This is a genomic window from Polaribacter sp. OB-PA-B3, from assembly GCF_054589375.1.
In genome coordinates this window covers 346,030-750,005 of the sequence record NZ_BAAIIX010000002.1, presented here as the reverse complement: position 1 = coordinate 750,005, position 403,976 = coordinate 346,030, and the positions used below count along the sequence as shown (strand labels likewise).

The window sequence follows — 403,976 nt, the reverse complement described above, 5'->3', positions numbered from 1 at the left end:
AGAGTAGGTCGCCGCCTTTCTTAATTCTGATCTCAGAATTCTATAAACCTCATATCAATACGATATGAGGTTTTTTTTATGGACATAATATAACTTGCATAATCGAAATTAGAAACTGTTTTTTATGAAGGATTAATTCAACTTCTTTTTTAGCATACACAAAACACCGAGTTCTTCACGTGATAAATTCTTATGATCTTCTAGTAAATGATTAATTTCATTTTTAAAGAATTTTATTGTTTCAAATAAATTAAATTATAGAAAGTTAATTTGGGGTATATTATTTTTAATTTCTTTTCGTTATTCTTATTATACTTTGTTTCTTTGTATTTCATGAAAATTAAATTTGCTTTACTCTTATTTATATTTATTACTACTCTAGGTTATTCTCAAGTAGCTGGTGAAAGCGTATATCAATTTTTAAATGTTTCAACTTCGGCTAGACAAATAGCTTTGGGAGGTGAAGTATTGAACTTAGATAATGATATAAATCAGCCAATTTGGAATCCTTCTGTAATTAATAATGATTTGGATAGAAAAATATCAGTTAATTATTCGAGTTATATTAGTGGTATTAATATCGGTTCAATTTCTTATGCAAGGCAAATAAGTAGAAGGTTTGGTACGATTCATAGTACTATTAAGTATTTAGATTATGGAGAATTAATTGGTGCTGATGAAAATGGAAATGAAATAGGAAATTTTTCTGCAAAAGATATTGCAGTTTCTATTGGTTACTCTTATAATTTACCAAATTCTAATTTTTATTTTGGTTCAAATATAAAGTTTATATCTTCTAATATTGGTAATTTTTCATCTACTGGTATTGCGGCGGATTTAGCTTTATTATACAAGAATTTATACAAGCCCTTTTCTTTTACTTTAGTTGTTAGAAATATAGGAACTCAATTAAGTACATTTAATGGTACTAGCGAAAAATTACCGTTAAAGATTGGTTTAGGCGCTAGTTATAAATTACAGTATGTACCTTTAAAATGGTATGTAACTGTAGATAATTTACAAACATGGAATATTTCAGAGGCAAATCCATCAAACAGTACAACAGATTTAGAAGGAAATATTACTGAAGATGACACTGGCTTTATTGGAAATACATTAAGACATTTTATAATAGGTGCTGAACTTTTTCCTGAAAGTTTAATAAATGTTAGGTTGGGTTATAATTTTAAAAGAGCAGCTGAATTAAAATTACTAAATGCTAGGACTTTTAGCGGAGTTTCTTTTGGTTTTGGTGTAAAAATGAATAGATTTAAATTTAATTATGCACATTCTAAATTTCATACGGCATCAAATATTAGTACATTTAGTTTAGAAATTGATTTAGATAATAATAGATATTAAATGACAAAAAAAATTACAATTGCTATTGACGGATTTTCATCAACAGGTAAAAGTACAATAGCAAAATTAATAGCAAATAAATATAATTACATTTATGTAGACACGGGTGCAATGTATAGAGCAGTTACGATGTATGCGATAGATAATAAATTAATTTCAAACGATTTTTTTAAGATTGAAGAATTAAAAATTTCATTATCAAAAATATCTTTATTATTTAAATATAATATTGATTTAGGTTTTGCAGAAATGTATTTGAATAACGTTAATGTAGAAAAAGAAATAAGAACATTATCTGTATCTAAGTTAGTGAGTAAAGTAGCTGAAATTTCTGAAGTAAGAAAAAAATTAGTAGCAGAACAGCAACAAATGGGTATAGATGGCGGTATAGTTATGGATGGCAGAGATATCGGTACCGTAGTATTTCCTGAGGCTGATTTAAAATTATTTATGACCGCTTCTGCTGATAAAAGAGCAACTCGAAGATATAAAGAATTAATTGATAGAGGTGATAAAGTAAATTATGAAGAAATTCTATTTAATGTTCAAGAACGAGATAGAATAGATTCTACAAGAGAAGATTCTCCTTTATTAAAAGCAGACGATGCAATTGAATTTGATAATTCTGATATGGGAATACAGGAACAGTTTGAAAGAATTTGTACATTAATAGACAATAGATTGTCTTAAAATAATTATCTTTTTAGATATGTTTAGCCCTGATTGTAGCAATTGTTTGAGCTCTTTTTAGAGGAACGATAAAAAAGCGAGTGCGGAAAGCAGGAAATAGCTTCTAAAAAATAAATTTTTAAATACCTGAATATTAAGGAATATTCAGGTATTTGTGTGTTTGAAGAGAAATTTTCCACTTAGGATTTTTCATTACATAGTCAACAATCAATTCAGTCATTTTTTCTTTTTTACTCCATTCTGGTTGTAAAAACAATTGACATTTATCTGAAACTTTAGCAGCTTGTTGTTCTGCAAATTCAAAATCTGATTTGTTGTGAATAATCATTTTAAGTTCATCTGCTTCAGGATAGCATTCGTCTAAAGGTAATTTTGTTTTTTTAGGTGAAAGGCAAAACCAATCCCATTTTCCAGAAAAAGAATATGCGCCAGAAGTTTCTATGTGCGTTTTGATATTATTTTTTTGTAACAAATTTGTAATATAATCCATAGACCACATTAAAGGTTCTCCACCTGTAATTACCACTGTTTTAGCGTGTATTTTAACATTATCTACTATTGTATCTGCTAATGTTGGTGGGTGTAATTCTGCATTCCAGCTTTCTTTAACATCACACCAATGGCAACCTACATCACAACCACCAACTCTAATAAAATATGCTGCTGTACCAGTGTGAGCGCCTTCTCCTTGTATTGTATAAAATTCTTCCATTAAAGGAAGCATTATACCTTTGTCTACTAAATCTTTTGTATTTTTATCCATCTTCATTAAAATCTACCATAACGGTTTAAGAATGCAAAGGTAGTTTTTTGTAATTCAACAATAAAAAGAATAATAAATTAATTCTAAAGGCTTAATTATCAAAACATTTTTGTAAATTTGCACTCCTTTTTACGAGAACAGATTTAGAAAAGGAATAAAAAAAACAATTTATAAAAACAACTCTTTGCGTTTACGTCGTTAGAAATCTGTAAAACAATAAGATACAAAATTATTTTAGACACATGTCTGAAGAAACAAAAAACACTGAAGAGCAGGTAGCTGCAACTGAAGTACAAGAAACAGCGACTCCTGCTGTAGATCCAAAACAATTTTTAGCTGATTTTAACTGGCACAAATACGAACAAGGTATTGAAGCTGTTGATGAAGATAAATTAAAAGCATTTGAAACTGCTTTAGAAGGAACTGTTGGATTTGTAAATGAGCGTGATGTAATTGAAGGAACTGTAATTAGAATTACAGATAGAGATGCAATTATAGACATTAACTCTAAATCTGAAGGAGTTATCTCTTTAAACGAATTCCGTTATAACCAAGGTTTAGCAGAAGGAGATAAAGTAGAAGTATTAGTTGACAAAAGAGAAGATTCTTCTGGTCAGTTAGTATTATCTCACAAAAAAGCAAGAGTAATTAAAGCATGGGAACGTGTTAACAATGCTCATGAAACTGGTGAAGTAGTTAACGGTTTTGTTAAGTGTAGAACTAGAGGTGGTATGATTGTAGATGTTTTCGGTATCGAAGCATTCTTACCAGGATCTCAAATTGATGTGAAGCCAATTAGAGATTACGATCAGTACGTAGAGAAAACTATGGAATTCAAAGTTGTGAAAATCAACCACGAATTTAAAAACGTTGTTGTATCTCATAAAGCTCTTATTGAAGCTGATATTGAATTACAGAAAAAAGAAATCATTGGTCAGTTAGAAAAAGGACAAGTATTAGAAGGTATTGTTAAAAACATTACTTCTTATGGTGTATTTGTTGATTTAGGTGGTGTAGATGGTTTAGTACATATTACAGATTTATCTTGGTCTAGAATCAATCACCCGAACGAGGTTGTTGAATTAGATCAAAAATTAAACGTTGTAATTTTAGACTTTGATGATAACAAGTCTAGAATCCAATTAGGATTAAAACAATTATCTGCACATCCTTGGGAAGCTTTAGATACTGACTTAAAAGTTGGTGATAAAGTAACTGGAGAAGTTGTAGTAATTGCAGATTACGGTGCATTTGTAGAAGTAGAGCAAGGAGTAGAAGGGTTAATTCACGTTTCTGAAATGTCTTGGTCAACTCACTTACGTTCTGCACAAGATTTCGTAAAAGTTGGTGATAAAGTAGAAGCGCAAGTTTTAACTTTAGATAGAGAAGACAGAAAAATGTCTCTTGGTATCAAACAATTACACCCAGATCCTTGGACAGATATTACAACTAAATTCCCAGTAGGTTCTACACATACAGGTACTGTAAGAAATTACACTAACTTTGGTGTTTTTGTAGAATTAGAAGAAGGAATTGATGGTTTAGTATATATTTCTGACTTATCTTGGACTAAGAAAATTAAGCATCCATCAGACTTTGTTACTGTTGGAGACAAATTAGAAGTACAAGTATTAGAATTAGATGTAGAGAACAGAAAGTTAAACTTAGGTCATAAGCAAACTCAAGATAACCCTTGGGATGCTCATGAAGCTACGTATGCAATTGGTTCTACACACGAAGGAACAATCAAAGAAAAGAATGATAAAGGAGCAGTTGTAACTTTTGCTGATGGAGTAGAAGGTTTTGCACCAACAAGATTCTTAGAAAAAGAAGATGGTTCTAAACTAGGAAAAGGAGATACAATCGAATTTGTAGTTTTAGAATTTTCTAAAGAATACAGAAGAGTTGTAGTATCTCATACTTCTATCTTTAGAGAAGAAGAAAAGAGAAATGTAAAAGCAGCAGTTAAAAAATCTGCAGACGCAGAAAAAACTACACTTGGAGACATAGGTGGTTTAGCAGCTCTTAAAGAAAAAATGGAAGCTGGTAACAAAAAGAAATAATTCTTTTTTAGCAAGCCGATATTTATAATATCTAAAAGCCGATGCATTTTTGCATCGGCTTTTTTATTTCTATTTTTTGGGCGTTACCTTTCAGGTCGGGCTTTACGCACTCGCTTTTTGTTCATACTTCACAAAAGAGCTCAAACAAATGCTTCAATCCCTAACGTAACTACTTGATAGTAATTCGCAAACTATAAAGGCAGTACATGTTAATTTATTTTAGAGAACCATTTAATAAATTTATCTTTGTATATCTATAACAAAGACAAAATATATAATGACACTTATAAAATCAATATCAGGAATTAGAGGAACAATTGGCGGAAAAACAGCAGATAATTTAACACCTATAGACGCAGTGAAATTTGCATCTGCTTATGGTGCATTTATCAAAAATAGAAACCCTAATAAAGATAAAATAACTGTTGTAGTTGGTAGAGATGCTCGTATTTCTGGTAAAATGATTTCTAGTTTGGTTGCCAACACATTAGTTGGTTTAGGTATAGATGTAGTAGATTTAGGTTTGTCTACAACGCCAACAGTAGAAGTTGCAGTTCCTATGGAAAATGCCGATGGAGGAATTATTTTAACAGCATCTCACAACCCAAAACAATGGAATGCGTTAAAATTACTAAATGAAAAAGGAGAATTCTTAAATGGGTCTGAAGGAGAAAAAATTTTAGCATTGGCAGAAAGCGAAGATTTTGAATTTGCAGATGTAGACGATTTAGGTCTGTATTCTAAAGACAGTTCTTATTTAGAAAAGCATATACAAGAGGTATTAAATTTAGAGTTGGTAGATGTAGAAGCTATTAAGAAAGCAAACTTTAAAGTTGTTGTAGATGGTGTAAATTCTACCGGAGGAATTTTTATACCCGCTTTGTTAAAAGAATTAAATGTAGAATGCATAGAATTGTATTGTACACCAAACGGAGAATTTCCGCATAACCCTGAACCTTTAAAAGAGCATTTAACAGATATTTCTGAATTAGTAGTAAAAGAAAAGGCAGATTTTGGTATTGTAGTAGATCCAGATGTAGATAGATTAGCTTTAATTTCTGAAGATGGATCTATGTTTGGGGAAGAGTATACCTTAGTTGCTTGCGCAGATTATGTGCTAGGAAAATTAGGTGGTGGAAATACGGTTTCTAACTTATCTTCTTCTAGAGCACTAAGAGATGTTACAGAAAAACATGGCGGAACTTATACAGCGTCTGCAGTTGGAGAAGTTAATGTTGTTATTAAAATGAAAGAAACCAATACTGTAATTGGTGGTGAAGGTAATGGAGGAATTATTTATCCTGCTTCTCATTACGGTAGAGATTCTTTAGTTGGTGTTGCATTATTTTTAAGTCATTTAGCAAATATTAAAATGTCTTGTAAAGAATTAAGAGATTCTTACCCAAGTTATTTTATGAGTAAAAATAAAATTCAATTAACTCCAGAAATTAATGTTGATGCTATTTTAGAAACAATGGCAACAACTTATAAAAATGAAGATGTTAACACTATTGATGGTGTAAAAATTGATTTTGCTGATGAGTGGATACATTTAAGAAAATCGAATACAGAGCCTATTATTAGAATTTACACAGAAGCTAAATCGCAAGCAGCAGCAGATAATTTAGCAGAAAGATTTATAAATGAAATTAAAGCAATTATTTAAAAATAATTTAGATTGAAAAAAAACATTATAGTTTTAACGATACTATTATTTAGTTCGGTTACTGTTTTAGGACAACAAAATAAAAAGTTTTCTAAGAAAAATAAGGTAGTAAATAAAGGTAAATTTTTTGTTTACTGGGGATGGAATTGGTCTAGTTATACAGATTCTGACATCCGTTTTAAAGGGAAAGATTATGATTTTACATTATCTGATGTTAAAGCACAAGATAGACCAACTAAATTTTCTGTACATAATTATTTTAATCCTGGTAATATAACAATTCCACAGAATAACTATAGAATAGGTTATTTTTTTAAAGAAAATTATACAGTTTCAATTGGTGTAGATCACATGAAATATGTTGTTAATAATGATCAAAATGTAACTATAAATGGTAATATTAATATAGGTAATGCAAAGTATGATGGTACCTACAACAATCAGAATATACAACTAACAGAAGACTTTTTAAGATTTGAGCACACAGATGGTTTAAATTATGTAAATGTAGAAGTTAAAAGATTTGATAATATTGATCATTGGTTCGGATTGGATTTAAAGAACCTTCAAATAAATTTAACAGAAGGAATAGGAGTAGGAGGTTTATACCCAAGAACAGATACATCACTTTTGGGTAAAGAAAGACATGATAACTTTCATTTATCTGGTTGGGGAGTTTCTATTGGAGCTGGGGTAAATATTACATTTTTAAAACATTTTTATATTCAATCAGATTATAAAGTTGGTTATATAAACATGCCAGATATTAAAACCTCTTTAAGTACTGCAGATTCTGCATCTCAAAGTTTTTATTTTTTCGAGAATAATATATTAATAGGAGGAAGATTCAGAATTTTTTAAAACAGTTTACAATGAATTTAGAAGCATATTTTAATAAGTTTAGAGAAAATATAGTTGGTATAAACCAAAAATTTGAATCTCCTTATGGTTTGCAAAATTTAATATATACAGATTGGACAGCAAGCGGAAGGTTATATCATCCTATAGAAGATAAATTGTTGCATAAGTTTGGGCCTTTTGTTGCCAATACACACACAGAAACATCTACTTCTGGTGCTGCAATGACATTGGCTTATCATGAAGCTAGAAAAATTATTAAGCGTCATGTGAACGCAAATGAAAACGATGTATTAATAACTTCGGGTTCTGGTATGACTGGCGTTGTAAATAAGTTTCAAAGGATTTTAGGGTTAAAAGTATCCGAAAGTTTAAAAAATTACACAGAATTACCAGAAGAAATAAGACCTATTGTTTTTATATCTCATATGGAACATCATTCTAATCAAACTTCTTGGCTAGAAACTATTGCAGATGTAGAAATTGTACCGTGTAATAATGAAGGTTTAGTCTGTTTAGAAAGTTTTGAAAAAAGTATTAAGAAACACGAACACAGAAATATTAAGATAGCTTCTATAACATCTTGTTCTAATGTAACTGGTATCAAAACCGATTATCATAAAGTAGCAAAATTGATACATAAATATAATGGTTTATGTTTTGTTGATTTTGCGTGTAGTGGTCCTTACGTAGATATTGATATGCATCCGAAGGAAGCAGATGAATATTTGGATGCTGTCTTCTTTTCTCCTCATAAATTTTTAGGAGGACCAGGAAGCTCTGGTGTATTAATTTTTAATAAAAGCTTGTATAAAAATACAATTCCAGATAACCCAGGTGGCGGAACGGTAAGTTATACAAATCCTTGGGGTCAACATGATTATTTTGATGATGTTGAAACTAGAGAAGATGGCGGAACACCAGCTTTTTTACAAACAATTAGAATTGCACTTTCAATACAATTGAAAGAAGAAATGGGTACAGATAAAATTAAAGCGAGAGAAGATGAAATTAATAAAGTAGTTTTTAACACTTTAGAGAGTTTAAATGGGGTTAATATTTTAGCACCAAATCATAAAGATAGATTAAGTATTTTTTCTTTTTATTTTGAAAATTATCATTTTAACCTTGTAGTAAAGCTTTTAAATGACCGTTTTGGAATTCAAACTAGGGGTGGTTGTTCTTGTGCAGGAACTTATGGTCATTATTTATTAAATGTCGATCAAGAAACTTCTAATAGAATTAAAGACGAAATTTTACATGGTTGTAATACGCAAAAACCAGGTTGGGTTCGTTTATCTGTTCATCCAACAATAACAAATAAAGAATTAGATTTTGTTTGTAATTCTTTAAAAGAACTTTCTTTACACATAGAAGAATGGTCTAAAGATTATGTATACGATCGTATAAAGAATGATTATTCACATAAATCTGTTACACCAATAGAACATAGCTTAGTGAAAGAGTGGTTTAATCTATAGTCTATAAAAAATCAGCCGGAACTTTATCTCTATGTTTGAATCTTTTGTGAGACCAAAGGTAGAATTCCGGTTGATTTAAAATGTTTTTTTCTGTTAATTCGGTATATAAATCTGTAATTTGATAATTATCAAAATCTTTAGGGTTTTCTGTAATCAATTGAAATTCGGTTTTATAATATCCTCTTTTAACTTTTCTAGTCACGTAATTTATTACAACTAAATCAAATCTTTTTGCAAGCATTTCTGCACCCGTATGTACCGGAACTTTAATGTTAAAAAAATCTCTCCAATAATATGTTTTATGTGGTTGTGGTGATTGATCGCTTAATAAAATATATGCTCCTTGATCTTTATTAGAAAACCGTTGTTGCATACCTCTAACCATTTCTGAAGTTTTGTATCCAATTACCCCAAATTTTTCCCTAGAATCTCTAACCTTTTTTTCAAAGTACTTATTATTAAGTTTAGTATAAGCACCATATACATCAATATTTAATACTTTAGGTAAACTTGTAGACCACTCCCAATTAGCTTGATGTGCACCAACTAGTGCAATACTTTTACCTTCTTTAGCATATTTATTTACTAACTCTGGATTTTCATATGTATAACGTTTTAGAATTTCTTTTTCAGAAATAGAAAAAGCTTTCACACTTTCCATCATTAAATCCATCAAATGTTTAAAGAATTTTTTTCTAATAATTAATAATTCTTCTGTAGGTTTCTCTGGAAAAGCCATTTCTAAATTTTCTAAAACTACCTTTTTTCTATAACCAAAGACATAGTATATAAGAAAGTAGAAAAAGTCTGACTTTATATATAAAATTCTCATTGGTAATTTAGAAAGTAACCAGATTAAAGGATAGCTAATGGCAAATATTATGAATTGCATATTTAGGTTTTATAGTTGCAAATATCGTATATATATTTAAAATGAAAACATAAAATACTTATCGGTTTTTATTAAGTTTGTTAAATGATAGAAAATATAAATAGAGCTATTTTAGTTTTAATGATTGCCAATGTTTTGGTATCTATAAAAGGTTTTAAAGAATATGCGTTTCTTGATAAATATAAATTTCAAGTAAGTAGAATTTTATCTGGAGAGAAATTGAGAATGTTAACATCTGGTTTTTTGCATGTAGATTGGTTGCACTTAGGTTTAAATATGTATGCTTTATACATTTTTGGTGATATTGTTACAGACAATACTTCTACTATTAACTTCTTAATTATATATTTTGGAAGTTTATTAGCGGGTAGTTTGTACTCTTTGAAAGAACATAAAAAAGAACCTTATTATAGTGCCGTAGGAGCATCTGGAGCAGTTTCTGGGATAATTTTTGCAGCTATTTTATTGTATCCAGATATGAATATTTATCTTTTATTTATACCAATACCAATTCCAGGATTTATTTTTGGTATCGCTTATATTATATATTCTATTTATGGTATGAAAAATCAAGTAGGTAATGTTGGGCATTCAGCGCACTTAGGAGGTGCAATAGGAGGGTTTATTCTAACTATTAGTCTCAATACATATTTATTTAAATACAATTTAACTACAATTATGTTATTAGCTATACCAATTATCCTTTTGTTAATTTTTGGAGATAAACTGCCAAAAAAATAATTTAAACTAGCCAAATTTTTATCAAAAAAAAAGCTTCATAATTTCTTATGAAGCTTTTGAGCGAAAGACCAGGTTCGAACTGGCGACATTCAGCTTGGAAGGCTGACGCTCTACCAACTGAGCTACTTTCGCGTGGTAAAGAGATGCAAATATATAACGTTTTTTAACATCTGCAAGCATTTTTTTTACAAAAAAACACACATTTATTTGATGTTGTTAATAATGAAATAGTTAGCTTATTATTTTTTTTATTAATGAATGTTTTAGTTTAATTTATTAGAGTAAGTATTTACATAATCATGTGAAATTTTAAGTTAATTTTTAAGATTAAGGAATTTGCTTATTTATAAAACTGAAGTTTGGGTATATCTTTGAAGAATAATTATATGTTTAATCCCCCAATTTAATCATCATGAAAAAATTTAAACTATTAGTAATCTTCGCATTGTTTGCATTTTCTGCAACAGGACAAAACCTGGCAATGAACACATTAAACAATTATGGTAATACTATTTCTACAGTAGAAAAAGAAGAAATAGTACCATTATTAAATGAAACTAAATACACATACAAGTACAAAGGAGAAAACGTTGTTGTTTTATTTTCTGAGAGTAAGCACGTAGAATATTTTAATGAAGGAAAATATTTTATTAAATCTGATATTTCTTGGGTGTCAGAAGATGAATGCTATATGACTTTACAAGAATCAAATCTACCTAATTTTCCATTTAAAAAAGGAATCAAACTAAAAATGAAGATAACAAAGATAAAAAGAGGTTATATCTTTTACGAGTCTACTTTAGGTGGTAGAACTTGGGAAGGTAGAATGAGAAAATTATATTAATTCCCTAAATTAATATATTCCCCTAAGTTAAATTATAACCCTAACATATTATAATTTACAAAGTCCAGTTTGTTTGTTCAAACTGGGCTTTTATGTTTCTACCAATATTGTCTTTTGGTTATTTAAAAATACGATCGTGGTTCTAATTTCATAATTAAATCCAACGAAATAATGAAATTAAGAATTTTGCTTATTTATAAAATTGAAGTTAATTTTTATATTAGGCATATAATTAAATTATATGTTTAACCCCCAATTTAATCATTATGAAAAATTTTAAACTAATAGTAATTTTCGTATTATTTGCATTCTCAGTATCAGCACAAGATTTTGCATTGACATCAGTAAACAATTATAGAGCATACAAGTCAAAAGAAGAAAAAGAAGCAATAGTACCATTACTAAATGAAACTAAATACACCTACAAGTACAAAGGAGAAAATGTAGTTGTTGTGTTTTCTGAGAATAAGCATGTAGAGTATTTTAATGAAGGAAAATATTTTATTAAATCTGACATTTCCTGGGTTTCAGAAGATGAGTGTTATATGACATTACAAGAATCAAATCTTCCTAATTTTCCATTTAAAAAAGGAATCAAACTAAAAATGAAGATAACAAAGATAAAAAGAGGTTATATCTTTTACGAGTCTACTTTAGGTGGTAGAACTTGGGAAGGTAGAATGAGAAAAATGTATTAGACAGTAAAACCAATATTTTTAATCAAGTTAACCTTAAATTTATATTATTCCCAGTTGATAGAATCGTTTTCTATTACTGGGATATTTTTTTGCTTCAAAATGAATAATTATAATATTGAAAGACAATTTCTGTTTATTACAATTACCAGTAGTTTTATTCTTAATAGAAATAATTTTATAAAATTGTATTTTGTAATGTAATGATAAGTTTATCGAAATCTTTAGACTTATCAAAGAAAGCTTTTGCACCGTATCTTAAACATGTACTTTTAAGTTCTTTATTAGTTGAAAACACATAAACTTTAGTGTTTATATTATTCTTATTAAACCATTTTAATAGCTCTATGCCATTACCGTCGGGTAAACTCAAATCTAAGCTAACTAATTTTACAGAATTACTTTTTAAATAATTTATAGCTTGTTTTAAAGTATACGTAAGTTTAACGTTCTTAAATTTTTTGGATTTTAAACTGGCATCTAAAATTTTATCTCCTATTAAATAATTGTCTTCAACAATTAATAAATTATTAGAAAGATATGTGTATTCTAAATTACTAGTTAACATGTAGTTTTGGTTTATTACAAAAATAAAGATTAAGTAAAGCTTTATTTGTAGGGAGTTTGCTTAATTTAAACACTTATAAGTTTAATAAAACTTACATTATAAAATGAAATTTTAAGTTCGTTTTTAAGATTAAGGAATTTGCTTATTTATAAAACTGAAGTTTGGGTATATCTTTGTAATATAATTATATGTTTAATCCCCCAATTTAATCATCATGAAAAAATTTAAACTATTAGTAATCTTCGCATTATTTGCATTTTCTGCAGCAGGACAAAACCTGGCAATGAACACATTAAACAATTATGGTAATACTATTTCTACAGTAGAAAAAGAAGCAATAGTACCATTACTAAATGAAACTAAATACACATACAAGTACAAAGGAGAAAATGTAGTTGTTGTGTTTTCTGAGAATAAGCATGTAGAGTATTTTAATGAAGGTAAATATTTTATTAAATCTGATATTTCTTGGGTGTCAGAAGATGAGTGTTACATGACATTACAAGAATCAAATCTACCAAATTTTCCATTTAAAAAAGGAATCAAACTAAAAATGAAGATAACAAAGATAAAAAGAGGTTATATCTTTTACGAATCTACTTTAGGCGGCAGAACCTGGGAAGGAAGAATGAGAAAACTTTATTAAGATTTTTACCCTAAATTAATTAAAACGATTCCCCCTTTAATTAATCTATTCCCTTAATTAAATTTTATATCTCAAGTATTATAATTTAGAAACACAGTTAACAAGCATAATAATTTATTCTTATAACTGGGTTTCTTTTTTTAATAAGTATATCTAAATTGCGACTAAAGATTAATTATCAATATCAGAAGTTTCAATTGTCTTGATTAGATTGTCAAAATCAGTAGATTTATCAAAGAAACCTAAAGCTCCGTACCTAAGGCAGGTTCTTTTTAATTCTTTACTCGTAGAGAATACGTAAACCTTTGGTAAATTATTTTTTTCTTTAAACCATTTTAGCAATTCAATTCCATTACCATCGGGTAAACTTAAGTCTAATGTTATAATATCGACATTGTTTTTTTCTAAAAAAGAAATTGCTTCTTTTAGAGTTGCTGTTAATTTTATGTTTTTTAGAGGATGAATATTTTTACTTGCTTTAAGTATTTTTTCACCAATTAAAGGGTTGTCTTCTACAATTAGCATATTTTTTAATTGGTGTTTCAAGTATTAATTGAGTTTAATTATTTGGTCAATTGTAAATTTACAATTAATTTTATTTGCCTTAAATAGGTAAGTTGCTTATTTTATATAAGCTTATAAAATTTATAATGAGGTAAAACCTTTTTTAATTGCATATTTGGTTAATTCGGGTATTGTAAATAAATCAATTTTTTTCATAATATTATTTCTATGAACATCAATAGTTTTTGAGCTCAAAAACAATATTTCTCCAATTTCTTTAGAAGTTTTTCCTTCTGTTATTAATTGTAAAACTTCTTTTTCTCTAGAACTTAAAAGGTTGTTTTCTATTGTATCTCCTTTTTTAATTATTGATAAAAATTCTTGATTAATATCTTTAGATAAATATTTGATATCTTGTATAACAGTATTAATCGCTGTAATAAGTTCGTTCGAATCTCCGTCTTTTAATAAATAACCATAAGCGCCAGCTTTAAACATACCTTGTATGAATTGTTTGCTTGAATGCATAGAAAGGCCAATAATTTTTATTTTTGGGCAGGTTTTATGAATCTGTTTCGCTGCTTCTATACCATTTAAACCAGCCATAGCTACATCTATAACAAGAACATCGGGTAATAATTTAGAGCAAATACTAATCGCTTCTCTTCCGTCAGAAGCTTCACCTATAATTTGCATATTAGATTTTTGCTCTATGATATTTCTTAAACCATCTCTAAGAAGTTTATGATCATCTACTAAAACAATTTTTATTTGGTTATTGGTCATCATACAGCTAAAGGTATAAAAAAATTAACTGTTGTTCCTACGTTTTTATCTGAATTTATAGAAAAAACACCATTAATATTAGCAATTCTTTCTTGTACTGTAAATAAACCAAATCCAGAACCCGAATAGTTTTTTAAGTTTTTTAATATGCTGATGTCAAAACCAATACCATTATCTTTTATAATAAACCAAAAGCCTAAGTTCGATTTATTAATTTCTAACGTTATTAAAGTAGCTTCTGCATATTTTAAAGCATTATTTGTTACTTCTTGAATACTTCTATATAATAAAATAGAAGAAGCTTCATCTAGCTCTACAAAATCTAAATTAGTAATTATTTCACATTTTATTTTATAAGTGTTTTCTATATTTTCAAACAACCAATATAAAGTATCTATTATGCCTAATTGATAGAGTGCAGGAGGTGATAATTCGAAAGTTATTTTTCTACTATTTTCTAAAGCATCAACAATATGAGTTTCTATAAAATCTAGATCTTCAAAAATTTCTTCTAATTTGTCATTTCTTTTTAACTCATTAATTTTCATTTTAGAGATTACTAAAGACTGACTTAAATGATCGTGAATATTAGATGCAATTTCTTTTTTCTGTTTTTCTTCAATTAGCGTTAACTCTGTGGTTAGTTTTTGCAAAGAAGATTGATATTCATTAATCTCTATATTTGCTAACATCCATTGAGTTATGTCTCTAGCAGTTGTTACAAAGTAACTAATTTTATCATTTTTATAAATAGGAGTGGATAAAAATTCTAACCAAATATATTTTCCATTTTTATGTTTTGCTCTAAACGGATGTGCTTCTGCTTTTAAATTATGGTTAACATCTTTAATGGCATTATATAAATTTTCTAAATCATCATCATGAACTATAGAGAGGATTTTTTTCCCAATAAAATCAGATTGTTTATAACCTAATAAGTTTTCTATTGAAGGGCTAATATACTTAAATGTGCCGTCTGGCTCTTGTAAACAGATTAAATCGCTAGTGTTATCTGCAAGTAAGCGGTACATTTCTTCGGCTTTGTCAATTTTGTCTCTATTTAATTTTCTTTCTGTTATATCTTGTAAAACACCTCTTAAAAATGTGGTTTCACCATTTGAATTAGTTTCAGTATATCCAATTACATTTAACCAAAGTAATTCGTTGTGCTCATTTTTAAAATTCAATTCTAAATTGAAGCTTTTGTTTTCTGCAATACAAGTATCAATAGCTTTTTGTAAAATTTCTTCAGATCCATTAACGTAATATTTCATTAACTTTTCTAAGGGTGGAATATTTCCTATTGGTAGACCATGAATTTTAAAAATTTGATCAGACCAAGTAACATTTTCTGTTTTTAAATCTAATTCCCATGCACCAACTCTTGCAATTCTTCCAGATTCATTTAATAAAAACCTACTTCTTTCTGCGGTAATAAGAGCTTTCTTAATTTCAGCTTTACTATCTCTTAGGTTTTTTTCTATTAATTTTTGATTCGTAATATCATTCATTACTACAACCGCACCCAATTTTTTACCATTATTGTCAAAAAAAGATGCTCCATTACAAAGTACAATTCTAGGTTCTTGGTTTAAAGATTTTATAACGATCTCTTCATTTGTTAAGACTTTTCCATTAAATGCTTGTATTAATGGTATTTCATCTTTGTTTAATAATGTTGTATAATCTGTTTTATAAAGGCCATAATTTTTAGCCCATTGATCTTGTGGTATTTTAAGAATGTCGATACCATGCCATTCTTTTGCGGTTTTGTTAAATAATACAAGCTCTCCTTTATCATTACTAGCAACAATTCCTGCATTTTGATTTTCTGTCATTGCTACAATAAACTCATTTTGAGCTTTTAACTTGTTTTGTGTAAGTCGTACTTCTGTAATGTCTTCTATAATACTTAAGACATATTTTTTATTACCAATTAAAATAATTTCTGCGTTGGCCTTCCATATTCTAAGTTCTCCAGATTTAGTAATAAATTCAGATTCAAAATTTTTAACGCTTCCGTTTTTAATTAATCTATTAAAGTAGATATTTCGTTTTCTTTGAGATTTCCAAATACTTGAATGAATGTTTACAGTGCCTATTAATTCTTCTGGTGTGTATCCAGATATTTTTATTGAAGCGTCATTTACATCAACAATTTTTTGTTCATCAAAACTATTAAGTATAATTAAGTTAGGGCTATTTTTAAAAATTTTAAAGAATTTTTCTTCGCTCTCTTTTAATTTTATATTAATATTTTTTCTTTCTGTAATATCTTGTAAAACACCTCTTCTACCAATTATGATATTATTATCATCATAAATTGGTTGCACAACATTTCTAATCCAGACAGTTTTATTGTTGTTATTGATTAGTTTTAATTCTAAATCGTAAGGTGTTCCGTTTTTTTCGAGTTCTATATTTGCATTAGAAATTTTTATTTGAGATTCATTATCAAACTTTTTAAATATATCTTCTCTTTTAGGTATATTGTCTTTAACGTCGCTTTCATAAATTATATGAATATACTCAGACCAACTAACACTATCTGTAGTTTTTAAATACTCCCAGTATCCAATTTTGGCTAATTTACTAGCTTCATTTAACGAAGTTTCTTTATGCTCTAACAATTTTAATGAAGTCTCAATTTTATTTTTAGCTAAAATTCTTTGCGTAATATCTCTTGCCGAGGTAACAAAGTAACTTATTTTGTTATTATCGTAAATAGCTGAAGTTACAAATTCTAGCCATACATAATGACCAGATTTATGTTTAACTCTAAAAGTATATGCATTGTTATTATAATCCGTAATAAATAGCTTTTTACCTATAGTCTCTTTTAATTTTTCTAAATCTTTTTCATGTACATAATCAAAAATTTTTTTTCCAATAAAATATTTGCTTTCATAACCTAAAATTTTTTTTATTGAAGGGCTAACATATTCAAAAGAACTATCTATACTTTGTAAACATATTATATCATTAGAATTATCTGTTAATAATTTATACTTTTTTTCTACCTTTTTTTTGTCGTTTGTAGCCGTTTCAAATTTTTGTTTGTAGGTTAATGGTTGAAAAACATCTTTAATTTTAAAGAAAACAAGATCTTTGTCCGTAGTATCTAAAAACCTTAAGTATATGTAAAAAAGGAAACTAAAATAGGTTGCAAATATTCCTTTAGATACTAAACCTTTTGTAATTATAGGTAATAATTTATCCGATTTCCAAAAAGAAAATGTAGCATAAAAAATTGTGTCGAAGCTTACTACAATCAGCATTGTAATAAAAATTTGTAAGAATAAATACTTTGTTTTTTTTGAAATAAACTCGAATATTACAATCAATAATAGAGAATCTATTAGTAGTGCAATATTCGAAATAGTAGATATAAAAGGCGAATTTTTAAAAGGTTTCGCAGAGTTTATAATAGCGTTATCAATTAAAGGGTCTTCTATTCTCCAATTAAAAACTTGTAATAAAAGAGTAATTAATAAATTTACTATAAATAATGCGTAAATAACTTTTTTTGTTTCTTTAGCATCTTCTTTAATATAAATTATTAATAGAGCAAACAGAGTTACTGTAACAAATATGGATGAACCTTGAGATATTAAATGATTTGTTGGGTAATTTGTATTTATACTATTTGATAAAAAAATTTGTACAAATTGATATAAGCCTAAACAAGCATAAAGTACACTTAAACCTAGTTTTTTTCTTACTCTAAATAAAAGTAATATTATTAAAGCAACAAAAGAGCTTTGTATAAATAATGTCGAAAATTGATTAAAAGTCATAGCGAAAATTAATTAAAATTGATAGTAGGAGTATCAATTTTTAGGGGATTTTTTTTTAAATATACAAAAAATATGATTTTGAAAAAATAAAGTTAAAACTTTCTTAATTTTAAGAAGATGTAGGAATTAAAAATGTTACAGTAGTCCCTTTATTAATTTCTGATGAAATATCAAATTCTCCTTCAATGTTTTCAATTCTTTCTTTTACTGTAAATAATCCAAAACCAGAGCCATTGGTATTATGATTATTTTTTAAATGATTAATATTAAAACCTATACCGTTATCCTCAAAAACAATTGCAATACCGTTAAGGGTACTTGTGATGTTTAAAGTGTAAAATTTAGATTTAGAGTATTTTATAGAGTTGTTAACAACTTCTTGAATACTTCGATACAATAAAATAGATTTTGCATCATTCATTTTTACTGAATCTACAGTAGTGTTTATTTCAGATTTTATTTCATATGTTTTTTCAATATATTCGAACAACCAAAACAAAGCATCAATTATACCTAATTGATATAAAACGGGTGGAGAAAGTTCAAAAGTAATTTTTCTACTATTATCTAAAGCATCAGAAATATGTGTTTCTATAAAGTCTAAATCTTTAAAAAGTTTTTTATAATTCTCGTTATTCTTTAATTCCTTAATTTTCATTTTTGAGATTACTAAAGATTGACTTAAATGATCATGAATATTAGAAGCAATTTCTTTCTTTTGTTTTTCTTCTATTAAAGTAATTTCTGTAGTTAATTTTTTTAACGAATTTTGGTATTCTTGTATGTTTTGATTTGCAAGCATCCATGGTGTAATATCTCTTGCACTAGTAACAAAGTAGCTAATTTTATCTTCTTTAAATACAGGTGTAGATAAAAACTCTAACCAAATATAGTGACCATTTTTATGAAGTGCTCTAAAAGGAAAGGCTTGTGATTTAATGTTTTTAGATATATTCATAAAAGTATTTTTTAAAGCAGGCAAATCTTCTTTGTGAACTATATTATAAACCTTTTTGCCAATAAAATCTTCTTGTTTATAACCTAGAAGATTTTCTATTGAAGGGCTTATATATTTAAATGTGCTATCATATTCTTGTAAACAGATTAAATCGTTTGTATTATTTGCAAGTAATCTATATAATTCTTCTGCTTTTTCAATTTTGTCTCTATATTTCTTTTTTTCTGTAATATCTTGTGTTACGCCTCTTCGCCCAATTATTTCATTTTTTTCATTATATATTGGTTGAGCAACATTTCTTACCCAAACCGGTTTACTAGTTTTTTTATTATAAATTTTCATTTCAATATCAAATGGTAAACCATTACTGTTTAATTCTAGTATGGCGTTTTCAATAATTGATAAAGAGTCTTTATCTATTTGAGTTTCAAGTTCTGCTCTAGGTGGCACGGGTTTTGTTTTGTCTAAACCGAAAATATCATAAAGATATTCAGACCAATTAAAAGAATCTGTACTAATATTATAATCAAAATATCCTATTTTGGCTACTTTACTTGCTTCATCCATAGAAGCTTTATTTTTTTCTAATAATGTTAAAGAGTTTTCAATTTCTTTTTTTGATCTTTTTAATTCTAATCTCGTTAATTTAGACTCTGTAATATCTTGTAATACTCCACTTCTTCCTATAACTTCTTTGTCTTTATTGTAAATTAAATGAGCTATTACTCTAACCCATACTTCTTTATTTTTAAAATTAGTCATTTTAAGTTCTAGGTCATATGGTTTACCATCAGCGTCTAGTTTTTTAGTGGCGTTAATTAATTTTTCTAAAAATTCACCTTTATAAACGGCAATCATTTCTTCTCTAGACGGAATTTTCTTTTTTGGGTCTAAACCAAAAATTTTATAAACGTAATCAGACCAATAGAAAGAATTGGTTTCGAACAAAAATTCTGAATAACCAATTTTTGCAATTCGACTAGATTCTCTTAAAGAAAGTTCTTTTTTTTCTAGAAGTCTTAAAGATGTTTTTAACTCTTTTTTAGAGCTTTCTAGTTTATGCTGTATTTTTTTGTACTTGGTTATATCTTGTAGTACAACTTTACTACCTATTAATTCTTTATTTTTATTAAAAATAGGATGTACAATATTTCTAATCCAAAATTCTTCTCCATTCTTTTTATTTCCTTTTAGTTCAATATCGCTGGACTTACCTTTTGTGTTTATTTCTTTGATGGCCTTTTTTAATTTATTTTGAGATTTTGAATTAAAAAAGGTTAAAATTTCTTTTAAATCAGGAACACCTTCTTTGGGGTTTAAACCAAAAATTTTATAGGCATAGTTAGACCAACTATAAGTGTTTGTTTCTGAAATGTATTCTATAAAGGCTAGATCCCCAATTTTGCCTGCAATATTTAATGATTTTTCATTTTTCTCTAACAAGTTTAAAGAACTCTCTAATTTTAGTTTGGCAATTTTGCTGTAGGTGATATCTAGTAAAACACCTCTACGCCCGATTAAATTTTTATCAGAATTAAAAACAGGCTCTATAATTAAGCGTAACCAAATAATTTTATTTGTTTGATTTTTACCTTTAACTTCTATATTAAATGCTTTTCCTTCTTTTCTGAGATTTTCTATGTTCTTTATGATAGCTTGTTTAGAATTTTTTTCAAAATAATTTAAAAATGTTTCTTGAGAAGGTGGTGTTTTAGAGGGTTTTAAACCAAAAATATAAAATAAATAATCAGACCAAATATATGTTTTGGTAATTTCATTAAACTCTATAAACCCCATTTTACCAATTCTACTAGCTTCATTTAATGCTTTTTCTCTTTTTTGTAAAAGTAAAAGAGAGTTGTTAAGTTCATTTTTGGCTAGTATTCTATCAGTTATATCTCTAGCAGAGGTTACAGAAGAAGATATTTTTCCGTTTTCATAAATAGGAGAAGTTAGGTATTCAATCCAGATATAATAACCTTTTTGATGTTTTAATCTAAAGATTAGAGGCTTTCTATTTAAGTTATTAAAAAACTCTTTTTCAGATATTTTCTTTTGAAGATCTTTAAGATCATCTTTATGCACAATAGAGAAGATTTGTTTCCCTAAAAAATCTGATTGATTGTAACCTAAAACGGTTTTTATAGAAGGACTAACATATTTATAATTACCATTTAATTCTTGCAAACAAATAATGTCGTTAGAATTTTTTGTAAGCAAACGGTACATCTCATTTGCTTTTTTAATATCATCTACTGCTACTTCAAATTTTTGTTTATATGTAAGAGGTTTAAATACATCTTTTATTTTAAAATAAACTAAGTCTTTGTCTGTTTCATCTAAGAATCTTAAATAAAGATAAAAGACTAAACTATAGTAAATAGTAAAACTGTTTTTAGATATTAAACCAGAAATTAGTATATCAAATAAATTATCTGAATTAAAAAAAGTTATAAGAGTAAAAAATATAGTGTCAAATGTTAGCACTAATATCATTGTAATACTAATTTGCAAAAAAAGAAATTTTATTTTTCTAGAAATCGATTCGAAAATAAAAATTAAAAGTAATGCATCTAAAAACAATGCAATATTACCAACTATAAAAGAGGGAGTGTTTTTTAAGAAGTTTTCTGTAACGCTAAAGTAATTTTTTGAATTAAAATCGGTTAGGTTCCAAAAAAAAGTGACTACAATAAAATAAATTAAAACATTAACAATAAGTATTGTAGTAATAATTTTTCGAGCCTCTTTAGCATCTTCTTTTATATAAATTAATAATAGTGTAAAAAGAGAAATTGTTATAAATATAGAAGAGCCAGGAGTAATTAAAAATTCGTTAGCAAAATTTTGATATACACTATTTAGTATAAAAACCATAACTTGTACAAACTGAAACAAGCCAAGACAAGCGTATAAAACGCCTTTTCCAAGTTTTTTTCTAAATTTAAATAAAAAGAGTATTACAAAAGCAACTAGAGAGCCTTGTAAAAGTAAGATTAGGATAACATTATAATTCATAGCTTAAGATTGTAGAGGGGTTACTTAAGGATGGAAGGGGAGAAAACAATTTTACATAAATATAATTAAATTTAATTTTAAATTAGATAAAAGTATATTTTTTTTTTGTAATTATTTGTTTTTTAAGGTATTATATTTAAATTAGTCTTTTTAAAAAGAGCTATTTTTAAGAGAAATAGAATTTAAGTGAAGAGCTTAAAATAAAAAAACAGTTTAGAATATTCTAAACTGTTTTTTTATTTTAATTTGTAGCGAAGACGGGATTTGAACCCGTGACCTCAGGGTTATGAATCCTGCGCTCTAACCAACTGAGCTACCTCGCCATTGGTTTGCGGGTGCAAATATAGACACTTTTTACAAACCTGCAAGAAGTGTTTTGATTTTTTTTTAATTGAATTAATACCTATATTGTCCGCCTAACAAAACAAACAATGGATAAAGTAAAATTTGAATTAGAAATTCCAATTCACGCATCGCCAAATATGCTATATCAATATATATCTTCACCTTCTAGTTTACAAGAATGGTTTGCAGATAAAGTTAACTCTAGAGGTAAAGTATTTAGCTTTGTTTGGGAAGGTACAGAAGAATTAGCAAATCTAGTAACCAAAAAGGCAGGAGAAAGAATGCGTTGGAAGTGGCTTGAGAGCGAAGATGATGATAGTTATTTCGAAATTAGAATTCAAGTAGACCCATTAACAAAAGACGTTTCTTTAATAGTTACAGATTTTGCAGAAGATGAAGACGAAGTAGATGAGGCTAAACAGCTTTGGGAAAATCAAATAGAAGAACTTAGGCATACAATTGGTGCTTAATTAGATAAATTTAAACATAAAAAACCAGCATTTATTGCTGGTTTTTTATGTTTATAATACTAAGATTTGTAGTATTTTTGCAGTTCTTAAAATTTAAAGGATGATTAATTTAAACGGTGAGTTATTATTTAAAGAAAATATAAACCTTTCTAAAGATAATAGAGGATTTAAATACGGAGACGCTATTTTTGAAACAATTAAAGTTGTAAACAAAAAAGTTGTTTTTTGGGAAGATCATTATTTTAGATTGATGGCTTCGATGAGAATGTTGCGTATGAAAATTCCGATGGAGTTTACGTTAGAGTTTTTAGAAAAGGAAATTTTAAAAACTATTGCAGTTCTAGATGATGCGCCATCTTTTAGAGTCCGTTTAAATGTTTACAGAAAAGATGGTGGTTTATATACACCAAAAACAAATAAAGTTGATTATTTAATAGAAGCTAGCGAGAATACTTATGTTTTTAAAAACGAGTATCAAGTTGATGTTTTTAAAGATTTTTATAATTATTCTGGTTTGTTGTCTACAGTAAAAACAAATAATAGAATGATAAATACTTTAGCGAGTATTTATGCCAATGAAAATGATTTAGATAGTTGTGTTCTATTAAATGAAAGAAAAGGAGTAGTAGAGGTTACAAACGGAAATATTTTTGTAGTAAAAGGAAATATTGTTAAAACACCTGCTTTAACAGAAGGATGTATTAAGGGTATTGTTAGAGGTAAGATAATAGAAATCTTAACCAAAAATAAAGATTTTACTATTGAAGAAACTACAATTTCTCCGTTTGAGATTCAAAAAGCAGACGAAGTTTTTATTACCAACGCAATTATTGGTGTGCAAGCAATAACTAAGTACAAGAAAAAAACATTTACAAGTAATTTGGCTGTTAAATTACAAGCCAATTTAAATGTTTTACAAATTGCAGGAAATTAATTTAAATTAAAATCGTTGGGTGCATTTGCCCAAAGTTTATAATTGCCTCCTTTTTCGAGTAATTTATTTTTCCAAAGGCTTTCTTCGTCATTAGAAAAAATGTTTTCGAAATTGTTTTCTGTAACAAACCAAGAATTTCCAGATAATTCATCTTCTAATTGGTCTTTATCCCAACCAGAATAGCCTAAAAAGAAACGAATATCAGATTCATCTAATAAACCATTGTTAAGAAGGTCTTTTAGTTGTTTAAAATCTCCGCCCCAAAAAACACCATTAGCAACTTCTATGCTGTTATCTAATAATTGGGGTATTCTATGTACAAAATATAAATTATCCTGCTCTACAGGGCCACCTTGATATATGATAAAATCGCAATCTATTTCTGGTAACAAATCTTTAATACAATATTCTAGAGGCTTATTTAAAATAAAACCTACAGAATTATTATCTGTATGTTCAGTTAATAGAACAATTGCTCTGTTAAATGAATTGTCGTTTAAGATAGATGGTTCTGCAACCAAAAGTCTACCTTTTTTTGGGAGGAGTTTAGACATTCAATTTTTTTATTAAATATAGGTAAATTTTTAACAAAAAAAAACTCTCTAAAAAAGAGAGTTTTTAATTTTTTATTTAAAACTGTAAAAATTAGTTTACAGCATCGCTTAATCCAGCTCCAGCTTTAAATTTAGCTACGTTTTTAGCAGCAATTTCAATAGTCTTTCCAGTTTGAGGATTTCTACCAGTTCTTGCAGCTCTATTAGAAACAGAAAAAGTTCCGAAACCAACTAAAGCAACTTTATCTCCCTTTTTTAAAGAAGAAGTTACGTTATCTGTAAAAGACTCTAAAGCTGCTTTAGCTGCTACTTTAGAAATTCCTGCGTCTGCAGCCATTGCATCGATTAAATCTGATTTGTTCATAATGAATTGATTTTAAAATTATTTTTATTATACTTTTTGCTTAATAGCTTAACAAATATAGACGGATTGTGGGTTTACGCAAATGTGAAGGCCCAAAAAAGGGCATTTTGTTAATAAATGCAGGTTAATTGTTAATAAAGCGTGCTTTGAAAATCAAAAAACTCTACAAACCGCATCAATAAAGGCTTTACATCATTTTTGCATCCGAAGAAAAACCAAAGCCGTTTAATAAGCTTTTTGTATCCATTTTTTTCTTACCAGAAAGTTTTATTTCATTAATAATAATGTAGCCACCATTTACTGCTATTTTTAATTCTTTTTTGGTAGTTATAATAGCACCATAATCTAAAGAGTGTGATTCTATTTGTTTACTTATGTCATAAATTTTAGCAGAAATTTCTTCGTCATTATTATATATTAATGTCCAAGCTGCCGGAAAAGGGTTTAAACCTCTTATTTTATTATAGACGTTATCTAAAGAATCAGTCCAATCTATTTTAGTGTTTTTAGGGTTTAATTTTGGTGCAGATTTTTCTTCTAAATCGGGTTGTTTTGTAGTAACTACATTTCCTTTTGCAATATAATCTACTGTTTTAGAAACCAAGCTTGCGCCTATATGCATTAATTTGTCATGCAAACTGCCTACTGTTTCTGTTTCTTGTACAGCAACTTCTTCTTGTAAAATTATTTCTCCGGTATCAATTTTATCATCAATAAAAAAAGTAGTAACCCCTGTTTTTGTTTCCCCGTTAATAATAGACCAATGTATTGGTGCAGCTCCTCTGTATTCAGGTAATAAAGAAGCGTGTAAATTAAAGGTACCTAATTCTGGCATTTGCCATACTACTTTGGGTAACATTCTAAATGCGACAACAATTTGTAAGTTGGCATTTAAAGATTTTAATTCAGCTAAAAAATCTTCGTTTTTTAAATTTGTTGGTTGTAATATTTTAAGGTCTTTAGATTTTGCATACTTTTTTACTGCAGACTCATTTATTTTTCTTCCTCTACCGGCTGGTTTATCTGGTGCAGTAATAACACCTGCAATTGTATAGTTGTTTTCTACTAAATGTTTTAAAATGGCTACGGCAAAGTCTGGCGTTCCCATAAAAACGATACGCATATCTTTCATATTTATATTTTTAGTTGAAATTTATTTAGATTGTTTAAGATTAGTTTATCTTCTGAAAGAAGTGTTTGCAAATGTATTAAAATGTCTTTCTCTTTAGCATTTAAAAAATTACAAATTTCTTTTGAAGATAATTCTTTGTTGAGGTTTAGAAGAGCTAAAATTTCTTCGGATAGGTTTTTTGATTGATTTTTTTTATGCGCTATGCAAACATCACAAATACCACAATTTTCTTGTTTAGTTTCGTCAAAATATGCTAAAAGTTGTTTGCTTCTGCAAATTTGATTGTTCTTTATAAATGAGATGAATCGTTTAGCTTTTTCTTGTTTTAGAAATAGAAATTGTTTTATTTCTTTAGAAAATCTATTGATGGTTTTGTCATCTTCTCTTGGCATTAAAAAACTTAAAGCAGCATTATCATTAGATTGATTGTATACAAGTAACTGTTGCTGCTCTAAAAGTTCTAAATTCTGAATAACTTTGTTAGAAGTTATACCTGCTTTTTTAGCAATGTAGAATTCGTTTATTTTTATTTCATCTTCAAACAAACCACCGTAAGTTCTTAAAAGCACATTTATAAAGTTTTTTAAAGAGTTATTATTGTTAGAAAAATTTAATATAGAATAATGCGATGCTGTTACTTTTAAAGTAGATTTTTTATTGAAACTACTATTGAGTTCTATAATACCATAATTAACCAATAATTTTAAAATAGCATCTGTTTTAAGAATTTGCAATTTGTATTTTTTGCAGAACTCATAAAAATTAAAGGCATAAACTTCTTCTGAAATTTCGCCTAATGCGATTCTAAATTGCTGATATAACTTTTTATGAACCTCTTTGATTTCATTTATTGAGGGTATTGAATTTTCTATTTGTTTTTGATGTAAATAAATATCATGCTCATTATATAATAAAACACCAAATGATTTTTTTTCGTCTCTACCAGCTCTACCTGTTTCTTGCACATAGTTTTCTAGGCTATTTGGTAAATTATAATGAATAACTAAACCAACATTGGGTTTATCTATGCCCATACCAAAAGCATTGGTTGCTACAATTATTGGGGTTTTCTCTAACATCCAATTATTAAAAGCCGTTTCTTTATCTAAAAAAGATAAACCCGCGTGATAAAATGTACTTTTAAAGTTATTAGCATTTAAAAAATTAGAAATTTCTTCGGTTTTTTTTCTAGAATTTACATAAACGATAGCAGGGGTTTTGGTTTTTTTAAAAATACTAGTTAGCCTTTCTAATTTATCTTCAATTTTAAAAACTTGATATGCTAAGTTTTCTCTAAAAAAAGACTTTTTAAATAGTAAAGTATTCTTTAATTCTAAATTGCTTTCAATGTCTAATAAAACTTTTTTATTGGCTGTTGCTGTTAACGCAATAAAACCAACTTCTGGTAAAATTTCTTTTAATACTTTAATATTTCTGTAAGAAGGCCTAAAATCATGTCCCCATTCCGAAATGCAATGCGCTTCGTCAATTGCAACCAAGTTTACGTTTAGTTCTTTAATTTTTTGCTGAATTAAAGAAGATTGTAACCTTTCTGGTGATATGTATAAAAACTTAACCTTACCAAATTTAATTTTATCAAATAATGTTACAATTTCACCTTGCTGACTACCAGAAGGAATTGTAATTGCTTTTATATTTTTTTGCTTTAAGTTTTCTACTTGATCTTGCATTAAAGCAATTAAAGGAGAAACTACAATACAAACACCTTCTTTAATTAATGCGGGTACTTGAAAACAAATAGATTTTCCGCCACCGGTTGGCAACAATGCAATGCTGTCTTTATTGTTTAAGACTGCAGAAATAATTTCTTTTTGAGGAGCTCTAAAGGAGGTAAATCCCCAATATTTTTTTAATATATTTTCTGGTGATAACATCATTCGCTTGTTAGCGAATTTAAAATGAAATTTGTGCGTTCTTCTATAGAACCAAAAGGCACATTTATTAAATTATAACCTAAATCTGAGTAGGCTTTTACCAAAAACTTATCAATTTTAACAGATTCTACAAAAGATTCATAACGTTCGTTGTCTGTGGTGTGTATTTCTTCCCAAGGCGAAAAATGAAATATTTTGGTGTATTCATATTTTTTACACTTTTCTAGAAAGTAATCTGGATATTCTGTTTTAAAATAATCCATGTAGGCGTGTACATCCGGAATTCCTCTATCAAAAAAAACAATTTCTTTGTCTAATTTTGTTGCTTTTTGGTATTGATTTTCTCTACCTTCTAAAAGCATTTTACTAAATAATAAAGGTTCTGTTAAAAAAAGTTGATCGATACCTTCTTCTTTAGCCTTTAAAGTTACCTCTCTAGAAACTTCGGGCATACAATAATATCCCTTTTTAATAAGTTCATTTATAATAGTAGTTTTACCAGTTCCTGGTCCGCCAATAAGAACAATTTTTTGCTGCATCGCACAAAAATAAATCATTCCGTTTATAAAATTAAATTTTAATGTAATTTTGTGTCTTGCAATTTGCAAATAGTTTAGAAATATTTTAACAATTATTATGAGTAATAAAAACGAATTTTATAGCAAGTTAAAAGTTCAATTAGATGATACCACCAAGTTTCCTGCAGATTATCTATATAAATTTATTGTACCAAGTACAGAAAATCAAGTAGCAGAAGTAGCGGCTATTTTTAATGATACAGGTGCGGTTATAAATACTAAAAAATCTAAAACAGGTAAATATGTTAGTGTTTCTATTGTTTTAAAAGTTAAATCTTCTGATGAAGTAATAGCATATTATAAAAAAGCAGAGAGTATAAAAGGTATTATATCATTATAAAATAGTCTTATGAAAGGTAAATTTTTATCAATTTGTATATTGTTTTTAGCTATTAGTGTTTATTCGCAAGATTCTAAAACATTAATAACAATTAATAAAGAAAAAATTTCTGTAGCAGATTTTAAACGTGTTTACGAAAAGAATTTAGATGCAATAGATAATGAAGAAGCTAAAGATATACACAAAAATTTAGATTTATACATTAACTATTTATTAAAGGTTAAAGAAGCTTATAAAATTAAGTTGGATACTTTACCTTCTTATAAAAGAGAAATAGCTACTTATAAAAATCAATTAGCAGCACCATATTTACAAGACACTACTTTTATTGCAGATTTAGTTAAAGAAATTTATTTTAGGACAAAAAATGAAGTAAAAGCAAAGCATATTTTAATTAGAACTTCTAAAGATGCAATGCCAAAAGATACTTTAATTGCTTACAATAAAATTCTTGGTATTAGAAACAGAATTGTAAAAGGAGAAAGTTTTGAAAAATTAGCTGTAGAAACATCCGAAGATAGATCTGCAAAAGGAGACGCGAAAAAGGGGATTCCTGGTAATAAAGGTAATTTAGGTTATTTTAAAGCCTTTCAAATGGTTACTTCATTTGAAGATGTTGCATTTACAACAAAAGTTGGTAAGGTTTCGATGCCTTTTAGGACTCAGTATGGTTATCATATTTTAAAAGTTGATGATTTAAGACCTTCAAAAGGAGAAATTGAAGCGGCGCATATTTTAATAAAAGATACTACAAATGCTAGTAAAGTTAAAATTGATAAGGTTTACAAAAGACTTCTAAATAATGAGTCTTTTGAAAAGTTGGCAAATTTATTTTCTGACGATATCGGTTCTAAGGCAAGAGGAGGAAAGTTAAATAAATTTGGTACTGGTAGAATGGTAAAAGAATTTGAAGATGCGGCATTTTCTTTGCAAAATATTGGCGATTATTCAAAACCTTTTAAAACTCGTTTTGGTTGGCATATTGTAAAACTTTTAAGAAAGCACCCTATTAAATCATTTGCTGAAATGGAAAAAGAACTTCGTAAAAAAATTAAAAGAAGTTCTCGTATGCAAATGTCAGAAAAAGCAATTATAAATAAGCTAAAATCAACTTATAATATTATAGAATTTGAAAGCGCAAAACAAATTCTTAATCAAAAAAATATTAGATCAATTTCTAAAGATTCTTTGCAAAACATTATTTTAAGCATCAATAATAAACAAATTACACAAGAAGAATTTGTAAACTATACAAGAAATAGAAGACATAAACCTATTTTTGTGTTGTTTGAGATGTTTAAAGACAAAGAAATTTTAGCATACTACAAAGAAAACTTGGTTAATACAGAGCCAGAATATGCGTATACTTTAAAAGAATACGAAGACGGGTTGTTGTTGTTTGAGTTGATGCAGCAAAAAATTTGGATGAAATCTTCTAAAGATTCTTTGGGATTAAAATCTTATTTTAATAATAATAAAGCCAAGTATAATTCTCAAGAATTAAAATCGGTGAAAGGTGAAGTAATGAATGATTATCAAAATTATTTAGAAGAAAAATGGATTGCAGATTTAAGAGAAAAAAATAAAATAAAGGTTCATAAAAAACAGTTAAAGAAACTAATAAACTATTATAAAGATTAGAATGAGAATTGTACTTTTTATTTATTGCGCTTTTTTATTAACCTCTTGTCAGTATTTCGATATGCAAGAAAAAGAAGAGCATTCTTCTGAAATTGTAGCCATTGTTAATACAGAAAAGTTATTTAAAGAAGATTTAAAAGATCTTTTGCCAAGAAACATTTCTAGAGAAGACAGTTTAATTTTGGTTAAAAGTTTAATACAAGATTGGGCAGTAAAAAAGTTGTTTTTAAAAGCTGCAGAAAATAATTATTCATCAGAATCTTTAGAAAATATTAATAAGTTGGTGCAAGACTATAAAGAAAGCTTATTAATAAATAATTACAAAGAAGATTTAATTAAACAGAAGTTAGATACTTTAGTAACCGAAGAAGAGATAGAAGAATATTATTTAGCTAATAATGAAAACTTTAAATTGAACGAGGTTTTAGTAAAGTCTAAATATTTAAATTTTGATAATAACTTAAAAGATCAAAAAGATATTATAGAATTGTTTAAATCTGATGACATTGAAGATGCCGAAGCGTTAGAAAGACAGCAATTAAGCTTTAAAATGTATCAACTAAACGACTCTGTTTGGACCGAATTGGATAAGATTTTGTTAAAACTACCATTTTCTAAAGAAAATCTGTTAAAAAAATCAAAATTCATTCAGAAACAAGATTCATTAGGTTTATATTTGGTGGCTATAAAAGACGTATTAAATAGAAATGATATAGCGCCTTTAAGCTATATTAAGCCAACAATAAAAGAAATGATTTTACATAAGCGTAAAATCGAATTAATAAGAGAGATTGAAAAACTAATAGTAAAAGATGCCACAAAAAACAATAATTTCAAAATATACTAAAATATTTATCACAGCTGTATTATTTGCAGTAACATCATTACAAGTAAATGCACAGAAAGTTAAAATTGACGGTGTAGCAGTAGTAATTGGTAAAAATATTGTTTTAGATTCTGATATTGCTAAGTTTAAGCAAGAAGTAGAATTTAAAAGTGAAGGGAAAATTAAAATTTCTGATTGTGAAATGCTTGAAGAGTTAATGCAACAAAAACTACTTTCTCATCATGCCGTTATAGATAGTATTACTGTTACAGATGCAGAAGTTAACTCTAAAGTAGATAGAAGTATACAGTTTTTTGCGCAAGAATATGGTTCTATAGATAAAGCAATTGCAGCTTACGGTTTTAACGATTTAGACGATTTAAAAAGTGAACTTTATAATGTTCAGAAAGAAAATGCTTTAGTAGAGAGAGAACAACAAAAAATTACAGAAAAAGTAGATGTTACGCCAGAAGAGGTGCGCTTATATTTTAACGGATTAAAAGAAAAAGGAGAATTACCAGAATTTACTGCAGAAATAGAATTGGCTCAAATAGTATTAAATGCAGAACCTACAGAAGAAGAAAACAACAAAGTAATTGCTCAATTAAACCAACTAAGAGATGAAATTTTAAATGGTGCTAGTTTTAGAATGAAAGCAATTATTAATTCTAAAGATCCTGGTGTTACACAAGACGGAGGAAGAATTCAGGTTACTAAAGAAGCTAACTTAATTAAAGAATTTAAAGAAGTTTCTTTTTCATTAGAAAAAAATGAAATTTCAGAACCATTTAAAACCCTTTTTGGTTATCACATTATTCAGGTTCATGAAATTAAAGGGAATACAAGAGTAGTTTCTCATATTTTATTACAACCAGAAATACCAGAATCTAGGTTAACAGAAACTAGATTAAAAGTAGAAGAAATTAAAAACGATATTAAAGCAGGTAAATTAACTTTTGAAGAAGCTGTAAAAAAGTTTTCTGATGATAAAGATTCTAAAAACAACGGAGGAGTAATTATTAATGGTTATACAGGCGAAACTAAATTCGATTTAACAAGAATGGATCCTGCTATGTATGCAAGAGTTAACGATTTAAAGAAAGGTGAGTTTACAGATGTTTTTTACGATGAAGCTAGAGGAGGAGAGAAAATGTATAAGTTTATCTTGATGAAAGATAGAACAGATACACATACAGCAGACCTAGTAGATGATTATGTGAAAATACAAGCACTTGCTTTAAAGAAAAAGAAAGAAGAGGTAATAGAGAAATGGTCTAATGATAAAATTAAAGACACGTATATTAAATTATCATCAGATTACAAGAGTTGTACTTTTAATAAAAATTGGAAAAAAGAAACAGGTAAATAATGTCAGACGTTAAAGCGGTAAATAACCTAGTACAAAAATTTGAAACTTTAAAAAAAGAAATTGGTAAAGTAATTATCGGTCAAAAAGAAGCAGTAGATTTTACACTATTGTCTGTTTTTTGTGGAGGTCATTCTTTATTAATTGGTGTGCCCGGTTTAGCAAAAACATTATTAGTAAATACTGTTTCTGATGCTTTAGGTTTAAATTTTAAAAGAATACAGTTTACGCCAGATTTAATGCCTTCGGATATTTTGGGAAGTGAAATTCTAGATGAAAATAGACAGTTTAAATTTATAAAAGGGCCAATATTTTCTAATATTATTTTAGCAGATGAGATCAATAGAACTCCGCCTAAAACACAAGCAGCATTGTTAGAAGCAATGCAAGAACGTTCTGTAACTGTTTCTGGTACGCATTATAAATTAGATTTACCGTTTTTTGTTTTAGCAACTCAAAACCCAATAGAACAAGAAGGAACTTACCCTTTACCAGAAGCGCAGTTAGATAGGTTTATGTTTTCTATCAACTTAGAATATCCAAGTTTTGAGGAAGAGGTACAAGTTGTGAAAAGTACAACTAGTAACCTAAAAGAAACTATCAACGCTATTTTTACTGGAGATGAAATTGTTCAAATTCAGAAATTAATTAGAAAAATACCTGTTGCAGATAATGTGATAGAGTATGCGGTTGGTTTGGTTGGTAAAACAAGACCAAAGGCTGCTGCAGCTACAGAAATGGTAAAAAGCTATTTAGATTGGGGTGCAGGACCAAGAGCTTCTCAAAACTTAATTTTAGCAGCTAAAGCTCACGCTGCAGTTAATGGTAAATATTCACCAGACATTGAAGATGTAAAAGCAGTTGCAATTCCTATTTTATCGCACAGAATTGTTAAGAACTATAAAGCAGAAGCTGAGGGTGTTTCTATTGCCGATATTATCAACTCTTTATTGTAATATTATTCTTCTTCATCTTCTTTAGCAGGATTTTCAAAAAAGCTAAAGACGTTACCGCCATATCTTTTATCATAGCTATGCTTTGCGTGTTTTGATAAATCTGTATGTTTAGAATGTTCTACAATTAAAACTCCGTCTTCATTTAAAATACCTCTTTCAAAAACTAAATCTACAATTTTTAAAAATTGATCCTCTTCAAAGTCATAAGGAGGATCAGCAAAAACAACATCAGAATTTAAATTTGTTTTTTCTAAGAATTTATAGACATCACTTTTATAGGTGTTAATATCTAAATCTAAGGCTTTAGCAGTAGAATTTATAAACTTTATACATCCAAAGTGCGCATCTATTGCATAAATAGTTTTAGTGCCCCTAGAAGCAAATTCATAACTAATATTTCCTGTGCCGGCAAATAAATCTATAACAGAAATAGCATCGAAATAATACGTGTTATTTAAGATGTTAAATAAAGATTCTTTAGCCATATCTGTTGTTGGTCTAACAGGTAGGTTTTTTGGCGCTGATAAGCGTCTTGATTTTAATTTACCAGAAATAATTCTCATGAGCCTAAAAGTATATAATTTGAGTGTTTAGGAATTTTTAATTCATTAAAAATAGCTTTTTCACTTTCTAAAAAGTAAATGTTTTTAATGTATTTGTAGGTTAATTTATAAATAGCAGTATCTAATGTTATGTTTCCTGTAAAATATAGAGGAAACTCTAAGGTGTCTAAATTTAGCTGTTCTGCAACAAAAAGGATGTAATAGATAAAATCTTCTTTAGAATTGTAAGAAAATGTATTAGAAAGAAGTAACTTTTTATTAGCGATGACAACAATATCTAATGTTGTTTTACCAACATTTACATACATTGTTTTCTTATCAGATTTAGTAGCTTTTAGTAACTTTTCTATTAAAACCGTACTATGATGTTTGTATTCGAATTCGCCAAAATTTTGAAACAAATAATTGTTAATATTTACATATGGGACATAAACGTTTTTAGTTTTAAGTACATCGATGCTATCAAAACTAATAAAATCTGTAATTAGCGTTTTTATATTGTAATTTAAATAAGTAGCTAATTCTTTTTCATCAAAAAATTGATTAGGCACTATGGTTGATAAATTATTCTGATGAATAACAGTTACCGAAATGAAATCATTTTGAAGTTGTGTATCATTTTTAAATATTTCTTCAATTTTAAGAAGTAAATTTTCGGGTGTGTTTAATGATTCTTCAAACTCATATTCATAAAAATAGATTTCTTTATTTGAACTATTATTATATATACAAAAAGAAAATCCATCCAAATTAAATTGGATGGATAATCTATTATCTTTTAATGGTTTCAAAGAAATACTACTATTCTTTTTTATCACTTTTTTTATCATATGATGGAGGCCAGTTACCAGCTGTAGTTACTTCATCCAAAGAACCAACAGAAACATATTCTCCTTTAATTTGATCAGCAGCAATTACTTCTAATTCTTGCTTAACTAAAGATTCGTTCATACCTTCTAATAAAGCCTTTTTTGGTGTTTTCGCCATAAAAGTTGGTACAACTAAACCTTGTACTTTTTCTACAGTTCCTACTTCTAATTCAAACTCAGTTCCTTTTAAACCTGGTACGCTAAACATTGTTTTATAATCTCTGTCTTTAAAGTACTTTAATACTGGTTCATAACCAATTGTATCTGTAACTCTTCTTTCTACTTCATCTGTAATACCACCACCTTTGTTAACAGTCTCTACAATTGTTTTTGTATTTGTTAAAGCTAATTTAGCAGTATCTATAAATTTAATTAAAGCGTTTTTATCTTTTGTATAATTACCGTTTGCTTCGTAATATTTTACTTCTGCATCTCTAATCATTTTTAGATTATCTACAACTTTAGCATATCTTGTAATCTTATTCTTGTTAAAGTTAATTGGCTCCATAATACCGTTGTATATTTTAAAGCCTAAATATACTGCTAAGAATAAAAGTAAAATAGATGGAATCCATCTTAACTTTAGAGGTAAATATTTAACTATAACAATAGCTATAATTACTGCAGCTAAAACCGCAGCTAAAATCATTCCTAATAATCCCATTTTTAATGTTTTTTTTTAATAGTCCTATCGCAAATCTACAATTTTTTTTCAATGATAAAAATTTTTATTTATAAATCGACGTATCTTTGTTATTTTAATTAATATATGATAGAATTACCTGCAGATTTTAACAGAGAATTGTTAAAGAAATTCCCACATCAACCAACAATAAAACAAAAAGAACTTTTAAATCTACTTAGTAATTTTATTTTTAATAAAGACAAAAATGCTCTTTTTTTACTAAAAGGATATGCAGGTACAGGTAAGACTACTACCATTGGTACTTTTGTTAACTCTTTATGGACAGCGGGCAAAAAAGCAGTTTTACTTGCGCCAACAGGTAGAGCAGCTAAGGTTATTTCTCTATATTCTAAGAAACCTGCTTTTACAATTCATAAAAAAATATATTTTCCTAAAAAACAATCTAATGGCTCTGTAGCCTTTGTTTTGCAACCTAATAAACATAAGCATACTATTTTTATTGTTGATGAAGCTTCGATGATTCCAGATAGTAGACAAAATCAGAAATTATTTGATACAAGTTCACTTTTAGACGATTTAATATCTTATGTATATTCTGGTGATAATTGTAAACTGATTTTTATTGGTGATACCGCACAATTACCTCCGGTAAAATTAGACGTTTCACCTGCTTTAGAACAAGATACTTTAACCTATGATTTTGACAAGCAAGTAACAGAAATAGAGTTAGATGAGGTAATGCGTCAACACGAAAATTCTGGGATTTTAGCAAACGCAACCTCTTTAAGGTTATTGTTAAGAAATGAAGGTGATAATTTTCAGTTTGATTTAGATTTTGTAGACATAAAAAGGTTAGAAGATGGTTATGATATAGAAGACGCCATTGTTACTTCTTATGAAAGCAGCGGAGTAGAAGATACTGCTTTTATAGTGCGATCTAATAAAAGAGCTAACCAATACAACCAACAAATTAGATATAATATTAGAGGGCAAGAGAACGAAATTTCTGCCGGAGATTATATCATGATTGTTAAGAATAATTATTATTGGTTACCAGATTCTTCTAAAGCAGGTTTTATCGCAAACGGAGATATTTGTGAAGTTTTAAAAATCTTTTCTATTAAAGAATTATACGGTTTTAAGTTTGCAGAAGTAGAAATTAGAATGATTGATTATCCTGATATGCATCCTTTTGAAACTGTATTGTTGTTAGATACGCTAACAAGTGAAAGTCCGTCTTTAACTTACGATGAATCTAATAAATTGTATCAGGCGGTTTTAGAGGATTATGCCCATGAAAAATCGAAATACAAACAATTTATGTCTGTAAAAAAGAATAAATATTTTAATGCGCTACAAGTTAAGTTTTCTTATGCGATGACATGTCATAAGTCTCAAGGAGGTCAATGGAAAACTGTATTTATAGAACAACCTTATTTACCAGACGGAGTTTCTAAAGAATATTTTAGATGGCTTTATACTGCAATAACTAGAGCGCAGGAAAAATTATATCTTATCGGTTTTAAAGATGAATTTTTTATTGAATAATTAATTACCTAATCAGGTAATTGATGTTTATAGAACCGTATTTGTGGCCATTATCAAATTTTAATCCTTTAGATTTATTTGTATTATAATTAAAAGTATATCCAAAATTAAGTCTGTTTACAGTAAACTTAAAACCAGCTTGAATATGAAAAATTAAAGATTCAAGTTCGTTTGTAATTTCACTACCTTTATTTAAAAAACTTCCTTGTAATGTTGCATCATAAATAGCATATCTTATGGTTGGTTTAATAAAAATAAAAGCTTCAGATTCTCTGTAGTAAGAATTATTTTTGTTATTGATATTTGTATTAAAAGCAATAGAATTTGCAAAACTTTGTAACGGTTTAAAACCTATTCTTGTATAGAGCCCTGTAGAAATATTTGTATACACTGTACCTAACTTTGCAGAATTAACCCAAGTTAAATCTAAATGATTACTTTTATTTTTAGTGATAAATCTATTATAATCAGTATCAAAATTTATACCTAGAGCACTCTTAATCTGATATTTCCAACCTTCTGCCTTTTTGAATCCGTATATGTTATGTATAAAATTTTGCATTTCCATAGCGTAAGCATTAGGCCCAATAACGCCTAACTGAATGGTAGTTTTAAAATTTTGTTTGTTTTTGTACACTCTATTTATACTAAATGCACCAAATAAATAACCCGCAAAAGGCCTATCGTGTTCATTAATATTTTCTGTATTTGCCTTAGCAGGTGTAAACATTTCGTGACCAACTTGCCATTCTAGAATTTTTTTATCTAAAGAATTATCCATCTTTTTAGCGAGGTATTTAAAAGATAGGAACATACCATTTGTGTAATATCTATCGTCGTAAGTAGATGTGTATAAATCGTTATCTGTAATAAAACTAATTTCTTTAGAAAATTTCTCTTGTGATAAGGCAATCAAAGAGCTAAATAAGAAGATAAACAGTACTTTCTTTTTCATAAAAACAAATATAGAATAACTTGTTTAAATTCATATTTATTTAACTTTATTTAGAAAAAAAAGTAATATTTTTAATTTTCGAAAAATTATATATGAGTACAAGCAAAAATTTTACTTCAGAAGACTTTGAAAACCTTAAAAGTAACGAAGACCTTTTAGAACTTATTAAAGAAAAAAGTAGTTTATATAAAAAAGTACTTAAAACTCATGTTTACACAGAAGAGCTACGTCTTTTACAAATAGAATTGGTAAAATTACAACGTTGGATTTCTAAGGAAAACAAGCGTGTTGCAATTATTTTTGAAGGTAGAGATGCTGCAGGAAAAGGTGGTAATATTAGAAGATTTATGGAGCATTTAAATCCTAGGTCTAGTAGGTTAGTTGCTTTAAACAAACCAACGGAAGTAGAAAAAGGGCAATGGTATTTTCAAAGATATATTAAAGAGTTACCAAATCCTGGTGAAATAGTTTTTTTTGATAGAAGTTGGTATAATAGAGCTGTTGTAGAACCTGTAATGGGTTTTTGTACAGATAAGCAATACAAAGAATTTTTAGTTCAGGTGCCAGAGTTTGAGCATATGATGTATGAAGATGGAGTAATTATTATAAAATTTTGGTTGTCGATTACAAAAGATGAACAGCTTAAAAGATTTGAAGAACGAAAAGAAAACCCTCTAAAAAGATGGAAATTTAGCCCAGTAGATAAACAAGGACAAGCTTTATGGGATAAATACACACATTACAAGTCGGAAATGTTTTCTAAAACGCATACAGCATATAGCCCTTGGATGATGATTAAAACCAACGACAAGCAAGTGGCAAGATTAGAAGCCATAAGACATGTGATATCTCAGTTCGATTATGAAGGAAAAACTTCAAAAATATCTTTAACTCCAGACCCAAATGTTGTAATGCGCTATTACAGGTCTAATACCAATATAGATTAAGACTATGGATAAGAAACTTACACAAAAGCAATTAAATAAGTTAACAACTAAAAAAGGGTTGTTAGCTCTTTTATCTAAAGATCCACTTAGTACAGAGAAAAGTTTACGCTATGTAGATTATCAGAAAAAGTTAAAAAAATTACAGGTAGAATTAATTCGGTTACAAACGTGGGCAATTAATAACAACGAACGAATTATTATTGTTTTTCAAGGTAGAGATGCAGCGGGTAAAGGTGGTGCCATTCGAAGATTAACAGAACGAATAAACCCAAGACACATGAGAATTGTGGCTTTACCAAAACCAACAGAAGACGAAAAAACTCAATGGTATTTTCAGCGTTATGTAGAGCAATTGCCAAAAGCAGGTGAAATAGTTTTTTTTGATAGAAGTTGGTATAATAGAGCAGTTGTAGAACCTGTAAACGGATTTTGTACAGCAGAAGAATACGAGATTTTTATGAATCAGGTAAATGATTTTGAAAAAATGATTTTAGAATCAGGAATTCATTTGGTTAAAATTTATATGTCTATTTCTAAAAAAGAACAAGCTAAACGATTTGCCGATATTAAAAGCAATCCTTTAAAACAATGGAAAATGACCAAGTTAGATGAGAAAGCTCAACTATTATGGGATCAATATACAGTTTATAAAAAAGCGATGTTTCAAAGAACCAATACAGCAATTTCTCCGTGGAAAGTTATTAGAGCAAATAGAAAAACAGAAGCGAGAATTAATGTTATAAATCACGTTCTTAACAGCATACCTTATGATAAAGATTTAGAAATTTAAAGACTAATTTTTTTTATAGCATTAAATAGATAATACACTTCTGCAGCAATTTCTTCGTTGGTTTCTAAATATGTTTTAGTTTGTTCAGATGTTCCGTCAGAAAACTTAGGATCTACAAAAGGTAAATGAAACCTTTTTATTGCAGTTGGTATAAACGGACAATTTTTATCCGCATCATTACAAGTCGTAATAACAAAGTAAGGTTCTTTATTAATTTCGTGATCGTAACGTTTAGAAAAGCCTAATATCGATTTTTTACAACCAAGGAAAGAGATTAAATATTTCGGATTTTGATGAGAGAAATCTTTTACGTTAAAATCGAAACCAGCAGATTGTAGTGTTTTTACAGTGTTCCTGTTAAAAGAAGTAACTTCTGTTCCACCAGAAAAAGCATTAATATTTAATTTAAAATAATTAGAAGCATAATAAGACCAAACTTGTGCTATTTGACTTCTTCTAGAATTGTGAGTGCAAATAAAATTGATATTTGCAGCACCATTATCAAGATAAAATTTTGCAATTTTTTCAGAAATTTTAGTAAGTATTTCTTTTCTCTCATTTAGAAGTACAATTTTTTTTGAAGAGAGTTTAAAGAAGTTTTCTGTAGAAACGGCAAAAGTTTTAGACATATGCTTATTTTTGTAGTAAAGTTAGTAGCTTATATCTTTAAATTAATTAAAATAATGTTAAGAAAGGGTTTAGAAATTGGTAATACTGTTGCAGTTTTAGACGATGTTTTAAAAGGAAAAGTGGTTGCAATTGATAACAATTTAATCTCTATTGAAACATTAGATGGCATGCTTTTTAAATTTAATGAAAAAGAATTGGTTAAGATTGAAATAGAGCAACATGAGTTGTCTAAATTTTCTGATATAAATAATAACTTTTTAAAAGAAAAAACTACAGAGGTTAAAAAGAAAAACAGTTTTTTTAAGAAGCAAAAGCAAGAATTTTTAATGGAAATAGATTTGCATATTAATAAACTAACTAAGTCTGTAAAAGGTTTAGATAATTACGATATGTTAAATCTACAGTTAGATACTGCAAAAAGAAAATTAGAATTTGCAATTCATAAAAGAATTTCTAAAATTGTTTTTATACACGGAGTAGGAGAAGGGGTTTTAAAGTCTGAACTGCATTCACTTTTAAATAAATATCCTGTTAAATATTACGATGCTTCATATAAACAATATGGTTTAGGTGCCACAGAAGTTTATATTTTTCAAAATTCAATCTAGTTAAAAAAGATATTAGTATGAATGCTATTTATTTAGACAATGCTGCTACCACGCAAATGCATCCAGAAGTTATAGAAGTTATGCAAAATTCTATGGCAACTAATTTTGGTAATCCTTCTTCGATACATCAATTTGGACGAAAAGCAAAATCGAGTTTAGAAACAGCCAGAAAAAACATTGCAAAGCAATTTAATGTTTCTGCTTCAGAAATAATTTTTACATCAAGTGGTACAGAAGCAGATAATTTAATATTAAATAATGCTGTTTTAAATTTAGGGATTACTAGAATTATAACTTCTAAAATAGAACATCATGCTGTTTTAAATACATGTAAATTTCTAAGTGAAAAATATAATATTACGTTAGAATTTGTATCTGTTAAAGATAATGGAGATATAGATTTAGAACATTTAGAAGTACTTTTAAAATCATCAGAAAAAAAGACAATTGTTAGCTTAATGATGGTTAATAATGAAATTGGGAATATATTACCAGTTAAAATTGTTACTGATTTATGTAAAAAGTATAATTCACTTTTTCATTCTGATACTGTACAAGCGATAGGGAATTTTAAACTAGATTTATCTGATATTAATATTGATTTTCTTGTAGGAAGTGCACATAAATTTCATGGCCCGAAAGGTGTTGGTTTTGCTTTTTTTAGAAAAGGATTTGGTATAGCACCAATGCTTCATGGTGGTGAACAAGAAAAAGGAGCTAGATCTAGTACAGAGAATGTTCATGCTATTTTAGGTATGGAAAAAGCTTTAGATATTTCTTATACTGCGCTGAAAAAAAATAAAAACTATATTGAAAGTTTAAAGCTTTATTTTATTTCTGAATTGAAAAAACTTTCTAAAGAAATAAAGTTTAATGGTAAATCGGATAATTTAGATAGCAGTAGTGCTACAATTTTGAGTGTTCGATTTCCTGTTAAAAATGATATGCTTTTGTTTAGTTTAGATTTATTAGGAATTGCTGTTTCTGGTGGTAGCGCTTGCCAAAGTGGAAGTAATAAGGGCTCGCACGTACTTTCTGAAATTTTATTTAATGGTGAAGAAGATAAAACTTCTGTGCGATTTTCGTTCTCTAGAAATAATACTATTGAAGAAATAGATTTTGCAATTTCAAAAATTAAGGATTTTATAAAGTAAAAAAAAGAGAATCATTTAAGATTCTCTTTTTAGTAAAAAAACACTAGTTGATTAGTATCTTTTTGGAAACATCACCTCTATTGGTTTTAATCTTCACTATGTAAATTGCTTTTGAAAGATTTTTTACATCTAAAGTTTTCTTGTTATCGTTGTTCAAACTCCAAGTATTTATTTCTTGACCTAGTATAGAGTATAAATTTACTTTACTCATTTCTAAACCGTTTAACAATTCGATATTAATGTTTTTATCTGTTTTGTTATAAAATATATTAAAGTCATTTGTTAAAATGGTGTCTTCTGTACTTAGTACCACACTTTCTTTAAATGCTAAGAAAAATCTGTCTGAATATTCTCCTTTTACTAAGTTAATTTTAACTTTACCTTCTTTTAAATTATATGTTTTATTTTCTAATTTATCTAAAATGTATAAGTCTGAATTATCAAAGTTGATTTCGTCTATTTCAATACTAATTTCATCATCTTGACCAATTATAATTTCTAAAGGCACCTCTAAATCTTCTGTGATATTCTGAATTCCTGTAATAGCATATTTTTCGTTATTATCAGAAAACTTCCAATAGAAATCAGTATCATTCACATCAAATGTAAAACTATCATAACCTTTGTCATATTTAAATGAGTTATTGTATTTAAAAGATATACCGATTTGTCTGTGTAATTCTGTACCAGTTTGTCCTGTATAATTCATTCCTAATTTTAGAATAGGTAATTCTTTTCTTGTTGCTGTAGCTTTCTTTTTGTGTTTTATATTCGATTTAAAAAATGTAGATTGTGCTCCTTCAACAATATTTTCTCTTTGGCTGTTGTTAAAGACAATTGGTCCGCCATCTTCATCTCCACTAATAAAGAAACCTTGTCCTACAGCAATGTATTCTAAAGGTTCACTATATGCAGAATTAGCATTTAAACCAGCTGTTGGTTGACAAGAAATTTCTCCGTCATCATCTTGTAAATTAATACTATCTATGTATAAATTAAAAATACTTAGAGATTCAATTGTAAAATCGCTATTTACCTGTATACAATCTGTGATAGTAAAATCTGTATAAACAGTAGAAGCGGGTAATGTGTATTCCGTAGTATTTGTTTCGTTAATTTTAACCCTTATTAAAGCAGGGGTATTAGATTTATAATTAATTGTTAAACCATCAACTGCTCTAGGTAGTCTATTAAACTCTACATATTCATTTATTGAATTTAATAAAACTACATTGTTTCCTCCGTCATTTGTAGAAGTTCCTGTTGTTGTAGCATCTATAGCTTCCATATTAAAGTCAAAAGCGCCAGAAATAGAAGGAACATTTGCGGCAAGGCCCATTGCTAAGTTTTTCGTTGCATATCCACCAATATATCCGTTAAATGAATGTCCTGCCTCTGAACTAGAGTCATCTTTTTCTCCTGCATGCTGCCAGAAGTATAAAGTACTTGTAGTAGAATCTTCGTTATCTTCTAAAAATTTAGTAGAACTTATAGCAGAAGGGTAAGGGTTACCTACCAAATACGATTGATTTCCACCAACCGCAGTACTTAAATTACCATCGTTAGGAGTACCTGTAAAAGTATAGTTTTGTTGAGTACCTGGCCCTTTTAAAGTAAATCCATCCGTTACAGGTATAGAACCAGTGCTTTTTTTCTGACTCCATCTAGACCTTTTACCATCTGCACTAGCATAAGTGTAAATCCAATATTCAGAGATTTTAATAGGAGAAGATACTTCACCATCGTAACCACCAACAAAATTAATATCTACAATATTTGATGTAGCAGATGTTGCTAAAGTACCGTCTTTTAAAACGTCAGCAATAGTGAAAGATGCTCCTCCAACCGGAGAACTCATGTAGTTGTATCTATATGTACTTGGTGTAGGGGAGTTTTGATCTATTAATAATTTTCCAGCACCAGTTACTTTAGATGTAGTTTCATGTGTTTGGATTAATTGCGAATTACCAATCAATCTAATTTCACTATTCGCATTTCCTAATGTTATATCTTCGGATACTACTAATAAGTTGTTATCTATTGATAACTTATTACCAGAGTTTACTGTTAATTGTCTTGCCTTTAAAATTCCTGAATGAGTATAATTTTGATTTATTACAACTCTTCTAGTTCTATCTGGATAACCGTTAGACCAAGTACCACCTGTTAAAATTGTAGGATTTACTCTGTGTACACCTAATCTTAAGTTAGATTCTGAGTTTGCAGAAGCAATTTCAGATATAACAGGATCATGAGGATGTCTTTCTGGACCACCTAAATCTTTATCTCTATAAGGATCTAAATCTTCATTAACATAAACAATCCATTCTGTGTCCGTAAAATCTTTATTTGTAGAAAGTACTTCATCACTTCTTACATAAATCTTATCATTTTGAAGGTTTATTGCACTTTCATATCTGTTTTTCCAATCATTTAAACCAGTTGCAATACTTTTTGGATGAGATAAAACTAAGATGTCATTCTCACCAATTATAGAAGTAATTCCATCATTAGTTATACCTGTATAACTTGAAGTTGAATTGTTAATTATAATCGATTCTCCTGGTGCAAGTGCAGTTGGTATTGTAAAAAAACTATTTGGTATTACAGAAGTTTGTGGTCCAGTTTTGTTTTCAAATAAAGATAATTCAATAGTGTTCGCTAAAATACTATTTGTAGGATCTATGTTTGTGATTTCTATAACTCTACTTGTGCCTTCTAAATAAAATTGAGTTATCATCGGAGTACCAGAAAGATGTGTGTCTCTATAATCTACATCACCAATAGTAGCTGCATCATTATCAATATCTGGTAGTGTATTTGGATCATCAATACTTGCATTTACATCTAAATAGTCATCCGCAGGATATAAAGAATTATCCAATCCGTTTTCTCCAACAGTGCCATTTGTAACTCCGTCATTATCGGTATCGATAGTATAACCAACTTCAAATGTATCAAAAAGTGAATCATTATCAGAATCTAAATCTGTAAAGTCGGCATTGTCAATTCCGTCGGTATTTATAGGTATTAACCCTGTTCCGTATGCTGTATCTAAACCGTTAACTGTATAATCATAGTTAGGTGCTATGTAGTCTAAAGTAGTTTGAGCCTCGACGTTGTCTGGTATTCCATCGTTATCAGAATCAATATCTAAATCATTATTTATACCGTCTCCATCAACATCAATATCATCTGCAAAACATGATTGAGGTGTTGTTCCGTATGCCAAATTGTCAATAGCATGAGGATCACGTGCACATGCAGAAGTTTGCCCAGAAACAATAGTTGTTTTAATTTCAACATTTGAAACTGCAGTAGCATTTATAAAACCTATTGTAATTTCTTTTTCGTTACCAACTTGTATTGCTCCATTTTGAATTGTTGCATTGTCTCCCCTAAATAATTGCATTAAAGGTAAACCATCATTACCTAAACTAGTTGCTTTAAGTAGAGCTAATAATTTACCATCTGCAATTACTTCTACTTCATATGTAGGAGGTGTAGAGCCATCTGTTGTATCAAATACGTCATTTAAATCAAAACTAAACGCATAAATGGGTGTGCTAAATGCTAAATTTATTGAATAGGAATTACCAGCTACAGCACCTCTTTCTGGTATAATGTAAATTGCAGTTCCCGAAGTGGTATTCCCAGAAATAAATTCATTACCAGTAGTTGTTCTTATTTCAGAGTTTCTTCCTGTTTGACTAGAAACAGGGGAACTGCAACCAACACCAGTATCTGCATCATAATCTGGAGCTAAATAATTATGAGTTAATGTTGCTACACCATCGTTATTTGAACTGGTTGGGTTAATACCGAAATATACTTTATCATCTAGAGACAAAGGAGAAGAGGTTGAAGCTGGATTTTCTCTTAGATAATTTACATTTGAGCCACTATCATCTAAAACAGTCAAACTAATGCCTCTTTGAAAAGCTGCTTGTTGAAAACCAGATTCTTGATACCCAAGTCCATTATTATTGTTACCAATACCAAAAATACTGTAATTCCCATCTTCCCATATTTCAGCGTCACTGGCAGGACTCGCAGCTCCAGGTATCACACAGTTTTCAACTGTATCAAGAATACCATCATTATCATCGTCGATATCTACAGTATCGGCATAACCGTCGCCATCTGTATCTTTAGAGCTAATAGAAAAAATTGCGGGTATAAAGGTTATGTCATACTTAGAGTTATTAGCATTAGTTAACGTTCCTTGATTAATATTATAATTCCCAACAGCTTCACCTGTATCTCTACTTAATGCACCATTTAAAGTGTCTCCACTTTCTAAGGCTCCTGAAGTTATTTGATATGTAAATTCAGGATCCGCATCACCGAATTCTTTAGAGCTTGCATCAGCAGTTATTGTAATTGGTATTCTTGGAGTAACTGAAGTACTTTCGGTAATTGTTAAGTCGTCTATACCTGCTTCTATAATATCTCCATTAAATGTACCATCTGCTGCACTTACTCTAATTATGACGTTTGATCCTGCGGGGATAGTTGCAGTAGCTTCTGTCCAAACAGGTGCCGTATTTACATCCCCAATAAAAACTAAATCAGAAAAATTAGTTCCGTTATTGTAAGAAATTTCTAATCTGAAAAAATCTCCAGCATCGTCATTTGTATCCCTTTGACCAAAAAAATACCATATTGAAAGTTCTGAATCTACTGGAACATTATATGAAGGTGAAGTTGCAAAAACAGTACCCCCATCAACATCATCAGCTCCTATTGAATTACTCGGGTTTTGTCCGGTTATTAATGCATTTGTACCTGTAGATGTATGGTCATTTTCTAATTGATAAGTTGTACTTATGGGATCTATATTTATAAAATTACCAGTTGTACCAGTTGTACCAGCAGTAGACCATGTATTGCCACTTTCAAAGTCTTCTTCAATGTTAAAATTACATATATTTAAAGTAATTGAATTTATCGTTCCTCCATCTTGATTTGTATCATCTGTGATTTCCAATATCCAATTACCACTTGAGTTTTCCGAATTAAAATCTGCTAAATTTCCTTCTGGTCTGTAAGTTCCTGAAATTGTAGAATTTGTTGTAGGAGGCAGGTTACCTGATGTATCATCAAAAGTTGCATTGTAATCATCACCATTACCACCATTATCTGTAGAAATTTCTACTCTCGTACCTGATGGTGATATTAAAAAAATATCTAAATCATCATTCCAAGAATGTGTAATATCGATTGTTAAATTTACATCTGAAATAGTGAAACTATCAGCTACATTAATAGTTGTATTGTATGTTTTTTCACCACCAGGAGTTTGATCTATGGTTGTATTAGGAGATACAATATAATTATTGCAAGTTTGTGCATTACTATATAATGAAATAAATAGTAATAATATAAATGGCATAGAAAGCCAATTACTTTTAGATTTAGGGGTCATAAAGTATTGTTTTAGGGGTTAATAAAGTGGTTTTATGCACTTTAATAGTTTACAAAGATATTGTTTTTTTTTTAGATATCAATTTATTGTAAAAAAAAACCGAAACTTTTATGTTTCGGTTTTATAATTAATAAAGAATTTATTTTCTTTTTTGCTGTGCTTGTTGCTCTTGAGCTTGTTTCATAGCATCGTCTATTCTTTGTCTAAACTTACTTTTTTTCTTTTCTGGACGCTTTTTATTTTCTTCTATTTTAGCATGAATTTTTTCTTCATCAATCACAAAGTTTTTAATTACTAACATGATTGCAATTGTTAAAAGGTTAGATATAAAATAGTACAAACTTAAACTACTTGCATAATTGTTAAAGAAAAATAACATCATAATAGGAGAGAAGTAAATCATGTACTTCATCATTTTACTCATATCTGGCATTCCTTCTTGCGTAGGTGCTTGCATGTTTGCTTGTTGACTTTGATTCATTTTCATGTAAAAGAAAATTGCAACAGATGCTAAAATTGGAAATAAACTTACGTGATCTCCGTAGAAAGGAATACTAAAAGGTAATTTAAAAATAGTATCATAAGAAGATAAATCGTTTGCCCATAAAAAACTTTCTTGTCTTAAAGATAAATTTGTTGGGAAAAATTTAAATAAGGCAAAGAATACCGGCATTTGTAAAAGAGCTGGTATACAACCAGACATCATACTTACACCTGCTTTTCTTTGAATTGCCATAGTTTCTTGTTGACGCTTCATTGCGTTTTCTTTACCTGGATATTTCTCGTTTAGTGCAGTTAATTCTGGTCTAATTACTTTCATTTTTGCACTTGACAAATATGATTTATATACCAAAGGAGACATGATAATTCTAACAACAATTGTCATTAAAATAATAATTAATCCATAATTAGATAAAAACCCTTTTAGGAAATTAAATACAGGATAAAATATTGTTCTGTTTAAAAAACCGAAGATTCCCCAACCTAAATCAGAAATTTGATCTAAATCTGTGTCAGCATATTTATCACTACTTAATAAATTATAATCACTTGGCCCATAAAACCATTTCATATTATAATTTAATTCTCCGTTAGATAACTCTAAAGGAGTCTTTAATTCGAATTTTTTAGTAAAAACCGTATCAATTTCTTCATTTAGAACTAAATCTGTAGAAGTAATTGTAGCGTTGTTAAATGGTTTTTCTGATAATAAGTTTGATGTGAAGAAGTGTTGTTTATAAGCAACCCAATCTACATCGTTTAAAATTTCTGACTTACCTGCACTAATATCGTCAACCTCATCTTCTGCTTTATAGTAGAAGTTGGTGTACATAGTGTTCTCTGTCTTAATGCTTTTTTCGTTTCTAAATCCTTTTAAAGACCAATCTAAATTTATTGGGTTAGAAGAATTTATAATATTACCTAAGCCTTGAGATCGGACAGAAAAGTTAACCATATAATTATCTGGTTCCATTTCATATCTATATTCTAAAAACTTTGTTTCAGAAACCTTTAGTTTCATAGAAACAATTTGATTTTCTCCGTTTTTAGAAACTGTTGGCTCAAAAAATAAATCTTTGGTATTTAAAATTCTGTTGTCTGTAGTGCCAAAATTAATATTGAAAGAAGCATTTTTATTTTTAATTAAGTATAAAGGTAAAGAATCGTATGTTTTATAATTCTTAACTAATGCCTCTTTTATTTGACCACCTTTATTGTCTATGGTTAATTTAACAACTTCGTTTTCTAATACAGAAACTCCAGAAGTAGCATTCATAGCACTTTGTGCAAATGCACCTAATTCATTTTTTAAAGCTACTTGCTTTAAAGAATCATTTTGATAAGCAGTTTCTTTAACTAAAGTATTGTTGGTGTTAGATGATTCAGTTGAATTTACTACGCTTGTTTGTGCAGAATTATCAGTTTCTTCAATTGCTGGTTTTTGTGTGCTCATCCACCAGAAAACGATACCACCCAATAATATTAATCCAATAAAAGAATTTAAGTCGAATTTTTTTTGTTCCATTATGTTATTTTAAATGTCAATTTGTCATTTTTACTTTATAGAGTAAAAGTAAAAGCCGACAAATGTAGCAAAACTGAATATAATTTAATAGATTTTACTACTGTTATTGTTACTATATCAAATAGTTCAAATAGTGTTCCTAAAATTAAGTTGTCACTTTATTAATAAAAGAATGGTTTTCTAAAATGATAATTAATTTTAGAAAACCATTACGTTATTTTTTAGATTGTTTTAAAGAAGCTTTTATAAAATCTACAAACAAAGGATGTGGTTTTAAAACCGTACTTTTATATTCTGGATGATATTGTACGCCCACAAACCAATCGTGGGTTGGTATTTCTACAACTTCTACCAAGCCAGTTTTCGGATTAATTCCTGTTGCTTTCATTCCGGCTGCTTCAATTTGTTCTAAATAATCATTATTAAATTCGAATCTATGTCTGTGGCGTTCGCTAATTAATTCTGATTTATAAGCATCAAATATTTTAGAATCGTTTTTAAGTTCACAATCCCAAGCACCTAAACGCATGGTTCCACCTTTTTCTGTTACGTCTTTTTGGCTTTCCATTAAGTTGATAACTGGGTGTTTTGTGCTTTTGTTCATTTCTGTAGAACTGGCGTTTTCTAAACCTAGTACATTTCTAGAATATTCGATAACTGCCATTTGCATTCCTAAACAAATTCCGAAGAAAGGAATATTATTTTCTCTTGCATATTTTACTGCTCTAATTTTACCTTCGATACCTCGATCACCAAAACCTGGCGCAACTAAAATACCATTAACACCTTGTAATTTCTTTTCAGCATTTTTGGGAGTTAAGCTTTCTGAGTGCACCCAACGTACTTTAACTTTTGTTTCATTAGAAGAACCAGCATGAATAAATGCTTCTGTAATCGATTTATAAGAATCGTGTAATTCTACATATTTACCAATTAAAGCAATTTCTACTTCGTGTTGTGGGTTTTTATGTTTTTGTACAAATTCGTTCCAAGTTTTTAATGCAGGGTCTTTTTTTGATGCAAGCTTTAATTTATTTAAAACCACGCTGTCTAAACCTTGTTCTAACATTAAGTTAGGTACATCATATATAGTATCTGCGTCAATAGATTGTATAACATCTTCTTTTTTAACATTACAAAACAAAGCTAGTTTGCGCTTAATGTCATCAGAAATATCATGCTCTGTTCTACAAACTAAAATATCTGGACTCACACCACTTTGCATTAACATTTTTACAGAATGTTGTGTAGGTTTTGTTTTTAATTCTCCGGCAGCAGCTAAATATGGTACTAGCGTTAAATGTATAACAATAGCATTTTCTTCACCTTTTTCCCATAACATTTGACGAACAGACTCTACATAAGGTAAAGATTCTATATCACCAACTGTTCCTCCAATTTCAGTAATTACAATGTCAAAGTTGCCAGTTTCTCCTAAAAGTTGAATTCTACGTTTTATTTCGTCTGTAATGTGAGGAATAACTTGTACAGTTTTTCCTAGAAATTCACCTTTTCGTTCTTTATTAATTACAGATTGATAAATTCTACCTGTGGTTACATTGTTGGCTTGAGAGGTTGGAATATTTAAAAAACGTTCATAATGCCCAAGATCTAAATCTGTTTCTGCACCATCATCTGTAACATAGCATTCGCCATGTTCATATGGGTTTAAAGTTCCTGGATCTATATTAATGTATGGATCTAATTTTTGAATGGTTACAGAAAAGCCTCTTTCTTGTAATAATTTTGCTAAAGATGCTGCTATAATTCCTTTTCCAAGGGATGAAGTTACGCCTCCTGTTACAAAAACGTATTTAGTGTTACTCATGGTGCTGTTAGGTTTAGGCAAAAGTACTAACTCTAAAAATTCTGTCAAATAAAAAAGGTAAAAACATTTTTAAAATTTCTATTTTTGTGAAGCAAAAAAATATTTTTATTTTTTTTACAATTGTGTTTGTCAAAAATAAAAACAGTTGTATATTTGCCCACGCTTTAAAAGAGGTAATAATCTTTAAGCAACAGTAAAGTAATCAAGAAGATATTTAAAAATACATATAATGCCGAAAAGAACTTACCAGCCATCGAAAAGAAAGAGAAGAAACAAACACGGTTTCAGAGAAAGAATGGCTTCTGCTAATGGAAGAAAAGTTTTAGCTAGAAGAAGAGCTAAAGGAAGAAAGAAAATTTCTGTGTCTTCAGAATTTAGACCTAAAAGATAATATAATGATTAACAATTGTTAATGATTTTAAGGTGTTGCTATTTTTTAGTAACACCTTTTTTTATACCTAATCATTAACTATTTTTACAACAATAAACAACACAACAAATTTTTACCATGCCAAAAAGAAAAGACCTTAAATCTATCTTAATTATCGGATCTGGACCAATAGTAATTGGACAAGCTTGTGAATTTGATTATTCTGGTTCGCAGTCTTTAAGATCTTTAAGAGAAGATGGAATAGAAACGATTTTAATAAATTCTAATCCTGCAACAATTATGACAGATCCTTCTATGGCGGATCATGTCTATTTGCTGCCTCTTACAACAAAATCTATTATTCAAATTTTAAAAGAGCACCCTCAAATTGATGCTGTTTTACCAACAATGGGTGGGCAAACTGCATTAAACTTATGTATTGAGGCGGATGACAAAGGGATTTGGAAAGATTTTGATGTAAAATTAATTGGTGTAGATATTGATGCTATAAACGTCACAGAAGATAGAGAGCAGTTTAGAGAATTAATGATAAAAATTGGTGTGCCAATGGCACCTCAAGCAACTGCAACTTCTTTTTTGAAAGGAAAAGAAATTGCGCAAGAATTCGGTTTTCCGTTGGTAATTCGTTCTTCTTACACGTTAGGTGGTGCAGGGGCTTCTATAGTCTATGATCCAAAAGATTTTGATGAATTATTAAGTAGAGGTTTAGAAGCATCACCAATACACGAGGTGATGATTGATAAAGCAATGATGGGATGGAAAGAATATGAATTAGAATTATTACGTGATAAAAACGATAATGTTGTAATTATATGTTCTATAGAAAATATGGATCCTATGGGAATTCATACAGGAGATTCTATAACGGTTGCACCAGCAATGACACTTTCTGACAAAACATACCAAAAAATGCGTGATATGGCAATTCATATGATGCGCTCTATTGGTGATTTTGAAGGTGGTTGTAATGTACAGTTTGCAGTTTCGCCAGACGAAAAAGAAGATATTATAGCAATTGAAATTAACCCAAGGGTTTCTAGATCTTCTGCATTAGCTTCTAAAGCAACAGGTTATCCTATTGCAAAAGTAGCTACAAAATTAGCAATCGGTTATTCTTTAGATGAATTAGAAAACGGAATTACAAAATCTACATCAGCTTTATTTGAGCCAACATTAGATTATGTAATCGTAAAAATACCTCGTTGGAATTTTGACAAATTCGAAGGATCTGATAGAACTTTAGGTTTACAGATGAAAGCCGTAGGTGAAGTGATGGGAATCGGTCGTTCTTTTCAAGAAGCACTGCACAAAGCAACTCAATCTTTAGAAATAAAAAGAAATGGTTTAGGTGCAGACGGAAAAGGATACACAGACTATAATCAAATTATAGACAAATTAACTAACGCAAGTTGGGATCGTGTATTTGCAATTTATGACGCAATTGCAATAGGAATTCCGTTAAGTAAGATTTACGATATCACAAAAATAGACATGTGGTATTTAAAACAATATGAAGAGTTATTTCACTTAGAAAAAGAAATTTCTACGTATACAGTTGATACTATTGGTAGAGATTTATTATTAGAAGCGAAGCAAAAAGGTTACGGTGATAGACAAATAGCACACATGCTAAAATGTTTAGAAAGTGAAGTATACTCTAAAAGAGAGGAATTAAAAGTACAACGTGTATTTAAATTAGTGGATACTTGTGCTGCAGAGTTTAAGGCAAAAACGCCTTATTATTATTCAACTTTTGAAAATGAAATTGAAACTGCAGATGGGCAAATAACAATTGCTAATGAAAGTATTGTTTCAGACAAAAAGAAAATTATTGTTTTAGGTTCTGGACCAAATAGAATTGGGCAAGGTATCGAATTCGATTACTGTTGTGTACATGGTGTTCTAGCGGCTGCAGAATGTGGTTACGAAACTATAATGATCAACTGTAATCCAGAAACGGTATCTACAGATTTTGATACTGCAGATAAATTATATTTCGAGCCTGTTTTTTGGGAACACATTTATGACATTATTCGTCATGAAAAACCAGAAGGAGTTATTGTACAGTTAGGAGGACAAACTGCATTAAAATTAGCAGAAAAGTTAACAAGCTACGGTATTAAAATTATAGGAACTTCTTTTGAGGCATTAGACATTGCAGAAGATAGAGGTAGATTCTCATCAATGTTAAAAGATAATAACATTCCTTACCCAGAATTTGGTATAGCAGAAACTGCAGATGAAGCTTTAGAATTAGCAGATCAGCTAGATTTCCCTATTCTTGTAAGACCTTCTTATGTCTTAGGAGGGCAAGGAATGAAAATTGTAATTAATAAAGAAGAGTTAATTAAACACGTAGTAGATTTATTGGGTAGAATGCCAAATAATAAGCTATTGTTAGATCATTATTTAGATGGAGCTATAGAAGCAGAAGCAGATGCAATTTGTGATGCAGATGGTAATGTATACATAATTGGTATTATGGAGCATATTGAGCCTTGTGGAATTCACTCTGGAGATTCAAACGCAACTTTACCAGCCTTTAATTTAGGTGAGTTTGTTATGCAACAAATTAAAGATCATACGCATACTATTGCAAGAGAATTAAAAACAGTAGGTTTAATAAATATTCAATTTGCAATTAAAGATGATGTTGTTTACATTATTGAAGCAAACCCTAGAGCATCAAGAACGGTTCCTTTTATTGCAAAAGCATACAAAGAACCTTATGTAAATTATGCTACAAAAGTTATGTTAGGTCATAATAAAGTAACTGATTTTGATTTTAACCCTCAATTAGAAGGTTTTGCAATTAAACAACCAGTATTTTCATTTAACAAGTTTCCTAATGTTAATAAGAAGCTAGGTCCAGAAATGAAATCAACAGGAGAAAGTATTCTATTTATAGATAGTTTAAAAGATGATGATTTCTATAACTTATATTCAAGAAGAAAAATGTACTTAAGTAAATAAAAACTTATTAAGTTCATGATAAAAAAAATCCAATTCTAAATTTAGAATTGGATTTTTTTATTTTTTAAAATTAGGTGCTATTTATTTAAAATATTTTTTTGATTTCTCCCAATAAATATCCATTTCAGTTAGAGACATTTCAGCAAGGTCTTTGCCAGCATCTTTGACGGCTTTTTCTAAAAATTGAAAACGATTAATAAATTTTTTATTTGTTTTCTCTAAAGCATTTTCTGGGTTAACATCAATAAAACGAGCGTAATTTATCATCGAAAATAAAACATCTCCAAATTCTTTTTCAATATTTTCTTTATTTCCTGCTTTTAATTCCTCGTTTAGTTCTTCTAGTTCTTCTTGTACTTTTTCCCAAACTTGTTCTGGTTTTTCCCAATCGAAACCAACGCCCGCTACTTTTTCTTGAATTCTGCTAGCTTTTACTAACGCAGGTAAACTTTTAGGTACACCTTCTAGAACAGATGTATTGCCTTCTTTAAGCTTTAACTTTTCCCAATTTTTTTTTACATCTTCTTCATTATCAACTTTTACATCTCCGTAAATATGAGGATGTCTATGTATTAATTTGTCAGAAATTGTATTAGCTACATCAGCAATGTCAAAAGAATTCTTTTCACTACCTATTTTAGCATAAAAGACGATATGCAAAAGCACATCGCCTAATTCTTTTTTTATTTCTTGTAAATCATTATCTAAAATAGCGTCTGCTAATTCATATGTTTCTTCTATGGTAAGATGTCTTAAACTTTCTAAAGTTTGTTTTTTATCCCAAGGACACTTCTCTCGAAGATCATCCATAATATCTAACAAACGATTAAAGGCAGCTAATTGTTCTTTTCTAGAATTCATATAAATTAATTAGTAAAAATTTAGAGTTACATAGAAACAGTAACAATAATTTTAAAATTATTCTGCGCTTTCTTCAGAAGCTTCTTCGATTTTAGAAAAATCCATTCCTGCTTTAACCAAAATGTTAAACCATTGAATTACTTTTTTTATGTTAGAAGTATACACTCTTTCTGCATCATAATCTGGTAAAACTTCTGCAAAAAATGCTTCTAGTTTTTTACCACTTTCTTTATGAGAAATAGCTTCCTTACCTTCCGTTTTTTCGAACATTGCCTTAAAAACTTGTAATAAAGGAATGTCTTCTTCATACGTATAAATTGCAATGTTTTCTAATAAGCTAACATTTTGAGTCGCATTAATAGCGATGCGTTTGTTATCTGTTAAAGAAGCAACAATAATTGCATTTTTAGATTGAGAAACTACTTGGTATAAACCTGCTTTACCTGTTACGGCTATAATTTTATTAAATTCCATGTTATATATTTTGTGTCTTTATATTAAGACTATTTACCTTTTTTTTGATTTGGAAAACGCATTCTATAATCTGCTCTAATTTTTCCTTTAGAAATGTTTTCTAATTTCTTTTTGATGATTCTTTTCTTTAATGAAGAAAGTTTATCTGTAAACAATATACCTTCTATGTGATCATATTCGTGTTGAAAAACTCTTGCAGCTAAACCATCTAAAGATTCTGTATGCTTTTCGAAATTTTCGTCTAAATATTCGATTGTAATGTTTGGTTTTCTAATAACATCTTCTCTAACATCAGGTATACTTAAACAACCTTCATTAAAAACCCATTCTTCACCTTCTTCTTCGATTATTTTTGCGTTGATAAATACCTTGTTAAAATCTTTTAATGCAGCCCTATCTTTGTCTGATAGTTCTTCATCTTCAGCAAAAGGAGATGCATCAATAACAAATAGACGTATTGCTTTACCAATTTGGGGTGCTGCTATACCAACACCAGACGCGTTGTACATAGTCTCTTTCATATTGGTAATTAGTTTTTCTAAGTCAGGATAATCTTTAGTTATCTCTGTAGCAACTTTTCTTAAAACCGGATCTCCGTAAGCAACAATTGGTAATATCATTTATTTTTATTTAAAAACGTTTGCAAAAGTACAATTTACAATTACTATTCACGAATTTTTGAATTGAGAATTTTAAAAATCAAGAATATTTAAACTGATTTTAACATATACTAACTGTAAACGTGTAAAGGATTCAATTTTTAAAGACTATAAAGATAAGATTGTAAGATTATTGTAGCGCTAATTTCATCAATCATAGCTTTATTTCTACGTTGTTTTTTCTTCATGCCACTATCAATCATCGTTTGAAAAGCCATTTTAGATGTAAAACGTTCGTCTATTCTTTTTTTCGGAATATGCGGTAGTAAATTTTCTAATTTCTTAACAAAAGGAAGAATTAATACTTCACTTTCACTATCGGTATTATTCATTTGCTTTGGTTGACCAACTAAAATAAGTTCTACTTTTTCTTTAGAAGTATATTCTTTTAAGAAGGATAAAAGCTCATTAGTATTTACAGTTGTTAAACCAGATGCTATTATTTGTAATTCATCTGTAACTGCAATTCCTGTTCTTTTTTTTCCAAAATCTATTGCTAAAATTCTAGCCATTTACAATTGTTTTAGCAAAAATACGATTTTTAAACAAAGCAGAAATATCTGTTTAAAAAATGTATCTTCGCTTTTAGTTTTTACAGATACAATTATATTTGCAGAAATTATACCATTAAAATGAAAGAAATTAGAGAAATTATAGAGTCGGCATGGGAAAATCGTGAATTGTTAAAAGAACAAAATACGATAGATACAATAAGAAAAGTTGTTGATTTATTAGATAAAGGAGAGTTAAGAGTTGCAGAACCTACAACAGATGGTTGGCAAGTAAATGAATGGGTAAAAAAAGCTGTAGTTTTATATTTTCCTATTCAGAAAATGGAAACTTTAGAAGCTGGAATTTTCGAATATCATGATAAAATCCCTTTAAAGAAGAACTTTGCAGAAAGAGGTATAAGAGTTGTGCCAAATGCAGTAGCAAGACATGGTGCTTATATTTCTGCAGGAACTATTTTAATGCCAAGTTATGTTAATATTGGTGCTTATGTAGACGAAGGTACAATGGTAGATACTTGGGCAACAGTTGGTTCTTGTGCTCAAATTGGTAAAAATGTACACTTATCTGGTGGTGTTGGTATTGGTGGTGTTTTAGAGCCTTTACAAGCTGCGCCAGTAATTATAGAAGATGGTGCTTTTATAGGTTCTAGATGTATAGTTGTAGAAGGTGTTCATGTAGAAAAAGAAGCGGTATTAGGTGCAAATGTTGTATTAACAATGAGTACAAAAATTATAGATGTTACAGGTGATGAACCAGTGGAAATGAAAGGTAGAGTTCCTGCTCGTTCTGTTGTTATTCCTGGAAGTTATACTAAAAAGTTTGCGGCTGGAGAATTTAATGTACCTTGTGCTTTAATTATTGGAAAAAGAAAAGAAAGTACAAATAAAAAAACGTCTTTAAATGATGCTTTACGTGAATATGACGTAGCTGTTTAAGACTTTAAAATGCTATGACAAAAATATCGGCAATAATACCTACACTTAATGAAGAGATTCATATTGCAGATGCAATTAAATCTGTAAGTTTTGCAGACGAAATTATTGTTATAGATTCTTATAGTACAGATAATACTTTAGAAATAGCCGAAAAGCTAAATGTAAAAATCATCAAACGAAAGTTTGATGATTTTTCATCTCAAAAAAACTTTGCTATCCAGCAAGCAGCTTATAATTGGATTTATATTCTAGATGCAGATGAGCGTGTTACAGAAAGTGTAAAACAAGAAATTTTAGAAGCTGTTAAAAATCCCCTTAACTTTGTTGGGTTTTATGTTCGTAGAAGTTTCTATTTTGCAAATCAAAAAGTAAATTATAGTGGTTGGCAAAGAGATAAGGTAGTTCGATTGTTTTTAAAAGATAAATGTTATTACAGAGGAGTAGTTCATGAAACTATTGTTTCTAAAGGAGAATTAGGTTTTCTTAAAAATAAAATTGATCATTTTGGTTATAGAAATTACAATCATTTTATTTCTAAAATAAATCATTATTCGATTTTAAAAGCTCAAGAACTTCACAAACAAGGTAAAAAAGTAAATGCCTATCATTTATTAATTAAGCCAACTGCCAGGTTTTTTATACATTATATAATCCGCTTAGGTTTTTTAGACGGATTAACGGGGTTAATTTTATCAAAAATACTAGCGTATTCTGTTTTTACTAGGTATATAAAGTTGTGGCTATTAAATAAAGGTATTGAAGAAAATTAATTGCTCTTATAAAAAATAATATTCCTGAAAAATCTATAGTTTTTATAAGATAAAAATGCAATTAGTTGCCAAACGGGTCTTACAATTTCTCTTAAAATTTTTTTAAATTTTGGCATACTTTTTTGCTGAATAGTTGTGCCACCTATATTTTTATCATTACTACTAACATAACTTTTCAAAGTAGTGTAAACTGTTACTTTGTGTTTAAAAACATCTTGTTTTAAAACATCTATTGGAGCATAATATGTAGTTAAGTTTTTAGATAATAATTTAGCAGCATCTTTACCTATTATTTGTCCCGTTGTTTGTAAAGCAGGTATTACAAATTTGTTTAACAGTCCTTTACTTTCTATAGATAAAAAACCTTTTCTACCTGCAATATCAATAAAATCTTTATTCGTGGTAGAAGTTAATATTTTTTCTAAATCATCAAAAAAATCTTCAGTAAGTAATGCATCATCTTCTAAAATAATTGCAAAATCTTCTTTTTGGTTGGCTACAATATCCCAAAGGTCAAAGTACGTTTTTGTTAAACCTATTTCGCCATCGTTTAAATACGGATAATGAGTAAGTATATTGTGTTGTTTTTTTGCTTTTTCTAAAAACGTTTTAGGCAATTCTTTACCGTAAACTGCCGTCATTCTGGTTAAAGGAATATTCAATTTTTTAAATTGATTTTCCATAAAATTTCTTCTTTCTAAACTTTTATCTAGATTTATGTAGTAAACTTTATAAGACATCATATTTTTATCCAATTTTGGCAAGCAATTTCATTTACTTTATTAACAAACCATTTTTCTGGTGCAATAACCGTTTTGCCTTTATTATTGTTTAACCAAGCTGCCCACCAAGAAAAACTACTATTTGCTGTAATGTTATGACTACATAAACTCATTAAATAAATGTCTTCATGTGGTAAACATTTATGATTTATATAAACAGCGTTTTGAATAACTAAATTCTCTTTTGTCCAGTTGATGTCATCAGAAAAAACAAAGAAAGAAACTTTAGAGTACTTTTTATTGATAATTTTTATGGCTTCGTTATAATATCTTATACTACAAGTACCGTGAATTGTATTCGATTTTAAATTAGTTACATAATCACCTCGTCTAATATGCAAAGAACAGCTAATTTCTGATTTTAAAATTTCGGTTTTGTAAAGTTTAGTAGAGTTAGAAAGTTCTTCTTTAAGTACAAATTGATGCACTAATTCGCTTCTAATATCAGAAAAATATTTTTCTGTCTGAAAATATCCTTTTAAATATTCGTTTCCTTTTAGGTTAGTTAAGTTTTTATCGAATAATAAATTTTTCTCTTTTAGGTTTTTAAAAGGATTTATTTTTGATAAAATTACATCTAAAGCACTTGCAGTTTTTAAATCAATTTTATATTTATCTAGCTGATAGCCGCCATGTAATTTGTATTTTTTTATTTTTGAGAGATCTAGTTGTACCTTATAACCTTTCATTTCAAGCGATTTAGCATACGCATATTGAAACATTTGGTTTCCTAATCCGCCAAGTATTCTAACAATAATCATGGTTAATTTTAAATAAAAAAAGGTAATTTTTTATGCAATAAGCAAAAGTACAAATGTTATTACAATTTTCTTTGATTAATTTACTGTTTAAAAGCTTAGAAAATAATAAATTTGCGAACACTTTTAAAGAAATATGAAGTATACAGAAGCAATCTCATCAGAAATTTTTAATATTATATCTAAGGCATCAAAAGAGTTACAAGTAGATAGTTACGTAATTGGTGGTTTTGTTAGAGACTTTTTTTTAAAAAGAGGTACAGCAAAAGATATTGATGTAGTTGCCATAGGTAGTGGTATCGATTTGGCTTTAAAAGTTTCTAGCTTATTACCTAAAAAACCAAAGGTACAAGTTTTTAAAACCTACGGAACCGCAATGTTACGTTTTAAAGATCTAGAAATTGAGTTTGTAGGCGCCAGAAAAGAGTCTTATACAGAAGAAAGTAGAAATCCAGAAGTTACCGAAGGTAGTTTACAAGACGATCAAAATAGAAGAGATTTTACTATAAATGCATTAGCATTAAGTTTAAATGAATCGAACTTTGGAGAATTATTAGATCCTTTTAATGGTATTGAAGATTTAGAAAAAGGTATTATTAAAACTCCTTTAAATCCAGATATTACATATTCTGATGATCCATTGCGAATGATGCGTGCAATTCGATTTGCAACACAATTAAATTTTAAAATTGAACATGATTCTTTATCAGCAATAACAAAAAATGCAGATCGATTACATATAATTACAAGAGAACGAATTGTTGACGAGTTGAATAAGATTATGTCTTCTTCAAAGCCATCAGTTGGTTTTTTATTACTTGAAAAAACAAAATTGTTAAAGCAAATTTTACCAGAATTAATTGCTCTTAAAGGGGTAGAAGAGGTAGAAGGACAAAAACATAAAGACAATTTTTATCATACTTTAGAAGTGGTTGATAACATTTCTGAAAATACAGATGATGTTTGGCTTCGTTGGGCAGCTTTGTTACATGATATCGGAAAAGCACCAACAAAAAGATTTAGTAAAAAAGTTGGTTGGACATTTCATTCGCATGAATTTGTAGGTTCTAAAATGGTTCAAAAAATCTTTAAAAGATTAAAAATGCCATTAAACAATAAAATGAAATTTGTAAAAAAAATGGTAATGCTTAGTTCTAGACCTATTGTTTTAGCAAGCGATGTTACAGATTCTGCAGTGAGACGATTAGTTTTTGATGCAGGAGACGATATCAATGATTTAATGACGCTTTGTGAAGCAGATATTACTACTAAAAACCCTAAGAAGTTTAAAAGGTATCATAGTAATTTTGAAGTTGTAAGAGCTAAAATTAAAGAAGTAGAAGAAAGAGATCGAGTTCGTAACTTTCAGCCACCAATATCTGGTGAAGAAATTATCGAAGCTTTTAATCTTCAACCATGTAGGGAAATTGGGCAAATTAAGGAGGCAATAAAAGAAGCTATTTTAGACGGTAAAATACCTAATGAACACGATGCTTGTTATGAATTTATGATCGAAAAAGGAAAAGAATTGGGTTTAACACTTTCAGAATAAATTAATGAAATTACTTACAGAAATAAGAACCTTATTTTTAGATCTTAGACTTTTTTTTATTGATAGCAAACAAGATTTAGTTATAGTAACAGGTTCTGATAGTTCTCATTTTAAAAGCCTTTATCAGCTTTTAGAAAGTTTAAAAGTTCATGAAAACAATACAAAAACTATAATTTATAATCTTGGTTTAACTTCTGATGAGGTTTTAAAAATAAAATTGAACTTTAAAAACTTCGAATTAAGAGATTTTGATTATGATAAGTATCCAAAATATTTTAATGTGAAAGTAAATGCTGGTGAATATGCTTGGAAACCTGTAATTATTGATGCCGTTTTAAATGAATTTAAAACATCTGTATGTTGGTTAGACGGCGGTAATAAAGTTGTTAAACCATTAATTTCTCTTAGAAAGATAATAGAATTGTATGGTTTTTATTCACCTTTTTCTAAAGGTATAGTTTCTGAATGGACGCATGAAAAATCTTTAGATTGTTTGGGTATTTCTAATGATTCTAAAATATTAAATCAACGAAATTTAAACGGTGCATGTGTTGCTGCTAATTATAATAATGTAGCTGCAAGAAATGTAATTAAAAAATGGAGCGACTGTGCAAAAAATAAAGCATGTATTGCTCCAGAGGGCAGTAGTAGGTTAAATCATAGGCAAGATCAAGCAATATTATCTGTACTAGTTTACAAAAATATGTTTAAAATTGGAAAAAAAATGGTGTATAGAAAATTCGGATTTAAAACACACCAAGATATCGATTAACTAAGATAAGCTTTGCATGGTTACTAATTTAAAGTATTCTCCTTTTTGAGCTAATAACTCTTCATGTTTACCTTGTTCTACAATTTCACCTTTTTTAAGTACCACAATTTTATCTGCCTTTTGAATTGTAGATAATCTATGTGCAATTACTAAAGACGTTCTGTTTTGCATCATTTTCTCTAAAGCTAATTGCACTAGTTGTTCAGATTCTGTGTCTAGGGCAGAAGTAGCTTCATCTAAAATCATTATTGGTGGATTTTTTAAAACTGCTCTAGCTATAGACAAACGCTGTTTTTGTCCGCCAGAAAGCGTATTACCGCTATCACCAATATTTGTATTATATTTTTCTGGTAAATTCTGAATAAATTCATCTGCATTTGCAATTTTTGCAGCTTCTAATATTGCGGAATCAGTAGCTCCTTGAGTTCCTAATTTTATATTATTCGCAATTGTATCATTAAAAAGAATTGAATCTTGAGAAACAATTCCCATTAAATCTCTCAAAGATTTTTTTGTGATATTTTTAATGTTGTTATTATCTAATAAAACTTCACCGTTATTTACATCGTAAAAACGAGTTATTAAATTGGCTAATGTAGATTTTCCGCTACCAGATTGCCCAACCAAAGCAACAGTTTCTCCTTTATTGATTGTTAAAGAGAAATCTTTTAAAACATAATCATCTTTATATTTAAATGAAATATTTTTAAATTCTATTTCTGAAGAAAATTCATTTTTTTGTAGAGCATTTGGTATGTCTTTTATACTATTTTCGGTATTTAAAACAGACATAATTCTTTCTGCCGAAGCTTCTCCTTTTTGAATGTTATAAAAAGTGGTTGTAATTAACTTTATAGGATTTAAAACTGTGTAAAATAATACAATGTATCCCATAAATTCATCAGGTTTTAGAGAACTTTTATTTGATAAAACCTCTGTACCACCATACCAAAGAATTGCAATTATTGTTGCAGATCCTAAAAATTCGCTCATAGGAGATGCCAATGTTTGTCTATGAATTACATTGGTCATTAAATCTTTAAACTTTAAAGTTGAATTTTTAAATTTATTAGCAATTACGCTTTCTGCATTAAAACCTTTTATAATTCTTAAACCCGTTAATGTTTCTTCTATAAATGATAAAAAATTACCAGTTTCTTTTTGAGCTTTAATAGAATTTGCTTTTAATTTTTTACTGATTGATGAAATTATAAAACCAGAAACTGGTAATAAAATAAATACAAATAAGGTTAATTTAACGCTCATAAAAAGCATTAAAGAAATAGCAATAATAACAGTTAAAGGTTCTCTAACAATTGTTTCTATAGATGTTAAAATTGAATTTTCTACCTCTTGAACATCAGAAGTCATTCGAGCAATAATGTCTCCTTTTCTTTTTTCTGAAAAATATGCAACAGGTAACTCTACAATTTTATGATATAAATTGTCTCTTAAATCTTTTACAACACCAGTTCTTAAAAAAGTAATAACATATGATGCTAAGTATCGAAATAAGTTTTTTAGAAAAAACAAAGAAATAGCCAAAAGGCAAATAAAAACTAATGTTTTTATATTGCCTTCGTTTTCTATTTTTTCTGAAATAAAATGATAGAAACTTTCTTTTAAAAAGTCTCCAATTTTAGTAATTCCTTGGTAAGTAGGTTTTTTTACAACTTCTTTATTTGTACTAAAAAGTATACCTAAAACCGGAATAAATGCTAATACAGAAAGTACATTAAAAATAGCATAAAGTATATTGAAAAGTATATTTAAAACGGTAAATTTTCTATACTTCTTTTCGTATTTTAAAATGTCTTTAAAATATCCCATTAACTCAATTTCATTTCTTTAATAATTCGTTGAATTTTAGCATCCAATTCAGCTTCTACTTTCTCTGCATTTTCTTTAGCATCTAAAGCAGAGTTTACACTAAAATAAAATTTAATTTTAGGCTCTGTACCACTTGGTCTAGCTGCAATTCTTGTTCCGTTTGCAGTTTGATAGATCAATACATTAGATTTTGGTAAGTCTATCGTAGAAACTTCACCAGTAATTAAGTTCTTTTTAGTAGATGCTTGATAATCTGATAATGATTCTACTTTTTCACCATCAATATTTGTCAACGGATTGTTACGCATATCACTTAACATTTGTTGAATTTCTGCAGCACCATCCATTCCTTTTTTAACAATCGAAATTAAATGTTCTTTGTAAAATTTATTATCAACATATATTTTTAGTAATTCTTCGTAGAAAGAACTTCCGTTTTGTTTTGCATAAGCAGCAACTTCACAAGCTAGTAAAGTAGCAGTAACAGCATCTTTATCTCTTACAAAACCACCAACCATATAACCAAAACTTTCTTCTCCTCCGCCAATAAAGTCTAGTTCTGGAAAATCTTTCACCATTTTGGCAATCCATTTAAAACCTGTTAAACCAATTTTAGTTTCAACATTATAATTTGCAGCTACGTTGTTAACCAATTCAGTAGAAACTATAGTAGAACCTACAAATTGCTTACCGTTCATTTTACCTTCTTCTTTCCATTTCTTTAAAAGGAATTCAGTCATTAAAACCATAGTTTGGTTACCATTTAATAACTTCATTTTGCCGTTGGTATCTCTAACTGCAACACCTAATCTGTCACAATCAGGATCTGTACCAATAACAATATCAGCATCTATCTTATTAGCCAAATCTGTAGCCATTTTTAACGCTTCTGGTTCTTCTGGGTTCGGAGATTTTACCGTTGGAAAATCGCCATTAGGAACTCTTTGTTCTTCTACGATATGAACATCTGTATACCCTGCTTTAGCCAAAGCATCTGGCACAGATACAATAGAAGTACCGTGTAAAGAAGTAAAAACAATTTTTAAATTATCTCTATTGATATTCTCTGCTAATGAGCCATTTTTTACTGATGCTTCAATAAAAACATCGTCAACATTTTTACCAATTGTTTCAATTAAATCTTCGTTAGCATCAAAATTAATTTCAGAAAAATTTAATGCATTTACTTTATTAATAATTCCACCGTCATGCGGAGGTACTATTTGTCCTCCATCTGCCCAATATACTTTGTAGCCGTTATATTCTGGCGGATTGTGAGATGCTGTTAGTACTATACCAGCGTCACAACCTAAATGTCTTACGGCAAATGATAATTCTGGTGTAGGCCTTAAATCTTCGAATAAGAAAACTTTTATATTATTTGCAGATAAAACATCTGATACGATTTTAGCAAATTTCTTACTATTATGTCTACAATCGTATGCAATTACTACTTTTATTTGTTCTTTATTTACGTTTTCAATTAAGTAATTAGACAAACCTTGTGTTGCTCTACCTAATGTATATTTGTTTATTCTATTGGTTCCTGCGCCCATTACACCACGCATTCCACCAGTACCAAACTCCATGTCTTTGTAAAAACTATCAGTTAATTCAGATGAGTTTTCACTAATTAATTTCTGAATTTGATCTTGTGTTTCTTTATCGAATGTAGGTGTTAACCATTGTTTTGCTTTTTCTAATATTTCGCTCATTTTGGTTTGATTTTTAATTGATACTTAATTACAAATATACAGTTAGAAATTTAGTTTTTCTTTAATTGAGTAGTGTTTTTCGTTGGTTTTGGTTTTTATAATAAGTTCACCTATAAAACCAGCTAAAAATAATAAGGTTCCTAAAACCATAGAGGTAAGGGCAATATAAAACCAAGGATTATCTGTTACTAAGATGGTTTTAATGCCATTAAAAACTTTATATAGTTTAACTGCACCAATATAAAATGCGGTTGTTGTACCAAATAAAAACATAAAAGTTCCCCAAAGACCAAAAAAGTGCATTGGTCTTTTGCCGAATTTAGACAGGAATGAGATTGTAATTAAATCTAAAAATCCGTTAACAAATCTGTCCATTCCAAACTTTGTTTCTCCGTATTTTCTTGCTTGGTGTTGTACAACTTTTTCTCCAATTTTTGTAAAACCTTCATTTTTAGCTAAAACAGGAATGTATCTGTGCATTTCTCCGCTAACTTTTACCGATTTAATAACTTCATTCTTATAGGCTTTTAATCCACAATTAAAATCGTGTAATTTTAAGCCAGATGTTTTTCTTGCAGCAGCATTAAAAAGTTTTGAAGGAATATTTTTAGTAACAACGTTATCGTAACGTTTCTTTTTCCACCCAGAAATTAGGTCGAAATCTTCTTTAATTATAAGATTATATAATTCTGGTATTTCTTCTGGATTGTCTTGTAAATCAGCATCCATAGTAATTACAACAGCACCCTTTGCCAATTCAAAACCAGCGTCTAAAGCCTGAGATTTTCCATAATTTTTTTGAAAACGAATTCCTTTAACAGGTTCGTGTTCTTTGGCTAGTTTTTCTATAGTTTTCCAAGAAGCATCTGTACTACCATCATCAATAAAAATTACTTCATATAAATAACAATTGGATTGCATAACTTTTGCAATCCAATTGTATAATTCATCTAAAGATTCTTCTTCGTTAAGAAGTGGTATTACTACCGAAATATCCATATTTAATATATAATGTTATAAGTTGTAAAATTAAACTTATAAATTTAAAATTTAGTAAGTTTCTTCTGCAGATTTTTTCATGATTGCTGCAGCAATTGCAGATACTATAAAACCACATATTGCATAACTTACGATGCCTAATGCAGCCATAATAAATGGTCCTTTAAAAGATTCTCCCATGGCATTTGCAGCTTCAATTTGCTCTTCTGTCATACCTTGATCTAAGAGAGCTTGGTTTTGAATTTCTGTCATTTGATTCATGAAATCTGGTTCTATAAAATTCATGAAGATGTAGTTATATATCACCACAATTAATCCGCCTAAAACGGCAACACCTACACCAACTTTAACGCCTTGTCCCCAAGACATAAAACCACCGTTTGCTGCTTTAAATTGTTTAATACCAAGAATTAAAGCTCCTATAAAAATTACTGCATTTATAATACCAGCAGACCAATGTGGCTTTAAGTGATTACCAGTAGCATATAATACTAAAGAGAATATTACACTTACAACACCTAGTATTACACCGTTGTTTACTATAAAACCTTTACTGTTTGCTTGATTGTCCATTTGTTTTTTTGATTAGTTAGTTATACAAATATATTCATTTCGATGAGATAGCATAAATTTTTAATTTTTTTTTATATTTCTATCGCAACAATATATTAGTATTCAGTAATTTAAAAATGTTACAAAAAAATTAATAAAATTTTAATTGTTTTAATCAAAATAGATTGTAAATTTGCATCGGCAAGTTCTACACAACTAGCTCCCTTTGAATCCTCCAGGGCGGGAACGCAGCAAAGGTATTAGGTTGTAGCGGTGTGATGTAGGTAGCTTGCCATTTTTTGTACCCGATAGTTTCGTAGAAATACTTCTTTTAACTTTACACAATTACTTTTCTAATTTTTAGATTGCTTGGTTTACTTTTTAGATATTTGCAGCAAATTAAAAGATTACTTTTAAGAATGTAATCTGTTGTAAGTATTAAAATATGTCTAAAATAGTATTAGTTACCGGTGCATCTTCTGGTATTGGTAAAGCAATTGCTACTTTTTTATCCGAAAAAGGTTATAAAGTTTATGGTACAAGTAGAAACCCAAAAAATGAGCAAGATTTTTCTTTTGAATTAATTGCTTTGGATGTTTTAAAAATTGAAACGATAAAAACGGCAGTTTCTAGTATCATAGAAAAAGAAGGCAGAATAGATATTTTAGTAAATAATGCTGGTATTGGTGTTACAGGTCCGATAGAAGAAACGCCAACAGATGAAATGCGAAACGCTTTTAACACAAATTTCTTTGGTGCTATCGATGTAATTAAAACAGTTTTACCTTTTATGCGTAAGCAAAAATATGGTGTTATTATTAACACAACTTCGATTGCTGGTTATATGGGGTTACCGTTTAGAGGTATTTATTCGTCGTCTAAAGGTGCATTAGAATTGGTAACCGAAGCGACAAGAATGGAGGTAAAAAGATTCGGAATTAATATTGTAAATGTTGCACCAGGAGATTTTGCAACAGATATAATTTCTAGAAGATACCATACGCCACTTTTTAAAGATTCTGTATACAAAGAAAATTACAAAGCCAATTTAGATTTAATGGATGCGCATGTTGACACAGGTAAAGATCCTATAGAAATGGCTAAAAAAGTGTATAAAATTATCAATACCAAAAATCCTAAAATTCATTATAAAGTGGGCGGAACGTTAGAGAAATTCTCTATTGTTTTAAAACGAATTTTACCAGATACTTGGTTTGAAAAATTATTAATGAATCATTATAAATTATAACACTACTGTTTATAACTAGTAATAAAATATAGTTTTTGATTTCACATAAATTATTTACAACTAACTATATTTGCGTTAGGGATTGGAGCTTTGTTTGAGCTCTTTTGTGAAGGATGAACAAAAAGCGAGTGCGGAAAGCCCGCTCGAACGCCCAAAAAAAAAATAAGAACACAACTAAAATAAAATAAATACAAATGAAATTTTTTATTGACACAGCAAATTTAGAGCAAATTAAAGAAGCGCAGGCTTTAGGTATTTTAGACGGAGTTACTACAAACCCATCTTTAATGGCTAAAGAAGGAATTACAGGTGAAGAAAACATTATTAATCATTACAAAGAAATTTGTGAGTTGGTAGATGGTGATGTTTCTGCAGAAGTTATTTCTACAGATTTCGATGGAATGGTGAAAGAAGGTGAAGCTTTGGCTGCTTTAAATCCGCAGATTGTGGTTAAATTACCAATGATAAAAGATGGTGTAAAAGCGTGTAAATATTTTTCTTCTAAAGGAATTAAAACAAATGTAACTTTAGTTTTTTCTGCAGGACAAGCTTTATTGGCGGCAAAAGCAGGTGCAACTTACGTTTCGCCATTTATTGGTAGATTAGATGATATTTCTACAGATGGTTTAAACTTAATTGCAGAGATTCGTCATATATATGATAATTATGGTTTTGAAACAGAAATTTTAGCGGCATCTGTACGTCACACAATGCATATTATAGATTGTGCAAAATTAGGTTCTGATGTAATGACGGGTCCTTTAAGCGCAATCGAAGGGTTGTTAAGACATCCATTAACAGATAGTGGTTTAGCTAAGTTTTTAGCAGATTACCAAAAAGGAAACTAATCAGTATAGTTGATTTTACATAAAACTAGTCAGAAAGTAGAAAAGTTATTTTTACTTTCTGGCTTTTTTGTCTTTAATAACTTCTGTACTTCGTAACTTTGCCACTTTGTAATTTATAGTAATGTATCCAAAAAAAGAACTCGCACAAATTGTAATATCTGCATGTACTCAATTCGAAATTGATACTGTTGTTATATCACCAGGTTCAAGAAACGCACCATTAACAGTTGGTTTTTCTAATCATAAAGAAATCGAAACGTTAAGTGTTGTAGATGAACGTTGTGCTGCTTTTTTTGCTTTAGGTATTGCGCAGCAAACTCAAAAACCTGTAGCAGTTTTATGTACATCGGGTTCTGCGTTACTAAATTATTATCCGGCAATTGCAGAAGCTTTTTATAGCAATATACCGCTAGTTGTAATATCTGCGGATAGGCCAAAACACTTAATTGATATTGGTGACGGACAAACGATTCGTCAAGAAAATGTTTTTGACAATCATATTTTATTTTCTGCAAATTTAATAGAGAATGAAAAGTTTAAAACTAGAAACTCTCAGTTGATTGGAGAAGCGTTACAAACTGCAGTTTCTAAACAAGGACCGGTTCATATAAATGTGCCATTTGATGAACCTTTGTACGAAACTGTTCCTGAATTACAAGAGTACCATTTTCCGCATATTTCTATGAGTTCTTTAGATAATTCTCATATTAATTATGATAATTTATCGAGTATTTGGAATGCTGCAGAGAAGAAAATGATTTTAGTTGGTGTTAGTTATCCTGATGAGGAATTACATCAATTAATAGATTTGTATGCAGATGACGATTCGGTTTTGATCTTTACAGAGACAACTTCTAATTTACATCATAATAAAGCTGTAAATTCTATTGATCAATTGATATTTTCTTTGGATGAAAATCAGTTTGAAAATTTAAAACCAGAAGTTTTAATTACGTTTGGGGGCATGATTGTTTCTAAAAGAATTAAACAGTTTTTAAGAAAATATCAACCAAAACATCATTGGAACATCGATGCTAAAAAAGCAACGAATACTTTTTTCTGTTTATCAGAATTTATACAAACACAACCCGTAGATTTTTTTAAGAATTTTAACAACTTGGTGGTTAAAAAAGAAAGTAATTATCAAGACGAATGGTTAACAATTAGAGATAAAAGAAGAGAAAAGCATAGAGTTTTTTTAGCAGAAACGGTACATTCAGATTTTAAAGTTTTTGAACAGGTTTTAGCTGATTTACCAAATAATTGTCAACTTCAAATTAGCAACAGTTCTATTATTAGATATGCACAATTATTTTCTATTGATAAAAGTAACACAGTTTTTTGTAATAGAGGTACAAGTGGTATAGATGGTAGTACTTCTACAGCAGTTGGTGCTGCTTTTGCAAATAAAAATCAGACTGTTTTTATTACAGGAGATTTAAGTTTTTTCTATGATTCTAATGCGCTTTGGAATAAAAATATACCAAGTAATTTCAGAATTATTTTAATTAATAATTCTGGTGGCGGAATTTTTAAAATCATTCCGGGACCAAAAACTACCAACGCAACAAAATATTTTGAAACACCACATTGCTTAACTGCAGAGCATTTATGTAAAATGTATAATTTCGAGTATTTAAAAGCTTTTTCTACAGAAACTGTTGCGAAACAATTAAAAGGCTTTTTTGATGAAAATGCAGAAAAAATTTCGGCACAGTCACAAAAACCAAAAATTTTAGAAATCTTTACACCGAGTAAAGAAAATGATTTAATTTTAAAAGAATATTTTAAATATATAAAATAATGGAATCACAAGAAGATACACACGAAGGAGAAATGAATTTGAAAGAAGGTGAAAAAGTAAACCTTGTAATAGAAACCGAAACAGGTTTAGGATATACCGTTTTAATTAACGAAGAATATGATGGTTTGCTTTTTAGAAGTGAAGTTTTTCAGGATTTAGAAGAAAACATGGAAGTTGTTGGTTATATAAAACAGATTCGTGAAGATGGTAAAATTGATGTTTCTTTAAGACCACAAGGTTTTAGAAATGTAATAGATTCTGATGTTGAAAAAGTTTTAGAAAAGCTAAAAAGTAGTAGAGAAGGCTTTTTATTGTTAACAGATAAAAGCTCGCCAGATTCTATTCGTTTTCATATGAAAATGAGTAAAAAAGCATTTAAAAAAGCAGTTGGTAACCTTTATAGACAGAAATTAATTGTAATTAAAGAAGACCGTATAGAATTGGTTAAATAATTTATTGACCGCCTAATCTTAATACATTTTCATAAAACGCATCTGCATTAGGATCTGCCGGATCCATTTTACCATAACCTATTTTATAATGGTATAATGCTTTCTTAATATTTTTACCTTCTTCATAATAACGACCAATGTAATAGTTGCCTAAAGGTGAAGAAGGAAAAAGTTTTAAAATCATTTTTCCGAAGTTTAATAATTGATCTCCGTTTTCTTTTTCGATTACTATTTTTTCTACAGCAAAAACATCTTGTTCTCTAATACCTAAGTTGCTTCCAAATAAAAACTCGATGTCTAAATATTTATTTTCTAAGTATGTTATTGCGTCTATTGGCGACAAATCTTTAATGTTTTTATCAAATTCTTCTTTTGAAATTGCAGAATAAATTTCAAAAACTTTTGTAAAGGCTCTCGGGATTGCCTCAGAAATTGCAGAAATACTACTGTTAGTGTTAATTGTATCGTTTATGATATTAAAGTTCTTAATTTCTAAGCTAGAAAGCCCTGATTGTAATTGAGTAATTTTAGTCTGCTTGTTTGTTGAAAAAGAGTTGGAGTTATTTGTATAGAAGTAAAAAGTATTGTCTTCTTTTTCTAAACCCGGTAAATTGTAGTTTTGTAATTGTGTGCCTATAAAATCAGAAAAAGTAGGATTTATACATACGTATGCATTTATAATTGGTGTTTGTTCAGATAAAAAATTTGTTGCTAAGTTTGCTGAAGTTCCTTCTGCTATTATCGAAATAAAAGGTGATGTTTTGTAATTACTTTCTATCTCGAAGATTACCTCGTTTCTTAAAAATTGATAGAACTTTTTATTATCAACAGTTAAATTACCATTATTTCTATTAAAATACGTGTCTTTTTTTCTTGTGGATGCCATTTTGACACCAACAATTATTTGTTTTGGTGCTTTGTCTTTGGCTGCAAAAAGTACAGCGTTGCCAACATAAGCGTCAAACAGGTATTCGGCATCTAAAACAATTGCTAAAGGATAATTTTTCTCTTCCTTTTCATCATATCCTTCAGGTAAATAAATTTTAATTTCTCTCTTATCATCAACATAATCAGAATTGATAGTTTTGGTAAGAATTTTCTGAGAAAAAATATAAATTGAAAAAAATAAGAATATTAATAGCGGTGATTTCTTAATCATCATTTAGAATGTTTATTTTTGTAGATAAGAATCTTTTGTTCTCTTTTAGAACGTCTAAAATACAAAAATATGATACAACCCGAGTGGAAAACTGTTAAAGAATACGAAGATATTACCTATAAGAAATGCAACGGTGTTGCAAGAATTGCGTTTAATAGACCAAATGTAAGAAACGCATTTAGACCTAAAACTACCAAAGAATTGTACGATGCATTTTATGATGCTGGCGAAGATACAAGTATTGGTGTTGTTTTATTATCTGCAGAAGGCCCAAGTACAAAAGATGGTGTTTATTCTTTTTGTTCTGGCGGAGATCAAAAAGCACGCGGACATCAAGGTTATGTTGGTGAAGATGGTTATCACAGGTTAAATATATTAGAAGTACAACGCTTAATTCGTTTTATGCCAAAAGCGGTAATTTGTGTTGTACCAGGTTGGGCAGTTGGTGGCGGACATAGTTTACATGTTGTTTGCGATTTAACTTTAGCATCTAAAGAACATGCAATTTTTAAACAAACAGATGCAGATGTAACTTCTTTTGATGGTGGTTATGGTTCTGCTTATTTAGCAAAAATGGTAGGTCAGAAAAAAGCTAGAGAAATTTTCTTTTTAGGTAGAAATTATTCTGCGCAAGAAGCTTATGAAATGGGAATGGTAAATGCTGTAATACCGCATGATGAATTAGAAGATACGGCATATCAATGGGCGCAAGAAATTTTAGAGAAATCACCTACTTCTATAAAAATGCTAAAATTTGCAATGAATTTAACTGATGATGGTATGGTTGGACAACAAGTTTTTGCAGGAGAAGCTACACGATTGGCATACATGACAGATGAAGCAAAAGAAGGAAGAGATGCATTTCTTGAAAAAAGAAAACCTAACTTTCCTAAAAAATGGATACCATAGCCAATTATTAATTATTAGAATATAGAATTGCGATTTGTTTAAATTCGTAATTTGATATGAATATGTTACAATAAATTACGATGAAACCACAAATAGTTACATTCCTTATAAAATGTCCAGATCAAAAAGGGTTATTGGCAAAAATTACCAATTTCTTTTATGAACGCTCTTTTAATATTGTTAGTTGTCAGCAATATGTAAACGCAATAGAGAATACATATTTTATGAGAATTCGTCTAGATGCTGAAGGTGCAGAGATTTCTAGAACTGTTTTAGAAAATAGTTTCACAGAATTATCAAAACCTTTACAAATAGATTGGTCTGTAAATTATAGTGATGACAAAAAAAACGTAGCAATTATGGTTTCTCATACAAGCCATAATTTATATGATTTATTGTCTAGAAATAAAGAAGGTTTGTTAGATTGTAATGTAAAGTTGGTTATCAGTAATCATAATAAATTAAGGTATATAGCAGAAATGTTCAATGTTCCTTATTATTATTTGCCAGTTACAAAAGATACAAAAGAAGCGCAAGAGGCTCAGGTTATGCAGTTATTAGATGAAAATGAAATCGATTTAACAATAATGGCGCGTTATATGCAAATTCTGTCTTCTAACTTTATCAATAAATATCCAGAGAAAATTATTAATATTCACCATTCTTTTTTACCTGCGTTTCAAGGAGCAAATCCTTACAAAAAAGCGTATGAAAGAGGTGTGAAATTAATAGGAGCAACAGCACATTATGCTACAGAAGATTTAGATGAAGGACCAATTATTGAACAAGATGTAGAACCTGTAACACATGAAAGTACGCCATTAACTTTAAAAAGAATTGGTGCAGATATAGAGAAGTTGGTTTTAGCAAGAGCAGTTAAAAATCATTTAAATAATCAAATAATAGTTTCTGGAAATAGGGCTATTGTTTTTCCGGAAGCAGGAGAATAATTTTTAATTATGAATCATCTATTACGGATTTAATATTCGTAATTAAAATTAGTAATTGAGTATGAAAATAATTTGTATTGGGCGCAATTACGCAAAACATATAGAAGAGTTGGCGAATGAAAGACCAGAAAACCCTGTTGTTTTTTTAAAACCAGATTCGGCAATTTTACCTAGAAAAAATCCTTTTTTTATTCCGCCTTTTTCTAATGATGTGCATTATGAAGTAGAGGTTTTAGTTAAGATAAATAAAGTAGGGAAACATATAGATACTAAGTTTGCTCATAAATATTACGATGAAATTGGTTTAGGAATTGATTTAACCGCCAGAGATGTGCAAGCTAAATGTAAAGAAAAAGGATTGCCTTGGGAAAAGGCAAAAGCTTTTGATGGCAGTGCAGTTGTTGGAGAGTTTTATCCGAAGGAAAACTTTGATTTAGAAAACTTGAATTTTCAATTGTACAAAAATGATGTAATTGTACAAGATGGAAATACAAATGCAATGCTGTGGAAAATTGATGAGTTAATTGCATATGTCTCTCAATATTTTACCTTAAAAAAAGGAGACATTATTTATACAGGTACACCAGCAGGTGTTGGCAAAGTTGTCGAAAACGATACTTTAAAAGGTATAATAGAAGGTAAAGAAGCATTTAATATTAGAGTAAAATAAAGTTGATTAATTTTGTTTTTCAAATAATAGCTTCCATATTTATTGGTGTTTGTTATACTTATTTGGCAAAACGCTATCAAAAAAATCAAGTAATTTATTTTTTTATCGGTTTTATTATATCCATAGTAATACGATTAATTTATTTATTAGTTTATGGGTTTTTTAAAGATTTTAAAATTACTCAAGAGTATAATTATAACAAGAATTTATCTGTGTTATTAAGTATTATTATTCCGTATATTTTATTTATGATTTTAAGAAAAAGACTCGCAAATAATAACGGAAACGATACAGATATAAATGATATAGGCAAAGAATGAACGCAGAAATTATAACAATAGGAGATGAGATTTTAATTGGTCAAATTGTAGATACAAATTCTCAATTTATTGGTCAGCAATTAAATAAAATAGGAGTTTCTGTTTATCAAGTAACGTCTATTCAAGATGATAGGCAGCATATTTTAAATGCTTTAAAAGAAGCGCAAGAAAGAGTAGATATTGTTATTTTAACAGGCGGTTTGGGGCCAACAAAAGATGATATCACAAAAAAAACTATTGCAACTTACTTTAACGATAATGAGGTTATAGAGTATCCAGAAGTAATTGCACACATAAAAGCACTCTTTAAAAAAATAAACCACCCATTTAAAGAAATTCAAAAAACACAAGCGCAGTTACCTTCTAAAGCAACTCTGTTAATGAATACATTTGGTACAGCACCCGGAATGTGGTTTTACGAAAATGAAACAGTTTTTGTATCCCTACCAGGTGTTCCTTATGAGATGAAAGGATTGATTACAAATGAAGTTTTACCAAGGATTCAAAATCAATTTAAATTACCTTTCATAATTCATAAAACAATTATGACTTATGGAGCCGGAGAAAGTACTATCGCAGAAACCCTAGAGCATTTTGAAGACAATTTACCAAGTTTTATAAAGTTGGCATATTTACCTTCTTTTGGTAAAGTTCGTTTACGTTTAACGGCAAAAGGTTCCGATAGAGAACTTTTAGAAAAAGAATTAACATCTAAAGTAGATCAAGTTTATAAATTAATTCCAGAATTTATCACTGGTCTAGACGATGATAATTCTTTAGAAAAGCGAGTAGGAGAGCTGCTAACCAAAAATAAAAAAACATTAGCCACTGCAGAAAGTTTAACTGGAGGTAAAATTGCAGCTACTTTGGTAGCGGTTCCTGGTTCGTCTTCATATTATAAAGGAAGTATTGTTGCATACTCGGCAGAAGCTAAAATACATTTGTTAGATGTTTCTGCAGAAACTATAAAAGAACATTCTGTAGTAAGTAAACAGGTTGCTTTGGCAATGGCTAAAGGCGTAAAAAATAAATTAAAAACAGATTATGCAATTGCCGTTACAGGTAATGCAGGTCCTTTGCGAGACAAGACAGATAAAAGTGTTGGAGTTGTATTTGTTGCTTTTGTGTCTGATAATGAAGAGTTTGTAAAAGAGTTCGATTTTGGGCAACCAAGAGAAAAGGTTATTAATAGAACAGTAAGTAAAGCATTAGAAATTCTTCAGAAAGAAATTCTTTAAAATTTTGTAAAATTATTTTGCTCAAAACTAGATTTATTTGTAAATTTGCACCTCGTTTAGAGATAACACTAATAAAACTGTCGAAAAGATGTCTAGAGTTTGTGAATTAACAGGAAAAAAAGCAATGGTTGGGAACAATGTTTCTCACGCTTTAAATAGAACTAAGAGAAAGTTTGACGCTAATCTAATGACAAAGCGTTTTTACATTCCAGAAGAAGATAAATGGATTACTTTAAAAGTATCTGCATCTGCTTTAAAAAATATTAACAAGAAAGGAATTTCTGCAGTTATAAAAGAAGCAAGAGCTAACGGTTTTTTAACTAAATAAGTTTAAGCAGATTAAAATTATACAGAGATGGCAAAAAAAGGTAACAGAGTTCAAGTAATTTTAGAATGTACAGAGCACAAAGCAACTGGTAAACCAGGTACTTCTAGATACATTACAACTAAGAACAAGAAAAACAGTCCTGATAGAATGGAGATTAAGAAATTTAACTCTATTTTAAATAAAATGACTGTTCACAAAGAAATTAAGTAATTTAAACATATCTAGAACTCAGAATAGAGCACATAGATAAAAAACATTAGACAATGGCAAAAAAAACAGTAGCATCGTTACAAACTTCATCAAAAAGATTAAGTAAAGCTATAAAGATGGTTAAATCTCCAAAGACAGGAGCTTACATGTTTGTAGAAAAGATCATGGATCCTTCTAAAGTAAACGACTTTTTAGCAAAAAAGTAATTTTTACTATATAAATATATCTAAACTACTTTCTAATTTTAGAAAGTAGTTTTTTTTGTGCCCTAATATTCCGTATTTTTGGGCGTTCCTTAAAAGGTCGCGCTTTCGGCAGTCGCTCTTTTCAAGGAGCTCCAACAAAGCCTCTATCGCTAACGCAAAAGGCTTTTTAAGTGACAATTTGACCAAACCCAACAAATGGCACGTTTTTTAACGTATTTTTTGTATAGATTAAAATATAAAAATGAGTTTTTTTAAAAAAATATTTTCAAAAGAAAAAAAAGAAACATTAGATAAAGGATTAGAAAAAACAAAAACTAATTTTTTTGATAAACTATCTAAAGCTGTAGCCGGTAAATCTAAAGTAGATGATGATGTTTTAGATAATTTAGAAGAGGTATTAGTTGCTTCTGATGTTGGTGTAAACACTACGTTAAAAATTATAGAACGAATTGAATCTAGAGTTGCTAAAGATAAATATGTTGGTACTGAAGAATTAAATAAAATTCTACGAGAAGAAATTGCTGGTTTATTATCAGAAACAAATCTTGGTAACGAAACAGAATTTAAAATACCAGCAATTCCAAAAGATGCAAATGGCAATAAAATGCCTTATGTATTAATGGTTGTAGGTGTAAATGGTGTTGGTAAAACTACTACAATTGGTAAATTGGCATCTCAATTTAAAAAACAAGGTTTAAAAGTTGTACTAGGCGCAGCAGATACTTTTAGAGCTGCAGCAATAGATCAATTACAAGTTTGGGCAGATAGAACAGATGTGCCAATTATAAGGCAAGAAATGGGGTCAGATCCAGCTTCAGTAGCTTTTGATACATTAACATCTGCTGTTAAACAAGATGCAGACGTTGTAATTATAGATACTGCAGGTCGTTTACATAATAAGATTAACTTAATGAACGAGTTAACTAAGATTAAAAGAGTAATGCAAAAAGTTGTTGCAGATGCACCACACGATGTATTACTTGTATTAGACGGTTCTACAGGGCAAAATGCATTTGAACAAGCAAAACAATTTACAAAAGCAACAGAGGTAACTTCTTTAGCCGTAACAAAGTTAGACGGAACAGCAAAAGGAGGAGTTGTTATTGGTATTTCTGATCAGTTTAAAATTCCTGTAAAATATATCGGAGTAGGAGAAGGTATCGAAGATTTACAAGTTTTTAATAAACACGAGTTTGTAGATTCTTTCTTTAAATAGGAAATTACATTTTAATAAAAAACAAAAAGTCTCTAATTTTAGAGACTTTTTTGTTTTTTATTAATTTATAAGAGTGTTTATTTTCTCCCATAAATTATTATCAAAATTAGAAAGCGCAAAATTAGAACTATCTGCTGATGCACCCATTCTAACAATTACAAGTTTTTTACTAGGTACAATATATATTTTTTGATCATTTTTACCGAGTGCACAAAATAAATCATCTGGAGCATTTGGTATTAAAGAACCACTAAACTTAAATTGACTTTGCGGCAATTGGTAACTAGTTTTTCCATTTACCCACCATAAGTATCCGTATGATTTGTTAATGTTTTGTGATGTATTTGTCGCTTTATTAATAAAGTCTTCAGAAACAATTTGTGTGTCATTCCACTTACCATTATTCTGTATTAATAATCCAAAGCGAGCCATACTTCTTGTAGAACTCCAGTAAACATTTAGGTTGTTTAGTTTTACCCAATAACCTGTCATACCTATTTTATCTTTTAAATTGTTTTCAAAATAATTTTCAAAAGTTTTTTTACTGGCTGCAGAAATTACATCTTGCATTTTTAAATACACGTTATGATATGCCCAACGACTATTTGCATCAGCAACATATTTTAAATTGTTAGGAGAAATGGAATCACCAAAACTATCATCTAAGCCAGAAGTCATATTTAATAAATTCTCGCAAGAAATTAAATTTTCTTTTTCAATGGGAATGCTCGTCCAGTTTTTATTAAGATAAGTACTAACTTTTTCATCTAAATTTATAAGATTATTGTCTTGAGCTATTCCGGCTACCGTTGCAGTAAGTGTTTTGCCTGCACTTGCCCAATACCAATTAGAGTTTACAGAATGATTGTTAAAATAGTTTTCTACTACAATTCTGCCATCATAAAGAATTATAAAACCTTTGGTGTTTTTTTCTTCTAAATAATCTAATAAAGGTTGTAGTTCTGCTGTATTCCAATTAAGTTCATTTAAAGAAATAGTATCCCAATTATCAGAATTATTATCAGGAAAATAAGTTTGATTTAAAGAATCGATTTGTTCTTCTAACATATTTTCTGAACTACAAGAAAAAAGTAGAATTCCTATAATAAACCAAATGCTAAGCTTCATATAAAACGTTTGTATTTAAGACTATCAAATTTTAAAATGGTTTAAAATTGTATATTTGAAAATATAGCTTAATTTATGAAAAAACTACTATTTATTTTATCAATCGGTCTATTATTATCTGCATGTGACAAGAATGCAGAAAAACAGCCTAATGTAATTTTTAAAAAATATGATGAGCAAGTTGCGTTAAAAGAGCAGCAAAATCATAAAAATAAAAGAATGCAATTTAAACTGTTTCAGTCTAAATATTTAGATATGAATTCTGTTTTTAAACCATTTGAAAACGATTTATCCACTTTTTCTGATGAGGAATATAATCGCTTAAAACCGTTTATTTTAGAAAAAGACATTCCAACATTACAGCAAAACATAAAAAAGGGTAAGCTTTCTTATGAAAAGCTAACACTTTTTTATTTATATAGAATTAGAAAGTTTGAAAGTGATTCTACTAAGTCATTAAATAGCATCATAAGTCTTAATTCTGATGTATTAAAAGAAGCAAGAGAAAAAGATCAAAATCAAGAGTCCATTTCTGAATTTTCTATGTTTGGTATGCCAATTCTTTTAAAAGATAACATTAATACAAAAGGTATGCCTACAACTGCGGGTGCAATTGCTTTAGCAGAAAATAAAAATACAGAAGATGCATTTATCGTTAAAAAATTAAAAGAAAAAGGAGCTTTAATCTTAGGAAAAGTAAATTTAAGTGAATGGGCTTATTTCTTTTGCTCTGGTTGTCCGTTAGGATATTCTGCTGTTGGTGGTCAAACCTTGAACCCTTATGGTAGAGGTCAATTTGAAACAGGAGGAAGTTCTGCAGGAAGTGGTGTTACAGTAGCCGCAAATTTTGCTGTTGCAGCTGTAGGAACAGAAACTGCGGGTTCTATAACCTCACCATCTAGTTTAAATTCTGTTGTAGGTTTAAAACCAACAATTGGTGTGTTAAGTAGATCAGGTATTGTACCAATTTCTTCAACATTAGATACACCTGGTCCAATGACAAAAAATGTTATTGATAATGCAATTTTTATGAATGCAATGTTAGGTTTTGATAAATTAGATTCTGCTTCTAAAACTGTTGATGAAGATTATTTTCAGAACGGATTTAAAAATAGTTTAGAAGGAAGAAAATTAGGTGTAATTAAAGGACTTTTATCAGATTCAATATATGCTTTAACTATAGAAAAATTAAGAAAAGTTGGTGTAGAAATTGAAGAAATTACTCCGCCAGAAATTTCATTTGATGGATTTACAACACTGTTAAATATAGATATGAAAGTAGATTTACCTAAGTATTTATCTATAAATGCAGATAAAAATATAATACATAAATCAGTAAAAGATGTTACTCTTTTTAATTTACAAGATAGTTTAATTAGAGCGCCTTATGGACAGCAGTTATTTGACGGTATTGTTAAAGATCAAACAACTTTAAGTGAATTATCAAAAATAAAAAAGCAATTAAATAATGAAGGTATTAAATATTTAAATGCATTAAAAGAGCAAAATTTAGACGCAATTTTATCTATTAACAACTATCATTCTGGTATTGCTGCAGTTGCTAAATACCCTACACTTACAGTACCTATGGGATATAAAGATAGTGGTGAACCAATAAGTTTAACCTTTATAGGCGTTCCTTTTTCAGAAAGAAAGCTTTTAGAAATTGGTTATGCATTTGAACAATTAACAAAAGTTAGAAAAATGCCTAAAAACTATCAATAGAAAGAATACCAATCATTTAAAAAGTACTATTTTTGCACTCGTTTTTATTTTTAAGTAAATAAAACAATTATAAATAAGATTTAAAGTTTTAAGTAAATAATACTTAGGCTAAAAGCTAGAAATATGCGTACAAAAACCATCAAAAAAAATAAGATTAATGTTGTTACTTTAGGTTGCTCCAAAAACGTTTACGATAGTGAAGTTTTAATGGGACAATTAAAAGCAAATGGAAAAGATGTTGTACATGAAGACCCAGAAGATGATGGAAACATTGTAGTAATTAATACGTGCGGTTTTATTGGTAAAGCAAAAGAAGAAAGTGTTGATACTATTTTGCATTATGCTAAAAGAAAAGAAGCCGGTGAAATAGATAAAGTCTTTGTTTCTGGATGTTTAAGTGAAAGATATAAACCAGATTTAGAAAATGAAATTCCGAATGTAGATCAATATTTTGGTACGCATGATTTACCAAACCTTTTAAAGGTTTTAGAAGCAGATTATAAGCACGAACTTATTGGTGAGCGTTTAACTACAACTCCTAAACATTATGCTTATTTAAAAATTGCAGAAGGTTGCGATAGACCATGTTCTTTTTGCGCGATTCCGTTAATGCGTGGTAAACATAAATCTACGCCAATAGAAGATATTGTTATAGAAGCTACAAAATTAGCCGAAAAAGGAATTAAAGAAATCATGCTAATAGCACAAGATTTAACTTATTATGGCTTAGATATCTATAAAAAAAGAGCTTTAGCAGAATTGTTAGAAGCTTTGGTAAAAGTAGACGGTATCGAGTGGATTCGTTTGCATTATGCTTTTCCTACAGGTTTTCCGATGGATGTTTTAGATGTAATGAAACGTGAACCTAAAGTTTGTAATTATTTAGATATTCCTTTACAACACATTAATACAGAGTTGTTAAAATCGATGAAAAGAGGAACAACTCATGAAAAAACTACGTCTTTAATTCATAAATTTAGAGAGGCGGTACCAGAAATGGCAATAAGAACAACTTTAATTGTTGGGTATCCTGGTGAAACTGAAGAAATGTTTCAAGAGTTAAAAGATTGGGTAGAAGAAATGCGTTTCGAGCGTTTAGGTGCTTTTGAATACTCTCATGAAGAAAATACAGGTGCGTATGTGTTAGAAGATGATGTGCCTGCTGATGTTAAATTTCAAAGAGTAAATGAAATAATGGAAGTTCAATCTCAGATTTCATGGGAATTGAATCAGCAAAAAATAGGAAAAACGTTTAGATGTTTATTTGATAGAAAAGACGGTGAGTATTTCTACGGAAGAACAGAATTTGATTCTCCTGACGTTGATAATGATGTAATTGTTGATGCAAAAGAACATTATATTAAAATAGGAGAATTTATTGATATAAAAATTCATGATGCAGGTGATTATGATTTATATGGTACACCAGTAAACAAAATAGAAAAACCTGTTCCTTTAAACCAAAAAAGGAAATAATTACATAATAAAAAAGGTCTTCAAAATGTTTGAAGACCTTTTTTGTTTGCAAAAGTTGTTATTTTTTTAAGATTTTAAGAGAATAATCTAAATTATCAACTTTAATAAAATATAAACCTTTACTTAAATTGTCAACAGAGAATTCTGAAGTTGTATTAAAGTTTCCTTTAAACTGCTTCACTTTTCTGCCTTGTAAGTTATAGATTTCTACCTTTTTAGTATCAGAATTTATTCTAAAATTATTGTAAGTAGGATTTGGGTAAGCAACAATTTTATTATTTAAAAAAATATCTTCTGTAGAGAGCGCTGCTGGCATATTACCATATACTTTAAATTCTCCTGGCGCTAAAGTAATTGTGCTATTAACGTTTACAACGGTTTTTGTGGCATTATCATTTAAAAGATCATACCAAGTACCAGAAGTTTGAAAAGAAGGGCTTATGTTCTGTGTTGTAACACCAAAATTACCAACAATTGTTACATATTGCATATCTGATGAAGAAGTGTCTGTAAGTTGAATTTTCTTTAAACCATTAGAATTGGCAACATCTAATGTAAAGTTAGAAGTTTCAAAAATATCATATTTTAATTTTAATTGAATTAGTTTAGAATACGTGTTGTAAACATCTTTTCTATTTTCAATATCAAAATAATTCCATAAAATTGGTTTATTACCAACTCTACCATTTTGGGTGATAGAAATATCATAACCTAATTCGCCAAATTGCCAAATCATTTTAGGACCCGGAATAGTAAAGTAAAAAGCACCAGCTAATTCAACTCTATCAAGAGCAGTTGCTAGATTTTTCACACTATAATTACCGCTAGAATTACCAAACTGAAGATTTTTATACATCAATCTTTCTTCATCATGGCTTTCCATATAACTTACGTTCGCTGGCACAGAAAAACCTCTTTCTTTATAAGAAACCCAAGAAATATCAGATTTTCCATTAGAATTAAAACCTAAAGTTCCTTCACTATAATTTCCATTATGATTTCCCCAGACCATAATTCCTTTACCTTCATTTAATCTATAATTTACCCATTCTTTTTCTTCTTCATTTTTACCTAAATGTTCGAAAATAATATAAAAGTTAGGATCTTTTTCCCATTGATAATCTGCATATTCTTTTAAAACATCAACTCTGTCTTGTTGGTAATTACTGGTACAAGATTCATCATTTGCTGTACAATTTTGAGTAAAACCTTTTGTTAAATCCCATCTAAAACCATCAATTTTATATTCATCAATCCAATATTGAGTAGTTCTTTTAACATAATCTTTTACAGCTTGTTTACTGTGATTATAGTCGTTAAAAACACTAAAAGAATGTTTAGCCGTTGCGTTAAAAAACGGACTGTTTGCTACTGCTTGTCCACCAAAACCACCATTATCTGTATTGTACATTCTATAATACGGATTTTGACCAGAAGCATGATTGTAAACAACATCTAAAATTACTGCAATTCCTCTTCTGTGACATTCATCGATTAATAATTTAAACGAATTTTTATTACCGTAATATTTGTCTAATGCCATATGAAATGAAGTATTGTAACCCCAAGATTCATTACCATCAAATTCACTTACAGGCATAAATTCTATTGCATTTACACCTAAATCTTGTAAATAATCTAATCTTGCTTTTACTGCATCAAAACTATGTAAAGCATCAAAATCTCTAATTAATAATTCGTAAATGACTAGATCTGTTTTCTTTGGCTTTGTAAAATTTGTTGTTTGCCAAACAAAATCTGCATCGCCAGTTCTTAATAAAGTTACAACGTTTGATGTTTTTCCTGATGGATAAGCAGGTAAATCTGGATATGTAACATTATCAATATAAGTATCGTTATTTTCTGATAAAATAGTTGTAGAATAAGGATCTGCAACTCTTAACTCACCATCAACTAGATATTGATAAGTGTAATTTTGTTGAGGTGTTAAATTTGTTAATTCTATCCAGAATCTATCCTTCGAGCTATCTTTTTTTAATAAATAATTATTGTCAATACTCCAGTCATTAAAATCTCCTAAAACGTGAATAAATTCTTTTAAAGGAGCATAAAATACTAACGTTGCTTTCGTATTGTCTGTAGAGTTTAAATTGATACCATCTTTTAAACCAATTGGTAAACTAGCTTCTGTAACAGTTGGTTTTACAATGGCAGAAAATTCGTTTGTAATTGTTGTTCCGTTATTTGTAGTTTCTAAAACAAAATCTGTGTTTTCTGTAACCGTTGCAGAAAAATTATAATCTGTAATATTAGATTGTTGGTCAATAGAAGTACCGTTCGCTTTTAAATTAAAGTTTGAATTTAATCCTGCAGTTGCAGAAATAGAAAGTTGATCTCCAGAATTTAGAATTGAAGTTTTTTTGATAGGAGCATTTAAAGTCACCTGAAATTTACCAACTTCAAAAATTTTATCTTGAGTTTTTTTATCTCCATCACCGTTTTTTGCTTTCACTAACATTCCTATTCTTCCTATTTCAGTTCTATTATAAAATGTAGTAGGAGTAAAGGTTATAGCATAAGTTGTATTATTAATTTTGGTCATTTTTTGAGCTTCACTAGAATTGGTCCAACTACCATTGTTTGGTGAATCTATTTCATTAGCATCATTTAAATCATAAGACCAAGACCATAAATATACATCTGTAACTCCCCAAGTAGCAGGGTTAATGTTATTTACAGTTATTGTTATTTCATCCGTAGCATCAAAAGAAGCTGGCGAAACAGCATAATTTACATTTTGTTGTTGTGCCAAACTTATTATAGAGCATAATAAAAAAAGAAAAGAGGTAATTTTTTTCATATAATTAATTGTAAAAATATAAAGGCTATTCGGTTAAGAATAGCCTCTATAAAGATTATTATTTTTATTGAACTGTTACTGTTCCTTTAGTATAATCTACAGTAATTTTATAAGTTCCGTCTCCAGGAGACTTTACATTACTTTCGTTATCTCTAACTAGCATACCTGCATAAGTTCCGCTTTCTCCCCAATCATTGTCCCAAGAACCTTGTACTGGTAAAAATTTAAATTCATCTGTTGCAGTTAACGTTTGTGTAATTTCAAAAACTCCGTCTTCTAATTTTGTAAAAGCAGGTGCAGATGCATTGTCCCAACCATTAGGAGAACCTACTAAATATAAGTTTGTAGGAACTTCAACTAAACTATAAGATAAATCATTAAAGTCTACAGTAACCATAAATGTACCAGCGGCAGCAACTTTAATGTTGTTTTCGCCTTCTTGTATAATTTTACTAGGATTATTTGGGTCTTCACCATAATCTCCACCCCAATCACCAGAAACAGGAATCATTTTAAATTCATCACCTTCAGAAAAAGTTTGCATTCTTGTAAATACACCATTTCCAGAAGTACTAAATTGTTGTGTAACATCAGCATTGTTCCAACCATTATGTGCACCAACCATAAATAAAGTATCTATGTTTGATAATTTAAAACTTAAAGTATTAAAATCTACAATTACTAAATAAGTACCAGCAGTAGTAACTTTAATGTTGTTTTCTCCTTCTTGTACAATTTTACCAGGATTGTTTGGGTCTTCACCATAATCACCATCCCAAGCTCCTGAAACAGGAATCATTTTGAACTCATCATTTGCAGAAAAAGTTTGAACTCTAGAGAAAACACCATTACCATCATTATAAAATTGTTGTGTTGCATCAGCATTGTTCCATCCATTATGCGCACCAACCATAAATAAATTATCTGGTATTGCTGCTTTAAATGCAGTTAGTGAAAGCGTAATTAATTCTGATGTTCTATTTAAATCTCCACCAGCTGTTTTTGCAACTGCAATTAATCTAAATTCAAAATCTGTTGCTTCATCTGCTTTTCCTCCAGCAGCAATTACTAAATCATTTAAATTATCATGAGAAATTTCGAATGTATTAGTATCTGAAGAACCGATTAATGTCGCAGCAGCAAAGTCATTTCCTGCTAAATCCATTTCTACATTATATGATACGTCTACTGTACTGCTTTCTGTAATTTCTGGATCTTCCCAAGTTAAAGTTAATGCAATATCATCTGGATTTGTGTCTGTTATTACTACAGCAAAACCATTAGCAGGAGTTTTAAAAACCGGCGGAGTAACTACAAACTTAGATACTTGAAATAAGATTGTATTTGAAACTGAAGAACCAGTATTTAATCTCATGTAAACGCCCGTTTCTTCATAAGACTTAATGTTTGCATTACTTAAAACCTCGTTTAGTTCTGCAACCGTCATAGAAAAGTTTTTATTTTCTGTAGAACCTAATATTACAGGTGCACTAAACTCTGCGTCTAAAGACATTTCTACGTTATAAGTTGCTCCTGTGTTTATATCATCATTCCAGGTAATTGTAAACGCTGGGTTATCTGGTAAAGCAAAGTTTAGAAAAATATTGCTAATTCCAGGAGATTTTAAAACAAACTCAGCTTCTGGGCTTGTTATTGTTAAACTCTCATTTGCATCACAAGCACCTAAAATAAGTGTTAATGATAAAAATAAGTAGCTTAGTTTTTTTATATATGTATTCATTATATCGCTGTTATAAGTTATTTTGAAATTATAAATTCAAAGGAATTAAGATGTAACGACCTGTTAAGTCATTAAACCAAACATCATATTCATCTTCTACAACAACCGGAATTGCACCACCACCAGCGGTAGCTGTTCCAGAGAAAGAAGTAGAATTACCCCACTTAGAACCAGCATCTGTAACAAACTCAACATTTCCTGGATTTAATTTTACGTTTGAAGCTGTCCAAATATGTCCATCAAAATCTAACGGAGTTAAGGCTACATTTGCAGTACTTGTTCCTTGTAACGATAAACTTGCAGGACTTGTAATTCCTGTTTCATCAAAAGGTTCAAAAGAAAAAGTGTTACTAGCAAAGTTTATTTTAAAAGTATAATAACCTGCTGTAATTCCGCTTGCACCAGCAGTAGGAAATCTCTCAGGATCTGAACCTGTACCATCATTTACACCAACAGAAGAACCATCATCTGTACCGTATTGAGGTGTCCATAAACCTTTTGTTGCTAAAACTTTAAAATGTCCGTTATCTGCAAAGAAACCAGTGTAATAATATGTATTACTATCTGTGGCATCTCTAAATAAAGCAGGATTGTTATTGTTGTTGTTCCAACCTGGTGCGGTAGCATCACCTACTATATAAAAATCGTTAAAAACGTAATTAAAGAAAGGATACACTTCTAAAGTTATCGTGTTTGAAGGAGTTTTTACACCATTTTGAGTTCCTAAAGAAGAAACTATTCTAACATATAAATCTTTCCATTCGAAAGGGTTTAAACCTGCATTACCTGCGGCTGCATTTACTTCGTTTACAGATAAAGTTACCGAGTTTAAACCTGTAACTACAGTAGCAATTGCTGGAGCTGTAAAATCTTCATCTTTAGAAAACTCTACGGTATAATTTACTGCAGCTTGTTGTCCGTAATCTGCTTTATCCCAATTAAGGGTTAAAGCAGGATTATTTGTATTTACAGCATCTAACTCTAATTTAGAGAAACTTAATTCTGATAAATTAGCTGCTGTAGGTGTTGATATTTCGAATAATTCAGAACTATCATCACAAGCATTGAATACTAATAGTAGCATTCCTATGATTGCAAATACTGAAAATCTTTTTATATTTTTCATTATTAAATGTTTTAGTTTTTAGTAACCTAAGTTTTGTTTTAAGTTTGGACTTGTTGCTAAACTTGCTGAAGGAATAGGGTACAAGTCTAAATGATTTGGTAATGAAATACCATTTGTACCGTTACCTTTCCATGTCCAATTGTAAGAACCACCAGTAAACTTACCGAATCTAATTAAATCTTGTCTTCTATGAGCTTCTAAGTGTAATTCTCTTGCTCTTTCATCTAAAATAAAATCTAAATCAAACTCTGCCGAAGTAATTGTTTCGGGGTTGTTAGCTCTAACTCTTAAATTATTTACATAAGCAAGTGCATTTACTTCTGATGTATTCGCAGCTCCTCTTAAATGTGCTTCTGCATACATTAAATATACATCTGCTAATCTAAATAAAGGAAAATCTGTGTCAACAAAAGTTTGATCTGAACCAAAACCTCCAGTAGATTTTGCGTTAGAATATTTCTCGATTACATAACCTTGATCTTTATTAGAAATATCTAAAATATCGATACTTCTAGAACCAGAAATAATGTTATTTCTTGTGTCTTGTAAGAAAACACCACCATCAAATAATTGTACAAATTGTTTTCTTAATCTAATTGCGCCTCCCCAGCCACCAGCGCCAACACCTAATGCTGCACCGTTAGCTTCTAAACTTCCTACAGAACCATTTACTAAAACAGTTGTTGGTCCGTAATTTTGAACAATTGTACCATCTGAAACTAAAGGAAAAATAATTTCATTTGTTGCAGCATTTGTATCGTTATCTGCAGTAAAGTTTAATAAATAATCTGGAGCTAAAGAATAACCAGCACCAATTATCTTGTTAAGCTCTATAACACACTCGTCATATTTTGCTTCTCCAATATATACTTCTGCATTTAAATACAATTTGGCTAATATCATTGCAGCTACAGCTTTATCTGCTCTACCATGTTCGTTAGTTTTAGCATCTAATAAATCTGCTTCTATAGCTTTTAATTCTGCTTCTACATAAGTAAAAAGCTCTGCTCTATTAGCTGCTTTAGGTATAGAGTTAACTTGGTCTTCTTCTGTTACAAAATTTGCTTGACCAAATAAATCTATTAAATAGTAATAAGCCATTGCTCTTAATAATCTAGCTTCTGCTCTGTAAGTAGTAATATTTGCTCTTACAGCTGTAGATACGTTTCTACTATCTAATTTTTCTGAAGTTGTTTCTCTTAAAAAATTATTAGCAAATGCAATTGTTGCATGCGTTCTACTAAACATTCCTAAAATTAAAGGATTTTGATCTGTCCAGTTATTTCTTTGAATTCCTGCAACACCTCCATCATTTTCATAAGACCAAATAATTTGGTCTGCAGCTAATGTTTGTAAGTATAAAAGTGTTCTACCAAATTGACTCGTACCTGCATCTAGACCAATTATATTAGAAGATTCTGGACCATTAATACCTGTTAAAGATAAGTTTGCATATACACCGGCTAATAATTCTTTGTAAGCAGTTTCATTAGCAAAAAAGTCTTCTCCTAATAATGTTTGATCATCTTGCGGAGTAATATCTAAATCTTTAGTACATGATGTAAATGAAACGAAAAATATCGTTACCAACATCATTACTTTATATGTTGTTAAATTTGTTTTCATAATTAATTTGATTAAAATTTAATATTAGCTCCTAATAAGAAAGTTCTAGATCTTGGAAAGTTTAAATTATCTATACCATTGTTAAAAATTTCTGGATCTAAACCAGAATAATTTGTAACTGTAAAGACATTTTGAACACCTGCCCATAAACGAATGCTGTTTCCAGAGAACTTTTTAATTAATGGATTGATTGTGTACCCGAAAGTAATATTATCCATTTTTAAGAAAGAAGCGTTTTCTAGATAAATATCAGAAGAAATTACATCTGCTGTATTTCTAAAATTATAATCTAAAACAGAAGTAGGAATATTACCTAATACTTGCTGATCTTGTAATAAAGCATATTGTGCAGTAGAAGAGTTTACGTTGTTGTATGCGTAATTACCAATACTTGCTCTTAAGTTAAAAGATAAATCGAAGTTTTTGTAGTTAAAGTTAGATTGAAACCCTAGAGTTACATCTGCAAGACCATTGTCTTTAATGTATCTATCATCGGCGTTTACAATTCCATCTCCAGTTAAATCTGCATACGCACCTTCAATAGGAGCACCGTTTGCATCATATAATTGTTTATAAACGTAAAATGAATTAGGAGCAAAACCTTCTCTTTGAACTTGAATTGTAGCACCAGTACCACCAGCAATAGAACCTACATTTAAATCTCTACCTAACGGAATAGAAGTAATTTCTCTATCGATATAAGTTGCATTAAAATTTAAGTTCCAATCAATGTCATCGGTTTTAATTACATCAGAATTTAAAGAGAATTCTACACCTTGTATCTGTAATTCACCAATGTTTCTTGTAATGTTATTGGTAAAGTTTGTTCCATCTGCAATAGGAGTATCAAATAATAAATCGTTTGAGTTTTTTTGAAAAACGCCTAACGTACCAGAAACCTTATTGTCAAATAAACCATAATCTAAACCAAACTCTAACGTTGTAGTTTCTTCCCATTTAATATCTGGATTAAATGGTTGTGGTATTGTAGATTGAATTGCATTACCATCAAATAAAAATTGCGAGTTACTATTACCAAAACGGTAAGTAGTTAAGTAAATCTCTGGGTTGCTAATATCTTGCTGACCAGTAATACCATAACTTGCTCTTAACTTTAAGTTAGAAATTACATCAGAATCTTTTAAGAAATCTTCGTCACTAATTCTCCAGGCTGCAGCAACTGCTGGGAAATTACCCCATCTGTTTTCTGAACTAAATTTAGAAGTACCATCTCTTCTGTAAGATAGTGTAAGTAAATATTTTTCTAAAAATGTAAAGTTTGCTCTACCAAAAAAACCAATTAGTACTTCTGGTGTATTTACGTACGTATCTCTACTACTATTAGGGTCGTTTAAGTTACCACTGTTAAAACCGTCTCCAGTAAATTCTTGGTAAGAATAACCTGCGGTAATATCTGCTTTTATGTTATTAAACTCTTTTGTATAATTAAAATAAGAATCTAATAATTCATTATGTCTATTTTGGTTTCCATAAGAGTTATTACCAACTACTACTGTGTTAAAACTTCTTGGTCCTAAAACAGATCCGTTAGAAATGTAGCTTCCTTCTGTTCTGTCAAAACCAACGTTTACAACAAATTTTAGTTCTGGTAAAAAATGGAATTTATAGTCTAAATTTAAATTACCATATTGTCTAAAAGATTTACCTGTGTTGTTATTTTGTAATAAGCTGGCAACTGGGTTTGTACCTCCATTTGCTAATACAAAATCAGAACTACCGCCTGTATAATGTTGATAAAATCCACCGTAAGGTCCTGCGGCTCTTACAGGTTGTGTTGGGTCATATCTTAATGCAGCTCCAATACCACCTGCAGCAAATCTACTGTTTGTAAACGCTCTGTTGTAGTTTAAAGAAACTTTTAAATGATCTTCAAAGAAAGAAGGATTCATAGCTAAAGAAACGTTTGCTCTATCAAACTCAGATGTAATAATACCACCTTGTTGCTCAGAAAATCCAACAGACAATCTTGTAGGAATTTTATTAAAAAGAGATCCTTTAGCAGTAATGTTATGTTGTGTAGAAACTGTGTTTTGTAAAACTTCATCTTGCCAATTTGTGTTGGCATTACCTAATAAGCTAGTATCTAGAGTTGTACCAGAAATTGGTTGAGAATTAACAAGGTTTCTAAATTCGTCTGCAGAAAATACATTAATTCTATCTAAAACCTCACCAGCACTATATTGGTAATCATAATCTAAAGAAAAAACACTTTTTCCTTTTTTAGTTACAATAATAATTACACCATTAGAAGCTCTAGAACCATAAATTGCAGTTGCAGAAGCATCTTTAAGTACAGAAAAAGATTCGATGTCTGCCGGATTAATACTAGAAAGGATTCCTCTACTACCAGCAGTACCGTTATTAGTAACTGGTAAACCATCAATAACTATTAAAGGTGCGTTTGATGCACTTAAAGAAGAACCACCACGAATGGTAATCTCAGATCCAGAACCAGGAGCACCACTTGTAGTAATATTTACACCGGCAACTCTACCATTTAATAAGTTTTCTGGAGTTACAATATTTCCTTTAGTAAATTCTTTTGCAGTAATAGCTTCTACAGAGCCAGTAGCATCTTTAATTGTAGTGGTACCATAACCAACAACAATAATTTCATCTAATTGTTCAGAAGATTCTGTTAGTTCAACAGTTAAGTTTACTTCCGTTCCAATAGTAATTTCTTTATCGGCATAACCTAAATATCTAAAAACAAGAATAGCTCCTGTAGTTACTTTGTCTAGTTTAAAGTTTCCGTTAAAGTCGGTTTCTGTTCCTTTAGTAGTACCTTTTACTACCACACTTACACCTGGTAAAGGATCACCCGATGTTTTTTCTTTTACGATACCTTTTACAGTTTGTTGCGCAAACATTGTAAAAGAAGTACTTAAAAGAATACCAAATAACAATAATTTAAAGTTTTTCATGTATAATTTGTTAAATAATAACTATATTTTGAATTTGTTATTAACAATAAATTTACATTCCACTCTGTAAATATAGAAGTTAGATTCGCAAATACAATATTTTAAAAGTTACGAAATCGGTTTCGTGTTGACAACTTTACTTAAAATATCATTAAATTATTAAAAAAGACTATTAAAAATTGCATTTTTGTAAAATATGAAGCAAAAAGTTACCATAAAAACAATAGCTAAAGAATTAGGGGTTTCTACTTCAACCGTTTCTAAAGCGTTAAAAGACAGCCACGAAATTAGTAAAGAAACAAAAGAAAAAATTCAAGCTTATGCAGATCTCTACAATTATAAGCCTAATAATTTAGCATTACAATTAAGAAATCAAAAAACAAAACTTATAGGCGTTATACTTCCTAAAATAGTACATCACTTTTTCTCTACTATTATTAAAGGTATAGAAGAAGGTGCGCATAAAAAAGGTTATAGGATTATGGTTTGTTTTTCTGATGAATCTCACACTAAAGAAGTAGAAAACTTAAAAGTACTATCTAACGGTAGTGTAGATGGTTTAATTGTATCAATAGCTAATGAAACTCTTGCAAATAAAGAATTTAAGCATTTTCAAGATTTGGTTTCAGAAGAAATACCTTTAGTGTTATTAGATAGAGTAGTAGATGATATTAAGTGTGATAAAGTAGTTGTAGACGATTTTGGAGCTGGCTATAAAGCAACAAAGCATCTATTAAATACAGGTTGTAAAAGAGTAGCAATTATTACAACGCCAGAATACGTTAATGTAGGTACACTAAGAAGAAAAGGATATGAAAAAGCACTTTTAGAAAGAAAAATAGCAATAGACAAGAACTTAATTATTGAGATTGATGAGAATGAAAACATCAAAGAACAAATAAGACCTGTTTTTGATCATAATATTGATGCAATTTTTGCAGTAAATGAAATTTATGCAGCAAAATCTATAAGAATTGCTAAAGAAAAGAGTATTCGAATACCAGAAGAATTGTCTGTAACTGGTTTTACAGACGGTCTTATTTCAGAATATTCTACACCTTCTATTACTACTATTGCTCAACACGGTTTAACAATGGGAAAGCAAGCAGTAGAGGCACTTATTAATAGAATAGAAAATGAAAGCGAAAAATATAGTCCTAAAACTATTGTAATTTCTAGCGATTTGAAACTAAGAGAATCTACGAAACCGTCGTCGTAGATTTGTAAAGTTTTTTTTATCAAATTGATAATTTAAGCTTATTTTTGTTGCATTATTACGATTTATCAATAAATTACATTCCACACATGATAATAATTGATAAGTCTAACATGCTTATCGTAATATTAATTTTATAGTATAACGATAATGAACAAAAAGAAATTAAGTTTCTTGCAAATCTGGAACATGAGTTTTGGGTTTCTTGGAATTCAATTTGGAATGGCCTTAACGGGTGGTTTCATGTCTCGAATATTTCAAACACTTGGTGCAGAGATAGATGATATACCCATTCTCTGGGTTGCAGCTCCGTTAACAGGTTTAATTGTGCAACCAATTATTGGTTACATGAGCGATAGAACATGGAGCCCTAAATGGGGTAGAAGAAGGCCTTATTTTTTAATTGGTGCTATACTAAGTTCGTTGGCGTTAATTATAATGCCACATTCTCCTACTTTATGGGTTGCAGCTGGTTTTTTATGGATTTTAGATGCTTCTATTAACATTTCTATGGAGCCTTTTAGGGCTTTAGTCGCAGATAAATTACCTAGTTCTCAAAGGTCTTATGGTTTTGTAATTCAAACACTTATTATTGGTGTTGGTACTTGGGTTGCTAGTAGTTTGCCTTGGATGGTTTCTCAATTAGGAGTAAGCGATTCTGCGGCTTCTGGTATTGTGCCAATGTCTGTTAAGGTTGCTTTTACAATTGGTGCAGTAGTATTTTTATTAAGTATTTTATATACAGTTTTTACTACAAAAGAGTATCCGCCAGAAGACATGCAAGCTTTTGAAGAGGAAAAGTCACAAAAGAATAGATTTGTTGCTGATATTTTAGAAAATATTGGAAACATGCCTACAATTATGAAAAAGTTAGGTGTAGTTCAGTTTTTTAGTTGGTTTGCTTTTTTCACTATGTGGTCTATGGCAAATCCTGCTTTAACAGAACATGTTTTTAAAACACCTGCACCTGTAGAAAAAGAGTACGTAATGTCTAATCCAGAGCAAAAAGCTGCTTTTGACGTTGAAAATACTGCTTTTCAGAAATCTTCTAACGAGGTAGGTTCTTATATGGGTATTTACGGATTGTCTTCTATGGCATTTGCTTTAATTCTTGTATTATATACTAGAAAAAGAAGAATCAATAGAAAATATATACATATGGGTTCTCTTATTTTAGGAGGAATAGGTTTTATTCTAATGTATTTTATTCCTTCACCAGAGTATTTAGCAGTTTCATTTATTCTTATCGGTTTTGCTTGGGGTAGTATTTTATCTATGCCTTACGCAATGTTATCTAGTGCCGTAAATCCTAACAAAATGGGTGTCTTTATGGGTATTTTTAACATGTTTATAGTAATGCCGCAAATAATTGCAGCTTTAGGAGGTATCAACTTTGTATCTAATTTAATAGGAGAAGAAACTATTAATGCTATGATTGTAGCAGGTTTAAGTTTAATTATTGCAGGACTTAGTAATTTTTTAATTACAGAAAAAAATGCAATTACATATCAAGAGAACAATTAAAAAATGAATAAGAAAGGATTTATTTTCGATTTGGATGGTGTTATAGTAGACACTGCCAAATATCACTACTTAGCTTGGAAAAAACTAGCTAACCAATTAGGTTTTGAATTTACTGAAGAACAAAACGAATTATTTAAAGGCGTTAGTAGAAAACGTTGTTTAGAAATTCTTTTAGAAATAGGAAATAGAGAAGCAACTAAAGAAGAGTTTGATACTTGGATGATAGACAAGAATGTAGATTATTTAGAGTATATAAAAAATATGGATGCATCAGAAATATTACCAGATGTACCTAAGATTTTACAATTTTTAAAAGAAAATAATGTTCCGATTGCTTTAGGTTCTGCAAGTAAAAATGCACAACCAATTTTAGAAAAAGTTGGTTTATTACATTATTTCGATACAATTGTAGACGGTAACAATGTTACAAAGGCAAAACCAGATCCAGAAGTGTTTCTTTTGGCGGCAAAGCAATTAAATGTTTTGCCAGAAAATTGTGTTGTTTTTGAAGACGCTGTTGCTGGTGTAGAAGCTGCAAACGCAGCAAATATGGTAAGTATTGGTATTGGAGACAATAAAGTCTTAACAGAAGCCCAATTTAATTTTGTAGACTTCACAGAAATTAATACCGATTTTATTAAAGAGTTATTAGAAAAATAAGAAAGGAGAAGATAGAAATAAGAAAATTTTATTTTTTCTCTATTCTTTTCTCTTAAAAGAAAAAAAAATGAATCAAGATTATATACAACCAAATGAATGGTCTATTCTAGAAGAAGGATTTGACGCTCAAAAGGTAAAATCTTCAGAAAGTTTGTTTAGCATTGGTAACGGTGCCATGGGACAAAGAGCTAATTTTGAAGAAGAATATACAGGAAGTACATTTCAAGGAAGTTATATTGCAGGTGTTTACTATCCTGATAAAACCAGAGTTGGTTGGTGGAAAAACGGATATCCAGAATATTTTGCAAAAGTTTTAAACGCACCAAATTGGATTGGTATAAACGTTCTTGTAAATAACGAGAAATTAGATTTGCATACGTGTAAAGAAGTTTCAAAATTTAAAAGAGAACTAAACATGAAAGAGGGTTGGTTGTCTAGAAGTTTTGAAGCAGTTTTACAAAACGATGTAAAAATTAAAGTAGATACAAAACGTTTTCTAAGCTTAGAGTTAGATGAAGTTGGAGCAATAAGTTATAGTGTAACACCAATAAATACGGATGCAAAAATTACTTTTACACCTTATTTAGATGCAGGTATTACAAATGAAGATACCAATTGGGATGATCAATTTTGGGATGTTTTAAAAGTTTCTCAAAATAATCAGCAATCTTTTGTAGAGGCTAGAACCATGAAAACGCATTTTTATACATGCACATTTATGCAGTCTCGTTTGTTTGTAAATAGCAATGAGGTTTCTGCAGATTGTGAAAATGCAAAAACAGATAAAACAGCTTCTTGTAGCTATACACAAGAGGTAAAACAGAATGAAACGTATACAATTCATAAATTTGGTGGTTATGTTGTAGACAGAAATCATAAAAAAGAAGCTTTATTAAGTGCCGCTAAAGAAGCACTAGATAAAGCCGTAAGTTTTGGTTTTGATGCATTGTTAGAAATGCAAATTCAGTCTTGGGCACAAATCTGGAAAATGTCTGATATTACCATTGAAGGTGATGTAAAAGCACAACAAGGAATTCGTTTTAATATTTTTCAATTAAACCAAACGTATTTAGGTACAGACGCTTCTTTAAATATTGGACCTAAAGGATTTACTGGAGAAAAATATGGAGGAAGTACGTATTGGGATACCGAAGCATATTGTATTCCTTTTTACATGGCAACTAAAGATCAATCTGTAGCAAGAACTTTGCTAGAATATAGATATGAGCATTTAGAAAAAGCTATTGAAAATGCAGCTAAATTAGGTTTTAAAAACGGAGCAGCATTGTACCCAATGGTAACAATGAACGGAGAAGAATGCCATAATGAATGGGAAATTACCTTCGAAGAAATTCATAGAAATGGTGCCATTGCATTTGCTATTTTTAATTACTTCCGTTTTACGGAAGATTACTCTTACATTCCAGAAAAAGGATTGGAAGTTTTAATAGGAATTGCACGTTTTTGGCATCAAAGAGTAAATTTCTCTGCAGATAAAGAAAAGTTTGTAATGTTAGGTGTAACTGGTCCTAATGAATATGAAAACAACATTAACAATAATTTTTATACAAATTATATTGCAAAATGGTGTATTGAGTATGCTTTAGAAAATATTGATATTGTTAAAAATGATCATATTTCAGATTACATCAGAATTAAAGAAAAAGTAAACTTTACGGAAGAAGAATTAGCTTCTTGGAAAAATGTTGCAGACAACATGTATTTTCCTTTTTCAGAAAAGCATAATGTGTACTTGCAACAAGATGGATTCTTAGATAAAGAATTAATTACTGTTGCAGATTTAGATAAAAGTCAAAGACCAATTAACCAAAAATGGAGTTGGGATAGAATTTTACGTTCTCCGTACATAAAGCAAGCCGATACTTTACAAGGTTTTTATATGTTCGAAGATCAATTTTCTACGGAAGAATTAGAGCGTCATTTCGATTTTTACGAGCCATTTACAGTTCATGAAAGTTCTTTATCACCTTGTGTACACAGTATTCAGGCTGCAAAATTAGGTAGAATGGAACAGGCTTACGAATTTTACTTAAGAACCTCTAGATTAGATTTAGATGATTACAATCACGAAGTAGAAGAAGGTTTACACATTACTTCTATGGCGGGTACTTGGATGAGTATTGTAGAAGGTTTTGGTGGAATGAGAATTGTAAATAATACACTTTCGTTTACACCTAGAATTCCAGAAGGATGGAAATCTTACTCTTTTAAAGTAAACTTTAGAAATCAAGTAATTACAGTTAATGTTTCTCAAGACGGAACAAGTTTTGAGTTAAACGGAAAACAAGAAATAAACATTTTAGTTAACGGAGAAAAAGTAGTTGTTTCTCCAAACAGCTTATTAACAGTTTAAATTAGTAGTTCATGAAACTTATCAGAAACATTTTTTTAGTTGCAATTTTAGTTGCTTTACAATCTTGTAATACATCAGAATCATCTAAAAATGTTTCTGAGGTTTCATTTTCTAATACATTTTTAGAAAGAGTAGAACCACCAAATTGGTTTATAGATTTTAAAAATACATCATTACAATTATTAGTAAAAGAAGAAAATATTGGTAATGCTACACCAACAATTTCTTATGCGGGCGTTACAATTAAGAAAGTAAACAAAGCAAAAAGTAAAAATTACCTTTTTATTGACTTAGATGTTGATAAAAACACAAAACCTGGTAAATTTGACATTGTTTTTAATTTTGAGAACGGATCTAAAAAAACACATACTTACGAGTTAAAATCTCGAGTAAAAGCTGCAGAAGATTTTGTAGGTTTTAATAATTCTGATGCTATTTATTTAATTACTCCAGATCGTTTTGCGAATGCAGATGTATCTAATGATATCAACAAAAATTTACATGAAACTACTATTGATAGATCGCATGGTTACAAGCGTCATGGTGGTGATATACAAGGAATAACAAAACATTTAGATTATATAGAAAACTTAGGTTTTACCTCGGTTTGGCCAACACCGGTTTTAGAAAATAATATGTACAATGGTTCTTACCACGGATATGCAATTACAGATTATTATAAAGTAGATCCTCGTTTTGGTAATTTATCTGACTATAAAAATTTAGCAGATGAATTAAGAAAAAGAGGTATGAAATTGATAATGGATCAGGTTGCAAATCATTGCGGATTAGAACATTGGTGGATGAAAGATTTACCTTTTGAAGATTGGGTAAATAATCAAAAGAATTACGAAGACAATATCGAAAACTGGAATAATAAAACCAACATAAATTCTAATCATAGAAGAACTACAAATCAAGATTCTTATGCATCAAAAAGTGATAGAAAAGGAAATAATGAAGGTTGGTTTGTTTCTACAATGCCAGATTTAAATCAGAAGAATCCTTATTTAGCAAAATATATTATTCAGAATAGTATTTGGTGGATTGAAACGTTAGGTTTAGGCGGAATTAGACAAGACACTTATCCTTATCCTGATAAACAATTTATGTCTGACTGGGCTGGTGCCATTATGCATGAATATCCTAATTTCTCAATTGTTGGAGAAGAATGGAGTTACAATCCTTTATTGGTAGGTTATTGGCAAAAAGGCGCAAAAAACAAAGATGGTTATGAGTCTAATTTAAAATCTACGATGGATTTTCCGATGCAAAAAGCCATTATTGAAGGTATTAACGAAGAAGAATCTTGGGATAAAGGTTTGGTAAAATTATACGAAGGTTTAGCTAATGATTTTTATTATGCTTCACCAAAAGACATTATGGTGTTTTTAGACAATCATGATAAAAGTAGGTTGTTTACCGAAGTAAAAGAAGATGCTGTAAAAGCAAAAATGGCATTAAGTTATATGTTAATGTTACCTAGAATTCCGCAAATATATTACGGTACAGAAATTTTAATGAATGATACCGAAAATCCCGGAGACCATGGTTTAATAAGAACCGATTTTCCTGGAGGTTTTAAAGACGATGTAATAAATGCTTTTACAAAAGAAGGTTTATCAGAAGACCAAAAATCAATGCAAGATTTTGTAAAAACTATTTTAAATTATCGTAAAAATAGTGATGCAATTAAACAAGGTAAAACTTTACATTTTGCACCATTTAAAGGAACTTATTTTTTATTCAGAATTTATAAAGATGAAGTTGTAGTTCATATCATCAATAAAAATGAAAAATCGATTTCTATAGATTTAAACCGATTTAAAGAAGTTGGTTTAGAAGGCAAGAAGTTTAAAAACTTAATTACTGGGGAAGAATTTTTGTGGAATGATGTTATAGAACTTTCAGCAAAAGGAATTACAATTTTAACTTCTAAAAATTAATTTTAGCATTGTTTATGTTAACAATTTCAATTTTATCATGAAATTGTATGAATAATTATTTAAAAAATAAATAAACATGAAAAATTTATCAATATTATTCTCGATTATGATGCTATTTTCTTGTAAGCAAACAAAACAAGAAATAGTTAAAGGGCGTGTACAGAAGCCTACAATAAATGCTAGAGTCTTAAAATCTGTGAAATTATCCGCAGGAAAATTAATGAGAATTGATTCTTTTCCTACAAAACACATTACACCAAGACCTGTTGATGTTTGGTTACCCGAAAATTACTCTGATGAAAAAAAATATGCAGTTTTATACATGCACGATGGTCAAATGTTATTCGATGAAACGTCTACTTGGAATAAACAGGAATGGAAAATCGATGAAGTTGCATCTAAATTAATGAAAGAAGGTGTTACCAAAGATTTTATAGTAGTTGGTATTCATAACATTCCTAAAATAAGATGGCTAAATTTATTTCCAGAAAAAGCTATGAATTTTTTGTCTGCAGAAGAGTTAGAAACTTTAAAAAGTTTCTCGAATAGTGCTGTTGATTTGAAAGATTTAACAGGAGACGAATATTTACAATTTCTAGTTAAAGATTTAAAACCATACATAGACGCAACTTATGCTGTTTATACAAATAAAGAAAATACTTTTGTAGCGGGTTCTTCTATGGGCGGTTTAATGTCTATGTATGCAATTACTCAGTATCCAGCTATTTTTGAAGGTGCTGCATGTATTTCTACACATTGGGTTGGTGGTTTGCCAAACGAAAGTAATCCGCTACCAAATGCCATTTTTTCTTACTTAGAAAAAAACGTTCCAGATGCAAAAACACATAAGATATATTTTGATTATGGTAATAAAACTTTAGATCAGTATTATCCACAATATGCGCCTAAAGTAGATACTATTTTCACGAAAAATGGTTATACAGAATCAAATTATAGAAATTTATTTTTCGAAGGAACAGACCATTCCGAAGTTTCATGGCAAAATAGAATTGACATTCCGTTGACTTTTCTATTGAAAAAATAATAAATACTCTCATTATAATTTAGTTGTTTAAAAAAATATGAAAACACTTAAGCTATTTATTTTATTACTTTTTTTATCAATTTCTTCATTTTCTCAAAATTCTAGTAGAATTTTTAAAAATGTTAACCAAACTAGCAACAGGGTAGAGGTCTATGTAAACGATGGTACATATTATATAGAATTTTATTCTGATAAAATTGTAGAAACATCTTTTATTCCGAAAGGAGAAACTTATACAAAAAAATCGCATGCAGTTATTTTAAAAGCTAAAAACATTAAAATTTCACCTGTAATTTCTCAAGATAAAAGTGTTTTTTCTACGGATGGAATTTCTGTACATATAAATCATAATCCTTTTCAGATTGAATATAGATTTAACGGTGAGGTTGTTACATCAGAAAAACAAGGATATTATAAATCTAAACATACTCCTTTAGAAATTGTAAAAGGAAATATTAAATATGATTTTACAGAAAAAATTGAATTTAATTTAACAAAAGACGAAGTTTTATTTGGTGGAGGTTCTAGAGCTTTGGGTATGAATAGAAGAGGCAATCGATTAGCTTTATACAATAGAGCGCAATACGGTTATGAAACAAAAGCACCACTAATGAATTTTACTTTACCGTTGGTAATTTCATCTAAGAAATACATACTTCATTTTGACAATGCACCAATTGGATATTTAGATTTAGACAGTAAAAAAGACAATTCTTTAATTTACGAAACTATTTCTGGTCGTAAAACTTACCAAGTAATTGTGGGTAATTCTTGGGGAAATTTAATAGAAAATTATACACAATTAACAGGTAAACAACCTTTACCAGCAAGATGGGTTTTAGGAAATTTTTCTAGTAGATTTGGTTATCATTCGCAGCAAGAAACAGAAAAAACGATAGCTAAATTTAAAGAGGAAGCAATTCCTGTAGATGCTGTTATTTTAGATTTGTATTGGTTTGGTAAAACAATACAAGGCACAATGGGTAATTTAGAAGTTGATAAAGATTCTTTTCCTGATATGAAAGGAATGATTTCTAGGTTAAAAAATAAAGGAGTAAAAACAGTATTAATAACAGAACCTTTTGTTTTATCAAATTCGTCTAAATGGCAAGAAGCTGCTAAGAAAGGAGTTTTAGCCACAGATTCTGTGCAAAAGCCAGCGAAATACGATTTTTACTTCGGAAATACGGGTATTGTAAATATCTATAAAAAAGAAGGGAAAGATTGGTTTTGGAATATTTATAAAGATCTATTAAATATTGGTGTAAAAGGACTTTGGGGAGATTTAGGTGAGCCAGAAGTGTTACCGTATTGGGTGAATTTTGGCGCTAAAAAAGCAGATGAAATTCATAATATTTATGGTCATGATTGGGCTAAATTAATTTTTGAAGGTTATCAGAAAGAATTTCCAAACGAAAGACCATTTATTTTAATGCGTGCTGGTGCTGCTGGTTCTCAGCGTTTTGGTATGATTCCTTGGTCTGGTGATGTAAATAGAACTTGGGGCGGATTACAAAGTCAACCAGAAATTGCATTGCAAATGGGAATGCAAGGTTTTGGTTATATGCATTCTGATTTAGGTGGTTTTGCCGGAGCAAATTTAGACGATAACTTATATACTCGTTGGTTGCAATATGGTGTTTTTCAGCCAATATTTAGACCACATGCTCAAGAAGAAGTTGCAAGCGAACCTATTTATAGAACTGTAGAAACAATGCAGTTAGCAAAAGAATCTATAGAATTAAGATATAAACTATTACCCTATAATTATAATTTGGCTTTTCAAAATAATCAACAAGGAACTCCGCTAATGCGACCTGTTTTTTTTGAAGAAGATACGCCAGAGTTAATTACAAATTCATCTACTTATTTATGGGGAAAAGATTTTTTAATAACACCTATTTTAAAAGATTCGGTGATTACGAAACAAGTTTTTTTTCCTAGAACTGCCAATTGGATAGATTTTTATACCAATGAAAAAATAGAAGGTGGGCAATTTAAATTGGTTAATGTAAAAGAAAACTCAATACCAACTTATGTAAGAGAAGGCGCATTTATTTTAATGTCTGATGTTGTGCAAAGTACAGACTATTATAATTCGGATAAATTGCAACTTCATTACTATTTTAATGAAACAAAACAAGCAACAAAAAGAACTTTTTACAATGATGATGGTGAAACAGCAGACGCTTTTGAAAAAGGAGCGTATGAAATTTTAGAGTTTGATGCTAACTTTTCAAAACAATATTTAGAAATAGAGTTTGATGCTGTTTCTGGTGAAAATTGGAATCCGAAGAAAAAAGAAATTCAATTAATTATACACAATATCAATTTCAATCCTAAAAAAATCAAAGTAAACGGAAAAAGAAAGCGAATTTCCACGGTAGATAAAACACTAATAATTCCGGTAACTTGGTCTACAAATAAAGAATTGAAAATTAAAATTTCATTAAATTAAAATTAAAAATGAAAGGAATAAATAGTATTATAGCAACCTTAGTTCTAGTAATAATGATAGGTTGTACATCAGAAAAAAAATCAGAAATAAAAGAAAAATTTGTGTCGAGTAAAAAAAAGGTGGTTGTATATCAAGTATTTACAAGATTATTTGGTAACACAAATACAACGAATAAACCTTGGGGAACAATAGAAGAAAATGGCGTAGGTAAGTTTAACGACTTTACAGATAAAGCATTAAAAGAAATTAAAGATTTAGGAATTACACATATTTGGTATACAGGTGTGCCGCATCATGATGTTATAAGAGATTACACAGCATTCGGAATTTCGAATGATGATCCAGATGTAGTAAAAGGTAGAGCAGGTTCTCCTTATGCAGTAAAAGATTACTATAATGTAAATCCAGATTTAGCAGAAAATGTAGCAAATCGATTAGAAGAATTTGAAGCTTTAATTGATAGATCTCATAAAAATGGTTTAAAAGTAATTATAGATATTGTACCAAATCATGTAGCTAGAAACTATCAAAGTTTAACAAACCCAAAAGGAACAAAAGATTTTGGCGCAGATGATGATACTTCTGTAGTATATCACGTAGATAATAATTTTTATTACACGCCAAATAAAGCATTTGAAGTTCCGGATTTTTTAAATGATTACAAACCTTTAGGAGGCGAAAATAATGTTTTATCTGATAAAAAATTTGAAGAAAACCCTGCTAAATGGACAGGAAATGGATCGAGATCTGTAAAACCTAGTTTTTATGATTGGTATGAAACAGTAAAAGTAAATTATGGTATTACGCCAGAAGGAAAAAAAGATTTTGACGAATTACCAGAGGGTTTCGATAATGAAGATTACAAAAAACATTTTAAGTTTTGGCAGGATAAAAAAGTACCAAATTCTTGGATAAAATTTAGAGATATTGCTTTGTATTGGACTGCAAAAGGTGTTGATGGTTTTAGATATGATATGGCAGAAATGGTACCAGTAGAATTTTGGAGTTTTATGAATTCTGCAATTAAAATGAAAAATCCGAATGCTTTTTTACTTGCAGAAGTATACAACCCAAAAATGTATAGAGATTATATTAAAAAAGGTAAAATGGATTATTTGTATGATAAAGTGCAATTATATGATACAATTAAACATGTAATGCAAGGTCATGGTTTAACGGATAATATACCGTCAATTCTAGAAGATTTAAAAGATATAGAGCACAATATGTTACATTTCTTAGAAAATCATGACGAACAAAGAATTGCGAGTCCAGAATTTGCAGGAAATGCTACGAAAGGAAAACCTGCCATGGTGGTTTCTACAACTATTTCTACTGCACCAACTATGGTTTATTTCGGACAAGAATTAGGTGAAGACGGTTCTGAAAACGCAGGCTTTGGAACACCTTCTAGAACTTCTATTTTTGATTATATAGGTGTGCCATCTTTACAAAGGTGGGTAAATGGTAAGCAGTTTGATGGAGGGAAATCTACAAAAGAAGAATTAGCTTTAAGAGATTTTTACAAACGTTTATTAAATTTTGCTGTAAAAAGTGATGCTTTAATGGGCGATTATAAAGATATACATCATTATAACAGAGAAAATACCCAGAATTACAATCATAAAGTTTTATCTTTTGTACGTTGGTCTGAAAACCAAAAGTTAATTATAGTTTCAAATTTTAATGATAAAGAAACTTATGAGTTTGAATTAAAAATTCCATCAGAAATTATAAAAAAATGGAATCTTAAAAATGAAGATTATCTATTAAAAGACGTTTTGTATAATGCTAAAAATTTCAACTTAACAGTAGATAATTTATCAGGTATAGTAAAAATTAAAATAGCACCATTAGAGTCATTTATTCTACAACTACAATAATATTTAAAAATGAAAAATATACTTTTCTTATTTATAATAGCAACTATTTTTAGTTGTAAAGAAAAATCATCAGAATTTAAATCAAATAAAGAAATTACAAAAAAAGAGTTTGCTTGGGAAGGAGCAAATATTTACTTTCTTTTAACAGATCGTTTTAATAATGGAAATTTAGAAAATGATATCAATTTTGATAGAACAAAAGAAACAGGAATTTTAAGAGGTTTTGAAGGTGGAGATATTAAAGGAATTACTGAAAAGATAGAAGAAGGGTATTTTACAAAATTAGGAATCAATGCAATTTGGATGACGCCAATTGTAGAGCAAATTCATGGTGCAACAGATGAAGGTACTGGTGTTTCTTACGGTTTTCATGGGTATTGGGCAAAAGATTGGACTAAAATAGATCCAAATTACGGAACCAAAGAAGATTTAAGAGAATTGATTGCAGTTGCTCATAAAAACGGGATTAGAATATTATTAGATGCGGTAATTAATCACACAGGTCCTGTTACAGATAAAGATGCTGTATGGCCATCAGATTGGGTAAGAACAGATCCACAGTGTCAATATAGTAATTATGAAAATACAATTACTTGTACATTGGTTAAAAATTTACCAGATATTAAAACTGAAAGTAATAAAAATGTAGAGTTACCACCACAATTGGTTGCAAAATGGAAAGCAGAAAGCAGGTATGAAGAAGAACTGAAAGAACTAGACGCTTTTTTTGAAAGAACAGGACACCCAAGAGCGCCGCGTTTTTATATCATGAAATGGTTAACAGATTATATAACAGAATTTGGAATTGATGGTTATAGAGTTGATACAGTAAAGCATACAGAAGAATTTGTTTGGCAAGAGTTTAAAAAAGAATGTGATTTCGCTTTCGAAGAGTTTAAAAAAAATAATTCAGATAAAGTGTTAGATAATACTAATTTCTATTTGGTTGGAGAGGTGTATAATTATGGTATTTCTGCAGAAAAGGCATTTAATTTTGGTGATAAAAAAGTAAACTATTTTGACAAAGCTTTTAATAGTTTGATAAATTTTGAAATTAAATGGAACGCTAAGCAAATGGCTGCAAAGGATGTTTTTAGTAAATATGATTCAATTTTAAATAATGGATTAAAAGATTACGGAATTTTAAATTATTTAACTTCTCATGATGATGGACAACCTTTCGATAAAGAAAGAAAACTACCATATAAAACGGCAACAATGTTAATGTTAACCCCAGGAACTTCGCAAGTTTATTACGGTGATGAATCTGCAAGAGATTTAACAATAGAAGGTACCATTGGTGATGCAACTTTACGTTCTTTTATGAATTGGGATGATATTGAGCAAGATGAAGAGACTAAAAAAATAATGACCCATTGGCAAAAATTAGGTCAGTTTAGAGCGAATCATATGGCAGTAGGGGCAGGTAGACATCAATTAATTAGTGATAAAAATGGTTTGATTTTTTCTAGAATTAGAAATGATGATAAAATTATTGCCGGAATAAATTTACCGAAAGGTCAGAAAGTAATAAATGTAGCATCTGTTTTTGAAAACGGCGATAAAATTCATGATTTTTATTCAAAAAAATCTGTAGATGTAAAACAAGGAATGATTTCAATAGAATCTGAATTTGACATTGTTTTACTTGAGATAAAGAAATAAAATATTTTTTAATAAATCTAAAAAGCCTCAATTTTCGTTAGAATATTGAGGCTTTTTTGTGTTATAATAAACTGTAATTTTATGCACATTCTTTGCAAATTCCTGTTAAAACACAATTGGCATTTTGTAATTGGTAATCTTTAGGAACAGTAAAGTTTACTTCATCTGGTAAACACTCTATCGTTTCGCAGTTTACACATCTAAAGTGAAAATGGTGTATTTCTTTTTTTTCAGATTCACACTCTTTACACAATGCAAAATACTGTTTGCCATCTTCAGCAACTACTTTATGTAACACTCCGTCATCGCAAAAACGATTTAAAACTCGGTAAATAGTTGCTCTATTGATATCGATATCAATTTTTTTCTCAATAGCATCTTGACTCATCGCTTTGCCTGTTCTTGTAATTACTTCTAAAACAGCTTGTTTAGTAGGTGTACTTCTTCTTTTCATATTAATGCGATGTATTTGCAATAATTATTGCGATTCTATTGCAATATTATAAAAAATATAATATGTTTGCAACCTTATTAACGCGACAGAATTGCTTTAATTAAAGGTTTTACTAATTTAATTTATTTAACGGAAATTAATAAGATGAAAATTAATAATAACACTATTGATATTGTAGCACTTTTTAGCTCATTAATTTGTGCTGTACATTGTGCAACAATACCGTTGTTACTTTCACTTTCATCTTTAAGTAGTTTACATTTTCTAGGAAATAAATTTATTGAATGGGCATTTATTTTTTTCGGACTTGTTTTTGTAATCATTTCTTTATTGCCAAGCTATAAAAAGGTGCACAGAAATAGTAAACCACTTGTAATTGCTTTTTTAGGTTTTCTTTTAATTGCCGCAGGTAGATTAAATCTGTCAGAAATATTTGAAATATTAAATACCGTTTTAGGAGCTTTTATTGTTTCTTATGCACATTATTTAAATTGGAAATTATTAAGATTTAAAACAAATTTGAAATGAAAACCTCTGAATAATTTTGGGGTTTTAGTTTATACAAATAATGAAACTAAGTATTGTAAAAAATAGCATTACCTATCTATTACTAGCGCTTTTTCTTTCTATGAAAATGGCTGGTGTGCATAGTTTGTCGCATTCTGATGAAAGTGAGAATGCAATATATTGTGCTATTTGCGACAGTTCTATAGATCATAATTTAACACCTACACTTGTACCAAATTCAATTGATTTTGATATAAGTATTACCACTTTTACATTACAGAAAGAAGAAATAGTTAACTACAATTTTTCTCTTTCTAAAAACAAAAAACTAAGAAAACTCCTTTCGAGACCACCACCTTCTTTAGTTTAATTTTCTATTCACTTATATTATTTACTGTAGGTTTTTACAGTTAAATATCATCTAATTATCTATATAATAGTAGATTAATAATAATTTAATTTGTCTTTTTAAGACGGATTAATGTACAGATTTATCAAGATTCTTGTTAGAGAACACTGTGTAAATCTTATAGAATACAATTATGTTTAAATTTTTATTGAGTTTATTACTCTTTTGTTGCATTTGTTTTCAAACAATAGCACAAAAGACTTATCAAATTAACGGAATTGTTCGTAACGCAAAAACATTAAAACCTATAGAAGGTGCTAATATTTTAAGTAAGAAAGGTTATGCCATTTCATCTAAAAACGGTGAGTTTAAATTAAAAAACTTTATTAACGGAACTTACAGTTTCAAAATATCTCATGTAGGTTTTAAAGCAAAAACAATTCCTGTAACTATAAATTCCGAAGAAAAAAATATAACTATTTATTTAAATGAAGCTACTACAACATTAAACGAAATTAAAGTTTTAGGTAAATCTAAAAAAAGAAAGTTTAAAGAAACGCCTATCGTTTCACAAATGGTTTCAAAAGAATTTTTAAAAAGTAATAGAGAAAATAGTTTAATGCAAACTCTTAGCAAAATTCCTGGAGTAAGCACTATTAATATAGGTTCTGGGCAATCGAAACCTGTAATTAGAGGTTTAGGATTTAATAGAGTTGCCGTAGTTCAAAACGGTATAAAACACGAGGCACAACAGTGGGGAAACGATCATGGTTTAGAAATAGATCAACACGGTATAGAAAATATTCAAATTATAAAAGGACCCGCATCTTTGTTGTATGGTTCGGATGCAATTGCTGGTGTTGTAGACATTCAGCCAAATAAAATTCCGTCACCAAATTCAACAAAAGGAGAAGTAAATATTCTAGGAGAAAGCAATAATGATTTATTAGGAATTTCTGCAGGAATTGCAACTAGAAAACAAAATTGGTTTTATCGTGGTCGATTAACTTATAGAGATTATGCAGATTACAAAGTACCTGCAGATCAAATTAATTATGAAAATTACGTTTTTAATTTACATGAAAATAATTTAAGAAATACTGCAGGTAATGAGGCAGATGCAAGTTTTAGTTTTGGGTTTATTGGAAAAGATATTACAACAGAAACTGTATTTAGTAATGTAAATGCTAAAAACGGATTTTTTGCGAATGCACACGGTTTAGAAGTTAGAACTTCTAGTATAGATTATGATAATTCTAATAGAGATGTCGATTTACCGTTTCACAAAGTAAATCACTTTAAAATTACGAATAATACTACAGTTAATTTAGAGAATCACACGTTGCATTTCGACTTCGGATTTCAAAACAATCATAGAGAAGAACATTCAGAACCTGTGCCACACGGTTTTATGCCAACTCCTTTAAACCCAGTAGAAAGAATTTTTAAGAAAAACACATTTACATTTAATGCAAGAGATGCTTTTAAACCTAATTATAAGCATAATATGGTTGTTGGTTTAAATGTAGAATATCAAGATAACAATATTGGTGGTTGGGGATTTTTGATTCCTGAATATAATCGATTTACTGCAGGAGCTTTTGCATACGATCAATATGAAATAAATTCTAATTTACATTTTTTAGGAGGTTTGCGTTACGATTATGGTTTTGTAGATACAAAAGCATATTTTGATTGGTTTCAATCTAGAGTAAAAAATAATGATGGTTCTACATCTAATGTGTTTTTACAGAGATCAAAAAATAAAACGGTAAACTTTGGTAATTTAAGTGCTTCTTTTGGCCTTAGTTATATTCATAATAAAACAACTTACAAAGTTAATGTTGGTAGAAGTTTTAGAATGCCATTGTCTAGTGAGTTAGCCTCGGATGGAGTTAATTATCATATGTATAGATATGAAAGGGGTAATATCAATTTAGATCCAGAAGTATCATATCAATTAGATTTAGACATAGATCATTCGAATGATATATTTGGTATTGGGTTAAGTCCGTTTGTAAATATTTTTGATAATTATATTTATTTAAATCCTACACCAAATTACTACGAAACTTTGCAAATTTACGAGTACACGCAAGCTAAAGTTTTTAGGGCAGGAGGTGAGTTAAGAGCAAATGCAACTATTACTAAGCAATTATTATTAAACGCGTCTTTAGAGTATGTATACTCTAGACAAACTAGCGGACCAAAAGAAGGATTTACACTTCCTTTTTCTCCGCCTTTATCTACTGTTTTATCTTTTAATTATAAGTTAGAAAAATTAATGTTTTTTAAGAATCCGCAATTTATGGCAGATTTAAGAATAACTGCAGCTCAAGAAGAAATTGTGCCACCAGAAGAAAAAACAGAGGGTTATCAGGTTTTAAATATGTCTTTTTTAGCAGATTTAGATGTTTTTAAAAACAACAATCCTTTAGAAATGAGAGTAAAATTAAATAATGTTTTCGATACTAAATATTTTAATCATACTAGTTTTTACAGATTAATAGATGTGCCAGAAGCAGGTAGAAACGTGTCGGTGTCGATAACCATTCCTTTTTAATATAAATCAATAATCAATAATTAATTCAAACACAATTAAAACCAAAATTATGAAAACAAATTTTAAATTTTTAGCCATTATCGCATTTGTCGGTATTACTTTACAATCTTGTAGTAGCGAAGAAGAAATCGAATTAAGTGCACCAGTAATTTCCAACTTCGAATTCGGAGAAGGAAGTGATCATACAACAGAGCAAGTTGCATACAAAGGTTCTGATATTCATTTAGAAGCAGATATTACAGCAGAAGCAGTAGTAAGTAGTATTACTTTACATATCCACGGACATGATTTAGCTGTTGGTGACAACGAAGTAGAATGGGAGTTTGAGCAAGTGTATACAGATGCCAAATACTTAGTTATTAACCCAACTTTTCATGAGCATGTTGATATACCTGCAAATATTCCTGCAGGAGAATATCACGTAGAATTAGTAGTTACTGATGAGTTAGGAAATACTACAGAAGTTGAAGGACATGTAGATGTTTTAGACCCAATTACATTAAGTGAAATGTCTGTAGATACAACAGTTCAAAGAGGTAAAGATTTACATGCAGAGTTTATGATTGATGCTGTAAACGGAATTCACAGTATTTCTGTAGATATTCATGCACATGATCTTGCTGTAGGTGATGGAGAAGTAGAGTGGGATTTTGAAAAGGAATATTTAGGAGATTACCATGAAAAAACTTCAGTAGAATTTCATGAGCACATTGATGTACCAGCAACTGCGCCGGCAGGAGAGTATCACATTATGTTTACCGTAGAAGATGAAGACGGTAATACTAAAGAATATGAAACTCATATTGATGTAACTGCATAATTAAATCTAATTAACCGCATAGTAAATTATTATTATGCGGTTTAAAGCTTATTATATGAAAACAAACCTAAATTATTTTTATCTTTTATTATTTATATTATTTTTTGCTGCTTGTTCTGGTAGTGACAGCATAGATAAAGATGTAGAAAAGCCAACAATAAGTATCAACTACAACGAAGGTTTTCCTAAAGGATGTACTCAATTAAAAAGAGGAGAAACTTATAGCTTTAGAGCTAAGGTTACAGATAATAAAGCTTTGGCTTCTTATAGTATAGATATTCACCATAACTTCGATCATCATACACACGATGATCAAATTGCAGAATGTAGCTTAGAACCATTAAAGCAAGCTGATAATCCGTTAATTTATGTAGAAAATTTTGAAATTGAAGAAGAATCTACAAACTATGAAATTAATGTATTAATTAAAATTCCAGAAGATATTGATACTGGTGATTATCATTGTGCATATTCTGTAACAGACCAAACGGGTTGGCAATCTAGAACTTCTGTAGATATTAAAATAGTAGAGTAAATTAATATTTAAAACTTAGATTTTTTTCAGCTTATTAAGGCTGAAAAAAATCTCAATTTTATTTTCCGATACAATATTTAACTACCCTTGATTTTAGTAGGTTTGAAGTGATAGGGCAACAAATAGGGTACAGATTATACATGTTAAAGGAAACTTGGGAATAAATAACAATAGATTGAAGAACAAATATAGCATAAAAAAAACCACTCATTTGAGTGGTTTTTCAATTAAAACATCAAAAATTAAATAGCTGTTCCAGAGCCTAAATAAATACTATTTGATACTGTACTATTATCAGAAGTAACAAATGCCATAAAAAGGTGTACAGTGTCACCTACATAAGAACTTGGAATTGAAATTACATCTGTTCCAGTTGTTCTATTTGCACCATCCAAAACATAAATAGATTCTTTTTTGTCTGGATTGTAAACAAGGATCATTGCTTTGTCATCTGCATTTGCATTTCCTTCTGTTGAATTATCATCCCAATTGAAAGTTACTTCTCCAGCAGTTGACAAATCAGTAGTTCCATTTAATACTCCTGATAAAGTACCTCTACTTAACAATGCTAAAGAGTAATCAATAGTGAAGTTTGGAGCTGTACCACTAACTGCATTATTCAATACATAAGACATTGCAGCATTGAATTCAGTCTTTTTTGTTGCAAACGATTTATAACCTAATTTAATAAAACCTAAATTTGGTTGTAAATAGTTTAAAGTAATAGAGAATCTATTACGTTGATTTACTTGTCCCTCTGTTCGAGGGTTTTTAACACTTGAAGGTTTGATTCTTAAATAATCAATTCCCTTCCAATTTCCTCCGATAACGTTTCCAACCTTACCAGATAATCCACCTAAAATACCTTGTGAAATTTTACCCATTTTACTACGATTTAAATATTAATATACATTTGGAGTTGGTACGGACTTGGTTTTAACTTGTACCAACTATATTAATATACACCAATTATTATGCAATTTGATGCGTTCTGTTTTTGTTGCCTTTTGTTGCCTTAATTTGCGTCTTTAAAGACATTTTTAATGTATGCTTTTTTTAAAAGTGACATTTTTTTAATGACATATTGTAGTTCTTTTTCTTTTTTAGAAATTATACTGACAGCTTTTATATGCTTATTAAATTCTGAATTTTTACTTGATTCAAAACCTTTTAATAAAGTGTTTTTACAATCGTTTATAGAAATAAAAGGAATAGCACTGCCTTTTAAATAATATGCATAATATCCGCCAATTTGCAGCATCATAGATAAATGATATAATATGTTTTTTTCTTTTTCTGTTTTTGTTATTATTACAAAACAATTAGGGCAGGAGAGAGATAAAGGTTTTCCGCTGTTTAGCCCTTTGTTTAAAATAAAAAAATGTGGGTTTGAGTAAGTGCGTCCAATCTGGTGGGTCTTGATTTCAAAAGTTGACATAGGTATCCAATTAAAATTATGCTTCGCTGCGCTTCGCACATTTTTTTGGAAGTAAAAAGAGATATGCCTTAGACTTGTGCCTTAGGATAGGTTGTCAAGGTTTTTGGGTAAAAGTTTTTTAAGTAAAAAATTTGAACAAAAAAGATAAAAGGCTATTAAAAAAAGTTTTATTCAAAACCCGTAGGGCTTGACCTTGATAACCTAAAAGCGTTGGATGATGCAAGGCACTTATATTTGCTATCTTTTTTTATTTATTGATTGTTGTTCTAAAGTATTTAATATATCCTGTTCTTTAAAGAAAATTCTATTCCCCATACGAATTGGATTTAATATACCTACTTTAGACCATACACCAATTGTAACTAAACTAACTCTTAACATTACAGCCACTTCTTTATGTGTTAATAATTTATTGTTTTTTGGTTTTGTTAATTCTTTAATATAATTCTCTATTTTTAATAAAAGTATATCTGAAACCTTATCAGCTAATTCATCTATTGTAACCTCTGTAATTTGAATTGTTTTTGTAACCATCTTTTTTATTTTTAAATTAAATGACTTTTGATTTATAGGATTAAAATTACTATTTGTTAGCGAAATGAAACAAACAAAGACTTGAGATAAGGAATACTTGGACTTAGCGATGGTTTTGTGCAGATGAATGAGATAAGAAATAATAAACTAAAAATGTTCTTTAAAATTTAGTATCTTTAATATTGTGAGTTTACGCTCACATTCTTTTTCATAGCAATTTTTTACCCACCTCTCAACGATGTGGGTTTCTTTTTTTAAATAATTAATGACGGAGTACCTAGTGCGTGGGCAGCAGCGAAAATAAGTGTGTAACTTATTATTTGTTTTGTACTAAGTTTATTGATTGGTTTCTTTAAAATTGGATGCTCTAATTGTATTATTAATATCAATAAAGTAGAGTGTTATTTACTTTTATAAACTTACTAAAATATCCAATTTTAGTGAAAACAACTTTACGAATTTTCTGACAAATAATAAGTTATACTCTTATTGGCTTTTTATGATTTTATAGGTGCTTAACAATTAATCTTATAAAGTTCTATTTTACATTCTAACAAGAGCATCTTATTGAAACTATAATAGCACTTATAAAAACAATGCATTAAAGACTGAATGTTATTTAAATATCTAAACTTCATTGTTAATAACGGATGTGAGCGTGGGATAAGCGGATATTTTACATAATACCAGTTGGCAAAAACTCGGGAAAGGCGCCAAAATAAAGTCTGTTTTATAAATTTACTTCTTGCTTTTCCTCTCTTTTCAAAACCCAATTTCGGAAAATGTAGTAATTTAAAATTTATGGAACAGTCTCTCGCTCGTGAAATTTTGTAAAAATTGGAGAGTTTGAAAAATTTAATAAAATGGAATTTACTCAAACCCTGAAAATACAAAATTGCGGAATTTTCACTCAAGCCTTAAATTTAGCAAGTTTGCGGAATTTAGCAAAATACGGAAAAACAAAATGGTGGAATTCTTACTCAAACTCTGAATTTAGCAAGTTTACGGAATTCTCACTCAGAGTTTGAATTTTGAAAAAAAAGAAAATTATGAAAAAGTTGAACGAAATAAAAAGATCACGCATTTGCCAACAACTTGTATAAAAAATTGCTACTTTTAGCTTAAACAAAGGCTGTTGCATTTTTGTAAACTTCTGAATTTCCGTTGGAAATTCCTCGTTCACAAAAATCGCAACTTTCCATACAAAAATACGTTATAGCTACGAAAATATAAGAATACTGCGTTAGCAAACCCTTGAAAGGATTTTTGCTACTATAACTTGTATTATGTAACATAGCTTGGGTGAGTTTAGGGTTTTATGATAGAATAATAAAAGAATAGCTTATTGCAGTTTGGTTTGATTTTATGAAAACCAAAGCTGTAATATGCTATTACCTTAAAGACAAAAAAAACGCTAAACTTTTGTGGCGAGCGGAACAACACAAAAAACAGAGGATTTTGAGGTACGAGAAAACTGGGTTTTGGGTTGTGGGGAATAAAAAAGAGCCTTTCGAAAAAGACTCTTAAATTATTGGCTTAATGATCGTGATTTGAATGGTCTTCCGATTTCATTTCTCCTGTTTGATTCATAGCCATTTCGTGGTCGTATTGACAACAACCTGGTAAATCTTTATAGGCTTCTTCACTTCCTGTAACTTTTTCGGTGTCATAACCTGATGCTGCTATTGCCTTATGAATTGCCATTGCATCTGTTTTGGTATCATCAAAAGAAACATCAATCTTCTTTTTATCGACATCCCAATTGGCACTTGCAACACCTTCAACACTATTGGCTGCTTTTTCAATGGTACTTTTACACATACCACAATTACCTCTCACACCAAAAGATAAATCTGTCATTGCAATTTCTTTTGACACTTCTGTTGTTGTAGTTTCTTCAACTTTTTTAGTTTCGTTTTTACAACTTGTTAATCCCATAGCTATTATTACAGCTACACTTAAAATTACTTTCTTCATTTTTTAAAATTTAATTATTATCAGTGTTTATTTATTTTATTGTTTGTTTAACCTCACCACATTTAAGCATTGCGTCACCAAAATATGGGTTTAAAACTTGTTCTTCTTTACTCAACCAATACGCACCGTTATTGTTATCTGCCATAGGACAAAATTGTACATATAGCTTATCATTTACCTTATCAAAGTTTTTAACCATTTCTATAAGCTTATCGGAAATTGTTTGAAACTGTTTACGTTGATGTTCCAGAGTTACATTTTCATTTATACCTTTAGATGTTTTATGCAAAATAGCCCAGTAATTATGCGTTTGCTCTCTTTGACTTACTGGCATTTCTTCCAATGCTTTTCTAAATGCTTCACTTTTGGATGATGCTAACGATATATCAGACTGAATTAAAGCATCTTTAAGATTGACATAAGCGTCAATAATAGGTTGAAATGATTTTTCAACAGTACTATTAAAATCAACCTTTTCTGTCATCATATCCATTGTATGTCCTTCGTGACCTGTCATTACTTTACCACCTGCCTTATTCATCATTGATTTTTTGCCTTGTAATTGAGCTGCTGCATCAACCGTAAATGTTCCGTTAGTCACGATTTCATTGCCAACAAATAAACCTTCTAAAACTTCATATTCATTACCAATTTGATTGCCTAAAACAACTTCGCGCATTTCAAAAATGGTTTGGTCTGGATTGGTTTTTAAATACACAACAGAACGCTCACCTGTCCAAAGTACAGCAGAGGCTGGGATTGTTAATACCTCATCATTACTACTTGAAACTCGTTCAATATTGGCGGTTACAAACATTCCTGGTTTAAATACATCGTTCTTATTATTAAGCACCACACGTAAGGTTACTGTTCTTGTTTTGGTATTTAATATTGGTTCAATGAAATCTACTTTCCCTTTAAACTCTCTATTAGGATATGCATTCGTTGACACAGAAACTTCTTGACCTTTTTTAAATAATTCTATCTGGTTTTCATAGACATCAAAATTTGCCCAAACCGTGTTTAGATTCGCAATTTTAAGCAATGGTTGACCTTGTTTGATGTAGTCGCCTTGTTCTACTAATTTTGCGGTAACTGTACCTGAAACCGTAGCATAGACTGGAAAGTTTTCTTTTACTTTTCCAGTTTCTTCTATTTGATTAATTTGATTTTCAGATAGCTTCCATAATTTTAGTTTATTATGAACTGCCTTATATAATGCAGGTTGCGATTCCTTTAAAGATGATGCTGTAATTAACTCTTGTTGTGCTGCATACAATTCTGGCGAATAAATAGTTGCTAATAGCTGACCTTTACGTACTTCTTCACCTGTAAAACTGACATTTAAACGTTCTATTCTGCCCGAAAAATAACTAACTTGTACTGCGTTTGCTTCTTCATTTTCAGCAATTTTACCTGATAGTTTAATGGTGTTGCTAACAACATTTCCATTACCGACTATGGTTGTTTGAATATTGGCTAATGCCATCGCATTTTCAGTTAACTTGAATTGGTCTGCTAACAGGCCATCATTTCCACTTTCGGAAGGAATTAAATCCATCCCACAAATAGGACAATCACCTGATTCTGGTTGCATAATTTGTGGATGCATAGAACACGTCCACATTTGATTGGTTTCTGAAACTTCATTGTGATTATGTGCTGTCTCTTCGTTTGATGAACTACCAAAAAGTAACCAACCCAAGAGTAAGCCTACTGCGAGTAATCCTATGTATATGACTATTTTATTATTTTTCATTCTGTAAACGATTTATCATTGCTTTCATTTCTTCTATTTCTTTCTTCTGTGCTTTTATGATATCCTCTGCTAACTTTTTGACTTCAGGATCTTTTATGTCTGCTCTTTCACTTGTTAAGATTGCTATGGAATGATGTGGTATCATACCCTTCATCCAAAGGACATCACCTACGGTTGATTTTTGGTCACGTACTAACCCTAAAGCACCAAGAAATAGCACTATACTACCTATGACAATTCCTAAATTCTTCTTTTTATTTTTATACATATTTCTCATAAAGAAAAACATAATTAATGCCATTGTGGCAATACCCAAACAAACCATATAAAAACGTGTGAGACTAAACCAAACGTGGTCAAATTCATAGGTATTTAAATACATTGTAATGTACATTGCTATAAATGATGCCCCTAACATTAAAAAGAATTTAGTGTAATTGCTCAAACCCTTTTCGTTGTGTTTGTGTTCTTGATTGTTCATAATTTCTGTTTTTAGTATTAATATTATTTTCTTTCCTTTTTTAATTTTCTAATCGTAGGTGAGGAAGTAAACCATAATAGAAATCCGCTTAATACCGTTATTAGCCCTAGAAGTGAAAAAGCTCTTAAAACTACTGTATTAAAGTTATCTCTACCTTCATAATCCATTGTGTGCGTCATCCATAAAAAATCGAACGAACGCCAACTACGATGTCTTACAGTTTGAAATTTTCCATCTTTTACGGACACATAAGCTTTTAATGCTTCGTCAGATTTATAAGAAATCACATAAGCTGGCAATAACTTTTCTCTATACTCGTGGTGCTTTCCAGTCTCATTAATTTGCTCTACATTTTCAACTACCAAATCGCTTTTTATATAGTTTTTTGTTATATAAAGTGCTTCATCTTTTGTGATGCTATTCTTTGGACTTCCATCAATAGCACTGTATAATTGTTTTTTATTTACCCAATAGTAAGGTGTATTGTTAATGTCTCTCAATTCAATAGTATTGATGCCATTAGTAACATTGAGTTGTGATGGACTAATTAAATTATTGAAAGCTTGTGGTTGATAATCTAAATTCTTGAAATGGTCACCGTGTATCTCATCAATATCTGTCCAACTAAAATACAATCCACTAATTGTCCAAAACAAAAATTGAATACCCAAAAACAAGCCTAAATATCTATGGGTTTTTCTAATTTTTAATGCTGTATGCCTGTTTACCATTTTATTGATTTATTTTGAATGGAAAACTAATTGTTACCTTCTCCCAAGCAAGAGAAATACTTCCTTCTGTATCACTAATCTTATTTATTCTATACACTAAATGCTCTGTAATTTTGTCAGAAATACTTGGTGTCACTTTAAATCGTATCACATCATCATTTTCATTATAATCGTCTTTCCCGTGTTGATTCCAGTTTTTATTAATCATTATAGTCCAATCCTCTTTTGATGGAATTGTGAAAAAGCCATACTTCCCTTTTGGAAGCACCTCACCATTAATAATTAAATCTTTATTGGTTTCAATCCAAGTGGCATTATGTGCACCTGCTTGCCAGACATTATTATAACCAACTAATCCACCAAAGATGATACGTCCTCTAACTCCTGGTGACGAATAGTCTATATGAATATGTGCATCACCAATCATTGCCATTGTAGATGTGTGTGGGCTTAATGGTTTCTTCTTTGGTGTTTCTTTCTTTTCAACTTTGTGGTGTTGTTGCTCATTTTTTACCTCTTTTTTGGATTCGTTTTTACAGGCGAAAAGAAGTGTAATTATCACGGATATTTGTAGTATTTTTTTCATTCTTAAAAAATATTTGTTAACATTAGTATTGCCATTACAATCATTATGGCATTCTCAATAAACGTGGCTTCTGTCATTGGTAACTTTAAAGCTGTACCTAAACAAGCACATCTAATAGATTTTTTATCCAATAAGGTTTTAGTTACACCAATGGTTGTAATACCTAATACAACAAGTGTTATTACTAAACCAATTTTAACTTCAAATCGCAACAAAAACATTAAACCCAAAGCGGTTTCAATAAATGGATAAATCCATCCATAAGCAGGAACTTTTTTTGCTAACGGGTCGTACATTTTAAATGATTCTGGGAAGCCTTTTAAATCTAACATTTTGAAGAAACTAAACACGATATAGAATAAGCCCATAAAGTCGAGCATAAATGCACTCCAACTCCAGTCTTTATAATGCAATAATACACTTGCGGTTGCTATATAAAAGATGATTAGTAGTAAAGGCTTTAGTTGCTGTAGTTTGCTTTTTTCTTCTACAGCTTCAACATTCATAAATTGAGAAGACGAAAAGACGTTCTTTTCCTCTTTTTGAGATATGGTATATTTTGTAGCTAAAGATTTTTGAAGTTCTTCTACCTCAATGTGCTTTTCCATAGTGATAGTAGCTTCTCCTTTTTCGAGATTAACTTCGATATTAGTAACATTGTCAATGCTTTCTAAGCTTTTTTCTACAGATGCTTTACAACTGCCACAGGTCATTCCTGTTATTTTATATGTATGTTTCATTGTTATTGAATTAAATAATTAATAATGGTACTCTGTAAATAATAATTTTTAATCGCTTCTATCTGGCTCATTTGAAACTTTAATTGCAGTTCTTGAATATCTAAAACATCTTTAAAATCAATCGTACCAGTTTCATAGCTTTTTATCAGGATTTGTTCTGCGTCTTTAGCTTGTTTTATGTTTTTGATTGCTGTTTTATGACTTATTCTTGCTGATATACGCTCATTTACTGCCTTGTCTAAAAGTGTTTCCAAAGTATTTAGTCTTTCTTGTTTTTGAGATGTTATTTCTTGCTGTTCTAACTCATTTTGCTTGGTTTGAGATTTATATTTTTTATTAAAAATTGGGATTGACAACGAAACCATTGGCATCACAATATCTTTACCGTTATCCGAGAAATTCATACCTGGTCTTTCAGAAACATTGATGTAGTCTAATCCAAAACCAATCAAAGGACTGCTTTCTTTTTGGTTTAGTAATTCTGATTGCTCAATGGATTGAAATAGTTTATCATACTTTAACAATTCAGGATGCAATGCTAAATTTTTAGTAGTGACTTCAAAGTCTTCTGAAGGCATCATTAGACTATCTACCACCCTAACAGCAGCATCATTTTCTCTGTTCAAAAGGTTATTCAGATTCGTTTGTTCTGCTAAAAACTGTTGCCTTAAAACATCTTTTAGTTGTTGCATTTCGTTTTGACGCATTTGTAATCGCAATACATCTACAGCAGATGCTTTACCAACCTCAACAGATGTTAGTGCTAATGTCTCATAGGTTTCCAATAGTTTAATGTTTTCTGTTAGCACCCTTTGTTTCGCTTTGTAGGCGTATAAATTATAATAGGATTGTGATACAGAAGCCATCAATTTTCGCTTTGCAATAACGATGTCTTCATATTTTACATCGGCTAACGAACTCACATAATTTTCTCTTGATGTAATTGTACCAAACCACGGTAACATTTGTTTAGCCGATACTTTAAATCGTTGCGCTCCTGTTCTCGTTTCTGGTTCGCGCACAAAGTAACCTACACCAAATTCAGTATTAGGTATCGTATTGACTTCGTTTACTTTTTCAGAAACTCTTTTGTACTGTAACTCGAATTTTTGAATTTCTGGATTGTTTTCCAACGCTTGATTAATTAAAATTTCTAATTGTTGGGCGTTACCTTTGAGACAAAAGAGAATTGAAAAAAGAAAAAAGACTGTTTTTATATGTTTCATTTTGATGCTCTTTTAAGTTGAACTTCGGCTTTCCAGCTATATAAAACTGGTACAACAAATAAGGTGATTAAAGCGATTAACATTCCGCCAAAACTTGGTATTGCCATTGGAATCATAATATCGCTTCCTCGTCCAGTAGAGGTTAGTATTGGTAATAATGCTAAAATGGTGGTTGCTGTTGTCATTAAACAGGGTCTTATACGTTTTTCTCCAGCTTCTACTATAGATGCTCTAATTTCCTTTTTATTCTCTGGTGTATTTCTATCAAAAGTTTGCGTTAAATACGTTGCCATAACCACACCATCATCTGTTGCAATACCAAATAGTGCAATAAAGCCTACCCAAACAGCCACACTTAAATTAATTGGGTGCATCTGGAATAAGTCTCGCAGATTTTCGCCAAAGAAGTTGAAGTTTAAAAACCAATCTTGACCATAAAGCCATATCATTACAAAACCACCTGCAAAAGCTACTGCAATTCCTGTAAACACCATTAATGAGGTTGCCACAGAACGGAATTGGAAATACAGTATTAAAAAAATGATTGCCAATGCTAATGGCACAACAACCGATAAGGTTTTTTCTGCTCGTAACTGATTTTCATACGTTCCTGTGAATGCATAGTTGATTCCTTTTGGAACTATCAATTCACCAGAATCTATCTTTTCTTGAATCAATGCTTGTGCATTTTCAACAACGCTTACTTCTGCAAAACCATCTAATTTATCAAACAAGACATAACCTACTAAAAAGGTGTCTTCACTTTTAATGACTTGTGGACCTTGTTCGTAGCGAATAGTTGCCAATTCGCTTAATGGAACAGGACTGCCTTTTTCAACTGGCACATAAATCTGTTGTAAGTCTGTTGGGTTAGCTCTTAATTCTCTTGGGTATCGCACACGAACACCATATCGCTCACGGCCTTCAACCGTTTGTGTTAATACCATACCACCAACTGCTACTTTTAATACATCTTGAACATCTTGTATAGAAATTCCATAACGTGCGATTTTCTCTCTATCAATATCAATCAATAAATAGGGTTTACCAACGATACGGTCTGCAAAAACAGCTTCTTTTTTAACTCCTTCAGCTTCTTTGATAATGTTTTCCAATTGCACACCAAACGATTCAATTTGCTTTAAGTCTTGGCCTTTCACCTTAATTCCCATAGGCGCTCGCATTCCTGTTTGAAGCATTACCAATCTCGTTTCAATGGGTTGTAGTTTTGGCGCTGACGTAACACCTGGTAATTTGGTAACTCTTACAATTTCATTCCAAATATCGTCTGGCGATTCAATTTCTGGTCGCCAATTACGATAGTATTCACCATTGTCATCTGGAATGAGTTGTTCTTTTGCATTGAGAGATTGCCACGCTTCACGTTGTTCCGCTCGCAATGACAATCCGTTTTTTAATATATACGCAGCATCATCATTTACTTTGTAGCGTTGTCTTTCTCCATCTGCATTCAGCATATATTCTGATTTATACTGAATAATGTTCTCATACATTGATAGAGGTGCTGGGTCTAACGCTGATTCTGTTCTACCTGCTTTACCCACAACTGTTTCAATTTCTGGAATACTGGCAACTGCCATATCCAATTGCTGTAAAACTCGTTTGTTTTCTTCTACGCCAGAATGAGGCATTGAAGTTGGCATTAGTAGAAATGAGCCTTCATTTAAGGATGGCATAAACTCTTTGCCTGTGTTCTTCATAATGAAAAACCCTGCAATTACAATAGCTGTTGGTACAGATAGAAATAATAATTTATTATCTAAACACCAACTTAAAATACGAGTATAGTAATTGATGAATAGCGAAAAAACACCTAATAAACCAAAACATATAACACTTACAAAAATGAGATTCCAAAAGATGCTTTTATCAACGCCTAATGGTCGCCAATATTCGGCTAATAGGAATACTATCGCAGATGCTGAAATAATGATATTGATAAGATTAGTTTGTTTGTCTGTTATCTTATTTTGAAGATTGAGAAGTGCTGTAATTCCGAAAGCTATCAAAATCAACCCTAACCAATACCCATATACTATTGCTATGATTCCTAAAGCTATTAAAACACCATTTAAAACATATTTAAAAGTGTTTTTAATGCTTTTCTTTCTGAATAAAAATGCTGCAAATGGTGGTATTAAAAATAAAGCAACAATAATAGAGGCGGTTAACGCAAAGGTTTTTGTAAAGGCTAATGGTCTAAATAATTTACCTTCTGCACCAATCATTGTAAATACAGGAATGAAACTGATTATTGTTGTCATTACTGCGGTAACGATTGCACCAGAAACTTCAGCTGTGGCATTATAAACAATTTGATTTATTGTTAATCCTTTATGAGATTCCTCGTCGCTCGTTCCTCCCTCTGTCGGAATGACATTTTCATTTTCATCTATATGCCTAATGATGTTTTCTGAAAGTATGACACCAACATCGACCATTGTACCTATAGCAATTGCTATACCTGATAAAGCGACAATGTTTGCATCTACACCAAAGAACTTCATAGCTATAAACACCATTAAAACCGCAACTGGTAGAAGTCCAGATATAAGTACAGACGCTCGAAGATTGAATACCATAATGATAATGACCAAAATGGTAATTAGTATCTCTAATGTTAAGGCTTCATTGAGTGTACCTAATGTTTCTTGAATGAGTTCTGTTCTATCGTAAAATGGAACTATTGTGACTTGTGAAGTTCTACCGTCTGCTAATACTTTTGAAGGTAAGCCTGCACTTAATTCGTTAATTTTTTCTTTTACATTATTGATTACTTCCATTGGGTTTGCGCCATAACGAGCCACAACAACAGCACCCACAACTTCTGCACCTTCTTTATCTAATAAACCACGTCTTGTTGCAGGACCTAATGATACTTTTCCAATGTCTTTAATTCGTATTGCTGTATAATCTTCGGAAGTAACTACTGCATTTTCTATGTCTGAAATAGACTTGACATACCCTAAACCACGCACTAAATATTCTGCATTATTGATTTCAATAGTCTGTGCACCGATGTCTTTATTACTTTCCTTAACTGCCTTTACAATATGATGCAAACCAATATTATATTGACGCATCAATTCTGGGTTGACATCCACTTGGTATTCTTGAACATAACCACCAATTGAAGCGACTTCAGAAACACCACTTGCAGATGATAGCGCATATTTTACATAGTAATCTTGAATACTGCGTAATTCTTGTAAATCCCAACCACCAGTTACGTTTCCGTTTTCATCACGTCCTTCAAGAGTGTACCAAAATATTTGTCCTAATCCTGTTGCATCTGGACCCAAAGCAGGATTAACACCTTCAGGTAATAAACCACTTGGTAATGAGTTGAGTTTTTCGAGAATACGACTTCTACTCCAGTAAAATTCTATATCTTCTTCAAAAATGATATAGATACTTGAAAAGCCGAACATAGAAGAACTACGAATGGTTTTTACTCCAGGAATACCTAACAAGGATGTGGTTAATGGATAGGTAATTTGGTCTTCAATATCTTGTGGTGAACGACCATCCCACTTTGTAAATACAATTTGTTGGTTTTCACCTATATCTGGTATGGCATCTACTGCTACTGGATTGCTTGGTAAAAATCCTGTATCCCAATTGAAAGGTGCATTTACTGTTCCCCATCCTACGAAAAGAACGAGTAGTAGTACTGCAACGAGTTTATTTTCTATAAGAAATTTGATTGCTTTATTAAGCATATATTTTGATTATTAAACAGTTAGACATTGATGTTTAGAAAACACCGAATACAACAAATTATCCTTATGACACAAAGCCATTGGATAAAACAGTCTAAAGTTTAAAAATCAAATTAAATACGTCTCGTCAATTTTGTAGAGTTGCCTTATGACGAGTGGCGGTTTGTACTCTTCGTAAGAAGATACATTATTTTTTATACCTTCAAAAAGGTTAATATATGTGTAAACAAATGAAGCAATGAATACCTGTTGTTCAAATGAAATTTTGTCAACTTGTAATTGAAGTTCGTCTTGACCCTCAATTGCTAATTGTTTATCATCGCAACAATTTTTCTTGGTAATAGAACATCCTTCAGTAGAAGGTTTTTCCATTTCCATACCGCAACCTTTGGCTTTATGGAAAATAGCCGTTTCTACTAAAGTATCTCCGCAATAATGCATATTCATAGTAAATGACATTGTAGAGAATAACACTACAAAAGCCATTGCTAAAGACATTATTTTATGGAATACTTGTTTCATACTGATTGCGAAGTTACGAAAATTTAACAAATGTTGGTTTTGTTTAACATAAGTTTAGTGGTTAACTCCATCTCATCCGTTGTAATCTGACTGCGTTTAAAATTGCTAATAATGCTACTCCTACATCTGCAAATACCGCTTCCCACATTGTAGCTAAACCACCTGCTCCTAAAAACAATACAATCACTTTAACACCAAAAGCTAATATGATGTTCTGCCAAACTACTTTACGTGTAGAACGACTAATTTTAATCGCCTTTACCACTTTTGAAGGTTGGTCTGTTTGAATGATCACATCTGCTGTTTCAATAGCGACATCACTACCTAAACCACCCATTGCAATACCAACATTACTCGCTGCTAAAACTGGTGCATCGTTAATACCATCACCTATAAAAGCTACTTTATTTTCAGGATTTTTCTTTAAAATTTCTACTTCGTTTAATTTATCTTCTGGTAGTAAACCACCTTTAGCAATTTCAATATTTAACTCTTTGGCTACTTGTTGCGTTATCGAATCTTTATCACCAGAAAGCATCATAATATTTTTAATACCTACTTTATGTAAATCTGTAATTGTTTCTTTTGCATCCTCTTTTAATTCATCTGCTATTACTACATAACCTGCAAATTGATTATCGATTGCAACTAAAACGATAGATTCTACAATAGATTTCGTTTCAGTTGGAACATCAATACTATTGGCAATCATTAAGGCTTTGTTACCTACTAAAACTGTTTTACCATTTACAATCCCTCTTAAACCTTTACCTGCAATTTCAGATACTTCGGTAGCTTCAAAATATTCTCCTTCTGCTTTATACTCTAAAATTGCTTTAGCGATTGGATGCGTGGATTGTTCTTCCATCGCCATTAAGTATTGCATAAATTCGGTTTCATTACAACCGATTGCTTTTACTTCTTTGATTTTAAAAACACCTTTGGTAACTGTTCCTGTTTTGTCCATTACTAAAGTATTTATCTTGGTCATTGCATCTAAAAATGAAGCACCTTTAAATAAGATTCCATTTTTTGAAGCTGCTCCCAATCCACCGAAATATCCTAATGGAATTGAAATTACCAACGCACAAGGACAAGATATTACCAAGAAAATTAATGCTCTGTATAACCAATCTCTAAATACATAATCATCAACAAAAAAGTAAGGTAGGAAAGTAACGCCAATAGCTAAAAACACTACAATTGGTGTATATATGCGAGCAAATTGTCTGATGAATAATTCTGTTTTAGATTTGCGAGCTGTTGCGTTCTGTACCATATCCAAAATCCGAGCAATGGAACTATCTTTAAATTCTTTTGTGGTTTCAATTTCAATAACGCCATCCATATTAATACTACCTGCAAATACTTTTTCGCCTTTTGCAATTGTATCTGGTTTACTTTCGCCTGTTAATGCTGCAGTATTTAAAGATGCTTTTTCGGATAATAAAATACCATCCAATGGAATTTTTTCACCTACTCGAACTTGAATTTTCTCTCCAATATTTACAGCTTCTGGCGACACACTTATATAGTCACCATCACGAAATGCATTGGCTTCTTTTGGTCTAACATCTAATAATGCTTTAATATTTCCTTTTGCTCTATTTACTGCTGCATTTTGAAATAACTCACCTACTGCATAAAATAGCATAACTGCAACACCTTCTGGATATTCACCAATTATAAATGCACCAATCGTGGCAATAGACATTAAAAAGAACTCTGTAAAAACTTCGCCCTTTTTAATGCTATTCCAACCCTCTTTTACTACTGGAAATCCAACTGGAATATATGCTAAAGTGTACCAAACTACTCGAATCCATCCTTTAAATTGAGGAATCGCAATAAAATAATCTACAGTGATACCTACAATTAACATTACAAAACTTATGATAGCAGGAATGTATGATTTGAATGCGCTACCATCTCCGTGGTCGTGACCATCATCGTGAGAATGTTGTTCTTCTGAATTTGGTTTTAAATCTCTTAAATTGACTTTCTTTTTTTTCATTATTATTCTAATACAACATATTTATAACCAACGTCTTACTTTTTTAGCATACTTTATATACTCATCTCCAAACTCTCGTTTTAAAAATTCTTCTTCTAATCTAATTTGTGTGTTTATACTTATTGTAGATAATGAAATTATCAATAAAGTAAAAGCGTTCGGAATTACTAAAAACAATCCAATATTTGCTATTATAATTCCAAGAAAAATTGGGTTTCTTGAAATTGAAAACATTCCATTTATTACTAATTTGGTTTTGTTCTTTTCATCAATTCCAATTCTCCAAGAGGTTGACATTTGGCTTTGAGAAATCCACACTAAAATCAATGATGTAAACAAAAATGCCCATCCAATTTTTTGTAAAATAGGATTTTCTAAATACCAAAAAGGTAATAAATATTCGTACCACTCTTTTTTGAAAGCATAGACACCAACAATAATGAGTTCAAAAATTGTAATAAATGTAAAAATCTTACCATTAAAACCGTGAGCATCATCAGTTTTATTGAAGGTCAAAGGATTTATACCTGTTCTCTGCCACAACAATATAGACCTGATTACAAAAACAAATAGGAAATAAATATAAAATAAGTAAATAGAATCATTGTTTTGCTTTTAAATATTTAACAAAAAAATAAAAAAGAATAATTTTATTTTTAAATATCATTCAACTGGCGTTTTATTTATATAATAATTCTTTAATATCTTTAGGAATGGGCATACGCTTTAATGGTGGTACGTTTGCACCACCTGTATTGCCAAGTGGAACGTGGTCAATAAATGATTTCCAACCACCAACAAGTAACCTAATAATTTGACCGAGTACTTCTTTAGTATCTTTTTGCATAAATCCAAATTTTAGCATTAACCAATGTGAATAAGTATGTTCTATAGGATAAGATTGCCCTATGATATGACTTCGTTCTAAATGATACCAAGCATCTTTATAATTACCAGAATTAAGATGTTGTCTATATTTTTCCAATTCACTTTCAAAAGCAACTTTTAAATTGCTTGGTATTTTAGTATTTAACTTCATATACATTAATTTTCAATAAAAGTAGTACAATAGTTAGTGCAATGGAAGTGCATTTATTATCCACTACACTTATCACATATACCTTTTACAACCAAGTTTACATTTTCAGAAACAAAACCATCAGGAACTTTTATTTGAGGTATTTTATGGTCTGTTAAGCAAATGGTTTCATTGCAATTGTTACAATGGAAATGTAAGTGTAAATCGGTCTTTATATCACAATTACAACCTTGTTCACATAAAGCGTATTTGGTAATACCTGTACCATCGTCTATTTGATGTACAATATCCTTTTCTTCAAAAGTTTTTATGGTTCTGTAAAGCGTAGTTCTATCTGCTTTTTCAAATGCTTTTTCAATATCGCTTAATGTTACTGCAATTTCTTTTTCAGCTAGAAACTTATAAATGAGTAATCTCATTGCTGTAACTCGAATATCTTTTGATTCTAATAATTGTTCTATTGTTTCCATAACTAATCGTGGTCTTCGTTTCCGAATGGTTTAATAATAAGCCCTACACTAAATATAAAACCATCTGTAGGTGCATAAATCTCTGGAAATACAGGATTCTCGTGTGGTGGTAAAACCAAAGGTGAAAATCTGCTTTGTCTTCTATCTGTAAAGTTTTCAAAGTTCACAAATACACTACCTAATTTAAAGTTACGCAAAACCAACAAACCCATAGTAACAAAATCTGTAGTTTCTGTTCCATTAGATAAAAATTGTTTTCCTGTATAGTAGGTTTCATAACCAATTCGCCACTTTTCAGACTCATACATTAATACACTACCTGCATTATGTTTTGCTGTTAATGGTTTTTGAGGATTACCAGGTAAATAATTTAGTTTGGTATCAATAAACGCATAGTTTAAAAACCATCTAAAGTCTTTGTAAGTAAATTTAATATTTGTTTCAGCTCCTTTACTAAAGATTTCATCTGGTGCATTTTCAAACTGAAATAATCCGTTATCTGTTGAATTTAAAAGCAACCCATCATTAATAGCAGTAACATAGAATAATTGATTTACAGAAAAACCAATCTCATCAGTTAAACGTGTTTGATAGTTGAAATCGAAATTAACACCATAAGAACGTTCTGCATTTACTGTGGATTTATCTATTGCAAGAACATTTTCGAAATTTATATACTCTGCTTCTTCTGTAAAAATATCTGGAATTTTATACCCTAAACCTCCACCAATTCTACTTGAAAATCCACTATTATTTTTATATAGTAATGAAATTCTTGGAAGTGGAAAGAAACCGAAATCAGTATTATAATCTGCTCTTAAACCTGTTTCCAAAATCCAGTTTTCTGATATATCATAAGTATTATTTACAAAAACTCCAGCAGTTACATCCTTTTGGTCACGTTGTAAAGTTGCACTGTCATTTTCATCAAAATTTGATGTATATAGATTAGCTCCAATTATCCAATCTGTTTTTTCTGATGCTTTGGTATATGTGATTTCAGTAAAAGTGTTTGTTTGCTGACCATCAAAATTAAAATAAGGAACAGTTAAATTCCTATCAAAAAAAGAGACACTATTTTTAAATTCTAATGAACTAACAGAATCTAATTGCGTTTGATACACCAATTGACTACTTAATCTTTTAGAATTATTTTCTTCAGTATATTGATGTATGCCATTTTCTCCACTTTCAATTTTGGTAATATCTCCACCAATTCTATCATCATACGTTCCGTTTAATCCGAACCAAAGTGTTGTTTTATAGGATGGATAATAAAACAGTTTAGGATTAAAAGAAATTGATGTTGTTTTTGGTAGATTGCTAAAGCCATCATCTTCTGGGTCGTATACTTTTTGATAATGACCAGAGCCATAAAGTGAAAAACCAAATTTTTTATTTCGTTTGCTATAAAATACATTAGCTGTACTTCCTAACGCTTGTGTCTGCGTGAGCATTATATCTAATGTAGGTTCTTCGTCTGGTGTTTTAGATACCATATTTACTAATCCTGCAATAGCACCTCCACCGTAAAGTGTTGATGAACTTCCTTTAATAATCTCAAATTGTTGTAAGTCTAAAGGTGGTATTTGTAAAATACTTAATCCACTTGAAAAACCACCATATAATGGAAAACCATCTCTTAAAAGCTGTGTATACCTACCATCCAATCCTTGAATACGAATATTGGTACTCCCACTACTTAATGATGTTTGTTGCATCTGTATTCCTGTACTTTCACGAAGCACCATAGAAATATTAGTTGGGTTCATTATTGCTTTTTCTCCTAATTCCTCTGCACCGATAAACTCGATACGTGTAGGTATTTTTCGTACTGTTCTTGTGCTTCTTGTAGATTGCAGTACTACAGCATCTAATTGATTGCCGCCCTCTTTTAGTTTAAACACTAATTCATTATTACTTGGAATTTGAATTGTTGTCTCAAATGTTTCAAAACCTAAAAAGGAAATTATTATTTGATGCTGACCGTTTGGTATTTCTGTAAATTCTGCAATACCATCAAAATTAGTTACAGCACCTTTTTCTAATGCTTCAAAGTAAACCGTAGCACCCATTAAAGGCTCGTTTTCAGCCTCTGTTATAACTTTAATTTGTATGTCAGTTGTTTGTGCCTGTAATGATAGACAAAGTATTAATATGAGCTTTATGCTCAATAAATATTTATTCATTGAATTATAATTGTAATTAACTAAATAATTGATTTAAAATCGTGTTGTTTTAGCTTATTACTTGTGGCGGTTGCCAAATATTAGAAATAAAATTAAACCTATAAACAGGTTGATATGTAGAAATTAACTCCGTTGAAATTTTAATATTGAATTTTAAATCAAATGTCTTGATTGGTTCGTAAGTAATAGACATACCACAACAATTACAAATACAAGTTACAGGACAAGAATCGTCGCTATCTTCTTGATGATTGTGATTAACACTTATTTCGTCTTGATGCTGGTCTTCTATGTTTTGACCATCAGAACAAGGCTTTGCTGAAAGCAATAGTATTATTAAGGATAATATGACTGTTACAAATTTCACAATTACAAAGATAAAAATTTAATGATGCAATGGTTGTGCAAAGTATTTACAAAAACCACAATTTATCTTTAGAATCTTTATGAATTGTACCTTGAAAAAGAGGTGCAATTTGTGCAACCATTTCTGGGTATTTTATGGTTACTGGTACATTTTGTTGTCTTAAAGATTTCCAATACAATCTACTGAATTGATACACTTGTGTGAGTAGCTCCGTAATAATATTTGCATCTTCGAAAGCGTCTTCATCTGGACTTGAAATACCAATTTTAATAGGGAAGGGATAACCTTCTGCAGCAGGATATTTATAATCATTTTTATACCTTGCATTATTGAATAGTAAAAACTTATTGAAACCTATTCTAATATATGTACCACTTTTTGGCATTAGATTAGACCAATTACTATCATAAGCAATAATATCTTGTGCTTCAGTTTTATTGATATTTAAAATATATAATGGGACATTTAAGCCTAACAATTTCATTCCTTTTTTTATAGGTGCTATTTCTTTTTCGCTCATATCTTTATAGAAATGAATGACTACTTTTTCTGGTTCTATCTGAGAAGAAAAAGTTCTTATTTTATTACATATACTACCTGCTAAAGCTTTACTATTGCTTTCAGAAAAATAATCGAAACCATTAAACAAACCATTGTTTTGGAAACTAAATGCACTTGCAATATAGCGTCTATTTGCATCTTGAAAAGTAAAAGCACCAACACCAATTACTAATTCTTTTTTTTCTGTAACTGCCAACTTCCAAGGAACACCTCCTAATTTAGCGTGTATAGCTAAAGATATATTGTGCAATGTATATTGATAACTCTTAGGTTTATTGATATCTATTTGCATTTTATTATAATCTATTACTTGAGAAATAATACCTTCTTTGAGTAATAGTTCTTTAACTTTTACATATACTAATTTGTCTTCTTTGTTGGGTGTAAACTTATCAAAAGGACTGATATAAAATGCAGCATATCTAATTGAATCTTTGTCAAAATCTTTTTGTTCTAATTGCGCTATAATTTCTGGAATAGGATTGTGTACATCTGTATATTTTATAAAATGTTCATTAGACAATTTTGCTTTGATATTTATATAACTTTCTAAACTTTGATAAAAAGTACCTTCACCTGTACCTTTTGTTAAATACTTATAGAGCGTTTTTATTTGAGGTTGATGACTTTCGTGATAAATGAAAAAGAATTTGATATTTGGATTTTCAGGTCTTCTATATGGTTTGAATTTTCCTAGTTCTTTTTTTGGGAAAAGCCCTTTATTCTTATTTGCATACTCTAATAAACCTTTTTGTGGGTCTATGTGGTTTATTAGTTTTTTGGGTACTTCAATAAAATTTTTGCCATAAATTGGAATTATTGCTTTAAATTCTTCTATTAACAGGTAAGCATTTGCAAAGGTTGTACTATTTTTTAGATACTTTATATATCTATTGCTACGTTCAGGAGCTGGCTCTGGAATGTTGTAAACTTTTGCCAAATCTTTGCGCAATAAAGGGAAAGCTTTATCGAATTCTATGGTATTGTAAAAGTCTTGTTTATCAGGATCTTTTAATTTTTGATAATTGAATACGCTGTTATTAAATACCGTTCTTTTTACCAAAGTTGTGTCTTCAATTTCCGATAAAGGAATGTTCATTACCTTGGCCATACCATCAAAAGAAACAATTAGTTCTGGGTGTTCTGAAACCTGAGCAAATTGAATTTTTAAAGAAAATTTATAATATCTGTTGTATAATGGGTGAATCTCTTTTTTTTCTTTTAACCATATTTGAATATCTCCAATAAAATTTTTGACTACGATAAACCCTTTTTCTTTAAAGTGATTTCTAATTTTGAATTTAAGGTACTGTTTATATATTTGAAGTTCTTTTTTAAACATTTTTATTTCTAACCCAATAGCTCCTTCTACTTGCTGCGTGTAGGTTGTATAAATAAACTCTTTATCTGTACTGTTTACTTCTGGAAAGGCTTCTAATATTTTAGGAGACCATTTAGATTTATAAACGGGGTGACTATTTTCTGTTTCCTCTGCTGTAAAGTAGAATGTTGGTTTTACCTCTGGCCAATCAAAGGATAGGATATTAAAGTGCAATTTTTCTGACATAATGTATTGTTTTTCTTTTACAATTTTATACTAATCTTTTTCTAGTTGAGGTATTTTGTCTTTTTCATTAAAGTTTACAATTTTTTTTCTCATTAAGTTGTTATCTTTAAAATGCCTTGAAATTTCCATAGTCTTATTATTAAAATCATTTTCATCTTTATAATAATACACTTTTATTGACTTGCAATTTTCGTTTTCAAAAATTTCGTTAAGCATAACCCTATCTGACAATCCACAAGAATGCCCATAAATACAAACTTGATATTCATTAGAATTTACAAACCTTAACAAATTTCTATAATTAGGACTCCTAAAATATTGAAACGATTTTATATTCTCTAAATATAAATTATCGTTCAAATTTTGTATTTCCTCATATTTACTATCCATTTCATCTCCATAACCAAATATTATTTTTTCAGTTTTAGAATTTAATTTACCGTGAATATGGTTTAATTGGTAACTTGGATTAAATGACTTATTTGTATTTTGTAAGAAAAAAGAATCTAATACACTTTTAAGAGAATCTGTATAATTAAAATTTAAGAAATAGTAGTTTTGTGTACCTATTGAGTGTTCATTTTCATTTACATCAAAAACCTCATTGTAATCTACCCCATAAAAAAAATGTTCTATAAACTGTGAAAAACTCGCTCTTTTAAGTTCTGGTATTTTGAGAGTTGATAAATAAGTTTCTAATTGTTTTTTTAAGAAGCTAAAATCATTATTTAATTTTTCAACTTCTTTTTTTTCTTTTAGATTTAACTTTAAAATATGATAATAGGTTCTTTCAATATCTACCCAAGAGTTTAGAGAAGAATCAAATATCATTTTAAACAGTAATGAATCTCTTTCTATTATTACTCTTGAATTTTCTTTGAGTAAGTCTTGTATTTTTTTAAGCGTATCATACCTATCTATAAATTCTAATAATTGTTTATTATCATAAAGCTTATTCCAATAAGTAGTAGTTAGCTCATCTTTGTAATAGAAATATTTTGTACTCATATTTCTATCATCAAAACGCTGCTTTTTCTGAACTGAAGTTATTAGTAAACTTTTTAAATACCAAAACAAAAAATCATTGTAAGAAGTTTTCATCCCTAAAGCTAAATCAAAGCCATTGCCAACTAAAATTAGTCGATTATAAATTTTTTCTTCTTTACTCATACTATTCTTTTTCTATTTTTAAGAGATTGATTCGTAAACTCGCAATGACTTAAGAGTTCTCAACAATTGCAATTTCTTCTTCTGTTAAGCCATACAACTCATAAACCATTTGGTCGATTTCTTTGTCTGTTTGGTTTATTTGGGTTTGCAACTCTTGTGCTTTTTGTTTGTTTTCTTCAAAGAGGTCTAACCACTCAAACTCGTCTTTTTTTGTTAGGGTTGGCACTTCTTGTAAGCTATCTTTTAAACGTTGCTTATTGTTTGTTTTAATGGCTTTGTTTAGCTCTTTTATAAAGTCTCCAAATTCTAAATCTTGCCAATTTTGTAGTTTTTTGGATAGTTTTTGGAGTTGGAATTTTTGTTGAATGTAGATTTGTAATTTTGATTTCATTAAATTGAAATCGTAAAATATTGTATGAAGTTTTTTTGATTCTTTTACAAATAACTCTTGTTCAGTTATTTGAATTTTCTTGATATATGTATTTCTTAAATTTGGAGCAGAAAAAAGAAGATAACCTCCAGACATTCTTAAGCCATCAAAAAAGCATTCAAACATATAATTATATAATTTGGAATTTATCCAACATTGAACATACTCTGGTAAATAATCTTTATTAAAAGAGTGAATGCAATTTGTGTTTATTGAGGCATAATCACCCTCATTATCAAAAAAGGATTCGCATCGTAATCCAATTTTTGCTATTATAATTTTAGGTGAAGAATATAGATTATGTCTATTTTCTGAAATCTCCCTATTTTCTTTTGATAATGATGGTTTTAATATTTTTTTTCCTTTATCTGTTAATTCACTTAATCCCCAAGTTGTACAATATGGATCAATAGTTCCTGTATTTATTAGTTTATAGCCATTTTCTTCTTCATTAATAAAATTAGAGTAAAGATCGGCTTCACTTGCAGTTGATGTTGCGTTTATTTTACCAACGTTTTGTAAATTTTCAGATTGATTTATTACTTTTTCAGTAATTACTAATTTATCGTTTAGCAAAAAACCTAAAATGTAATCTTCTAAAACATCAAGTTTATCAGATTTAAATTTAGTTTCAATTATTTGTTTTGAATCTTCATCAAAATAACCTGTTGACACATTGTAATCTTTTTTCTCCTTATTTTTTAAAAAAGAAATTACTGGATAAGTACTTGCATCTTGAAATACTTTTTTATCAGAATAATCAATTAATCCAGAAATTTCATACTTCAATACCAAAAGCTCTCTCAACGCTTTTCCATAGCTTGCGGATAAAAACCTATTGGGTGTTATGTAAGATAATATTCCTTTTGTTTTGATCAGTTTTAAACCTTTTTCGAAAAAATATATATACAAATCAACAGTTCCTTTTGCAGTAATATAATTTGATTTTAAAAAGGAATATTGAATTTTTGTTAAGCTCTTTTTTAATTCATTTGCATTTACATAAGGAGGATTTCCAATAATCACATCAAAACCACCTTTTTCGAATACTTGTGGAAATTGAGTTTCCCAATTGAAAGCTTTATCACCTGCCACTGTTTTGCTATCAATTAAAGAATTACCACATTTTATATTACTGCTTAAATCGTTTAATTTTCTACGTGGTTGTGCAGTTCTTAACCATAAAGATAGTTTGGCAATTTCTACAGATTCTTCATTTAAATCTACCCCAAAAATGTTGTTTTCTAATATGGTATTTTCAATATCAGAAAACTGAAAACCACCACCTAATACTTTTGTTTTTAGTTCATCTATATACGTATGCTCTTTTATTAAAAAATCTAATGCTTGGTTTAAAAATGCTCCAGAACCACAAGCAGGGTCACAAATAGTGAGTTGTAACAACCAATCTCTATAGGTGTCTAACAAATCTACTAACTTTGTAATTGTAGACTTATTTCTGTTCTTACGTCCTTTAAAATATTCTTCTTCTTTAATACCTAATGCTACTTTCTTTTCTTCACATAATTTACCTACTGTATTTTCTACTATGTATTTGGTAATGTATTTTGGGGTGTAGAATACTCCGTCTTTTTTACGTTTGCTGGTTTGCTTATCAAAATTAGCACCTTCAATTTCTGCATTTACGCTTTCTATTTCATTTAAAGAGTTTTCGAAAATGTGTCCTAAAATATTAACATCAACTTGACTTTCAAAATCATACCCTGCTAATTTATGGGTGTGTTTGTATAATAATTCGTTATCTATTTCTAAATCATCTAATAAAGTATCTTCTTTAAATAACCCACCATTATAAGCGTATATTTCGTCTCTACTTTTTGTGCCTTGTCTTCCTTGGTCTAAAAAATGAAAGTATTGTTTAAAAAGATTGTACAATGGTCTTTCATCCCCAAAATCGTTGTCTGCTTTCCATTTTTCTAAAATAAGCTCTGTACTATTTGCAGGTAATAAAGCTCTATCTTCTGCAAAGAATATAAATAAGAAACGATCTATTAATTTTTGTGATTTTTTAAAGAGGGTTAGTTTTACGTTTTTTTCTAGTTGAAGTTGTTCTTGAGATTTCTCTATAACTTCGTTAGTTGCTCCTAATGAAACTTTCCTTTCATTAGAACCAGTGCTCGAAATGACAGCAGAACTCTTTAATCTTTTGGCATTTTGTTTTACTAAATCTCTATATAATTCTCTTTTAAAGAGTGAGTAGTCTTTGTAAAACTCTTTTGTAATTTGTTCTTCTTGTACTATAGATGCTTCTTTAATTTTTAAAGGAACGTTGTTTATAATATTGTCTTTTTGTAAACATAAATAGAAGAGTTGAAAACGTTCTTTTGTGAATTCAAATAAATTAAATTCTTCAAACTCTGTAGCATCATTAATATAGAATCGTAACTTCTCGAAATTAGATGTAATTACATAGACACATCCTTTTTGATTTGCTTTATAATCAAATGCTTGTTTACGTATACTTTCTAAATCTTTGGTTTTTGTGCCTTTTAACTCTATTACTCCAATAGCAATATCATTATGTAATATTGCCCCATCTGCTTTTCGTGAGTTGGTTTGATTTTTATATTCTGCAACTAAATTAAAATCTGCTTTTGGTTTTAATGTATAGCCTAAAATATTTACAAATAGTTCTGTTAAAAATATACCTTGATATTCTTCTTCTTTAGAACTACGTATATTTTCTTGAATGGTAGGATTTAAAAAATACTTGACATACTTTTTGTAGGCTTTTACAATAACCTCTTTTTCTTGTAGGTTGATATAGTTCTTTAGAACAGATGTTTGGTATAATGACATTTATTTTTCTTTTTCACAATAATCTAACTTTGAAATAAAGTTGATTAAAAAACATCACTAATATAATAAAAGAAAAGAAGAATTAAGTAAAGACAACTAATAGTTACTAACTAATCATTAACAAAAAAGAAACTCTTAATTTATATCTTTGAGGATTTGAAGGATTTAAGGATTTTAAGAAAAAAAGCAAAAAGAGTTGATTGCTCCTTTGCTTCCTTAGTTTCCTTAAAATCCTTAGGTTTCCTTTGCAGGGTTTGTATAGCAATTATGTGCATCTCTATGAATTAAATTAGCTTTTACAAAAGAAGTCATATAGCCTTCAGCAGTTTTGTGAGGAATGCTAAACTTATCTGCAATATTTAAATACTCTTGTCTTGTAAATTTTGCAGAAAGTTCATTTAAAAATCGCTCTTTTTTATTTAGCCTTTTTTGTGTTTTAGGTTCAATGGGTAAATCATTAAACACTTTGCTACTATGGTTTACGAGTGTTGCAATTATAGAAATGGCATTGTTAAAATCTTCATCTTCACATTGTCTAATTTTGTTTACATCACCATCTTCCATAATTCTAAATACTGAGAATATCATCATTATTCTAAATGCTATTAAACCTAATCTTCTTATGGTTGCAATGTATTCCTCTGGTTGTACGTTTAAATATTTAGTTTGTAACGATTCAAAGAAAGAATTGAACTGTTGTTGCTGTTTTGTTGAAAGTTGAATTTCAATTTCTGAATTGTTTTGTAACGTTTTATATAGCTCTAAAAATTGAAGTCCTAGATTGTTGTAATAATCGTCTAAATTTAGTTTGTTACTATTATTGAAAACATTTTTCCAAATTGGTTTGATATTCATATAGTAAAACATAAATCTACTGAACAACCCATTTTCTGCATTCGGAATTAATGTAGCTACTTGTTTTGGTGTGCCTGAAAGAATTGTTGATAAACAAGGTTTTTCGATATCTACATATTCACTATCTGTTCTTCTGTAATAACTTATCGTTTCGTGATGAAAGGCTTTTCTAAAACCATCAGAATAATTACCATAATCACTTTTAAAGGCTTGTGCCAAGGTATCTCCTTCAGTTTCAAATATTAATCCTTTACCATCATTATCAGATATTAATTGATATACACCTGTTACACTATTGTTAGCAGGTATGAATAACATTTGTTCTGGAGGTTTTGAAGGTTTTTCTGCTTTTTCACTTTTGCCTTTATGTAGGTTGTATACATTCATTTCTGAATCGTATTGTTGCTTTAAAACTTTAGATTGTTCTCTTTTAGATTTATGAACTGGGTCTACTAAGTTTTTAATTTTATTTAGCCTTCCTTTTCCTGCGGAAGCAGGGGCAGTAACAAATAAATACAAGTTGCTATGCACTTTGTTTTGGTCGTAAATACCAAATAGTTTGGGTAAACACGCACTAAAAGCTGTAACAGCACCTAATAATAAAATATCTTTTTCTTCTGCGCTTGATGCAGGTTCAACAACAAATTTTAAAAACTCTGGAATGGTTTGATATACATTTTCTGAAATTGTAGGTAAATTATCCTTAATAGTTTCAATTGGTGTTGTATTATCTGTTTCATAACTTGTTGCATTCGCTGTTGTAAATTTGTTGCTTTCTTGTTGCTCTGTGATTCTGATACCTGCTTGATGTATGTGATGATATAAAGTAGCTATTGAAATTCCGTGACCTTTTGCATTGATGCATTTGGAATATTGTTCATCGCAATCTTTACTGTCATAACTTGAATGAAACTTACTTATTCTATGAAAGTATTGCCTTCCAGATTCTCCATATTCTTCTGCAATTGCAAAACCAATATTCCTCCAGTTTGTATAGTTTACAGTAATATCAATACCATTTCGTTCTATTTCATTTATATAGAATTCTATTTTGTTGCTAGAATGCTCAACAACGATTGTTGCTGTTTTGTTACTTGTTGTTACTAACTCATTTATAGGTTTATTTAACCATTCTTTAGGTTGGAACTTCTTATTCATACTATTTGATGTCTTTTATTTATAAAAGCAGTTGGATCATATGATAAAAAACAAGCTCTGGAAACGTCTTTACCTGATTGGTCTACTTCAATATTATAGGTGAAACTTAAATAATTGGCTACTGCCTTAAAATATTCTGAATGCGTTATCTCAGAAATATCTATTCTAATAATCCATTTTAAACCTTTACCAGAAGGTGAGGTAAATAATAGTTCAGTATCAAAATAATCATCATTTAGTAAACGTTTTTTTAGCTCAATGATATTTTCTAAATGGTCGAAATCTAAGGTTAACAAATTTGAATGTTTGATTAATTCTTTGTCATTTCTTTTCTTAAATATTCCTGAAAAAGTTACATAGTCGAAATTGTTTGCTTTGAATTTTCGAGCTTCTTTTGTATCAGTTATTTTTCTATAACTTTCTGTAGCACTTTTATATTTAGTACTAATGATTAAGCTATGTATTTGATGAAGCCATAAAGTATCCGCAGGAAAAACATTTCTAATAGGAGCTTTGAAAAAGCTACATTTAGCTATCCAAGTATTTTCTGCATTGTGAAAGAATTTATCTTCTTCCTTCGGTTTCGATTTTAAATTTAATTGTAACGCTTCACTTATTTTTATAAGCAACTGTTCAGAATTTTCAGTATCAAAATACAATTGCGCAAAATCAAAAACATCGCCCTTAAAATTGCTTAATTCAGTATCTATGTGAACAGCAATATTATTTTCAATCGTAATTTTTAGTGTCTCTTTATCTTTATTAAAAGGATTCTTGATTATTTTACAGCTCCTTCCTGTTAAGGAAAGAACTGTTTGATTTGAATAATACTGTTTTAATACATAAGCATAAATATTGATGCCATAATGTGTTTTGTTGAGTATTGCTGCTTTACTTATTTCCATCTTTTCTAAAATTATGGTTGTAGTAATTGTCTTGCAGTAATTGCTCAATGTCAGCTACTTTATAGTAAAATTTTCCTTGAATCTTACTATATGGTATTGTGCCATTTGTTCTAAAAGTTTGTAATGTTCTTTTACTAATGTGTAAGGATTGCATTACCTCTTGATTGTCTATCCAATTATCTTTCAGCTTTTCAGCTTTTTGATATTTGATTAAATCTATACGTGCTTTAATGTCTTTTATTTCTTGAGACATTGTTAGTAGCAAATCGATTATTTCAGTCATAGCTTTACCGTTTTTGCATTAATTAAATAATTAGCAGCTTGCTGTTCGATTTCGTCTTGCGATTCAATTTTATTACGTAACAACCATTGGTCTAATTCTGGTCTATTGAAATAGATTTTCTTACCATTTGGTTTGTAATGTGGAATTGCTCCTGTACTAGTTAGTTTGTATAAGTGAGATTGAGATAACTCTAAATACTTACACGTTTCATTAAAATTTAATACTTGTTTTTGCATTGTTTGATGCTCAATTATGAGTTTTTCAATGCTGTTTAATTTTTCGATGATATTTGTGTCCATCTTTAAATTGATTTAAAATAAATAAGGACATCTGGCCAAATGTCATTCTTGGTTATCAAGAACGATACAAAGGTTTAAAAACAATGATTTTTAAAGTGTGAGAGTTTTAGGTGAGTGGGAGATAACAATGAGATTTCTAATAAATCTCATTGTTTTTTATTGTATTTGTTTGAAGATATTGTCTATACTTTCTTTTTTTAACGGATTGTTATTTTTAGAATATAGGTTTTGAGCAGTTAAAGGTTTCCCTAGTTTAGTATAAAATAGACCTGTAGATTCTATTATTGTAGGATTCAAGTTTTTAAAATGCATTTTTAATTTATTTACAACGTACTTAAATTCAGTTGTCTTACAATCTAAATATATTTTCTTTTCAATTTGATTAAAGTTTTCAGTCAATAATAATTTATGTAAATCCTCTACATCTGTTGAAGTGTCTAGTAAATCAATACTAAACTGTAATCTTTTTAAAATTTTTAAAAGCCAATTTTTATCTTCTTTTAAATAACCAAATGAAACTTTTTTATTTAGCTTCTTAGAGACTTTTGTATTTGATTTTAATTCTGTTTTATTAGTGGTTTTATCCTTGTTTTTAACAATATCGTATTCATTTAAAACTTCATTAAAATGGTGTTTATAGATTTCCTCAACTGTAAATCTGTCTTCTTCACCATATTCAGCAAATCGTTCTTGTAATTCTAAATACAACCAGATCATATTTGTTTTTAAATACTGAATAACAAATGTGTTCTCTTCTTGGATGTTTTTTCTATGAAAATTATATTTTTTGATGTAATTATCTACATTTCGTAGATAATGTTTGTATTGATCAAAGATTTTTTGATAATTGAAAATATGTTCGTGTTCTATTGCATTCTCTGGAAAACTATCAATTAATTTATTAAACTTATTGCAAGTTTCAATATCAATCAGTTTTTTATAATATTTTCGTTTAGCACCAAAATCTTTTTCGGTAAAACTTATTGTAAATAGAGGAGGGGTTTTATAAGCTATACTAATTTTAAACGTACTATTTAGTTCTTTATAATCACGTTCGTTTTTTTTGTCCTTATGGATTCCTTCTGTTATGGAAATTAAGGAAGCGTAAATATCGTTTATCATTATAAGTCTAAATTTATTTTGTTAGCAGCTTCTCTTTTTTTGTCATCAATAACTTTGGCATAAATTTGAGTTGTTCTTAATTCTTTATGACCTAATAGTTTTGAAACTGTATAAATATCTGTTCCTAGTGTTAATTGAAGAGTAGCATAGGTGTGTCTTGCACAATGGAATGTTATTGTTTTTGTTATTCCTGCTTTCATCATCCACTGTTGTAATTTTAAATTTGACCAAGCACTATAATTCAAACCTTTAAAAATTTGGTTTTCTTGATTATCTTCTTCACCTAATAAAGTTCTTGCTTGTTCTGATATAGGAAGGGTTTGTGTTCCTTTTGTTTTCTTTTGAGTGAATCTGATGTAATAACCCATTTCTTTAGAATGTTGAATTTCAGACCATTTTAATTTTACTATGTCAGACCATCTTAAGCCTGTTAATGTTGAAAATATAAAAGCGGTTTTTAAAATAGGAATTTCACATTCTGTTTTTGCTGCTGCTTGTAATTCATCTAAGGTTAGAAATTCACGTTGAGGTTCTCCTTGTTTAAAATGCTTTACATTTTGCCCAGGATTAATTTTTAGAATATCATCTTTAACAGCTTGTTTTAGTGCAGCCATAAATTTACCAAAATAAGAATGCTTTGAGTTTTGAGATAGTTTTTTATTTGCTCTACCAATGGCATCTTTATCTAAATAGTTTCTGAAATTCTCTACAAACGTTTTATCAACATCTTTAAAGCTTATATCATTTGGACAAAAATTATCAAGATGTTTTAACATACTATTCCAATTGCCATAATTACCAGCACTATTGTTTTTGGTTTCAGCTAATGTCTTAATGTAACTAATAAAACTGCCTTTTAATTTTTCAATATTATCAAAACCATAGATTCCATTTTGTAATTCAATCTGTCTTTGTGCGCAAATAGTTTCAGCTAGTTGTAAGGTTTTTTTATTAACCTCTCTTTCTGTTGTAGTTTTAGGGTTAGGAGTGAGGTATAGTCTTAAATATTCAGTTTTTCTTTTACCTTTATGATAATAGTCGAGGTATAAACTTATATTTTTATTCTTCTTTCTTTTTCTTAGCGTTACTTTCATAGCTTATTCATTAAATAAATTTTCAATTTGTTTTTTAGATACTATTCTTTTTCTACCAAATGGTACAGCTTTTAAACGTCCATTTTGAACCATTCTCTGAATGGTCCATCTGCTAACACCAATAAGTTGAGAAGCTTCTGTAATACTTAAGTATTCTTTATTTGTATTAAGAACTGTGTTAGTATTATTGATTGTTTCGTTTTTTATTTCAGTTTCAGAAATAGCAGCATTTATTTTTTCTTGTCTTTTTCTTAGTTTCCAAGCTTTCTTGCCACAAGAATTACTACAATACTTAGTTACAGTTGTTCGCGCTGTAAATGTCTTATTACATTGCTGACAATTTTTTAAAAGATATATGTTACTACTCATCCTTTTGGTGCGTTAAGTAGCCTTATGGGTCAATAGGTAGCATTATGGTGCATAATATTTCCTATGTGTTTTTATTTATCTATTTGGGCAACAAATAATGAAATAAGGCAACGATTATACAACGAATTTAATCAAAAAAGAGCTAATAAGCAACAAATAAAGGAAGATATATTTAGTTAAAATAAAGAAAAACAAGTAGTTATGTAATAAAAGAAAGGTAGTTACTTTCCGATACAAAAATTACTAAAAATATGACCTAAAATATCTTTATCAACATCATATTCTCCGGTGATATTTCCTAAATAGCGCAAACATTCTCTAATATCAATAGAAAATAAATCCGTAGAAATTTCTAAATCGATACCTTGCTGTACAGAATTTATAGCCGTTAAAGCGTTATTTAATGCCTCAAAATGACGCGAATTAGTTACAATTGTTTCGTTGTTACTTAAAGCACCAATATTTACCAAAGAGGTTAATTCTTCTTTTAAAGTTTCTAAACCTGTTTTACTTTTTGCAGATACTAAAAGTAAATTTTCGATATCTGATTGTAAAATAGAACTGTCATGACACGATAAAGTATCTATTTTATTGGCTATTACCAACAATCTTTTATTCGGAAAACGGCTTTTAATAGTTTCTATTTCATCTAAAAAATCTTCTCCAGAATATGCGTATTTATTAGAATCTATTAAAAAGATAATCAATTGTGCATTATCTGCTTTTTCATACGTTTTTTTAATTCCGATGTTTTCTACAACATCTTCTGTTTCTCTAATACCCGCAGTATCTATAAATCTAAAAGCAACACCATCAATAATTAATTCATCTTCAATGGCATCTCTTGTTGTACCGGCAATATCAGAAACAATAGCTTTTTCTTCGTTTAAAAGAGCGTTTAAAAGTGTAGATTTTCCTACGTTTGGTTCTCCTATAATTGCAACCGGAATTCCGTTTTTCATGGCATTTCCAAAAGAAAAAGAATCGATTAAACGTTTTAAAACAAAAGTTATTTTTGCAACCAATTCTTTAAATTTGGTTCTGTCTGCAAATTCTACATCTTCACCAGAAAAATCTAACTCTAGCTCTATTAAGGCAGCAAAATCTAATAATTGTGCTCTTAAATTTTTAAGTTCATTAGTAATACCGCCACGCATTTGTTGTATTGCCATTTGATGGCTAGCTGCCGAATTAGAAGCAATTACATCAGCTACAGCTTCCGCTTGCGATAAATCCATTTTACCGTTTAAAAATGCGCGCATGGTAAATTCTCCATTATCTGCCATTCTACAACCTTTCTTTAGAAATAATTGTATAATTTCTTGCTGAATAAAGCTAGAACCATGACAAGATATTTCTACAACATTTTCACCAGTATAAGAATTAGGATTTTTAAAAACTGATACTAAAACTTCATCAATAATTATAGAATTCTCGATAATATGCCCCAAATGAATTGTATGCGTTTTTTGGATTGCTAATGTTTTATCTTTTTTGATAGATTTAAAATTGGCATCTACAATATCAATTGCATTTTCACCAGAAAGTCTAATTACAGAAATTGCACCAACACCAGAAGGTGTAGCCAAAGCAATAATAGTATCGTTTTTAATCATGATGCAAAAATACATAAAGATTTTTGTGAATGGAACAAAAAAAATCTGTCAAAATGAATTGACAGATTAATTGAAATTTATTAATGTATTTAGTTATACATTTTCTAAAGATTCTTCTTTTTCAGAATCTTGGTTTTCTTTAACTTGAGATAAGTTTAATTTATTATTTGGCACAAACTCTAAAGTTCTCATCGGGAAAGGTATATTAATGCCTTCTTTATCGAATGCTTGTTTAATTTGTATAATTGCATTACTTTTTGCTTTTAACTTTTCTAAAGCATTTTCTGAATCTACCCAAAATCTACATAAAAAGTTAATAGAACTGTCTCCGAATTCTGTAAAATAAAACTCAACTTTTTTACCTATTTCATCTTGATTAAAGTTTTTCCTTATTGTTTCTGTGGTAAGTTTTTCAACTTTCTTTAAATCAGCGCCATATTCTACACCACATTCAATAGAAATCCTCATTTTAGTTGTTAAAGAATAATTTTTAAATGGATTTTCTAAAATAGTTTTGTTGGGTAAAACAACCATATTATTATCAGCTTCTCTAATAACAAAGTAGTTTAAGTTGATATCGATAACTTCACCTGCATAACCGTTAGTTTCTACCCAATTACCAATATTTAGGTTTTTTCTGAATGATAAAACCACACCAGATATTGTATTAGATAAAGTACCTTGTAGAGCTAAACCAATAACAATACCAGAAACCCCAGCAGCAGAAACGATTGTTTTTAACGTATCATCGAACTTTAATACTGTCATGGCAAGATACAAACCAACTAAAATGGTAATTGCAGAGGCAACTCTAGATACTAAATCTCTAACAGATTTTTGCCTGATTCTTTTACCAATAGTTCTGTTTACTATAGAATTCATTGCTCTAGAAGCAAAGTATGCTATAATTAAAACTACCAATGCAATTGCAATGTTTGGTATGTTTTTAATAAATATATCTTTCCAGGTTTCTAACTTTTCTACTATTTTATTCATCTTATTTTTATTTAATTAATACTCTATTTCAATTGGAAATAAAAAGTACTATTTAACAAAACTAGTATCTAAAGCGTCTTTGGTATTTTTAGACCAAGCATTTAACATCCAAGTAGATTTTTCTAACTCTCTAATGTAAGCACCAATTAAATCTATTGTACCTTCATCATTCGCTTTGTCTGCTCTATCTATAACTTTGCTTAATTGCTCAATTAAGATTTTGTGATCTTCTATAATTGTTGCTACCATTTCTTTATCAGTAAGTAAAGGACTTGACTCTTTTACTCTAGAAATTTCTATATAATCTGATAATTTACTGATTGGATGATATTTTAAAGTGATAATTCTCTCTGCAACTTCATCGATTTTAGTTTTAGTATCATTATACATTTCTTCAAATCTGTTATGTAAGTCAAAAAAGTTTTCTCCTAACACATTCCAATGAAAGTTTCTTAATTTTTGATAATATACATGGTAATCTGCTAATAGCACGTTTAACTCTGTTACTACTGGTAATATTTGGTCTTTTTCTATATTTAAATAATTCATAATTATATGTTTTTAATTGTTCAATACAAAATTACGTTAGTACTTCTTTTTCGTTTTGCTCAAATAGTTTTCTTCTTAACTCAAATGCTATATTACAAGCCGTTTTAAAGTTTTTTGTAACAAAACAAGGGTTTTTGCGTCCAATAGGTAATCAACTTTAAAAACCTTTAAATATAAAATGAAAGAAGACAAACAATTATTAGTAGTTATGCATTTAAGTCAGTTATTAGACTTTATAACAGGAATCGGTGGGTTTTTAGTTCCGTTAATTTTATGGTTGCTAAAAAAAGATGAGGTTTTTGGAATTGACGAACACGGAAAAGCAATTCTAAACTTCAGAATTTCGATGTTTATTTATATTCTAATTTGTATTCCGTTAATTTTATTGTTTGGTTTGGGTATTTTAGGTTTTATCACTATTGGTATATTCTATTTAATTTTTCCAATAATTAACGCGATAAAAGTGAATAATGATGAAGCACCAAATTATCCTTTTAGCATTAAATTTTTAAAATAATAGTTAATTATAGTTCAAAAAAAAACCGTCTTTAAAAGACGGTTTTTGTATTTATTACATTTATATATTTTTAATAACATCTTCATATTCGTAGAAGAACATTTCGAATTTGGTCATTGTATCTACAAAAAACTCATAACAATCTCGCCATGTATTTTTATTATGGATGCTAAATTTTTTATCAAAAGGAACATAAATTCTATGAATAGTTTTGCCATTTTCTAGCAAGAAATCATCATCAAATATTACTTCTGGTATTTCTGTTTCTAATAGAACTTTTAAAGAAAGCATTTGGTCGTAGTAGAGTAGGTTTAGCAATTCATCAGGGTTTTCGATATCTAAACAAACTGCAGCTTTTTTTCTATCAGCAACAAATTTAAAAGATAAGCCTTTAACTTTGGTATTGTATAGTAACCATTTTCTTGGAAAAGATTTACCAAAACTTGTCCAAAATTCTTTACGTATTAATTCTGCTTCTGCTCTAGAAAACATGTACTATAAAAATTTAAAGTTTATCCGTGAATTTTTGCGCTATTACCACGCTCTCTCATCATTTCAGCTTCAAATGCAAGCAAAGCATTCCATTTCTCGTCTACAATTTCTCTATCTTGATATTTTCTAGCAAAAGACAAGAAAGTTGTGTAATGATTTGCTTCAGAAATCATTAAATTTTTATAGAATTTAGAAAGCTCTTCATCTTCCATGTTTTCAGAGAAAACTTTAAAACGTTCGCAACTTCTTGCCTCTATTAACGCAGCAATTAGTAAACGTTGTACTAAAGCATTTGTTCTGTCTTTTGTTTTTGTGAAAAATTTTTGGAGCCTAACAGCGTAATCGTTTTTTTGTTCTCTACCTAAAACCATTCCTCTTTTAACCATAAGTAAATGCACCATTTTAAAGTGTTGCATCTCTTCAATGGCAATATTACTCATTTCTTTAACAAGCTCTGTTTCTTCAGAATAATTTATAATAATAGATACTGCGTTAGAAGCTGCTTTTTGTTCAAGAAAAGCATGATCTGTTAATATTTGTTCTAAATTTACTTTGGCAATTTCTGCCCATGAAGTCGCTGTTTCAAATTGTAGTCCTAACATCTTTATATAACTAGAAGATTTTTTTTAATGATATAATTAAGCTATTAAAAATTTCATTTTTAACAAATTAATCAAGAACAAAATTAGTTTATTCTCTTTCAATGATACTAATAATTTTATTATTTTTTTATGAGGATTTTGATAATTACATGTTTGTTTCATTATAGCAAATTTTAAGGTTTTATAATAAAAAAACCTCTGTTTTTTAATTATTTACAAGTAAGTTTAAACAATTTATTTTCAGTATTTTATGATATTTAAAGTAAAGTTATTGTTTATGTTTTGTTGAGTGGTAGATTTACTATTCACTTAAAGTATAGCTTGTTTTATCTATTTATTGATGTAATTTAATAGTTTTTAATAATTTTATTAGTTTTTGTTTTCTTGTGTGTTTAATTTTTTTTAATTTAATGTGTTTTAAATCAGTATTTTAAATATTATTATTTAAAGTTTTAGTTTTGATTTTGTATTCCAGGTAGTTTTATTGGGTAATTTGATTTTTTCTTAAGTATTGTGTATTATAAAAAATAAAGTGCAATTATATTTTTAGGCTGATGAAACATTCTTAAATTTACCTCTTATAAATTTACAAAGAAGTATGTTAGAGTTAGCCGGAATTATCATATTAGGAATATTAGCGCAATGGTTTGCTTGGAAATTTAAAATACCTGCAATTTTACCTTTAATTTTAATAGGATTGTTAGTAGGACCAATTGCTGCAACATATTTAAGTGAAGACGGTTCTAAGTGGATTGAACCAATATGGAATGGCGAGAAAGGTTTGTTTCCTGGAGAAAGTTTGTATTACTTTGTTTCTTTAGCAATAAGTATCATTCTTTTTGAAGGTGGTTTAACTCTTAAAAGAAGCGAAATTAAAAATGTTGGACCCGTAATTACAAAGTTAATTACGTTGGGTTCTGCCATTACGTTTTTTGGTGCAGGAATTGTTGCTAGATATTTTTTTAATCTAGGTTGGGATTTATCTTTTCTATTCTCAGGATTAATTATTGTTACAGGTCCAACAGTGATTACACCAATCTTACGAAATATTCCGCTTAAAAAAGACATCTCTACAGTATTAAAATGGGAAGGTATTTTAATAGATCCTATCGGTGCTTTGGTTGCCGTATTGGTTTTTGAATTTATTAGTGTTGGCGGTGGAAGTGGATTTACAAAGACAGCGTTAATGGAGTTCGGTAAAATTTTATTATTTGGTGCAACCTTCGGATTTACATTTGCACACGCTTTGGCTTATGCGGTTAATAAAAAATTAATTCCGCATTATTTATTAAACGTTGTTTCTTTATCTACAGTATTATTAGTTTTCGTTTTATCAGACATGTTTGCTCATGAATCTGGTTTATTAGCTGTAGTTGTTATGGGAATGGTTCTAGGAAACGGGAAATTAAAAAATTTAAAAGAACTTCTATATTTTAAAGAATCTTTAAGTGTTTTGCTAATATCGATTCTATTTATTTTACTTGCAGCTAACATTAAAATGGAAGATTTACTGTTGTTGTATACCTGGAAAACAGCAGCCTTATTTGCTTTAGTAGTGTTTATAATTAGACCATTAGCAGTTTTTGCAAGTACATTTAACTCTAGATTAAAATTAAATGAAAAGATTTTTATAAGTTGGGTTGGACCACGTGGAATTGTAGCTGCTGGTATTGCTTCTTTATTTGGAAGTAAACTTTTAAAACAAGGCGTAGAAGGTGCAGAATATATTACACCGTTGGTTTTTATGATTGTATTAGGAACAGTTTTGTTAAACGCAACAACAGCAAGAATGTTTGCTAAAATGATTGGTGTTTTTCTTAAAAAATCTGATGCTATATTATTTGTTGGTGCTTCAAATCCGTCTAGGCTAATCGCAAACTATTTAAAAGATAAAGGTAAAAGAGTCATTTTAATAGATTCTAATAAAAACTTTATAGAACAAGCTACAAATGATGGTTTAGAGGCTTTAAATGTTGATATTTATGATGGAGATTTAACGGATAATATAGAATTAAATGATGTGGGTTATTTAATAGCTTTAACTGGTAGTGATATGGTTAATAAATATGCTTTAAATAGTTTTTCGGATGTTTTTGGAGAACATGGTGCATATAAGTTAGCGTCATCTAAAGAAATTAAAGAAGCCACAGATGTAGAAAGAAAAAATTTCTTTACTCCCAATGATGATTATATCAATCTAAGTGAGGCTTACAGAGAAAATCCTGCTATAATTGAGGTAGAAATAGAAAATGAATTTGAATACAATAATATCTTAAAATTATTATCTAAAGAAGAGAAATCTATACCATTATTTGTAGAGAAAGGGCAAGGAATCTTTTTAGTTCCAGAATTTGATAAGACCGAAGAAGCTAAAGAAAATTTATTATTATCTTATTTAGGTAAAAATATAGGTGATAGTTATAAGTCTAATTCAAATGTTTGACGCAATTTATCTAAAAGCGGGTTTTTTTCTTTGAGTTTGTTATACTTTTCCTGCGGAGTGTAAGCAAATTTCTTTTCTGTTTTTTCGTTTAAAATAACGTTAATGTCAATACCGTAGTTATTTAATTGCTCTCTTAAGAAATTCAATAACTTTGGCCTCCCTTTTAAAAATTGATCTTTCATTAACTTATTTGGTACCGAAAATTCAATTTTATAATTTTTTTGAAGCCTTGGCTTGTCTGTAGCAACTATAGAAGCCATGCTTCGTTCTCCTTTTTTATGAAGGTTTAGAGCATATTCTTTCCAAGTTTCTTGTAATTTTTGTTCCGTAAAAAAGTCTTTAGGATGGTTGTCAAAATTTTCTTCTACAACAACTTTTTTAACTTTACTTTGCTGGTTAAAACCTTTTAAAGAATATTTACTAGGCTGTTTATTTAAACGACCAAAGTTTTTTAAGACAGGTTTTGCTTTAGCAACTTCTGTAACTTCTTTTTTATCTATTTTAGTTTGTTTAGAGGTTACTTCAGATGCAATTTTCTTTATAATTGCGGCTGGTTCTTTCTTTTTTGCAGGTGATAAAGATTGAAAAAAAGTTGCCGGAATTATGTAATTAGCTGGCTTTTTTTTTTCTCCATCGAAAGTGATAGAGGCAATTTGCATTAAAGTAAGTTCAACCAACAATCGTTGATTTTTAGAAGCTCGATAATTTAAGTCGCAATCGTTTGCCTTTTTAATAGATTGCATTAAAAACGGAATGCTAGCTTTTGTTGCTTGAGTTAAGTATTTTTTCTTGGCATTGTCACCAACTTCAAGTAGGTTTAATGTACCTTTATCTTTAGCAACTAATAAATCTCTAAAATGACTTGCCAAACCATTAATAAAGTGGTGTCCTTCAAAACCTTTACTTAAAACAGTATTAAAAGCATTTAGAACATCTGGTATCTTATTATCAATTAGCAAATCTGTCATTTCAAAATACGTATCGTAATCTAGTACGTTTAAGTTTTCTGTAACAGCTTCTCTTGTTAAATTTTTACCAGAAAAACTTACAACTCTATCAAAAATAGAAAGCGCATCACGCATTGCACCATCTGCTTTTTGTGCAATTATATGCAATGCATCGTCTTCTGCCGTAATATTTTCTTTCTCACTAATCGTTTTTAAATAGTTTTTGGCATCTAAAACACCAATTCTTTTAAAATCGAAAATTTGACAACGAGAAAGAATCGTTGGTATAATTTTATGTTTTTCTGTAGTTGCTAATATAAAAATAGCATGTGCTGGTGGTTCTTCTAATGTTTTTAAGAAAGCATTAAAAGCTGCTTGAGATAGCATGTGAACCTCATCTATAATATAAACTTTGTATTTACCAGTTTGAGGCGGAATTCTAACCTGATCTGTTAGATTTCTAATGTCATCTACAGAGTTATTAGACGCTGCATCTAATTCGAAAATATTAAAAGCAAAATCTTCATTTTCTGAAGTTTCGGCATCTTGCTGATTAATTTTTTTTGCTAATATTCTAGCGCATGATGTTTTACCAACTCCTCTTGGTCCTGTAAATAATAATGCCTGAGCTAAATGGTTATTTTTTATAGCATTTTCTAACGTATTTGTAATGGCTTGTTGCCCTACAACATCCTCAAAATTATTAGGACGGTATTTACGCGCTGATACTATAAAATGCTCCATTAACTAAATTTTCTATTGATTTAAGCAAGGTTAAAAAATAACAATTGCTTATTCTGTTATAAATGTTTAACAAAAATAATCATCTAAGGTGTTTTACACAAACAGCTTTCTTAACAAAATGCTAAAGTTGTAAACAACTGTAAAAAGATGCGTAATTTTACGACTACATTAGTAATTCAGAATTTTTATATTTTGAATTAGAAGTTCAGAAAATTGTGCCAAATATTCGCTTTTTATATTTGGTGCAATTTTTATTTTAATAACTATTAAAAATAAAGAATATGAAAATAATTAAATCGATTGTTGTTGCTAGTTTTACACTATTGTTAGTTTCTTGTTTTGGATTTACAAATAAAGAAGATACCCAAAAAACGGCTATGTATGTTCCGCAAGAACACACAGAAGTAGCTTACTTTGCAAGTGGATGTTTTTGGTGTGTAGAGGCGATTTTTGAAAGTGTTGCAGGAGTAGAGGAGGCTGTTTCTGGTTATGCAGGGGGTAATACTTTAAATCCTACTTACGAGAAAATAGGAACAGGTAAAACAGGTCATGCAGAAACAGTTGCGGTGTATTACAATCCTAAGAAAGTTAGTTTTGAGACTTTAGTTACTGTTTTCTTTGGTTCTCATAATCCAACAACAAAAAATGGACAACATCCAGATTACGGAACACAATATAGATCGATAGCTTTTTATAAAACAGAGAATGAAAAAAAAATAATTGAAGATGCAATTAAGCAATTAAATGCAGAAGTTTACAAGCGCAAGATTGCTACAGAAGTAACTAAGTTTACAAAATTTTATAAGGCTGAAGAGTATCATCAAGATTTTGAAAGAAGAAACCCAAACCAGAGTTATGTAAAGGCGGTTTCTGTACCAAGATTGAACAAGTTTAAGAAAAAATATCCGCATTTATTAAAGGAAAGTGCTCATTAAATATAAATTGACACAAAAAAAGCAACTCAGTGAGTTGCTTTTTTTTAATTTTGAATCAAAATAAAAACTATTATTTAGTTTCTTTCTTTGCTTCTGCTTTATCAGCAATAATTCTTTTGTCCATATTTGCAACTTCCCAAGCAGTATGAAATACCAAACGAGTTCTGTTTTCTAATAACTCGTAATTAATTTTGTCTGGCGTATCAGAAGGTCTGTGGTAATCTGCATGTGTACCATTAAAGTAAAATATAATTGGCACATTGTTTTTTGCAAAGTTATAATGATCTGATCTGTAGTAGAATCTATTAGGATCATTCTCATCATTATACTTATAATCTAAATTTATGTTTGTATACTTCTTATTAACAGTTTCAGATAAGTTATGTAATTCTGTACTTAATTTATCAGAACCAATTAAATAAACGTAATTAGGATCTTCTTTATGTCTGTCATCAATTCTACCAACCATATCGATATTTAAATCGCAAACAGTATTTGCTAAAGGAAATAAAGGATCTACATCTGCGTAGTATTTAGAACCTAATAAACCTTTTTCTTCTCCGGTAACGTGTAAAAATAAGATAGAACGTTTTGGACCTTTGCCAGCTTTTGCAGCCATTTGAAAAGCTTGTGCAATTTCTAAAATAGCAACAGTTCCAGAACCGTCATCATCTGCACCATTGTAAATTTCTCCGTTTTTCACACCTTCATGATCTAAATGAGCAGATATAATTACAATTTCGTCTGGTTTTTCTGTACCTTTAATAAAGGCAACTACGTTTTCAGAATCTTTAAATTTTCCTCTACGTACATTTTTGTTTATCCATTCTGCAGGTACTTCTTGAAAATAATCATCTCCACCCAATGGGGAAACAATTCCTTCAGAAACATAAAAGTTTTTTAAATATTCAACCGCTTTTTTTTGTCCTGGTTCACCAGTATTTCTTCCTTCAAATTCGTCAGAAGCATAAGTAAATAGGTGGTTACCCAAGTCTTTAGCTGTAATTGTAGCTGCGTATTTGGCAGCATGATCTACGTTTGCGTCTTCATTAGAAGCATTTTTACTAGAACCACAAGCCATAAAAGCTACAGCACTAGCAAGATAAAGTATTTTTTTCATCGATGTAAAAAGTATTTGATATTGTAATTAGTATTCAAATGTAACAAAATGTTACACTATCATCAAAATTAGCTTTTGTTTATTACAAACTGTTGTAAGGTTTTGTTAAATATTAACAAATTATTAGGAAATAAATTATCGAAGGCATTAGCTTTACTAAGGTTATCTGTTGTGCCAAATTGCATTTCATTTTCTTTTAATAATACAATTTTATCAGCCATTTTTAAAGCAATATTTATTTCATGTGAAGAAATAATGATTGTTTTTTTAGTTTCTAAAGCCAATTTTTTTAAAAGCTCAAAAATATTTAAAGTTTGATGCATGTCTAAATGAGCAGTAGGTTCGTCTAAAATAATAACTTCGGTATCTTGCGCCAATGCTCTTGCTATTAAAACTCGCTGTAATTGACCATCACTTAATTCGTAAAATCTTTTATCTTTTAAGTGAAAAATATCTGTTTGAGAAATAGCCAGTTCAATCTTTTTGGTATCATTAGCTGTAATGGTATCAAGCCAATTTGTGTGTGGTTGTCTACCTAAAGCAATTAATTCATAAACGGTTACTTGACTTTCTGGCAAACGCTCTGTTAAAACCAAACTTAACTTTTTAGAAAGTTCGTTTTCTTTATAATGACTCAATTTTTTACCTTCTAAATTGATATGACCAGAAATTGGTTTTTGTACTTTAGATAGTGTTCTTAATAATGTAGATTTACCGATTCCGTTTTTACCCAAAACACATACTAATTCTCCTTTTTTTATAGAAAAATTAATATTAGATAAAACAATTTTATCTTGTTTTTTATGCTGATAACCAATAGTTAAGCTTTCAGTAGAAATTACAATATGTTTTTTATCTATGTTCATTTAAACAAATAATTTCTTTTTTCGAACAAGTAGCCAAATTACAATTGGAGCTCCAAACAAAGAGGTAATTGCATTTATTGGTAATGTAAATTCGCTTGTGGGCAATTGCGCAATAGTATCGCAAATAAGCATAACAATTGCACCAATTATTAAAACTGCCGGAATCAAAATTTTATGGTTCGAAGTTGTAAATAACATTCTAGCAACATGGGGTACCGCTAACCCTACAAAAGCAATTGGGCCAGCAAAAGCAGTAATTACACCAGTTAACAAACTTGTAATTAATAAGATTATATTTCTATTTTTTTTGATATTGATACCTAAACTCTTAGCATAATTTTCTCCTAATAAAAAGCTATTTAAAGGTTTTACAATAGCAATTGTAGCTATAATACCAAATATATAAATGATAAAAAATATCAAAATTTCTGGCCACGATAAGTTACCAAGACTTCCAAAACTCCAGAATATAAATTGCTGAATTTGGGCTGCTTCACTAAAATAAGATAAAACACTAATTATTGCAGATGTTAAACTACCAAACATTAAACCTATTATAAGAATAGACATTGTATTTCTAATTTTATTAGCAGCAATTATTACGGCAAATAAAACTATAAATGCACCTAAACTAGAAGCTATGGGCAAAGACCAATTAGAAAAAGAATTACTTAAAAAATAACCACCAAATAAAGAGCTGCCTAAAATTAGTAAAGCAACACCTAAACTGGCGCCAGAAGAAATACCTAAAACAAAAGGACCCGCTAAAGGATTTCTAAACAATGTTTGCATTAATAAACCAGCAACAGATAAACCAGAGCCAACTAAAACAGCAGTAATGGCTTTTGGTAACCTAAAATTTATAATTATTATTTGCCAACTTTCTTTAGTTTCTGTGTTACCAAAAAGTATATTTAAAATGTCTTTTATAGGTATAGAAACAGAGCCAAAACTAATGTTTAAGATAAACAAGAGTAGCAGCCCAATTGCTAAAAATATAAAATGTCTTTTAAAGTTTCTTTGAAGCATTAATTTGTTTTACAAATTTTAAGAATGATTTTTATTCAAGAAATCAACCAATTTTTGTATGGCCAATCCTCTATGTGAAATCTTATTTTTTTCTTCGGATGACATTTCTGCAAAAGATTCAGAAAAACCAGTAGGTTTAAATATTGGATCGTAGCCAAAACCTTTTTCACCTTGTTTCTTTTTTAAAATCTCTCCTTTACAAATTCCTTCAAAAATAAATTGTTTGTTATTTAAGTTTAAACAAACTGCAGTTCTAAATTGTGCTTTTCTACTTTCTTTGTCTTTTAATTCTGAAAGTAGTTTTTGCATATTGTTTTCAGAATTTGATGGCTCACCAGCATAACGAGCAGAAAATACTCCCGGTTTGTTATCTAAACTCTCTACTTCTAAACCTGTATCGTCTGCAAAACAGTTAAAGCCATACTTTTTTGTAATGTGATCTGCTTTTAATTTTGCGTTGCCCTCTAGCGTTAATTCAGTTTCATCAACTTCATCAAAACAGTTTATATCTTTTAAACTTAAAATTTCTATCGTTTCAGAAAGCATTTCTTTTACTTCTTTAAGTTTATTTAAGTTATTTGTAGCGAAGACTAATTTCATTCTGGTTTAGTAGTTTTTTACAAAAGTAATCAAACAAAAGTGTTGGCAAAAGAATTGTTTATATTAGTCTTTAATTATTTAACGCTATTAAAAACTTTTAAAAAGTTGAGTTTTTAATCAATTTTAATAAAATACTTAAAAATAGATATTCTCTGTTAACCCTTGTTATTATTGGTTTGTCGTGGAAATGTCGGGTTGAAAAGTAACTAATTAATTTGTAATTTTAAATAACAACATTAACATTGTATGGAATTTAACAAACAACATATTATGGAACAGCCTGCATTAGGAAAAAAAATTTTAGAATTAAGAAAGCAAAAAGGTTTTACTCAAGAAGAATTGGTAGAACAATGTAATATTAATGTTAGAACAATTCAAAGAATAGAAGCAGGTGATGTTTCTCCTAGAAGTTATACAATCAAAGCCATTTTAGAAGTTTTAGGTTTTGATTATGAAACCATTTTTAAAAAAACTTATGAATCTGGTAAGTTCGATGCAATTTTAAGAATAGATAAGAATAAAATAAATAAGCAACTAAACCTTGCTATGATTTTTGGTATTGTTTATTTCTTAACAGTTTTCTTTGAAATAGGAGCAGATGTAATAAGTTTAGAAAAAGACAGTGCTTTATTTAAAATGATATACATTATTATAAAAAGTATTGCTATTATTTCAATGTTTTTATTTTATCGAGGTTTTGTGATTGCTGGAGTTCTATTCAATAATTATTTATTACAAATAAGCGCATTTTTAATTATTGTTTTTACGCTCTTTTTCTCATTGTTAGATATTACATCCTTATATATTTGGCAAGACTTTATTGGTGTTTTCGGTATTGCACAATTACTAAGTTATGGTGTTTTAAGTATTCTTTTTGGTATTGCAATTAAAAGATTAATTAATTTTGGAGATTTATCTAAATGGACAGGGATTTTAGAAATAATTACAGGTGTATGTTTACTACTAATTATTTTAGCTCCTATTGCCATTTTTACCCAACTTATTGTAGAAATTTTCGAAATAATTTTACTTTACAGAATTTTAATCGGTAATAAAACTGAATAGTTACTCATGATGATAAGGCTCGTTCTTTAAAATTGTAAAACCTCTATAAATTTGTTCAACAATAAAAAGACGAATCATTTGATGAGAAAAAGTCATTTTAGATAAAGAAATTTTACCAGTTGCTTTCTTGTAAACCGCATCAGAAAAACCATAAGGACCACCAATTACCAATACCAATTGTTTTAAACCAGCATTCATTTTTTTCTGTAAATATTTAGAAAATTCAATAGAAGTATAATGTTTTCCTTTATCATCTAGCAACACCAATTGATCGGTATTTTGAAGTTTCGATAAAATCAATTCTCCTTCTTTTTCCTTTTGCTGAATTTCGCTTAAATTTTTAACATTTTTAATATCTGGTATAATTTCTAATTGAAATTTCACGTAATGTTTCAATCGGTTTTCATATTCATTAATCAATAATAAAAGGTTTTTATTATCTGTTTTACCGATGGCTAATAATTTAATTTTCATGGTGCGAAATTACAAATTATCAATTAGTAAATTGTTATTCGTAATTCATAATATAAAATACTATTTTTACATCAGAATACAGAAAATATGATATCGAAACAACAATTTGAAAAAGAATTAGAACTCATAATTACAAATGCAATTCGCGAGGATATAGGCGATGGAGATCATACGTCTCTTTCTTGTATTCCTGCGGATGCTACTGGTAAAGCAAAATTATTGGTAAAAGACGATGGTATTATTGCAGGTGTAGAATTTGCAAAACAAGTTTTTTCTTATGTAGATAAAGATTTAGAAGTAGAAACTTTTATAAATGACGGAGAAAAAGTTAAGTATGGCGATGTCGTTTTTCATGTTGCAGGTAAATCGCAATCTATATTAATGGCAGAGCGTTTGGTTTTAAATGCAATGCAAAGAATGAGTGCAATTGCTACTAAAACTGCTTTTTTTGCTGATTTATTAAAAGGAACAAAAACAAAGGTTTTAGACACTAGAAAAACTACACCAGGAATTAGAGCTTTAGAAAAATGGGCTGTTAAAATTGGTGGCGGAGAAAACCACAGATTTGCTTTGTATGATATGGTAATGATAAAAGACAATCATATAGATTTTGCTGGCGGCATTACAGCAGCAATTACTAAAACTAAGAAGTATTTAGCTGAAAAAAACTTAGATATAAAGATAATTGTAGAAGCAAGAAGTTTAGAAGAAATAAAAGAAATTTTGTCTGTAGATGGTGTTTATAGAATATTAATAGACAACTTTAATTATGAAGATACTCGAAAAGCTGTAGCCTTAATTGGCGATACTTGTTTAACAGAATCTTCCGGCGGAATTAACGAAGAAACGATAAGAAAATATGCAGAATGTGGCGTAGATTATATTTCTTCTGGTGCATTAACACATTCGGTTTACAACTTAGATTTAAGTTTAAAAGCAATAGACTAAAATGCTAGACAGTTTTTTTGATAGCGAAACCTACTCGAAAATAGATTTTACCTCAACTAAAATTAAAAAAGGAGAGTATGATAATTGTGTTTTTAATAATTGTAACTTTCAAGGAATTCATACCTCAAATATTCAATTTATAGAATGCGAGTTTATAGATTGTAATTTTAGTAATACAATTGTTGGTAATACAGCTTTTAAAGATGTTAGTTTTGTAAATTGTAAAATGATTGGAGTTAAGTTTGACAATGTAGACCCTTTTTTATTAGACTTTTCATTTAAAGGATGTCAACTTAATTTTTCATCATTTTATAAACTCAAAATTCCGAAAACAAAATTTGTAAATTGTAATTTAGAATCAGTAGATTTTTCAGAAGCAGATTTAAATAATTCCTTATTTGAAAAATCAGATCTTAAAGCCGCTGTTTTCTCGGGTACCAATATCGAAAAATCTGATTTTAGAACCGCTGTAAATTTTAATATCAATCCGAATAAAAATAAATTATCGAGTGCAAAGTTTAGCAGAACAACTTTAGAGGGACTTTTAGTTTCTTACAAAATTATAATAGAATAGCAAATACACTTCGCACGTTTAGCTAATGACAAAAGAAATAGAAGACAAATTAGAAAAAATACCAATTATAAATATTTTGGTAAAACTCGGTAAGAAAATTAAAATTCCGGGTTTAGAAGGTATGTCTTTATATGATGTCTTAGAAATGTATTTTATTGGTATAGTAGAAGGTGCGTTAACCACAAGAGCTGGCGGAATTGCTTATAGTTTCTTTATGTCAATTTTTCCTTTTATGTTATTTGTGCTTACATTAATTCCTTTTTTACCTATAGATGGTGCACAAGAAGGATTGTTATCAATTATTTCTGATGTTTTACCTCCCAAAACTTTTGATGCAGTAGATTCTGTTTTAGTAGATATTATAAAAAATCAATACGGTGGCTTGCTCTCTTTTGGTTTTATTGGTTCTATATTTTTAATGACAAATGGTGTAAATGCTATTTTTGGAGGTTTCGAGTACTCATATCATGTAAAAGAAGTAAGAAATGTATTTCGATCTTATTTTGTTGCAATGTTAGTCTCTCTAGTTATCGTTATATTTTTATTGGTTACTGTAACCTTAATAATATCTTTTGAATTCATTTTAAAAGATATGGTAACACTAGGTTGGTTAGAAGATAATTTAATTTGGATTCAGTTGGTAAGAGGTTTTATATTTTTATTGATGATATTTTTAACTGTTTCTATGTTGTATCATTATGGCGTAAAAGAAGGAAAACATTCTAGATTTTTTTCTCCAGGAGCAGTATTTACTACGCTTTTATCCATTTTAACTTTTTATTTGTTTAGTTATTATGTGAATGAATTTGCCAAGTATAACGAGCTTTACGGTTCTATAGGTACACTTTTAATATTGATGTTATTTATTTGGCTAAATGCAATTATACTTTTGTTAGGCTTCGAATTAAACGCTTCTATATACTCTTTAAGAAGGTTAAATAAAACCTTTAGAACACCCAAAAAATTATAACTTTTTCACGATATTTGCTCTCGCAATTTTTAATTGAGAATATTTAATTTTAAGCAATTGGTTGCAGTACTGTTACTAAAACCAACAACTAAAAACTTTTTTTAATGAAACCAAGCATTCCAAAAGGAACAAGAGATTTTTCGCCAACAGAAGTAGCAAACAGAACGTATATAATGAATACCATAAAAACTGCGTTTGAAACTTTTGGATTTCAGCCAATAGAAACACCAAGTTTTGAAAACTCATCTACTTTAATGGGGAAATATGGTGAAGAAGGAGATAGGCTTATTTTTAAAATTTTAAACTCAGGTGATTTTCTTAAAAAAGCTGATGAAAAACTTTTATCAGAAAAGAATAGTTTAAAAGTTACTTCTCAAATATCAGAAAAAGCATTAAGATACGACTTAACAGTGCCTTTTGCACGATATGTTGTGCAACATCAAAATGATATTACCTTTCCATTTAAACGTTACCAAGTTCAGCCAGTTTGGAGAGCAGATAGACCACAAAAAGGAAGATTTAGAGAGTTTTTTCAATGTGATGCAGATGTAGTTGGTAGTAAATCTTTATGGCAAGAAGTTGAATTTGTACAATTATATGATGCTGTTTTTAGCAAATTAGGTTTGGCTAATACAACTATTAAAATGAATAACAGAAAAATACTTTCTGGTATTGCAGAAGTAATTGGAGCCCAAGATAAATTGATAGATTTTACGGTTGCTTTAGATAAATTAGATAAAATTGGGCAACAAAAGGTTCAAGAAGAAATGTTGTCTAAAGGAATTACCGCAGAAGCTATAGAAAAAGTGCAACCATTATTCAATTTTTCTGGTTCTAATTTAGATAAATTAGCTTCTCTTGAAAGTATGTTAGAAGGTTCTGAAGAAGGAACAAACGGAGTAGAAGAGTTGCGTTTTGTGGTAGATTCTATTGAAGGTTTATGTTTAGAAACTGCTAATTTAGAAATAGATGTAACTTTAGCTAGAGGTTTAAATTATTACACAGGTGCAATTTTTGAAGTGGCAGCGCCAGAAGGTGTAAAAATGGGTTCTATTGGTGGAGGTGGAAGATACGATGATTTAACAGGAATCTTTGGTTTAAAAGATGTTTCTGGAGTTGGTATTTCTTTTGGATTAGATAGAATTTATTTAGTGCTAGAAGAATTGGGATTATTTAAGTCTGTTGATTTACCAAAGCCTAAGGTTGTTTTTCTAAACTTTAATGCTGAGTCAGATCTATTGAAAATGAAAGCTATTAAAGAATTAAGAAGTCATAATATCAAAACAGAGTTTTATCCTGATTTAGGTGAAAGTAATAAGGCACAAAAACGACAATGGAAATACGTAACAAATAGAGCAATAGAATTTGTTGTTTCTAAAGTTGAGAATGATATTTTTACTTTAAAAAATATGATTTCTGGTGAACAGAATGATGTTTCTTTAGAAGAATTAGTTTCAGAATTAAAAGCTTAATAAATTATAGTTTGATAGTTTAAATTTATTAAGAAATTAAGATAATACGTTGCAAAGACGTAAATTTGCACTATAATTAAGAATGAAATGTTTGAATTGAACAGCAAAATGAATGACGAAAGAATTGAAGATTTAGGAGAAAATCACGTGGCAACATCTGCAGAAAACCCTGTAAGACCAGATGCTTTTGATATTTCTAACGAAGAAAAAATAGCAAAGATAGAAGAAAGTGTAAAAGATATTCTATACACTCTTGGTATGGATTTAACAGATGATAGTATGCAAGGTACTCCTAAAAGAGTTGCGAAAGCATTTGTTAACGAAATGTTTATGGGTTTAGATCCTAAAAACAAGCCAAAAGCCTCTACGTTTGATAATAATTACAATTATGGTGAAATGCTTGTAGAAAAAAATATTGTTGTTTATTCTACTTGCGAGCACCATTTATTACCAATTATTGGTAGAGCTCATGTTGCTTATATTTCTGATGGTAAGGTTATTGGTCTTTCTAAAATGAATAGAATTGTAGAGTATTTTGCAAAAAGACCACAAGTACAAGAACGTTTAACCATGCAAATAGTGCAGGCAATGCAAGAAGCATTAGGTACAGACGATGTAGCTTGTGTAATAGATGCAAAACATTTGTGTGTAAACTCAAGAGGAATTAAAGATATCGAGAGTTCTACTGTAACTGCAGAGTTTGGTGGTAAGTTTAACGAAAAAGAAACAAAAAGAGAGTTTTTAGATTATTTAAAAATGGATACTAAATTCTAATCTTTATTTAATAATACACTAATAACAAAAAGCCGTTTAGAAAAATCTAAACGGCTTTTTGTTTCAGTACTTTTTTGATTTTTTATGATGTTAAATAAATATTTATATATTTTTTGAGACACTATTAAAATTTTCACGTTCTTATAGTGTAAACAAAATTAATCAACCAACCTTTTTTTGAGTACAGTCAATATTATAAAAAAATGCAAAGAGAATAATTATACAGCTCAGTTAGAGGTGTACAATTCATATAAAAATATGATGTTGAATTCTGTTGTTCAGATTGTGAAAAACAAATCTCAAGCAGAAGATATTGTTCAAGATTCATTTATTAAGGGTTTTCAAAAAATAAAAGATTTAGATAATAATGCAAATTTAGGAGCTTGGTTAAAACGAATAGCAATCAATAATTCGCTAGATTATTTAAGAAACAAAAAGAAATTTAATTTTATAGACGACAGCTCTATTTTAGAACTATGTTTAGAAGAGAAAGAAGAAGAGATTGATGAATGTATTTCTATTGATTTTATTAAAAATTGTATACATCAACTAAAAGAAAAATATAGAATCATACTCGTTTTATATTTAATAGAAGATTATAATCATAGGGAAATAGGAGAGATGCTTTCATTAAACGAAAGTACAGTTAGAAATCAATACAAAAGGGGTAAAGATTTACTTTTAAAAATGATTCAACAATAATAACCATGAATTTAAAAAAATACATTCAAAGTAATAAAGCAGCTTTTAGAGATAAAAAAATGTCTTTAGAAGCAGACAGAAACTTTGCAAACTTATTAGAAAGTAAGTTTCATAAAAAGAAGAAAATTAGATCTTTAGTCATAAAATATGTTTCTATTGCAGCCTGTTTTTCAATTGTATTTTTTTCAGTTCTATGGATTAAAAAAAGTGTTACTGTTAAAGATGATACAAAAAACTTAATTGCTAATTTAGAAAATAAATCTCCTGGAAAAAGATTAGAAAGTATTTATAAGTTTAATGATGTCTATAAAAAAGAGGATAAAATTATAATTGATAAACTTATTAATATACTTGTAAATGATAAAAACGTTAATGTAAGAATTGCAAGTATAGATGCATTATTAATGTTTCCTTCAAATGAAAAAATAAGACAAAATTTAATTGCTGCTTTAGGAAGAGATGAAAGTCCGTTAGTGCAAATTAAATTAATAAAAGCTGTAAGTCTATTAAGAGAAAATCGCGCGAAAGAACCTCTTAAGAAGCTTATAAATAATAATGAAACCTTTCCGATAGTTAAGAGCAATGCAACTTTAGCTATGGTAAAATTAAAAAACTAAACACATGAAAATTTTAAAATTAATTTTAGCAATATCTGTGCTATTCAATGTTGTAAAATCTAGCGCACAAGAAAAAAAAATAAAATTTAATAAAGGAACTTTAAAAATTTGTTCTTCAAAAAGTTTTATTATTGAAGGTTATGATGGTGATGAGGTAATAATAGAAAGCTTAAACAAAAAAAATGAAGTCAATTTTAAAGCAATAAGTAGAAAATCTTCAAAATCAAATAAAACAGGTGGTTCTGTTTTTTCTTTCAAAGGAGTTAGTGGCGATTTTTCCAAAAAAAAGAAAAAGAAATGGGTAGTAACTCCGGGAGTTAGTAGTGTTACATTTTCAGATAAAGACTCTGCTATTGCCGTTAAAAAAAAGACTAAAAAAATTAGTTATTCAGTTAATGGTGCATATACAGATGATGATAAAATAATAAAACCTAAAACTGTTTTTTTTAAAATTGACGATCCTACTCGAAAAGATGGTTTAAAAAGACTTGGTAAAAAAGATGAAAATAGTGAGTTAGCAATATATTTTACTATTGAAAAAAACGGTGATGAATTAATTTTTAAAGATAAAGTAGATGGTAATCTTATCATGACAAGCTATAGAGAACAATATAAAATTAAAATTCCTAATTCTTTGCATTTAAATTGGACAACTAGTTGCAATACATCAAAAAAGAATAGCAGTTATTTCTTTTTCAATTCTGAAAAGTCAAGTTTATCTAATTTTGATGGTGAAGTAGAGATTTCGTTTTCAGTAAGTAATATTAACTTAAAAGATGTTACTGGTCCTGTTTCTATAAATTCAATTGGTGGTAATGTTACCATTGAGTTTGACAAAAAAAAGCCAAAAGAACTGTATTCAATTTACTCAAATAATGGTTTTATTGACATTACTTTACCGTCTGAGTCTAGTTTAAATTTAAATGCCAATGCATCTGATATTTTTACAGATATAGATTTTAAAATTTTAGAAGAGAAAGAATTTGAAAATCTACAACAAATGAAATTGAAATTAAATTCAGGTAAAGTTTTTATGAAGTTAAACGCTGGCTTAGGTAATATCTACTTAAGAAAAAAATAGATTGTAATTAAAATTAAAAAGCCGTTTAGAAAAATCTAAACGGCTTTTTTTGTATGATAATAAGGTGTTTTAATTGTTTATCAAAACCCATTCACCTTTTTCAATTAAAGGTATTGCTTGTTTAAATTTTACTACTTTTTCTTCACCGCTCATAACGTTTTTAATAGTTACACGCTCATTTCTACCAACTTTAGGTTGATCTCTTACAACTGTTTCTACAGGTTCAGATGGTTGTTGTCTAGAATTAGAAATAGCTTGCTCTGTAGTATTTTGAACATCGGCTTTACTTGTGTTTAAACTTTCTCTTCTAACTTCTTTTGCTTCAGAAATCTGATTAGAATCTTGTGTAGGTAACTCACCTTTAAATAAGAATGATAATACTTCTTTATTAATTTCATCTACAGTTTTCTTAAATAACTCAAATGCTTCGAATTTATAAATTAATAAAGGATCTTTCTGTTCGTAAGATGCATTTTGTACAGAATGTTTTAATTCATCCATTTTACGTAAATGTTCTTTCCAGTTTTCATCTATAATAGCTAGCGTTATATTTTTTTCGAAATCTGTAACTAAACTTTTACCTTCACTTTCATACGCTTCTTTTAAGTTTGTAACAACTTGTAAAGATTTGATACCGTCTGTAAAAGGAACTACAATTCGTTCATAACGATCACCTTCATTTTCAAAAACATCTTTAATTACAGGAAAAGCTAAAACTGCATTTCTTTCAATTTTGTTTTTGTAATGTTCTGTTATAAGCTCGTATAATTTATCTGCTAATTCTTTTTCTGAAAGCTTGTTAAATTCTTCTTCTGAAAACGGAGAAGTCATTGAAGAAAACTTAATCAATTCGAATTCGAAATTCTGATAATCTCTTGCAGCTTTATTATTATTTATTATTGATTCACAAGTTTCATAAATCATGTTTGCAATATCTAATTGCAAACGTTTACCATCTAAAGCATTTCTTCTTCTTTTATAAACAAACTCTCTTTGAGCGTTCATAATATCATCATATTCTAGAAGACGCTTACGAATACCAAAGTTATTTTCTTCTACTTTTTTCTGTGCTCTTTCAATAGATTTAGAAATCATAGAGTGTTGAATTACTTCACCTTCTTTTAATCCCATTCTATCCATCATTTTTGCAATTCTATCAGAACCGAAAAGACGCATTAAATTATCATCTAAAGCAACGTAAAATTGAGAAGAACCAACATCACCTTGTCTACCAGCACGACCTCTTAATTGTCTATCTACACGACGAGAATCATGACGTTCTGTACCAATAATAGCCAAACCACCAGCAGCTTTAACTTCATCAGAAAGTTTGATATCTGTACCACGACCCGCCATATTTGTTGCAATTGTAACAACACCAGGTTTACCAGCTTCTGCAACTACATCTGCTTCTCTTTTGTGTAATTTTGCATTTAAAATATTATGTGGAATTTTACGCATTTGTAACATTCTACCTAATAATTCTGATATTTCTACGGATGTTGTACCAACAAGTACCGGTCTTTTTTCTGCTACTAATTTTACAATATCTTCTATAACGGCATTGTATTTTTCGCGAGCAGTTTTGTAAACTAAATCTTCTTTATCGTCTCTTTGAATTGGTCTGTTTGTAGGAATTTCTACAACATCTAATTTATAAATTTCCCATAATTCTCCTGCTTCTGTAATTGCAGTACCTGTCATACCAGATAATTTACGGTACATTCTAAAGTAATTTTGAAGTGTAACTGTAGCAAAAGTTTGCGTAGCATCTTCAATTTTAACATTCTCTTTAGCTTCGATTGCTTGGTGTAAACCATCAGAATAACGACGACCATCCATAATACGTCCCGTTTGTTCATCAACAATCATAACTTTATTATCCATTACAACATATTCAACATCTTTTTCAAAAACGGTGTACGCTTTTAAAAGTTGGTTCATTGTATGAATACGCTCACTTTTAATGCTAAAGTCTTTATAAAGTTCTTCTTTTAAAGCGGCTTTTTCTTCAGGTGAAGCATCAGAACTATCGATACTTCCTATTTTTACACCAATATCTGGTAAAACAAAGAAAGTTTCGTTTTCTGTTTTTTCTGATAAATGTGCAATACCTTTATCTGTTAAATCAATTTGATTATTTTTTTCTTCAATAACAAACCAAAGTGCCTCATCTACTTCTGGCATTAATTTGTTGTTGTCTTGCATGTAATAGTTTTCTGTTTTCTGAAGGATTTGTTTAATTCCTTCTTGAGATAAAAACTTAATTAATGCTTTGTTTTTTGGTAAACCTCTGTAAACTCTTAATAATTGAAAACCACCTTCTTTAGTGTCGCCAGCAGCAATAAGCTTTTTAGCTTCTGCTAAAACACCAATTAAATACTTACTTTGTATTCCTACTAATTCGTTAACTAAAGGTTTTAATTCATTAAACTCATGTCTGTCTCCTTGTGGTACAGGTCCAGAGATTATTAAAGGCGTTCTAGCATCATCAATTAAAACTGAATCTACCTCATCAATAATAGCATAATTTGGAGCTCTTTGTACTAAATCGTCTTTAGAACTAGCCATGTTGTCTCTTAAATAATCGAAACCAAATTCATTATTTGTTCCGTATGTAATGTCTGCATTATATGCTTTTCTACGAGCATCAGAATTTGGCTGGTGATAATCGATACAATCTGTTGTAAAACCGTGGAATTCAAAAATTGGTCCCATCCAAGCTTTATCACGTTTTGCTAAATAATCATTTACTGTAACTAAGTGCACACCATTACCAGTTAGTGCATTTAGGTAAACAGGAAGGGTAGATACTAAGGTTTTACCTTCACCTGTCATCATTTCTGCAATTTTACCTTGATGTAGAACAGAACCACCAATTAATTGCACATCATAATGTACCATATCCCAGGTTACAGGTTTACCTGCGGCATCCCAAGAATTTGCCCAAATAGCTTTGTCTCCGTCTAATGTAACGTGATCTCTTTCGCCAGATAACTCTCTGTCATAAGGAGATGCAGTAACAACAATTTCTTTATTTTCTACAAAACGTTTTGCTGTTTCTTTAACTACAGCAAAAGCTTCTGGCATAATTTGCATTAATGTTTCTTCAGAAACTTTGTATGCATCGTCTTTTAAAGTATCAATTTCTGCATAAATTTCTTCTTGTCTGTCGATATCTGCAGTGACTGCTTCCTCTTCAAGAGCCGTAATCTGATCATCAAACTTCTTAGTAGACGTTTTAATTCTTTCTTTAAACTCGATGGTTTTAGCTCTTAATTCATCGTTAGTAAGTTTAGAAAAAGTTATTTCAAACTTTTTCACGTCATCTACAACTGGTTGTAAGATCTTTAAATCTTTCTGTTGTTTATCACCTACAAAAAGTTTTATTACAGAATTTAAAATACTCATTTATTTATATGTTTTTAGTAGCTAAAAAAAATAGCTTTATTATTTGGTTGTATATCAGGTTTTTATAATTGCCAAAGTTTTATTTTCTTCTGTTAAAAAGAAAACAAAAAAAAAGCCTCTTTAGAGACTTTTATATTTTTGTTATTATGTTTAGTATTCATCCTCGTTCCAAAGATAATCATCTTCGGTTGGATAATCTGGCCAAATCTCAATAATCGAGTCGTATGCATCACCTTCATCTTCTATGTCTTGTAGATTTTCTACTACTTCTAAAGGAGAACCGGTTCTAATAGCATAATCTATTAACTCATCTTTGGTTGCTGGCCAAGGTGCATCTGCTAAATAAGATGCTAATTCTAATGTCCAATACATTTCTTATCGTTTAATTTTGTGCAAAAATAATTTTTTTGCTGAATTATGCAAGTCTTTTTTAAGAAATTTATTGTGAAGTAATTATTAAATTTTGTGAATCACTTAAAATTAGTGTTTTAAATTTAAAAAATTACATCAAATCGGTAAAAAAAGAACTTATTAATTTTTCTCTGGAATCCATTTAAATTCCTCTATCTGTAAGTCTTTAGACAATTTTCGTGCCAACACAAAAAGGTAGTCAGAAAGTCGGTTTAAATATTTTAAAATGTCATTATTTATTGTTTCTTGATCGTTTAACTCAACAGATAAACGTTCCGCTCTTCTACAAACACATCTCGCAACGTGACAAAATGACACAGCTTGATGACCTCCAGGTAAAATAAAATGGGTCATTTGTGGTAATTCTGCATCCATCTTATCTATTTCGGTTTCTAAAAAGAGAATTGAATTTTCATCAATTTTAGGAATATTCAATCGTTCTTTACCAGATTTTAATGTTTCTTTTTCTGGTGGAGTTGCTAGCATTGCACCCAAAGTAAATAATTCGTTCTGAATTTTTAAAAGTGAATTTTTAGTTTCTAAATCAATTTCTTGATCTTTAATTAAACCTATATATGCATTAAGTTCATCTACGGTTCCGTAACTATCGATACGTAAATTGTATTTTTTAACTCTAGTTCCTCCAAATAGAGCTGTTGTACCCGCATCACCGGTTTTTGTGTATATTTTCATTGAGTTTTGTCTGAAATTAATATTTTCAAATTTACAAAAGTTATTGCTTTGAGTTTGCTAAACTCTAATTTTAAAATGTTCTTTTGCTTGTTCTTTTCTGAAAAATACGATTCCTAAATAAAATAAATCTACTGTAACAGTAACATTTTTATCGTTTTTTATTTCTAACCACGCTTCTTGCATTTCTTTGCTCCAATAAATGTCATCAAAAATAAATATTGATTCATTATGTATTGTTTGTAAACAATTATTGAAATATTTTAAAGTTGCTTCTTTAGTATGATTTCCATCAAAATAAATTAGATCGAATTTTCTATCATTTATTGATGTGAATAGTGTTTCGTCAAAATCACCAACAATAACTTTAATATTTTTTAAATTATTACTTTCAAAAAGGTTTTTAGCTATTTTACTTGTTTCTTGGCATCCTTCTAAAGTTGTAATTTTAGCTGAATTATTTGCAGTTTTTAATACAGATGTAGATAAACCAAGAGATGTACCAATTTCTAAAATATTTAGAGGCTTAAAATAAGCTACAATTTTTAAGAGAACTGAAGCTTTTTTATTCGAAATACCACTAATTTTGGCTACTTTAGATACTTCCCTTTTATTACTTTTAAAGATTTTAGATCCCGAACCAAAATCTGTGACTTCAATTATTTTTTTATTGTCTAATAATTGCTGTTTAATTTTTTTGAATTCAATCCAATTTTTTTTACTTTTTTTAGTATACAAACCTTTGGTTACCAGTTTATATATAAAAGGGGAGTGAACACCATGTTGATTACTAGATTTTAGTAAAAATTGAAGATATTTTTTTTGTTGATATAGCATTATATATAAATGAAAAAACGAAAATAAAATAAAATTATAGCTTTACACTTATAAAAAGTATATTTGTAATTATTGATATTAAAATCTAAAATGAAAAAATACTTAATATTACTCTTTGGGGTAGTTTTTTTTAGTTCTTGTTTATCTAACAAAGAGTTAACATATCTGCAAGGAAACCCAACTTCTAATTCAGAAATTAAAAGGATTAATAATATTCCTTATAAATTACAAGTAGACGACATTCTTAATATAACAATTTCGTCTAAAAACCCAGAAATTGTAGCTGTTTTTCAAAAACAAAGTTTAAATAACGGTTTTATAAATGGAGAAGGAGCGAATGGTAGTAGCCAAGGCTATTTTTCTGATTTCAGTATTGATAATTACGGGAACATTAGAATACCAACATTAGGAGAAATAAATGTTTTAGGATATACAGAGATAGAAGCAACAAGAAAAATAGAAAATCTCTTAAAAAAAGATTATATTAATAATGATGAAAGCTTATATGTCTCGGTGAAAATTTCTGGAATTAGATATACTATTTTGGGTGAAATAAATAACACAGGAACGAATGTTATCTATCAAAATAGAGTTTCTATTATAGATGCAATTGCAAATTCTGGAGATATTACAGATGTGGGTAATAGAAAAGCTGTAGAGATTATTAGAAAAACGGATAACGGTGTAAAGAAGTATGTTGTAGACTTAACAGACATAGATGTTTTAAATGATGAAGCTTTCTACATAAAACCTAATGATATCATTAACATAAAACCTTTAAAAGAAAAATCTTGGGGAACTGGTACTACAGGTTTACAGAGCTTAACTACAATAGTTTCTTTATTGACGCTTATTACATCAACCATAATTTTAGCAAGAAACTTATAAATTACTATGAATAATCAATCTAAAGGCGTTCAAAACAGTGGAGCAAATATAGATGTCAAAGACTATCTATTTAAAGTATTGGCTTATTGGAAATTATTCTTAGTAACAATAATTATTTGTTTAATTGTAGCCAAATTTATGAATGGTTACTTACAGAAAAAATTTAGTTTAGATACTGTTATTTCTGTAAAAGAAGAAAACAATCCGTTGTTTTCTACTGGAACAAATATTGCGTTTAATTGGGGTGGGTCTAGTGATGAATTAGAAACTGTAAAAGTTATTCTGCAATCTAGAAGTCATAATGAAATTGTTGTAAAACGTCTAAATTTTTATATTCAATACTTACAAGATGGTAAGTTTAGGTTAGAAGATAAATATGGTTATACTCCGTTTATTGTAAACCTAAATACTACAAAACCTCAATTACTTAATAAATTAATAAAAATTGAATTTAAAAGTAATACAACATTTGAACTTTCATTTGATTTCAATGATTCAGGAAATAATGCTGTAATTAATTATGAAACGAATACAGTTTCAAGTTTGCCATCATCAGAGTCCAATTTTGCAAAAGAATATAGTGTTAACGAACTAATTGAAACTCCTTTTTTCAGTTTTAAAATAAAACAAATTGCACCTTTTAATATTGGAGAACAGTTTTTTATAAAGTTTGCTAGCTTTGATGGCACTGTAGGTGCTAATAAAGCTGTTTCTGTAAGTACTATAACTAATGCAGCCTCGATGCTAAGACTACGAAAAGATGGTGTTAATAAAAAGAGGTTAGAAGATTATTTAAATGCAACGGTAAAAGTTTTAGATTCTGTGAAGCAAATTCAGAAAATCGAATATGCGGTTAAAACGAGAGCTTACATAGATACTCTGTTTAAAGAAGAAGAATTAAAATTAATCAAACTAGAAAAAGAATTAGGTGAATACAGAGAAAAAAATAATATTTTCGATTTGTCTACACAAGGAACAGAAATTTTTGGAGAAGCTATTAGTATCGAGAAAGAAAAACAACAATTATTAAGTTACCGAGATTATTTAATTAATTTAAAAAGTTATTTAAAATCTAATAATAAATATAATAGAGACAATTTAGTCCCTGCATCACTACAAATTGAAGATCTTAAAATAGCAGAATTAATTAATAATTTAGTTACAAAATCTAGTTTTAGAGAAAGTTTAAGAAACCTTGCAAAAGACAACCACCCAGATGTTATACAAGTATCTAGAGAGATTGAGATTATAAAAAATAATTTACTTGAAAATATTTCTTCTTTAGAGCAGGTAAATAGCAATAGATTAAGAAAATTAAATGCGAATTTAAATAAATATCAATCTCAAAAGAAAAAACTACCTAAGAAAGAGCAAGGTTTGTTGTCTTATCAAAGAGATTACGAATTATCTGAGGCAAATTATAACTATTTAAAGCAGAAAAAGTATGAAGCTGGTACAGCGATAGCCGCAAATGTTTCTGATGTAAAAATTATTGATACCGCCAAAGATTTAGGGCAAGGACCAAATTATCCAATACCAAGTTTCAACTATTTAGTAGCTATAATGTTGGGTGGAATTTTACCTTTATTTTATATTATTATTAGAGAAATTTTAGATAATAAGATTCATACTGCAGAAGAAATTCAAAATAATTATTCAATACCTGTTTTGGGTGTAGTTGGTAATAATGCTGGTAATAATAATTTAGCTGTTTTTGAAAGACCAAAATCTTCGGTTGCAGAATCTTTTAGAGCCCTTCGATCTAATATTCAGTTTTTGTTTAAAGATGCTAGTAATAAAGATTCTAAGACCCTTATTTTAACTTCTTCTGTTAGTGGAGAAGGTAAAACAATGATTTCTATAAACATGGCTACTGTTTTTGCTTTAAGTGGTAAAAAGACTGTCTTATTAGGTTTAGACTTAAGAAAACCCAAAATTTATGACGATTTTGATTTACCAAATGATATTGGAATTGTTAATTACTTAATTAAGCAAAAAACGTTAGATGAAGTAATTACACCAACAAAAATACCAAACTTAGATTTGATTTTATCAGGACCAATACCTCCAAATCCATCAGAATTATTGTTAGGTAATGCTGCGGATGAAATGATAGAACAGTTAAAAAAAGATTACGATTATGTAATTATTGATACGCCTCCGGTTGGTTTAGTTTCTGATGCCTTAGAATTATTTAAACATTCTGATGCTGTAATATACGTAGTTAGACAAAATTATACAGAAAGAGGTATGATGAGAATGATTGATGATAAGTATAAAAATAAAGAAGTAGCCAATATTAGTTATGTTTTAAATGATTTCTCTATCAAAAACAAATACGGTTATGGCTATGGTTATGGTTACGGCTATGGTTATGGCTACGGTTATGGTAAATATGGTTATGGTTATCACGAAAATGAAGAAAGTACTAGTTTTATGTCTAGAGTATTTAATATTTTTAAACCTAAAAAATAGTTTACTAAATGATTTCTAAATCTGAATACGCGCCTTATTTTGAACAGTATATGCAGTTAGTTTCTGTAGAGGAGATGTCTATAGTTGATAATTTAGAAGCATCTCAAAAGGAGTTCTATAATTTATTAGAGAATTTACCTGTAGAAAAACATAACTACGCTTATAGTGAAGGTAAATGGACTTTAAAAGAACTTATACAACATATAATAGATACAGAAAGAGTGTTTTGTTATAGAGCATTATGTTTTGCTAGAAATGATAAAACCGAATTACCAGGTTTTGATCAAGATATTTTTGTTGATAATGACAATGCAAATGATAGAGATTTTTATGAGTTACTATCAGAAATGGATGTTTTAAGAAAATCAACTATTCAAATGTTTAAAAGTTTTACTCCAGAAGCTCTTTTAAGAAAAGGAATTGCTTCTAAAAACTTAATTTCAGTCAGGGCACTAGGATATTTATTTTCAGGACATCAATTACATCATGTAAATATTATTAAAGAAAGATATTTATAAAAAAACCGAAGCTTAGTTTGCTTCGGTTTTTTTTAATTTAATATTCGGTTTTGTCTTCTTTTTCAGACCATTTTTGAAAAGGTTCTAAAGCAATTTCTCTACCAATTTGCTCAAAAGGGATACTTCTTTTGTCATAAGGTAACGGAATTTCCTTATAAATAAATTCATCATCAAAACCAATATTTGCAGCATCTTGTTGATTGCTTCCATAATAAACTTTATCAGGTCTTGCCCAATAAATTGCACCTAAACACATAGGACAAGGCTCGCATGATGTGTAAACAATACAGCCATCTAACTGAAAAGAGTTTAAGTTTTTGCATGCATCTCTAATTGCCGTAACTTCTGCATGTGCTGTTGGGTCGTTTGTAGAAGTAACCTTATTGTTTCCTCTACCTACAATTTCACCATTTTTTACAACAATACAACCAAAAGGTCCTCCTTCATTGTTACTCATTCCTTTTAATGCAGCTTTTACTGCTTCACTCATAAATCCTTCGTGATTTGTCATCTTCATTAACTTTAATTATAATTATTTTTTAAGCCAAAAAAAAGCTGCAAAATTAATTACAGCTTTTAAATTCTTGTAATTCCAAATTTATTTTAAGCTACCAGTCATTTCTTCTGGTTTAACCCATTCGTCATACTCTTCTTCTGTAACATAACCTAAACGAACTGCTTCTGTTTTTAGTGTTGTTCCGTTGGCGTGTGCAGTATTTGCTATTTCTGCAGCTTTATAATATCCTATTTTAGTATTTAAAGCTGTAACTAGCATTAAAGAGTTGTTTACCAACTCTGTAATTCTAGAGTGATTTGGTTCGATACCTGTAACACAATTTTCTTCGAAAGAAACACATGCGTCACCAATTAATTGTGCAGATTGTAAAACATTTGCCGCCATCATTGGTTTAAAAACATTTAGTTCATAGTGACCTTGCGTACCTCCAATTGTTACGGCAACATCATTACCCATAACTTGCGCACAAACCATTGTTATTGCTTCTGCTTGTGTAGGATTTACTTTACCTGGCATTATAGAAGAACCTGGCTCATTTGCAGGAATAATAATTTCTCCTATTCCAGATCTTGGTCCAGAGGACATTAAACGTATATCGTTTGCTATTTTATTTAAAGAAACGGCAATTTGCTTTAAAGCACCATGTGTTTCAACTAAAGCATCATGAGCAGCTAAAGCTTCAAATTTGTTTTCGGCAGTAACAAATGGTAAATCTGTAAATTCTGCAATATATTTTGCAACCAAAACATCATAACCTGCAGGTGTATTTAATCCTGTACCCACTGCTGTACCACCAAGAGCTAATTGACTTAAATGTGCTAAAGTGTTTTCTAATGCTTTTAAACCAAAATCTAATTGAGCGACATAACCAGAAAACTCTTGACCTAAAGTTAAAGGTGTAGCGTCCATTAAATGAGTTCTACCAATTTTAACTACATCTTTAAACGCAACTGCTTTGTCGTTTAAGGTATTTCTTAATTTAATAATTCCTGGTATTGTTATCTCTTTTATCTTTTTGTATATAGCAATATGCATTCCTGTAGGAAATGTGTCATTAGAAGATTGAGATTTGTTAACATCATCATTTGGTTGAATTGTTTTCTCTCCTTCACCAATAACTTTACCAGCTATTTCATGAGCTCTGTTTGCAATTACTTCATTTACATTCATGTTAGATTGCGTACCAGAACCTGTTTGCCATATAACTAATGGAAATTGATCATCTAATTTACCTTCTAAAATTTCATCACAAACTTGTGCAATTAAGTCTCTTTTTTCTGTAGCTAAAACTCCTAACTCTGCATTAGTAAAAGCTGCTGCTTTTTTTAAATATGCAAAACCATATACTATTTCTAATGGCATAGAAGCTGCAGCACCAATTTTAAAATTGTTACGAGAACGTTGTGTTTGTGCTCCCCAATACTTATCTGCAGGAACTTCTACGTTTCCCATTGTGTCTTTTTCTATTCTGTATTTTGACATTTTAACTTGATTTTAGATGATGCAAATTTACAAAAACTAAGCTTAATCTTAATAAAACAAACCATTAAATACTATTGAAAAAAAATAATTTTTGATAGTAAATTTTAAAAATTAGTATTATTTTTGCTGTAATAATTTTTCAAAATATATAAATGTTAGATTTTTCACAATTTTCAGGTTTAGTTTTATTTATGTTTATTTTTACAGCTGGTTTTTGGTTGTTAATTTTCTTATTAACATTTGTAGTGCCTTATTGGATTGGTGGAACTATTTGGGAAAATTTCAAATTAAAAAGTGATGCAAAAAAAGCTGCTGAAGGAAAGTAGTCTTTTTATTTAATTATATTAAAAAACTCGTTCAATTAATTTGAACGAGTTTTTTTGTTTTTAATTCTAAAAGATTAGATATTTTAATTAGAAAATAAATGCTCAGAGTTTTTATAAATCTCTGAGCATTTACTATTAAAATTCGTCTCCGCCACCATCATCATCTCTCTGTTGTTGGTTTTTATCTTTTTGACTTTTATTTTGATTAAACCTATATGTAAAGTTTAAAGAAACCTGACGTACACGCCATTGAAATGTTTGATTCGAAATGTTTGTAGGATTTTCTCTACTTGGTGCAAATGCGTTTGTTACATATTTTCTAGAATTAAAAACATCACTAACATTTAATACCAATGTACCTTTGTCTTTTAAAATATCTTTACTAAAAGCTAAGTTTGCAGAAAAAACACCATCTGTATCGCTCTGTGCATCACTTCTTGGTCCTCTGTAGAATAATCTTGTTTGCCACTCGATATCTAAAGGCAAACTTACTCTAGCATCAAACCTTGTAAACCATGAAGTGTTTTTAGCATCAAAATTTTGTGTAATATTTGTAACCGTATTGGTTGTAGGGTTTGTTATATCATAAGTATATTCTCCGTTTGTCTCAAACTGAAAAAAGTTAAAACTACCAGAAAGCTTTAATTTTCTAGAAGGATTATAATTTGCATTAAATTCGAATCCCATTCTATCTTCCGAAGCTAAGTTAATAGGTTCTCTTACTAATACATTTGTTTCTTTATTATTGATAATTCTAACTTCCTCTCTGTTAACTCTAACAATATTGTTAGTAGAATGCTGATAATAGATAGAAGAGTTTAATGTTAATTTTCCCCATCGATTTAAGTAACCTAAATCAAAAGAATTCGTATAAGTTGGATCTAAATTAACGTTACCTTTAGATATCACAGTTTCGCTGGCTCTGTTTTCGAACGGATTTAAAAAACGAGACCTTGGTCTTCTTAATCTTCTACTATACCCTAAAGTAAAACTTTGGTCATCATTCACTTCATAACCTAAATTTACTGTAGGAAAAAAATCTGTAAATCTTTTCTTATAATTTTCTTGAGTTGTTAAAAGATTAATGTCTATAGCAGTTATTTCTGCTCTTAAACCTAATAAATATGAGAACTTATTAATCTTGTTTCCGAATTGAGTATAAAAAGCATTTACGTTTTGAGTAAATTCTAAGTTATTAGACGGATTAAATCTTGAATCTAAATTAGGTGCAATAACTAGATAGTTAGAAGTTAAATCTTGAAAATTACCTCTATAACCAGCTTCAAATTGTGCATTTTCACCAATAGGTAAAACATAATCTGCCTGAAATAAATTGTCTACAGAAATCTCTTTTGTTGAATTAAACTCTAAATTTGTGTCAAAAATATCTGCACTTTCAAATTCGTTACTAGCGTTGTACTGATAATCAACAGTAAGTTTATGACCTTTATCATTAAAATTATTAGCATAATTTAAAGAGAATTGTAAAGACTCATCTTTCTCATCTTCATCTTGAATTCTTACTGAGTTATACAAATTGTTTCCAGAAGAATCAAAAGAACTAATATTATTTGTAGAGTAAGAGTTATTATTAGAACTTCTTACAAAAACAGTACCCGTAATAGAACTATCATCATTTAAATAATACTCTAAACCTACATTACCATTAAAACCAGCACGATTTCTATCAAAGTTTCTTTTTTCGGTTCTTAAACTATCGATTGCACCGTCTGATAAATAAGTAATATCTGCTAAATAATTTCCGGGAGCTTTTCTATCATTATATCCAAAATTAGAAAAAATATTAATTTTTTCTGTACGCATGTTTAAATTTACTGCTCCTTGGTAGTTCTGCGGATCACCAACAGTAACATTTACAGACCCGTTAAAACCAACAGCTTTTCCTTTTCTTAAGATAATGTTTAAAATTCCTGCGGTTCCTTCAGCATCATATCTAGCAGATGGAGATGTAATTACTTCTACACGTTCTATTGCATCAGAAGGTAACTGTCTTAAGGCATCTGCACCATTTAAACCAATTAAAGCAGATGGTTTACCGTCTATTAAAATTCTAACGTTTTCACTTCCTCTAAGGCTTACTGCGCCTTCAGGATCTACGTCAACAGAAGGTACGTTGTCTAAAACATCAGAAGCTGTACCACCTTTAACCGTCATGTCTTTACCAACATTGTAAATCTTTTTATCTAAACGAATGTCTACTGTAGATTTTTCTGCTACAATTACAATTTCATTTAAGCTACTGGTATCTTCTGCTAATTTAATTGTACCTAGATTTTTGTTAGATGTAATTTCTTCTGCCGGAAAGTTTATCGATTTAAAAGAGATAAACTCTACGCTAATTTGATAATTTGCTTTTGGTAGCTTAATTGAAAAATTTCCGTCTAGATCTGTTATTCCTCCAGAAACTTTTGCTGTTTTAGTGTTTTTTACAATAATAGTAGCATATTCTAAAGGTTGATTAGTTTTAGCGTCTACTACTTTACCAAATATTTTAATTGTGTTTGCAGCGTCCTTGCTTTGCGAGAATGTTGTTGAAATAGTAAATAAACAACAAATAAAGAATGTAATTTTTTTTATCAAAACTGAGTTGGGTTTTTTATTTTAAGACTATAAAAATCATTCATAGTTTAATCCAACTCAGTTAAAGAAAAGTTAAAGAAATATTAATTCATCTTTTAACTATAAAATAGTAGTAATATTTTCTGGTGGTCTACCAACTACAGCTTTGTTATTATTGATTACAATTGGTCTTTCTATTAGTTTAGGATTTTTAACCATCGCTGTAACAATTTCATCATCAGAAAGTTCTTTTCCTTTAAAATTTTCTTTCCAGATTTTTTCTGTTTTTCTTACTAATTGAATAGGAGAGATGCCTAATTTTTCGATAATAGCTTTTAATTCGTTTTCTGATGGAATTTCATCTAAATATTTTACTATTTCGAATTCTTTTTTAGATTCTTCTAATATTGCCAAACCTTGTCTAGATTTAGAACAACGAGGGTTGTGATATATTTTTATCATAATTTAGTTAGCTTTTTATGAGGTTTCTTTTTGTCCGTTCATCATTAAATAAGATTTTAAAAACGGATTGATATCGCCGTTCATTACATTATCTACATTACCAGTTTCATGACCTGTTCTAACGTCTTTTACTAATTTATAAGGATGCATAACATAATTTCTAATTTGACTACCCCATTCTGTTTTTAATTTTCCAGATTCTATTTCGTCTCGCGTTGCTTGTTGTTTTTGTAACTCGATTTCATATAACTGAGATTTTAACATTTTTAAAGCTGTAGCTCTATTATCGTGTTGAGATCTAGAGTTAGAGCAAGAAATTTGAATTCCGGTTGGTTTATGAGTTAGTTGTACTTTCGTTTCAACTTTATTTACATTTTGTCCACCTGCACCACTAGATCTAGCCGTTACAATTTCAATATCAGCAGGATTAATTTCAATTTCAATAGAATCATCAGCAACCGGAAAAACATACACAGAACCAAATGTTGTATGTCTTTTAGCATTCGAATCAAACGGAGAAATTCTAACCAATCGATGTACACCATTTTCACCTTTAAGCCAACCAAAAGCGTAATCACCTTCAATTTCTATAGTTATGGTTTTTATGCCAACTACATCTCCTGATTGATAATTTAAAGTTTTAAGTTTATAACCTTGTTTTTCTGCCCACATTGTGTACATTCTCGATAACATTTCTACCCAATCGCAACTTTCTGTTCCGCCAGCACCCGCATTAATTTGAATGGTTGCAGATAAAGAGTCTCCTTCATCAGAAAGCATATTTTTAAACTCTAAATCTTCTAAAAAAGTACTTGTTTTTTCAAACTGAGTAATCACCTCATCTTCATCTATTTCTCCTTCTTTAAAAAAATCAAATAACACATTGGTATCTTCATATAAAGAAATGGTTTTATTATAATCTTCTACCCACTTCTTTTTGAATCTTAACTCTTTCATTAAAACTTCTGCTTCTTTTGGGTTGTTCCAAAAATCTGGGTTTGCAGTTTTTTCTTCCTCATTGGCTATTTCAATGAGTTTTTTATCAATTTCTAAATAAGATTTTAATTTATCTATTCTTGTAGCTATGTCTTTTAACTGTTCTTGTGTAACCATATGTAAAGCAAAAATAAATGAAATTTTAAGATTTCTCGTTTTAAAAGTTGATAGTTATTTTATAGATTTATAGAAAATATACCAAACATGAAAAAACTACTACTTATTCTTTTTTTTATTACGATTTCTTTTGATGGATTTTCTCAATTTTTTACTGATAAGAAAGGAGATAAATTGCAAAAAGGAATTACCAAATACGAAGGTTATTTTACTTATTATTATGATGTAAATTCAGATAAAATTTACCTTGAGATAGAAAAATTAGATTCAGATTTTTTATATATTCGTTCTCTTTCGGAAGGTGTTGGTTCTAATGATATTGGGTTAGATCGTGGGCAATTGGGCGGCGGAGTTGTTGTACATTTTAAAAAAGCGGGTAATAAATTATTATTGGTACAGCCAAATTTAGATTTTAGAGCAATAACAAGTAATAAAGAAGAAAAGCAATCTGTAAAAGAAGCGTTTGCTAAATCTGTTTTACATGGTTTTGTAATTAAAGAAGAAAAAGAAGGTAAGTTTTTAGTTGATGCAACTTCTTTTTTTATGAGAGATGCACATGGTGTTGCAAGAACTCTTGCAAGAAATAATCAAGGTAGTTATAGTTTAGATAAAAGTAAATCTGCTTTTAATTTAGAGCGAACCAAAGCGTTTCCTAAAAATGTAGAATTTGATGTTTTATTAACTTTTAAAGGAACAGCAAGAGGTTACAATATTAGAAGTGTAACACCAGATGCTAGTGCAGTTACGGTACATCAGCACCATTCTTTTGTAGAGTTACCTGATGATAATTATAAACCAAGAAAATTTGATCCGAGATCTGGAGGTTATGCGATGTCTTATTTAGATTATGCGACTCCTGTAAACGAATCGATTACAAAGAGGTTTATTTATAGACACAGATTAGAAAAGAAAAATCCAAAAGCTGCAGTGTCTGAAGCGGTAGAGCCCATAATTTATTATTTAGATCGAGGAACTCCAGAACCTGTTCGTTCGGCTTTATTAGAAGGCGGAAGATGGTGGAATCAAGCTTTTGAAGCAATTGGATATAAAGATGCTTTTCAAATGAAAATGTTGCCAGAAGGTGCAGATCCGCTAGATATTAGGTACAATATGGTGCAATGGGTGCATAGATCTACAAGGGGTTGGAGTTATGGCGGAAGTATTTCTGACCCAAGAACAGGAGAAATATTAAAAGGTCATGTGAGTTTAGGTAGTTTAAGAATTCGTCAAGATTTTTTGATAGCGCAAGCTTTGCAAGCACCTTATAAAAATAATACATCAGAAGATGATTTTGCTTTGCAAATGGCAATTGCAAGAATTAGACAGTTATCTGCACACGAAATTGGTCACACTTTAGGTTTTGCACATAATTTTGCTGCAAGTACAAACGGTAGAGCTTCTGTAATGGATTATCCACATCCGCAGTTTTCTTTAAATAACGGTAAAATTGATTTTTCTAAAGCTTATGATGATAAAATAGGAGCATGGGACAAAGTTACAGTCGCTTATTTTTATCAAGATTTTTTAGAAAATGAAGAGCAAAATTTGAATAAAATTTTAGAAAATGCATCTGCAAATGGCCTAAAATATTTATCAGATTCTGATGCAAGACCTCAAGGAAGTGCAAGCTCATCTGCACATTTGTGGGATAATGGAGGTAATATTCATGATGAATTATATAATGTACTTAAAATTAGAAAAGCAGCAATAGATAATTTTTCTGTAGATAATATTAAAACGAATCAACCATATTCTGTTTTAGAAGATGTTTTTGTACCTCTATATTTTTTCCACAGATTTCAAACAGAAGCTACGGTTAAGTTAATTGGAGGTTTAGAGTATAGTTATGCTGTTAAGGGGGATAACCAAACTGTAGTTAAACGTGTTTCTGGTGATACAGAAAGAATTGCATTACAAGCAGTTTTAGCAACATTAAATGTCAATGAAATTGCAATTCCGAAAGAAAAATTAGCTTTATTTCCGCCAAGAGCTATGGGGTATGGTCGTACAAGAGAATCTTTTAAAAGTAAATTAGGTGCAGAGTTTGATGCTTTCGGAGCAGTAGAAACAGCTTCTGAAATGACGTTAAACTTATTGTTAAACCCTCAAAGAGCATCAAGATTAGTTGTTCATAAAAGTTTAAATAATAATCAATTAGGTTTAGACGAATTAATAGATGCGTTAATAGTTAAAACCATAAAAAGAAATACTAATAATAATTATTATAGAGAACTACAAAACATAATAAATAGTAAGGTTTTAGAGCAATTATTTTACTTAGCTTCCTATAAAAATCAATACAACCAAGTAAATGCAATTGTAGATTTTAAATTAAATGAAATTAAAACTATTTTAGAAAACAGAAATTCTAGTGGAGTTCAAAAAATGTATGATATTGGAATGATAAAAATGATTGAAGATTATAAGAAAAATCCTACATCATTTAAAAAAACAAAGGCACCACAAATTCCTGATGGTTCTCCTATTGGAAGTGGTTATAATTAAAAATAGAAAAGTATCAATAAATGATAATAGACTTAATTTCAGATACAGTAACTAGACCAACAAAAGAAATGTTGGCAGCAATGATGAGCGCAAAAGTTGGTGATGATGTTTTTAATATGGATCCGACAGTGAATAAATTACAAGAAAAAGCTGTTAAAATGTTTGGTATGGAAGCAGCTTTGTTTTTTCCTTCTGGAACAATGGCAAATCAAACTGCAATAAAATTGCATACGCAACCCGGAGACCAATTAATTTGTGATAAATATGCACACGTTTATAATTATGAAGGCGGTGGAGTTGCATTTAATTCTGGTGTGACTTGTAAATTAATTGATGGTGATAGAGGTATGTTTACCGCAAAACAACTAGAAGAAGTAGCAAGTACACAACCACAAATATATTTACCATTTAATAAATTGGTTTGTATAGAAAATACAACAAATAAAGGAGGTGGAGCTTGTTGGGATTTTACTGAATTAGAAAAAATTAAAAAAGTAACAAAAGATAATAATTTAAAATTTCATTTAGATGGTGCAAGACTTTTTAATGCCTTGGTAGCTAAAAATGAAACTCCAGAACAATATGGGCAATTGTTTGATACTATTTCTATCTGTTTGTCTAAAGGTTTGGGAGCGCCAATTGGTTCAATTTTATTAGGTCCTAAAAAAGATATTGATAAAGCTTTTAGATTAAGAAAATTATTGGGTGGTGGTATGAGGCAAGTTGGTTTTTTAGCTGCTGCCGGAATTTATGCTTTAGACAATCACTTTAATAGATTGGCAGAAGATCATCAAAAAGCGAAAGAAATAGGAGAAGTTCTAAAAACTAGTTCGTACATCACTAAAGTAGAAACAATAGAAACAAATATTGTTATTTTTTATGTTGATAAAGAAATTGGTGCAGACAACTTTATAGCTAAAATGAAAGATAAAAATATTTTATTAACTCCTATGGGAGAAGGTAAAATAAGAATTGTAACTCATTTAGATTATACCAATGAGATGCATAAAATTCTATTAAGAGAATTAAAAGATTTTTAGAAATAAAAACGAACTATAGGCGATATAGGTGAAGCAAAAACACTTTTATTTTCATCATATAAAACATCATATCTAATTCCGACAGCAAATCTACCTTGGTTGTAAGCAACACCCAAGTGTAGTGCTGGGAAATTTGTATTTACAGATGCAAATTGATCTTTTTGATTCGCAAAATTGTAATCAAATTCGCCAGATAATTGTACTCCAAATTTTGTTTGATATAAAGAAATAATACTTGCACCATAAACACTTGTAGAGAAGTCGTTAATTTCTGAATACAAATAATTTAAACCTGCGCCTAAAGCAAAACCGTTATCGAAATTATAAATTGCACTTGGTGAAATACCAATGGTAGTTTGGCTACCAAAGCCTAAACTAACACCACCACCAAATTGTACATTATCCCAAAAATCTGACTTTTGAGAAAATGAAACCATTGACATACTTAGGCAAACAAGTAAAAAAATCTTTTTCATAGTATTTATTTTATAAGTTACCGTCTAATTTAGCTAATTCTTTATAATTTCTATTTAGTTTTCTCAATAAAAATCCATAAAGTAATTGATAAAATAACCATAAAATGGCTAAAGCTACTATTGTAACTACTAATGTAAGTAAAACAATAAGTAATATTTGTTTTCTTGATAAATCATCAATGTTTAAATTGATATTAGCAACGGAAACAATTATTAGCAATAATGCCATGTAACCTAAATTAAAAAGCATATAATTTCTAACTGTTTTTCTAGTTTTAAGAATTTTCTTCATCAACAATTTTGTAGAATCAGAAGTTGAAATTTTTTGGTAGTTCTTATAAAACATTATCAAAAAATAGAAAATTATTAAATAGGCTAATATTTGTGAATAATAGACAAAGTTTTCTAAACCTAATTTTTTATACTCATCATAAGCTTCATCCATATCAACAAAAAAATACATAGAATTTAAAATTATAAATTCTAAAATACCAATAATAAAAATCCATTTCACAATAGATGATGATCTAGATTGTGCAAGTTTGTAAATTTCTACTGTAGAAAATTTACTTTCTTCTTCTGGTTGATTTTTCCAGGCTTTTTTATAATTATCTAATAAATCCATGGTCTATGGGTTTAGAATGTTTTTTAATTTTTCTTTTGCTCTATTCATTTTAACTCTTGCATTTACACTAGATATTCCTAATGTTTCCGAAATTTCTTTATACGGTTTATCTTCTAGGTATAAAAAAATGAGCGCTTTATCAATATCATTTAACCTATGAATCGCCTTGTAAAGTGCCTTTAATTGCACTTCTTCGGTATCATCATAATCTGTAGCTTTAATTTTAAAGGCAACATCACTAAAATCTTGAGTTTTTACTCTTCGGGTAGATTTTCTATATAATGAAATTGCAGTATTTAACGCTACTCTATACATCCAAGTACTAAATTTAGAATCTCCCCTAAATTTTGGGTAGTTTTTCCAAACTTGTATGGTTATTTCTTGAAACAAATCGTTATGTGCATCTTTGTTTGTAGTGTAAATTCTACAAATTTTATGCGCAATATTCTGATTCGTTTCAAAGTCTACTAAAAATTTAGCTTCTAAATCTTTTTGCACTTTTGTAATTAGGTTAGTTATTTAATAAGTAGGGTAAATGTAGAAAATGTTACAATTATTATAAAAAATATTTTTTTGACTTAAATTTCTTTACATTTGTTGAATAATAAACAAGAAACATTGAACAATATTAAGCAAGACTTTACGATTAAAGACCTAGAAAATATATCTGGTATCAAAGCGCATACTATTCGTATTTGGGAAAAAAGGTATAATTTGCTAGAACCACAAAGAACAAATACTAACATTAGGTATTATTCTCATAAAAATTTACAGAAGTTATTAAATGTTGTTTTACTAACAAAAAACAATTTTAAAATCTCTAAGATTGCAAAAATGTCTGATGAAGAAATTTATCAAAATTCTAGAGATGTTGCTTTTAAAGAAGGTTTAAATGACGAAGCTATAAATTCTTTTAAATTATCAATGCTCCAATTTGATAAAATTCTATTTAATGAAACTTACAATAGGTTACTAGAAGTAAAAACTTTTAAAGAAATTTTTAAAGAAATCTTTATTCCTTTCCTTAATTACATTGGTTTGTTATGGCAAACAGATACTGTATTACCGGCGCATGAACATTTTATATCAAACTTAATTTCTCAAAAGATACATATTAATACAGAAAATTTAGAGCAAAAGAATTTATCTTCAGAAAAAACATATGTACTTTTTTTACCAGAAAATGAAATTCATGAATTAGGTTTGTTATATTTAAATTTTGAACTTGTTAATAAAGGATATAATACTATTTATTTAGGGCAGAATTTACCTTTAAATAATTTAAATATCTTTTTTAATCATGAAATGAAATTATGTTTTGTAACCTCATTAACTGTTCAACCTTATGATGATAAAGTAGAAGAGTATTTTAAAGAGTTAGAAACTATTTTATCAGGTACTAAGCATGAGTTTGTTGCAATAGGTAGAAAAACAGAATTAGTTAAACACAATACATATAATTTTAACGTATCATTTTTTAATACTGTTACAGATGTGTTAAATGATATATAAAAATAAATTAATAATCTAAAATGTTTAATAATTTTATATATTTGTTAAACAAAAATAGATATGAATAAAAATATACATATTATTGGCTCTGGTTTTTCTGCGTTAGCGGCCTCATGTTACTTAGCTAAAGAGGGTTATAATGTAACTGTTTTAGAAAAAAACGATACTTTAGGAGGAAGAGCAAGACAATTTAAAAAAGATGGTTTTACCTTTGATTTAGGACCATCTTGGTATTGGATGCCAGATGTATTTGAAAGATTTTTTGCTGATTTTGGTAAAAAAGCATCAGATTATTACATCTTAGATAAATTAAATCCTGGATATGAAGTATATTTTGGAGAAAATTCTTCGTTAAAAATTTCTGAAAATTTAGAGGAGATTTATCAAATGTTTGAAAATGAGGAGGCTGGTAGTGCAAAGCATTTAAGAAATTTTATCAGTTCAGCCAAATCTAATTATGATACCGCAATTAAAGATTTGGTATATAAACCGGGTGTTTCTCCTTTAGAATTGGTAACAACTAAAACTGTAACTAGAGTTTCTCAATTTTTTTCTACAATTTCTAAACAAGTAAGAAAAAATATAAAAAGTAATAAACTTATAAAAATTTTAGAATTTCCGGTACTGTTTTTAGGCGCAAAACCTAGTGATACTCCTGCATTTTATAACTTTATGAATTATGCAGATTTTGGTTTAGGTACTTGGCATCCTAGAGGCGGAATGTATAAAGTTGTAGAAGGTATGGTTTCTTTAGCTACTAGTTTAGGTGTAGAGTTTAAAGTAAATGCAAATGTCGATAAAATTGTTACAAATAGTAAAAATGAAATTGCTGGTTTAGTTGTAAATGGTGAAGAAATTAAAACAAATTTAGTTTTAAGTGGGGCAGATTATCATCATACAGAAACATTATTAAATAAAGAAGTAAAGCAGTATTCAGAAAAATACTGGAGTAAGAAAACTTTTGCTCCGTCATCTTTACTTTTTTATGTTGGTTTTGATAAGAAAATAGAAAATGTAAGTCATCACACCTTATTTTTTGATACCGATTTTGAGCTACATGCAAAAGAAATTTATGACAATCCAAAATGGCCAACAGACCCATTGTTTTATGCCAATTTTACTTCTATCACAGATAAAACTTCTGCACCAGAAGGTAAAGAAGCAGGTTTTTTCCTGATTCCTTTAGCACCCGGAATTGAAGATTCTGAAGCTTTAAGAGAAGAATATTTTCATAAAATTTTAGATAGATTCGAAGAATTAACAAACCAAGAGGTTAAAAAATACGTATTATTTAAAAGGTCTTTTTGCGTTAACGATTTTAAAAAAGAATACAATTCTTATAAAGGAAACGCTTATGGTATGGCAAACACATTATTGCAAACAGCTTTTTTAAGACCAAAAATAAAGAGTAGTAAAGTTAAAAATTTGTATTTTACAGGGCAGTTAACAGTTCCTGGACCTGGAGTACCGCCAGCATTAATTTCTGGTAAAATAGCAACAGAACTAATAATTAAAAATCAATAACAAAATGAAAGAATTATTTGATAGTGTTTCTAATGATTGTAGCAAATTAGTTACTAAAAAATATAGTACATCATTTTCTCTTGCCGTAAATATGTTGTCTCCAAAAATTAGAGAAGACATATACAATATTTATGGTTTTGTACGTTTTGCAGATGAAATTGTAGATTCTTTTCATGATTATGATAAAGAACACTTAATGCAGCATTTCGAAAAAGATTATTACCTTTCTAAAGAACATGGTATTAGTTTAAATCCTATTTTAAATTCTTTTCAACATACCATAAAAAAGTATAATATTCCAGACGAAATGGTGCAAGCTTTTTTAAAAAGTATGAAAGCCGATTTACATAAAACTACTTATAATACTAAGCAAGAATATGATGAATATATTTATGGTTCTGCAGATGTAGTTGGTTTAATGTGTTTAAAAGTTTTTGTTGATGGAGATGATAAAAAATATGAAGAGTTAAAAGATGCGGCAATGCGTTTGGGGTCTGCTTTTCAAAAAGTAAACTTTCTACGAGATTTAAAGGATGATTTTGAAACGTTAAATCGTTCTTATTTTCCTAATATTGACTTAGGAAAATTAGATGCTGCGTCTAAACAAATAATTATTGATGAAATTGAAGCTGATTTTGAATATGCATACAGCAACGGAATTTTAAAATTACCGGTAGAAGCAAAATTCGGAGTTTATACAGCTTATAGATATTACAGAAGGTTACTAAAAAAGTTAAAAAAGGTGCCTTCAGAACAGATTATGGATTCTAGAATTAGAATTTCTAATCCTATGAAAATTAATTTATTAGCAAGAAGTTACGTAAAATATAAATTAAATATTATTTAATGATTTATGCCCTTATAACATTAGCGGTTTTTTTAATTATGGAATGTGTCACATGGTGTACACATAAATATGTGATGCATGGTTTCGGTTGGTTTTTACATGAAGATCATCATCAACCAAAATACAGCGGATTCGAGAAAAATGATGCGTTTTTTGTGGTTTTTGCAATACCAAGTATTGCTTTATTTTATTTTGGAACCTATACTGAACATACCTATTTATTTTTTATTGGCTTAGGCATTTTATTTTATGGTTTGGCTTATTTTTTAGTACACGATGTTTTAATTCATCAAAGATTTAAATGGTTTAAAAATACCAATAATAATTATTTAAGAGGATTAAGAAAAGCTCATAAAATACATCACAAAAATATGGGTAAAGAAGATAGCCAATGTTTCGGAATGCTATTTGTACCTTTAAAATATTTTAAAAAGCCAAAAGTTTAATTACTTTCATAGCAAAACTGAATGATTAACTTCATTCAGTTTTTTTATGTCCACCAAACAAGAAAGAATTTTTCAATTTCTCCGTTTTCTTTTTTTAGCCAACATAAAGGTGAAAATTGCCTTTCTAAAATAGGAGTAACCACCTTTTTAAAGTCAGAGAATTGTAACCAATCTACATTTTTATGTGGTATAATTATCCAATCTTTTTTTATTGGAATAAAAAATTTACAATTATTAAACCGGTGTAAGTCTTTTAAATTGCAATAGAAACCAGTGATACAATTTTTGTTTAATAATTTAAGATTGATATTAGTTTTATAAATCGGTAAAAACAATTGTGCTTTAAAATAAATTTGTTGCGAAATATCTTTTAATTCTATTTTAAAATTGTTTAGCAGGTTTTTGCATTCTTTTGTGTGTAAAATAGGCAATTGCTTGTCTTTTAATTTAGATAATTTTTCTATTAAAGCATCTTTTCTATTCGGGCCAATAAAATGCTCAATTTCAGTATTACCAATTTTATCATCAAAAAGATAAAACTTGTATATAATTTCTAAATGTACCGGAGATTTATCTTTCAATAATAAGCAATCTAACTCGCCAAGTGTAATTTTGTTTCTTTGAATTTGAATATTTTCAGCTAGTATTTCTATGGATTTGTTTTGAGATAATTCAAACGAAACAAAACGTTCTATATATTTTCCTAATCTTAATTTTTCATCAATTAAAATATCTATTTTAGAAAATTTATTATGTATTTTAAATTGATATAATTCAAAAACATCATTGTTTTTCCACAGATTATTTGTCTGTAAAAAACCATCATATCTTTTCTGAATATCTTTTATTTTTTGATACATATCAAATTCGAAGTTACAAATCTATTTTGTAATTTTAACTTTTAAAAGATGTATAAAATGCAGATCGAAAAATCTACTTTAAAATTTTTAAAAGACTTACAAAAAAACAACAATAGAGATTGGTTTACAGACCATAAGGAAACCTATGTTTTAGAGCAGAAAAAAGCAAAAGCAGTCTTTGAAGAAATACATATAAACTTACAAAAGCACGATGAAATAGAGAAATCTAAAATGATGCGTATTTATAGAGATGTGCGCTTTTCGAAAGATAAAACTCCCTATAAAGCTCATTTTGCAAATTCTTTTTCTAGATTAGGTAAAGAGTTAAGAGGTGGTTATTTTTTAAGAATAAGACCAGGAGAATCTTTTTTAGCTGGCGGATTTTGGGAACCAAATAAAGAAGATTTATTTAGAATTCGTAAAGAAATAGAGTTAGATGCATCAGAAATTAAAGATATTTTAAAAGATAAAAATTATCAAAAGTATTTTGGTAAAGAATTTGGTAGTTTTTCTGAATTAAAAACGGCTCCGAGAGGTTTTGATAAAGAACATCCAGATGTAAACTTGTTAAGAAAAAAAGGGTTTATTGCAACTAGAAACTTTACAGATGCAGAAGTACTAGCGCCAAATTTTATAGAAGAAGTGGATAAGAGTTTTAAAGTTTTACGACCATTTTTTAACTTATTTAGCGATATTTTGACGACAAACTTAAACGGAGAATCATTATTGTAGATTTTTATCTATTTCTCTTTTTAGAACTATAACAGTAATTATTGTAGATAGTAAATCAGCAATAGGAAAAGACCACCAAACGCCAAGAACACCATAATATTTAGGCAAAATGTAGGCTAACGGAATTAAGGAAATCCCTTGTTTTAAAAGCGTAAGAAATAATGCGGGCATTGCTTTACCAGCTGCCTGAAAATAAGCAGAACCTATCAATTGCATGGCAACAACTGGTGTTACTAAAAACACAATTAACATTGCACTTGGCGTTTTATCTAAAAGAGTAGCATCATCGGTAAATATCCAAATTATTTGTTCTTTAAAAATCGCAACTGCAATAAATATGATGGTTCCAATAATAGAACCAAAATAAATAGACTTTTTAATAGTTTCTTTAACTCTTTCATTTTTTTCTGCTCCAATATTAAATCCAGCTACAGGTAAAAAACCTTGAGAAACACCTAAAATAGGAGAGAAGGCAAACATCATAACTCTATTAATAATACCAAAAACAGCTATTGAAATTTCATCGCCATAAGTAAAAAGCGAGTAATTCAAAACAATCATTAAAACACTTACTGCACCTTGCCTTACAATAGAAATACTACCTAATTGGGCAATTTCTTTTACAATATCGAAGTTCAGTTTAAAGTTTTTTGGTATAATTTTTAATTCACTTTTAGATGATATAAAGAAATACAAAATATACAAACCACAACTGGCATAAGAAAGAGAAGTTGCCAAACCAGCGCCCCACATTCCCCAATTAAAGTATTTTATAAATAAAATATCTAAAACTACATTTAAAACTGCCGGAACCATCATTGCATACATAGCAAATTTTGGTTTTCCTTCAGCACGAATTGTTGGGTTTCCCATCATCGCAAATGCTAAAAAAGGAACACCATAAATAATAACACTAAAATATTCTGATGCAATTGGTAAAATTTCACCTTTAGCTCCGAATAAATCTAAAATAGGAATGCTAAAAACATTTCCTAATACAACAAATAGTATGGCTAAAATTACAGTCAAACAAATTTGATTTCCGAAGGTTAAAAAAGCCTTTTCGGTATTATTAGCGCCTAATGCTCTCGAAATGATAGAGCTTCCTCCAATACCAATTCCCATACCGATAGAAGATATTAAAAAGGCTATTGGTAAAACCACTGTTATGGCAGCTATAGCCAAAACACCAATCCATTGTCCTACAAAAATAGTATCAACAATCATGTTTAAAGACATTACTAAAATACCAATAGTTGCAGGAACTGCTTGTTTTAAAAGCAATTTGCTAATTTTTTCTGTACCTAATTCGTTTGCTAGTTTGTTCATAGAAGAAGTTGCAAATTACGGTATTTAAATAGAAAATGAAACCACTTTTATTGTTATAGAATTATTAATGTTTTAATTTTGTAGAAAATTAATAGATGAAAGATATTTTTGAATTAAATATTACAGTGACTTCTAAAGATATTGACGATTTAAACCATGTTAATAACGTGGTTTATGTAAAATGGATGGATAAAGTTGCTTTTGAACATTGGGCGTATTTAACTAAAAATAATCCTTTACCAGAATATGTTTGGGTTGTAATTAAGCACGAAATTGAATATTTAAAACAAGCAGTAATTGGCGATGTAATTACTGTAAAAACTTGGGTTGGTGAAACCAAAGGTTTTAAATCTGAGCGTTTAATGGAGTTTTATAAAAACAATATGTTACTTGTAAAAGCTAAAACTGTTTGGGGAATGTTAGATGCTAAAAGCTATAAACCTTCTAGAATTAGAGAAAATGTTCTAAAAGTATTACAACCTGTTAAATAAAAGTATCTTTGCACAAAATTTAGAGACAAAATGGCATCATTTTCAGAATTAGGTATTAAACCTGCATATATAAAATCGATTAAAGAATTAGGTATTTCTAATCCAACAGAAATTCAAGAAAAAGCAATACCAGTATTAATAAAATCGAAAACAGATTTTATTGGTTTGGCACAAACTGGTACAGGTAAAACTGCAGCTTTTGGATTGCCTATTCTACATCATATAGATGCGAAATCTGATCATATTCAAACGTTAATTTTGTCACCAACTAGAGAGTTGGTTCAGCAAATAAAAAAACAACTTTTTAAGTTTACGAAATTTAATGAAGATAAAATTTTTGTAGAAGCTGTTTTTGGTGGAGAAAAAATTGACAGACAAATCAATAATTTAAAAAGAACTACACATATTGTTGTTGCAACACCTGGTAGATTAATCGATTTAATAGAAAGAGGAGATATAGACATTAGTCATGTAAAAACCGTTGTTTTAGATGAAGCTGATGAAATGTTGAGTATGGGTTTTAAACAAGATTTGAATAGAATTTTAAAATTTTCTTCTCAAAGTAATCGTAATACTTGGTTATTCTCTGCTACAATGCCAGAAGAAATTAAACGTATTATTAAAACGTATATGGATGCTAATGCGCCAAGAATCGAAGTAAACAAAAATGCTTTGGTCAATGCAAATATTAGACATCAATACGTAAAAACTACTTTAAAAACGAAAGCAGATGATATTGTTACGTTTTTAGAAAAAAGAGGTACGCAAAGAGGTATTATATTTTGTAGAACTAAAGCAGGTGCGCAAAACCTTGCAAACTTTTTAATAGAAGAAGGTTTTTCTGCAGGCGCTTTAGAAGGTGATATGCAACAGAAAGAACGTGATAAAGTGATGCGTGCTTTCAAAAAAGAAAATTTACAATATTTAGTTTCTACAGATGTTTCTGCTCGTGGTATCGATGTTAGTGGATTAGAGTTTGTAATTCATCATCAATTACCAGAACAATTAGAATATTATACACACAGAAGTGGTAGAACTGCAAGAGCAGGAAAAACAGGTACATCTTTGGCTTTTATTCTTTCAAATGAATTAGATAAAGTGCATCAAATTCAAAAAGAATTAAATATTAAGTTTACAGAAGTTAGCGTTTAAAATGGATGTTGTTTATCTATTAGATATTTTAGGAACCTTTGCTTTTGCTGTAAGTGGTGCCTTGGTAGCTTCTGATAAAAAGTTCGATTTATTTGGTGTAATTATAATTGCATTTGTAACTGCTGTTGGTGGCGGAATGTTAAGAGATGTTTTAATAAACGCGCATCCTATAAATTGGATTGCAGATTTAAATTATTTGTATGTAATTTTTACTGCAGTAGTATTTACCTTTTTATTTAAAAGCAAGATTGCTTTTTTAAGTAGAACCATGTTTTTGTTTGATACAATTGGTATAAGTGTATTTACTTTATTAGGTTTACAAAAAGGACTTTCTTTTAATTTACACCCAATAATAGCTTTAATAATGGGAATGATTTCTGCAGTTTTTGGAGGTGTTTTAAGAGACGTTTTAACAAATAAAGTTCCATTAATTTTCGAAAAAGAGATATACGCTTCTGCTTGTTTAGCAGGCGGAATAATATATTTATTACTTTTTAAATTTTCAACTTTACCTGAGAAATTTATTTTTATAATAGCAGCTCTGGTAATAATAACTATAAGAGCAATTTCTGTAAAATATCATTTACAATTACCAAAAATTAAAGATGATTTATTTGGTAAGTTAAAATAAAAAATGCGAAGATTTCTCTTCGCATTTTCTTTAGTTTTATTCTACATCTTTTAATAATTCTCGAATAGATCTTATCAATTGTTCATCGATACCATTGTCTATCTTACCCGGCATATTTTTAACTTTTATTGTAGGTTCTGTTTGGTTGTTTTCCATCCATTCGCCTGCTTTATTTTTAGCAGATACAGGTACAATTCCCCAATAACTTCCATTAGGTAAAGTTTCCCAACCTGCAAAACTACAAGTTCCAGGTACAGGCATACCAACTGTTTTACCAATTTTTAAATCTGTATAACCAGAAGCATAACAATGTCCGTCTGAATACATACTCTCATTAAATATTGATAAAGTTGGCTTTGTCCATCTAGACGTTGGCTCGCCACCTACAACTTTTGCCTCTGTTTCATATGTTAAAAATGGTACACCCGTAAAAAACATTGCTAAATCTGCAACTAAATCTCCACCGCCATTAAATCGAGTATCAATTATTACACCTTTTTTATCCAAATATTTACCCATCATATCTTGGTAGATACTTCTGTATGGTCCGTCGCTCATACCAGGAATATGAACATAACCTAATTGGCCATTACTTTCTTTTTCTACTTGTTTTTCATTTATTTTTACCCATCTTTTATATAATAACCTATTTTCTTGTCCTAATGTTATAGGTTTAACTGTTATTGTTTGTGATTTATTTGTAGATGGATTTTCTATTTCTAACAACATAAATTTATTTGCGGTACGATTTAAATATTTGGCAACATCTGTATTTTTATCAATTAATTCGCCATTTATTTTTTTGATAACCATACCAGCTTTAATATTAAATTTAGCTTTATCTAAAGGACCGCCTTTTATAATTTCATCGATTAAAATACCATCATCTTTAAATTTGTTATTCATAAAAATACCTAAAGATGCTGTAGCATCTGCATTTTTAATATTATTTCCTCTAAATCCAGCACCAGAATGAGATACATTTAATTCCCCTAATAATTCTGATAACATTTCAGAAAACTCGAACTCATTGCCAATGTATGGTAAGTATTTTTGATATTCTTTTTTTAATTTTTTCCAGTCTTTTCCGTGGAAATTTGAGTGATAAAAAACAGCATTTGTTCTTAGCCAAACATGATCAAACATTGCTTGCTTTTCAGCAATTTCATCAAACTTTATTTCACCATTAATACTAACTGGTTTTTGTTTGTTTGTTTGTACTTGGATTTAATTTCGTAATTCTACCGCTGCTAAGTAAATAAAGATTATTCATTTCTTTATCCCAAGTTAAGCTACCATAACCAACATTTAACTTCATTAGCATTTTAGTTTCTTTGGTTCTTAAATTTGTAGTCCATAAATTAGAACGACCTTCAAAACTAGATAAATAATAAAGTTTATCGCCATCTTTAGAAAGAACAGCATCACCTAAACGAGAAGAATGAATTGTTAGTCTCTTTGTTCTATCTTTTAAATTATCCCAATCGAAGGTTAAAGGTTTAACTTCTTTTTTATCTTTCTTATCAGTATCTTTTTTCTTGGTCTCTTTTTCTTTCTTTTTGCTAGAATTTTTCTTTTCTTCTTCTTTAATAGCTTTCATTAATTTATAATCTTCATCACTTAAATTAAATTCGTCCCAGGCATCTTGAGTAAAAAACATGCTATAAACATCGCTTTGAGAACTACCACTTGTTGCGTAAGATTTTAATCCGTTTCTATTGCTAAACCAAATCATTTGTTTACCATTATTTACCCATTTAGGGTTCGAATCGTAATAACCGCTTTCATTTAAATTTACTCGTTTAGAACCATCGGCTGCCATTAATAATATTTCGCCATTATTTAGGGTTTTAGACCAATCTACAAGTAACCATTTACTATCCGGACTCCAAGTAAAATTCTTATCACCATCTCTCATATGAAATAAATCTTTTGGTGTTAAAAGTGTAACTTCTTTTTTAGATTTTACATCTAAAATTTTTAAAGTTCTTCTTCCTTCAATAAAAGCAATTTTCTTACCGTCTGGAGAGTATTGTGCTAAATAATTATCTTTTTTGTTATCTATTAAAGTAGTTTCTTTAATAAGTGTTGCTGCATAAAAGAAAGGTTCTTCTTTTCGTATTTTTTCAGTTTTAAAAACGCTCCATTTACCGTTTCTTTCACTAGAATAAATTACAGATTTACCATCTGAACTCCAATTTACAAAGCGTTCGTTTTCTGGTGTGTTGGTTAATCTTTTAGTAAAAGTTTTATCAACAGAAGTTACAAATACTTCACCACGAGCAATAAAAGCAATTTCTTTACCATTTGGTGAAACTGCCATTTCATTAATTCCGCCATTTACAGAAATATATTTATCTGTATTCTCTTTATCTTGAGTAGTAATTGTAATGGCAACTTTTTTAGGTTTTTCACCTTCTTTTAATGTGTAAGTTTCACCATCGTAACCAAAAGAAAGTATATCATTTGCAATACTTAAAAAACGAACAGGATGTGTTTTAAAATTTGTAATTTGTTCTGCTGAATCTCCGTTTTCTAACGTAGACTTAAATACATTAAATGTTCCGTTTCTTTCACTTAAAAAATACATGCTTTTTTCATCCGAAGAAAATACAGGTTGTCTATCTTCTGCTGTATTTGTAGTAATCATTTTATGCTTTTGAGTTTTGGTATTATAAACCCAAATATCTCTCGTAATAGAAGATGTATGATGTTTTCTCCATTCGTTTTCGCCTCCTTTTTTATCTTGATAAAGCATTGTTTTACCATCTTTAGAGAATTGTGTGTATTCTGCCGGAATAGTTAACAATTGCTGTATTTTACCAGCTTTTACGGGGACGCTATAAAGTTCTGTTTGAGAACCGTGCGGATATTGTCTATGACGAACATCATCTTGCCTTAAAGCCCCAAAAACTACATTTTTATTGTCTGATGTAAAGCTGTACGGAGTTTCATTATTAGAATGAAAAGTTAATCTTTTTGCGGTTCCACCATTTGCATTCATTACAAAAATGTCAAAATTACCATATCTATTAGATGCAAAAGCAATTTTAGATCCGTCTTTACTCCAAGTAGCCATAAAATCATGTGCACTATGAAAAGTAAGTTGTTGCGCTGTTCCGCCAGCACTTGCTACTGTATATAAATCGCCTTTATATGTAAAAGCAATTTTAGAACCATCTGGCGAAATAGAAGAATGTCTTAGCCATTTTGGGTTAGTTTGTGCACTTAAAATGCATGTAAATAAAAAGAGGAAATAGGTTAGTTGTTTCATGATTTAAATTTTTTTCTAAATTAATAATTTGATATAGTTTAGAACTTGTTTATTTTGTTAAATTAGAAGTTGATTTTTTAACATTTAAATTGGATAAAATGAAACCATTAATATTAAATACCCTAAGTGAGTTTGTAAGGTTAGAAGGTAAAGATTTGCCAATTGGCGAATGGTATACAGTAACCCAAGAAATGATTAATGATTTTGCAAATGCCACTTTAGATAAACAATGGATTCATGTAGATGAAGAAAGAGCTTTAAAAGAAAGTCCTTACAAATGCACAATTGCACATGGTTTTATGTCTGTTTCTATGATATCTAAATTATTAGAAGATATTTTTGATATTAAAAGTTTAAAAATGGGCTTAAACTACGGATTAAATAAAGTTCGCTTTCCAAATCCTGTTCCTGTAAATAGCAAATTAAGAATGATTTCTAAATTAAAACTGGTAGAAAGTTTAGGCGAAAATGGTATAAAAGCTACTTTTTCTTGTACAATTGAGATTAAAGGACAAGAAAAACCAGCTTGTGTAGCAGAATTTATTGCTGTGTTTTTTGAATAGGATTAACAGAAATTATTTTAGAATTCCGTCTGCGATACATTTTTTAGAATACCAAATTAAAAACAGGCAAACTAAAATCACTAAAATTGGCATAACATACATACTTAGATCAATATCCATTAAAATATATACTTGTTGTATTGTTGCACAAATTCCGGATAATAAAAATAAATAATAAGATAGTTTCTTTTTTACAAGAAAAAATATACAACCTAAAACACCACCAAATACTGCTAATGCAAATAATGCAGTTAACCAAGCCGGATGTTCTACCATCATTTCTGCTTGTTGTTTTGGCGGCATACTTGCAATCATTTCATCTGTAGCTAATGTTTGAAATAAATAAGCGCTTACACCCATTAAATTCCATAGAAGTGAAAGAATACCAATTGCCCAAAAGGCTTTACTAGGTTTATTCGAATTTGTAGTCATTTTAAAAAAGTTTAGTGAATTGTTTTTAAATATAATTAAAAATATTTGTAAAAATTAATAATGTAAAGTATATTTGACATTATATAAAGTTTATTTGTCTAATTGTAAAATGTTTTAGTTATGCCAAAAGTGTCTGTTTGTGAACGAGAAAGAAGTTATATTGAAAAAATGAACAAGTTTCAATTGTCTAATAAATTCAAGAAAATTGGTTATTATGTAACCTTTTTTATTTTTGGATTGATGATTGTAAAAAAGTTTTTTGACGAACCAATTTGGGTGAAACCGCTATTATCTGGTTTGCTTTTGATAGGTATGTTGTTGATTTCTATATCAAAAGATAGAGTAGAGGATGAGTTTATAGAAACATTAAGAGCGCAATCTTATAGAATTGCTTTTGTTTTAGCAATTTTATATTCTTTACTGCAACCAATTATTAATTATGGTGTTGGTAAACTTTTTAATGCTGATGAAAAATTAGTTGGTTTTACTTATTTTGAAGTGTTATTTTACATGTTGGTTGTGCAGCTAATGATTTTTTGGCAGTTAAAAAGACTAAATAGATAAGATGAAAAATACTTTAAAAGTACAGCGAGCTATTTTAGATTTAACCCAAGACGATTTAGCAAAAGCAATTGGTGTGTCTAGGCAAACTATAAATTCAATAGAAAAAAACAGGTATGTTCCTTCTACAGTTTTATCTTTAAAATTGTCTAAAGTATTTAAGATTCCTGTAAATGAATTTTTTACTTTAGAAGAAACAGATTAGTTATCATTGATATTGAAAACAGCTTCTTTAAATAGTGTTGCTTTTGTTTTAAAGAATTCATTTTCTAATTTGATTGCTTTTAACTGTGCATCAATAAACTTTTCTTCTCTGTAATTAACCAAAAACAAAGAGCTTTCTCCTAAGAAGAATTTTCTTTCTTCTGCTTTTAACAAAACATTGTAATCTCTTACTATTGTATCTGTAAAAGTATTTTGGTTATTAAAAGATTCTAACTCTAATAATAAACTATTTACCTTATTTTTTATGGCAACCTTGGTAGTTTCATTTTCTAACTTTTGATCTAAAAGCTTTATATTTGCTAATTTTAAATCACCTCTTTCTTTTCTGATAAATATCGGAAAACTGAAATTTACACCTGCTTTGTAATTAGAAGAGTTGAATGAGTTAATTTGATTGCCATCTGCAGAAATAAAATTGTATTGTAAATCTATTTTAGGCAGTAAATTGTTCTTTTTTAAACGTTGTTCTACAATTAAGTTTTTAGTTTTAAATTCTAAAGCTTTTATCTTCGGATGATTTTCGATATCGAAATTTTCCTTATTAAATAAAGCTATATTAAATGTTTTATCAACAGAGTTTTTTGCTTCTAAATCTGGAATTATATTTTCTTTTAACTCAATAGGTGTATTGTTATTAAGCCATAAAAAATTAGACAATTCTAAAGATGCTTTTATATATTTAATTTTTGATTTTTCTAAATTTAATTTTCTAGAATTTAAAGTAATACCAGCCTCTAAAGTATCTATTGCAGGCTTTTCTCCTTCTTCAAAAGCTCTTTTTGTACCATTAAATCTTGTCGCTGCATTTTCTAAAAAAGATTTATAAACTAAATTTTCTTTGTAAGTTTTTAGCCAATTAAAATAAGTTATTGAAGCGTCATATAAAATTTTATTAATTAGTATTTGCTGTTCTTCTTTAGCTTGATTTAAAAAGTATTTAGCTTGTTTTAAAGAAGCCATTCTTTTATTTGTTAACAGACCTTTTGCTAGTGAAATAGAAACTCCTGCGCTATATAAACCATCTTCTGGTACACTATTTTCTGGATTCAAAAACAAGCCGTCATTTTGTTCAAAATTTGCTTTAAATTCTACACCATACCAAGTTGGTATTTTAAAAGAACTATTTAATTTATTATAATATTCTTTCTCTTTAAAAAGTTTTTTATCAAAATCTACTTCTATCTTAGGATCAAATGCGCCTCTAGCTTTTAACAATTTAGCTTCACTAGCATTTAAAATTAAATTAGCTTGTTTTACTATTGGATGATAATTTTTAACGTAACTTAAAAATTCAGATAAAGTTAGTTGATTGCTAATTTTTTCTTGTGCATAATTAGTAGAAAAAAATAACATTGTTAGTATTAGTAAAAACTTCTTCATTTGTTTTACTTTTTAGTTTCTTTTTTGCTTTTGTTTGTATTTGGTTGATAGTAATTAGGCGGAAAACTGTTTAACTGTCTCCATAATTCGAACCAAATTGGCACATCTTCTAATAATGCGATTGTTTTTGCTCCAGAGCCAACTCTAATTGCTTCTGGCCATTTATTTTCTCTTTCATCTGGTGCCAATAAAACACGGTATTTACCATTTTCACTTATAAAATTTTCTATAGCAACTACGGTACCACCATATGTACCATAAGATACATTTGGCCATCCAGAAAAAACTATTGCAGGCCAACCGTCAAACTGAACTCTTACTTCTTCACCTATGTGTAAAAGTGGTAAATCTATTGGCTTTACATAAGTTTCTACGGCTAAATCATATTTCTCTGGCATTATACCAACTAAAGATTCGCCTTCTTTAAAAGTTCCTCCAATACCTCCTTTAATAGCTTTGTTGATGTATCCATTTTGTGGTGATGTTACGTATAAAAGACTATTTCTAACTTTATAATTGCTATTGCTATTTTCTAATTTAGATACTTGTGCTTCTGCATCAAAACCATTAGATCTTGCAGTAAACATGTCACTTTGTGCTTTCGAAATTTTATCTGTAAATGTTGCCTTAATTCTAGATAATTCTAATTTAGCATTAATTACATCATTTTTACTTGCTAATAATTTATTTTGCTGAGCTATTAATTTAGCTTGAGTTTCTTGTAGTTTTAAACGTTTTTCTTCTACATCTACAACGGCTTTTAAACCTTCTTTTTGTAACGTTTCTGTTCTTAAAAACTGTTTTTCTGCGATAGATAAATTGGTTTTTGCTGCTTGTAAGGCAATACTATCACTTTGTACTTTAAGTTTAGATTGCAAAAGTTTGTTTTGTGATTGCGCAGTTTTTAAAACTTGCTCATCTTTTAATGCGTTTATTTGTCTTTGTAAAGCATTAGATTTTTGTTGATATGCATTTACAGAAGAATTTTTTGCATTTATTTGATTGTTTGTTCTTTCGATTAATCTATTGTCAAAATAATCACTTTTAATTTCAGAAATTCTTAAAATAGTATCTCCTTTTTTTACATAATCACCTTCTTTTACAAACCACTCTTCAATCCTTCCAGGTATTTGAGATTGTATACTTTGTGGTCTTTGTTCTGGAGTTAATGTTGTAACTAAACCTTGACTAGTAATGTTTTGCGTCCAAGGTAAAAATAAAAGGATAAAACCAATAATAGCAAAAGCCAACAAAAATTTATTTAAAGATTTATAATAGTTTTTTGTAAAAATATCTTTACCAGATTTAAATTTTTTTAAATCTACCTTATTATTTAATTGATTGTTAGAAATATTTAACATGATTATTAATTTATAGATTTAATTTCTCCTTTTTCTAGAGTTATAACTTGACTGCATTGTGTTTTCCAACTCTTTTTACTACTTACAACAATTAAGGCCCAAGGTCTACTAACATCTGTCAAATAGCTAATTATTTTAACAGTTTCTTCTAGGTTAAATTGATCTAATGGATCTTCTAAAATCATTACTTTTGGTGCTTTAATTATAGATCTTGCTAAAATTATTTTCTTGGCAATTGTATAAGACATTTGTTTGCCTTCTGGATATAAAACAGTTTCTAATCCGTTAGGCTGCTCTTTTAAAAATTGATTTAAACCAACAATATCTAAAGCTTCAAAAATTGTATCATCTGTAATTTCTTGATTACCAAAAACCAAATTATTTCTAATAGAACCTTCAAAAGGAGTTTCATCTGAAAGAGATAAACCTAATTGAGATCTATAATGATTAAGGTGTAAGCTGTTTAAAGATAAGTTATTGATATAAATATTGCCTTCTGTAGGTTCTATAACTCCGGCAATTAATCTTAATAAACTCGATTTACCAGCGCCACTTTCTCCGTGCACAAGAATTCTAGATTCTGGTTTAATAGTTAAAGAAATATCTTTAATAATTGGTTTTTTTCTATCTTCTACAGTATAAGAAACATTGTCTAATTCTATAGATAAACCTTTCTTAAAAATTGGTTTTTCACCTTCTTGAGATTCCAATTCTTTATCAACAACTTGTCCTATTTTTTCTATAGATGTAAGAACGTCATAAAAAGACTCTAAACCAACAATTAATTTTTCTACAGATTGTATTACCAATAAAATGATAATTTCTGCAGCAACAAACTGTCCTATATTCATTTCTTGGTTTAGAACTAATGCACCACCAATTAATAATAAACTAGCAGTAACAATTACTTTAAAGCCTATCATTTGGCTAAATTGTAAAATTAAAATTCTAAAGTGATTTTCTCTAGCTTCTAAATATTTACTTACCAAATCATCATTTTTCTTTAATGCTAAATTTGTATTACCAGATAGTTTAAAGCTTACCACGGTTCTTGCAACTTCTTGAATCCAATGGGCAACTTTATATTTAATTTTAGATTCTTTTAAACTAGTTTCTAAACCTCTTTGTGCGGTAAATTTAAAAACGATATATATTAGAAGTAATAAAAGAATACCAAAAATTATAAAAAAGGGATGATAAAAAGAAAGCAATATTAAAGCAAAAACTATTTGTAATAAAGCTGTAGGTACATCAATTAAAATTTTAGACAATCCTTTCTGTATCGTTAAGGTATCAAAAAATCTATTTGCCAATTCTGGCGGATAATTATTACGTAGCTCATTCATTTTAATTTTGGGAAACCTGTAGCTTAACTCAAAAGAAGCTCTTGTAAAAATTCTTTGTTGAATTGTTTCTATTATTCTTAGTTGCATTAATTGTAAAGCGCCTGAAAATATAACACCAATTGTAACAACAATAACTAAAATTACCCAAGAAGTAGATATTTGAGCTCCTTGTATTAAATTAATAATTGCCTGTATTCCTAAAGGTAATGATAGTGCTACAACACCACCAAATATGGCATAATAGAAAATTTGAAAAATATCTTTTTTTTCTAATTTTAAAAGCCCCACAAAACGTCTCCATGGTGTTATTTTATTTGTAGTATTCATTTTATTTTAGTGTGTTTTTAACAAGTTGCGTAAAGAAACGAGTAGGCGTAGCACCTTTTTTACTATTTGTAATGGATGGAAAATGTTCTTTTAAAAAATGTTGGTGTAAGCCACCTTCTAAAATTGTGCTTGAGAGACTAAGTGCAAATTCATAATCTGGTTTTAAAGCTAATATCATCTCTTTTATTCTTATTATTAACCTTTTGTAGACTTCAAAATATCCTTCTTTATTATCTGTGTCTACTTCTTTTGTTAAGAAAGATTTAGAACTTTCATTTACAATTATCTTATATAAAATGGCTTCATTTATATGAGAATAATTGCTATCTATAGATACCGTTCTAGTAATTACTTCTATAGCTTTATCTAGTTTTAATTCTTTGTCTGATATACTAAATGTTTCTATAACTAATTGATATTCTAACCAAGCCCAATACCAAGAAGATAAATACAATAGTAATTTATGTTTACTTTCAAAATATCTGTAAATAGAACTTTCATTAGATTTTATCTTAGTTCCTAATTTTTTAAAGGTAAAGTTTTCGAATCCAATTTCGTCTATTAGTAGAATACTATTTTCTATTATTTTTTTACCTAAGTTCGAGGTTTCTGGATCTTTAATAAAAATCTTATCGGGTACTGTAATTTTTAATATTGATAATAAGTTTTTCATGTTGAAACTATTTTAGGTTGCAAATATAATAGTATTACTATTAAAAAAGGAAGTTTTACTAAAACTTGGTGTTTTTTTAACAATATATTAATACATAAAAAAAGCCTTCCGAAAAAACGGAAGGCCCAACATTAACATAAAACATTCAACCAAAAATGTTTTTGTATAATTTTTACTCTTTATGTAAATACACAGCAGAAGCAGAAGCTAATGTGGTATTATAAGACGGAGTTAAGTTGCCTCCGTTATTTATATTATTAAAAGCTAATATTCTTCCTCCGCCGTTTCCAGCTTCAGCAATAAATACAGTTTTAGTATCGCTATCGTAAGCAACATCCACAGGGTTTCCTAATAGAGTACTAGCACCAGAAACTCTTGTTTGCTGAGAAACGGCTAAAGTTGCATCGTTTGCTGTAGCGTTAAATTTTGATGTAAAATCTTCAATTATATGAAAACCACCATCATCTTGTCCGTTAGAAGCTTCACCAATATCTGTTAATATCATAACATCGGTTGTAGCATCATACGTTAAACCATGCGTTCTAACAATTCCTTCGATTGCAATTGTTTTTGTAGCTTCTACAGTTGCTGTACTTGTATTACTTAAAAAGTTAGAGAATACAGCCAATTCATTAGTAGTGTCTACAATAGCAAATAAATCGTTTCCTTTAAATACAATTCCCCAAAGTTTAAAATTAGTTGTGATTGTGTTTCTTAAAGTAAAAGAATTACCATTTTTAGAGTAGATAAATAATCTACCGTCTTTAGTAGTATCGTCTCCGTCTACATCTGCATTATCTGCAACTACATAAAAGTTACCACTTACTGCCAATTCTCTCGGGCTTGTCATATCTAAAGAACCAGTAACACCAACATTAGCTGTTAATGAAGTACTAGAAACATCAATACCTGTATAACCTTCTAAACCAAATGTGCTTCTAGAAGCTTGTACAACCAAATCTTGAGAACCATCATAATAAATACCGTCTGCTTTTGTAGTGTTAGTTGTTATTGTAGAGGTTAAGATATTATTGATATCAGAAACATTGTACATATTTACATTACCATCAGAATTATTTGAAGTAAATAAAATTTTTGTTTCAGTTTGTAGGTCTAAGTCTGTATCATTGTTAGAGCAAGAAGTTAAACCAAGTGTAGTAGCACATACTAGCGCTATAATTTTAATAGATTTCATTCTGTTTATTTTTAGTTTTCAGGATTATATACGTAATAATTTGATGTACGGTTTTTAAAAATTGGTTTTTTTTTGAAAAATGTTGATTTTTACTCAATACTTGATAATCAACAATTAAAAAGTATGAATTATTCCTTTATATTTTGTACCTTTGTAGCTGTAAGACAGAATACAATTCCTTCAACATACTAGTTAGCTTTAATTAGATTTTCTTGTAACGTATTTTATCTTTCTAGAAATATTAATAAAAAAACCTTTTGTATTTTAATGGCAAAATCGCAACAAACATTTAGTAAAAGTGAAAAAGAAAAGAAACGTTTAAAAAAACGTCAGGATAAGATTAAAAAGATGGAAGCTAGAAAAGCTGCCAAAGAAGAAAATGGGTCTACAGGTATTCAATTTGCATACGTAGATCACAATGGTAATTTAACAGATACTCCGCCAGATCCAGAATTAAAAGTAGAGTATGAGTTAGAAGATATTCAAATTTCTGTAACTAAAAAAGAAGATTTACCAGAAGAAGATCCTGTAAGAAAAGGTAAAGTTTCTTTCTTTGATACTTCTAAAGGTTTCGGATTTATTATTGATACAGAAAATAACGAAAAGTATTTTACACACGTAAGTGGTTTAATAGATCAAATTGCAGAAAACGATAAAGTTTCTTTCGAATTAGAAAGAGGTATGCGTGGTATGAATGCGGTAAAAGTTAAAAAAGTATAATTTCATTTTTACAAAATATAAAAAAAGCCTTTTCAATTTGAAAAGGCTTTTTTTATATGAGTTAAATTTAAATTAATTATTGTAAAATTCCATACTTTCAATAATTAAATCTACAGGCACTTTGCAATCAAGTTTATAGTCTTCAAAATCATTTAAAAGCACAAAGTTAACCTGTCCGTTAACGTTTTTCTTATCGTGTTTAAGTAATTCTAAAATTGCAGTAAAATCTTCTTTTAATAAGTTAATTTTATTGTAAATAGAAAGTACAACATCTTTAACCTCAAAAACTTTCTCAGAAGGAAAACCTAGAAGTTTTTCAGACATATAACTTTCGCAAACCATACCAATAGCAATAGCTTCACCATGTGTTAACGTTTCTTTGTCTGCAGATTCTAAGTAAAAAGATTCTATGGCATGCCCTAATGTATGTCCAAAATTTAAAATTTTACGCAAGTTTTGTTCTTTAGGATCTTGTAAAACCACCTCGTTCTTAATTTCTATAGATCTAAAAATTAAGTCTTTAATATCTAATCCTTTATTGTTTTTAATTTCATAAAACAGTTTACTATCGTAAGTAATACCGTATTTAATAATTTCTGCTGTACCAGATTTTATTTCTCTTTCTGTTACAGTTTCTAAATAATTAGTGTCTATTATTACCATTTCTGGGTTTGCAAATAAGCCTATTTGGTTCTTTAAAACTCCTAAATCTACACCTGTTTTACCACCAACAGAGGCATCTACCATCGAAAGTAGTGTTGTTGGTATGTTAACAAAGTCGATACCTCTTTTAAAACAAGAGGCAACAAAACCACCTAAATCTGTAATAACGCCACCGCCTAAAGTAATTACTAAACTTTTTCTATCTCCGCCAAGTTCTGTTATAGCATTCCAAACACCAGCACAGGTTTCTAAATTTTTATTTATTTCTCCAGATTCTATTTCTATAACTTCAACACGAACATCTGTTTTTAAATTTGGAATAAATTTAGGGTAGCAGCATTCAAAAGTATTTTCATCAGCTAAAATGAATAGCGTAGAATAGTTCTTGTTAGAAATTAAGTTCGATAATTCTTCGTATCCTTTTTCTTGAAAATGAACAGGATAACTTACGGCTTTTATAGATTTCATCATTTTAATATTGAATGTGCAAATTAAATAGAAATTATTGAATTATTTATAGTCTTAGACTATCTTTGTTTAAAATTAAAATCTAACGAATGAAATTTTTTGATAATACTGAAATTGCATTTTCATTAAAGACAGACTCAGAATTAGAAAGAGCATACTTTCTTTTTAAGATGATACAGAACCAACCAATGGTTAGAATAGGTACAGCTGTAACAAATTTTGCTTTAAAAGCACATTTACCTGTAGAGGGATTAATTCGTTCTACTGTATTCGATCATTTTTGTGGTGGTGTAACAGAAGAAGACTGTTTACCAAACATAGAAAAGTTGTATACGAAAGGAGTATCTTCTGTATTAGATTATTCTGTAGAAGGTAAAGAAGGAGAAGAGGTTTTTGATTTAACTCTAAAGACTATTTTAAAGATTATAAATTTTGGTGAAGAGAAGAAATCAATACCGTTTGCGGTTTTTAAACCTTCTGGATTTGGTAGATTTGCGCTTTTTCAAAAAATAACCGAAAAACTACCCTTAACAGTAGAAGAAAAATCTGAATGGCTTCGTGTAAAAGACCGTTTTCATACTGTGTGTAAAGCAGCAGTAAAACAAGATGTACCTTTATTGATAGATGCTGAAGAAAGTTGGATGCAAGATGCAGCAGACGATTTAGTTGAAGAATTAATGGAAAAATACAATAAGGACAAAGCTATTGTTTTTAATACGTTACAAATGTATAGGCATGATCGTTTAGACTATTTAAAAGGTTTGTATGAAAGAGCATATCAGAAAGATTTTCATATAGGAATGAAAGTAGTTCGTGGTGCTTACATGGAAAAGGAAAGAAGTAGAGCAGAAGAAAAAGGATATGAATCTCCTATTTGTGCAGATAAACAAGCTACAGATAAAAATTATGATGCCGCTATTTTGTACATGATGGAGCATAAAAAAATGGCTTTATTTGCAGGTACACATAATGAAGAAAGTTCTTATTTACTTTTGAAATTAGCAGAACAATATAAAATACCTAAAGATGATAAGCGTTTGTGGTTTGGTCAATTATATGGTATGAGCGATCATATTAGTTTTAATTTAGCAGAATTAGGGTATAATGTTGCTAAATATGTACCTTTTGGCCCGGTTAGAGATGTAATGCCATACTTAATAAGAAGGGCAGAAGAAAACACTTCTGTTGCAGGACAAACGAGTAGAGAGTTAAACTTAATTAAAGCAGAACGCAAACGCAGAAAAATATAATGCAAACGATAGATGAAATAAAAATGTTGTTGCACAGAAATAAACTAAGACTGCACCAAGAATTGTTGCAGAGTAAAGAGGCAATGCATTTAATAAGAAAATCTACACATTCGCAATTAACAGAAGAAGAGAGGTTAAAAATAAAAGTACAGTTATTAGATATTTGTAAAGCAATACCTGCTTTTACTGTTTTTATGCTTCCTGGTGGCGCATTGTTATTACCATTATTAATAAAATTAATACCAGATATTTTACCATCAGCATTTAAAGATGATGTAAAATAATTTTAAAAAAATATAATTTTAAAAAAAATAAAAGATATATTTGTCTTGTAAACTTTAGGAGTAGCTATTAAATTAGTTTGAGAAACATCCTTAGAACCTGATTTGGTTAATACCAACGTAGGAAAAAGTTACCTAGATTTAGTTGTATAACTACCTCTCTTTGGTTTACAGTAATATTTATACTTATGATTACTATAAATGTAAACCAAGAAAATCAACAGTTTTCTAAAGAAATATCAATAGAAGAGTTAATTTGTTTTTTAAAAATAAAAACAAACGGAATTGCTATTGCCGTAAACTCTAATGTTGTAAAAAAAGAAAATTGGTCTTCTAATTTACTTCATAATAATGATAAAGTTTTAATCATAAAATCTACTCAAGGCGGATAAAACTTACAACAAAAAAAATGAAGAATAAAGACACGGCACCAAGTAAAGGAATTACTAGAAATCCTTTTCCTAATTCAAAAAAAGTTTATGTAAAAGGTAAACTGTATCCAAAAATTAAAGTAGCAATGCGCGAAATAGAGCTTAGTGATACGGTAGATTCTATGACTAAAAAAAGAACTGCAAATGAGCCAGTTACTGTTTATGATACTTCTGGGCCATATACAGATCCTACTAAAGAAATTAATATTCACAACGGCTTAGAAAGAATTAGAGAAGAGTGGATTTTAGAAAGAAATGATGTAGAGCAGTTAGATTCTTTTTCTTCTAAATATTGTAATGAACGTTTAAATGATAAAAGTTTAGATCATTTACGTTTTAATCATTTACAAAAACCATTAAGAGCAAAAAAAGGGCAAAATGTTACACAATTACATTATGCTAAAAAAGGAATAATAACTCCTGAAATGGAATATATTGCAATTCGAGAAAATCAAAAAATAGATGAGATTACACGCTTATCTAAACAACATCCAGGTCAAGATTTCGGAGCAAGTATTCCAGCAAAAATATCGCCAGAATTTGTTAGAGAAGAAGTGGCAAGAGGTAGAGCAGTAATTCCATCTAACATTAATCATCCAGAAGCAGAACCTATGATTCTAGGTCGTAACTTCTTGGTTAAAATTAATGCTAATATTGGTAATTCTGCTACTACTTCTTCTATAGAAGAAGAGGTAGAAAAGGCTGTTTGGGCTTGTCGTTGGGGTGCAGACAATATTATGGATTTATCTACCGGAAAAAATATTCATGAAACTAGAGAATGGATTATTAGAAACTCACCGGTTCCTGTGGGGACAGTGCCTATTTATCAAGCTTTAGAAAAAGTAAACGGTGTAGCAGAAGATTTAACCTGGGAGATTTTTAGAGATACATTAATAGAACAAGCAGAACAAGGTGTAGATTATTTTACAATTCATGCAGGTGTACGTTTACGATACGTACCAATGACTGCAAAAAGAATTACCGGTATTGTGTCTCGTGGAGGTTCTATTATGGCAAAATGGTGTTTGGCTCATCATAAAGAAAGTTTTTTATATACTCATTTTGAAGAAATTTGTGAGATTATGAAAGCATACGATGTTGCATTTTCATTAGGAGATGGTTTAAGACCAGGCTCTATTGCAGATGCAAATGATGAGGCACAGTTTGCAGAGTTAGAAACTTTAGGAGAATTAACTAAAATAGCAAGAAAGCACGAAGTACAGTGTTTTATAGAAGGGCCTGGTCATGTGCCAATGCATATGATTAAAGCTAACATGGATAAACAATTAGAAGCATGTGATGAAGCACCTTTTTATACATTGGGGCCACTAACTACGGATATTGCACCAGGATACGATCATATTACATCTGGAATAGGAGCAGCTATGATTGGATGGTTTGGTTGTGCAATGCTATGTTATGTAACACCAAAAGAGCATTTAGGGTTACCAAATAAAGAAGACGTGCGAACAGGAGTAGTTACTTATAAATTAGCTGCACATGCAGCGGATTTAGCAAAAGGACATCCAGGGGCACAACATAGAGACGATGCTTTAAGTAAAGCGCGTTTTGAATTTAGATGGGAAGATCAATTTAATTTAGGATTAGACCCAGAGTTAGCAAGAGAATATCATGATGAGACTTTGCCTGCTGAAGGAGCTAAAATTGCACATTTTTGTTCTATGTGTGGTCCTAAATTTTGTTCAATGAAAATTTCTCAAGAAGTTCGAGATTTTGCAGCAGAGAATAAGGTAGAGGGTGATGAGGTTTTTGCAAAAGGAATGGAAGAAAAATCAAAAGAATTTAAAGACAAAGGTTCAGAAGTATATTTATAACATACTTCTGCCATAAAAGCGCTTCTGTGTCTTGGGGGAGACACAGTTGTGCTTTTAATATTTTGAGCTTTTATAATCAATTATTTAAAAAAAATAATTTTAAAAGATGATAATACTTATATCTCCAGAAATAGATGTTATTGGTGAAATTAAAATTTTAGAAACTTTATTTAAAGAAGGTTTAGAGTATTATCATTTAAGAAAACCCAATAAATCTAAAGAAGAATATTTACAATACTTAAACCAAATAGATGCAGCTTTTCACTCTAAAATAGTTTTACATTATTATCATGAATTGATTCATGAATTTAATTTAAAAGGAATTCATTTTCAGGAACAAAAACGCAGAGATGTTTTAGAAATCGGAGCAGATTATTTTTCTAATTTTAATTTGAAAGGTAAAACGATAAGTAGCTCTTTCCATGAGCCAAATGAATTAGAAAATTGTGAAATAAAATTTGATTATAATTTACTGAGTCCGGTTTTTTCATCAATATCAAAACAAGGTTATCAGGGTAGAGGTTTTGATGTAAACCATATTGATAAACCAATAATTGGTATGGGAGGCGTAAATAAAGAAACAATACCAAAAGTTTTAGACTTAGGATATAACGGTATCGGAGTTTTAGGTGGAGTTTGGAATGCGAAAAACGCTATTGAAAGTTTTAAAAGTATAAAAAGTCAGTATAAAGTCTCTAAAAGCTAATTTTTATGTTAGAAAATAACAACTTTATTTTAACAATTGCAGGTTTAGACCCATCTAGTGGTGCTGGTTTAACAGCAGACATAAAAACTTTTGAAGCACATGGTTTATATGGTTTATCTGTTTGTACAGCTGTAACTGTTCAGAATGACATTAATTTTAAACATTGTTTTTGGATTTCAGAAGAGATTATCATTAGTCAAATAGAAACTTTATTCGATAGGTTTTCTATCAGTGTTGTTAAAATAGGTGTTATTGAATCTTGGGAACGTTTGTTTAAGATTATAAATAAGATAAAAGAATTAAATACATCAGTAAAAATAATATTAGATCCTGTTTTAAAAACCAGTAGTGGTTTTAATTTCCATACAAATCAAAATCTAAATATTTTAGAAAAAATTTTATCGTCTTGTTTTTTTATTACACCAAATTACGATGAGATTAAGGCTTTGTTTCCCGAAAAAAATATTGAAGAAACAATAGAATTTATAGCGAATAAAACAAACCTTTATTTAAAAGGCGGACACAGAAAAGAGCAAAAAGGTTTAGATGAAGTCTATTACAATAGTTTGGAGCAATTAAATATACCGCCGATTGCTAAAAAAGTATATGAGAAACATGGTAGCGGTTGTGTATTATCATCTGCATTAGCTGCTAATATAGCTTTAGGTTTTGATATAGATGATGCTTGCAGAAAAACAAAGTTATATACAGAACAATTTTTAAATTCTAATACAAGTTTATTAGGAAACCATAAAAAATAAAAATGATAAGTAAATTACATTATATATCTCAAGGAAAATCACCAGAAGAGCATTTAAAAAATATTAAAAATGCTTGTAGTTCTGGTGCAGAGACAGTTCAACTACGTTTAAAAAATGTAGAGGAACAAATTGTTTTAGAAACAGCTAAAAAGGTTAAAGAAGTTACAGATAATTTTCAAACTAGATTAATTATAAATGATTATTACAAAGTTGCAATTGCTATAAAGGCAGATGGCGTGCATTTAGGTAAAACAGATGCTTGCCCTAATTTGGTTCGTAAAGAATTAGCGTCTTGGCAAATTATTGGGGGTACCGCTAATACTTTAAAAGATTGTGAAGCCTTAATAGAAAAAAAAGTAAATTATATCGGTTTAGGTCCGTTTAGGTTTACAAATACAAAAGAAAAATTAAGTCCGGTCTTAGGATTAGCAGGTTACAAGGTTATAATAGACGAATTAAAAACTTCTATACCAATTATAGCAGTTGGCGGCATTACTTTAAACGATGTTGAATCAATTATTGAAACAGGTGTTTACGGGGTGGCTGTTTCATCAGAAATTACCAAGAATTACAATGTAATTTCAAACTTTCATAAAACATTACTTAAAGATAGACCTCAAGAGCAAATATTTAAGTTTGATAAAAATTAAATAGCATGGAAAAATTAATAATTGCCGATAAAACATTTAATTCTCGTTTATTTACCGGAACAGGTAAATTTAGTTCGTCTAATTTAATGAAAGAGGCGCTATTAGAAAGTAAAAGTGAATTGGTAACTGTAGCATTAAAAAGAGTTGATGTAGCAAACGAAGAAGATGATATTTTAACACATCTAAATCATGACAGAATAAATTTATTACCCAATACCTCTGGCGTAAGAGATGCTAAAGAAGCAGTTTTTGCTGCAGAATTATCTAGAGAAGCTTTAGAAACTAATTGGGTAAAATTAGAAATTCACCCAGATCCTAGGTATTTGTTGCCAGATCCCATAGAAACTTTAAAAGCATCAGAAGAATTGGTTAAAAAAGGTTTTGTAGTAATGCCATATATTCATGCAGATCCTGTTCTATGTAAACGCTTAGAAGAAGTGGGTGTACAATGTGTAATGCCTTTAGGCGCACCAATTGGTAGTAATAAAGGTTTAAAAACAGTAGATTTTTTAGAAATTATTATCGAGCAATCGAATGTGCCGGTTATTGTTGATGCTGGTATTGGTGCGCCTTCTCATGCAGCATTTGCAATGGAATTAGGTGCAGATGCAGTTCTGGTTAATACGGCAATTGCAGTCTCTAAAAACCCTGTTGAGATGGCAAAAGCATTTAGAATGGCAGTTGAAGCTGGTAGAATGGCTTTTGAAGCAAAACTAGCTCCTGTAAATAAAAAAGCAGTTGCAAGTAGTCCGTTAACATCATTTTTAAATTAAAAAATGAGCAACTTTAAAACACTTTTTGATACTTATGATTGGAGTACAACTTTAAAAAGCATCTACAATAAAACCAGTAAAGATGTAGAGTTGGCACTTTTAAAAGATAATCTAGATTTAGAAGATTTTAAGTCTTTATTGTCTCCGGCAGCAAAACCATATTTAGAGCAAATGGCGCAAAAAAGTCATGCGCTTACTAAAAAGAGATTTGGGAATACAATACAAATGTACGCGCCCATGTATTTAAGTAACGAGTGTCAGAATATTTGTACGTATTGTGGTTTTAGTATGACCAATAAAATACCACGAAGAACGTTAACAGATTCAGAAATTTTAAAAGAAGTTGCTTTTCTAAAAAAGAAAGGATATGATCATATTTTATTAGTAACTGGCGAAGCAAATAAAACTGTTGGTGTAGATTATGTTAAAAATGCGATTCAATTAATACGCAATAAATTTTCTAACATAACCATAGAAATTCAGCCTTTAAATACAGAAGATTACATTTTATTAAAAGAAAATGGTTTGTACGCTGTACTTGTTTATCAAGAAACTTATCATAGAGAAGAATATAAAAAGCATCATCCAAAAGGGAAAAAATCTAATTTTGATTATCGTTTAGATACACCAGATAGATTGGGTAAAGCAGGAATACATAAAATTGGTTTGGGCGCTTTATTTGGTTTAGAAGATTGGCGAGCAGATAGCTTTTTTACAGCTTTACATTTAAAATATTTGCAAAAAACGTATTGGAAGACCAAATATTCGATTTCTTTTCCTCGATTAAGACCACATTCTGGTGGTTTAGAACCAAAAGTAGAAATGACTGATAAAGATTTAGTACAAACTATTTGTGCTTTTCGTTTGTTTGATGAAGATGTAGAATTGTCTATGTCTACCCGAGAAAGTGAAATTTTTAGAAATCATATCGTTAAATTAGGGATTACTTCTATTAGTGCCGAGTCTAAGACAAATCCTGGTGGTTATTCTGTTGAACCACAATCTTTAGAACAATTCGAAATTTCTGATGAAAGAAGTACAGAAGATGTGGTAAAAATGTTGAAAAATAATGATTTAGAAGTTGTTTGGAAAGATTGGGAACATTTTGAAAAGGTATAATTTATATGAGTTTATCTAAGGAAGAATATAAACAATACAATCGTCACCTTATTTTAGATAAAATAGGTAAAGAAGGACAATTAAAACTGAAAAAAGCTAAAGTTTTGGTGATTGGAGCTGGCGGGTTAGGTTGCCCTGTTTTACAATATTTAAGCGCTGCAGGTGTTGGTAATATTGGTATTATTGATGATGATGTTGTTGCTCAAAGTAATTTACAACGTCAAATTTTATATACCATTGATGATATTGGCTTGTCTAAAGCTAAAGCTGCCGTAAAAAGATTATCAGCATTAAACCCGTTTATTAAGTTTGATGTTTATCAAAAAAAATTATCAAAAGAAAATGCTATTCCATTATTTAAAAAATATGATATTGTTGTTGACGGATCCGATAATTTTTCGACAAGATATTTAGCTAATGATGCAGCTATTCTAGCAAACAAACCATTAGTTTACGGAGCAATTTTTAAGTTTGAAGGGCAAGTAAGTGTTTTTAATTATAAAGATAGTGCAACGTACAGATGTTTGTATCCAACGCCACCAAAGCCAGATGAATCACCAAATTGTTCTGAAATTGGTGTACTAGGTGTTTTGCCGGGTATTATAGGTAGTTTTCAAGCAAATGAAACGATAAAAATTATTTGCGGAATAGGAAATGTGTTGTCAAATAAATTATTGTTATATAATACATTAACAATGCAGCAAGTAACTTTAAGTTATCAGAAAGACACTAAAATTGATATTCAGAAATTAGAAGAGAATTATGATGTTTTCTGCGGAGTAGAGTTAGACATTGAAGAAATTACTCTTAATTCTTTAGAAAGTAATATTTCTGATTACAATTTGCTAGACGTTCGAGAAGATGAAGAGAGAAATCAATACCATATTGGAGGTCAACATATTCCGTTAAGTGATTTGAAATCAAGGCTAGAAGAGGTAAATGTTGATAAAAGTTTAGTTGTTTATTGTAAATCAGGTGTTAGAAGTACTAAGGCTATCAGAATTTTAAAAGAGTATTTTCCTTCTTTAAAATTAATTAATTTAAAAGGAGGTTGTTTCTTAAAATAACATACCAAAATCTTCACTTAGATATATTAATAGTTATTAGATAGTTAAACTTTTTTGGTTTGAAACCAATCTTTAAACTAAAAACACTACTTTTGCACGAAATTTAAGAACGCAAGAATGCAACCAATTAGAAACATCGCTATTATAGCCCACGTAGATCACGGTAAAACAACGTTAGTTGATAAAATTATAGATCAAGCAAAAATCTTAGACGAACGTAAAGAACGTACAGATTTATTGTTAGATAACAACGATTTAGAACGTGAAAGAGGAATTACGATTCTTTCTAAAAACGTATCTGTAAATTATAAGAACACAAAAATTAACGTAATTGATACTCCTGGTCACGCCGATTTTGGTGGAGAGGTAGAGCGTGTATTAAAAATGGCTGATGGTGTTTTATTATTAGTGGATGCATTTGAAGGGCCAATGCCACAAACTCGTTTTGTATTAGGTAAAGCCTTAGAATTAGGATTAACTCCTATTGTAGTTGTTAACAAAGTAGATAAAGAAAACTGTACACCAGATTTAGTTCATGAGAAAGTTTTTGATTTGATGTTTGCTCTAGAAGCAACAGAAGAGCAATTAGACTTTACTACAATTTATGGTTCTGCAAAGAACAATTGGATGTCTACAGACTGGAAAAATGAAACAGACAATATTGTACCTTTATTAGATGCTGTATTAGAATCTATACCAGAAACTAAATACAACGAAGGTACTGCACAAATGCAGATTACATCTTTAGACTTTTCTGCTTTTACAGGTAGAATTGCTATCGGACGTGTATTTAGAGGTGATTTAGAAGCAGGTAAAGATTACATGTTATGTAAAGCAGATGGTTCTACTAAAAAAGTTAGAATTAAAGAATTACACGTTTTTGAAGGAATGGGTAAAGTACAAGTAGATAAAGTACCTTGTGGTGATATTTGTGCAATTACTGGTGTAGAAGATTTTGAAATTGGTGATACAATTGCAGATTTAGAAAACCCAGAGGCATTACCAAGAACAGAAATTGATAAACCAACAATGAGTATGTTGTTTACTATTAACAACTCTCCGTTTTTTGGTAAAGAAGGTAAATTTGTAACATCTCGTCATTTACGTGACAGATTGTTTAAAGAAATGGAAAAAAACCTTGCATTAAGAGTAGATACTACAGATTCTGAAGATAAATTTAACGTTTTCGGACGTGGAGTTTTACACTTATCTGTATTAATAGAAACAATGCGTAGAGAAGGGTATGAGTTACAAGTAGGTAGACCACAAGTTATTTTAAAAGAAATTGACGGAGTGAAATGTGAGCCTTACGAGACTTTATCTATCGATGTTCCTGAAGATGTTGCATCTAAAGCAATTAATTTAGTATCTCTTAGAAAAGGAGATTTATTAATTATGGAGCCTAAAGGAGATTTACAACATTTAGAATTTACAATTCCTTCTAGAGGTTTAATTGGTTTACGTAATAAAATTTTAACTGCAACAGCAGGTCAAGCTATTATTAACCACCGTTTTTCTGAATACGGACCTTTTAAAGGTGAATTTTCTGAAGATATTAAAGGTGCAATTGTATCATCTGCAGCAGGTAAAGCAACAGCTTATGCTATTGATAGATTACAAGATAGAGGTCGTTTCTTTATCGATCCAAACCAAGATATTTATATTGGGCAGGTTGTAGGAGAAAACTCTAAAGCCGATGATATGGGTGTAAACTTAATTAAAGGTAAAAAATTAACTAACGTGCGTTCTTCTGGTACAGATGATAGTGTTAAGATTGCACCAAAAATTGATTTTTCTTTGGAAGAATGTATGGAGTATATTAAAGCTGATGAGTACTTAGAAGTTACTCCAGAAAGCTTACGTATGCGTAAAATTAATTTTAGACCATAACAATATATTAAAATACCTTTTTGATTATAATAATCTAAGATTATTAATATCTTAAAAACGCCACTTTTTAGTGGCGTTTTTTATAATTGTACTATGAGTGAATTTATCCATTTTTTTGAAGTTTTAAAAGAAAGCATAGCAAATGATGAGTTTGTTAAATTAACAGTTAGTAAACCCATTAGAAAAAGTGAAGGTTTATTAAATGTATATGCACGTTTGTTTAAAATTGACAACAAAGATGTTTTTGAGCTAAAATATCGTTATACCGATGATAATAAGTTTAAGCAATTTACTTTAGAAGAATTAAAATCAGAATTGGAAAGTTTATTATTAAATAAATTTAGAACAGCTTGTTTATTTACTTTAAGTGAAGATTTAATAGTTCTTGTTTCTAAAAAGAAACTTGTTTCCTACAGAGATAATGCACCAAGTTTTAAAAATAAGTTACCAGAAATACCTTTACAATCTTAAAAGTAATATTAGTTTTTAGAAAAATTACTATTTGTTTTTAAAACGATTAAGCCCAATATAGGGCCAATTGCCAGTATTAAGTATATAAATGTAGTGTTTGTTATGTGATTAATATAACTAGTGACTTGTATGCTAAAAATTGTAACGGCATAACCTATACAATTTACTATTGTAAGGGCTGTACCTTTATCTTTTTTAGGAGCACTTTGAGCGATTAGCGTAGAAAATAGTGGTGAATCTGCAATAACAACCATTCCCCAAAAAAGTAGAAAACTAATAAAAATTATTGCATTATCAATCATAAAAAATAGTGGAGAAATCAAACAACAAAAACAAGATAAAAGTAAAGACCAATAAGCTGTTTTTTTTGTACCAATTACAGCAGCAATATTGCTACCAATTATACATCCAATACTTCCTATAGAAATTATAAAAAAAGACAATAACGGAATATTAAAGTGAACTTGCTTATGAATGTTTGAATACGTAATTAAAAGTATTGGAACAAAGGCCCAAAACGTATAAAGTTCCCACATATGGCCGAAATATCCAAAAGCAGCTTTTCTAAATTGAACATTTTTAAAAACTTTATAGCAGATAGAAATATCTAAAGCGTTTCCTTTTTTTCTATAAGGCCCATCAGGTACTAAAGCAAATAATAACAATCCACCACAAGTTGCTAATACCGAAATAGATAAAACTATATTTTTCCATGAATAGTCTTGTAAACCATCTTTAAGTAAATGTGGTAAAGCAGTTCCTAGAACTAACGCTCCAACTAAATAACCTAAAGATTTTCCTAGTCCTTTTTCAAAATAATCTGTAGCAATTTTCATCCCTACAGGATAAATTCCGGCTAAAAATACTCCTGTTAAAAATCTTAATAACAGTAAGCTAAATAATGTGTTCTCATCAAAAATTAAACAAGTGTTAAAAATAGCGCCTAAAGATGCACAAAAGAAAAATACTTTAGAAGGCGAGAATCTATCTGCAATAGAAAGAAGTGCAAATAACAATGTTCCTAAAATAAAACCGAATTGAACTGCAGAAGTTAAATTTTCTAAAGCATTGGTTTTTAAATCGAAGTTATTTATTAAATCTGTTAATACAGCATTGCTTGCAAACCATAAAGACGTACAGCAGAATTGAGAAATAACAATTATAATAAGAACAAATTTGTGATGTTTCATTTAGAAAGCAAATTTATTGAAAAGAATGTAATATTCAATTTAAAATTAACATTGAAATCAGTTTGTTTTTTTATCTTTGATTTGATGAAAAAAGTCAAAATCATAGAATGTCCTAGAGATGCAATGCAAGGTATTAAATCTCATTTTATTGCAACCGAGCAAAAAGCATTGTATATAAATTCACTTTTAAAAGTTGGTTTCGATACTATTGATTTTGGAAGTTTTGTTTCTCCAAAAGCGATTCCGCAAATGCGAGATACTGCTGCTGTTTTATCAAAATTAGATTTATCGAAAACAGATAGTAAGTTATTAGCGATTATTGCAAATATTAGAGGAGCAAATGATGCTTCTGTTTTTGAAGAAATAGATTATTTAGGATATCCATTCTCTATTTCAGAAAACTTTCAAATGAGAAATACGCATAAAACAATAGCAGAATCTATAGAAACTTTAGATGCTATTTTAAATATTGCCGATAAGTCTAATAAAGAAGTAGTAGCGTACTTATCAATGGGATTTGGTAATCCTTACGGAGATCCTTGGAATGTGGAAATAGTAGGTAAGTGGACCGAAAAATTATCTAAAATGGGCGTGAAAATTTTATCGCTTTCAGATACTATTGGTAGTTCTACACCAGATGTTATAGAATATTTATTTTCAAATTTAATTCCAGAATATTCAAACATAGAATTCGGAGCACATCTACATACAACAGCAGATAAGTGGCACGAGAAAGTAAATGCTGCTTTTAAAGCTGGTTGTATTAGGTTTGATGGTGCTATCAAGGGTTATGGTGGTTGTCCAATGGCAAAAGATGACTTAACAGGTAACATGCCAACCGAAAAATTATTATCTTATTTTACTACAGAAAAAGCTTTTACAAATATAAAGCCGATGAGTTTTGAAAGCGCTTACAATAAGGCTTTAGAAACTTTTCAGTAAATTCAGAATTTATTAAATGTTTACCAATTACTGTTGAATTATCTTAAAATTAAGTTAATTTTTTATATGAGGTACTATTTATTTTTAATGAGTTAATACTTGTTCAATATTTTGTTTATCTTTATTTTAAAATAATTAAACAAAATAACATTATGAAAAAAATTAAACTTTTATTACTAATTGTTACCTCAACTTTTATTTTCCAAAGTTGTGAAGATAATGACAATGACGAATTTATGTTGCCATTACCAAATGGAAATGCCGTGTTATATGATCTCTCATCTAAAGATGTAGACGGAATAAGTGGTTCAGTAACATTTAAAGAAAATACAGATGCCACAATTACTGCATCTATAACTATTTCAGGTACTCCTGTTGGGGGAATTCATCCTGCACACATACACATAAATACAGCTGCAGAAGGCGGTGCTATTGCTGTAAGTTTAAATCCTGTAAATGGAGATATTGGAAAAAGCACAACTACATTTTCAACCTTAGACGATGGTACATCTATAACATACAACCAACTACTAAACTTTGATGGTTATGTTAATGTTCATTTAAGCGCAGACGAATTAGGTACAATTGTATCTCAAGGAGACATTGGTCAAAATGATTTAACAGGAAACACAATAACATATGACTTAGGTGAAAAAGATGTATCTGGTATTTCTGGATCAGCAACTTTTTCTGAAAGAGTTAATGGAGAAGCTCTGGCAACTTTAAATATAATGAATACTCCTGCAGGAGGTATCCATCCATCGCACATTCATGCAAATACAGCTATAGAGGGTGGTGCAATATTGTTTTCATTTAATCCAGTGAATGGAGACACAGGTATGAGTATGACTAATATTTCTACTTTTGATGATGGGGCTTCTTTTACGTATACTGATATAGCAGATTTAGATGGTTATATTAATGTTCATTTAAGTGCAACACAACTTTCTACAATTGTAGCTCAAGGAGATATCGGTCAGAATGATTTAACGGGGAACACTAAAGAGTATGATTTAGGAGAAAAAGATGTAACTGGTATTTCTGGAACTGCAACTTTTTCTGAAAGAATTAATGGAGAATCTTTAGCAACTTTAGAATTAATCAATACTCCTGCTGGGGGATCACATCCATCGCACATTCATGCTAATACAGCTGTAGAAGGTGGTGCAATATTGCTTTCTTTTAATCCAGTGAATGGAGACACAGGTATGAGTATGACTAATGTTTCAACTTTTGATGATGGGTCTTCTTTAATGTATACTGATATAGCAGATTTAGATGGTTATATTAATGTTCATTTAAGTGCAACACAACTTTCTACAATTGTAGCTCAAGGTGATATTGGTCAGAATGATTTAACAGGAAACACAATAATATATGACTTAGGTGAAAAAGATGTAACTGGTATTTCTGGATCAGCAACTTTTTCTGAAAGAGTTAATGGAGAATCTTTAGCAACCTTAGATTTAATGAATACTCCTGCTGGTGGATCACATCCAGCACATATTCATGCCAATACAGCTGTAGAAGGTGGTGCAATATTATTTTCTTTTAATCCGGTGAATGGAGATACAGGAATGAGTATGACTAATGTATCTACTTTTGATGATGGATCTTCATTTGTTTATGCAGATATTGCAAATTTAGATGGTTATATTAATGTTCATTTAAGTGCAACACAACTTTCTACAATTGTAGCTCAAGGAGACATTGGTAAAAACGATTTAACGTCAGAAAGTAAAGTGTATACCTTAGCAGAAAAAGATGTAGTAGGAATTTCTGGTACTGCAACTTTTTATAAAAGAATTGACGGTTCTGCATTAGCTGTATTAAATATTATGAACACACCAGTTGGTGGAATGCATCCAGCACATATTCATGAAAATGACGCGGCAACCGGCGGACCAATTGCTTTTAGCTTTTCTCCTGTAAATGGAGATACTGGAATGAGTATGTCTCAAGTAGAAACTTTAGATGATGGTACGGCAATTACTTATGATGAAATTTTATCTTTTGATGGTTATATTAATGTACATTTAAGTGCATCTCAATTAGGGACTATTGTTGCTCAAGGTAACGTAGGATCTAATGAATAATTAGATAATTAATATTATAATTTTAAAACCCATCATTTTTTGATGGGTTTTCTTGTTTTATGTTGTTACTTTTGATGTAAATATTATAACCATGGAATTTCATATAAGACAGTTACTTTTATTGTTCTTAATTGCTTTTACTTCTTGTGAAAAAAATGACTCTAAAATAGATTTTACATTCTTGCAATTAAATGATGTTTATGAAATTGCACCAATTCAAGGAGGTGAATATGGAGGAATGGCAAGAGTTGAAACTATTCATCAAGAGCTTTTACAAGAAAATAAAAATACCATGCTTTTTATGGCAGGAGATTTTTTGAATCCGTCTTTATTGGGAACCATAAAAGTAAACGGAAAAAGAGTAAAAGGAAAGCAAATGGTAGAAGTAATGAACGCTATGAATTTCGACCTAGTTGCCTTTGGTAACCATGAATTTGATCTATCCAAAGAAGAATTGCAACAAAGATTAAATGAAAGTACTTTCCCTTGGATTTCTGCCAACGTAAAATTGAAAACAAAAGAAGAAGCGGTTTTATATTACAAAGAAAAAAATGATAAAAAAGAAAATGTTAACGAAACCTTTATAAAAGAGTTTACAGATAAAGATGGTACAAAAATTAAAATTGGCTTTATAAGTGTTTGTATCCCTTCTAACCCTAAAGAATATGTAGAATATGGCAATATGTTTATAAAAGCTAGAGCCTCTTATGCTACATTAAAAGATAAAGTTGATATAGTTTTTGGTTTAACACATGTAAAACTAGCAAACGATAAAAAAATTGCAAGATTAATTCCAGATTTACCATTAATCATGGGTGGTCACGAACATACTAATAGTAATAATTTTATAGGAAATGTTCAAATATCTAAAGCAGATGCAAATGCTAAAACCGTTTACATCCATAGAATTTCTTATGATAAAAAATCCAAGAAAACTGCTATTCAATCAGAATTAAAAGAGGTAAATAGTTCTATTAAAGAAGATGAAAAGGTTAAAAAAATTGTAGAGAATTGGCAATCGATATTAGATGAAAAAATAAAGCAAGTTATTGAAAAGCCGAATGAAATTATTTACAATACGAAGATTCCTTTAGATGGAAGAGATACACCAATAAGGAGTAAACAAACCAATTTAGGACAATTAATCACCAGAGCAATGTCTTTTGCATATAACGATAAAGTTGATGCAGCAATTGTAAATGGTGGTTCTATTAGAATTGATGATGTTTTGGTTGGAGATATTTCTCCGATAGATATTTTTAGAGTTTTGCCATATGGCGGTGCGGTTTTAAAAGTTAAAATTAAAGGTAGCTTACTAAAAAGAGTTTTAGATTATGGTAAACTTGCAGCAGGAACAGGTGCTTATTTACATAGATATAATATTCAATTAAAAGGTGATCAATGGTTTTTAAATAATAAACCAATCGATTTAAATAAAATCTACACTGTTGCTTTTTCTGATTATTTATTAAAAGGTTTTGATATTCCGTTTTTATCTTATAAAAACAAAGAAGTTGTCGAGATTTATCATCCTAAAGAAAGTGAAATAGCAATAGACATTAGAAAATCATTAGTTGCTTATTTAGAATAAATTTTATTTTAATTTATTCTAAATAAGCTTTGTTAAATTAGATTTGGGTAGTATATTTGCAAAAAAATAAAGTACTATTTTAAACTAATCTAAATAAAATGAAAAAAGTTTTTTTAACTTTAGCTATTGCTACCATACTAGCATCTTGTAATAATAATGATAGCGATAACGGAATTGAAACAGTTGCTCCAGCGACTTATAATTTTGAAAGAAACGGTGAAAGCACCGTAAGTTATAGTGGGCAAACTACTAGAATTAAAATGGCAGGTGAGTTTGTATCTGCTCTTTCATCAACATCAGAAACTATTACTAGCCTAAAAGGCAAATTTGCTCATGCGGAAGGTGATAATGATTTTACAGAGGAAGAATTAAATGCATCTTCAAAAAATATTAGAAGTAAAACTGCTGCATCTACAGATTTTTATGCTAGTAATACTACAGACGCAATAGCAATTAAAGCAGATTTTGATAGTTGGATAGAAGCACAAGTAAATGAAGTTTTTCCTAATTGGAATACAGATGCATCTGCCGGAGTAGCTGGTCAAATTCAACAAGCTGGTGGTGGTTCTATTAGATATGTAAATGCAAAAGGATTAGAGTATAACCAATTGATAGCAAAAAGTTTAATTGGTGGTTTAATGACAGATCAAATTTTAAATAATTATTTAAGTGTTGCTGTTTTAGATGAAGCTACAAATGTAGAAGATAATGATGCTGCTGTTGTATTAAGTGGTAAAAACTATACTAACATGGAGCATAAGTGGGATGAAGCTTTTGGTTATTTATACGGTAACGAATCAGATGCTACAGCACCAGAATTAAATCAAGACAGTTTTTTAAATAAGTATTTGAGTAGAGTAGAAGGTGATTCTGATTTTGCTGGAATCGCGCAAGATATTTACAATGCATTTAAATTAGGTAGAGCGGCAATTGTTTCTGGTGATTATGTTACTAGAAATGAACAAGCAGAAATTTTAAGAGAAAAAATTTCTGAGGTTATTGCCATCAGAGCAGTGTATTATTTACAACAAGGTAAAACAAAATTAGCTACAGACAAAGCAAGTGCTTTTCATGATTTATCAGAAGGTTTAGGGTTTGTTTATAGTTTACAATTTACAAGACAACCAAATAGTAGTATCTCTTTCTTTACAAAAGAAGAAGTAGATAACTTTATGACAACTTTACTAGCTGGTAATGGTTTTTGGGATGTTTCAACTACAACTTTAGATGAAATTTCTGCAACAATTGCTGCAAAATTTAACTTTACAGTTGCACAAGCAGGTTCTTAGTAAAATTTATATCAATTTATATTACAAAAAGCAATCACATTGGTTGCTTTTTTGTATTTTTGTATCTTTATTTAGAATAAATAGAAATAATATGTTAAAAAGATTTTCTTTACTTTTTATAGTAATACTTATAGTTAATGCGTGTTCTTCTTCAGAAGGCGGCGAGCAAGTAATTTCAGATAGTTTTGATAGAGGAGCAATGTTGGTAAATATTGCAGACAATATAATTATTCCTGCTTATGAAGATTTTAACGCTAAAATGAATAGTCTTAAATCTGCTGGAGATAGTTTTGTTGCAAACCCTAATCAAACAAATTTAGATAGTTTTAGAGATGCATGGTTAACAGCTTATAAAACTTGGCAGCATGTAGAAATGTTTAATATTGATAAAGCTGAAGAAGTTCAGTTTTCTTTCTATATGAACATTTACCCTTTAACAGTTGCCGATGTAGAAGAAAATATAGCTAATGGTAGTTACGATTTAAATAGTGTAAATAACCATGATGCTCAAGGTTTTCCTGCTTTAGATTATTTATTATATGGTGTGGAAGATTCAGATCCTAAAATACTAGATAAGTATACTACGGCTACAAATAACGATAATTACAAAAAATATCTTACCGATGTTTTGAACCAAATGACAACTTTAACAAACACGGTAGTTTCAGATTTTAAAGCGCAAAGAGATTCTTTTGTTGCAAGTACTCAAAATACAGCAACTAGCGTGGTTAATAAGTTGATAAACGATTATATTTTTTACTACGAGAAGGGTTTAAGAGCTAATAAATTCGGAATTCCGGCAGGTGTTTTTTCTAACACAACTTTACCAAATAAAGTAGAAGGTTTTTATAAAAATGATGTTTCTAAAGAACTTTCTTTAGAAGCGTTAACAGCTGTTAAAAATCTTTTTGAAGGTAAATCTTATAATGGAAATTCAAGCGGTTTAAGTTTTAAAAATTACTTAATTCAATTAGAAAGAGAAGATATTGCAAGTGCTATTACAAATCAGTTAGCAACTGCAACATCAGAAATTAATAAATTAGATAACAGTTTTACCGTTCAAGTAAATTCTGATAATACAGCAATGACAAAATCTTACGATGAATTACAAAAAGTTGTTATTTATTTTAAGGTAGATATGTTGCAGACTTTCAATATAAATGTTGATTACGTTGATGCAGATGGCGATTAATAAAACAATAATTAATTAAATACAGATTCCTAATTTTCCGTTGAATTTCAACAGAAAATTAGGTTTTTTTATGTTAAAAAATAAAATCACATATTACTTTAATCAGCAAACAAGTGTAGCTCCTTTAGTCATATTTCGTTTGTTTTTTGGGTTAATGATGTTTGCCAGTATTGTTAGATTCTGGGCAAACGGTTGGATTGAAAAATTGTATTTACAACCAAAATTTCATTTTTCTTACTTCGGATTAGATTTTATAAAACCCATAGGTAATTATACATATATTTTATTTATTATCTGTGCAATTTCGTCGTTAATGGTTGCTGTAGGTTATAAGTATAGATTTGCTATCATAACCTTTTTTTTGTCATTTTTGTACATAGAATTAATGGACAAGACTACGTATTTAAATCATTATTATTTTATAACAATACTTAGTTTTCTATTAATTTTCTTACCAGCAAATGTCTATTTTTCTATAGATAGTTTTCAAAAGAAAAAACAGTTTTTAAATGTTTCTACATGGACAATAGATTGTATAAAAATTCTCTTATCAATTGTATACTTTTATGCAGGTTTAGCAAAAATAAATTCAGATTGGTTGTTTAGAGCAATGCCTCTTAAAATATGGTTGCCCTCTAAATATGATTTGCCTTTTATTGGTACAAATTTAATGCAACAAAATTGGTTTCATTTTGCAATGAGTTGGTCTGGATTAATTTACGATTTGGCAATTCCGTTTTTACTCTTTTATAAAAGAACAAGATATGTTGCAATTCTGTTTGTAGTCATTTTTCATGTTTTTACAAGAGTTCTTTTTCCTATTGGTATGTTTCCTTTTATAATGATTGTTTCTGCTTTAATATTTTTTGATGCATCTTTTCATCAAAAAATTATCAACTTTATAAGTAATTATTTACCCAAAATTAATATACAAACGTTTGATAAATATACTTTTAGTAAAACAAAATTAGCATTTATTAAACCTATTTTGATTGTGTTTTTTGTTTTGCAAATCCTAATTCCGTGGAGATATTTATTGTACCCCGGAGAGTTATTTTGGACAGAAGAAGGCTACAGATACTCGTGGCGAGTTATGTTAATGGAAAAAGCGGGTAACACTACATTTAGAATTAAAGATTTAAATACAGGAAACTCGTTTCGAGTAGAAAACTCAGATTTTTTAACCTCTTTTCAAGAAAAACAAATGAGTTATCAGCCAGATTTCATTATAGAATATGCTCATTTTCTTGGAGATCATTTTACAAAACAAGGACATAAAAATATTGGTGTTTTTGCAGACAGTTATGTTGCATTAAATGGTAGATTAAGTACAAAGTTTGTAGATGAATCCGTAAATTTGTATCAGAAAAAAATAACAACATTTAAACCTATCGATTGGATACTTCCTTTTCAATCAAAAATAAAAATTAAAGGTATTTAAATAATGAAAAATAAAATACTTCTATTAAGTTTACTATTTTTTCAAACCATAATATTTGCACAAAATATAGTAAATGGTTCTGTAAAAACAGCAACAAGTTCACCTCTTAAAAACGTACAAGTTTATAACGAAATGGGCGGTTTATTAGCAGAAACAAATGCTTTAGGTAAATTTAAGTTTACAACAGCTAAAACAAAATTGCCCTTAATTTTTTATGCTGAAGGATATAAAATTAAAAATGTTTTTGTAGAAATAGATAAATTTCAAAATCTAAATATCGTTTTAAATAATTTCTCAGAAGATTTATCAGAAATTCAAATTAAAGCAAGAAAAGAAAGAGTTTTCGAATTAAAACGATTAAAAGATGTCGAAGGTACCTCTATTTTTGCAGGAAAAAAGACAGAAGTTATTCTTGTAAATCAATCTACGGCGAATGTGGCAACAAATAATGCGCGTCAAATTTTTAATCAAATCGCAGGTTTAAATATCTATCAGAACGACGATGCAGGCTTACAATTAAACATTGGTGGTAGAGGATTAGATCCTAACAGAACTGCAAATTTTAATACAAGACAAAATGGTTACGATATTAGTGCAGATGTTCTAGGATATCCAGAAAGTTATTATACACCTGCAGCCGAAAGCTTATCAGAAATACAAGTTATTAGAGGTGCAGCTTCTTTACAATACGGAACTCAATTTGGTGGTTTAGTTAATTTTGTAACTAAAAAACCAACTAAAAATCAAGAAATTATTTTTAGAAATACCATTGGTAGTAATGGTTTGTATACAAATTTTACAAGTTTAAGAGATACGCAAGGTAAATGGAGTTACTATACTTTTATAAACTATAAGAAAGGAGATGGGTTTAGACCAAATTCTAATTTCGAATCTAAAAATGCATTTTTACATTTAGGATATCAATTCAATTTAAAAAGTAAACTTTCTTTAGAAATAACTGTTTTAGATTATTTGGCACAACAAGCAGGTGGTTTAACAGATGCTATGTTTAACGAAGATCCTTATCAAAGTAATAGAGCACGTAATTGGTTTCAGGTTAAATGGTTGTTATACAATTTAAAATGGGAACATTTATTTTCAGAAAAAACTAACTTTTCTTTTAATTTCTTCGGATTAGATGCTTCTAGAGATGCTATTGGTTTTAGAACAAATAGAGTAAATCAAGTAGATCCAGGTTCTGAAAGAGATTTAATTAAAGGAACTTTTAAGAACTTTGGTTTTGAAACAAGATTATTAAGTAAATACTCTTTGTTTGATAAAAAGGCAACTTTTTTAATTGGCTCTAAATTTTACAAAGCCAATAATACAAATATGCAAGGTCCTGGTTCTAATAATTCGGATGCAGATTTTGAGTATTATAATAACGAATATCCAAATTATCCGCGTCAATCTGATAGTAAATTTCCGAATTTAAACGTTTCATTATTCGGAGAAAATATTGTGTATTTAAATGATAAATGGTCTGTTACACCGGGTGTTAGATTCGAATACATCAATACAAAAAGAGACGAAATCATTAAAGATATTGTAACCGATGCCGCAGGTAATGTAATTAACGACAATCTTAGAGAAGAAAAAGAAACAAATGAAAGGACTTTTCTTTTGTTAGGTGTTGGTACGAGTTATAAAAAATCAAAAGCATTAGAATTTTATGGAAATATTTCTCAAAATTATAGATCTGTAACTTTTTCTGATATCAGTACTGCAAATCCTGCTTTTGAAATATCGCCAGATATTACAGATGAAAAAGGTTTTACTATTGATACAGGTTTTAGAGGTAATTTTAAAAACTATTTTTCTTACGATGCCAATATTTTCGGACTTTTTTACAACGATAGAATAAATATTTATACAAGAGATGATGGTAAAGCAGAACGAGATAATATTGGTGATGCTAGAATTTTAGGAATCGAAAGTTTGGTAGATTTTAATTTAAAAAAGTTGTTTCAAATGAATTCTAACTTTGTTTTTAATTACTTTATAAATTCATCATTTATTTCATCAGAATATACAAAGTCAGAAAAAAATGGTGTAGTTGGTAATGAAGTCGAATTTATACCAAATGTTAATATTAAAACAGGATTTAAATTTGGATATAATAACTTTATAGCAAGTTTGCAATATTCATATTTATCTAGACAATTTTCTGATGCAACAAATGCGTCTGGCGGAAGTATAAGTGGTGTAACCGGAGAAATACCAGCATATAGTATTTTAGATTTTTCTACTTCTTATAAATACAAGTTTGCAAAATTAGAAGCTGGGGTAAATAATTTATTAGATAATGCCTACTTTACAAGAAGAGCAACAGGTTATCCTGGGCCTGGTATTATAACATCTGCGCCAAGAAATTATTACGTAGGTTTAGAATTAAAATTCTAAGCTTTAATATAGTTTTAAAGTCAATAAATATTTGTAAATTTGCTCGCAATTATATCTTAATTGCAACATGACAGCACACAACAACAAAATTTTAGGAGAAGGTTTAACGTATGATGACGTTTTATTAGTTCCGGCTTTTTCAGAAGTCCTTCCAAGAGAAGTAAGTATTCAAACAAAATTCACTAAAAATATTACTATAAATGTACCAATAGCTTCTGCAGCTATGGATACTGTAACAGAATCTGCCTTAGCAATTGCTATTGCCAGAGAAGGTGGTATTGGTGTTTTACATAAAAACATGACTATAGAGCAGCAAGCGCAAGAAGTTAGAAGAGTAAAAAGAGCAGAATCTGGTATGATTTTAGATCCTGTAACTTTACCTTTAACAGCTACTGTTTTAGATGCAAAAGCTCATATGAAAGAGCATAGCATTGGTGGTATTCCTATTGTAGATGATAACGGAATTTTAAAAGGTATTGTTACCAACAGAGATTTACGTTTCGAGCACAATGCAACAAGACCAATTATTGAAGTAATGACAAGCGAAAACTTGGTTACTGCAGATGTTGGTACTTCTTTAAACGATGCAGAAAAAATATTACAAAATTATAAAATTGAAAAACTTTTAATTGTTGATGAAAATTACAAATTAAAAGGATTAATTACTTTTAGAGATATTACTAAAGTTACGCAAAAACCAATTGCAAATAAAGACTCTTATGGTAGATTAAGAGTAGCCGCAGCTTTAGGTGTTACAGGTGATGCCGTAGATAGAGCAGAAGCATTAGTTAATGCTGGCGTAGATGCAGTTATTATTGATACTGCACATGGACATACAAAAGGTGTTGTAACTGTTTTAAAACAGGTTAAAGATAAGTTTCCAGAATTGGATGTAGTTGTAGGTAATATTGCAACTGGTGCAGCTGCTAAATATTTAGTAGAAGCAGGTGCAGATGCTGTAAAAGTTGGTATTGGTCCAGGTTCTATTTGTACAACAAGAGTTGTTGCTGGTGTTGGTTTTCCTCAGTTTTCTGCAGTTTTAGAAGTTGCAGCAGCTATTAAAGGAAGTGGTGTACCAGTGATTGCAGATGGAGGAATTCGTTATACAGGAGACATTCCTAAGGCGATTGCTGCCGGAGCAGATTGTGTAATGTTAGGATCTTTATTAGCAGGTACAAAAGAATCTCCAGGAGAAACTATTATTTACGAAGGTAGAAAGTTTAAATCTTATAGAGGTATGGGATCTGTAGAAGCGATGAAACAAGGTTCTAAAGATAGATATTTTCAGGATGTAGAAGCAGATATTAAAAAACTTGTACCAGAAGGAATTGTAGGTAGAGTTCCTTACAAAGGAGATTTAGATGAAAGTATTCATCAATTTGTTGGTGGTTTAAGAGCTGGTATGGGGTATTGTGGTGCAAAAGATATCGAAACTCTTAAAGAAACTGGTCAGTTTGTAAGAATTACAGCAAGCGGAATTAACGAAAGTCATCCTCATGATGTTGCAATTACAAAAGAATCTCCTAACTATAGTAGAAGATAATTTTTAAAAAATATATTTTAAAAGCTCAAGATTTTTTACATCTTGAGCTTTTTTCATTTAGATTATTCTGTATATGCTCCAGAAGAGTAAGTTAATTCGTAACTATGTGTGTAAATTTCAAACACAATTCCGAAAGGATCCTCTACATAGCACATTTTAAAAGGTTTGTCTTTTGGATAGTATTCTCTAATTGGCATTCGTTGTTTTCCTCCGTAAGAAATAATTTTTTCTATCAATTCTTCGATATTAGGATCTTGAACACAAAAATGAAATAATCCTGTATTAAATGGATTAAATTCTGGTGCTTCTTTAATTCCGTTAGGAAAAGAAAATAGTTCAACTCCAATTCCATCTGAGGTTGCTAAATGTGCAATCTCAAAAGAGGTCCAATCGTTACCAAAAACATCTATACACATTTGCCCAATAGCTGTTTCTGTTTCTTTTTTTATTTCTGATGGCTGCATTATAACGTACCAACCCATAACTTCAGAATAAAATTCTACAGCTTTATTTATATCTGGTACAGTAATACCAATATGAGAAAATGACTTCGGATAATTTTTTGTTTCTTTCATGTTGTTAATTTAAGTTGCAAAATTCGTTTATATTTGTCATATAGACAATAACTTACCCAAAAGTAGTATAGTTACTAAAAAGAGTAAAATATTGATTTTTAGGTTTTTAATTTTAAATTATGATTGAAAATAAATTGAAATGTCCACTAAATTATACAATGAGTTTAATAGGTACTAAATGGAAACCTTTAGTGTTATTCCATTTATTAGATGGAGGATTAAGGTCTGGTGTTTTGCAAAAGCATATAGAAGGAATTTCTAATAAAATGTTTACGCAAACAGTAAGAGAATTAGAAAAAGACGAATTGATTACTCGAAAAATATATCCTGTTGTTCCTCCAAAAGTTGAATATGCTTTAACCGAAAAAGGAAAAACTTTAGAACATATTTTAAGAAGCTTAGACCGTTGGGGAACAGAAAATTATAAATAAAAAAAAGCCTAAGAATCAGTTCTTAGGCTTTGTTTTTTTCGATTAGCTTTTTTTAAATACTATCTACAAATTTTTGAAAAACTTGTTTATGTAATTCTAAATTTAGGTTTGCAGATAAGGCAACACGTGCAATGTAATCTTTGTCACCTTCTTTTGTGGTTCCTTGTGTAGAAGTTGCAGGAATCGTCCAATAACAACCTTTTAATTGTCCGTAACTAACACAATATTTACTTTCATCCGGAATTTCTGTAATCATTAAATTTATCAACTTTAAATTCAATGCTCTCTTGTAAGCTTCTCTTTCTTCATCAGAATTACCTTTTGTTGGTAAATCTAAAGAAAACACAGACGGTGTAAAATCTTCTTTAGCCAATGCTTCTGAAACAAAATTAATTTTAGCTTCTGGTAAAACTTCTTGAATAAAGTTTACAAATTCTCTAGTGTTTGTATATGCATCAGCAATTCTTTGATTCATAGAAGGCAGTTGAGCAGCCAAAATTTTATATTGATGCGCTGTGGCTTCATTATCACATAATTCTAAATGAGTGTGAATTTTATCAATAAGATTTTCAGTTTTGTCATTACCAACACAATAACCTGCTGTACATTTTCCTCCACTAGGAAATTTAGAACCACTTGCATAAGAAATTGTTCTTACGGTAGATAAGATTTTTCCTTCACCTAAAAACAATACATTTGGGCAAAAAGTTTGATCCAATATAAATACCGGATCAACTGCAATAGAACCCTTATCAGTTTTTCTTTCTTTGCTTAAAACTTCTTTTAAAGCCAATAGTTCTGGTACTTCAACTCTAGGATTTGTAGGTATTTCTGCAATAATATAAGGTACAGCATCTTCATTCGCAATCTTATTTAAAACAGTATCGATACTTTTAACCATTTCATTATCACCATCTACCGGTAAATCTACAACGTCTACAAAATCTAAACATGCAGCAACACGTCTTGCTTGGTCATTAGTTCCACCGTAACAATTAGGAGGTACTATAAATTTAATCGCTTTTCCTTTATGTTTTTCTAAAGCATTGTCTACTAATCCCATCATTATGGCATATTGTATAGATAAACCACTAGAACCAACAACAGGTTTTAAATTTGTACCTGTAATATTTTTAATTTCTTCTAAAACTAAAGCTTTATCGGTTGCATTAATCTTACTTTTTTGATTTATGCTGGTTTTATTAGTTAAAATTTCTAAAGCATTTAAAGTGTTTGCAGGCGTCATTGCAACAGTTTCTCTTCTTCTTACATGCTGAATTTCTGAAATGTATTCTTCATTTTGTTTTCCGTTAACAATTAAAATACTTCCTAACTCTTGATAAAGATTCAAATAAAAATCAATGTTTTTACGCAGCGTTATTTCGCCAATTTCTGAATTAGAAGTAACTAAAATAGTACTACCATTAAAATGAGAAATAGTGTTTAAATTTTCAACTTTTTGAGTTTCGAATTCATAACCGTAAATAGCTTTAATCATTTCTGATGAAAAAGATTGAGGTAGACTATCAGTATGTAAAATTCGTGTATTTTTATTATCAATTAAGTTTTTTCTTAAAACGGCAAGAATAGGAGTTGTCTTTGACGAAAAACTGATAACATTCGAGGCGTCTAAGTTATTTAACTTTGCAATTGACCATTCTAAAACACAAGATAATGGATGTCCTAATCTTATATAATCGTATGCCGTTGGTAACAAATCTAAAGCAGATTGTTCAGAATTATTAGCGTCATAAAGTTTTTCGAAATGCTCTAAAAACTGGGTTTTAGCTAATTCTTCGTTATAAATATCTAATCGATGCGTTGTTAAATTTAGCCAATTAGTAGGCATATTATTTACAACACTTTTAATATAATTTATGGTTTTATTGTCTTGCATAATCTTCACTTAAAAATAGGTTTGCAATTTACGTTAAATTGCGTTATTACTTAAAAATATTAAGACGATTTACTTTAATTAAACTTACCAATTATTTGCGGTTTCACCTATTTTATTAAAAAGAAGTTAATAAGTTGTTAAAGAATATCATTAAAATTAACGAATCCTTATATTTGTTAGATAACCAACTTTTAATTTATGAAAAAAATTATATTATTTTTCCTGTTTATTTCTATAACAGTTTCTGCTCAAAAAGTAGATTTATCTTATTATTTACCCAAAGACGTTTCTTATAATTCAGCAATACCTACGCCAGAATCAATAATTGGTCATGAAGTAGGAGAGTGGCATATAACTCATGATAAATTATCAGAATATATGAAAGTTTTAGCGGCTTCTTCAGATAGAATTTCAATAGAGAAAAGAGGTAAAACTTACGAAGATAGACAACTGTATTTATTAACGATTACGTCTCCTAAAAATCATCAAAATTTAGAAGAAATTAGAAAAAATCATATTGATGCTACAAACAATAGCAACGTAGATGTTAGTAATAATAAAATTGTAGTCTATCAAGGTTTTTCTATTCATGGTAACGAAGCAAGTGGTTCTAATGCAGCTTTAGCAGTTGCGTATTATTTGGCTGCAGCACAAGGTAGTAAAATAGACGATTTATTAGAAAATACAGTAATTTTATTTGACCCTTCTTTAAACCCAGACGGATTGCAACGTTTTGCATATTGGGCAAATACAAATAGAAGTAAAAATATAAATCCAGATCCAAACGACAGAGAATACTCTGAAATTTGGCCAAGAGGAAGAACGAATCATTATCAGTTTGATATGAACAGAGATTGGTTACCTGTACAATTACCAGAAAGTAAAGCAAGAATTGCTACTTTTCATAAATGGTTACCAAATATATTAACAGATCACCACGAAATGGGAAGTAATTCTAGTTTCTTTTTTCAACCAGGAATACCATCTAGAACAAACCCTTTAACACCAAAATTAAATCAAGAATTAACAAAAGAAATAGGTACTTATCACGCAAAAGCTTTAGATAAAATAGGTTCTTTATATTATTCTGAAGAAAGTTACGATGATTTCTATTATGGTAAAGGCTCAACTTTTCCAGACATTAATGGTAGTATAGGTATTTTATTTGAACAAGGAAGTTCTAGAGGTCATGCTCAAGAAACTGTAAATGGTGTATTAACTTTTCCGTTTACAATTAGAAATCAATTTACTGCGGCATTATCTACTTTAGAAGCTGGTAGAAAAATGAGAGTTAAAATTTTAAAATATCAGCAAGATTTTTACAAAGAATCTAGAAATTCGGGTAGTAATAAAGCCATTATTTTTGGAGATGAAAAAGATGCAGCCAAAAGTTTTCATTTAGCAGAAGTTTTAAAAAATCATAAAATTAAAATTCATGAAGTAAAATCTGATTTTACTCAAAACGGAAAGAAGTTTAAGAAAGGTTACAGTTACATTGTACCTATGAACCAAAAAAATCAAAGATTGGTAAAAGCAATGTTTGATGTTAGAACTTCTTTTGCAGATAGTTTGTTTTATGATGTTTCTGCATGGACATTTAACCATGCATTTGGTGTTGATTATGCCGAAAATATTTCTTTATCTAAAGCAGGAAATGAAATAACAAATTTAAAGATGAAGCAAGGTGTTGTTTCCTCTAAAAGTGAATATGGATATTTAATGCCGTGGAACGAATATTATGCACCAAAATCATTAAATGAAATTTTACAAAAAGGAATTCGTGCAAAAGTTTCTATGAAAAACTTTACAAACGGAAACACTTCTTATGATTACGGAACGGTATTTATTCCGGTTCAAAATCAAAGTTTAAATGCATCTGAATTATACGTTTTCTTACAAAATGTTGCTAAGAATAGTAATATTTCTATGGATGGTGTAGTAACAGGTTTAAATGATGGAGTAGATTTAGGAAGTAATAATTTTAGAAATATAAAAAAGCAAAAAGTTGCTATGTTGGTTGGCGACGGAATTACAGGAAATGATTCTGGAGAGATTTGGCATTTATTAGACCAAAGATTCGATATTGCTTTAACTCGATTAGATATGAGAGGATTTAATAGAGTGGATTTATCTAAATATACTTCTATTATCATACCAAGTAGTTATAACTTAGGTAAAAGTGCAGAAGAAAAATTAAAAGTTTGGGTAAGAAATGGAGGAGTTTTAATTGGTTACAAAAATACCGCAAGATGGTTGGCAAGAAGTAAATTTATCAATTTAGAATTTGTAAATGCAGAAGTTGCACCTGCAGAAAATGTTACTTTCGAAAACCGAAGTTTAAGGTCTGGTGCACAAGTAATTGGTGGTGCAATTTTTGAAGCAGATATCGATAGATCACATCCGGTTAATTTTGGTTATAAAAATGATAAAATAGCTTTATTTAGAAATTCGACTTTGTTTATTAAAGCGGATAAAAATAGCTATAACAACCCAATTCAATATACAAACAACCCGTTATTGAGTGGTTATATTTCTAGAGAGAATGCCAAAGTAATTGGTAAAACAATTCCTTTTAAAACCCAAGGAATGGGTAGAGGAAAAGTAATTGTATTTACAGATAATACAAACTTTAGAGCATTTTGGTACGGTACAAATAAGCTATTGATGAATGCTATTTTCTTTGGAGATAAAATGTAATTTGTATTTTCAATAAAATAAAAAAGTGATAGAAAGTTTAATTATTAAACATTCTATCACTTTTTTTATGTAACAATTTTAATTGGTAATCGTCTTAATTATAGAACCAACAAAATTGTATTATGAGTTTTTTTAGAGTATTATTTGCTATTATTTTTCCGCCATTATCTGTAATAGATAAGGGTTGTGGATCTTTCTTTATCATTTTCTTATTAACGCTATGTGGCTGGATTCCTGGAGTTATTGGCGCTTTAGTAATATTAAATAATCCAAATAAATAAAAAATTAATTAAGAAACTTGTTCTCCATTTTTAATTTCTTTAGATGGTTTTAGTAATACAACATTTCCTTCAACATTATACACACCAATTACTAATACTTCGCTCATAAAATTGGCAATCTGTCTTGGTTTAAAGTTTACAATTGCAGAAATTTGTTTGTTTAAAAGTTCTTCTTTTGTATATAAGTTAGTTATTTGAGCGCTAGATTTTTTTATCCCTAAAACACCAAAATCTATTTTTAGTTGATACGCAGGTTTTTTAGCTTTCGGAAAATCGTTAATTTCTATAATTGTACCAATTCTTATATCAACTTTTAAAAAATCTTCAAATGTTATTTTTTTGTATTGCATCTTTTTATTTTTTACCTATTTTCTGAATTACCCATAAAGGTCCAATTAATAAAAATTGTAAATCTTTAGCAAAAGAAGGTTTTTTTCCTTCAACTTTATGTCCCCAAAATTGCCCAATCCAAGCTAGTACAAAAATAGTTATTGATGCATATAATAAGTTAAAATTATTTCCTAACCAATAATTTCCTATTACCGATAATAAAATTACAAATAGCATTTCTACAAAATACCAAAACCCCAATTGTAAATAAAAAAGAGATATAATCAAACCAATTACAACTGCCCAGTTTTCGATTAAAGGGTTATAAAGGCCAATTGTATTTTCTAAAAAAGTTGTTGGTATACTCATTAATAAACCAATAACACTAAAAAATATTAAAGGCACACAAATATAATGTACCATTTGATTTGTTTCATTTTGATGACTTACAGCATATTCATCAAACCATTGTTGTGCAGTTTTCATTTACTTAGAATAAAATTAGAACGTGTAATATAGTTATTTTTCTAGAAATGAAATTTTACAAAAATTTATCGCCAACCTTCTCTTAAAATTAATTGTTCTATATGTGCAAAATGATGTAAGCAATGCCATGCATAAATACCAATATTTTCTTGAAGCGTGATTACGTCTTTAGTAGCTGGATGTGTAAAATTACTCAATAACTCTTCTTTAGATAAACCTTTTAATAAATAAACCCATTTGGCATGTAAAGCTTTAAGGGCGTCTAAAGACAAAGAAATTGGGGCAAATTTAGTGTCGTGTAATTCTGCCCAACGTTCTTCAAAATAAGCTTTAATTTCTGGATTTTCTTCTGTTAAAGCCCATTTAAAACGTATGTATGAATTGTGATGACTATCATAGCAGTGATGTACTACTTGTCTAACTGTCCAACCATTTTTTCTATAAGGTGTATCAAGTTGATTTTCGGATAATTCTTTTGTTAAAAATTCTAATTCATGCGGAAATCTCTCGAGAACAGAAATCCATTCTTCAATATCTTTATTAGTTATAGAAGATGGTAGTTTTGTTTTTCCTATCGGATATTTTAATTTTTCTAAATCCATTTACTATTTCGTAATTTTTTTTAAGTTTCTTTTAGCGCTTTCATTTTCAGAGTTAATAGATAAAGCCTTTTTAAAGTTTATGATTGCATTAGCTGTATCTTTATTTTTTAAGTAAGCTTCTGCTAAACTATCAAAAGTATTAGAGCTATTACTGTGTAATTCTGTATTAATTCTAAAAATTTCTATTGCTTTTTCTAATTCTTTTTCTCTAATGTAACTGTAACCAATACCATTTATCTTATATTCTCTAATAATAGGATTTAAAGAATCTTGCTCTTTAATTTTTAAGTAGCCCTCAAGAGCTTTGTTGTATTCTTTATTTTCGAAGTATTCATGAGGAGTTTTTTCGTTTATGTCCATTTTTTTAAAATGATACTTAACACCTTTGTGTTCTGTTTTCTCAGACAAATATATATGAACATTAGGGTCTGTGGCAAAAATTAATTTTTCATTCATTTCTTTCATATAAAATGAATTGTCACTAACTTTTAGAGGTTTTATATCTTTTTTTCCTCTCCATTTTATAAATAGATCTTGTTCTTTGAAATAAACTTCTAGAACTTCGTTGGCATTAAATAGATAACGACCTTCTACTTTATTTATAAATTCTTCAGAATTTTTAGAAGATGAACAACTAAGGCATAAACTTAATAGTAATAAGAATAATATTGATTTTTTCATGGGGTGAATTGGTTAATTATAAGAATTAGACGATATAAAGGTGTTTATTGTTACAACAATGTTTTATTTTCTCAAAATTAATTTAAATATAAAAAAAAACAGACTAAGAAAACTCTTAGTCTGTTCATAAACATTAAAAACGGAGGAAATATCTAATGCTATTTTATTAAATGCTATAGAATTATAGTTTTCTACAAATTGTATACTTTAATGATGATATTATACCTCAAAATAATTTAAGATATAAATTTAGCTAATTATATTGTGTCAACAATGTAATTTGTATTAAATCAGGTATTTATACTTTCTTTTTTTTAGACGGATAAACAAAATATATTTTATACTTGAGATAAGTATCATCAATATCATTAATATTTAAATACCGTTTTGCATTGTAATTTTATAAATATATTTTTAAATGTTGCAAACTTTAAAAATTAGACATCGTATTTCAAATTAAGTTAAAATACTGTTTTTTAATTAATTACGATAGTCTTTAACATTTGGATATAATGCTTTTATTTTTTTCTACTGATTTTGATTCAAGAAATACTATATTTTTGATAATAGATTATAGTTTGAATATAACAAAGAAGAAAAATGGCAAAAACATTATTTGACAAAGTATGGGATTCACATGTAGTACGTAGTGTAAAAGACGGACCTGATGTGTTTTTTATAGATCGTCATTTTATCCACGAAGTTACAAGCCCTGTAGCGTTTTTAGGATTAGAAAGTAGAGGAAACAGTGTTGTATATCCAGAGCGAACATTTGCTACTGCAGATCATAACACTCCAACAATAAATCAACATTTACCAGTTGCAGATCCATTATCTGCAAACCAATTAAACGCTTTAGAAAAAAATGCTGCAAAATATGGTATTTCTCACTGGGGTTTAGGTGATGTAAATAACGGAATTGTGCATGTTGTTGGTCCAGAAAACGGAATTACTTTGCCAGGAGCAACTATTGTTTGTGGAGATTCTCATACATCTACACATGGTGCTTTTGGTGCAATTGCTTTTGGTATTGGTACATCTGAAGTAGAAATGGTATTGTCTACACAATGTATTATGCAACCAAAGCCTAAAAAAATGCGCATAAACGTAAATGGCAAGTTAGGTTTAGGAGTTACGCCAAAAGATGTTGCTTTGTATATTATATCAAAACAAACTACGTCTGGTGCTACCGGATTTTTTGTAGAATATGCAGGTGATGTTTTTGAAAATATGACTATGGAAGGTCGTATGACAGTATGTAACTTATCTATAGAAATGGGTGCTCGTGGTGGTATGATTGCCCCAGACGAAAAAACTTTCGAATATATTAAAGGACGTTCTCAAACTCCTAAAGGAGCAGACTGGGATAAAGCAATGAAATATTGGGAAACTTTATATACAGAAGAAGGTGCAGAATTTGATGTAGAATTTAATTATGATGCATCAGATATAGAACCAATGATAACTTACGGTACAAACCCAGGGATGGGAATTGGTGTAACAAAATCAATACCAAATGCAGAAACTGTAGAAGGTGGCGTAGAAACCTATAAAAAATCATTAGGTTATATGTCTTTTAATGAAGGAGATGCTATGATAGGTAAAGAAATTGATTTTGTTTTCTTAGGATCTTGTACAAACGGTAGAATAGAAGATTTTAGAGCATTCTGTTCTATTGTAGAAGGAAGAAAAAAAGCAGATAATGTTACCGCTTGGTTAGTACCAGGATCACATAAAGTAGTAGATCAAATAAAAGCAGAAGGTTTAGATAAAATTATAGATGCTGCCGGTTTTGTATTAAGAGAACCAGGTTGTTCTGCTTGTTTAGCAATGAACGATGATAAAATCCCTTCAGGAAAATTATCAGTTTCAACATCAAATAGAAATTTTGAAGGTAGACAAGGTCCGGGATCTAGAACCTTATTAGCAAGTCCTTTAGTAGCTGCCGCTTCTGCAGTAGAAGGTAAAGTAACAGATCCAAGAACATTATTAACAGCATAAAAGAAATAAAATGGCTTACGATAAATTTGACATATTAACAAGTACAGCATATCCTTTACCAACAGAGAATGTAGATACAGATCAAATCATACCAGCTCGTTTCTTAAAAGCGACAGAGCGTAAAGATTTTGATATTAATTTTTTTCGTGATTGGAGATTTAATCAAGACGGAACACCTAAAGAAGATTTTCCTTTAAATAAAGAAATTTATGCAGGATCTAAGATACTTGTAGGAGGTAGAAATTTTGGTTCAGGTTCGTCTAGAGAACATGCAGCGTGGTCTGTCTATGATTTTGGTTTACGTTGCGTTATTTCGTCTGCATTTGCAGATATTTTTAAGAATAATTGTTTAAATGTAGGTGTTTTACCAGTACAAGTTTCTCCAGAATTTACAGATACTTTATTTGCAGCAATTATGGCAGATCCTAAAACAGAAATTAAAGTAGATTTACCAAAGCAGACTGTTACTTTAGTAGCAACTGGCGAGTCTGAATCTTTTGATATTAATGCTTATAAAAAAGACAATATGTTAAACGGTTTTGATGATATAGATTATTTAAAAAACATCGAAAACGAAATTTCTGCTTTTGCTGAAACTAGACCATTTTAAAATAGTTTTTTTAAAATAGTAGTTAGATTATGGCGAAAAGAAAGATAGAAATAATGGATACGACACTTCGTGATGGAGAACAAACATCTGGAGTGTCGTTTTCTGTTTCAGAAAAGTTAACAATAGCTAAATTATTATTAGAAGAATTAAACGTAGATCGCTTAGAAGTTGCATCTGCAAGAGTTTCGGAAGGTGAATTAAAAGCCGTTAAAAAAATTACTTCTTGGGCAAATGAACATGGCTTTATAGAAAATATAGAGGTACTAACTTTTGTTGATAGTGGAAAATCTATTGATTGGATGGTTGATTCTGGAGCAAAAGTTCAAAATTTATTAACCAAAGGTTCTTTAAATCATCTTAAACATCAACTTAAAAAAACGCCAGAACAGCATTTTGCAGATATAAAGTCTACCATAGAATTAGCAGCTAAAAATAACATTAAAACCAATGTATATTTAGAAGATTGGTCTAACGGAATGCGAAATTCTAAAGAATACGTCTTTTCTTATTTAGATTTTTTAACAGCACAAAAAATAGAACGTATTTTATTACCAGACACATTAGGTATTTTAACGCCAAACGAAACTTATACATATGTTGCTGAGTTAAGGGAAAGACATCCTAATACACATTTCGATTTTCATGGTCACAACGATTACGATTTAGGTGTTGCAAATGTTATGGAAGCTGTTAAAGCAGGTGCAAATGGTTTACATTTAACAATTAACGGAATGGGCGAGCGTGCAGGAAATGCACCAATGGCAAGTGTTATTGCGGTAATTAATGATTTTTTAGATGATGTAAAAGTCAACGTAAATGAAAAAGCATTAAATAAAGTTAGCAAACTAGTCGAAACATTTTCAGGATTTAGAATTCCTGTTAATAAACCTGTAGTTGGTGCTAATGTTTTTACACAAACTGCAGGAATTCATGCAGATGGAGATAATAAAAACAATCTTTATTTTAATGATTTAATGCCAGAACGTTTTGGTAGAAAACGTAAATATGCATTAGGTAAAACCTCTGGAAAAGCAAATATACAGAAGAATTTACAAGATTTAGGACTTAGTTTAAATGATGAAGAGTTAAAAAAAGTAACTCAGAGAATTATTGAATTAGGAGATAAAAAAGAAATTGTTTCTCAAGAAGATTTACCATATATAATTTCTGACGTTTTAGATAGCGATTCCATAGAAAAACGTGTAGTTGTAGAAAATTATGTTTTAGGTCATGCAAAAGGTATGAAACCTTCTACAACATTACAATTAAAAGTTGAAGGAATAATGTATGAGGCTCATGCACAAGGAGATGGTCAGTTTGATGCTTTTATGAATGCGTTAAAAAAGTTATATAAAATCCATAGTAAAAAAGAATTGCCAAAATTAATTGATTATGCTGTTAGAATTCCTCCTGGTAGTCATTCTGATGCATTATGTGAAACTATTATTACTTGGCAAAGAGATAAAAAAGAATTTATAACACATGGTTTAGATTCAGATCAAACAGTATCTGCAATTAAAGCCACAGAAAAAATGCTGAATATTATTTAAATAATTAAAATAAAACAGCTAAAAGTTTAAAAATATGAAATTAAATATTGCTTTATTAGCAGGAGACGGAATTGGACCAGAAGTAATTGATCAAGCAGTAAAAGTATCTGATGCAATTGCTAAAAAATTTAATCACGAGATAAATTGGAGACCAGCTTTAACTGGTGCCGCAGCCATTGATGCTGTTGGTGAACCTTATCCGGACGAAACACACGAAATTTGTGCATCTTCAGATGCTGTTTTATTTGGGGCTATTGGTCATCCAAGATTTGATAACGACCCTTCAGCAAAAGTTCGTCCAGAGCAAGGTTTGTTAAAAATGCGTAAGAAATTAGGTTTGTTTGCAAATGTTAGACCAACATTTACATTTCCTTCCTTATTAGATAAATCTCCTTTAAAAAGAGAAAGAATTGAAGGTACAGATTTAGTTTTTTTACGTGAATTGACTGGTGGAATTTATTTCGGAGAAAAGGGTAGAAGAGATGAAGGTGAAACTGCTTTTGATAATTGTGTTTATACAAGAGCAGAAGTACAACGTTTGGCAAAAAAAGGTTTTGAATTAGCAATGACTCGTGGAAAAAAACTTTGCTGTGTAGATAAAGCAAATGTTTTAGAAACTTCTAGATTATGGAGAGAAACTGTACAAGCGATGGAGAAAGAATATCCAGAAGTTGAAGTTTCTTATGAATTTGTAGATGCAGTTGCAATGCGTTTGGTGCAATGGCCAAATAGTTATGATGTTTTAATTACAGAAAACTTATTTGGAGATATTTTAACAGATGAAGCTTCTGTAATTTCTGGTTCTATGGGTTTAATGCCAAGTGCATCTTTAGGTTCTAATATTGGTTTATTTGAGCCAATTCACGGTTCGTATCCACAAGCAACAGGTTTAAATATTGCAAACCCAATGGCAACAGTTTTATCTGCTGCAATGATGTTCGAAAATTTTGGCTTACAAGAAGAAGGAAAAGCAATTAGAGAAGCTGTAAATAATGCTTTAGATAAAGGTATTGTTACAGAAGATTTAGCAGATGGTGGTAAATCTTACGGAACTAATGAAGTAGGAGATTGGTTATCTCAAAACATATAAAAATTTAGAGTTTTATAAAAGCGTATTCTTTAGAATACGCTTTTTTGTTTTATCTATATTCTGGGTTTTCGAAATTCCAACGTTCTCCATCATCCCAATCTTCTCTAGAGTTCCCATAACTTGGATATCCATCATTATTTTTTAATATTGATGCAAGATGTAACAAATTGTAAGTCATGAAGGTGGTATTTCTATTTGTGAAATCACTTTTATAACCAACAGGATTCTCTAATTTTTGATCTCTCCATTCTGTATCGCCATAACTTGGTCCTGGTCCAACTTCACCTATCCAGCCAGCATCTGCTTGCGGAGGAATAGAATATCCTACATGTTGTAAAGAATATAAAATGCCCATAGCACAATGTTTAACTCCATCTTCATTTCCTGTAATTAAGCAGCCACCAACTTTTCCGTAGAATAAATACTGACCTTTATCGTTTGTTTTGCTACTCATAGCATATAATCTTTCTATTAATTTTTGAGCTTCAGAAGATTTCTCTCCCAACCAAATTGGTGTTCCAATAATTAAAATATCAGCTTCAATTATTTTAGTAAATAATATAGGCCAATCATCTTTATTCCATCCATACTCAGTCATATTAGGATAGACACCGCTTGCTACATCATAATCGATAAATCTAATTTCTTCAAATCTTACTTTTTCTTTTTTTAAAATGTCTTTGGAAACTTGCATTAATAAAGAGGTATGACTTTTTGCAGGAGACTTTTTTAAAGTACAATTAACATATATTACTTTTAAATTACTAAAATCAGGTTTTTTCATGATAGGAGTTTTAATTTAATTAAAGAAACTAACTACTTTTAATATAAAGAAAATTAAGTAGTTATATTTTTAAATTCGTTTTTTTAACAAAACAAAAAGCCTCAATACATGATTTGTATTGAGGCTTTTTAATATTTTTAAGTAATTAGATTACTTAACGTCCATTAATTCTACATCAAAAATAAGTGTAGCATTTGGAGGAATTACACCACCAGCTCCAGCAGCACCGTAAGCTAGGTGAGATGGAATTACAAAACGAGCTTTATCGCCAACTTGTAACAACTGAATTCCTTCATCCCAACCAGCAATAACTTGACCAACACCTACATTAAAATCAATTGGTTGTTTTCTTTTATATGAAGAATCAAAAACTGTTCCGTCTAATAGCTGTCCCTTATAGTGTACAGAAACTCCAGCGCCTTTAGTTGCTTTTTTTCCTTCACCTTTTTGTAAAATTTGATAACGTAAACCACTTTTAGTTTCATCATAGCCAGCAGCTACACTATCTAAAAGTTCTTTTTGTTTTGCTTTTTCTTCTGCTTCTCTTTTTTCTCTAGCTCCTTCAAAAGTTCTAAAAGCTTCGACTGCATTAAAAGCTTCTGCATCTGCACCAACTCTTACAATTTCTAAAGATGTTAACTCATCGCCTTGAGCAACAGCATCAACAACATCTTGTCCTTCTATTACAGAACCAAACACAGTATGCTTACCATCTAACCAAGGTGTTGGCACATGCGTGATGTAAAATTGAGAACCATTTGTTGCAGGTCCAGAATTAGCCATAGCCAACTTTCCTGGTGCATCATGTTTTAAATCAGGGTGAAATTCGTCATCAAATTTATAACCTGGGTTACCTGTTCCTGTTCCTAACGGGCAACCACCTTGAATCATAAAATCTGGAATAACTCTATGAAATTTTAAACCATTATAATAAGGTGTACCTTGCTCTTTTACTTCATTCTCTAAATTTCCTTCTGCCAAAGCAACAAAATTACCTACAGTACCAGGAGTTTTTTCGTGTTCTAATTGTACTAAAATTTCACCTTTTGATGTAGTGAATTTTGCATAGATTCCGTTATTCATTTCTTATTATTTAATTATTTTACTTTATTATTATTTACAGTTTAAACTGTATTTATTTTTTTGAATTTAAGATTGACAATCCGTAAGAAATACCAACATTTATATTTGTTGAATTTACATTTCCGTAAGGAGACCACATTTGACCACCAGAAGCATGGAAAGAAAAATCTTTTGAAACATGATAATTAACACCAATTGTAGGTCTTATTAAAACACCTTCTCCAGAATCTACACCGCCACCACCAGCAACACCACCTGCAGCTTCTGCAAATAATGAAAATTTATCATTTAAGAATCTATTAGATTTTACTCCTAATCCAAAAATTCCGTGAGCATATCCACCAGCTCCTCCCAAATATGCAAATGAAGCTTCTCCAGCTACATAAAAACGTTTACTAAGGTCGTAATTAATTTTTACTGCCAATAATTGTAAATCATTATCTGGTCTATCAAGAATTGCAACATCATAATAAGTTTGATTTTGAAATCCTATTTGAATACCTTGGGTTTTTATAGATTTAATTTTTTCTTTTGAATAAGGATTTTTAATACCACCACTTAATCCGTAATATTTTAAGCTTAAACCTGCGGTATAAGCTTCAAAAGTTCCACCAACAGATCTATGATATCCTCCGTGAAGACTTACGCCAATCGTTTTGGTAATTTTAACATCTGCACCAATACTTGGATATACTGTTAAGCCACCTTCTGGAAAAATTCTACCACCAGCTGCACCAATACCAGCTTTGGCAAATAAGTTAACATGTTTTGTTTGTACAAAGTTTTTACCTAAACCAATAAAAACATCCATAAAACCAGCTCTTAAGCCACCATACATAGCATCTAGATGTGCGTAAGCAAAAGAACTTTTTGTTAAGTAACGTTGGTATTCGAAACCAATTAGACTTAATGTTTGTGAAATAGGAGTGGTGTTGTTAAAGTTTCCGAAGCCATCATTTCTAGTTGATCCAACAGGAAATAAATAATCAAATGTAATCTGTTGAATACTTTTTACAGCTGGTTTTTGCCAATAGGTATCGCTAAAAGTATTTTCTACTTCAAATCTTTCTTGTGCATCTTTATAAGAAGCAGATCTAACTGTTGTAGGAATTTCTACAAAAAAAGAAATATTATCTCCTTTTTGAATACCTGTAAAGAAGTTTACATGTCCATACTGTAAACCAAATGCAAACTTATCTGTTTTATATTGTAAACCAATATTTGGGTAAATTATACCTCCACCGTTTACTAAACTTCTAAATCCGCCACCACCACCAAAGTGAATATTTGCATCAAAATATAAATTTTTATAGATTTTTTTGTTAACACCAAGATTTACACCTAGCGTAAATAAACCACCTTGATCGCCATAAACAGCGCCATGAAAACCTGCACCTGTGTATAGCCAATCAGTTAAAGGAATATTATAATTTAAACCAAATAAACCCATTTTTGGGTCTAATGTATATGTACTACCATCTCCATAATTGTATGTAATGTCTGGTTGATCTATTAATATATAATTTAAACGGATACTGTTTTTTAATTCTTTACCTTTTAAATTATTGATACTATAATTTTGAGAATAGGTTTTAAAAGCGAATAATAAGATTAGTAATATTATAAATTTTTTCATATTCTAATTTTTGAATTCACTAGTAAAATGCAATTTAACGGTAGGATATTTACTTTGTGTCATTTGAATTGTGAATTCAGAATCTGCTAAAAACACCAATTGACCTTGCTTATCTTTTGCTAAATAGCGCTGTTTAACTCTTTTAAATTCTTTAAATTCGTCATTCTTTGGGTTTTCTGGTTCAACCCAACACGCTTTATGAACTTGCAAATTTTCGTAGGTACATTTTGCACCGTATTCGTGTTCTAATCTATATTGAATAACTTCGTATTGTAACGCACCAACTGTACCAATTACTCTACGTCCATTCATGTTTAATGTAAACAATTGTGCTACACCTTCATCCATTAACTGATCTAAACCTTTGTATAATTGTTTAGACTTCATTGGGTCTGCATTATTTACATAACGGAAATGTTCTGGAGAAAAACTTGGTATGCCTTTAAAATTTAACTGTTCACCTTCTGTTAATGTATCCCCAATTTTAAAATTACCAGTATCGTGTATACCAACAATATCACCAGGAAAAGATTCTTCTACAATTTCTTTTCTTTCAGCAAAAAATGCATTCGGACTAGAAAATTTTACTTTTTTTCCATTTCTAACATGTAAATAAGGAGAATTTCTTTTAAAAGTTCCTGATACAATTTTTATAAATGCAAGACGATCTCTATGTTTAGGATCCATGTTTGCATGAATTTTAAAGACAAAACCAGTTAGTTTTGTTTCTTTAGAGTCTACCAAACGTTCTTCTGCTTTTTTTGGTTGTGGTGATGGTGCAATTTCTATAAAAGCATCTAATAATTCTTTTACACCAAAATTGTTTAAGGCAGAACCAAAAAACACAGGTTGGAGTGAACCGCTCAGGTAAACATCTCTATCAAATTCTGGGTAAACCTCACTTATCAATTCTATCTCTTCACGCAAGGTTTCTGCGGCAGTTTCACCAACAATGTTATCTAGTTCTGGGTTTGATAAATCATCAAACTCTACACCTTTTGAAATAGAAGTTTTATTGTCTCCAGAAAAAAGATTGATTTTTTTCTCCCAAATATTGTAAATCCCTTTAAAGTCATATCCCATTCCAATAGGAAAGCTCATAGGAGTTACTGTTAAACCTAACTTTTGTTCTACTTCATCTAATAAATCAAAAGCATCTTTTCCTTCTCTATCCAATTTATTGATAAAAACCAACATTGGTATGCTTCTCATTCTACAAACTTCAACTAATTTTTCGGTTTGTGGTTCTACACCTTTTGCAACATCAATTACAACAATAACGCTATCTACAGCAGTTAAAGTTCTAAAAGTATCTTCTGCAAAATCTTTATGCCCAGGTGTATCTAGTATATTTATCTTTTTATCTTTATAAATAAAGGCAAGCACAGACGTAGCTACAGAAATACCACGCTGGCGTTCGATTTCCATAAAATCTGAAGTTGCCCCTTTTTTTATTTTATTGTTTTTAACAGCACCAGCTTCTTGTATTGCACCACCAAAAAGCAAAAGTTTTTCGGTTAATGTTGTTTTACCTGCATCTGGATGCGATATAATACCAAATGTTCTTCTACGTGCTATTTCCTTTAAAAAACTCATCTACAAAATTTGAGGTGCAAAGATAGGTTTTACAAAGAGAAATATCAATCTAAAATTTCTATTGTCATTTTAATATCTTCAACAGGCCATTCATCTACACCAACTTTTACTTTAGAAATTTTATCCAATGTATCAAAACCAGAAATTACTTCTCCAAAAACAGTGTGTTCATTATTTAAATGATGTGCGCCATTTCTACTGTGTACCATATAAAATTCAAAAGGACTTGATAATTTATTCGGATTTTTTTCCCACTGTCTTGCAGCTGCCAATGCACCATATTTATGCTTTCTATTTGCTCTAAATTCGGGTTTAATTAGATAATTACCATACAATCTTCTTTGATTGTGGGTATATGTTTCATCAGAATTACCACCTTGAATAACAAAGTTTTTGGCAACTCTATAAATTACCGTTGTATTAAAATATTTAAGTTTGGTTAAGAATATAAAATTAGCTCTGTGAATTGGTACATCATCATATAAGCGTAACTTTATATTACCAAATTTGGTTTTTATAATAACTTTATTTTCTTTGTTTTCCTTGCCGTATTCTGTAAAAAAAGCCTCAACATTTGTTTTATTTAAGCTATCCCAACGCTTTTCTACTTTTTTCTCTATAGTTTGTTTTACATTAATTTTATCATCATTTTTTTTATTCTTAGGTTCAGAATTATCACATTGATAAAGTGTTGCTAAAGAAATGAAGAAGAGTAATTTAAAGTAAAATTTCATAAAGTAAAAGTTTATTATAATTTTCAAATATAAATCATCAACATAAAAGAATAGAAAAATCTTATAGTTTTTAATCAATTTTTATGATTTATTGATACTTGTATTCCTTATTTTTGCAATAATGAAAGAACAAGTAATTTTAGTAGACCAAAACGATAAGCAAATAGGCTTAATGGAAAAAATTGAAGCCCACGAAAAAGCATTATTACACAGAGCTTTTTCGGTTTTTATTTTTAATGATAATGGAGAGTTAATGCTACAACAAAGAGCTGCATCTAAATACCATTCGCCGTTATTATGGACAAATACTTGCTGTTCTCATCAAAGAGAAGGAGAAAGTAACTTAGAAGCGGGTAGAAGAAGATTACAAGAAGAAATGGGTTTTGTTACAGATATTAAAGAGGTTTTTTCTTTCATTTACAAAGCTCCTTTTGATAACGGTTTAACAGAGCATGAATTAGATCATGTAATGATAGGTAAATATAACGATGCACCTAACATTAACAAAGAAGAAGTAGAGGCTTACAAATGGATGTTATTAGATGATGTGAAAAAAGACATCGAAGAAAACCCTGCAAGTTATACAGAATGGTTTAAAATAATTTTTGATAAATCTTACGAAAAACTAACAGATGCCTAAAGTTACAGTTCATAGAAAAGCACATTTTAACGCTGCACATAGATTGTATAGAAAAGATTGGAGTGATGAAAAAAACTTTGAAGTTTTTAGTAAATGCAGCAATCCTAATTTTCATGGTCATAATTACGAATTGATTGTTTCTTTAACAGGAGAAATCGACAAAGAAACTGGTTATGTTTATGATTTAGGTATTTTAAGAAATCACATTAAATCGGAAATTGAAGATTGTTTTGATCATAAAAATTTAAATTTAGAAGTACCAGAATTTAAAGAATTAAATCCTACAGCAGAAAATATTTGTGTTGTAACCTACAATAAATTAAGAAAGTTATTACCAACTAATTTAGATTTAAAAATTACGTTGTACGAAACTCCAAGAAACTTTGTAAGTTATTCTGGAGAGTAAGAATTTCTAAAAAATAGCTTTCGTCAACTTTACTTTTAATTATGTAAGTTTTTTTAATAGCATCGTCTATTAAAATTGTTAATGAATTAAGCATTTAAAAAATCATATATTAATTTAATACAATGAAAAATTTTAAACTAGTAATGCTTTTAAGCATTATTACATTATTTATTGCCTGCGAAAACCTTTTTGAATATAGTGTTTATGAAGCTGGAGTAAATAGTTCAGAAAAAAACACAACTGCAAAAAACTTAAAACTTTTAGCAGAATTAGAGCAAAATAATCAAGATTTTAAATTCGCTTTTGTTACAGATGTACATTATTTTTATAATAACTTAAAATCTGTAGTAGAAGATATCAATAATAGAGAAGATATTGCTTTTGTTGTTTTTGGTGGTGATATTGCAGATCAAGCTCTTTTAAAAGAGTTCGAAATTTTTTACGATATCATGAAAACATTAAAGAAACCTTATTTTACTGTAATTGGTAATCATGATTATAACTCTAACGGAGCTTTAATTTACAAAGAAATGTTTGGTGATTATAATTACTCTTTCGAATTTAACAATAATAAATTTGTGATGTTTGACGATATTATTTGGGAAAGTAATAAAGACCCAGATTTTGATTGGTTGTCTAACGAGTTAAGTGATAACGCAAATTACAATCAGGTTTTTTCTTTTTCTCACATTCCTATTGTAGTTAGTAACGATTTACCAGACGATATGAAAAACCAGTACAATACTATTTTAAAAGAAAATAATGTTGCACTTTCTGTGCATGGTCATACACACGGATATTTTTATGAAGAAGGTGATGTTAATTACTTAGTAATTCCGGCACTTAAAAAGCCAGAATACGGAATTATTAGCGTAAAACAAGATGGTTTTGAAATTGAACTTATAGAATTAAAGTAACATGAAAATTAAACAATTATTTACAGCAGTAATGCTTATAATGTTTGTTGGTAAAACAATAGCACAAGAACAAAAAACGGTTAAAAATAAATCTTGGTATGTGCCAGATTATGTAAAAGCTCAATTTGCAGGTAATATTGGTATGATTTCTTTAGGAGCCGGTTATCAATTATTTGATAAAGTTTTATACACAGAATTATTATATGGTTATGTGCCAGAATCTGTTTCAAAAGCAGATAGGATTCACTTATTAACAATTAAAAATACGTTTCCTATTTATAGAAAAAAAATAAGCGAAAACCTAACAATTACACCAATTGCAGGTTTTGCTTTATCATACGAAATCGGTACAAATTCTTTTACTTCTTTGCCAAGTATTTATCCTGAAGATTATTATGTACCAAATGCATTTCATTTTACACTTTTTGGAGGCGGATTAGTTCACCAAGATTTTAAAAATAAGAAAATTTTTAGTGGTGCAGATTTTTATGCAGAAGTTGGTACTGTAGAAACGTATTTATGGTACGCCATAACTTCTAAAGAAGTATCTTTTGGTGATGCTTTTAGTGCAAGTATTGGTGTAAATTTCTATCTATAAAATACATATAAAATTTTAAAAACCTTGTTTATTACATTTAATGAACAAGGTTTTTTTTTGATTTAAGTTTTAGGGAATTTTTCTCTAATTTTTTCTAAGGCTAAATTATGGATACTTCCAACATGCGAATGTTGCTTTCCTAAATCGGGCTTATAGGTACCTTCTTGAACTTGACCACCAATTTTTTGATAAGCCTCTCTAAAAGACATTCCTTCAACAACCAAATTATTAATAGAATCTACAGTAAATAAATATTGATATTTCTCATCATTTAAATCAATATCTCTTACAATTACCTGTTGTATCGCATAATTAAAAATATCAAGAATATCTTTTACATCTTCAAAAGCGGCAATAATATTTTCTTTTAATAATTGAAAATCTCTGTGATAACCCGTTGGTAAATTATTTGTTATTAATAACATTTCTGAATGCAACGCCTGAATTTTATTACATTTTCCACGGATTAACTCAAAAACATCAGGATTTTTTTTGTGTGGCATAATACTACTTCCTGTAGTTAATTCATCAGGAAAAGTGATAAAGCCAAAATTCTGACTCATATACAAACAAACATCCATTGCAAAACGAGCCATTGTGTTACACAATCCGCCCAAAGCAGCAGCAATAGAACGCTCACTTTTACCACGACTTAATTGCGCAGCTACAACATTGTATTTTAATGTTGTAAAATCTAATTCTTTGGTAGTTAATTCTCTATCTATCGGAAAAGATGATCCATAACCAGCAGCAGAACCTAAAGGATTTTGATCTACAACTTTAGATACTGCATTTAATACATAAACATCATCAATTAATAATTCAGCATAGGCAGAAAACCACAATCCAAAAGATGATGGCATTGCAACTTGTAAATGCGTATAACCTGGCAATAAAGAATCTTTATGAGTATCTGCAAGATTTAATAAAGTATCAAAAAGCGATTTTACTTTGTTATTTACAATGGCTAAATTTTCTTTATAATATAATTGTAAAGCCACTAAAACTTGATCATTTCTAGAACGAGCTGTGTGAATTTTTTTACCAACTTCACCTAATTTATTTGTTAATTCCCATTCAATTTTAGAATGTACATCTTCAAAAGAAGGTTCAATCACAAAAGTTTCATTTTCTATATCTTTAGCTAATTCGTTTAAGCCTTTTTTAAGATCTTTTAATTCATCCGCATTAATTATACCAATAGATTCTAACATTATTGCGTGCGCTAAAGAAGCTTGTACATCATATTTTGCAATATGTATGTCAATTTCTCTATCATTACCTACTGTAAAGTTCTCTATTTGCTTGTCTATTGAAAATCCTTTATCCCAAAGTTTCATATTATAAATTTTATTTTAAAAATTTAGACGCAAGAGTCAAGACTGTTTCATTTTTTAAATCTAAAACTTTTCAACCTTGTGTTAACTCTTGTTTATGTCTTTATTCTTTATTCTTTTCTTTTTTTAAACAATTACTTTATTCAATAATTCAATATAAATTTGTATTCCTTCTTCAATTTCTGAAACATATATAAATTCATTTGCAGAATGAGAACGAGTGCTATCTCCAGGTCCTAATTTTAAAGATTGGCAACTTAATACAGATTGGTCTGATAGAGTAGGAGATCCGTAGGTTTCTCTTCCCATTGCAATTCCTGCTTTTACCAATTCATGCTCTAATGAAATAGAAGAAGAATTTAATCGTAAACTTCTAGGTTTTATTTCTGTGCAAGGAGATTGTTCTTGCAAAATAGTTGCAATTTCTTGATTTGAATACGCATCGTTTACACGAACATCTATAACTAAATCTACATGAGCAGGAACAACGTTATGCTGTTTCCCAGCATTTATTTGAGTAACTGTCATTTTTACATCACCCAAAGCATCTGAAGATTTCTCGAATTTGAAATCTTTAAACCATTGTAAAACTTCTATTGTGTTGTAAATTGAATTGTTATTATTTGGATGCGCTGCATGACTAGGTGTGCCTTTTACAACTGCATCAAAAACCACTAAACCTTTTTCTGCAACGGCTAAATTCATTAATGTTGGTTCACCTACAATAGCAACATCAATATGAGGTATTATTGGCAACATACTATTTAAACCGTTTGGCCCAGAGCTTTCTTCTTCTGCAGATGCAACGATAACCAAATTATATTTTAAGTTTTCTAAAGCGTAAAAATTTGTAAAAGTTGCAATTAAAGAGACTAAACAGCCACCTGCATCGTTAGAACCTAAACCAAATAATTTACCATTTTCTACAAAAGCTTTAAAAGGATCGTTTGTGTAAGCAGAATTTGGTTTTACAGTATCGTGATGCGAATTTAATAATAACGTAGGTTTACTTTCATCAAAATATTTATTGGTTGCCCAAACATTGTTTTTTGTTCTTTTAAAAGGAATGTCAAACTCTTTAAACCAAGCTTCTATTAAAGCTGCAGTTTTGTCTTCTTCAGATGAAAAAGATTGTGTTTCAATCAGGTTTTTTAAAAGACTAATTGCTTTTTCTGTTAATTTTTCAATAGAAATCATTATAAAGTTATAGTTGTGAAGTTGTTGTTTTCTTTTGTGAACATGGCAGTATTGCCAATATGAACTTTTTGTACACCATTTTGTAAAGCATCAAAACAATTGTCTAATTTCGGAATCATTCCGTCTGAGATAATTCCGTTTTTTAGTAAATCTTGATATGTTTTAGAATCGATATTTTTAATCACAGAATTTTTATCTTCAAAATCTTGTAAAACACCATTCAATTCAAAACAATAGTAAATAGATGTATCATAAATTTCACTCATTCCAACGCCAATGGTACTTGCAATTGTATCTGCATTTGTGTTTAATAACTGTCCATTTCCATCGTGCGTAATTGCACAAAAAACAGGTGTAAAATCTGCTTTAATTAATTTGTCTATAGAATTAGAAGCTACGTTTTTAACGTCACCTACAAAACCAAAATCTATTTCTTTTACAGGTCTTTTATCAGATTTGATAGAATTAATATCTGCACCAGTTAAACCAATTGCATCTATTTTTAAAGCTTGTAGCTTAGCCACAATATTTTTATTAACTAAACCACCATAAACCATAGTAATTACTTCTAAAGTTTCGGCATCGGTAATTCGTCTACCATCAATCATTTTAGAAGTGATGCCTAATTTAGACGCAATACTTGTTGCGCGTTTACCACCACCATGAACTAAAATTTTATTACCTTCTAAATTGGAAAAAAGTTTTAAGAAAGCAGACAATGATGCTTCATCTTCGATAATGTTTCCTCCAATTTTTATGATTGATAGTTTTTCTTTAAGCATTTTCTAAAATTTTTTTTAGAACTAATTGTGCCGCATAAGTTCTGTTATTTGCTTGTTCTATTACCAAAGAGGCATCAGAATCTAATACAGCATCTTCTACAACAACATTTCTTCTAACAGGCAGACAATGCATAAATTTAGCATCGCCTATTTTATCTTTAGTAATTGTCCAGTTATTTTCTACTTCTAAAACTTCTCCATAAGAATCATAAGAACTCCAGTTTTTTGTATACACAAAATCGGCATCTTTAAAAGCTTCTTCTTGATTGTGATAAATGGGTGTGTTTTTAGTAATTTTTTTGTTTAAATTATATCCTTTAGGATTTGCAATTACAAAATCAACATCCATTTTATGCATTGCTTGTGTAAAACTATTAGCAACGGCATGTGGTAAAGCCTTAATATGTGGCGCCCAACTTAAAACTACTTTAGGTTTCTTTTTAGTTGAAAATTCTGCAATAGTAATTGCATCTGTTAAACCTTGAAGCGGATGACCAGTTGCACTTTCCATACTAACAATGGGTACAGAAGCAAACTCCACAAAAGATTTTAAAATTTGTTCAGACTCATCTTTTTCTTTGTCTGTTAAGCTAGGGAAAGCTCTAACAGCAATTATGTCACAATATTGAGAAACCACTGCTGCAGCTTCTTTAATATGTTCTGCAGTATTACCATTCATAACTGTTCCGTCTCCAAACTCTATTCCCCAAGCATCGCCAGAAACGTTCATTACTATTGGGTCCATTCCTAAATTTAATGCTGCTTTTTGTGTGCTTAAACGTGTACGTAAACTAGAATTAAAAAATAATAAACCTAAAGTTTTGCTTTTACCTAAATCTTTATTTTCTAAAGGATTTGCCTTTATTTGTTGGGCTTCTTTAATCCAAGAATTTATATTTTCTATATCATCGATAGAAGTATAATTTATCATGATAATTCTGTTTTTAAAGCATCAAAAAATGCGTTAACGTGTTCTTTTTTTATTGTTAATGGTGGTAAGATTCTTAATAAATTAGGATTCTTAGCACTACCCGTAAATATCTTTTGGTTAAAAATTAATTTCTTTCGCAGTTCTGCAATAGGAAAATCAAATTCTAAACCAAGCATTAAGCCACGTCCTTTAATATTTTTAATTTTAGAAATTTCTTTTGCTTTTTCTAAAAAATAAGCAGAAATTTCTTTTACATTTTGCATTAAGTTTTCTTCTTCAATAACTTCTAAAACAGTAGAAGAGGCAATCGATGCTAAATGGTTTCCGCCAAAAGTTGTACCTAATAATCCATAAGAAGCTTTTATTTTTTTATGAATTAAAATACCACCAATAGGAAACCCGTTTCCCATACCTTTTGCAATTGAAATAATATCTGGTGTTACATTGTATTTTTGAAAAGCAAAAAAGTCTCCTGTTCTACCAAAACCAGATTGTACTTCATCTGCAATAAAACAAGTATTGTATTTTTTACATAAAAGATCTACGCCTTCATAAAAAGCAGTAGTACTTTCATCTAAACCGCCAACACCTTGTATACACTCTATAATTACTGCACAAACGTCATTTTTAGCTAATGCTTTTTCTAAGGCATCTAAATCGCCTAATTCTAAAATTTCTACCTCTTGTTGTGCGTTAATTGGGGCTATAATTTTTGCGTTATCTGTTGCCGCAACTGCTGCAGAAGTTCTTCCGTGAAATCCGTTTTTAAAAGCAATAACTTTTTTCTTTTGATTATGAAAGGAAGCTAATTTTAAAGCATTTTCATTCGCCTCTGCACCAGAATTGCATAAAAACAATTCATAATCTGTACAGCCAGAAAAAGAAACTAATTTATCTGCCAATGCCTTTTGTAACGGGTTCTGAATCGAATTGCTATAAAAACCCAATTTAGAAACTTGTTCTGATATTGCTGTAACATACTTTGGGTGCGAATGTCCAATAGATATTACTGCATGACCACCGTATAGATCTAAATATTTTGTATTGTTTTCATCAAAAACATACACATCTTTAGCTTTTACAGGAGTGATATCGAATAATGGATATACATTAAATAAACTCATATTTGTTCTTTTTTAATGTTGTTAATTTTGTTAAAAGAAGCAACCATACCTTGTATTAAAGAAGAACTCAAACCTTTGTGTTCCATTTCATTTAATCCTTCTATAGTACAACCTTTTGGTGTTGTTACTCTGTCGATTTCTTCTTCCGGGTGGTTACCGTTTGTTATTAATAAATTTGCAGCGCCTTCACTAGTAAACATTGCCAATTCTTGCGCTTCTTTTGCGTCAAAACCTAATTGAATAGCAGCTTGCGTTGTAGCTCTAATTAAACGCATCCAAAAAGCGATTCCGCTAGCACAAACTACAGTTGCAGCTTGCATTTGACTTTCTGGAATACTCAAAGAATGTCCTAGCCGGTTAAAAATAGCTTCTGCAATTTTAATGCGTTTTTCACCTTGCGTGTTGCTGCACATACACGTCATAGATTTACCAACTGCAATTGCAGTATTTGGCATTGCACGAATTATAAATTTATCTGTACCAATTTCTTCTTCTATCTGCGGAATTAAAAAACCTGTTATTGTAGAAATAAGCACATGTTTTTCTGTTAAATAAGGTTTTATATCTCTTAAAATTCCTTCAAAATGTGCAGGTTGAACTGCAAAAATTAAAATATCAGAATTTTTTACAGCATTAATATTATCTGTAGTTAAAAATACATTTGTATAGCCTTCAAATTCTGCAATACCATCAATATTTCTTTTTGTAAGGTATAAAGAAGTAATTGCATTGTTGGTAATTAAACCTTTTGCAATAGATTTTCCTAAATTTCCTGTACCTATAATTGCTATTTTCATTTTTATTTTTTTTTGGCGTTACCTAAAGGTCGCGCTTTCCGTTATATCTTTTTTTGCCATATGTGGCAACAAAAAAAGGATGCCACTTCAATCGCTAACGCGAGCTATTGCTTCTTAAAAATAATTTGCTTTTAAATTTAAACCCAACGTTTCTTCAAAACCAAACATTAAGTTTAGGTTCTGTATCGCTGCACCAGATGCACCTTTTAGTAAATTATCAATTGTACTTGTAATTAATAATTTGTTACCATGTTTTTCTAACTGAACCAAGCATTTGTTTGTGTTTACTACTTGTTTCATAAAAATACTTTCATCAGAAACAATTGTAAAAGCTGCATCTTTATAGTAATTTTTATATAATGTTTTTGCTTCTTCTAAAGAACCATCAAATCTTGTGTAGGTTGTTGCAAAAATTCCTCTAGAAAAATCACCTCTATTTGGCATAAAGTTAATTTCACTATTAAAATCTGCTTGCAATTGTTTTACAGTCTGATTAATTTCACCCAAATGTTGATGATTAAAAGCTTTATAATGAGAAAAGTTATTGTCTCTCCAAGTAAAATGCGTAGTTGCAGATAAAGAAGTTCCTGCACCAGTTGCACCTGTAACAGCATTAATGTGCACATCATTTTTCAGCAATCCGTTTGCTGCCAATGGTAAAATTGCCAATTGTAAAGCAGTAGCAAAACAACCAGGATTTGCAATATATTTAGCAGATTTTATGGCTTCTTTTTGCAATTCTGGTAATCCGTATACAAACTCTTTGCCTTCAAAATTTTTATCTGCAGTTAGTCTAAAATCATTACTTAAATCAATAATTTTTGTATCATCAGAAAAACTATTTTTTTGTAAAAATGAAGTTGAATTTCCATGTCCTAAACATAAAAACAAAACATCAACATCAGCATTAATTTCACTTGTAAAGCTAATTTCCGTAGATCCAATTAAATCTTGATGTACCTTATATAATTTGTTGCCAGCATTAGAAGTACTGTAAACAAAGTTAATGTTAGTTTCAGGATGATTTAATAGTAATCTAACTAATTCTCCTGCGGTAAAACCTGCGCCACCAATAATTCCTACTTCTAACATAATTAAGAATTTACTTGTTTGTATATTTTATTCTGATTTCCAATAATTTTTATAAAACCTTTGGCATCATCTGCTGTCCAAGCTTTATTTTCTTCACCATAGGTGCTAAAAGCACTCGACATTAAATCGTGTTTAGATACAATTCCGTCTAAAGTAAAGTGGTACGGTTTTAAAGTAACAACAACATTACCAGAAACCATTTTTTGCGAACTTTGTAAAAAAGCTTCAGTATCTCTCATAACAGGATCCAGATATTGTCCTTCGTGTAAATGCATTCCGTAGAAACTAGATAAATACTCTTTGTGTTGCAATTGCCATTTTGTAAGTGTGTGTTTTTCTAATAAGTGATGCGCTTTAACAGTAATTAATGCCGCAGCAGCTTCAAAACCAACTCTACCTTTAGTACCAACAATTGTATCACCAACATGAATATCTCTACCAATTGCATATTTCGACGCAATATCATTTAAGTTTTCAATATTAACTTCTGGTGCATTTTCTTGTCCGTTTAAAGCAACAAACTCACCATTTTTAAATGTCAATGTTACTTTTTCTTCACCTTCTTTTTCTAATTGAGAAGGGTACGCTTCACTTGGTAATGGCTTTTCTGATTTTAAAGTTTCTACACCGCCAACACTTGTTCCCCAAAGACCTTTGTTTACAGAATATTTAGATTTTTCCCAATTCATGTCAATTCCTTCAGATTTTAAATAATCTATTTCTTCTTGCCTAGATAATTTTTGATCTCTAATTGGTGTAATAATTTTAATGTTTGGAGCTAAAGTTTGAAAAATCATATCAAATCTAACTTGATCGTTACCGGCACCAGTGCTACCGTGAGCTATATATTCTGCATTTATACTTTTTGCATATTCTATAATTTCAATAGCTTGTATAATTCTTTCTGCACTTACAGATAGTGGGTAAGTGGCATTTTTTAAAACGTTACCAAAAATTAAATATTTAACTACTTTGTTGTAAAAAGTAGCTACTGCATCTATATTTTTATAGGTTGTAACACCCATTTTATAAGCATTACTTTCTATATTTTTAATTTCTTCGGATGTGAAACCACCTGTGTTTACACTTACTGCATGCACATCATAATCTTTAGACAAACTTACTGCGCAATAAGAAGTATCTAAACCACCACTATATGCAATTACTAATTTTTTCATTTTTTATCTTTTTTTAAAAACAAGTTTTGTTTTATATGTTTTAATCTTTTAAAAACGTTTTCTTTAACTTCTTTAGTTGCTTCTTTATTATTGTTTTTTGGGTCAAATAACATTCCTGTACACAAGCACATTTTTCTATCTGTTCTTGTTAAAACATCATAATTTCTACAAGTTTGGCAACCGTCCCAAAAACTTTGATCGTCAGTTAGTTCAGAAAAAGTTACAGGTTTATAACCTAAATCGCTATTTAATTTCATAACAGCTAAACCAGTTGTAATACTAAATACTTTAGCATCTGGAAATTTAGTTCTAGAATGCTTAAAGATTACAAGTTTTATTTTTTTAGCTAAACCAATATTTCTATAATCGGGATGTACAATAAGGCCAGAGTTGGCAACAAATTTACCGTGTCCCCATTGTTCTATGTAACAAAAGCCGGCAAACATACCACCATCTAAAGCAATAACAGCATTACCATTTTCCATTTTTTTAGCAACGTATTCTGGCTTTCTTTTGGCAATACCAGTTCCTCTTACTTGAGCAGCATCTTCTATTGTCTTACAAATAATATCTGCGTAGATAATATGTGATTTATTAGCAATTACAATTTCCATTGTATTGATATTTAAAATTTAAATGTATTTGATATTTGTTTTTGAATGCAGAATTGGACTCACCTAATTCCATAACTTACTAAACACCCAAAGGGCGAGGTGAGAAAAAGCGTCGTACAGAGATACAATTACTATAAGGTGTAATTATTTGGTTTTGTAGGCTTTGTAAGTTTTGTTTGTGAAACATGGTTATAAAAAATAAAAATTATGGTATTCTCCTCTTGTTGCTAAAAAAGATATTAGCGATTAGTATTGCGTAGTCGCAATCTGGGTACCATTGTATTTATTTTATTTTCTGTTATAAACATGTTGTAAAAGTATACTATTTTTAAATACAGTAACAAAAAAAGAAAGAAAAATTAGAATTTTTATCAATTTATTAAAAATATAGTTAATAGATTATCAATTGTAAATATTTAGGTTAAGTTAAATTATAAAAATTGAGAATTAGTATAGGTTACTAGCCTTGATTTTTTTGTATTATTTAACTTTTTTAATGAAGAAAATATCTATTTATTACAATTCGTCATCAAAAAAAGACAGTTCGGTATTGTTTAGTTTTAAAAACTGTGGTTGTGTTGCATCTTTGAACCATAATTAACAACAAAAATCAAACAATATGAAAACTTTAGTATCTTTTTTAGTAATTGCAATGTTAACTTTAACAAATGGTTTAATTGCGCAAAACAAAACAATAACTGCAACTGTTGTAAATGTAACTTCAGATTCTGGTAAAGTAAATTTTGCTCTTTACAATAAGACCAATTTTATGAAGTTTCCTCTTAAATCTAAAACCTCAAAAATTATAAATGGTAAAAGTACCATAGTTTTCGAAAATTTAGAGGAAGGTGAATATGCTATTGTTTGTTATCATGATAAAAATGATAATGATAAAATGGATTTTTCTGCAGCTAGAATGCCTTTAGAGGATTATGGTTCTTCTAACAACGTTATGGCATTTGCACCACCTTCTTATGAGAATGCTAAATTTATGTTAGCAGACAAAAACTTATCATTAAATATTAAATTTTAGTAATTTCGACATATTCTAAATATTAAATTTTTATAAATGGATAACCAAGAAGTATATACTTTAAGAAGTGTTAAAAAAGGAGCAATTTTATGCCTAAAATTAACCATTATTTTTGGTGTGTTTTTTGGATTTGTGTTCGGTCAAAGAACATTAGAAGGTATTATTTGGTCTTTTATTATTTCTGGCATGTATTCTTTTGGAATCGGTTTTGGTAATGGTATAATTAATAACTATTTATCATCAAAATGGAATTGGATAACTGAAACAAATGAGAGGGTTTGGGCAGGAATAATAGCAACTGTTTTATATACAATACCAATTGTTTTAATAATTGATTATGTAGTTTTTGTTACTATTAATGGCAACGATGCAAGTAATTTCTTTAAAGGTAATTTTCTTTGGATTCATTTATTTTACATAATACTTTCTTTAGGGATTTCTACTTTTATGCATGCCAGAGGTTTTATGATAAACTGGAAAAAGGCAATGACGCAAGAAAGCACACAACAACAAATTGTGGCAAAAACAGAAACAGCAAAGTTCGAATCTCTTAAAAACCAGTTAGATCCTCATTTTTTATTCAATAGTTTAAACGTTTTAACGAGTTTAATTGGAGAAAACCCGAATCAAGCAGAAAAATTTACCACTAAACTATCTAAAGTTTATAGATATGTATTAGAACAAAGAAATAAAGATTTAGTACCAATTACAGAAGAATTAAACTTTGCAAAAACTTACATGCAGCTATTAGGTATGCGTTTTGAAGATGCTGTAAAGTTTACAATACCAGACTTTGTAAGTAACAAAGATCTTAAAATTGTGCCTTTATCATTGCAATTATTACTAGAAAACGCAGTAAAGCACAATGTGGTTTCATCTTCTAAACCATTAGAAATATCAATTTATGAAGAAGATAATTATTTAATCATAGAAAATAACATCAATCCTAAAGAAGCAATTGGTAAAAGCACCAAGGTTGGTTTGCAGAATATTGCAGATAGATACGGATTAATCACTCAGAAAGGAGTGAAAATAGAAAACAATAACAAAACTTTTAAGGTGAGCTTGCCTCTCTTATATAAAATTAACGACATTATGTTTACAGACGATTTAGAAAATAGCAAATACGTAAAAGCAGTAGAAAAAGTAGAAAAGCTAAAAGAATTTTATCAAAATTTAGCATCTTACTGTATTGTAATACCTTTCTTAATATTTATCAATTTAAGATTTTCTCCAGGTTTTCACTGGTTTTGGTTTCCAATTTTTGGGTGGGGAATGGGCTTGGTTTTTCACTTTTTAGAAGTAAATAATTACAATATTTTCTTAGGAAATAATTGGGAAGATAGAAAGATTAAAGAGATTATGGATAAAGAAAATCAGCAAAACAATTACAGATAATGAAACCGAATTATACAGAAGAACAGAACTACATTCTAGCAAAAAAGAAGGTAGAAAAGTTAAGTAAGTTTTACAAACACTTAGCAGTTTATATTGTAGTAAATACTTTTTTAAGTGCAATTTTTATTGTTGGTGATGTAAATGATGGATCAACCATATCAGAAGCAATTTTTTATTCAAGCAATTATAAAATTTGGTTGTTTTGGGGTATAGGAATCGCTTTTCAAGCTTTTAATACATTTGGTTTAAACATTTTTTTTACAAGTGATTGGGAAAAAAGAAAGATTGATAAATTTATGAATGAACAAAATTATAGACAATAATATGGACTCAAATTATACACAAGAACAAAAACTTTTAATTGCTAAGAAAAGGGTTAAAAAAATAAAAGGTTTTTATTCTCACTTAACAGTTTATTGTGTGGTAATACCTACTTTAATTTTTGTGAATTTAAAATTCGATCCTGGTTTTCATTGGTTTTGGTTTTCTTTATGTGGTTGGGGTATTGGTCTTTTCTCTCATTGGTTTGCAGTTTTCGGAATGAACTTATTAGGTTTAGGAGAAAATTGGGAAGCAAAGAAAATTAAAGAATTAATGAACAATAATTAATACTGTTATGGAAAAAGATTTTAGACAAGAACAACAATATATTAAAGCTAAAAAGAGAGTAAAAGCTATTAAAGGTTTTTATGTACATCTAATTGTATTTATTTTGGTAAATATTTTTATTAGTGGTATTGTGATTTTTGGTTTAATGCAAAACGGCTACAATTTTAAAGAAGCATTCACAAATTTTGGAACGTATTCTACTTGGTTATTTTGGGGAATCGGTATGTTTTTTCATTGGTTAGGTGTTTTCGGTTTTAATTCTATTGGTTTTGGTAGTAATTGGGAAGAGAAAAAAATTAAAGAGATTTTAGATAAACAAAACGAAAGAGAAAACCGAAGGTAATTATGGAAGATATAAATAAATACAAAATAGCAAAGGCTAGAAAGAAAGTAGAGGATATCAAAAAGTTTTACAAACACGTGGTGACCTATATTATTGTAAATCTGTTTTTAACATTTGTTTGGAAATTTTCGTTTAAAATATTTGGAAGTTTTATATTGAGCAATCAATTTAATAGTGACGGATTTAAACACATTCCGTTTTGGTTAATTTGGGGAATTTTCTTGATTTTAGATGCATTTAGAACATTTGACGTTATTACTATTTTTGGTAAAGATTGGGAAGAGAGAAAAATGAAAGAATTTATGAAATAAAATATTTCATTCATAAAAAGTAAAAAAGAAAACAATTTCTATGAACGTATTAATAATTGAAGATGAAAAACCTGCAGCAAGAAGATTAAACAGAATGTTGGCAGAATTAGACATAGAAGTACAACAAATGCTACATTCTGTAGAAGAGTCTTTAAATTGGTTACAAAATAACCAACATCCAGACTTAATATTTTTAGACATTCAACTATCAGACGGTTTGTCTTTTGAAATCTTTGAAGAAATAGATGTTAAATCTGCAATAATTTTTACAACTGCTTACGATGAATATGCTTTAAAGGCTTTTAAACTAAATAGTATCGATTATTTATTAAAGCCTTTAGATGAAGATGAATTAAAGGTTGCTGTAGATAAATTTAAAGAAAATCAACCAAAAAAATCAGACGTTCAAGTTAATTTAGATGATATTCGTAAACTGTTGGTAAATCCTGTAGATCGTAAATTTAAAAAACGAATCTCGATAAAAGTTGGGCAACACATCAAAATTATTAATATTGATGAAATTGAGTGTTTTTACAGCGAAAATAAAGCTACCTATATACATACTTCCGAAAACAGAAATTATCTTTTAGATGGTTCTTTAGAAAATTGGCAAGAACAATTAGATTCAGAAAAATTTTTTAGAGTCAATAGAACTTTTATTATCAATATTAACTCGATTAAAGATATCATTGCCTATTCAAATTCTCGCTTAAAATTGATTTTAAATACATATCAAGACTCAGAAATTATTGTGAGTAGAGAACGTGTAAAAGATTTTAAAAATTGGATTGAATGATAATTAAAAAAAATCACCGAAATTAGTAGCAATTAATATATTTCAAAAATTGCAAAAATGGATCATAAAATATTTGAACCTCAAGAGAATTTAAAAGAATGGGTTAAGTGTTATTGGACATTAGAAAGTGATTTTGAAAAAACGCCAAAAAAAAATACAATAATACCAGACGGAACAATGAAATTGATATTTCATTATGGTGAAACTTATAAACATCATTTTGATAATTTTACTAGCGAAATTTTACCAAAATGTTTTTTAATAGGTCAACTTACTAAACCTTATATTGTAGAACCTTTGGGTATTACGGGTTCTTTTGTTGTTCGGTTTCAACCTAATGGTTTTTTACCTTTTTGTAAATTATCTATAAGAAGAATTCAAAACACTGCAGTTTCTATAGAAGAATTATTTGGTTTAGAAGGTAAGGAGTTAGGAGATAAGGTTTTGAATGCAAAATCTACAGAAGAACGAATTGAACTTATAGAATTTTTTTTACTGAATAAACTTAGTCATAAAAATACTATTGATACAATTGTAAAATCTACTGTAGATACTATTTTAGCAGCAAACGGTCAATATTCTGTAGATACTTTATCGAAACAAAATAATACAAGCAGAAGACAATTAACACGTAAATTTTCATCAACAATAGGTTTAAGTCCTAAACAACTTTCTAAAACTGTAAGAATTCAAAATGCGCTTAAGACGTTATTAAATAATCAGGTAACAAGTCTTACTGATTTAGCTTACGAAAACGAATATTTTGATCAAGCACATTTTATTAAAGATTTTAAAGAATTTACAGGATTAACTCCTAAAGAATTTTATGGTGATGATTTAAAAATGTCTTTAATTTTTGATCAAAAAAAATAGCTTGTCCCATTTTTACAATTTTAAGATTTCATCTTAAAGCATCTTTGTAGTGCAATTAAGCAACAAAATAATTAAAACACATAAAAGATGAAAAACGTAAATCCTGTTAATTGGTTCGATATTCTTGTATCAAATTTAAAAAATGCTAAAGAGTTTTATGAAACTGTATTTAATATAAAATTGGTAGATTTTCCTGCAGAATTTGGTAAACAAGCTGGTTTTCCTTTTGACCCAAAAGGGATAAATATTACAGGAGCATTGGTAGAAAAAGAAGATTTTGTTTCTGGGAATAACAATACAATAATATATTTTGAATCTAAAGATTGTGTAACAGAAGAACATTTGGTAGAAAAGGTAGGCGGTAAAATTATCCGTTCTAAAATGTCTATTGGAGAATTTGGTTTTGTATCGATTTTAGAGGATAGAGATGGTAATTCGATTGGTTTACATTCTATGGAATAGCACTTGTTTTTTTCTGATATGAAACAATATAATTTTAAGAGAAGGAAGTTTTAAGCTTCCTTTTTTTTGTTTTTATTAAAGATTTCAATTTTTAAATTGAAATTATTATTTACTTCAATAATAATCCTAACTTCGTCAACTTTAAAATAAATTTCATGAATATTTATAAGAAAATTGAAGCTGAAATATTAGCAGCTACAAATATCGTAATTACAGCACATAAATCTGCAGACGGAGATTCAGTAGGTTCTTCTTTAGGATTGCTTCACTTTATAGAGAAATTAGGTAAATCTGCAGCAATTTGTCATCCTGATAAGGCGCCTGAATTTTTATATTGGTTAGATACATCTTCAATACTTTTAATGGATGAAAACCCTGAAGAGGTTACCAATAAAATTAACAATGCTGATTTAATTTTTTGTTTAGATTACAATGCAATTAGTAGAGTAGGACCAGAAATGCAAACTTTGTTAGAAGCTTCTACTTCTAAGAAAATTATGATTGATCATCATTTAAATCCAGAAGAATTTCCAGATATTATTGTATCAGAAACAACAGCATCATCAACATCACAATTAATTGTAGATTTAATAGAACAATCTGGTAATTTAGATATTTTAAATGCTAAAATAGGGACTCCGTTATATCTTGGAATTTTAACAGATACAGGTAGTTTTAGATTTAACTCTGTGAAACCAAGAACGCATGAGGTTTTAGCTAAATTATTAGCTGCAGGTGTAGAACATCATTTAATACATGAAAAATTAAGTGATAACAACACAGAAACTCGTTTGCGCTTGCAGGGTTATGCAATGAGCGAAAAGCTAGAGATTTTATATGATTATAATGTTGCAATAATTTCTTTATCTAAAGAAGAATTGGCAAAATATAAATATGTAAAAGGCGACACCGACAACTTAGCCAATTTAGTTTTATCAATAAAAGGGATGAAAGCCGCAATTGTTTTTACAGAAAGAGACGGAATTATGAAAATTTCTTTTCGTTCTAAAGGTTCAGAAAACCCTGTAAATGCTTTAGCTAAAGAACATTTTAATGGTGGTGGACATGCAAATGCAGCTGGTGGAATGAGTGAATTATCCGTAGAGGAAACCTTAGCAAAACTTAAAAGTTTAATTCCTGATTATTTTTCTAATTAGAAGGAACAAAACTCTTCAAATAATTTCTTAAATGTTAAAGTTTGATTATTTTTATCAAAATTTACGAAGATGAGTCAGCAGGAAGAATTTTTTGAATACATTAATAATGGCTATAAAACTAAAGGAGAGTCTATTGAGTTAGGTGCTGCAATGTTAGGTGAAGAAACCATAACAAATGCCATCGTTAAAGTACCATTAAAAACATTAAATAGGCATGGTTTAATTGCCGGAGCAACAGGAACCGGAAAAACCAAAACTTTACAAGTTTTAGCAGAAAACCTTTCAGAAAAAGGAATTCCGGTTTTATTAATGGATATAAAAGGGGACCTTTCTGGTTTGGCGCAGCCAAGTCCAGGACATGCAAAAATAGACGAACGTCATGCAAAAATTGGATTTGAATTTACTGCTCAAAAATTTCCAATAGAAGTTCTTACTATTTCAGAACAAGATGGTACAAGATTACGTGCAACAATATCAGAATTTGGCCCCGTCTTATTATCTAGAATTTTAGATTTAACAGAAACACAAAGCGGAATAGTTTCTATAATTTTTAAATATTGTGATGACAATAAATATCCTTTATTAGATATTAAAGATTTTAAAAAGGTATTACAATTTGTAACTCAAGAAGGTAAAGAAGAAATTCAAGCAGAATACGGTAGAATTTCTACTGCAAGTACAGGTGCAATCTTACGTAAGATTGTAGAAATAGAACAACAAGGTGGCGATTTGTTTTTTGGTGAAAAATCTTTTGATGTAGAAGATTTAACAAGAATAGACGAAGATGGTAATGGTATAATTTCGGTTTTACGTTTAACAGATATTCAAGACAAACCAAAGTTGTTTTCTACATTTATGTTACAATTATTGGCAGAGGTTTATGAAACTTTTCCAGAGCAAGGAGATTCTGGAAGACCAGAATTGGTAATTTTTATTGATGAAGCGCACCTAGTTTTTGAAGAAGCATCTAAAGCATTGTTAAATCAAATAGAAAGTATTGTAAAATTGATTCGTTCTAAAGGTATAGGTTTGTATTTTGTAACTCAAAATCCTAAAGATGTACCAGAAGATATTTTAGCACAATTGGGGTTAAAGATTCAGCATGCATTAAGAGCATTTACGGCAAAAGATAGAAAAGCAATTAAATTAGCTGCAGAGAATTATCCAGATTCAGAATATTACGATACTAAAGAAGTATTAACTCAATTAGGTATTGGTGAAGCCTTTGTTTCTGTTTTAAACGAAAAAGGAATACCAACACCATTGGCCAGAACAATGTTAAGAGCACCAATGAGTCGAATGGATGTTTTAACACCTAAAGAACTTAAAAGTGTTATTAATAATTCGCGACTTTTCTACAAATACAACGAAACCTTAGATAGAGAAAGTGCTTATGAATTGCTTAATTCTAAAATTGAAAAAGTTAATTTGGCAGAGGCAAAAGCAATTAAGCAAGAGGAAGAAAGAAAAGAAAGAGAAAGATTAGCTAAGGAAAAAGAAAAGGAAAGAAAAAGAGAAGAAAGAGCTTCTAAAAGTTATTCTCGTAGAAGAAGTACTGCACAAAACCCTATTGTAAAAGTTTTAACAAGTGCAACTTTTATTAGAGCAGCCTTCGGAATATTAAAAAAAGTTTTAAAATAACAAAATTAGATATAGCACGTTATAAACGTATAAACTACCAAATATGATTAAAAAAAATATATTATCAATAGTAATAATTGCATGCTCACTTTTAATAATAAGTTGTGGTGATGGAGGAAAATTTACAATACAAAAAGGAAAAGTTGGTCATTTAACGCCAAAAACAACAATCGATGAGTTAGAAGGAATTTTTAAAAACGATTCTATTGTTAAAAATTTAAGTGAAGGTGCTTTAGGAGATAATTATTTTCAAGATGATGATGAATATTTAGTTTTTGAAAAAGGAGGAAAGTTAAAACTAACAATTATTCCTAAAGAACAGTTAGATTCTGTTTCTACAATTAAAAGTATCGAAATTCATGATGCAAGATATGCAACAGAATCTGGCATTAATATTAATTCTAGTTTTTCTGAAATAAACTTAAACAATAATATTAATAGAATAGAATCTACATTTTCTACTGCGACTTTGTTTATAGATGATTTAAACGCAACAATAGGAATCGATAAAGAAGAATTAGGATTAAAAGATTTTTCTACTCAGAAAGTAACTTTAGAACAAATTCCTGATTTAGCAAAAATGAAATCTTTTATTGTTTGGTTTAATTAATAGAGTATGGGCACGTATTCTATCGAAAATAGTAAAGAATCAATTTTAAGGCCAAATTCAGAGTTCGAAAGAAGAATAATTCTTCAATATTATCTCGACAATGATGTTCAAATTAACGAGATAGAAAGAAATATTTTAAATGAATGCCATGTTTCTGAACACGAATCAATAGGAATTATTGGTTGCTTACTAAAGGATAAATCTTTACTAAATTCTTTAAGATTAGTAATAGGTGCAAGTAATAGATCAAATTTTAAACTTTCTACATTATCAAATTCTTTATTAGATTCAAATACTTTAAAAAAAGCTGTTTCTTATTATTTTAAAGAAAATAATTACGATAACCTTAGTAGAAGTGAACAAATTATAAGAACAGAATTTAATCTTATTTATTAAAGATGAAAAAATATACGATTCAGAAATCTCCGTTTGTAGTGCCAACAACAGATGGTAAACTAATAGAAGAACATTTTGGTAATGCCTCAGATGGTAATTCTCAAATTAGTATTGCACACATGGTTGCACCTTCTAAGTGGAGCGAGCCTTTTCAAACACCAGAATTTGACGAGTATACATATATCATAAAAGGTAAAAAGCAATTTATTATAGATGGTGAAACCATTATTTTAAAAACTGGGGAATCTATAAAAATTGAAAAAAATACTAGAGTTCAATATTCAAATCCTTTTGATGAACCTTGTGAATATCTTGCAGTTTGTTTACCAGCATTTTCTATAGATTTAGTAAATCGAGAAGAAAATTAAGATCTTTTTTTTACTAAATAGAATGGTAAATAAATAAGTAAAAAATAAGGAATTACTATAATTTCTACTACAAAAATGTATGTAGGCCATTCACCAAATAAATCTAATAAAGTTGCGGCATCTGGTTTTCTATTAGTATAAAAATAGTTAGAACCTAAAAAGTAATTTATAATAAACATGATAATCATGTAGATTTGGATTGCTAAAAACGATTTTGCTACACTTTTAATAGTTGGTCTCATTTTATAAATAAATGTAGCATATAACATAAAAATAATAAGTCCTGCATGTACAAACCAATACCTAAAGAATTTAAAATTTAAATAATTGCTTTCATCAGGTGTTATTATAGATTGTAGTGTTCCTGCAAATATTAAAAAAAGGAGTATTTCATAATATATTAATTTTCTAGTAAGAGAAAATACTGGTATAATAATAGCCATAAAACTGCATAAATGTAACGGCAAATCTTTCTGATAATTAAAATTTCCTTTATAAAAGTTTAATATAGTAGCAAAAATAACAGTAAGAGAAAGACAGAAAGCAAAAACATTTCCTATTAGTATTTGTCTTTTTTTAGATTGATTTTTCGCAAAAAAAAGTAAAAGAAATCCAAAAACAATTAAACTTGAGACGACACCTAAATGCTGAATTGTAAAAGGTGTAAAGTCATTGTTTTCCTTCAAAAAGAAATCCATAAAACGTACTTAGTATAATTTTGTTACCTCTAATGTTAAGAGGTTTAAATGAGTTAAATTTATAATTGATTTTTACAATATATAGATTTATAATTTAATAAATTGCGTAAAATCTATTTTATGAACGATACAATTGCTCCCAAAACCATAAGACAAGTATTTGTTTTATTATTAATACTAGTTATAGGCATTCTAATTTTTAAAGAGATGATGCCTTATTTATCAGGCGTTTTAGGAGCCATTACAGTATATGTATTACTAAGAAAATGGATGATAATTTTAGTAAAAAGAAAATGGCATCCAGATGTGGCTGCAATTTTTTTAATGTTGATATCATTTGTATGTATTTTGTTACCGGTTACTGGTTTATTAATGATGTTAGGTAGTAAGATTGGTGATGCAGTAAGAAATTCTGCAGAAGTAACACAAGCATTAAAAGATATTTTTGGTAAAATTGAAAATAAGTTTGGTTACGATTTAGCCGAAAAAATTAATGTTTCTGAAGTTTCAACATGGGTTACAAGTAATTTAGAAGGTTTTGCTGGCGGAACGTTTAATATTTTTATCGCAATTGGTATTATGTATTTTCTACTATATTATATGTTTACTAATAGATCAGAACTTAGAAATTCTTTGTATCAATATATACCCATTAGTGATAAAAATTTAAAAATTATAGGAGAAGAATCTCAAGCAATGGTTCGTTCTAATGCAATAGGTATTCCATTGGTTGCAATAGGTCAAGGAATAATAGCTTTAATTGGTTTTTTAATTTTTGATATTAATGACCCTTTCTTTTGGTTTATTATTGTTACTGTTGGTTCTATGATACCCTTTGTAGGTACTCTTATAGGTATTTTACCCGTTTTTATTTTAACAATTTCTACAGGAAATAATTTTGCAGCTTGGGGAATTCTAATCTACGGTTTAGTAGTAGTAGGTTCTACAGATAATATAATTAGGCTGTTTGTTTTAAAGAAATTAGATAACGTGCATCCATTAATAACTTTAATTGGTGTTATTGTTGGTGTACCTTTATTCGGGTTTATTGGTTTAATTTTCGGGCCATTATTAATAAGTTTATTCTTAGTAATAGTAAGAATTTATAGAAAAGAATTTGGTGCCCATCGAGCAGAAGAAAATGTTCTTTAATTACTAGGTAATTTTTTATTTTTCTTTTTGTTGATGTAATGACGCAAAACACCACCTTTCACACTATTTACATCAAACTCTACTATAAATGCATTTTCATCTAAGTTTTGTACAATTCGATACATTTTTTTAATGTCTATTCTATTTATTATAGAATGAATAATATCAAAATCTTCTGATTTATCATTTACATTAAACCCAGAAGAGCCTTTATAAATTGTTAAACCTACTCCTAATTCTTCTAGAATAGCTTTTTTAATAACTTTATGTTGTCTAGAAACTATAGTTACACCAATAAAATCTTCGAAACCTTCTATTACAGTATCTGTAACTTTGGCGGCAATTATATAGGTTAAAATAGAGTAAAGCGCAACTTCTACAGATACTACAAAAGCAGTAATTGCAAATAAAATGATGTTAAAAAATAACACAATTTTACCAATACTTAATCCGAATTTATCATTCAAATAAATACCTAAAATCTCAGAACCGTCTAATACAGATCCATTTCTAATGGCTATTCCAATACCAGAACCAACCAATAAACCTCCAAATATAGAAATCAGTAGTTTATCGTTGGTTATGGTTTGAAAATTTTCTAGATGAATAAATAAGGCTAAACCTAAAATACTAACAATAGATTTTATTACAATTCTTTTAGAGACTGTAAAATATCCTAAAATTAAAAAAGGAATACTAAATATTAATAAAAGATAAGACATATTTATATCTACCTGTGTTCTTACTAAAAGCGCAATACCAGTTACGCCACCATCTAAGAAACCGTTGGGTAATAAAAAGGCTTTTAAGCCCAAACTTGTTAAAACGATTCCAACAAATATTTGAAAATATTCTGATAGGTAAGTAGTTGCGGTTTTAATCGACATTATTTTGATTTTCTAGTACAAGCTAAAAGAGTATTTTTTAACAACATTGCAATTGTCATTGGGCCAACTCCACCAGGAACGGGCGTAATAAAATCAGATTTTTTAGAAACTTCTTCAAAAGCAACATCACCAACCAACCTAAATCCGTTTTTTTTGGTTGAATCTGCCAAACGTGTAATTCCTACATCTACTACAGTTACATTATCTTTAACCATGTCTGCTTTTAAAAATTCTGGAATACCAATTGCTGCAACTACAATATCTGCTTGTAATGTAATTTCTTTTAAGTTTTTTGTTCTACTATGGCACATTGTAACCGTTGCATTACCAACTTTACGTTTTTGAGATAATAGAATACTCATTGGGCTACCAACAATATGACTTCTTCCTAAAACTACTACATGTTTTCCAGATGTTTCTACATTATATCTGTCTAATAATTCTAAAATTCCGAAAGGAGTTGCAGAAATAAATGTTGGCAAATTTAAAGCCATTTTACCAACATTAGTAGGATGAAAGCCATCGACATCTTTATTTGGATCTACCGCCATTAATATTTTTTGCTCGTCTATATGTTTTGGTAGAGGTAATTGTACAATAAAGCCATCAATATCATTATCAACATTTAAAACAGCAATTTCGTTTAGCAATTCTTCTTCTGTTGTTTCTTCAGAAAGTCTAATCAATGTAGATTCAAAACCAACACGTTCACATGCTTTTACTTTTGCATTTACATAAGTTATACTTGCACCGTCGTTACCTACAATTATCGCAGCTAAATGTGGTGTTTTATGACCTTTGTTTTTTAAATCTCTTACTTCTAAAGCAATTTCTTCTTTAATGTCTGCAGATGTCTTTTTTCCGTCTAATAAAATCATTGTTCTTTTAAAATATAAATATTGATAGCGATGTTAAAATTATTGAATTCTTTTAATATGGTATAATCATTTTCTAAACTTTTTAATTCATCATCTGATAAATTAAAAACTGTGGCGTAAAAAACGTACTTATTTTTCTTATTAAATTGTTGAAAAGATCTAGTGTCTCCTTTAAAATCTACAAAATCTAATTTAGTTAAGTTAGGAAAAAAACTAGCAACTTCTTCGATATTAATATCTTGTTTATTTAAATAATTAATAGCTTTTAAGCGTAAAGAATGATATGGAATGTGAGCCAATGTAGCGTCCCAACCTTGTGAGATTTCTTTTGGATAAATCCATAGATTACCTGTTATTAGTCCCAGAAACAAGAAAGTATAAATAATTTTCTTCCTTTTATAAAAGGACATAATTAGTCTAAAAGATAGTGTAATAAATAAGATGTAAGAAACTATAAAATATCTATGCCCAATTGTGTTTGTAGATATTAAAGAAACAACAATAACAAAAAAAACAGATGAAATAGACAGTAATAATAATTGTTTATTTTTAATAGATTTGGTGATTTTTTTACCAAAAAGGATAAATGAAACAATTAAAAATAGGAAAATAAAAATTTTACCGAAGTCTAAATACCTTTGAATTAAGAAGAAACAGTTTTTTAAAAAACCTTTAATATTTACAAATTTCCATAAACTAGCCCAAGGCGAATTGGGGTGAGTTTGTAACCAACCTTTAGTAGCTAGTCTCCAAACAACAAATAAAATACCCGATAAACTGCCAAAAAAATAAATTAATAGGAATTTAAAATTTAATATAGATTTTATTTTCTCTCTTTGGATATACAATTTATTCAGAATGTCAAAAAGGAAAATACCTGCAACTAGCATCATACTTCTGTACGATATAATGCTTAAAAATATAAGTCCTATAAATTTTAAGTAATCTTTTTTAAATAGAATAGAGTTTACAACCAGAAAAAAGAAAAAAAGAATAATTATCTCTGGATTAACAATTACAAAAGAGGTTGCTAAATTAGGTTCTACAATTATTAAAATAAATAAAAAGAAGTGTTTATTAGCTTCTTTTACAAAATAGGAAATAAATTTTCTAATCTGAAAAAAGAAACCGATTGTAAAAGGTAATATTAATAAATGAGAAACCCATAATTCATGACCAAAAATTCTCCAGAAAAAAGCTAATAAAAAAGCTAAAAAAGGTGGATGACCAGGGTCAAAATTTATTGGGATATTCCAGTTAAATAAAGAGTTATCGTAAAGATGGTTACCCATTTTAGATGCAAACAATACATTATCCCAAAACATTCCGTTTTTAAAAGATAAAAGAAAAATTAAGACACCAAAAGATATGAAGAAAATGTTTCTTTTATTTTTTGAATCGAAAAATGTTTGCAAAAAACTGTACATTTAATCATTAAAAAAAGCTGCAAAATTGCAGCTTATATTTATTTCATTCCTTTCATCATTTGCATCATCTTTTTGCCACCACCACCTTGCATCATCTTCATCATTTTGCTCATTTGATTAAATTGTTTCATCAACTGATTTACTTCTGTTACCGATGTACCAGAACCTTTTGCTATTCTTTTTTTACGACTAGCATTAATAGTTGTAGGTGTACTTCTTTCTGATGGCGTCATAGAATGTATAATTGCTTCTATACCTTTAAAAGCATCATCGTCAATATCTATGTCTTTCATAGCTTTACCAGCACCAGGAATCATACCCATAAGGTCTTTCATGCTTCCCATCTTTTTTATTTGCTGAATCTGATTTAAGAAATCATCAAAACCAAACTGATTTTTTGCAATTTTTTTCTGTAGTTTTCTTGCTTCCTCTTCGTCGTATTGATCTTGAGCTCTTTCAACAAGAGAAATAACGTCTCCCATTCCAAGAATTCTATCAGCCATTCTATCCGGATGAAAAACGTCTATAGCATCCATTTTTTCACCTGTACCAATAAATTTAATTGGTTTGTCTACTACAGATTTAATTGATAAAGCAGCTCCACCACGAGTATCACCATCTAGCTTTGTAAGAACAACTCCGTCAAAATTTAAAATATCATTAAAGGCTTTTGCTGTATTAACCGCATCTTGCCCTGTCATAGAATCTACAACAAAAAGAGTTTCTTGTGGCGTAATTGCTTTATGAATATTAGAAATTTCTGTCATCATTTCTTCATCAACAGCTAAACGACCAGCGGTATCAATAATTACAACATTTTTACCATTTGCTTTGGCGTGTTGTATTGCATTTTTAGAAATTTCTACAGGATTGTTATTACCAACTTCTGCATAGACTTCTACACCAATTTGCTCACCAACCACTTGTAATTGATTAATAGCTGCAGGTCTATAAACGTCACAACCAACAAGAAGAACCTGTTTTGCTTTTTTAGTTTTTAAGAAGTTTGCTAATTTTCCAGAAAAAGTAGTTTTACCAGAACCTTGTAAACCAGACATTAAAATTACGGTTGGTAATCCACCAAGGTTAACACCTACAGTTTCACCACCCATTAGTTCTGTTAGTTCATCTTTAACCAACTTAACCATTAATTGTCCTGGATTTAATGTAGTTAATACATCTTGTCCTATTGCTTTTGTTTGAACTCTTTTAGTAAATTCTTTTGCAATCTTAAAGTTAACATCGGCATCTAATAACGCTCTTCTAACTTCTTTTAAAGTTTCTGCTACGTTAACTTCTGTAATTTTACCGTGTCCTTTAAGGGTATGTAAGGCTTTATCTAATTTATCGCTTAAATTATTAAACATAATTTGTGTCTTTTTTTTGGAAACACAAATATAATAAATTAACAAGAATTTTAAGAAAGTTATTTAAGCCTTTTTTTACAAGTTTTTCTTTAGAAATAACGTGGTGATAAAGTTTGTAAAATGTAAAAATAAAGAGACTAAGAAAAGTATTATTGCTATTGTAAATAGTAATGAAGTATAATTATCTAAATAGTTATAATTTATAGTATTAACTTTTTTTAAATTTTCAAAATAATGAGAAATAAGTAAAATTAGTAATGATAAAATTTGTGAAAATATATGTAATAAAGTGAGCCATTTAAATGGTTTTTTACCAGCCCATTTTAAAACATAATAATTAAAAGCAATTAATAAAAAATACAAGGCACATAAATAAAACCAATGATTTATCGAAATAGTCATGTAAATGTCTAAAAAAGCAATATCGATAAGGTTATAATTTATAATACCTAAAATTATAAATGAAATACTAAAGGCTAGAAATGTTAAATAAGGTTTTTCTAAACAATTTTTTAGAAAAGATATTTTATAAGTTTTCATACTTTTCTGAAAGAATAATTGTGTGGTGTTCTAAATGATATGCAGACCACATAACAATTTCTCTAATAGTCATTTTACCCATTAAAGGGTGTGGAATTACCAATCTGTCTAAATTTAAATCGCTTTTTCTTCTAACTTTATTTTGAAGTTTTTTATTAACTATACATAATTTTTGAAGTATTTTTTTTCTACTTTTTAATGATGGTTTTTTTAATTTACTATTAAATTTTCTTGCCTTATCTTGATTAAGCTTTAATTTATCTTGATAATTTTTAACAACAGTTTCATAATCTCTAGTGGCTCTGTTGCACAAACCAAATTTATGTTTTAAAAAGAATCGTGGAAAATTTAATGCTTTGTTTAATAATTGAAAGCTATTAACTAAATGCAGAACATGTTGGCCGGTTGTCCATTTATCAGACGGACCTTTTTCCCAAATTTCTTTGGGTTGCTTTCCTAACCAATCGATTAAAACTTCATGATTAGTTTGTAATAAATCTATAATTTCCTTTTTATTCATAGTGAATAATTATCGAAACAATATACAAATTAAAATGTATAAAAAAAGAGCTTAACCAAAGCTCTTTTTATTTGAAATCTAAAAATTATTACTGTTTCGGAATGAACTCTAAGGCAACTCCGTTAATGCAATGACGTTTTCCTGTGGTTTCTTGTGGACCGTCATCAAAAGAATGTCCTAAATGTCCGCCACAAGTATTACATTTTAACTCTGTTCTTGCATAACCAATTTTATAATCTACATCTAATTCTACATTACCTTTAATAGCTCTATCAAAAGAAGGCCAACCAGTACCAGAAATAAACTTATGTTTTGTTTCATATAAAGGTGTTTTACATGCAGCACACACAAATGTACCTGGAGATTTTATTTTATTTAACTCACTAGAATGTGGCCTCTCTGTACCCGCTTGTCTAAGAACATAATATTGTTGTTCTGTTAATTCTTTTTTCCATTGGGCATCTGTTTTTGATACTTTGTATTCTTTACTTTTTTCAGATTTTTTCTGAGCATTACCTACACAACTAAAAAAAGAGAAAATTATAATTAATGAAAATATTTTATTCATAATGATGGCTTAAATTTATGTTTATTAATTTTTTAAGTCGATTGAAGAATCGAATACTTACACAAATTTACTTAATTTTTAAGCTGTTTTATATCGATTTTCCTTTTCAGTTAAGATTAAAACTGATATCGTTCAAATTCTAATAATAAAATTTATAAATTGCTATCGAAAACAAAATATTAGAATAAAAACAATCAAAAATGAAGAAAATAGCCATTTTATTATTTACTGTTATTCTTTTTTCAGAATGTAGTAAAGTTCCTATTACAGGTAGAAGTAGAATTAATTTTGTAAGTGATTCACAAGTTTTACCAGCAAGTTTTGCACAATATCAAGGTTTTTTAGAAGAGAATAAACTTTCTACTAATAGAACTATGACTAACCAAGTGAAAAGTGTTGGTACAAATATTGCTGCTGCTGTTGATCGATTTATGAGAGCAAACAATATGACTAGTGAGGCAGAAGCTTATAGATGGGAATTTAATTTGGTAGAAGATAATACGGTAAATGCTTGGTGTATGCCAGGAGGAAAAGTAGTTTTTTACACTGGTATAATGCCAATATGTAAAAACGTTGATGGAGTAGCAGCAGTTATGGGGCACGAGGTTGCACATGCATTTGCTAAACATGGTCAAGAAAGAATGTCTCAAGGGCAATTACAACAAATTGGTGGTTTAGCAGTTGCCTTAGGTACTTCTGGTAAAGATGCAAAAACACAACAAATTTGGAATACAGCGTTTGGTGTAACTTCTGGTTTAGGGGTTTTAAAGTTTAGTAGAGTTCATGAGCAGGAAGCAGATAGATTAGGTTTAGTATTTATGATTATGGCAGGTTATGATGGAACAGAAGCTGCAGAAGTTTGGGTAAGAATGAGTCAGAAATCTGGCGGAAGTTCTCAACCAGAAATTTTAAGTACACACCCGTCAAACGAATCTAGAATTCAAGATTTAAAAACATATTTACCAACCGCAAGAAAATATGCAGCTAAATTTAATGTAGCCGCAAAATAAAAATAATTTAAAAGGTAAAAACTTTTACTATATTGTATGCCGTTCAATACACATTGAACGGCATTTTTATTTAAAAAAAACAATATGTTAAAAATAGGAGATAAAAAATTAATTAATGCTTGGGCTTTTTATGATTGGGCAAATTCTGTTTATTCCTTAGTAATTAGTACGGCCGTATTTCCTTTGTTTTATAGTGCTATTACAAAAGACGAAATCGTAATGTTTTTAGGAATGGAGTGGGATTATCCTGATACTTTATACAGTTATGCGTTGTCTTTTTCTTTTTTGGTTGTAGCATTCATGTCTCCAATTTTATCTGCTATTGCAGATTATACAGGCAACAAACTAAAATTTATGAAGTTTTTTTGCTGGCTTGGTGGTTTGTCGGTAATTTCTATGTATTTTTTTAAGGATTTAAATACAGCTTGGATAGGTATTATTTGTACAATTTTAGCAAGTATTGGTTTTTGGTCTAGCATTGTTTTTTATAATTCTTATTTGCCAGAAGTTGCGCATCCAGAACAACAAGATGCAGCAAGTGCAAAAGGATTTATACATGGTTATGTTGGTTCTATAATTTTACTTTTAATTTGTTTAGGAATGATTTTAGCGCCAAACACTTTTGGTTTTGATACAAGTATTTCTGAAACTATATTAGCTTCCGGAAACAATTTAGAAATTGAAAAAGCGTTAGAAGATGCTAAAAATGCAGCATCGTTAAAAGCCATGAGAATATCTTTTGTTATGGTAGGTTTATGGTGGATTGGTTTTGCACAAATAACATTTAAAAAATTACCAAACAATATTTACAATAGAAAACCAGAAAAAGATTTTATCTGGAAAGGTTTCAAAGAATTGAAGAAAGTTTGGATAGAATTAAAAGGATATCCAACATTAAGAAACTTTTTAATTGCTTTCTTTTTATTGAGTGTTGGTGTACAAACAATTATTTTATTAGCAACAATTTTTGGTTCTTCAGAATTAGGTTTAGGTACTACAAATTTAATTGTAACCGTTTTACTTATTCAGTTTGTAGCTATTTTAGGAGCTTGGTTATTTTCTAACGTTTCTAACAAATTAGGAAATTTTATGGCAATAAAAATCACTATTTTTATTTGGATTTTAGTTTGTTTCTCTGCCTTTATGCTAGAAAAAGAATTGCAAAATGTAGAAATTTATTTTTATGCTTTAGGCGGATTATTAGGTTTGGTTTTAGGTGCAATTCAATCTTTAACAAGATCTACATATTCTAAACTTTTACCTAAAACACAAGACAACGCTACTTATTTTAGTTTTTATGATGTTACAGAAAAAATAGCAATTGTATTGGGTACTTTTGTATTTGGTTTCTTAATCTACTTAACAGATTCTATGCAATGGAGTGTTCTTTCTTTGGCTTTGTTTTTTGTAGCTGCATTAATTGTATTAAGTACTTTAAAAAGTACAGAGCATGTACACTAACGTTTTTTTAAATAATAGAAATAAAAAAAGTGTCACTGTTTGGTGACACTTTTTTTATGATTTGAAGTTTTTAATTTAGATATGAATATTGATTCCTAATACCACATTTCTACCTTGATTAAAGATTCCATCATTTTTTAATCTTGATAAGTGATTGATGTATTTTTTATTCAATAAATTATTAATTGATAATGATCCTGTAAATTTTACATTCCTTACGGTAACATCTCCACCTAAAGCAAAATTTAATAAATTATAACTGTTAGTTTCAGTTTCAAAAGCACTTACATTTTCTTGTGAAAAAGTACTTTCTAATGTAATAGAAGTATATCCTTGAGTTAACCAATCTTTATAATTAAATTCTGTTCTAAAGGTATTTCTCCATGTATTAGCCGGAATTAAAGGTAAATAATCTCCGTTTTTTTGTTTTCCAATTACAGTTTCGAAAGTACTTTCTAAATGCAACCAATCTTGCGGATGCGGGTGTAAATGAAAACCAAATTCACCACCATATAATTTTGCATTTTCTTGAATATATGTAAATACTTGTTCTCCATCTTCAATTTCATCTGTAGGAGTAATAAAAATATAATCGTTTAAATGGTTGTAAAAACCATTTGCAAAAAGCTCGAAATGTTCTGTTTTATACTCTAAAGACAAATCTACTTGTACATTTTTTTCATTTACCAAATTACTATTTCCTTGTTCGAATCTATTTGTACCATGGTGCACGCCGTTAGAGCTTAACTCTGCTAAATTAGGAGCTCTAAAACCAGAAGCTACATTAATTCTAGTTGTAACTTGATCTGATAATAAAGTTTTAAAACCTAATGAAGTTGTAAAGCTATTGTAGGATTTATTTACAGCTTCAAAAACATGTATTTCATCTTCATGAGCAATTTCGTGTCTTTCTGTATCAATTTTTCTATTATCAAAACGTATACCTGCTTGTAAAGTATTATTGTTCCAAGAGTAATTAGCGGTTGTAAAAATTCCGAAGTCATTTACAGTAGCATTTGGTATTAAGATTTCTTCACCAAAATTTGTATTTGTTTGATGTAAACCTTGTATTCCAGATAAAATTTCTAAGCCTCCAATCTTAGGAAAATGATATTTTGCATTGTAGGTAAATGTTTTTAATTTCATTCTTAAAGCAGCTTCTTCATGTTCCTCATCATGATCTTCGTCTCCGTGGTCATGATCGTGGTCGTCTTCATCTTCATGTTCATCATCATCATGGTCATCGTGCTCTTCATGTTCTTCAAACTCTTGTCTATCATTAAAAGTATAACCTAAATCGATGTCTAATTTAGAATCACCAAAAAAGAAATGATTATGTGAACTAATTATATGATTGTCTATTGTTTGAAACGGTTCTAGTAAATCATTACTAGTCGATTGTAAACCAATACCTTCGGTTAAACCTAAATTAGATTTGTTGTAGTTATATCTTAATTCTGATGTAAATTTGTTCTTAGAATATGCAATTCCAGATTTAAAATCCTTTTCATTAAAACGCGTATTTGTAACTCTTTCATCTGTTGGGATTTTATAATCTGCATGATTTGCATAGGTTCCTCTTGCTAAAAACTTCCAATTTTCTAGAGAACTTTTTATACCTACCGATGTATTTGTACCTAACGTATTATTAAAATAACGTTGATTAATATTTATTTCTGTTTTATTTGAAGAAGCAAATTTTTCTGGATTTAGGTATAAAACCCCACCTAAAGCATCAGAACCATAAAGCAATGATGCAGGTCCTTTAATAACTTCGATAGAACCAATACCAGCATCATTAATACCTAAACCGTGTTCGCCACCAAATTGCTGATTTTCTAAACGAATTCCTTGTGTATAAACCAAAACTCTGTTGCCACTTAAACCTCTAATAACAGGCTTTCTTATAGAATTTCCTGTAGAAATTTGAGAAACACCAGCTATGTTTACAATTCCTTCGGATAAAGTTGTTGCCCCTAATTTTTGTAATTTATTGGCAGAAAGTCTTTCAACTTTCATCACATTTTCTGACTGTAATTGATTAAAAGGAGTAGAAACAATTATTTCATCAATCTCATAAAATGTTTCTACCAATTGTAGATTAATTTCTTGGTTGTTATCGTTTAAATTTACATTTTTAGATACTGTTTTATAACCTAAATATGTAAATGTTAATTTGATTTTTCCGTTTGGAATGTTTTTTAATTCATAAAAACCATCAGTATTGGTTATGGTTCCTTTGTGAAGTTCTTGTGCATGAATTTCTACACCAATTAAAGCGTTGTTATTAGTGTCTGTAATTTTTCCAGAAATGCTATTTTGTGCATTCACAGATATAAATGCCATTAAAAATAGCAGTTTTAAATATAATTTCATTGTATCGATTTTACTATTAAATAGAAGATTTACCCAAAAAAATAAATAGATATATAATTAATTAGGGATAGTGTATATATTGTGTATATAAAAGTTTTAAATAGTAAACTCTGGTGGTGCTCTCGAAGATTTTTTAGAAACAGTAACTTCTTTCAATCGAATATTTTTTGAAAGAAAGTCAGTTTTATAAATTTCTGTTTCTGCTAATTCGAAAGAATTAAAAGTAAAATTAAATATTATTAATTGTTTGTGTAGTTCATCGCAATTTAAAGAATCTTGATGAATATGTTGCTCTACTTTTGACGAACAAACTACATGGTCATGATTTTCTAATGCGTGTGTAATTTGTATAGATGCAGGAAACATCAATACCAACAAAAACAAAAAACTGATATGTTGTTTAAAATCCTTGATAAAATTACTTTTTTCTAATTTTTAAATTCAGCATTTCTACTCCTAAAGAAAATGCGATTGCAAAGTACAAATATCCTTTAGGTATGGCTCCTACAGTTTTGTTAAAAATTTCGGTATGCGATAAATGTGCTGCTTCTGTTATAAGCATAAAACCAATTAAAATTAGAAAAGAAAGTGCCAACATTTGAATTGTTGGATTTTTGTTTACGAAATTACTTATTGGTTTAGAAAAAATCATCATAATAAGAATAGAGACAATTACTGCAATAATCATGATAATAAGTGCGCCTTCGATTCCGTTAGTCATACCAACTGCGGTAAGAATACTATCAAAAGAAAAAACAATATCTATTAATATTATTTGAATAATTACACTAGAAAAAGAAATTACTTTTGGTGATTTTAGTACTTCATCTTCGTTTGTGTTTTCTACTTTTTGTCTTATTTCTTTTGTGCTTTTATAAAGTAGAAATAAACCTCCTAAAAATAAAATTATACTTTGACCGGTTATGCCTGTTTTAAACCAATCTATATCTATTTTTAAAAAAGGATCTTTTAAAGCAATTAAATAAGAAACACCAAATAATAGAACGATTCTTGTTATCATAGCCAAAGCTAAACCAAGTAGTGTTGCTCTTCTTACTTGGTGTTTTGGCAATTTGTTTGCAGATATAGAAATAAAAATAATATTATCTATTCCTAGAATTATTTCTAAAAAAGTTAACGTTAAAAGTGCAACCCATGTATCTGCATTTAGAAATATTTCCATATTATTTTATTTTATAAATAGTACCGTCTGTTAAAAATTTACTGAATCCTATTTTAGCAGAAAAGTCGTAAGAACTGTCTTTTATCTTTGTAATTTGTACATAGATAGCATCTTTGTCTAATTGCTTTTTAGGTGATTTCATTTTTAAAGAATAGAAAAAGTTACTTTTCCATTTAATATATAAAGTGTCTATATGTTTAATTCTTTTTTCTGTAGTTAAACTATCCGTAGAAATACTTACAATTTTATCATACTCTTCTATTTGTAAACTATCGATTCTAGTAATTTTAGTTTTACTATAACCATCTCCGGCAGGAATTTCGAATACACCTTGTTTAAATCTATCTGGATCACCTTTTTCTGATTTACAAGAAGTTAATATCAATAAAAAGAAACAAGAAAAAAGAGATAAGAACATTGCTTTTCTTTTTTCTAAAATAAATTTTAAAACCTCCTTTTTCTCTATTCTTTTTTCTGTTTTCATCTTAAATACCTGTGTAATTTGCTGGTGTAATTGCTTTTAATTCGTTTTTAATTTCATCAGAAACTTCTAATGTGTCTATAAAATTAGCAATAGAATTTTGATTTATTTTATCGTTTGTTCTAGTTAAACCTTTTAAAGCTTCGTAAGGGTTAGGATACGCTTCTCTTCTTAAAATTGTTTGTATTGCTTCTGCTACAACAGCCCAATTATTTTCTAAATCTTGCTCGAACTTTTCTTTGTTTAATAACAATTTATTTAAACCTTTTAGAGTAGATGTAAAAGCAATAATTGTATGACCAAAAGGGACACCAACATTACGTAAAACTGTACTGTCTGTTAAGTCTCTTTGTAGTCTAGAAATTGGTAATTTAGCAGAAAGGTGTTCGAAAATTGCATTTGCTAAACCTAAATTTCCTTCAGAATTTTCGAAGTCAATTGGGTTAACTTTGTGTGGCATTGCAGATGAACCTACCTCACCAGCTTTAATTTTTTGCTTAAAATAATCCATAGAAACATAGGTCCAGAAATCTCTGTCTAAATCTATAATAATTGTATTAATACGTTTTAAAGTATCAAACAACGCAGCCATATGATCGTAATGTTCTATTTGAGTTGTTGGAAAAGAATGCTGTAAACCTAGTTTTTCTTGAACAAAAGAAGTTCCAAATTCTTTCCAATCTATAGCCGGATAAGCAACTTTATGTGCATTGTAATTACCAGTTGCTCCGCCAAATTTAGCTGCACTTGGTATATCATTTAATAAATTAAATTGTTCTTTTAAACGTACCACAAAAACTTCTATTTCTTTACCTAATCTTGTAGGAGAAGCTGGTTGACCATGAGTTCTTGCCAACATAGAAATATCTGCCCACTCTGTAACCAATTCTTGTAGTTTTTCTAAAACTTCAAAATATTGAGGTACATAAACATCATTCATTGCTTCTTTAATAGAAAGCGGAACAGCAGTATTATTGATGTCTTGAGATGTCAATCCGAAGTGAATAAACTCTTTAAATTCTTGTAAATTTAAAGCATCAAATTTTTCTTTAATAAAATACTCTACAGCTTTTACATCATGGTTTGTAATACTTTCGATATCTTTAATTTTCTGAGCATCTTCGGCTGTAAATTCTGTATAAATTTTGCGTAATTCTTCAAAAAGAGAATTGTCAAAACTTTCTAATTGTGGTAAAGGAATTTCGCATAAAGCGATAAAATATTCTATTTCTACTCGAACTCTATATTTAATTAAAGCTTCTTCAGAAAAATAGTTTGCTAGTTTATCAATTTTACCTCTATAACGACCATCAATAGGAGAGATGGCATTTAATTTTGTTAAGTTCATTTTTTAGTTATGTTGTTAATTGCAAAAATAGACAATTAAACAGATTTATAAACTCGATTTTTGATGTTTTTCTATCAATGCTAAAATGTGATTTCCGCGAGCTTTACAACCTTTGCTTTCGTGAATAATTTTTGTTTGTATTAAATGTTTTAATTCTGGATGAATCCATTCTTTTTCTAAACCGAAAAAGTACAAAGTATTCATTGTATAAGCTCTAACAGCAATTTTTTGAGGAGTTATTAACCAATCAAATCCAGCTTCTACGATGTTGTCTATATGTTTTTTAGTTAATGTTTTCTGAACATCATTTTCTTTTTTAGCGTAATAAGCAGTTGCTAAATGTTCACAAATTTTAGCACAAGGCCTAATAGCACTATCAAATTTTACATTGTAAATGTTAGTTGTAAAAGTATCTAGATGTGGTAAAATCCAATTTAAATGATGATGTGTACAGATCCATTCTAAAATCCAAGCAGCTTTAATAGATAGTTTATCATCAACATTAAAAGTAATAGTTACCAAATCCTTAAAGAAATCTGGATTATCCAATACAATATTTGCAACTCTTTGGCGGTTATCTCTTTTAGGATTTGCCATATTATTAAGTTGATCTGTAATATAAAGTAAATTCGAATTTGGCACTATTAATGTATATTTGTTTTAAAATTTTTGTTTAAATGATAAATATAAAAAGACTGTTTTTGATTTTATGCTTTTTCTCTTGTTTTTTAGCAAGTGAAAGAATCAATGCTCAAAAAATAAATCAGTTTGATGTAAATAAGAAAAGAACTGGTGTTTGGAAAAAATATTATCCAAACAAACGTTTGCGTTACACTGGCCAGTTTAAAAACGGAAAAGAAGTTGGTGTTTTTAAGTTTTACGACATTAGTTCTTCTGAGCATCCTATTATTATAAAAACTTTTTTTGAAGATTCTGATTCTCTTTTTGTTCAATTTTATACTTTAAAAGGAAAAATTAAAACTGAAGGCGTTTTAAATGATAGAAAAAGAGTAGGGAATTGGCAATATTTTTATCCTGACGGAACTTTGATGTCGGAAGAAAATTATAAAAATGGCAAACTCGAAGGTGAGCAACTAGTATATTATCCAAACGGGCAGGTTACTGAATTTGCCACTTATAAAAACGGATTGTTAGATGGTGTAACTAGTAAATACTCTAGTAAAGGAGTTTTAATTGAAGAAGTTACTTATAAAGAAGGAAAACCTAACGGGTTAGCAAAGTATTTTGAATTGAATGGTAATTTAAAAGAAACCGGAACTTATAAAAATGGCATGCGAGTTGGTAAATGGGAGTATTACTTAGATGGTGAAATTGCTACAGATTTAGATAAAAAGAAAAAAAATACGTTTACCCGAAAAAAAGAAAATTAATAGATAACATAAATCAATATATCTATCAATTTTTTCAATCTTTAAAAACCATTTCTAATTCGTACATTTGCAAACTCAAAATTAGATAATGAAAAGAGTAGTTGTTGGTCTTTCTGGAGGTGTAGATTCTAGTGTTACTGCGCATTTGTTAATAGAACAAGGTTACGAAGTTATTGGGCTTTTTATGAAAAATTGGCACGATGATTCTGTTACAATTTCTAATGAGTGTCCATGGTTAGAAGATAGTAATGATGCAATGATTGTTGCAGAAAAGTTAGGGATACCGTTTCAAGTAGTAGATTTAAGCGAACAATATAAAGAGCGTATTGTAGATTATATGTTCGATGAATATTCTAAAGGAAGAACACCAAACCCAGATGTACTGTGCAATAGAGAAATTAAGTTTGATGTTTTTATGGACATTGCCTTAAAATTAGGTGCAGATTATGTTGCAACTGGTCATTATTGCAGAAAAGGAGAAGAAATTATAGATGGTAAATCTGTGTATAAATTATTAGCTGGTAAAGACAATAATAAAGACCAATCTTATTTTTTATGTCAATTATCGCAAGAACAATTAAGTAAAGCTTTATTTCCTATTGGTGAGCTAACAAAACCAGAAGTTAGAGAAATTGCAAAAGAAGCAGACTTAATTACAGCAGAAAAGAAAGATTCTCAAGGTTTATGTTTTATTGGTAAAGTTCGTTTACCAGAGTTTTTACAACAAAAATTACAACCTAAAGCTGGTGAAATTGTTACAATTCCTTCGGATTTTGAACAGTATACAAAACCATCACCAGAATTTAAAAATAAAGAAGAATCCCTAAAATATTATGCTACTAAGTTTTCGTATCATAAAACCGACGGAAAAGTAGTTGGTAAGCATCAAGGAGCTCATTATTACACAAAAGGCCAGCGTAAAGGCTTAAATGTTGGCGGAACAAAAGAGGCTTTATATGTTATTGAAACCGATGTAAATGAGAATGTTATTTATACAGGTGAAGGTAAAAGTCACCAAGGTTTATATAGAAATGTCTTATTTGTTTCTAATGAAGAAATTCATTGGATTCGGGAAGATTTAACTTTAAAAACTGGCGAAACATTACAGGTAGAAGCAAGAATTAGATATAGACAAACTTTAGAAAATGCTACTTTGCATAAAGTTGAAACCGGCTTATATGTAGAATTTAAAAATAAACAATCTGCAATACAAGAAGGGCAATTTGTAGCTTGGTATCTAGATGAAGAATTGCTTGGATCAGGAGTAATTTCGTAGGTTTTAGATTTATATAATCATAAAAAAGTAGTAATTTCGAAAACATGAAGAAATTACTACTTTTTTTATTTGCTATAACTTTTTTTCAAGCAAAGGCACAAGAAGATGCTTGGTTATTTTTAAAAGATAAACCTAGTGCAGCAACATATTTAGAAACCCCACTTTTAATGTTATCTCAAAGAGCATTAGATAGAAGAAATAAACTTAATATAGAAGTTACTCAAATTGATGTACCTATAGAAAAGACATATTTAGAAACTTTAAAGTCTATTAACAGTATTACTGTTTTAGGTACTTCTAAATGGTTAAATGCAGTTCATGTTCAAGGAACACAAGTTGATATTGAAACAGCAAAACAGAATCTGAATTTTATAGAAAGCATAGAATTTGCAAATAAATCTCTAAATCAGTCTGCTAAAAAAGGGAAGAAAATCAAAACAAATCATCAGAATAAATTTAATAATTCTATGACTGATTTTACTTACGGTAGTACTAAAAATCAGATAGAAATGTTAAAAGGAGATTTTTTACACGGAATTAATTTAACCGCAAAAAATCAAATAATAGCAGTTATCGATGCAGGTTTTCCAAATGTAAATACATTACAGGCATTTCAAAGATTAAGAGATAATAATAAGATTTTAGGAGGTTATGATTTTGTAGAAAGAAGTACAAATTTTTATTCAGGTCATAATCACGGTACAAATGTGCTTTCTACAATTGGTGGTTATATAGAAAATGAATTTGTAGGTTCAGCCCCAGATGCTTCATTCTACTTATTTAGAACAGAAAATGCATCTGTAGAAGTACCTTTAGAAGAAACATTATGGGTAGAAGCAGCAGAAAGAGCAGACAGTTTAGGGGTAGATGTGATAAATACATCTTTAGGTTATTCTACATTCGATAATCCAGATTACAGCTATAATTATAACGATATGGATGGAAAAACTACATTTATATCTAGAGGAGCAGAAATTGCTGCAAACCGCGGAATTTTAGTTGTGAACTCAGCAGGAAATTCCGGTAATGATTCATGGAAATATATTACGGCACCTGCAGATGCTTCATCTGTAATTACTGTAGGTTCTGTAGATAAAGATGGAAATATATCTAGTTTTAGTTCTTTTGGCCCAAGTTCTGATGGAAGAATTAAACCAGAAATTTTAGCACAAGGTACTGCATCAGCTATTATCAATCATATAGATAATTCTGTTTCAAGTGTTAGTGGTACTTCTTTTTCTGCACCAATAATGGCAGGTTTAATAGCTTGTTTAAATGACACAGGAAATATAATTTTTAAAACCTCAAACAAAAAACATCGGGCTAAACAATTAAACAATCGAATTCAAAAGTTAAAACAGTCTATAATAGAATCTGCTGATAGATATACTAATCCAACAGATCAACATGGTTTCGGAATTCCTAATTTTGAAACTGCTTACAATAGTTTTTTATCTAGTTTGTCTACAGAAAGTAATACTTTAGATAATTTAGAAATTTCTCCAAACCCTGTTTTAAATACTCTTAAAATCAATATTAATAATTTAAATGTAGATGAGATGAGTGTAGATGTTTTTACAACTCTAGGAAGTAAAGTTTTAACTTTTAAAAACAAGTTAAATCTAGATGTTTCTGGTTTACAATCAGGAGTTTACTTATTGAAAATTAATAATGGTAGTTTTTTTAAATTATTAAAATTTATTAAAGAATAAAATGACAAACAAAATAACAGAATTATTTAAAATTAAATATCCTATAGTTCAAGGTGGAATGATTTGGGTGTCTGGTTATAAATTAGCAGCGGCAGTATCTAACGCAGGTGGTTTAGGTTTAATTGGTGCAGGCTCGATGTATCCAGAGGTTTTGCGAGAACATATTCAGAAATGTAAAAAAGCAACTACAAAACCATTTGGTGTTAATGTACCAATGTTATATCCTGATATTGAAAAAATAATAGAAATTATTATTGAAGAAGGAGTGAAGATAGTTTTTACTTCTGCTGGTAACCCTAAAACTTATACTTCGTATTTAAAAGAAAAAGGTATTACCGTTGTTCATGTTGTTAGTTCTGTAAAGTTTGCCTTAAAATCTGAAGTAGCAGGTGTAGATGCCGTAGTTTGTGAAGGTTTTGAAGCTGGTGGACATAATGGTAGAGAAGAAACAACAACTTTTACGCTTATACCAATGGTTAAAGAGCAATTAAAAATTCCGGTTATTGCAGCAGGAGGAATTGGAACGGGTAGAGGAATGCTTGCTGCAATGATTTTAGGTGCAGATGGAGTGCAAATTGGAAGTAGATTTGCAGCTACAGAAGAATCTTCTGCACATATTAATTTTAAGAATACAATTGTTGATGTAAAAGATGGTGGTACACAATTAACTCTAAAAGAATTGGCACCAGTTAGGTTGGTTAAAAACAATTTTTACAATCAAATACAAGAATTATATCAACAAAATCCAACGTTAGATGAAATTAAAGATCTTTTAGGTAGAGCACGTGCAAAAAAAGGAATGTTTGAAGGTGATTTAGAAAATGGCGAATTAGAAATAGGGCAAGTAGCCGGATTAATACATAAAATTAAACCAGCTAAAGAAGTTTTAGACGAAATTATTGCAGAATTTAATAGTGTTAAAGCACTAATTGCCAGTATTTAAGTTATTTTCTAAAATAAAAGTAAATAAACTTGGTTATTTAATTTTATTGGCATTATCTTTGTAACTCAATAAACGTTGTTCGTAATTAAACAAGCAACACATTTAATATTATTATAATGAATAAAGGTACCGTAAAATTTTTCAATGAATCTAAAGGATTCGGATTCATCACTGAAGAAGGAACAAACAAAGAACATTTTGTACATGTGTCAGGTTTAGTTGACGAAATTCGTGAAAACGATGAAGTTGAGTTTGACTTACAAGATGGAAGAAAAGGATTAAACGCAGTAAACGTAAGAGTTATATAATTATATATTATTACTAGTTAAATTTTTATCTAAAAGCCTATCAATAATTGATAGGCTTTTTTTATTTTTAGTCCTTAAAAAAACAGTATGAAAGATGGTAGGCAAAGAAAAAATATACAGATAGGTATTTTTGTAGAAATTGTACAAAAACATCATCAAGCTTCTGGTGAATTAACTAAAGGTGTTGTTCAGAAAATATTAACCAAATCTAAAAATCATCCATACGGAATAAAAGTACAATTAGAATCTGGTTTAGTTGGTAGAATAAAGAATATATTAGATTAAGATTTTCTTTTTATTTGTCCAAAACTTTAATTTCATAAAGCTTTCTACTTTTATTATTTAATTTGTTTTCTCTTAACCAAGGGTTATGAATTTTTAATTCTTTATAATTCATTCCATAGTTTTTGGCAAAGTTAGTTAAGTTGGTAATAACAGTATCAACTTTAACAGTTCTTGTTTTTTCTAGAGTATAAAGATCAGACTCTTCGAAAACGAATCCATATTTCCTTGGATTCGATATAATCTCTTTTAAAGCAATTATTCTAAAAATGTAACGTTCTGTTTCATCAGGAAGTAAAGCATCGTAATAATTGTTTACCTGTTGTGTTTCTAATCTTTTAGAAACACCATAATTACCGGCATTATATGCAGCAGCAGCTAACGTCCAAGAACCTAATTTTTTTTTAGATTTTTTTAAGTATTCTGCAGCAACTTTTGTAGATTTCTCGATATTGTAACGTTCATCTACATTTTTATTAATTTCTAAACCGTATTCCTTACCCGTTGTTCTCATAAAGTGCCACATACCAGCAGCACCTACAGAAGAAGTTTCATCTGTAAAGCCGCTTTCTGCTAAAGCTAAAAACTTAAAATCATCTGGTAAGTTATATTTCTTTAAGAGCGGTTCTAGTACAGGAAAATATTTATTAGCTCTCTTAATTAGTAACAATCCATTTGATTGCCAATAAGTATTTACAAGTAATTCACGTTCCATTCTTTCTCTAACATCATTAATCTCTAAAGGAACTCTTTCTCCTGCTAAATTTAATCCTTCGGGTAACTTAAGAGATTTAATTTTGTAAGTTCTATGTGTAAGTGTTTCTGGATCTGTATCAGATTTATGTACACCATTAAAGAAAACAATTGTAATAAGAGTTACACTTAATAAAGAAAATATACGTTGTAAAGATTTCATAATATCAATTTTACTATAAATGTATGGAAAACACTTTAGTTTAAAAAGTTAAAACATCATCAATAATTTTTGATATTTTTTTTGCTTTCGTTAAAATCATGATGTGTGTTCCTCCTTTGATTTCTATTGCGTTTTTTATATTTTTAATAGGGAAAACGGTGTCTTTTGTTCCATGAATATGCACAACATCCTCTAAAGGATTAATTTGTTCCCATTTTAATACGTTATAAATAGACCATTTAAGGTATTTTTTATTTCTAACAGAAAGGTATTTTTTATATAAATCTGCTTTTTTCTTTAAAGATTTACCAAGAAAATATCTTGCATAATCTTCAAAGTTTTCAACTACTTTAGTAGGGAAAAATTTATATACTTTAGTAAATTTTGCAAACTTAAATTTTTTAGGTAATTCTTCTTGATTTTTAACACTAGATATAATAATTACTTTCTTAGGGTTTACAAATTTGGCAATTTCCTGCACCATAATTCCGCCAAAAGATACACCAACCAAAACAGGATTTTTTTCTTTGATTTCATCACTTAATCTACATGCATAATTATCTATATCTTCTTCTAAAGCCAGTGGTTTTATCCATTTTAAATAATGAAAAGTATATTTTTCTGGATCTAATTCTAAATTTTCAAAAATTTCTGGGCCTGCCGCTAGACCAGGCATAAAATATATAGGGGTTTTATTCATTTAAATTATATGTGTTTTTTTAAAATAATAGCATCAAAATAAGTGCCAAATTTACTTTTTCTTAATGTTAATTTAATCTTAAAGATTTATAAAATCCAATCTTACAGAACCGTCTTCATCTATTTCAGTTAAGACTACTTTATGAAGTGTATTTACCAATGCCGGATTCCATGGAGTTTTAACTTTTACGTAATTTTCTGTAAAACCATGAATATATCCTTCTTTATTTTCACTTTCAAATAGAACAGTTAAAGTATTACCTATTTGGGTTTCATAAAAAGCTCTGCGCTTTTTTGCAGATAACCCTCTTAGCATTTTACTTCTTTTTGCTCTTACTTTTTTTGGTACAACTCCATCAAATTCAACAGCTTCTGTATTTGGTCTTTCAGAATAGGTAAAAACATGTAAGTACGAAATATCCATTTCGTTTAAATAATTATAGGTTTCTAAAAACAATTCTTCTGTTTCACCAGGAAAACCTACAATAACATCTACACCAATACAGGCATTTGGCATTACTTCTTTAATGCGAGTAACTCTGTTTGTATATGTATTTGTTAAGTATCTACGTTTCATTTTGTTTAATAAAACATCACTACCAGATTGTAAAGGAATATGAAAATGAGGTACAAAAGAAGAAGATTTAGAAACAAAATCTATAGTCTCATCTTTTAATAAATTTGGCTCTATGGATGAGATTCTTAAACGATGAATTCCATCTACTTTATCTAGTTCTTTAACAAGTTCTAAAAAGGTATGTTCATGCTTTTTGTTACCAAACTCACCTTTACCATAATCACCAATATTTACACCAGTTAAAACAATTTCTTTAATACCTTTAGAAGAAATTTCTTTTGCGTTAGAAATTACATTTTCTAAGGTATCACTTCTAGAGATTCCTCTTGCGAGTGGTATAGTACAATAAGTACATTTATAATCGCAACCGTCTTGAACTTTTAAAAATGCTCTTGTTCTGTCTCCAATAGAATAAGAACCCACATAAAAATCTGCATCAGAAATTTCACATGAGTGTACTTCTCCTACATTATTTTTTGTTAAATCATTAATGTAAGAAGTAACATTAAATTTTTCTGTAGCGCCAAGAACTAAATCTACACCATCTACTGCAGCTAATTCTTCTGGTTTTAGTTGCGCGTAACAACCAACAGCTATTAAAAAAGCTTCATCATTTTTCTTTAAGGCATTTTTTACGATAGATTTAAAACGTTTATCTGCATTGTCTGTAACTGAACATGTATTAATTACATATACATCTGCTTTTTCTTCAAACTCTACACGTTCAAATCCTTCATTTACAAAATTTCTAGCTATTGTAGATGTTTCAGAGAAGTTAAGTTTACAACCTAAAGTATAAAAAGCTACCTTTTTTTCTGCGACCATTTTTATGATTTTTGCAAATGCAAAAGTACGATTTTATTGATGATTTTTAAAATGGAAAGATTAGATATTAATAAATGGTTAAGAAGTAAAATTGTAAGCTATTCATTAACTTCAAATTACATTTTTATTTTAACACAATTAATTGTTTTTTAATTTTTTAAATATATTTTTGATGTTACAATTTAAAGAGTATAATGATAATAGATAATTTAAAAACACCCTATTATGCTGTTGTTTTTTCTACTATTCTAACAGATAATGTAGAAGGTTATGAAGCAATAGCAAATAAAATGGAGTTGTTAGCAAAAAAACAACCTGGTTATTTGGGTGTTGAATCTGCTAGAAATAGTATTGGCGTTACTGTATCTTATTGGAGTTCTTTAGAGGCTATTACTGCTTGGAAAAATAATGTAGAACATATAGAAGCTAGAGAATTAGGTAGAAGTAAATGGTACAAGAAATATCGTTTACGTATTTGTAAAGTTGAAAGAGAATATGGTTTTGAAAACTAATAACTTTTTCTTTTAATAACTTTTGTTGCTTTTAATTCAATTTTATTTTTCAACAAATAAGTTATTGCGCCAAACAGAAATTTAAACTGTGTTGCTTTTAACATTAAACGACTAAACTTTAACAATCTGCCAAATTCATTATTTAAATTTTTAGCATAAGTTGCTAAAAAAATTGCACTAAAGTTATTATTTTTTAAACTAGCCTCAATAGATTGTGCACAAATGATACCAGACATCATGCCTGTTCCTACACCTTCTTTGTAAAAAGGGTTTGTTAAACCTGCGGCATCACCAACCAACATAAATCGATTTCCATACACTTTATTTTTACCAAAGTTATATGGAATACTCCATCCTCGCCATGAATCAATTTTAATCGCATTTATAAATTTATATGCAACCTTTGGATGACTTCTAATTATAGTTTCAACTTCTTCAACCAAATTAATATTATGTTTCAATATCAATTTTGCATTTCCGCCCAAACTTATATTTACAGAGCCATCAGCAAGAGGAAAAATGTAAAAGAATAAGGGGATTTTTTTATAAATAATCCTTATTTCAGCTTCGTTGGTTTTAGGTAAGTTAATTACGTTTTTAAAATAACCGTTTACAAATGTAGAAGTTAAATTTTTTTGAATTTTATTACCTGCTAGTTTTCTAGCAACAATTGAGTTTACACCATCTGCACCAATAACAATTTTACTTAAAATTTCTTTACCATCTTTTAGTTTGATGAGCACACCGTCTTTAAGTTCTGATATGTTCTTAACGCCATTACCAAAATCTAAAGAAGCATATTTTTTAGAAAGATTATTTACCAAAAAGTAATCAAAATCGTATCTTTTTGCATAGGTTATTACCATGTTTCGATCTTCACTTTCCTTAAAATTAATACTTAACTTGCTGTTTATATGTAATTTAATGTTTTTGCTATGTATGAATTTAGGATGATTTAAAAATTTTGAAAATAAACCTTCATCGAGTAAACGTAAAGCTTTGTATGCGTATAAAATTAATCCATCTCCGCAAGTCTTATCTCTAGGAAAAGTAGATTTATCTATAATATAATGTGGTATTTTCATCTTTGATAAAGTCAAAGATGTACTTGCACCAGAAGGACCAGCACCAATAATACAAACATCTGTTTTGATCATAGTGGTTGCGTAAATTACTTTATTTAGATTTGGCTAATTTACTTAATCTTTCCAATTAATTTTTGATAGAATAGGGAAGTGGTCTGAGTTTTTATTTTCTAAAGTTAAAAATTGATTGACGATGGCATTTTTATCTGTTAAAATAAAATCGATTCTTAACGGAAACCAATAAGAAAAAGACTTACCAAAGCCTTTGCCAGCTTCTATAAATGCGTCTTTTTTATCTTCTAATATTTGATGGTACATCCATGAATAAGAAGTATTGTTAAAATCGCCACTAATAATTTTTTTCCCAGTCCATTGTTTTTCATGCGCTAAAAAAATATTAGCTTGTTCTGCTTGTTTTTTAAATGAATTTGAAACTCTTTTTATTAATTTTTCTGAATTTTCTTCACCAAAGTTTTCCTCGTTAGGTTTTATTCTTAGAGATTCAAAATGAACATTATAAACTCTAATAGTATCTTTATTTTTAAGTATATCTGCAAAAATTATATTATTCCCTTTACTATCTAAATCTAGCGAACCTGAATTTACAATTTTATATTTCGAATAAATTGCCAACCCATATTGACTCTTTTTTGATCTAAGTTTGATGTATTTGTAAGGAAAAGATAATTTATTCTTTTTAGATTTATAATATTCTTGAATAACTAAAATGTCTGGATTTTTGTCAGAAATAAAATCAAAACCATTAGAAAAATTATTGCTGTCTTTTGCTTTTGTAAATAAATCGAATGCTTTTACATTATAACTCATAATTTTTAAATCGGAATTTAAAGATGAATTATTGCTTGAAATTTTGTAAAAAGGAGGTGTAAAAAGCCAACCGACAATTAAAACTATTATTGATATTAAAAACTGTCGTTTAAGTTTTAATAACCAATAAATAACAAATACTAGATTTATAATAAGTAAAAAAGGAACAAATAAACTTAAAATAGCAAAAACAGGTACTACACTAGGTGATATAAATGGTAGCAAGTAAGAAAGTAGCAATAATGTTGCTGCAAGAGAGTTCAATAAATAAAGAGCTTTGTCTAAAAAAGATAAGTTTTTCATATTATTTTTTTCCTTGTTTAAATAAAAACTCTTTTTCTTGCTTTGTTAAAGTGTCGTAACCAGATTTACTAATTTTATCTAAAATTTGGTCTATCTGCTTTTGGTTAAGGTTATTTGGTTTAGATTTTGTGTTTTTAGTTTTGTTAGAATTGTAAACAGTTTTTAATTTCTTTTCTTTTTTTTGAAATATTGAAGAAAACATTTCAGAAAAATTTATTTGCCTATTACTTGCTTGTCTTACATATAAAAAGCCCAATAAGCTACCACCAAGATGAGAAAAACTACCACCAGCATTGTTACCAATTAATCCAATAAAATCAAAAGCTAACCAAATTACAGCTAAATGCCATAATTTTAAAAAGCCTAACAAAGGTATTTTTATTTGATAATTTGGCATGTAAGTAACTATACCAATAAATATAGCTGATACTCCGGCAGATGCACCAACTAATCTAGAAGAGTCACCATCAAATAAAGGAAAATAATTTTGACTCAATATAAAAAATAATCCACCAAATAATGTACCTAAAATATAAAATGAAAGTGCTTGTTTTTGTGTGAAATATTCAACAAAAAGATTGCCTATAAAATACAATGTTATCATATTAAAAAGCAAATGAATAAAATCTGCGTGTAAAAATCCGTAAGAAATAATAGACCAAGGTCTTGATATAAAAATGTTTAAATTATTATCTAAAGAAAACCATTCGAATACAAAATTCTGATTACTTTTATACAAGCCAGAAAACACCTTTAAAATAAGTGTAAATAGAAAAACACCTATATTTATATAGATTAGTTTTTCTATGATATTTCCAGATTTATACTTGTATTTTAAGTTGTCTATAAAACTCATTACGAAATTTTAAATTGATTTTTTTTCCAATAGTATGCAATTATAAAACCTATTAATGCACCACCAATATGTGCAAAATGAGCAACACTACCAACAGAATAGTTTGTCATGCCAAAAAATAAATCTCCTAAAATCATTAAAGGAATAAAGTATTTAGCGGCAATTGGAACCGGAAAGAATAACAAGGCTAATTTTGCATCTTTAAAATATAATCCAAAAGCAACTAAAACACCGTAAACAGCACCAGATGCTCCAACTGCAGGCATGTGGTATAAAGAATAAATTTTATCAAACTGAGCTTGTGTTATCGCTGCATTAACATTAAAACCAGCAGTAGAACCTTTTTCTAAAATAGAAATTATATCTGCATTATTTAAACCAGCATTTATAAATAAATCATAAATTCCGTTAAATTGATAATAGTTTACAAGTGTATAGATTAAACCAGCACCTAAACCTGCAGAAAAATAAAAGAATAAAAATTTCTTTTTGCCCCACATTTGTTCTAACGGTGTACCAAAAGCCCATAAACCATACATATTAAATAAAATGTGCGGAAAGCTAGCATGCATAAACATATGAGTTAAATATTGCCAAAACCCAAAATGACTATTTTTAGGGAAGTGCAGTGCTAAAACATTTGTAAGGTCTAATTTTAAAAATTGTGGTGCTATAAATAAAATAACATTTATTATAATTAGATGTTTAATCCCGTCTGTAATCTTATTCATAATTAGCTATTAAATAAATTATCTATTTGATTTAAAGTTAGTGTTTTAAAAGTAGCTTTTCCAAACGGAGAAATTGTTGGTTCTTTACAAGAAAACAAGTTGTTTACCAGACTTTCTTGTTCTTTTTCAGATAGAAGTGTACCCGTTTTAATAGATAAGGTTTTAGCAAAAGATTTTGCCATCACGTCAAAATGACTAAAACTAGCGTCTGGTACTTCTAAATTAATATCATTTAACAATTCTTCTAGAATAATTGTTATTTTACTTTCTGTTACAGAAACTGGTATTCCTTTAATTGTAACACTATCTTTTGTAAATTCATCAAAAGAAAAACCAGCATTTTCTAATTCCGTTTTTATAGTATAAATCATTTCTATTTCTGCTGATGAAAACGAAATTTTTACAGGAAATAGTAATTGTTGACTATTTGCTTCTTTTACGGTAATGCTTTCTAAAAATTGTTCGTATAAAACTCTTTGGTGTGCCAAAGATTGATTGATTAAAACAACACCAGATTTAATCAAACTCATTACATATTTTCGTTGTATTTGAAACGTCTTTTGAGTTTTTTCTTCTTCAACTTGTTCAAATAAACTTTCTGTTTTTTTAGTTTCTGTGCTCTCTATATTCGTATATAAAGATTCCCAACTTTCTGTTTGTTTTTCTCTTTTATAATTAAAGTTTGGTTGTGTATTTTGTTCTTCTTTAAAAGGATTAAAATCTGGATTAACCGATATGGTTGGTACTGTAGCAGTTTTAGTGCTAGATTTAAAATTGTACGGTGTATCTAGATTTGCATCTCTATTAAAATCTAAAACAGGTGCTACATTGTATTGGCCTAAACTATGTTTAACAGTTGCTCTTAGCATTGCATAAAGCGCCTTCTCATTATCAAACTTAATTTCCGTCTTAGTTGGATGAATGTTTATATCTATTGTATTTGCCGGCACTTGTAAATACAAAAAATAGGAGGGATGCGAACCTTGTTCTATTAAACCATCAAAAGCACTAACTACTGCATGGTTTAAATAAGAACTTTTAATAAATCTGTTATTTACAAAAAAGAATTGTTCGCCTCTTTTTCTTTTAGAAAATTCGGGTTTTGCTACAAAACCCTCAATAGCAACAATATCTGTTTTTTCATCTATAGGAACTAATTTTTCATTCATTTTAGCACCAAAAACAGCCACTATTCTTTGTCTTAGATTTCCGCTTTTAAGATGATAAACCTCATTGTTATTATGATGTAATAAAAAAGAAATATTAGAATGTGCTAAAGCTACTCTTTGAAATTCGTCTATTATATGACGTGTTTCTACCGTATCTGATTTTAAAAAATTTCTTCTAGCAGGAATGTTATAAAATAGATTTTTAACAGCTAAACTGGTTCCTTCACCTGTAGAAATAAAATCTTGTGAAATTATTTTACTTCCTTCAATTTTTATACAAGTACCAAGTTCTTCTCCTTTAGGTTTTGTTTTTAATTCTACGTGCGCAATAGCAGCAATAGAAGCCAAAGCCTCACCTCTAAAACCTTTTGTGTTTAAATTAAATAAATCTTCTGCTTTCTGAATTTTTGAAGTTGCATGACGTTCAAAACTCATTCTTGCATCTGTAGTACTCATGCCTTTACCATCATCAATTACTTGTATTAAAGTTTTTCCTGCATCTTTAATTAGTAATTTTATATTTGTTGCACCAGCGTCTATTGCATTTTCTAGTAACTCTTTAACTACAGATGCAGGACGTTGTACCACTTCTCCTGCAGCAATTTGATTTGCTACATGATCTGGTAAAAGTTGAATAATATCAGACATTATTTATTTATGAATATAGATAAGTCGAAGTCTATTATATAAAGAAAAATTAAAACTAAAATAGAAATTATAATAATTAAAGTTCTATTTGTTTTCTTATCAGAATTTTTTAAATCTCCAATAGCATCATGAAACTTACCTTTAAGATTTTTATTTTTTCCGGCAGTTGTTCTAAACTGATCTAATTTGTGTTCTATTTTAAAAGGGTTTCCCTCTCCTTTATAATAGCGAGGTTGATAATCAAATTTTTTATTTGTTCTTTTTAGAAATCCCATAATTTTAGTAATAATTGATGAATAGATTTTAGTGTAAATCAATTTTCATACCAATTGAAAAAGGATTCCAAATTTAATTAAATTAAAGGAAACTTACTAAAAATGATGTTAAAACAATTCTTAAAAACCTATGCTTTCACTTTTACGGTCGCTATTTTTTATAGCTGCCATTTTTATTGCAGCAACAGCACATTCTATACCTTTATTGCCTAATTTACCACCAGATCTATCAATAGATTGTTGCTTTGTATTGTCTGTTAAAACACAAAAAATTACAGGTACATCATATTTAATGTTTAAATCTACAATACCTTGTGTAACACCTTCACACACAAAATCGAAATGTTTAGTTTCACCTTGTATAACATTACCAATTGCAATAATTGCATCTACTTGTTCAGATTCAATCATTTTTTTGCAACCATAAACTAATTCGAAACTTCCAGGAACATCCCAAGAAATGATGTTTTCTTTAGAAGTACCACAATCTAATAAAGTTTCTATTGCACCTTTTTGTAAATTTTTTGTAATTTCTGGATTCCATTCAGAAACAACAATCCCAAATCGAAAAGATTTCGCATTTGGGATTGTAGCTTTATCGTAATAAGATAAGTTTGTTGTTGCCATTTAAGTCAGTATTCAGTTTAAGTATGCAGTATAAATAAAACTACTTACTGCAAATTGTTACTGTTATTACTTCGAACTATTGTTCTGAGTATTTTGCAGCATTTATAAATTTATCAACATTAAGACCTTGATCTGATGTTGGATAATTGTCTTTTATTTTTGTAAATAAAGAAGTTGCTTTGTCAAATTTCTTTAATTCCATTGCAGTCATACCAGCTTTATATAAAAACAAAGGAGTTGTAAATTCGTTATCTTTTTTATTTGCTGCTTTTTCGTAGTATTCTAAAGCTTGTTCAGGTTGATTGATATCAGCAAAAGCATCTCCAACAGCACCTAAAGTAATAGGTCCTAACATTTCATCATCAGAATTAAATTTTTCTAAATGATCGATTGCTTTATCATATTGCTTCATTTCTAAATAAGAAACACCTGCATAATAATTTGCTAAATTTCCTGCGTTTGTTCCGCTATAAGAATCTGCAATGTCTAAAAAACCATATTTACCATCTGCACCTTCTAAACCTAAGGTTAATAAAGAGTCGATACCAGAACCGGCAGTAGAAGCCATGTCGTAATATTTTCTAGGAAAAGCTAATTCATTAGAAGCCTCTAATTCATTTGGTTCAGAAATATAGTTGTTATACCCTAAGTAAGCTAAAAATAAAACAACTACTGCAATTAAAGAATAAAATAACGGTTTGCTATTTTTTTCGATCCATTGTTCAGATTTAGAAGCAGTTTCGTCTAAAGTGTTTAAAACTCCTGCTGTTTCATATTCAGAATCATCAAATTGTTGTTGCTCTTTTTTACCTTCTGGTTTATATTTTTTCTTGTATGTAGCCATGCTTAGTTTAAAATTAGTGGCGACAAAAATAGTTTTTTTAATTGGATTTTAAAAGCACATATTTCGCAAAATTTTCAATAATTTGCAATTCTTTTTAAAGAACAAAACTTATTCATGTATTTACAAAAACTTTCTTTAGTTAATTTTAAAAATATCGAATCGCAATCTTTTGATTTTCAGCAAAAAATAAATTGTTTTGTTGGTAATAATGGTGTTGGTAAAACAAATGTTTTAGATGCTATTTATTATTTGTCTTTTGCAAAAAGTTACTTTAATTCTGTCGCAACGCAAAATATTAGACATGGAGAATCTTTTTTTATGATCGAAGGAGATTACAATTTAAACGACAGAAATGAAAAGATTGTTTGCAGTTTAAAAAAAGGGCAAAAGAAGGTTTTAAAAAGGAATGGTAAAAATTATGAGAAGTTTTCTGATCATATTGGACAATTACCTTTGGTTATAATTTCGCCTGCAGATAGAGATTTAGTTACAGAAGGAAGTGATACAAGAAGAAAATTTATAGATGGTGTTATTTCGCAACAAAATAAAAGTTATTTAAAAGACCTAATTGCGTATAATAAAATATTGAGTCAAAGAAATGCCTTATTAAAATACTTTGCGGCTAATCGAATTTTTGATGCATTAAATTTAAATGTATATGATGAGCAATTATGTGAGTATGGTTCAAGAATTTATGAGGTTAGAAAAGCTTTTTTAGAGAAGTTTATTCCTATCTTTAATGAGAAATATCAAATAATTTCTGATGACAAAGAGCATGTAAACTTAGTTTATAAAAGTCAGTTACATGATTATTCTTTGAAAGAATTATTTCAGAAATCTTTAGATAAAGATAAAATAATACAGTATACTACAGCTGGTATACATAAAGATGATTTAAGTTTTGAAATAGGAAATTATCCTATTAAAAAATTTGGTTCTCAAGGGCAGCAAAAGTCTTATTTAATAGCTTTAAAATTTGCACAGTTCGAGTTTATAAAGCAACAAGCTAGCGTAACACCAATTTTATTGTTAGATGATATTTTTGATAAATTAGATGAAAGTAGAGTATTACAAATTATTAATTTGGTTAATAATGATGAATTCGGTCAAATTTTTATAACAGATACACATTCAGAAAGAACAGAAAACATCGTGAAACAAAGTAATAAACCATATCAAATATTTAAACTATAATGTCTAAAAGAGAAAATGATTCTTTTTCTATAGAAGATTTAATGCAACTTTTTATCAAGGAAAATAATTTGACAAAAGGAATGCAAAAGATTAAAATTGAAGAATCTTGGACCAAAATGATGGGACCAGGAGTTGCAAATCATACAACGTCTGTTAAATTACAAAATAAAACGCTTGTTGTGCAATTGACTTCTTCTGTTTTAAGAGAAGAATTGAGTTATGGTAAAGATAAAATTGCTAAAATGTTAAATGAAGAAATAGGTGAAGATGTAATTTCTAAAGTAGTTTTGGTATAAAAAAAACTCGTAACAATTAAGTTACGAGTTTTCTAAATATATTTTTAGACTAAGAATTTCTAAAAATTCTTATTAAAATTGCTCTCTTCCAGAAAAGTGAAAGTTTCCTTCAATTTCTGCATTTTCATCAGAATCAGAACCATGTACAGCATTTTCTCCCATAGAAGTTGCATATAATTTTCTAATTGTTCCTTCTGCTGCATCTGCAGGGTTTGTAGCACCAATTAAAGTTCTAAAGTCTTCTACTGCATTGTCTTTTTCTAAAATCGCAGCTACAATTGGTCCACGAGTCATAAATTCAACTAATTCACCAAAAAACGGACGCTCGTTATGCACAGCATAAAAAGTTTCTGCGTCTGCTTTAGTCATTTGAGTTTTCTTTAAAGCTACTATTCTAAATCCTGCAGCATTAATTTTGTCTAAGATTGCGCCAGTATGTCCGTTTTCTACAGCATCTGGTTTTAGCATTGTAAATGTTCTATTTGTTGCCATCGTATTTTTAAAATTTTTGCAAAAGTACACTTTTTAATATTAATAGCAAGTTATGGGTAAATTTGATAAAGATCTTGTAACAATTTATTGTTTTTACCACGCATTTCCATTGTGATTTTATGTGAGTCAAAATCAAACTTTAATACACCAAAACTTATTTGAGATACTACATTTAGAACTCTATTTTTATTGTTCTCGCCGTTAAAATTTTTGTAAGAATGAGTTAATCCACTAGAAGTAAAATCAATTATAGGATAATTTAAGTCTTTAACTTCTATTTTAGAAAACTCAGAAATGTGTCTATCTCCAGAAAGTAATAAAACACCTTTTGCTTTACTGTCTTTAATTATTTGCTGTAATTTATCTACTTCATGCGGAAAATTACCCCAGGTTTCGTAACCATGTTCTTGAGATAAAACCTGAATACTACTAACAATAATATTAAAGGTTGCTTTCGAGTTCTTTAGTTCTTCACTTAGCCATTCCCATTGTTGTTTACCTAAAACTGTACCTTTACCATATGTATTTGGTTTGTATCTTTTTTTCGAATCGTTGTCGTCTGTTAATGCAGTTCTAAAATAGCGAGTGTCTAAAGTAAAAACTTTTATAGAACCTTTTTCCGTTTTAAAAGTTTCTGTGTGGTAAATCCCTTTTTGATTTCTGCGAGAATCATTCGCATCAACATTAAAAAAATCTAAGAATGCATTTTGAGCTTCTTCTTTATTGGGTGATTCTTCACCGCTATCGTTTTTACCATAATCATGATCATCCCAAGTGGCCATTACAGGAATATTCTTAACTAAATCTAAATACCCATTTTGATTATTTTGGGTTGCGTAATCTTCTTTAAGTTTTTCTAAATTATGCGTATCTGCATAAATATTATCTCCACCCCAAATCCATAAATTAGGTTTGTTTTTTTTGATTTCTTTCCAAAGTACATTTTCTAGATATTGTTTATTACAAGAACCAAAAGCAATAGTAAAATCGTTTGTTTCGTTTTCGATTATTGTGTTAGTTGATGTGCATGAAAAAATAAAAAAAGCACATAAAAAATAATAAGGTTTGATAATAAATTTCACTTTAAGTAGGTTTGAGTTTTAAACAAATGTAAATTAATTTTTATTTTGAACAATGTTATTAAATTGTATATTCGCCACATATGATTTTAAAAGGATTTGAAGAGTTAAAAACGTTTTTATCAGAACCAAGAAATATTGTAATTATTGGTCATAGAAACCCAGACGGAGACGCAATGGGTTCTACTTTAGGTTTGTTACATTATTTAGAAAAAAAAGGTCATAAACCAACTGTTGTTGTACCAAATGAGTATCCAGATTTTTTACATTGGCTGCCTGGTTCTAAAAATACTTATCGTTTTGATTGGCAAAATACACAATCAAAAAAGGCTATAGATGCATCAGAAATTATATTTTTGTTAGACTTTAATGCTTTCCACAGGGTTGGTAGCGACATGCAAAATACATTAGAAAAGTATCCTAATGATTTTGCAATGATAGATCATCATCAACAACCAGATAATTTTAAATATATGTATTCTGATGTTACAATTTGTTCTACATGTCAAATGGTATATCAGTTTATCGAAATGAACAATGATTTAGATCTAATTGATAAAGATATTGCAACATGTTTGTATACTGGTATTATGACAGATACAGGTTCTTTTAGATTTAGATCTACAACAAGCACAACACATAGAATTATTGCAAATTTAATAGACAAAGGAGCAGAAAATGATAAAATACATAACAACGTTTACGATTCTAATTCTTACGGTAGGTTATTATTATTAGGGCAAGCACTTACAAACCTGCAAATTTTACCTGAATTTAAGACAGCTTTTATAACGTTAACAGAAGACGAAAAGAAAAAGTTTGATTTTCAGAAAGGAGACACAGAAGGTGTTGTTAATTATGCTTTATCTTTAAAAGGAATAATTTTTGCGGCAATTTTTATAGAAGATAAAGAACAAAATATTATTAAAATTTCATTTAGATCTAAAGGGAAGTTTTCTGTAAACAAATTTGCTAGAAATCATTTTGATGGTGGCGGACATGACAATGCAGCAGGAGGAAGGTTTTCTGGATCGATAGAAGAAATCATTGAAGAATTTAAAGGCTTGTTACCAAAATATAAAAGTGAATTAAACACCTCTTATGAAGACTAATTTCTATTTTATTATTTTCTTATTACTAATTTTAAGTTGTTCTAAACCACAACCAAGAAGGCCAATTAACCCGAAAGCGAGTACAACTATATTTCAAAACAATATAGAAACTGCAAAAAAAATGGTAAAATATGAAGAAGAACAGATTTTAGCATTTATAAAGAAAGATTCTCTTAAGGTTTATCAAAATTCATCTAACGGATTTTGGTATACTTATAAGAACAAAAATTTTACCGACACAATTACACCAAAAACTGGTGATATAGTAGAAATAGAATATGATATTAGTGGTTTAAACGACTCAATAATTTATTCTAAAGAAGAGTTAGGATTAAAAACCTACAGAGTAGATAAAGAAGATTTTATTTCTGGAATTCAAAGAGGAATAAAGTTGATGAAAATAGGAGAAACAATTACATTTGTTATTCCGTCTTATAACGCTTTTGGCATTACAGGAGATGGTAACAAAATAGGTATGAATAAAACAATTAAAAGTAACGTAAAATTAATAAACATTAAATAAATTATAAAAATGAAAATTGTAAAAAATTTAGCAGCAGTAGCAATTACAGTATCTATGTTTTCTTGCGGAAACCAAGTTAAAGAAGTTAGTTCTTTAAAAACAGAATTAGACTCTGTTAGTTATGCAGTTGGTTTAAGTATGTCTGGTCAATTAAAATCTAATTTTAGTGAAGTAGATAAAGATTTATTAGCACAAGGTATTAGAAATGGTTTAGATTCTACAAATTTATTAATAGAAAATAAAGATATTCAAAAAGTTTTAAGCACTTACTTTCAAAAGAAACAACAAGAGCAAATGAAAGAAATGCAAGAAAAAGCAGAAAAGGAAGCTTTGGCTAAATTTGGAGAAAATAAAAAAGCAGGTGAAGAATTTTTAGCTGAAAATAAAAATAAAGACGGTGTAAAAACTACAGAAAGTGGTATTCAATACATCGTTTTAAAAGAAGGTAAAGGAGAAAAACCAGCAGGACCTAATTCTAGAGTAAAAGTGCACTATCATGGTACTAATTTAGACGGAAAAGTTTTTGATAGTTCTGTTGATAGAGGTACACCAGCAGAATTTGGTTTAGACCAAGTAATAAAGGGTTGGACAGAAGGTGTTCAGTTAATGAAAGAAGGAGCAAAGTATAAATTCTTTATTCCACAAGAATTAGCTTATGGTGTGCAACAAAGAGGTGAAAACATAAAGCCTTTTTCTACATTAATCTTCGAAATTGAATTATTAGAAGTTTTAAAATAATAGAATGAAAAATTTTTTCATAGTTTCTTTATTATTGATTGTTTTAACATCTTGTAATACTAAAAAGTACAAAGATTTAGACAACGGTTTGTATGCAGAAATAGAAACCAATAAAGGAAATATTTTATTAGAATTACATGCAGAAAATGTACCCAAAACTGTTGCCAACTTTGTGGCTTTAGTTGAGGGTACAAATAGCAGATTAGTAGATTCTTTAAAAGGTAAAAACTTTTATGAAGGGATTATTTTTCATAGAGTTGTACCTAATTTTGTAATTCAAGGTGGTGGTTTTACATCAGAAGGTAGAAAAAGTGCAGGATATCTTTTTGGAGATGAATTTCCTAGAGACGAAAATGGTGATGTTTTATATAAGCACGATGATCAAGGTGTACTTTCTATGGCTAATGGAGGTCCCACAACAAATAATAGTCAATTTTTTATAACACATAGACCAATTCCGCATTTAGACGGTAAACACAGTGTTTTTGGTAAAACTGTTGTGAATCCTTTTGAATATAAAAAACTTCAACAAAAGTATTCTGATTCTTTACAATTAGTTAAAGCAATAGATTCTGCAAGAATGGTTGTAGTTAATAAAATTGTTCAAAATGACACGATAAAAACTATAGATATTATTAGAATAGGTGATTTTGCAGAAAATTTTAATGCCGCAGAAGTTTTTGATAGAGAAGTTGAAAATTTTAATAAATCTCAAAAAGAAAAAATAGAACAAGAAAAAATTCTAGAAGAAAAGAGATATGCTAAATATCTAAAAGCTAAAAAAGAATTTTTAATTGAAAAAGAAGAATCTAAGGCAGTTAAAACAGGTACAGGATTACGTATATTAAAATTGAAAGAAACTAACGGAAAAAAGGTAAATCCTAATAAAGCTGTTACTGTAAATTATACACTTTATATAGCAGACGGTACAAGAATGCAATCATCTAGTGATGTTGGTAAACCTATAGTTTTTGATTTGAATGATGAGGCTAGACCAATGATTAGTGGATTAAAAGAAGGGATTTTAACGATGAGACAAGGCGAGAAATCAAGATTGTTTATACCTTACACTATTGGTTTCGGAGAGACAAAATTTGGTCCTTTTCCTGCAAAGTCTGATTTGATTTTTGAAGTAGAAGTTTTAAAAATAGGAAACTAGTTTTATGAATATTATTCAAAAAGACAAAGAATTACTAATCTTTCTTAACAATTTAGGAAACGAATATTGGGATCCTTTTTGGTTGATGGTAACAGATCAACGAAACTGGATCCCTTTATTTCTTTTAATTATTTTTCTAATTTTTAAACAATTCGGATGGAAAAAAGGCGGGCTTGTTTTGATAGCGATGATAGTTTTAGTTGCTTTTTCAGACCAATTTACCAACTTAATAAAGAATTCTATCCAAAGAATAAGACCGAATAATGATACTGCTATAAAATATCAACTAAGAACACTTATAAGTCCACAGAGCTTTAGTTTTATGTCTGGTCATGCAACAACATCTACTTTCTTTACAGTTTTTGTTATCTTATTATTAAAAGAAGCTTACAAGTTTATTTATTTTTTAATTTTATTTCCTCTAATATTTGCTTACAGCAGGTTGTATTTAGGGATTCATTTTCCTATAGATATTCTAGTAGGTATTTTAATAGGAACCTTTTTTGCGTTTATATATCATTACTTATTTAATAAGTTAGATAAAAGATTATTTAGTTAGTCTTTTTTATTATTGAAGTATAAATACTTTGTAGAATGATAATAAGCATTTAACAAACTATCTAATTCTTTTGTTTTTACAGGTAAATCTTCTTTTAAATCGTTAAGCGATTTTTCTTTTAAATTATATAAACCATTAGTATTAGAAACTGTTGTTTTGTAATAATACAGGCTATCTTTAATTATACCAACTGCGGGTTCACCTTTAATGCCTAGGTAAATAAAAGAATTACTATTTGTGTAAGTGCTATCTATAAGGTTATTTCCTAAAGTATAGTTTGTGTGGTCTATTTTAGCTAAACTAATTAAAGTTGGAAATAAGTCAATTAATTTACCATTCTTTTTAATAACTCTTGGCTTTACATATTTAGGTGCGTGAATTAAAAAGGGTACATGTTGTGATTGAATATTTAAATCATATTCTTTAGAGAATAATTCCGTTCTAGTCATTGCAGTATTGTGATCTCCAAAAAATGCAAAAATTGTATTATCATAATAACCAGATTTTTTTGCTCTTTCTAAGAATTTACCCACATTAAAATCTAGGTATCTTAACGCATTTAGTTGAGCCATAGATTTAAAACCGCTTTTCTCTAGTTGCTCTTTTGTAATAGCATTTTCTTTTAAAGGTTTGTAATTTTCTTTTTCATTTGGCACTGTAAAGGGCATATGGTTTGTTGCTGTTTGTATATAAGCAATAAATGGTTTGCCTTTTTTTGATAGTTTTTCTAATTCTTTATTAGATTCTTTAAATAACTCGTAATCATCAATACCCCAAACATCTGCTCTGTTTTCTGTTACGTAACTTCCTTCTTCAAAAATTTTTAAACCTTTAATATTCGATTGAAAAATACTTCTAATGTTTGCCCAATTTGCACTTCCTCCTAAAAAATATAATTTTTCATAACCTGTAAACTGATCAAAAAGTATTCGTTGATCTTGTAAAAGAGGGTTTCTGGAAGCTGTTCTAACATTTTCGACATCTGGTAAACCTGTTACGCTAGCAAAGACACTAGCAGCTGTACCTGATTTATGTACATAAAAATTAGGAAAGCTGATGCTTTTTTGAAGTAAAGAATCTAAAACAGGTGTGCTATTTATTGGGTTACCATAATAGCTCATTGGTTTAACACCAACAGATTCTAACATAACAATAATTACATTTGGTTTCTCTTTAAAAGTTGTTTCAAAATTTACTTTTCTAGAAAATGAAATAGAATCTTTTGGTAATTTTAAGTGGTTAGAAATTAAAGGGTAATATTTGTTAAATTCTTTCATATTTACGCCTTCACTTCTGTAAGCAAAACTATCGAAAAAATATAAAACAGGATTTAAAGTAAATTGATTTACTGCATTATTTTTAGAAAAAAAAGCTTGACTCCAGCGAAGAGGATAGTGAGTGAAACTATTATAAATTCCGAAAGAAAGAATTAAGAATGTTCCGATAAAATAGAGTGATTTAACTTTAGTAGTAATTAAAGTTTTTTGATTTGTAAATGATTTGTAAATAAATTTAGAAAGCCCAAAAACAGCAATACCAAGTAACAATAATCCAATTAAACCTTTATAAATAGGGTAGCTTTCTACTAAAACCTGACCAGAAATTTTTAAGTTACTTAAAAATCGAAGAGAAGAAGCGTCTAACCTTATGTTTAAATAATCATAGTATCCAAAATCAAATAAAAAGAATAATGTTAGAATTACATAAGCTATTGTAAAATAAATATTTGCAATTATTTTATAATTTTTTTTGCTTAAAAATTTATAGTTTGTAATTAAAACCAATATAGCAATAGGAAAAATTGTAATAACAGCTAATTTTAAATCGAAACGAGCACCTAAAGAAAACCCTATTTTAACTTCGTTAGTTGAAATATTGTCTAATTCTGAAAATAGAAAATAGAATAAAATTCTAAATAAAAATATGAAAAGAAAAAGAAAAGAAAGATGTGTGAAAATATACTTTATGTAGTTTGGTATTCTTTTGAACATTCTATTTTTTTTGTGCAAATATATTATTTTTCGTTTACTAGTAAATCTATAAAAACTTCAAAATCCTTCTTAAAATCTATATAATTTTTACCCGTTGCAGGACCGTTAAAACCTGTATGGATTTTTCTTACTTTACCTTTCTTGTCGATAAAAATAGTTGTTGGATAAGACAAAATATGATTTAACATTGGTAATTTTTTTTGTGCCATAGTCTTATTAGCAACATTACCAAAATCTGCTAATAAAACAGGATAATTGATACCTATTCTATTTTTTAAACGCTTTATTCTTTTAAACGCTGCGTCTTTATTTTTTGCTACTTCAAAAGCAAGTGCAACTATTTTAATTTTTTTATTTGGATTATTATTTAAATAATTAACATAAAACTTACTTTCATCTAAACAATTAGGGCACCAAGTTCCCATTATTTGAACCAAAACAACTTCATTTTGATATTCTTTATCACTAAGAGATATAATTTTTCCATTTTCATCAGAAAAAGAGAAATCAAAAGACTCATATTCTGGATTCAAAAAAGTTAATTCTTCTTCATTTGGTAGTTCATAACTATTATTTAGTTTAGCAGTAAAAGTTTCTTTCCAATGGTTACCAGAATAAAAATAACCATTCATAATAGAATCAGTAACTTTGGCTGTAAATAGAAATGCATGCGCACCATCAAATGTAGAAAGTTTTAAAGAATCGCCATTTATTATTCCTTCTAAATACCTATAATCACCGGTTGTAGTTCTAAAAGTACCAGTAACACTACTTTTTTTCTGTTTAAATATACCTTTTGCAATATATTTATCTTCTTTAGAGTTTTGGCTAAAAATTACTTCCCAATTTCCGGAAACATCAACGTTAGTTTTTTTTGTTTTAATAAATCTTTTATTAAAAGCTTCTGTATAAAAAGGGACAGTCCTATCTAAACTCTCTTTTATAAAAGAACCTTGTAAAAGACCGTTCTTTTTAATCTTTGCCATTATATAACCTTCATAAACCGGCATTTTTATTAGAACAGAATCATTTACATAGCTTATTTCATCTACAATAATTTCTTCTTCAGCATTGTATACAGATAATAAACTATCACTTTTAACATCCATAATAAATGGCAATTTTTGATTGTCTTTTACTTTAAGAATTGCTCTATAAGTACCTTTTTTTAATGTTTTAACTTTAGGTTTATTACATGAAACACAGATACTTAAAAAAAGGATAAAATGTAGAAATCTTTTATGCATGTTTAATAGAATCGATTTTTATAAATATTGTGAATAAACTTACGTCTTTTTAAGTTGAAAATGGACTTAAAAAACGATAAAAATAGTTAAATTTGCAGCTTATAAACCCGAAAAAAGGAATATGAAAATATCATACAATTGGTTAAAACAGTTTTTGCAAACAGATTGGGATGCTGTTAAAACAGGTGAATTATTAACCGATTTAGGTCTAGAAGTAGAAGGAATTGAAACTAAAGAATCTATTAAAGGTAGTTTAAAAGGTATTGTTGTTGGTGAAGTTTTAACATGTGTGCAACATCCAAATGCAGATAGGTTAAAAGTAACTACAGTAGATTTAGGTAACGGAGATCCTGTGCAGATTGTTTGTGGTGCGCCAAATGTAGATGCTGGTCAAAAAGTGCCAGTAGCAACGATTGGAACTATCTTATATGATGACAAAGGTGAAGGGTTTAAAATAAAAAAAGGAAAAATTAGAGGAGAAGAAAGTCATGGAATGATTTGTGCTGAAGACGAATTAGGTTTAGGTTCTGGTCATGACGGAATTATGATTTTAGATGATACTCTTGCTAATGGTACACCCGCAGCAGAAGTTTTTAATATAGAAATAGATCAAATTTTTGAAATTGGTTTGACACCAAATAGATCTGATGCAATGAGCCACTTTGGTGTTGCTAGAGATTTACGTGCCGGATTAATGCAACAAGAAATTAATTTAGAATTAATTTCTCCTTCTGTAAGTGATTTTCATGTAGATGAAAGAACACTTCGTTTTGATGTTGAAGTAGAAAATAAAGAACAAGCACCTAGATATTGTGGTATTACAATTACAGATGTAACTGTTAAAGATTCTCCAGAATGGATTCAGAATAGATTAAAAGCTATTGGTTTAACGCCTAAAAACAATATTGTAGATATTACAAACTATGTTTTACATGAACTAGGACAACCTTTACATGCTTTTGACGCCCAAAAAATTAAAGGCAATAAAGTTTTAGTTAAAACTTTAGAAGAAGGTACAAAATTTACAACTTTAGATGATGTAGAAAGAGAATTGTCATCTGAAGATATTATGATTTGTGATGCAGATTCAAATCCGCTTTGTATTGCCGGTGTTTTTGGTGGAAGTAAATCTGGTGTTACAGAAAATACAACTTCCATCTTTTTAGAAAGTGCATATTTCAATCCAGTTTCTGTTAGAAAAACAGCCAAAAGACATGCTTTAAATACAGATGCTTCTTTCCGTTTCGAAAGAGGAATCGACATAAATATGACAGAATATGCTCTTAAAAGAGCAGCTTTGTTAATCGAAGAATATGCCGGAGGAAAAATGGGTTCTGATATTTCTGATTTCTATCCAGAAAAAGCAGAAGATTATCAAGTGTTTTTGTCTTATGAAAATGCATACAGGTTAATAGGTCAAGAATTACCAAAAGAAACAATTAAAAATATTTTAGCTTCTTTAGAAATTAAAATTAACAGTGAAACTGCCGGAGGTTTAGGATTAACAATTCCTTTTTACAGAACAGATGTTCAAAGAGAAGCAGATATTATAGAAGAAATTTTAAGAGTTTACGGTTATAATAACATCGAATTTTCACACAAATTAAACACATCTATTTCTTTTGATTCTAATAAAGATTCTAAAATAGAAAATGTTGTTGCTAATCAATTATCTGCCTTAGGTTTTAACGAAACTATGGCAAATTCTTTAACAAAACCTCATTATGCAACTTTATCAGAAAATATAAATGAAGAAGCTAATGTAGAAATGTTAAACCCATTAAGTAACGATTTAAAGGTGATGCGTCAGTCTTTATTATTTAGTGGTTTAGAATCAGTTTCTTATAATATTAATAGAAAAAATAATTCTTTAAAGTTTTATGAATTTGGTAAAAGTTACCATAAATTTAATGGAAAGTATCAAGAGGATAAACATTTAACATTATTTGTTACTGGTAATCGAACAAATGAAACTTGGGTTCAAAATAACAAGCAATCAGATTTTTTCTATTTAAAAGGAATAATTACCAATATTTTAGGAAGATTAGGTGTAGATAAACTAAAAACAACACCATCTAAATTAGATGTCTTTTCAGAAGGAATTACACTAAGTTTAGGTAAGATGAAACTTGTAGAATTTGGAGTTGTTAAAAGATCTGTTTTAAAAGAATTCGGAATTAAGCAAGAGGTTTTATTTGCTGATTTTAACTGGGATACAATTTTAAAAATTACAGGAAATAAAAACATCAAAATTACAGATTTGGCAAAGTTTCCGGCTGTAAAAAGAGATTTAGCACTTTTATTAGATGCTAAAACTGAATTTAAAGAGTTATATAATGCTGCTTTTCAATCAGAAAAGAAGTTATTAAAAGAAGTAGATTTATTTGATGTTTATGAAGGTGAAAACCTACCAGAAGGTAAAAAATCTTATGCAGTAAGTTTTCTATTGCAAGATGAAACTAAAACATTAGCCGATAAACAGATTGATAAAATAATGCAAAAACTACAGCAAACTTTCGAAAAGAATTTTAATGCTGTTTTAAGATAATTTATAAAGGCTCCATGTTATTTGGGGCTTTTTTTATACCCTAATTTTATGTACAAATTAATTATACAACCTATTTTATTTCTATTTGATCCAGAAAAAGTTCATTATTTTACATTTTCTCTAATTCGATTTTTATGTAAAATCCCATTGATAGCACCTTTATTTAGAAAAGTATATCAAATTAATGATAAAAGATTAGAACGTAATCTATTTGGATTAACTTTTAAGAATCCGGTTGGATTAGCTGCTGGTTTTGATAAAAATGCAGTACTCTATAATGAGTTGGCAAATTTTGGTTTTGGTTTTATAGAAATAGGAACAGTTACTCCTAAAGGTCAAGTTGGTAATCCTAAAAAAAGGCTTTTTAGACTAAAGGATGATAAGGGGATAATTAATAGAATGGGGTTTAATAATGATGGAGTAGAAGAAGCTATTAAAAACTTAAAGAAGAATAAACATAAAGTAATAATTGGAGGTAATATCGGTAAAAATACAGCTACTTCTGCAGAAGATTATACGAAAGATTATTTAGAAGTTTTTACAGAATTACATCCTTTTGTAGATTATTTTGTATTAAATGTAAGTTGTCCTAATGTAGGAAGTCATGCAAAATTAAATGATAAAGATTACTTAATTGAATTGATTACAGAATGTCAAAAAAAGAACAATCAGTTTACCATTAAAAAACCAATTCTTCTTAAAATTGCTCCAGATTTAAATAATGTGCAATTAGATGAAATTATAGAATTAGTAGCAGAAACTAATATTGATGGAGTAATTGCATCCAATACCTCTATAAAAAGAGACAATTTAAAGGCTACCAAAGAAAGATTAAATGAGATTGGTAACGGTGGTGTTAGTGGCCAACCTATAAAAAATCAAAGTACTGCGGTAATTAGATATTTAGCAGATAATTCTAATAAATCATTTCCTATTATTGGAGTAGGAGGTATACATTCTGCAGAAGATGCTTTAGAAAAAATAAATGCAGGTGCAGATTTAGTGCAAATTTATACTGGTTTTATTTATGAAGGACCGAGTTTGATTAAAAAAATAAATAGAGCTATTTTAAATAATTAACTATTTTTATTATTAAAAATAGACTTATTTATTAAATGATAGAAACACTTTTTTCTTTTGCTATAGCAACTTCTATACTAGCTTTATCTCCTGGACCAGATAATATTTTTGTATTGACACAAAGTATAGTTAACGGTAAAAAATATGGCTTAGCAACAGTTTTTGGTTTGATTAGTGGCTGTTTAATTCATACAAGTTTATTGGCTTTTGGGGTGTCTGCAATTATCAAAGAGTCTGATAGTATTTATCTTGCAATTAAAATATTTGGTGCTATTTACTTATTATACTTAGCTTTTAAAGTTTATAAATCTGATGAAAATATTGAACTCTCAGAAAATAGTATTCAAAAAAAATCTACTTTACAATTATTTAAGCAAGGATTTATCATGAATGTTTTAAATCCTAAAGTAACCATTTTTTTTCTAGCTTTTTTTCCAGGGTTTCTATTTAGTAATCAACTAAGTACTGTTATTCAGTTTTACGTTTTAGGTTTCATATTTATGCTAGTTTCATTAATAATCTTTTCTGCAATTGCAATTTTATCAGGAAAAATATCAGAAAATATAAAGCATAATAAAAAAATAGGATTTTATTTAAAATGGATGCAAGTAATTGTGTTTACTTCAATAGCTTTCTTAATTTTATACAAATAGAAAAAGCTCATAAAAATTAATTTTATGAGCTTTTATAATATTTATGAATTATAGAATCTAGTTTTCTCTACGTTTTCTCCCGAATCCGCTAGATGCTTTTCTATCTCCTCCGCTTCTTGAGCTTCTATCTGGTCTATCAGAAGAACGTCTTTCAGAACGACCTCTGTTTCCTGAGTCACTTCTTCTAGAAGATGATGATGAACCCTCAGAACTTCTACGTCTTCCAAAACCGCCATCTTTTTTACCAAATGGCTTTTTACGACCACCTCTTCTTCCGCCTCCAGAACGTTCTTTTTTAGTTACTTCTACATTTACAGATCTACCTTCAAAATCTGGTTGATTGCTAGAGAAACTTTCTAAAGTTTTGTCTTCGTAATTTTTATCAATTTCGAAAAAAGAAAAAGTATCTAAAATGTCTATTGCACCAATTTCAATCTTATCTCCAATATTTTGCTCGTTAATTAAACCGATTAACTTACCAGGATTTAAATTATCTTTTCTACCAATATTAATAAAAAAACGAGTCATGTTTTCATTAGTAGATCTTGCTCTAGAGTTATCTCTAGAAGATAAATCGTTTAAATCTTTAGCATTTTCGTAGTAAGCCAACATTGTATTGAATTCTAACGAAACGAATTTTTTAATTAATTCTTCTCTATCTAAAGATTCTAATTTTTCGTAAATACTTGGTAAAAACTCATTAATTTGAGTTTCGTTAACTTCTATATTTTGAACTTTATCAATTAAATTCATTAATTGATTCTGACAAATTTCTTTACCAGAAGGAACCTTAGCTTCTACAAACTTCTTCTTAATAATTCTTTCTATTTGTCTTAGTTTACCTTTTTCTTTACCGTTAACTAAAACAATAGAAATACCTTTGTTACCAGCTCTACCAGTTCTACCACTTCTATGGTTGTAGTTTTCTACTTGGTCTGGTAATTTATGATTAATAACGTGTGTTAATTCAGTAACATCCAATCCTCTTGCAGCAACATCTGTTGCAACTAAGATTTGAATTGTTTTTTTTCTGAATTTACCCATTACAGAATCTCTTTGACCTTGAGATAAATCTCCGTGCAAAGAATCTGCATTGTAACCGTCTTTAATTAAATTATCTGCTACTTCTTGAGTTTCTCTACGAGTTCTACAAAAAATAATAGCATAAATATTTGGGTTTAAATCTGCTATTCTTTTAAGTGCAGGATAACGAGTTCTTTCTGTAACCGAATAATACACATGACTCACATTATCAGAACCTTGGTTCTTTTCACCAGAAGTAATTTCTACTGGTTTTGTCATATAGTTTCTTGCAATAGCTTCTACTTCTCTCGGAAAAGTTGCAGAAAACAACAATGTTTGTTTTGTTTCTGGTGTTGCATCTAAAACGCTGTCTAATTCGTCTTTAAAACCCATGTTTAACATTTCGTCGGCTTCGTCTAATACTAACCACTCAACGTTTCCTAATTTTAATGCTCTTCTGTTTATTAAATCAACAGTTCTACCAGGTGTACCAACAACAATTTGAGATCCTCTTTTTAAAGATCTAATTTGTTCTTCCATACTAGAACCACCGTAAACTGTTGTTACTTTTACATCTGGTAAATACTTACAGAAATCTTTAATATTGTTTCCTATTTGTACAGCAAGTTCTCTTGTAGGAGATAAAATAATTGCTTGTACATTTTTACTACTAGTATCTAAAAGTTCTAATATAGGTAAACTAAAAGCTGCGGTTTTACCTGTACCTGTTTGTGCAAATGCTTTTAAATCGTCTGTAGATGAAATTATTTGTGGAATTGCTTTTTCTTGTATAACAGTTGGTTTTTCGTAACCTAAATCTGTTAATGCTTTGTTTATAGGTTCTTTTAAACCTAACTCTAAAAATGTTGACATTACTGTGTTTTTGTAGATTCACAGAACGCCCACCTGCAAATCAATTTATAAATTTCGACTTGATTTTCTATGAGTTACCTCAAAATTAAAATCGTGCAAAGGTACATGAAATTAACTTATTAGCAAGTATTTAAGTATTTAATTGTTTTTGCTTAGTTCTTTAAGCTGATTATTAATGTTATAAGATGAAATTGCGGCGTAACCATTGACTACAATTCCGTTTTTATTAACAAGAATTGTTCTGTTCATTTTGCTGGTAAGGAAATTTTCTTTTAAATCTTCTGAATTAATGTAATATTGATTTTTAATATCAATATTTTTAATTCTATTATTACTGTTACCATCAACCTCTATAACTGCGAAATTTAAATTTGGAAATTTTTTCTGTAAATATGGAATTCTAGAACTTATAAATGATTTAGACATATATTCCTTATTCCAAAATAATAAAACAGAATTTTTATGAATTGTAAAATCTACAATATCTATAGATTGGTTTGTAAAATCTATAATATTAAATCCTTTAATAGCATCTCCTTTATGTATTACTTTATTATCTTCTAAAACACTTTTTACAAGATTAATATCATCTTTATTTGTAGAAAGCTTAAAAAATAATTCAAACGACTCATTATTAATATTACAACTCGATTTTCTGTAAAAATGGTCTAGAACAGTTCTTTTAAGTAGTGCATTCTTAGAATCTGTTGCATTAATTTCCTTATCAATAGTATGTAATAAGTCGACTGTAAATTGAGTTGTAAAATTTTCTTGCTTGGGTTTATGACCTAATGCGTATGTTTTGTTATATAAATAATTGGTAATGTATCTCGCATAAGGAGAATAATACATTAAATCGTTATTATTAAATTCAATATTTTGTCTATAATCATAAAAAGATGGTTCCAATTTAGGGAATTCTTTTTTTCGTAAACTGTAAACGTGATTGGTAGGGTATCTTTCTGCTCTAGAATATATTGTATAGGTTAAAGCAGTTTTAAGTATTTTAAAATAGCTTTCTGTCTCATTCGGATGTTTTTCAATGTATTCTTTGTATGTTTCTAATCTAGTATTAATAACAGAATCAACTTTTTCTTTGTATTTATTAGGTGATAATCTGTTTAGCTTGTAAAATAATTTTCTTTCATTTTCGTCTTCAAGAAAAATATCGATTAAAATATTATTTCTTTCAGCACCTTTACCTGCAAAAACTAAAGATTCATCAAAATCCCAAGTATTTAAGCGCAACATTAAACTATCTTTTGGCTCTAAATAAATGTATTGTGTCTCATTACCATGTTCAAAATGATATAAACCCTCGTTTAAATTATCAAAAGTACCTAGAAACTTGTTTTTTTTATCTAAAACCAAAGTATCTATTAATTTATCATTTGCATACAAAACAACAAACTTGGTTTTAGGGTTGATAATTTTACCACCAAAATAGGTATTGGTGTTATTGCCACTATTAGAGCAACTTTGTATTGTTACTAATAGTAATAGAATGGGAATAAATAAAATGTAATTTTTACGCATATATAATTGGCAAATATAGTATACAAATGTAGAAATTAGAATTTTGTCATGTTGTTAATTCACTGTTAAAATAGTTTAAAACAATATTTAAAATTCAAATTTTTAGCTTACAAAAGTATTAATGATTTTGGTTAAAAAGAAAAATGGAATTTGTACTTTTGCACAAAATTAAAAAAAGCTTATTTATGTTATCAGTATCTAATTTATCTGTTCAATTTGGAAAACGTATTTTATTCGATGAAGTAAATACAAAGTTTGTTCAAGGAAATTGTTACGGAATTATTGGAGCCAACGGAGCCGGGAAATCTACATTCTTAAAGATTATTTCTGGCGTACAAGAGCCAACTTCTGGTCAAGTACATTTAGAAGCAGGCAAACGTATGTCTGTTTTAACTCAAGATCATTATGCTTTTGATGAGTATCCGGTTTTAGAAACTGTAGTAATGGGTAATAAAGATTTATTTAAAATAAAAAAACAAATAGATGCTTTATACGCAGATTATACTGATGAAAATGCAGAGAAAATAGGTGAATTGCAAATTGTTTTTGAAGAAATGGATGGTTGGAACGCAGATTCTAATGCTGCAGCAATGCTATCTAACTTAGGTATAAAAGAAGATTTGCATTACACTTTAATGAAAGATTTAGATGGTAAGCAAAAAGTACGTGTATTAATAGCACAGGCGTTATTTGGTAATCCTGATGTTTTAATAATGGATGAGCCTACCAATGATTTAGATTTTGAAACAATTGCTTGGTTAGAAAATTTCTTAGCCAATTTTGAAAATACAGTAATTGTGGTATCTCATGATAGACACTTTTTAGATGCTGTTTGTACACATATTTCTGATATAGATTTCGGAAAAATTAATCATTATTCTGGTAACTATACTTTTTGGTACGAATCTAGCCAACTAGCAGCAAAACAGAGAGCACAACAAAACAAAAAAGCAGAAGACAAAAAGAAAGAATTAGAAGAATTTATTCGTCGTTTTTCTGCAAATGTTGCAAAATCTAAACAAGCAACATCTCGTAAAAAAATGATTGATAAATTAAATGTTGAAGATATTAAACCATCAAGTAGACGTTATCCTGCAATTATTTTTGATAGAGATAGAGAAGCCGGAGATCAAATTTTAAATGTCGAAGGTTTATCTAAAGAATTTGAAGGAGAAAAATTATTTGATGATGTGCACATCAATTTAAATAAAGGAGATAAAGTAGCTGTAATTTCTAAAAACTCTAGAGCGGTAACAGCTTTTTATCAAATTATTAATGGTAATGAAGATGCAGATGCTGGTAAGTTTTCGTGGGGAGTTACAACTACACAATCTTATTTACCTTTAGATAACTCTAGCTTTTTTCAAGATGGTAACTTAAACTTGGTAGATTGGTTAAGGCAATATGCCCAAACAGAAGAAGAAAGAGAAGAAGTGTTTTTACGTGGTTTCTTAGGAAAAATGATTTTTTCTGGAGAAGAAGCTTTAAAGAAAAGTAATGTGCTTTCTGGGGGTGAAAAAGTACGTTGTATGTTGTCTAGAATGATGATGAAGAGAGGAAACGTATTAGTTTTAGATGAACCAACAAATCACTTAGACTTAGAGTCTATACAATCATTAAACAACGCGTTAATTAATTTTAAAGGAACTGTTTTATTTACAACACACGATCACGAGTTTGCACAAACAGTTGCAAATAGAATTATAGAGTTAACACCTAAAGGAGTTATTGATAGATATACAACTTTCGAAGAGTATTTATCTGATCCAAAAATTAAAGAATTAAGAGAAAAAATGTACTCTTAGTTAAATAATTATTGATTAAAAATAAAAAAGGAAACCAATTTGGTTTCCTTTTTTATTTACATATTAGTTTAGTTTTTTAATGGACTAATTATTTTTACATCAGAAAAAGAAATTGCGCCTCTAACTACACCATCAATTGTTTTCTTTAAAGCTTCTATTAATTGCATTTTTAATTGCGATTTATGGTATATTAAACTAACTTCTCTAGCTGGTGGCGGATTTGTGAATTCTCTTAAATGATTTTTATCTGTTGCATTTAAATCTAATGTATGTAAATAAGGTAATAATGTCATACCTAAACCTTCTTTAGAAAGCTTAATCAATGTATCAAAACTTCCACTTTCTAATTGAAAACCTTTTTTATTGTCTAACTTATGTGTTCTACATAAGTTAATTACACTGTCTTTAAAGCAATGACCGTCTTCTAATAATAAAATATCTTCCATTTCTAACTCATCTGCAGTAATTCGTTTAGAATCAAATAATCTATGATTTCTTGGTACCAAACCTACAAATGGTTCATAGTATAAAGGTCTTTCTTTAATTGCCTCATTTTCTAAAGGTGTTGCAGCAATTGCAGCATCAATATGTCCGTCTGTTAATTTTCTTACAATATCTTCTGTAGTCAATTCTTCGATAATTAATTTTACCTTCGGATATTTTTTAGTAAAGTTTTGCAAAAACATAGGTAATAAAGTCGGCATAATGGTTGGTATAATTCCTATTTTAAATTCGCCACCGATATAGCCTTTTTGTTGATGTACAATATCTAGTATTCGATTACTTTCATCAACAATAACTTTAGCTTGTTCTACAATTTTTCTACCAACTTCTGTAAGTTCTATTGGTTTTTTAGATCTATTAAAAACTTTTACACCTAATTCATCTTCTAGCTTTTGTATTTGCATACTTAAAGTAGGTTGTGTTACAAAGCTATGTTCTGCTGCTACCGTAAAATTTTGGTATTCAGAAACAGACAAAACATATTTTAATTGAGTAATTGTCATTTTATATAAGAAATTTTGATAAAGATATTAAAACTATCAATAATTATTATCTATTAACAAGTTTAATTTAGGTTAAATTTGATTTAAATTTAAAGAAAGTACAATGAGCAAGTCAATATTAGGATTAGATAAAAAAGATAGTGCAAATTTAGTTGATAACCTAAATGGTTTATTAGCAAATTTTCAAATATATTACCAAAATTTAAGAGGACTACACTGGAATATTAAAGGGAAAAACTTCTTTGAATTGCATGTTAAGTTCGAAGAGTTTTATACAGACTCGCAAGTGAAGATAGACGACATTGCAGAAAGAATTTTAACGTTACAAGGTAAGCCATTACACACGTTTACAGATTATTTAGAAATTTCTTCTGTTGCAGTGGGTAAAGATATTTCGAATGATGTAGAAGGGGTAGAGCTAGTAGTTAATTCTTTATCTGAGTTACTTAAAATTGAAAGAGAAATTTTAGATTTATCTGACAAAGCAGATGATGAAGGTACAAACTCTATGATGAGTGATTTTATTGCAGAACAAGAAAAAACAATTTGGATGTTAAATTCTTGGTTGGGTAAATAATCAATTATAATATTAAATAAAAAAGGGAGCAATTTGCTCCCTTTTTTATTATTTTAATAAGTAAGAAAATCCAATCTCGTAACCAGCAAAAGTGTAACCGCTATTTGGTTGTTTTGTATCTAAATTAGAAACATGACCAATATTTCCACCAACATATATATAAGCTTTATTAAATGCTTTGTAAGACAATCCTAAAGAAGCATTTTCTATAAACGTAAAGCCTTTAGCTAATCGTTCTGACCTCTTATTAATAGAAGCCAAACCCAGACCAAGAGTCATTTGAGCATTTAATTTATCAAATATTTTTTGTTCAATTAACAAACTAAACTCTAAACCATATAAAGCTATCGATTTTAATGCTGTAAATTCAGCTCTTTTGGCTTCATAATTATCTTCATCTGGTGTTACAAATTGTTCATTTATAAGTTGATGTTTTATGTTTTGTAACTGTGGTTGAACAATTAAATCAAAATCGAAAGATTTCCACTTACCTAAATCATAAAAAACCTGAAATTTATAAATATCAGCAGTGTAAGCATAGTCTTTATCATTAAATAAAAAACTGTCTTCGTCTACATTGTTATACAAAAAACCTATTTTTTTGAAATTTAAAATTCCTTTTTTAGGTTGTTGTGCAGTACAAATTAATGTAGAAAAAATAAAAACTAAGAATACATGCTTCATTATAGATTCTTAGCTAAACATTTTAGCAACTTTTTCTGCTTTTCTGTTTTCTGAATAATCATAAAAACCTTCACCAGATTTTACACCTAGTTTACCTGCCATTACCATGTTTACTAGAAGCGGACAAGGTGCATATTTTGGGTTTTTAAATCCGTCGTACAAAACATTTAGAATAGACAAACACACATCTAAACCAATAAAATCTGCTAATTGTAATGGTCCCATAGGATGCGCCATTCCTAATTTCATTACGGTATCAATTTCTGTAACACCAGCAACACCGTTGTAAAGAGTTTCTATAGACTCATTAATCATTGGCATTAAAATTCTGTTAGCTACAAAACCAGGATAATCGTTAACCTCTACTGGCGTTTTTTTAATTTCTTTAGACAAATTCACAATCGTTTCCATAACAGCATCAGAAGTATTGTAACCTCTAATAATTTCTACCAATTTCATAATCGGTACCGGATTCATAAAGTGCATACCAATAACCTTTTCTGGTCTATTTGTAACTGCGGCAATTTGTGTAATAGAAATTGAAGATGTATTTGTAGCTAAAATTGTGTTTTCATTACAAACATCATCTAATTGCTTAAAAATTTTAGATTTTAATGCCACATTTTCTGTAGCAGCTTCCACAACTAAATCAACATCTTTAACTCCGTTTTCTATAGAAGTAAAAGGGGTAATATTATTAAGAGTAGCCGTTTTATCAGCCTCAGAAATTTTTTCTTTGGCAACCATTCTATCTAAATTTTTAGTAATAGTTGCAATACCTTTATTTAAAGCAGTTTCAGAAATATCTATTAAGTGAACATTATAATTAAATTGTGCAAAAGTATGGGCAATTCCGTTTCCCATTGTACCAGCACCAATTACAGCGATATTTTTCATCAATATTTAATTTAAAATTTATTTTATGGGCGTTTAAACAGGCTTTCGCTACTCGCTTTTTTAAAATTTTTATAAAATAAATTTTAAAAAGAGCTCAAACAAACCGCTCTATCCTTAACGCACTTATTTGTTAAGTTTTAGAAACAATCTATAATCATTTGTGCAACTCTTAAAGCTTCTGCACCTTGTCTTAAAGAAACAACGGGTTTTGTGTTGTTTAGAATAGCATCTGCAAAAGATTCTAATTCATCTAAAATTGCATTGTTGTTTTCTACTTCCGGATTGTCGAAATAAATTTGCTTTTTTACACCTTCTGCATTTTGCAAAATCATTGCAAACTCATCTGGTTTATTTGGCACATCTTTCATTCTAACAATCTCAGATTTTTTTTCTAAAAAATCTACAGAAATATACGCGTCTTTCTGAAAAAAACGAGTTTTACGCATATTTTTCATTGAAATTCTACTTGCAGTTAAATTAGCAACACAACCATTCTCAAATTCAATTCTAGCATTTGCAATGTCTGGTGTTTCAGAAATTACAGATATACCACTAGCGTTTACATTTTTTACTTTAGAATCTATAACAGACAGAATTATATCTATATCGTGAATCATTAAATCTAGTACAACAGGTACATCTGTACCTCTTGGGTTAAACTCTGCTAATCTGTGAGCTTCGATAAACATTGGCGTAACAATTTTATCTTTAACAGCTGTAAAAGCAGGATTAAAACGTTCTACATGCCCAACTTGACCTTTAACATGAAACTGGCTTGCTAAAGTTTTTATAGCTTCGGCTTCTACAACTGTTTTAGTAATTGGTTTCTCTATAAAAATATGTCTACCATTTTCAATAGCAAGTTTAGCACATTCAAAATGCGATAGAGTAGGTGTAACTATATCTACTACATCTACTGCATCTATTAAATCTTCTATAGAATCGAATAATTTATAACCAAATTCTTTAGCAACTTTTTCTGCATTTTCTTTAAAAGGGTCAAAAAAACCAACAAGTTCATATTTATCAGATTGTTGTAGTAAACGTAAATGAATTTTACCAAGATGACCAGCACCTAAAACTCCAGCTTTTAGCATATGTATATTATTTTTTTGAATTATTAGCTGTTGCAATCACATTTAAATTAAAATAATAGTTAATAATATTGTTTTAAATGCTTTAAAATTTCTATTTTTTTTATAGAAAAAATCAACGAAAACAAAGATACAATTTTATAATATTGTATTTAGAATTATTACTATTTTTAGACTTTAGAAATTATTAAATTTGAAAGACACATCCAAACATCAAGGACTTAGAAATCAATTAGCTGCTGTTTTAGAAGCAAAAGGTATTACCGATGCAAATGTTTTAAATGCGGTTAGAAAAATACCAAGACATTTATTTATAGACTCTAGTTTCGAGGCTCATGCTTATCAAGACAAGGCGTTTCCTATTGCTGCAGAACAAACAATTTCTATGCCTTATACGGTTGCTTTTCAATCTGAAACTTTAGAAATTAAACCTGGAGAGAAAGTGCTAGAAATTGGTACAGGTTCTGGTTATCAAACAGCTGTTTTATTAGAATTAAAAGCAGAAGTATATTCTATAGAAAGACAAAAAGAATTGTTTAAAAAAACGTCTTTATTTTTACCTAAAATAGGTTATAAACCAAAAAGATTTATTTTTGGAGATGGTTATAAAGGTTTAAAAGAAAAAGCTCCTTTTGATAAAATTATAGTAACAGCAGGTGCACCTTATGTGCCAAAAGCTTTATTAGCACAAGTAAAAGTAGGAGGTAAACTCTTAATTCCGGTTGGAGATAAAACTCAAATTATGACACTATTTATTAGAAAGTCTGCAAAAGAATTTGAAAAACACGAATTGGGTGATTTTGCATTTGTACCAATGTTAGAAGAAAAAAACTAATATTAGTTTATAATTTTTCCCAAAGAACCATTTTCTGATGGTATAAGTTTAAAATTGTAACTAGTTTGTAAAGTATTTACAACTCTATGAGAAACGTAAATAATTGTAGTTTCACTTTCTTTTACCAATTTATTAATTAAAGTTATAATCGTTGTTGTACCATGGTTATCTAAATTAATTAATGGTTCGTCTAAAATTAATAAAGGTGGATGTTTTATAATAGCTCTGGCAATTAAAATAAGTCTTTGCGATACAACTGATATATTATTAAAGAAGACATTTTTTTTATGTTCGAAACCTAATAATTTTAACCAATCTTCAGCCAATTTTTCTTGTAGAGAACTCGGTTTTTGATATAATCCAATGCTATCAAAAAAACCAGAAATGATCATTTCTTTTAAAGTCGTTTTCGTTTTAAAAAGGTCTAACATTGTAGGACTAAAATAGCCTATTTTCTCTTTAATTTCCCAAACACTTTCACCAGAACCTTTTTTATTTCCAAACAAATATACTTCTTGTCCAAAGGCCTTAACATTATTTCCATAAATCATAGAAAGAATAGTAGTTTTTCCAGATCCATTAGGTCCTATTAATTGCCAAAATTCATTTTTATTGACTGTCCAATTTATATTTTTTAGTACATAATTATTTTCATAATTTACAGATACGTTTTTTAATTTTATTAATTGATTTGGTATATTTTCATACTTAGTGATTGCTTGAGGAATATTACCCTTAAAAACAACCTTGTATTCTTTGAAATTATAATTTTCAATTTCTGTAAATGACGTAATTTTGTCGTTTACAACTTCTAATATATGAGATATTATAGGTAATATTTCTTCCTTTCTATTAAATAATTGAATGATTGGTATTTCTAAAGAAAGGTTAATAAGTTTTTGTTTTATAGATGAAATTGAAGAAATATCTAGACTCTCAAACGGGCAGTCTAAAATTAAAAATGAAGGATTTTTTTCTATTAAATAATTAAGAACTAATTTTTTTTGTTCGCCACTAGAAAAAGACCTAATACTTCTGTTTCCCGGCGTTTTTATAATTTTAGTACTATATCTTACCTCTTGGTTTATAATTTTTTCTAAAATACTATCAGAAAATAAAAGGCCTTTTTTGTTTTGAAGTATTGATAAAGAATGATTTCCATTTAAAATATCATTAATTAGATCATTTTTTACAGAAAGATCTCCTTTTTTAATCGCATAATGGATCTTATCCATGTAGAATAATTATTTAGCTCTTTCCCAATAAGCTGTTTTGCCAAAAAGAGAAACACCTATATAACCTCTTAATTTTAACTTATTAGCACTTACTAATTTAATGTAGCATTTATAAGTTTTACCATTTCTTGGATCTATAATTTGTCCTCCAGACCATTCATCATCATCTTTTTCTAAACCAGATAAAATATCTAAACCTAAAATAGGTTTGTCTTTATACTCACCTTCACAATTAACACAAAGAGCATTTTTTCTAGCAGGATTTAGTATTTCTACAACTTTAGCATAAGCTTTCCCTTCTTTCTCATAAACTTCTAATACCGAATCAACATTACCAGCTTCATTTTTAGAATTCCATTTTCCAAAAATTGTTTGCGAATTAATAGAAAGTACTAATGATAAAAATAAAAATGTAAAAAATGTTTTTTTCATGTTAAAAAAATATTGAATTCATATTAAAAGGATCTAAAAATATAAAATATTTTAGACAATTGATGTTAAAGTTTTATAAACTGGCATCATAATTTTCGTTCCATTTATTTTGAACACGTAAAACTTGTTCTATTACATCTCTAACACAACCTTCACCTCCTTTTTTGTAAGAAATATATTTAGCAACTTGTTGTATTTCTTGTACTGCATCATTTGGGCAAGCTGGCATTCCTACCAATTCCATTACAGGTAAATCAGGCACATCATCTCCCATATACAAAACGTTTTCAGCTTTTAAATCATATTTTTTTACTAGTTCTTTGTATTGCTCTATTTTATTATGAGCACCAAGGTAAATATCTTCGATACCTAAAGCTGCTAATCTTTTTCGAACACCTTCATTTGTTCCGCCAGAAATAATACAAACCCTAAATCCTTTATTTAAAGCATTTTTCATAGCATAACCGTCTTTTACATTCATATGTCTTACCAATTCACCATCGGGCATAATGGTTAGCATTCCGTTGGTTAAAACGCCATCAACATCAAAAATAAAAGTATTAATTTGGGGTAATAATTGTTTATAACTAAGTTCCATAATTTTATTGTAATCTCTTTTTTTATTCAGTTTTATTCGATTTCTGAATAGATTGTGTTAGTATTTTATAGATTGTTTGTTGTTCTTGAGAAAGCAAACTTAAATGATTATTTATTGTTTCTGAATCGTTTCTTACTGCCGGACCTGTTTGGGCACTTACAGGTTTTAACTGTTTAATTTTAGATGCAGTTTCATCTATTAAAGGCTGTAAGATTTCAAAAGGAACATTATTACTTTTGCAAATATCTGCACCAATTTTATACATATGATTTGTAAAGTTATTTACAAAAACTGCTGCAACGTGTAATGTTTTTCTTTGTTCTGTGGTAATATTATAAATGTTAACACCAATACTTTTTGCAAGTTTTTTTAGTAGGATGTAATCTTTTTCATTTTCGGCTTCTAAACAAAACGGAACTTTAGAAAAATCTATTTCTTTTTCTTTAGAAAAAGTTTGTAACATATAAAAGACACCTTTTCGTGTTTTATTCTGTAATTCATCCATAGAAAAACTACCAGAAGTATGTACAACAAAACTATTCTTAATTTTAGCAGAAACTTCTTTAATTGCATTGTCTGATACTGCAATTATTGTTATATCAGCATCAGGAATAATAGTTAAATTTCTAGAACTAATTTTTGTAACACGAATAGTTTTAGCTTTTAAAAAAGCTTTTTCTAAATGATGCGCTACGTTTCCGTTTCCGATAATTACTGTTGATATCATTATAGCGAAGATATTATAAATTTATATAATTTTAGAATTGCTTTTACTAAATTAGCTGATGAAAATTTACCGAAATGAAAGAAAACAATAAATTAGGAATAAATACCATCTGTGTGCATACAGGAGAAGTGAAAGACGAACAATTTAAAGGTGCAGTTTCAGCAATGTATATGTCTACTTCTTATGCTTTCGACGGTGTAGATATTAAACGATATCCTAGATATTTTAATACACCAAATCAAGAAATGCTGTGTAAAAAAATTGCAGCTTTAGAAAAAACGGAAGATGGTTTAATATTTGGTTCTGGTATGGCAGCAATTTCTGCAGCTATGTTTGCATTTTTAAAAACTGGAGATCATGTAATTATTCAACAAGTTATTTATGGCGGAACCTATAATTTTATTGTTTCTGAATTTGATAAATATGGAATTGAATATTCTTTTACAGAATCTGATAATGTAAAAGATTTTGAGTCTCTAATTAAAGAAAATACAAAGGTTATTTATATAGAAACACCTTCAAATCCATTATTAGGTATCACAGATTTAGACGCTATTGCTAAGTTGGCAAAGTCAAAAGATATTTTAACAATGATAGATAATACTTTTGCTTCGCCTATTAATCAAAATCCTGTAGATTTTGGAATAGATATTATGTTGCATTCCGCAACAAAATACATGGGTGGTCACTCAGATATTTCTGCAGGCGCCATTGCAGCTAGTAAAGAGCATATTGCACATATCTGGAATACAGCAATCAATTTTGGTGGTAACCTAAGCGACCAAACTGTTTGGTTATTAGAAAGAAGTTTAAAAACGTTGAATCTTCGTGTAAAAGAACAAACTAAAAATGCCGAAGAAATGGCCTTGTATTTAGAAGGTAGTTCAGATATCGATCGTGTATATTATCCAGGTTTAAAAAGTCATCCGCAGTACGAATTAGCAAAAAAACAAATGAAAGGTTTTGGAGCAATGTTGTCTTTTGAGTTAGCAAACGGCATTAATGCAATGGATTTTCAAAATAATTTACAATTAATCAAACCTTCTATGAGTTTGGCTGGTTTAGAAAGCACAACAGTTAGTCCTGTGCAAACTACACATGCTTTGTTAAGTGAAGAAGAGCGTTTAGAAAGAGGAATCAAAGATGGTTTAATTCGTTTTTCTGTTGGTATTGAAGAACCAAAAGATTTAATTGAAGATATTGAACAAGCAATACAAAAAGCTAAGAAATAAGCGATTTTTATAAAATTTAAAGAATGAAATTAGATATATTAGCTTTTGGAGCACATCCAGATGATGTAGAATTAGGCTGTGGTGCAACAATAGCAAAAGAAGTTTCTCTTGGTAAAAAAGTTGGAATTGTAGATTTAACACAAGGTGAACTTGGTACACGTGGTTCTGCAGAATTACGAATGATAGAAGCAGATAAAGCTGCAAATATAATGGGGGTTTCTGTTAGAGAAAATTTAAAGTTTTCTGACGGTTTTTTTACAAATGATAAGAAACATCAGTTAGAAATTATAAAAATGATTCGTAAATATAAGCCAGATGTTGTTTTATGCAATGCTATTGATGATAGGCACATAGATCATGGTAAAGGAAGTAAATTGGTTTCTGATGCTTGTTTTTTAAGCGGATTGATGAAAATTGAAACTATGGTTGATGGAAAAAATCAAGAAAAATGGCGACCAAACCAAGTATATCATTATATACAATGGAAAAACATAGAACCTAATTTTGTTGTAGATGTATCTGGTTTTATAGATAAAAAGGAAGCCGCAGTTTTAGCTTATGGTTCACAATTCTTTGATCCTAATAGTGATGAGCCAGAAACACCAATTACTAGCAAAAATTTTATAGATAGTATAAATTATCGAGCAAGAGATTTAGGTAGATTAATTGGAGTCGATTATGCAGAAGGTTTTACCTCAGAACGTTACGTTGCAGTAAAAAATTTAGATAAATTAATTTAATTTTTTTTTGTTTTAAATTAAAAAATATACTTATATTTGCACCCGCAATTATATGGTGGTTGTAGCTCAGTTGGTTAGAGTATCGGTTTGTGGTACCGAGTGTCGCGGGTTCGAGTCCCGTCTTCCACCCAAAAATAAAAAGCTTCTTAGAAATAAGAAGCTTTTTTTGTGCTTCAAAAAATATATAAAAGTTTAAATATTAGGTTTTTATTTGTTGAATTTGTAAATTTAGTTGCCCAAACTAAAACTGAAATTATGACTTTACAACAAAAAATGGTTAAAAAAATTAATGATTTTGGAGGATTAGATCTAATTGTTAATTTTTTAGAGAAGTTTAAATTATCTGTTAAAGATGAAGATCGAATTTATTTTAACAATATTATAGATTATTTTTCTTTATTATTTGAACAAGAAGTGCCAGTAGAGCAACATGCAGTAACTTATAAAGAAGCCACGATAAAATCTATTGAAGTTTTAAGTTTTTATAATGATAAAAAACAATCAAAGGTACTTAGTTTCTTAATTAAATTAATAAAGTTTAAATTAGAAGCGGTATCAAATATTAAAGGATTAGCTTCCTAAGTTTTTAGTATCTTTTTTTAATTCTGATACCAATTTAGAATTGTCTTGATCAATTCTTCTCAAGATATTCTTTGCGTTAGTTTTAGAAATTAATTCTTCAATATTTGATAACCTTTGATTTAATTCTAAATTAATTTGATCAAAGTGCTTCTTAACCATGTTTGAAATAAGAGTATCTATGGAGGTAGATACATTATCTTGGGGGACATAGTTATTTTTATATTTACCTTTACCTGTTAGCAACCAAATAGGATCTACATTAGTAATGTTATCTATAATAGCGAAAAGAATAGTTTCGTTTGGTTTTTTACTATAATTTAGTACCGCACTTACTAACTGTTGAGAGACACCTATTAATTCTGCAAATTTTTTTTGATTTAAATTTACATCCTTATAAATCTCAATAATTCTATTTGCTCTCTCTTTATCTTTTATTTTCATTACTAAACATTGATATGTAAATGTAGTAAAAAAATACTACAAATTAAGATTTTTTAAAAGATTTATTACTTCATTCTTTTTTCTAACGGAAACAGGTATGTTAGAATTATCGGTTAAAACTAAATAACCTCCATCGGATTTTATAAATTCTTTTATATATTTTGTATTTATTAAATGACTTTGATGCACTCTTAAAAAACCTATATCTTTTAATAAGTCTGCATAAAATTTTAATGTTTTAGATACCAAAATTTTTTGATTATCAATTAAATAGAAGGTGGTATAATTATTATCAGATTTACAGCGGATTATATTTTTAATATTTACTACAATAATTTTATCTGATGTGTGAAGAGAAATTTGCTCTAAAGTATTATTGGGTTTGTTTATAGCCTGTTTTAATACTTGTAATTGCTCTTTTTTAGGTTGAAGCTGGTGAGATGCTTTTTTTATAGAATTGGCTAAATCTTCGTTAGAATAAGGTTTAAGTATATAATCTATTGCAGCAAATTTAAAAGCTTTAATAGCATAAGCATCACTAGCTGTTACAAATATTATTTTTGATGTTAAATCAGGAAAAATCTCTAAAATATCAAAACCTGTTCCGTCTCCTAACATAATATCTAAAAAGAGAATATCGGGTGTTTTTTTTTGTAGAACCTTAGCTGCTTCTACAACAGACTTTGCGGTACCAATAATTTCAATTTCTTTATGATTTTTAGATATATCTGTTTGTAACATTTCTAAAGCTAAAGAATTATCTTCTACTAAAATGGCAGTAAGTGTATTCATTTTAAGATTTAGATAATTTAAAAACTGTAATTTCTGGTCTAACATTAAATCGAACTTGGTATAAATTACCCAATGCTCTATTAATATATAATGTTCTTCCGTCGTATAAATCTATTTCACCGGCATTGTATCTTTTATTTTCTACAGGTAAAATTGGCGGATTTAGAAAAGGAGGTTTCACTTGTCCGCCATGAGTATGACCCGAAAGTATCCATCCTTTATAGTTGTTCCAAACATCTAAATCACAAACATCAGGATTGTGGCAAAGCATAATATTTGCTTTACTTGCATTGTATTTAGAAGTAATTTTTTTTGGGTCAAAATTTAATCCCCAATAATCATCAATTCCCATAATATTCAAGCCATTAAATTCTTTTTGATCATTAATCAAAATAGAAATACCTGCTTCTTCTAAAATATTAGTAATTGCATCAGCAACATGTTGTTCAACCCAATCACCACCATAATCATGGTTTCCTAAAACACCTGCAGTTCCTAATTTACCTTTAACTGTAGATTTCATAACAGTTTGCAATTGCGCTAATTGTTCTTTATCTTCATAAGAAACAAAATCACCAGTATAAACCACAAAATCTGGTTCTAATAATTTTGCTTTTTCAAAAGACTCGATAACATAGTTATAATTGAATTTATTCCCAACATGAATATCGCTAATTTGCATTAACGTTTTACCTTCTAGGTGATCTGGTAAATTCTTAATAGGCATATTAACATATACAAATTCTAACCAAAAAGGTTCTATTTGCCAAGTATATAAACCGCCAATAAAACTAGCTCCAGCAGCACCTAAAAGCGATTTTTTTATAAATTTTCTTCTTTCCATTTTAATTTAATAATCTGTTTTTAAAGGAATTTTAAATGAAATTTTTGTTCCGATACAATTTGCATCTTTCTTAAGTTCTTCTGCAGTAAAAACATTGTATTTGGATAAATTTTCTATTCGTTCTTTCGTTACTTTAAAAGCTACAGAAGTATGCGTGTTTTCTGAATTATTATTTATGGAATTATAAATTCCGATTCCGTTATCTACAATTGTAGAATGTAAAAAAGCTTGTTTTACATCAAAAGTAACAAGAATATTTCCTTTTGTATTGATTTTAGATATACCGTGTTTAATTGCATTTTCTACAAAAGGTTGTATTAACATTGGCGGAATTAAAATTTCTTCTGAATCAATTCCGTTTAAATTTTCTACAATAGAAAAATCAAAACTCTTAGAACTTATTTGTTGTTCTAATTTTAAATAACTTTTTAAGGTTGTAATTTCCTCTTGTAAACTAATCTCTTCTAATCTAGAGTTGTTTAAGACACTTCTTAAAAGTACAGAAAAACTTGAAATTGTTTCGTTTAACTCTTGTTTTTTTTCAGAATTTCCTAAGGCTTTAATACCGTTTAAAACATTAAAAATAAAATGAGGATTCATTTGTAACTGCAACGCTTTTTGTTCTAAAGTTTGTAAATGATTCTTTAATTTTAAGTCTTTAATTTTCTTTTGATTTCGTTTATTTAGCTTTTTTAAGTGTATTTCTAAAAATAAGATTATCATTAAAAGAAGCGCAATTGTACATACAATATAAAACCATACTTCTAAATAAAATGGTTTTTTTATGATGAAACTAAAACTTTTAGAACTTGAATTTTTACCATTTTTAAATCTTGCTTCTGCAATAAATGTATAATTTCCGGTTTTTAAATTGGCAAAATTTATTTGATTTACTTCTTGCCAGGGTGAAAAATCATTACCCAATTTAAAACGGTATTCTATATTTTTATCAGTTGAAAATATGTTACTATTTAAAGTTATAGAAATACTATTACTCTTAGCATTTAAATGTAGTCTTTTATTGTAATTGTTTAAATTGATTGTGTCTAAAAGCTTGTAATTCACTAAAACTTTTTCAATATATAAATTCGGTATTAAAAGTTTTTCTCTATTTTTTTGAATGTAAAAGCTGTTATCCGTTGCTAAAAATACATTTCCTTTTATATCTTCAAAAACAGCATTTATGGTATTAGAATTAATTTTACTATTGTATTTATTTATTCTTTTTTCAAAAATAAAAGTTTCTGCATTTAATACATTTATACCTGTTTGTTTAGAAAATAAATACAATTGATCTGAAACAACTTCAAAATTAATATCTTCATCAGAAGTATACTTTTCTATTAATTGTTTGTTAGGATTTAACTGAAAAATAGTTTGCTTATTTTTTAAAACAAATAATTTATTTTGATACATTTTAAAATTATTAAAATTACCTTTTGAAATTAAAGAAATTGTCTCAGGATTAAACAAATCAGATAAAAGCCAGAGTCCACTATTGGCAGCAACAATAAAGTTATTATTGTGAAAAATGATATCATTAATAATCGAAAAATCTAAATTGTAAGTAGTTTTTAAAGGTTGTAGATAATTCTTATTAAAATGATAAATACCGTGGTTAGAAGCGACGTAATAAGCGTTTTTGTGCTTAAAAATTTTGTTTACACCTTTTGCTTCAAAAGTAAAAACATTATTGTTTGTAATTAAAGTTAGTTCTTTAGTATTACCAATAAAAATGGAATCGTTATTAATAAATAGGCTGGTGCTTAAATTGGAATCAATTGCTCTATTTTTAAAACTTTTAGAAAAATATTTTCCATTATAATTTAATAAACCTTTGTTTGTTCTTAACCAAATTGTTTGGTTGTTGTCTTGAGTAATTTCTATAATTGATGAATTTTCAAAATCTTTAAAAGCAGTAATTTCTTCTATAATTGAATCTTGAGAAAAAACATTAAAACTTAAACATAAGATTAGAAAAAATATTACCTCTTTAAGGTATAATTTTTTAAAACTAAATAAATTTACAATGTTTTTTTTCATTTAAACAAACTTACTAATTTAAACGCCATTACACCATTTTAAATTTTGGGTAATGACGTTTTTTACAACAACTTTCTCTAATTCACTTTATTTCAAAGCATACAAACGCTTGTTGCTAGTATCTGGCTTTACGTGTTCTAATTCACCATAAGGTTTAATTAAAGGTTTTAAAACACATAACCCAGTTGTTCTACCTCTAATTACTAGTTTACTTGCTTTTACAGACCAGTTCCATCTATATTTATCGATAGAAACATTATACCTTTCTATATCATACATTAAATCTTCTTGGGTTTCAATCCAATCTTTTAATTCATCTACAGATTTAAATTTTGGCATTTCATTATCAGTATTATAATAATCAAATTCCCATTTAATTGGTATAGAAAACTGTGTTGTATAAGGCTCTCCAACATATCTTTCTTCTTCATTATTTAGTGCATCATACCAATCAATATCTTTTTCCTCTGGATATTTTTTTGCAATTTCTTTAGAAAGATCCATTTTACCTGGAGAATATGAAGTAGGATAAAAAACATAATATGGTTGTGCTAAGTAATGATTAGAAAATCGGCCACCAAAAATTGTATGATATGGTGATGCTACTACTTTTGGATTGTTTTTAGCGTAAAATGCATCCTTAAGTGTTTTTAAAAGCTCTTTGTTTTCTACAAGACCAGATGCATGAAAAATTATTTTAGAATTTACATTTACTACATTTTGTAATTTAGGCAAAGTACCTTGAGTAATTGTTTTTCTTAAAGTTTCTGATGTAATTTTGTCTCCTCGAACCACTGTTTCTAAATTCATACCTTTAAAAGGATTGCTTTTATTTACAATATGAATTTCGCCATAAGGTTGATTGTTTCCGTTTTCGTTAAGCCATAAAATAATTTCTTCTAAAGAATATTTACCATCAATTACTTTTAAACCTTCTTCTGTAAAATATTTTCTAGCATCTTTATAAAAGGTTTCATTTCCTTTGTCAAAACCAGCAATAAAAACGATTGGTTTTTTGTACGTGATGTTTGTGTTTTCTTCTGTAATTTCTTTAGATGTTTCAACAATAGCTAAATTTTCTGGGGCTTTTTTTTCTAATGTTGAATCGCAACTAATAAAAATGCTAGATGCTATTAATAAAGACGATACAGCAAGTGTTTTTCTTAAAATGTTTCTCATGATTTCTACTTTTTTAGTGTTATTACACGGTAAAAGTAGTTTAGAAGAAAGCTTAAATTTTGCCTGTTTTAGAATTCGTGAGATAACAATTAGAATTCGTATATTAAATTGTAATTTATTTATAAAAACCTGTTAATGATTGTAAATTTCTAGAGTTGTTAAACCTTCTTGATTAGGGTTTTTGGCATAAGATTTTAAATAAGAATTCATATAATTGATAATTCTTTCTTCTGGATAAAACAATACTTTATTATCATATTGTGCCCATTCATTCATATTTAAATAGGCTTTTCCATTTTTGTAACGATAAAAATCTTGAATGTGTTCCGGTAAATTATCTTCTAATTCTTCACTTAGAATAATATTATAATAATTTAAATCTGCAGTAAAAAAATGAAATGATAATAAATTATCATAAAAACCAGTTAGGTTATTTGCTAATGGCAACAACATTGTAAAAACTAAAATAACAGCTTTTTGCTTGTTAAAAAACTTGATAAAGAAATCTGAAAAATTTATGGTATTTAAAGACCAAAAGATGATAAAAACAGATAGCATATTTTGGATATTCCAAGGAACAACGTTATAACCATAACCTAAGTAAAATAACAAAAAGGTTATGGTTGCATGCATTAATAAAATAAATAATACAGCAAACTTTCTAGTTTTGTTAAATAACAATAAAACGCCCATAGATGCTTCTAACCAAGGTACAGCATAGGTAAAATATTCTAATAAAATATGTGGTAAAAAGCTAAAGTGTTTTTCTAAGGCACTTAACCATTGTATGTAAAACTCTCCATTTACTTTTTGAATTCCGCTCCAGAAATAAGTTGCAAAAAAAACTAAAATAACAGCATAAAGAACTTTTTTATAATTTGTTTTTTTTGGGAAAACCTCAATTGCTAAAATTGTTAGAAAACTCTGATAAAAGTAGGGTTGCAGTCTATTTTGATCAACTAAAGAAAGATAAATATATAATGCAAGTATTAGTAAACCTTGCCACCTTTTATTTTGAAAAATATATACAATTTGTAATAAAAAAAAACTTCCAGCTAAAATATAATCTAAAGGATTTGTAGGAATAGGAAACCAATCAAATAAAGGAATTACAGGAAAAACTTTTGTTGTAATCCATAATTTAGGAGCATATATCATTAAAACTAAAACTCCTAAAACAGCTAGAATTCTAACGTAATTTACCTTTTGTTCGTTTGTTATATTAGATATCATCTATGTATTTAATTTTTCTGCTAAATATTTAGAAGTATACGATTGTTTATTTTTAACCAATTCTTCTGGCGTACCTTCAAAAATAAGTTGACCACCATTTTTACCACCTTCTAAGCCTAAATCTATAATATAATCTGCACACTTTATCAATTCTATATTATGCTCAATTACAACAATAGAATGTCCGCGTTCTATTAATGCATTAAAAGATGCTAATAGTTTTTTAATATCATGAAAATGCAAACCAGTTGTAGGTTCATCAAAAATAAATAACGCTTTATCTTTTGTGTTTCCTTTTACTAAAAAAGATGCTAATTTTATACGTTGTGCTTCACCGCCAGAAAGGGTAGAAGAAGATTGTCCTAGTTTAACATAACCCAATCCAACATCTTGTAAGGGCTTTAATTTATTGGCTATTTTTGGTACTAAATTTTCCGTAAAAAATGCAACTGCATCATCAATAGTTAGATTTAAAATATCATCAATAGATTTGTCATCAAACTTAACCTCTAAAACTTCTTTTTTAAATCTTTTTCCGTTACAAGTTTCACATTCTAAATGCACATCTGCCATAAATTGCATTTCTATAGTAACTTCACCTTCGCCTTTACAAACTTCACATCTACCGCCCTCTACATTAAAAGAAAAGTGTTTTGGTTTATAATTTCTGATGTTAGATAATTTTTGATTTGAAAATAAAGCTCTAATATCATCATAAGCTTTGATATATGTAACAGGATTTGATCTAGAAGATCTACCAATTGGGTTTTGATCGATAAATTCTACATGCTTTAATGTATCAAAATTACCAATAACATCTGTATGTTGCCCAACTTTATCACCGTAACCAACTAGTTTTTTTTGCATAGTTGGATATAAAATTTTCTTAACTAAAGTACTTTTACCAGAGCCAGAAACTCCTGTAATTACAGACAAACAGTTTAAAGGAAATGTTACATCTATATTTTTTAAATTGTTTTCTCTAGCGCCAAGAATTTGTATTTTATTGTTTGATTTTCTTCTTTTATTAGGAACTTCGATTGATAAATCTTCATTTAAATATTTTGCAGTTAAAGAATCAGATTTTAAGATTTCTTTAAAATTTCCTTCAGCAACTACATTTCCACCATAAGTTCCTGCTTCCGGACCAATATCTATAATATAATCTGCTTCTTTCATGATATCTTCATCATGTTCTACAACAATTACTGTATTGCCTAAATCTCTTAAATCTTTTAAAACGCCAATTAATCTTTCTGTATCTTTAGGATGTAAGCCAATGCTTGGTTCATCTAAAATATACATAGACCCAACCAACGAGCTACCTAAAGATGTTGCTAAATTAATTCGCTGACTTTCTCCACCAGAAAGTGTATTAGAAGTTCTATTAATTGTTAAGTAATTTAAACCAACATTGGTTAAAAATTGCAATCTATTATTAATTTCTGTTAGTAGTCTTTTACCTATTTTTTCTTCATATTTATTCAGTTTAATTTCTTTGAAAAAAGATGCCAATTCATCTAAAGGCAAAGCAACTAAATCTGATATGTTTTTAGAATTAATTTTAACATAATTAGTTTCTTCTCTTAAACGCTTACCATTACAAGTTGTACATTTTGTTTTACCACGATAACGAGAAAGCATCACACGATTCTGAATTTTATAACTTTTTTCTTCTAAAACAGAAAAGAAATGATGTATACCGTGAAAAGAACTGTTTCCATTCCAAACCAACTCTTTTTGCTTTTCTGAAAGTTCAAACCAAGGTTTGTGAATTGGAATATCAAATTTGTAAGCAACTTCTATTAAAGCTTCTTTATAATGAACATAAGCAGGTGTTTTAAAAGGGAAAATAGCGTCTTCAAAAATTGATAAACCAGTATTTGGAATGACTAAATCTTCATCTATACCAATAACATTACCATAACCTTCACAGGTTGGACATGCTCCATATGGATTATTAAAACTAAACAAATGCGTGTTTGGTTCTAAAAAAGTAATACCGTCTAATTCAAATTTATTGCTAAATTCTGTAACATTATTATCGTCTAGGTTTTCAACAAAACATACACCTTTTCCTTCAAAAAAAGCAGTTTGTATTGCGTCTGCCAGCCGGTTGTAAAAATCTTCATCATCTTTTTTTACAATTCTGTCTACAACTAAAAGTAAAGGTTCATTTTTAAATTCTTCTTGCGGAAAATTAGCAATTTTATAAATTTTATCATTCCATTTAAGCCTTGCATAACCTTGTTGTTCTAACACCTGTAAAACGGTTTTTAAATCTCTATTTTCATCAATAGTTACAGGAGAAAGCAAAAGTAATTTTGTATTGTTGTTAAAATTTTTAATAAAATTTACAACATCAGAAACAGTATCTTTTTTAACTTCATTACCAGAAATAGGAGAGTAGGTTTTTCCAATTCTAGCAAACAATAATTTTATATAATCATATATTTCTGTACTTGTACCAACAGTAGATCTTGGATTTGTAGAGTTAACTTTTTGTTCTATTGCAATTGCAGGTGCTATACCTTTAATGTAATCTACTTTAGGTTTGTGTAATTTACCTAAAAATTGTCTTGCGTAAGAACTTAAACTCTCAACATAACGTCTTTGGCCTTCTGCATATAATGTATCGAAAGCTAAAGAAGATTTACCAGAACCAGAAAGCCCAGTTATAACAACTAATTTATTTCTAGGAATTACAACATCAATATTTTTTAAGTTATGCAATTTTGCACCTTTTATAATGATGTTTTCCTTAGGGTTAACGGCTAAAATATCTTTCTTCATGTATCAAAAATATAAGCTATAAAATTACCAAAAAATTACCTCAATTAGAAGCTAGGTAAATCTTTTTTGTCAAAAGTTTGTACTTTTAATAAAAAATATTCATATTTGTAATGTATAAACCTCACAAAATTAGACGTATATAGCATAAAATTACTTCAAAAATTATTAACAAATAATAATAAAGAAAGGCATAAATAGCTTTTCTGTAAGTAATTATGATACGTACTAATACAATTTCTGATAGCATTTTAGTAAGCGATTATATTAAAGGTAAAGAAGCCTCTTTAGCTATTTTAATCAACAGACATCAACAACGTCTTTTTAGCTTTATTTATAGTAAAGTACAAGACAAAGATTTAACAGAAGATATTTTTCAAGATACTTTTATTAAAGTAATTAGAACTTTAAAAAAAGGTAATTATAATGAAGAGGGTAAGTTTTTACCGTGGGTTATGAGAATTGCTCATAATTTAGTAATTGATTATTTTAGAAAGAATAACAGGATGCCTTCTTTTAAAAATACCGATGAGTTTGATATTTTTTCTGTATTACATGATGGCAGCTTAAATGCAGAAAAACAAATTATACAAGAGCAAATTTACGATAACGTAAGAGAGCTTGTAAATGAGTTGCCAGAAGAGCAAAAAGAAGTATTGGTTATGCGAATGTACAAAGATATGAGCTTTAAAGAAATAAGTGAAAACACAGGTGTAAGTATAAATACAGCTTTAGGTAGAATGCGATATGCTTTAATAAATATGCGTAAGCTTATAGAAAAACATAAAATTATTTTGGTGAATTAACAATAAAGTTAAAAATGTGTCGTTATTAAATTAGAAACCAATATATTAAATAATTTATATGATGCAACTTTACTCAAAAAAGTCTTCTGATTATCAGATGCAACCAAAAAAAGAAACAGTTCAATTTTTGATTAATTTTTCCAAATCTTTACGAATTGAAAAAACTAAATCAAATAACTTCATTGAATTGAATTTGAATTAAGAGTGGAAAAAGCTTCAACTAACGTTGGGGCTTTTTTTATATGCATCATTTAAAATACGAAATGAGTTAAACCAAAACCTAGTATCTTGCTAACTTGCAGTCATGGAAAATATATTAGTAGCAGGTGCAAATGGTACCACAGGAAAAAAAATAGTTAATTTATTAGAAACATCACAATATTTTAATCCAATTGCTATGGTTAGAAAAGAAGAACAAAAAAAGCAATTTGAAGATAAAAATATTAAAACTGTTTTAGCAGATTTAGAAAAAGATGTTTCTTTTACAACTAAAAATATAGATAAAGTTATTTTTGCCGCTGGTTCTGGTGGTAAGAAAGTAGTTGAAGTAGATCAAGAAGGAGCTAAAAGATTAATAGATGCAGCAATAAAAGAAAATGTATCTAAATTTGTAATGCTAAGTTCTATGGGCGCAGACAATCCTGAGCAAGCAGAAGATTTACAAGAATATTTAAAAGCGAAACATAATGCAGATGTTTATCTAAAAGAAAGTAATCTTACATATTCTATAGTTAGACCAGGGTCTTTAACAGACAATCAAGGAAAAGGAAAAATTGAATTAAGCAAAAAACTTAATAAATCTGGTGAAATCTCTAGAGAAGATGTAGCGCAAACTTTAGTTAGATCTTTACATGATACAGCAGCAATCAACAAAACTTTCGAAATTATTGAAGGGGAAACATTAATAGGTCAAGCAGTTCCTCATTAAACAAGTATAAACAAATAATAAAAAAACACCTTTTAAGGTGTTTTTTTTGTTTTATAATATTCATTTAAAACTGTTTTTCTACCAATAGTTTTTGTAATTATATCGTTGTCTAAATTCCAACCTCTCGCAGGAGAATATTCTCTTCCATACCAAATAATTTGTAGATGTAAATCATTCCATAATTCTTTGGGAAATAATCTTTTAGCATCTTTTTCGGTTTGAGCAACGCTTTTTCCGTTACTTAAATTCCAACGATACATTAATCTTAAAATATGCGTATCTACCGGAAAAGCAGGTACACCGAATGCTTGACTCATAACAACACTTGCAGTTTTATGACCAACAGCAGGTAGTTCTTCTAAACCTTCGAAACTCTGAGGAACTTCGCCATCATATTTTTCAATTAAAATTTTAGACAAGCCATAAATTCCTTTACTTTTCATTGGAGACAAACCACAAGGTCTTATTATTTCTTTAATTTCTTCAACAGACATTTTTACCATATCAAAAGGATTGTCTGCTTTGGCAAATAATAAGGGTGTAATTTGATTAACTCTAACGTCGGTACATTGAGCAGATAGTAAAACAGCAATTAGCAACGTGTATGGATCTTTATGGTCTAAAGGAATTGGAATCTCTGGGTATTTTTCTTGAAGTGTATCAATTACAAATTGTACTTTTTCTTGCTTTGTCATAAATAATGGATAAAATGTAAAGTTAAAAGTAAATTCTTTAGTATTCCTTTACTTTTTTTACTTTTTAAAGTAAAAAACTTTATATTTTTATATTCTAAAATTTTAAGATAAATGACATCACTAAAAATAGGAGATAAAGCTCCAGAATTCGAAGCTAAAGACAATAAAGGCAACATTATAAAGTTATCAGATTACGCTGGTAAAAAATTAGTTTTATTTTTTTATCCAAAAGCAAGTACACCAGGTTGTACTAACGAGGCTTGCGACTTAAGAGATAATTATCAAACTTTTTTAGCAAAAGGTTACGATGTCTTAGGTGCAAGTGCAGATTCAGCCAAAAGACAACAAAATTGGATTGACAAGCATGAATTACCTTTTCCTCTTTTAGCAGATGAAGAGAAAGCTGTTATAGAAGCATTTGGAGTTTGGGGACCTAAGAAATTTATGGGTAGAGAATATGACGGAATTCATAGGACAACGTTTATTATTGATGAGAATGGTGTAATAGAAGACATTATTTCTAAAGTAAAAACCAAAGCACACGCTGCTCAGATTCTAGACTAAGTAATAATTAATCCTTTTTGAATTCCGAATTTAATTAATTCCGGAGTACTTTTTGTTAAAGTAATTTCAAAAAGCTCTCTTTTATGAGATTTTAAAGAACTTTCTGTAATATTTAAAATTGCAGAAAGTTCTTTTTCCTTTTTATCAGAATGCTGATACAATGCTTGTAGAATTTCTAATTTTCTATTGGTAAATTTATAATTATCAATTTCTATTTTAAAAGAAGTTTTATTCTTTTTTACTTTTTTAGTCGAATAACAGTTAAGAATAACATCTTTAAAATTCTCTAAATTTTCATCTTTACCAACAAAAAAATCGACACCATTTTTAATGGCCTTTTCTTTAATATAATTATTGTTTAAAGTAGTTAAAGCAATAATTTTAAAGTTATTATTGTGTTTGATTTCATTTAAAAAATCTAAAGAACTTTTACCATTAAAATTTACATCTAAAATTAAAACATCAAAATTGTTAATAGATGTAAAAGAAATCAAATTATTTAATTCATTAAACGTTTGAATTACTTTCAATTCCTCATGAAAATTTAAACTATCTTTTAATGCATCGCAAAAAAAACGATTGTCATCAGCAATTACAATATTTATAGGATGTTTAATCATTTATCGGAATTTCAATTATAAATATACTACCATTTTTATTAGAAGTAATGTTTAAAGTTCCTTTTAATTGCAAAACTCTTTCTTTTACACTGTTTATGCCAAAACCAGCATTAGATATTTTATTAGTATTAAAACCAATACCATTATCTTTTACCTCAATTAAAACTTTTCTATTTTTTTGTTGAAGAATGCTAATATTAATTTTTGATGATTTAGAATACTTAATAGCATTTGTGGTTAATTCTGAAATAATTCTATAAATATGAACACATTTTTCTTGTTGTAAATCAATACCATTAAGGTTAAAATTATGTGTAATTTTTTGACTTGTTAATTTGTCTAATTTTTCGCAAAACTCTACCAAACTTGTTATAAAATTTTCAGAATTAATTTTAGGAGCATACAAACTGTTTAATAAATATCTGTAGTCTTTATAAAAAGCATCTAAAATTTCTTGTACTTTTTCTGGCGTATTTTCATTTTTTTGTAAAAGTCTAAGTTTTAATGCTTCTAAATATCCGCCAAAAGTATCATGTACATTATTTACAAGTTTATTACGTTCTTGTTGCTGTACTTCTAGAGTTTTATTTTGAAAATTATACTTAAGTTCATCACTAACTTTCTTTAATTTAAAATAACTTCTTTGAGTATCTATAACAGTTCCAAATATATATCTAGTAAATAATAAAATTTCTAAGGATAGCGCTAAATAATAAACATTTGGACCACTATATTTAATTGCAACAATATCATGTACTTCTGGGTTCATGATTTGCCCATTAATAACAGCTAAAATTGGTAAAATAAATGCAATTACTAAATAAATTGGAAGTTGTTTTTTAATCGTTAAATAAATATGATTTAAAACCCATATAAACGCAATTATTTTTAATATCGTCCAAACATATAAATATAAAGTTATAAGGCCACCAAAGAAAAATTTATAAACATATAATAGTATTAAAGGAATCGTTAAATATGCGCCCCATTCAAAAATGCCTTTTGGTATTTTTTGATTTTTATTTAATTTATAAAATTTAACATAGAAGAAACCAATACAAAATACACCAATGGTTTGGCTAAAACTTCTAATATTATTGATAAAAAATACGCTATCAGACCAAATGTATTGTACACCCAAACCTTTACCTGCTAAAAACTCGAAAAAAACGGTTACAATATATGCTGCGTAAAATAATACTGCGTATTCTTTTTTTAATACAGCAAAAAACACAAGTATAAGTGTCATGCTTATTAAAAATGCTATAAAAAGGCCGAAGTAAAAGTATTCTGATTGAACTCGTTTTAGAAAATCATTTTCATTTTCTAAATAAAAAGCTAATCTTGTTCTGCCGTTACTATTTTTAATTTTTAAAAAAACTTCGGTTTTATAAACACTGTCAGTTTCAATTTTCCAAACTGGGTTTCTGTAAAAAATATTTTTATGCGGAAAAAACTCATTATACGAAGCACTAGAAAGAGTATCTATTTTTTCACCTTTTTTTAAGTAAACTTTACCAAAATCTAAATAAGAATTAGCAATCGTAAAATAATTTTCAATTAATTTATTAGAATCATTATCAATAGTAAAATGATACCAATAAGTTTTACCATTAAGAATTTTATAAATCTTTTGATTTTCTTCTTTTTGAAATTTTCCTGATTCATACTTATTTATAATTTCTAAAATAGATAGATTTTGTTCTTTAGTGTCAAAATATTTTAAATCATCATAAACCGATTTTGAAATTTCTTGAGCACTAATAAAACTATAAAAAAAGATAAAGAAAAGAAGAGTGTTTTTTTTCAATGTTAGCTAAAGTTCTAAAAGACAATACTAAAGTATGGTTTTTTTTAAAGAACTACAATTAATTTTACAAAGCTTATAAAATGCTAAAAAAATTATGGGGGTAGTTAAACTATTTGATAAGTCAAAATTAGAATTAATTTCAAAAAAAAATAATGTTTCTTTAGATAGAAAGTTGTCTATAAGCTTTATACGAGACTTTCTTTTCTTTTTTAATATTAAACAAGAAGATTTACCAAAATTAATTTCTTATTCAGAAGAATTAGAAAAAAATAGAAGATTTGTATTAGAGAATAAAAAATATTTTGAAACATTAACTTGTAAAGAAAAGGAGGTTTTTACCCTTGTTATTAAGGGTAAATCATCTTGTGAAATAGCAGATAGTTTGTTTATTGAAACTTCTACAGTTTCTACTCATAGAAAGCGCATTAAGCAAAAATTGAATTTAACCTCAATATTTGATTGGTATAATTATGCAAAAGCATTTGAGTTGATCTAATTACTCTAAGATTTCCCCAAATCTATTACCTCGAAACCTCTTTATTAACAGTTATTATGAAAAAACATTAAAATGAAAACAAAATTATTTTTATTAGTACTATCTTTTTTTAGTATCAGTATTTTAGGTCAAACAATTGCTATTTCAGACACAAATTTTGAACAGGCGCTAATAGATTTAGGATACGATTCTAACGGCTTAAACGGAAATATATTAAATTCTGATGCATTATCAATTGACAGTTTAAAAATTTCGGATAAAGAGTTAAACTCCTTATCAGGAATTGAAAAAATGACAAATTTAGTTTATTTAAGAGCTAGAAATAATAATTTAAACGCTGTTGATGTAACTAAAAATACCAATTTAACTTATTTAAATTTAGACGGAAATGATTTATCTGAATTAGATGTAACTAAAAATTTAAACCTAGAATTACTTAGTATTTTTGGTGGAAGTAGCGGTTTAACAAATGTAGATTTATCAATGAACATTAATTTGAAAAGTGTTTATTTAACAACGTTATCAAATTTAGAAACTGTAACTTTTGGTAACTCACCAAACTTAACTTTTATACAACTCGCTTACAATAAAGTATCTACATTAAATTTAACCGGTTTATCAGGGTTAGAAATTTTAAGAATACCAAATCAAGCAATGACAAGTTTAGATGTTTCTCAAAATCCAAATCTTTCGGTTTTGTGGGCATCAAACAATGCTATTTCTGGTAATTTAGATTTAACTAACAACACATCTTTAACACAACTTTTAATAGATGGAAATCAAATAACAGGTCTAGATCTTTCTCAAAACAACGCATTAACATTTATAAGAGCTCATAATAATCAAATTTCGGCATTAGATGTGAGCACAAATGTAAATTTAGAGTATTTATGGTTAGGTGGAAATTTTGAAGATTTAGGTGGAAGTTTAGAAACTAATACAATAAGTTCTTTAAGTATTTCAAACAATACAAAGCTAAAAGAATTGATACTTGCAGGTTTAAATTTAAGTACAATTGATGTATCTAATAATACAGATTTAACCTTGTTAAACGCTAATTCTAATAGTTTAACAAGTTTAGATATTGCTGTAAACGATGCTTTAGAAGTTTTAGCTTTTGGTAATAATGAAATTACAACAATAAACGTAGCAGACAAGCTTAATTTAAAGGAGTTCTATGGTTGGAAAACAAAGTTAACTCAACTAAATATAAATAATAACACAAAATTAGAAAAGCTTATAATTTTTGATACTGAACTTACAGATATCGATCTTTCTAATAATTTATTGTTAAAAGAAATAGATATCAATCAAGTAAAAAAAACAGGAAACTTAGATTTATCTAAACATGCGCAACTAGAATCATTTGTAATTGCTAATACACTTTTAAGTGGATTAAATTTAAGAAATGGTAATAATACTATTATAACAAATGCAGAAATTACAGATAATCCTAATTTAACTTGTGTAACAGTTGATGATGTAAGTTATGCAAATTCTAATTTTACGAATATCAGTAACGGCATATCTTTTAATACAAGTTGTATAATTTCTGAAGATCTTGTTTCTGTACCAGATGCAAACTTCGAACAATCTTTAATAGATCTTGGTTTTGATACTAACGGTTTAAATGGTACAATTTTAAAAACAGACGCTATTTTAATTGACAGTTTAAAAATAGGGAATCCTCTAGAAAATGAATTTACACCAAATGTTTTAGGCAAAATAAAAGATATTACAGGTATTGCATCGATGACCAATCTAACGTATTTAGATGTTAGACAAAATGAAATTTCAACTGTAGATTTATCAAATAACACTCGTTTGGTTGATGTAAGTTTAGGTGAAAATCGATTGTTAACTATAGATGTTTCTGCTAATGTAAATTTAACTTCGTTATTTGTAAATGACAATCAGTTAACATCAATAGATGTTTCTAATAATTTAGCTTTAAATCGTTTAGGTGTAATGAGAAATCAATTGACATCAGTAGATATTTCTGCATTAATAAATCTAAAAGATTTATTTGTTCATGGTAACCAATTAACAAATTTAGATGTAACTAATAACACAAAACTAACTTGGTTGTATACATCAGATAATCCTTTTTCGAATGGGTTAGATGTTTCAAATAATATATTATTAGAAAAATTATATGTTTGGAACAATCAGTTATCATCTTTAGATGTAACCAATTTACCAAATTTAGAATTTCTTTATGCAAATGCTAACCTTTTTACAAGCATAGATCTTAGTAATAATACAAAATTAGCAAGACTTTCTATTTATGATGGTAAATTAACAACTTTAGATATTACTAAAAACACATTATTAAGTGATTTAAGAGTTTATAATAATCAGATTTCAAGTTTAGATTTAACAAATAATCCTGAATTAATTATTGCCTGGATTGAGACAAATCAATTAACAGAAATTGACTTAAGCGCAAACACCAAAATAGACAATTTAGCTATTGGTAATAATCCAATTTCTTCTCTTGATGTTTCAGCACAAACTGCTATGAGAGTTTTAACGGCAGAACAAACTAATATTAGTACAGTTAATCTTTTTAATAATCCTAATTTACAGCAAGTTTGGTTAACAGATAATTCTAATCTTACTCAAGTAGATTTTTCAGCTCAAACAAAAATGTTTCGATTAGGGATTTACAATACAGGAATTTCTGAATTAAAACTAGGTAAATCTCCAATAACTAATTTGTTAGCGTCAGATAATCCTAATTTATCTAAAATAGATTTACAAAATGGTAACAATGCAAGTCTTACTGAATTTGATGTAAGTAATTCACCAAATTTAACATGTATTCAAGTTGATGATGTAAATATTATGACGGCAAGCTTTTCAGAAATTAATGCGTCATTATTTAATTTAAACTGTGGTTTTGTTTTTGAAGAAGTAGTTAATATTCCAGATGTTAATTTTAAGTCTGCTTTAATATCAAATACTCAAATAAATCTAAATGGCGATAACGAAATTCAGGTTTCAGAAGCGCAAGCTTTTTCAGGAACACTGATTGCAAGTGGTTTAGAAATTGCAGATTTAACCGGTATAGAAGCATTTCTAAATATTACTACTTTAGATGTAAGAAACAATTTATTAGCTACGATAGATTTATCTAATAATACAAAAATAACATCTTTAAGTGTCGATAAAAATCAACTTACTACTTTAGATATAAGTAATTTAACAGATTTAGAATATTTTTACGCAGGCGAAAATAAATTAACAACTATTGATGTTACAAAAAATATTGCTTTAATTAGGTTGTGGTTAAATATAAATGAGTTAACATCTATAGACATCTCTAAAAATACAGCTTTAGAAACATTACAGCTAGATTGGAATTTCGGTTTAACCGCAATAGATTTCGCTAATAACTTATCTTTAAATAGAATCCATTTATGGAAAACAGCAATTACTGCAATCGACGTTTCTATGTTATTAGATTTAGAAAGATTGTATGTTTCTGATACTAATATTACTTCGTTAGATATATCTAAGAATACAAAATTGTATGATCTAAGAATGGGTGATAATAATATTACTGATTTAGATTTTTCTAAAAATTTAGAATTAATAAGAATTGATGTTATCAACTCTAGTTTAACTTCTTTAGATATTACTAAAAATACAAAGCTTAAAATTTTAATTGCAAGCGATAATAAACTATCAGGTCTCGATTTAACTAACAATCCTCAACTCGAAGAATTATATTTAGGTAATAATAACATAGTAAATATTGATATAAATCGAAATACAGCACTAACTAAATTATATTTAAATGATAATGCGCTAGAAAGGGCTTATTTAAGAAACGGAAACAATCAATCTATAATTGAATTCGATATCAAAAACAACGAAAATCTTACTTGTATTGCTGTTGATGATGTTGTGTTTTCTGATGAAAATTGGTCAGAAAAAGACACCACAGCAAGTTATACTACAGATTGTGCATCAGAATGGGAAGTTTATACTACAGATGAAAACTTAGAGACTGCTTTAGCTACTTTTGCTGGTTTAGATGATGATGGCGACGGAGTTGTAACTTATGAAGAAGCACAAGCTTTTACAGGTGATTTAGATTTAAGCGGAAGAAATATAACTTCTGTTCAGGGTTTGGAAGCATTTACTAATGCTGCAAGTATAAATATTTCTGGAAACAGTATTACAGATATTAGTAGTTTACTAAATGCAAATGCAGTTGTTGTTTCTTCTAGAATAACTGGCGAGAGAAGAAGTCTTTCGGTTAATAATAATTTAAAAGTTTTAAATGTTGCTAATAATTTAATTGAAGCTATTGACATTTCCAAACTAACGAGTATAACAGATTTAATTGTTAATAATAACAAGTTAACTAGTTTAAACCTAAAAAATGGTACTAATAGTACTTTAATAAATCTAGATGCTACCGGCAACCCTAATTTAACGTGTATAGAAGTTGATGATGTAGATGCTGCAATAAATAATACAGGTTGGAAAAAAGATATTGAAGCAAATTATAGCGTTTCATGTAAAGTATTGTCTGTAGATAGTGAGTTCTTAAAAGACAATATTGCAATTTATCCAAACCCTGTAGAAAGTATTGTTACCATTTCTTTGTCTAATGGCTTACAAGTAAAATCTATCGAAATGTATAATTTGGTTGGTAAAAAAGTTTTAGAAATTAAAGAAATAGATTTAGATCTATCGAGTTTTTCGAATGGAGTTTATTTTATTAAAGTAATTACAGATAGAGGAACTTTAATGAAAAAAGTTATTAAAAAATAGGAAAAAGAAGATAGTTTATTAATTTAAAACGAGTTGACGATAGTTAATTCGTTTTTTTACTTTAGCAAATAATAAGTTTAATTACAATTCATATTTTAACCATTTATGCTATTATTCTACAAAAAAATAATATACTTATTTTTCATCTTTTATACGTTAACTACTATTTCTCAAATTAAAAAATTAAAATATAACGATGGTAAGTTATTTGGTGAAGGCAAAATGGTTGATGGTAAAAAGGAAGGTGAGTGGGTTTTATATCATAAAACGGGTGAAATTCTAGCAAAAGGAGCTTTTAAAGAAGGGAAAGAAAATGGCTATTGGGAAGGTTATGTGCCTAAAGGAGATGTTTTTTTTAAAGGAAATTATGTAAACGGAAAAAAAATTGGCACTTGGTTACAAGGAAATAGTGTTTTCTTAAATTATTATATTGAAAAAACATTTTCAAACAACGGAGAAGAAGTAGATGCTAATAAATTTAAGGCAGTTTATAAATCGGGTAAAATATATGCTACATGTAATTTAGTTGAAGAGGAGTTTAATGGTATTTACAAAGCTTTTTTTGAAAACGGTAAAATAAAAGAAGAAGGAAAATATACCAATGGTAATAAAATGGGTGAGTGGAAAAGTTATTATGACAACCATCAATTAGAGACGATTGTAACTTATGTTAAAGATAATGAAGAAGGCTTATATTTTAATTATTATAAAGATGGGTCTCCAAAATATATTATAAACTACAATAAAGGTGAGTATAATGGAGAATTTCTTGCTTTTTTTGAAGATGGTTCTCTTAAAGCAAAAATTAATTATATTAATGGTAAAAAAGATGGTGCTGCTTTTAAATATTTAGAAAAAGATAAATTATTATTTAAAGGCGTCTATAAGAACGATGAAATAAACGGACCGACAGTAGAGTGCAAATACCATAAAAATGGTAAACTATTGTCTAAAATAGAATATAATGAACTTGGATATAATGGAGAGTATTCATACTATCATAAAGACGGAATACCTGAAGTTTTAAAAAATTATAAAAACGATGAATTAGATGGTTTGCAAAAAACATTCTATACAGATGGTACGTTAGAAGAAATTAATAATTATTCAAATGGTATTAAAACAGGTTATCAAAAAGAATATCATTACAATGGTAAATTAAAGAATAGTACAAGCTATTTAAATGGAAAAATCACAGGATCATACAAAGAATATTATTCAGATGGATTAATTAAGGAATCTGGCAATTATACTTCAGGTAAAAAAGATGGTGTATTTAAAATATTTTATAAGAGTGGTAAACTAAAAAATCAAACTAAATTTATAAATGGTTTAAGAAATGGCGAATGCAAAATATTTTATGAAACTTTATCAGGAAAATATTTTTTAGATGAAAAAGGAAATTATTTAAATGATAAAAAAACAGGAACTTGGTACGATTATTTTAATAATGGTAAAATAAAATCTAAATTTATTTACGATAAAGGGTCTTTAACAAAAGAAATTCATGCAGTTAAACTTGTTATTCATAATGATACAGATCAAAAAATTGAATTGTTATTAAGGCATAAGAACACCAAAGACCAATGGGAAACAATCGGTTGGTTTCATTATAATCCAGGTGAGAAGAAATTGTTAAGGTATTTATTAGATTCTAAATTTCTTTATTACGCAAGCTCTTTCAATAATAAAATGGTTTGGAGTGGAGACCAGACTAGATCATATAAAGGTAAATCTTATAAAATGAAAGTAATTAATATAAAACCTTCTTTATTTTCAAGTAAAACGGGTAAGTTTGAATTAACCTTAAATTAATTAATTTTAATTCTAATTTTAAAATTTAATACTCTTCCTGTCATAAAGTTAGGAATCCCAAATTGATTTTTAGAATACACATCTCTAACCCAAGTGTTTGTAATAGAATTTTGTATGTCAAACATATTAAATAACTCTAAACCAGCTGTTAATTCTTTAAAATTAGATAACCAACCAGTTTTGTATTGTTTATTGGCATCTGTAAAAACGTAAGAAATTCCTAAATCTGCACGTTTATAATCTCTAAGTCTTTCTTGAAATTGGTATACATCTGCATAAGCAGGTGCACCACCAGGAACGCCTGTATTGTATACCAAGTTTAAATAAGCTTTTAAATTTGGTAGATTTGGTACATAATCTTGAAATAAAATAGCAAATTTTAGTCGTTGGTCTGTTGGTCTAGAAATGTCTCCTCTATTTTCTATATTTTCTTCTGTTTTTAAGTACCCTAAACTTACCCAACTTTCGCTTCCGGGAACAAATTCACCATTTAATCTTAAATCAATTCCATGAGCAAACCCTGTAGTTAAATTGTCTGCTCTATAACGAATCCTTACGTTATCTATAGAGTAGGCATTAATATCATTCAAATTTTTATAATATAATTCTGATGTAAGTTTAAATGGTCTTCCCCATAAATCAAAGCTATAGTCCATACCAGCAACTAAATGTATAGATTTTTGAGCTTTAACATCAACATTAATATTACCATTAAAATCTTTTAATTCTCTATAAGAAGGTGGTTGAGAATACCAACCAGCGGCAAATCTAAAAAGCATATCATTATGCCAATTAGGTTTAATCGAAGCTTGAATTCTAGGACTTATGGTTGTTTGACTTTTAGAAGATTCAGAACCCGATTTTACACTCCAATTGTGGGCTCTTATTCCAATATTATACCAGAATTCACTGTCACCCATAAATAAACGTTCGTTAAATTGAACAAAGCCAGAAACTCTATTTATAGATACGTTATTCTCTTTTCTGATATTTTGAAACGGTGTAATTGGTCCTTCAAAAGATTCGTAAGGTTGATTGTTTGAAATATGATTTGGTGGTCTTACAGAGAATCCTAAAGAATCAATAACTTCCCATTCTCTTATTCTTTCTCTAATATCTTCATTTTGATATTTAATACCAAAATTTAATTGTTGTCTATTTTTTTTATAAGTTCCTCTTAGTTGAATATTATTAATTAAAGCATCTAAGTCATTTCTTGCATGATTTAATTGCGAACCAATTCCTTGAGAAAAATCGACTTCACCAAAATTTTCAGAACCGATGTTTGCATCAACTTCACCTAAATTGTATGATGCCGCAATGTCATAATACTCTTCTTCTTGCGTGTTGTACGAAGAAACTGTACCTGTAAATGACAAATTTTCGTTTACAGAAATATCTGCAGACAAAGCATTAAAAAGTGTTAAGTAGTTGTTTTCTTCTTTACCTTCATAAAAAACAATTAATTCTAAAGGATTTGCAACAGTACCGAATCTTGTTCTTCTAGATATTGGTTGATAATTGTAATTGTTTAAAGAGAAGTTACTAAGATAATTTATACTTAATTGGTTGTTTACTTTAAAAGTGATGTAAGATTGTAAATCGGTAAATTTTGGTCTAAAGTTAGTTTCAATTTGTTTGCTGTTTACAAATAAGCTATTGTCTCTATATCGTAAACTTGTAATTAAAGTTAATTTATCTTTTAAAAACGGACTTTCGAAAGTTAAACTACCGCCTAACAAACTTGCATTTATAGTAGTTGCAGTTTCCGTTGGTTTTTTGTAAGTAATGTCTAAAACAGAAGACAGCTTGTCACCATATTTGGCTTGAAAACCTCCTGCAGAAAAATCTATATTCTGTACCATATTAGAATTAATAAAGCTTAGGCCTTCTTGTTGCCCAGATCTTATTAAAAACGGTCTATAAACCTCAATTCCGTTAACATAAACAAGGTTTTCATCAAAATTACCACCTCTAACGTTATATTGTGTACTTAACTCATTGTTATTATTTACGCCAGGTAAAGTCATTAGAATATTTTCTACACCTGCATTTGCGCCAATAATATTTTTTGCTTTTTCTACATCTATTTTAGTAATTCCGCTCGCTGCTTTTTTATTATCTTTTAAAATCACTTCTTGTAATGATTCTGTTTTAAGAACTAAAGTAGGAGAGTAGCGAATGGAATTTCTGCTTTTTGCTGTAATTTTATGAAAAACAGTTTTGTAACTTATATGACTAAATTTTAAAGTAATTTCTTTCTTATACGGTATTCTAATCGAGTAATTACCATTTTTATCAGTAACGGCTCCTTTAGATCCATATTCTACAGATACATTTTCTATAACAGATTTGTTTTTATCTTTTACAGTACCTTTTAAAATGGTTGTTTTCTGAGAAAAAATAGAAATTGGTAAAAACAATATGATAAATAGTAAATCTTTTTTCACGTGTAATTTAATTTGTTTGTTTCTTAAAAAACGTTGTAGAACGCTCTGTAGTATTACCAACATTATCAGATACTACAATTCTAAAATTATGCTTACTTCCAATCAATTTGTTGTCATTAAAATCATACGTTAAGATTCTTTTTTTATGATTAAATTGCATTAAAACCCATTTGCCGTCTAATGTTGCATGCCAATTCTTAATTCCAGAACCAACATCAGAAATTTTCACTTTTAAAGTTTTAAATTTAGAAATCCATTGATTGTTTTTAAAATATAAAATATTTACTTTAGGTTTTTGATTGTCAGAAACTAAAGAGTATTTACCTAAAGTTTTTGTTGTGGTGTAAAAGGTGCTGTCTTTTTTTCTTGTATTTGTGTATCTAGGATACTTTTGATTTTCAACATTAGCAATATACAACTTTTCTTTTTGAGATTTTGTATAATTAGAAACATCAAAAGTTAAGGTAAAGCTTTTGTCTAAAGGCACCGTTTTGTTGTGTATTTTAGCAATATTATTTTCAACTTTAAAGTCTAAATAAATATCTTCATAAAAGCTGTTTTTAGGAAAAGCAACTGTTACGTTTTTGTTTGTAAATCTATGGAATTTGTCCGTAGTAATTTTATAATTAGTTGTGTCTTTTTGTTTTTTAAGAATAGTGTTACTTTTTTTACCAATTACCGGAATTGTTACAGAGCTTGTATTGCCTTTAAAATCTTTAGCAATTATTTTTACAGTGTAATGTAAATCATTTTTGATGTAGATTTCACCTTTATCTATAAGATCTCGATAAATTGAAAGTTTGTTGTTTTTTACTTTAAAAGTTTTCTGAATTCTACTTCTATATTTCTTGTAATATGAATAATCGATTAATAGATTCAAATATTTGCTTTCAGAAAAAGAGAAAGTTTCTACATCATGATAATAATGCCTTTTGCCATTTACTAACATTTCTAAACTATAAATTCCGTTTTTATTTAAAGCTTTATCTAATCTATCAAAAACATTAATTCCAAAACCAATACGTCCACTTGCAGATATTCTATTTGCAGTATATTTACCATTACCAGTATTTTTTACAGCAATTTTAAAACTATTATTTTGCTGATTAATTCTTGCCTCTTCATCTAAAGGATAAACTTGTAAAGATTGAATTGTAGGTGATTTTGTATCGTCTACTTGTAAACCAAAAAATAAAGGATTTATAACGTTTTCTGATTTTGTATTTCTGATTTCGAAGTGTAAATGAGGACCACCAGAGCCGCCAGTATCACCAGAATAAGCAAGTAATTCGCCCTTCTTTAAAACAAATTTATTCTTTTTGGGAAATAAATTACCAGTTTCATAATTTTCTTTCTTGTATTGAATAGATTTAACGTAGGCTTCAATTTCCGGATTAAATTTACTTAAATGACCATAAACCGATGTATAACCATTAGGATGCGTAATATAAATAGCTTTACCATAACCATATTGTTGCACTTTAATTCTAGAAATATATCCATCTGCAACGGCAACAACTTTTAAACCTTCTTTACCTTGTGTTTTAATATCTAAACCAGAATGAAAGTGATTGCTTCTTAATTCGCCAAAAGTACCCGATAAAACAATTGGTATGTTTAAAGGGTTTCTAAAATAATCTTTTGGATATTTATCTTGAGCTAAACTAAAAAGTGGTATTAATAAGAGTATAAATAATTTCTGTTTCAAAAAATATGTTTTTTTGTGTAAAAATAGTAAAAAACATCATTTTACTAATTAGCTAGTAGCCAATAATTTATTAAAATATCAATTAAATGTTGTAATATTTAAAACAGAACGTTAACTTTGTGTGTATAGTTTTATTCTAAAAATTTTATGAGTAATACCTTAGAAGCAATTCATTTACTGGAAGATAAGTTAAAAAACTTACTTTCTAATTATGAATTTTTAAAAAAAGAAAATGAAATATTGCTTCAAAGTGCTACAAAATATCAACAAAAAATTTTAGAACAAGAGCAAATTATAAAAAATCAAAAACAAGAATTTGATTTATTAAAAATAGCAAAAACTATAGACGGCAGTAATACAAATACAAGAGATACAAAACTCAAAATAAATACATTAATTAGAGAAATCGATAAATGTATTATTCAGTTACAAGAATAAAGTTCTTTAAATAGTGGATAAATTAAAAATTAATATAGTTATAGCTGGTAGAACGTACCCTTTAAGTGTTAATAACACCAAAGAAGAAGAAGGTATGCGAAAAGCAGCTACAGCAATTAATAAGTTAATTTCTATGTACGAGCAAAATTATGCAGTAAGCGACAAACAAGATGTTTTGGCTATGTGTGCTTTACAATTTGCTTCGAAATTAGAAATATCTACATTAGAAAAAGGTTCTGAAAATACTGAAACAATAAATAAATTAAGAGAATTAACCAGTTTGGTAGATACTCATTTAAAATAAGTTCTTTAAAATACATTAACAACACACTGCCTACGTTAGTAAATTGTTTGATAAACTCAACAAGTATCTATTATAAAGGATAAGTCTCGGTTGCTAAAGCACGCCACTAATACTATTTATTTAGTATTTTAGGTGGATCCTTGATCAGCTGGTTAGTCCTAAACCTGTAATAATGGAGTTTATAAAAACCAAACTAGCGTAGGCTTTTTTTATATATTAAAATTAAATTATGGACGGAATGTTACTTCCCATTATTGTGGGAATTATTGGGGTTGCAATAGGTTTTTTTATTGCAAAAGCTATTGAAAAATCTAAAGGGAAAAAGCTTTTAAATTCAACCAGAAAAGAAGCCTCAGCAATTATTAAAGAAGCGAAAATTGATGCAGAATCAATTAAAAAGGATAAAATTTTACAGGCTAAAGAGAAGTTTATAGAACTTAAGTCTGAACATGAAAAGGTAATTTTAGGAAGAGAAAAGAAAATTTCGGATGTTGAGAAAAGAATTAGAGATAGAGAATCTAAAGTAGCATCAGAAGTTGATAAAAACGTTAAGTTAAATCGTTCTTTAGAACAGAAAGAAAAAGATTTTAACCATAAACTAGATTTCTTAGAGAAAAAAGAAAACGAGTTAGAAAAGATGCACAAGCGTCATGTAGATATGTTAGAGCAAATTTCTGGTTTATCTGCAGACGAAGCTAAAAAAGAATTGGTTTCTTCTTTAAAAGATGAGGCTAAAACAGAAGCAATGGCATTTATTCAAACATCTATAGAAGAAGCAAAGTTAACGGCAGAACAAGAAGCTAGAAAAGTTGTTTTAGGTACTATACAAAGAGTAGGAGTAGAGCAAGCTGTAGAAAACTGTGTTTCTGTATTTAACTTAGAGTCTGATGATGTAAAAGGTAGAATTATTGGTAGAGAAGGTAGAAATATTAGAGCTATTGAGTCTGCAACCGGTGTAGAAATTATTGTTGATGATACGCCAGATGCAATTATATTATCTTGTTTTGATCCTATTAGAAGAGAAATTGCTCGTTTATCTTTGCATAAATTAGTTACAGACGGTAGAATTCACCCTGCTAGAATTGAAGAGGTTGTAAGTAAAACAGAAAAGCAGATTACCCAAGAAATTATAGAAGTGGGTAAAAGAACTGTTATAGATTTAGGTATTCACGGTTTACATCCAGAGTTAATTAAAGCTGTTGGTAGAATGAAATATAGATCTTCTTACGGACAAAATTTATTACAACACTCTAGAGAAGTTGCTAATTTATGTGGAATTATGGCTGCAGAAATGGGCTTAAATCCTAAAGTTGCAAAACGTGCTGGTTTATTACACGATATTGGTAAAGTACCAGATGCAGAAAGTGAATTACCACACGCATTATTAGGTATGCAATGGGCAGAAAAATATGGTGAAAAGCCAGATGTTTGTAATGCTATTGGAGCACACCACGATGAAATTGAAATGAAAAGTTTAATTTCTCCTATTGTACAGGTTTGTGATGCTATTTCTGGTGCAAGACCTGGTGCTCGAAGACAAGTGTTAGATTCCTATATTCAGAGATTAAAAGATTTAGAAGATATTGCTTTTGGATTTACAGGTGTACAGAAAGCATATGCAATTCAAGCAGGTAGAGAATTACGTGTTATGGTAGAAAGTACGAAAGTTAACGATACCAAAGCTTCTGAATTGTCATTCAGTATTTCTCAAAAAATACAAAACGACATGACATATCCTGGTCAAGTAAAAGTTACTGTAATTAGAGAAACTAGAGCTGTTAACGTAGCTAAGTAGTTTTCTCTAATTTTTATTATAATTTAAATCCCGCAAAAGCGGGATTTTTTATTTTCTGGGATGATATGTTTCTACAATTTCTTTTAAATAAGACTTATCTAAATGCACATATATTTCTGTGGTTGTTATACTCTCATGCCCTAACATTTGCTGTATAGCTCTCAAATCTGCACCATTTTGTAATAAATGTGTTGCAAAAGAATGTCTTAAAGTATGCGGACTAATTTTTTTGAGTAAACCAATATCCGAAGCTAATTTTTTTAGTATCATAAAAATCATTTGTCTAGTTAAAGCTTTTCCTCTTCTATTTAAAAATAAGGTATCCACATATTCCTTTTGAGGTTTTATATGTACTCTAATTTGATTAATATAAATTAAAATATATTTCTGAGCCTCTTGATGAATTGGAACAAATCTTTCTTTATTTCCTTTACCTAAAACTCTAATAAACCCCTCTTCAAAAAATAAATCTGAAATTTTTAGAGTTATTGCTTCACTAACACGCAATCCACAGCTATAAATTGTTTCTAAAATTATTCTATTTCTTTCTCCTTGCGGATGAGTTAAATCTATAGAAGATATTAGTAAATCTATTTCTTCTTGCGATAAAGTGTCTGGTAATTTTCTTCCTATTTTAGGAGATTCTAATAAATCTGTCGGATTTGTTGTTCTATAATCTTCAAATATTAAATAATCAAAAAAACTTCTTAAGCCAGAAATTATCCTTGCTTGACTTCTAGGGTTTACCTTTTTGGCAACATCATAAATAAATAATTTTATTGTCTCAGCATCAATTGTAACAGGGGTGTTAACAATATTATTTTCTGTAATAAATAAATACAATTTTTCTAAGTCTTTTGTGTAACTCACTATTGTATTTTTAGAAAGACCTCTTTCTAATTTTAAATACATTTGATAATCTTTAATTGCATTTTGCCAATTCATAATGTAAAATTAATAAATAAAAAAAACCATCCAATTAATGGATGGTTTTTAATTTTATAAAAAACTATTTTTAGATAGTTTTAGAGTAACTACCGTTTTTAGGTTGTAAATCTCCTGTAATTATCAAAATTAAATCGATAAGTGCCCAAATACCCAAACCTCCTAATGTAATTAATTTTAACACTCCTAATAAAGTGTATCCAAGATAAAATCTATCTACACCTAATCCTCCTAAGAAAAGAGATAAAAGTAAAGCAGTTACTTGGCTTTTACCAGAATTTGCTGCTGCTGCATAAGTTGTAACTTCTTTTTTCTCTACTTTGTTATCTTTTATTACTTCCACGATTTCCTTAGTTTTTTTTACCGGGAAAGATGCGTGCGTATTAAATGAAAAAGCAAAGAAAGCAAATAATAATGTGTAAATAGTTAATGATTTTTTCATAAAGGTTGATTTTTTTTAAGTTATTTGTGTCAAATATAACAGATTTCTATGAATAAAAATATTATAATTTTAGTTACTTTATTTAACTTTTTAAGTTTCTTTTCTCAGGACAAAAAAGAGTTTGATTATGAGTTATTGGGTGCATTAGCTTTAGAATCTAATCAGTTAATTTCTTATAAAATAGTTTTTAATGCAAGAGATAATGGTTTTATAGAAGGATATTCTTACACAGACTTATCCGGGGAAAACGAAACTAAATCTTATATAAGAGGATATTATAATATAGAGTCTAAAAATATTCAGTTTAAAGAAAGTGATATTCTATATACAAAATCTAAGTTTTTACCAGAAGAATTCTGTTTTGTAAGTTTTAAAGGAAAATTTAAAGGCGAAACAAAGAAAAAATTATTAGAGGGTAATTTTATTGGTATTTATGATGATAGAGATACATGTGCAACAGGAAAATTAAAATTGGTTAGCACAAAGTTTGTCGAGAAAAAAATAAATAAAGTATATAAAAGAGTAAAAAACATTAACAAGGTCAAGAAAATTGATAGTACTGTTATCGCAGAATTAAAACCAGAAAATTATTTAAAAAAGTTTAGCGAGACAAAAATTAGATCAGGTGAAAAGGTATCAGTATTTGTATATACACGAAAACTAAAAATGGAAATTTGGGATTACGGTAAAGAAGATGGTGATGTTATTACGATACTAAAAAATGATACACCAGTTTTAGAAAACTATGCTGTAACTAAAAAGAAAAAATCAATCACTTTAAATCTAGAAGATACTAATAACTTGATTAAAATAATTACTGTAAACTCAGGTAAATTAAAAACCAATACTACAAAATTAATTTTATACGATTTTAGAAGAGAATATGAGGTAGTAGCTGATTTAGAGGAAGGTAAAGAAGCTTTTATCAATATTGTAAAATTAAATGTCAAAAAGCAGCAATCAAATTAATTCATTTGAGTTAATTTAATTCCTTTTTGAGCAAATATTACGTGCAGAACTAAGATACTTTTGTAAGAGAATTTAAACTAAAATTTTTAATTATGAAGAAAGTATTATTTGTTGCGTTTTTAGCAATAGTAGGTTTAGGTAAAGTAAATGCACAAGAAGGTGTTTTAAATGGAGGTTTTAATGTTGGTTTACCAACAGGAGATGTAAGTGATCTAAATAGTTTTACTTTAGGAGCAGAATTAAACTATATGTTTCCGGTTGCTGAAGGTTTCACATTAGGACCATCTGTACAATACTCGCACTTTTTTGGTGAAGAAGTTGAAACTATAGGAGGAACTTTCGATGTAGAAGATTCTTCTTTTTTACCAATTTCTGGAGCAGCAAGATTTAATGTTTCAGAAAAATTTGTTTTAGGAGCTAATATTGGTTATGCCTTAGGACTAGATGAAGGAAACGATGGTGGTTTTTACTATAGACCAATTTTAGGTTATAAAATTGGTGATACAACACAATTAAATTTATCATATTCGGGTATTAGCAATGATAATTTAACATTTTCTAACGTAAGTTTAGGGGTAATGTTCGGAATCTAAGTTAGATTTTTTATTCTAGTACACCAAAACGGAGGCTAATGCCTCCGTTTTTTTTGTAAAAAAAATGTATTTTTGAAATATGAAAATTATTATAATCAACGGACCAAATTTAAACCTTTTAGGAAAACGTGAACCAGAAATCTATGGTTCTAAATCTTTTGAAGATTATTTTAGAGAATTACAATTAAAATTTGATAATATAGAACTGTTTTATTTTCAAAGTAATGTTGAAGGAGAGTTAATAAATAAGTTGCACGAAGTTGGTTTTACTTATGATGGTATTATTTTAAATGCTGCGGCTTACACACATACTTCTGTTGGTTTGGGTGATGCAATAAAAGGAATTGAAACTCCTGTAATAGAAGTTCATATCTCGAACATTCATGCTAGAGAAAAGTTTAGACAACACAGCTTTATTTCACCAAACGCTAACGGGGTTTTGTTTGGTTTTGGTTTAAAAGGATACGATTTAGCAATTCAGAGCTTTTTATAAATCAAGTTTCATTTTAATATTTGCTCTTTCATAATGAACATCCTTTTCTAGAGGAATTTCTATAAAACCTACTTTTTTGTATAGATTAATTGCAGTTTCTAGTTTTCTATGACTGTAAAGTGTAATACTATTCCATTTTTTTTCTTTGGCAAACGATATACAATGTTTTATCAGCTTTTTACCCAATTGTAATCCTTGATATTCTTGAGTTACTGCCATTTTACTTAATTCAAAATAAGACTTTTGATTTATAAAAGCAGCAGTTCCTATGATTTTAGAATCTAATTTTATAAAGAAGATATAACCACCATTATCAATAATATATTCTTTCGGATTACTTAAAACTTTTTCGTCATAAGGCTCTACATAAAAGAACTTTTCTAACCAAGAAACATTTAATTCATAAAAATCTTTAGCATATTTAATATCAAAAGGAATGATTTCAGGCGACAACTTATTCAAAATAATAGATTTATTTTTTTCTTTTAAAACTTCATTAAAAATCCGATGGTCGTAAAAGTAATACGTTTCAACGAAAGTTAATGGTAAATCTATTTAAAAAAATTATATTTGTGTTAGCCCTATAAAATACACAATGCAAAAAGATAAATGGCTTTATGAAATAACGCCAAAAAACAATTTATTAGACTTAAACTTAAAAGAAGTTTGGCAATATCGAGATTTGCTTCTTTTGTTTGTAAAAAGAGATGTTGTAACTGTATACAAGCAAACAATTTTAGGACCACTTTGGTATTTAATTCAGCCATTATTTACTTCTGTAATATTTACGTTGGTTTTTAATAATATTGCAGGTATATCTACAGGCGATGTTCCTCCGTTTTTATTTAATTTAGCGGGTGTAACAACTTGGAATTATTTTAAAGAATGCTTAACAGCTACTTCTGATACTTTTAAAAAAAACGAAGCAATTTTCGGTAAAGTATATTTTCCCAGAGTTATAATGCCAATGTCAATAGTGATTTCTAATTTGTTAAAATTTGGTATTCAAATATTTATATTTGTTTGTTTCTATCTTTATTATGTTATTTCAGGATATGACATACTACCAAATATATATATATTGTTTTTTCCTTTATTGATAATTGCAATGGGGATGATTGGTTTAGGCTTAGGTATGATAATTTCATCTATGGTAACTAAATATAGAGATTTAACTTTTTTAGTATCTTTTGGTGTCCAGTTACTGATGTATTTATCAGCAGTAATGTATCCTTTAGATTTAATGAGAGAAAAGTTAACCGATATTGAAAACGGAACTGATTATTCTTGGATAGTTGATATAAACCCGATAGCACATTTAATAGAATTTGGTAGATTTATACTTTTAAATGATGGTAATTTTTCTTCTTTCGGAATTGTGTATACATCAATATTTACAATTATAATTTTCTTTTTAGGATTATTGATTTTTAATAAAACAGAAAAAACTTTTATAGATACTATTTAAATATGAGTAAGGAAGTTATTTTAAAAGTTGAAAATTTATCTAAACAATATCGTTTAGGAACTTTAGGTACTGGAACAATAAGCCATGACTTAAATCGTTTTCTGGCTAAAATTAGAGGAAAAGAAGATCCGTATTTAAAAATTGGAGAATCTAATGATAGATCATCTAAAGGAGGATCAGAGTATGTTTGGGCATTAAAAGATATCAATTTTGAAGTTAAAAAAGGAGAAGTTCTTGGAATTATTGGTAAAAACGGAGCAGGAAAATCTACATTATTAAAAATACTTTCAAAAGTTACGGGTCCAACCACAGGTTCAATAAAATCAAATGGTAGAATAGCTTCTTTGTTAGAAGTTGGTACTGGTTTTCATCCAGAAATGACAGGGAAAGAAAATATATTTTTGAATGGGGCAATTCTCGGAATGACAAAAAAAGAAATAGCTTCTAAACTAGATGAAATAGTTTCTTTTTCTGGGTGTGAACGTTACATAGATACACCTGTAAAACGTTATTCAAGTGGAATGAAAGTGCGTTTGGCTTTTGCAGTTGCAGCTCATTTAGAGCCAGATATTTTAATTGTTGATGAAGTTTTAGCTGTTGGTGATGCTGAGTTTCAAAAAAAAGCCATTGGTAAGATGCAAGATATATCTAAAGAAGGAGATAGAACCGTATTGTTTGTGAGCCATAATATGGCAGCTGTTAAGAGTTTATGTACGAGAGCTTTTGTTATACATAACGGAGTAATTGATTTTGAAGGTAAAGTAGAGGGTGCTATTAATGAGTATTTAAAAGGAGGGAAAGCTAATTCTTTTAAAGAAAATTATGATATTAGAAAAGGAAATGGTTTAGTTAAAGTAGTAAAAACTGAAATATACGGAGAAAACCAAAACGTATCACCTCAAACTGCTAAACCTTTTCATTTAGAGTTTTATCTAGAAAACAGTAAAAATAGTATTGAAACTAAAGATCTTCGTTTAGATGTAAAAATAGATGATCAATATGGACAAAGAATAGGGTGGCTGAGCAATTGGTTACATAAAGTAGAAAATCTTGAAAAACCTAATTCAATTTTATTTAAATTAGAAAACTTGCAGTTAAATGTAGGAAGATATTATATAAGTACAGACATGTATTATAATAATACTAGAACAGATTGGTTACAAAACTATACATATTTTGATGTTACAGAAGGTGATTACTATTCTAACGGAAAAGTGATTCCTATTGAAGAAGCTAGAATTTTATTAGATTTTAATGTAAGTTTTAAGTAATGAGAATACTATTTATTTGCCCAGATATTAATAAACCTACGGGAGGTATTAAACAAATATACAGACAGGTAGATGTTTTAAATAAAAATGGTTTTAAAGCTTTTATCTTACATCAAAATCGTTCTTTTAAATGTACATGGTTTTATAACTCTACCCCTATATTATATAATTCTAAGATTTTTAAGGATATAGAACTTTTAAGGTTTGGGAAACCAAAAGGGTTACAAAAGATAAGAAAACTTATAAACAAAATAGTAACTTTTAAAATTAACAAAATAAATAATCAAAATATAGAAATAACTGAGTCAGATATTTTGGTTTTTCCTGAGGTTTATGGTAATAAGGTGGCTAAAATATTACCAGGTATAAAGAAAGTAATCTATAACCAAGGATGTTATCAGACTTTTTTTGGACATAATTTGGATTTAAATAATAAAGAAACACCTTATTTAAATAAAGATTTAATAGCGATAATAGTAAACTCAGAAAATGGAAAAAAATATATAAATTATTCATTTCCCAAAAAAGATTTATATAGAGTACACTATGGTATAGATCGTAATAATTTCTATTATCAGAAAAATAAAAAGAGACAAATAGCTTATATGCCTCGAAGGTTAAAAGTTGATTTGTTACAAATAATTAATATATTAAAATTTAGAGGCGTTTTAGAAGGTTGGGAATTAGTAGAAATAGATAACATGACAGAGAATCAGGTTGCTGATGTACTTAAAGAAAGTGCTATTTTTTTAAATTTTAGTATTAACGAAGGTTTTGGTATGCCTCCTGCAGAAGCAATGGCTTGTGGTTGTTTGGTTATCGGTTATCCTGGGAAAGGAGGAGATGAATTTTTTAAAGAAGAGTTCAGTTATCCAATACCAGATAGAAATGTTTTGATGTATGCACAAAAATTAGAACAGCTATTACTTAATTACGATAAAAATAAATTAAAGCATTTAGAACAAGGTAAAAAAGCATCTGGGTTTATTTTAAAAGAATATTCTATTGAAGTTGAGGAAAATGATATTACATCTGTTTGGACTTCAATTTTTGAAAAAAATAATTTTAATAAATAGTTTATTTATAACCATCTTATTTTTATAAAATTAAATATGCATAAGGTTTCTATTATTTTACCCAGTTATAATCATAAACAATATTTGTTAGATAGATTAGATTCAATCAAAAATCAAACATATAAGTATTGGGAGTTAATTATAATAGATGATGCATCTACAGATGGAAGTATAGAGGTACTTAAAAAGTTTAATGAAGAAAATTCAAATAAAATAGCAGATTTTATTATTAATAAAAATAATTCTGGTAGCGGATATAAATCTTGGCAAAAAGGAATAGAATTAGCAAAAGGAAAATATATATGGATTGCTGAAACAGATGATTATTCTGATTGTTTTTTTTTAGAAAAATTAGTTAATGCCTTAGAGAATAATTCTAAAGCAGCTTTAGCTTTCTGCAATTCTGTTTATGTTAATGAACATGGAAAAAAAATGTATACCTCTAAAAAAAGAACACATGATTTAGAGGTAAAGAAAAAAACATCAAAAGTGTTTGATAATAAGTTTTTTATGGATACTGTTCTTTTTAACCCATACATTACAAACGGAAGTGCAGTTGTGTTTAAGAACCCTTCTAATAGTATCCCAAATAAATTATTTAGTTACAAACAATCATCTGATATGTTTTTATGGACTTATTTAATAAAAGATAGCGGTTTTGTATTTGTAAATGATCATTTAAATTATTTTAGAAGACATGAAAATTCCACTACTGTAAAAAATAATATTAGTAATTTAAAAATGATTTATTCGGAAAAAATATCTTTTTTAAATTATTTTAATTTTAAAGATAAAAAAAAGGAATTTTTACAACATTACATTAAGTATTATGTATGGAACAACAAAAAACAGTGGTATAAAATAAATTTTTTATATAGGCTAAATGATAATAGGTTTTTGGCTTTTTTATATTACAAACATCTACTTAGATTTTTAATAAACAAAATTTAAAAATGGCTAAAAATAACTTATTAGTGTCGGTAATTATACCAACATACAATAGAAAGCAATATTTAGAAAAAACAATACTAAGTGTATTAAACCAAACATACAAAAACATAGAAGTATTAGTTATAGATGATGGGTCTTCTGATAATTATGCTAAATCCGTTTGTGAAAAATTTAAAAAATGTTTTTACTATTATAAAAAAAATGGAGGAGTCTCATCTGCAAGGAATTATGGAGTAAAAAAAGCAAAAGGAAGCTTTGTAGCTTTTTTAGATGATGATGATATATGGATGAAAGAAAAATTAAAAATCCAGATAAATGCTCTAAATAACCATAATGATGTTGATTGTGTACATGGTCCTGTAGAAGTAATAGATGAGTTTGATAATAGGAAAGGTATATTCTATGGAGCTTCAAAAGAAAAAATACATAAAAGATCTGGATATGTTTTTTGGAATGCACTGGGAGTTTGGCTTGTAAAAGCCTCTACACCACTTATTAGAAAAGAAGTTTTTAAAGGAACTCTTTTTTTTGATGAAGGTATAGAAGTAGGAGAAGATACAGATTTTTACCAAAGAATGTTTTTTAAACACAAAGTATTGTATATTGATAAAGTTTTAACTCAATATAGAGTATATTCGGAGAGTAAAAGTTTATCATCTCAAGTAGAAAAATATAATGGGCTTGAGAAGAAAATTTTTAATAATTTTATTAAAATGGGAATAAAAAATCCAATTATTTTAAATAAAATTGCTAGAAAGTTATTACTTTCTAAGATGAGGAATTTAAATACATCTAAAAATAGTGTAAAATTAAGCTTTTTTAAAAAGTATTTTTTACCAATATATACTTTAAAAAATATAAAATAATGACACACATTTTGGTTACGGGAGGAGCAGGAAACGTTGGAAGTTCTTTGGTAGCAAAACTTTCAGAGAATAAGAATAACAAAATAATTGTTTTTGATAATTTATTAACAGGTAATCTTAATAAGGTTCCAAATAAAGAAAATGTAATTTTTATTAAAGGAAATGTTAATGATTATAATGATATTTCTGGAGTTTTCTTTAGATATAATTTTAACTATGTTTTTCACTTTGCGGCAGTGGTTGGTGTGCAAAGAACACTTAATAATCCTCTTTGGGTATTAGAAGATATTAAAGGATTTGACAATATTTTAAAATTATGTAAAAACACAAATGTAAACCGAGTATATTTTTCATCTTCTTCTGAAGTTTATGGAGAACCTTTTGAAATACCTCAGAATGAAAAAACCACGCCTTTAAATTCTAAATTACCTTATGCTATAGTTAAAAATTTAGGAGAATCGTATTTAAAATCTTATCATCAAGAATTTAATTTACAATATTCTATTTTTAGATTTTTTAACACTTATGGACCTAACCAAAGTGATGATTTTGTAGTTCCTAAATTTATTGACTTAGCCTTAAGAAATGAAAATATTACCCTTTATGGAGATGGTTTACAAACAAGAACGTTTTGTTATATTGACGATAATATAGATACCATTATTAAAATACATGAAAACTCTTTAGTCAAAAATGACGTTATTAATATTGGGAATGATGTTGAGTTAACAGTAAAAAAATTAGCTGAGTTAGTTGTTAAATTAACAAATTCCAAATCAAAAATAGTTCATGTACCAGCTTTAAAAGAAGGAGATATGAACAGAAGGTGCCCTGATATTCATAAGATGAGAGAAATTTTACAGAGAGACTTAGTTTCTGTAGAAGAAGGAATTCTTAGATTAATTGATTTTAAGAAAAAAAATACAAATGTTATCAAATAAATTAAGAAAGTTAAAAAAAACCATTAAAGAAATTGATAAAATTCATAGAAGTAATGATGATGCATATGCTTTACAATTCATTTTAAAATTATTTCCAGAATATAGTTATTTACCATTTACACCTTTTTCTTTAAATCCATTTACCATTTTACATATATTGAATGATATTTTGTTTAATGACAGAAAACAAATTATTGAGTTTGGTTCAGGAATATCTACAATTATTATTTCTAGGTTTATTAAAATAAATAATTTAGAAACCAAAATTTTAAGTTTTGATAACAACGAAGGATGGTTAAAAATAATATTAAAACAACTAGAAAAATATAATTGTTCAGAATCGGTTAGTTTAGTTCATAGCCAATTATCAAAACATAATAAAGATATTTTTCAAAAATATGATAATGAGTATTGGTACGATTTAGATGAAGTTTATAAAAATATAAATGCACTAAAGGAACAAGTCGATTTAGTAATTATAGATGGCCCAAGTACAGATACATCTAATCATATAAGATATACTGCTATTCCTGTTGTTAAGGGTAAATTATCTAGATCTTGCTGTATATTTTTAGATGATACAAAAAGACCTTATGAAAAAGAAATTTTATTAGAATGGAATAAAGATTTAAAAGGTAATTTAAGATACCAAAAAGTTTATGGTACTATTACCAAAGGAGATAATTTTTCTACAAATCCGTTAAGTCACTAAAAATTACTGTCTATGAGGATTGGAAATAACCCCGCTAAAGAAAATAGTAATCTAGAAATAGAATCCTATCACAGGGTTGTTATACCTGTTTATATACCAAACTTGGATGAAGAATATTTTAAAGATGGTTTAAAAATATTAGTTTTATGTTTAGAATCTCTTTTATCAACAATACACTCTAAAACAAGAGTAACTATAATAAATAATAATTGTTGTCCTGAAGTTGTTAATTATTTACAGAAAATATATAAATCTAACGACTTAGTGGATCAGTTGCTACAATCTAAAGTTAATTTAGGTAAAATAAATGCAATTTATGCTGCAGTAAAAAGTAATTTAGAACCTTTAATATCCATTTCGGATGCAGATGTTATGTTTTTACCTAATTGGCAAAAAGAAGTAGAAAAAATACTAGATGTGTTTCCACAAGCAGGAATGGTATCTCCTGTACCAACAAGCTTAGGTTATAGATCAGAATATATATACAGTACTATATACTATGCTCTTACAAAAGGGAAGTTAAAGTTTTCTGATGTACAGAATCCTAAAGCAATGATAAATTTTCAAAAAAGTATTGGCAGAAAAAAAATGTACAATAAACAACATTTAAGTAAATATTTAACAATTAGTAAAGATGAGACTAAAGCTGTAATTGGTTGTGGACATTTTGTGGCTACTTTTAGAGCAGAAGTTTTTAAAAAAAGCCCTAATGAGGTTTGTAAGCTTAAAATTGTTGGAGGTAGTGAATCTGATTATTTTGATATACCCAATGATAAAGCTAATTTGCTTAGACTAGCTACTACAAGTAATTATGCGTATCATCTAGGAAACACTATAGAACAATGGATGATAGAGGAGTTAGATAAGATTAAAAAAAGTAATTTTACAAATAATCCTTTAAAATCTCTTTCTAATGTAAAGTATGTTAAAAAACAAGGTTATTTTATAGGTAAGATTTTGCATAGAGTTTTGTTTAAGAAAGCAAAAAAAATCTATTTTTCATATAAAGGAATGAAAGCTGATTATTAATTATGTTAAAAGAAACACGTATTTTAATATCTAACATTGGGTTACCTTCTAACATTATTGGGAGTTGGTCAACAAGACTAAGTAAGTTTATCACAAATAATCCAGATTTTTTTGATTATATTTTATCACCTGAAAAAGAGGGAACAAATAATATATTTTGTCAAAAAAAAAACTTTTTTACCTGGAATAAAAAGGTAAGAAACTTAAATTTAAAATATTGGGTAGCTAGAGATTATTTGAATTCAATATCAAAGTTATCAAAAAAAGCAAAAAAAATTACTATTGTTGTTTTAGATGATTTACACTTGTTAGAAGCAATTGCTTTAGAAAAATATAAATTTAATTGTGAAATTAATTTAATTTTTTCTTTTCATGGTTTTAGTTTAAAATTAGATGAATTGATATTAAATAAAGTAGATAAAGTACTTTTTTTAACAAATTTAAGTTACAAAGACACTCTTAATACAAAAGAAACTTTTACTCCAGAAGTTGTTATTGTAGGTAATGGTGCAGATTCATCAATATTTTATCCGTTAGAAGCAGTTGATAAAAGCAAGCAAAAAACTAAAATGGGATTTCATTTTAATGACCAAATTATTTGTTGGATGTCTAATCCTAGAAGAAAAAAAGGATTACACATCTTCACTAAAATTATAGATGAAATTAATAAATTAAATGTACCTGTAAAGTTTATTATAATAGGTTCTAATCTTAAAATTAATAAAAAAAATGTTTTTAATATTGGTCGAATTTCAAATCATGAAATGGCTAAATATTTACAAATATCAGATTATTATTTTTTTACTTCTTTGTGGAAAGAAGGTTTTGGACTTTCTTTAGTAGAATCTATAAAATGCGGAGCTAAAATTATAACATCTAATAATGGGGGGATTCCTGAAGTTATTTCAGGGTTACATAATATTACAGTTGTAGATAAACCTAATATGTTAGAAAATTGGTTATTAGCTTTTAAAAAATCGTACAATTCTAAAAAAGAAAATATAACAATAGAAAAAGCTTCTTCTATATGGAGTTATGAAGACTGGGAAGAAAAATTTAAAAAATCATTATTATAAAAAAAGATATTAAAATTTTGAATAATAAATTTATAGAAATAAAAGGAAGAAAAATAGGAAAAGATTTTCCTCCGTTTGTAATTGCAGAAATAGGAATTAATCATGAAGGTTCTTTAAAAGTAGCTAAAGAAATGGTTGATGCTGCCCATAGAGCTGGTGCAGAATGTGTTAAACATCAAACACATATTGTAGAAGACGAGATGAGTGGTGCTGCCAAAAAAGTAATTCCAGGAAATGCGGATGTTTCTATTTATGAAATAATGAAACGTTGTGCTTTAAACGAAGAAGATGAAATTGAATTAAAAGAATATGTAGAAAGTAAAGGAATGATTTTCATTTCTACTCCATTCTCTAGAGCAGCAGCAGAAAGGTTAGAAAGAATGGGAGTTTCTGCATATAAAATTGGTTCTGGAGAGTGTAATAATTATCCATTATTAGAACATATAGCCTCTTTTGGTAAACCTGTAATTTTAAGTACAGGCATGAATACGATAAAAAGTGTAGCTAAAGCTATAGCTATTTTTAAAAAAGCTAATGTTCCTTTGGCATTATTACATACAACAAATTTGTATCCTACACCGCCACATTTAGTTCGTTTTGGAGCAATGCAAGAATTGTCTAGTAATTTCCCAGATAATGTCTTTGGACTCTCAGACCATACTTTAACCAATCATGCTTGTTTAGGAGCAGTTGCATTAGGAGCCTCTATCTTAGAACGACATTTTACAGACCATATGCAAAGAACAGGACCCGATATTATTTGCTCTATGGATGAAAACAAATGTAAAGAACTTATTGAAGGTAGTAATTTAATTTGGCAAATGCGAGGAGGCACAAAAGAGCCTGTTAAAGAAGAGCAGGTAACTATAGATTTTGCTTTTGCTACAGTAGTTGCAATAAAAGAAATTAAAAAAGGAGAGACTTTTACAAAAAATAATCTATGGGTAAAAAGACCTGGAACAGGAGAAATTTTAGCTGAAGATTATAATTTTATTTTAGGAAAGAAAGCAACTAGAGATATTGATAATGATACGCATTTAGGCCTAAATGATATTTCTATATAATAATGACTGATATTATTAATTTTATTTCGTTTCTTCAAAAAAAAGTTTTTAAACCTATTTTAATTCCTAGTTACATAGTTAATAGAGCTTTAGAAATTACTATTATGGATGTAAAATATCATTTTCCAGAAATTAATGAAAACGAAATTAAATTTAGGATAATTAATAATAATAATAACGAATTAGCCATTTTTTTATACCGATTAGGTAGCGAATTACATAATGATAATCTAGATAATTTAACGCCTCAGGTACATTGGTTACTAAAAGAATTATGCACTTGTGAAATTTATTTTAATAATAAAATAGATGTAGGTTTTTATATAGTTCATGGGCAATCTACCGTTATTGGAAGTAGAAATAAAATTGGTAAAGGTTTTAAAATTCATCAAGGGTGTACAATTGGGCATAAAATTAATGGAAAAGGAGCAGGTAATGTCATAGGAAATAATGTAGTTATGTACTGTAATTCTTCTATTATAGGAGAAAATAAAATAGCAGACAACGTTGTTATTGGAGCCCATACTCTTGTAAATAGGGACGTAGAAAAAGATAAAATTGTAATAACAAATACTAAAACTATTTACAAAGAATAAATGAAAAAGATAGTTTTTCTAACAGGAACTCGTGCAGATTTTGGGAAACTTAAATCTTTAATAAAGATCACTCAAAAATCTACAGATTTTGAAGTGCAAATATTTGCTACAGGAATGCATTTAGATGATAAATATGGTCTTACTGTAAATGAAATTTATAAAAGTGGTTTTACAAATATAGCTACTTTTCAAAACCATGTTGGAGCTGAGTTTATGGATAGAACTCTAGCAAAAACAATTCAAGGTTTTTCTGAATATATAGCTATTAAAAAACCAGATTTAATTATTGTTCATGGAGATAGAGTAGAAGCTCTTGCAGGTGCTATTGTTGGTAGTTTAAATAATATTTTGGTTGGACATATAGAGGGAGGAGAGATATCTGGTACTATTGACGAACTGATTAGACATTCTGTTAGTAAATTATCTCATATACATTTGGTTTCTAATCTAGAAGCTAAAAAAAGATTGATTCAAATGGGGGAATTAGAAAGTTCTTTGCATGTTATAGGTTCTCCTGATTTAGATTTAATGAACCCTAAAAAATTACCTAAATTAACACAAGTTAAAAATTATTACGACATTAAATTTAAAGAGTTTGCTATTGTAATGTATCACCCAGTAACTACAGAATATCATAAGATTAAAGAACAAACTAAGATCTTTGTTGATGCATTATTAACATCAACGAAAAACTATATTGTTATTTACCCTAATAACGATTTAGGTACTAAAGAAATATTAAATGAATACAAAAGGCTTGAAAATAATAAAAGATTTAAAATTTTTCCTTCTTTAAGATTTGAATATTTCTTAAAACTTTTAAGTAAAGCACAATTTATAATTGGTAATTCTAGCGCTGGTATTAGAGAAGCTCCTTTTTATAATATTCCAACAATAGATGTAGGCACTAGGCAACATAATAGAGGTAATGCTATTTCTATTAAGAATGTAAAGCATAATAAGCTGCAAATATTAGAAACAATAAATAATATTGAAAATAGTTGTAAAAACAATGAAAATATAGAATTTGGAAATGGAGAAAGTGATATTTTGTTTTTAGAATTACTTAAGAGAGAAAATTTTTGGAAAGTAAGTAGACAAAAACAATTTCAAGATTTATAGAATGAAAGTATTAGCAATTATTCCTGCAAGAGGAGGGTCTAAGGGAATTCCTATGAAAAATATTATTAATTTTAGGGGAAAACCATTAATGCAATGGACTATTGAAGCCGCATTACAGTCTAATTATATAACAGATATCCTAGTATCATCTGATAGTGATGAAATTCTAGAAGTTGCTAAAAAAAATAAAGATGTTTTGCTATTAAAAAGACCTAACTATTTAGCAGAAGATTCAACCAGAACAGAACCTGTATTAAAACACGCTATAACTAGTCTACAAAATAAAAAATATGACTACATTATTCTATTACAACCAACTTCTCCATTAAGAGATTCTAAAGATATAGATGCATCTTTTAAAAAAATAGAAAAACACAATGCAGATTCTTTAATTAGTGTTTGTAATGTAGAGCATCATCCGTACAAAACTTTTAAATTAGATAAAAATGGTTTCTTAAAAGGTATTATTAATAATGATTTTCCTTTTAGTCCAAGGCAAATATTACCCGAGACTTACAGAGCAAATGGAGCAATTTATATTATTAAAACTAAGAAATTTCTTGAAAAAGAATTGTTAATAACAGACAATACAATAGATTACCAGATGAGCAAACTAAAAAGTTTAGATATAGATACTAAAGAAGATTTAATATAATAGTTTATGAGCATTTTAATTGTGGTTCCCGATGGTGTAGGTATTAGAAACTACTTGTTTTCAGATATTATTCCTTTACTATTAAAATCTAAAAATAAAGTAATTGTATATCATTCTTTAGATGCTAATGCACTAAATGAAGTAAAAAAACTACATAAAATAGATTTTGAAGATAAAAAAAATATAAATTATAAAGAATCTATTAAACATAAATTTTTTAGAGAAACCATTGCTTTTGCTAGGTTAAACTACAACGCAAAATTAGTAAAAAATACTACAATTTTAAAGAATTGGAATTATAATAGAAAAGGTGTACAAAAGATTTTTTATAAGCTAGTACAAATTTTAGGTAAGTTTTGTAGTAAAAAATATTCTCGAATTTTATGGTTAGAAAATAAATACGAAAACTTTTCTCTAAAATTTTCAAAGAATGAAATAGATTTTTTAAAAAAAATAGAACCAAAAACTATTTTTTGTACTCATCAAAGAGCTATTAAAGCAATACCTATAGTTAAAGCTGCTAATTTATTAGGAATAAAAACAGTTGGTGTAATTTATTCTTGGGATAATATACCAAAAGCTAGATTAGCCGTTAAAACTGATAAATATTTAGTTTGGTCTAAGTACATGAAAGAAGAGATTAAACTATTTTACCCAGAAATAAGTAAAGATAGAGTTATAGTTACTGGTACACCTCAGTTTGATTTCTATAAGGACAAAAGTAATATCTTACCAAAACATGTTTTCTTTGAAAAATATAATTTAGATGTAAAAAAGAAAACAATTTGTTTTTCTGGTGATGATTTACTGACCTCTCCTTATGATCCAAATTATTTAGAAGATATTTGTGAAGCTATCGTTAAAAATGATCATGAAAAAGAGTATCAAATTATCTTTAGAAGATGTCCAGTAGACACATCGGATAGATATAAAAATATATTAAAGAAATATGCAGATAGAATTATTCCAATAGAACCAGCATGGAGTAATAATTCTAAAAACTGGACAACTTTATATCCTTATTATGAAGACATAAAAATACTTACAAATATTTGCGCTCATTCAGATTTTGTTATTAATTTAGGATCTACAATGGCTCATGATTTTGCTTTTTTTAATAAACCTGCAGCATATTTAAATTACAATACAGTTAAAGATTTTAATTGGGATGTAGATACCATATATAAATTTCAACATTTTAAGTCAATGCCTACAAAACAATCTGTATATTGGATAAATTCGAAAGAAGAAATTTTTTCGGTTATTAAAGAAGCTATAAACCAAAAGTATTCTTCAGGTACTAAATGGTTAAAAACAATAAATTTAGATAGTGATAACATTTCTAAGAATATTGTAAATAATCTTATTAATTAAATTTATTATTTAAAATGCATATTCTTTTTTTGACGAATGAGTATCCTCATAAAAATGATGCACATGGAGGTATTGGTACTTTTGTTAAATTTTTAGCAGAACAATTGACAGAGAATAACATAAAAGTTTCTGTATTAGGAGTTTACGATATCCAGAGAGATGAGACCTATAAAACTAATAAAATAGACGTTTATAGGTTAAGAATTTCTAAATGGAAATTTGCAAGATTTTATGATCATAAAATTAGAATTTTAAAATGCATAAAAAAAATCCATAAAAAAAAACAAATAGATATTATTGAAGGAAGTGAATTGAATTTTGCTTTTTTTCCTTATAAAACTCCTTATAAGAAAGTAATTAGATTACATGGAGGACACCATTTTTTTGCGTCTGAAGAGCAAAGAAAAGTTAATAAATGGAAAGCTTATCAAGAAAAAATATCTTTTAAAAAAGCAGATAATTTTGTAGCAGTAAGTAATTATGTTGGCTACAAAACAAAAAAACTGCTAAAACAAAATATTTATTATACAACTATATATAATAGTGTAAATTTACAACCTTTTTACAAAAGCTCGTTTGATAAAGAAAAATTTTACAAGCTACTATTTGTTGGTACTGTCTGTTACAAAAAGGGAATAGATAGTTTAATAGACGCTATACCTTTAATAAAAGAGAAATTCCCAAATGTGGTCTTAGAAATAATAGGTAGAGATTGGGTAGATAATAATGGTAATTCTTACACAGGATCATTAAAGAAAAGAATAAAAGATATAGATAAACACAATATAAAATTTACAGGAAGTATTCCATACAAGGATTTACCTAGAAGACTAGAAGAAGCTCAATTATGCATTTATCCTTCTATATCAGAATCTTTTGGGTTAACTTTAATTGAGGGAATGGCTATGGGAAAAGCAATTATAGCAAGTAATATAAAACCCTTTAATGAAATTGTAGGAAATTCTAATTCAGTACTCTTTTTTAAACCTAACTCTAAAGAAGAAATTAGTGAAAAAGTAATTGATTTATTATCAGACCATAAAAAGAGATTAGAATTAATAGAAAAGAGTAGGAAACATATCTTAGAATGTTTTGACTCTGATAGTATTTTAGAAGATAATATTTCATTTTATAAATCAATTTTAAGATAATGAAATTTGGAATTATAACGCATGCAATTCATAAAGAGCATTTTGACAAAATTTATGCTTATGAGCCTTACGTAAGAGAGATGAATTTATGGGCTAAATACGTCACTGAAATAAAAATTTTATCACCAATATCAAAAGAAAAACTAACTGCTATAGAAACTGAATATACTGGTGTTAGAGTTAAATTAGAAAAAATACCTAGTCTGCATATTAAAAATATTGCATACGCATTGCATAATATTTTATACATTCCTTTAATTTTTTTTAAAATTATAAAATTTATAAAAAATGTAGATCATATACATCTACGATGCCCTGGTAATATTGGACTTTTAGGTGCTTTAGCTCAAATATTTTACCCTTCTAAACAAAAGACAGTAAAATATGCAGGTAATTGGGATCCAAACAGCAAACAGCCTGTTAGTTATAAGATTCAAAAATGGATTTTATCGAATACTATATTAACAAAAAACTGTAAGGTTTTGGTATACGGAAATTGGGAAAATCAATCAAAAAATATAATTCCTTTTTTTACAGCATCCTATAAAAAAAATGAAATAGAAATAATAAAAACTAAAAACTTATCATCAGTAATTAAATTTATATTTGTTGGTGCTTTTTCAGTTGGAAAACAACCAATGTTAAGTGTAAAAGTTATAGAAAAACTTTCTAAACAAGGTTTTAATGTACAATTAAATATGTTTGGAAATGGGGATAAATATATTGAAATACAAAATTATATTAAAAAAAAATCTCTAGAAAATACAATCTTTTTACATGGTAATAAGCCTAAAATTGAAGTAAAAAAAGCCTTTAAAGAATCACATTTTTTACTGTTTATTTCTAAATCTGAAGGTTGGCCTAAAGTTGTGGCAGAAGCAATGTTTTGGAGTTGTTTACCAATATCATCAAATGTTTCATGTGTAAATTACATGCTTGGTAATGGCTCAAGAGGAAGTGTTTTAAAACCTGATATTAATATCGATGATATTATCTTTGAAATAAAAAGATATTTAAATGATGAAAAAAAATATCAAGAAAAAGTTTTAAATGCAACCAATTGGTCTCAAGAATATACTTTAGATAAATTTGAAGTTGAAATTAAAAAAATTTTAGATAATAATTATGAGTAATTTAGGTATTGTTCAAATTATTGATACATTAGAAACAGGCGGAGCAGAAGTTTTAGCAGTTAATATAAATAACGGTTTAAATGAAGTTGGAATAAACTCACATATTTGTGCTACAAGAAAAGAAGGTAAATTAATAGAAAACATCAATAATAAAGCAAATTATATATTTTTAGATAGAAAAAAAACGGTAGATATTAAAGCTTTGATTAAATTAAAAAGATATGTAAATATGAATAACATCTCAGTGATTCATGCACATGCAACCTCAATATTTGTTGCCTTTTGTCTGAAAGTAATAAATCCTAAATTAAAAATAATATGGCATGATCACTATGGTGATAGTGAAAACTTGAAGTATAGAACAAGCATATTTCTAAAACTATTTTCACTTTTTACTCATTCTATAATATCAGTAAATGTAAAGTTGAAAGATTGGTCTGAAAAAAAATTATACTGTAAAAATGTTTTTTTTGTAAATAATTTTGCGAGCTTTAATTTAGTAAAAGAAAAAACAAAATTGAACGGTGAAAATGGAAAGAGAATAATTCAATTGGCAGCTTTTCGAAATCAAAAAAACCATCAATTTTTAATAGAGGCTTTTGCAAAACTAAATAAAGATAACCCTGATTGGACTTTGCATTTAGTAGGAAGACTTGGGAATGATTTATATACACAAAAAAACTTAGCATTAATTAAAGAATTGAATTTAGAAAAGCATATTTTTGTTTATGATGCTAAAATGGATATCAAAAATATTTTATTCCAATCAGATATTGGGGTTTTATCATCTAGTTCAGAAGGTTTACCTTTAGCTCTTTTAGAATACGGTTTAGCTAAGTTACCTGTAGTTTGTACAAATGTTGGTCAATGTTCAGATGTTGTTATTGATAAAAAAACGGGTTATTTAATTGAAAGCAATAATATAAATCAACTAGTTGATAAATTAGAATTGTTAATAAAATCAGAAACTGATCGAATTAAGTTTGGACAAAATAATGAAATCAATATTAAGAAAAACTATTCTATAGGCCCTTTTTTAAAAAAAATAATTAAAATTTATAATTCTTAATTTTGATAAAATTAATTCTTCAAAATAAACTTGTATTCATATTAATTCATCTAGCTTTTGGATATTTTGGTACATTTAGTTTATTTCCAAAAATTTTTGGTTTGGTAATTATTTTAATTCCTATTTATTTCATTTTTAATTCAAAAAATGAAAACGAAGAAGGGTTACTTTTTGCAGCTTATATTGTTGGTGCAGAGGTTTACATACGTATGACTAGTGGTTTTATATTTTATGAAACAGGAAAGTATATTGTTATATTATATCTTCTATTAGGAATGTTTGTAGGTAAATTTAAGCAAATTTTTTCTGTCCAATATGTCTTTTATATTTTACTTTTATTATTAGGTGTTATTTTTACAAAAGTACCTGAAGGTGAATCAATAAGAAAAAATATTCTTTTTAATTTAAGTGGACCAATTGTATTAGGTATTTCTGCAATATATTGCTATCAGAGAAAGGTTTCTGCTCAAAGATTAATGGATGTTTTATACTTTATACTGTTGCCATTATTTTCTATGATAATTTATCTTTATTTCAGAACACCTGATTTAAGTGAAATAGTATTTGGAGGTGAAGCAAATTTTAAAACCTCTGGAGGATTTGGGCCAAATCAAGTTGCAACTGCAATTGGTCTTGGTATGTTCATTTTAACAGTTTATATATTATCAAATAAACAATTAACTGGCTTTATATATATAGATGCTATTTTTTTAATTTATTTTTCATATCGTGGATTATTAACATTTTCTAGAGGTGGAATTTTAACAGCTATAATTTCTATCGCATTTTTTGTTATATTCTTTTTAATGTATAAGAAAATATCATTTGTAAAGTTTTTTAGATACTTAATGTTAGCATTGGTTTTTATATTGTCTATTTGGATATATACGTTAGATATTACCAACGGAATGTTAAATAATCGATATACAGGAAAAAATGCAATTGGTGTTCAAAAAGATATTACAACAGGTAGGGTAGATATTTTAAAAATTCAAATAGGTAATTTTTTAGAAAATCCTTTAGGTATTGGAGTTGGTAATGGTAAATATGAAAGAATGAAAAAAGGAGAAGGAACTACAGCTGCATCACATAATGAGGTAGGTAGATTGTTAGAAGAACACGGTTATATCGGATTTATATTATTAATAACTTTAATTAGTATTCCATTATTTAATTTTTTAAAAGGGAATTCTTATCAAAAAGCATTTACAATTGCTTTTTACCTTATATGGTTTTTAACTATAAATCATTCTGCTATGAGAATCGCTCTTCCTGGATTTGTTTACGCTTTAAGTTTGTTAAATATCACAAATATTGATGATATTGAAAATACAGAAGATGAGAATTTAATGTTTATCGATAATGAGTAAAAAGGTTCTCTATATTGGTAATAATAATACAAAAAATGAAACTACTTTAAAGATATTAAGTGATTGCCTAAGAATAGAGGGCTTTGATATAATTATCACTTCTAATAAACAAAATAAATTTCTTAGGCTTTTAGATATGTGCCTTAATTTATTAAAATTAGGGTTTAAATTAGATTACGTTATCATTGATACATACAGCACAACTAACTTTTATTATGCTTTAATTTGCTCACAAATATGTAGAATCCTTAAGATTAAATACATCCCTATTTTACATGGTGGAGATTTACCCAATAGGCTTAAAAAAAACGAATTTATATCGAGTTTAATTTTTAATAATTCTCATATAAATGTATCTCCTTCTTTATATTTAAAAAAAGAATTTGAAAGGTGTAATTTTAAAGTTGATGTAATACCAAACATCATTAAAATTGATAAATACCCATTTTTAAAAAGAAATAATATAAAACCTAAACTACTATTTGTTAGAGCTTTTCATGAAATTTACAATCCAGAAATGGCTTTAAATGTATTAAAAGAGGTTTTAAAATCTTTCTCAGAAGCTACATTGTGCATGATTGGTCCAATAAAAGATAATTCACATCAAAATTTTCTAAAACTTGCGAGTCAATATAATTTAATTGACAAAATTGAAATTACAGGTTTCTTGGCTAAGGAAGAATGGCATAAAAAATCTAAAGAGTTTGATATATTTATAAATACTTCTAATTTTGATAATATGCCCGTAAGTATTATCGAAGCTATGGCTTTGGGTTTGCCAATTGTTTCTACCAACGTTGGTGGAATTCCGTATTTAATAGAAGATGATATTGATGGTTTGTTAGTTGATAAAAAAGATGTAAAAGCTATGGCGAAAGCCGTTAATTTAATTGTTGAAGGGAAGCATCAAGATTTAGCTATAAATGCAAGAAAAAAAGTAGAAAGTTTTAGCTGGAACTCAGTGAGAAAAAAGTGGTTAGAAATACTAAAATAAATGATGCACAAGCTTATTTACCATTTGGGACAATATTTTAGGAATCCGACTCTTAAAAAAAGTTATCGATTTTTAAAAACTACCGAGAATTGGTCTTTAGAACAACTAGAAGATTACCAATTTAAAAAATTGAAAGAAATATTAATTTTAGCCAAAGAAAACTCTACTTATTACAAATCAAAATATACAAATATTAATATTCATGATATTAAAACATTAGATGAATTAAGCAAAATTCCAATATTAACGAAAGAGGAATTAATTGAAAACGTTAATGTAATTCATACCAATTTAAAGTTTCACAAACAATTTTTAGCTACAACTTCAGGTACTTCTGGTCAATCATTAAAATTTTACAGAAACGAAGAAGCAGATTCGTTTAATAGAGCAGCAATTCAACGTGGTTATTCTTGGCATGACGTTAATCCGTGGGATAGAAATGGATATTTCTGGGGATTTAGTTTCTCGTTTAGCTCTAAAATTAAAAACAGAATTTTAGATAAACTACAAAATAGATTTAGAATTTTTAGTTTCGAAGAAAAATCACTTAAGAATTTCATCAAGAAAACTAAAAATGCGATTTATGTTCAAGGTTATTCTTCAATGATTTATCAAACTGCTGTATTAATCAATAAACTAAATTTAGAAAAACCGAAAAATATAAAATTAGTTAAAGGTACATCAGAAAAAATTTTTGATTCATATCAAGAAGAAATAAAAAAAGCTTTCGGATTGAAAATGGTAAGTGAATATGGTGCAACAGAAGCAGGAATTATAGGTTTTGAATGTGATAACGGAAATATTCACATAAATATGGAAGGTGTTTATGTGGAAGAAATTAATAACGAAATTTTTGTTACAAATCTGCAATTAAAATCATTTCCTATTATTCGATATAAATTAGGTGATTATATTTCCTTAGCACCAAGAAATGAGGAATGTACTTGTGGAAAGAAACATTTAATTATCAAAGAAATAACAGGTAGAGTAGGAGAAAATATTTACGGGAAACAAAATTTGTATCCTAGTTTATATTTGTATTACATTTTTAAAAATATTTCAAAAAAAGAAAATATAAATTTAAACTATCAAGTTTTACAAGAGGAAAAAGGTAAATTGGTGTTTTTAATTCAGAATCAAATTGAAGAAGACCTTCAAAAAAAGTTGGGTGAAGAAATTAATCAACATTTTAAAGATGACATCGATTTTGTAATTCATACAAAAGCAGAGTTAAAAAAATCTAAGGGTAAATTAAAAAACTTTATTTCTACTATAAATGAATAATTTAGTTTCTATAATAACACCGAGTTATAATTCATCAGCATTTATATCAAAAACCATAAATAGTGTTTTAATCCAAACTTATACAAATTGGGAAATGCTTATTGTTGATGATTGTTCTACGGATGACAGCATTATATTAATTGAAAGTTTTATTGCTAAAGATAGTAGGATTAAGCTTCATAAATTAACTAAAAACTCTGGAACAGCAATTGCAAGAAATACTGCAATAAAGCTAGCACAAGGTAATTTTATAGCTTTTTTAGATAGTGATGATATTTGGTTATCTAATAAATTAGAAGTTCAATTAAAATTTATGATTGAAAATAATTATAATTTAACACACACTTCATACAGCACCATAAATGAAACATCAGAAAAGCCAATTAAAAAATTTGTTTGTAGGCCAATTCTAAGTTATAAAAACATGCTTTATTCGAACAGAATTGGTTGCTTAACAGTAATTTATAATGCTGATAAATTGGGTAAAATTTATATGCCTAATATCAGAAAAAGACAAGATTATGCCTTATGGTTAAAAATTTTAAAAATTGAAAAGCATGCCTACGGAATTCAGGAAATTTTAGCACATTATAGATTAAGAAATCAATCTATTTCTAATAATAAATTTGAAATGCTTAAATGGAATTTTTATCTATTTAAAAATATTGAAAAAATGTCATATGTTAAATCATTTTTTTATCTTTCGTCAAATGTTTTGAATAAATTATTTTAATGAATCAAAAAAAATATTTTAATATTTCTGAGCGTAAAATTTTGCTTAGAGTGATAGATACAATAGTAATTATTACTAGTTTGTATTTTTCTTTTGAAATATTAAATTTTAGCTATTTCAATTTTTATAGTGAAAGCGTTTTAGGTTGGATATTCTTATTAGTTTCTTATTATTTAATTTTTGGAGAAATATTTCAATTATTTAATTTAAACATCTCAAACAATAGGTATTTAGTACTTAGAAGTATTGTTGTTACTGCTTTTGCTACAACAATATTTTACGTTTTCACACCATTTTTATCACCTATTTTGCCTAATAATAGACTTCAAATTGTCTATCTTTTTTTAATTCTTGCAATACCAATCGTTGTATGGAGGTTTTTATATATTCAGTTAATATTTTCTCCGAAGTATTTTAAAACTGTCATTTTTATTGGAAAATCTGATAAGATAAAAGGGATGTTAGAAAAAATTCAAAAAGATAATTTTCATAACCTTAGAGCTTATTTTTCTGACAAAGAAATAGAAAATGTAAAAGGTTTTAGAAATGTCGAAAATGAGAAGCTTTCAGAATTTTTTACGGATAATAGTATAAATGAAATTATTGTTTCTAAAGATGGATTATCTGATGAAGTTTTGGAATCTTTGAATAAAGAATTAATTTTTCTTTTTCAAAAAGGATATAATATTGCAAGTTACGAGTCGTTTTATGAGGAAATAAACTTAAGAGTACCTAAAGAATATTTAGAACTTAATTTTTACAAGCATATTAATTTTAGTAAAAATAATACTAATAGGTTTTATTTGTTTGGATTAAGAGTAACAGATATTATTATTGCATTAATTGGTTTGATTGCTTTTTTAATTGTTTTTCCTATAATTTTGATAGGAAATATTTTGGCCAATCGTGGTCCTCTCTTTTATTCACAGGATAGAGTAGGACAAAATGGCCAAATTTTTAAGATTTATAAACTTAGATCTATGGTTACAAACGCAGAGAATAATGGTGCTGTTTGGGCTCAAAAAAATGATGTAAGAATTACAACATTTGGTAAGTTTTTAAGGCATACAAGGCTAGATGAAGTTCCGCAATTTTACAATATATTAAAAGGTGATATGGGAATTATAGGACCAAGACCAGAAAGACCAGAATTTGTAAAAGATTTAGAAAATAAAATTCCGTTTTATTCTATAAGAAACATTGTTAGACCTGGCTTGACAGGTTGGGCACAAGTAAACTATCCGTATGCAAATACAATAAAAGAGCAAGAAATAAAGCTTAGATACGACTTGTATTACATTAAAGAAAGAAGTGCTTTTCTTGATTTTAAAATCTTAATTAAAACAATTACAACAATCTTATTTTATAGAGGGCAATAAGTTTTTTAGCAAATAGAAATATCTAATATTTAATAATATTAAAATAGGAATTAAAGTTATAGGAAAACTCTGTATATCAAATATCCATAATAACAGAACTATATTTAATAAAACTATTATAACTTTTAAATAATTTCTCACCCAATGTTTTACCGATTTTCTTAAAAGTAAAAATGCAATAATAATATTAGGTAAAAAGGCCCATAATATATTAAAATTATTTGGAGCAGTTGTGTGTGAAGAAAATAGCCATAAATAACTTAAAGCTAAACCAATTAAACCGGTTATAAAAAAGATTAAAAAATCTAAAAATTTTGATCTTTTGTTATTTTTTATATTTCTAAATGTTATTAGTAATACAATAATTAATAAAATTGAAAAAATAAAAATAGGACTTACAATAAAATTATTATTATGAACTTCTTCATAATTTAATAAAATATCTTCGCGTTTAACAAAATTTACAGTTTTTCCGTTTCTTTTAATTTTTGCACTCTTAGAAGTTTTGTATAAATAATCAGGTAAATAGGTGTAAGCTACTTGATTTCTTTCTTTATCTAAAATAGTACCAGCAATTAAATTAATTCCAAAATTACCCCAAGTGTTCCAAGTAATTTCGTTGTTCATTAAATGTCTTAAGGTTTTATTATTTTCTATTGTATTACTTTCTAAAATTAAATTTTCCTTCAAAACTTCAAGGGAAATATCTTTCAGTTTAGAAGCGCAATTATTAAAAAAGGGATCATATAAATACGTTGCATTTTGCTTTAATGCATTGTTTTCTAAATATGAGTAATAGTCTTGTTTTTCTTGCAGCGTTAAGTTAAGAACCTGTTGTTTTAACCAACGCTTATCTTTCATGTAACTATTAAAAAAATAGACAAAATCATATTTAGCTAACAAGTAATACATCTTACCTTGTGCAAAGTTTAATAGAAAATTAGGTTTATCAAAATCAAATATTCCGTAGTTATAGATAACATCTAAATTTAAAGAAGGGTCTTTAATTCTAATTGCAGAATGACCAAATTTCTCATATAATTCTTTACCAGGACCTGCAGTAACAATAGATATCTCTGAGAAAGTAGATAATTTCTGAGCATGATTAATTTTAAATAATAATAAAAAGATAGGAAGAACTATAAGTAGTTTTTTTATCATAATAAATTAAGGTCTAAGTAAATTATAATCTATAGTAACAGAAAAAATATTAGAATATAAAGCATTCCCAACGCTACCAATATTGGTTAAAGCATAATCAATTTGAATTCCTTTATAATTAAATCCTACACCAAAATTGGGTTGTGTATTTAAAGATTTTGAATTGTCAAATTCTGTTTGATATTGAAAATTACCAACACCAGCTCTTAAATACACCATGTTTTCATAGTCTAATTGTAAGCCAATTGCCGGGTCAATACTACCAGCATCCGAAGAGAAGATATCATTGGTCCTTGCAAATCTTATATTTAAATCTACTTCTGTTTGTAAGTTAAAAAATCGGCCAATTTTAAAATCTCTTGCAACTCCTAATTGTAATTTAGGCTTTGTAATTTCTGTACTTTGAGGTAATTCTTGATTTTGACCAGGAATTGCGTCTCTAATTTTTTCAAATTCTTGTTCATTTATAGCCCAACTGTTAAATGTTGTAGTTATATCTCTAGCCATTAAACCAAATTTCCAATTATTTCTCTCAAATTGAAGGCCAACGTCAAAACCAAATCCCCAAGAAGAAGCAAAATCTCCAATTGTTCTTCTTACAATTTTTGCATTTACGCCTAATTTAACATCTTTAAAGATTAAATTTCTTGCATAAGCAAAATTAAACGCATAATCTGCGGCCGAAAATAAACTAATCCTATTAAAATCTATGTTTCCTTCACTATCAATTAGTTGTGTTGTATTTAAAATGTCATCAACACCAAATCTAATAATAGATATTCCTAAGGCACTTTCTTTGTCTATTGGCATCGCAAAGGCTGCGTGGTTGTAATTTGCTATACCTGCAAAATAAGAAGCATACATTAATGAGCCTTGATAGTCTTCTATACCAACTAAACCTGCAGGATTCCAATAAGTTGCATTTACATTATTTGTAGTTGCAACAACAGCTTTACTTTTACCAAGTGCGGCAGCATCTACACCAATGTTTAAAAATTCATTAGAATAATTTCTAAACGCTTGTGCATTTATTAAAACTGAAAATAATAAGAATAAAAGTAAAACTTTAAATTTCAAATGGCTTAATTTTTATAAAACAAATATCTTAAATCCTACTAAAATAACATTAGTTTTACTAAGATATTGTTTCGCAAAGTTATAATCGGATTTTTTCTTCTATAAAAGAAAATATTTTAGACTCTAACCAATTGTTTTCTTCGGTTTTAAATGAGCTTATAAAACCACAGTGACCACCAAAATCTGGAATTTCTAAATAAAAATTACGAGAATTTATTGCTTCTTTTCTAGGATAACATTCTGCAGATAAAAACGTATCATCTTTTGCATTTACTAATAAAGTTGGTCTGTCTATTTTAGATAAAAAAGGTTTAGAACTTGCTTTTTCCCAATAATCTTCTGGATTTTTAAAACCAAAAACAGGTACAGTATATAAATGTTCTAAATGTTTAAATTTTGTTGCTTTTTTTAATCGTTCTTTATCTAAATTAAATTCTGGAAATTTATTCGCCTTTTCTAAAATTTTACTTTTAAGAGTTTTAAAAAAAACTTCTACATACAATTTGTTTTTAAATTTATCTAGCTCTTTTTCTGCAGTTGTAATATCTATTGGTACAGAAACAGCAATACCTCCTTTAATTTTGTCTGATAGTTTTTCTTGGTATTCTCCTAAATATTTTAGGGTTAAATTACCACCCAAACTAAAACCTATAATTACAACAGAATCGTAATTATAATTGTTAACTATATATTTAATTACAAAATCTACATCTTCGGTTTTACCACTGTGATATGTGTCTAACAACAAATTATCTTCGCCACTACAGCTTCTTAAATTTAAAGAAACTGAATCTAAACCTTTACTATTTAAATGGTTTACAGAAGAAATAATATATTTTGATTGAGAACTACCTTCCAAACCATGAATTAAAATCACCAAATTTTTAGAACCAACTTTAGAAAAATCTAAATCTATAAAATCTTCATCCCAAGTAGATATTCTTTCACGGCTGTAAGTACATGTTTCCTTAGAAAATAACGGACGATATATTGTGTTAAAATGAGCGTTTTTAAATGGTAAAGTAGGAGAGAAGTCCGATTTTAATATTGGCATTCTTAGTGTTATTGGATGATAATTTTTAAAAATACACAAAATATTAATAATTTTAGAAAATTACCAAATTAGGATTTATTATTTTAGCCCTCAAATCAAATTTTATAATGAAAAAACACATTCCTAACTTACTTACATTAGGTAATTTATTTTGCGGAACAATTGCAACCATTTTAGCTGTTAATAACAACTTTGTATACGCAGGTTTATTTGTGGTTTTGGGTATATTTTTTGATTTTTTTGATGGATTTGCCGCACGTTTATTAAACGTTTCTGGGGAGTTAGGAAAACAATTAGATTCTTTAGCAGATATGGTTACAAGTGGGGTTGTACCGGGAATTATAATGTTTAAGCTAATAGGAGACAAGCAAATTGGATCAGTTATTTTTATTGATGAATTTAATTTACCTACAATTCTTCCATTTATAGGATTGATACTAACCTTAGGCGCATGTTACAGATTAGCAAAATTTAATATTGATACAAGACAATCTGAATCTTTTATTGGTCTACCAACACCTGCAATGAGTTTGTTTGTAATTTCTTTACCCTTAATTTTAGAATATTCTAACATAGAGTTAGTTAACAATCTTATTAGAAACAATTACTTTTTAATTACAATTACATTAATATTAACATATTTAATGAATGCTGAATTACCATTGTTTTCTTTAAAGTTTAAAAATTATGCAGTAAAAAATAATATCATTAAATATTTATTTCTAATGATATCATTGTTTATGATTATAAGTTTACAATATTTATCAATTCCTTTAATAATAACAATCTACGTAATATTATCGCTGATATCAAATTCTAAAAAAGTGTAAATAAAAAAGCATCAATTTTAAATTGATGCTTTTTTTATAAAGTTAAGTTTGACTTAAAATACTTTACGTTTTTTAAGCTCGAAATCTTTACCTAAGTATACTTTTCTTACCATTTCATCAGCGGCAAGCTCCTCTGGTGTTCCTTCTTTTAGGATACTTCCATTATACATTAAATATGTCTTGTCTGTAATTGCTAAGGTGGCTTGCACATCATGATCTGTAATTAAAATACCAATATTTCTATCTTTTAAATGCGCCACAATACTCTGAATATCTTCAACAGCAATAGGATCTACACCAGCAAAGGGTTCGTCTAAAAGAATAAAGTTGGGGTCTGAAGCTAAACATCGTGCAATCTCTGTTCTTCTTCTTTCTCCTCCGGATAATAAATCTCCTCTGTTTTTTCGAACATGGCCAATATTAAATTCTTCAATTAAAGATTCTAACTTCAATTTTTGTTCTTTTTTAGAACGACCAGTAAATTGTAAAACAGACATAATATTATCTTCTACCGAAAGTTTTCTAAAAACAGAAGCTTCTTGTGCCAAATACCCAATCCCTTTTTGCGCTCGCTTATACATAGCGTCTTGGGTTATTTCTTCATCATTTAAAAAAATTTTACCAGCATTTGGTTTAATCATACCAACAATCATGTAAAAAGAAGTAGTTTTACCAGCACCGTTTGGCCCTAATAAACCAATAATTTCTCCTTGTTGTACTTCTAAAGAAATACCTTTTACAACTTTTCTACTTCCGTAGATTTTCTGGATGTTATCTGCTTTTAAAATCATATTTTAAATATGTAGTTTTTTTGGGTTTGTTAAAAGTAGTAAAAAACTACTTTTTTATTCTTAAAGGTATCTTAAACAGTTACTCTTTTTCATCTAACATTTCCCAATATTCTACAGCTTTTCTTAAATGAGGTATTACAATTGTGCCCCCAACCAAATTGGCTATAGACATTGTTTCCATCATCTCTTCTGTAGTTACTCCGTTTTGTTTAGCAGATTCTAAGTGGTATTGAATACAATCATCACATCTTAAAACTGCAGAAGCCACTAAGCCTAACAATTCTTTTGTTTTTACGGGTAAATGCCCTTCTTTAAAAGCATTTGTGTCTAGATTAAAAATTCTTTTAATAACCTTGTTATCAGAGTCTAATATTTTTTTGTTCATTTTAGAACGATAGTCATTAAACTCTTGTACTTTTTTGTGCATCTTTTAATTGTTTTTTGATCACCATTTTTGAAACTTTGATACTTATTTCATATAAAAAAAGTATCGGAATTGCTACAATAATTTGACTAGCAATATCTGGAGGCGTAATTATAGCTGCTAAGATTAAAACAACTACTAACGCGTGTTTTCTGTATTTTTTTAAGAATTCTGGTGTTACCAACCCTATTTTAGTTAAAAAATAAATTAAAACTGGCAATTCGAATAAAATTGAAATTCCTAATAACATATTAGTTACCAAACCAATATGAGAATCCATTGTAAAATTATTCTGTATTAAATCTGTAATTTGATAATTATACAAGAAATGAATAGAAATTGGTGCAATCACATAAAAGCTAAATGCGATTCCGCAGAAAAATAAAAAAGAAGCAATAAAAATAAAACCTCTCGAATTTTTAATTTCTCTTTCTGTTAAACCTGGTGCAATAAAACGCCATAATTCCCATAATAAATAAGGAAATGCAAGTATTATTCCTAAAATTAATGAAGACCAAATAGCATTCATTAATTGCTGTGTAGGTTTTAAACTGATTAAATTATCATTAAATTTTACGTTACAGAAGGTACTATCTAATCCTAAAAAATTAAAAAAATCACAAAAAACCTGATATGTTATAAAATCGGGTTTTCTATGTGCTAATAAAAAGTATTCATAAACTTCTTTCTGAAAAATGAATAATAAAATTCCGATAATAAATATTGCTGATGCACTTCTTACCAAATGCCATCTTAATTCTTCTAAATGTCCTAGAAAAGACATTTCTTTTTGTTCTTCCGCCATTAGAAAATTCCTTCTTTAATTAAATCATGCAAATGTACAACACCAACATATTTATTTTTATCGTTTATTACTAAAATTTGAGTAATACTATTGTTTTCTAACTTATCTAAAGCCTCTACAGCCATTGCATTTTCTGAAATAGTTTTTGGGTTTTGCCCCATAATATCTTTTGCAGTAAAATGGTTTATGTCTGTTGTTTTGCTAAGCATTCTTCTAATATCTCCATCAGTAATTATACCTACTAAGATATCGTTTTCTAAAACAGCGGTTACACCTAATCTTTTTTCTGATATTTCTACAATAACATTTGCAATAGTATCAGAACTATTTACTTTAGGTACCTGATTATTTGCAATTAAGTCAGAAACTCTTAGATATAGACGTTTTCCCAAAGCACCTCCAGGATGATATTTAGCAAAATCTTTGCTAGAAAAACCTCTTAAATCTTGTAAGCACATTGCTAAAGCATCACCCATAACTAATTGTGCAGTTGTACTAGTAGTTGGCGCAAGATTATTGGTGCAAGCTTCTTTTTCTACAAAAGTATTTAAAGGATAATCAGCATTTTTTCCTAAATAAGAATCAACATTTCCTGTTATAGCAATAATTTTATTACCGTAATTTTTAATTAAAGGAACCAACACTTTTATTTCTGGAGTATTACCGCTTTTAGATAAACAAATAACTACATCATTTTCTTGAACGTTTCCTAAATCTCCGTGTATCGCGTCTGCAGCATGCATAAAAATAGCGGGTGTCCCAGTAGAGTTAAAAGTTGCCACAATTTTAGTTGCAATATTTGCACTTTTACCAATTCCTGTAATTATAACCCTTCCGTTTGCATTTAATATAAAATTTACAGCGTTTTCGAAGTTATCATCTAATAAATTTGCTAAATTCGCAATAGCAGTACTTTCCAATAATATGGTTTCTTTTGCTATTTGTAATATCGGATTAATTTTTTTCAATAGTTTTGTATTTTATTAGAACAAAAAAAAGTTATATCTTTAGATTGATAAACAAGCAAATTTACTACAAAAAATAGTTTCATCAAACTATATGAAGGTTTGTATTTTGTTTTTAACGTTAAACGAATATTTTATAAATGGATTTACATAGCCCTCTAAAAAAGTTCTTTGGATTTAATAAATTTAAAGGCTTACAAGAGCAAGTTGTTAATAGTATTGTAAATGGTAATAATACTTTTGTTATTATGCCTACCGGAGGCGGAAAGTCTCTTTGTTATCAATTACCTGCACTTATGCAAGAGGGTACAGCAATTGTTGTCTCTCCGTTAATTGCATTAATGAAAAACCAAGTAGATGCCATTAGAGGTATTTCTGAAAATAATGGTGTTGCCCACGTATTAAATTCTTCTCTTAACAAAACAGAAATAGCAAAAGTTAAAGAAGATATTTCTAACGGAGTTACAAAACTTTTATATGTAGCACCAGAATCTTTAATAAAAGAAGAGTATGTTTTATTCTTAAGAACTCAAAAAATTTCTTTTGTAGCAATAGATGAGGCACATTGTATTTCTGAATGGGGTCATGATTTTAGACCAGAATATAGAAATTTAAAACACATAATTAAAGCCATAGACAATGTACCAGTTATTTGTTTAACAGCAACTGCT

The 403,976-nt window shown here is 28.8% G+C and carries 374 protein-coding genes, 3 tRNA genes, 2 other RNA genes and 1 riboswitch (1 of these 380 running past the window's edge); of the genes, 196 read left to right on the top strand and 183 right to left on the bottom strand.

Going from position 1 to position 403,976, the window contains the following annotated elements; translation table 11 throughout:
• Positions 1-333 precede the first annotated feature (333 nt).
• On the top strand, positions 334-1,362 hold the full coding sequence (gene porQ / locus ACYPV9_RS07180) for a type IX secretion system protein PorQ (RefSeq protein WP_459742624.1): 1,029 nt from the start codon (positions 334-336) through the stop codon (positions 1,360-1,362).
• Entirely contained in the window at positions 1,363-2,052 is a 690-nt protein-coding gene (gene cmk / locus ACYPV9_RS07175) for a (d)CMP kinase (protein WP_459742622.1), read from the top strand.
• A 133-nt stretch (positions 2,053-2,185) separates the two neighbouring features.
• Here the strand turns inward: cmk and ACYPV9_RS07170 are convergent, their stop codons facing one another.
• A complete protein-coding gene (locus ACYPV9_RS07170) occupies positions 2,186-2,815 on the bottom strand; it encodes a 7-carboxy-7-deazaguanine synthase QueE (RefSeq protein WP_459742620.1) in 630 nt (209 codons plus the stop codon).
• A 242-nt stretch (positions 2,816-3,057) separates the two neighbouring features.
• Between ACYPV9_RS07170 and rpsA the strand changes: the two genes are divergently transcribed.
• The 4 genes from rpsA to ACYPV9_RS07150 all read left to right on the top strand — a co-directional run bounded on the left by rpsA (position 3,058) and on the right by ACYPV9_RS07150 (position 8,883).
• Positions 3,058-4,878, top strand: a complete 1,821-nt coding sequence (rpsA, locus tag ACYPV9_RS07165) for a 30S ribosomal protein S1 (RefSeq protein ID WP_299059246.1) — start codon at positions 3,058-3,060, stop codon at positions 4,876-4,878.
• A gap of 277 nt (positions 4,879-5,155) precedes the next feature.
• Complete coding sequence (glmM, locus tag ACYPV9_RS07160; protein ID WP_299059249.1) at positions 5,156-6,544, top strand: phosphoglucosamine mutase; 1,389 nt, start codon at positions 5,156-5,158, stop codon at positions 6,542-6,544.
• 12 nt (positions 6,545-6,556) lie between these two features.
• Positions 6,557-7,405: a hypothetical protein gene (locus tag ACYPV9_RS07155; protein ID WP_299059252.1), complete on the top strand. Its 849-nt coding sequence runs from the start codon at positions 6,557-6,559 to the stop codon at positions 7,403-7,405.
• Positions 7,406-7,416: 11 nt separating this feature from the next.
• On the top strand, positions 7,417-8,883 hold the full coding sequence (locus ACYPV9_RS07150; RefSeq protein WP_459742617.1) for an aminotransferase class V-fold PLP-dependent enzyme: 1,467 nt from the start codon (positions 7,417-7,419) through the stop codon (positions 8,881-8,883).
• Between the two features lies 1 nt (position 8,884).
• Here ACYPV9_RS07150 and ACYPV9_RS07145 read toward each other — a convergent pair whose 3' ends face one another.
• The gene (locus ACYPV9_RS07145) at positions 8,885-9,775 is read right to left on the bottom strand and encodes a lysophospholipid acyltransferase family protein (RefSeq protein ID WP_459742615.1); all 891 of its coding nucleotides are present in this window, start codon (positions 9,773-9,775) and stop codon (positions 8,885-8,887) included.
• Between the two features lie 84 nt (positions 9,776-9,859).
• On the opposite strand from ACYPV9_RS07145, the gene ACYPV9_RS07140 reads away from it, so the two are divergent.
• Entirely contained in the window at positions 9,860-10,516 is a 657-nt protein-coding gene (locus ACYPV9_RS07140; protein WP_459742613.1) for a rhomboid family intramembrane serine protease, read from the top strand.
• 59 nt (positions 10,517-10,575) lie between these two features.
• Here ACYPV9_RS07140 and ACYPV9_RS07135 read toward each other — a convergent pair.
• Positions 10,576-10,648: transfer RNA gene (locus tag ACYPV9_RS07135), tRNA-Gly, on the bottom strand.
• A 280-nt stretch (positions 10,649-10,928) separates the two neighbouring features.
• Here ACYPV9_RS07135 and ACYPV9_RS07130 point away from each other — a divergent pair.
• Together ACYPV9_RS07130 and ACYPV9_RS07125 are read left to right on the top strand one after the other, a co-directional pair.
• A complete protein-coding gene (locus tag ACYPV9_RS07130; RefSeq protein WP_459742611.1) occupies positions 10,929-11,360 on the top strand; it encodes a hypothetical protein in 432 nt (143 codons plus the stop codon).
• Positions 11,361-11,626: 266 nt separating this feature from the next.
• Entirely contained in the window at positions 11,627-12,058 is a 432-nt protein-coding gene (locus ACYPV9_RS07125; protein ID WP_299059264.1) for a hypothetical protein, read from the top strand.
• Positions 12,059-12,233: 175 nt separating this feature from the next.
• Here ACYPV9_RS07125 and ACYPV9_RS07120 read toward each other — a convergent pair whose 3' ends face one another.
• Positions 12,234-12,623, bottom strand: coding sequence for a response regulator (locus ACYPV9_RS07120; RefSeq protein WP_299059267.1), 390 nt, complete (start codon positions 12,621-12,623; stop codon positions 12,234-12,236).
• 214 nt (positions 12,624-12,837) lie between these two features.
• Between ACYPV9_RS07120 and ACYPV9_RS07115 the strand changes: the two genes are divergently transcribed.
• The gene (locus ACYPV9_RS07115) at positions 12,838-13,269 is read left to right on the top strand and encodes a hypothetical protein (protein ID WP_299059270.1); all 432 of its coding nucleotides are present in this window, start codon (positions 12,838-12,840) and stop codon (positions 13,267-13,269) included.
• 171 nt (positions 13,270-13,440) lie between these two features.
• Here the strand turns inward: ACYPV9_RS07115 and ACYPV9_RS07110 are convergent, their stop codons facing one another.
• From ACYPV9_RS07110 to ACYPV9_RS07090, 5 genes are all read right to left on the bottom strand, one after another.
• Positions 13,441-13,794, bottom strand: coding sequence for a response regulator (locus ACYPV9_RS07110; protein ID WP_459742608.1), 354 nt, complete (start codon positions 13,792-13,794; stop codon positions 13,441-13,443).
• A gap of 120 nt (positions 13,795-13,914) precedes the next feature.
• Positions 13,915-14,562, bottom strand: a complete 648-nt coding sequence (locus ACYPV9_RS07105) for a response regulator (RefSeq protein WP_299059275.1) — start codon at positions 14,560-14,562, stop codon at positions 13,915-13,917.
• Entirely contained in the window at positions 14,559-18,356 is a 3,798-nt protein-coding gene (locus ACYPV9_RS07100; RefSeq protein WP_459742605.1) for a PAS domain S-box protein, read from the bottom strand. Before ACYPV9_RS07100 ends, ACYPV9_RS07105 begins: the two co-directional genes overlap by 4 nt.
• A 109-nt stretch (positions 18,357-18,465) precedes the next feature.
• Positions 18,466-22,332, bottom strand: a complete 3,867-nt coding sequence (locus tag ACYPV9_RS07095) for a sensor histidine kinase (RefSeq protein ID WP_459742603.1) — start codon at positions 22,330-22,332, stop codon at positions 18,466-18,468.
• A 249-nt stretch (positions 22,333-22,581) separates the two neighbouring features.
• Positions 22,582-22,655, bottom strand: a tRNA-Met gene (locus ACYPV9_RS07090).
• A 108-nt stretch (positions 22,656-22,763) separates the two neighbouring features.
• Between ACYPV9_RS07090 and ACYPV9_RS07085 the strand changes: the two genes are divergently transcribed.
• The gene (locus tag ACYPV9_RS07085) at positions 22,764-23,147 is read left to right on the top strand and encodes an START-like domain-containing protein (protein WP_299059284.1); all 384 of its coding nucleotides are present in this window, start codon (positions 22,764-22,766) and stop codon (positions 23,145-23,147) included.
• Between the two features lie 100 nt (positions 23,148-23,247).
• Positions 23,248-24,081, top strand: coding sequence for an aminotransferase class IV (locus ACYPV9_RS07080; RefSeq protein WP_459742601.1), 834 nt, complete (start codon positions 23,248-23,250; stop codon positions 24,079-24,081).
• Here ACYPV9_RS07080 and ACYPV9_RS07075 read toward each other — a convergent pair.
• From ACYPV9_RS07075 to ACYPV9_RS07055, 5 genes are all read right to left on the bottom strand, one after another.
• The gene (locus ACYPV9_RS07075) at positions 24,078-24,635 is read right to left on the bottom strand and encodes a YqgE/AlgH family protein (protein WP_299059290.1); all 558 of its coding nucleotides are present in this window, start codon (positions 24,633-24,635) and stop codon (positions 24,078-24,080) included. The genes ACYPV9_RS07080 and ACYPV9_RS07075 overlap by 4 nt on opposite strands.
• 91 nt (positions 24,636-24,726) lie before the next feature.
• Positions 24,727-24,999, bottom strand: coding sequence for an HU family DNA-binding protein (locus ACYPV9_RS07070; RefSeq protein WP_299059293.1), 273 nt, complete (start codon positions 24,997-24,999; stop codon positions 24,727-24,729).
• A gap of 187 nt (positions 25,000-25,186) precedes the next feature.
• Complete coding sequence (gene fmt, locus ACYPV9_RS07065) at positions 25,187-26,131, bottom strand: methionyl-tRNA formyltransferase (RefSeq protein ID WP_459742598.1); 945 nt, start codon at positions 26,129-26,131, stop codon at positions 25,187-25,189.
• 2 nt (positions 26,132-26,133) lie between these two features.
• Complete coding sequence (locus ACYPV9_RS07060) at positions 26,134-28,029, bottom strand: RecQ family ATP-dependent DNA helicase (protein ID WP_459742596.1); 1,896 nt, start codon at positions 28,027-28,029, stop codon at positions 26,134-26,136.
• Complete coding sequence (locus tag ACYPV9_RS07055; RefSeq protein ID WP_459742638.1) at positions 28,026-28,565, bottom strand: AAA family ATPase; 540 nt, start codon at positions 28,563-28,565, stop codon at positions 28,026-28,028. The genes ACYPV9_RS07060 and ACYPV9_RS07055 overlap by 4 nt, the downstream gene beginning before the upstream one ends.
• 97 nt (positions 28,566-28,662) lie before the next feature.
• Here ACYPV9_RS07055 and ACYPV9_RS07050 point away from each other — a divergent pair, with 97 nt between their 5' ends.
• From ACYPV9_RS07050 to ACYPV9_RS07030, 5 genes are read left to right on the top strand one after another with little or no spacing between them, the layout of a single operon-like run.
• Positions 28,663-28,944 (top strand): DUF493 family protein, encoded by a 282-nt coding sequence (locus ACYPV9_RS07050; protein ID WP_299059302.1) that lies wholly within the window; start codon positions 28,663-28,665, stop codon positions 28,942-28,944.
• Positions 28,945-28,953: 9 nt separating this feature from the next.
• On the top strand, positions 28,954-30,585 hold the full coding sequence (locus tag ACYPV9_RS07045; protein WP_459742594.1) for a peptidylprolyl isomerase: 1,632 nt from the start codon (positions 28,954-28,956) through the stop codon (positions 30,583-30,585).
• A gap of 1 nt (position 30,586) precedes the next feature.
• Entirely contained in the window at positions 30,587-31,432 is an 846-nt protein-coding gene (locus ACYPV9_RS07040; RefSeq protein WP_459742592.1) for a hypothetical protein, read from the top strand.
• Positions 31,398-32,780 (top strand): peptidylprolyl isomerase, encoded by a 1,383-nt coding sequence (locus tag ACYPV9_RS07035; RefSeq protein WP_459742590.1) that lies wholly within the window; start codon positions 31,398-31,400, stop codon positions 32,778-32,780. The genes ACYPV9_RS07040 and ACYPV9_RS07035 overlap by 35 nt, the downstream gene beginning before the upstream one ends.
• Positions 32,780-33,733, top strand: a complete 954-nt coding sequence (locus ACYPV9_RS07030) for an AAA family ATPase (RefSeq protein WP_299059316.1) — start codon at positions 32,780-32,782, stop codon at positions 33,731-33,733. Before ACYPV9_RS07035 ends, ACYPV9_RS07030 begins: the two co-directional genes overlap by 1 nt.
• 2 nt (positions 33,734-33,735) lie before the next feature.
• Here the strand turns inward: ACYPV9_RS07030 and ACYPV9_RS07025 are convergent, their stop codons facing one another.
• From ACYPV9_RS07025 to ACYPV9_RS07015, 3 genes are read right to left on the bottom strand one after another with little or no spacing between them, the layout of a single operon-like run.
• Positions 33,736-34,296, bottom strand: coding sequence for an RsmD family RNA methyltransferase (locus ACYPV9_RS07025; protein WP_299059319.1), 561 nt, complete (start codon positions 34,294-34,296; stop codon positions 33,736-33,738).
• On the bottom strand, positions 34,293-35,114 hold the full coding sequence (locus tag ACYPV9_RS07020; RefSeq protein WP_459742587.1) for a DUF3822 family protein: 822 nt from the start codon (positions 35,112-35,114) through the stop codon (positions 34,293-34,295). Before ACYPV9_RS07020 ends, ACYPV9_RS07025 begins: the two co-directional genes overlap by 4 nt.
• The gene (locus ACYPV9_RS07015; protein ID WP_299059327.1) at positions 35,098-35,829 is read right to left on the bottom strand and encodes a hypothetical protein; all 732 of its coding nucleotides are present in this window, start codon (positions 35,827-35,829) and stop codon (positions 35,098-35,100) included. The genes ACYPV9_RS07020 and ACYPV9_RS07015 overlap by 17 nt, the downstream gene beginning before the upstream one ends.
• A 105-nt stretch (positions 35,830-35,934) precedes the next feature.
• Between ACYPV9_RS07015 and ACYPV9_RS07010 the strand changes: the two genes are divergently transcribed.
• Positions 35,935-37,359: an ATP-dependent DNA helicase gene (locus ACYPV9_RS07010; protein ID WP_459742585.1), complete on the top strand. Its 1,425-nt coding sequence runs from the start codon at positions 35,935-35,937 to the stop codon at positions 37,357-37,359.
• Between the two features lie 4 nt (positions 37,360-37,363).
• Here ACYPV9_RS07010 and ACYPV9_RS07005 read toward each other — a convergent pair whose 3' ends face one another.
• On the bottom strand, positions 37,364-38,314 hold the full coding sequence (locus tag ACYPV9_RS07005; RefSeq protein ID WP_299059332.1) for a lipid A deacylase LpxR family protein: 951 nt from the start codon (positions 38,312-38,314) through the stop codon (positions 37,364-37,366).
• A gap of 92 nt (positions 38,315-38,406) precedes the next feature.
• Here ACYPV9_RS07005 and ppk2 (ACYPV9_RS07000) point away from each other — a divergent pair, with 92 nt between their 5' ends.
• Both ppk2 (ACYPV9_RS07000) and ppk2 (ACYPV9_RS06995) read left to right on the top strand, forming a co-directional pair.
• Positions 38,407-39,261, top strand: a complete 855-nt coding sequence (gene ppk2 / locus ACYPV9_RS07000) for a polyphosphate kinase 2 (RefSeq protein WP_079736887.1) — start codon at positions 38,407-38,409, stop codon at positions 39,259-39,261.
• Between the two features lie 4 nt (positions 39,262-39,265).
• The gene (ppk2, locus tag ACYPV9_RS06995; RefSeq protein WP_459742583.1) at positions 39,266-40,051 is read left to right on the top strand and encodes a polyphosphate kinase 2; all 786 of its coding nucleotides are present in this window, start codon (positions 39,266-39,268) and stop codon (positions 40,049-40,051) included.
• Here ppk2 (ACYPV9_RS06995) and ACYPV9_RS06990 read toward each other — a convergent pair.
• Entirely contained in the window at positions 40,048-40,680 is a 633-nt protein-coding gene (locus tag ACYPV9_RS06990; protein WP_459742581.1) for a low molecular weight phosphatase family protein, read from the bottom strand. The genes ppk2 (ACYPV9_RS06995) and ACYPV9_RS06990 overlap by 4 nt on opposite strands.
• A gap of 54 nt (positions 40,681-40,734) precedes the next feature.
• Here ACYPV9_RS06990 and ACYPV9_RS06985 point away from each other — a divergent pair, with 54 nt between their 5' ends.
• Both ACYPV9_RS06985 and ACYPV9_RS06980 read left to right on the top strand, forming a co-directional pair.
• Positions 40,735-41,289 carry a Smr/MutS family protein gene (locus tag ACYPV9_RS06985; RefSeq protein ID WP_299061785.1) on the top strand — a complete coding sequence of 185 codons (555 nt, stop codon included), beginning with the start codon at positions 40,735-40,737 and terminating at the stop codon, positions 41,287-41,289.
• A gap of 17 nt (positions 41,290-41,306) precedes the next feature.
• Positions 41,307-42,443 (top strand): cysteine desulfurase family protein, encoded by a 1,137-nt coding sequence (locus ACYPV9_RS06980; RefSeq protein ID WP_459742579.1) that lies wholly within the window; start codon positions 41,307-41,309, stop codon positions 42,441-42,443.
• Between the two features lie 43 nt (positions 42,444-42,486).
• On the opposite strand, the gene ACYPV9_RS06975 is transcribed toward ACYPV9_RS06980, so the two are convergent.
• From ACYPV9_RS06975 to ACYPV9_RS06965, 3 genes are all read right to left on the bottom strand, one after another.
• A complete protein-coding gene (locus ACYPV9_RS06975; RefSeq protein WP_459742577.1) occupies positions 42,487-47,871 on the bottom strand; it encodes an MBG domain-containing protein in 5,385 nt (1,794 codons plus the stop codon).
• A gap of 139 nt (positions 47,872-48,010) precedes the next feature.
• The gene (yidC, locus tag ACYPV9_RS06970) at positions 48,011-49,897 is read right to left on the bottom strand and encodes a membrane protein insertase YidC (protein WP_459742575.1); all 1,887 of its coding nucleotides are present in this window, start codon (positions 49,895-49,897) and stop codon (positions 48,011-48,013) included.
• Positions 49,898-50,111: 214 nt separating this feature from the next.
• The gene (locus tag ACYPV9_RS06965; RefSeq protein WP_459742573.1) at positions 50,112-51,725 is read right to left on the bottom strand and encodes a CTP synthase; all 1,614 of its coding nucleotides are present in this window, start codon (positions 51,723-51,725) and stop codon (positions 50,112-50,114) included.
• Between the two features lie 229 nt (positions 51,726-51,954).
• Between ACYPV9_RS06965 and rpmH the strand changes: the two genes are divergently transcribed.
• Together rpmH and carB are read left to right on the top strand one after the other, a co-directional pair.
• Complete coding sequence (gene rpmH / locus ACYPV9_RS06960) at positions 51,955-52,116, top strand: 50S ribosomal protein L34 (RefSeq protein ID WP_077809647.1); 162 nt, start codon at positions 51,955-51,957, stop codon at positions 52,114-52,116.
• A gap of 117 nt (positions 52,117-52,233) precedes the next feature.
• Positions 52,234-55,089, top strand: a complete 2,856-nt coding sequence (gene carB / locus ACYPV9_RS06955) for a carbamoyl-phosphate synthase large subunit (RefSeq protein ID WP_459742570.1) — start codon at positions 52,234-52,236, stop codon at positions 55,087-55,089.
• Positions 55,090-55,170: 81 nt separating this feature from the next.
• Here carB and mazG read toward each other — a convergent pair whose 3' ends face one another.
• The 4 genes from mazG to ruvX all read right to left on the bottom strand — a co-directional run bounded on the left by mazG (position 55,171) and on the right by ruvX (position 57,595).
• A complete protein-coding gene (gene mazG, locus ACYPV9_RS06950; protein ID WP_459742568.1) occupies positions 55,171-55,950 on the bottom strand; it encodes a nucleoside triphosphate pyrophosphohydrolase in 780 nt (259 codons plus the stop codon).
• 57 nt (positions 55,951-56,007) lie between these two features.
• Positions 56,008-56,424 (bottom strand): DUF5606 family protein, encoded by a 417-nt coding sequence (locus ACYPV9_RS06945; protein WP_299059366.1) that lies wholly within the window; start codon positions 56,422-56,424, stop codon positions 56,008-56,010.
• Positions 56,425-56,453: 29 nt separating this feature from the next.
• Positions 56,454-57,044, bottom strand: a complete 591-nt coding sequence (gene def / locus ACYPV9_RS06940) for a peptide deformylase (protein ID WP_077809642.1) — start codon at positions 57,042-57,044, stop codon at positions 56,454-56,456.
• A 140-nt stretch (positions 57,045-57,184) separates the two neighbouring features.
• Positions 57,185-57,595, bottom strand: coding sequence for a Holliday junction resolvase RuvX (gene ruvX, locus ACYPV9_RS06935; RefSeq protein WP_459742566.1), 411 nt, complete (start codon positions 57,593-57,595; stop codon positions 57,185-57,187).
• 120 nt (positions 57,596-57,715) lie between these two features.
• Here ruvX and ACYPV9_RS06930 point away from each other — a divergent pair, with 120 nt between their 5' ends.
• Positions 57,716-58,531: a 2,3,4,5-tetrahydropyridine-2,6-dicarboxylate N-succinyltransferase gene (locus ACYPV9_RS06930; protein ID WP_459742564.1), complete on the top strand. Its 816-nt coding sequence runs from the start codon at positions 57,716-57,718 to the stop codon at positions 58,529-58,531.
• 14 nt (positions 58,532-58,545) lie between these two features.
• Positions 58,546-59,301 carry a glycosyltransferase family 2 protein gene (locus ACYPV9_RS06925; RefSeq protein ID WP_459742562.1) on the top strand — a complete coding sequence of 252 codons (756 nt, stop codon included), beginning with the start codon at positions 58,546-58,548 and terminating at the stop codon, positions 59,299-59,301.
• Here the strand turns inward: ACYPV9_RS06925 and ACYPV9_RS06920 are convergent.
• Both ACYPV9_RS06920 and ACYPV9_RS06915 read right to left on the bottom strand, forming a co-directional pair.
• Positions 59,298-60,044: a glycosyltransferase family 25 protein gene (locus ACYPV9_RS06920; protein ID WP_459742560.1), complete on the bottom strand. Its 747-nt coding sequence runs from the start codon at positions 60,042-60,044 to the stop codon at positions 59,298-59,300. The two genes, ACYPV9_RS06925 and ACYPV9_RS06920, sit on opposite strands and share 4 nt — an antisense overlap.
• A complete protein-coding gene (locus ACYPV9_RS06915; RefSeq protein WP_459742558.1) occupies positions 60,041-60,844 on the bottom strand; it encodes an alpha-1,2-fucosyltransferase in 804 nt (267 codons plus the stop codon). Before ACYPV9_RS06915 ends, ACYPV9_RS06920 begins: the two co-directional genes overlap by 4 nt.
• A gap of 133 nt (positions 60,845-60,977) precedes the next feature.
• Here ACYPV9_RS06915 and ACYPV9_RS06910 point away from each other — a divergent pair, with 133 nt between their 5' ends.
• Positions 60,978-62,393 carry a CCA tRNA nucleotidyltransferase gene (locus tag ACYPV9_RS06910; RefSeq protein ID WP_459742556.1) on the top strand — a complete coding sequence of 472 codons (1,416 nt, stop codon included), beginning with the start codon at positions 60,978-60,980 and terminating at the stop codon, positions 62,391-62,393.
• Positions 62,394-62,397: 4 nt separating this feature from the next.
• Positions 62,398-63,165 carry a DUF1647 domain-containing protein gene (locus ACYPV9_RS06905; protein ID WP_459742554.1) on the top strand — a complete coding sequence of 256 codons (768 nt, stop codon included), beginning with the start codon at positions 62,398-62,400 and terminating at the stop codon, positions 63,163-63,165.
• Here the strand turns inward: ACYPV9_RS06905 and ACYPV9_RS06900 are convergent, their stop codons facing one another.
• The 4 genes from ACYPV9_RS06900 to ACYPV9_RS06885 are packed head-to-tail and all read right to left on the bottom strand — an operon-like array spanning position 63,166 to position 68,282.
• On the bottom strand, positions 63,166-64,995 hold the full coding sequence (locus ACYPV9_RS06900; protein WP_459742552.1) for an ABC transporter ATP-binding protein: 1,830 nt from the start codon (positions 64,993-64,995) through the stop codon (positions 63,166-63,168).
• Positions 64,995-66,710 carry a phospho-sugar mutase gene (locus tag ACYPV9_RS06895; protein ID WP_459742549.1) on the bottom strand — a complete coding sequence of 572 codons (1,716 nt, stop codon included), beginning with the start codon at positions 66,708-66,710 and terminating at the stop codon, positions 64,995-64,997. The genes ACYPV9_RS06900 and ACYPV9_RS06895 overlap by 1 nt, the downstream gene beginning before the upstream one ends.
• A 42-nt stretch (positions 66,711-66,752) precedes the next feature.
• Complete coding sequence (locus tag ACYPV9_RS06890) at positions 66,753-67,709, bottom strand: glycosyltransferase family 2 protein (RefSeq protein WP_459742547.1); 957 nt, start codon at positions 67,707-67,709, stop codon at positions 66,753-66,755.
• Positions 67,710-67,760: 51 nt separating this feature from the next.
• On the bottom strand, positions 67,761-68,282 hold the full coding sequence (locus ACYPV9_RS06885; protein ID WP_459742545.1) for a DUF4199 domain-containing protein: 522 nt from the start codon (positions 68,280-68,282) through the stop codon (positions 67,761-67,763).
• Between the two features lie 178 nt (positions 68,283-68,460).
• Between ACYPV9_RS06885 and ffs the strand changes: the two genes are divergently transcribed.
• The 5 genes from ffs (at position 68,461) to ACYPV9_RS06860 (ending at position 72,614) form a co-directional block, all read left to right on the top strand.
• Positions 68,461-68,559: signal recognition particle sRNA small type (gene ffs / locus ACYPV9_RS06880), an RNA gene on the top strand.
• Between the two features lie 147 nt (positions 68,560-68,706).
• A complete protein-coding gene (locus ACYPV9_RS06875; protein WP_079736869.1) occupies positions 68,707-69,510 on the top strand; it encodes an SDR family oxidoreductase in 804 nt (267 codons plus the stop codon).
• Positions 69,511-69,704: 194 nt separating this feature from the next.
• On the top strand, positions 69,705-70,358 hold the full coding sequence (fsa, locus tag ACYPV9_RS06870) for a fructose-6-phosphate aldolase (RefSeq protein ID WP_299059404.1): 654 nt from the start codon (positions 69,705-69,707) through the stop codon (positions 70,356-70,358).
• 121 nt (positions 70,359-70,479) lie between these two features.
• Positions 70,480-72,162, top strand: coding sequence for a 2-succinyl-5-enolpyruvyl-6-hydroxy-3-cyclohexene-1-carboxylic-acid synthase (gene menD / locus ACYPV9_RS06865; protein WP_459742542.1), 1,683 nt, complete (start codon positions 70,480-70,482; stop codon positions 72,160-72,162).
• Positions 72,162-72,614, top strand: coding sequence for a S1 RNA-binding domain-containing protein (locus ACYPV9_RS06860; protein WP_299059408.1), 453 nt, complete (start codon positions 72,162-72,164; stop codon positions 72,612-72,614). Before menD ends, ACYPV9_RS06860 begins: the two co-directional genes overlap by 1 nt.
• 1 nt (position 72,615) lies before the next feature.
• Here the strand turns inward: ACYPV9_RS06860 and ACYPV9_RS06855 are convergent, their stop codons facing one another.
• The gene (locus ACYPV9_RS06855) at positions 72,616-73,776 is read right to left on the bottom strand and encodes an alpha/beta hydrolase-fold protein (RefSeq protein ID WP_299059411.1); all 1,161 of its coding nucleotides are present in this window, start codon (positions 73,774-73,776) and stop codon (positions 72,616-72,618) included.
• 66 nt (positions 73,777-73,842) lie between these two features.
• Between ACYPV9_RS06855 and ACYPV9_RS06850 the strand changes: the two genes are divergently transcribed.
• The 8 genes from ACYPV9_RS06850 (at position 73,843) to ftsY (ending at position 79,820) form a co-directional block, all read left to right on the top strand.
• Positions 73,843-74,682 (top strand): 1,4-dihydroxy-2-naphthoyl-CoA synthase, encoded by an 840-nt coding sequence (locus ACYPV9_RS06850; RefSeq protein WP_299059413.1) that lies wholly within the window; start codon positions 73,843-73,845, stop codon positions 74,680-74,682.
• An 80-nt stretch (positions 74,683-74,762) separates the two neighbouring features.
• Positions 74,763-75,632 carry a formyltetrahydrofolate deformylase gene (gene purU / locus ACYPV9_RS06845; RefSeq protein WP_299059415.1) on the top strand — a complete coding sequence of 290 codons (870 nt, stop codon included), beginning with the start codon at positions 74,763-74,765 and terminating at the stop codon, positions 75,630-75,632.
• Between the two features lie 61 nt (positions 75,633-75,693).
• Positions 75,694-76,302, top strand: a complete 609-nt coding sequence (locus ACYPV9_RS06840) for a fumarylacetoacetate hydrolase family protein (RefSeq protein WP_459742539.1) — start codon at positions 75,694-75,696, stop codon at positions 76,300-76,302.
• A 316-nt stretch (positions 76,303-76,618) separates the two neighbouring features.
• On the top strand, positions 76,619-77,860 hold the full coding sequence (locus ACYPV9_RS06835; protein ID WP_459742537.1) for a competence/damage-inducible protein A: 1,242 nt from the start codon (positions 76,619-76,621) through the stop codon (positions 77,858-77,860).
• Between the two features lie 88 nt (positions 77,861-77,948).
• The gene (gene rpmB, locus ACYPV9_RS06830; RefSeq protein ID WP_077809621.1) at positions 77,949-78,188 is read left to right on the top strand and encodes a 50S ribosomal protein L28; all 240 of its coding nucleotides are present in this window, start codon (positions 77,949-77,951) and stop codon (positions 78,186-78,188) included.
• Positions 78,189-78,215: 27 nt separating this feature from the next.
• On the top strand, positions 78,216-78,398 hold the full coding sequence (gene rpmG, locus ACYPV9_RS06825) for a 50S ribosomal protein L33 (protein ID WP_077809620.1): 183 nt from the start codon (positions 78,216-78,218) through the stop codon (positions 78,396-78,398).
• Between the two features lie 53 nt (positions 78,399-78,451).
• Positions 78,452-78,604, top strand: a complete 153-nt coding sequence (locus ACYPV9_RS06820) for a DUF4295 domain-containing protein (protein ID WP_077809619.1) — start codon at positions 78,452-78,454, stop codon at positions 78,602-78,604.
• A gap of 241 nt (positions 78,605-78,845) precedes the next feature.
• Positions 78,846-79,820 carry a signal recognition particle-docking protein FtsY gene (gene ftsY / locus ACYPV9_RS06815; protein ID WP_299059427.1) on the top strand — a complete coding sequence of 325 codons (975 nt, stop codon included), beginning with the start codon at positions 78,846-78,848 and terminating at the stop codon, positions 79,818-79,820.
• A gap of 60 nt (positions 79,821-79,880) precedes the next feature.
• Here the strand turns inward: ftsY and ACYPV9_RS06810 are convergent, their stop codons facing one another.
• A complete protein-coding gene (locus ACYPV9_RS06810; protein WP_459742533.1) occupies positions 79,881-80,948 on the bottom strand; it encodes a serine hydrolase domain-containing protein in 1,068 nt (355 codons plus the stop codon).
• A 75-nt stretch (positions 80,949-81,023) separates the two neighbouring features.
• On the opposite strand from ACYPV9_RS06810, the gene ACYPV9_RS06805 reads away from it, so the two are divergent.
• A complete protein-coding gene (locus ACYPV9_RS06805; RefSeq protein WP_459742531.1) occupies positions 81,024-82,673 on the top strand; it encodes an amidase family protein in 1,650 nt (549 codons plus the stop codon).
• A 123-nt stretch (positions 82,674-82,796) separates the two neighbouring features.
• Positions 82,797-84,149, top strand: a complete 1,353-nt coding sequence (gene rimO, locus ACYPV9_RS06800; RefSeq protein ID WP_299059433.1) for a 30S ribosomal protein S12 methylthiotransferase RimO — start codon at positions 82,797-82,799, stop codon at positions 84,147-84,149.
• Positions 84,150-84,207: 58 nt separating this feature from the next.
• On the opposite strand, the gene ACYPV9_RS06795 is transcribed toward rimO, so the two are convergent.
• From ACYPV9_RS06795 to ACYPV9_RS06775, 5 genes are all read right to left on the bottom strand, one after another.
• Positions 84,208-86,970: an alpha-amylase family glycosyl hydrolase gene (locus tag ACYPV9_RS06795; RefSeq protein ID WP_459742528.1), complete on the bottom strand. Its 2,763-nt coding sequence runs from the start codon at positions 86,968-86,970 to the stop codon at positions 84,208-84,210.
• 64 nt (positions 86,971-87,034) lie between these two features.
• The gene (locus tag ACYPV9_RS06790; RefSeq protein ID WP_459742526.1) at positions 87,035-88,711 is read right to left on the bottom strand and encodes a SusE domain-containing protein; all 1,677 of its coding nucleotides are present in this window, start codon (positions 88,709-88,711) and stop codon (positions 87,035-87,037) included.
• Positions 88,712-88,739: 28 nt separating this feature from the next.
• Positions 88,740-89,837 carry a SusE domain-containing protein gene (locus ACYPV9_RS06785; RefSeq protein WP_299059442.1) on the bottom strand — a complete coding sequence of 366 codons (1,098 nt, stop codon included), beginning with the start codon at positions 89,835-89,837 and terminating at the stop codon, positions 88,740-88,742.
• An 18-nt stretch (positions 89,838-89,855) separates the two neighbouring features.
• A complete protein-coding gene (locus tag ACYPV9_RS06780) occupies positions 89,856-91,463 on the bottom strand; it encodes a RagB/SusD family nutrient uptake outer membrane protein (RefSeq protein WP_299059445.1) in 1,608 nt (535 codons plus the stop codon).
• An 11-nt stretch (positions 91,464-91,474) separates the two neighbouring features.
• Positions 91,475-94,408, bottom strand: a complete 2,934-nt coding sequence (locus tag ACYPV9_RS06775; protein ID WP_459742523.1) for a SusC/RagA family TonB-linked outer membrane protein — start codon at positions 94,406-94,408, stop codon at positions 91,475-91,477.
• Positions 94,409-94,604: 196 nt separating this feature from the next.
• Here ACYPV9_RS06775 and ACYPV9_RS06770 point away from each other — a divergent pair, with 196 nt between their 5' ends.
• The 9 genes from ACYPV9_RS06770 to ACYPV9_RS06730 all read left to right on the top strand — a co-directional run bounded on the left by ACYPV9_RS06770 (position 94,605) and on the right by ACYPV9_RS06730 (position 109,179).
• On the top strand, positions 94,605-95,627 hold the full coding sequence (locus ACYPV9_RS06770; RefSeq protein ID WP_299059451.1) for a LacI family DNA-binding transcriptional regulator: 1,023 nt from the start codon (positions 94,605-94,607) through the stop codon (positions 95,625-95,627).
• Positions 95,628-95,774: 147 nt separating this feature from the next.
• Positions 95,775-97,148 (top strand): MFS transporter, encoded by a 1,374-nt coding sequence (locus ACYPV9_RS06765; RefSeq protein ID WP_459742520.1) that lies wholly within the window; start codon positions 95,775-95,777, stop codon positions 97,146-97,148.
• A 3-nt stretch (positions 97,149-97,151) separates the two neighbouring features.
• Positions 97,152-97,808: a beta-phosphoglucomutase gene (gene pgmB, locus ACYPV9_RS06760; RefSeq protein WP_459742518.1), complete on the top strand. Its 657-nt coding sequence runs from the start codon at positions 97,152-97,154 to the stop codon at positions 97,806-97,808.
• A gap of 67 nt (positions 97,809-97,875) precedes the next feature.
• The gene (locus ACYPV9_RS06755) at positions 97,876-100,182 is read left to right on the top strand and encodes a glycoside hydrolase family 65 protein (protein WP_459742516.1); all 2,307 of its coding nucleotides are present in this window, start codon (positions 97,876-97,878) and stop codon (positions 100,180-100,182) included.
• Positions 100,183-100,193: 11 nt separating this feature from the next.
• Positions 100,194-102,128: a glycoside hydrolase family 13 protein gene (locus ACYPV9_RS06750; RefSeq protein ID WP_459742515.1), complete on the top strand. Its 1,935-nt coding sequence runs from the start codon at positions 100,194-100,196 to the stop codon at positions 102,126-102,128.
• A gap of 76 nt (positions 102,129-102,204) precedes the next feature.
• Positions 102,205-103,173, top strand: coding sequence for an alpha/beta hydrolase (locus ACYPV9_RS06745; protein ID WP_459742513.1), 969 nt, complete (start codon positions 102,205-102,207; stop codon positions 103,171-103,173).
• 37 nt (positions 103,174-103,210) lie between these two features.
• Positions 103,211-105,631, top strand: coding sequence for a glycoside hydrolase family 31 protein (locus ACYPV9_RS06740; protein ID WP_459742511.1), 2,421 nt, complete (start codon positions 103,211-103,213; stop codon positions 105,629-105,631).
• Positions 105,632-105,639: 8 nt separating this feature from the next.
• Positions 105,640-107,514: an alpha-amylase family glycosyl hydrolase gene (locus ACYPV9_RS06735; RefSeq protein ID WP_459742509.1), complete on the top strand. Its 1,875-nt coding sequence runs from the start codon at positions 105,640-105,642 to the stop codon at positions 107,512-107,514.
• A gap of 9 nt (positions 107,515-107,523) precedes the next feature.
• Positions 107,524-109,179 (top strand): alpha-amylase family glycosyl hydrolase, encoded by a 1,656-nt coding sequence (locus ACYPV9_RS06730; protein WP_459742507.1) that lies wholly within the window; start codon positions 107,524-107,526, stop codon positions 109,177-109,179.
• A 79-nt stretch (positions 109,180-109,258) separates the two neighbouring features.
• On the opposite strand, the gene ACYPV9_RS06725 is transcribed toward ACYPV9_RS06730, so the two are convergent.
• Positions 109,259-109,633 (bottom strand): Fur family transcriptional regulator, encoded by a 375-nt coding sequence (locus ACYPV9_RS06725; RefSeq protein ID WP_299059479.1) that lies wholly within the window; start codon positions 109,631-109,633, stop codon positions 109,259-109,261.
• 144 nt (positions 109,634-109,777) lie between these two features.
• On the opposite strand from ACYPV9_RS06725, the gene ACYPV9_RS06720 reads away from it, so the two are divergent.
• The 5 genes from ACYPV9_RS06720 (at position 109,778) to ACYPV9_RS06700 (ending at position 114,407) form a co-directional block, all read left to right on the top strand.
• On the top strand, positions 109,778-110,161 hold the full coding sequence (locus ACYPV9_RS06720) for a MerC domain-containing protein (RefSeq protein ID WP_459742505.1): 384 nt from the start codon (positions 109,778-109,780) through the stop codon (positions 110,159-110,161).
• A 40-nt stretch (positions 110,162-110,201) separates the two neighbouring features.
• Positions 110,202-110,510 carry a hypothetical protein gene (locus ACYPV9_RS06715; RefSeq protein ID WP_299059485.1) on the top strand — a complete coding sequence of 103 codons (309 nt, stop codon included), beginning with the start codon at positions 110,202-110,204 and terminating at the stop codon, positions 110,508-110,510.
• Positions 110,511-110,682: 172 nt separating this feature from the next.
• Entirely contained in the window at positions 110,683-113,052 is a 2,370-nt protein-coding gene (locus ACYPV9_RS06710; RefSeq protein ID WP_459742503.1) for a TonB-dependent receptor, read from the top strand.
• A gap of 49 nt (positions 113,053-113,101) precedes the next feature.
• Positions 113,102-113,872 (top strand): DUF4625 domain-containing protein, encoded by a 771-nt coding sequence (locus ACYPV9_RS06705; protein WP_299059491.1) that lies wholly within the window; start codon positions 113,102-113,104, stop codon positions 113,870-113,872.
• 55 nt (positions 113,873-113,927) lie between these two features.
• Positions 113,928-114,407, top strand: a complete 480-nt coding sequence (locus ACYPV9_RS06700; protein WP_299059494.1) for a DUF4625 domain-containing protein — start codon at positions 113,928-113,930, stop codon at positions 114,405-114,407.
• A 242-nt stretch (positions 114,408-114,649) separates the two neighbouring features.
• Here ACYPV9_RS06700 and ACYPV9_RS06695 read toward each other — a convergent pair whose 3' ends face one another.
• The 31 genes from ACYPV9_RS06695 to ACYPV9_RS06545 form a co-directional block, all read right to left on the bottom strand.
• On the bottom strand, positions 114,650-115,291 hold the full coding sequence (locus ACYPV9_RS06695) for a DUF6266 family protein (protein ID WP_459742501.1): 642 nt from the start codon (positions 115,289-115,291) through the stop codon (positions 114,650-114,652).
• Positions 115,292-115,422: 131 nt separating this feature from the next.
• Entirely contained in the window at positions 115,423-115,845 is a 423-nt protein-coding gene (locus ACYPV9_RS06690; protein WP_459742499.1) for a DUF6943 family protein, read from the bottom strand.
• Between the two features lie 237 nt (positions 115,846-116,082).
• The gene (locus tag ACYPV9_RS06685) at positions 116,083-116,379 is read right to left on the bottom strand and encodes a helix-turn-helix domain-containing protein (protein WP_459742497.1); all 297 of its coding nucleotides are present in this window, start codon (positions 116,377-116,379) and stop codon (positions 116,083-116,085) included.
• A gap of 1,536 nt (positions 116,380-117,915) precedes the next feature.
• Positions 117,916-118,356 (bottom strand): heavy-metal-associated domain-containing protein, encoded by a 441-nt coding sequence (locus ACYPV9_RS06680; protein WP_299117259.1) that lies wholly within the window; start codon positions 118,354-118,356, stop codon positions 117,916-117,918.
• Positions 118,357-118,387: 31 nt separating this feature from the next.
• On the bottom strand, positions 118,388-120,115 hold the full coding sequence (locus ACYPV9_RS06675; protein WP_299059513.1) for an efflux RND transporter periplasmic adaptor subunit: 1,728 nt from the start codon (positions 120,113-120,115) through the stop codon (positions 118,388-118,390).
• On the bottom strand, positions 120,105-120,596 hold the full coding sequence (locus ACYPV9_RS06670; protein ID WP_459742495.1) for a DUF305 domain-containing protein: 492 nt from the start codon (positions 120,594-120,596) through the stop codon (positions 120,105-120,107). Before ACYPV9_RS06670 ends, ACYPV9_RS06675 begins: the two co-directional genes overlap by 11 nt.
• A gap of 23 nt (positions 120,597-120,619) precedes the next feature.
• A complete protein-coding gene (locus tag ACYPV9_RS06665) occupies positions 120,620-121,327 on the bottom strand; it encodes a PepSY domain-containing protein (protein WP_299059517.1) in 708 nt (235 codons plus the stop codon).
• Position 121,328: 1 nt separating this feature from the next.
• The gene (locus ACYPV9_RS06660; RefSeq protein WP_299059520.1) at positions 121,329-121,913 is read right to left on the bottom strand and encodes a DUF2911 domain-containing protein; all 585 of its coding nucleotides are present in this window, start codon (positions 121,911-121,913) and stop codon (positions 121,329-121,331) included.
• 2 nt (positions 121,914-121,915) lie between these two features.
• Complete coding sequence (locus tag ACYPV9_RS06655) at positions 121,916-122,653, bottom strand: heavy-metal-associated domain-containing protein (protein ID WP_299059523.1); 738 nt, start codon at positions 122,651-122,653, stop codon at positions 121,916-121,918.
• Between the two features lie 2 nt (positions 122,654-122,655).
• Positions 122,656-123,879, bottom strand: a complete 1,224-nt coding sequence (locus ACYPV9_RS06650) for a TolC family protein (protein WP_299059526.1) — start codon at positions 123,877-123,879, stop codon at positions 122,656-122,658.
• Entirely contained in the window at positions 123,876-127,622 is a 3,747-nt protein-coding gene (locus ACYPV9_RS06645; RefSeq protein ID WP_459742491.1) for an efflux RND transporter permease subunit, read from the bottom strand. Before ACYPV9_RS06645 ends, ACYPV9_RS06650 begins: the two co-directional genes overlap by 4 nt.
• A 108-nt stretch (positions 127,623-127,730) precedes the next feature.
• Complete coding sequence (locus tag ACYPV9_RS06640) at positions 127,731-128,144, bottom strand: HYC_CC_PP family protein (RefSeq protein ID WP_235869128.1); 414 nt, start codon at positions 128,142-128,144, stop codon at positions 127,731-127,733.
• 61 nt (positions 128,145-128,205) lie between these two features.
• Entirely contained in the window at positions 128,206-130,158 is a 1,953-nt protein-coding gene (locus tag ACYPV9_RS06635; RefSeq protein ID WP_459742489.1) for a heavy metal translocating P-type ATPase, read from the bottom strand.
• 21 nt (positions 130,159-130,179) lie between these two features.
• Complete coding sequence (locus ACYPV9_RS06630) at positions 130,180-130,674, bottom strand: methyltransferase family protein (RefSeq protein WP_459742487.1); 495 nt, start codon at positions 130,672-130,674, stop codon at positions 130,180-130,182.
• A 163-nt stretch (positions 130,675-130,837) separates the two neighbouring features.
• The gene (locus tag ACYPV9_RS06625) at positions 130,838-131,197 is read right to left on the bottom strand and encodes a DUF3703 domain-containing protein (RefSeq protein ID WP_109405252.1); all 360 of its coding nucleotides are present in this window, start codon (positions 131,195-131,197) and stop codon (positions 130,838-130,840) included.
• Positions 131,198-131,253: 56 nt separating this feature from the next.
• The gene (locus tag ACYPV9_RS06620; protein WP_459742485.1) at positions 131,254-131,667 is read right to left on the bottom strand and encodes a Fur family transcriptional regulator; all 414 of its coding nucleotides are present in this window, start codon (positions 131,665-131,667) and stop codon (positions 131,254-131,256) included.
• Between the two features lie 2 nt (positions 131,668-131,669).
• Positions 131,670-133,856: a TonB-dependent receptor gene (locus ACYPV9_RS06615; RefSeq protein WP_459742483.1), complete on the bottom strand. Its 2,187-nt coding sequence runs from the start codon at positions 133,854-133,856 to the stop codon at positions 131,670-131,672.
• A 49-nt stretch (positions 133,857-133,905) separates the two neighbouring features.
• Positions 133,906-134,223 carry a DUF6660 family protein gene (locus tag ACYPV9_RS06610; protein ID WP_459742481.1) on the bottom strand — a complete coding sequence of 106 codons (318 nt, stop codon included), beginning with the start codon at positions 134,221-134,223 and terminating at the stop codon, positions 133,906-133,908.
• A 46-nt stretch (positions 134,224-134,269) separates the two neighbouring features.
• Complete coding sequence (locus tag ACYPV9_RS06605) at positions 134,270-136,351, bottom strand: Piwi domain-containing protein (RefSeq protein WP_459742479.1); 2,082 nt, start codon at positions 136,349-136,351, stop codon at positions 134,270-134,272.
• A gap of 30 nt (positions 136,352-136,381) precedes the next feature.
• On the bottom strand, positions 136,382-137,521 hold the full coding sequence (locus tag ACYPV9_RS06600) for an AbiH family protein (protein WP_459742477.1): 1,140 nt from the start codon (positions 137,519-137,521) through the stop codon (positions 136,382-136,384).
• Positions 137,522-137,570: 49 nt separating this feature from the next.
• On the bottom strand, positions 137,571-140,771 hold the full coding sequence (locus ACYPV9_RS06595) for an Eco57I restriction-modification methylase domain-containing protein (protein ID WP_459742475.1): 3,201 nt from the start codon (positions 140,769-140,771) through the stop codon (positions 137,571-137,573).
• Between the two features lie 234 nt (positions 140,772-141,005).
• Positions 141,006-142,784, bottom strand: coding sequence for a DUF3987 domain-containing protein (locus tag ACYPV9_RS06590; protein ID WP_459742473.1), 1,779 nt, complete (start codon positions 142,782-142,784; stop codon positions 141,006-141,008).
• Positions 142,781-143,689 carry a BT4734/BF3469 family protein gene (locus tag ACYPV9_RS06585; RefSeq protein ID WP_459742471.1) on the bottom strand — a complete coding sequence of 303 codons (909 nt, stop codon included), beginning with the start codon at positions 143,687-143,689 and terminating at the stop codon, positions 142,781-142,783. Before ACYPV9_RS06585 ends, ACYPV9_RS06590 begins: the two co-directional genes overlap by 4 nt.
• Positions 143,676-143,972, bottom strand: a complete 297-nt coding sequence (locus tag ACYPV9_RS06580; RefSeq protein WP_299059573.1) for a helix-turn-helix domain-containing protein — start codon at positions 143,970-143,972, stop codon at positions 143,676-143,678. Before ACYPV9_RS06580 ends, ACYPV9_RS06585 begins: the two co-directional genes overlap by 14 nt.
• Positions 143,969-144,271: a helix-turn-helix domain-containing protein gene (locus ACYPV9_RS06575; RefSeq protein ID WP_109405243.1), complete on the bottom strand. Its 303-nt coding sequence runs from the start codon at positions 144,269-144,271 to the stop codon at positions 143,969-143,971. The genes ACYPV9_RS06580 and ACYPV9_RS06575 overlap by 4 nt, the downstream gene beginning before the upstream one ends.
• Before the next feature lie 156 nt (positions 144,272-144,427).
• Complete coding sequence (locus ACYPV9_RS06570) at positions 144,428-145,393, bottom strand: DUF6617 family protein (RefSeq protein WP_459742468.1); 966 nt, start codon at positions 145,391-145,393, stop codon at positions 144,428-144,430.
• A complete protein-coding gene (locus tag ACYPV9_RS06565; protein ID WP_299059582.1) occupies positions 145,393-146,487 on the bottom strand; it encodes a site-specific integrase in 1,095 nt (364 codons plus the stop codon). Before ACYPV9_RS06565 ends, ACYPV9_RS06570 begins: the two co-directional genes overlap by 1 nt.
• Positions 146,488-146,490: 3 nt before the next feature.
• Complete coding sequence (locus tag ACYPV9_RS06560; protein ID WP_109405240.1) at positions 146,491-146,856, bottom strand: helix-turn-helix domain-containing protein; 366 nt, start codon at positions 146,854-146,856, stop codon at positions 146,491-146,493.
• Between the two features lie 221 nt (positions 146,857-147,077).
• Positions 147,078-148,472 (bottom strand): tRNA uridine-5-carboxymethylaminomethyl(34) synthesis GTPase MnmE, encoded by a 1,395-nt coding sequence (mnmE, locus tag ACYPV9_RS06555; protein ID WP_459742464.1) that lies wholly within the window; start codon positions 148,470-148,472, stop codon positions 147,078-147,080.
• Between the two features lie 93 nt (positions 148,473-148,565).
• Entirely contained in the window at positions 148,566-149,468 is a 903-nt protein-coding gene (locus ACYPV9_RS06550; protein ID WP_459742462.1) for a mechanosensitive ion channel family protein, read from the bottom strand.
• A 48-nt stretch (positions 149,469-149,516) separates the two neighbouring features.
• Positions 149,517-150,017 carry a Dps family protein gene (locus tag ACYPV9_RS06545; RefSeq protein WP_299059593.1) on the bottom strand — a complete coding sequence of 167 codons (501 nt, stop codon included), beginning with the start codon at positions 150,015-150,017 and terminating at the stop codon, positions 149,517-149,519.
• Between the two features lie 178 nt (positions 150,018-150,195).
• On the opposite strand from ACYPV9_RS06545, the gene ACYPV9_RS06540 reads away from it, so the two are divergent.
• Positions 150,196-150,534 carry a DUF4870 domain-containing protein gene (locus ACYPV9_RS06540; RefSeq protein ID WP_299059596.1) on the top strand — a complete coding sequence of 113 codons (339 nt, stop codon included), beginning with the start codon at positions 150,196-150,198 and terminating at the stop codon, positions 150,532-150,534.
• A 60-nt stretch (positions 150,535-150,594) separates the two neighbouring features.
• On the opposite strand, the gene ACYPV9_RS06535 is transcribed toward ACYPV9_RS06540, so the two are convergent.
• On the bottom strand, positions 150,595-151,026 hold the full coding sequence (locus ACYPV9_RS06535) for a DUF4268 domain-containing protein (RefSeq protein ID WP_299059599.1): 432 nt from the start codon (positions 151,024-151,026) through the stop codon (positions 150,595-150,597).
• A 20-nt stretch (positions 151,027-151,046) separates the two neighbouring features.
• Positions 151,047-151,628 carry a MiaE family protein gene (locus ACYPV9_RS06530; protein ID WP_299059602.1) on the bottom strand — a complete coding sequence of 194 codons (582 nt, stop codon included), beginning with the start codon at positions 151,626-151,628 and terminating at the stop codon, positions 151,047-151,049.
• Between the two features lie 598 nt (positions 151,629-152,226).
• On the opposite strand from ACYPV9_RS06530, the gene ACYPV9_RS06525 reads away from it, so the two are divergent.
• Positions 152,227-154,071, top strand: a complete 1,845-nt coding sequence (locus ACYPV9_RS06525; protein ID WP_299059604.1) for a cation:proton antiporter — start codon at positions 152,227-152,229, stop codon at positions 154,069-154,071.
• Here the strand turns inward: ACYPV9_RS06525 and dnaX are convergent.
• The gene (dnaX, locus tag ACYPV9_RS06520) at positions 154,047-155,762 is read right to left on the bottom strand and encodes a DNA polymerase III subunit gamma/tau (protein ID WP_459742458.1); all 1,716 of its coding nucleotides are present in this window, start codon (positions 155,760-155,762) and stop codon (positions 154,047-154,049) included. The two genes, ACYPV9_RS06525 and dnaX, sit on opposite strands and share 25 nt — an antisense overlap.
• 281 nt (positions 155,763-156,043) lie before the next feature.
• Here dnaX and msrA point away from each other — a divergent pair, with 281 nt between their 5' ends.
• Positions 156,044-156,697, top strand: coding sequence for a peptide-methionine (S)-S-oxide reductase MsrA (msrA, locus tag ACYPV9_RS06515; RefSeq protein WP_299059609.1), 654 nt, complete (start codon positions 156,044-156,046; stop codon positions 156,695-156,697).
• A 70-nt stretch (positions 156,698-156,767) separates the two neighbouring features.
• On the opposite strand, the gene ACYPV9_RS06510 is transcribed toward msrA, so the two are convergent.
• The 4 genes from ACYPV9_RS06510 to ACYPV9_RS06495 all read right to left on the bottom strand — a co-directional run bounded on the left by ACYPV9_RS06510 (position 156,768) and on the right by ACYPV9_RS06495 (position 160,312).
• Entirely contained in the window at positions 156,768-157,817 is a 1,050-nt protein-coding gene (locus tag ACYPV9_RS06510) for a M28 family metallopeptidase (RefSeq protein WP_299059612.1), read from the bottom strand.
• A gap of 68 nt (positions 157,818-157,885) precedes the next feature.
• Positions 157,886-158,683: an ABC transporter ATP-binding protein gene (locus ACYPV9_RS06505; protein ID WP_459742455.1), complete on the bottom strand. Its 798-nt coding sequence runs from the start codon at positions 158,681-158,683 to the stop codon at positions 157,886-157,888.
• Complete coding sequence (locus ACYPV9_RS06500) at positions 158,684-159,712, bottom strand: FecCD family ABC transporter permease (protein ID WP_459742453.1); 1,029 nt, start codon at positions 159,710-159,712, stop codon at positions 158,684-158,686. It abuts the gene before it with no gap.
• Positions 159,713-159,730: 18 nt separating this feature from the next.
• The gene (locus ACYPV9_RS06495; protein WP_459742451.1) at positions 159,731-160,312 is read right to left on the bottom strand and encodes a non-canonical purine NTP diphosphatase; all 582 of its coding nucleotides are present in this window, start codon (positions 160,310-160,312) and stop codon (positions 159,731-159,733) included.
• Positions 160,313-160,582: 270 nt separating this feature from the next.
• Here ACYPV9_RS06495 and ACYPV9_RS06490 point away from each other — a divergent pair, with 270 nt between their 5' ends.
• Positions 160,583-161,377: a helix-turn-helix domain-containing protein gene (locus tag ACYPV9_RS06490; RefSeq protein ID WP_459742449.1), complete on the top strand. Its 795-nt coding sequence runs from the start codon at positions 160,583-160,585 to the stop codon at positions 161,375-161,377.
• On the opposite strand, the gene rlmH is transcribed toward ACYPV9_RS06490, so the two are convergent.
• On the bottom strand, positions 161,378-161,851 hold the full coding sequence (gene rlmH / locus ACYPV9_RS06485; RefSeq protein ID WP_077809581.1) for a 23S rRNA (pseudouridine(1915)-N(3))-methyltransferase RlmH: 474 nt from the start codon (positions 161,849-161,851) through the stop codon (positions 161,378-161,380).
• Between the two features lie 87 nt (positions 161,852-161,938).
• On the opposite strand from rlmH, the gene nadC reads away from it, so the two are divergent.
• The 8 genes from nadC to ACYPV9_RS06445 all read left to right on the top strand — a co-directional run bounded on the left by nadC (position 161,939) and on the right by ACYPV9_RS06445 (position 168,989).
• Complete coding sequence (nadC, locus tag ACYPV9_RS06480; RefSeq protein ID WP_299059628.1) at positions 161,939-162,799, top strand: carboxylating nicotinate-nucleotide diphosphorylase; 861 nt, start codon at positions 161,939-161,941, stop codon at positions 162,797-162,799.
• Between the two features lies 1 nt (position 162,800).
• Positions 162,801-163,373 carry a pentapeptide repeat-containing protein gene (locus ACYPV9_RS06475; RefSeq protein WP_459742445.1) on the top strand — a complete coding sequence of 191 codons (573 nt, stop codon included), beginning with the start codon at positions 162,801-162,803 and terminating at the stop codon, positions 163,371-163,373.
• 25 nt (positions 163,374-163,398) lie between these two features.
• Positions 163,399-164,343 carry a YihY/virulence factor BrkB family protein gene (locus ACYPV9_RS06470; protein WP_299059634.1) on the top strand — a complete coding sequence of 315 codons (945 nt, stop codon included), beginning with the start codon at positions 163,399-163,401 and terminating at the stop codon, positions 164,341-164,343.
• A gap of 104 nt (positions 164,344-164,447) precedes the next feature.
• Entirely contained in the window at positions 164,448-165,815 is a 1,368-nt protein-coding gene (gene hisS, locus ACYPV9_RS06465) for a histidine--tRNA ligase (protein ID WP_459742443.1), read from the top strand.
• Positions 165,816-165,923: 108 nt separating this feature from the next.
• The gene (gene folE, locus ACYPV9_RS06460) at positions 165,924-166,589 is read left to right on the top strand and encodes a GTP cyclohydrolase I FolE (RefSeq protein WP_231963621.1); all 666 of its coding nucleotides are present in this window, start codon (positions 165,924-165,926) and stop codon (positions 166,587-166,589) included.
• A gap of 177 nt (positions 166,590-166,766) precedes the next feature.
• On the top strand, positions 166,767-167,291 hold the full coding sequence (locus tag ACYPV9_RS06455; RefSeq protein WP_459742440.1) for an RNA polymerase sigma factor: 525 nt from the start codon (positions 166,767-166,769) through the stop codon (positions 167,289-167,291).
• Positions 167,292-167,296: 5 nt separating this feature from the next.
• Entirely contained in the window at positions 167,297-167,908 is a 612-nt protein-coding gene (locus ACYPV9_RS06450) for a HEAT repeat domain-containing protein (RefSeq protein ID WP_459742438.1), read from the top strand.
• Between the two features lie 4 nt (positions 167,909-167,912).
• Positions 167,913-168,989, top strand: coding sequence for a DUF4097 family beta strand repeat-containing protein (locus ACYPV9_RS06445; protein ID WP_459742436.1), 1,077 nt, complete (start codon positions 167,913-167,915; stop codon positions 168,987-168,989).
• A gap of 69 nt (positions 168,990-169,058) precedes the next feature.
• Here the strand turns inward: ACYPV9_RS06445 and secA are convergent, their stop codons facing one another.
• From secA to ACYPV9_RS06425, 4 genes are all read right to left on the bottom strand, one after another.
• A complete protein-coding gene (secA, locus tag ACYPV9_RS06440; RefSeq protein ID WP_459742434.1) occupies positions 169,059-172,400 on the bottom strand; it encodes a preprotein translocase subunit SecA in 3,342 nt (1,113 codons plus the stop codon).
• Positions 172,401-172,550: 150 nt separating this feature from the next.
• Complete coding sequence (locus ACYPV9_RS06435; RefSeq protein ID WP_077809574.1) at positions 172,551-172,772, bottom strand: DUF2795 domain-containing protein; 222 nt, start codon at positions 172,770-172,772, stop codon at positions 172,551-172,553.
• A gap of 159 nt (positions 172,773-172,931) precedes the next feature.
• On the bottom strand, positions 172,932-173,504 hold the full coding sequence (locus tag ACYPV9_RS06430; RefSeq protein ID WP_459742432.1) for a cob(I)yrinic acid a,c-diamide adenosyltransferase: 573 nt from the start codon (positions 173,502-173,504) through the stop codon (positions 172,932-172,934).
• A 57-nt stretch (positions 173,505-173,561) separates the two neighbouring features.
• Positions 173,562-174,338, bottom strand: coding sequence for an O-methyltransferase (locus tag ACYPV9_RS06425; protein WP_459742430.1), 777 nt, complete (start codon positions 174,336-174,338; stop codon positions 173,562-173,564).
• A gap of 90 nt (positions 174,339-174,428) precedes the next feature.
• On the opposite strand from ACYPV9_RS06425, the gene ACYPV9_RS06420 reads away from it, so the two are divergent.
• The 3 genes from ACYPV9_RS06420 to ACYPV9_RS06410 are packed head-to-tail and all read left to right on the top strand — an operon-like array spanning position 174,429 to position 178,219.
• On the top strand, positions 174,429-175,226 hold the full coding sequence (locus ACYPV9_RS06420; protein ID WP_459742428.1) for a polysaccharide biosynthesis/export family protein: 798 nt from the start codon (positions 174,429-174,431) through the stop codon (positions 175,224-175,226).
• A gap of 6 nt (positions 175,227-175,232) precedes the next feature.
• Entirely contained in the window at positions 175,233-177,701 is a 2,469-nt protein-coding gene (locus ACYPV9_RS06415; protein WP_459742426.1) for an exopolysaccharide transport family protein, read from the top strand.
• Positions 177,702-177,709: 8 nt separating this feature from the next.
• Positions 177,710-178,219, top strand: a complete 510-nt coding sequence (locus tag ACYPV9_RS06410; RefSeq protein ID WP_299059664.1) for a DinB family protein — start codon at positions 177,710-177,712, stop codon at positions 178,217-178,219.
• Between the two features lie 37 nt (positions 178,220-178,256).
• Here the strand turns inward: ACYPV9_RS06410 and ACYPV9_RS06405 are convergent, their stop codons facing one another.
• A complete protein-coding gene (locus tag ACYPV9_RS06405) occupies positions 178,257-178,730 on the bottom strand; it encodes a nucleoside deaminase (RefSeq protein WP_459742423.1) in 474 nt (157 codons plus the stop codon).
• 87 nt (positions 178,731-178,817) lie between these two features.
• Positions 178,818-180,218, bottom strand: coding sequence for a class II fumarate hydratase (gene fumC, locus ACYPV9_RS06400; protein WP_459742421.1), 1,401 nt, complete (start codon positions 180,216-180,218; stop codon positions 178,818-178,820).
• 152 nt (positions 180,219-180,370) lie between these two features.
• On the opposite strand from fumC, the gene ACYPV9_RS06395 reads away from it, so the two are divergent.
• Complete coding sequence (locus ACYPV9_RS06395; protein ID WP_299059673.1) at positions 180,371-180,544, top strand: hypothetical protein; 174 nt, start codon at positions 180,371-180,373, stop codon at positions 180,542-180,544.
• A gap of 135 nt (positions 180,545-180,679) precedes the next feature.
• On the opposite strand, the gene ACYPV9_RS06390 is transcribed toward ACYPV9_RS06395, so the two are convergent.
• The 3 genes from ACYPV9_RS06390 to prfB form a co-directional block, all read right to left on the bottom strand.
• Positions 180,680-183,145 carry a TonB-dependent receptor gene (locus tag ACYPV9_RS06390; RefSeq protein ID WP_459742419.1) on the bottom strand — a complete coding sequence of 822 codons (2,466 nt, stop codon included), beginning with the start codon at positions 183,143-183,145 and terminating at the stop codon, positions 180,680-180,682.
• A 99-nt stretch (positions 183,146-183,244) separates the two neighbouring features.
• A complete protein-coding gene (gene arsC / locus ACYPV9_RS06385; protein WP_299059678.1) occupies positions 183,245-183,586 on the bottom strand; it encodes an arsenate reductase (glutaredoxin) in 342 nt (113 codons plus the stop codon).
• Between the two features lie 15 nt (positions 183,587-183,601).
• Positions 183,602-184,699, bottom strand: a complete 1,098-nt coding sequence (prfB, locus tag ACYPV9_RS06380; protein WP_459742416.1) for a peptide chain release factor 2 — start codon at positions 184,697-184,699, stop codon at positions 183,602-183,604.
• Positions 184,700-184,786: 87 nt separating this feature from the next.
• On the opposite strand from prfB, the gene ACYPV9_RS06375 reads away from it, so the two are divergent.
• Positions 184,787-187,204 carry a zinc-dependent metalloprotease gene (locus ACYPV9_RS06375; RefSeq protein WP_459742414.1) on the top strand — a complete coding sequence of 806 codons (2,418 nt, stop codon included), beginning with the start codon at positions 184,787-184,789 and terminating at the stop codon, positions 187,202-187,204.
• Positions 187,205-187,224: 20 nt separating this feature from the next.
• Positions 187,225-188,244, top strand: coding sequence for a threonine aldolase family protein (locus ACYPV9_RS06370; protein WP_459742412.1), 1,020 nt, complete (start codon positions 187,225-187,227; stop codon positions 188,242-188,244).
• Here ACYPV9_RS06370 and ACYPV9_RS06365 read toward each other — a convergent pair.
• Genes ACYPV9_RS06365 through ACYPV9_RS06355 form a run of 3 tightly spaced genes read right to left on the bottom strand, consistent with a single transcriptional unit; the run spans position 188,241 to position 189,843 of the window.
• Positions 188,241-188,720: a hypothetical protein gene (locus ACYPV9_RS06365; RefSeq protein WP_459742410.1), complete on the bottom strand. Its 480-nt coding sequence runs from the start codon at positions 188,718-188,720 to the stop codon at positions 188,241-188,243. The two genes, ACYPV9_RS06370 and ACYPV9_RS06365, sit on opposite strands and share 4 nt — an antisense overlap.
• 10 nt (positions 188,721-188,730) lie before the next feature.
• Entirely contained in the window at positions 188,731-189,345 is a 615-nt protein-coding gene (locus ACYPV9_RS06360) for a hypothetical protein (protein WP_299059692.1), read from the bottom strand.
• 3 nt (positions 189,346-189,348) lie between these two features.
• Entirely contained in the window at positions 189,349-189,843 is a 495-nt protein-coding gene (locus ACYPV9_RS06355) for an RNA polymerase sigma factor (protein ID WP_077809560.1), read from the bottom strand.
• Positions 189,844-189,942: 99 nt separating this feature from the next.
• Between ACYPV9_RS06355 and ACYPV9_RS06350 the strand changes: the two genes are divergently transcribed.
• Genes ACYPV9_RS06350 through ACYPV9_RS06335 form a run of 4 tightly spaced genes read left to right on the top strand, consistent with a single transcriptional unit; the run spans position 189,943 to position 193,674 of the window.
• Positions 189,943-190,857 carry a MerR family transcriptional regulator gene (locus ACYPV9_RS06350; RefSeq protein WP_459742407.1) on the top strand — a complete coding sequence of 305 codons (915 nt, stop codon included), beginning with the start codon at positions 189,943-189,945 and terminating at the stop codon, positions 190,855-190,857.
• A 60-nt stretch (positions 190,858-190,917) separates the two neighbouring features.
• Positions 190,918-192,381 (top strand): phytoene desaturase family protein, encoded by a 1,464-nt coding sequence (locus tag ACYPV9_RS06345; RefSeq protein WP_459742405.1) that lies wholly within the window; start codon positions 190,918-190,920, stop codon positions 192,379-192,381.
• A gap of 4 nt (positions 192,382-192,385) precedes the next feature.
• A complete protein-coding gene (locus tag ACYPV9_RS06340; RefSeq protein ID WP_459742403.1) occupies positions 192,386-193,228 on the top strand; it encodes a phytoene/squalene synthase family protein in 843 nt (280 codons plus the stop codon).
• A complete protein-coding gene (locus tag ACYPV9_RS06335; RefSeq protein WP_079736803.1) occupies positions 193,228-193,674 on the top strand; it encodes a sterol desaturase family protein in 447 nt (148 codons plus the stop codon). The genes ACYPV9_RS06340 and ACYPV9_RS06335 overlap by 1 nt, the downstream gene beginning before the upstream one ends.
• A gap of 44 nt (positions 193,675-193,718) precedes the next feature.
• On the opposite strand, the gene ACYPV9_RS06330 is transcribed toward ACYPV9_RS06335, so the two are convergent.
• Complete coding sequence (locus tag ACYPV9_RS06330) at positions 193,719-194,534, bottom strand: DUF1853 family protein (protein WP_459742400.1); 816 nt, start codon at positions 194,532-194,534, stop codon at positions 193,719-193,721.
• Positions 194,535-194,591: 57 nt separating this feature from the next.
• Here ACYPV9_RS06330 and ACYPV9_RS06325 point away from each other — a divergent pair, with 57 nt between their 5' ends.
• Entirely contained in the window at positions 194,592-195,266 is a 675-nt protein-coding gene (locus tag ACYPV9_RS06325) for a DUF2461 domain-containing protein (RefSeq protein WP_459742398.1), read from the top strand.
• On the opposite strand, the gene ACYPV9_RS06320 is transcribed toward ACYPV9_RS06325, so the two are convergent.
• Complete coding sequence (locus ACYPV9_RS06320; RefSeq protein ID WP_459742396.1) at positions 195,258-196,595, bottom strand: MATE family efflux transporter; 1,338 nt, start codon at positions 196,593-196,595, stop codon at positions 195,258-195,260. The genes ACYPV9_RS06325 and ACYPV9_RS06320 overlap by 9 nt on opposite strands.
• Before the next feature lie 95 nt (positions 196,596-196,690).
• Here ACYPV9_RS06320 and ACYPV9_RS06315 point away from each other — a divergent pair, with 95 nt between their 5' ends.
• Genes ACYPV9_RS06315 through ACYPV9_RS06305 form a run of 3 tightly spaced genes read left to right on the top strand, consistent with a single transcriptional unit; the run spans position 196,691 to position 198,869 of the window.
• A complete protein-coding gene (locus tag ACYPV9_RS06315; protein WP_299059717.1) occupies positions 196,691-197,086 on the top strand; it encodes an acyl-CoA thioesterase in 396 nt (131 codons plus the stop codon).
• A 30-nt stretch (positions 197,087-197,116) separates the two neighbouring features.
• Positions 197,117-198,238 (top strand): DEAD/DEAH box helicase, encoded by a 1,122-nt coding sequence (locus tag ACYPV9_RS06310; protein ID WP_299059719.1) that lies wholly within the window; start codon positions 197,117-197,119, stop codon positions 198,236-198,238.
• 1 nt (position 198,239) lies between these two features.
• Positions 198,240-198,869 (top strand): trimeric intracellular cation channel family protein, encoded by a 630-nt coding sequence (locus tag ACYPV9_RS06305; protein ID WP_299059721.1) that lies wholly within the window; start codon positions 198,240-198,242, stop codon positions 198,867-198,869.
• Positions 198,870-198,905: 36 nt separating this feature from the next.
• Here the strand turns inward: ACYPV9_RS06305 and ACYPV9_RS06300 are convergent, their stop codons facing one another.
• Together ACYPV9_RS06300 and ACYPV9_RS06295 are read right to left on the bottom strand one after the other, a co-directional pair.
• Positions 198,906-200,015, bottom strand: coding sequence for a S41 family peptidase (locus tag ACYPV9_RS06300; RefSeq protein ID WP_459742392.1), 1,110 nt, complete (start codon positions 200,013-200,015; stop codon positions 198,906-198,908).
• A 46-nt stretch (positions 200,016-200,061) separates the two neighbouring features.
• Complete coding sequence (locus ACYPV9_RS06295) at positions 200,062-202,143, bottom strand: S41 family peptidase (protein ID WP_459742390.1); 2,082 nt, start codon at positions 202,141-202,143, stop codon at positions 200,062-200,064.
• 98 nt (positions 202,144-202,241) lie between these two features.
• Between ACYPV9_RS06295 and ACYPV9_RS06290 the strand changes: the two genes are divergently transcribed.
• On the top strand, positions 202,242-202,706 hold the full coding sequence (locus tag ACYPV9_RS06290; protein ID WP_459742388.1) for a MaoC family dehydratase: 465 nt from the start codon (positions 202,242-202,244) through the stop codon (positions 202,704-202,706).
• Positions 202,707-202,718: 12 nt separating this feature from the next.
• Here ACYPV9_RS06290 and ACYPV9_RS06285 read toward each other — a convergent pair whose 3' ends face one another.
• A complete protein-coding gene (locus ACYPV9_RS06285; RefSeq protein WP_459742386.1) occupies positions 202,719-203,138 on the bottom strand; it encodes a hypothetical protein in 420 nt (139 codons plus the stop codon).
• 120 nt (positions 203,139-203,258) lie between these two features.
• Between ACYPV9_RS06285 and ACYPV9_RS06280 the strand changes: the two genes are divergently transcribed.
• The gene (locus ACYPV9_RS06280; protein WP_459742384.1) at positions 203,259-203,702 is read left to right on the top strand and encodes a hypothetical protein; all 444 of its coding nucleotides are present in this window, start codon (positions 203,259-203,261) and stop codon (positions 203,700-203,702) included.
• 1 nt (position 203,703) lies between these two features.
• Entirely contained in the window at positions 203,704-203,904 is a 201-nt protein-coding gene (locus ACYPV9_RS06275; RefSeq protein WP_299059740.1) for a helix-turn-helix transcriptional regulator, read from the top strand.
• On the opposite strand, the gene ACYPV9_RS06270 is transcribed toward ACYPV9_RS06275, so the two are convergent.
• The 5 genes from ACYPV9_RS06270 to ACYPV9_RS06250 all read right to left on the bottom strand — a co-directional run bounded on the left by ACYPV9_RS06270 (position 203,901) and on the right by ACYPV9_RS06250 (position 210,206).
• Entirely contained in the window at positions 203,901-205,304 is a 1,404-nt protein-coding gene (locus ACYPV9_RS06270; RefSeq protein WP_459742382.1) for a TolC family protein, read from the bottom strand. The genes ACYPV9_RS06275 and ACYPV9_RS06270 overlap by 4 nt on opposite strands.
• Before the next feature lie 5 nt (positions 205,305-205,309).
• Positions 205,310-206,665 carry an HlyD family secretion protein gene (locus tag ACYPV9_RS06265; protein ID WP_459742380.1) on the bottom strand — a complete coding sequence of 452 codons (1,356 nt, stop codon included), beginning with the start codon at positions 206,663-206,665 and terminating at the stop codon, positions 205,310-205,312.
• 5 nt (positions 206,666-206,670) lie between these two features.
• Positions 206,671-208,338, bottom strand: coding sequence for a peptidase domain-containing ABC transporter (locus tag ACYPV9_RS06260; protein WP_299059749.1), 1,668 nt, complete (start codon positions 208,336-208,338; stop codon positions 206,671-206,673).
• A gap of 1 nt (position 208,339) precedes the next feature.
• Entirely contained in the window at positions 208,340-209,011 is a 672-nt protein-coding gene (locus ACYPV9_RS06255) for a TetR/AcrR family transcriptional regulator (protein ID WP_299059751.1), read from the bottom strand.
• 172 nt (positions 209,012-209,183) lie between these two features.
• Positions 209,184-210,206: a hypothetical protein gene (locus ACYPV9_RS06250; protein ID WP_459742377.1), complete on the bottom strand. Its 1,023-nt coding sequence runs from the start codon at positions 210,204-210,206 to the stop codon at positions 209,184-209,186.
• Positions 210,207-210,473: 267 nt separating this feature from the next.
• Between ACYPV9_RS06250 and ACYPV9_RS06245 the strand changes: the two genes are divergently transcribed.
• Positions 210,474-210,926 carry a cold-shock protein gene (locus ACYPV9_RS06245; protein ID WP_077809540.1) on the top strand — a complete coding sequence of 151 codons (453 nt, stop codon included), beginning with the start codon at positions 210,474-210,476 and terminating at the stop codon, positions 210,924-210,926.
• A gap of 72 nt (positions 210,927-210,998) precedes the next feature.
• Here the strand turns inward: ACYPV9_RS06245 and aroB are convergent, their stop codons facing one another.
• Positions 210,999-212,057, bottom strand: a complete 1,059-nt coding sequence (gene aroB / locus ACYPV9_RS06240; protein ID WP_459742636.1) for a 3-dehydroquinate synthase — start codon at positions 212,055-212,057, stop codon at positions 210,999-211,001.
• A gap of 89 nt (positions 212,058-212,146) precedes the next feature.
• Here aroB and ACYPV9_RS06235 point away from each other — a divergent pair, with 89 nt between their 5' ends.
• The 12 genes from ACYPV9_RS06235 to ACYPV9_RS06180 all read left to right on the top strand — a co-directional run bounded on the left by ACYPV9_RS06235 (position 212,147) and on the right by ACYPV9_RS06180 (position 223,291).
• The gene (locus tag ACYPV9_RS06235; protein ID WP_459742374.1) at positions 212,147-213,307 is read left to right on the top strand and encodes a proline dehydrogenase family protein; all 1,161 of its coding nucleotides are present in this window, start codon (positions 212,147-212,149) and stop codon (positions 213,305-213,307) included.
• The gene (locus ACYPV9_RS06230; RefSeq protein ID WP_459742372.1) at positions 213,307-213,591 is read left to right on the top strand and encodes an LETM1 domain-containing protein; all 285 of its coding nucleotides are present in this window, start codon (positions 213,307-213,309) and stop codon (positions 213,589-213,591) included. The genes ACYPV9_RS06235 and ACYPV9_RS06230 overlap by 1 nt, the downstream gene beginning before the upstream one ends.
• Before the next feature lie 46 nt (positions 213,592-213,637).
• Positions 213,638-213,732: riboswitch (TPP riboswitch) on the top strand.
• 44 nt (positions 213,733-213,776) lie between these two features.
• Positions 213,777-213,980: a sulfur carrier protein ThiS gene (gene thiS, locus ACYPV9_RS06225; RefSeq protein WP_299059765.1), complete on the top strand. Its 204-nt coding sequence runs from the start codon at positions 213,777-213,779 to the stop codon at positions 213,978-213,980.
• A 17-nt stretch (positions 213,981-213,997) separates the two neighbouring features.
• Entirely contained in the window at positions 213,998-215,854 is a 1,857-nt protein-coding gene (gene thiC, locus ACYPV9_RS06220; protein WP_459742370.1) for a phosphomethylpyrimidine synthase ThiC, read from the top strand.
• A gap of 106 nt (positions 215,855-215,960) precedes the next feature.
• A complete protein-coding gene (locus ACYPV9_RS06215) occupies positions 215,961-216,560 on the top strand; it encodes a thiamine phosphate synthase (protein ID WP_459742368.1) in 600 nt (199 codons plus the stop codon).
• 5 nt (positions 216,561-216,565) lie between these two features.
• A complete protein-coding gene (locus ACYPV9_RS06210) occupies positions 216,566-217,321 on the top strand; it encodes a hydroxymethylpyrimidine/phosphomethylpyrimidine kinase (RefSeq protein WP_459742366.1) in 756 nt (251 codons plus the stop codon).
• Positions 217,322-217,323: 2 nt separating this feature from the next.
• Entirely contained in the window at positions 217,324-217,971 is a 648-nt protein-coding gene (gene thiE / locus ACYPV9_RS06205) for a thiamine phosphate synthase (RefSeq protein WP_459742364.1), read from the top strand.
• Between the two features lie 5 nt (positions 217,972-217,976).
• On the top strand, positions 217,977-218,744 hold the full coding sequence (locus ACYPV9_RS06200; protein WP_299059780.1) for a thiazole synthase: 768 nt from the start codon (positions 217,977-217,979) through the stop codon (positions 218,742-218,744).
• Positions 218,745-218,747: 3 nt separating this feature from the next.
• Positions 218,748-219,863, top strand: coding sequence for a 2-iminoacetate synthase ThiH (gene thiH, locus ACYPV9_RS06195; protein WP_459742361.1), 1,116 nt, complete (start codon positions 218,748-218,750; stop codon positions 219,861-219,863).
• A 5-nt stretch (positions 219,864-219,868) separates the two neighbouring features.
• Positions 219,869-220,930 carry a molybdopterin-synthase adenylyltransferase MoeB gene (moeB, locus tag ACYPV9_RS06190; RefSeq protein ID WP_459742359.1) on the top strand — a complete coding sequence of 354 codons (1,062 nt, stop codon included), beginning with the start codon at positions 219,869-219,871 and terminating at the stop codon, positions 220,928-220,930.
• 117 nt (positions 220,931-221,047) lie between these two features.
• Positions 221,048-222,820, top strand: coding sequence for a translational GTPase TypA (gene typA / locus ACYPV9_RS06185; RefSeq protein WP_299059788.1), 1,773 nt, complete (start codon positions 221,048-221,050; stop codon positions 222,818-222,820).
• Between the two features lie 93 nt (positions 222,821-222,913).
• Positions 222,914-223,291 carry a hypothetical protein gene (locus ACYPV9_RS06180; RefSeq protein ID WP_299059790.1) on the top strand — a complete coding sequence of 126 codons (378 nt, stop codon included), beginning with the start codon at positions 222,914-222,916 and terminating at the stop codon, positions 223,289-223,291.
• An 8-nt stretch (positions 223,292-223,299) separates the two neighbouring features.
• Here the strand turns inward: ACYPV9_RS06180 and ACYPV9_RS06175 are convergent, their stop codons facing one another.
• Positions 223,300-224,481 carry an MFS transporter gene (locus ACYPV9_RS06175; protein WP_459742356.1) on the bottom strand — a complete coding sequence of 394 codons (1,182 nt, stop codon included), beginning with the start codon at positions 224,479-224,481 and terminating at the stop codon, positions 223,300-223,302.
• A gap of 84 nt (positions 224,482-224,565) precedes the next feature.
• Between ACYPV9_RS06175 and ACYPV9_RS06170 the strand changes: the two genes are divergently transcribed.
• The 8 genes from ACYPV9_RS06170 to guaB all read left to right on the top strand — a co-directional run bounded on the left by ACYPV9_RS06170 (position 224,566) and on the right by guaB (position 236,978).
• Positions 224,566-225,423 carry a beta/alpha barrel domain-containing protein gene (locus ACYPV9_RS06170; RefSeq protein ID WP_459742354.1) on the top strand — a complete coding sequence of 286 codons (858 nt, stop codon included), beginning with the start codon at positions 224,566-224,568 and terminating at the stop codon, positions 225,421-225,423.
• Between the two features lie 152 nt (positions 225,424-225,575).
• Positions 225,576-227,519, top strand: a complete 1,944-nt coding sequence (locus ACYPV9_RS06165) for a hypothetical protein (RefSeq protein WP_459742352.1) — start codon at positions 225,576-225,578, stop codon at positions 227,517-227,519.
• Between the two features lie 91 nt (positions 227,520-227,610).
• Positions 227,611-229,110, top strand: coding sequence for a bifunctional metallophosphatase/5'-nucleotidase (locus ACYPV9_RS06160; RefSeq protein WP_459742350.1), 1,500 nt, complete (start codon positions 227,611-227,613; stop codon positions 229,108-229,110).
• 98 nt (positions 229,111-229,208) lie between these two features.
• Complete coding sequence (locus ACYPV9_RS06155; RefSeq protein ID WP_459742348.1) at positions 229,209-230,399, top strand: DUF4856 domain-containing protein; 1,191 nt, start codon at positions 229,209-229,211, stop codon at positions 230,397-230,399.
• Positions 230,400-230,490: 91 nt separating this feature from the next.
• On the top strand, positions 230,491-231,591 hold the full coding sequence (locus ACYPV9_RS06150) for an imelysin family protein (protein ID WP_459742346.1): 1,101 nt from the start codon (positions 230,491-230,493) through the stop codon (positions 231,589-231,591).
• A 70-nt stretch (positions 231,592-231,661) separates the two neighbouring features.
• Positions 231,662-233,032 (top strand): HTTM domain-containing protein, encoded by a 1,371-nt coding sequence (locus ACYPV9_RS06145; protein ID WP_459742344.1) that lies wholly within the window; start codon positions 231,662-231,664, stop codon positions 233,030-233,032.
• A gap of 3 nt (positions 233,033-233,035) precedes the next feature.
• A complete protein-coding gene (locus tag ACYPV9_RS06140) occupies positions 233,036-235,435 on the top strand; it encodes a TonB-dependent receptor family protein (RefSeq protein ID WP_459742342.1) in 2,400 nt (799 codons plus the stop codon).
• Between the two features lie 67 nt (positions 235,436-235,502).
• On the top strand, positions 235,503-236,978 hold the full coding sequence (guaB, locus tag ACYPV9_RS06135) for an IMP dehydrogenase (protein ID WP_079736773.1): 1,476 nt from the start codon (positions 235,503-235,505) through the stop codon (positions 236,976-236,978).
• Between the two features lie 62 nt (positions 236,979-237,040).
• Here the strand turns inward: guaB and ACYPV9_RS06130 are convergent, their stop codons facing one another.
• The gene (locus ACYPV9_RS06130; RefSeq protein ID WP_459742340.1) at positions 237,041-237,553 is read right to left on the bottom strand and encodes a lactoylglutathione lyase family protein; all 513 of its coding nucleotides are present in this window, start codon (positions 237,551-237,553) and stop codon (positions 237,041-237,043) included.
• Between the two features lie 119 nt (positions 237,554-237,672).
• On the opposite strand from ACYPV9_RS06130, the gene ACYPV9_RS06125 reads away from it, so the two are divergent.
• Positions 237,673-237,984, top strand: a complete 312-nt coding sequence (locus tag ACYPV9_RS06125; protein ID WP_459742338.1) for a winged helix-turn-helix transcriptional regulator — start codon at positions 237,673-237,675, stop codon at positions 237,982-237,984.
• A 52-nt stretch (positions 237,985-238,036) separates the two neighbouring features.
• Here the strand turns inward: ACYPV9_RS06125 and ACYPV9_RS06120 are convergent, their stop codons facing one another.
• The gene (locus tag ACYPV9_RS06120) at positions 238,037-239,881 is read right to left on the bottom strand and encodes a PLP-dependent aminotransferase family protein (protein WP_459742336.1); all 1,845 of its coding nucleotides are present in this window, start codon (positions 239,879-239,881) and stop codon (positions 238,037-238,039) included.
• A gap of 198 nt (positions 239,882-240,079) precedes the next feature.
• Between ACYPV9_RS06120 and ACYPV9_RS06115 the strand changes: the two genes are divergently transcribed.
• Both ACYPV9_RS06115 and ACYPV9_RS06110 read left to right on the top strand, forming a co-directional pair.
• Positions 240,080-242,578 (top strand): M14 family metallopeptidase, encoded by a 2,499-nt coding sequence (locus ACYPV9_RS06115; RefSeq protein WP_459742334.1) that lies wholly within the window; start codon positions 240,080-240,082, stop codon positions 242,576-242,578.
• Between the two features lie 122 nt (positions 242,579-242,700).
• Positions 242,701-242,859 (top strand): YqaE/Pmp3 family membrane protein, encoded by a 159-nt coding sequence (locus tag ACYPV9_RS06110; protein ID WP_077809516.1) that lies wholly within the window; start codon positions 242,701-242,703, stop codon positions 242,857-242,859.
• Between the two features lie 8 nt (positions 242,860-242,867).
• On the opposite strand, the gene ACYPV9_RS06105 is transcribed toward ACYPV9_RS06110, so the two are convergent.
• The 4 genes from ACYPV9_RS06105 to ACYPV9_RS06090 all read right to left on the bottom strand — a co-directional run bounded on the left by ACYPV9_RS06105 (position 242,868) and on the right by ACYPV9_RS06090 (position 244,958).
• The gene (locus ACYPV9_RS06105) at positions 242,868-243,209 is read right to left on the bottom strand and encodes a tRNA-binding protein (protein ID WP_299059831.1); all 342 of its coding nucleotides are present in this window, start codon (positions 243,207-243,209) and stop codon (positions 242,868-242,870) included.
• Positions 243,210-243,213: 4 nt separating this feature from the next.
• Positions 243,214-243,675 carry an Mpo1 family 2-hydroxy fatty acid dioxygenase gene (locus ACYPV9_RS06100; RefSeq protein ID WP_459742331.1) on the bottom strand — a complete coding sequence of 154 codons (462 nt, stop codon included), beginning with the start codon at positions 243,673-243,675 and terminating at the stop codon, positions 243,214-243,216.
• Positions 243,676-243,740: 65 nt separating this feature from the next.
• Positions 243,741-244,277 carry a YfiT family bacillithiol transferase gene (locus ACYPV9_RS06095; RefSeq protein ID WP_459742329.1) on the bottom strand — a complete coding sequence of 179 codons (537 nt, stop codon included), beginning with the start codon at positions 244,275-244,277 and terminating at the stop codon, positions 243,741-243,743.
• Between the two features lie 3 nt (positions 244,278-244,280).
• Entirely contained in the window at positions 244,281-244,958 is a 678-nt protein-coding gene (locus tag ACYPV9_RS06090; protein WP_299059840.1) for a tetratricopeptide repeat protein, read from the bottom strand.
• Positions 244,959-245,558: 600 nt separating this feature from the next.
• Here ACYPV9_RS06090 and leuC point away from each other — a divergent pair.
• The 4 genes from leuC to leuB are packed head-to-tail and all read left to right on the top strand — an operon-like array spanning position 245,559 to position 250,209.
• Positions 245,559-246,959: a 3-isopropylmalate dehydratase large subunit gene (gene leuC / locus ACYPV9_RS06085; RefSeq protein ID WP_459742326.1), complete on the top strand. Its 1,401-nt coding sequence runs from the start codon at positions 245,559-245,561 to the stop codon at positions 246,957-246,959.
• Between the two features lie 10 nt (positions 246,960-246,969).
• Positions 246,970-247,569 carry a 3-isopropylmalate dehydratase small subunit gene (gene leuD, locus ACYPV9_RS06080; RefSeq protein ID WP_459742325.1) on the top strand — a complete coding sequence of 200 codons (600 nt, stop codon included), beginning with the start codon at positions 246,970-246,972 and terminating at the stop codon, positions 247,567-247,569.
• Between the two features lie 29 nt (positions 247,570-247,598).
• Complete coding sequence (locus ACYPV9_RS06075) at positions 247,599-249,119, top strand: alpha-isopropylmalate synthase regulatory domain-containing protein (RefSeq protein ID WP_459742323.1); 1,521 nt, start codon at positions 247,599-247,601, stop codon at positions 249,117-249,119.
• 34 nt (positions 249,120-249,153) lie between these two features.
• Positions 249,154-250,209, top strand: coding sequence for a 3-isopropylmalate dehydrogenase (leuB, locus tag ACYPV9_RS06070; protein WP_459742321.1), 1,056 nt, complete (start codon positions 249,154-249,156; stop codon positions 250,207-250,209).
• Between the two features lie 49 nt (positions 250,210-250,258).
• Here leuB and ACYPV9_RS06065 read toward each other — a convergent pair whose 3' ends face one another.
• From ACYPV9_RS06065 to ACYPV9_RS06045, 5 genes are all read right to left on the bottom strand, one after another.
• Positions 250,259-250,993 (bottom strand): flavodoxin family protein, encoded by a 735-nt coding sequence (locus tag ACYPV9_RS06065; protein ID WP_459742319.1) that lies wholly within the window; start codon positions 250,991-250,993, stop codon positions 250,259-250,261.
• Positions 250,994-251,143: 150 nt separating this feature from the next.
• Positions 251,144-252,076: a peptidylprolyl isomerase gene (locus ACYPV9_RS06060; protein WP_459742317.1), complete on the bottom strand. Its 933-nt coding sequence runs from the start codon at positions 252,074-252,076 to the stop codon at positions 251,144-251,146.
• A 52-nt stretch (positions 252,077-252,128) separates the two neighbouring features.
• Positions 252,129-253,712 carry a hypothetical protein gene (locus ACYPV9_RS06055; RefSeq protein ID WP_459742315.1) on the bottom strand — a complete coding sequence of 528 codons (1,584 nt, stop codon included), beginning with the start codon at positions 253,710-253,712 and terminating at the stop codon, positions 252,129-252,131.
• Positions 253,713-253,715: 3 nt separating this feature from the next.
• A complete protein-coding gene (locus ACYPV9_RS06050) occupies positions 253,716-255,308 on the bottom strand; it encodes a peptide chain release factor 3 (RefSeq protein ID WP_459742313.1) in 1,593 nt (530 codons plus the stop codon).
• 44 nt (positions 255,309-255,352) lie between these two features.
• Positions 255,353-256,042 carry a peptidylprolyl isomerase gene (locus ACYPV9_RS06045; protein WP_459742311.1) on the bottom strand — a complete coding sequence of 230 codons (690 nt, stop codon included), beginning with the start codon at positions 256,040-256,042 and terminating at the stop codon, positions 255,353-255,355.
• Positions 256,043-256,163: 121 nt separating this feature from the next.
• On the opposite strand from ACYPV9_RS06045, the gene idi reads away from it, so the two are divergent.
• From idi to ACYPV9_RS06025, 4 genes are all read left to right on the top strand, one after another.
• The gene (gene idi / locus ACYPV9_RS06040; RefSeq protein ID WP_299059871.1) at positions 256,164-256,682 is read left to right on the top strand and encodes an isopentenyl-diphosphate Delta-isomerase; all 519 of its coding nucleotides are present in this window, start codon (positions 256,164-256,166) and stop codon (positions 256,680-256,682) included.
• Positions 256,675-257,088 (top strand): 6-pyruvoyl trahydropterin synthase family protein, encoded by a 414-nt coding sequence (locus ACYPV9_RS06035; protein ID WP_299059874.1) that lies wholly within the window; start codon positions 256,675-256,677, stop codon positions 257,086-257,088. The genes idi and ACYPV9_RS06035 overlap by 8 nt, the downstream gene beginning before the upstream one ends.
• 122 nt (positions 257,089-257,210) lie before the next feature.
• On the top strand, positions 257,211-258,005 hold the full coding sequence (locus tag ACYPV9_RS06030) for a metallophosphoesterase family protein (protein WP_459742308.1): 795 nt from the start codon (positions 257,211-257,213) through the stop codon (positions 258,003-258,005).
• A gap of 1 nt (position 258,006) precedes the next feature.
• A complete protein-coding gene (locus ACYPV9_RS06025) occupies positions 258,007-258,603 on the top strand; it encodes a hypothetical protein (protein WP_299059882.1) in 597 nt (198 codons plus the stop codon).
• Between the two features lie 62 nt (positions 258,604-258,665).
• Here the strand turns inward: ACYPV9_RS06025 and argH are convergent, their stop codons facing one another.
• The 9 genes from argH to ACYPV9_RS05980 form a co-directional block, all read right to left on the bottom strand.
• Positions 258,666-259,943 (bottom strand): argininosuccinate lyase, encoded by a 1,278-nt coding sequence (gene argH, locus ACYPV9_RS06020; protein WP_459742305.1) that lies wholly within the window; start codon positions 259,941-259,943, stop codon positions 258,666-258,668.
• A gap of 123 nt (positions 259,944-260,066) precedes the next feature.
• Positions 260,067-261,137 carry a M20 family metallo-hydrolase gene (locus tag ACYPV9_RS06015; RefSeq protein ID WP_459742303.1) on the bottom strand — a complete coding sequence of 357 codons (1,071 nt, stop codon included), beginning with the start codon at positions 261,135-261,137 and terminating at the stop codon, positions 260,067-260,069.
• Positions 261,137-261,919, bottom strand: a complete 783-nt coding sequence (argB, locus tag ACYPV9_RS06010) for an acetylglutamate kinase (protein WP_459742301.1) — start codon at positions 261,917-261,919, stop codon at positions 261,137-261,139. The genes ACYPV9_RS06015 and argB overlap by 1 nt, the downstream gene beginning before the upstream one ends.
• Positions 261,912-262,850, bottom strand: coding sequence for an N-acetylornithine carbamoyltransferase (locus tag ACYPV9_RS06005; protein ID WP_459742300.1), 939 nt, complete (start codon positions 262,848-262,850; stop codon positions 261,912-261,914). Before ACYPV9_RS06005 ends, argB begins: the two co-directional genes overlap by 8 nt.
• Positions 262,847-263,974, bottom strand: a complete 1,128-nt coding sequence (locus ACYPV9_RS06000; RefSeq protein ID WP_459742298.1) for an aspartate aminotransferase family protein — start codon at positions 263,972-263,974, stop codon at positions 262,847-262,849. The genes ACYPV9_RS06005 and ACYPV9_RS06000 overlap by 4 nt, the downstream gene beginning before the upstream one ends.
• The gene (proC, locus tag ACYPV9_RS05995; protein WP_299059899.1) at positions 263,971-264,771 is read right to left on the bottom strand and encodes a pyrroline-5-carboxylate reductase; all 801 of its coding nucleotides are present in this window, start codon (positions 264,769-264,771) and stop codon (positions 263,971-263,973) included. The genes ACYPV9_RS06000 and proC overlap by 4 nt, the downstream gene beginning before the upstream one ends.
• Before the next feature lie 114 nt (positions 264,772-264,885).
• Complete coding sequence (gene argC, locus ACYPV9_RS05990) at positions 264,886-265,863, bottom strand: N-acetyl-gamma-glutamyl-phosphate reductase (protein WP_459742295.1); 978 nt, start codon at positions 265,861-265,863, stop codon at positions 264,886-264,888.
• A gap of 2 nt (positions 265,864-265,865) precedes the next feature.
• Complete coding sequence (locus ACYPV9_RS05985; protein ID WP_459742293.1) at positions 265,866-267,041, bottom strand: argininosuccinate synthase; 1,176 nt, start codon at positions 267,039-267,041, stop codon at positions 265,866-265,868.
• Positions 267,038-267,655 (bottom strand): GNAT family N-acetyltransferase, encoded by a 618-nt coding sequence (locus ACYPV9_RS05980; RefSeq protein ID WP_299059912.1) that lies wholly within the window; start codon positions 267,653-267,655, stop codon positions 267,038-267,040. The genes ACYPV9_RS05985 and ACYPV9_RS05980 overlap by 4 nt, the downstream gene beginning before the upstream one ends.
• A gap of 619 nt (positions 267,656-268,274) precedes the next feature.
• Between ACYPV9_RS05980 and ACYPV9_RS05975 the strand changes: the two genes are divergently transcribed.
• The 14 genes from ACYPV9_RS05975 to ACYPV9_RS05910 all read left to right on the top strand — a co-directional run bounded on the left by ACYPV9_RS05975 (position 268,275) and on the right by ACYPV9_RS05910 (position 277,652).
• Positions 268,275-268,688, top strand: coding sequence for a DUF2141 domain-containing protein (locus tag ACYPV9_RS05975; protein ID WP_299059914.1), 414 nt, complete (start codon positions 268,275-268,277; stop codon positions 268,686-268,688).
• A gap of 36 nt (positions 268,689-268,724) precedes the next feature.
• Entirely contained in the window at positions 268,725-270,086 is a 1,362-nt protein-coding gene (locus ACYPV9_RS05970; protein WP_299059917.1) for a 2TM domain-containing protein, read from the top strand.
• On the top strand, positions 270,086-270,409 hold the full coding sequence (locus ACYPV9_RS05965; RefSeq protein ID WP_299059920.1) for a 2TM domain-containing protein: 324 nt from the start codon (positions 270,086-270,088) through the stop codon (positions 270,407-270,409). Before ACYPV9_RS05970 ends, ACYPV9_RS05965 begins: the two co-directional genes overlap by 1 nt.
• A complete protein-coding gene (locus ACYPV9_RS05960) occupies positions 270,387-270,695 on the top strand; it encodes a 2TM domain-containing protein (protein WP_299059922.1) in 309 nt (102 codons plus the stop codon). The genes ACYPV9_RS05965 and ACYPV9_RS05960 overlap by 23 nt, the downstream gene beginning before the upstream one ends.
• Positions 270,696-270,702: 7 nt before the next feature.
• Positions 270,703-271,038, top strand: coding sequence for a 2TM domain-containing protein (locus tag ACYPV9_RS05955; RefSeq protein WP_299059925.1), 336 nt, complete (start codon positions 270,703-270,705; stop codon positions 271,036-271,038).
• Between the two features lie 2 nt (positions 271,039-271,040).
• Positions 271,041-271,349, top strand: coding sequence for a 2TM domain-containing protein (locus ACYPV9_RS05950; protein WP_299059928.1), 309 nt, complete (start codon positions 271,041-271,043; stop codon positions 271,347-271,349).
• 40 nt (positions 271,350-271,389) lie between these two features.
• A complete protein-coding gene (locus tag ACYPV9_RS05945; RefSeq protein WP_299059931.1) occupies positions 271,390-272,145 on the top strand; it encodes a LytR/AlgR family response regulator transcription factor in 756 nt (251 codons plus the stop codon).
• A gap of 57 nt (positions 272,146-272,202) precedes the next feature.
• Entirely contained in the window at positions 272,203-273,018 is an 816-nt protein-coding gene (locus tag ACYPV9_RS05940) for a helix-turn-helix domain-containing protein (protein ID WP_299059934.1), read from the top strand.
• An 87-nt stretch (positions 273,019-273,105) separates the two neighbouring features.
• Positions 273,106-273,480 carry a VOC family protein gene (locus ACYPV9_RS05935; RefSeq protein WP_459742287.1) on the top strand — a complete coding sequence of 125 codons (375 nt, stop codon included), beginning with the start codon at positions 273,106-273,108 and terminating at the stop codon, positions 273,478-273,480.
• Between the two features lie 155 nt (positions 273,481-273,635).
• Positions 273,636-274,637 (top strand): DHH family phosphoesterase, encoded by a 1,002-nt coding sequence (locus ACYPV9_RS05930; protein WP_459742285.1) that lies wholly within the window; start codon positions 273,636-273,638, stop codon positions 274,635-274,637.
• Positions 274,638-274,706: 69 nt separating this feature from the next.
• Positions 274,707-276,278, top strand: a complete 1,572-nt coding sequence (locus tag ACYPV9_RS05925) for a helicase HerA-like domain-containing protein (RefSeq protein ID WP_459742283.1) — start codon at positions 274,707-274,709, stop codon at positions 276,276-276,278.
• 43 nt (positions 276,279-276,321) lie between these two features.
• Complete coding sequence (locus tag ACYPV9_RS05920; RefSeq protein ID WP_459742281.1) at positions 276,322-276,888, top strand: hypothetical protein; 567 nt, start codon at positions 276,322-276,324, stop codon at positions 276,886-276,888.
• 6 nt (positions 276,889-276,894) lie between these two features.
• Positions 276,895-277,284: a hypothetical protein gene (locus tag ACYPV9_RS05915; RefSeq protein WP_299059947.1), complete on the top strand. Its 390-nt coding sequence runs from the start codon at positions 276,895-276,897 to the stop codon at positions 277,282-277,284.
• A gap of 2 nt (positions 277,285-277,286) precedes the next feature.
• On the top strand, positions 277,287-277,652 hold the full coding sequence (locus ACYPV9_RS05910; RefSeq protein ID WP_299059949.1) for a cupin domain-containing protein: 366 nt from the start codon (positions 277,287-277,289) through the stop codon (positions 277,650-277,652).
• On the opposite strand, the gene ACYPV9_RS05905 is transcribed toward ACYPV9_RS05910, so the two are convergent.
• The gene (locus tag ACYPV9_RS05905; protein ID WP_459742278.1) at positions 277,649-278,350 is read right to left on the bottom strand and encodes a YwaF family protein; all 702 of its coding nucleotides are present in this window, start codon (positions 278,348-278,350) and stop codon (positions 277,649-277,651) included. The genes ACYPV9_RS05910 and ACYPV9_RS05905 overlap by 4 nt on opposite strands.
• Positions 278,351-278,470: 120 nt before the next feature.
• Between ACYPV9_RS05905 and ACYPV9_RS05900 the strand changes: the two genes are divergently transcribed.
• Positions 278,471-279,502: an AI-2E family transporter gene (locus ACYPV9_RS05900; protein ID WP_299059953.1), complete on the top strand. Its 1,032-nt coding sequence runs from the start codon at positions 278,471-278,473 to the stop codon at positions 279,500-279,502.
• On the opposite strand, the gene ACYPV9_RS05895 is transcribed toward ACYPV9_RS05900, so the two are convergent.
• The 6 genes from ACYPV9_RS05895 to msrB form a co-directional block, all read right to left on the bottom strand.
• A complete protein-coding gene (locus tag ACYPV9_RS05895) occupies positions 279,499-280,389 on the bottom strand; it encodes a YitT family protein (protein WP_299059955.1) in 891 nt (296 codons plus the stop codon). The genes ACYPV9_RS05900 and ACYPV9_RS05895 overlap by 4 nt on opposite strands.
• Entirely contained in the window at positions 280,389-281,267 is an 879-nt protein-coding gene (gene folD, locus ACYPV9_RS05890) for a bifunctional methylenetetrahydrofolate dehydrogenase/methenyltetrahydrofolate cyclohydrolase FolD (RefSeq protein WP_299059956.1), read from the bottom strand. Before folD ends, ACYPV9_RS05895 begins: the two co-directional genes overlap by 1 nt.
• Positions 281,264-282,682 (bottom strand): hypothetical protein, encoded by a 1,419-nt coding sequence (locus tag ACYPV9_RS05885; RefSeq protein ID WP_459742275.1) that lies wholly within the window; start codon positions 282,680-282,682, stop codon positions 281,264-281,266. The genes folD and ACYPV9_RS05885 overlap by 4 nt, the downstream gene beginning before the upstream one ends.
• Positions 282,683-282,732: 50 nt before the next feature.
• On the bottom strand, positions 282,733-284,061 hold the full coding sequence (ffh, locus tag ACYPV9_RS05880) for a signal recognition particle protein (protein WP_459742273.1): 1,329 nt from the start codon (positions 284,059-284,061) through the stop codon (positions 282,733-282,735).
• Positions 284,062-284,587: 526 nt separating this feature from the next.
• Positions 284,588-285,121, bottom strand: a complete 534-nt coding sequence (locus tag ACYPV9_RS05875) for a DinB family protein (protein ID WP_459742271.1) — start codon at positions 285,119-285,121, stop codon at positions 284,588-284,590.
• An 88-nt stretch (positions 285,122-285,209) separates the two neighbouring features.
• Positions 285,210-285,689 carry a peptide-methionine (R)-S-oxide reductase MsrB gene (gene msrB / locus ACYPV9_RS05870; RefSeq protein ID WP_299059964.1) on the bottom strand — a complete coding sequence of 160 codons (480 nt, stop codon included), beginning with the start codon at positions 285,687-285,689 and terminating at the stop codon, positions 285,210-285,212.
• Between the two features lie 200 nt (positions 285,690-285,889).
• On the opposite strand from msrB, the gene ACYPV9_RS05865 reads away from it, so the two are divergent.
• Together ACYPV9_RS05865 and ACYPV9_RS05860 are read left to right on the top strand one after the other, a co-directional pair.
• Entirely contained in the window at positions 285,890-286,699 is an 810-nt protein-coding gene (locus ACYPV9_RS05865; RefSeq protein ID WP_299059966.1) for a M48 family metallopeptidase, read from the top strand.
• Between the two features lie 84 nt (positions 286,700-286,783).
• Complete coding sequence (locus ACYPV9_RS05860) at positions 286,784-288,160, top strand: MFS transporter (RefSeq protein ID WP_299059968.1); 1,377 nt, start codon at positions 286,784-286,786, stop codon at positions 288,158-288,160.
• 75 nt (positions 288,161-288,235) lie between these two features.
• Here the strand turns inward: ACYPV9_RS05860 and ACYPV9_RS05855 are convergent, their stop codons facing one another.
• The 6 genes from ACYPV9_RS05855 to ACYPV9_RS05830 form a co-directional block, all read right to left on the bottom strand.
• Positions 288,236-290,536, bottom strand: a complete 2,301-nt coding sequence (locus tag ACYPV9_RS05855) for a TonB-dependent receptor (RefSeq protein WP_459742268.1) — start codon at positions 290,534-290,536, stop codon at positions 288,236-288,238.
• 96 nt (positions 290,537-290,632) lie between these two features.
• Positions 290,633-290,920: a hypothetical protein gene (locus ACYPV9_RS05850; RefSeq protein WP_459742267.1), complete on the bottom strand. Its 288-nt coding sequence runs from the start codon at positions 290,918-290,920 to the stop codon at positions 290,633-290,635.
• A 34-nt stretch (positions 290,921-290,954) separates the two neighbouring features.
• Complete coding sequence (locus ACYPV9_RS05845; protein WP_299059973.1) at positions 290,955-291,719, bottom strand: TerC family protein; 765 nt, start codon at positions 291,717-291,719, stop codon at positions 290,955-290,957.
• A 1-nt stretch (position 291,720) separates the two neighbouring features.
• The gene (locus ACYPV9_RS05840) at positions 291,721-292,203 is read right to left on the bottom strand and encodes a hypothetical protein (protein ID WP_459742264.1); all 483 of its coding nucleotides are present in this window, start codon (positions 292,201-292,203) and stop codon (positions 291,721-291,723) included.
• A gap of 1 nt (position 292,204) precedes the next feature.
• Entirely contained in the window at positions 292,205-293,548 is a 1,344-nt protein-coding gene (purB, locus tag ACYPV9_RS05835) for an adenylosuccinate lyase (protein WP_299059977.1), read from the bottom strand.
• Between the two features lie 45 nt (positions 293,549-293,593).
• Positions 293,594-294,145, bottom strand: a complete 552-nt coding sequence (locus tag ACYPV9_RS05830; RefSeq protein WP_459742262.1) for an adenylosuccinate lyase — start codon at positions 294,143-294,145, stop codon at positions 293,594-293,596.
• Between the two features lie 80 nt (positions 294,146-294,225).
• Here ACYPV9_RS05830 and ACYPV9_RS05825 point away from each other — a divergent pair, with 80 nt between their 5' ends.
• From ACYPV9_RS05825 to ACYPV9_RS05800, 6 genes are all read left to right on the top strand, one after another.
• Positions 294,226-294,939 carry a toxin-antitoxin system YwqK family antitoxin gene (locus tag ACYPV9_RS05825; RefSeq protein ID WP_459742260.1) on the top strand — a complete coding sequence of 238 codons (714 nt, stop codon included), beginning with the start codon at positions 294,226-294,228 and terminating at the stop codon, positions 294,937-294,939.
• Positions 294,940-295,027: 88 nt separating this feature from the next.
• Positions 295,028-296,215, top strand: a complete 1,188-nt coding sequence (gene mnmA, locus ACYPV9_RS05820; protein ID WP_459742258.1) for a tRNA 2-thiouridine(34) synthase MnmA — start codon at positions 295,028-295,030, stop codon at positions 296,213-296,215.
• 44 nt (positions 296,216-296,259) lie between these two features.
• Positions 296,260-297,927 (top strand): S8 family serine peptidase, encoded by a 1,668-nt coding sequence (locus ACYPV9_RS05815; RefSeq protein WP_459742256.1) that lies wholly within the window; start codon positions 296,260-296,262, stop codon positions 297,925-297,927.
• A gap of 1 nt (position 297,928) precedes the next feature.
• Positions 297,929-298,870, top strand: coding sequence for an NAD(P)H-dependent flavin oxidoreductase (locus ACYPV9_RS05810; RefSeq protein WP_459742254.1), 942 nt, complete (start codon positions 297,929-297,931; stop codon positions 298,868-298,870).
• A gap of 116 nt (positions 298,871-298,986) precedes the next feature.
• Positions 298,987-299,178 carry a cold-shock protein gene (locus tag ACYPV9_RS05805; protein WP_077809452.1) on the top strand — a complete coding sequence of 64 codons (192 nt, stop codon included), beginning with the start codon at positions 298,987-298,989 and terminating at the stop codon, positions 299,176-299,178.
• An 87-nt stretch (positions 299,179-299,265) separates the two neighbouring features.
• Positions 299,266-299,463 carry a YwbE family protein gene (locus tag ACYPV9_RS05800; protein ID WP_459742252.1) on the top strand — a complete coding sequence of 66 codons (198 nt, stop codon included), beginning with the start codon at positions 299,266-299,268 and terminating at the stop codon, positions 299,461-299,463.
• Between the two features lie 10 nt (positions 299,464-299,473).
• Here the strand turns inward: ACYPV9_RS05800 and ACYPV9_RS05795 are convergent, their stop codons facing one another.
• The 3 genes from ACYPV9_RS05795 to mtaB all read right to left on the bottom strand — a co-directional run bounded on the left by ACYPV9_RS05795 (position 299,474) and on the right by mtaB (position 302,477).
• Positions 299,474-300,376 (bottom strand): lytic transglycosylase domain-containing protein, encoded by a 903-nt coding sequence (locus ACYPV9_RS05795; RefSeq protein WP_299059990.1) that lies wholly within the window; start codon positions 300,374-300,376, stop codon positions 299,474-299,476.
• Positions 300,377-300,416: 40 nt separating this feature from the next.
• Positions 300,417-301,076, bottom strand: coding sequence for an alpha/beta hydrolase (locus ACYPV9_RS05790; RefSeq protein WP_299059992.1), 660 nt, complete (start codon positions 301,074-301,076; stop codon positions 300,417-300,419).
• Between the two features lie 78 nt (positions 301,077-301,154).
• Positions 301,155-302,477 (bottom strand): tRNA (N(6)-L-threonylcarbamoyladenosine(37)-C(2))-methylthiotransferase MtaB, encoded by a 1,323-nt coding sequence (gene mtaB / locus ACYPV9_RS05785; protein ID WP_299059994.1) that lies wholly within the window; start codon positions 302,475-302,477, stop codon positions 301,155-301,157.
• A gap of 194 nt (positions 302,478-302,671) precedes the next feature.
• Between mtaB and ACYPV9_RS05780 the strand changes: the two genes are divergently transcribed.
• Complete coding sequence (locus tag ACYPV9_RS05780) at positions 302,672-302,989, top strand: antibiotic biosynthesis monooxygenase family protein (protein ID WP_459742249.1); 318 nt, start codon at positions 302,672-302,674, stop codon at positions 302,987-302,989.
• Here the strand turns inward: ACYPV9_RS05780 and ACYPV9_RS05775 are convergent.
• From ACYPV9_RS05775 to ACYPV9_RS05740, 8 genes are all read right to left on the bottom strand, one after another.
• A complete protein-coding gene (locus ACYPV9_RS05775; RefSeq protein ID WP_459742247.1) occupies positions 302,986-304,146 on the bottom strand; it encodes an FAD-dependent monooxygenase in 1,161 nt (386 codons plus the stop codon). The two genes, ACYPV9_RS05780 and ACYPV9_RS05775, sit on opposite strands and share 4 nt — an antisense overlap.
• Positions 304,147-304,188: 42 nt before the next feature.
• Positions 304,189-305,205: an endonuclease/exonuclease/phosphatase family protein gene (locus ACYPV9_RS05770; RefSeq protein WP_459742245.1), complete on the bottom strand. Its 1,017-nt coding sequence runs from the start codon at positions 305,203-305,205 to the stop codon at positions 304,189-304,191.
• A 1-nt stretch (position 305,206) separates the two neighbouring features.
• Complete coding sequence (locus tag ACYPV9_RS05765) at positions 305,207-306,061, bottom strand: rhomboid family intramembrane serine protease (protein ID WP_459742243.1); 855 nt, start codon at positions 306,059-306,061, stop codon at positions 305,207-305,209.
• A complete protein-coding gene (locus tag ACYPV9_RS05760; RefSeq protein ID WP_299060008.1) occupies positions 306,061-306,792 on the bottom strand; it encodes a rhomboid family intramembrane serine protease in 732 nt (243 codons plus the stop codon). Before ACYPV9_RS05760 ends, ACYPV9_RS05765 begins: the two co-directional genes overlap by 1 nt.
• A gap of 2 nt (positions 306,793-306,794) precedes the next feature.
• Complete coding sequence (mutL, locus tag ACYPV9_RS05755; protein ID WP_459742241.1) at positions 306,795-308,609, bottom strand: DNA mismatch repair endonuclease MutL; 1,815 nt, start codon at positions 308,607-308,609, stop codon at positions 306,795-306,797.
• Positions 308,609-308,884, bottom strand: a complete 276-nt coding sequence (locus tag ACYPV9_RS05750) for a riboflavin synthase subunit beta (RefSeq protein WP_299060013.1) — start codon at positions 308,882-308,884, stop codon at positions 308,609-308,611. The genes mutL and ACYPV9_RS05750 overlap by 1 nt, the downstream gene beginning before the upstream one ends.
• Positions 308,885-309,004: 120 nt before the next feature.
• A complete protein-coding gene (gene ribH / locus ACYPV9_RS05745; RefSeq protein ID WP_299060016.1) occupies positions 309,005-309,511 on the bottom strand; it encodes a 6,7-dimethyl-8-ribityllumazine synthase in 507 nt (168 codons plus the stop codon).
• 76 nt (positions 309,512-309,587) lie between these two features.
• The gene (locus ACYPV9_RS05740; protein ID WP_459742239.1) at positions 309,588-310,355 is read right to left on the bottom strand and encodes a tetratricopeptide repeat protein; all 768 of its coding nucleotides are present in this window, start codon (positions 310,353-310,355) and stop codon (positions 309,588-309,590) included.
• Between the two features lie 114 nt (positions 310,356-310,469).
• Between ACYPV9_RS05740 and recF the strand changes: the two genes are divergently transcribed.
• Together recF and ACYPV9_RS05730 are read left to right on the top strand one after the other, a co-directional pair.
• Positions 310,470-311,549, top strand: a complete 1,080-nt coding sequence (recF, locus tag ACYPV9_RS05735) for a DNA replication/repair protein RecF (protein ID WP_459742237.1) — start codon at positions 310,470-310,472, stop codon at positions 311,547-311,549.
• Complete coding sequence (locus tag ACYPV9_RS05730; protein ID WP_299060025.1) at positions 311,549-311,845, top strand: DciA family protein; 297 nt, start codon at positions 311,549-311,551, stop codon at positions 311,843-311,845. Before recF ends, ACYPV9_RS05730 begins: the two co-directional genes overlap by 1 nt.
• 72 nt (positions 311,846-311,917) lie before the next feature.
• On the opposite strand, the gene ACYPV9_RS05725 is transcribed toward ACYPV9_RS05730, so the two are convergent.
• A complete protein-coding gene (locus ACYPV9_RS05725; RefSeq protein ID WP_299060028.1) occupies positions 311,918-312,337 on the bottom strand; it encodes a nucleoside-diphosphate kinase in 420 nt (139 codons plus the stop codon).
• A gap of 50 nt (positions 312,338-312,387) precedes the next feature.
• Complete coding sequence (locus ACYPV9_RS05720; RefSeq protein WP_459742235.1) at positions 312,388-313,419, bottom strand: alkaline phosphatase D family protein; 1,032 nt, start codon at positions 313,417-313,419, stop codon at positions 312,388-312,390.
• 80 nt (positions 313,420-313,499) lie between these two features.
• On the opposite strand from ACYPV9_RS05720, the gene ACYPV9_RS05715 reads away from it, so the two are divergent.
• From ACYPV9_RS05715 to ACYPV9_RS05695, 5 genes are read left to right on the top strand one after another with little or no spacing between them, the layout of a single operon-like run.
• Positions 313,500-314,528: a DHH family phosphoesterase gene (locus ACYPV9_RS05715; RefSeq protein ID WP_459742233.1), complete on the top strand. Its 1,029-nt coding sequence runs from the start codon at positions 313,500-313,502 to the stop codon at positions 314,526-314,528.
• Positions 314,518-315,051 carry a gliding motility-associated peptidyl-prolyl isomerase GldI gene (gene gldI, locus ACYPV9_RS05710; RefSeq protein ID WP_459742232.1) on the top strand — a complete coding sequence of 178 codons (534 nt, stop codon included), beginning with the start codon at positions 314,518-314,520 and terminating at the stop codon, positions 315,049-315,051. Before ACYPV9_RS05715 ends, gldI begins: the two co-directional genes overlap by 11 nt.
• A gap of 9 nt (positions 315,052-315,060) precedes the next feature.
• Positions 315,061-315,789, top strand: coding sequence for an FKBP-type peptidyl-prolyl cis-trans isomerase (locus tag ACYPV9_RS05705; RefSeq protein WP_299060038.1), 729 nt, complete (start codon positions 315,061-315,063; stop codon positions 315,787-315,789).
• Between the two features lie 4 nt (positions 315,790-315,793).
• The gene (locus ACYPV9_RS05700; RefSeq protein WP_299060040.1) at positions 315,794-316,948 is read left to right on the top strand and encodes a peptidylprolyl isomerase; all 1,155 of its coding nucleotides are present in this window, start codon (positions 315,794-315,796) and stop codon (positions 316,946-316,948) included.
• Positions 316,949-316,952: 4 nt separating this feature from the next.
• Entirely contained in the window at positions 316,953-317,507 is a 555-nt protein-coding gene (locus tag ACYPV9_RS05695; protein ID WP_299060042.1) for a phosphatase PAP2 family protein, read from the top strand.
• On the opposite strand, the gene ACYPV9_RS05690 is transcribed toward ACYPV9_RS05695, so the two are convergent.
• Together ACYPV9_RS05690 and ACYPV9_RS05685 are read right to left on the bottom strand one after the other, a co-directional pair.
• Positions 317,504-319,498 (bottom strand): LTA synthase family protein, encoded by a 1,995-nt coding sequence (locus tag ACYPV9_RS05690; protein WP_459742229.1) that lies wholly within the window; start codon positions 319,496-319,498, stop codon positions 317,504-317,506. The two genes, ACYPV9_RS05695 and ACYPV9_RS05690, sit on opposite strands and share 4 nt — an antisense overlap.
• 23 nt (positions 319,499-319,521) lie before the next feature.
• Complete coding sequence (locus ACYPV9_RS05685) at positions 319,522-320,745, bottom strand: peroxiredoxin family protein (RefSeq protein WP_459742227.1); 1,224 nt, start codon at positions 320,743-320,745, stop codon at positions 319,522-319,524.
• A gap of 121 nt (positions 320,746-320,866) precedes the next feature.
• On the opposite strand from ACYPV9_RS05685, the gene pheT reads away from it, so the two are divergent.
• Genes pheT through ACYPV9_RS05670 form a run of 3 tightly spaced genes read left to right on the top strand, consistent with a single transcriptional unit; the run spans position 320,867 to position 325,026 of the window.
• Positions 320,867-323,293 carry a phenylalanine--tRNA ligase subunit beta gene (pheT, locus tag ACYPV9_RS05680; protein WP_459742225.1) on the top strand — a complete coding sequence of 809 codons (2,427 nt, stop codon included), beginning with the start codon at positions 320,867-320,869 and terminating at the stop codon, positions 323,291-323,293.
• 48 nt (positions 323,294-323,341) lie between these two features.
• Entirely contained in the window at positions 323,342-324,373 is a 1,032-nt protein-coding gene (locus ACYPV9_RS05675) for a quinone-dependent dihydroorotate dehydrogenase (protein ID WP_459742223.1), read from the top strand.
• 35 nt (positions 324,374-324,408) lie between these two features.
• Complete coding sequence (locus ACYPV9_RS05670; protein ID WP_459742221.1) at positions 324,409-325,026, top strand: LysE family translocator; 618 nt, start codon at positions 324,409-324,411, stop codon at positions 325,024-325,026.
• A 57-nt stretch (positions 325,027-325,083) separates the two neighbouring features.
• Here the strand turns inward: ACYPV9_RS05670 and ACYPV9_RS05665 are convergent, their stop codons facing one another.
• Together ACYPV9_RS05665 and ACYPV9_RS05660 are read right to left on the bottom strand one after the other, a co-directional pair.
• On the bottom strand, positions 325,084-326,922 hold the full coding sequence (locus tag ACYPV9_RS05665; protein ID WP_459742219.1) for a DEAD/DEAH box helicase: 1,839 nt from the start codon (positions 326,920-326,922) through the stop codon (positions 325,084-325,086).
• Positions 326,923-327,060: 138 nt separating this feature from the next.
• A complete protein-coding gene (locus ACYPV9_RS05660; protein WP_459742217.1) occupies positions 327,061-328,458 on the bottom strand; it encodes a hypothetical protein in 1,398 nt (465 codons plus the stop codon).
• A gap of 185 nt (positions 328,459-328,643) precedes the next feature.
• Between ACYPV9_RS05660 and ACYPV9_RS05655 the strand changes: the two genes are divergently transcribed.
• Complete coding sequence (locus ACYPV9_RS05655; RefSeq protein ID WP_299060063.1) at positions 328,644-330,263, top strand: ABC-F family ATP-binding cassette domain-containing protein; 1,620 nt, start codon at positions 328,644-328,646, stop codon at positions 330,261-330,263.
• Between the two features lie 68 nt (positions 330,264-330,331).
• Here ACYPV9_RS05655 and ACYPV9_RS05650 read toward each other — a convergent pair whose 3' ends face one another.
• Positions 330,332-331,270 carry a hydrogen peroxide-inducible genes activator gene (locus ACYPV9_RS05650; RefSeq protein ID WP_299060065.1) on the bottom strand — a complete coding sequence of 313 codons (939 nt, stop codon included), beginning with the start codon at positions 331,268-331,270 and terminating at the stop codon, positions 330,332-330,334.
• Between the two features lie 103 nt (positions 331,271-331,373).
• Between ACYPV9_RS05650 and ACYPV9_RS05645 the strand changes: the two genes are divergently transcribed.
• Positions 331,374-331,847: a Dps family protein gene (locus ACYPV9_RS05645; protein ID WP_299060069.1), complete on the top strand. Its 474-nt coding sequence runs from the start codon at positions 331,374-331,376 to the stop codon at positions 331,845-331,847.
• Between the two features lie 48 nt (positions 331,848-331,895).
• Here the strand turns inward: ACYPV9_RS05645 and ACYPV9_RS05640 are convergent, their stop codons facing one another.
• The 3 genes from ACYPV9_RS05640 to ACYPV9_RS05630 all read right to left on the bottom strand — a co-directional run bounded on the left by ACYPV9_RS05640 (position 331,896) and on the right by ACYPV9_RS05630 (position 334,525).
• On the bottom strand, positions 331,896-332,531 hold the full coding sequence (locus ACYPV9_RS05640; protein ID WP_459742214.1) for an acyloxyacyl hydrolase: 636 nt from the start codon (positions 332,529-332,531) through the stop codon (positions 331,896-331,898).
• Positions 332,532-332,540: 9 nt separating this feature from the next.
• Positions 332,541-333,428, bottom strand: a complete 888-nt coding sequence (locus ACYPV9_RS05635) for a 3-hydroxybutyryl-CoA dehydrogenase (protein ID WP_459742212.1) — start codon at positions 333,426-333,428, stop codon at positions 332,541-332,543.
• A gap of 137 nt (positions 333,429-333,565) precedes the next feature.
• Positions 333,566-334,525, bottom strand: coding sequence for a Gfo/Idh/MocA family protein (locus tag ACYPV9_RS05630; RefSeq protein WP_299060077.1), 960 nt, complete (start codon positions 334,523-334,525; stop codon positions 333,566-333,568).
• 190 nt (positions 334,526-334,715) lie between these two features.
• Between ACYPV9_RS05630 and ACYPV9_RS05625 the strand changes: the two genes are divergently transcribed.
• On the top strand, positions 334,716-335,357 hold the full coding sequence (locus ACYPV9_RS05625) for a protein-L-isoaspartate(D-aspartate) O-methyltransferase (protein ID WP_299060080.1): 642 nt from the start codon (positions 334,716-334,718) through the stop codon (positions 335,355-335,357).
• Between the two features lie 2 nt (positions 335,358-335,359).
• Here the strand turns inward: ACYPV9_RS05625 and ACYPV9_RS05620 are convergent, their stop codons facing one another.
• The 4 genes from ACYPV9_RS05620 to ACYPV9_RS05605 all read right to left on the bottom strand — a co-directional run bounded on the left by ACYPV9_RS05620 (position 335,360) and on the right by ACYPV9_RS05605 (position 338,349).
• A complete protein-coding gene (locus ACYPV9_RS05620; RefSeq protein WP_459742211.1) occupies positions 335,360-336,592 on the bottom strand; it encodes an ABC transporter ATP-binding protein in 1,233 nt (410 codons plus the stop codon).
• Between the two features lie 9 nt (positions 336,593-336,601).
• Positions 336,602-337,024, bottom strand: a complete 423-nt coding sequence (locus tag ACYPV9_RS05615; RefSeq protein ID WP_459742210.1) for a DUF2147 domain-containing protein — start codon at positions 337,022-337,024, stop codon at positions 336,602-336,604.
• Between the two features lie 73 nt (positions 337,025-337,097).
• A complete protein-coding gene (locus tag ACYPV9_RS05610; RefSeq protein ID WP_299060086.1) occupies positions 337,098-337,622 on the bottom strand; it encodes a KdsC family phosphatase in 525 nt (174 codons plus the stop codon).
• 22 nt (positions 337,623-337,644) lie between these two features.
• Positions 337,645-338,349, bottom strand: coding sequence for a Rossmann-like and DUF2520 domain-containing protein (locus ACYPV9_RS05605; protein WP_299060088.1), 705 nt, complete (start codon positions 338,347-338,349; stop codon positions 337,645-337,647).
• A gap of 74 nt (positions 338,350-338,423) precedes the next feature.
• Here ACYPV9_RS05605 and ACYPV9_RS05600 point away from each other — a divergent pair, with 74 nt between their 5' ends.
• From ACYPV9_RS05600 to ACYPV9_RS05585, 4 genes are all read left to right on the top strand, one after another.
• On the top strand, positions 338,424-339,581 hold the full coding sequence (locus tag ACYPV9_RS05600) for a trans-sulfuration enzyme family protein (RefSeq protein WP_459742207.1): 1,158 nt from the start codon (positions 338,424-338,426) through the stop codon (positions 339,579-339,581).
• Between the two features lie 23 nt (positions 339,582-339,604).
• Positions 339,605-340,321 carry a bacillithiol biosynthesis deacetylase BshB1 gene (gene bshB1 / locus ACYPV9_RS05595; protein ID WP_459742205.1) on the top strand — a complete coding sequence of 239 codons (717 nt, stop codon included), beginning with the start codon at positions 339,605-339,607 and terminating at the stop codon, positions 340,319-340,321.
• 54 nt (positions 340,322-340,375) lie between these two features.
• Positions 340,376-340,451, top strand: a tRNA-His gene (locus tag ACYPV9_RS05590).
• Between the two features lie 125 nt (positions 340,452-340,576).
• The gene (locus tag ACYPV9_RS05585; protein WP_459742204.1) at positions 340,577-340,903 is read left to right on the top strand and encodes a hypothetical protein; all 327 of its coding nucleotides are present in this window, start codon (positions 340,577-340,579) and stop codon (positions 340,901-340,903) included.
• On the opposite strand, the gene ACYPV9_RS05580 is transcribed toward ACYPV9_RS05585, so the two are convergent.
• From ACYPV9_RS05580 to uvrA, 7 genes are all read right to left on the bottom strand, one after another.
• A complete protein-coding gene (locus ACYPV9_RS05580; protein WP_299060102.1) occupies positions 340,892-341,344 on the bottom strand; it encodes a helix-turn-helix domain-containing protein in 453 nt (150 codons plus the stop codon). The two genes, ACYPV9_RS05585 and ACYPV9_RS05580, sit on opposite strands and share 12 nt — an antisense overlap.
• 36 nt (positions 341,345-341,380) lie before the next feature.
• Positions 341,381-342,136 carry a LytR/AlgR family response regulator transcription factor gene (locus ACYPV9_RS05575; protein WP_299060105.1) on the bottom strand — a complete coding sequence of 252 codons (756 nt, stop codon included), beginning with the start codon at positions 342,134-342,136 and terminating at the stop codon, positions 341,381-341,383.
• A 1-nt stretch (position 342,137) separates the two neighbouring features.
• Positions 342,138-342,980: a metallophosphoesterase gene (locus ACYPV9_RS05570; protein ID WP_299060108.1), complete on the bottom strand. Its 843-nt coding sequence runs from the start codon at positions 342,978-342,980 to the stop codon at positions 342,138-342,140.
• A 6-nt stretch (positions 342,981-342,986) separates the two neighbouring features.
• On the bottom strand, positions 342,987-345,023 hold the full coding sequence (locus ACYPV9_RS05565) for a sensor histidine kinase (protein ID WP_459742200.1): 2,037 nt from the start codon (positions 345,021-345,023) through the stop codon (positions 342,987-342,989).
• 87 nt (positions 345,024-345,110) lie between these two features.
• Entirely contained in the window at positions 345,111-346,202 is a 1,092-nt protein-coding gene (locus ACYPV9_RS05560) for a hypothetical protein (protein WP_459742199.1), read from the bottom strand.
• A gap of 132 nt (positions 346,203-346,334) precedes the next feature.
• Positions 346,335-347,435, bottom strand: coding sequence for a MauE/DoxX family redox-associated membrane protein (locus ACYPV9_RS05555; protein ID WP_459742197.1), 1,101 nt, complete (start codon positions 347,433-347,435; stop codon positions 346,335-346,337).
• The gene (gene uvrA, locus ACYPV9_RS05550) at positions 347,436-350,228 is read right to left on the bottom strand and encodes an excinuclease ABC subunit UvrA (RefSeq protein WP_459742195.1); all 2,793 of its coding nucleotides are present in this window, start codon (positions 350,226-350,228) and stop codon (positions 347,436-347,438) included.
• A gap of 215 nt (positions 350,229-350,443) precedes the next feature.
• Here uvrA and ACYPV9_RS05545 point away from each other — a divergent pair, with 215 nt between their 5' ends.
• Both ACYPV9_RS05545 and ACYPV9_RS05540 read left to right on the top strand, forming a co-directional pair.
• On the top strand, positions 350,444-351,031 hold the full coding sequence (locus ACYPV9_RS05545) for an RNA polymerase sigma factor (RefSeq protein WP_299060121.1): 588 nt from the start codon (positions 350,444-350,446) through the stop codon (positions 351,029-351,031).
• Between the two features lie 304 nt (positions 351,032-351,335).
• Complete coding sequence (locus tag ACYPV9_RS05540) at positions 351,336-351,959, top strand: SDR family oxidoreductase (protein WP_299060123.1); 624 nt, start codon at positions 351,336-351,338, stop codon at positions 351,957-351,959.
• Positions 351,960-351,991: 32 nt separating this feature from the next.
• On the opposite strand, the gene ACYPV9_RS05535 is transcribed toward ACYPV9_RS05540, so the two are convergent.
• Positions 351,992-352,654: an endonuclease III domain-containing protein gene (locus tag ACYPV9_RS05535; protein WP_299060125.1), complete on the bottom strand. Its 663-nt coding sequence runs from the start codon at positions 352,652-352,654 to the stop codon at positions 351,992-351,994.
• 111 nt (positions 352,655-352,765) lie between these two features.
• On the opposite strand from ACYPV9_RS05535, the gene bcp reads away from it, so the two are divergent.
• The gene (gene bcp / locus ACYPV9_RS05530; protein WP_299060127.1) at positions 352,766-353,218 is read left to right on the top strand and encodes a thioredoxin-dependent thiol peroxidase; all 453 of its coding nucleotides are present in this window, start codon (positions 352,766-352,768) and stop codon (positions 353,216-353,218) included.
• Here bcp and ACYPV9_RS05525 read toward each other — a convergent pair.
• Both ACYPV9_RS05525 and ACYPV9_RS05520 read right to left on the bottom strand, forming a co-directional pair.
• On the bottom strand, positions 353,215-353,838 hold the full coding sequence (locus tag ACYPV9_RS05525; RefSeq protein WP_299060130.1) for a response regulator transcription factor: 624 nt from the start codon (positions 353,836-353,838) through the stop codon (positions 353,215-353,217). The genes bcp and ACYPV9_RS05525 overlap by 4 nt on opposite strands.
• Complete coding sequence (locus ACYPV9_RS05520; protein WP_459742190.1) at positions 353,831-355,648, bottom strand: ATP-binding protein; 1,818 nt, start codon at positions 355,646-355,648, stop codon at positions 353,831-353,833. Before ACYPV9_RS05520 ends, ACYPV9_RS05525 begins: the two co-directional genes overlap by 8 nt.
• Positions 355,649-355,742: 94 nt before the next feature.
• Here ACYPV9_RS05520 and ACYPV9_RS05515 point away from each other — a divergent pair, with 94 nt between their 5' ends.
• The 3 genes from ACYPV9_RS05515 (at position 355,743) to ACYPV9_RS05505 (ending at position 362,747) form a co-directional block, all read left to right on the top strand.
• Positions 355,743-356,144, top strand: a complete 402-nt coding sequence (locus tag ACYPV9_RS05515) for a helix-turn-helix domain-containing protein (RefSeq protein WP_459742188.1) — start codon at positions 355,743-355,745, stop codon at positions 356,142-356,144.
• A gap of 72 nt (positions 356,145-356,216) precedes the next feature.
• Positions 356,217-360,932, top strand: coding sequence for a T9SS type A sorting domain-containing protein (locus tag ACYPV9_RS05510; protein ID WP_459742186.1), 4,716 nt, complete (start codon positions 356,217-356,219; stop codon positions 360,930-360,932).
• Between the two features lie 105 nt (positions 360,933-361,037).
• Positions 361,038-362,747, top strand: coding sequence for a toxin-antitoxin system YwqK family antitoxin (locus tag ACYPV9_RS05505; protein WP_459742184.1), 1,710 nt, complete (start codon positions 361,038-361,040; stop codon positions 362,745-362,747).
• Here the strand turns inward: ACYPV9_RS05505 and ACYPV9_RS05500 are convergent.
• Both ACYPV9_RS05500 and ACYPV9_RS05495 read right to left on the bottom strand, forming a co-directional pair.
• On the bottom strand, positions 362,744-365,197 hold the full coding sequence (locus ACYPV9_RS05500; protein ID WP_459742182.1) for a TonB-dependent receptor: 2,454 nt from the start codon (positions 365,195-365,197) through the stop codon (positions 362,744-362,746). The genes ACYPV9_RS05505 and ACYPV9_RS05500 overlap by 4 nt on opposite strands.
• A 7-nt stretch (positions 365,198-365,204) precedes the next feature.
• The gene (locus ACYPV9_RS05495; RefSeq protein WP_459742180.1) at positions 365,205-366,905 is read right to left on the bottom strand and encodes a M23 family metallopeptidase; all 1,701 of its coding nucleotides are present in this window, start codon (positions 366,903-366,905) and stop codon (positions 365,205-365,207) included.
• 147 nt (positions 366,906-367,052) lie between these two features.
• Between ACYPV9_RS05495 and ACYPV9_RS05490 the strand changes: the two genes are divergently transcribed.
• The 4 genes from ACYPV9_RS05490 (at position 367,053) to rny (ending at position 369,442) form a co-directional block, all read left to right on the top strand.
• Positions 367,053-367,343, top strand: coding sequence for a hypothetical protein (locus ACYPV9_RS05490; RefSeq protein ID WP_077809393.1), 291 nt, complete (start codon positions 367,053-367,055; stop codon positions 367,341-367,343).
• A gap of 13 nt (positions 367,344-367,356) precedes the next feature.
• Positions 367,357-367,647, top strand: coding sequence for a cell division protein ZapA (locus ACYPV9_RS05485; RefSeq protein WP_299060148.1), 291 nt, complete (start codon positions 367,357-367,359; stop codon positions 367,645-367,647).
• A gap of 54 nt (positions 367,648-367,701) precedes the next feature.
• Positions 367,702-367,828: non-coding RNA, 6S RNA (ssrS, locus tag ACYPV9_RS05480), on the top strand.
• A 48-nt stretch (positions 367,829-367,876) separates the two neighbouring features.
• Positions 367,877-369,442, top strand: coding sequence for a ribonuclease Y (rny, locus tag ACYPV9_RS05475; RefSeq protein ID WP_299060150.1), 1,566 nt, complete (start codon positions 367,877-367,879; stop codon positions 369,440-369,442).
• A 48-nt stretch (positions 369,443-369,490) separates the two neighbouring features.
• Here rny and xerD read toward each other — a convergent pair whose 3' ends face one another.
• Both xerD and ACYPV9_RS05465 read right to left on the bottom strand, forming a co-directional pair.
• Positions 369,491-370,387, bottom strand: coding sequence for a site-specific tyrosine recombinase XerD (xerD, locus tag ACYPV9_RS05470; protein ID WP_459742177.1), 897 nt, complete (start codon positions 370,385-370,387; stop codon positions 369,491-369,493).
• 70 nt (positions 370,388-370,457) lie between these two features.
• Positions 370,458-370,829 carry a TM2 domain-containing protein gene (locus ACYPV9_RS05465; RefSeq protein ID WP_299060154.1) on the bottom strand — a complete coding sequence of 124 codons (372 nt, stop codon included), beginning with the start codon at positions 370,827-370,829 and terminating at the stop codon, positions 370,458-370,460.
• 48 nt (positions 370,830-370,877) lie between these two features.
• Here ACYPV9_RS05465 and ACYPV9_RS05460 point away from each other — a divergent pair, with 48 nt between their 5' ends.
• From ACYPV9_RS05460 to aroQ, 3 genes are all read left to right on the top strand, one after another.
• Positions 370,878-371,798 (top strand): hypothetical protein, encoded by a 921-nt coding sequence (locus tag ACYPV9_RS05460; RefSeq protein ID WP_459742176.1) that lies wholly within the window; start codon positions 370,878-370,880, stop codon positions 371,796-371,798.
• Positions 371,799-371,890: 92 nt separating this feature from the next.
• Complete coding sequence (locus ACYPV9_RS05455; protein ID WP_459742174.1) at positions 371,891-372,391, top strand: outer membrane beta-barrel protein; 501 nt, start codon at positions 371,891-371,893, stop codon at positions 372,389-372,391.
• Positions 372,392-372,470: 79 nt separating this feature from the next.
• Entirely contained in the window at positions 372,471-372,884 is a 414-nt protein-coding gene (aroQ, locus tag ACYPV9_RS05450) for a type II 3-dehydroquinate dehydratase (protein ID WP_299060160.1), read from the top strand.
• Here aroQ and ACYPV9_RS05445 read toward each other — a convergent pair.
• Complete coding sequence (locus ACYPV9_RS05445) at positions 372,879-373,337, bottom strand: GNAT family N-acetyltransferase (protein WP_299061788.1); 459 nt, start codon at positions 373,335-373,337, stop codon at positions 372,879-372,881. The genes aroQ and ACYPV9_RS05445 overlap by 6 nt on opposite strands.
• A 142-nt stretch (positions 373,338-373,479) precedes the next feature.
• On the opposite strand from ACYPV9_RS05445, the gene ACYPV9_RS05440 reads away from it, so the two are divergent.
• From ACYPV9_RS05440 to ACYPV9_RS05335, 22 genes are read left to right on the top strand one after another with little or no spacing between them, the layout of a single operon-like run.
• Positions 373,480-374,352 (top strand): ABC transporter permease, encoded by an 873-nt coding sequence (locus ACYPV9_RS05440; RefSeq protein WP_299060162.1) that lies wholly within the window; start codon positions 373,480-373,482, stop codon positions 374,350-374,352.
• A gap of 2 nt (positions 374,353-374,354) precedes the next feature.
• A complete protein-coding gene (locus ACYPV9_RS05435) occupies positions 374,355-375,623 on the top strand; it encodes an ABC transporter ATP-binding protein (RefSeq protein WP_459742171.1) in 1,269 nt (422 codons plus the stop codon).
• Positions 375,623-376,699, top strand: a complete 1,077-nt coding sequence (locus ACYPV9_RS05430; protein WP_459742169.1) for a glycosyltransferase family 4 protein — start codon at positions 375,623-375,625, stop codon at positions 376,697-376,699. The genes ACYPV9_RS05435 and ACYPV9_RS05430 overlap by 1 nt, the downstream gene beginning before the upstream one ends.
• A 36-nt stretch (positions 376,700-376,735) precedes the next feature.
• Complete coding sequence (locus ACYPV9_RS05425) at positions 376,736-377,650, top strand: glycosyltransferase family 2 protein (RefSeq protein ID WP_459742167.1); 915 nt, start codon at positions 376,736-376,738, stop codon at positions 377,648-377,650.
• 2 nt (positions 377,651-377,652) lie between these two features.
• Positions 377,653-378,516: a glycosyltransferase family 2 protein gene (locus ACYPV9_RS05420; protein ID WP_459742165.1), complete on the top strand. Its 864-nt coding sequence runs from the start codon at positions 377,653-377,655 to the stop codon at positions 378,514-378,516.
• The gene (locus ACYPV9_RS05415; RefSeq protein ID WP_459742163.1) at positions 378,516-379,457 is read left to right on the top strand and encodes an NAD-dependent epimerase/dehydratase family protein; all 942 of its coding nucleotides are present in this window, start codon (positions 378,516-378,518) and stop codon (positions 379,455-379,457) included. The genes ACYPV9_RS05420 and ACYPV9_RS05415 overlap by 1 nt, the downstream gene beginning before the upstream one ends.
• Positions 379,444-380,169 (top strand): class I SAM-dependent methyltransferase, encoded by a 726-nt coding sequence (locus ACYPV9_RS05410; RefSeq protein ID WP_459742161.1) that lies wholly within the window; start codon positions 379,444-379,446, stop codon positions 380,167-380,169. Before ACYPV9_RS05415 ends, ACYPV9_RS05410 begins: the two co-directional genes overlap by 14 nt.
• 12 nt (positions 380,170-380,181) lie before the next feature.
• A complete protein-coding gene (locus tag ACYPV9_RS05405) occupies positions 380,182-381,198 on the top strand; it encodes a glycosyltransferase family A protein (RefSeq protein ID WP_459742160.1) in 1,017 nt (338 codons plus the stop codon).
• Positions 381,199-381,200: 2 nt separating this feature from the next.
• Complete coding sequence (locus ACYPV9_RS05400; RefSeq protein WP_459742158.1) at positions 381,201-382,274, top strand: glycosyltransferase; 1,074 nt, start codon at positions 381,201-381,203, stop codon at positions 382,272-382,274.
• A gap of 17 nt (positions 382,275-382,291) precedes the next feature.
• Positions 382,292-383,338: an N-acetylneuraminate synthase gene (gene neuB, locus ACYPV9_RS05395; RefSeq protein WP_459742156.1), complete on the top strand. Its 1,047-nt coding sequence runs from the start codon at positions 382,292-382,294 to the stop codon at positions 383,336-383,338.
• A 2-nt stretch (positions 383,339-383,340) separates the two neighbouring features.
• Entirely contained in the window at positions 383,341-383,934 is a 594-nt protein-coding gene (locus ACYPV9_RS05390; RefSeq protein WP_459742155.1) for an LbetaH domain-containing protein, read from the top strand.
• On the top strand, positions 383,935-385,056 hold the full coding sequence (neuC, locus tag ACYPV9_RS05385; RefSeq protein WP_459742153.1) for a UDP-N-acetylglucosamine 2-epimerase: 1,122 nt from the start codon (positions 383,935-383,937) through the stop codon (positions 385,054-385,056).
• 1 nt (position 385,057) lies between these two features.
• On the top strand, positions 385,058-385,711 hold the full coding sequence (locus tag ACYPV9_RS05380; RefSeq protein WP_459742152.1) for an acylneuraminate cytidylyltransferase family protein: 654 nt from the start codon (positions 385,058-385,060) through the stop codon (positions 385,709-385,711).
• A gap of 6 nt (positions 385,712-385,717) precedes the next feature.
• Positions 385,718-387,085, top strand: coding sequence for a hypothetical protein (locus tag ACYPV9_RS05375; RefSeq protein WP_459742151.1), 1,368 nt, complete (start codon positions 385,718-385,720; stop codon positions 387,083-387,085).
• A gap of 14 nt (positions 387,086-387,099) precedes the next feature.
• Positions 387,100-388,236, top strand: a complete 1,137-nt coding sequence (locus tag ACYPV9_RS05370) for a glycosyltransferase family 4 protein (protein WP_459742149.1) — start codon at positions 387,100-387,102, stop codon at positions 388,234-388,236.
• On the top strand, positions 388,236-389,369 hold the full coding sequence (locus ACYPV9_RS05365) for a glycosyltransferase (RefSeq protein ID WP_459742147.1): 1,134 nt from the start codon (positions 388,236-388,238) through the stop codon (positions 389,367-389,369). The genes ACYPV9_RS05370 and ACYPV9_RS05365 overlap by 1 nt, the downstream gene beginning before the upstream one ends.
• A complete protein-coding gene (locus tag ACYPV9_RS05360; RefSeq protein ID WP_459742145.1) occupies positions 389,362-390,438 on the top strand; it encodes a glycosyltransferase in 1,077 nt (358 codons plus the stop codon). Before ACYPV9_RS05365 ends, ACYPV9_RS05360 begins: the two co-directional genes overlap by 8 nt.
• Before the next feature lie 2 nt (positions 390,439-390,440).
• The gene (locus ACYPV9_RS05355; RefSeq protein WP_459742143.1) at positions 390,441-391,808 is read left to right on the top strand and encodes an O-antigen ligase family protein; all 1,368 of its coding nucleotides are present in this window, start codon (positions 390,441-390,443) and stop codon (positions 391,806-391,808) included.
• Positions 391,801-392,802 carry a glycosyltransferase family 4 protein gene (locus tag ACYPV9_RS05350; protein ID WP_459742141.1) on the top strand — a complete coding sequence of 334 codons (1,002 nt, stop codon included), beginning with the start codon at positions 391,801-391,803 and terminating at the stop codon, positions 392,800-392,802. Before ACYPV9_RS05355 ends, ACYPV9_RS05350 begins: the two co-directional genes overlap by 8 nt.
• On the top strand, positions 392,803-394,086 hold the full coding sequence (locus ACYPV9_RS05345; RefSeq protein WP_459742139.1) for a phenylacetate--CoA ligase family protein: 1,284 nt from the start codon (positions 392,803-392,805) through the stop codon (positions 394,084-394,086).
• Positions 394,079-394,819, top strand: coding sequence for a glycosyltransferase family 2 protein (locus ACYPV9_RS05340; RefSeq protein ID WP_459742138.1), 741 nt, complete (start codon positions 394,079-394,081; stop codon positions 394,817-394,819). The genes ACYPV9_RS05345 and ACYPV9_RS05340 overlap by 8 nt, the downstream gene beginning before the upstream one ends.
• Positions 394,819-396,198 (top strand): exopolysaccharide biosynthesis polyprenyl glycosylphosphotransferase, encoded by a 1,380-nt coding sequence (locus ACYPV9_RS05335; protein WP_459742136.1) that lies wholly within the window; start codon positions 394,819-394,821, stop codon positions 396,196-396,198. The genes ACYPV9_RS05340 and ACYPV9_RS05335 overlap by 1 nt, the downstream gene beginning before the upstream one ends.
• Here ACYPV9_RS05335 and ACYPV9_RS05330 read toward each other — a convergent pair.
• The 3 genes from ACYPV9_RS05330 to ACYPV9_RS05320 form a co-directional block, all read right to left on the bottom strand.
• Entirely contained in the window at positions 396,178-397,359 is a 1,182-nt protein-coding gene (locus ACYPV9_RS05330; RefSeq protein ID WP_459742134.1) for a lipoprotein N-acyltransferase Lnb domain-containing protein, read from the bottom strand. The genes ACYPV9_RS05335 and ACYPV9_RS05330 overlap by 21 nt on opposite strands.
• 6 nt (positions 397,360-397,365) lie before the next feature.
• Entirely contained in the window at positions 397,366-398,436 is a 1,071-nt protein-coding gene (locus tag ACYPV9_RS05325; protein WP_459742132.1) for a putative type IX sorting system protein PorV2, read from the bottom strand.
• Between the two features lie 79 nt (positions 398,437-398,515).
• The gene (locus ACYPV9_RS05320; RefSeq protein ID WP_459742130.1) at positions 398,516-399,490 is read right to left on the bottom strand and encodes a YheT family hydrolase; all 975 of its coding nucleotides are present in this window, start codon (positions 399,488-399,490) and stop codon (positions 398,516-398,518) included.
• Between the two features lie 107 nt (positions 399,491-399,597).
• Here ACYPV9_RS05320 and ACYPV9_RS05315 point away from each other — a divergent pair, with 107 nt between their 5' ends.
• A complete protein-coding gene (locus ACYPV9_RS05315) occupies positions 399,598-400,320 on the top strand; it encodes a CDP-alcohol phosphatidyltransferase family protein (RefSeq protein WP_459742128.1) in 723 nt (240 codons plus the stop codon).
• Between the two features lie 53 nt (positions 400,321-400,373).
• On the opposite strand, the gene lptB is transcribed toward ACYPV9_RS05315, so the two are convergent.
• The 4 genes from lptB to ACYPV9_RS05295 all read right to left on the bottom strand — a co-directional run bounded on the left by lptB (position 400,374) and on the right by ACYPV9_RS05295 (position 403,308).
• Positions 400,374-401,111 carry an LPS export ABC transporter ATP-binding protein gene (gene lptB, locus ACYPV9_RS05310; protein WP_299060220.1) on the bottom strand — a complete coding sequence of 246 codons (738 nt, stop codon included), beginning with the start codon at positions 401,109-401,111 and terminating at the stop codon, positions 400,374-400,376.
• A gap of 79 nt (positions 401,112-401,190) precedes the next feature.
• A complete protein-coding gene (locus ACYPV9_RS05305) occupies positions 401,191-401,538 on the bottom strand; it encodes a carboxymuconolactone decarboxylase family protein (protein ID WP_459742126.1) in 348 nt (115 codons plus the stop codon).
• The gene (gene tatC, locus ACYPV9_RS05300) at positions 401,513-402,340 is read right to left on the bottom strand and encodes a twin-arginine translocase subunit TatC (protein ID WP_459742124.1); all 828 of its coding nucleotides are present in this window, start codon (positions 402,338-402,340) and stop codon (positions 401,513-401,515) included. The genes ACYPV9_RS05305 and tatC overlap by 26 nt, the downstream gene beginning before the upstream one ends.
• Complete coding sequence (locus ACYPV9_RS05295) at positions 402,340-403,308, bottom strand: KpsF/GutQ family sugar-phosphate isomerase (protein WP_459742122.1); 969 nt, start codon at positions 403,306-403,308, stop codon at positions 402,340-402,342. The genes tatC and ACYPV9_RS05295 overlap by 1 nt, the downstream gene beginning before the upstream one ends.
• Positions 403,309-403,445: 137 nt before the next feature.
• Here ACYPV9_RS05295 and ACYPV9_RS05290 point away from each other — a divergent pair, with 137 nt between their 5' ends.
• Positions 403,446-403,976, top strand: partial view of a RecQ family ATP-dependent DNA helicase gene (locus ACYPV9_RS05290; protein WP_459742120.1) — the start only. It continues 1,653 nt past the right edge of the window; the window shows 531 of its 2,184 coding nt (coding positions 1-531); it begins with the start codon at positions 403,446-403,448; the stop codon falls past the right edge of the window.

Bases quoted from the DNA above. Each gene is read 5' to 3' on its own strand.
- porQ (WP_459742624.1), top strand. From the start codon at position 334: ATGAAAATTAAATTTGCTTTACTCTTATTTATATTTATTACTACTCTA.
- cmk (WP_459742622.1), top strand. From the start codon at position 1,363: ATGACAAAAAAAATTACAATTGCTATTGACGGATTTTCATCAACAGGT.
- ACYPV9_RS07170 (WP_459742620.1), bottom strand. From the start codon at position 2,815: ATGGATAAAAATACAAAAGATTTAGTAGACAAAGGTATAATGCTTCCT.
- rpsA (WP_299059246.1), top strand. From the start codon at position 3,058: ATGTCTGAAGAAACAAAAAACACTGAAGAGCAGGTAGCTGCAACTGAA.
- glmM (WP_299059249.1), top strand. From the start codon at position 5,156: ATGACACTTATAAAATCAATATCAGGAATTAGAGGAACAATTGGCGGA.
- ACYPV9_RS07150 (WP_459742617.1), top strand. From the start codon at position 7,417: ATGAATTTAGAAGCATATTTTAATAAGTTTAGAGAAAATATAGTTGGT.
- ACYPV9_RS07145 (WP_459742615.1), bottom strand. From the start codon at position 9,775: ATGCAATTCATAATATTTGCCATTAGCTATCCTTTAATCTGGTTACTT.
- ACYPV9_RS07140 (WP_459742613.1), top strand. From the start codon at position 9,860: ATGATAGAAAATATAAATAGAGCTATTTTAGTTTTAATGATTGCCAAT.
- ACYPV9_RS07130 (WP_459742611.1), top strand. From the start codon at position 10,929: ATGAAAAAATTTAAACTATTAGTAATCTTCGCATTGTTTGCATTTTCT.
- ACYPV9_RS07125 (WP_299059264.1), top strand. From the start codon at position 11,627: ATGAAAAATTTTAAACTAATAGTAATTTTCGTATTATTTGCATTCTCA.
- ACYPV9_RS07120 (WP_299059267.1), bottom strand. From the start codon at position 12,623: ATGTTAACTAGTAATTTAGAATACACATATCTTTCTAATAATTTATTA.
- ACYPV9_RS07115 (WP_299059270.1), top strand. From the start codon at position 12,838: ATGAAAAAATTTAAACTATTAGTAATCTTCGCATTATTTGCATTTTCT.
- ACYPV9_RS07110 (WP_459742608.1), bottom strand. From the start codon at position 13,794: ATGCTAATTGTAGAAGACAACCCTTTAATTGGTGAAAAAATACTTAAA.
- ACYPV9_RS07105 (WP_299059275.1), bottom strand. From the start codon at position 14,562: ATGATGACCAATAACCAAATAAAAATTGTTTTAGTAGATGATCATAAA.
- ACYPV9_RS07100 (WP_459742605.1), bottom strand. From the start codon at position 18,356: ATGACTTTTAATCAATTTTCGACATTATTTATACAAAGCTCTTTTGTT.
- ACYPV9_RS07095 (WP_459742603.1), bottom strand. From the start codon at position 22,332: ATGAATTATAATGTTATCCTAATCTTACTTTTACAAGGCTCTCTAGTT.
- ACYPV9_RS07085 (WP_299059284.1), top strand. From the start codon at position 22,764: ATGGATAAAGTAAAATTTGAATTAGAAATTCCAATTCACGCATCGCCA.
- ACYPV9_RS07080 (WP_459742601.1), top strand. From the start codon at position 23,248: ATGATTAATTTAAACGGTGAGTTATTATTTAAAGAAAATATAAACCTT.
- ACYPV9_RS07075 (WP_299059290.1), bottom strand. From the start codon at position 24,635: ATGTCTAAACTCCTCCCAAAAAAAGGTAGACTTTTGGTTGCAGAACCA.
- ACYPV9_RS07070 (WP_299059293.1), bottom strand. From the start codon at position 24,999: ATGAACAAATCAGATTTAATCGATGCAATGGCTGCAGACGCAGGAATT.
- fmt (WP_459742598.1), bottom strand. From the start codon at position 26,131: ATGAAAGATATGCGTATCGTTTTTATGGGAACGCCAGACTTTGCCGTA.
- ACYPV9_RS07060 (WP_459742596.1), bottom strand. From the start codon at position 28,029: ATGATGTTATCACCAGAAAATATATTAAAAAAATATTGGGGATTTACC.
- ACYPV9_RS07055 (WP_459742638.1), bottom strand. From the start codon at position 28,565: ATGCAGCAAAAAATTGTTCTTATTGGCGGACCAGGAACTGGTAAAACT.
- ACYPV9_RS07050 (WP_299059302.1), top strand. From the start codon at position 28,663: ATGAGTAATAAAAACGAATTTTATAGCAAGTTAAAAGTTCAATTAGAT.
- ACYPV9_RS07045 (WP_459742594.1), top strand. From the start codon at position 28,954: ATGAAAGGTAAATTTTTATCAATTTGTATATTGTTTTTAGCTATTAGT.
- ACYPV9_RS07040 (WP_459742592.1), top strand. From the start codon at position 30,587: ATGAGAATTGTACTTTTTATTTATTGCGCTTTTTTATTAACCTCTTGT.
- ACYPV9_RS07035 (WP_459742590.1), top strand. From the start codon at position 31,398: ATGCCACAAAAAACAATAATTTCAAAATATACTAAAATATTTATCACA.
- ACYPV9_RS07030 (WP_299059316.1), top strand. From the start codon at position 32,780: ATGTCAGACGTTAAAGCGGTAAATAACCTAGTACAAAAATTTGAAACT.
- ACYPV9_RS07025 (WP_299059319.1), bottom strand. From the start codon at position 34,296: ATGAGAATTATTTCTGGTAAATTAAAATCAAGACGCTTATCAGCGCCA.
- ACYPV9_RS07015 (WP_299059327.1), bottom strand. From the start codon at position 35,829: ATGGGATTATTAGGAATGATTTTAGCTGCGGTTTTAGCTGCAGTAATT.
- ACYPV9_RS07010 (WP_459742585.1), top strand. From the start codon at position 35,935: ATGATAGAATTACCTGCAGATTTTAACAGAGAATTGTTAAAGAAATTC.
- ACYPV9_RS07005 (WP_299059332.1), bottom strand. From the start codon at position 38,314: ATGAAAAAGAAAGTACTGTTTATCTTCTTATTTAGCTCTTTGATTGCC.
- ppk2 (WP_079736887.1), top strand. From the start codon at position 38,407: ATGAGTACAAGCAAAAATTTTACTTCAGAAGACTTTGAAAACCTTAAA.
- ppk2 (WP_459742583.1), top strand. From the start codon at position 39,266: ATGGATAAGAAACTTACACAAAAGCAATTAAATAAGTTAACAACTAAA.
- ACYPV9_RS06990 (WP_459742581.1), bottom strand. From the start codon at position 40,680: ATGTCTAAAACTTTTGCCGTTTCTACAGAAAACTTCTTTAAACTCTCT.
- ACYPV9_RS06985 (WP_299061785.1), top strand. From the start codon at position 40,735: ATGTTAAGAAAGGGTTTAGAAATTGGTAATACTGTTGCAGTTTTAGAC.
- ACYPV9_RS06980 (WP_459742579.1), top strand. From the start codon at position 41,307: ATGAATGCTATTTATTTAGACAATGCTGCTACCACGCAAATGCATCCA.
- ACYPV9_RS06975 (WP_459742577.1), bottom strand. From the start codon at position 47,871: ATGACCCCTAAATCTAAAAGTAATTGGCTTTCTATGCCATTTATATTA.
- yidC (WP_459742575.1), bottom strand. From the start codon at position 49,897: ATGGAACAAAAAAAATTCGACTTAAATTCTTTTATTGGATTAATATTA.
- ACYPV9_RS06965 (WP_459742573.1), bottom strand. From the start codon at position 51,725: ATGAGTAACACTAAATACGTTTTTGTAACAGGAGGCGTAACTTCATCC.
- rpmH (WP_077809647.1), top strand. From the start codon at position 51,955: ATGCCGAAAAGAACTTACCAGCCATCGAAAAGAAAGAGAAGAAACAAA.
- carB (WP_459742570.1), top strand. From the start codon at position 52,234: ATGCCAAAAAGAAAAGACCTTAAATCTATCTTAATTATCGGATCTGGA.
- mazG (WP_459742568.1), bottom strand. From the start codon at position 55,950: ATGAATTCTAGAAAAGAACAATTAGCTGCCTTTAATCGTTTGTTAGAT.
- ACYPV9_RS06945 (WP_299059366.1), bottom strand. From the start codon at position 56,424: ATGGAATTTAATAAAATTATAGCCGTAACAGGTAAAGCAGGTTTATAC.
- def (WP_077809642.1), bottom strand. From the start codon at position 57,044: ATGATATTACCAATTGTTGCTTACGGAGATCCGGTTTTAAGAAAAGTT.
- ruvX (WP_459742566.1), bottom strand. From the start codon at position 57,595: ATGGCTAGAATTTTAGCAATAGATTTTGGAAAAAAAAGAACAGGAATT.
- ACYPV9_RS06930 (WP_459742564.1), top strand. From the start codon at position 57,716: ATGAAAGAAATTAGAGAAATTATAGAGTCGGCATGGGAAAATCGTGAA.
- ACYPV9_RS06925 (WP_459742562.1), top strand. From the start codon at position 58,546: ATGACAAAAATATCGGCAATAATACCTACACTTAATGAAGAGATTCAT.
- ACYPV9_RS06920 (WP_459742560.1), bottom strand. From the start codon at position 60,044: ATGATGTCTTATAAAGTTTACTACATAAATCTAGATAAAAGTTTAGAA.
- ACYPV9_RS06915 (WP_459742558.1), bottom strand. From the start codon at position 60,844: ATGATTATTGTTAGAATACTTGGCGGATTAGGAAACCAAATGTTTCAA.
- ACYPV9_RS06910 (WP_459742556.1), top strand. From the start codon at position 60,978: ATGAAGTATACAGAAGCAATCTCATCAGAAATTTTTAATATTATATCT.
- ACYPV9_RS06905 (WP_459742554.1), top strand. From the start codon at position 62,398: ATGAAATTACTTACAGAAATAAGAACCTTATTTTTAGATCTTAGACTT.
- ACYPV9_RS06900 (WP_459742552.1), bottom strand. From the start codon at position 64,995: ATGGGATATTTTAAAGACATTTTAAAATACGAAAAGAAGTATAGAAAA.
- ACYPV9_RS06895 (WP_459742549.1), bottom strand. From the start codon at position 66,710: ATGAGCGAAATATTAGAAAAAGCAAAACAATGGTTAACACCTACATTC.
- ACYPV9_RS06890 (WP_459742547.1), bottom strand. From the start codon at position 67,709: ATGGATATTTCGGTAGTAATACCACTTCTTAACGAAGAAGAATCTTTA.
- ACYPV9_RS06885 (WP_459742545.1), bottom strand. From the start codon at position 68,282: ATGGACAATCAAGCAAACAGTAAAGGTTTTATAGTAAACAACGGTGTA.
- ACYPV9_RS06875 (WP_079736869.1), top strand. From the start codon at position 68,707: ATGTCTAAAATAGTATTAGTTACCGGTGCATCTTCTGGTATTGGTAAA.
- fsa (WP_299059404.1), top strand. From the start codon at position 69,705: ATGAAATTTTTTATTGACACAGCAAATTTAGAGCAAATTAAAGAAGCG.
- menD (WP_459742542.1), top strand. From the start codon at position 70,480: ATGTATCCAAAAAAAGAACTCGCACAAATTGTAATATCTGCATGTACT.
- ACYPV9_RS06860 (WP_299059408.1), top strand. From the start codon at position 72,162: ATGGAATCACAAGAAGATACACACGAAGGAGAAATGAATTTGAAAGAA.
- ACYPV9_RS06855 (WP_299059411.1), bottom strand. From the start codon at position 73,776: ATGATGATTAAGAAATCACCGCTATTAATATTCTTATTTTTTTCAATT.
- ACYPV9_RS06850 (WP_299059413.1), top strand. From the start codon at position 73,843: ATGATACAACCCGAGTGGAAAACTGTTAAAGAATACGAAGATATTACC.
- purU (WP_299059415.1), top strand. From the start codon at position 74,763: ATGAAACCACAAATAGTTACATTCCTTATAAAATGTCCAGATCAAAAA.
- ACYPV9_RS06840 (WP_459742539.1), top strand. From the start codon at position 75,694: ATGAAAATAATTTGTATTGGGCGCAATTACGCAAAACATATAGAAGAG.
- ACYPV9_RS06835 (WP_459742537.1), top strand. From the start codon at position 76,619: ATGAACGCAGAAATTATAACAATAGGAGATGAGATTTTAATTGGTCAA.
- rpmB (WP_077809621.1), top strand. From the start codon at position 77,949: ATGTCTAGAGTTTGTGAATTAACAGGAAAAAAAGCAATGGTTGGGAAC.
- rpmG (WP_077809620.1), top strand. From the start codon at position 78,216: ATGGCAAAAAAAGGTAACAGAGTTCAAGTAATTTTAGAATGTACAGAG.
- ACYPV9_RS06820 (WP_077809619.1), top strand. From the start codon at position 78,452: ATGGCAAAAAAAACAGTAGCATCGTTACAAACTTCATCAAAAAGATTA.
- ftsY (WP_299059427.1), top strand. From the start codon at position 78,846: ATGAGTTTTTTTAAAAAAATATTTTCAAAAGAAAAAAAAGAAACATTA.
- ACYPV9_RS06810 (WP_459742533.1), bottom strand. From the start codon at position 80,948: ATGAAGCTTAGCATTTGGTTTATTATAGGAATTCTACTTTTTTCTTGT.
- ACYPV9_RS06805 (WP_459742531.1), top strand. From the start codon at position 81,024: ATGAAAAAACTACTATTTATTTTATCAATCGGTCTATTATTATCTGCA.
- rimO (WP_299059433.1), top strand. From the start codon at position 82,797: ATGCGTACAAAAACCATCAAAAAAAATAAGATTAATGTTGTTACTTTA.
- ACYPV9_RS06795 (WP_459742528.1), bottom strand. From the start codon at position 86,970: ATGAAAAAAATTACCTCTTTTCTTTTTTTATTATGCTCTATAATAAGT.
- ACYPV9_RS06790 (WP_459742526.1), bottom strand. From the start codon at position 88,711: ATGAATACATATATAAAAAAACTAAGCTACTTATTTTTATCATTAACA.
- ACYPV9_RS06785 (WP_299059442.1), bottom strand. From the start codon at position 89,837: ATGAAAAATATAAAAAGATTTTCAGTATTTGCAATCATAGGAATGCTA.
- ACYPV9_RS06780 (WP_299059445.1), bottom strand. From the start codon at position 91,463: ATGAAAACAAATTTAACAACATATAAAGTAATGATGTTGGTAACGATA.
- ACYPV9_RS06775 (WP_459742523.1), bottom strand. From the start codon at position 94,408: ATGAAAAACTTTAAATTATTGTTATTTGGTATTCTTTTAAGTACTTCT.
- ACYPV9_RS06770 (WP_299059451.1), top strand. From the start codon at position 94,605: ATGAAGCAAAAAGTTACCATAAAAACAATAGCTAAAGAATTAGGGGTT.
- ACYPV9_RS06765 (WP_459742520.1), top strand. From the start codon at position 95,775: ATGAACAAAAAGAAATTAAGTTTCTTGCAAATCTGGAACATGAGTTTT.
- pgmB (WP_459742518.1), top strand. From the start codon at position 97,152: ATGAATAAGAAAGGATTTATTTTCGATTTGGATGGTGTTATAGTAGAC.
- ACYPV9_RS06755 (WP_459742516.1), top strand. From the start codon at position 97,876: ATGAATCAAGATTATATACAACCAAATGAATGGTCTATTCTAGAAGAA.
- ACYPV9_RS06750 (WP_459742515.1), top strand. From the start codon at position 100,194: ATGAAACTTATCAGAAACATTTTTTTAGTTGCAATTTTAGTTGCTTTA.
- ACYPV9_RS06745 (WP_459742513.1), top strand. From the start codon at position 102,205: ATGAAAAATTTATCAATATTATTCTCGATTATGATGCTATTTTCTTGT.
- ACYPV9_RS06740 (WP_459742511.1), top strand. From the start codon at position 103,211: ATGAAAACACTTAAGCTATTTATTTTATTACTTTTTTTATCAATTTCT.
- ACYPV9_RS06735 (WP_459742509.1), top strand. From the start codon at position 105,640: ATGAAAGGAATAAATAGTATTATAGCAACCTTAGTTCTAGTAATAATG.
- ACYPV9_RS06730 (WP_459742507.1), top strand. From the start codon at position 107,524: ATGAAAAATATACTTTTCTTATTTATAATAGCAACTATTTTTAGTTGT.
- ACYPV9_RS06725 (WP_299059479.1), bottom strand. From the start codon at position 109,633: ATGAAAAGAAGAAGTACACCTACTAAACAAGCTGTTTTAGAAGTAATT.
- ACYPV9_RS06720 (WP_459742505.1), top strand. From the start codon at position 109,778: ATGAAAATTAATAATAACACTATTGATATTGTAGCACTTTTTAGCTCA.
- ACYPV9_RS06715 (WP_299059485.1), top strand. From the start codon at position 110,202: ATGAAACTAAGTATTGTAAAAAATAGCATTACCTATCTATTACTAGCG.
- ACYPV9_RS06710 (WP_459742503.1), top strand. From the start codon at position 110,683: ATGTTTAAATTTTTATTGAGTTTATTACTCTTTTGTTGCATTTGTTTT.
- ACYPV9_RS06705 (WP_299059491.1), top strand. From the start codon at position 113,102: ATGAAAACAAATTTTAAATTTTTAGCCATTATCGCATTTGTCGGTATT.
- ACYPV9_RS06700 (WP_299059494.1), top strand. From the start codon at position 113,928: ATGAAAACAAACCTAAATTATTTTTATCTTTTATTATTTATATTATTT.
- ACYPV9_RS06695 (WP_459742501.1), bottom strand. From the start codon at position 115,291: ATGGGTAAAATTTCACAAGGTATTTTAGGTGGATTATCTGGTAAGGTT.
- ACYPV9_RS06690 (WP_459742499.1), bottom strand. From the start codon at position 115,845: ATGTCAACTTTTGAAATCAAGACCCACCAGATTGGACGCACTTACTCA.
- ACYPV9_RS06685 (WP_459742497.1), bottom strand. From the start codon at position 116,379: ATGGTTACAAAAACAATTCAAATTACAGAGGTTACAATAGATGAATTA.
- ACYPV9_RS06680 (WP_299117259.1), bottom strand. From the start codon at position 118,356: ATGAAGAAAGTAATTTTAAGTGTAGCTGTAATAATAGCTATGGGATTA.
- ACYPV9_RS06675 (WP_299059513.1), bottom strand. From the start codon at position 120,115: ATGAAAAATAATAAAATAGTCATATACATAGGATTACTCGCAGTAGGC.
- ACYPV9_RS06670 (WP_459742495.1), bottom strand. From the start codon at position 120,596: ATGAACAATCAAGAACACAAACACAACGAAAAGGGTTTGAGCAATTAC.
- ACYPV9_RS06665 (WP_299059517.1), bottom strand. From the start codon at position 121,327: ATGGTAAACAGGCATACAGCATTAAAAATTAGAAAAACCCATAGATAT.
- ACYPV9_RS06660 (WP_299059520.1), bottom strand. From the start codon at position 121,913: ATGAAAAAAATACTACAAATATCCGTGATAATTACACTTCTTTTCGCC.
- ACYPV9_RS06655 (WP_299059523.1), bottom strand. From the start codon at position 122,653: ATGAAACATACATATAAAATAACAGGAATGACCTGTGGCAGTTGTAAA.
- ACYPV9_RS06650 (WP_299059526.1), bottom strand. From the start codon at position 123,879: ATGAAACATATAAAAACAGTCTTTTTTCTTTTTTCAATTCTCTTTTGT.
- ACYPV9_RS06645 (WP_459742491.1), bottom strand. From the start codon at position 127,622: ATGCTTAATAAAGCAATCAAATTTCTTATAGAAAATAAACTCGTTGCA.
- ACYPV9_RS06640 (WP_235869128.1), bottom strand. From the start codon at position 128,144: ATGAAACAAGTATTCCATAAAATAATGTCTTTAGCAATGGCTTTTGTA.
- ACYPV9_RS06635 (WP_459742489.1), bottom strand. From the start codon at position 130,158: ATGAAAAAAAAGAAAGTCAATTTAAGAGATTTAAAACCAAATTCAGAA.
- ACYPV9_RS06625 (WP_109405252.1), bottom strand. From the start codon at position 131,197: ATGAAGTTAAATACTAAAATACCAAGCAATTTAAAAGTTGCTTTTGAA.
- ACYPV9_RS06620 (WP_459742485.1), bottom strand. From the start codon at position 131,667: ATGGAAACAATAGAACAATTATTAGAATCAAAAGATATTCGAGTTACA.
- ACYPV9_RS06615 (WP_459742483.1), bottom strand. From the start codon at position 133,856: ATGAATAAATATTTATTGAGCATAAAGCTCATATTAATACTTTGTCTA.
- ACYPV9_RS06605 (WP_459742479.1), bottom strand. From the start codon at position 136,351: ATGTCAGAAAAATTGCACTTTAATATCCTATCCTTTGATTGGCCAGAG.
- ACYPV9_RS06600 (WP_459742477.1), bottom strand. From the start codon at position 137,521: ATGAGTAAAGAAGAAAAAATTTATAATCGACTAATTTTAGTTGGCAAT.
- ACYPV9_RS06595 (WP_459742475.1), bottom strand. From the start codon at position 140,771: ATGTCATTATACCAAACATCTGTTCTAAAGAACTATATCAACCTACAA.
- ACYPV9_RS06590 (WP_459742473.1), bottom strand. From the start codon at position 142,784: ATGAATAAGAAGTTCCAACCTAAAGAATGGTTAAATAAACCTATAAAT.
- ACYPV9_RS06585 (WP_459742471.1), bottom strand. From the start codon at position 143,689: ATGGAAATAAGTAAAGCAGCAATACTCAACAAAACACATTATGGCATC.
- ACYPV9_RS06580 (WP_299059573.1), bottom strand. From the start codon at position 143,972: ATGACTGAAATAATCGATTTGCTACTAACAATGTCTCAAGAAATAAAA.
- ACYPV9_RS06575 (WP_109405243.1), bottom strand. From the start codon at position 144,271: ATGGACACAAATATCATCGAAAAATTAAACAGCATTGAAAAACTCATA.
- ACYPV9_RS06570 (WP_459742468.1), bottom strand. From the start codon at position 145,393: ATGATAAACGATATTTACGCTTCCTTAATTTCCATAACAGAAGGAATC.
- ACYPV9_RS06565 (WP_299059582.1), bottom strand. From the start codon at position 146,487: ATGAAAGTAACGCTAAGAAAAAGAAAGAAGAATAAAAATATAAGTTTA.
- ACYPV9_RS06560 (WP_109405240.1), bottom strand. From the start codon at position 146,856: ATGAGTAGTAACATATATCTTTTAAAAAATTGTCAGCAATGTAATAAG.
- mnmE (WP_459742464.1), bottom strand. From the start codon at position 148,472: ATGATTAAAAACGATACTATTATTGCTTTGGCTACACCTTCTGGTGTT.
- ACYPV9_RS06550 (WP_459742462.1), bottom strand. From the start codon at position 149,468: ATGAATAAAATAGTAGAAAAGTTAGAAACCTGGAAAGATATATTTATT.
- ACYPV9_RS06545 (WP_299059593.1), bottom strand. From the start codon at position 150,017: ATGAATTATTTAAATATAGAAAAAGACCAAATATTACCAGTAGTAACA.
- ACYPV9_RS06540 (WP_299059596.1), top strand. From the start codon at position 150,196: ATGAAAGAAGACAAACAATTATTAGTAGTTATGCATTTAAGTCAGTTA.
- ACYPV9_RS06535 (WP_299059599.1), bottom strand. From the start codon at position 151,026: ATGTTTTCTAGAGCAGAAGCAGAATTAATACGTAAAGAATTTTGGACA.
- ACYPV9_RS06530 (WP_299059602.1), bottom strand. From the start codon at position 151,628: ATGTTAGGACTACAATTTGAAACAGCGACTTCATGGGCAGAAATTGCC.
- ACYPV9_RS06525 (WP_299059604.1), top strand. From the start codon at position 152,227: ATGTTAGAGTTAGCCGGAATTATCATATTAGGAATATTAGCGCAATGG.
- dnaX (WP_459742458.1), bottom strand. From the start codon at position 155,762: ATGGAGCATTTTATAGTATCAGCGCGTAAATACCGTCCTAATAATTTT.
- msrA (WP_299059609.1), top strand. From the start codon at position 156,044: ATGAAAATAATTAAATCGATTGTTGTTGCTAGTTTTACACTATTGTTA.
- ACYPV9_RS06510 (WP_299059612.1), bottom strand. From the start codon at position 157,817: ATGAAAAAAATACTTTATCTTGCTAGTGCTGTAGCTTTTATGGCTTGT.
- ACYPV9_RS06505 (WP_459742455.1), bottom strand. From the start codon at position 158,683: ATGAACATAGATAAAAAACATATTGTAATTTCTACTGAAAGCTTAACT.
- ACYPV9_RS06500 (WP_459742453.1), bottom strand. From the start codon at position 159,712: ATGCTTCAAAGAAACTTTAAAAGACATTTTATATTTTTAGCAATTGGG.
- ACYPV9_RS06495 (WP_459742451.1), bottom strand. From the start codon at position 160,312: ATGAAATTAGTCTTCGCTACAAATAACTTAAATAAACTTAAAGAAGTA.
- ACYPV9_RS06490 (WP_459742449.1), top strand. From the start codon at position 160,583: ATGGAACAGCCTGCATTAGGAAAAAAAATTTTAGAATTAAGAAAGCAA.
- rlmH (WP_077809581.1), bottom strand. From the start codon at position 161,851: ATGAAAATTAAATTATTAGCCATCGGTAAAACAGATAATAAAAACCTT.
- nadC (WP_299059628.1), top strand. From the start codon at position 161,939: ATGATATCGAAACAACAATTTGAAAAAGAATTAGAACTCATAATTACA.
- ACYPV9_RS06475 (WP_459742445.1), top strand. From the start codon at position 162,801: ATGCTAGACAGTTTTTTTGATAGCGAAACCTACTCGAAAATAGATTTT.
- ACYPV9_RS06470 (WP_299059634.1), top strand. From the start codon at position 163,399: ATGACAAAAGAAATAGAAGACAAATTAGAAAAAATACCAATTATAAAT.
- hisS (WP_459742443.1), top strand. From the start codon at position 164,448: ATGAAACCAAGCATTCCAAAAGGAACAAGAGATTTTTCGCCAACAGAA.
- folE (WP_231963621.1), top strand. From the start codon at position 165,924: ATGAATGACGAAAGAATTGAAGATTTAGGAGAAAATCACGTGGCAACA.
- ACYPV9_RS06450 (WP_459742438.1), top strand. From the start codon at position 167,297: ATGAATTTAAAAAAATACATTCAAAGTAATAAAGCAGCTTTTAGAGAT.
- ACYPV9_RS06445 (WP_459742436.1), top strand. From the start codon at position 167,913: ATGAAAATTTTAAAATTAATTTTAGCAATATCTGTGCTATTCAATGTT.
- secA (WP_459742434.1), bottom strand. From the start codon at position 172,400: ATGAGTATTTTAAATTCTGTAATAAAACTTTTTGTAGGTGATAAACAA.
- ACYPV9_RS06435 (WP_077809574.1), bottom strand. From the start codon at position 172,772: ATGTATTGGACATTAGAATTAGCATCTTATTTAGCAGATGCACCTTGG.
- ACYPV9_RS06430 (WP_459742432.1), bottom strand. From the start codon at position 173,504: ATGAAAATATACACAAAAACCGGTGATGCGGGTACAACAGCTCTATTT.
- ACYPV9_RS06425 (WP_459742430.1), bottom strand. From the start codon at position 174,338: ATGCTATATCAACAAAAAAAATATCTTCAATTTTTACTAAAATCTAGT.
- ACYPV9_RS06420 (WP_459742428.1), top strand. From the start codon at position 174,429: ATGAAAAAATACTTAATATTACTCTTTGGGGTAGTTTTTTTTAGTTCT.
- ACYPV9_RS06415 (WP_459742426.1), top strand. From the start codon at position 175,233: ATGAATAATCAATCTAAAGGCGTTCAAAACAGTGGAGCAAATATAGAT.
- ACYPV9_RS06410 (WP_299059664.1), top strand. From the start codon at position 177,710: ATGATTTCTAAATCTGAATACGCGCCTTATTTTGAACAGTATATGCAG.
- ACYPV9_RS06405 (WP_459742423.1), bottom strand. From the start codon at position 178,730: ATGACAAATCACGAAGGATTTATGAGTGAAGCAGTAAAAGCTGCATTA.
- fumC (WP_459742421.1), bottom strand. From the start codon at position 180,218: ATGTCAAAATACAGAATAGAAAAAGACACAATGGGAAACGTAGAAGTT.
- ACYPV9_RS06395 (WP_299059673.1), top strand. From the start codon at position 180,371: ATGTTAGATTTTTCACAATTTTCAGGTTTAGTTTTATTTATGTTTATT.
- arsC (WP_299059678.1), bottom strand. From the start codon at position 183,586: ATGATAAAAATATATCACAACCCTCGTTGTTCTAAATCTAGACAAGGT.
- prfB (WP_459742416.1), bottom strand. From the start codon at position 184,699: ATGGTTACACAAGAACAGTTAAAAGACATAGCTACAAGAATAGATAAA.
- ACYPV9_RS06375 (WP_459742414.1), top strand. From the start codon at position 184,787: ATGAAAAAACTACTACTTATTCTTTTTTTTATTACGATTTCTTTTGAT.
- ACYPV9_RS06370 (WP_459742412.1), top strand. From the start codon at position 187,225: ATGATAATAGACTTAATTTCAGATACAGTAACTAGACCAACAAAAGAA.
- ACYPV9_RS06365 (WP_459742410.1), bottom strand. From the start codon at position 188,720: ATGAAAAAGATTTTTTTACTTGTTTGCCTAAGTATGTCAATGGTTTCA.
- ACYPV9_RS06360 (WP_299059692.1), bottom strand. From the start codon at position 189,345: ATGGATTTATTAGATAATTATAAAAAAGCCTGGAAAAATCAACCAGAA.
- ACYPV9_RS06345 (WP_459742405.1), top strand. From the start codon at position 190,918: ATGAATAAAAATATACATATTATTGGCTCTGGTTTTTCTGCGTTAGCG.
- ACYPV9_RS06340 (WP_459742403.1), top strand. From the start codon at position 192,386: ATGAAAGAATTATTTGATAGTGTTTCTAATGATTGTAGCAAATTAGTT.
- ACYPV9_RS06335 (WP_079736803.1), top strand. From the start codon at position 193,228: ATGATTTATGCCCTTATAACATTAGCGGTTTTTTTAATTATGGAATGT.
- ACYPV9_RS06330 (WP_459742400.1), bottom strand. From the start codon at position 194,534: ATGTATCAAAAAATAAAAGATATTCAGAAAAGATATGATGGTTTTTTA.
- ACYPV9_RS06325 (WP_459742398.1), top strand. From the start codon at position 194,592: ATGCAGATCGAAAAATCTACTTTAAAATTTTTAAAAGACTTACAAAAA.
- ACYPV9_RS06320 (WP_459742396.1), bottom strand. From the start codon at position 196,595: ATGAACAAACTAGCAAACGAATTAGGTACAGAAAAAATTAGCAAATTG.
- ACYPV9_RS06315 (WP_299059717.1), top strand. From the start codon at position 196,691: ATGAAAGATATTTTTGAATTAAATATTACAGTGACTTCTAAAGATATT.
- ACYPV9_RS06310 (WP_299059719.1), top strand. From the start codon at position 197,117: ATGGCATCATTTTCAGAATTAGGTATTAAACCTGCATATATAAAATCG.
- ACYPV9_RS06305 (WP_299059721.1), top strand. From the start codon at position 198,240: ATGGATGTTGTTTATCTATTAGATATTTTAGGAACCTTTGCTTTTGCT.
- ACYPV9_RS06300 (WP_459742392.1), bottom strand. From the start codon at position 200,015: ATGTTTGATCATGTTTGGCTAAGAACAAATGCTGTTTTTTATCACTCA.
- ACYPV9_RS06295 (WP_459742390.1), bottom strand. From the start codon at position 202,143: ATGAAACAACTAACCTATTTCCTCTTTTTATTTACATGCATTTTAAGT.
- ACYPV9_RS06290 (WP_459742388.1), top strand. From the start codon at position 202,242: ATGAAACCATTAATATTAAATACCCTAAGTGAGTTTGTAAGGTTAGAA.
- ACYPV9_RS06285 (WP_459742386.1), bottom strand. From the start codon at position 203,138: ATGACTACAAATTCGAATAAACCTAGTAAAGCCTTTTGGGCAATTGGT.
- ACYPV9_RS06280 (WP_459742384.1), top strand. From the start codon at position 203,259: ATGCCAAAAGTGTCTGTTTGTGAACGAGAAAGAAGTTATATTGAAAAA.
- ACYPV9_RS06275 (WP_299059740.1), top strand. From the start codon at position 203,704: ATGAAAAATACTTTAAAAGTACAGCGAGCTATTTTAGATTTAACCCAA.
- ACYPV9_RS06270 (WP_459742382.1), bottom strand. From the start codon at position 205,304: ATGAAGAAGTTTTTACTAATACTAACAATGTTATTTTTTTCTACTAAT.
- ACYPV9_RS06265 (WP_459742380.1), bottom strand. From the start codon at position 206,665: ATGTTAAATATTTCTAACAATCAATTAAATAATAAGGTAGATTTAAAA.
- ACYPV9_RS06260 (WP_299059749.1), bottom strand. From the start codon at position 208,338: ATGAATACTACAAATAAAATAACACCATGGAGACGTTTTGTGGGGCTT.
- ACYPV9_RS06255 (WP_299059751.1), bottom strand. From the start codon at position 209,011: ATGAAAAACTTATTATCAATATTAAAAATTACAGTACCCGATAAGATT.
- ACYPV9_RS06250 (WP_459742377.1), bottom strand. From the start codon at position 210,206: ATGAAATCTATTAAAATTATAGCGCTAGTATGTGCTACTACACTTGGT.
- ACYPV9_RS06245 (WP_077809540.1), top strand. From the start codon at position 210,474: ATGGCAAAATCGCAACAAACATTTAGTAAAAGTGAAAAAGAAAAGAAA.
- aroB (WP_459742636.1), bottom strand. From the start codon at position 212,057: ATGAAATCTATAAAAGCCGTAAGTTATCCTGTTCATTTTCAAGAAAAA.
- ACYPV9_RS06235 (WP_459742374.1), top strand. From the start codon at position 212,147: ATGAAATTTTTTGATAATACTGAAATTGCATTTTCATTAAAGACAGAC.
- ACYPV9_RS06230 (WP_459742372.1), top strand. From the start codon at position 213,307: ATGCAAACGATAGATGAAATAAAAATGTTGTTGCACAGAAATAAACTA.
- thiS (WP_299059765.1), top strand. From the start codon at position 213,777: ATGATTACTATAAATGTAAACCAAGAAAATCAACAGTTTTCTAAAGAA.
- thiC (WP_459742370.1), top strand. From the start codon at position 213,998: ATGAAGAATAAAGACACGGCACCAAGTAAAGGAATTACTAGAAATCCT.
- ACYPV9_RS06215 (WP_459742368.1), top strand. From the start codon at position 215,961: ATGATAATACTTATATCTCCAGAAATAGATGTTATTGGTGAAATTAAA.
- ACYPV9_RS06210 (WP_459742366.1), top strand. From the start codon at position 216,566: ATGTTAGAAAATAACAACTTTATTTTAACAATTGCAGGTTTAGACCCA.
- thiE (WP_459742364.1), top strand. From the start codon at position 217,324: ATGATAAGTAAATTACATTATATATCTCAAGGAAAATCACCAGAAGAG.
- ACYPV9_RS06200 (WP_299059780.1), top strand. From the start codon at position 217,977: ATGGAAAAATTAATAATTGCCGATAAAACATTTAATTCTCGTTTATTT.
- thiH (WP_459742361.1), top strand. From the start codon at position 218,748: ATGAGCAACTTTAAAACACTTTTTGATACTTATGATTGGAGTACAACT.
- moeB (WP_459742359.1), top strand. From the start codon at position 219,869: ATGAGTTTATCTAAGGAAGAATATAAACAATACAATCGTCACCTTATT.
- typA (WP_299059788.1), top strand. From the start codon at position 221,048: ATGCAACCAATTAGAAACATCGCTATTATAGCCCACGTAGATCACGGT.
- ACYPV9_RS06180 (WP_299059790.1), top strand. From the start codon at position 222,914: ATGAGTGAATTTATCCATTTTTTTGAAGTTTTAAAAGAAAGCATAGCA.
- ACYPV9_RS06175 (WP_459742356.1), bottom strand. From the start codon at position 224,481: ATGAAACATCACAAATTTGTTCTTATTATAATTGTTATTTCTCAATTC.
- ACYPV9_RS06170 (WP_459742354.1), top strand. From the start codon at position 224,566: ATGAAAAAAGTCAAAATCATAGAATGTCCTAGAGATGCAATGCAAGGT.
- ACYPV9_RS06165 (WP_459742352.1), top strand. From the start codon at position 225,576: ATGAAAAAAATTAAACTTTTATTACTAATTGTTACCTCAACTTTTATT.
- ACYPV9_RS06160 (WP_459742350.1), top strand. From the start codon at position 227,611: ATGGAATTTCATATAAGACAGTTACTTTTATTGTTCTTAATTGCTTTT.
- ACYPV9_RS06155 (WP_459742348.1), top strand. From the start codon at position 229,209: ATGAAAAAAGTTTTTTTAACTTTAGCTATTGCTACCATACTAGCATCT.
- ACYPV9_RS06150 (WP_459742346.1), top strand. From the start codon at position 230,491: ATGTTAAAAAGATTTTCTTTACTTTTTATAGTAATACTTATAGTTAAT.
- ACYPV9_RS06145 (WP_459742344.1), top strand. From the start codon at position 231,662: ATGTTAAAAAATAAAATCACATATTACTTTAATCAGCAAACAAGTGTA.
- ACYPV9_RS06140 (WP_459742342.1), top strand. From the start codon at position 233,036: ATGAAAAATAAAATACTTCTATTAAGTTTACTATTTTTTCAAACCATA.
- guaB (WP_079736773.1), top strand. From the start codon at position 235,503: ATGACAGCACACAACAACAAAATTTTAGGAGAAGGTTTAACGTATGAT.
- ACYPV9_RS06130 (WP_459742340.1), bottom strand. From the start codon at position 237,553: ATGAAAGAAACAAAAAATTATCCGAAGTCATTTTCTCATATTGGTATT.
- ACYPV9_RS06125 (WP_459742338.1), top strand. From the start codon at position 237,673: ATGATTGAAAATAAATTGAAATGTCCACTAAATTATACAATGAGTTTA.
- ACYPV9_RS06120 (WP_459742336.1), bottom strand. From the start codon at position 239,881: ATGCAAGACAATAAAACCATAAATTATATTAAAAGTGTTGTAAATAAT.
- ACYPV9_RS06115 (WP_459742334.1), top strand. From the start codon at position 240,080: ATGAAAAAAATTATATTATTTTTCCTGTTTATTTCTATAACAGTTTCT.
- ACYPV9_RS06110 (WP_077809516.1), top strand. From the start codon at position 242,701: ATGAGTTTTTTTAGAGTATTATTTGCTATTATTTTTCCGCCATTATCT.
- ACYPV9_RS06105 (WP_299059831.1), bottom strand. From the start codon at position 243,209: ATGCAATACAAAAAAATAACATTTGAAGATTTTTTAAAAGTTGATATA.
- ACYPV9_RS06100 (WP_459742331.1), bottom strand. From the start codon at position 243,675: ATGAAAACTGCACAACAATGGTTTGATGAATATGCTGTAAGTCATCAA.
- ACYPV9_RS06095 (WP_459742329.1), bottom strand. From the start codon at position 244,277: ATGGATTTAGAAAAATTAAAATATCCGATAGGAAAAACAAAACTACCA.
- ACYPV9_RS06090 (WP_299059840.1), bottom strand. From the start codon at position 244,958: ATGAAAAAATCAATATTATTCTTATTACTATTAAGTTTATGCCTTAGT.
- leuC (WP_459742326.1), top strand. From the start codon at position 245,559: ATGGCAAAAACATTATTTGACAAAGTATGGGATTCACATGTAGTACGT.
- leuD (WP_459742325.1), top strand. From the start codon at position 246,970: ATGGCTTACGATAAATTTGACATATTAACAAGTACAGCATATCCTTTA.
- ACYPV9_RS06075 (WP_459742323.1), top strand. From the start codon at position 247,599: ATGGCGAAAAGAAAGATAGAAATAATGGATACGACACTTCGTGATGGA.
- leuB (WP_459742321.1), top strand. From the start codon at position 249,154: ATGAAATTAAATATTGCTTTATTAGCAGGAGACGGAATTGGACCAGAA.
- ACYPV9_RS06065 (WP_459742319.1), bottom strand. From the start codon at position 250,993: ATGAAAAAACCTGATTTTAGTAATTTAAAAGTAATATATGTTAATTGT.
- ACYPV9_RS06060 (WP_459742317.1), bottom strand. From the start codon at position 252,076: ATGAATAACGGAATCTATGCAAAATTCACTACATCAAAAGGTGAAATT.
- ACYPV9_RS06055 (WP_459742315.1), bottom strand. From the start codon at position 253,712: ATGAAAAAATTTATAATATTACTAATCTTATTATTCGCTTTTAAAACC.
- ACYPV9_RS06050 (WP_459742313.1), bottom strand. From the start codon at position 255,308: ATGAGTTTTTTAAAGGAAATAGCACGTAGAAGAACATTTGGTATTATA.
- ACYPV9_RS06045 (WP_459742311.1), bottom strand. From the start codon at position 256,042: ATGAAATTTTACTTTAAATTACTCTTCTTCATTTCTTTAGCAACACTT.
- idi (WP_299059871.1), top strand. From the start codon at position 256,164: ATGAAAGAACAAGTAATTTTAGTAGACCAAAACGATAAGCAAATAGGC.
- ACYPV9_RS06035 (WP_299059874.1), top strand. From the start codon at position 256,675: ATGCCTAAAGTTACAGTTCATAGAAAAGCACATTTTAACGCTGCACAT.
- ACYPV9_RS06030 (WP_459742308.1), top strand. From the start codon at position 257,211: ATGAAAAATTTTAAACTAGTAATGCTTTTAAGCATTATTACATTATTT.
- ACYPV9_RS06025 (WP_299059882.1), top strand. From the start codon at position 258,007: ATGAAAATTAAACAATTATTTACAGCAGTAATGCTTATAATGTTTGTT.
- argH (WP_459742305.1), bottom strand. From the start codon at position 259,943: ATGAAACTTTGGGATAAAGGATTTTCAATAGACAAGCAAATAGAGAAC.
- ACYPV9_RS06015 (WP_459742303.1), bottom strand. From the start codon at position 261,137: ATGATTTCTATTGAAAAATTAACAGAAAAAGCAATTAGTCTTTTAAAA.
- argB (WP_459742301.1), bottom strand. From the start codon at position 261,919: ATGCTTAAAGAAAAACTATCAATCATAAAAATTGGAGGAAACATTATC.
- ACYPV9_RS06005 (WP_459742300.1), bottom strand. From the start codon at position 262,850: ATGATAAATTATACTTCTATCGATGATATAGAAAATATAAATTCTTGG.
- ACYPV9_RS06000 (WP_459742298.1), bottom strand. From the start codon at position 263,974: ATGAGTTTATTTAATGTATATCCATTATTCGATATCACTCCTGTAAAA.
- proC (WP_299059899.1), bottom strand. From the start codon at position 264,771: ATGAAAATAGCAATTATAGGTACAGGAAATTTAGGAAAATCTATTGCA.
- argC (WP_459742295.1), bottom strand. From the start codon at position 265,863: ATGTTAGAAGTAGGAATTATTGGTGGCGCAGGTTTTACCGCAGGAGAA.
- ACYPV9_RS05985 (WP_459742293.1), bottom strand. From the start codon at position 267,041: ATGAAAAAATTAGTAATTGCATATAGTGGTGGTTTAGATACTTCTTAT.
- ACYPV9_RS05980 (WP_299059912.1), bottom strand. From the start codon at position 267,655: ATGGAAATTGTAATTGCTAATAAATCACATATTATCTACGCAGATATT.
- ACYPV9_RS05975 (WP_299059914.1), top strand. From the start codon at position 268,275: ATGAAAACTTTAGTATCTTTTTTAGTAATTGCAATGTTAACTTTAACA.
- ACYPV9_RS05970 (WP_299059917.1), top strand. From the start codon at position 268,725: ATGGATAACCAAGAAGTATATACTTTAAGAAGTGTTAAAAAAGGAGCA.
- ACYPV9_RS05965 (WP_299059920.1), top strand. From the start codon at position 270,086: ATGAAACCGAATTATACAGAAGAACAGAACTACATTCTAGCAAAAAAG.
- ACYPV9_RS05960 (WP_299059922.1), top strand. From the start codon at position 270,387: ATGAACAAAATTATAGACAATAATATGGACTCAAATTATACACAAGAA.
- ACYPV9_RS05955 (WP_299059925.1), top strand. From the start codon at position 270,703: ATGGAAAAAGATTTTAGACAAGAACAACAATATATTAAAGCTAAAAAG.
- ACYPV9_RS05950 (WP_299059928.1), top strand. From the start codon at position 271,041: ATGGAAGATATAAATAAATACAAAATAGCAAAGGCTAGAAAGAAAGTA.
- ACYPV9_RS05945 (WP_299059931.1), top strand. From the start codon at position 271,390: ATGAACGTATTAATAATTGAAGATGAAAAACCTGCAGCAAGAAGATTA.
- ACYPV9_RS05940 (WP_299059934.1), top strand. From the start codon at position 272,203: ATGGATCATAAAATATTTGAACCTCAAGAGAATTTAAAAGAATGGGTT.
- ACYPV9_RS05935 (WP_459742287.1), top strand. From the start codon at position 273,106: ATGAAAAACGTAAATCCTGTTAATTGGTTCGATATTCTTGTATCAAAT.
- ACYPV9_RS05930 (WP_459742285.1), top strand. From the start codon at position 273,636: ATGAATATTTATAAGAAAATTGAAGCTGAAATATTAGCAGCTACAAAT.
- ACYPV9_RS05925 (WP_459742283.1), top strand. From the start codon at position 274,707: ATGAGTCAGCAGGAAGAATTTTTTGAATACATTAATAATGGCTATAAA.
- ACYPV9_RS05920 (WP_459742281.1), top strand. From the start codon at position 276,322: ATGATTAAAAAAAATATATTATCAATAGTAATAATTGCATGCTCACTT.
- ACYPV9_RS05915 (WP_299059947.1), top strand. From the start codon at position 276,895: ATGGGCACGTATTCTATCGAAAATAGTAAAGAATCAATTTTAAGGCCA.
- ACYPV9_RS05910 (WP_299059949.1), top strand. From the start codon at position 277,287: ATGAAAAAATATACGATTCAGAAATCTCCGTTTGTAGTGCCAACAACA.
- ACYPV9_RS05905 (WP_459742278.1), bottom strand. From the start codon at position 278,350: ATGGATTTCTTTTTGAAGGAAAACAATGACTTTACACCTTTTACAATT.
- ACYPV9_RS05900 (WP_299059953.1), top strand. From the start codon at position 278,471: ATGAACGATACAATTGCTCCCAAAACCATAAGACAAGTATTTGTTTTA.
- ACYPV9_RS05895 (WP_299059955.1), bottom strand. From the start codon at position 280,389: ATGTCGATTAAAACCGCAACTACTTACCTATCAGAATATTTTCAAATA.
- folD (WP_299059956.1), bottom strand. From the start codon at position 281,267: ATGATTTTATTAGACGGAAAAAAGACATCTGCAGACATTAAAGAAGAA.
- ffh (WP_459742273.1), bottom strand. From the start codon at position 284,061: ATGTTTAATAATTTAAGCGATAAATTAGATAAAGCCTTACATACCCTT.
- ACYPV9_RS05875 (WP_459742271.1), bottom strand. From the start codon at position 285,121: ATGAATAAAAAGGAAATTATAGATTTATTACAAACTAATCATGAAGTT.
- msrB (WP_299059964.1), bottom strand. From the start codon at position 285,689: ATGAATAAAATATTTTCATTAATTATAATTTTCTCTTTTTTTAGTTGT.
- ACYPV9_RS05865 (WP_299059966.1), top strand. From the start codon at position 285,890: ATGAAGAAAATAGCCATTTTATTATTTACTGTTATTCTTTTTTCAGAA.
- ACYPV9_RS05860 (WP_299059968.1), top strand. From the start codon at position 286,784: ATGTTAAAAATAGGAGATAAAAAATTAATTAATGCTTGGGCTTTTTAT.
- ACYPV9_RS05855 (WP_459742268.1), bottom strand. From the start codon at position 290,536: ATGAAATTATATTTAAAACTGCTATTTTTAATGGCATTTATATCTGTG.
- ACYPV9_RS05845 (WP_299059973.1), bottom strand. From the start codon at position 291,719: ATGGAAATATTTCTAAATGCAGATACATGGGTTGCACTTTTAACGTTA.
- ACYPV9_RS05840 (WP_459742264.1), bottom strand. From the start codon at position 292,203: ATGAAAACAGAAAAAAGAATAGAGAAAAAGGAGGTTTTAAAATTTATT.
- purB (WP_299059977.1), bottom strand. From the start codon at position 293,548: ATGAACTTAACAAAATTAAATGCCATCTCTCCTATTGATGGTCGTTAT.
- ACYPV9_RS05830 (WP_459742262.1), bottom strand. From the start codon at position 294,145: ATGGCAAATCCTAAAAGAGATAACCGCCAAAGAGTTGCAAATATTGTA.
- ACYPV9_RS05825 (WP_459742260.1), top strand. From the start codon at position 294,226: ATGATAAATATAAAAAGACTGTTTTTGATTTTATGCTTTTTCTCTTGT.
- mnmA (WP_459742258.1), top strand. From the start codon at position 295,028: ATGAAAAGAGTAGTTGTTGGTCTTTCTGGAGGTGTAGATTCTAGTGTT.
- ACYPV9_RS05815 (WP_459742256.1), top strand. From the start codon at position 296,260: ATGAAGAAATTACTACTTTTTTTATTTGCTATAACTTTTTTTCAAGCA.
- ACYPV9_RS05810 (WP_459742254.1), top strand. From the start codon at position 297,929: ATGACAAACAAAATAACAGAATTATTTAAAATTAAATATCCTATAGTT.
- ACYPV9_RS05805 (WP_077809452.1), top strand. From the start codon at position 298,987: ATGAATAAAGGTACCGTAAAATTTTTCAATGAATCTAAAGGATTCGGA.
- ACYPV9_RS05800 (WP_459742252.1), top strand. From the start codon at position 299,266: ATGAAAGATGGTAGGCAAAGAAAAAATATACAGATAGGTATTTTTGTA.
- ACYPV9_RS05795 (WP_299059990.1), bottom strand. From the start codon at position 300,376: ATGAAATCTTTACAACGTATATTTTCTTTATTAAGTGTAACTCTTATT.
- ACYPV9_RS05790 (WP_299059992.1), bottom strand. From the start codon at position 301,076: ATGAATAAAACCCCTATATATTTTATGCCTGGTCTAGCGGCAGGCCCA.
- mtaB (WP_299059994.1), bottom strand. From the start codon at position 302,477: ATGGTCGCAGAAAAAAAGGTAGCTTTTTATACTTTAGGTTGTAAACTT.
- ACYPV9_RS05780 (WP_459742249.1), top strand. From the start codon at position 302,672: ATGATAATAGATAATTTAAAAACACCCTATTATGCTGTTGTTTTTTCT.
- ACYPV9_RS05775 (WP_459742247.1), bottom strand. From the start codon at position 304,146: ATGATCAAAACAGATGTTTGTATTATTGGTGCTGGTCCTTCTGGTGCA.
- ACYPV9_RS05770 (WP_459742245.1), bottom strand. From the start codon at position 305,205: ATGAAAAACTTATCTTTTTTAGACAAAGCTCTTTATTTATTGAACTCT.
- ACYPV9_RS05765 (WP_459742243.1), bottom strand. From the start codon at position 306,061: ATGAGTTTTATAGACAACTTAAAATACAAGTATAAATCTGGAAATATC.
- ACYPV9_RS05760 (WP_299060008.1), bottom strand. From the start codon at position 306,792: ATGAATAAGATTACAGACGGGATTAAACATCTAATTATAATAAATGTT.
- mutL (WP_459742241.1), bottom strand. From the start codon at position 308,609: ATGTCTGATATTATTCAACTTTTACCAGATCATGTAGCAAATCAAATT.
- ACYPV9_RS05750 (WP_299060013.1), bottom strand. From the start codon at position 308,884: ATGGGATTTCTAAAAAGAACAAATAAAAAATTTGATTATCAACCTCGC.
- ribH (WP_299060016.1), bottom strand. From the start codon at position 309,511: ATGGCAACAACAAACTTATCTTATTACGATAAAGCTACAATCCCAAAT.
- ACYPV9_RS05740 (WP_459742239.1), bottom strand. From the start codon at position 310,355: ATGGCTACATACAAGAAAAAATATAAACCAGAAGGTAAAAAAGAGCAA.
- recF (WP_459742237.1), top strand. From the start codon at position 310,470: ATGTATTTACAAAAACTTTCTTTAGTTAATTTTAAAAATATCGAATCG.
- ACYPV9_RS05730 (WP_299060025.1), top strand. From the start codon at position 311,549: ATGTCTAAAAGAGAAAATGATTCTTTTTCTATAGAAGATTTAATGCAA.
- ACYPV9_RS05725 (WP_299060028.1), bottom strand. From the start codon at position 312,337: ATGGCAACAAATAGAACATTTACAATGCTAAAACCAGATGCTGTAGAA.
- ACYPV9_RS05715 (WP_459742233.1), top strand. From the start codon at position 313,500: ATGATTTTAAAAGGATTTGAAGAGTTAAAAACGTTTTTATCAGAACCA.
- gldI (WP_459742232.1), top strand. From the start codon at position 314,518: ATGAAGACTAATTTCTATTTTATTATTTTCTTATTACTAATTTTAAGT.
- ACYPV9_RS05705 (WP_299060038.1), top strand. From the start codon at position 315,061: ATGAAAATTGTAAAAAATTTAGCAGCAGTAGCAATTACAGTATCTATG.
- ACYPV9_RS05700 (WP_299060040.1), top strand. From the start codon at position 315,794: ATGAAAAATTTTTTCATAGTTTCTTTATTATTGATTGTTTTAACATCT.
- ACYPV9_RS05695 (WP_299060042.1), top strand. From the start codon at position 316,953: ATGAATATTATTCAAAAAGACAAAGAATTACTAATCTTTCTTAACAAT.
- ACYPV9_RS05690 (WP_459742229.1), bottom strand. From the start codon at position 319,498: ATGTTCAAAAGAATACCAAACTACATAAAGTATATTTTCACACATCTT.
- ACYPV9_RS05685 (WP_459742227.1), bottom strand. From the start codon at position 320,745: ATGCATAAAAGATTTCTACATTTTATCCTTTTTTTAAGTATCTGTGTT.
- pheT (WP_459742225.1), top strand. From the start codon at position 320,867: ATGAAAATATCATACAATTGGTTAAAACAGTTTTTGCAAACAGATTGG.
- ACYPV9_RS05675 (WP_459742223.1), top strand. From the start codon at position 323,342: ATGTACAAATTAATTATACAACCTATTTTATTTCTATTTGATCCAGAA.
- ACYPV9_RS05670 (WP_459742221.1), top strand. From the start codon at position 324,409: ATGATAGAAACACTTTTTTCTTTTGCTATAGCAACTTCTATACTAGCT.
- ACYPV9_RS05665 (WP_459742219.1), bottom strand. From the start codon at position 326,922: ATGTCAACATTTTTAGAGTTAGGTTTAAAAGAACCTATAAACAAAGCA.
- ACYPV9_RS05660 (WP_459742217.1), bottom strand. From the start codon at position 328,458: ATGCGTAAAAATTACATTTTATTTATTCCCATTCTATTACTATTAGTA.
- ACYPV9_RS05655 (WP_299060063.1), top strand. From the start codon at position 328,644: ATGTTATCAGTATCTAATTTATCTGTTCAATTTGGAAAACGTATTTTA.
- ACYPV9_RS05650 (WP_299060065.1), bottom strand. From the start codon at position 331,270: ATGACAATTACTCAATTAAAATATGTTTTGTCTGTTTCTGAATACCAA.
- ACYPV9_RS05645 (WP_299060069.1), top strand. From the start codon at position 331,374: ATGAGCAAGTCAATATTAGGATTAGATAAAAAAGATAGTGCAAATTTA.
- ACYPV9_RS05640 (WP_459742214.1), bottom strand. From the start codon at position 332,531: ATGAAGCATGTATTCTTAGTTTTTATTTTTTCTACATTAATTTGTACT.
- ACYPV9_RS05635 (WP_459742212.1), bottom strand. From the start codon at position 333,428: ATGAAAAATATCGCTGTAATTGGTGCTGGTACAATGGGAAACGGAATT.
- ACYPV9_RS05630 (WP_299060077.1), bottom strand. From the start codon at position 334,525: ATGCTAAAAGCTGGAGTTTTAGGTGCTGGTCATCTTGGTAAAATTCAT.
- ACYPV9_RS05620 (WP_459742211.1), bottom strand. From the start codon at position 336,592: ATGGATAAGATCCATTATGCGATTAAAAAAGGAGATCTTTCTGTAAAA.
- ACYPV9_RS05615 (WP_459742210.1), bottom strand. From the start codon at position 337,024: ATGAAAAAAACATTTTTTACATTTTTATTTTTATCATTAGTACTTTCT.
- ACYPV9_RS05610 (WP_299060086.1), bottom strand. From the start codon at position 337,622: ATGGAACTTAGTTATAAACAATTATTACCCCAAATTAATACTTTTATT.
- ACYPV9_RS05605 (WP_299060088.1), bottom strand. From the start codon at position 338,349: ATGATATCAACAGTAATTATCGGAAACGGAAACGTAGCGCATCATTTA.
- ACYPV9_RS05600 (WP_459742207.1), top strand. From the start codon at position 338,424: ATGAAAGAAAACAATAAATTAGGAATAAATACCATCTGTGTGCATACA.
- bshB1 (WP_459742205.1), top strand. From the start codon at position 339,605: ATGAAATTAGATATATTAGCTTTTGGAGCACATCCAGATGATGTAGAA.
- ACYPV9_RS05585 (WP_459742204.1), top strand. From the start codon at position 340,577: ATGACTTTACAACAAAAAATGGTTAAAAAAATTAATGATTTTGGAGGA.
- ACYPV9_RS05580 (WP_299060102.1), bottom strand. From the start codon at position 341,344: ATGAAAATAAAAGATAAAGAGAGAGCAAATAGAATTATTGAGATTTAT.
- ACYPV9_RS05575 (WP_299060105.1), bottom strand. From the start codon at position 342,136: ATGAATACACTTACTGCCATTTTAGTAGAAGATAATTCTTTAGCTTTA.
- ACYPV9_RS05570 (WP_299060108.1), bottom strand. From the start codon at position 342,980: ATGGAAAGAAGAAAATTTATAAAAAAATCGCTTTTAGGTGCTGCTGGA.
- ACYPV9_RS05565 (WP_459742200.1), bottom strand. From the start codon at position 345,023: ATGAAAAAAAACATTGTAAATTTATTTAGTTTTAAAAAATTATACCTT.
- ACYPV9_RS05560 (WP_459742199.1), bottom strand. From the start codon at position 346,202: ATGAGAAACATTTTAAGAAAAACACTTGCTGTATCGTCTTTATTAATA.
- ACYPV9_RS05555 (WP_459742197.1), bottom strand. From the start codon at position 347,435: ATGATATCTAATATAACAAACGAACAAAAGGTAAATTACGTTAGAATT.
- uvrA (WP_459742195.1), bottom strand. From the start codon at position 350,228: ATGAAGAAAGATATTTTAGCCGTTAACCCTAAGGAAAACATCATTATA.
- ACYPV9_RS05545 (WP_299060121.1), top strand. From the start codon at position 350,444: ATGATACGTACTAATACAATTTCTGATAGCATTTTAGTAAGCGATTAT.
- ACYPV9_RS05540 (WP_299060123.1), top strand. From the start codon at position 351,336: ATGGAAAATATATTAGTAGCAGGTGCAAATGGTACCACAGGAAAAAAA.
- ACYPV9_RS05535 (WP_299060125.1), bottom strand. From the start codon at position 352,654: ATGACAAAGCAAGAAAAAGTACAATTTGTAATTGATACACTTCAAGAA.
- bcp (WP_299060127.1), top strand. From the start codon at position 352,766: ATGACATCACTAAAAATAGGAGATAAAGCTCCAGAATTCGAAGCTAAA.
- ACYPV9_RS05525 (WP_299060130.1), bottom strand. From the start codon at position 353,838: ATGATTAAACATCCTATAAATATTGTAATTGCTGATGACAATCGTTTT.
- ACYPV9_RS05515 (WP_459742188.1), top strand. From the start codon at position 355,743: ATGGGGGTAGTTAAACTATTTGATAAGTCAAAATTAGAATTAATTTCA.
- ACYPV9_RS05510 (WP_459742186.1), top strand. From the start codon at position 356,217: ATGAAAACAAAATTATTTTTATTAGTACTATCTTTTTTTAGTATCAGT.
- ACYPV9_RS05505 (WP_459742184.1), top strand. From the start codon at position 361,038: ATGCTATTATTCTACAAAAAAATAATATACTTATTTTTCATCTTTTAT.
- ACYPV9_RS05490 (WP_077809393.1), top strand. From the start codon at position 367,053: ATGAGTAATACCTTAGAAGCAATTCATTTACTGGAAGATAAGTTAAAA.
- rny (WP_299060150.1), top strand. From the start codon at position 367,877: ATGGACGGAATGTTACTTCCCATTATTGTGGGAATTATTGGGGTTGCA.
- xerD (WP_459742177.1), bottom strand. From the start codon at position 370,387: ATGAATTGGCAAAATGCAATTAAAGATTATCAAATGTATTTAAAATTA.
- ACYPV9_RS05465 (WP_299060154.1), bottom strand. From the start codon at position 370,829: ATGAAAAAATCATTAACTATTTACACATTATTATTTGCTTTCTTTGCT.
- ACYPV9_RS05460 (WP_459742176.1), top strand. From the start codon at position 370,878: ATGAATAAAAATATTATAATTTTAGTTACTTTATTTAACTTTTTAAGT.
- ACYPV9_RS05455 (WP_459742174.1), top strand. From the start codon at position 371,891: ATGAAGAAAGTATTATTTGTTGCGTTTTTAGCAATAGTAGGTTTAGGT.
- aroQ (WP_299060160.1), top strand. From the start codon at position 372,471: ATGAAAATTATTATAATCAACGGACCAAATTTAAACCTTTTAGGAAAA.
- ACYPV9_RS05440 (WP_299060162.1), top strand. From the start codon at position 373,480: ATGCAAAAAGATAAATGGCTTTATGAAATAACGCCAAAAAACAATTTA.
- ACYPV9_RS05435 (WP_459742171.1), top strand. From the start codon at position 374,355: ATGAGTAAGGAAGTTATTTTAAAAGTTGAAAATTTATCTAAACAATAT.
- ACYPV9_RS05430 (WP_459742169.1), top strand. From the start codon at position 375,623: ATGAGAATACTATTTATTTGCCCAGATATTAATAAACCTACGGGAGGT.
- ACYPV9_RS05425 (WP_459742167.1), top strand. From the start codon at position 376,736: ATGCATAAGGTTTCTATTATTTTACCCAGTTATAATCATAAACAATAT.
- ACYPV9_RS05420 (WP_459742165.1), top strand. From the start codon at position 377,653: ATGGCTAAAAATAACTTATTAGTGTCGGTAATTATACCAACATACAAT.
- ACYPV9_RS05415 (WP_459742163.1), top strand. From the start codon at position 378,516: ATGACACACATTTTGGTTACGGGAGGAGCAGGAAACGTTGGAAGTTCT.
- ACYPV9_RS05410 (WP_459742161.1), top strand. From the start codon at position 379,444: ATGTTATCAAATAAATTAAGAAAGTTAAAAAAAACCATTAAAGAAATT.
- ACYPV9_RS05405 (WP_459742160.1), top strand. From the start codon at position 380,182: ATGAGGATTGGAAATAACCCCGCTAAAGAAAATAGTAATCTAGAAATA.
- ACYPV9_RS05400 (WP_459742158.1), top strand. From the start codon at position 381,201: ATGTTAAAAGAAACACGTATTTTAATATCTAACATTGGGTTACCTTCT.
- ACYPV9_RS05390 (WP_459742155.1), top strand. From the start codon at position 383,341: ATGACTGATATTATTAATTTTATTTCGTTTCTTCAAAAAAAAGTTTTT.
- neuC (WP_459742153.1), top strand. From the start codon at position 383,935: ATGAAAAAGATAGTTTTTCTAACAGGAACTCGTGCAGATTTTGGGAAA.
- ACYPV9_RS05380 (WP_459742152.1), top strand. From the start codon at position 385,058: ATGAAAGTATTAGCAATTATTCCTGCAAGAGGAGGGTCTAAGGGAATT.
- ACYPV9_RS05375 (WP_459742151.1), top strand. From the start codon at position 385,718: ATGAGCATTTTAATTGTGGTTCCCGATGGTGTAGGTATTAGAAACTAC.
- ACYPV9_RS05370 (WP_459742149.1), top strand. From the start codon at position 387,100: ATGCATATTCTTTTTTTGACGAATGAGTATCCTCATAAAAATGATGCA.
- ACYPV9_RS05365 (WP_459742147.1), top strand. From the start codon at position 388,236: ATGAAATTTGGAATTATAACGCATGCAATTCATAAAGAGCATTTTGAC.
- ACYPV9_RS05360 (WP_459742145.1), top strand. From the start codon at position 389,362: ATGAGTAATTTAGGTATTGTTCAAATTATTGATACATTAGAAACAGGC.
- ACYPV9_RS05350 (WP_459742141.1), top strand. From the start codon at position 391,801: ATGAGTAAAAAGGTTCTCTATATTGGTAATAATAATACAAAAAATGAA.
- ACYPV9_RS05345 (WP_459742139.1), top strand. From the start codon at position 392,803: ATGATGCACAAGCTTATTTACCATTTGGGACAATATTTTAGGAATCCG.
- ACYPV9_RS05340 (WP_459742138.1), top strand. From the start codon at position 394,079: ATGAATAATTTAGTTTCTATAATAACACCGAGTTATAATTCATCAGCA.
- ACYPV9_RS05335 (WP_459742136.1), top strand. From the start codon at position 394,819: ATGAATCAAAAAAAATATTTTAATATTTCTGAGCGTAAAATTTTGCTT.
- ACYPV9_RS05330 (WP_459742134.1), bottom strand. From the start codon at position 397,359: ATGATAAAAAAACTACTTATAGTTCTTCCTATCTTTTTATTATTATTT.
- ACYPV9_RS05320 (WP_459742130.1), bottom strand. From the start codon at position 399,490: ATGCCAATATTAAAATCGGACTTCTCTCCTACTTTACCATTTAAAAAC.
- ACYPV9_RS05315 (WP_459742128.1), top strand. From the start codon at position 399,598: ATGAAAAAACACATTCCTAACTTACTTACATTAGGTAATTTATTTTGC.
- lptB (WP_299060220.1), bottom strand. From the start codon at position 401,111: ATGATTTTAAAAGCAGATAACATCCAGAAAATCTACGGAAGTAGAAAA.
- ACYPV9_RS05305 (WP_459742126.1), bottom strand. From the start codon at position 401,538: ATGCACAAAAAAGTACAAGAGTTTAATGACTATCGTTCTAAAATGAAC.
- tatC (WP_459742124.1), bottom strand. From the start codon at position 402,340: ATGGCGGAAGAACAAAAAGAAATGTCTTTTCTAGGACATTTAGAAGAA.